We start from the raw sequence: 426,261 nt of genomic DNA, 5'->3' as shown, positions 1-426,261 counted from the left end.
CCCTTCCCCTTTTTCCTTGTACCCCGGGCTCTTCGTTTATACCGCATTGAATCCATCACTTACTTCAAACCAACTTTACGTTAAAATACCCCAATTATATTTATTAGGATATTTTATGGCAAAAAAGATGGCATCAGCTAGGATCTCTACAGCTAGTTCCCAGCTTCTTACTGAACTTAATAACTCTCTACCTTTTGACAAAGCACTTTATGCAGAGGATATCGAAGGTTCACGTGCACATGCATTTATGCTAGGAGAGCAGGGTATCATCTCAAAAGAGGATGTCGCTGCTATCGATGCAGGGTTGGCACAGATCAAAGAGGATATCGATGCAGGAAAGATCACGCTTGACGGTGATGATGAAGATATCCACATGGCGATCGAGCGTCACCTCACTGAGCGTATCGGTGATGCAGGGAAACGTCTGCATACAGCTAGAAGCCGTAACGACCAGGTAGCACTTGACTTTAGAATGTATGTACAGAGAAATACACTTTTGATCGGTGAGCTTCTTTTGGAGAATATCAAGACCTTTATCGATGTTGCAGAGAAGAATGCAGAGACACTGCTTCCTGGTATGACTCACCTGCAGCATGCTCAGCCTATCAACTTCGGTTACCATATGATGGCCTATGCTAGTATGTTTAAACGTGATTATGAGCGTTTTATGAGCTCTTATGAGCGTAATAATTTCTCTCCTATCGGATGTGCAGCACTTGCAGGTACACCACACCCGATCAACCGTAAGATCACAGCTGAAAAACTTGGGTTTGATGCACCGACACTTAACTGTTTGGATACGGTAAGTGACAGGGACTTCGCGCTTGAGATACTCTTTAATATCTCGACGATGATGATGCACATGAGCCGTCTTAGTGAAGAGCTTATCATCTGGAGTACAAGCGAGTTCGGCTTCGTGACACTAAGTGACAGACATGCAACAGGAAGCTCTATCATGCCACAGAAGAAGAACCCTGATATCCCAGAACTTTTAAGAGGTAAGACAGGACGTGTAAACGGTAACCTGATCTCACTGCTTACAGTGATGAAAGGACTCAGCCTTGCATACAATAAAGATATGCAGGAAGATAAAGAAGGTGTCTTTGACTCTGTAAGAACTGCAGTTCTTAGCTTGCAGGTAATGAATGAGATGATCGCTGAGATGAGAGTCAATGTAGAGAAGATGGATAAAGCATGTATGATCGGTCACCTTTCAGCGACAGACCTAGCTGACTATCTTGTACGTAAAGCAGGACTTCCGTTCCGTGATGCATACCATATCGTAGGTAATGTCGTGAACTTCGCTGAAGAGAAGGGGCTTGATATCTCTGAGCTTACCCTGGAAGATCTACAGAGTGTAGATACTCGCATCGCTGAAGATGTAGTAGCACTGCTTGATAACCGTGCTTCGATGAATGCACGTAAGTCTGAAGGTGGTACGGCTACCGAGAGAACTCTGGAGCAGATAGAGAGTATGAAGGGTTGGCTAGAAGCTCAAAAGTAAGGATGATGACTCTACTCCTTAAATTACTTCAGTAAAAGAGAGATAATGTGCATGGAAGAAAAATAAAAACTTCATTTCAGATATATAAAGATGCTTTAAAGTTTGAAATGATATTAGTAATTTTATTTATACTTTTTCTTGTATCCATTGAGTTTAGAACAAGTAGTCATTTAGAAAAATATGATGGTATACCTTGTCAAAATAAGATATTTTTTTTACAAAAACCTATGAGAAAAGTTATAGGTGGAAATAGTACTATGAATGAAGGGTACTATTATATTACAAAGAATATATTGCAAGATGTCGACGAAGACTATGTTACAGCGCAAAAAACTGATATAGTTTTTTCAAAAGGATCTGAGTTTAGAGTTGAGGGATACTATGTCGCATACAACAGTGGTCCATTGTCAGGTTTGGGTGGTGGACCAGTTCCTGAGTATCTTGTAAAAAATATCAAGAGTAATGAAAAATTTTGGATATCCTACTTTAGTTTTGATTGTAATAGTTGCAACGTTACTACAAATTTTGATGGTGAACATTTTGATGTATTTGAACATTTACCTAACAATAAGATAACTAAAATGGAGATAAACATATAACTTTAACTGGTTACATATCGCCTGATATGTAACCCATACTCTACTGTTTTTCATTTCTAACATTTTATCTCGTTCCCACTCTATTGAGTGGGAATGCATACTTTACGTTAATATCCCAATACTATAAAATTCATCGTTAGATGGCAGAAAGATATCAAATACGCACCCCAAGGGCACTTCCTCCTTTCAGTCAGGGCGCATTCCCGTGCGAACATGGGAACGAGAGTAAAAGAATAGAATGTATATTGCATATGAAAATTCCAATAAGTGGTGAAACATTCATCACTGTCTTATATTTTTTTAATATTTTTCTCAGTATAATGAATCCAGATATTAATGTTAAAAGCTAAACTTGTTGTGAAGCAAGGACAGAAAGTCATGGGTCTTTATGTGTTAAAGATCGCCAGACCGCACACTAAAAGAGGTATCTTTTCGATATCCATTTAAGGATAGTTCTGTTTTTTTTCTCCCTAGTTTTTGATATTTATATGATACATACCCAATCAAAGGATCGTTGTGAAAAAATATTTCTTCTTGGTAATTATGGCCCCGCTTTTTCTTTTTGCAAATACGGCATCACTATCCAAATCTCAAGAAATCAAAGCAGATCTGGTCACAGTGGTAAAATCAGAAAGAAAGATGTATCTTTCACATAGAGGAAAAGTATTAAAAACATATAAGATAGCTTTAGGCGGCAATCCTGTAGGTCACAAAAAAGTGCAAGGTGACCAAAGAACGCCGGAGGGCTACTATAAGCTTGATTATCTAAAAGAAAATAGTTCCTTTTATAAAGCCTTGCATGTTTCATATCCAAATGCAAGAGATTGTTGTAATGCCAGAAAAATGGGTAAAAGCCCAGGCGGATCGATCATGATCCATGGACAACCAAATAATGAAAGTGGATGGTTTAAATCATTTTTAAAACAACGTACTGATTGGACTGCAGGATGCATAGCAATGTATAATAGTGATATGGATGAAGTTTTAAAGCTTGTGCAGGTTGGAACTACCATTCATATCAAGCCTTAATGAGTTTGCTTTTTCTCTCCTTCCCAACGTCTTTGTTGGGAAAGTGCCCATAGGGTGCATACTTCATATGAGATTTTTGAGGATATTGAACGGCTAAAGAGCTTCTATCTTCTCAATAATCTTTCCAACTTTTTTAGCTTTTACCTTCACTCCATCCACTTTAGCCACAGGCTGAGACTTACATTTTTTACACATATTGATGCATGATTTGACTTTGATGGAAGCATCAGGGAAAGCATTGGAAAGCTTTTTTTCAAACTTATTGATCTTGGGAAATTTTTTGCAAATATTTATCTTCATAGTATGACTATAGCACTGTATGTGTGTAGTGTGTGGGGAAAATATATCAAATAAACATGTCAACTGAACGACCTTGTAAGCAGTCTTATTTGCAGTAGTGCAAAATAAGACGTAGCATTTCGAGAGGTTGACGATTTTTTGTTTCGTTTTTTCTAAAAAAATGAAAGAATAGAACATTTATTATCATTGAATGGTTGATGTAAAAGAGCTTATCTTTGTACATGCATTTCCATACTTTTCTTTTTAGTAAAGAAAAGTACCAAAAGAAAAGCGTTGTTTCACAATTGTGCGGACGATGCTCTCGGCGTGTTGCTTCGCAATATTGCACGCCTTCGCATCTGCACAAATAGTGCAAAACCACAAACACAATAATACAAATTAGAAAGGTCGTTCACATGACAGGTTTGAATTAAAATATTTGCTTTAACAAAGCCTAGGAAGTAGTGAGTTAATAAATACTCGGCAGGTTTATATTTTATATCTTTTATGCTATCGTATCCCCATACTATGAAGGACTATAATGGGAAGCGAGAGTACGGATATAAAATCTTTGGACCTTTATCTTGAGAAGCTTGAAAAAGGTACCTATGATGTCCATATGAGTGATGCGGATCATGCAGATTTTCTGGAGATACTGAAGCAGCATGATGAGGAGAAGTTCTTTACCTACATCAACCTTCTTTCCGTAGAGCTCAGGGCAGAGATACTTATGGAGCTTCCCCTTCCTTTTCAGGTCGATTATATTGAGGAAAGTGATGAAGTAAGACTTTCAGAGATCATTGAAGCACTTGACAGTGATGATGCGACCAATTTTTATCTGACCATTGCAAAGAAAGAGAAGGAAAAGAGCCAAAAGGTCTTTGAACTATTAAGTCAAAAGAGACAGGATACGATCTCTGATCTTATCACCTATCCTGAGGATCAAGCCGGTGCACTGATGCAAACAGAGCTCTTTATGGTACCAAGCTATAAGAGTATCGATGAGGGTAAAGCGTTATTGGCAAGACTCAAAAAAGAAGGGATAGGTACGGTTCAGTCAGCATTTATCACTGATGAGAGAGGAAAGTTCATCAAAACTATCCCGATAGATGATCTGTTGTTGGAAAGTTCGGATCAGACCTTTGATCAGATCATCGATAGATATCCCGAATCCTATAGTGTCTTAGCGCATGAGAGTATCGATAAGGTGATAGAGAGTGTGAGTAAGTATGACCTTACCACGCTGGCCGTACTTGATAATAAAGGTAACCTTTTGGGGCGTATCACCCATGATGATGCACTTGATGTAATGCAACGCCGTGCTACGGGGCAGATATATAACCTTAGTAGAGTACATAAAGATGAAGAGGTACAGGAAAGTTTTGTCAAGTCGACACAAACACGCTCTATCTGGCTGGCAATTAACCTCATTAATGCTATTATCGCATCACTGGTCATAGGTGTCTTTGAACATACGCTTTCTGCTATTATTGAACTTGCGATCTTGTTGCCTATTGTCGCCAATATGGCTGGCACGGCTTCTGTGCAGACAATGACAGTCATTATACGCCAGATGGCATTGGGAAACATCAACTTTACACTGCTTCGGCCGATATTTCTCAAAGAACTTCGTATTGCTGTCGCGAACGGAGTGATCTTTGGTGTAATGAGTTCTATCGCTGCGCATGTCTGGTTTGGAAATATGCATGTTTCTGTAGCGATCGGGCTTTCGATGTTTGTGAGTTTTGTCTTGGCAGGTTTGTTGGGAACGACTGTACCTATTGCCTTGAAAAAGATGAACTTTGACCCCGCCGTTGCCAGTTCGGTTATTGTGATCACTGCAGTGGATATCATCGGTTTTTTTAGTTTTCTTTGGTTTGCAAAGATGATTGCGTTATAACAAATAAAAAGGAATAAAATGAATGTATCAGTAGAGTATCTGGGAGATAAGAAATTTAAAGCGAATACTACGAAGTCTTCGTATATCATGGATTGTAAAGAGATCACTCCTGTGGAGTATTTTGCTACGGGGATTATCGGTTGTACAGGGATCGATCTAGTGATGATGGCTGAAAAGGATGGTTATGAAGTGAGTGACTATACGGTAAAAGCAGATATCGAACGTATCAGTGTGGCACCGATGAAATTTGCTTCTATCCATATCACTTATGACTACCATTGCGGATGTGAGGCCCAAAAAGCTAAGAGATATATCCTATCTTCATTGGAGAGTTACTGTACGACAGTGAACTCTATCAGGGACTCGGTAAAGGTAAGCTACACTATCATCCATAACGGTGAGAAGATCGCAGATAAAGAGAGTATCGCTTCTGGTGGCGGCACACTTCTTGATGATGGTTTTGGTGGAGCATGTTGCTCATAGTTTTTAACTCAAAGAGTTATAAGTGGTTTAAAGATTTTAATAGAGAATAAGTTTCTTTAGCCACTTTTTTAAAAAAAGTAGCCAAAAATCGTCAAGTTCATGAAACGCGACGGAAATTTTTGCACTTCTGCAAAACTTCCTGCTTTCAATGTCTTTCACTTGACACAATCATTTAGATCATGCTTGGTGCCAGAAAGGCGTGCCTATCGTTGGAGTAGATGGAGATGCCATGTCTCGCTCCTGCATCGTACCAGCTTTATAGCCAAGTCTACCTGCAGTTACAGCGTGTTTAAAGGCATTTGCCATTTGGACCGGATCGTGAGCCAAGGCAACAGCTGAATTCAGTAATATCCCATCATATCCCAGTTCCATCGCCTGGATCGCATGGGATGGTTTGCCTATCCCTGCATCTACGATCAGCTGAAGGTCTGGGAACTGTTTACGGATCGCTTTTAGGTTATATGGGTTCATCAGACCTCTTCCTGATCCAATCGGTGAACCCCACGGCATCAGTGTCGTACATCCTGCATCGACCAGCTTTTGAGCAAGAACCAGATCATCGGTGGTGTAAGGCAGTACTCTAAATCCTTCTTTGATAAGGACTTTGGTTGCTTCAACCAGTTCGAACGGATCTGGCTGGAGATTGTACTGGTTTCCTATCACTTCTACCTTGACCCAGTTGGTACCAAAGACTTCTCTTGCCATCATCGCAGTAGTGATCGCCTCTTGTGCTGTGTGGCATCCTGCAGTATTTGGCAGGACCTGGACACCCAGTGACTTGATGATATCCCAAAATGGGTTCCCTTTGTCTCCGCCGGACTGACGGCGTAGAGAAACAGTAACGATCTGTGAACCTGACGCTTCGATCGCCTCTTTCATCACTTTAGGAGAAGGGTAGAGTGCAGAACCGATCATCATACGTGAATTGAACTCTTTGCCTTCAAGTATCCATTTGTCGCTATTTGTATCTATCATATCTGTATGGCTCATTTTAGCCTCCTTGTACAGGTGCGAGGATGTCAAGTGCATCCCCATCTTTGATCATTGTTGTTTCATACGTCGTGTTGAGTACAAAAGTGGTATTGAGTGCCACGGCAAAGCCCACTTTATACTCCAGGGCGTCAAGCAGCTCTCTCACACTCATTTGTGCTTTTTCAAAAACTTTTTTTTCACCGTTTACAGAGATCGTCATGCGCTTTTCCTTATACCTGTATTCAGTGCCTCTTCTACGATCGCAGGAGCTAGCAGATAGCCATGGCGGTAAAGACCGTTGATACGGGTCAGTCCCTTATGCTGCTCGATACGGGGGAGGTTATCCTCCAGTGACGGGCGGCAGTCGGTTTTGGTCTTGACAATGCGTGCTTCAGCAAAGCTTGGATGCATACTGTAGACTGCCGAGAGCAGCTCTAGGGAAGATCGTACCGACATTGGTGACTTATCTTCACTTTCAATCTCCGTTGCACCGATCACGAAACGGTGATTGGCACGCGGAACAATATAGATCTTGTAGCGAGGGTGCATCAGTCTGGTCGGTCTGCTGATATCTACTTCAGGAGCATCAAGCCAGAAGACCTCACCGCGTACCCCGCGTAAGTCCGGCATCTCTGCTTTGGCACCCAGCCCGCGTGTATCAAAGATCCAGTCAAAATCAGTACCGTGTGTCGCATTGAAAGTATCTATATCACTGAGCCCTTCATCTATCGGGTGGTTTTCATACCAAGTAACCCTAGGATGATCCAGCAGATACTGTGTTGATGTTTCTACGAACATTGCAGAGTTGACCTGTCCTTCTGCATAAAGATGGTATGCCTGCGTATGGTGTCTAAGTGAAGGCTCAAGTTCTACAAGTGCACGGTTGTCCAGTGTCTTGATACCTTCTGCTGCAGGTACTTTGGTATGCAGGGTAGAGATAAATCGATCCAGTTCAGCTTGGTCCTGCGGGTGTGCAGTGATGATACTTCCTGTCTGCTGATAGGCTTCAGGGATACCTATCTTCTCTAGAAGAGTAGGCCAGAGTTTGATCGATCTCATCCCATGTTCCAAGATCACTGATTCTGCAGTTTCCATCTCGGCAAACGGTGCGAGCATGCCTGCTGCCGTAGATGCAGCTGCCCCTTCACCGTCATATCCTGCTTTTTCATAGATCGTCAGTTCTAATTCTTCATTTTCCAACAGGTTGAGTGCAGTGACCCTACCAAGCAGTCCTGCACCGATAATCGCTACTTTTTTCATGGACAACTCCTTAGTTGTTTACTATTAGTTATGAAATGGTTTAAGCAAAGCTCAAACCACTACGCTAACGCTGTGTTTGCTTCAGCAGCAGGCTCATGCGACTTGTCGCATTTGATAATCTTATTATCATGAATGAGCATGCTTTTATGATTTGCTCTTCTCTTGGTCTATATAGACCTCACTCCCCATTGCCTGGAAGGTCATGGACATTTCATCCATACCTTTTTGTTTTGCTTCTTCGATACTCATATTTTGTGCATCGGCAAAATCTCTTACCTCTTGAGAGATCTTCATCGAACAGAACTTAGGTCCACACATAGAACAGAAGTGTGCAGTCTTTGCAGCCTCCATCGGCATCGTATCATCGTGGTACTCTCTTGCACGTTCAGGGTCAAGACCGATATTGAACTGGTCTACCCATCTAAACTCGAATCTTGCATGACTCATTGCATCATCCCTAGCTCTGGCACCTGGGTGACCTTTTGCGATGTCTGCTGCATGTGCTGCAAGTTTGTACGTGATAAGACCCTCTTTTACATCTTCACGGTTTGGAAGGCCAAGGTGCTCTTTTGGTGTTACATAACAAAGCATCGCACATCCGAACCATCCGATCATCGCTGCACCGATACCTGAAGTGATGTGGTCATATCCCGGAGCGATATCTGTAGTCAGTGGCCCAAGTGTATAGAATGGCGCTTCATGACACCACTCAAGCTGCTTATCCATGTTCTCTTTGATCATGTGCATTGGTACGTGTCCCGGTCCTTCGATCAATGTCTGAACATCATATTCCCATGCGATCTTGGTAAGCTCACCAAGAACTTTCAACTCCGCAAATTGTGCTTCATCGTTGGCATCGGCAACCGATCCAGGTCTTAGACCATCACCCAATGAGAAGGTGATATCGTAAGCTTTCATGATCTCACAGATCTCTCTAAAGTGTGTATAGAGGAAGTTCTCCTGGTGGTGTGCGATCATCCATTTTGCCATGATCGAACCACCACGGCTTACGATACCTGTGACACGTTTAGCAGTCATTGGTACATGGTGAAGCAGTAAGCCCGCATGGATCGTAAAGTAGTCTACCCCTTGCTCTGCCTGCTCGATAAGTGTATCTCTGAAGACTTCCCATGTGAGATCTTCGGCGATACCGTTTACCTTCTCAAGTGCTTGATAGATAGGTACTGTTCCGATAGGTGTCGGTGAGTTACGTAAGATCCAGTCACGAGTTGTATGGATATTTTTCCCTGTAGAGAGGTCCATAACAGTGTCTGCCCCCCATCTTGTCGACCAAACCATCTTCTCTACCTCTTCGGCAATACTGGAAGTGGTCGCAGAGTTACCGATGTTAGCATTTACTTTTACAAGGAAGTTACGTCCGATGATCATTGGTTCAACTTCCGGGTGGTTGATATTACAAGGGATCACTGCACGTCCTGCTGCAACCTCTTGTCTAACGAACTCAGGAGTGATCTCATCAGGAAGATTTGCACCAAAGTTATCCCCTTTGAGTCTTGCTTCTCTCTCTTCGTCATTGAGGTATTTACGTGTCATCTCAAGGTTTTGGTTTTCACGCATAGCAACGAATTCCATCTCAGGTGTGATGATACCAGCTCTTGCATAGTGAAGTTGTGTAACGTTCTGACCTTCTTTTGCTTTGAGCGGCGTACGAACCAGACCTTTTGAACCTGCTGTAACAAATTCCAATTGTTCTTCTGTGTTGTAGCCATTGTCCTCAGGCTCCATGATGCGTCCTTCGTACGCTTCTACATCACCCCTAGCTTCGATCCATGATTTACGGATAGCCGGAATACCTTTTTCTACATCGATCTCAACAGTTGGATCTGTATATGGACCTGATGTGTCATAAACATGTAGTACATCCTCGTTGCTTAGTGTGATCTTTCGCATAGGAACGCGGATTTCCGGGTGTATCTTTCCTGCGAAATATACCTTCTGCGAACCTGGTAGCGGTTCTCTTGTCAGAACATCATTGGATGTCTTTAGTGTGTCTTGAAATCGTTTTGTCATTTTTTTACCTCATATATTGGTATATATTATGTGTAAAAAAGACGGAGTTGCAGATTTAGAGGTATGCACCATTCATGCATGGAGTATTCTAAAATGGCAGTTCAAAACAAGATGTTTTGTGCCGTTGCTTTCCTTCTTCCTTACGCCGGTATGATCCGGTTCAAGTTCAACGGGTCTGGCACTGCCATCTCAGCCTACTGGGGCATCCATTTGCTAAAAGTTTGTGCTCTTAGCAAATAGATGCCATTTAGACTCCCCGAAAGGACTTAACCGCACTATAGCAAAGTAAACTTTAATCTAATATAAAACGAATTGGGGATTAGTTTGATATGGTTGGTTTTGTTACATAGAGAGTGATGTTGGAAAGAAAATCTAGATATTGTTTGTCACTGAGCATTTGGTGTACAGATACGAAAGCGTGCATATTTTGCGAAGCAAACACGCTGTAGTATCGTCAGTACGCTTGTGAAGTGGCGATTTTTTGCCTATTTTTTATAAAAAAAGTAGTGACTCATACTTAATATTACAACAAGTGTTGAATGTTACTTTTTAGAAAAGCGCCCAACGGAAGTGCCCTTGGGGTAAACCAAAAGCGTCTTCCCTCTCGAATCGCTTCGCTTTCAAGGTCGTTCGGGATGACATTATTCTATTTTTTATTGTTATTGTTTAAATTATTGAACCAGAGAGAACAAAGAATAGTATAGAGCTCTTTATAAAGGTGAAGCTTTTTGAGACTGATCTTGGCACTGTTTTTGAAATAGCTTCGTAAAAAATAACGCTCCTCTTTGGGAGTGAGGTTGAATTCTGCAGCGATGGTTGCCAGGTCAAAGTATCGGTCATTGATCCCTGTATATTCCCAGTCGATGAACTTCACACTTTGATGATGAAAGAGGATATTTCTGGGGTTTAGATCATGATGAGTGAGAACGAAATCTTTAGGTTCATTATCAAGTTTCCTCAGGGCTTTAAGGGCTTTAGTGTGTTTGGGTTTGAAGTCTTTTTTCAGGCGGTAACGTTTGGTCCTCAGCTTGATCTTGTGAAGTTTTCGCAAGGTTGAGGCCAAGGTTCTCAGGTCTCTTGGTGTGAGCTTGTTCTTATGCTCTCCGTCTAAAAAATCTGAGATGATGAGGTAATTTTCCGCATCATAGTGAAACGGCTTTGCTCCCAGTTTCCTGTGATGTGCCTGTTGTTGCACCTTGTATTCAAAAGCACGGTTGATCGCATTGGGCTGAAGCTTTCTCAGCAGATAGCGTGTATTTTCAGTGATGGCCAGATAGTTGATATTGCAATACCCCTGTTTGGGAAGCAATGAGAGGGTTTTGATAGGGTCTTTTAGGAAAAACGGGTAGCCTTCTAGCTTAAGATCCATCTATACTCCAGACTTTGATTTGCGCCAGCTGATATATCCATAGACAGAAAGCATGACATAGACCATGAAAAGAATGATAGTGACATAATAACCTGTCGACCAGTAAAGTGTGATCGCTGCGGTATCTATGAAGATCCAGTAAAGCCAGTTTGCCAGTATCTTTTGTGCAAGCATCCAGGTCGCAAATATAGAGAAGACCATGACTGTCGCATCAAGATAAGGAAGGCGTGCCGAGGTATAGGTAGTGAGAAGATATCCTACAACAAGGCCAAAGAGCATTGCAATCACAATGCCAATGATGTGTTTGGAAAGCGGCCATGAAGTGATAGGAAGTTCTTCATCTCCCTTGCCTGTACCTCGTTTCCAGAGTATAAAACCGTAGATGGACATCCCCATGTAGTAGAAGTTGAGCAGTGCTGATGAGAGCAGCTGCCCTTCCCAAAAAAGGATGGTATAGATCAATGTACTGAAAAACCCTGATACCCAGCACCATGCCGACTCTTTCGCTGCCAATATGACATAGAGTATTCCCAGTATTACGGCGACTATTTCCCACTTCGACATTGCAAGAAACGCATCAAAGAGGAGAGCTAGGTCAAAGTTCATATTAGTAGATACCTTTGCGGTTATTTCCAACAAGTTTGATGACAAATACCGAATCAGGAAGTTCCTCGAAGACTGTATATATCTCTTGTTGCAGCAGTTGCATAATAATAGCATAATCCCCATGTATCTGGGTGCTTAGTTCATTGCGAACGATATCTACATTTTCTTCTTTTTCCAGTGCAGCGATGAAGTCAAGAATGGGTTGCTCATACCCCATCTCTTTGAGAGGGTAGAGACTGATATCTACTGAGATCTGCATAGCTGATCCTTAGAAGTCGTAAGATACCGTCAAACCAAAGGTTCTTGGGTCACCTTGCTGCGTATAAAGTGCTTCTCCTGTACCGAAGTTATCAAAGTAATATCCTCTAGTTTGATAATCAGCATCTGCAAGGTTTCTTCCCCAGAGTATTGCACTCCAGCTTCCGGTTGTATATTCTATACTTGCATTCACCAATGCATAAGCGTCAGATTTTTCATCATGTGAGTTAGAGAAGTAATAGCTTCCTCTTCCTTCTACATTAGTATTGAACTTCCAGTTTTCAGTCATAAAGTAGTTCAGCCCGATATTGTACTGATATCTAGGTGATTGTGCAGGAGTTCTTCCATCTTTTGAAACATCATCAACCAGGTTGTAGAAAGTATCAAATTTTGCTTTTAGCAGTCCTAAACTTGCATCAAAAGAGATAACATCATTAGGACGATAGGTAAGTTCTGTTTCAAGTCCGTAATATGTACCTTTTTCTGCATTAGTGATATAGTCCGTATATTTATAACTTTCTGTTACATACGAAGTTCCTACTTGTTGATCCTTACGTTTCCCGTAGAATAGGTTCACTCTATTACTAAGTTGCCCATCAAGATAGCTGCCATTCACACCTAGGTCAATGTTCCATAGTGCTTCTGTTTGATACTGTTTTGGAAGGCCACTTGCATCAGTTACAGGGTTGAAACCTCCCGGTTTATATCCACGTGATAGTGTTACATAGTAAAGCTGAGATGCATTCATCTGGTACTCTAGACCAATTTTTCCGCCTACGAGATTTTCTGTATCATTAAATGTCGTACCATCAGAATCTTGATAGTCTGTTTCCCATTGCTCAAGACGTAATCCGGTTACAAGTTTAAGCGTTGGACTCAAATCTGTATCCAATTGTCCGTAAATAGCTCTACTGTCAGCACTGTAATTGCTTAAAAACGGTGCTATAAAATAGGTGTTGTTTCTTACTAGATCACTTTCATATTTTTTATAATATGCACCAAAAGTCCATGCAGTGGTTGAATTAAAGATCTTTCCGGCTTCATCAGAGACCAATCTTACATCAACATCTGTTTGTTTTTTATCACGAAGGTATTGATCAAACGAAGTATAGTATTCATCTGTGTATGTCCAGTCTTCATCATAGCTATATTCAATATCCGATTTACTATGACTTACCGTACTCTCTACATGGAACTGATCGTTTACTTGATACACGGATTTCAAAGCAAAAGCATTTGTTTTTTGTGTGTCACGACCCGGTTCATCAGATTCAGTTGTTCTTGTATTGTTTCTATTGAAAGCATCGTAACCGTTGTCATTATTGATATGCATAAAGGTCATATCGATGGTATGTTTATCAGAAACGAACCATCGTAGTTTAGCTTTAGCTGTCAGTTCGTCTATGCCATTGGTATCATCACGATTTAGGTAACTGTTGTGAATAAAGCCGTCACTGTCATTTTTATAGATTGAGAGTCTTCCTAAGAGTGTATTCTCAATAAGCGTGCCTCCAACAGCTGCACCGAATGCTTGTGTATTGTAGTTTCCTACCGTCGCTTCAAGGTGTCCTTGTGTCTCTTCAGTTGGTTCATTACTTTCTACTGTAACCATTCCTGCCAAAGAATTTGCTCCAAAAAGCGTACCTTGCGGTCCTCTTAATATCTCTATTTGCTTCACATCAAAAAGAGATGCACCCAAAGTGGCATTGGAAAAGTCAACACCATCAATCATTAGACCAACTGTAGGATTGATAGGTGTTTCAAACTGACCTCTTTCACCCATACCTCTGATTTGGATGTATTTTGACTTTGAACCACCTGCAGAGAAGTTCACATTGGCAGCACTTCCTACAACTTCCATGAAGGCTTGAGAAGATTTATCATAGATCTTATCTTCAGTAATTACAGTAACGGCATTACTTGTCTGAGAAAGCTTTTTTGCTCTGAAGTCTGAACTTACAACTATTGGATCAAGTTCAGTAGTGCTTTCTGCATATACACTTTGAAGTGCCAACGCAGCAATAAGTGACAGGGGTAATAGTTTTGTATTCATCATACTATCCTAAATATAGATTTATCGGTATATCTTAGGGGAAGAGTAGAAATCTTGAAGTGATGAAAGTGTTCTTTCCTACGCCGGTATGACCCGGATCAGGTTCAAAGGGTATTTCTCAGGTAAAACTACCACCCCTAGATACAATGATATTAATGAGAGTATACATTAGAGGTGCTTAAATAAGATAAATTTTATCCGATTTAAAAAAGATCAAAAACATTTCTATGAGATGAAAAGTAACAATAGTTTCTCGGTCTATGAGGTAAGGGTCATCCTTCCCCGACATCTGTCAGGAGATGGATAAAGAGGTTTAGATACTGCGGTGTACATCTTCGTGAGAGTGATCCCACTTGAGTTTTCCTCCGCCAAGAAGGTGGAAGTGAAGATGGAATACTTCCTGTCCGCCATCATTCCCGTTATTGGTAATAAGTCTATATCCTGTTTCATCGATACCTACTTTTCGTGCTACCTCTTGTGTAAATTGAGTCAATCCGGCCATCGTCTCAGCGCTTACATCCTGAAAACAATCTACATGGATTTTAGGGATGATAAGGATATGGATGGGTGCCTTTGGATAGAGGTCATTAAATGCTAAAAAATGTTCGCTTTCATGCACTGTATTGTTAGGGATCTCTCCATTTACGATTTTACAAAATATACACATACTAATAAGTCCTTTCAACGCTTTTCATGGGCAATTATAACACAGATAAAGCATAATAAATCCCACTGTTAGTAACTTTTCGATAAAATCACGACAATATACACAGAAGTCAGCTACAGAGGATTGTATGAAAGAATTAGAAGAAAAGATAGTTCAGGCTGAGTCGCTTGAAGCACTTGAAAAAGTACGTGTGGAACTTTTCGGTAAAAAAGGTGTACTTGCTGCAGAGTTTGCAAGAATGAAGGATATCCCCGGACCTGAAAAAAAAGCATTTGCTGAAGGTTTAAACACAACAAAAGCAGCACTGCAGGAAAGTTTTGATACTCGTTATGAAGCATTGAAGGCTGAGGAGATAGAGAATCTTCTTAAAGCTGAAGCGATCGATGTTTCTATGTATGGAAATAGAGTACAGAAGGGTGCGCTGCACCCGGTAATGGAGACGATGGATAAGATCATCGATTACTTTGTGGCACTTAACTTTGCAGTGGAAAGCGGTCCGATGGTTGAAGATGACTTCCATAACTTTGAAGCACTTAACCTGCCAAAATACCACCCTGCACGTGACATGCAGGATACCTTCTATTTTGGTGACGGTTCACTGCTTCGTACGCATACTTCACCGGTACAGATCCGTACGATGATGGAGACAAAACCGCCGATCCGTATGATCGCACCGGGATCTGTATTTAGACGTGATTATGACCTGACACACACACCAATGTTCCATCAGGTAGAAGGACTCGTTGTCGATGAGAAAGGGAAGATCAGTTTTGCAAACCTCAAAGCGATCCTGACAGATTTCCTTCGTTATATGTTCGGTGATGTTGAGGTACGTTTCAGACCAAGTTTCTTCCCGTTTACCGAGCCATCAGCCGAGGTTGATATCTCATGTATCTTCTGTGAAGGAGAAGGATGCCGTGTTTGTTCACAAACAGGCTGGCTTGAAGTACTTGGATGTGGAATTGTGGATCCAAATGTATTTAAAGCGGTTGGATATGAAAATGTAAGCGGTTACGCATTTGGTTTGGGAGTAGAGCGTTTTGCGATGTTAATGCATAAAATCCCTGATCTTAGAAGCCTGTTTGAAGGAGATATTCGTTTGTTGGAGCAATTTAGATGATAGTAACAAGAAGTTGGTTAAGTGAATTTATAGATCTGAGTGATGTATCGAATGATACACTCTACAAAACCTTTAATGCTATAGGTCTGGAAGTAGACAGTATCAAAGAGATCACAATACCAAGTAAAGTCGTTATCGGTAAGATACTTTCTTGTGAAAAACATCCTGATGCAGATAAACTGAATGTATGTAAGATCGAAGTAGGATCGGGAACAAGACAGATCGTATGTGGTGCTGCCAATGTTGTGGATGCGGAGTATGTAGCAGTAGCAACGATTGGTGCGGTATTGCCTGGTAACTTTGAGATAAAACATGCAAAATTGCGTGGTGTAGAGAGTGAAGGAATGGTATGTTCTTCTACTGAGCTTGGCCTTCCAAAAATGGGTGATGGGATCATGATCCTTGATGAGAGTATCGGAGAACTTGAAGTCGGTAAAGAGTTTGGTTCCTATCCTACTGTGGCTGATACGATCATTGAGCTTGAGCTTACTGCAAACAGAGGTGACTGTTTAAGTATCTATGGTGTAGCAAGAGACCTAAGTGTCGCTCTGGATAAAGAGTTGAAGGTTTTTGATTACAAGCAAGAAGAGAAGATAAAACTTGGTATTGCAAGAGAAGCTGAGATCCATCAAGAGGGTGAGATGGATGCTGATCTTTATTATAAACTGGCAAACATTGAAAAATTCCATACCGGGTTTATTGTGGAGCTTAGACTTGCAATGGCAGAGGAGAGTACAGAAGGGAAACTTGATGCCATGTTAAAGTATGCAATGCATACAACGGGTATCTCACTTAGAGCTTATGAAAGCAGTTGTTTCCGTACCGAAGAAGATAAAGTAACAGTGATTGCACGTTCAACACAAAAAGGGATCGTCGAAGTTGTAGGTAACGGTAAGGTACTTTCAACAGTCGGTGTGAACCAAGATGAAGCATCAAAAGCTACAGATAAGAGTGAACAGATACTTATTGAAGCAAGCTATATTAATCCTGATGTAATGGTAGAAGCAATCTGGGGTGCAGAAAAATCTTATGAAACAGATGATATCTACTACAACGCCTCAAGAGGTAGTAGTCCTGATCTCATTTTTGGACTCAGCTATCTTTCTATGCTGCTTGATATCTATTTTGAGTTCTCCTGTTATGAAGGTGCACTGCGTGTAGATGTAAACAGGGAAAAAGATGCGATCGCTATAGATGCTAAAGAGATCTCATCGATTATCGGTATGGAGATAGAAAAGAGTAAGATCGTGACAATTCTTCAGCGTTTGGAATTTGGTATCAACTCGGTAGATGAGACAGTAATCTCTGCAACTATCCCACTCTTCAGACATGACATTAAAAATGTTCAGGATGTTGCTGAAGAGATCGTTAGAATCATCGGAATCAATAATATCGAAGCAAAACCTTTGGCATTTACAGAAGCAAACCGTCTTAATGCTACCTCTGATAGATACAAAGTGAAAAAAACATTTAAAAACCGTGCTGTGGGGTGTGGATTCTATGAAAATGTGAGCTATGTGTTTACACAAAAATCAGTACTTGAAAAATACGGCTTTGCAACAGTAGATGAGAAGTTGGAACTTTCAAATCCGATTGCAGAAGAGCTTAATACTCTTAGAACGACGATATTAACAAACCTGTTACAGGCTGTGAAGAGAAATGTAAGTTACTCTAAAAAGTCTATTCCTCTGTTTGAGATCGGTGCGGTATTTGATCAACAGCGTCAACAAAAAGAAGTACTCTCTTTTGTTTTTTCAGGACACTCTGAGAGTGAAAGTGTACAGAATGCCGGTAAACCGAAAACAATAGACTTTGCTACATTTGTTGATAAGATCAGTGCGATTATTGGTGAGTTTGAACTGGTACCGTGCAGTAGTAAAAACGGATTGATCCATCCATATCAATCAGCAGATATCGTAATTGACGGCAAAGTATGCGGGTATCTTTCAAAGCTTCATCCTACAGTACAGGAAAGCTATGATATTCCTGTAACATTCATTGCTGAACTGGATTTTGATCCATTACTGCCAAAGCATATTAATGCAGAAGGTATTTCTAGATTCCAGGGGGTCTATAAAGACCTTTCAGTTGTGATAGACAAAGCAATCTCATACTATGAGGTGGCAAAGGTGATCAAGGCTCTTGATCTGCCTATGTTGAAAGACGCTTATCCTGTAGATATTTATGAGGATGAAAAGCTTGGAGAGAAGAAAAGTTTGACTATTCGTTTCTTTATCCAGTCTATGGAAGATACACTTAAAGACAGCGATATTGAGTCGGTAATGAATAGTATTATGGGCGCTCTTGAAGAAGCGTGTAATGCACAGATCAGGTAGGTTAAGATGAAAATTGAGTTGGCTTCCTCTTACGGTTTTTGTTTTGGCGTAAAGCGTGCGATACGAATTGCAGAAGAGCATAAAGGAAGCAAAACCTATGGTCCTCTGATACACAATAAAGATGAGATCAATCGACTCAAAGAAGGATTCAACATCGGTTTGGCCGAATCGCTAAATGATATTGATGCTGATGATTCAGTGGTTATCCGTACACACGGAATACCTAAGCATGAGCTTGCAGTCTTAAATAAACAGAACAACAAAGTGATCGACGCGACCTGTCCCTATGTTACTACGCCTCAGCAGATTGTTGAGAAGATGAGTGAAGAGGGGTACTCTATTGTGATCTTTGGTGACAAAAATCACCCTGAGATCAAAGGAGTAGTAAGTTATGCAGTCAATCCGAAAGATGCATTTATCGTCCTTGAATCAGATGAACTGGAAGATTTGCCGCTTAGCAGTAAAGTAGCCTTAGTTTCACAAACAACCAGAAAACCCGAAGACTTTTTAAAGATTGTCAATGCATTGATTTTAACACGTAAAGAAGTACGTGTATTTAACACGATCTGTAATGCGACATTTGAAAATCAGGATGCTGCTGCAGAGCTTGCGAAACGTGCAGATGTGATGATCGTAATCGGGGGTAAACACTCTTCAAATACCAAGCAGCTGCACAGTATATGTAAACGTGACTGTGAGGATAGCTATTTGATCGAAAATGAGGAAGAGCTTGACCCTTCATGGTTTGAGGGTAAAAAACTTTGCGGCATCTCAGCGGGTGCTTCAACTCCTGATTGGGTCGTGCAGAACGTGATCAATAAAATTGAAAGTATGAAAAAATAGGGATATTGATGAACTCAATTACGTTAAAACCTATCTCAAAAATTGAAGGTGAAGTGAATCTTCCCGGATCAAAGAGCCTTTCAAACAGGGCACTTTTGCTTGCAGCATTGGCAAAAGGAACTTCAAAAATCACTAACCTTTTAGAGAGTGATGATACAAGGCATATGCTCAATGCCTTAAAAATTTTAGGGATTAATTATCAGCTATCTTCAGATAAGACCGAATGTATTGTAGAAGGTAATGGGGGAGCTTTTGAACATAATGAAACCAAAGAACTCTTTCTTGGGAATGCCGGGACGGCAATGAGGCCACTTTGTGCCGCACTCTGTCTTGGAAAAGGAAGATATCATCTCACAGGTGAACCTCGTATGGAAGAACGCCCTATCGGTCACCTTGTAGATGCATTGATCCAGGCAGGAGCGAAAATCACTTATGAGAAAAATGAGGGTTATCCACCGCTCTTTATCGATGCTGACGGTCTTGTTGGCGGAGAGGTTGAAATAGACGGAGCGATCTCCAGTCAATTCTTAACTGCATTGTTGATGGCTGCACCATTGATAGAAAAAGATACAACAATCAAGATAAAAGGTGAACTGGTCTCCAAACCTTATATCGATATTACACTGGATATTATGAAAGATTTTGGTGTAACAGTAGAAAATAATGACTATAAAACCTTTTATGTTAAAGGTAGACAAAGCTACAAGGCTATAGAGAGTTTTATGGTAGAAGGTGATGCTTCTTCGGCTTCTTACTTTCTTGCTGCTGCAGCAATCAAAGGTGGCAGAGTCAAAGTGACCGGTATCGGCAAAAAGAGTATCCAGGGAGATATATATTTTGCAGATGTATTGGAGAAGATGGGTGCAAAAGTAGAATGGGGTGATACGTATATTGCTGTAAGCAGGGGAGAGCTTCATGGCATTGATATGGATTTTAACCATATTCCTGATGCAGCGATGACAATCGCTACAACGGCACTCTTTGCAAAAGGTACGACTACTCTGCGCAATATCTATAACTGGCGGGTTAAAGAGACCGACAGACTAACAGCGATGGCAACCGAGCTTCGTAAAGTAGGGGCTGAAGTAGAAGAGGGAGAAGACTACCTGAAGGTCACTCCTCCTGTACAGCTTAAACATGCTGCGATCGATACTTATGATGATCACAGAATGGCAATGTGTTTTTCTCTTTTGGCACTTGATCCGGTATCTGTGACGATCAATGAACCTGAGTGTACGGCCAAAACTTTTCCTACTTATTTTGATGTACTTGAGAGTATCTCCTCCTAAGTACCAGGCTAATTGATAAAAACTAGCATACTTTCCTTAAAATATACTTCCTGACAAGAGTTTAAACGCAGATATTTCCGATGTTTTCGAGTGTGAAAAGCCATTAGTTAGTAAGCGTTATTTTTAAAAAAATAGGTATAATAACGCAAAATTTGTGTACACATAAGGATAGTAGGTATGAAGTTCGAAGATATCGAAGTAGAAGACGTAGATTTTGAAGCGATGCTAGAGGAATCTTTCAAAAAAGCAGAATCAAAAAGTGATTTAGTAAAAGGTACGATCGTTAAGGTTGACGAGAAAGACAATTTGGCAGTTGTAGATATCGGTGGCGGTAGAGATGCAAGTCTTAGCCTAGATGAGATCAAAGATAAAGATGGAAACATTACTTTCAACGTAAATGATGAGATCGAAGTAGTTACACTTGGAAGAGGTAAAGTATCTTATAAAGCAGCTCAAAGCAGAGCAGCGATCAATGAGTTCATTGCTGAGTATGATCCTGAGCAAGAGTATATCATCGAAGGTACAGTAACTAAGAAAAATAAAGGTGGGTATGTAATTGAAGTAGACGGTCTTGAGTTCTTCATGCCTCGTACTCTTTCTTACCTTTCATCAAAAGCAGATCCACTTGGCAAAAAGATCAAAGCAATGATCGTAAAAGTTGACAAAGATAAAGGTTCTGTAGTTGTATCAAGAAAAGAGCTTATCGAAAGAGATAAAGCGAAAACTGATGAGATCGTTAATACACTTCTAGAGAGCAAAGAGCCAGTAGTTGGTACAGTTAAAAAGATCACTTCATACGGTATGTTTGTAGATGTTGGTGGAATGGACGGTCTTGTTCACTATTCACAGATCTCTCACAAAGGTCCTGTAAATCCTGCTAAATACTTCAAAGAAGGTGACGAAGTTAACGTAGTTGCACTTGATTATGATAAGAAGAAGAGACATCTTTCACTTTCTATTAAAGATGCAAATCCAGATCCATGGGCTGACATTGACTCTATCATCGGTGTAGGTGATACAGTAACTGCTACAGTATCAAATATTGAGCCATATGGTGTATTTGTTGACCTTGGAGAAGATCTTGAAGCATTCCTTCACGTATCTGAAATCTCTTGGGATAAGAATGTAAAACATCCAAAAGACTACCTAGAGAATGGACAAGAGATCAATGTAGAGGTGATCGAAGTTGATAAAGAGGGTAGAAGACTTAGAGTAAGCCTTAAAAACCTTCTTCCAAAACCAATGGATGCATTTGCTTCTGACTTCAAAGTAGGTGACAGCGTTAAAGGTACAGTAACTTCTATTACTGATTTTGGTGCATTTGTAAAAGTAGGACCGGTAGAAGGTCTTCTTCATAACCAAGAAGTATCTTGGGACAAGAGCAAAACTGCAAAGTCAGAGCTTAAAGTTGGTGATGAGATCGAAGTGAAGATCATTAAGGTCGATAGAGATACAGAGAAAGTATCTCTTTCTAAAAAGGCTTTGGAAGATTCACCTGTAAGAGCATTTGCTGCTAACCATAAAAACGGTTCTATCGTAACTGGTACAGTAAAAGACAAAAAAGATTTCGGTGTATTTATCTCTTTGGAAGATAATGTTGATGCATTGATCAGAACTGAAGATCTTCATCCGCTTAAATTTGAAGAAATTGAAAAAGGTCAAGAGATCAAGGGTGTTATCAGCTTCATTGATGCAAACAATGATCGTATCAGAGTCTCTGTTAGAAGACTTGAGCGTCAAGAAGAGAGAGAAGCTATGGAAAAACTTAATCTTGAGCAAGATGACAGCATGACTTTAGGTGATGCATTTGGTGATGCATTTAAAAAATAATCACTTTTTTTTAGATAAATTAAAGCTTCAAACCCTATACTTCGATTAAAAAAAATGAGGTAACTTTTACCTCATTTTTCTAATCATACTAAATTATGTGTTCTTAATAAATTGAAACAAAGGTTATTACATGTCAAAGAAGACTATTGTTGTTTGTGACCACATTCATCAAAGTGGTTTAGATATTCTTGCAAATGATAATGATATTGAGCTGATCAACGCTGCTGATGAACCAAAAGATAAACTGATTACAGAGATCATTCCTCTAGCCGATGTTGCAATCACTCGTTCATCTACTGATGTTGATGATGCCTTTTTGGCAAATGCAAAGAAAGTGACTGCTGTAGTACGTGCAGGTGTAGGTGTCGATAATGTCGATATTCCTGGATGTAGCAAACAAGGTATTGTTGTTATGAACGTACCAACTGCCAATACGATTGCAGCAGTTGAGCTTACGATGACACATATGCTTTCATGTGTTAGAACTTTCCCTTATGCCCACAATAACCTTAAGCTGGACCGTATCTGGAGAAGACAAGACTGGTATGGTACAGAGCTAAAAGACAAAAAGCTTGGTATCATCGGTTTTGGTAACATCGGTTCTCGTGTAGGTAAAAGAGCAAAAGCTTTTGAAATGGAAGTTATTACATATGACCCATACATTGATTCTTCAAAAGCAACAGATGTAGATGTTAAATATACGAAAAATTTTGATGATATTTTGGCATGTGATATCATTACTATCCATACTCCAAAAACTGAAGAGACGATCGGTATGATTGGTGCTGAAGAGATTGCCAAAATGAAAGACGGCGTGATCCTTATTAACTGTGCTAGAGGTGGTCTCTATGATGAAGATGCTCTTGTTGAGGGATTGAAGTCAGGTAAGATCGCAATGGCAGGAATCGATGTGTTCAATAAAGAACCTGCAACAGACCACCCGCTTCTTGATCTAGACAATGTAACGGTAACACCTCACCTTGGTGCCAATACAAAAGAGTCACAGAGAAATATCGCAGTTCAGGCAGCTGAAAATGCTATTGCCGCTGTTAAAGGTATTGCTTATCCAAATGCACTGAATTTGCCAATTAAAGAGAATGAACTTCCTGAGTATGTACGACCGTATCTTGAACTTATCCAAAAAATCGGACATATCTCTGCACAAGTGACAAAATCTGCGATCAAATCGATTAAAGTAACTGCTAAAGGTGAAATCGCAGAATATGTGGAATCACTTGGCACATTTGCTACTGTAGGTGTATTGACAGAATCTCTTTCTGATCAAGTAAACTATGTAAATGCAGAATTCGTTGCAAAAGAGCGTGGTATCGAAATTATTAAAGATACGAAACCAAATACAAGTGGATTTACTAACAAGATTGAAGTAAAATTGACTACACAAAACAGTACGATCACAATCGGCGGTACGGTCTTTGACGGTACAGCACAGCGTATTGTTGAGATCGATGAGTATATTCTTGATGTAGAACCAAAAGGTACTATGGTATTCTTTAGAAATACAGATACTCCTGGTGTGATCGGTGATGTGGGAAGAATCATGGCTAGCCATAACCTTAACATATCAGACTTTAGACTTGGACGTGATAAGAAGCAACAAGCACTTGCGGTTGTTAAAGTTGATGGTCAAGTTACTAAAGCTATCCTTGATGAACTTTCATCGCTTAAAGCTTGTATCAGCGTTAGTCACGCATCACTTTAATACATATACAGCCTTTTGGCTGTATAGTTTTACAAAACCCCCTCATTAGCATTACTATAAGTAATGTATGATATAATCTCACCTTATTATAAATCCATTCTTGGCATTCTATCTATTTGTTAGGTTATAATAGTATTTTAATTGGGGGTATATATAGCATGAAAAAGTATCTGATCCTTCTTTTCACTCTACCGCTTTTTGCTGGCTTGGAAAATCTACAACTACAGCAGGCACTTGAACTACTCAAAAATAAGAACCTTGAGCTGAAAGTTTCACGTTTTGAAGCACAAATGAAAGAGTATGAAGCAAAAGCTGCAACAGGACATCATTTTGGTCAATTAGATGTAACGGTGCAAGGGATGCGTTCTAATGATGCGGGTAATGTATTTGGATTTAAATTATCGAGCCGTGAAGCTACATTTGGCGACTTTGGTGCAGGTGAGTTTAATCCAGCAGATCCAAATGTTTTGAGTATTCAGCCATATAACCTAAATTATCCTGAAGCTAGAAATCATTATCAAACAAAATTTTCCTATATGCTGCCTCTCTATACAGGCGGTAAACTGACTGAATATGGCCATATAACAGAATCGATGCATCAAATGAGTCAATTTGATACCAAACAGTTGCTCAATGAAAAAATCTTTCAAACAAAAAAAGCATTTTATGATATATCACTGGTTGAAAACTACATTGGAAATCTCTCAACGATCCTCAAAAACATCACTCGTCTGGAAAATGTCGTTTCAACAATGAAAACAGAGGGTTATGCACAAAACATCGATCTTCTTGAGGTACAGGCACGTAAAGCAGAGGCTCTCAGTTTGTACAATCAAGCAAAGCTCAACAGAGAACTTGCTTATCAGTTCCTCTCTTTTTTATTGAACACTGAGGTTTCATCGATTGAACGTATCAGCGATATGGCTCCGATTCCAACCGTAGACCCAAAAGAACTTGACGCAAAAAATATTGATATCCAAAAGGCACTTCTTGGTGAAAAGATTGCAGATATGGCAGTAGGATTAGAAGAGGCAAACTTTCTACCGACAGTCGGTGCATTTGCAGAGTATGGAAGTGCAGATAATCAACTCTTTAATGAGTTTGAACAAAAAGACTCTTATACGGTAGGTGTTCAGTTAAAATGGAACCTTTTTTCAGGAGGAACTGACTATGCAAATCTTGAAAAAGCAAAGGTAAACCGTATGAAAGTACAAAGCCAGGTTGCTTTGGCAAAGAGCGGTATCAAGCTGAAAGCAAAGAAGCTTGAAACTGAGATCAGAGGCAAAGATGCCGATGTAAAAAGCTATAAAAAACAATTACTGTTTGCAAGAAAAGTCTATGAAAACTATCAGGGACGCTATCAAGAAGGTATGGTCTCTATCTCTGATGTTTTGATCAAGCAGTCAAAAGAACTGGAGATGTTATTGAAACTTTTAACTGTAAAGAATGATAGAAATACAAAAATCTTTGAACTCAATAGTTTGTTGAATAGTCATTAAGAAGCAAGGAGAAGATATGAAAAAACTAGTCACATTGATTACCCTGTTATGTTTAACAGTCGGTGCAAATGCCATTGATATCGAGTTAAGTGGTTCTGTGATCTCAGATAACCAAAAAATGATCACAAGCCGTTACATGGGATATGTAAAAAACATGGCAGTAAGTGAAGGAGAGATCGTAAAAAAAGGTCAGCTTCTTTATGAAATCGACTCCAAAGAGATCGAATCGTCAGAAAGACAAGTCGATCTGGCGATATCACAGGCAAGACTGGCACTTCAGATGAATAAGAGCCAATACAACAATATCCTTACTAACCTTGCAAGACATCAAAGACTATACGAGAAGAAAATGGTCTCTAAATATGAATTAGAGACATTAGAACTTGCAGCAGCGAACCTTAAAGATATGGTTGAGATTTCAGAACAGCAAGTAAAGCAGGCAGAAGCCAAAAAAGAGGAAGTACTTAACCAGTATAAATACCTTAAAGTGACTGCACCTAATGACGGTGTGATTGTTGATAAGAAACTCAATGAAGGTGAAATGGCCATTCCTGGAATGCCGGCAGTCGTTCTCACCGATCTCAGTCATTTAAAGATCATCGCAGAAATATCAGAATCTCAATTGATACATATCAAAGTAGGTAATGAAGTAGATTTGGCTATCCCATCGATAGAATTTACGACAAAGGGAAAAATTTCTTCTATTATCCCTAGTTCCAATCCTATGACGCATAAATTCAAGATCAAGATGGAGTTTGATAAACAAGATGCACTGGTTTATCCTGGAATGTATACAAAAATTATCATAAAGTGTGATTGTGATGCAAACCACCAATAAGAATGAATATGAAGTTACCGATGTTGCAGGTAAGTTAGCCAAAGGTTTTTTGAAAAACCCTTTGACAGCTGTACTGGGTGTTTTTTTGATCTTTATGGGATATTTGGCACTGAATGTCATGCCGCGTGAAGAGGACCCTCAAATCGCAATCTCCGGTGGTGCCGTGATCGTGCCGATGCCCGGTGCTTCTCCCAAAGAGATTGAAAATGTTATTATCAATCCGTTAGAGCGTAAGCTTAGAGAGGTTAGCGGTATAGAACATATCCACGGCATGGCGATGGATAATGTCGGTGTAGTCAATGTCATGTACTATATAGGAGAAAATAGGGAAGATTCAAACCTCAAACTTTACGATAAAGTAATGCAGAACATGGATCAACTGCCAAAAGGTACTATGCAGCCGATTGTCAAACCGTTTGATATCGATATAGATATTCCTATTGTGAATATTGCTTTTTATGCAAAACCTAAGAGTGATGTATCGGAAGTAGAACTTTTCACAATGGTCAGAGAAGTACAGCAAAAGCTTAATGCAGTCAATAATGTTGCAAAAACTACGGTAAAGGGTGCGCGTAAAGCACAGTATAACATCGAAGTTGATATGGGTAAACTCTCTGCATATCACCTCTCTCTTGGACAGATTATGAAAGCTGTCCAGTCAGTAGCAGTAAACGTTCCGGAAGTAAAAGGAAGAACACAACAAAATACGCTTGTTATTTTCGGTGTAAAAAATGCCATTGAAAATGTGTCAGATGTGGGGAATGTCATTGTTGCACAATATATGGGATCACCGATCTATCTTAAAGATGTAGCAAAAGTGACAGAAGGTATCGATATCCAAAACTTCCAAACAGCAGAGATCCTTCAAAAGAACTCCAAAGGAGAGAAGCTAAGTGAGGCAACAGAACAGGTGACACTGACGGTAGCTAAACTTGCGGGTACCAATGCCGTATTTGTAGCCAATGATGTAATGGATGTGCTTAAGTCGTATGAAACAAGATTTGAAAAAGAAGGTATCAGTTATCTTGTGACAAGAAACTATGGTACCAGAGCCAATGAAGCCGTTAATGAACTCATGCACCACTTGGTTATCACAATTATTATCATTGCAGTGATGCTGGTCTTTGCACTGGGGTGGAAGGAATCCATTATCGTGACTTTTACGGTACCTGCAATTTTGGCGATAACACTTTTTGTAGCATATCTGTCAGGGCAAACGATTAACAGGATCACACTTTTTGCTTTCTTGCTGTCATTGGGGCTTTTAGTGGATGCGGCAATTATCGTGATTGAAAATATTCATAGACATTTACATGCACATGATGTGGATAGTAAAGAGATGGATGAACTGCTCATTGAAGCAACTGATGAGATCGGAGCACCGACCAACGTAGCAACATTGGCGATCATTATGACGATGGTACCGATGGCCTTTGTAGGGGGTATGATGGGATCATTTATGCAGCCGATCCCTTACAATGTACCTGTAGCATTGATCGCTTCACTTTTTGTAGCGTATATCTTTACACCTTACTTAAGCTTGAAGCTGCTAAAAAAACCAAAGCATAAACATCATCACCAAGCAAAGGGGCACTAATGAAAAAATTAGAAGAATTTATCTTTGGTATCCTCGAGGAAAAGAAAAAGAAGAAACTGGTTATTGTTTTGACCGCAGTAGCATTCTTCGTTTCTTTGATGATGTTCCCTACCAAACTGGTTTTGGCTAAGATGCTTCCAGGAAAGAGTGATAATACTTTTTCTATTTATGTAGATACTCCTTCCGGCTCTTCAATAGAGGAGACCAAAAAAGTGAGTTCGTGTGTGATCGATTTCTTGAAAAAAGAAGAAGAGATCATGCATATTGAGCTTTTCTTGGGACAGGGTATTCCCCTGGATTATGCAGGATTGGTCAAGGGTGCAAGTATGAAGCAGACAGAGAACGTTGCTGAAATCTCTGTAAATCTCACAGATAAACATCACCGTGAGGAACCTTCATTTTTGATGGTACAACGTTTACGTCCAATGATCAAAGATACCTGTTTACCACTGGTTAAAGATACCAATATCAAGTTTATTGAACAACCTGCAGGTCCTCCTACACTGGCTTCACTTGTTGTAGAGGTTTATGGTACAAATCTTAAAAAGATAAGAGAACTTGCATTTGAAACCTCTGCAATCCTAAGTCAAACAGAGGGGCTTGTCGATATAGATATAATGACAGATGAGATCTTTGATAAATATGAGCTGATCCCGGATAAAGAGAAGATTTCACGTTCGGGATTAAGTGTGGAACAGGTCAATAACATTCTTTATCTTGCATTTGAGGGTATGGTGGTTGCACATAAAAACTCTAAGAATGTATCCGATCAGATACCGATCTTCCTAATCTTAGAAAAGGAGAGTAAGGAACTTTTTTCAAAAGATGAAAATGCATTGAGAAGTAAACTCTCTTCACTTAACCTTATGAATATGGAGGGGATGATGGTACCCCTAAGTGAAGTGGTAAACATTAGAAAAGTAAAATCTAATCCTATGATCATGCATAAAGATTTAACCCGTATGATCAATGTGATTGCAGAAACAGATATGGTATCTCAGGTGTATCCTCTGCTTGATGCAAGAGCACAGATGATCGAGCATTTTGAGAAAGACTATATCGTTGATAAAGAACCGGGCATCAATACCTATATGTTTGATCTTCATTTGACAGATAAAAAAACAGGAGAGAAGTTCTTGCTTCGCTGGGATGGAGAGATGAAAGTAACACTGGATACCTTTAGAGATCTTGGCGGGGCATTCATCGCTGCATTGATATTGATATTCCTGCTGTTAGTGGTTTACTATAAGAGTTTTGTACTAAGCGGTATCATCTTACTTGGTTCATTCCTCTCACTTATAGGAGTAATTGTAGGGCATTGGGTTGCAAACTGGTTCACCAGTGAGACTTTCTTCCTCACTGCTACCTCTCTGATCGGGTTTATTGCCCTTATGGGGATCAGTTCACGTAACTCACTCCTGCTTATTGATTTTACAAAGTCATTAATGGAGTGTCAGGGTATTCCAAAACGTAAAGCAATTGCGATCGCTACCGCAACCAGGGCAAAGCCTATTGCACTGACTGCTGTTGCGATCATTCTTGGATCTGCATTGCTCGCGAGTGATCCTGTATTCGGTGGTCTTGGGGTTGCCCTGATATCAGGTACTGTTGCTGCAGTATTTGTATCACTCCTTTTTGTACCGATTTTAATGGATAATGCCAAAGCGATGGATTTTGATAAAGCAGTATGTGATATGGAGCATAAAAACATCTCCATTACAAAATAAATTTCTTAAAACTTACCTTGTTCCCACAGATGTGTGGGAACGCTTCTATACTTCTCTTTTATTAACCAACCATTGGGTATAATTTGCCCAATTATTTTATTTTGAGGAGCTAGTATGGCTACAATTGGTATGGGTGATATCAAAAAAGGTACAAGACTTGAGCTCGATGGTAACCCTTATAAAGTTATTGAGTTTCAACATGTAAAGCCAGGTAAAGGTGCAGCATTTGTAAGAGTAAAGATCAAAAACCTTCAAACAGGTAAGGTAATTGAAAAGACAATTCACGCTGGTGATAAATTCGAAGTTCCTGAACTTCAGCAAAAGACAATGCAGTATCTTTATGACGACGGTGAGTTCCTTCAGTTCATGGACACTGAAACTTTCGAGCAGATCGGTCTGACACATGATCAAGTGGGGAAAGATACATTTGATTATATGATCGACGGTATGGAAGCAGAAATACTTTTCCACAACGGAAAAGCGATCTCTGTAGAGATCCCGCAAACTGTAGTGCTTAAAATCGTTGAGACTCCACCAAACTTCAAAGGAGACTCTCAAGGTGGGAAAAAACCTGCAAAACTAGAGAGTGGTGCAGTGGTACAGGTACCATTCCATATTCTTGAAGGTGAAATGATCAAGGTAGATACAGTTGAAGGTAAATACCTAGAGAAAGCAAAGTAATCTTTTATGATCGGGTTTTCCCGATCATAACCACATTTACCCCTTTTTTTTTTAACTTCATATCTCATTCACATTTTTCTTTTTCATTGTTTTTATTTAGCATTTATTGATCTTATATCGTTATAATCATTAGAGTTATACGGATACAGGAGCATAGGATGGCAAGAGTATTATTACCACTGGCAAAAGGTTTTGAAGAGCTTGAAGCGGTTGCTCTGATCGATGTGATGCGCCGCGGGGGCATTGAAGTAAGTGTGGCATATGTAGGTGAAGAAAGTGCGGTGCTTGGTGCACATGGTATTAGAGTCGTAGCAGATTTGCCTATCTCTGAAGCAAATTCCGATGATTTTGACATGATCGTACTTCCAGGAGGATGGGGTGGTACCCATGCATTGGCTGAAGATGCAAAAGTCATCTCCCTGGTTCAGGAACTTAAAACAACTAAAGCAGTAGGTGCGATGTGTGCAGCGCCATATGTCCTTAAAAAAGCAGGGGTGTTAGGTAAGAGTTATACCTGTTATCCTGGTGTCGAAGATGAGATCGATCATCCGGGATACCGTGAAGATACCAAAGTAGTCATTGATGATAATGTTCTCACTTCTAAAGGACCAGGTACTGCTGTATGTTTTGGACTTGCAATCATTGAGAGACTAGAAGGTGCTCAGACAATGCAGACGGTAAAAAAAGGAATGTTGCTGGATTATTGTTAAAATGTGAGCAGGATTTAAAGTAGAATTACCTAAAATACGCACTAAGAAATAGAAAGGTAGATGATGTCAGAAGAACCGAAAAACATCCCCCAGTATACCCATTTACACCTCCATACCGAGTATTCGTTACTTGATGGGGCCAATAAGATCAAAGCGTTGGCCAAAAAGGTCAAGGCGCTTGGTATGAATTCGGTTGCTATGACCGATCATGGGAATATGTTCGGTACGATCGACTTCTATAATACCATGAGAAATGAGGGTATCAAACCGATCATTGGAATGGAAGCGTATGTACATAATCAGCCTGATATTGATGATAAGAGTATACGTCAGCGTTTTCACCTCTGTTTATATGCTAAAAATGAGGTGGGATATAAAAATCTTATGTATCTTAGTTCTCAGGCTTACCTGAACGGTTTTTATTATTATCCTCGTATCAATTGGGATCTATTGAAAGATAATGCGGAAGGTTTGGTATGTACTTCTGCTTGTCTTCAAGGTGAGGTTAACTGGCATTTGAATCTCTCTGATCGTAATGTGAAGTTTGGTGCCAAGGGATATGAAGAGGCTAAGCGTGTAGCGCTCAAATATAAAGAGCTCTTTGGCGATGACTTTTATCTGGAGATCATGAGGCACGGTATAGGTGACCAGCATCGTATCGATTCTCAGATCATACAGCTCTCACAAGAGACTGGTATCAAGATCGTAGCCACAAATGATACGCACTACACCAATCCTGCAGATGCAGATGCTCATGAAGCTTTTATGTGTATCGCAATGAACAAACTCTATGATGATCCTAACCGTATGCGTCACTCGGTACATGAGTTTTATGTCAAATCTCCTGAAGAGATGGCAAAGCTTTTTGCTGATATCCCTGAAGCACTGGAGAATACACAGGAGATCGCTGAGAAGTGTAATCTAGAGATCAAACTGGGTAACCCGACACCGCCAAACTTCAAGTTTGCCAGAGAAAAGGCATCTTTAATCGGTTTGGAGCTTCCTGAGCCGGATGAAGAATACTCTTTGGCTAATGACACGGCATTGTTCATAGAAGAGTCTAGACGAGGTTTGGAAGAGCGTCTGAAGATCGTCGATCCTACGAAACATCAAGAGTATCGTGAGAGGTTAGAAACTGAAATCAATATCATTTCCAATATGAAGTTCCCTGGTTATATGTTGATCGTATGGGAGTTTGTTGATGCAGCGAAAAAGATGGGTATCCCGGTAGGACCGGGACGTGGTTCTGCAGCGGGCTCATTGGTAGCATATGCTTTGCGTATTACCGATATCGATCCAATGCCTTATGGTCTGCTTTTTGAGAGATTTCTTAACCCGGAACGTGTATCGATGCCGGATATCGATATGGACTTCTGTCAGGCACGCCGTCAGGAAATACTTGATTATGTGATCGATAAATACGGGCGTGTTAACGTTGCACAGATCATTACTTTTGGTAAATTGCTTGCCAAAGGGGTGATCCGAGATGTCGCCAGAGTACTTGATATGCCTTATGCCAAAGCAGATGCTATGGCAAAACTGATCCCGGACGAACTTGGAATTGACTTAAGAAGTTCGTATGAAAAAGAGCCTAAGATCAAAGAGCTTTTAGAAAGTGATCCGTTGGCAGCACGTACTTGGGAGTATGCACTTGCGCTTGAAGGACTCAATCGTAATGCCGGAACACACGCGGCAGGAGTTGTAATCTCAAATGAGCCGCTCTGGAAAAAAACACCGCTCTTTAAACCTTCAGGGCTCAATACTCTTGCAACGCAGTATAGCGGTAAGTATGTAGAAGATGTGGACCTAATCAAATTCGACTTCCTTGGACTGAAGACGCTAACGGTAGTAGAAGAGGCCAATAAGCTGGTTGAACAGAGGCATGGAAAACGTATCGACTTTGTCCGTGAAAATATTAACGACAAAGGGGTGTATGACTATATCTCTACAGGTGAGACACTGGGCCTCTTCCAGATCGAATCAGCGGGGATGCAGGATCTTGCTAAGAAACTCAAACCATCGGGTTTTGAAGATGTTATTGCGATGCTCGCTCTTTATCGTCCCGGTCCGATGGAATCAGGAATGCTTGATGATTTCGTAGAACGTAAACACGGACGTGCAGAGATCACGTATATGTTCCCTGAGCTTGAACCGATCCTAAAACCTACTTACGGGGTTATTGTCTACCAAGAACAGGTTATGCAGATCGTACAAACGATCGGTGGATTCAGTCTTGGTGGTGCAGACCTTGTCCGTCGTGCAATGGGTAAAAAGATCAAAGAAGAGATGGATAAACTCAAAGGTGAGTTTGCCGATGGTGCAGCCCAAAAAGGATTTGACCGTTCAAAAGCAGAAGAACTTTTCGATCTGATCGTAAAGTTTGCCGGATATGGATTTAATAAATCTCACTCTGCAGCCTATGCCTTGATCACATTCTATACTTCCTTCCTGAAGCATTACTATCCTACGGAGTTTATGGCAGCGATCCTGACATTGGAGAAGAACAACACTGATAAGGTTGTTAAGTATGTGGATGAACTCAAACGTATGGGGATCGATCTGTTACCCCCTGATGTAAACCGTTCAGGATTGGTTTTTGAAGCCCATAATGTTGATGGCAAAGAAGCTGTTATGTTCGGTATGGGAGCGATCAAAGGAGCAGGGGACATTGCGATCAAGTCGATCCTTGAAGCACGTAAAGAGGGTGAGTTTAATGATTTTAGTGATTTCGTTTCCCGTATTGACTCAAGTAAGGTCAATAAAAAAGTGATCGAGTCACTTATCAAGGCAGGTGCATTAGACTGCTTTAATTATTCCCGTAATGCGATGCTTTCTCAGATAGAAGAGATCATAGAAGCAGCAAAGAAAGCAGCTGATGCAAAAAAATTGGCAGAAAACTCTCTCTTTGGCGGCGGTGCTGAGATGACTGCCGTGTCATTGACACTTACGAACATGCCTGAATTCGAACCGCTCGAAATTCTTGAAATGGAGAAAGAATCACTTGGGTTTTACGTATCCGGGCATCCCCTTGATAAGTTCCGTGATACACTCGACAATATCAACTATACACTTAGTTCAGAGATAGATGATCTTGCAGACGGTTCAGAAGCACTTTTGATCGGGAAGATCGAAGGAATTACTGAAAAGATCAGTAAAAAAGGCCATAAGTTCGGGATAGCCAATGTGATGGACCTGCATGGGAATATCGAATTGATGCTTTTTGAAAAACGCCTCAAAGAGCTTGAAGAGGATTTTGATCTCACAAAACCGATCGCATTCAAGGTAAAGATTACTAAAGACGGTGACTTTACGCGTATGAACATACTCAAAATAGAGTCACTGAAAGATGCTAAAAAAGAGAAGATCAAAGTTAAAAAAGAAGAAAAACATGTCGAGGAACCGGAACAACCGCCACTTATCTTGGCTATTAACCTAATGCCAGATCCTAAGATCGCGGAAGAGTTGATGTGTTTGGCTGAAAAGTATCCGGGGAAAAGACCACTGGAACTTCACATCAAGTCTAAACTTGCAGATGTCGTTATCGAAAGTAAGATGAAAGTGAGTGAACTTATCTTAGAGGAAGCAAAAGAGCTAGGTGTGTATTTGGAAGAATCCTTAGTTGTTGAAGGATAAAATAAGATCAAGGAGTGACAATATGGGGTGGAAATCTATACTTTTTATCTCTTTACTTACTTTTAGTTATGCTCAAGAGACTCCAAAAATGCTTCACGCGCATAGTATTGAGGTCAAGTACACAGCTATGGACGGCAGTGTAAAAGAGGTAACGGTCGCCAGGGATTCAGATCTAAGGTGTAGAGACATACCTTTTGACGGAAAAACATTTTGGAGTGAAGAGTATCCTCTAAAAACAGTGCCGGAATTCTGTAAAAAGAGTTTTATTACTACAGCGGGTCAGCTTTCTCCGATGAAAATAGATGAAAAGATCGATACTTATGGTGAACTTGAAGTGCTGGAGTTTCTTGATGAGATGCAGGAAGATCAAAATATGCTCTTTGTTGACAGTCGTAAAAAAGAGTGGTATGAAGCTCGAACGATCCCCGGTTCGCACAATATCCCGTTTATCTATTTTACCGAAAAAGGAAAATGGGAAAAAAAGAAACAGGAAGCACTTACTCTTTTGGGAATAAAGATAACAAAAGAGGGGTATGATTTCTCAGAAGCTAAAACAGTACTTTTTTTCTGTAACGGTGTATGGTGCAGACAGTCTCCGCAAATGATAGAAGCACTACTGGAGATGGGATATCCGCCTGAAAAGATGAAGTGGTACCGAGGTGGGTTACAGAGTTGGCTTAATGTCGGCATGACCTCTATTATTCCTTAAAAGTAGAAAAAGGAGCATGGGATGAATATACTCGCGCTTATCATACTTGCTACAGCGCTCTCTCTTGCTATTAATCTACTTTTAAAGCGTTTTGATGTCTCTACCATCGTAGGATATATCCTTACCGGTTTTATCATCGCAACATTTTTTGATTATGCAAAGATCGACCAGCAAGTCTTAGGTGAACTTGCAGAGTTTGGTGTTGTCTTTTTGATGTTTACAATCGGTTTGGAGTTTTCTCTGACCCATATGAAACGTATGAAGCAGGAAGTATTTGTTTTTGGGATACTTCAAGTAGTACTCACTGCACTCTTATTCACCTACTTGAGTATCAGTCTATTTGATTTGGAGTTGAAAAGTGCATTGATAGTGGGGATGGCACTTTCACTCTCCTCTACAGCTATTGTCCTGACCACACTTAACGCCAATGGTGACATTCATCGTCCTTATGGTAGATACGCCTTGGGAATTCTTCTATTTCAAGATGTTGCGGTAATCCCTATATTGCTTATGGTCTCTTTTTTGGCTAAACCTTCTGATTCTGTATCTGACACTGTTTTAGATACACTCTTTTCTGGCTTTATTGTAATCTTTACACTTTTTGTGATGGGTAAATATGCTACAACCAAATTTTTGAGCTATGTGGTGGATAGTAAAAAAGAGGAACTTTTTATTCTTGCAATCTTGCTGATCGTTCTTTCTGCATCACTTCTTGCACATGCATTTGGATTTTCTTATTCACTTGGTGCCTTCATTGCCGGTATGTTGATTGCTGAAAGTAAATATAAGCATCAGATAGAAGCAGACCTTGTTCCTTTTAGAGATATTCTACTTGGACTTTTCTTTATCACAGTAGGGCTTCAGATCAATCTTGCAGTGATCAGGGAGTATTTTTTTATTATTGTCGGGCTGACTGTAGCAATACTCCTTCTAAAAGCGATTATTATCTTTGCGATTACCGTGATTTTCTCATTTCCAAAACGCGCATTTAAAACCGCATTGGCACTTGCACAGGTAGGGGAGTTTTCCTTTGCTGTCTTTGCATTGGCTAAGTCCTATGAATTAGTCGACAATGAAGTGTTACAGGTACTCATCTCGGTAGTCGTTGTTTCACTGATCTTTACTTCATTGGCAGTGAAGCATGTCAGGGCGTTTACAAATCTGTTTTATCAGCAGGCTACTGAAGCAATGCGAGAACCGATATGTTCGTCATGTATTGAAAATCATATTGTAGTGTGTGGTTACTCATTGCTTGGTCAGGGCATCGTAGCAGAGCTTAAAGCCCAAGGGATCACCTATGTTGCGATAGAACATGATAGGAGTCTCGTAGAGTTGGGACACAAAAAAGGTGATAGTGTTTTTTTTGGAAATGCAGCCTCTAAAAGACTGTTAAATGCATTGGATATTAAAAATGCGATCGCTGTGATTATCGCAATTGATAATGATGAGAAGATTCGGTTGATCTGTGAAGCCATTCACAGTATTGATGAGAGAATTGATATGATTCTTAAAGTTACAGATATTAGACAGATTGAGGAGCTTTCAGATCTGCCGATCAAAAGTTTTATCAATCAGAATGAAACTGTTGCAAAACTTCTGGTTAGTCAAGCACTAAAGTGTGATATGGGTTAATCCGCTATAATGCCATTATAAATAAGAGATAAACAGGGTTTTTTGTGTTAAAAGTAAAACACTTATATATATTAGCGATGGTTGCATCTATCACCGTACTATTTTATCTATATGCTGATAGAGAGGTTGCCAAGTACTTTTATGAAATGGATGAACACAATCCGATAAAATTTTTTTTTAGAACTATTACACAAGCTGGTCAAAGTGAATGGTTTTTAATTCCTTCTTTGATACTGTATTTATGGTTTATACAAAGAAAAGTGTTTCTTAATGCTAAAAAAGCCCTCTATATCTTTATGACAAATGTGGTAGCAGGTATTGGAGTATGGTTATTTAAAATACCTTTTGGACGCATGAGACCCAAGCTTTATTTAGAAGACAACCTATATGGATTTCAGTGGTTTGAAATTTCATCCAAATATGTTTCTTTTCCCTCAGGTCATACAATTACGGCTATCTCAAGTGCAGTAGCATTGAGTTTATTGTTCCCTAAATGGAAATATCCTATTTTAATAGCAGGAGCATTGGTAGCCTTTAGTAGGGTTGTTATTACGGCACATTATTTGAGTGATGTGTTCTTTGCTTCTTTTTTGGGTACTATGGTCGCTTATTTACTTTATCAATATTATTTTTCAGAGGGGAAAGATATTTGATACTTTGGCTTAAATGAAAAATAATGTATTTTTATTTTTAATATTATTTAAGCTAACATAAGTGTTGTAAATAAAGGGAAAATATTTCATGAAAATGAAAAAAGTATTGTTGGTAGCGATGTTAGTACATACATTACTTCATGCTAAAAATAATAATATTGAAAGAGTTGGAGACTGGGTACAAATTTTAATTCCTCTGAGTGGTTATGGTACAACGCTATATCTGAAGGATGAAGAAGGGGAAATAGAGTTTTACAAGTCTTTTTTTTCTACTTTGGGTACAACACATGTACTCAAAAATACTGTTAGAAAAGAGAGACCGGACCACAGTGATAACAAATCATTTCCATCAGGTCATACTTCCGCTTCGTTTCAAGGGGCAACCTTCTTACATAAACGATATGGAATACAGTATGCCATACCGGCATATTTAGGTGCAGCATATGTTGGTTATAGTCGTATTTATGCAAATAAGCATGACTTAACGGATGTGATAGCCGGTGCCATTATCGGTAGTGGATTTTCCTATTACTTTACAACACCCTATAAGTTCAAAGGTGTTCAGATACAACCTGCAGTATACAGTTCAGATACTTCCGGACAGAATTTGTTTGGTTTCAAAATGAGTTGGTAATTCAATAAAAAGGAGAAAATGATGAAAATGAATTTGATGTTGGCAGCATTAGCTGCAAGTAGTACTCTTCATGCGTATGACTATAGTGTAGAGTTCTTTAGCGGTGTTGTTGCCAATATGAATGAAGATGTGACATACAAAGCCAGTGATGGAACTGACATTGAGATGAAAGATGTAGGGTTATCAACGAAGCCGTTTACAGTACCATACTATTATGGGCTGAGAGTATCTATATGGGATGAAGACAATAGTGCTTGGGAGATTGAACATACACATCAGAAACTCTATATCGATGATAACGATTTGCCTGTTGATTCATTGCTTACTCACTGGGAAATGACAGATGGTTTTAACTTTTTCTTCGTGAACAAAGCTTGGAAAATAGATGAGTATATGGAAGGTTTAAGAGTGAGAGTAGGTGCCGGTCTGGTCATTACGCACCCTGATATCACTTATGATGGTGTAAGATATCATGGAAACGGTCATGGTGCGATCACATATGGTGGCGGATATGATCTTTCCGGATATGTGTGGCAAGCAGGACTTCAGAAGGTATTTGATATCACAGAAAACTGGTATATCTCTACAGAAGCCAGACTTACTTATGCCGGGGCATGGGCTGAAGACGAGAGCGGTGGTATCTCTGACTTACAAAACAGAGCATTTCATTTCAACTTTGGTGTAGGATACAACTTTTAATACCACTCTTATCATTTTTGATCAAAAGGTAACTATCAACCTTTTGATCATTGAGCTATATGATTTTATAGTTTTTGTCGAAATGTTTTCGAAATGTTACATATCGACATAAAATAGTAGAATAAATTCACTGCATCAATCTAAATTCAGGATTGTATTTTTAAACCTTTTCTTTCTTATTCTTCAATCATAACGATTTTTTGTGTAGTATAGAAACAACTTTAATGGATAACTTTTTGATAACAAAGAGTTTCATTCTCCTTATACGAAAATAGTGCTACACTTATTCCACTAAAACAACTAAAAGTAAGGAACAATTATGGCAAAAATTATTTGGTCAAAAATTGATGAAGCTCCGGCTTTGGCAACTTATTCATTTTTCCCAATTGCATCAAAATTTTGTGCAGCTGGTGGTGTAGAACTTGAGCAAAGTGACATTTCACTTGCAGGTCGTGTACTTGCAGCAATGGGACTAGCTGAAGATGAACTTTCAAAACTTGGTGAACTTTGTGTTAAACCTGAAGGTAATATCATCAAGCTTCCAAACATCTCTGCTTCTGTAGGTCAGCTTAAAGATTGTATCGCTGAACTTCAAGATCAAGGTTATGATATCCCTAACTACCCTGAAAATCCTGCTAACGATGCAGAAAAAGAGATTCAGGCTAAATACTCAACTTGTCTTGGTTCTGCAGTAAACCCGGTACTTAGAGAGGGTAACTCAGACAGACGTGCTGCAAAAGCAGTTAAAAACTTTGCACAAAAGAACCCGCACAAACTTAGAGCATACTCTGAGAACTCAAAAGCTGCTGTTGCACACATGGGTGGCAAAGGTGACTTCTATGGTAACGAGAAATCAGTTACTATGGATAAAGCACAAAAAGTAACGATCGCACTTAACGGTAAAGAACTTAAGTCTATCGATGCACTTGAGGGTGAAATACTTGATGGTACATTCATGTCTGTAAGCGCTTTGAGAGATTTCTATAAACAAACGATCGAAGAAGCAAAAGCAAAAGGCGTTATCTGGTCGGTACACCTTAAAGCAACAATGATGAAAATCTCTGATCCGATCATGTTCGGTCATGCATTTGAAATCTTCTTTGAAGGTGTATTTACTAAATATGCTGATCTTTTCAAAGAGTTAGGTGTTAATCCAAACCTTGGTATGTCAGATCTTGAGAAGAAAATCAAAGGTCATGCACAAGAAGCAGAGATCAAAGCAGCATTCCAAGCAGTTGTAGATGCTGATGCACCAAAAATTGCAATGGTTGACTCTGATAAAGGTGAAACAAACTTCAACGCACCAAATGATATCATCATCGATGCTTCTATGCCGGTTGTAGTAAGAGAAGGTGGTAAGCAGTGGGATAGAACTGGTGCTGCAGGTGAAACACTTGCTGTTATTCCTGACTCTACGTACGGTATGTTCCACGCTGAGATGGTAGCTGACTGTGTGAAAAACGGTCAATACGATGTAACAACTATGGGTACTATGCAAAACATCGGTCTTATGGCACAAAAAGCTGAAGAGTACGGTTCTCACCCAACTACATTCGAACTTGCTGAAGCAGGTACGGTAACTGTAACGGCTGAAGATGGTACTGAACTTATGAGCTTTGAGTGTGAAGCGGGTGATATCTGGAGAATGTCTAGAGCAAAAGATATCCCGATCAAGGACTGGATCAGACTTGCGTTTGAAAGAGGTCAGATCGAGCAGATCCCAGTAGTGTTCTGGTTGGATGAGAACAGAGCTCACGATGCTCAAATGATCGCAAAAGTAAAAAAATATATGCCAGAGTTTAACACTGAAGGTCTTGAGATCCACTTCATGGATATCGCTGCTGCGACAAGATTCACAAATGAAAGAATCAGAGCAGGTAAAGACACGATTGCAGTAACAGGTAACGTTCTTAGAGACCACCTTACTGATATGTATCCAATCCTTGAGCTTGGTACTTCAGCAAAAATGCTTTCTATCGTTCCATTGCTTGCTGGTGGTGGTTTATTTGAAACTGGTGCAGGTGGTTCAGCGCCTAAGCACGTAGATCAGTTCCTTGAAGAAGGTCACCTAAGATGGGATTCTCTTGGAGAGTTCTTGGCACTTGCTGAGTCATTAAGAATGATCGATCAAAAGAACCCTGATGCAAAGCTTGCAGCTGTTACTGCAGCACTTGATGTTGCAAACCAAGAATATCTTGATAACAACAAAGCACCAGGTAGAAAAGCTGGTGAGCCGGATAACAAAGCGTCTCACTTCTACGTGGCAATGTACTGGGCGACAGCGCTTGCAGATTCTATGGACAAAGATCTACAGGCTAAGTTTACTCCGGTAGCAAAAGCATTGAAAGAGAACGAAGCGAAGATCATGGAAGAACTTCTTGCAGCAGAAGGCAAGCCACAAGATATCGGTGGTTACTTCCACCCGGATGATGCTAAAGCTGAAGCAGCGATGAGACCGTCTGCGACACTTAACAGCATTATCGATGCTATCTAAGTTGAAACTTTCATGCCACAGCGGGACTAAATCCCGAATGGCCTAATTCGTTTCTATATTAGACACGTAGAGACACTGCATGAAAATGATGCAGTGTCTCTTACCAAAATATCTCAACATTTTGGTATACTAACTCTCTCAGAGTTTTCTGAAACAACATAGGGTTGTTGACTTCTAAAGCATTGCAAAACATTATTGATTATCTTACGGGCAAGAAAGCCCTAAAATGATGACTTATGTTTTGCTGACAAAGTCACCCTATGGATCTCACTATAAAGGATTCTAATGGCTAAAGGTAGAAAAGTAACGATAATTGGAACAGGAAACTTCGGTTCAACGGTTGCATTTATTTTGGCAATGAACGGAGCATGTCACAATGTTGTACTAAGAGGGCGTGATGTAAATAAAGCTAGAGGTAAAGCACTTGATATGTCTCAGGCAGCCAATGCAGCACGTCAACATACAGTCGTAAAGGCTGCAAGGGGACCTGAAGATATCGCAGGTTCAGATATCGTAGTAATCACAGCAGGTGCACCAAGAACCCCTGGGATGAGTAGGGATGACTTACTTACCAAGAATGCGGCGATTGTTAAAAAATATGCTCAAGAGATCAAAGAGTATGCACCGGAATCTATCGTTATCGTAGTTTCAAACCCGCTAGATGTTATGACCTATGTTGCACAAAAAGTAACAGGATTCCCTAGAGAGAGGGTACTGGGTATGGCAGGTATCCTTGATGCAGCACGTATGGCTCACTTTATCTATGAAAAACTTGAATATGGTGCAGGTCAGATCCGTGCAACAGTAATGGGTGGACACGGTGATACAATGGTTCCTCTACCTAAGTTTACAACTGTTGCCGGTGTACCGATCGAAGACTTGCTTGATGCAGAGCAGATCGGGGAGATCGTTCAGAAGACGAGAAACGGCGGTGCAGAGATCGTAAACCTTCTAGGTGACGGTTCAGCTTATTATGCACCGGCAAAATCTACGGCGATAATGGTTGAATCTATGCTTAGAGATACCAAGCAGATCCACTCATGTGCAATTATGCTTGAAAATGACTACGGATATTCAGGAATTGTTTCCGGTGTTCCCGTGATGATCGGTGCAGGCGGTGGAGAAGAGGTAATTCATATGACCCTGAAACCACTTCAGCAAGAACGTTTTGCTAAATCAGTAGCTGCTGTACAGGAGATGGTTGATAAGCTCTATGAACTTAAATTCTTTGATGAAGAGGCATAGTGTGGCAGGTCGTAAAGTAGGGATTGTCGGTACTGGTGCAGTAGGTGCAACGGCAGCATACTCACTCGTTATGATGGGTAGCTGTGAAGAGATCGTTTTATTTGATATCGTTGAGGGTGTAGCACAAGGTAAGGCGATCGATATGGGTCAAGCGGCACACTATTCGCCAAAAGGTACCAAGGTAACTGCAGTTAAGAGTGCTGCAGAGATGAAAGATTGCGATATCGTAGTGATCACTGCGGGTGTGCCGAGAAAAGGTGAGATGACCAGAGCAGATCTTTTGATGATCAATGCGAAGATCATGAAAAATGTGGTTGATGATGTCGCAAAGAACTCTCCTGATGCAATTATCATCTGTGTTTCAAATCCGCTGGACGTAATGACCTATGTCATTCATAAGATGACAGGATGGGAGCGCAACCGTATCATAGGTATGGCCGGTGCATTGGATGGTGCCAGAATGGCATATCAGATTTACCAGACACTAGGGTATGGATTGACACAAACAGGTGATCTTGTAATCGGTGATCACGGTCAAAACATGATCCCACTTCCAAGTAAAGTACAAGTAGGTTCAGTAAACGCTTCAGAGCTTTTGACTCAAGAACAGATGGAACAGATCATTGAACGTACGAAAAACGGTGGTGCAGAGATCGTAAAACATTTGGGGACTTCAGGTTATTACGGTCCTGGCCGTGCTGTAGCACATATGGTAGAGGCGATACTTGATAATTCCCGTATTGTTGTTTCTTCCTCGGTTTTGCTTCAAGGTGAATACGGATACAGTGATGTATGTGTTGGGGTACCGGTTGTACTTGGCCGTAATGGCGTTGAAGAGATCATTCAGATTGACCTTGATGAAGAAACACAAGCAAAGTTTAAAATATCGGTAGAGTCTATTCAGGACAATATCAATATCTTGATTGAGAATAAATTTTTTGAGTAGGATGACAAATGAGAGAAATCGAATATAGTGAGGTGGTGAAAGCCGTTAAAGACATGATTATGTATAGCGGTACTGATCTTCCACAGGATACTTATGATGCACTTAAACAGGCAATGGAAGATGAAAAGTCACCTGTAAGTAAAGAGGTGATTCGCCAGATCCTTGAAAATGCTGATATTGCAAAAGATGAAAAAAGACCATTATGCCAGGATACAGGTCTGGCAGTTTTCTTTGTAAAAGTCGGTGATCAGGTAAAGATCAAAGGAGGACTTCTTAAAGATGCGATCAATGAAGGAACTGAACAGGGATATACTGAAGGATACCTTCGTGCTTCTACATGTGAACCGTTCAGTAGAGCAAATCTTAAGGACACGGTAGGATACAATCTTCCTGCAATTATCCATTTTGATCTTGTAGCAGGGGACAAGATAGATATAGAGTATGCTGCAAAAGGCGGCGGATCGGAAAACGTAAGTAGAGCGAGAGTATTCCCGCCAGCAGCAGGAAAAGAAGGTATCATCGCATATGTGAAAGAAGTGATCAGTGATGCTGGAGGGAATCCATGTCCTCCGATCACGATCGGTGTTGGTATAGGCGGTACTTTTGAAAAAGCTACAATAAGCTCTAAACATGCACTTTTTAGAGATATCGGTAGTGTGAATCCTGATCCTGAGATGGCAGAGCTTGAAGAGACCATTCTTAATGAGGTGAATAAACTCGGAATCGGTGCAATGGGTATGGGTGGTACAAAAACCGCACTTGCTGTACATATCGAATCAAATCCATGTCATATCGCTTCATTACCTGTTTCTGTGAATGTGCAGTGTCACTCATCTAGACATACACATATCACACTATAAGGAGAAAGAGGATGGCAACATATAATTTGACAACGCCACTGAGCAGTGAAGATACAAAAATGCTCAAAGCAGGTGATACAGTATTTCTAAGCGGTACGATTTTTACTGCCAGAGATGCAGCACACAAAAGGTTGGTAGAGCTAATTGAAAAAGGTGAGGAACTTCCATTTGACCTAGAAGGATCGGTGATCTATTTTGTTGGTCCAACACCTCCAAAACCGGGTGATCCTATCGGTAGTGCAGGACCGACAACATCTTACCGTATGGACAGTTATTCACCTACAATGCTTAAGCATGGTTCAAAAGGTATGATCGGTAAAGGGAAAAGAAACCAGGAAGTTAAAGATGCTTGTGTAGCATATGACGGCATCTACTTTGGTGCAACAGGGGGTGCAGGCGCACTTCTAGGGAAACAGATCAAAAGCGCAGAAGTGATCGCATATCCTGAACTTGGTCCTGAGGCCGTACGTAAACTTGAAGTTGAAAAGTTTCCTGTAACAGTGATCAACGATACGTATGGGAACGATCTTTACCAAATGGGTAGAGAACAGTACGAAGTCAAAGACTAATTCTTCTCTATACTCTCTTTTTCTACATACCCTGGTACAGGGTATGTATCTCTTTTTACATAATCCTTCTTCATTTTAAGTCTTCTTAAAAATTATGATATATTATTAAATATAATTATCTATAAAGGAGTGGCCATGGAATTTCGGATAGAAAAGGATACAATGGGTGAGATGCAGGTTCCTGCGGATAAATACTGGGCAGCACAAACTCAACGTTCAGTACTTAATTTCGAGATCGGAACCGAGAAGATGCCTTTAGAGATAATATACGGTTTTGCTAACCTTAAAAAAGCGTGTGCGCTTGTAAACAACGAGTTAGGACGACTGAGTGATAATAAGACCCAAGCGATTGAAAAAGCATGTGATGCAGTACTGCGTGGTGAACTTGATGATAATTTTCCACTGGTTGTATGGCAAACGGGGTCGGGTACACAGTCAAATATGAATATCAATGAAGTAATAGCAAACAAAGCAACTGAGATACTTGGCGGAAACTTTAACATGGTTAAGATGGTTCACCCCAATGATGATGTCAATAAAGGACAGAGCTCTAATGATACCTATCCAACGGCCATGCGCATTGCCGAAGTAGTCGCAGTGACCGATAATCTTATACCTGCATTGATTCAACTCAAAAATACCTTTTACGGGAAATCCATAGCCTTTAACAATATAGTAAAGATCGGTAGAACACACCTTCAGGATGCAACACCTTTAACACTTGGACAAGAGCTTTCAGGCTATGTTGCAATGTTGGATAGTAACCTTAATCAGATCAATGATGCACTTGAATATTGTAAAGAACTTGCAATAGGAGGGACTGCTGTAGGTACCGGACTGAACTCTCATCCTGAATTCTCACAAAAAGTGGCAGCTATGCTTAATAGTTTTATGTCAAAAAAATATCGATTTGTTTCTCAGCCAAATAAATTTCATGCATTAACGGGTCATGATGCAGAAGTGGTACTTTCAGGGGCACTCAAAGCACTGGCTGCAAACCTTATGAAAATTGCAAATGATATTAGATGGTTGGCATCGGGTCCTAGGTGTGGTCTTGCAGAGATAGAGATCCCTGCCAATGAACCCGGATCTTCAATCATGCCCGGAAAAGTGAACCCCACACAGGCCGAAGCGCTGACTATGGTCGCAGTACAAGTGATGGGTAATGATGCAACCATAGGTATCGCAGCAAGTCAGGGTAACTTTGAACTCAATGTATTTAAGCCGGTTATTGCCTATAATATTCTACAATCTACAAGACTTTTGGCAGATGCAATGATCAGTTTTGATCAGAACTGTGTCGTAGGTATTGTACCGATCAAAGAGAATATAGACAGGTTCTTAAATGATTCGTTGATGTTGGTAACAGCACTTAACCCGTATATCGGGTATGATAATGCAGCAAAAATCGCCAAAACAGCGCATGCCAACGGTTCAACACTCAAAGATGAGGCTGTGAATCTTGGACTGATGACTGCTGAAGAATTTGATGCCGCAGTGAAACCGGAAGAGATGATTTCGCCTAAACCGTAACAGTTTACTCCGGATGAGAAGCCTCATCCAGAGTAATTTTGACTATTTTCCCTCAAAAACTGTGTAGATATAGTACACTTTTTCAAAATCAAATGAACTAATAAAAGAATTAATCCTATATTATTTGAGAAAATCCTATAATATCTGAATTAATTTGTAATTTTAAAGGAGATAACGTGAATATTCATGAGTATCAGGCAAAACAAATTTTTGCTAAATATGGTGTTCCTACGCCAAGAGGTATTGTTGCCAACACTCCGGACCAAGCAGCTAAAAACGCGTCTGAGCTAGGTGGTGATATCTGGGTAGTAAAAGCACAAATCCATGCAGGTGGTAGAGGACTGGGCGGTGGTGTTAAGCTTGCAAAGTCTATCGACGAAGTTAGAGATCTTGCTGGCCAAATCCTTGGAATGACACTTGTGACACACCAGACTGGACCTGAAGGTAAACTAGTACAAAAAGTTTACATTGAAGAGGGTGCAGATATCAAAGATGAACTTTATCTTGGTGTAGTACTTGACAGAGCAAAAGAGATGCCTGTGATCATGGCTTCAACAGAAGGTGGTATGGAGATTGAAAAAGTAGCTGAAGAGACTCCTGAAAAGATTATCAAAGTAGCTGTAGATCCTGCGATCGGGTTCCAAGGTTTCCACGGTAGAGAGTTGGTATTCGGTCTTGGGATTACAGATACAAATGAACAGAAAAAATTCATTGATTTTGCTTCAAAACTTTACAAACTATATATGGAAAATGATGCTGAACTTATTGAGATCAATCCATTAATTAAGACAGGATCAGGTGACTTCCTTGCACTAGACGGAAAAATGGGATTTGATGATTCTGCACTTGGCAGACACCCTGAGATCGAAGATATGAGAGATATCTCAGAAGAAGATCCGGATGAAAGAGAAGCTAGCCAGTATGGACTTAGTTATGTTGCACTTGATGGAGAGATCGGTTGTATGGTAAACGGTGCAGGACTTGCAATGGGTACTATGGATACAATTAACTACATGGGCGGTACACCTGCAAACTTCCTTGATGTTGGTGGTAAAGCAAATGCTGAGACAGTTGCAAAAGGTTTTGAGATTATCCTTAAAAACCCGAATGTAAAAGCGATCTTCGTAAATATCTTTGGTGGTATCGTAAGATGTGACCGTATTGCTAACGGTATCCTTGAAGCTACAAAGATGGTAGATGTACATGTACCGGTTATCGTAAGACTTGATGGTACAAATGCACTTGAAGCAGCAGAAATTCTTAAAAATGCAAATATCGCAAATGTTATCCCGGCAACTGATTTGGCTGATGGTGCGGCAAAAGCAGTAGCAGCGGCAAAAGGAGAGTAAGAGATGAGTATTCTAGTAAATAAAGACACAAAAGTAATCGTACAAGGTTTTACAGGTAGCGAAGGTACATTCCACGCTGAGCAATGTATCGCATACGGAACAAACATTGTTGGTGGTGTTACACCGAACAAAGGTGGTCAAGAGCATCTTGGTAAGCCGGTATTCGATACAGTAAAAGAGGCAGTTGAGGCAACAGGTGCGACGGTATCTATGGTATTCGTTCCGCCTGCGTTTGTAGCTGATGCAGTAATGGAAGCAGCTGATGCTGGTATCGAGCTTGCTGTAATCATCACAGAAGGTGCACCGGTACGTGACATGCAGGCTGCAAAAGCATTTGCAACAAAACACGGTATGAAAACAATCGGGCCAAACTGTCCGGGAATTATCACAGCTGAAGAGTGTAAGATCGGTATCATGCCGGGTATGATCTTCAAAAAAGGTAATGTTGGACTTATCTCTAAATCAGGTACTTTGACGTATGAGGGAGCAAACCAGGTAGTAAAAGAAGGATTTGGTATCTCTACAGCCGTAGGTATCGGTGGTGACCCTATCATCGGTCTTTCTTATAAGCAATTGTTACCAATGTTTGAAGCAGATCCTGAAACAGAAGCGATCGTTATGATCGGTGAGATCGGTGGTGATCTTGAGATCCAGGCAGCAGCATTTATCAAAGAGAATATTACTAAGCCTGTGGTTGCATTTATTGCTGGTCAGACTGCACCAAAAGGTAAGAGAATGGGGCATGCCGGTGCGATCGTATCAGGTTCGGCTGGTACAGCTGCAGAGAAGATGGCAGCACTTGAGGCAGCTGGTGTAAAAGTAGTTGTTTCTCCGGCAGATATCGGTAAAGCGGTAAAAGAAGTACTCTCTAAATAAGTACCGTTATTCATCCATAAGCTTATCATAGAATGATGAGCTATTATGGATTTTCTTTTTCCTCAGGGATTTCCCTGAGAACCTCTCTAATTTTTTGTTAAACTCTTTTGATCTACATATTTCTTACATCATTTTTTACTATAATTATCTAATATTCATAAAAGGTAAAAAATATGAGACAGACATTTGAAGTGCTTAATGTTAAATGTGGTGGATGCGCATCTACAATCAAAACAAAACTTTTTGATGAGTTTGGAGAAATAGAGGTTGATCTTAATAAAGAACCTCGTGAAATTACAGTAGAAATTACAGTAGAAAAAGTAGTAGCACTGAAAGCAGCACTTAAAAAGCTTGGTTATCCTATGAAATCTGAGCAAATGGGTTTTGTAGAAACCAATACAGCAAAAGCAAAAAGTATCATATCCTGTGCAATAGGGAAAATGAACCAATAAAAGAGTGAAAAAGTCTGCTTTTTCTTGCTTCGAAATGTAACAAAATCACTTATAGTTACAATAATGCTATGTTATTCATAGCCCCCTTAGATAAACTAGTGTATCCTCAACCATAGTGAATTGTTTATCTCACTTAAATATAATATATTAAAGGGGCACAAATGGCAGTAATGACAGCACCAGAGAATACTCCGGTATGGGTAAATACGGCTAGATGTAAAGCTTGTGATATCTGTGTGGATGCATGTCCGGCAGGTGTACTTTCTATGAAAGCAGATGCGAGTTCAACACTTGGTGCAATGATTGATATTATCGCACCTGATTCATGTATCGGATGTAATGAGTGTGAACTTTCATGTCCAGACTTTGCAATCTATGTTGCAGAAAAAAGTGAATTTAAGTTTGCTAAACTTTCTGACTCTGCAAAAGCAAGACAAGAAGCAATTATGAATAACGGGTATAGACTACCTGCAGACTATGAGGAGGCTAACTAATGGCGGAATTAAGAGAAATTATATCAACTGGTAACGACCTTGCAGCGATTGCAGCGGTAGATGCTGGATGTAGATTTTTTGGTGGATATCCTATTACTCCATCAAGTGAGGTAATGCATACAATCTCTGACCTGCTACCGGCTGTAGGTGGTACGGCAATTCAGATGGAAGATGAGATCGCTGGTGTTGCTGCGGCAATCGGTGCAGGGATGAGTGGAGTACGTACACTTACAGCTACTTCAGGACCTGGTATTTCATTGAAAGCTGAAAACCTTGGTCTTGCGCAGATGGCTGAAGTACCATTGGTTGTTGTAAACGTTATGAGAGGTGGTCCGTCTACAGGTCTTCCTACACGTGTTTCACAAGGTGACGTTGCTCAGGCTAAGAACCCAAGCCACGGTGACTATAAATCAATTACTGTATGTGCTGGTAACCTTGCTGAGTGTTATACTGAGACAGTTAGAGCGTTCAACCTTGCAGATAGATTCATGCAACCGGTTTTCGTACTTCTTGATGAAACACTTGGACACATGCACGGTAAGGCAATGATCCCTACTGTAGAAGAAGTACAAGCAGGTATCAAGCCAAGAAAAACATTTGACGGGGCACCTGAAGATTATAGACCATACGATGTTGCTCAAGATGAGCCTGCGGTACTTAACCCAATGTTCCAAGGTTATAGATACCACTATACTGGTCTACACCATGATGCTATGGGATTCCCGACTGAAGAGATCGAAACATGTAGAAAACTGATCGACAGACTCTTTAGAAAAGTTGAAGAGCATACTGATGAGATCGAATCAAACGAAGAGTATATGCTTGATGATGCAGAGATCCTTTTGATCGGATACGGTTCAGCATCACTTGCGATTAAAGAAGCGGTATCTGTACTTAGGGCAGAAGGTGTGAAAGTAGGTATGTTCAGACCGATCACACTTTGGCCAAGCCCAGAGCAGACAATGTACGAGCTTGGACAGAAGTTCGATAAAGTACTTTCAGTAGAGCTTAACCAAGGTCAATACCTTGAAGAGATCCAAAGAGCAATGGGAAGAAAAGATATTCAGAAGTTGACTAAAACAAACGGTCGTCCATTCTCCCCTGCAGATATTATCGAGAAGGTTAAGGAGGTATTCTAAAATGGCTTTTAATTACGATAGTTACTTAAGACTTGAAAAAATGCCAACACTATGGTGTTGGGGATGTGGGGACGGTATCGTTCTTAAATCATTTATCCGTGCTGTTGAGAAGCTTGGTCTTTCAAAAGATGAAGTTTGTGTTGTTTCTGGAATCGGATGTTCAGGGAGATTCTCTTCTTACGTTGATTTTAACACGGTACACACTACACACGGTAGAACAGTAGCATTTGCTACAGGGATCAAGCTTGCTAACCCTGATAAAACTGTTGTATGTGTTGCTGGTGACGGTGATGCACTTGCGATCGGTGGTAACCACACGATCCACGGTTGTAGAAGAAATATTGACATGACATTGATCGTGATCCAAAACTTTATCTACGGTTTGACTAACTCTCAAACTTCACCGACAACACCGCAAGGTATGTGGACAGTTTCACAAAAAGCTGGTAACATCGACCCTACATTTGACGGATGTGAACTTGCGATTGCTGCAGGTGCATCATTTGTTGGTAGAGAGAATGTAACTGCTCCTAAGAAACTTGAAAAATTATTTGTAGAAGCGATGAAACATAAAGGATTCTCTTATATTGAAGCAATGTCAAACTGCCACATCAACCTTGGTAGAAAGAACAAAATGCAATCAGCAATGGAAAACCTTGACTGGATCGACAGCATTACAATGCCTAAGAAGAAGTATGATGCACTTAGCCCTGAGGAACAACTAAACCTTCTTCCAACTGGTATCTTGAAGCAAGATACTGAGGTAAGAGAGTACTGTGATATGTATCAAGATATTATTGATGTACACCAAGGTAAACGTGGACCGATCACACAAGACGACTTTAAGAAAAAAATCTAAGGAGAGAAGAACATGAGTAGAATTGTAATGAGATTTACCGGTGTTGGTGGTCAAGGTGTTCTTCTAGCAGGTGAGATCTTCGCAGCAGCGAAGATCAAAACAGGTGGATATGGTATCAAAACTGCTACGTATACATCTCAAGTACGTGGTGGTCCGACTGTGGTTGATATCCAATTGGATGACAAAGAGATCTTTTATCCGTATGCAATCGATGGTCAAATCGACTTCATGCTATCTGTTGCGGATGTAAGTTTCCAACTTTTCAAAAAAGGTGTACGTGAAGGTGGTACGATCGTAATCGAACCAAACCTTGTTTTCCCAAGTGATGAGGATAGAAAAAAATGGAACATTGTTGAGATTCCAATCATTACTATCGCTAAAGAAGAAGTAGGGAACGTAATTACTCAATCAGTTGTTGCTCTAGCTATTGCTAACACTTATATGGAAGCACTTAATGAAGATGTACTGATCGAGACAATGCTTTCAAAAGTACCTAAAAAAGTACATGAGCTTAACCTAAAAGCTTTTGAACTTGGAAAAAAATACGCGCTTGAATCAAAAGTAGAGGCGTAATTTTATTGTCACTCATCTTTCGGGATGGGTGCAATATTCTTAATTATTATTCATATCTACATATACTTATAGACTTTTAAAAAACCCTTCATTTAACTATAATCATAAATTATTTTAATTGATCAAAAATTGTTCAATTTTGAAATCATTCTGTGACTTTTGTACGTTATACTCCAATTATGATAAAAATGATAATTATAACTATTTTATTAATGTTTGGTGTGTTATTTGCAGATGAACAAAAAGCACATACACACCTTTCATATGATACATCTGTAACATTGTTACAAGATATTCAGAGTGATGCTATCATTCTGGGTGAAGGAAAGAAGCTGGTATATGTTTTTGTTGATCCACTCTGTCCGCATTCACGTAAATTTATTACAATGGTCTCCCAAAGTCCTGAGATGCTCTCAAAATACCGTTATTGTATTTTTTTGTATAGTATTCCCCGTTTGAAATCGACTGATGTTGTCTCAGCGGTCTATATGTCACCTAAACCTATCGATACACTGCTTCAAATTATGGTAGAGCAAAAAGTCAGTTCTACTAAAGGTGATGAGGTTACTATTGCAAAGGTTGCGAGGATCGCTAAAATTGCTAATAAGATGGATGTCTATAAGCGTCCTTATCTAATCATAAAAAAGTGATGAGGACAGTAGGAGTTTTTTAACTATGTATTACCACACGCCTAATATCAATCGCTATGTTGATACTATCGTAAAGTTTCGTATACCAGTGATCATGTTTTATGTTTTATTTGTTGTGCTCATGGCTACACTTTTCCCGCCAAAATTCCTTTCGTCTGATGCACTTTTTTGGCTAAAAGATTCGCAAGAACTACAAAAAACACAGTCAAAACAGTTTGCGACCCATCATCTTTCAAAACTGGTGGTAAAGGTTGATAAATTCGATGAAGGTACGCATGAAGCACTAAAAAAACTTCATGAACAGCTTGTAGAACTTGATGGAGTTGAGAAAGTCTCTTCTTTATTTAGCAGTGATTTTGTTGAAACGAAGAAAAGCGGAAAAGAATCGGAGATGTTGACAGTTATCAATACCGGGGATTTAGATACGCTAAGACTTCGTAAACTGGTTAAAGAGCTGCATAATGACTACTGTAATGTTGTCGAAAATGATTTCAAAACCTTTTACTATTATATCAGCGGGAAGAAGTCCATTGATATCAGCGGATTGGACATTCCGGGTACTTATGTATATAAGTCAAATAACGGAGAGATAGACTGGTCACTTGTAAGTGCCTATGCATTGATATTTTTCTTCGTCATGGTAGTGATATTCAGATTGTTATTTAGAAATTATGTAGCGTTTTTCAGTGCTCTGCTTGTAATCGGATTTAGTACAGTTTTAACATTTACGCTCATTGTGATGCTCACAGGCATTGAGACAATGCACATTACCATGCCTTTTATCACTATCAGTATCGCACTAGTTGACTTTCTGTATTTTTACTACCGTTGGCATGTCTCCCAGTACAAAGTCAATAGGCATAATGCACTGCTAAAGATGTTAAACCGAAGTATGTTACCCGCACTATGGACATCGGTGATTACTGCATTGGGACTGGGAAGTTTAGTATTGATAGACTCTGATATTATTAGATTATTAAGTCTAAGTGTGATCATCTCTTCTGTAACGGGTTATATACTGAACCTGACTTTTCTACCTGCAATGCTAAGCTATTTTGAACTTGAACATACGCATGTACCTTATGCCAAAATAGGTTATCTTTTTACCTTGCGGGAGCTTCACTATAATAAAAAGTTCCTCTTTGGATTTTTGGGATTGACCTATATGTTATTGGTAATAGGTGGATATCTGATCTATGGCGAGAGTAACCGTTTTTTCAAGTTTAATGTACAAAATGAACAAATAGAGCTTAAAATACCCTATAAACAAATCGATCTTCCGCTTATTCATTCTATTGAGCACTTTACTGAAGCTTTACAAGAAAGGTTTGAAGATGAACTAGGGGAGATCGTCTCTTTATCTTCTATTATCAATAGCCTCAATGATGCAAATACACAAACAGATGAACTGGACGAAGAAGCATTGTTGCAAGCACTGTTTTTCATGGACCTTTATGGTTTAAGTGACAAATATTATGATGAAAACTCTGTGAATATGATTATCAATCTTTATGATATTGATAAAGTGGAACTCATCGATTGGTTGTTACAGTACAAGGGTATCGAGCTTTATTTTGTCGATAATGAAACACTGCTTGGAAGTGCAAAATACAACCAAACGCTTTTGCTTGCCAGTTCATTGCTTTCTGCATTATTAATCATAGGGTTTATTACAGGATGGATCTTCCGATCCAAGGCAATGGCATTTGTGGGCTTTACGGTAAATGCTATTCCTATTATATGGTTTGGAATGATAGTAACACTTTTAGCCATACCGCTAAGTCTTGAGATGCTAATCGCTACGACAATATCCTTGGGGCTTGCTTCAGATGCGACTATCCATTTTGCATTCAAATATTTCCGTTTGAGATACTTTGGACGTAGTCGCAAACATGCACTTGAAAAGATGTATTTTTACTCAGGCATTCCCGTGATCATCGGTTCTATGATCCTTATCACAGTTTTTGCGATGTTATACTTTTCTCAGGTACACTCTTTAGAACTTATCGGATTATACAGTGCAACTTTGATTTTACTCTCTCTGTTTACAGATATTTTTGTGTTACCGGTGATGCTGTTGTTTATAGACAGGTTTCAAGGGACCCGTTAATTGCTTCCTTTTGGAGCTTCCCTTAGGTATGAATTCTCTGCACGGTATTTAATTTTATGCTATAATTCGCTTAAGGTACGACAGATAGTTGCTGGTGACATCATGTCACGAGAGGAAAGTCCGGGCTACATGCAAGACAGGGCTCCATCTAACTGATGGCCGGAGTAATCCGAGGGCAAGTGCAACAGAAAGTAGACTTCCACGTAAGTGGTAAAGGTGAAACGGTGGGGTAAGAGCCCACCAGTGCCTGTGGTAACATGGGCAGCTAGGTAAACCCTTCCCGTAGCAAGAAGTACATGGTAATAAGTCTTGCTAACGCCGCTCGATCGGCAAAAGTACTTCGCTTGAGCGTACTGGCAACAGTACGCCTAGATAAATAACTATCCAAGACAGAACCCGGCTTATGGCGTACCTTTCTATTTTACATAACTTATCACAACTTCACATAATCCCCATAAAATAGCCGTTTAAAGGCACTTTAAAGCATTATAGTATTTTTTAAAATGTTACGTTATATTAATTAAATTGTATGTATTATTACACAAAGGTGTACCAAAAGTGTACCAATTTTAATGGTACTGGTACACCACCTATACAGGAAGGATCAAATATGGCATCAGATTGGGAATTGATACCTACAAAATATGAGGGATTATACTATCGAAAGAATCAACGTAATAAGAAAGTATTTATAGCGCGCTTTAAGATAGATGGTAAAGCATATAAGCGTAAAGTAGGTTCAGAACCATCTATGAATACTATGATGGCAAATGAAGCTAGACTTAAATTGATCTCTGAAATGAAAAGTGATATTGAAGATGTTATCTTAGAAAAAACTTTTGATGAGTATTTTGAAGAGTACCTTGAGAGTTGGAGAGCTACTCATAGCGAGAGCTGGTGGTATAACACAAATCTAAATTACAATAGGTATCTAAAAGATGCAGTAGGAGATATGCTGCCAAGTCAGATTAGATCATTTTATATACAAAAGATCATGAATAATATGTTGCTTGGAGAAAATGATAAGCATAAGAAGTATAAGCCTTCCACTGTGAAGCATGTGAAGAATGCAGTGACCGGCACCTTTGATCATATCATAAAACAAGGTATAAATATCAGAAATATAGGACGGGATCTCACTATACCAAGCTATGATAATAAGGTGTATTTCTCTATATCAGATGATCAGGCTAAGAAGCTGTTCGATGTGATACTGAGTTATGATGATCCAAAGTGGAGAGCTTACTTTGTATGGTTGCTTCATGGTAGGAGGAAGATGGAGGTAGCTGAGGCACGCTGGGAATGGTTACACATGCATAATATGGAGTATGTGATACCAGGGAAATATACTAAGTCAGGGAAAGACATCATAGCACCTATAACGAATTTACTCAAAGATGCACTCGAAAGGTATGGTATAAGGGAAGAGGGGTTTGTGTTTGTCGGTAATGGTCAGACCGGGCATATATCATCGACCGGCATTGACTTCCAGTGGAGGAATATCAGGGCTTTGGCAGGTGTACCAAAGATGAGACTGCATGATATACGTCACCTGATAGGATATATAGGGGTAAATAGCGGATATAGTCTTGAGCAGATCGGAGCAGTGTTATCACATGGATCTACAGAGACTACAAAAAGATACTCAAATATGAAGAGGGATACGGCTAGAGATGTACTGGGGAATATGTTTGATATGTATGTTAAATAGCCGTACTTTCAAGGTAAGCCTGTACTGACTTCTTTGAGTATCTATAAGGTCTAGTGGTAGTGTAGAACTTCACTTTCCTTTCTGTTCTTAGGTTTGCCAGTTTGCTTGTACCGCATCCGATCATAGCAAGTGCTTCTTCTTGGCTGATGCTGTCTTCTTCATCAGGAGATCTCTGCAGCTCTTCTTTAGCTAGCTTGGCACCTTCGAGCATAGCTTGCTTGATGATACCTTTGAACTCTTGATCAGACAGTTGTATGTATATTACGCTCATGTGTTATCCTTTCTAACAAAACCGCATCTTTTACATTGTTTGAAACCAAAATATTGCTTCATTTTGTGTCCATGTCCTACACACCTTAACCAGCTCATATACTTCTCCTTTCATATTTCTTTCTTTTCGGTTCTATATATGGTTTTTGACAATCTTTATCTTTATGTGACCCGTATTGCCATTTACCAATACTGCAAATATGTTCTGGGTCTCTATCTCCGCATGTATCTATGCTATCCCTATGAGTACAAAAACCTCTATGACAATAAAACTTACAATCTGAGCAGTGCATCTAATCTCCTTACGCTACAGTCTCTTTTTCAAAGATAAGTTCAGACTCTTCCATTTCCCATAAGATAGCTTTTGCTACATGAGGGGGAACGGAATTTCCTACCATTCTTACTGCCTCTGTCTTAGTGACTTTCTTTGTCTTTGTCACACCTTTTTCTACCACTTCATATTCCGGATCATAGATGAAATCATCCGGGAATCCCTGCGCTCTGAAAAGCTCACGCTCTGTGAACATACGCATACCGATGTCAACAATGATGTCTCCCGATCTTGTCTGAACAAAACGCTTACGTGGCAATGGTATCGCACCGATCATTGGTACTGGTTCATCTGCATACTCTTCCATCATACGTGCTATCCACCATGCTGTGTATCGATCATCATCGCTGATAGGTGGTGTCATTAGTTTTTCTTGCAAAACACCAAAGCAGTCCTTAGTCCTTATCGTATGAAGCGGCTCATCGCATGATTGACCATGTATGTCATTACCATAGAACTTATACAAGTGTGAAGCAATAAGGCCATGAGACAGGCCACCGGCCGTGATAGTATGTACCGGTTCATCGCAACCATATCCCAGGTTGTCACCCTTCATTTTGATACAGTGGGAGGCGATAACTGACATCTTTGGTATAGCCGTGATCGCATTAAGTGGCATATCTATCTTTTGACCAACGCTTTGACCGAATTGGTGTTGTATATGTGCCATGATAACACCATGGGTATCACTTGCCGTGATCGTGGTAAGAGGTTCTTCAAGACTGTTTCCAATAGGCATACGTTTTGGATCAGTGCCTTTTGCATTGATCACATATGCAGCAGTGATGGCATGTCGTTTTTCGGTAACTATAGTAGTCAATGGACGGTCTGCGCTCCATACTGATTTATCTCCACTTGATTTATTATCAATCCCGGTGATATATGGAACTACAAGCCCAAACCGTTGGCCTCCGGACGTGATCGTATGCAATGGACGGTCAAGTGTACCGCCTCGCACGTCTGCACCTTTTGTTTCTCCGTAATATGATTGAAAATATGGCACTGCAAGTCCATATCCGTTTTTAGACGTGATTGTATGCAATGGTTCATCGATACTTTGGCCACGGTATTGATCTCCTTTGTGGTTGATCTTTACTATATACGGTTTATCCGTCTCAATGACAAACTTCTTGATTCCATTTGCGATACGCTTCATGGTATTGTCTGCAAGTGGCCGAACCACTTTTAGATTAAGCTCTTCTTTGATCTGTTGCTTTGACTTGAAGATAGATGGGGTAGGTACTTCCCAGTCTATACATTCTCCAGCGGTTCTCCATGTCTTAAGACCGCTTTCTTTGAACCCTTTTGCAGATGGATCTCCATGAGTAGGCTCAGGCCACTCTATAGGCATACCATCACAACGTGCCATCATATAAAGTCTTTTTCTGCTTGTAGGTGATCCATAGTCAGATGCTACAAGCTCCTTGAACTCGACTTCATATCCAAGACCTTTGATAAGCTGCTTCCTACTATAGTCTTTTCCTATGAAAGGCTTTAGGAAACGTTCTATCTCGATGAATGATGGGTGATTTTCAGGTATTCCAGTAGTGAGTACACCTACGAATGCATTGAATGTTTCTCCCTTACGTGATGGGTCCGGAACGATGTCACCGTCTTTGTCTACCATCGTTGCTCCCCAGTCTTTAAACTCTGAAACATTTTCAAGCGTAATCCTGCGTGGTCTTACAGTGGCAGCCCAACCGATACCAACCCATGCAAGGCCACGGATGCGGTCTGCCGTTTCCTGTGATAGTTTGGTATGATCTACACTGCAGTGATCTCCGCATATCGTATGGCGGTTAAGTACTTTCTTTTTACCCTTTGCCCTGGAATGATAGGTACAGTCCGGGGATAGGTGAAGATGCTTGACTCCTGCACCCCTTGTTACAAGTAATGGATGATACTCGAATACATCATTGATCATCTGAATAGATTTAGGAAAGTTAGCGCGGTGTATGGCCAGTGCTGATGGTGAGTGATTGATAGCTATGTCAAACTTAAAGCCTATCATCTTACCGCCGGCACTTACACCGCCACCACCTGCAAATAACTCAACGCTTAATTCTTCATCATTGACACCTAATCTAGGGTGCAGGACTCTTTTACTCATAGTTGCTCCTATTTGCATTGATATATAAAAAGTTGATAAAATTTCCACATACTTCAAAATAAAAGGGAAATAAATGTCAGAGATAGATAACTATATACTAGGTATACCTAGTAAAGACGAGATCGTTAGACGTATAAAAAAGGTTTGTGACAGTTTAAGCACACGTCAAAGAGATGAATTCTATGATGCACTTAATAAAGAGTTCGACATTACTATCGATCGTGCTGCATATAAGTACAAAGATGCGAGAACTGATCATGCAAGGGTAGAGTGTACCAATGATGCTGAGTTTATGGGTGTTATATATGAAAGAGTGCTACGGGAGCTTAAAAAGGAGCGGTAGGCTCTAATCCAATGATAGGGAAAGCGAAGTATACAAGCGACCATCCTATCGCGATACCTAGTACCTGATTTGTCAGTGCCTCTAGGTGGCTGTGTTTTTTACTCTGCATCACTGATACCTATCATCTCATAGAACTCATTGAAATAATCCTGATGCACTTTCCCATGATCTGTGATCATATGCGGTCCGTTTACGTCTTTTAGTATCTCGATACGTTTTGCTCTATGGTTGTAGTACCTTTGGTGTAGTATGATCCTTGGTCGTTTGTATATCATATCTTCCTCCTGGTGTCGTATCTAATGTTTGCTATCTCTGATCCGCTCTCTCTTTTTGAGAAGATCTTATGCAGCCATAGTCTCAGCTTCTTCATATATCCCCCTTATATCTTCTACGTTCATCATCTCTGCATCAGATAGGTACCTGATGACTGCCTCTAGCTTTTTATTGGTCAGGTCAGACTTGCTATGTCGCTTGCCGTCTATGACTCTGAACACTTGATAATGCTCACAGACATACACGATCTGGTAGGAGCATATCTTGAGCTTTATCTGCTTGTATTCTTCATGGTAGGTACTCATCTATGCTCCTTTCATTTATTTTTGTGCATAAGGACACTGCTTGTCTTTGCTTAGTGCTATCGTTCCACCGTCATTTAGGAAGATCGTATATCCCTTATTGATCTCTTGCTTACTGATGCTGAACTTCAGACATCCGACTCTATGCCTGGTACGGAACTGGCACTTATGACATCCCATATGTTCAAATAGGTCAAATGCTGCCATGTGTTATTCCTTTGAGTTCCGGGTATATCTTTTCGATCACTTCAAGCTTGCCTTTTAGGTTGGCGTTTTCTTTGATCAGTTCGATGTGTTCTTGTGAGTATGTTTTCTCTTGTGTCCGATAGTAGTCCAATATTTTTTTAATATTTTCATTTTCTTCCATGATCTCAACTATTTCACTTCTTTGAGCTGCTTTCGGTTCTTCATTAGAATTCTCATAACAGATCTGTTCTTTTGCTTCATGTATCGCTTGAACTTTCGCTGTTCTGAGTCCACCTTTACCATTGGCAGCATTGTTGTCACGGTTGGCTTTGTATTTAAGTACGCTTTTTCTATCATACTGATCATCAACCTTTTTGATCTTGCCTTGGTTAGCATATGCATAGATACTTGCTTCACTGACACCGATGATATTTGCAGCTTCTTCTTTGCTGATAAGCTCCGGTTCTTCGCTGTATTCTTCTCCAAGGAACTCAGCTACACTTCTCTTGCTTACAAAAGCCTCACCTTCTTCCATCACTTCTTCAAGCTGAGAACGTTTCATCATGAACTTTACTTCATCTACAGTAGTGTCTAGAAGATCAGCCGCTTCATTAAGTGACCATATCGCTACATGTGACATATCAAGCTCCTATTACGTTTTTGTATACTTTGATATAGAGTGCTAACTCCGCTACTGTTTTGCAACCGGCATTGACCGCTTCATTGATCATGTTTCTATCTGTTTTGTAGTTCATCTTCTCTCCTTTTCATGTCTAAGATGCGTTTCTTTGCTTTGTTGGTGAATTTTCCTTGCAGTGCCAGCTCGTCACATTTCTCCTGGTCGTACAGGTTCCCGTCACTTCCACCTTTTCCAAATGTGATCACATCATCCGGTAGACGGCCATCTTTCCTGAAGTTATGAATGGATCCGTGTGATACTCCATAACGATTAATAAAATCTTGTGTGGTTAATTGCATTGCTATCCTTCCATATCATTGTCTATGTCACTGCATACTGCCATAGGACTGATCCTTGTCAGTTCTTTACGCCTCACATCACATGCTTTAAGTAGTGGGCCTTTGACATGTGCTTCAAGGCTAGCCCCGTCAAGCGATGAAAAGTATCTATTCAGGTCTTCAACATTATTTTTACTCTGTATGATATGAAGCTGCATATCTATGTATTCTATTTGTGCTTTTGTCATCATATTCCTTTCTATGTAAGTACTTACCGGACCCAATCGATCTAAAAATGGGAAGAGNCTGCATATCTATGTATTCTATTTGTGCTTTTGTCATCGTATTCCTTTATGTTCAAGTACTTACCGGACCCAACCGATCTAAAAATGGGAAGAGGGTGAACGATGTGGTCAGGTAAGTACTTTGTGAGCCGTCACCTTGCAAGGATGCTCTAAAAGTATCTTGACGGCCAAGTTCGGTAAAAAAATATAGTTATCGTGTTTGAATTTTCCGTACGTGGATTAGACGTGAGGTAAGCCCTCAATGAAGCCACCGAGTGGTGAGTGTGTGAAGGCTCATGTGATTTTTGTCTCACTATATACATATCTCCTACACCATAATATGTATATAGCGAGACATCCCANAAGCTGCATATCTATGTATTCTATTTGTGCTTTTGTCATCGTATTCCTTTATGTTCAAGTACTTACCGGACCCAACCGATCTAAAAATGGGAAGAGGGTGAACGATGTGGTCAGGTAAGTACTTTGTGAGCCGTCACCTTGCAAGGATGCTCTAAAAGTATCTTGACGGCCAAGTTCGGTAAAAAAATATAGTTATCGTGTTTGAATTTTCCGTACGTGGATTAAACGTGAGGTAAGCCCTCAATGAAGCCTATAAATGGATCGCACTCATATAGGTGCAGCATATTTATAAGGTGATTCTCTTTACAGGAGTGTTTATGAAAAATATTCTTGAAAGGGGGAATGGGCGTTCTTTATTCAGGTTGCCTCGAAAATGAACATCCATAGGCTTCATTGAAAGCTTTACAGGCCGTCACGTTGCATGGATACTCTAAAAGTACCTTGACGGCTGTTATTACTGCTGATACCTACTGTTAAGTAAGAAAGTTAATGTTTTTGAATTTCCCGTATCGTGGAATGGCCGTGAGGTAAGCCCTCACACCTGACATACACCATCTAAAAAGGGGAAGAGGAGTGATGATGTATGCCATGTGTTAGAGCTTCTATTCCACTCTCAGTGTCCTCTGGTATAATTTTTGTGCAACCAAAAATAAACACAAAGGACACAGTAAAATGGAGATAAGAGTTTTTGCGTCAAAAAAATTTGCAAATGAAGATACCATCCTATATAAACCATCAAGTGTTATAGACATACCATTCGATCATAGGCCCGAAGATACATACCCTGTCATTGAACTTGATGAAAGCGAAAGTGCCAGTCTCAAAAACCTATATGATGATGGATGGAGGATAGCAAAAGTAACCAACCATAAGTATCTTCATATATTCTTCATGGAAAGAGGATAGCTATATAGTAGCTATACTATATGTCGCATCTTTGAGTGCGGCAAGTTCATGTATGATCTCTTGAAGTTTTTGTATGATCTCTCTATCTTCTTTGTCATCATTTTTTATATCATTTGCAGCTTTCTTTTCTATCGGTATCGGATATGTCTTAATATACTTCATATTATTTATTCCTTTCAAGCTCTATAAAGACACACAAAACCTACCGTATAAATACTATATTTACAGTGGGGGAGCAAGTCTGTAAAATGCCTGTCCTTGTTTGTTCCAAATGTGTGCCTTATAAAAAGCTCTGAGTTATAAAGCAATCCTTTACAACTCAAACAAACTCAAATTTATTTTTTTGAGTTATAGGCTATCTGGTGGCCACCCCATAGTTTATACCTTCATTTGGCTGGTTCCAAATGGGTCATTTCGCACTTAAGCTAGGCAGATGAAGCTATCATCTGCATTACCGGATCATGTCCGGGCGATCTCCCGCATTTTGGTTATAAAAAAATGTCTATAACCTTTATCCATTTAAAGCCAATTTGATATAATTGGATTGTATTTGTAATAAATGGATAATGGATAATACTATCATTTGATGGTATATGTCAAGTAAAATGAGGGGATTTATGGAAAATAATGAGAAAGTAGCAGATATCGACGATATTTTTGAGCGTATTAAGATAGTATTAAAAGTTGGAACATATAAAGATATGCTCGAAAAACTTGATATAAAGAGGGGAACTTTTGACAACTGGAAGCAAAGAGGACATATTCCAATGTCTAAGCTGATAGTAATTGCAAATAAACTTAATATAGAACTTGAATGGCTGATGTATGGGGAAGGACCAAGAAACATTATAAGCCAAACTGGTAAAAATAATATCGGTACCGTTGGAACTGCTCGTAATATACATGTCGGTGATAAGACTAAAACTTCTATGACAATTCGTGAGCCATCACCATCTTACCATGAAGAAGATACGATCAGCATACCATACTATCCTGAAGTATATGCAAGTGCCGGCGGTGGGGCTATGGTATATGACTCACTGAGCGGTACTAAGCCTATGAAACTTTCACGTGCTTTTGTAGAGGACTTCCTCGGAGTATCATTCAACAAGAACATTCATATCCTAAATGTAAAGGGTGATAGTATGGCTCCAACCATCGTAGACGGTGAGCTGATATTTGTCTCTCCGCTCAATGGTAACGGCATAGTAGATGGGCAGATCTACGTAATCATGTATGAAGATGACATCTATGTAAAGAGAATAAGGAAAGTTCCTTTTAGTAAACGATTCAATCTAAGCNAGACGGTGAGCTGATATTTGTCTCTCCGCTCAATGGTAACGGCATAGTAGATGGACAGATCTACGTGATCATGTATGAAGATGATATCTATGTGAAGAGGATAAGGAAAGTTCCTTTTAGTAAACGATTCAATCTAAGCAGTGATAACCCCGATGTAGCAGATATACAACTAACTGATGAGCAGACAGCTGAGTGTATGGTAATCGGTGAGGTAGTAGGGCAGATGAGACGGAAGGGGCAGAAGTAGGATGAAGTGGTATGAACATTTATCTGACATTTGCTTCTGTAAAAAGAATGCAAAGTGGTGTGGAACGATAGAAAGACATGCTGCATGGACTTTATTAGGTTTTTTTACTGGTGCAGCAGTCTTTGGATGGTTATCAGGTTTTTCTGAGACTACGATTGATGTACTAAAAGTCATTACAGGTGGACTGATAGCTGTATCAGCAGGTATCGCAGCACAGCAATTTAGGTTTAACCGTAAACAAGCAGAAAAAGCAAATAGGTGGAATACTAAACAGCTAGCAGCTACACAAATGCATGCAAGTAGAAAAGTTATCAAGGAAGCGATAAGCGATCTTCATGGTAAGTTTGAGATACTAGAGCAAAAAGGTCCATATTCTCTTTATGAAATTCATGATGCTATTGGGGTTATGTTATCAAGTGGTAAATTTGTATTTCATGGAGAAGAAACAGAAGATGATATAAAGTTAATCCCAGACGAACAACATGAAAAATCTAAATATAGAGCTATTTCTTTTAGAAAAGATGTTAATGGAAGAGAAATTAAAGATAATATACTTAAATATCTTGGTGAGTATGAATACATATGTGTAAGTTTAAATAATAAAATTTTTGATGAAGAAACAGTACGTATGTTCTTGGAATATGGAATTATAAGAGCATTTATGATTTTTGAGAATTATATAGATCATCTCCAAAAAGTTCATGGAGATAAAACAACATACCTAGAGCTACAAACTGTAGCTACTAGATATATTAATGATAATGGTCAGACATCTTAAACGTCTGGCCAACCTTGTATAACGTGTCTCATTGTATCCCCTTTTATTCATAGATACTATGATATCTATCTGATATCACTTATTATAGTATAGTAAAATAACCGTTAATTTATAGTACATTTCTATCCATTTTTAACCATTTTGATAAAAAATTGATATTTTTTTGTGTACTTACGGTACATTTTTACACTATTATAGTTAACAATCAGTTAACAAAATGATAAGTGCAAATCACATTCTATAACTTGTTAATAATATTTCACATTTTTGTTACAAACTATTAGATTATACTTTTTTACTCGCTACAATTACCATGTAATCACAAAAAATATAAATTAAAAGGGGGATCAAATGGGTAAAAACCAAATAGATCATATAGACCAAGCTAGAGATATCCATAATGGAGATAATATACACAACACAATACATGAGCATAAGGACTCCGTATCACCTATCGGAGGGATGAAAATGACAGTGAAGTGGAGATTGCCAGCACTCATAGCGATAGGTTCAGCGATAGGGATATTTTTGTATATGCTATTCTACGCTCCTGGACAGTTCCATGATGAGATCATACTTATAAGCTCATGGTTTGGGACAAAAGATACAGAGACTATTGTAATGTTCTATTTGTTATTTGCATTTTTAGTATATAGCATTGCTATGCCTATATCTTTTATGATGCTTGATAAAGTACTTTCTCATCCATACTTTGATCTGCACTATGATGGAAAGTCTATAAAGGAAGGCAAGTACACCTACGACTTTGTGAGGATCATATGGAAGATAGAGGTAACAGGATGGAGGCAGAACGTGGTAGAATGTTACTGTTTACCTGAAAGAGAATATGGTAACCCATACTTAGTAAAGTTCGTAATGAAGAACAAGGCAGTGGCGCACTACCTAAGAGACTCTTTTTATACTTATAAGGCTGAAATGATACAGAGAGCAAATTATGAGCAGAGTTGAGCAGCTGGCAGCTATGCTGCTAATCATCATGATCGCATTAGGACTATGGATTGGTGTTGATTCAGAGCAGGAAGCTTATAAGCAGGCTGAAAATTCTATTACCATAAAATCTTAAATGCTACATGCCTTACATTTTTTTAAACCCATATTTACCACTTAAAATTAATAAATTGCATGATCATATCCCGTCATGCTTTTTTATCATAGCATTGGTTTTATCTATATAAAGCTGCATATCATCTTTCCAGAACTGTACAGTTTTGTTTTGGTCCGTATGGTCTTTGAGCCAATAATCATCCGGGCATACTTTTAGCATATTTTCGGCAGTTTCAACGGCAAGTTTTTGCAGTTTTGTCGCTTTTGTGATGTCTTTTTCTTCCATAAATGCTTTGGCAGCCATATCACCGTATGTCAGCCACATCATTTCCATCTCTTTACAATGTGATACGGTTTCACTGAAGTGTTGTGTGGTGATAAAAACAAGCATAAAGACAATTTTCTTCATTTATTTTCCCCTTAAAATAAAATATATTCAAAATACTTGACAAATACACTCAAATGATAGTATAGTTTTAATCAAGTAATTCGTAACGTTTTATAACAATACGAGTTTTAGTGAGTGACTTGAGCAAGTTTGGANNNTTTTCTTCATTTATTTTCCCCTTAAAATAAAATATATTCAAAATACTTGACAAATACACTCAAATGATAGTATAGTTTTAATCAAGTAATTCGTAACGTTTTATAACAATACGAGTTTTAGTGAGTGACTTGAGCAAGTTTGGAGACCGATCAAGTCACTCTTTGCACGCTGTGCATAAGCATTTTATCATATTTTGCTTGTGCCTGTCTTTTATCGTCTGCTTTGGTAGGCGGTGACGGGTTTTTAAGTTGATCCTTACCGTCACCTCCTTCCAAAGTAGACAGAAAGAAAGGATCACCCATGAACAAACCTATATTACTTTATGCGGCTCTAACAAAGGCTGTAGATGACTTCAATACCAGACATAACATTACAAGAGGACACCTTGCAGATGCAATAGGATTCTCCGGTGATAACGCAGCTATCCAGTTTTCAAATTGTCTCAATCCTAACAACTACGATAAATCACTTAATGCACAAAAGATAGATCTTCTTATCCATACCATCGATCATGAAGCAAGGATGGTATTTTTTAGAGAGTATATGAGACAGTTTGGGATCAAACCTGTATCTTATGAGCTATTCAATGTAACTGTTAATGATCTTAGACATGCAGCAGATAAAGCAGCAATAGAAGGATCTGAATCTATCATAGCAAATATGAAAGCTTTAAGTGATGGAGAGGTGACAGTAGAAGAGGCTGAAATCATGCTAAAAGAAGCTACTGATGTTGAAAAAGCGCAAGGTACATACATACATATGCTTAATGAGTACATCTCTAAAAACGAGGAGTAATATATGAACGAATGGGAATATGGTGATAACACTGAAACATGCTTCAAGTTCGACTTCAGAGCTGATTTTGACCAGCAAATAAAAAAACTCAAAAGTAATAACGGTGGGGCCTTACAGCGTGGATCTCATAACTATCACATTCTTAAATCTCTGTTTGATGGTAACACGATCGATGACTACTATCAAAGACCTTCCGGTGAGAATGGCCTTCCTATCCATAATGTACGTACAAGAGTAGCACAGCTTAGGAACGAATGGAATGTATGCATAGGATCAAGACGCGTGGATGGTGCACCTTATAAAGAATATCGGATATATGGGAGAGATGCATAATGGAAAATATGTATAACCTAAATATAGAACGTGGAGTACTTGCTTCTATACTATTCGACCCATATGATCAAAACATTGAGACGCTTTATACAAGACTCTCATCAAATGACTTCTATCTACCATTCCACCAATATCTTTTCAATGCATGTTACCGTCTTCACTCAGAAGGTAAACCTATCGATGAAGAGTTCACACGTTATATGTTAAATAAAGAAGGTAAGTTTGATGAAGTAGCTATGCTTGATCTATTGTCATCAAACCCTCTATCTAATATCGATGAGTACGTCAATGAGCTTAAATCTATGAGCCAGAAGCGTTTGCTTGCAACTTTGTCTACAGATATTAAGAAGAAAATTATAGAGGATGGTGCACTACCTCTTGAAGTAATCGACAGTACTATAAAAAGGTTGGAATCAATCGCTGAGGGGGGAACGCTTACAATTGGTAGAAAAAGCATATTCGACACCGAGGCAAAAGATCCTGAATTTATTTGTAAGAACTGGATACCTATACCTCTTGGAACGATTACTATATTTGCTGCACCAGGAGGAACTGGTAAGACATGGCTTGTGCTTCAGGTTGCTTACCGTGCTGCACTGGAAGGTAAGAAAGTTTTTCTATGGTTATCAGAGGACCCTGAAGGTATCGTTAGAAGTAGATTTGATGCGATGCTTGACAAGATCGTAGATACCTATGGAGATGTTTATAGAGATCTTATCCATATAAGCACTGATGATCCAATACTTCTACTGGAAGGACGTGGTAGAACAGTTAACATGTCATCTAAGTTCTATGCAATGAAGAGAGAGCTTAGTGAATATGATGTGATCGTACTTGATCCACTTCTTGCATTCTATGGTGGTGATGAGAATGATAACTCTCAGGCGCGTGTATTTATGCAGCCATTCTTGAACTGGGTCAGAGGTACAGAGCGATCACTTATATTCCTTCACCACTCAAAGAAGGGTGATAGTAACGGAATGACAAAGGCACGTGGTGCAGGTGCTATAGTAGATGCAGTTCGTTGTGTATATGACATGGAGAAGATCACTATCCGTAAGGATGGTAAAGATGTCCCTGATCCTATGAAAGCAGATATGAGACGGTTCATGATCACAAAGGACAACTATGGTGCTGCACGTTATACGGGCGGGTATGTATTTGAACGTCAGATAACTCCTAGAAACAGTGCACCAAGCTTTGAAGTAACGTATGATGATAATGACAATTTAGATATGCCAAGGATAGACTAGTGAATATACATTATAAGAACTATCCAACTGATTACATAGATGATCTTCAATCTCAAGGTAAGAGGCATAAGGCACGTTGCTTCTGGGAGTACTATAACGATGTTCAGAATAAAGCAGTGAATAGTATAGGATTCTATTGTAAATCTTGGGGTCGTGATAAACCAGAGAGTAAAGGTACCGTTCATAAGTGGATCATTGAATTTAGAGATGAGATACAAAGATTTTATGATGCTCATATACTTTTAAATCACCAACACTATAGCTATATTAAAAATCAGAGTGAACGGCAAGTGAACGACTTGGAAACTTTTGAAAGCCTACAAAGTACCAATATACCGAGTGTTGACAAAATAGAGTGTACGGCAAGTGAACGGCAAGTGAACAAAGCTCTAAATATAAGTAATATCAAAAATAATGCGCGTGCGCTTTATGATGGATTTTATTTTATCTATCGTCAGTTCAATAGATATGCAGGTAATAAACTTGAAGGTATGGAATCGTTTGTTCGTGTAGATGATGTATCTCATAAGAGTTTGAGTGTAGCAGCTATCTTCTACTTGAAGGATCATAACGTAGATAGAAAAGTAGGAGTAAAGAAGTTCCTTGACAATAAGGTATATCTTAACTACTTAGATCTAAAGATCAGCGTATTTTTCCAAGGTAAATGGATGGATGGTATCTATGATCCTGACAAAGAGATATTCATGACCGGTGATGATAGCTACAGTTTACCAGCTACTACACTGGCTGATAAGTTTGGTAAAGATGAAATAAAGTTTTTAAAGGAAGTTGCATAATGGTAAAGATAAATGTAGGTGGCAACTTCAATAGTATTAAAGACGTGGTAAAAGATTTAGATGGAATCAGGGACAGAGACATACCGTATATAGCTATCACAGCTGCAAACAATCTAGCGTTTGACACAAAGGAATCAATCGATCAAGAGATAACATATAGGTTGAATATCAGTAAGAAGAAACTATTGTCACCGGTTCGCATCACGAAAGCAACAAAATCAAATCTATTTGTAAAGATATTCATTGATGAGTGGAGCTGGCAGCACAAAGTACTTAAACATCATTTCTTTGGTGGCGATCGTGATCGTAAAGGACTTGAGAAAGCGATGATGGAATTCGGTCATATGAGCAGGAATGAGATACTTACTCCTTCACCCGGTGTAACTATAAAGCCGTCAACATATGTGAAGATCATATCTCAACTAAAGCTTGTATATAAGTCCGGGTATTCTGCAAATGAGACAAAAAGATCACGGTTTAGAAATAGGAGCAGACAGAATGAAAGATATTTTGTAATACCTACTTACAAAAGATCACACCTTCATCCTGGTATCTATGCACGAATGCCTGATCATGACAAACCTATATGTATATTACGAATATCCAAGCAACCGAAATATAAAAAAAGATTAACATCTTTTGAGGATACGGTGAACAAGGTACAGTCTAGAAGATCGGATATACATCTAGGCGAAGCTATAGATAGAGTGATGAAACAAAATAAAAGAATGGGGTGGATTGAATGAAAAAAAATAGGNAACCGAAATATAAAAAAAGATTAACATCTTTTGAGGATACAGTGAACAAGGTCCAGTCTAGAAGATCGGATATACATATTGGTGAAGCGATAGATAGGGTGATGAGACAAAATAAAAGAATGGGGTGGGTTGAATGAAAAAAAATAGGTTCTTCCATAGGATTGAAACTCATACGGGTAGTGTGAACCCCATCGAAAGCTCACATTTAAATTTTTTTTTAAAAAATGGTTGTAGCACATATCCAGTGGTAGTAGTAGGAATATAGCATGATTATGAGTCAGTCTTCCTTTGCAAAGTTGATAGATGTAAGCCAACAGCAGATATCAAAGTATGTTAAGAGTGGAGTGCTTAAGACTGTAAATAATAGAGGGCAGATAGATAGCGAAGATGCATTAGTGACGCTAAATGATCTTGGAAAGATAGATGATAATGGGAAGTACATAAAACGTGATTCTATACAGGATAATAATTCCGCTTCTTTGCCATTTTATAGTGTGCCAGGATATGAGACAATGGCTGACCTTAGCGATGAAGATAGAAAGGCGCTAGAAGATAAAGCAAAAAATGAAGCAGAACTTAAATTAGCAGATCTTGATGCAGTTGCATCGAAGGCCGGTATAGAATTAACAAAAGACCAAAAAGAATTTATAAAAAGTGCAACACTTGCAGAGGCGAAACGCAAAAGAGAGGCTGCTGATGCGATAAGATCTGAGATAGACATCAAGCTTAAGATGATGGAAAAAGATAGAAAAGAGCTTGAGGACAAGATAAAAGCTGATCTATATGTGCTTAAAGAAGATGTTGATGCTGAGGCAAGACGTGCAGGTTCTGATGTGATAGCAGCTATTGAGTCAGCCATAGATAGACTTGGACCAAGGCTTCTTATGAAAGAATCATCTCATGAAACTAAGCAGATAATGCGCCTAGAGTTTCATAAATCACTCAAGGGTCTTATCCAATGAGTGCTATTTACTATGATGTATTTATACGGTCAGTACAGCCAAAAGAGCTGCCTACAATGCCAGAATGGGCAGATGAGCATAGGATTATTGCAAAAGGTGCAGAAAAAGGACCTTGGAAAACAGATAGAACTCCTTATGCAAAGGAGATAATGTATGAACTTTCTCCTCATTCACCTACAAGAGAGATCATTGTTATAAAACCGACACAGATGGGTTTTACCGAGATAGGTGTAAATACGATGCTTTATTACGCCCATCTTTCACCTATTGCATCGCTAATGATACTACATACACAGACAATTGCAGAGACTACTGCAAAAAACAGGATAAACCCTGCTATCCTGAAGATACCAGACCTAAGAGACAAGATAAGTCCATCAAAGAGAAAAGGTGATGGCGGACCAGATCTTGCAAAGGAATACCCTGATGGGTATATGGAGCTTAAATGGGGTCAGACTCCGTCATCATTTGCATCTATCCCTGCAGGAGTAGTCATATGCGATGATATAGACAGATGGCCAACAGATGTGGGAGAAGAAGGTAACCCTCTTGACCTTGCAAGGGGACGTACAGAAACTTATGCAAACTACAAGTTCTATGCGAACTCAACACCAACAACAAAGGCAAAATCAAATATCTATAAAGAGTTCAATGAAACAGATAAGCGCCACTACTACATGCCATGTCCTGAATGTACTCCGAGAGAGCATGATAAACAAAACAGATCAAACATGGTTATATTTGAGTGGAAGCATTTTAAATTTGAACATGATGAGAATAACCAGCTTGTAGGAAATGTTGATTTTTGTTGTCCTCATTGCGGATCACTGATAAGAGAAGAACACAAAGAGTGGATGATGAGCGAAGAGGCAGGGGCCAAGTGGATACCTCATAGACCTGGTGTAAAAAAGAAAGGATACAGGATAACAGGTATGTACCAGCCTCTTGGCATGGGTAGGGATTGGAATACGATCGGGCAAAGATTTATCGATGCTTCCAAGCTGTCTGAAAAAGGCGACAATACAAAGCTAAAGACAGTTATCAATACCATATTTGCCGAAGTATGGGATAAGGAGCTCACCAAGGTAGAGACAAGCGCAGAGAAGCTACACAGTAGACGCTATACGTACAGTTCTGATGTTCCTGAAGGTGTCTTTATACTCCATGCCGGGGTAGATACACAAGATGACCGTTTTGAGTATGAAGTTGTAGGATACGGTAAAGGCGGTCAGAGCTGGGGTATCGAGCGAGGTGTAGTCACAGGTGATCCTGCATTGCCTGAAACAAAGATGGCACTCGATGAAGTGCTATTGAACAAGACATATATTCATGAGTCAGGATCGCTTATGAAGATCCACACAAAAACAGTCGATTACGGTGGACACAGAAGTAAGGCAGTCAGTGAATATACGTCAAAAAGATTTATGAGACGTATATTTGCCATCAAGGGATCAAAGACGATAGATGCTCCAGTCGTAAATAAAGTGCCAACAAAATCAAAATATAAAACAAAACTATTCATGGTTGGGGTCAATGCTGCAAAAGATGACTTCTTCTCACGTTTAGTCATTTCAGAAAAAGGAGATAACTACTGCCATTTCCCTGATAGCTATGATATGAATTATTTTGAGCAGCTGCTTGTAGAGAGGAGAGAAGATAGTGGAAGATGGATAAATCCTGGTAAAAAGCGTAATGAGTCCACCGACTGCCGTATCTATGCAGACTGCGCAAAGGAACTTAGCGGCATTGATGTTGAGGCACTGAGCAAACCATTATTTTACGTGCAAAATGCAACACCAAATAAAAAAAGAAGAAGAATATTGAGCAAGGGGAGATAATGTGCAAAAAAAACAGTATTTGGGATAGAAAAACAAGAATTAGAAAATATTTTTCACTAAAAAACAGAAATATTGCCATGATTGAACATGTACAGGAAAAATATAACATTACCTTTGAAGAAGCCATCGATAAACTGCTTGAAACACCGTCAGAGCGTGAAAATGCGATGAAAGAACTAAAAGATTATTACTTCGATTTTTAACACTCATACTAAAAATAAAACATAAAGTCAAGACAACTTTATTGTCTTTATTTAAATCACGTTAATTGTAATAATGCTTCAAAATCATTTTTTGGAGTGCATATGGCTATCGATCTTGATACTGCAAATACCATGTTAACTGAGTGGTTAAATGCAGAAAAGGCCATTTTGAAAAATCAATCATACAAGATTGGTGACAAAGAATTTACAAAAGTAAATATGTCATATGTACGTGAAAATGTAGCCTACTGGGAGAAAAAAGTACTTTCTCTTACCCCTGCCTCAGAGGGTGGAAGAAAAGGCGTAAGAATGAAGAAGGCGGTATATAGAGGATGAGCAAAAAACCGTCTGTGAATATGAATATCATCGATCGTGCCATCGGAGTATTCAGTCCCGCATCAGCGCTGGAAAGAGTACAGTCAAGACTCAAGATACAGGCAATGGCAGATAGTGGGTATATCGCTACAAAATCATCCAAGCGTTCTATGCGTTCTGCAAATTTCAAAGCGCAGGATTCTGATGCAGATGATCTTACTAATCTAACAAAATTCCATGGTGTAACAAGAGACCTTTTCCGCAATCATCCAATCGTATCTGGTGCTATAGGAACGATGAAGTATAACATCATGGGTGCAGGTCTTACTGCACAGCCACAGATAGATAATGATTTTTTAGGACTATCAGAAGATGAGGCACGAGTATGGGAGATCAAGGCTGGAAGATATTTTAACTTCTGGGCTCAAAGCCAAAATGCAGATGCTGAGCATACTTCAAATTTTTACGAACTTCAGGGGATAGCACTAACAGGTACGTTTGTATCAGGTGATATTTTCGCTGCACTACCGTACATTGAAAGAAAAGACTCCCCTTTCTCCCTTGCAGTACGTCTCATAGAGGCGGACATGTGCTCAAACCCTAACGGACTCAAAGACACAAAATCGATAGCAGGCGGTATAGAGAACGATGAGTATGGCGCGCCGATACGATATCACTTCTCAAAAAATCATCCATCAAGACGTACTGGAAACAAGTGGATTCCTATCGATGTATTTGCAGATAACGGTAGAAGAAATGTTCTTCATATCTTTGAAAAGCATAGACCGTATCAAAGACGCGGTATCTCAGTATTGGCACCGGTGGTAGAACCGCTTAAACAGCTTGGTGACTATACTCAGGCAGAACTTACAGCTGCAGTGGTAAGCGGACTGTTTACCGTATTTATCAAAACAGAGTCTGGTGAGCTTCCTGAAGGATACGATGAAGATACCACCTACCAAGACAGCGATGATCTTTCAGAGATAAACCTTGAAGCAGGTTCAGTCATAGGTCTGGCAGAGGGTGAGAGTATAGAGACTGCAAATCCAAATAGACCAAATACTGCGTTCGATCCGTTCGTATCAGCGATACTAAGACATGTTGGTGCAGCACTTCATCTTCCCTATGAAGTACTCATCAAACACTTCAGTTCATCATACTCTGCTTCACGTGGTGCATTGCTTGAAGCATGGAAGATGTTTAGAGCTCGTCGCGTATGGTTCTCGGACAGATTCTGCCAGCCTATCTATGAAGAAGTCATAAAAGAAGCAGTGATGCTTGGATACTTGCCGGCACCTGGATTCCTTGATGACCCAATGGTTATGAAAGCGTATTGTGGATGCACATGGAATGGTCCTGGGCAAGCTCAGCTTAACCCTCTTCAGGAGACAAAGGCTGCGAAGATGAAGGTTGAGGAAGCATTCAGTACTAGAACCAAAGAGGCAGCAGAGATGAACGGAACCGACTTTAATGCCAATGCAAAAACTGCAAAACAGGAAACAAAAACCTATAAAGAGACAGGTCTTATTGAAGTACGTGACGGTGCTTCAGACCAAAATACAATGACAACAGAGGTGAACAATGAGTAGGGTACTAAAGGCACTACAGCAAGAGTCGTGGCTGATACTTCCAGAAAGACTTGAGCTTATGCGCCAGATCGCTTCACGCGAATATGATGTAGAGATGCTTGCTACAAAAGTAGGACAACCGCTAGACAATACCAGAACGGTAGAGCTTAGAGGCACTACGGCCGTCATCCCTGTGATAGGTTCTATCTATCGTTATGCGAACCTGTTTACAGAAATATGTGGGGATGTATCTACAGAGGCACTTATACAGGACATTGTAAAAGCAGGTGATAACCCAAGAGTAAAAGAGATCGTTATGAACTTTGATACAGGCGGAGGTCAGGCCGCAGGCATTTGGGAAGCAAGTAAGATCATCGCTGATGTAAAACGTGTAAAACCGGTTATTGCCTATGTGGATGATGTCGCTGCATCAGGAGGGTACTGGCTCGCAAGCGCATGTGATCATATCGCTGCGTCAAAGACAGCGATGGTTGGAAGTATAGGCGCAGTTTATGGATTTACTTTTAAAAACAACCCCGGCATGGAGAGTATAGAGATCGTCTCTTCTATAAGCCCGAAAAAACGTCCGGATGTTCGTACAGACTCAGGCAAAGAGCAGGTACAGACATGGGCGGATAGACTGGGTGAGACTTTCGTACAGGAAGTCGCTAGCAACAGAGGTGTCACCTACGAATATGTGTTAGACAATTTCGGACAGGGTGATATGCTCATCGCTGAAGATGCACTAAGTGCAGGAATGATCGATGAGATAACGACTTTTGAGGCTCTCCTCAAAAGTATTCAATCTTAAAAAGGAGAAATAGGTATGGCAATGTACAAAGATACAGATATCACTGCACCGTTCATAGCGGAAAACTTTCCGTCAGTGCATGCAGAGATCATGGCTTCAGCTGCGAATAACGCTCCTGCTATTACCGCAGAGAGCCTCAAAACATCACACCCTGATGTAGTAGCGACGATTATGGAAGAAGGTAAGGCAAGCGTAGATGTTGGCAGTGAAGTTACAAAAGAGCGTGAACGTATCACGTCTATCCAGGCTCTATCAAGACCAGGTGCGGAAGAGATCATAAATAATGCTCTTGCTGATTCAAGCAAAACAGCAAACGATGTGAAGATCGAACTGTTTGATCATGACCAAGGAAAGCTCGATACGACGCTTAAGCATCACAAAGACAACGGTAAAAAACTTGCTGAAGATCTCAAGGAACTGAACAACCCAGAAGATGGTGATCAGAAACCTGCAAATGCAAAAGAAAAAAGACATGACAGCATGATGTCAAAAATTAAAGGAGGTAAAAAATAATGGCACAACCGGCATATGAAAATACTTATGATCCAAACGGTGTGGTGCTCTCTGAGTGGAGAGTAGATGGAGAACGTGTACTTGTAGAGGGTACATATACTAAAGGTTCAGTTCTTGGAGCTGCTGTAGGCGGAAACTATGAGTTGACGGCAACGGCAGCAGAGGCAGAGTCTATCCTTTTGGCTGATATCACTGTACCAACAGGTGAAACAAGAAAAGCACCTGTAGTAGAAGGCGGTGAAGTAGCAGAGGATGCATTGGTACTTGGTGGAACACTTACTATCGCTGATGTGAAAGATGTTCTCAGAGACAAAAACATTTATATCAAGAAGAGAGGTTAATCATGCCATTAGGATTAGGTAGTTCAGAACTTACACAACAAACAACTCAGGTGTTCGTACCGGGCGGACTTATCACACGTCTTTTCTTCCCTATGACAAAGACTACGAAAGAAAAATACGTTGACGTAACGACAAAAAAAGGTGGTAGAAAACTTGCTCCGTTCGTTTCTCCTAAACTTGGCGGCGTAGTAATGAAGCAAAACGGTAAAAAGCTTGCAACCTATGAACCGCCGCTTCTAAAACCAAAATTGGTTACTGAAGCAGACAGCATTCTTGAAGAGCAAAGTGTCTTCTTTGGCGATGGAAAAACACCTGAAGATAGAGCTGAGGACAAGCTTATCGAGGATGAGACTGAGCTGAAGCGTATGGTTTACAGAAGAAAAGAACATATGGCTATCTCTTTGGTAACTACAGGGAAGTTCAATGCTTTAGGTGAAGGGGTAGAAGAGGAGTTTGACTACTCTATGAATGCCAACAACATCGTAACGCTCACAGGAACGAACCTATGGACTGATGCAGCATCAAACCCTTTGAAAAATCTTTCAACATGGGCAGATGATATCTTCAAGCTTACAGGTAAGAAGCCTGACTCAACAGTATTCGGTAAAGATGTCTATAGCGCGTTCAAGCTTAATGATGCGGTCATCAAGGCATACGATACGAGACGTATCAATGTGGGAGAGCTAAGACCTAGACCTATGTTGGATGCAGAAGGTAAACCTATCCCAGGCGTAACATATGTTGGTAGATGGGAAGAAGAAAACCTAGATATCTATGCATACAATGACTACTATGAGGATGAAGACGGAGTAGTGCAGGCTATGTTCCCGGCAGACAAGCTTGTCATGGGTAACGCGATGGATGCAGGACACTTCGACCATGCAGGTATCACGGATAAAAAAGAGCTGCCTGGACAGGTATTTGAAGGTGAGATCTTTGTGAAGTCATATACGACTGATGATCCATCTGATGAGTATCTGCTTGCACAGTCTAAGCCGCTTCCTATCCCTTCTGATATCGATTCGTTCCTGTGCGCTAAGGCGGTGTAATATGTACCACATCAAGTACCGCATCTCCACGCCTAAAGGAGATCTTGCAGGCGGTTCTGTCGTAGGTCAAAAAGACCTCGACAAACACCTTAGCAAAAAAGAGCAGAAAGAGATGAAAGATGCAGGGCTCATCGTCAGTGTTATTCCTGAAGATGTAGCACCTGTCGATGACAAAGAAGAGAAGACACTCGAAGAGCTTGTAGATACGGAAGACAAAAACGATCTTAAGGTATCTGAGCTTGATACTATACTTGATCACTACAAGCTTGAAAAAACAGGGAACAAGGCTAAAAAGGTAGCACGTATCAATGCATTTGAAGAGGCACTTGACGGCGATCTGTCAGAGCTTGACGATGATATGATCCAAAGTGTGGCCATCTACTGCGATGTAGATACTTCTATTGAGAGAGATGATATGATCAAAGCGATCGAAGCAGCGCTTGAAGAGTAAACATGCAGCAGCTATCAGAAGACCTCGTATTCTTGTATGACGAGATAGGACTTGATGCACAGAAGCAGGACGGTTCTATGNGATCAAAGCGATCGAAGCAGCGCTTGAAGAGTAAACATGCAGCAGCTATCAGAAGACCTAGCATTCTTGTATGACGAGATAGGGCTTGATGCACAGAAGCAGGACGGTTCTATGGTCAAGATCATATTTGACAGCGGGTTGTCAGAGGTAGAAGAGTCTGGAATGAGGATGGCAAGGGCGTTGGCATCTGCGAGCATAGAGCGCAATGCAGTGGTAACGGTACTTGGGAAAAACTATAAATCCATGCGCAGTCCAGAACCGTATGGAGATATGGACGAGGAAGTTATCATCGCACTATTGGAGCAGTCATGAGAACAACACACAAGCAGGCTTTGTCTTTTATCACGACCAAGATCTCTGAAGTTGAACCGAATGCAACTGCAAGAGAGGTAAAGATCATAGAGCATGAGATTGAAGGTATGGCAGAAACGGTAAAGATCATTGCACGTGTCGATGATGATGATACCGTTGTGAGTGACGCTCTGATAGAAGGTCTCAAGGGTCTTACTTTTGATGCGACAAACGGTGTCTCTTTCTTGGGGACAAAGATGGACTGGGGAAGAGACAAGATGGACTTTGTCCTGCTTATCTTTTCTGTAGACATGATGAAAAACTGTGGAGTAAACAATGGCTAAAAAAGAAGAGAACGTGATGATCTATCACGAGAAGACAGGCGAAGAGAGAAGTGTACCAAAAGCTCACGTAAGCAACTACGTGGGTAAAGGGTATACAACCACTAAGCCTGCTAATACAACTACGAAGGAGTCGTAATGGGAACAAAGTTCACACAAGACATAATGGGGATCAAGATCATCAAGGAGGCAACTCCAGGAACGTTCTTGGCTCCTACAACAGCGCTTTATCTTGAGAGAGGGGCAAATACCCCAAAGATATCATTCCCCAAGGTGACTGTAGACCCAATGTCTGCAACGAGCGGATGGAAGCATGATATCTCCGTACCAAGCAAAGGGACCATAGAGTACTCCATCACTCAGAAAATGAGCGATGCGAAAGCTTCATACANCAAATACCCCAAAGATATCATTCCCCAAGGTGACTGTAGACCCAATGTCTGCAACGAGCGGAGGGAAGCATGATATCTCCGTACCAAGCAAAGGAACCATTGAGTACTCCATTACTCAGAAAATGAGCGATGCGAAAGCTTCATACATTACATTGCTTGAAGCATGCAACTTTGCAGGCACAGCGGTAACTACACCCGCAGGTGTCAGCTATGAGATGAAAACATCCGCAACCGATACGCTATCTATAGAGTGGATCGATCCAAGGACTACGATACAAGGACGTGGAGGTAAAGGTGCATTTTCACTCAAGGCACAGATCAACCAGCCTGTAGAGATCACGTTTGACTATAAGTTTGTCTATGAGGGGGAAGTTCAGCTTGCCGCTGTTGACCCTGACAATACTGTGCCGACTGCGGCAGTACCGGGATTCCTCTATGTACTTGAAGACTGTGCATCCTATACGATTAACGGAGCAAGCGGACACTTTGAGAGCTTTGAGATCAACTGGGGTGCTTCTGTGGTTTCACCTGATACGACATGTCCTGCACCTAACTACGTGCAGGAGTATGCACCAACACTGACGATAGTACAGTCTCTCACTGAGGACAACGAAGCATCGTTCGAGGAGCTTAAAACGCAGTCAAGCAAGAACATCATCATTGGACTGTTTGACTCTACGGCGACAAAGCGTGGAGAGATCCGCATACCAAATGCAGTTCCAAATGACCTTGACAAGGGTGGTGAAGAGGGTAGGCTGAAAGCGACAAAGAGCTTCGCATGTCTTCCGACCAGCGGTGATGACAACATCCAGATCGTCATTTTTGACTAACCATTGGGGGTTTTGGTGATATCCACACCGTTCGCCCCTTTCGGTTTCATAGAGCTGATCGGTTCTGTGAAGCTGAAGAAAAACACCAACAAACGGGCAGACAATGCAGCAATGCGGTGTCGAAAAAACTCAAAAAAGGATAAGAGATGAGAAACTTTAGCTTGGCGATACCGTTGGATATCACGATAGACCTTCCAAAGGGAGAGAGTGAGACGTTTTCGATAGAGGTGCAGACGCTTACTGAAGAGATGCAGCACCGATACGATGCAGAGGTAAAAAAGCGCTTCAATGTAGACAGTGTGTCAAAAGAGAGAGCAAAAAAACTCAAAAAAGAGAGACAAAAACTTTCAAGGTACGAATCTCAGCTTGAAGATATCGTATCAGAGATAGAACTTGTATCACCTGAGAGCAAAGACAAAAAGCTTGATCTTCTCTCACAAAAGAGATCTTTACAAGACAAGGTATGGAAGATCGAGGATGCTATCGAGAAGATGCATGAAAATGATCCGGTAGATAGCGATCGTATCAAAAAAGATACCGAAGCGGTGATGAAAGAGCTCTATGATCTTGCTGTCATAGATGATGGCGGATTGTCAGAGTTCATGAAGGATAGGTCCATCAAGTATGCGGATATGGTTCCCTATATTCTTCAGAAGAGGGAGGAAGCGCAGGGAAACGCATAAAGCGCGTTATCGCGTACGCAAAGCAGCTGCTTACTGAAGGTTCACCAAAACTGGACCACAGCAAGCCTATCGAAGAGCAAAAGGCATTTTTCATCAAGAGAGGATTTGTATTCCTGGAAGATGAGTGGGAAGAGCTTCATATCCGTATATGGATAAATAGCCTGCTTCCTTCAATGACCGGGGCATATATAGACCCAGGTACGGTGTTCGTATACTGTGAAGAGTACGGACTGAACAAGATATCTACGCTTGAGTTTGTCAAGCGCATAAACACGGAGGCTAGAGATGGCAAAAACACTTAAACTTCATCTTAAAGTTGATGCACAGACAGGGAAGATCACTCAGGTATCTGATGAGTTTGTGACATTTCACAACCGTGTGAAACAGACCGGGGAGGGAGTCAGCGACCTGAAGACAAAACTCCTCAAGATAGGCGCCGCACTTGGAGGCGTCTACCTGATAAAAAAAGCGTTTGATGTCGCGGCGGATGCGATGGGGTCTTTTTCTGAAACATCTTCACAGTTTGAGCAATACGAGAACCGTATGAGTGCGTTTACCAATTCGGTCGAAGAACAAAAGAGCGAATTGATAAGGGCAAGAAATTTTGCGCTTGAGTATAGACAGGCGATAGACAAGACCACAGAGACACTGCTTCTGATGAAGAACTACGGGCTTAAAGATACTAATGAACAGCTGAAGATCTATGCAAACACGGCACTGGGTGCAGGTAAAAGCGTAGAGCAGTTCGCAGAAGCGATGGCAGATGCATTGACAGGTGAGAATGAACGTCTCAAAGAGTTCGGTATCAAGGCTTCACAGCAGGGACAGAAGGTAGCCTATACATGGACAGACAGTAGCGGTCAGGCGCGCAATATCATCATCCAGAACAACAAAGATGTGATAGACAGCACACTTACGGCGATCTTCAATGAAAAGTATGTCGGGCAGTTAGAGAAATACAAGAACTCATGGGCAGGTATCGGGCAGGGGATGAAGAACACCTGGACGCAGTTTAAGCTGCAGGTAGCAGATGAGGGACTTCTAGCATACTTCAAGAACCTTGGAGAGAACTTTTCTCAGTATGTCGGAGCTGGGTTCAAGGACGGAACTGTATCAGCCAAACAGTTTGCTGATGATACGATCTCATTTATAAATGCGATCATCAAAGGTATAGGATTTCTAGTCAAGGCTCTAAGCGGATTTGCAAACCTTATGAGAACCGTATATGCCGGATATCTTAAACTTGACGGATTCATAGGAGGCGGTCTTAATGAAATGGCTGTCAATAATTCAAAAGACAAGATAAAAGAGCTTGAACGTATACTAAAAGAGAAAGATTTCGGAGCATTTTCAAACCAAAATCAGCATATCACTGAGATAAATCTTGTAAAAGAGAAAAAGGCTCTAGCGGAGTATACAAAAGAGCAAAATAAATACAATGATATTAGAAAAGAAGGCGATGCTCTACTTGAAAAAACGGAAAAGAGTCAAGAGAACATTAACCAACTTATAGAGGATGCTATAAGCTTATCCACAAAAGCAGCATCGAGCACCGGATCTACTCAGTCAGAGATAGACAAGGTAAACGAAAAGATCAAAAAAGAGCAGGAGGAGCTTAGGAAACAGCTCCTTGGTATGGGTGCAGGGTTTGGAAGCAGTGCGCAAGATGATGAGAAAGCGGCAAAAGCAGCGGCGAAAGCAGCAGAGAAATATGCTAAAGAGTTTGCCAAGGCAAGAGACAGACTGGCTGAAGCAAGACTAAGTGATGAAGAGAAACAGCTCAAAAAACTAGGGGATGATCTCAATGATCTTGGTCAGTATCTGACTCAGGCAGAACTTTCAGAAATCTATGAGTCTGAGATAAATAAGATGAAGAAGGAAACAAAGAGTCTTGGTGAAGTTCTTGAACAGACGTTCCAGGATGCATTTGATGCAATTCTCCACGGTGACTTTAAAGCAGGATTCACTAGTCTTATCAAGGGGTCTATCGACACAATGACAATTGGTGTTAGTGACAGCATAAGTGGTGGTCTAAGTGCATTTATCGATGGTAAAGGAATCTCAGGGTTTACAAGTGCATTTAGTGGGTTGAGCATTGGGAATTGGATTGCAGCAGCTGCCTCTCTATTGGGCGGACTTTTCTCTTCCACCGTATCACAAGCACAGATCGATGCTGCAACCGGTAGAAGCGATTGGAGTGATGAGTCTATCAGGAACCTGACAGATGCTTTTGAGAACGCTCAATACCCTATGCTTGAAGTCACGTACAAGATGTCAAAATACCTTAGAAGTATGGAAAGTAACTTCGGACGTGTGGCATTGGCGATCACTGGCAAGACTTCTACTGCAGGTGTTGACCTGACTGGAGTGAATTTCTCAGATACTTACAAAGAAGGTTTTTTAGGGTTCTCTTCAAAGTCTGTGTCATTGCTTGGTACGGGGCTTGCTTTTGAGCTTCAAACACTGGCAGAGATGATGAATGAAGCAGAGCTGTCTGTGAGAGGGTACACTTCAACACTTGTACAGGAGTCATCATGGTGGGGGCTGAGCAGTGATACCTATACTAAGACGACATTCAAAAATCTTCCTAAAGGGGTCGTGCAGGATATAGCAAGCTCATTTGCCTATGGTTTTGAGGCTATCATGACCGCAGGAGTAAGCCTTGGACTTGAGGAATCAAACCTGAGAGAAGCACTTGAAAATGCAAAAATAAACATCGGTAAAGTGGACTTCACGGGGTTGAGTCCTGATGAAGTTAGCCAGAGACTAAGCGAAGTGATGAGTGAAGCGCTAAGCGGTGTGGTCATGGGGGTAGAGGACTTCTCAATACTGGTAAATAGATATGCCAAATCAAGCGAATATGCGCTTGAGACACTTGGCAGATTAGCGCTTGAATTTGATCAGGCATCATTTCAATTTGGCCTTATCGGGAAAGATTTCACTAATGGTGGACTAATTGATGTAACCAAAACAGTTGAAGTTGAACTAACAAGAACACTTGACAGATGGGGAAATGTTGTAGAAAACGGGGTTGAGTATAGTACCGGGCAGTGGGGAGAATTATTTAATCAGGCAAATATTGAAACAAATACTCTATTGCGACAATTTTTTAGTACAACCACAGAAACCTATACTGAAATGATGGATGTAATTGTCAAAGAGACATATACTGCACAAATGCAGATACTAGACATCGTGGAGAGTGCCGGAGGGCTTCAGAGCTTCAATGATGCTATGACAGCATTCATGACAAACTTCTATACAGATGCAGAGCAGGTTGATTTTATCACCAAGTCAGTGCAGGCATCATTCAATACTCTAGGTATTAGCATGCCAAAAACGAATGCAGAGTTTAGGACACTACTTGAAACAATGGATACTTCTACAGAAGAAGGAGCTTATCTATACGGACAAGTATTACTTCTATCAGAAAGCTTTGCACAGATGAGCCATGCTACGGAACAACTAAGTAGTAGTGTATCTGCAAGTATTAAAGAGATCGCAGATGCATGGCTTGGTAATCTAAGCTATTTAACACTACAGCAAAAAGCAGAGTATGCAAGTGGGTATTTAAAAATAGCATCATCATCACAAGGTGCTATCGATACAGCTGAAGCAGCAAGGGCAGCAGCAGAGATTGCACTTAAAACATCTGCGACAAAAGATGAATATATTCCTTATTTTGAGAGATATATAGCAGAGCTTTCAAAGCAAGAAGAAGATGCTACAAATAGGGATCTTCTTAATGAGATTAAGGAACTAAAACAAGAAGTTATTAATCTTCAAGAAGTGACTATTGAAGCAGCAATAAATAGTGGAACAGGTACAAATGGATGAGATTCTTATTTATATCATTTTTAGCAATTTTAATTTTAGGATGTGGAGAAGAAAATATGGCAACAATCGGTGAAGAAGTAGAAAGAGAGTTAATAAGTACCAATGTAACTGATACAACTACATTTTTTGATAATACTTCACAAGTAATTTATCCAGATGGTTCACGGCTACAAAATGACGGAAAGATATATCAAAATGCAACAGGTGAATCAATTATTATCCCATCATATGTTGAAGGCGAAAATTATATTATTGGGGATACAGTCTATAAAGACGGACATATAGAAAAGGTAACTAATGTAGATGTTATTATGGTTCAAAAGATGCCACATGAATACACTGCAGTGGATACTTCTTATGACCAATCAAACTGGACTCATAGATACTTAAAGATAAAAAGATTTTTAAATAAAGGTAAATACCCAACGGCTACCCATGAAATAAAAGATGTACTGATACGATCAGGCATATTCTCAACAAATGGGTTAAAGTGGTTTGAACTTGATGATACTAATAATAGAATTGTTGAATATACGTTAACAAGCAAATATGATTTATCAACAAAAACTGCTACCGGTGCTATATTAGCTACCAATGCTACTATGCCAATACGAATTAGAACAAACATAAGCGGTACTAAATTTATTGTATATGATTATGCAAATAAGAGGCTAGAGTCATATACTCTAAATTATGGGTTCGACCTATCTACAGGATCATTTGATAATAAAACATATAACCTTCAAGATAATACACCTACAGACTTTGACATCAATGGTGATGGAACTATTATAATGGAGGTTGGGCTAGATGGCGGTAAGGTATATAAGCATTTTTTAAATACCGGGTTTGATCTAACGACTGCAAGCTATACAAATATTTCTTGGAACCTTGAAAATACTGCAGATCTGCAGATAAATTTTCACCCAATAAATAATAAAATGTATCTCAAAGGAGAGGCATCAGGACCTTATACAAAGTTTAAAGAATATACGCTTACGGCAAATTTTGATATAAGCTCACCATCATTAAGCAAAGTACAGTACCTATCAGAAAATGGAAGTGTATTTAATTTTATTACCCAAGATGGGAGAATGTTCTTTACTGGTGACTATACTGCATCAGGAGCGATGAAAACATTTGTATACCCATATGTATTCGATGATCAGTGGGATTCAGACACTATATTTAGAGATATAACTCCTCATCATAAGTACGATAATAGATCCGGCTCAATATATACATTTACTGCAATACTTAATGCACCTACAGATGCATATTGGTATTTTCAAAGCCTTGTAAATGGTGTTGGGACTATAAGTACACAGATACCTAGAATATCATATTTGGATGATACTGTTTTGGAAGAAGAGGCTTCGTTATTATCAAATGGATCATGGTTCCCATCAGCTATTATTGAAACAGATGAAGGGTTATATATTAGAACAAATGTAGATACTAGTATTGAATACAAAGAGATCAATGTATATGAATTTTCAATTGTAACAAGCCCTAGCGAAATAGGGTTCTCATATGTTAGTTTAAATAATCAGAATAGACCTTTTGATGATGAGAATACATCTAGTGCAGTATCTACTAGCCCTATGTCCTATACTCTTAAAGGTCTTGGTGAATTTAATTCATTTACACTTTCAAGAGTGCTTGCTTCAAATCTTACTTATAAATTTATACTTGATGCTTTAGATGAAAACTATGGATTATGGTTAGATGGTATTCAAGTGGCATCAGGAGGCAATGGAGTAGTAAGTCTTGATACAGTGACTATAGACTGCAAAAGGGATAAAAACGGAATATTGACACTATATCCTACAACGGTCATGTTTTATGCTAAATATGAGATAAGTGCAGGAGTATATGCTTACTATCAGATGCCGACAGGTTCAACCGTAGAGATTACATTAACACATAGTAGTGATGTTTACCTAGCAGGGTTCACAATCAATAACTCTATACAACTTGGTATTACAAAACTTAGTTTCGGACATGGACAACAGGATTGGAACAGTTATGAACCTGATGCCTTTGGAAACATAGCACAAGGTGTGAAGCCTGTACGTACCAAGTTTAGTATTACAAGCATATTGTATACAGATGATTATGACTATGCTATCGCTTTCCTTGAATCGATAAAAACAAAATTTTTGTCAATAGATGGCTCTGACAGCGGTATGGCCACTCCTGATGGAAAAGTATTCAAGAGCTTAACTAGGCGTGTATTGGTAACAAATACTACACCATCAACAATAGAAAAAGATGGTGATATTTCAAAGATGTCTGATGTGAAGATCTCAGTGATGGAGGTAGTGTAATGGCAGCTTTCCCTTCAACGATAGCATGCACTGTTAATAGTGGGTTTAAAGACATATTGCCTGAGACCATAAAAGGACTAGGCGGTCAAAAATTGTTAGGTAATGCAAATGGGAAAGTGACCGCTTTCATTAAAACACATGCAGAGATGGAGCAGTTCACCAGGTGGTACATAACTGATATAAATTGGAGAGTAGATGCATTCACGATCTCACTGCCACTCTTTGGAGTCACAAGAGATTGGAATGTAAGGCTAACAAAAACACCGGACATCAAACCAAGCGATAAAGCATCATATATCCGTTATGTGGATATGGAGCTTGAGGTACTGGATGATATAGATACCTATATCTCAATTTAATATAAGGAGAAAAAATGAGAAAGCAGATTACAAATACCGGATATACACAAGTGAATACGAATCCATTGTCATATTTGATTCAAAACATCACAACTTCTAAAGTGCTAATAGTTGTATTGCCAATAGGAGTACAAGGACCAGCTGCAGATGCAGATTACGACTTCATACTTAACCCAGATGATGGTATCTCTGACTCTGATGTAGAAGGTATCATATGGGCTAAGTCTACAATAACAAGTCCAGTAGATGTAAGTGTAGTTGAGGGGTAGATATGTTTTCTCCTTTTAAAAAATTCAAAAATGGAGGAGTACGAGGTTTTGCATTGTATAAAAGCAAGTACCTTATCGAATACTTCAAGAATGGGAATGCAAGGTTCTTTGCTGATCAGAACAGCGCAATGGTCGTGAAGAATACTGGCACTTTTAAGAACAGTGAAGCCAACGCATCAAACCATGTATATCTTAATGGAGTTGACCAAAAGTTTCCTGCTGATATTAACTATACATTGGGGAGTGAGATTTTTTTATCCAATGGAGTTAGCGCTTATGGACATATTACATTAACAGACAATGGCGATGGAACCTACAATCTAGTTGAGGATACCTCTACCTTAGACGATAGGGTTTATTTCTTTATAAATGAAGCAACTAAAAATAACGTTAAAGTAGTATTTAATGCCAATATAAACTCAGGTACTCCAATCTTTGACTCATACTATGACGGGGAGACTTCAACATGGGTGCCTCTTAATTATGCTTTAAAAAATGGAGTTAATGAACTTGAAGTAAAAACTCAATATCCAAACACGTTTGTCAGCTTTAAAATATATGCTAATGGAGCTAACTATGACTTATCTGCACAATCGGTTAAGAAAATCACTTCAACAGGCTACCTAACATACTATGATGTAGCAACTAAGCAGTTTGATAAGATTGGTAACAGACTTACTGGAGGCGGTACTGAACTTCCTAGAAATACTTTAGGTAATCCTATGGTTACGACGTTAGACCCTTTAACTTGTACTATTACTGACAATGGTGATAATACCTTCCACTGCATTACAAATACTAGATATGGTTTAAGTAAGATTAACTTATTTAATCAAAATTATTCAGGTAATACTGGATATTTGAAAGACTATCTTAACATGAATGATACTTTTTTAATAGAAGTAGAAATAGAAGTGTTACAGAATAATTTGGACGTATATCTATCAGGTTTTACAACTAATGAAAAAGTTGAGAACTTACCTGTAGGTACATATACATATAGAGTTACAGGTAAAGTAAGCTCTATATACTCAGCTTCAGTTTATATGGTATGTGATGATGTAGATGGAGTATCTGAATGGATAGTTAAAAGTCTTTCTATTCAAAAAGTATTACCTAATAGTACTGAATATAACATGCTTAAATCATTTTCACATCCGTTTTCTTCCATAAACGCACCTACTACTAGAGAAATAGCACAACTTAATGCTAATCCTGACTTGATATGGCAAGTATGGTTTGACGGACTTGTATTGGTTGATGGTTTTAGTAAGGCTGATATTACACATTTCTATGACCAACCGACTCCAAATTACTACTTACAAGACTTGGCAGTTGACTTGGGGGTTGAACTCGGACATGACTTTGAGGATGGGCTACTTGGGAGTTTCTACGATCATTTTTCTGCTAGTACAAGTATCATAGGCGGTGTTGCTAATGTTACAGCTGGTGTTCAATATTCAAATTTAAGGTTGAACATATCGGATGCAGAACAGCATATAGCTCAGTGTTTCATAAATAACAGCTCAATAAGCGAATGGTATTTCTCATACTTGTTAGGAGCAATAACATACACGCAACTATTGGTAAAAGGTAAAAATGACATACTTGTTCCTGAAGGAGCAACTTATATTTCAATACAGAATAGAAGTACAACCCTACTTGAAGTTGCAGAAGTAGAGTATTTTACAGTTAAGTCAGTTTCAGCAAAATCCATAGTAAACCCAACAACAACTTGTCTAACTAACTATAAGAATACAAACTATGGTGCTAGTAACTTACCGATTGAAAGATTGTATGGTAGAGCAATAGTTTACGATCCTACTAAGTTTCACTTTGATAATGACGGAAGGTATGTTAATACTAAGTACTTATTCCCAGAGATAGAGTCCTGGGCTATTGAAGCAGTAATAACTTTTGTTGGTGATGGGTCATTTCATTTAAATGGTAGAAGCAACTTATACTTTGGTGAATCTAATACAACTGCTGGAAACCCTTTTATACGACTAGGTCTGGACAATTCGTTAACAACAGCAGTTGGGCTTGGAGACAAGCATTTTATTTTGTCTTATTCAAAAATAACAAAGCTAATGACTGTATACATCAATGGTATATTTTTCGATACGGTTGGAGACGGAAACTATGTGGCATCTTTAAGTGACGTATGGCTTGGTGATAGAAGCGATGCAGCATCATATCCAATTAATAGCAATATACCTTTATACGTAGTACATAAAAAAGAGATTAATGACATAGAAGCACAATCACTTTATAACAAATGGATAGGAGCATAAAATGAATCAAACAATAGTAAATAAACTTTTAAACCCGACACACTACATAGTAGTACCACAGTCATTAAAGACTGTTCAGCTTCCTTTTGACGATATGGTTATTGCTAATACTAACCCAATTGAGTATTTAACTCCTATAAAACTTGAACAAGACTATAAGGAGCTACTATCTTTGGTCGATGTACTAGATGCTACACACTTTATGATGCGCTATGGGATTGATGCGGATACATTGGCCCTAGTTGAAGCATTTTTGGAGAGCTTAGGATATGTGAATATTAGAAAAAATGTAGATGGTAGCTATAAGATACTTGATCAAATAGACTTCACTGCTTTTACAGGTAATGAGTTTTTGATCATACCTATGTATATGGGGAAGGATGTACCTAAAACACTAGGAGGGGTAGTATGAAAATGATACAGGAACTTTTATTTTGGCTGGTAGTGATCACTATGCCTATGCGTAAGTGGAAGTATGGAGAGGATGGTAAGTACATTCATTTGTTGCTTGGGCTTGTCGCATTGATCCTATTTATCGTACTTGCTTTACTGTTCAATCAAAGAGAGTTTAACTTTGTAGGCTTGGCACTTTACATGGTGTTTGCAGCAGGCTTTGTAGAGTTTATACAAAGAGCTTTCCTTGGTGGTACAAATACTGATATGGCTGCAACGCTAGACGCTTTTTGGATGTGGCTTGGGGGAACTATCCCGGCTTATTTGATCTACCTATTGGGTTTGATAGAGTTTAGCTTTTATAGCTGATCTAGGGGAGTAATATGATAGAGCAAGTACAGACAAGATCACATGGAAGCAGAGTGGTCGTCACAGATGACTATACATATAAGGATGTGAGTGTACCTAAAGGCTTCGTGTCTGATGGTGCATCGATCACTTTCCTATACTGGATGATCGTAGGTATCGGGCTAATAAGTATTGATCTTGGGTACTGGCTTTTTGCAGTGGTACTGTTCGCAGTGAGGACTCCGTTTCACCCTAAGCACCTGACAGCCTCTATCGTACATGACCATCTATGTCGCATGGGAGAGTATGAAAAAGGTGATCAGTACTTCAGAGAGATCCTTTTGCATACGGATGATAGGTATCGGGCAGAGATCAAGTATAGGGCCGTAAGGTTTTACACAAGATCAGGGCTTAGGAAAGTGGAAGATTATTTAAAAGAGAAATGGGGGAAGAGATGACATCTGCAAATATTTTGAATGCAAAAGTAGCCAACGGGGCAATGGCTGCCAGTGGTAGCGGTATGGTGGTGTCACCACTATTTGGGGCAGGTACTGGTGAAATAGTCCTGTATGCTCTTGGTTTCCTATTCAGTGTTATTGCATTTGCATATAATGAGTATCACGTGAATAAATCCGAGAATAAGAAACAAGCTCTATCAAAAGCAGCTAGATATATAGGGGTAGGTATGTTTACCTACCCTAGTGCTTATGTATATGCAGGTAATAACATTTGGAATTATAGTGCATTCCAAGGTCTGTCTGGTGTTGTGGCTACTCTAACTATTGTAGCCCTTATGGATGCTTGGCTGATAGGGAGAGCTAAGCGACTAGAAGAAAAGGGTGAGCTATGAGTGATTGGCAATTTGTACAGATGTTGATTGGTTCACTCTTCGGGCTATCTTTATTCGTAAAGATGTGGAGGCATAGCATGAGTGTTTTCATCATGCTTTCATGCGGAACAATAACGCTTTTTATCTATGATTTTATGCCTAATATATCGGTGCTGTGTTTCAGTATTTCAGCGATCTACGTGACCATACGTGGTGCAATGAAACCAAAAGGCGAAAGGGTATGGATATGATCGATATTATCCCTTTATGGGTTAGGATTTTATTTATAGGTGTAGTTATTTCAGTATTGATATTTTTTGCAGATCGTCAGTTTGTAAAACCTTGGCGTGATCTTGCCAAAGAGCGTGCATGGATCATAGAAAAAAAAGATACAGAGATAAAGAATAGAGATAAGAACATACAGGATATGGCTGATTTTTTTGTAAAGGAAACACATGAAGAAAATAATACAGTACCTAGCACTATCGGCAATCTTACCACTGGTTAATGGGTGTAGTCAGAAGCAACTTGATCCAATTGATAAGCAGTGTATATATCCAACATTATATGAGTCTAAATTGATTAGTAGTAAACCATTTAATGATCCAGAGCCAGTAGATGAAAATAGATCTATATTCTACAATGCAGATGTACTTGCACTTCATGATAGTAAAGAATACTATAAGCAGGAAGTTATCAAGGATAATAAAACAAAACGCTATCTAAATGAACTTTGGAGACATCATGGCATATCAGATTGAAGATCAAAATGGAGTCCAGCCTAAAGATGCAGGACTATGGGCCGAAGTCATAGCAGCGCATGAGAACAATATAGAGTCTATCGAGTGGGATAGTGATACTATCACGATAATGGACAATAAAGTGATGGACAGCTATACGCTCATTGAAATACACATCGAGGGATTATGATGCAGCAGCTCTCTATAGAACAGATCAGAAAAGTATTTGGCCGTGATGATCTTGATATAGTATTTTGTGAAGAGTTGTCCAGGCTTCTTGATATGTATATGGTGACTTTTAAGATCGATACACCGATGAGACGTGTACGCTTCTTGGCTCAGGCTGTAGCAGAAACAGGAGTAATGAGTACCGGTGAAGTGAGAGTAAGGGAAAATCTAAATTACTCAGCCGATGCACTAAAGAGACTCAGCGTATACTTCAGAATGCATCCGGAACAGGCCAAACGATACGGACGTACCAAAGAGCATAAAGCAAACCAACGTATGATCGCGAATATCTGGTATGCAGACATAAACCGACCTGCTCATCTAAGGCTGGGGAATACAAAGGATGGTGACGGATGGTTGTACCGTGGTGCATTTTTATTCCAGAGTACAGGGAAAGAGAATATCTTAAAAGATATTAGACATATAGAGAAGATGACAGGTATTAGGCTTATCGATGAACATGGTAATGTCTATGAAGGTGTACTCAGTAACTATATGTTAAGTATACTTGGAGGAATGGCACACTGGCACCGCACCGGCATGTATAAACTAGAGTCAACCAATGCGATCACAAACAAGATAAATGCAGGTCTTCCAGACTATAAAAAGCGTGAGAGATTAGCTACTGCACAGAGGGTAAAGGAAGTACTTGTAGCATAGTATTTAGTCACCTATTTTATCTTCTAGTCTTTCAATAGCATCGCTGATTCTTTTTAGCTCTTCAATAATAAATGCTTGTTTTTTCTCTATCCAGTACATTGACATAAATACTATAATAGCTATAAATACTAATAATGGTTCAATCATATATGTCCTTTTAATATATTATATCAGTAATGGTAAGCCCAATTAGGACTTACCGACTAAATAGTATCATTTAAACCTGACTCACGTGCATCTATTGAAATTAGATTTTGAATGTATGCGCTTCTATTACCATCAAATAATAATTTAGCTCTTATATCAGCCATATCTACAATATTTGAACTTATCATTACGTTTATACGGCGTAATTTTTCAACTTTAGGGTTGATAATTTGTGGTATATCACCAGCTTCTATCTCCGCTGCTTTCTCAAGCTCTTCAAGTGATCTTGCAGCAGGAAGTTTTTCGAGATCTTCGCAGTATAACTCTGCAGCTTCAGTAATTTTGTGTACAGCATCTTTGAAGGTTTCACCAAAGCTTGAAGTATAGTTAAGATCAGGAACTGATGCAACATAACTTCCATCTTCTTTATGAATAAGTGCTATATATTCCATTTTATCTCCTTATATCTTTTTAGCATATTATCTTTATATCAAAGCATTAGCGGAGCTTTACTCCGCATTGCTTTTCGATACCCTTTAAGGTACCTATAGGGATGTCTTTGGCTCCGTGTATCGCCACGATAACCGTTTTATCACCTTTTATTAGTTTCTTATGTGAACCCTTTTGGGAAACCTCTTTAAAACCTTCTTTTAAAAGAACTTTTAGGACTTCTTTTGCGTCCATTTGCTGTACCTCCTTTTATATTACACATTATACACACTATTTACTTAATTATTTATTACACATAGTGTGTAATAAATTGTATTTCTAGCGGAAAAGCATGCCTTTTATTTGAGCTATAATGCTAAAAAATAGAAAGGTTAAATATGAATGCAATAGTACTTAAAGCAATGGAAGTGGCTAATCAATGTTATTACGAACACCATCAATCTTTAGAGGAATTAAACAACATTTATGGACCTACTGAAAAAGAGATAGAAGTTTGGTTGGAAGTTCGTGAAAGATTTTATGAGGCACAAGAAAAGTTTGAAGGGTTAATACAGTAGTTTTACTGTGCGGAAAGTGTGCGAAAAAACTTGTCAAAATCTTTACTATTTCGTAAAACTACACATAAAGTAATTGATAAATTTTCTCGGAGGATGTAGCTTGAAGCCCGAATTTTAGGGCAGTATATGTATTTTGCAGTATATTATTAGATTGTTATACTATAATCCATGTATAAAAGTATATAAACTAATAATACGGGGATATACATAGCATTATAAAGGTGTACCAAAAGTGTACCATTTTATAAATATATACTGTATTTACGTGATGTGAACATAACTTATGGCGTACCTTTTCTTCCAATACTAACCATCAATCATATCATAGTAAACTATTTTAACTGTAGCTATAAAATACTTTTTTAATACTGACAAGTGATAAATACGGTAACTATTTCTTTTTTTGATGTTTCTATGTTAAAGTAGCGGAAATAACTATATCTTTAGTCGTAGTTTACTTTGAACTATTGCTTCGCAAAGGAAAAGATAGTGGCTTACTATATTACAAAACTCATAATTACCTCACTTTTAATCGTTGTGATCTCTGAAGTTGCCAAGAGAAGCAGTCTGGTAGGTGCTTTGCTCGCAGCTATACCGTTGGTTTCAATATTGGCTATGACATGGATGTATATAGATACAGACAGCAGTAAAAGTGCAGTTGAATTTTCCCAGAGGATCGTTTGGCTGATTGCACCATCGATGACACTTTTTTTAGTTTTCCCATTTATGATCCAAAAAGGTTTCGGATTTTTTATCAGTATGACTACCTCTATAGTATTGACGGTTTTTGCGTACTATAGTGTTATTTTTATCCTTGGCAAATTTGGGATTAAACTGTAGATTTGCTTTAACCCAACTTTTTATATCAAAGACAGAATGTCCGTCTTTGCATTGGGAGATCTCATTTCTAATCTTTTTTCAGAGTCTTTGATCTTTCCTCGTATTCCTCTTTATCTATTTCTCCTTTGGCATACCGATGATCAAGTATATCCTGCGCTGAAGAAGTGTCTCTTTTTTGTTTCTCTTTGAGAAAATAAAAAAGAATAATCAATAATATGATAGGTACTAACCATCCTCCCATTCCCCAACAATGACCAAATGGATACATATTATGTCCTTTTTGAGTTATTTTTATCTAGTGTAATGTATTTATGTGTATTTGTCGTGCAGTCATATTCATATAAATTGTAATGTTATCAATTTGTTACCAATTAAAGAAAAGATTTTATTTATAGTTTGTTATAATGAAATCCAATAAGTTGAAAAGGTTTTTAAATATTATTGTTGTGCCAAACTTGTTGTGAAGCAAGGACGGAAAGCCACGGGTCTCTTGCAGATAGCCGGGTTGCTTATAGTGAATACTTCATTCCTTCATTCCTTTCATGTTTCAGCAGGTTGTCTATAATCATATTTAATTCAAAGATATTTTTTATATCAAATTTTTAGTGAAGCTACTATAGAATGAAATGGACCTTTTAAAGTTTCCAGATCGCTAAAGTTGTTTTCATTAGTTGAATAATATACATAATTTATTTAAAGGATAAGTTTTGAAAAAATTTCATATTGTAGCAGGTGGGTTATTCTCAACTCTGTTAGGTTTTTCGTTAATCGGTTGTGGAGGAAGCTCCTCAGCAGTTCAAACAGCAACAATTAGTGGTAAAGTCCCAGGGACACTTATAGAAGTATTTTGTGAAGATGGTAGCTACTATTCTACAAATTCTGTTCAAGATGGTACAACTGAGCATCCATTTGCAATCGAAGTACCAGTTAACACTGACTGTCGTTTAGTAATGACAACCAATGAAAATGATCCTGATAATAAAGTAGTAACACAAATTGGAATTGTTACAGCTGATGGAAACACTACACTTTTCAGAGCAGAAGGTGATGTTGATCTTGGATTTGTAGATTTGGCTATGGAAAGAAATGCTAGTATTGATGTTGACGGTGATGGTGTTGTGGATCAGGTCTTGGAGCTAGAAGTAGAAAATGGTTTACTTTCAGTTGAGCTTGAGAATGATCCAATGGATAAAGATGGTGATGATATAATAGATATCTATGATAATGATGATGATAATGATGGGATTGTCGATGCAGAAGATCCAGATGATGATAATGATGGGATTATCGATGAAGAAGATGAAGATGAGATCAACGATTTAGATGGTGATGGTATTACAAATAATGCTGATGTGGATGATGACAACGATAGTTTAGATGATGATGAAGATGATGACGATGATAATGACGGAATAGATGATGATGAAGATGATGACGACGATAATGACGGTATCGTAGATGAAGAGGATGATGACGATACTATTTAATAGGGTTAAAATAATCAATTATTAAACTATATAGTCATATCAATACAATAATTATAAAAGTAGAGGTTAAAACGATTTTTTCGTTTTATTCTACTTTTATAAAAAAACTTAACTTTCTTTACTCCTGATAACACAACCCGGTAAAATTTACCTTTTATTTTCTTAGTCATCTATCAATTAACGCTATTTCGATATAATCAACCCAAAAAGAGATATAAAGATGAGAGTACTGTTATTATTGATTTTTCCGTTATTTGTATTTGCAAAAGTACATTATGCAAAACTAGAGCCTTATGAATCCGTCACATTGAAGTCTGCAGTTAGTGCGTTGGTAATGGATGTTGACCTTGATGCTGAAGGGAGTGTAGTGGATCAAAAACGTGTTATTTATTTGGATGACCGTTTGGATAAAATTAACTTGAAAACATCAAATGAAAATCTTCTTATTCTTCAAGAAACTTTAAAACGAAAAGAGTCATATTTTCATCGCATAAATAAGTTGTCAACAGCATCTGCGGCCCAAAAAGATGATGCTTTTTACAGTTTTGCTTCTGCAAAAACACAGTATTTGGATATGCAGTATAAGATTGCCCAGCTGGAAGATAGTATCGAAAAAAAATCCATTATTCTGAACCATAAGTATCTGTATGAAATTATGGTTCGTAAAGGTGATTATGTTACTCCGGGTTCACCTTTGGCAAAGGTAGTAGATGCGAGCAGGGCAAAGCTCGTACTCTATTTAGATCCCGAAGAGTTGGAAGGTATTGAACAAAAAGCGGTTTATCTTGACGGCGAAAAAAGCGAATATAAAGTCGATAAGGTATGGAAAGTTGCTGATGAGAAGTTTATCTCCTCATATCGTGCAGAGATCTATTTGGATGCACCTGAGGGCTCATTCTCCAAGCTCGTCAAAGTGGAGCTTAAATAATGTCAGAGAAGACCGCATGTGGGCTTGACTGTTATGATGCGTGTAATATCATCTACGAAGATGGTAAGATGCATGGTGATGCGAATCATCCTGCCGGTAATGGAGCACTTTGTGCAGTACTCAACAAATATATGGATGAGACTGAGCGTATCAGTAAGCCTAGAGTAGATGGCAAAGAGGTGAGTCTGGAGGAGGCATTGGCCGCAGTAGCCGAGGCTTTTAACAAAGAAAAAAGTCTGCTTTGGAGAGGTTCAGGTAATGTGGGTGTTATGCAGGAAGTTACCGACCTTTTTATGGAACAGATCGGAGGCTACCTGACTAAAGGAAGCCTGTGTGACGGTGCAGGAGCCGCAGGAATAGAAGAGGGAAGAGGAATCAATAAGACACTACCTCTTGAGCAGATTCAGAAGTCTGAAGTAGTGGTTGTCTGGGGTCGAAACCTCACTGTGACCAATTCTCATCTCATGCCTTACCTTGAGGGTAAAAAGCTTATCGTGATCGATCCTGTACGTACAGAGATCGCAAAGAAAGCAGATGTCTTTTTACAGGTTGCTCCACGTACAGATTACTATATTGCGATCATGTTATCCCGTTTTATCTTTATGGAAGACAGTGAAAATAAAGAATGGATGGAAGAGTTTGCACCTGGCTTCGAAGACTATTATGACTATACAAGAGAGCATCGTATCAAGGCGATCTTAAAGTATATTGATCTTGATCTTGGAGATTTTGGACGAGTACTGAACTATCTGCGTGATAGAAAAGTGGTATTCCTTGTCGGTGCCGGGGTACAGAAGTACTCGACTGGTTCTTATACGCTGCATGCAATAGATTCACTTGCCGCAGTTTTAGGGTTATTTGGCCGTGAAGGGTGCGGTGTAAGTTACCTAGGGGATAGTAAGCTGGGATTTAAGAATCCCTTTGAGACAACCTGCAAGCGTGTAAGTAAAGTAGATACTGAGTTTAGTGATTTTGACACAGTATTGGTACAGGGAGGAAACCCGGCTGCTTCAATGCCTGATACAAACAGGGTGGTAGAAGAGCTGGAGGGTGTAGAGAATCTTATCTACTTTGGTCTACATGAGAATGAGACATCAAAAATGGCTCGTATTGTTATCCCTGCTAAAACATTCTATGAAAAAGAGGATGTTAGGCTTAGTTACGGTCATCAGTATGTTACTGCCATGAAGAAGATCACGGAGTCTGATATCGGTATCAGCGAGTATGACTTTACCAAGTACCTCTTTGATACATTTGATTTGAGTGGACTTGAGAGTGAAGAGTACTATATTAATGCATGGCTCTCACAATGTGAAGAACTTAACGGTGAACTGGTAAGTCCGGCTTATGAAGCGTTACCTTATAGTGATGGCTTTGGCGATGATGGTGAAGATGAGTTTGAGTTCATTGAAGACTTTAACGATGATTTTGTCAATACAAAACGTTTTACCAAGTACAGAAAAGAGAGTCAGAACAAACCAAAAGATGAGACACTTTGGCTGCTCTCGCCAAAGTCGAAAAAGTCCATCAATACACAGTTCCTTAGAGACAATAAAATACAGCTTAATCCGGTACTTGGATTTAAAGACGGTGAGAAGGTGAAAGTAAGTTCTGAGCATGGAGAATATATCTTTGAAGTGCAATGTTCTGAATATATGAGAGCAGACTGCGCACTGATCACCAACAATACGATCGGTATTAACTACCTGACACCATCGATCATCAGTGATGAGGGAGAGAGTGCTTGTTATCAGGAAGTAAAGGTGAAAATAGAGAGAGCTTGATCATAGAAATACAGTTCATTAAAGACTGATTAGATTATAGTTTTATTCCATCCTACGATTTGACATGGTATGCCATATTCCCTATTTTCGGTCTTTGGGAGGGTTTTCGTACTCCCAAATGTACATCCAGCTGTGGCAGTGGCATATTAATACCGTTAGCCTGTAACGTCTCATAGATTAGGATGAGCAGGTTGGAACGGGTTGAGGGTCTGATCCCTTCGATCCATACCAGTAGTTCCAGTTCAATAAAGCTTTCGCCGACTGTTTGCATCCATACATTGGGTTTTTTGCGAGGGATATCGCGGATCAGTTTGATCTTACTCTCCATGACGGCTGTGGTGATGAGTGAACTAATCTTTTTGATATCGCTTCCATAAGGTACTTTGAAAGGGACGTAGATTCTTCGTATCCTGTCCTCCATCGTCAGGTTAATCACTTGGCTGTCAATGAGCTCGCTGTTTGGAATAACGATATCAATATTGTCGATTGTACGAAGGTGAGTCGCTCTGTAGCCTATATCCATCACTTTACCTGTAAGGTCTCCTTTGATAGTGATATAATCTCCTGTTTTGATGTATTTTTCACTCAATAATACCATTCCTGAAATCATGCTGGAGACGATGCTTCTGAGTGCAAAGCCCAAACCGATAGAGAGTGCACCTGCAATGACAGCGAGATGTGTGATACTTAGACCTATGCTTCCCAATGCAATAACAAAAGCGGCAAAAAGGATCAATGTTACTCCGAGATTTGCAATGATCTTGATGGAGACAGCTTTGGTCTCTTTACGCTTTTTATGGAGCATGATAAAGAGACGGAAGTAGATTCTGGCAATGATAAATCCTATCAGTAGAATCCCAAGCAGTTTGAGAATACTCAGAAAACTGATCGGTGTTTCATCTAGCACAACAAAAGGTTTTTGGAAAGATTCGTAGAATTTCTCATAGCTTGAGAGTAGATTCTCCCTGAGTGACAGGACGTTATAGTTAATCGCCTCTTTGCTCTCTTTGCTCAGTCTCTCAAACTCTTCCAGCTTTGCATCCAGTAGTGTATCTTGATACGAGAGCTGTGAGAGAATACTGTGTATCTTTTTTTGTGATTGTAGGACTGATTTGAATACTTTTGTTTGAAAATAGTAGAACCCGGTAAGAAATTCTTTGTCCGCAAGCTTCAGTAGGACGTGATCCTTCTCTTTGGTCAGTTTTTCAATCTTTTCTGAAAGTTTTTTAGAGATGTGTTCCTGGGATAGAAGTTCACGTTCCTTGGTAAGGTTTGCAGCGATCAGCTTTTTGTTGATGTTTTCAAGCTCCTTTGCAACTTTGTCAACATTACTCTGTATCTTTTTGATGTCAAACTTGACTTTTGTTATCAGTAACGAGAGGGTATTCTCTCCCTCTTCTATAAATGGAGTCAGGCTTTTTACAGTCAGTTCGTCATGGCGGTGTTTGAGCTTATAGTATGCAAACTGAAGCTGGTAAAGCTGGAGGTTTTTATACTGGGGGTCTGTGACAGACTCAATGGATTTTTTAAGATATCCGAGCCTCTCCTGGGTAAATACCTGTATCTCTTCTAGCTTCTTCTTCTGTTCCACTGCTGATGAAAGCATTTCAAATAGTTTCAGAAATTCAGTTTCACTTACGGTTTCTTTTTCAAGCAGTGAAGCATCAAAAGTCTGAACCTGCGGCTCATTTATGATCAATAACTTGAGCTTTCCAAGCAGCACTTTTTCATTTTGGAGTCGTTCGGTCTCTTCATCATCCATCGGTGTAATATTGAAGAGTTTCTGTGAGAGCTGATCATAGTATATTAGAGTATTTTCACCCTCATAAAGCTTTGTATCGACAGGAATACACCAGAGCGTAATAGTCAAGATCAAAAAAGACCACAGAAGTTTCACGTATCAGCCTTTTGCTATAAATTTCTCTAGCATCATATCATACATTCGGGGAGATTTTTATTGATAAATATCGATAAATGTCAATAAATGATTAATCTTTTTGAGATATTAAAGCGTTGCCCTGAAGCATAAAGAGAGAAGCAAACTTTGCTATAATATGAGAAATTAAAATATCAAACGGAAAAACTGGAAATGACATTAGAAGAATTAGACAAAAAGTATGTGCTTCAAACTTATTCACGTGACTATACAAACTTTGTCAAAGGACAGGGTGCAACACTCTATGATGAGAATGGAAAAGATTATATAGACTTTGCTTCAGGTATCGCAGTAAACTCTGTAGGTCATAACCATCCGAAATTAGTTGAAGCTATCTGTAATCAGGCAAAGAATATCATCCATATCTCAAACCTTCAAGTGATAGAACCTCAGGCAAAACTGGCACAGAAGATGGTAGAGCTTAGTGGATACGATATGGGAGTATTCTTTGCCAATTCGGGGGCAGAAGCGAACGAAGGAGCGATCAAACTCGCTCGTAAATATGGTGGAACAAAGTTTGAAAATAAACGTTACAAAGTGATCACGCTTGAACACTCATTTCACGGCCGTACGATCACTACAGTGAAGGCAACAGGTCAGGAGAGTTTTCATACACCAAACTTCTCACCGTATCCGGAAGGTTTCAGTTATGAGAAGAGTATCGATGATGTCTATAAAGCGATCGATGACGAGACTGTAGCTGTACTTATCGAACTGGTCCAGGGAGAAGGCGGTGTTCAGCCATTTGAAAAAGAGGAGATCCAAAAACTTGCTGCACACCTCAAAGAGAAAGGAATCTTACTTATTGTAGATGAAGTACAGACAGGGGTTTACCGTACCGGTGAGTTTCTTGCATCCAACCTTTACGGGATTGAACCTGATATCATCACGCTTGCAAAAGGGCTTGGCGGAGGCGTACCGATTGGTGCAGTGATGACTAAGCACAAAGATGTTTTGGTCGCAGGTGATCACGGAAGTACTTTTGGAGGAAACTATCTAAGTACGGCTGCAGGACTTGCTGTACTAGAGATCCTTTCAGAGTATTACGAGAGTGGTGCTGTAGGTGAGGCTTTGCTTTACTTTGAAGAGAAGCTTCAAGATATTGCCAAGCGTCATCCTAACCTTTTTGAAAAAGAGGTAGGTATCGGTCTGATGAGAGGACTACGTGCGAAATCTGCTGATATTCAGGTAGCAGTCATTAAAGGTGCAATGAAAGAGGGATTGGTGATCTTGAAAGCAGGGCGTAATACAGTTCGTTTCCTTCCTAGTATTACGATTACAAAAGAAGAGATGGATGAAGGATTCAAACGTTTGGAATCTGCACTTGGGAAGGTAGAAGCGTAATGAAAACAAGCATAATGAGAACACTGTTACTGGCTGTGGGAGTATCGATGCTCTCTTATGCAGATGAGTTGGGAGATATCCTCTCTACCAAGAAATCGATGATCTTTGATTATCAGATGAAGACCAATGAATTAGAGAGTGATCAACTTTCCAAAAGCTGGATCAATCCAATCAATGTGCGTTACAGTAAAAGCTACTCAACACAGTTTGGTGATACTAGAGACAGTTCGAATTTTACAGTAAGTATTGATCAGCCTATTTTCCGCTCAGGCGGTATCTACTACGCGATCAAATACTCTCAGGCATTGCGTGAAGCAAACACCGCAGAGATAGAGCTTCAAAGAAGGACGATGATCGCAGATGCTGTGACGACACTTTTTAATATCCACAAAAATAAGCTTCAACAAAAAAAGATGAAATATCAGATCAAAAATGATCAGATCGATATTCGTCAAAAGCGTGACAGCTATAATGCAGGGTTGCTTGACAGCAGCTTTTTGGATCAGGCGATAATTCAAAGAAGTCAGGATGAGACCACGTTGTTGGAGTTGGAACTTGGACTGCTCTCTTATCAACAGCAGTTTGCTCTTCTAAGTGACAAAGACCCTCAGAGCCTAAAGTTACCTACTTTAAAGCTTGTTAACAAAGAAACCTATAAAAATACAAACCTGGAACTCTATAGAGATAGACAAAGAGCACTTGAGAAGAGTCATAACCAAAAAGTGACATGGGCAAAATACCTTCCAACCGTTTCTTTGCAGGGGACCTATATCGATGCAACATATGCTAACCCTGTCTTTAGCAGTTTTGAAGAGCAGTATTATAACTACGGCTTTTCTGTGAGTATGCCATTGGATATCAATGCATTTGATGATATTGAAGCGAGTAAAGTAGCAAAACTTCAAGCTGAGGTTGAGGCGCTGGATCGTGAAGATACAGTCAATCAGGAGTATGATTGGATCGTCAACAATCTTGATATCTTGGATAGAAAGATCGCATTGGCACGCAAAGATGAGAAACTCTATCAGAACCTTTATAAGATAACCAGTAACTTGGCAAAGGCCGGCGAGAAGACGACTCTAGATGCTGATGTGATGCAAAATACACTTCAAATTCGTAAACTTGACCAACAGATCTATACCATTGATAAACAGATTGAGTTGCTGAAACTCTATGCTCGGATGGCTAAATAATGTACTTCAGTACCTATATGAATGAGTGGCTCTATGGGGATGAGGGCTATTATAAAAAATTCAAAGCAATAGGGAAAAGCGGAGACTTTTATACGGCTGTGAGTACCAGCAGATTCTTTGGTGCCAGTATAGCCAATCACTTTTACACACTTTTGAGTGAAGATCAGGCAGACCGTAACGGATGGCTAATCGAGGTTGGTGCGCATCAGGGGTATCTACTTTGCGATATGATCCAATGGCTCTATACCTGTGATCCAACTTTGGTAGAAACACTGAAATTTGGTATCGTAGAGCGGCAGCCTGAAGTACAAAAGGCACAGTTAGAGTATATTCAAGAGCGTTTTGGCAATGATATCAAGGTCACCCACTTTAATGATATCAATGAGGTGAACGTCGAGTATGCCTTTGTTGTGGCAAATGAGATCTTTGATGCGTTTCCTTGTGAACTTTTAAAAGATGAAAATCTAGCTGTAGTTGATCATCATACAATCAGTTGGGAAGAAGCACCTAAAGAGGTACTGCAATGGGCCCAAAAACATCATCAAAAACAAGGTGAGATCGCTGTAGGATATGAAGCATTTGCCGAAGCGATGGCAGAAGGTATACAAAAGTGTGATTTTGTCAGTTTTGATTATGGGGAGAAGTATGTACGTAATGATTTTTCTATCAGAGTTTACAGAAAGCATGAAACCTTCCCGCTTTTTGATGAAGAATTAGAGCTTACCGAGTCTTACCAAAAAGATGATATTACCTATGATGTGAACTTCGGACATGTAATAGAAGCTTTTGAGGCTGCAGGCTTTACAGAAGTGTCATATGAGACCCAGGCCAGGGCTTTGATCCGGTTTGGACTCATAGATATTTTAGAGATGTTCTCCAAGCAGGCAGACAAGGCAGTTTATACCAGAGAAGCTGATAAGATCAAAACATTGATTGCCCCAACCATGATGGGTGACCGTTTTAAGATGGTACATTTTAAAAAGTAGGATTTAAACGATGCGAGATCACTTAGTGATTTCGCATTGCTTTAAGTATTGTACATCGCTTTATAGCCGCTTCTTCGCCTGAGAACATCTCAGTATAGTGCTCAAACTTTTCCTGACCGATCATACCGATACACTCTTCTTTAGTCATGTCTCCCATTTCAGTACTTTGTTCAACCTGTTTTTCTTCATTGATCATAGCAGGTTGTACTTTGTTTGCAGGATACATATACTCAGAGGTGTAGTTTTCTGCTTGTACTAATTTGGGTGTGAAAGTTTTTTTGGGTGGGGCAGCAGCAGTGTATTTGGGGATTGTTTGGGTCTGAGGAGTTTTTGTCTCTTCGGGAGATACTGTTTCAGATTGGTTAGAGCTGCATCCTGTGATAAGAAGTGTCAAGAGTATGACAATTATTGCTTTCATCTTATTCTCCTATGTATTTGTTCGATTATACCTCTATAACTACAATTGAGATAGCAAAGCCGCCATCATGACTGATTGAGAGTGATGAATTTTTTATCTGGTGTCTTGCCTGGGCTTGTGGTGAGAGTTTAAAATGAGGTGCACCTTTTTGATCTTTATAAATGATAATATCATGAAATGCAAGCTCTGCACCTATTCCACACCCTAACGCTTTGGCAATTGCCTCTTTGGCTGCCCAGAGTCCTGCAATAGACTCAACTTTTCTGGATTCATCGATCTCTGAGTCAGTTAAAAAGCGCTCTTGAAATTTGATACCATACTTCTCAACCATCTTTCTTACGCGCTCTATTTGTATAATGTCTGTGCCTATCTTCATAAAGATATTATATCAGTATCTGGTAATACTTAGGTTTCTTTTTACATAAGATATTTTACATCCACTCAACAACTTTAGAAACCTCACTTGCAACAAAGCACTTTACTTTAGAAGGTTCTAGCGGTTTATTAGGGATCACTGCTTTGGTAAACCCTTGTGTCTCTATCTCTTTGAGACGATTAGAAAGGCCCGGGATCTCCCGTATCTCTCCAGTAAGGCTGACTTCTCCTAAAAAGAGTGTTTCCGCACTTAGCTCCCTCTCTCTATAGCTGCTTAGAATCGCAGCAATGATAGCAAGGTCTGCAGAGGGCTCTTGTACTTTAATTCCCCCGGAAACATTGATGAAGACATCATAGGTACCCAGCGGAAGATCAAGTTTCTTTTCCAGTAGGGCCAGAAGCATTCCCAAACGGTTATTGTCAAATCCGGTGGAGCTTCTTTTGGGATGTCCATAAGCTTCGGATACTAGAGCCTGTATTTCAACAATGATCGGCCGACTTCCTTCCATGATTACCGTAAGAGCCGAACCTGATTGAAGTTTATCTTTATTGAAAAACTTACCTGCCATACTTTTGGCATCATTCAGCCCTTCACGGTTCATTTCAAAGATACCTACCTCGTTGGTAGAACCAAAACGGTTTTTAAAGCCGCGTAAAAGTCTCAGCTCGGAATTGCTATCACCTTCAAAGTATAACACCGTATCAACCATATGCTCAAGTACTCTTGGTCCGGCAATCGATCCATCCTTGGTAATGTGCCCAATGATAAAGATAGGGATGTGCAGGCTTTTAGCAATACGCATCAGCTCAAAAGTGATCGTACGTACCTGTGTCACTGAGCCCGGTGCTGAAGAGGTCTCATCTGAGTAAAGTGTCTGAATCGAGTCTATGACAATAAATCCATAGTTTTCATTATTTATCTCTGCAAGTACTGCGTTTAAATTGATCTCGGCGAGTAGATAGAGATTATCATGGTTTGCTCCCAGTCTGTTGGCACGCAGTTTGATCTGTCCTGCAGACTCTTCTCCCGAGACATAAAGTACTTTTGTCCCTTGGCTTGCCAGGTTCCCTGCAATTTTTAGTAACAGTGTAGATTTCCCTATACCCGGACTTCCACCAATAAGTGTCAAAGAGCCGGGAACAATACCCCCGCCCAAAACAAGATCAAGTTCTTTGCTGCCTGAAGTAGATCTAGCGATATTATCTTCCTGGATATCGGTGATTGGTTGTGCTCTGTTTTTTGAAGTGAATGCCACAGAAGAGGTCTCTTTTAAAAACTTGATCTGTTCAGTAGAGAGTTCGATCATACTTTCCCACTCACCGCATGAGGTACATTTCCCCATCCATCTTGGAGATTGAAATCCGCATGCTTGGCACTCAAATAGTGTTTTTTTCTTTGCCATATCTTATCCTTGGGTTAACTAGATGAATTATAGAATAAATAACAAGAGTTGAGATAAAAATATGTCATATTGTCATATTTAAATCAGCTGCTATAAGGTCTTTTGCTATAATTGCATTTACAAAATAAAAGAGGTAGCGCAGTTTATGATAAGAGCACTTTTACACATACTTTATGGAATGTATTTGACCAATAGCTATGGTTTGAGGTTAAAACTTACAAAGGATCCAAAAAAGAAAAAAAGACTCAGAATTGCTTATTCGCAGGCACAGCTGGATGCATTGGGGATCAAAGTAAAAGTAAAACATCCTGAAAACCTACCCAATGACGGACAATATCTGCTTGTTTCTAATCATAGAAGTGTAATTGATCCTTTAATTATTGAACTGGCCCTCAAAGAGACTAATCTTTTTGGACTTTGGGTTTCTAAGAAAGAGCTTTATAATTCACTCTTTTTCGGTCTGTTCGTTCGAAATGCAGGTGCGATACTTATTGATCGTGAAAAAACACAAATGAGCGGATTTTTTAGCGAAGTCAAAAAAGGTGTGCAGGAGGGGCATTCCATTTATATCTTTCCTGAAGGAACACGTAATAAAACCAATGAACCTGTATCAACGTTCAAAGAGGGTTCTCGTATCATTGCTATGAAGAACAGATTACCGATATTACCGGTCTATATCGAACAAAATGCTGATGAGATTTTAAGAAAATCGATGAGAGAAGGTATCAAAGAGCAAGAGATTAACATAGTGATCGGTAAAGAGATCTCTTACCGAACCAAAGGTGATCTTGAACTACTCTATAAAGAAGAGTTTAGGCTTATATAGAGTAGGGACTAGATAAAGATCTCATCAAGTATGGTATTGACATACTCATTGGCTTTAAAGCGGATCATATCGGAGGGTTGCTCACCTGTACCGATGTACCAGATAGGCATTTTAAGTTCATCTGCGATACTCAGCACCGAACCGCCTTTTGCAGTTCCGTCTAATTTTGTGATGATGATCCCGTCAATTCCTATCATTTCATTAAATGCTTTTGCCTGATTGATCGAGGAATTCCCCTGTGTACCGTCAAGTACAAGCATTTTTCTATGAGGTGCACCGTCCATTGCTTTCCCTGCAACACGTATCATCTTCTTGAGCTCTTCGCTAAGGTTTGTCTGTGTATGCAAACGTCCTGCCGTGTCTATGATCACATGATCAATGCCCTTTGCCTTTGCTGATTCGATCGTGTCATATACGACAGCGGAAGGATCATGCCCCTGCTGAGTTGCTACTATCGGCACACCAAGTTTAGCTGCCCATCTGCTAAGCTGTTCTATTGCAGCAGCACGAAATGTATCTCCAGCACCAAGAATGACACTTTTGCCATGGTCTTGATAACGATATGCCAGTTTAGAGATGGTCGTGGTTTTCCCTGCACCGTTTACTCCGATGATCATTTCTACAAACGGTTTGGCATCACTCTCTTTCCAGTCTGCTTTATATTGAAAGACAGAGATAAGCGAGTTAAAAGCCTGTACTCGATTGATATTTTCAGGTAGATCTTCAAGCAAACGTTCCACCAGTTCATAGTTGACATCTGCTTCTAAAAGTATATCTTCAAACTCATCTTTGCTGATCTCTTTTTTCTTGTTAGGTGCGACTTCTTTGATCGCTTCATTGGTTTTGCCCAATACTTTTTTGAAAAGGTTAAACATGAATGAACTATCCTTTAATCTTTGTTTATCATTAGTATATCATGTGTAATCATCTCTATGGGAACAGCACCTTCATAGATAGAATCGGTTTCTCCTTTATGATACAACAGTGTTGTCGGAGTAGTTAAGTTATCACTATCCAATAGTTCTGAAAAGATGTTAATCAATGTATCATGTGAGCTATCATAAGAGATGAAATAATCGATTTGATTCATACTGATAAATGCTTTGAGGTTTTCCTCATCTATTGATTGGTTGGTTGGTATACCCAAGACCGTGAGACGGTCATGATATTTATCCTGCAGTTTTGTAAGATAAGGAATCTGCGCCATAGAATCATGATCATTCATATCGAAAAAGTTGATCAGCAGTATAGGTTTACTTTGAGTATCAGGTAAGAGTTTCCCCCCTTGTATAGTCAGTGTATACTTTTTCCCGCTGCGATCTTGAAATAGTAAACTACCTGAAGTTGTAGATTTATGTGCTGGTTTCCCTTTTACTGATGTTGATGTGAACATCTTTTTTTGTGTGATATTTGTATCCGGAGCACCTATGATTTCAGTACTGTTTTCTACAGGAAGTTCCGTATCTGTTTTAGTCTTTTTTTCTTCACATCCGTTGAATGAGAATGATATACATAAGAGTATACCTATAAATATTGCATTCTTAGTTCTTTTCACAGTATACCTTTACAGGGTTATTATTCAATTCAGGGTTTTTAGATATACCCATTAGATATAATAAATTAAAAAAAAGATTATAACCAAAGAGCATTAAAAAGAGGTATACTGAAAAATGAGGCAAACCATTGAGAAAAGGGCGTTTAGAGCATCTTGTCTGGAGAAATTGCGAAAAGCATCTCAAAGAGGTGCATATTCAAAGGATAAAAGCATTGTGCAAAGACTTTACAGTGAGATTGTCGCTTTTGATGCTCAAAATATCATGCTTTATCTTCCACTGGGAACAGAGGTGAACCTCTATCCGCTTATAAAACAGTTACGTAAAGAGGGTCGGAAGCTTTATGTACCGTTTATGGAGGGTAAAAGTTTCAGGTTGGTAAAATACAGATTACCACTAGAGAAAAAGAAATTTGGAATCAAAGAGCCCAAAGATTCAAAACAGTATAGACAAAAAGCAATTGATATGGCGATCGTACCGATAGTGGGATTGGATGTGACACAAAGACGTGTTGGATTCGGTAAAGGTATGTATGATAGATTTTTTGAGAAAGAAAATAAAAATATTAAAAGAACCGTATTTTTAGCACGTGAATTATGTTATAGCAAAGAGATTATTACAGACGATTTTGATGTGACCGCTGACATGATTATCACGGGATAGAATAAAATATAGAGGTAGACTGATAGTATTTACCTCTTACGGTGTGAGGAGAATAGATGATAGAGACAATTGGACTCTCCTCCATAGCAGGAGTTGTTTTAGGCGTAGTAAGTTGCTACTTTTGGTTAAAAAGCAGTACACAAAGTAAATTTTCTTATATGGAGTTGGAGAGCAGAGCAAAAGCAAAGGCGATCGAACATGAGGCTGTACAGATACTTGAAAACAGTAAAGTAAGAATCAAGGCAAATGAGATCGAGCAAGAACGGGAGTATCAAAAGCGTTTATCAAAATTGGATGAACGTCAACGCTCAGTGATTCTTGAACAAAAAGTGATGGAGTCTGAAAAAAAACGTTTTGAGGAAAAGAAAAAAAGTCTGCAAAGACAGGAGAGAAACCTTGAAAAGCTAGAGCAGAACAAGCAAGCTGTGATCACTGAAGCAATCGATAAAATGGAACATATTGCTTCTCTTACCAAAGAGGAAGCAAAAGCCTTTATCCTTGAGAAGGTCGAAGAGCAAAGCCGCGCAGAGGTAGCAGACATAGTACGCAAGTACGAACATGAAGCCAAGGAAGAAGGTGAAAAGAAGGCCAATTATATCCTTGCTCAGGCTACAACGCGCTATGCAGGTGAGTTTGCCGGTGAACGCTTGATCAATACTATTACGCTTCCCAGTGATGAACATAAAGGTCGTATCATCGGGAAAGAGGGACGAAATATTAAATCTCTGGAGATGCTTTTAGGTGTTGATATCATTATTGATGAGACTCCGGGAGTGATCGTAGTGAGTTCGTTCAACTTATATAGAAGAGCGATAGCAACACGTGTGATAGAGATATTGGTAGAAGATGGACGTATCCATCCCGGACGTATTGAAGAAGTGCATGAAAAAGTACAAAAAGAGTTTGAACAGAAAACTTATGAAGAGGGTGAAAATATCGTCATAGATCTCGGGCTTTTTCCTATGGCTGAAGAGCTTATAAGGTTGCTTGGTCGTATGAAATATAGAGCAAGTTATGGACAAAATGCACTGGCACATACATTGGAAGTAGCAAATTTGGCCAAAGTGATGGCTGCCAATATGGGTGGAGATGAAAAACTTGCTATGCGTGCAGGTTTGCTGCATGACATCGGTAAAGCATTGACACAGGAGCATGGAGGTTCACATGTTGAACTGGGGGTAGAGCTTTGCCGCAAATATCATGAACATCCAACGGTGATCAATGCGATCTATGCACATCATGGTTATGAAGAACCTGATTCGGTAGAGTCTGCTGCGGTTTGTGCTGCAGATAAACTTTCTGCAGCCAGACCGGGTGCCAGACGAGAGGTACTTGAAAGCTTTACCAAGAGGGTACAGGAGATCGAAGATATTGCGACTGCCAAAGAGTATGTCACAAGTGCGTATGCGATCAATGCAGGGCGTGAGATACGTGTATTTGTCAATGCTGATAAGATCTCGGATAATGAATCTGTGCTTTTAAGCAAGGAGATCGCCAAAGAGATCGAAGAAAAGGTACAGTACCCCGGTGAGATCAAGGTCAATGTTATCCGTGAGACGAGAGCGACAGCATACGCTAAATAAAAGCAAGAGGCTTCTTATGAATTAATGAAGGTTACAGAAATTAGAGTGTAAACGCAAAGAGATTTATTTATTCTACGTTATAATCAACGATATAAATGATTAGGAGTTAATTCTAAGATGGATAGATGTAGCCAAATTAAGGCAAGTGTGAGAATGGAAGAGAAATATGCAGGGATGTGTCTTACATTTGACAGAAATGATCAGAGTCTTCTTGATGAAGTCAATGAAGCGATTGTAAAAGTCAATAAAGAGATGAAGATGACACCGCTTATCTGGGACAATCTTAATAATAAGACCCTCTATGTAGAGTTTAAAGAAGATGTACAAAGAGACAGTGGTGTTTATTTTGAGAAGCTACTTAGAGAGCTCAAAATAGATAAATGTGAAAATGATATATTTCAACTATAAGGCGGAAGAAAAGTAATGTTAAAAAAAGTATTGATGATTGCACTATTATTTTGTGGATTACAGTTACAGGCAGAAGAGAAAGCTCCTGTTGTAGTCCTTGAAACCAATCTTGGAAAGATTGAACTGAAACTTTATCCTAAGATAGCGCCTAAAGCTGTAGAAAATTTTACGACGCATGTAAGGAACGGCTACTACAATGGATTGATCTTTCATAGAATTATTAAAGACTTCATGATACAAGGCGGGGATCCGACAGGTACGGGTAGAGGCGGTGAGTCTATCTGGAAAAAAGATTTTGAGGATGAATTTGCCCCTAATGTGGTATTTGACAGACCGTTTTTACTTGCAATGGCAAATCGTGGACCTAAAACAAACGGAAGCCAGTTTTTTATTACTACAGTACCGACACCATGGTTGAACGGAAGACATACTATTTTTGGTGAGGTGATTGCCGGTCAAGATGTGGTAAGTAAGCTTGAAAATGTCGATGTAGACCCTAGGATGAGTCGACCGTTCTTTGATCAAAAGATCATTAAAGCGTATATCAAATAAATTTTACAATCGAAAATCTTTCTATCAGGAGGAGATTCTTCTCCTGATTGCAAATAACCGGTCTTAGGTTGGTTATTATCTTTAAAATCATTTTTTATCTTTATTATTAAGGCACTCATGGACTTAAATCAACTTAGAGAAGAACGTCAAACATGGTTGACGTGGAAAAATATCGTACCGTTTCAGGATGCAATCAAGGCGCTGCCGGAGTTTGAAGATATCACAGTCTCTCTTGGGGATGTTGTAAGTATAGATATCCCGAATCTCACACAAGAGCAGGCTGATCAGATCAAGCAGACCGCACTACTGATGAAGCCGTGGAGGAAAGGACCTTTCCGGATCAATGAGCTTTTTATCGATACGGAATGGCAGAGTCAGATCAAATATAACCTTCTTGAGCCGTACTTTGATTTGGAAGGGAAAGTCGTCGGCGACATCGGATGCAATAATGGTTACTACCTTTTTCGTATGCAAAGTCAAAATCCCAAAAAACTGATAGGATTTGATCCTTCGGCTATCTACTACTCACAGTTTCAGTTTATTAACCATTTTGTTAAATCGGATATCGTTTATGAGATGTTGGGGGTAGAGCATGTAGAGTTTTATGAACATAAATTTGATGTACTCTTTTGTCTGGGAGTGCTTTATCACCGTTCAGATCCCGTAGCAATGCTCAAGTCACTTTATAAGGGGCTGGAGAAGGGTGGAGAGTTGATCCTTGATACCTTTATGATAGACGGAGAAGAAGAGGTGGCACTGACCCCGGCAGGAAAATACTCAAAAATACCAAATATCTATTTTGTCCCAACGATACCGGCATTGAAAAACTGGTGTCATCGTGCTGGCTTTGAGTGTGTAGAGGTACTTGAAACAAAGGTAACTGATCTCAATGAACAACGAAAAACCGACTGGATAGATACGCAGAGTTTAGAGGATTTCCTTGATCCAAATGATCCAAACAAAACAGTAGAGGGGTATCCAGCACCCAAAAGAGTTTATATTAAAGCAAAAAAGTCACTCTAAATATTTATACTAGAATAAAAGCTTATTTTGTATGATTAGATTGAAAAAACATTAGGATAACCTTAAAGATAACCTTAGTTTTATTTTTAAATAAGCTTGTTTTTGCTATAAATTTACCACTAAACAGAGAAATCGAACAAACTTTAAGGTTCGGTTTACTCTTTGTAGACCAATAAAAGCAGTAAATAATATGAGAATTTTAAGCGTAGGGTTTGACGATGAATTCGTCAATGAACTTGAAAAAGAGTTAGATAAATACTTTATTTGTATTGTAGATAATGCCAAAGATATGTACGATGCGACAAACTTCACAGACTTTAGACATTATGAACTGGTGATCATCGTAGATGAAGGGGTACAGTTTTCACTAGAACGTTATGTAAATGAAGTAAAGAAGAAAAAGAGTGAGACAAAGATCATCATACTAACGGATAAGCCGAAGAGCCAAGCAGAATTTTTCAAGCTTGGAGTTGATGATGTAGTCTATCAGCATTGTGATCAGCCTGACTTGATCGCTGCAAGAGTACTTGCAAATATGAGACATCTTTTTGGTACACAGGTTGAAGTCGATAAACTTGTGATTGATATTGCTAACAAAAGAATACAGTATGATGATAAAAATGTATCGCTTAACGGAAAGACATTTGATATCCTTGCATACCTTGCACTGAGAGAAAAAAGAGTTTTTTCTAAAGATGAGATCATCAATGCACTCTGGGAAGAGCCTGAGTATGTGAGTGACAATACCGTTGAGGTAGCGATCAACCAGATCAGAAAAAGACTCAAGCAGATCCTTGGTTTCCAGGTGATTCATACGGTAAGACGCCGCGGTTATAAATTCGCTTATTAATTTTTGTGCTTTTAGCACATCATCTTTTCGCGATCTTTTCAATCACTTACTATCTAGTAAGCTCCTTCAAGAGATCGCAAAAATCTAATGTACTCTAAACACAAATCTTTAATAAACTCACTAGCCTGAACTCCTTTCAAAAAATATCGCTATAATCTTCCAAAACGAAGAGGAAGTACTTTATGCAGTTAAATACCCACTTAAATATCGATACATCACTATGCGGCAAGGTTGTCAAACTCGAAGATAACTACTCTGAGGTATTACTGCATACTACTGTACATATGTGTGCAGATGCACAAAGGTTGGTGCATGGAGGGTTTGTTTTTGGTGCAGCAGACTATGCAGCAATGAGTGCAGTAAATGATCCTTATGTGGTGCTGGGTGCATCAAGCTGTAAGTTTACAGCTCCTGTCAAGGTAGGGGATGCTGTGTTGTGTAAAGCATCTGTGGTCAGTGAAAAAGGGAAAAAGAAAGAGGTGGATGTACAAGCTTTTGTAAATGCAAAGCTTGTGTTTGAGGGGAGTTTTACGACGTTTGTATTAGATAAGCATGTGTTAGACTAAACGTGAAACTGTTCACGTTTGTAAAGTCCTCTAGCCTACTCGGGTCGCTATGCTCCACCGCTTCGGTTCCGTCGGACTAAACGTGAAACTCTTCACGTTTATAAAGTCCTCCTCACCTGTTTGATCCAAAATGGCATGACTTTTTGTTCGGCTTTGAGTGTGGTACTCATACCGTGACCTGGATAGATCGTGTAGTCTCCTTTGATCTGCATCGCTTTTTCCAGACTTTTGATCATGTCTTTACCGCTTGAGTTTGGAAAGTCCCATCGTCCGATGGATTGTTCAAAAATAAAGTCTCCGCTGAACCATACATCACCTATCTCGATCACCGAACAGCCCGGTGTATGGCCGGGAAAATGACGGAATCTGATCTTGATTCCTTCTAGTTCAAACTCTTCATCCCCATTAATGAGAACATCAGGGTGGCTTGGCGGCGTACCTTGGGAAAAGGGATCATTTGCAAGCATGAAGGCATCACCCTTTGGACAGTATATAGGAAGGTTAAGCACTTTTTTGACCTCTGCGTTGCTCCAAACATGGTCGAAATGCCCGTGTGTATTGAGGATCGCTACGGGATGAGTAATGTTATTGAGTACCCAATTGGTTGCACCGACACCCGGATCGATGATAAAGTCTTTTCCTTCTACTGTAACAATATAACAGTTGGTTTGGTAGGGCCCCATAGGTTGCATTTTGATTTGCATGTTATAATTCTCCTAATGAATACGCATGATAATAACTTTTATAACTTATTAGAAACTGCAATACGCAGTGATGATATAGTGCTCAAAGAGCATCTGGTCGCGCAATGTTTGGAGTATTGTAACCAAAATTCGGTTAGCATACCGCAGGATTTTGAACCGGTGATGTTTGAAACACCTTCGTATGCCTCCACGTGTACGATCGTAAATCCTCGGGATCTTCCTACCCGAAAGGAGTTTGATACTCCTGAAGGTTTGGCAACATTGGTCCATGCCATTACGCATATTGAGTACTCAGCGATCGATCTGGCACTGGATGCAGTCTATCATTTTCCACAAATGCCACTGGAATATAAAGTAGACTGGTTGATCGTAGCAGAAGATGAAATACGTCATTACAAGATGTTGATCGAACTGCTGGATATCTTGGGGTATCGTTACGGTGATTTTCCGGTACATTGCGGGCTTTTTGATGCTGCAGTACACACGGCACATGATTTGCTTGACCGCATGGCGGTTGTCCCTCGATACTATGAGGCAAGCGGACTTGATGTGAATCCACAGATCATCAAAAAGCTTGAGAACAAACGTAAAAATCCGCTTGTTGCAAAACTTATCGATGCATTGAATATCATCTATGATGAAGAGATCGATCATGTACATAAAGGAGATAAGTGGTTTAAGTATCTTTGTGCACAGCAGGGGTTAGATGAATCTGTCTATTTTGAGATCCTAGAGCGTTATAAACTCTTGAGCAAACACCGTCCTCATATCAATGTGAATGCTAGAAAAGAAGCAGGATTTACCTGTAATGAGATCAAAAAACTGGGTGCAAAAACATGCGATTAGACCAAGCATATGAGTATCTGCTCTTTTCTCCCAAATGGTACCATCTGCCTTTCATCGTCTTGATGCTTCCATTCTCAATCATATACGGTGCTTTTATGTGGCTCAGGAGAGCTGTCTCTTCTCCAAAAGATTTTGGCATATCTATTGTGAGTGTTGGAAATTTGATCGTTGGAGGAAGCGGTAAAACGCCCTTTACCATATCATTGGCTTCAAGGTTGGATGATGTTACGATCATTTCACGTGGGTATGGTAGGAAAAGCAAAGGGTTGGTTGAAGTCAGCTGCAAAGGAAAGATACTGGCAAGTGTAGAGCAGAGCGGTGATGAACCTATGCTTATGGCGCTATCGCTTCCCAAAGCTTCAGTGATAGTGAGTGAAGACCGGCATCAGGCAATTCGAATGGCTAAAGAGAACGGCGCAAAGCTCATCATACTTGATGATGGTTTTAATCGTGTGGAGATCAAAAAGTTCGAGATCATTCTGGAACCGGAGAAGATAAAAAACGTTCTGCCGTTCCCTGCAGGGCCTTTTAGAGAGTTTTGGTTTACTAAATACTATGCGGATATGGTCGTAAAAGAAGGCAGGGATTTTACCAGAGTTGTAGAGATAGATGAACCGCAGTCAAAAATGCTGCTGGTGACTGCGATTGCAAATCCACAAAGACTTGACAAGTATCTACCTAAAGAGGTAGTGCAAAAAGTCTATCTGAAAGATCACGATTATTTTGATGAAGGCGAGATCAGAAAAGTAATGGATGATTGTGGCGCTGATTCGATCTTATGTACTTCTAAAGACAGGGTTAAAATGGAAGGATTTGATCTGCCTATCTCCGAGCTAAAACTCAAACTAAACATAGAAGATGATATAATTAAAAAAATTCAATCATATATTCAATCAAGTCTATAAAAGTCAGTGTCTGCAGTAATGATCGATAGAGCTCCATCAAGAGTGATACAGATGCGAGAGCCTACTGCTGAAGCATGTTCTTGAAGACTTGTTCAAAAGGATTCTAGTCAATGAGAGACAATCTACAAGTAGTAAAAACACTCCATGAAGCACTGCCTTATATTAAACGTTTTGCTAATGAAAAGATCGTAATAAAATATGGTGGAGCAGCACAGACAAGCCCTGAGCTCAAAGAGCAATTTGCACGTGATATCGTACTGTTGCATTTAGTAGGTATGAAGCCTATCATCGTGCACGGTGGTGGACCGAGTATTAATAGACTTTTGGCTGATTTGAATATTGGTACGACATTTGTGGATGGACAGCGTGTTACGACAAGAGAAGTCATGCGTATCGTGGAGATGGTGCTTAGCGGTGAAGTCAACAAAGAGATCGTTTCACTGCTTGACAACCACGGAACCAAAGCGATCGGTATCTCGGGGAAAGATGGTGGGTTCCTTAAAGGTATTCCAAAAGATTTTGAGAATTTCGGTTATACGGGAAGAATTGAACATATCAATCCTGAGATTGTGAATAATATCATTGAAGACGGTGCCGTTCCTGTTATTGCCCCTATCGCAGGAAGTGATACTATCGGGCACCCAGGGTTTAATATCAATGCTGATTTGGCAGCAAGTAAGATCGCTGTAGCCCTCAAAGCAAGAAAAGTACTTTTCCTTACGGATACTCCGGGGGTATTGGATAAGAATATGGAGCTTATCACAAACCTTGATATTGACAAGACAGAAGCCCTCAAGCAAGACGGTACGATACAAGGAGGTATGGTACCGAAAGTAGATGCTTGTATCGAAGCACTTCGCGGGGGTGTCAAAAAAGCACATATTATTGATGGACGTGTAGAACACTCTTTACTTTTAGAGATACTTACAAGTTCCGGAATCGGTACCTGTATTGAATTGTGATATACTAAAATCTCACAATAGAAATCATAAATTTTTAAAATAGAAGTAATATCTCTGATGATATTACTTCTCTGAACCTATAGCAATAAGCAGGGGAAATACTATCAGTTCTACCTTCCTTAGCAAAGATTAGCTATAATACTGGAACTCATAAATATAGGAAATATTTGATGCAATTTATCGAAACACGTGGTAATGATGGACAAAAGCCTGTTTCAGTCTCTTTTTCTGAAGCAATATTAAGTCCAAGTGCAAGTTTTGGAGGACTTTATGTACCAAAGTCACTTCCAAGTCTTGATCAGGCATATCTAGAATCTCATCTAGAGAGCCACTACAAAACATTAGCGATCGATTTTTTAGAAAAATTCGGTATTGATATAGATAGAGAGGTGCTCAAAGAAGCACTAAAAAGATATGATGCATTTGATGACCCTTCAAATCCTGTACCGCTTACACAGGTTGAAGAGGACTGTTTTGTCTCTGAACTTTATCATGGCCCTACACGTGCTTTTAAAGATATGGCACTTCAGCCTTTTGGATATGTACTTTCTAGGCTGGCACAGGAAAAAAATGAAAACTATCTGATCATGGCTGCTACAAGCGGTGATACGGGACCGGCAACTTTGGAAACTTTTAAAAACCAAAAAAATGTAAAAGTTGCTTGTCTTTATCCTGATGGCGGTACTTCAGATGTACAGAGACTGCAAATGGTCACTGAAGATGGTGAAAATCTCAAAGTGATCGGAGTTAAAGGAAACTTTGATGATACTCAGAACACACTCAAAGAGTTACTTGCTTCTGAAGACTTTAAAGCAGAGCTAAAAGCACATAATATCAAACTTTCTGCAGCAAACTCAGTGAACTTTGGGCGTATTATCTTCCAGATCATTTACCATATTCACTCGTATCTTGAGTTGGTACGTAAAAAAGCGATTACAATGGGTGAGAAGATCTATCTTGTGGTTCCAAGCGGTAACTTCGGGAATGCCCTTGGTGCTTACTATGCGAAGAAGGCAGGTCTCCCTATTGAAAAGATCTTGATCTCTTCCAATATAAATAATATTCTGACTGATTGGATCAATAAAGGTGAGTATGATCTCACTATAAGAACATTGGTTCAGACAGAGTCTCCTGCAATGGATATTTTGAAAAGCTCCAACGTAGAACGTATCATGTATGACAAATTCGGTCCTGAACGTACTAAAGAGTTGATGGATGAATTAGCAAGCAATGGTAAATATAAGTTGACAGACGATGAGGTTGCAGCAATACAGGAAGATTTTTCTGCTTCATTCTCTGATGATGCAGAGTGTGAAAATGTGATTGGTGTTTATGCAAACAAAGGTTACATTATGGACCCTCATACGGCTACATGTATGAAAGCCTACCAGACACTTAGAGAGAAGCCGTTAAAAACAGTAGTATACTCAACTGCAGAGTGGACAAAATTCTCTCCGGCTGTATCTAAGGCACTTGGAAAAGAGGTGAAGGGTGATATCGCAGCACTCAAAGAAGTAAGTGAGTCTGCCAATGTGAATGTTCCTGATATGATCAATGCACTCTTTGATAAACCTATTAAACATACTGTAGTAGTAGATAAGGAAAACATCAAGGGAGAGATGCTGAGCTTCTTATAGTTCAGTAGATAATGATGACAAAGTTACTACACTCACTAATTATCATGAGCACCATAGCTTCGGCAGAAGGAGTGATAGAGTGTAGGGTAGTGACTGAGGGATTTCAAGAGTGTAATCCCTACAGTACTAAGTATCTTTATGCAAAAGAGATCGAATATGAGAAAGATCGTAAAAAGCTCATCAATGTAAAATCCCTTCCTGTCAATGAAGAAAAAGCTGTTCTCAGAGTAATTTCTGTAGAGGAAACCGCAGCACCCTATAAACTTTCCAAAGAGTCTTTACGTTTTAAAGGAAGTGCAAGTAGCACATTTGAACAACCACTCGATATAGTCGGTGAAGTAAGTGTAGAGAAAGATAAAGAACCCACTGAAAAAAGAGCTCTTATGTCTAAAGAAGATCTCGAAAAATATATTGGTGAGCTGCAAAAATATGAAAAAGAACTTCAAGAGAATAAAGAAAAAGAGATAGGAATCTACCGGGTTACATCAGGTGATGCCTTAAGCCGTATCGCGAAAAAATTCAAGATGAAAACTGCAGAGCTTAGAAAGTTTAACAAGCTCGAAAAAGGTGCACTCTTACGTATAGGACAGAAGTTGATCCTGCCATATTCGCAAGATATGGTTGATGCTATTACCAGCGCTAGATATAAAGTAAAACAAGGTGACAGCTTAATATCTATCGCGAAAAAGTTTGACCTTCAGCCTGAAGACTTAATTAGCTTCAATAAATTAAAAAAGAATACATTGCTTAGGATTGGAAAGGTATTAGACCTTCCTTTACCGCACAAACTGGCAGAATTGGCAAAACAGAAAAACTACAGTAGATATGGTAACCGTAGTCTGAGAGTTACTGCAACTGCTTATACCTCACATGCAAAACAGACAGATACCACACCATTTCTGGCTGCTTGGAACAACCGTCTGATTCCCGGAATGAAAATCATTGCAGTCTCAAGAGACCTGCTTTCTCTCTATGGAATGCGTAATGGGACAAAAGTACGGATCGCAGGTCTTCCGGGTATCTACCGTGTACGTGACAAGATGAATAAACGCTATAAAAGACGTATCGATATCTATATGGGAGTAGATCGTAAAAGAGCGTTACGCTGGGGTAGGAGAAGCGTACAGATCTACTGGGATTAAAGCAAGGGTAGGGAGTTATGCCTCCTAATAATCTACGAATTTTCCTGAAGCTCTTCATAGATCTCAAGAATTTCAAGGTATCTGTCACTCTTTTCTTCGTATTCTTTTTCCACTTCGGCAAGTTCTTCAGAGATAACAGTCAGTCCTTTTTCCTGGTAGCATGCCGGGTTTTGTAAACAGTTGTTCAACTCATCTATCTTTGCTTCCAATGCTTCAATCTGGGCTGGAAGTTTGTCAAAATCCTGCTGCTGTTTGTAACTAAGCTTTGTCTGCTTTTTTACCTTTGGATTTTCTTCTTCTTTTTTAGCTGCAAAATTTGCAGTCTCTTGTTCTAAGTCACCCAGCTCTTTGATCTCTTTTTCAATACTAAGATACTCTGTATAACTTTGATAAGATTCCTCTACCAGCCCGTTACCTTTAAAGATAAAGAGCTTAGAAGCGATCTTGTCTATGAAGTACCTGTCATGCGAAACAAAAAGGATTGCTCCAGGGAAGTTGATCAGTTTCTCTTCAAGGATATTGATTGTTTGGATATCCAGGTCATTGGTAGGTTCATCTAGAATGAGACAATCTACTTTCTTGGTAAGAAGAAGAGCAAGTGCTACACGGTTTTTCTCTCCCCCGCTTAGAACGCCGACCTTTTTATCTAAGAACTCTTTAGGAAAGAGGAAACTTTTGAGATAACCATAGACATGCATATTCTTTCCCTGAACTTCAACTCTATCACCACCATCAGGACAGAATGTCTCTATCAGTGTCTTCTCATCATTGAGCATCTCTCTGTGCTGATCAAAATACCCGACAGAGAAATCCCCTTGTTTGATAATACCGCTGTCAGGTTTAATACGACCTAACATTAGTTTAAGCAGAGTGGATTTACCTGCACCGTTGATTCCGACAATAGCGATCTTGTCTTTTTGCAAGATACGTGTAGTGAAATCCTCAATCAGTTTCTTTCCCGGTACACTGTAGTGAAGATGTTCGATTTCAAAGAGCATCTTTTTACGTGACACACCTTCTTCACGGTTGAAGTGTTTTTTCTCCCGTTCCAGTTCGATCATCATCTTTCGTATCAACGTCGGGTTTGTTTTTGCTTCTTCACGTAGTTCAAAGACACGTTTTTTACGTCCTTGGTTACGTTTCTCTCTAGCTCTTACACCTTTCGCCAGCCATGCTTCTTCTTGTTTAAGCAGACGCAGGAGATTTTCATGGCTTTTCTGCATAGATTTCATACGTGCTTCTTTTTGTTCCAGATAACGCATGTACCCACCGTTATAAGAGACAAGCATTTGGTTGTCCACTTCTACAACACGCGTAGCCACCGTATCAATAAAATGTCTGTCGTGTGAGATAAAGAGCAGAGTGAACTTCTCTTTGAGCAGCATATCTTCCAGAAATTCCACCATATAGACATCAAGGTGGTTCGTCGGTTCATCCAGCAACAGCACGTCAGGCTTTTTGAGAATCAGTCCAGCAAGAGCAACACGACGCTGTTCCCCACCTGAAAGCGTGATAGCCGGTCTGTCTTCATACTCTTTGAGTTGGAATTCCTGTAGAACTCGTTCGACCTTGTCATCAAGATTCCAGGCATTATGATGGTCGATATAGTTGCTGAGTTTTTCATGTTCTTTAAGCAGTTCGGTATTATCAAAGTCTGTAGCCAGTTTGGAACTGATCTCATCGTAGTTTTTTTTGGCTTCTTTGAGTTCGGTAAGTTCATTCTCTATAGCTTGACGGACACTAAGCCCAGGTTCAAATTTCGGGTGTTGCTGCAGCATCTCTATCTGTACAGACTTGTCGATCACCCTTTTACCTTCGGTTGGTTCTTCACTTCCGATAATGATCTTCATTAAAGTTGACTTTCCACAACCATTCTGTCCAATGATCGTAACTCTCTCCCCTTCATTCAAATGGAAGTCAACATCATCAAGCAGAAGTTTGACATCATATTGTTTTTTGATATGAAAAAGGTCGATCAGTGCCATGGTAAATCCTAAAAATATGAGTTGTGGAATTATATCAATAAAAGGGTACATCTATCCATAGATGGTACACACAATGGACAATAAAAATGTAAGATTTTGGAAAATACTTTCAAATCCTAGCCTTGCTAAGATGAAGTAAGGATTTTATATAAGATTGCTTTTTATTGTCCACCCTACGGGCATTAACATCTGTTCCTTATGCGTTGTTACTCACTTTAGAATTAGCTTGGGCTACTCCTTCAAGTGAGTGCCTAGCCTAAGAAAAAACTGATAAAGTTGTGAGTATCATCTATGGATAGAGGTACCCTTAAGCCTTGATTAGGTATATTCCAGACAATTATTAAAAAGGATAGGTATGTTAGAGACAGTTATAGGACTCTATTCACTGTACACTTTTTTGAGAGTCTATATCTCAGTAATGCAGATTGGGTACATCAACCAAGAGAAGTGTAAAGCACCCGTATTGATGAGTGCAGAGAAATATTTTACTGCGGGCAGTTATGCTGTGGCTAAAGAGAGACTCTCATTAATAGAAACTTTTGTAGACTATTTGATGTTTCTGTGGTGGGTTTTGGCAGGCTTTACATGGTTATCCGGCATGGTACAGGTTGAAAGTGTATTGTTGAATGCTGTTCTCTTTTTGTTTGGTTTTATTGCAATCAACTATATCGTAGGGTTGCCGTTTGAACTCTATCAGACATTTAAAATCGATGAAGCGTACGGGTTCAATAAGATGACACCGGGACTATTTATAAACGATATGATCAAGTCAGTTTTGATGTTCATTATCTTTGGAGGAGCACTGTTTACATTGTTGGCATGGATTATTTCAAACTTTACTATGTGGTGGTTATGGGGATTTGTTCTGATCTTTGCAGTAGCTGTCCTTGTCAATGTGCTTTATCCTACAGTTATCGCTCCGATATTTAACAAGTTTGAACCGATCGAAGAGGGTGAGCTTAAAGAGGAGATCACCAAGCTGATGGAGCAGGTCGGATTGAAGAGTGACGGGATCTTTACAATGGATGCCAGTAAACGTGATAGCCGGTTGAATGCTTATTTTGGAGGATTGGGAAAGAGCAAGCGTGTTGTACTCTTTGATACACTTTTGGCAAAGCTCAACACGAAAGAACTCCTTGCTGTACTGGGACATGAGCTTGGACACTTCTCGCATGGGGATATATGGAAAAACATAGGCTTAATGGGCTTGTTGCTCTTTATTGCGTTTTATCTTTTTGGACATTTGCCCGAAGCCCTCTTTTTAGAGATGGGAGTGATGCAGCATGCAGGTGTACAGATAGCGATGTTATTATTGTTACTGCCTTTGGTAAGCTTTATCTTTACACCGTTTATGAGTTATGTAAGCCGTCATAATGAATATGCTGCAGATGAATTTGGCTCTCAGATGGGAGGTAAAGAAAACCTGGTCTCTGCATTGCTTAAACTTATAACAGAAAACAAGGCTTTTCCTAAGTCACACCCTTTGGTGATTTTCTTTTATTATACGCATCCACCGGTTCTTGAAAGACTCAAAGAGCTTGGATATGATGCTACCGGTGTGGTAGTAGGTGAAGAGAGTGAAGTACCTAAAGACGGGATATTTACTTTTATCGGTGATGAAAACTGTAAATAAACAATTTAACAGAGTGCTTGCAATATAAAGTAAAGGCACAATCTAAGAAGAGAAAGGAAGTTACTTGACTATATCTCAAGCACTGAAGTGGGCTAAAAATGAGCTAATGGAAGCATGTGAAAGACCTCTTTTTGAAGCAGAACTTCTGTTAGCCTATCATTTAGAGAAAGAGCGTCTGTATCTCCATATGTATATTGATGAAGAGATAGCGGATATAGAAAGGTATAAAGCATTGGTAGAACGGCGGGCCAAGCATGAACCCTATGAGTATATCGTCGGTAAAGCAAGTTTTTATGATATTGAACTTGAGGTGGAACCTGGCGTACTGATCCCACGTCCTGAAACAGAGATACTTATTGAGAAAGTGGCACAGATCATCGAACAAGATGGGATCACCCTCATGGCAGAGATAGGGATAGGCAGCGGTGCGATCGCAGTGGTACTGGCTAGAAAGTTCCCGCAGCTTCATATTATCGCGACAGATATCTGTGACACACCGCTTAAAGTAGCGGGTAAGAATATTCAGAAGTTTGGTTTGCAAGACCAGGTTGAACTGAGAAAATCCAATCTGATTGATGAAGTACCAGAAGCATTGGAACTTGTGGTCTCCAATCCTCCTTATATTGCTGAAGATTTTATCCTGGAGTCCAATGTCGTAGACTATGAACCTAAGGAAGCACTCTTTGGCGGCAGAGTAGGTGATGAGCTTCTCAAACAGATCATTACGGATATTTCCCGCCGTGGTATCAGATACCTTGCCTGTGAAATGGGGTATGATCAAAAAGCACCTATAGAAGCCTTTGTTAAAGATTTTGAGATAGAATTTATTGAGTTCTATCAAGACCTTGCAGGTTTTGATAGGGGATTTGTGATCAAGTTTAAAGGATAAAAATGAGCAAATATTTTAGAATGGCAACAATGGCATATTTGGTATTGCTTGGTGTAATGCTGGGTGCAGGTCTTTTTGCAGGTGTTGTAGTAGCTCCAGTGACGTTCAATACCGTTTCATGGTTAGGGAGTGAAGTGCTCACCCACTATCAGGAAGGTCAGATCATGACAGAGAACTTTGTACGCCTTTCCTATCTTGTTAACTTTGTGGTAGTTGCCGTAATTCTATATGAGGGGTATAAATATAAAAAGTTTGAGAGAGACTGGATCACACAGGCAGCTACTTTCTTTGTGGTAGCTACGGGAATGCTGTTTGCCCACTATTATCTGCCTGATATTATTACGATGCAGCAGGCAGGAGAGACTGCAACACAGAGTCAAACTTTTATCAATACACACAAGGGTAGTGAACTTAACTTCAAATTATTTTCTTTGGCACTGTTGGTTTTGATGATTCGTAATATGCAAAAGGCATGTAAGTGAGTCAAGAGTCTATTGAACATCCTTTTAAGCCTATTGTTTTTAAAGACACAGAGATTTTGATACTTGGATCATTTCCAAGTATCCAATCATTTGAGAATAACTTTTATTATGGTCATCCCCGTAATCAGTTTTGGAAGATTATGGAAGCGTTAACCGGTTATCCTATCAATAACCGGGACCAGAAAATATGGTTGCTTAAAGTGGCAAAAGTCGGACTTTGGGATATGATCGCTTCTTGTCAGAGGAATAATTCATTGGATAGTTCTCTGGAGGATGAAGAGGTCAACGATATAGAAGGACTCTTAGAAAAATATCCAAAGATAAAAAAGATCTGTTTTACAGGCAAGAAAGCAGAGGCACTTTATAAAAAACATTTTTCTCACTTATCTATAGAGACTTGCTACCTACCATCACCATCACCGGCTTATGCAGCTATGGATTTTGAGCAAAAAGTAGTACAATATCGTCAGAACTTAGGATGTCAACAAGGATTATAAGTGGCGGTATGGGCGATAGGCGACCTGCAGGGTTGTTATGATGCTTTTCAAAGATTACTAGATAAGATAAAATTTGATCCTGCAAATGACAAACTTTGGTTGGTAGGTGATCTGGTCAACAGAGGTGAAGACTCTTTAGCGACTTTAGAGTATGTGTACAGTATCCGTGACCGTGTCGAATTGGTACTCGGCAACCATGATATATCACTTATCGCAGCCTATTACGGCGTGAGAAAGCGTAACAAATATATCGATCCTATCCTGGATTCACCACATGTAGAAAAGTACATCCATTGGTTACGACATCAGAAATTCTTACATATTGACTATCAGTTAGGTTACTGTATGGCACATGCCGGGATCTCTCCGGAGTTTGATCTGGGTATGGCGATACGTTATGCCAAACAGATCGAAGACCGGCTTCAATCAGGTGACTCTGAAGTAAAAGTATGGCTGAAGAAGATGTTTCATCATACCTATGATCGTTTTGATCGTAAAGCAAGCATTGATGATATAGAACGTTATATTTTGAGTACGTTTACACAGATGCGTTTTTGCTATAAAGATCACAGGCTTGATTTTGATCAAAAGGGCCCACCTACAGATAAAAAGCTTGAAGAGAAAGGGATGAAGCCATGGTTCCATGTGCTTGATAGAAAATCTGTAGATCTAAAGATTGTTTTTGGCCATTGGTCAGCATTGGGGTTTTATAATGATGCAAATGTTCTGGCATTGGATACAGGATGTGTTTGGAATGGACAGCTGACAGCGGCAAGATTGGATAGTGAGAGTCCTGAAGTTGTTTCAGTTGAATGTCATTCTACTCAACCATCAAATATGTTACTGCTTCAAAGTCCCGATCATATCTAAATGGCTTTATACTATTTTTTTAAAAGTTTTTGACAATACATGTTACTGATAAGATAAGAGGGATTATAAAGTTTAAAATTAGTTTCATTTTTCTAGCTTTTCTTAATTTTATTTATTATTATTTATAAAGGTATTGTTTTTAGAGGAAGTAGGGGGATAATTTATAGTATGAAAAAAAGGGTTTTTATTCAAAGATTAGTCTTTCTATGCCTTTTCTGTGTATCTTTTCTTTATTCCGAAGTGATTAATATTGATCAAAGCGGAATATCTCTACTGAAATATAGTGATGTTTATATTGATCAAGATGATAAAACTCTCTCTCAAATAATAGATCAAGACCTCTTTCAGCCATATCATGAGGATTATATTACTACTGGTGTAAGTAAGAAAAAGGTTTGGATCAAATTTGATTTTGCTAATCAAACAGAGTTTGTTCAAGAAAAAATCCTACTCTTTGGTACCCCTTTTATCGAACATATCCATTTATACCGTGAAAGTCTTTTCTCTAAGCCGGATGTACAGGGACAGGCACATCCCCGTGATGACCATAGGACAGAATTACACTATTATAAGATACGACTTGAGCCGCATACTACAAAAACGTATTATGCTACAGTGTTCTCTGACTATACCTATCTCAATTTCAAGGTTACCCTGGAAGATGAAGTCACTTATCATGAACAGGATCAGGAAAAACAGTTTACAGACATATTTTTGGTTGGGTTTATTTTTGCCTTGATGATCTATAGTTTTTTGATCTCTTTTTACATTAAAGACAAGAGTTATTTTTTCTATGGACTCTATCTCATTCCATTACTCTCTTATCAACTGAAATATGTAGGACTTACACAGATTTATTTACCTAAAGAACTGATTATTCTTGACCTCAAAGCAACCATTATAAGAGGTTATTTGCTTATGATAACGAATGCTCTGTTTGCAATGCATTTTTTGGATATTAAGCGTTATAAGAAGCTTTATGGGACATTTATCATTTATATTGTCACTGCTACGATATCAATGATGATATTTCATGAGCCGGATGCTATTGGTTATCGACTTTCGTCTTTATTTGCACTTTTTTTACTTATTTTTAATTTAAGTGTTGCAGTCTATGTCTATACAAAAGGGTCTAAACAGGCAAGACTTTACATTACCGGTTTTTTTATCGTGTTCCTTTCTTATATCGGAGTGATATCTGATTCATTGGGACTAAGTACACTTTTTGTTGAACATAACAATCTATTTCTTATTGCAGCTTCGTTTGAGGCTATTGTACTTTCTCTTGCTTTTGCTGATCGTTATATGATTTTACAGCAAGAGAAAGAAAAAGTGAATAGACTTTTGCTTGCAGAGTCACAAATGCGAGAAGATCGAGTTAAAGCTGAGGTTGAAGAGAAAACGAAACAACTGAGTGAAGCACTTAAGACCAAAGAATTACTGCTTCAGGAGGTTCACCATAGAGTGAAAAATAATCTTCAGATCCTTTTTTCCCTCATTAAATTACAAAAAGAAAGTATTCAGAATAATGATCATCAATCTATTCTCAATGATATTGGAAATAGAGTGAATGCGATTGCTAAAAGTTATGAAATGCTGACGTTAGATGAACATTTAGATCAGATTGATATGAAACTCTATATGGAGTCATTGGCCCATAATCTGTATCAAAGTTTTATAAGTAAAGGTAAGAATATAGCTATAGATATTGATGTTGATGTGACTCTTTCTATCAAAGAAGCAGTGTATATCGGTCTTGTTGCAAATGAGATTATCACCAATTCACACAAGTATGCATTTGATGAAGGAGGAGGTAAAATCTTTATTACATTTCATCAGAATAATGGCAGGTATAGACTCGTCATTGAAGATAATGGTAAAGGTTTTGATCTGAAAAGTGAAATGAGCTCTCTCGGGTTAAAGCTGATCAATATTTTAGTCCTTGATCAGCTGCAAGGAGAGTTATCGATTGATACTCAAGGCAGAACAAGATACGAGATCACATTTACTCTGCCACAATATGACCAACAAATTTAGCCATATTATCCAATATCTTACCACCTTTTCTAAATCCTAGTCCACATGCTTCATAAGCATAGAAGACTCCGGCTTGATAACTGAATCCTTGTGAATCCGTTGGGAGTTCTGTATAGGCTTGATAGAGCATTTTATGATTTTCATAATCGCTAGGTATATTCTCAAGTTCCTTACCCTGTTCATCAATGATAGTGACACCGCCGCCTTCTCTGCCAAAGACCGGTTTGCTTACCTGTTTTTGTCCTTCTAACGGCTCAAAAGAGCTTTCAAGCAATAAAGGATGATTAGGATAGAGATCCCATAACACTTTTAAAATACCTTTAGATTGAAAGAGCAGGGTATAAGCCGGGTTAAAGATGATCGCTTTTTGATTTTTGATAATATCTGTAAGGATCATTGCTAGATCTGATTCTTCAAGAGCAATATCTTCCCATGGGATAAGCTTGAACCACAGTTCATAGTTCTCTCCCTCAAAAAAGATCCCTTCTTCTTCTGAGAACTCTACTTCATCAATATAGGCAAACTCAGTCACATATCCTGCTTCATTGGCGATGTGTTGAAGAAGTTTGACGGTATTTTCTTCCTCCGCGTTGCCTTTGACCGAGGTAAAGAGAAACTTCCATCCATCATATTTTTCATAAAAAGACTCTACACTCTCTTCAAGTGTGACAAGTCTTTGAAAGTTTTCTACAAGTGCTTCATACAGGCCGTTGAATTGACTGGTCTCTTCAAGGCCATTTTTTTTGAGGATAGCCCATTGGATAATAGCAGTTTCAAAAAGTGCGGTCGGAGTGTCTGCATTGAACTCAAGAAGTTTGATCGGTTTTCCATCAATCCCACCAGCAAGATCAAAACGTCCGTAAAGATGCCAATGTACATCATTTTCCCAAGACTCTTTTATTATTTCAACCAGGTTGAAAGGAATACCGATTTCATGAAAAAGATTGTTGTCAATGACGTATTGAGCTGCTTCGATGAACATTTCATAAAGCATATTGCCTGCTTCATAGTATGCTTCAGCCTCAATTGGATTGATGACAACCAGTTCATCTGAGATATAACTGCTCTTGTCACTGTCTGTATGCCAGACAAAGCCAAGTGATTCAAGGTTAACAGTATCAAGAGGGACTGTTTTATGTAGTTTCATGCTTTACCCTCCAAAGAAGCTGCTGCTTCCTGAGCCGGTTTTACTACTTCCGAAAAATCCGCTTTTCTTCGAACTTGTAGTACTTGTTTTTGCTTTGTTAAAACTGTTTTGGCTTCTTGTAAAGGTTGAAGGCGTTTTGTAACCAGCCTTACGGTTATTTTGATAATTTTGATTTCCAAAAAGCTTACTTCCGATCCATGACCCGATGATAGCGCCTGCAGCACTTGCCAGGATCGTTTCACCAAGTCCCATACCACCTTGAGAAGACATCTGCGGCTGTGTAAGATTGGATGTACCATTATCAATCTTTGCCTCTTCATCTATGAGAAGAGCATTCATCTCCTCTTGCGTCATTACTCTTTCTGTACCATCAAGCTGTTTAAGTACGATGCGAGTCTCGTCAGCAGGGAATTCATCTTTGATCTTGTATTTTCCCGGCTCAGTCTCTTCTATGATTACAAAGGCACCTTTTGGCTGCTGTTGTTCCTGTGTCTGTTGATCTCCTCCACCGACACATCCTGTGAGTCCTGTAGAGAGCAATAGACCTAGTCCAGTGGCAGAGGCGACAGTTGAAAATTGCTTAAGGTATTTCATTGTTTAAATCCTCTAAATTTATAGTGGAGGAATCATAACAAAAAAGTGTAAATAGTAGGGTAAATAAGATGATAATATATATAAAGAGAGGGAAGAAACTCTCTTTATGATAAAGGAGAAAATGGAGAATTAATCCATTTGTTTTCTGAGGAATGTAGGCACATCAAGTATATCTTCATTGTCATTGTACCCACCTACAACCATTTTTGATCTCAGGTTATTGATATTGTTTGTTGTTGTACTGCTCAATAGGGTTTCTTGTTTTTTTACTGTTGGTTCAGCAACAACGCTTTGATCTTCAAAACCTGTAGCAACAATAGTGATCCTAACTTCATCAGGTGCCATATTGGTATTAGTAGTTGTACCGAAAATTACAGAAGCATCTTCATCGGCACTCTCTTCTATAATACTCATTGCTTCTCCAATTTCCATAATCGGATAATTTGGATGGATATCAAAGTGAACAAGAACACCCATTGCCCCGTCAATTGAGATATTGTCAAGAAGCGGAGACTCGATTGCCGCTTTTGCCGCATCATAAGCCGCATTCTTACCTGATGCATATCCAGCACCCATAAGAGCAAGACCTCTGTGACTCATTACTGTTTTAACATCGGCAAAGTCCAGGTTGATATCATTTTCCCCATGAGAAAGGATCACTTTAGAGATACCGCCTACTGCTTGAGCAAGAATATCGTCAACCATTCTAAAACTCTCTTTAATACCAAGGTTCTTTTCTACTATAGAAAGGAGTTTTTCATTTGGTACAACAATGATAGAGTCACTTTCTCTTTTTAGTTCTTCCAAACCATCTTTTGCAAGTTTCGCTCTTTTGCGTCCTTCGAACTTGAATGGGCTAGTTACAACAGAAACTGTCAATGCACCAACTTCTTTTGCCGCTTGAGCAATGATAGGTGCTGCACCTGTTCCAGTACCGCCACCTAGACCGGCAGAGATAAATACGATATCTGAACCTGAAAGCATCGATTTTATATCCTCGAAACTCTCTAATGCAGCTTCTCTACCTTTATCAGGCACCATTCCTGCACCAAGTCCTCTCGTCGCATTGATACCTAATTGCATTTTGTAAGGTGCAATCGAACTATCCAAAGCTTGTTGGTCAGTATTGGCTACTATGAGATCGATACTGTTTATCCCTTCATTGATCATGTGGTTGATCATATTTCCACCACCGCCACCGACGCCGATAGCTTTTATTTTAGCACCAGTCGTACTTGATTTAGCTTCTGTTATCTCTATATCAAAATCTTCCATTTTTTCCTCCTTTATTTGATGTTAATGCTCTACTAAAAAAGCTGCTTCGCCCAATTTACAAATTTTTTTAGTGGATGATTATTTCCTTTACTGATATCCGGTAAATCATCAAAGATGATATTCTCCTCTTGATTTACATCTCTCTTTGTTTCCGGTTTTGGATGAAGTGCATTACGCTCTTCTCTATGTTCATTTTTTTGTGTGATTCTTATATCACCGAGATCTTCTTTATGGATTGTTTTTGAGTGTAGCAACTCTTGGTTAAAGTTGATCTCATATTCTGTGTGACCACCTGCACTGTAAAGTATCAAACCTACGGCAGTGGAGAACTCAGGACTTTTTAACTCATCAAAAAGACCATCAATCTTCTCTTCGTTAGGATATCCTACACGTACAGGCATCGTCGGGAAGATAGATTGGGCCAACTCTCTTATACCTTTGAGTTTTGTCATACCGCCGGTCAGTATGATACCGGCACCTATCTGCTCTCTAAGTGCGCTTTTGTCAAGGGATTTTGCTAAAAGCATTAAGGTTTCTTCTACTCTCGCAAAGATAACTGAATGTACAATCTCTAGAGAGACGCCGTTTCGACTCTCTTCATCACCGATAATTGGAAGTTCAATGATTTCATTACTTGTTTCACTAAGATTCCCGTGACGTAACTTGACATTTTCAGCAATTTGCAAAGGGGTATGTAGCGCCATGGAAAGATCGTTGGTAATATGATTTGATCCAACGCCTAAGAAATCATTGTATCTAATAGAGTTACCCGTATGGATGACAAGATTACTTGTCTGACCTCCCAGGTCAATGACTGCTACGCCAAGCTCTTTGTCATCTTCGTCCATTGTGGCAATTGCAGATGCATAACCGCTGAGTACAATTCCTTCGATCTCTACACCGGCTGAGCGTACAGCTTTGGTAAGATTGGCAAGATTAGACTTTTGTGTCATAATGATATTGACATCTACTTCAAGTCTGCTTGCATTCATCCCATATGGATCTTCGATAAAGTCTTGATCATCTACTTTAAAGTTATAAGGAAGCACATGCACGATATCAAATTCATTTGGGATATTTGCATTATACAGTGCAGTTTTCATTACACGTTCAAGTTCTTTAATAGAGATATCTTTATGAGGGATATTGACAACACCAGTGGAGTTCAGGCTTTTTGCATAAGCATTTGAGATAGAAACGATAGCAGATGAGATATTACTGCCTGCGATGCGTTTAGCATCGTTAAGCGCCTTTTTGATTGACTTTGAAGCAAGTTCTATGTTGGTTATGGCACCTTTTTTAACACCTTGTGATCTTGTGATGCCATGACCTTGTATTTGAACTCTTCCATTATCCTTGATTTCAGCTATGATCGCACATATATTAATAGAACCGATATCTATAGCTAAAATTGTCTTATTCAATTTGTGAGTCCTTGTACATAAACTTCAACTGGATATTTTTTGTCAAGTGTTTGAAGGAAATTATTTTCAAAGATACCTTTTTTTAACTGGCCAACCCTTTGCTTGATTGATGCACTTTGATTTTCATCTGTTGGCATCACTTTTTGCTCCAGTATATTATATATGACAACTTTATCCACTACACTAATCATACCTTTTTCTTCTGGCGATGTAAAGAGTTTTTGGATAAATTGTAAACTTTCTTCCGAATTTAACGGAGCCAGGTTGACATTTTTATTTAGCGTCAAAAAATTTGATGTTGTCGCATTTATATCATCAAAATTTTGCAATGTATTTTCAGCAAGTTCAGAGAGACCTTTTTGTTGCATTGCTACTTTATACATTGCAGTTGTTTCTTCTTTTGCTTCTTCATAGCTCTTTACTCTAGGTTCGATCACTTCTTCAATCTTGATGGTTGCATAACGGTCATTAGCAACTTTCGGTTTCATGATCTCTCCGACACTTTTTTGTGCAATTTCGTCCCAGATCTCTGCTGAGAGTTTCATATCATTAACAGGAAGTGTCAATGTCTCATTACTTGACAACTCTCCTTTTTTAAATGCGATATATGCTTTTTGTGCTGCTTTTTTGCTCTTTTGAAGTTTTAGATCATTTGTAACGTTCTCTTTCGCCTCTTCAAATGAGAGTTGCTTCCCTTCTTGATCCGTATAGTTGAAACTGTTCTCAGCGAAGTGTTTTTGGAGTTCATCGTCTGTAACAGCAGTATCTGTAGTATCTGTCCAAACTATAGAGAGTTTATACTGTTTTGGAGTCATAAAGTTGTCTTTTTGCAGTTCCCAGTATGTTTGAATATCGCTATCATTGATGTCCACTTTGATATCATTAAGCGTAAGCACTTTATATGCAATTTTGTCTGCAATATTGATAGCTGATGAAACTACTTTTTCTTCAAACGGCATCGCATTGGTTGTGAGAAGGTTGAGTGTTTTTGAGATTGTCAGTTCTTCTCTCAGAGCCTCTTCAAAAGTTTTAGCTGTCATTCTGCGATTTTTTAAATAATGATCATAATTTTCTTTGCTGAACTGTCCATTCTTTTGAAACAGTTTGATACTTTGTAGTACTTTAGCTATCTCTTCATCTGAAACGATGATACCGTTTTCTTTAGCAAAATTCAGTACTTTTGTTTGTGTTTCGATCGCAGCAAAAGCTTGTTGTACCAGTCCCAGTTCTTTTGCTTTTGCTTCATCAAGCTGACCTTGCATTTTTTGATTGTATTCATTATACATATCACTGTAGACCATATTGAGTTTACTTTGTGGAATTTCGATCTCTCCAACTTTAGCTACATTTCCTGCTTTTGATCCGAAATTATAACTACCCCATCCAACAAAACCTGCACCGATGAACGCGACGGTGGCTACCCAGATCGTCCATACAAGATATTTATTGTGCCTTTGCATCCAACTTATCATACTTTAACTGCCTTCAATTGAAAAATTTGTACAATATTCTATCTAATATAAATTAAAAGGGCAGCGTGTAATTTGAAGATGCTATCTAAAAATAATGAAATGATGAACAGGGATCTTGAAGTCATCTGGCATCCCTGTACACAGATGAAAGATCATGAGACTTTACCTATCATACCTATCAAGTCAGGAAAAGGGGTTTATCTTTATGATTTTGAAGGTAATAGCTATATCGATGCTGTGAGTTCATGGTGGGTCAATTTGTTTGGACATTCTAACACTTTTATCAATGAAAAGATCAAAGCACAGCTTGAAAAGCTTGAACATGTACTTTTGGCTGGCTTTACTCATGAACCTGCTATAGAGTTGGCACATAAGCTTGTAAATATCACCCCTGAGGGACTAGCTAAGGTTTTTTATGTGGATAACGGTTCAAGTGCTGTTGAAGCAGCACTCAAGATGAGCTATCATTTTCATCTTAATAACGGAAAGAAAAAACCGGTTTTTTTATCATTGACAAACTCTTATCATGGAGAGACAATAGGTGCATTAAGTGTGGGAGATGTAGCACTGTATAAGGAAACATATGAACCGTTGCTTATTGCCAATAAACAGGTACCTGTGCCGGTAGATCAAACTCAAGAAGCTGCTGAAGCGGCCCTCAGTATCTTAGAAAAAGTATTGCATGATCAAGCTGATGAAATTGCTGCTTTGATCTTGGAACCGCTTGTACAGGGAGCGGGGAATATGCATATGTATCATCCGGCATATCTAATCGGAGCCAGGGAATTGACCAGGAAGTACGGTGTACATTTGATCACTGATGAGATTATGACAGGTTTTGGTAGAACAGGGAAAATGTTCGCCTGTGACCATGCAGGTATTTCACCTGATTTTATGACACTTTCCAAAGGGTTGACCGGAGGTTATCTGCCGCTATCTGTTGTGATGACAACTGATGAAGTTTACAGTGCTTTTTATTGTGACTATAATGAGTATAAAGCTTTCTTGCATTCTCACTCTTATACAGGAAATCCTCTTGCCTGTACAGCAGCGCTTGCAACATTGGAGCTCTTTGAAAAGGATGATGTCCTTGGCAATAATGAAAAGAAAAGCCGTTATATACTTGAAAGAGCTGAAAAAATAGCCGAACTTTCAAATGTGAAAGAGATAAGACAACAGGGGATGATCACGGCAATTGAGCTACAAGGGTATAGTGCTGAAGATCGGATCGGTATCAGTGTATATAAGTATGCCTTGACACGAGGTGTGTTGCTCAGGCCTTTGGGGCATGTTGTTTATTTTATGCCACCATATACGATCTCGTATGAGGAGATTGATAAAATGGTTGATGTAGCCTGGGAAGGCATAGCAAAAGTAAACAAAGAGTCCTAAAAAGAGAACAGACCGCTCTCTTTACTTAAGCGTTGAAAATGTCTTTGTGCACGTTTGATCCCAAAGTGCATTGCTTTTTCATAAAGCTCTTTTGCAGTTTTTTTATTTTTCTTTGTTCCCACACCATGTTCGTAAAACTGTGCAAGATCACAGATCGCTTCAGGATATTCCCTGCTTGCCAACTGCTCTATCCGTTTAAAGGCTTCAGATATGTTTTTTTCAAAAAGTCTTCCTTTGAAAAACTCTCTCGCCAAGATCAATTGTCCGAACTCATCTTCGGTAAGACCTGATAAAAGTAGAAGTTCTGCTGCCTCAGACCTTTGGAAAGCAGTCTCTTCTTCGGCTAATTTTAACGCATTAATTACCGTTTTTTCTACATCGCTTTTGGCATAGCCATGCTCATGACTAATTTGATCTATCCATTCTGTTACAGAGTCGTAAGGTTGTGTACTGTTGACAAGCAGAGGGTATTTCTGGGATGCATCAAGAAACTGCTGTTTGATAGAGAAAATAGGCCGATATTTTGTATTTTTATTTCGTGCAGTGATCGTTTCATCTGATATCTCTTGAGCGTTGGACGGCTTTAATGCCTTTTCATAAGCTGCTGTCATCTCTGTTGCTTGCTCTGCTAACATAGTAGTATTGTCAGTAGTCTCTACTGCAAGAGCTTCATCGTAAATTGGTGTTGCGATCTGCTCTTCATGTAATAAACTACTATCTTCAAAAGTCGTATCAGCTGTTGAGACTGGTTCAGGTAGATATGTGTCAGATTCGGAACTAAGAGCTTCTTCCTCAAATGCAGAAAAATACACTTCTTCTTCCTCTTCTGGCCTGCTTTCTTCTATGTCAAGCAGTTTGTCAAAATCAACTTCTGTTTTTTCTTTGGATGATGCAGCAGAAGTTTGTAAATATTGGTTGATATCTACTATTTCACTTTGATCTTCATAACTCTCATCTGTAAGAAAAAGATCAAATTGCTCGATAAGCTCTAGTTCTCTTTGTGAATAGGAGCGTTTGTGATGTCCGTTTGAAACTCGTTGATGGATTTCCTGTATTGGTGTATCGATATACTCTTGTATAAGGTTTTGAGCCAGTGCATAACTTTCTGATTCAAGGGCATCGATGATTTTCTGGATTTTAGTATCTGTTCTAATAAGTCTTAATTTTGCAATTTGTAATTGAATCGTTTCAATATCTGTAATAGATATAGCCAGGTTGATGATACTTAGTCTTTTTTTGGTTTGATTCATTTTATTATCCGGTTTACAGTTTGTCAAATTGATTTAGAGTATAGCAGAAGTAAGTTTACATTTATGCGTATTTATGTGTAATACTTAAAAGAGAGAATAATCAGTAGTAATATTACTTCAGTGTCAATTCATTCAACCTTCATTTACACGATCAGCTATCTCTTAGAGGTTTGCACTTAGTGCTAAAAGCCGGCAGGAGTTTTCCAGCACAGAGACTTTTTTTGCCATTTCCGTGATATCCCTATCATAGGAAATTACTCCAAAACCTTTGATAAGCATCAGATGGGTTTCATGGTTTTGGAAAAATTTTGGGATCTCATACTGTGCTCTTTCCATCCAATCATCCACATTTCTAGGATCATAAATAATGATATCCCCTAACACTTTCTTCCCATGATAGTCCTGAGGAGAGACTTTACCGTGTTTTAGAGAGTAGGCAGTTGCATATGGCGGCATTGTAAAAGATATATATTTGGCATTTGGAAGCGTTTCGTAAATATGCTCATGGATATAGACATCCTGACTTGCTTCAGACCATCTATAGTCTCTTTGGTTATAGTCAAGTCTAACCATACAGTGTTCTGTCACTTCATCTAGGATCGTATCTCTACGGTTGATAATGAACTGGTTGGTTGAGATACGTGCTGAGATCGAGCCATGGTAAACACTGAAGAAGTTTTTATTGAATAATGAGAGTGAAACGTGTTGTATCTCTTCGATAAGGTGTTTATCCATCGCTAGCAACCTTTGTTAGGAATATTTTGTTATTATAGCATTGATATTTTAAGGGCATGTATCATGCTTTATATAATAAAGGTTTATTTTGCAGACTCCCCATATTCCCGTTTTGCTTGAAGAGGTCTTAGAAAGTTTTAAAGAGATCAAAGAAGGGTATTTTGTTGATTGTACCTTGGGGTATGCCGGGCATAGTTCCGAGATGCTCAAAAGATATGGGCATATCAAACACATCGGTATCGATAGAGATGATGAAGCATTAGCTTTTTCCAAAAAAAGATTGGAACCGTTTAGTGATAGAAGTACACTCTATAAAGGAACATTTGCAACTGTCTTCCCTACACTAAGTGAGAGTCCTGTTACAGGTGTTCTGGCAGACTTTGGCGTCTCTTCATTGCAGCTTGACAAGATGGAGAGGGGATTTAGTTTTAACTCTGAAACACTTGATATGCGCATGGATGCATCAGCACCGCTGAGTGCATATGAAGTTGTCAATGAATATCCAAAAGAGAAGCTGGAATATATCTTTGACATGTATGGTGAGGTTAAACCCTACAAGAAATTAGCAGCAGCTGTCGTAGAAGCGCGAAGCCGTGCTCCGATCAATTCAGCGAAAGAACTGGCACAGATCGCCGTAGATGTTTTGGGAAGTCATGGTAAGATACACCCTGCAACCTTGATGTTCCAGGCAATACGTATAGAAGTCAATAATGAACTTGGTGAGATCGAGGGATTATTGGATGCATTGGAAGAAAAACATTATGAGGATGAGATCGTTTCACTTATTACTTTCCATTCACTAGAAGATAGATTGGTGAAGAACCGCTTTAAAAAATGGAGCACTTCTTGTATCTGTGATCCTCAGGCAATGCGATGTACTTGTGGTAATGATCATGCACTTGGCAAGCCAATCAAACGTAAACCTATCACTGCTGGGAAAGAAGAACTAAAAACCAATCCTCGCAGCCGGTCAGCAAAACTAAGAAGTTTTAGATTTACAAAGAGTAGTTAATGGCTGTGAAGAGAAAAAGTAAAGCACCCAACGGCATCACTTTCAAAATGTTTATGATCATTATGATCTCTATGGCGATTGTGTTAATACTTAGTATGATAAAGATCTATTTGAGTAACCAGATCTATTATGAGAGCAGGGAGGTCAATCGTCTGCAGCAGCATGTCTCTGTACTGAAAGTAGAGAGGCAACTGCTTGAACAGAAGGTTGAAGCATTGAAATTCAAAAATAGGGTAACAGATACGATCTTTGTGATCAAAGAGGGGGAATAACATGATACGTTCTTTTATCACTTTTGCGATAGACAGGCCCATTATCAATCATATACTACTGGCCTTTTTGCTGCTTTTGTCTATCTTTTCTTATCAAAATATTCCTAAAGAGATATTCCCCCCTTCAAACCTTGACCAGATAAGTATCACAGGGGGATATCCGGGTGCCAGTGCAGACGTACTCGATAAGATGGCGGTTAAGAATATAGAAGATGAACTAAAAAGTATCTCAGAAATAAGTAACATTGATACGATTATTCAAAACGGACTTTTTTCCATTAAAGCGGATATCAAACCTGGAAGTGATAACCAATTGGTACTTAGTGATGTTAAAGATGTTATTGCCAATATCAGACGAGATTTGCCTACGGATATGGATGAACCTATCGCAAAGATCACTGTGCATAATTTTCCACTGCTATTGGTTGCGATCTCGGGTGATAGACCACAAAAAGAGTTACTCGATATTGCCGATGAAATTAAAAGCCGTCTGAGCAGCTTCAAAGAGTTAAGCGATATCCTCATACGTGGAGAAGCGGATGATGAGGTACTTATCAGTATTGATGAACAAAAGCTTATTGCATATGATCTACCAAAAGAATCGGTCTACCGATCCATCGGCGCATTGAGTTCGATTTTCCCGATCGGTACTCTGGAGCAGAAAGGAAACCACCTTTATATCTCTACGATCAATGGAGAAAAGAGTGCGAAAGCACTGGAAGACACACTTATCACTGTGAATGGTAAAAGGGTACGGGTAGGAGATATCGCGAAAGTCAGTTTTGGATTGAGTGATACCGTTCAGATCTCTCATTTTAACGGAAAACGTAATGTTTCCCTGGATATCAGTAAAACCAAAGACGGAAATGCCATTGCCTTGAGCAAAGAGATCAAAGCGATGCTCTCTCAGATGCAAAAAGAGTATAAAGATGTTACTCTTGAAGCTTATACGGATACCTCTATCTGGATCAAAAACCGTCTCAACCTTGTCTCTTCCAATATCTTTTTTGGTCTGATCCTGGTGTTTATGGCACTTTTTATGAGTGTGAACTATAAGATTGCATTGGTAGTGGCTGTTGGGATCCCTGCAAGTTTTATGATAACCCTGATTGGTGCTGATCAGATGGGCTACAGTCTTAATATGCTGACCTTGCTTGGTGCACTCATCGCTCTGGGGATGCTGGTGGATGAAGCGATCGTAGTAGCAGAGAATATCTTTAGGCATATGGAGATGGGTAAGTCTGCAAGGCAGGCGGCTATCGATGGTGCAGTAGAGATGTTCCCTGCTGTACTGACGGCAACGATGACAACGGTCTTTGCTTTTTTGCCGTTACTTATCATGAGTGGTCAGATGGGAATGTTCATGAAGGTCTTGCCTGTCATGATCTCTATTTTGCTGCTCAGTTCTCTCTTTGAAGCTTTCTATTTCCTACCGCTGCACTCCAAAGAGTTCTTTACGATGAGGGATGCTGACAAAGAACATAGCAGAAATGATTTTTGGATCAAAATGGATAAGGCGTATGCGAGTATACTTGGGGCACTGCTCTATACCAAAAAGAATTCAGTTTTGACTACAGCATTTGAAAGGCTCAAAACAAAACAATCAGTGCTTAAGGCTTCCCTGCCAAGGCTGGTCGAAGAAAATACTTACCGCATCCTCTACAAAATACTCAAACCTTTTACACAAAGAAAGGTTTTTTCCTTGTTCTCTTTGGTGGGAGCTATCTTATTGATGACGGTATTGATGATGAACATTACTAAATTCCAGCTTTTCCCGGAATTTGATACGACACAACTCTATCTAAACGGTAAAGTGGATGTGAACAATAAACTTGAAGATACAGAAGAGATAGTGGCTAAGATCGAGAAAGAGTTATTACAGTACTATGATGCTGAAGAGACCTCTTCGATCACGTCGGTTGTCGGCTTTTATATGAATTCCGACCAGACCTTTGAGACGGGAAGCAACCTTTTTCATATCTTTATCAATTTACATGAAAAAGCCCCTGAAAATTTCATTGATACTTTTATAAACCCGATTTTTTCACTGGAGTATGACGGTTCGGACATGATCAGAAAAAGAAAAGCGCAGCAGATCGCACTGGCAACACAAAAAGATGTGGTTGATGCACTCAGAGAGCTCAAAGCTACCAATGGTCAAAAGCTTTTTAGCCAGATCAACCTTTATGTACCGCAGACTGGAATTGTCGGTCATGATATAGAGATAGGACTGAGCAGTAAAGATGAAGATAAAAAACTTGAGGCTTTAGCTGAACTGAAAAAAGAGCTAGGCAAAATTGACGGCGTTTTTGACATAGCTGATGATGCAAAAGAGGGGGTGCGTGAGCTCAAACTCCGCATCAACGAATACGGGCAAATGCTGGGCTTTACCGAAACCTATGTAACCTCCGAGCTTAAAGGTCTGTTTTTAAAAGCTGAATATGGAAAAATGTTCAACGATACTGGACTGGTGCGTTTACGTATTGAAGACCCTAGGAAGGATCAGTACCTCCAGATCGGTTCGGTGACACTGACGACTCCCGACGGACAAAACGTCGTAAAGCTTTCCGAAATATGTGATTTTAATTATCAGAAGAGTTTTGTAAAGATATACAAAGAAGATGGTCAGAGGGTGAGTACCGTTACGGCAAGAGTGGACAGTAAGAAAGTTTTGGCTACCGAAGTGATGAAAAAGATCAACCCAATGCTTGAAATGTTTGAAAAAGAGGGCTTGAAGGTCATTATCAAGGGAGAAGAAAAGGAAAACAAGCAGATGAAAAGAGAGATGAGCCAAGCAGCTCTCATCGCTATATTCCTTATCTTTATCTCTTTGGTATGGATGTTCAACTCTTTAATTCTTCCTCTGATCATTATCTCAACGATCCCGCTTTCTATCTTAGGGGCATTGGTTGGTGCATATGTCATGGGTATCAATCTTACGATGCCGGGTGTGATGGGACTGATAGGGCTTGCAGGGGTTGTGGTCAATGATGGAATTATCATGCTGGATTTCATTAAAGGCAGCAAAAACTATGCTGAGATGATGGAAAAGGCTGGGCATAGGCTTAGACCGATCCTGTTAACATCTATTACCACGCTACTGGGACTTTCATCATTGATCTTCTTTGCCAGCGGTCAGGCTTTGATCATTCAACCCATGGCAATCTCTCTTGGCTTTGGTGTCGCATGGGCAACGGTGTTGAATCTCTACTATGTGCCACTCATGTATGCGGTGATCTATAAGGTGCAAAGTGACAGTTAAAAGATTTTGGTTATAATATCTTTTTTTAAGAGAACCGGAAGAATATAGTATAGAAATTTGAAGGAATTAAATATGAATATTTTTGATGATGATGACGCATTTGTAGGAACACCAAGATCCAACTATTTTTCTATTGCAAGAACAGCAAATCAGAACATCGTTGAAATGGAAGTTGAGAAGATGTTCAGACGTTTGGCAGTAGCTGAGAAGCTTCTTGAGGAAAAAGGGATGGAAAACGAGTATGAGTTGATGATCAAACAAACTGTAATTGACCCTGAGATTGATAATGGTGTGAACAGTATCTTCATCGAACTTGTAGGTAATATCGTTACTCAGTGTGAATAAGGATAAAAATTAGTGTTAAGTGCAGTTGAGAGAAAGATAGAACAGTTCATTGCTGAACTGGAAGACAGGGAAGTAAGTTCATTTTATTGGATGCTTCCTGCAGGGAAAAGGCTTAGGGCAAAGCTCATTTTAAAGATTGCAGGAAATAATCTTCTTGCTGTAAAGACTGCTGCGGTAGTGGAGATGATCCATGCGGCTAGTTTATTACATGATGATGTGATCGATGATGCTTATACCCGCCGTAACAAACCCTCTCTCAATGCACTCTACGGCAATAAAACAGCGATCATGCTGGGAGATATCCTTTACTCCAAAGGCTTTTTAGAGTTAAATAATATCAGCATGGAAATTGCCAAAATCGTTTCAAATGCCGTTGTGCAGTTGAGCCTGGGTGAGCTGAGAGATGTTTCACTCTCCAAAACTTTTAATGTGGATAAAGAGATATACCTTAAAATGATCTATCAGAAAACGGCTTCACTGATAGAAGCAAGTGCAGGTGCCGCAGCAGTACTTGCAGGTAAGCCAAAGGAAGCATATCTTACTTACGGACGCAATCTTGGGCTTGCGTTTCAGATGATCGATGATATTCTTGATATTACACAAGATAGTGCAACACTTGGTAAACCGGCACTCCATGATTTTGTGGAAGGGAAAACTACCCTGCCGTATATCTATCTCTATGAAGCACTAAAGAGTGATGAGAAAAGAAAACTTCAAAGCTTACATGCAAAAGTTTTGAAGCCGGAAGAACAGCTATGGATACAGACGAAAATGAAAGAGCATCAAATTATCGAAAAGTCTTATCTTGAAGCAAAAGCTTTGATCGAAGAGGCGATTGCTTTGATGAGTGCTCATGGTGAAGATTCTTTGGCAGGTATTGCTAAAGAGATGATCGAAAGAGAGTTTTAATGTACTATCAAGTGATGAGTTTTTCTCACAAAAGCTGTGATCAGGCTTTCCGAGAGAAATTGGCATTTGCCAATGACGAAGAAAAAAAGCGGATGCTTAGTCAACTGGTATCGTTTGATTATATCAATGAAGCATTTATTGTCTCTACATGTAACCGTGTAGAGATAGTTTTGGCTACAAGTGACAACTTTTCAAGTTATCATACCTTACTTGGTCTGATGAGTCAAAAGAGCGGCCAGAACTTTTATGAGATCAAAAGTGTGGCTAAAACCTATGACGATGATGAAGCAATAAGACATATCTTCAGTGTGGTCTCTTCTCTTGATTCTTTGGTGATCGGTGAGTCACAGATTACAGGACAGGTGAAAGAGGCATTTAAACTCTCTTTAGAGCATGGTACAGCAGGAGAGAAGCTTAACCGTGTGATCTCTTATGCGCTTAAATGTGCTGCTGAAGTGCGTAATTCTACCAATATCTCTCAAAATCCTATTTCTATTGCTTCAGTAGCGGTAGCACAGGCACATAAACTTCTGGGTGAACATATCCAGGGAATGACAGGTGTAGTAGTGGGTGCCGGTGAGATGGGTGTACTTGCGGCAAAACATTTGCTGAGAGTAGGGTGTGATGTTGTTTTCATCGGACGTGATCTTGAAAAGGTACAAAAGGTAGCTGATTCTCTAGGTGAAAATGTAAAAGCCGATACTATGGAGAATCTACCTAAATATGTCAACCGTTATAAGCTTCTTTTCTCTGCTACCTCTTCACCTGAACCTGTCATTACCAATGACTTGATCGAAAATAAAACGATCCCGAGATTTTGGTTTGACATGGCAATTCCACGTGATATCGAAGATATGGATCTGGATAAGCTTAAACTTTTCCGCATCGATGACCTGCGTGAGATTTCTCAAAGCAACCACTCTTTGAGAGAGGAAAAAGCTTTAGAAGCTGCGGCGATCGTAGATCGCTATAAAGAGGAGTTCTACGGATGGCTTAGAGCGCTTTCGATTGAACCTGTGATCAAAGAGATGAGATCACAGGTTGCTACAGCGATAGATAAAGAGCTAGAGCGAGCGATTAAAAAAGGATTTGTCCCGGAAGAGTATGAATCTAATATACGTAAAATGGCAGAACAGATGTTTAACCGTTTTTTACATGATCCTACTCAGAACTTAAGACACTCTTCGGCTGATAAGAAAAATGCCAACGCAATCGAAGCCGTCAAAAAGATGTTTGACATAGAAATCGATAGATGCGATCTTGCACTTTACAAAGATGATCATCATACAAAAGGATACGAATCGTGAGATTTACACAATTACTGATACCAACAACCAAAGAGACGCCAAATGATGCAACACTGGCGAGTCATATCTATCTTATCAGGGGTGGATTTATTCAATCTGTTGGAGGGAGCGGTCTTTACAATTTTCTACCGCTTGGTAAAAAGGTACTTGACAAGGTAGAAAAAGTAGTTAAAGAAGAGCTTGACCGTGCAGGATGTCAAGAGGTCAGCCTGTCTTTTGTAACTCCTTCGTCACTATGGGAAGAGAGTGGACGTTTTGAAAAGTACGGTAAAGAGCTTCTACGCTTTAAAGACCGTAAAGACAATGACTTTGTACTGGGACCGACCCATGAAGAGATGATGGTAAATCTTGTCCGTCAAACGGTGAAAAGTTATAAACAACTACCGTTGAATCTTTATCAGATCAACCTAAAGTTCCGTGATGAGATCAGACCGAGATTCGGTTTAATGCGCGGGCGTGAGTTCTTGATGAAGGATGGTTACAGTTTCCACATTTCTGAAGAGGATATGAAGCGTGAGTTTGATCTTATGGAGGAAACCTACAAGAAGATCTTTACACGTCTGGGCCTTGAATTTAGAGTGGTTGAAGCTGATAGCGGTGCAATCGGCGGAAGCGGGTCAAAAGAATTTATGGTACTTGCTGACAGTGGTGAGGATACGATCGTTGTATGTGACAGTTGTGAGTATGGAGCAAATATCGAAGCAGCAGTACGCCAGCCGAAGATTTGTGACGTGGCAGCACCTGAAGCAAAGTTTGCAAAATTCAATACACCTAATGTGAAAACGATTGAGGCATTGAGTGAATTTTTCAAAGTAGATCCTTACTATTTGGTAAAAACAGTAGCAAAAAGAGCGCTTTATGATGAAGGCGAGAGTAAGATCGTCCTCTTTGCACTACGCGGATCGGATGAACTGCAAGAAGTGAAAGCGTGTAATGCAGTAGATGCGAATGATTTGGTTGATGTATCCGAAGAAGAGTTGGCTGAAGTCGGTTTGATAGCCGGATTTATGGGACCGACTACTGTACCGGAAGGAATTACCGTAGTATATGATAATGAGCTCAAAGATGCAGCTTCTATGATCTGTGGGGCAAATGAGAAGGATTACCATCTAGTAGGGAACAACTTTGTAGGGATCGAAGCAAACTTTGATGACCTTGTTGCTGTACAAGAAGGTGATGTATGTACATGTTGCGGTGGTTCATTACGTTATACCAAGGGGATTGAAGCAGGTCATATCTTCCAGCTTGGTACCCGTTACTCTGAACCGCTTGGATGTGTGTTCTTGGATGAGAACGGTAAGTCTGTTCCTATGGTGATGGGAACATACGGTATCGGTGTGAGTCGTCTGCTTGCAGCGATCATTGAGCAGAATCATGATGATAATGGGTGTATCTGGACAAAAGAGTCTGCACCGTTTGATCTATATATCCTTGTTTCAAATATCAAGGATGAAGAACAGCTGGCATTGGGTGAAAAACTTTATGAAGCTATGAAAGCTAAGGGAGTAGATGTAATCATAGATGATCGTAAAGACCGCTTTGGTGCAAAGATGAAAGACTGTGAACTTCTTGGTATCCCTCATGCTGTTGTGATCGGGAAAAACCTTGCAGATGGAAAGGTAGAGTTTCTCACACGTAAAGAAATGCTCAAAGAAGAGGTACCTGCTGAAGATATCCTTTCTGTACTTGAGGAAAGATTGTAAAAATGCCGATTTTAATTGCGATCCCTTTTTTACTGTTAGAACTTTACCTCTCTTTAAGTGTAGGTGAGAGGATCGGTTTTTTATGGTCGGCAATTTGGATCGTAGTGACATTTATAATCGGGGTACAACTTTTAAGACTTTCACCGTTTACAGTCATGGGCAACCTTGATGCAGTTACACGGGGAAAGCTAAGCCTACAAGGTTTCCAAAGTGTCAGTACTTCTTACTTTATTGGGGCAATCCTACTTATTATTCCGGGAGTATTGACGGATATTCTTGGAATTTTTGCGTTGCTTTACACACTTTATTTGCAATTTGTCGCTAAAATAACCCCTGAACAAACCAACTTTAAATCAGAGAAACAAGGAGAAGATAATGTCATTGATGTCGAAATTATTGACGAGTACACTGATCACAACCCTCACGCTTAGTGCAGGAAATACGGTAGATGAAAAAGAACTTTTGAATTATGTGAAGAAGCATGTAGTCCTCAACCCTCAGGTAGAAGTAAAAGGTGTTACGATCATTGAAGAGACTTCTCATCCGGATATTCCTGGTTGGAATGTGTATCTTACGACAATGGACTTGAATTATCAAGGTAAAGAAATAAAGGCACCTGAGACTATCTTTGTAAAAGACGGACTGGCAACTAGAAACTTGGTGAGTCTAAAAAACGGGAGAGATTACCGTGATGAGATCAAACCTACTGTATCAGACAAATTTTATGATGATGCACACTTGATCTTTGGAAATAAAAATGCTGCCCATAAAGTACTTGTATTCTCTGATCCTCAGTGTCCATTCTGCCAAGAAGTGGTTCCGGATATTATGAAAGCGGCGAAAGAACATCCTGATCAGATCGCTCTTTACTATTATCATTTGCCGTTATTACGTATTCACCCTGTTTCAGATGTTTTGACACGTGTGATGCACCTTGCACAGCATGAAGGGAAAATGGATGTCTTGCCAAAAATCTATGCAATGAAGATCGATCCAAGAGAGACTGATATGAAAAAGATTCTTGCTGAAGTAGAAAAACAGACAGGGTACAGTGTCACTGCAGAAAAGGTTGATGATCAAAAAGTGAAAGACGCTATGAAAGCGGATTCTGATGCCGCAAGCGAAATGATGGTTAGCGGTACACCTACGATCTATGCTGACGGTAAATGGGATAAGATGAGAAATAAATATAAAGAGTTTATCAAGTAATGGCAGAAAAATTAATCATAGCAACACGTGCAAGCCAATTGGCACTTTGGCAGGCATACCATATCAAAGAGAGAATAGAAACTAGTTTTCCAGATGTGGAAGTGGAACTCAATGAGATCACTTCAAAAGGTGATAAGATACTTGATAGGCCTTTAGCATTAGTTGGAGGTAAAGGGCACTTTACCAAAGAGCTTGAAGATGAAATGCTTGCGGGTAATGCACACCTGGCAGTGCATTCGCTTAAGGATGTACCTACTTATATCCCTGAAGGGCTTGAGTTAGCAGCTATTACAGAGCGTCAGGATCAAAGTGATGTTTTCCTTTCTCACAAATATGAAAACTTGGAAGCACTTCCAAAAGGTGCAGTAGTAGGTACCACAAGTTTAAGAAGACGTATGCAACTGCTTCAACAACGTCCTGATCTTCAAGTAAAAGATCTAAGAGGAAATGTCAATACTCGTCTTAGAAAGCTTGCAGAAGGACAGTATGATGCTATCATTCTTGCTTATATCGGACTATATAGACTGGATCTGCTTAAAGATATTCCGCATGTTGAGAAACTAAGTTTCATGATCCCTCCAATGGGACAGGCTGCATTGGGGATCGAGATCATTAGCAGTGATGAGAGAGTAAGAGAGATCGCTTTGAGTTTGAATGATGAGAAGAGCTTTCTTTGTACAAAACTGGAACGTGACTTTATCGCTAAAATCGGTGCAGGATGCTCTGCTCCCGTTGCAGTCAATGCAATCATAGAGGGTGAAGACATTATAATCAAAGCGATGCTTGGTTATCCTGACGGAACGAATATTATGGAAGCCTCTCTCAGTACACAGATCGAATGTTGTGAACATCTGGGAGAAGCACTTGCTCAAGTTATGATAGATGATGGAGCCTTAGAGATCCTTAGTAAGGCTGAAGAGATTGCTTTTAAAGATGAAATGCCGCAAAGACTTTAATTTTTCTTCTTTTACATTGGGGGAGGATATATTACATCTTTCTCCCGATACATACTACATTTTATTCCTCTAAAATTCAACAGAATTCATACTAAATAAAATTTTAAATTTTCTACAAACTCTTTATATTGTCTTATCTATGAAATATTATAAAAGTGTTTCAAATCTACAAAAATAATATAAAATTATGAAAAACTATATGTTAAATATATATGAGCAAAGTTTTACTATTGTATTTTAATAATTCAATTAAAAAGACAAGGGAAAAACTATGAATGTTTTAAGGGACGGGACGATTGGTTTTTTGAGCCTGCTTATTTTAAGCGGTTGTAACGGGAAAACATGTGCTGATGGAAATGCGGAAGTAATAGCACCTGAGATGATATGTGTAGAAGTTGCACTTGCTCAGGGGCAGGAGGTATCAGATACAGATTTAGATAAAGTTTATGACTGTGCAGATACGGATGATGATAACGATGGAATATCCGATGCAGATGAAATTGCGACGGGAACAGATCCATTAGTAGCTGATCCATGGGATACAGATACTGATCATGATGGACTGACCAATGCTGAAGAATCAGATGAAAACTCCACAACTATCACTGATAGGAATGGAAATGGTATCTCGGATGTTGGAGAACCATTAGATACAGATGGAGATGGTATTTCAGACGGTAATGAAGTGAATAACGGAACTAATCCGCTTAATCCTGATACGGATGGTGATGGGAAAAGTGACGGTGAAGAAGGTGTAAGTGATACTGATGGAGATGGTATTATCGATGCACTCGAACCGGCAACAGTGGATAGTGATGGTGACGGTGTCTCGGATGAACTGGATGCAGCGAATGATGATCCAAACAACGATAGTGACGGTGATGGCCTGAGTAATGCTGACGAGATAGAGATACGTCTTACCGATCCATTGAAAGCAGATACCGATGGAGACGGTATGTTGGATGGAGAAGAGGTAACTAACGGTACGGATCCATTAAATCCCGATACGGACGGTGACGGCAAAAGTGATGGTCTAGAAGGAGTAAGTGATACAGACGGTGACGGCAAGATCGATGCAATCGAATCAGCTATCACTGATAGCGACAGTGACGGTGTGGCCGATGAACTTGATGCGGTGGATGATGATCCTACCAATGACAGTGACGGTGATAGCCTGAGTAATGCTGACGAGAAAGAGATACTTCTTACCGATCCATTGAAAGCAGATACGGACGGCGATGGTGTTTCAGACTGGGATGAAGTAAATAACGGAACTAACCCTCTTAATCCTGATACGGATGGTGATGGGAAAAGTGACGGTGACGAAGGTGTAAGTGATACTGATGGAGATGGTATTATCGATGCACTAGAACCGTCAACAGTGGATAGTGATGGTGACGGTGTTTCTGATGAACTGGATGCAGCGAATGATGATCCAAACAATGACAGTGACGGTGATGGCCTGAGTAATGCTGACGAGGCAGATATACATCTTACCGATCCATTGAAAGCAGATACGGACGGCGATGGTGTTTCAGACGGGGATGAAGTAAATAACGGAACTAACCCGCTTAATCCTGATACGGATGGTGACGGCAAGAGTGATGGCGTAGAAGGTACAACAGATAAAGACGGTGACGGCAAGATCGATGCGATCGAATCTGCTATCACTGACAGCGACAGTGACGGTGTGGCCGATGAACTTGATGCAGTGGATAATGATCCTACCAATGACAGTGACGGTGATGGCCTGAGTAATACAGATGAAACTAATATTCATCATACAAGTCCAGTAAAAGATGATACGGATGGTGATGGTATGTTGGACGGTGAAGAGGTAACCAACGGTACGGATCCATTGAACCCTGATACTGACGGTGACGGCAAAAGTGATGGTGTAGAAGGAGTAAGTGATACAGACGGTGACGGTAAGATCGATGCGATCGAATCAGCTATTACTGACAGCGACAGTGACGGTGTGGCCGATGAACTAGATGCGGTGGATGATGATCCTACCAATGACAGTGACGGCGATGGATTTAGTAATATTGATGAGACCACAGTTGGAAGCGATCCGTTAGATAATACGAGTGTCCCGGGAGATCTGGATGGAGACGGTATTCCTGATGCGATAGATCCTGATATGGACGGTGATGGTTTGAGCAATGTGGATGAAACAAATAACTATATGACGGATCCTTCAAATCCTGATACGGATGGAGATGGTGTTTTAGATGGTGTGGAGATCACTAATGGTACCGATCCATTGAAGGCAGATACAGATGGTGACGGCAAGAGTGACGGCGCAGAAGGAGTAAGCGATACAGACGGTGACGGTAAGATCGATGCGATCGAATCAGCTATTACTGATAGTGACAGTGACGGTGTGGCCGATGAACTTGATGCGGTAGATGATGATCCTACTAATGACAGTGACGGTGATGGTCTGAGTAATGCTGACGAAACTAATACATTTGGAACCGATCCATTGAAGGCAGACACGGACGGCGATGGTGTTTCAGACGGGGATGAAGTGAATAACGGAACTAACCCGCTTAATCCTGATACAGACGGTGACGGTAAAAGTGACGGTGTAGAAGGAATAAGTGATACAGACGGTGACGGTAAGATCGATGCGATCGAATCAGCTATTACTGACAGTGACAGTGACGGTGTGGCCGATGAACTTGATGCGGTGGATGATGATCCTACCAATGACAGTGACGGTGATGGATTTAGTAATATTGATGAGACCACAGTTGGAAGCGATCCGTTAGATAATACAAGTGTCCCTTCGGATATCGATGGAGACGGTATCCCTGATACGATGGATCCTGATAAAGATGGTGATGGACTAAGTAATGTTGATGAAATTACTCTCCATAATACAGATCCTTCTAATCCTGATACGGATGGAGATGGTCTTAATGATGGTAATGAAGTAAGTATTGGAACTGACCCTAATAATCCGGATAGTGATGGAGATGGTCTGAATGACGGTGATGAAATAAGCATTGGAACAAATCCAAACGATCCGGATAGTGATGATGATGGGCTTGGAGATCATTATGAAGTTACAATTGATATTGGAGCCGGTAATGTGTATATCACTGACCCGCTAGATACAGATACAGATAATGATGGGTATGGTGATCGTGCTGAAATCGAAGACGGTACGGATCCTACAGATCCAAACAGTAAACCTTCTACTAATTGTAGTGGATTCCTTGCGTTGATAAATCCAATTTGTTGGTTCACCGGATTCCTGGATATACTCCTTTAGTAATGTCACAAGAATAGCGAAGGTTTAGCTATTCTTGTGCTTTAAAACTAATCCGCTTTTGCTATAATTTTTTCTATCATAAATAGTTGATACACTATAGCAAGAAGGATAGATATGAAAGATGTGGTTGCTTGGCTAAAAGAGCATGGAAATTTAAAGATCATCGATGAGCCTCTTGATGTTGAACTTGAGATACCGCATGTAGCTTATATCGAAGTGAAAAAAGATGATTCCCGTCCTTTACTTTTTACAAATCCTATCAATAAAGCAAAAGGCATTACTTATGATATGCCAGTACTCATGAATATCTTTGCCAATAAACAGATCACTCAAGATATCTTTGGCAAACACCCTGATGATGTAGCTAAAGGTATCGATGCACTGTTGAAACTTAAGCCACCAAAAGGAGTGGTTGCAAAACTGAAAATGCTTCCAATGCTCTTTAATCTCAAAAACATATTCCCTAAACGGCTCAAGGGTCAAGGTGCATGTCAGGAAATCATCTATAATAAAGAGAAAGTTGATCTGGATCGATTGCCTATCTTGAAAACATGGGAAGAGGATGGCGGACCGTTTATCACTATGGGACAGGTTTATACTCAAAGCCTTGACGGACAGATGCAGAACCTTGGTATGTATAGGCTTCAGCAGTACGATAAGAATAGGCTGGGGATGCATTGGCAGATCCATAAAGATGCTTCTCATTTTTTTGACCAGTATCAACGTGCAGGTAAGAAAATGCCTGTAAGTGTTGCGATAGGCGGAGACCCCCTTTATATTTGGTGTGGTCAGGCACCTATGCCCCACGGAATGTTTGAGCTTCTTTTATATGGGTTTGTCAGAAACGAAAATGCCAGATTGGTGAAGTCCATTACCAATGATATTTATATTCCTGAAGATGTTGACATCGTGATTGAAGGTTTTGTGGACCCTGAAAAAATGGAGATAGAGGGACCGTTTGGAGATCATACAGGATATTATACACTCAAAGAACCATTCCCGGTGATGGATGTGGAGACAATCACTATGAAGTCAAATCCTGTTTATGCTGCGACAGTGGTTGGAAAGCCTCCGCTTGAGGATAAGTATATGGGATGGGCTACAGAAAGAGTCTTTTTACCGATGCTCAAACCTATGGCGCCTGATCTTATAGATTATAACATGCCAGAAAACGGTGTTTTCCATAACCTGATCTTGGCTAAGATGAAAACGCTTTACAAAGGTCATGCGCAACAGTTCATGCATGCGTTCTGGGGAGTAGGGCAGATGAGTTTTGTCAAACATGCGATCTTTGTAGGGGAAAATGCACCTGAGCTGGAAGAATTTGAAGCATTGACAGAACATATTCTAAACAGACTTGATAAAAATAAAGTACTCATTACTCAAGGAATTGTTGATCATCTGGATCACTCTTCACCTGAACAATTTGTAGGGGGAAAACTCGGAGTTGATGCAACCGGTAGTGAAGTAGCTGAAGGTGTGGCTATCCCGCTTGTTGACAGTGAGCTTTTAGCCAAGATGAAAGAGATAGACAGCAATATACTTGAACTCAAGCAATATATGACACATACAAAAAATCCTATCTGCGTGATTACCGTAGAAAAGACAGCGTCTATTTCAGAAGATTGGGATAAGGTAGATAGCCTTAAAGATCATATTAAAGTATTGGTTATTGTCGACAAGGCAAATAATGATATCCAAGATCCATATATGCTGATTTGGCGTGTTGTGAATAATATTGATGCTCAAAGAGACGTAAAACTTTCTCCATTTATTGTCATAGATGGGACAAATAAAGGTATAATAGACGGATATGATAGAGAGTGGCCTGGTGATACGCATTGTACCAAAGAAGTGTTGGACAGATTACAGAGTCTAGATGTGATCGATATCGATGAAACGTTTATTAGAAAGTTTGGGTTATTACCCTTTGAATAAATTAAGAGAAAATTAATTTTACTGTGATAAAATTAGTTTGTTAATAAAAATTATCAATAAGGAAGTAAAATGCTAGTAACTAAAAAGGCTCCTGATTTTACAGCAACAGCTGTACTTGCAGATGGTTCAATTGTAGAAGATTTCAACCTATATGAAAATCTTGGTGAAAAAGGTGCGGTACTATTTTTCTACCCACTTGACTTTACATTCGTTTGTCCGTCTGAAATCATCGCATTTTCTCACAGAGCTAAAGAGTTCAGGGAAAGAGGTATCAATATAATCGGTTGTTCAGTAGACTCTCAGTTCAGCCACTTTGCATGGAGAGAGACTCCTGTAAATCAAGGTGGAATCGGTAGAGTTGATATGCCGCTTGTTGCAGACCTTAATAAACAAATTGCGAGAGATTATGATGTACTTCTTAATGAATCAGTAGCACTTAGAGGTTCTTTCCTTATTGATGCAGACGGTACAGTAAGACATGCAGTGATCAACGATCTTCCACTTGGAAGAAACATCGATGAGATGATCAGAATGGTTGATACAATGCTATTTACTAACGAGTATGGTGAAGTATGTCCAGCTGGTTGGCAAAAAGGTGATGAAGGTATGAAAGCTGACACTGCAGGTGTAGCAGAATATCTTGCAAAACACGAAAACGAACTATAATTTAAGTTATAGCTCAGCTATGCTGAGCTATAATACGCGCATAGCTAACGTTACATTTACGTTACATAATGTGGAAGTAATGTTTTAGCTTCTTCTTCGGCACCCCTCTTCCCCTTTTTAGTCGGAGTAAGAAGCTAAACCATTGCTTCCAATGATGCGCCTTGAAGGAACAAGATGACAGATCATGTAACGCTGCTCAAAGAGAGTGGACTCAAAGCAACTTTCCAAAGAATGAATATTCTAGAAACAATCGAAAAACACGGTCATATTACTATTGATGCTATCTATGAAGAAGTTTCAAGGATTCATGCCTCATTATCACTTGCTACCGTTTATAAAAATATCCTTTTGATGCTTGAAAAGAAGGTATTGGTAGAGGTACCGGTTGCAGGTCAAAAATCAAAATATGAGTTAAAAAAAGACGATCATATACATTTGGTATGTACAGTCTGCGGTATGGTTGAAGATAAACCGCTGATCAGTAGTGTAGATACGCTGATAGAAAATATGACGAAAGAAGAGAATTTCTCTCTAAGCAGTGAACAGATCAACCTTTACGGTATCTGTCATAATTGCCAGGAACAAAAGGCAAGTTAAGAGAGTCTAACTCTTAAAGAGTGCGGAGCCTACTCTTACAAGATTTGATCCGCATTTGATCGCTAGTTCAAAATCACCACTCATCCCCATAGAACAGATAGTTGCTCCCTCTTTTTGTACTTTATCAAAGACCGCATAGGTGTCTTCAAAACTTTTTTGTATCACTTTTGTATCTTCTGAGTGGGCACCGATCGTCATAACCCCTTTGAGGTTGATGTTTGGACAACTCTCTTTGATCTGTTGGTAGATATCATAAGCCTGTTCGGTTGGTACACCTGATTTTGTTGCTTCATCCGCTGCATTGATCTGAAGGAGAGCATTCATCTTTTGTGCTTTGGCTTCCAATTTCTTATTGAGCTCTTCAGCTAGTTCGATACTGTCAAGTGACTGAAGAAGGAATGGACGAAGATCAATAAGCTTGTTGATCTTGTTTTTTTGTAAAGAACCGATCATATGCCATTGTAAAGGAAGTTCATCAAGTGCATCCATACGTTGTGCCAGTTGCTGTACCTGGTTTTCACCAAAAGCTCTTTGCCCAAGTTCATACAGTGTAGCAATATTCTCTATTTCAGTATATTTCCCCACACCTACAAGTTGGACTATATGATGTTCGCTGACGGAGATACGTGCTTCTTCGATCCTCCATATTACTTCATCAAGATTTCTTCTTAAGTGTTCTTTATCAAGTATCATTGTGCTTTCCTTCGTTATCCAAATAGTCTATTGATATCATTATACAATCCAAGTAGCATCAGAGAGATTAAAATTCCCCATCCAGTTACTGTCATATAGTACATTGCTGCTTCATTTGGCGCTTTCCCGCGTATCCATTCATAAAGATTGAAGATAATGTGTCCTCCATCAAGTGCAGGTATAGGCAGTAGATTGAGTACACCAAGGTTTACCGAAATTAGTGCAGTAAATAAAAAGAGGGCTACTATCCCTATATTACTTGCTTGGGCTGTCACATCGACAATGGTGAGTATGCCTCCCAATTTATCTGCACCGATAGCACCAGTGATAAGCTTTTCAACACTTTGAAAGATCAGCATAGAAGCATAGAGTGTCTCATTCCATGCAAACTGAATCCCTTCTAGTAGAGAAAAATGTAATTTCTCTTGATTGACCAGTGGTCCTACACCGATAAGTTTACGTTGTATATCTTCACCAAATTTATTTTTTTGAGTTTGTATGACGGGTGAAAAATCAAAGTTCATTAATGCCCCATCTCTTATAACCGTTAGTGAGAGTGTATGGTCTGCTGTCTGTATCGCCTCACCGATATTCTCCCAGTCTTTGATCTTTATATGGTTGATCTGTACAATTGTGTCATTGATATCCAATCCTGCCTCTTTGGCTGGAGAGTCAGGGGCAAAACTGCCTATGGTTGCCGGCATATACTTAGCATAGTTGAAAACAGGGCTTAGATGTGTACCGATCTGTGAAACGGCAAAATAGAGTACAAAAGCAGTAAAAAAGTTTGCAAAAGGTCCGGCAAGTAAGATAACGATACGCTGCCATGGTTTTTTTGTCGTATAGCTATCGCTGTCATAACTCACTTTTGTAGGGTCACTGTCATCTTGACCTTTCATTTTGACATACCCGCCCAAAGGAATCGTAGAAATACTCCAGAGTGTATCACCGATCTTTTTTGTAAACAGTTTTTTTCCAAAGCCTATACTGAAAACTTCAACCTTTACACCAAAAAATCTTGCAGCCAAAAAATGACCAAGTTCATGAAAAAATATGAGTACAGAAAGGACCAGCAGTGCAATAATAACGCTCATAATACTCCCAATGATGGTTAAATGGCGCATTATATCAAAAAGATAGTGATATATTCAAAAAGTAATTAGATAGCACATATGTAATGATGACTTCTCAACCTTTCAGACGTCAGGTGTTCTCTCTATTCAACCGAATGTCAATTGATGGATTGATATTTTGAAATGTGTGGAAAGTTAAGTAGGAGAAGAACTCTCCTACACAAGTATATTAGAAGGTATAATTTACAAATACTCTGAGATTTGAAAGTTTATTCCCATTGATTTCATCATTGATATCACTATAGAAAATATCCATATTAAGTGTGTCATTGAACGTATAGTTTGCAATCAGGTCCAGTTCAGTACTTTCTATATTGTTTTGGTCTTTCAGAGTGAGATGAGCAGCAGTAAATGTCAGGTTATTAAGTCCAATTATCCCGGCATCCCACTCAGCCACAAACATCAGTGCATCACCATCTACACCTGCCTCAGCAAGTGTCAGATGTTCGGAACTAGTAAAATACGGTCCACCTCCAAAACCGTTAGTTGCAGCATTATTGACACTTTTGTTATAGGCTGTTCCTAATGAAAGTCCAATAGGATTAAATCCCAAAGTACCTGTAATACCATAGACAGAAGCATCCGCATCTGAATAATAGGCAAGGGCAGCGTATTGCGCGGCTAATGCATAGCTAAAAGTATTGAACGTACCTTCATAGCTTGCTTCAAGATATGTTATATCCTCTATATCAAAATCATTGAGATGGTAGTACCAGCTGGTCAATGAAAGATCTTCAATTCCTTGGAAGGTTACACCTATGAGTTGTGCACCTGCATTATCATTTATGTTGGTGAATTCTGAAGGGGCCTCTGCATCTACCCCTGCCATTTTTTGTACCTGTGCAAGTATGATCGTAGTGTCCTTGAAATCTTTATTGATCCAAGTTATTGCCTCAAAAGTATTGGGTACCATGCCGATATCATCTGTATCAGCAAATGGTGTATCGATTTCCTGCCGTCCGACCTTAAATGCATTTTCCCCCCAGACTGCCTGTAAATATACTTCTCCAAGAATTGTATAAGAGTTTCCGCTGCCGTCAAAGAATGGTATTCCTGCACCGCTTAAGTACCCTTCATGTTTGCTTATTGAATTGGTAGTATAAATGCTGGTACCGGCACTTATTCCATTCCATGCGACTGTTTGGATATGCAGTTTCCCGCCAAGTGCGATATCTGTATAATCAGAGTCTTCAGAGATATCTGTTTTTTGGTATCCTGTACTTATATATCCATCTACCTGTTGAATAAAAGAGAAGTTCTCCCCATTTGCCTGATCCACAGGCGTCATATCTTCTCCTGCATATATATTAATACTCATTATTATTAAAATTGATATTTTTAGTGCGATATTTTTCATTGTTTCCCTAATATCGTCATTTTTATTTGAAAAGGATCTAATATGCCGATCCCTATTGATCATTTTTCTACTTCGATTTTTTTTGCTTCTTCAGCCCTAAGTGCAACTAGTGTTCCCTCTATTTCGATCTCCATAGTCTGTTTAGCTAAAGAACATCCTCTTACTGTCAGTACTTCACCTTTACATACACCCATAGACTTAAGGCGGTCCTTAAGTGCTTGCTGGGCATCTATCTTAACGATCGTGGCACTTTGTCCTTTTTTGAGTTCAGTGAGAATCATCTTATGCTCCTATGATAAGTTTTGTGATATTGTAAGCTATAAAGCTCAGTATCCAGGCTGTCAATGTCGTCATCAAGAACAGATATACCAAGTACTTCCATCCTCCAGCTTCCTTGGTAAAGACCATTGAAGCTGCCAGACATGGCAGATAGATCATTACAAACACGATAAATGCGATCGCTGAAGCAAATGGAATGTTATCTCGGATCTTTTTGATCAAACCTTCATTTCCTTCATCTACTTCATCACCCAATGCATAGAGTACACCTAGTGTTGACACTACGACCTCTTTGGCAGCAAGACCTGTTTCAAGTGCGACTGCCATTCGCCAGTCAAAGCCTAACGGTTCAAAGACCGGTTCAGTTGCATGACCTATAATACCCAGATAACTTTTTTCAAGCAGTGTCATTTTGAGTTCATTTTCAAGCTGATGTTGCTGATCTTCATCGACTGTCTGTTCTACCTTGGTTTGATAGCTGAGTTCAATCTCCGGATATTTTGGATAGCTACTTGCAAACCAGATCAGTATCGATGCAGCCAGGATATAGGTACCCGCTTTTTTTAGATAACTTCTAGCCTGTCCATAAACGGTATGCCAAATAAGTTTAAATGATGGTGATCGGTATTTCGGCATCTCCATTACAAATGGTTCATCTTCACCTTTGAATACAAACAGTTTCAGGATCTTAGCCATCACTAGTCCAAGGATGGCTCCTGAGATGTAGATGATAAAGAGGATATTACCGGCCTGTTCTTCAGCAAAGAATGCTCCCGCAAAAAGTACATAGATCGGCAGTCTTGCACCGCAGCTCATAAAACCGATGATAAATAGTGTGATAAGCCTGTCCTTTTCATTTTTGAGCGTACGGGCAGCCATATATGCAGGCACCGAACATCCAAAACCTGTAACCAGCGGGATAAAACTTTTTCCATGAAGTCCAAACTTATGGAAAAACCCATCAAGCAAGAACGCTACACGGCTCATATATCCTGTAGTTTCTAGCAGTGCGATACCGATAAAAAGGATAACGATATTAGGAAGGAACATAATTACTGCACCCACACCGGCTACTATACCATCACCTATCAATGAACCTAGTTGTCCTTCACCAAGGGTTGATTTAGCTTGATCCCCCATCCAAGAAAAGGCAGCATCGATATAGTCCATTGGAATCGAACCAAGTTCAAAAGTAAGCTGGAAAAGCACCCACATAAAAAACAAGAAGAGGGGAATACCCAAAAACTTGTTGATAAGAAGATTGTCGATCTTTTGTGTAAGGTTCTTTGCCTTCATACTTTTTGTAGACATTACCTCCATCTTTGCACCTTTTGCAAAGGCAAAATGTTCGTCATCAAAGATCTCTTTAAGGTCCTTTGTATTGTGGTGTAGGTAAAGATGACCCAATGCATCGCGTACAAGCGGTAACATTTCAATCCAGATCGGTTCATCATGCATTTTTTTATACATCTCTTCATCTTCTTGAATAAGTTTTACCGCAAGGTGTCTATAGGGAAGTTCTGATCTGTAGTTTTTCTCTTTAAGAAAACTCACAATATGTCTGATCTCTTCTTCAATCGGATCAGAATAGATTATTTTAGCAGTCGTTTCTTTTTGATTATAGACTTCTACAATAACTTCTTTGAGCTTATCAATCCCCTCACCGGTAGACGCGGCTGTTTTGATGCATGGTACTCCAAGGATTTTAGAGAGCTGGTTTTCATCGATCTCAATACCTTCGTCTCTGGCTTCATCACTCATATTCAGTGCGACGATTACCTTTTTGCCTGTTTCAAGTAGTTGTGTAGTAAAGATAAGATTTCTCTGGAGATTGGTAGAGTCGACTACATTGACGATAATATCATACTCATCACTTTGTAAAAAACTCTTGGTAACTTTTTCTTCGATCGTATATTCTGTTAATGAATATGCCCCGGGAAGGTCGATGATATGTGTCTCATAATTCTCACAAGAGACATCATCACAAATAGTAAATACTACTTCAGTCTTATCGACCGTAACACCTGAGAAGTTTCCTACTTTTAGTTTGGCATTGGAAATGGCATTGATAAGAGATGACTTCCCTACATTTGGCTGTCCTGCCAATGCTACCGTGATTTGTTTCACAATTTTTCCTTATACTATTTCATATTTTAAATAGAAATGATAATAGTTATCACTTTTATGGAGTGGAGTATATTCGAATTTTTCTTAAAGTGTATTAAAATGATAGTAATTATCAATTATATTTTTTCCACAGAATAAAAAAGATATGATATTATAGCTTATAACACAAAAAAGTATTGATAAGGGAGTACTCCCCGGACACTCTCAAGGAGAGTGGTGTATTCAAAGAAGGGGAGATTAGAATGAAAAAAATTTGTATCATGAATCATACTCATGATATCCAATTATAATATAGCTAAAAGAGAAAAACATATATTAATTGATTATTTTTTAATCAATTAATATATGTTTTTTATATCAAATAAATTAAAAGTTATTTACAAAGTTGTCTCGTAGTGAGAAGTGAATAAAAAAAATTGAATAGTGTAGGAGTTGAGAGATTGAAAAAACTCCACTCTCATAAAGAGAGTGGAATTCTTATAGATAAGAGAAATGTAATAGACTAGAATTTGTAAGTTGCGATAAGTTCAAGAGCATTTGATTCTTCAAATCCACTGATGTATGCATCTGTGTTTGAATAGATAGCATCAACAGAGATACAATCAGTAATTCCATAACCTAAGACAAGGTCAAACTCATGTCCTTCATAATCATACTCAGAGTTGTCAAAATATACATAAGCTGCAGAAATAGCAAGTCCATTATATTCTGTTGCAGCTTCTACTTTGAAAGCATCACCTACTTCAAGAGAACCCAAGCTATTCCACATACTAGTATAGAGTGCATCATTATCTACGAATCCTGCAGGACTATCTTCAACTTTTACATAAGCAGCCATTAGATCAAATCCTGATAGTGAACCTGATGCTTTGATACCATATACCATAGAATCATCCATACCATCCCAATCAGTACTTACAATCTGCGCAGCAAGTTTGATACCTGAAAACTCAGCACCTGCATCAGCATAGATTTCAGTGTAACCAGCAGCATCTACATTATAGTACCAGATACTTGCATCAAATGCATCACTGTAAGATGCACCTACTGCCCAGTTATCTCCATCAAGGTCTGCAAAGTCATTACCAGTATTGTTTCCTCTATATTGTCTAATATATGAACCAACTAAAGAGAGATTAGAGATTGATTTATTGACCACAGTATAAGCTTCGAAACTACCTGGCGCTAACAACCAGTCAAAACCACTTATCATTGGTGTGTCAAGAAGTTGACGACCTAGTACAAAAGTAGTATCTCCATAAGTTGCAGTAATGTTTGCTACGTTGAAGTAAGCACCAGTTTGTTTAGGATCAGCACCCCAACTCTCAAATAGATCAGCATTACCATCGAAAACGTTAGTGTATCCAACTGCTGTAAAGTTTGCACTTACATTGTCAGTAATTTTGTGTGAAACATCCAAAGTAACAGCAGCACCTAACTGGCTTTGTTCTTTGTCAAATAGATCATATCCATAACCATCAAATGTCCAATAATATGCTGTTGCTTTACCATTGATTGTTGTGTTAGCATTACATGCCTCTGCTGCCGGTGCTTCTACAGCCGGTTCAACTGGAGCAATATCTCCTCCTGCAAATGCTGAGCTGACAGCTAGCGCTGCAATTAAACTTAATTTTGTCAATTTCATATCATTTTCCTTGTTTTTAAGATAATCAAAGTATGACATCAAATTAAGAAAATTAATGCATTTTAGTGATTATTTTTTAATCAATAATTTTATACGATAGAAAAAAGAGAGGTATTATGTACTATAAAAAAAGTTTTGATAAAGAAATAGTATCTAGAGACTCTTAAGAAAAATATAAACCCCTTCAAAAGGGAGGAAATAATGATAAATCTTACTCATGATCTTTAATATAATATAGTTAAAGAAGAAAATAATTTTTTGATGATAATATTTTAACCAACTATATCAATTTTAATTACAATGCATTTATATTTCAATAGTATAAAGTGTTTTAATCTGTTGTGGTATACAGAGAAGAATTTCAGATAAAAGAGGATATTACTCCAGTAAAAAGGAGTAATATCCTATAGATATGAGTGATTAGAACTTATAAGTTGCGATCAACTCAAGTTGGTTAATATTTTCACCATCACCGTAATCAGTGTTAGAGTAGATTGCATCTAGAGAGATACAGTTTGTTAGACCATATCCTAAAATAAGGTCGAACTCATGTCCGTCTTCGAATTCATTTTCATATTCGTAGTATGCATAGCTTGCAGTAGCAGAAAGTCCTGAGAACTCAGTAGCTGCTTCTACTTTGAATGAATTACCAATTGAGTTGGCTACAGTTGTGTTCCAAGAGTTTGTATAAAGACCATTCCATCCAACATATCCAACAACTTCATCAGATACATTGTTGTAAGCACCCATCAAAGAAACACCTGAAATTTCAGTTGATGCTTTGATACCAAATACATTTGAACTGTCTGCAAAGTCCCAATCAGTATTTGCATATTGCGCTGCAACTTCGATATCAGCAAGTTTTGTAGAAGCATCAACATAAACTTGTGTATAACCTAATGCATCTACATTATAGTACCATACACTTGCACTGAATGCTTCGCCTGCATATGCTGCACTCGCTGTCCAGTTGTCACCGTAAAGTTCCATAAAATCAACACCAGAGTTATTTGGTCTCCACTCATCTACATATGCAGCTACTAATGTAACATCAGGGATTGAAGTGTTTACCAATGTATATGCCTCAAATGATCCAGGTGCCAGCAACCAATCATATCCTTGAAGCATTGGTGTACCAAGAAGCTGACGTCCAGCTACCAATGTAGTATCCCCATAACTTGCAGTGATGTTAGCAACATTGAAGTAAGCACCAGTTTCTACACCCTCTAAGTAGTTATCATCCATAAGGTTAGTGAAACCAACTGCAGTAATGTTTGCACTGATATTATCTGTGATTTTGTGTGCAACGTTCACTGTTGCAGCTGCACCCAGCGCACTACTTTCTGAATCAAATAGATCATACCCATAACCATCAGCAGTGATGTAGTAAAGGGTCGCTTTACCATCAATTGTTGTGTTGGCATTACATGCCTCTGCTGGAGCTTCTACTGCCGGTTCAACTGGAGCGATATCTCCTCCTGCAAATGCTGAGCTGATAGCTAGCGCCGCGATTAAGCTTAGTTTTGTAAATTTCATATTATCTTCCTTGTTCTAAGATAGTTGAAGTATGACATTAAATATATTAAATATTTATAACTTAAGTGATTAATTTTTAATCATTTTAATATTTACATAAATAAATTATTTATATATGATGAAATAATAAATTATAATATTCAATACTTTATAGATGTTACATTTATTTAGATAGAGAAAGAATATTAAGAACTAAATCCCTAATTATGTTGTGTAGCTTTGAAGAAATCTCTGACATACTCATAGCCAGAATAGAGCGTAAGAAGTACAGCAAACCAAAGGATGATTTCTCCGCCTGGCCAGCCCATTAACAAAAAGCCGATAGCGATCATTTGTACAACGGTTTTTACCTTTCCCATCCAAGATGCAGAGATATCAATCCCCTCTGCAACTGCAGAGACACGCAATCCTGTGATAAACAGTTCTCTTGTCAGGATAAGGAAAATCGCCCAAGATGAAGCACTCCCCAGTATCATAAGACCCAGGAACCCAGCCAAAGTGAGCATTTTATCTGCGAGGGGGTCAAGTATCTTCCCCAGTGTCGTGATCTGATCAAATGTTCGCGCAATATATCCATCAAAAAAATCAGTAGCTGAAGCAACTACAAAGATAAATGCTGCAATATAATTGAGCCATGAGGAATGTATATCTTCAAAAAAGGAGGCATCCTGATTTACAAGAAAGAAAAACATAAGAGGTGCCAGAAGTAAGCGGATAAATGCCAGAATATTTGGAATATTAAGGAGTCTGGATGCCTGCATTAAACTTCTTACCTCTCTTACAGACTATCTAAAAGTTGTTCCACCGTCAACCACTAAGGTTTGACCTGTGATCCAAGATGCTTCATCAGTACAAAGAAAATATACAGAACCTGCAACATCTTCAGGACTTCCCATTCTATTTAGTGAAGAACGTTTGATCGTTTCCGCCTTAACTTCTTCGTAATTTGTGAAAGCTTTAAGTGCATCAGTATCGATAGGCCCGCCAGATACAGCATTTACACGAATTCCCATTTCACCTAGTTCAACGGCAGCGTAACGTGCCATTGCTTCCACAGCTGCTTTGTTGGTCCCGTGTCCTGCATAGTTTTCAATATAGATAAGATTCCCTGTTGAGCTTAGTGTTACAATTGCACCACCACCCACTTTTTCCATACGCTTAGCAGCCTCTTGTGAACCTGCTACAAAGGCACCAACGGTTGCAGTATAGATGTTAGTTAGGCCCTTTTTGGGTCTAAGCTTCATAAATTTACCATAACCACCAACAACTGAGCGTCCATAGATCATTGCATTGCTTACGAAGAAATCTACACGGTCAAAGTCCTCATCGATCGCTTCAAAAAGCGGTTTGAACTGATCTGTATCTAGAATGTCAAGTGGATAGGCTTTTGCTTTAATACCGTAATTACTACTGAGCTCTTCAGCGATCTTATCCGCAGCTTCTTTATTTGAGTTGTAGGTGAAAGCAATATTTACACCATTTTGTGCGAATTTTTCAGCTGTTGCTAACCCGATACCTTTTGTGGCACCTGTAATTACAACGGTTTTACCTTTCATTTCTGACATCAATATACTCCTTTGAATGATGTTGTGTTATTGCTCTTAAGCACCAACGATCTTGTATTTTTTCATAACCGCTTCAATTTTTTTCATATTCTCTACACTAGGCGGTACCAGTGGTAGTCTATACTCCAAGGTATCGATTAGACCGGCAATATACATTGCTGCCTTGATAGGAATAGGGTTACTTTCACAGAAAAGTACTTTATTGATATCGATCAGTTCTTCATTGATTGCTTTAGCTGTTTTGTAATCACCTGACAAAGCAGCTTGTACCAACTTACTTTTTATATCAGGAAGAAGGTTTGATGTAACCGAAGTGACACCTTTACCGCCACTTGCAAGAATAGGGAAGTCGATCGCATCATCTCCACTGAAGACATAAAGTTCAGGGATCTTTGCCATCAATTCAACAGTTCTTTCCAATGATCCTGTTGCTTCTTTGATCCCCATAATATTTGGCACATCATCAAAGAGTCTTTTGACAGTCTCAGGCAGGATATCAACTCCTGTACGTCCCGGTACATTATAAAGCATGAACGGTACTTCTACAGCACTGGCAATTGCTTTGTAATGTTGGTAAAGCCCCTCTTGGCTCGGTTTATTATAGTAAGGGCTTACAGAGAAGATCGCATCTGCACCAACAGCTTGTGCATTTTTTGCCATCTGTATTGCTTCATGGGTTGCATTGCTTCCTGCTCCTGCAAGTACTTTTGTATCAGTTCCTTTACAGACTTCAACAGCGATCTCTATACAGCGCATATCTTCATCATAACTAAGTGTTGCACTTTCTCCTGTTGTTCCTACGGGACAAACTGCATCAATACCGTTATCCACTTGTCTTTGGATCAATTTTGCAAAAGCCGCCTCATCCAATTTACCGTTTTTGAATGGTGTGATAAGTGCGGTGCTTACACCGGTTATATAGTTGCTCATACCTATTTCCTAATTTACTTTTTAGTTTCGTCTTTTTTGAGTATTACTGTGGTAGATCTTGAATGATCAAAATACTTATTTGCGACATCCTGAATATCTTTGAGTGTAATTTTATCCAATTTCTCTTCATATTCAAGTAAAGGATCCAGGTTTCCTTTTACCAAGTATTCACCATAGAGCCCTGATACGGAATGCGAGCTTTCCAATGAGTAGATGAATTCAGCTTTAGTATTGATCTTGACCTTATCAAGTTCTGCCTGTGTGACATCGCCTTGTTTGATCTTCTCTAATTCAACCAGAACTTCTTTTTCAACCTGCTCAGGTTCCACTCCTGCCGCACACATAGCCATGATCAAAAATACTCCCGGGTCTTTGAGCTCCATGTTGTAACCATAGATCGTGTTGACCAGTTTTTTCTCATTCACCAATGACTTTTCAAAGCGGCTGCTTTTCCCATGACTGAGGATAGAAGAGATCGCTGAGAGTACCACCTGATCTTCATGTTCGAAGTTCGGTATAGCATAGGTGATCGCAAGTGTATCAACCTGGTTTCCTTCTTTGTGAAGGATGGCCCGTTTTGCACCGTCTACTTTAGGTTCTACTGCTGTCACTTTGGGTACTTCAGTATGATTTTTAATATTTCCAAAATATTTTTCTGCCTCTTTATAGACGCTCTCAGGTTTAATATCTCCGGCAACAACAAGTATCGCATTGTTTGGCTGATAGTGCTGCTTATAAAAAGTGCGGATATCTTCGATCTTCCAACTTTGTATATCTTCCATAAAGCCTATAGGAAGCCAGTGATATGGATGGTAGATATAGTGTGTATTAAATATCCTAAAATAGAGGAATCCCATAGGGTTATTGTCTGTTCTTAGCCTACGCTCTTCTGCTACTACATCACGTTCTGTCTGAAACTCTTCATTTGTTAGTTTCAGGTTGCTCATCAGTTCGGCAAAGAGTTCTAATGTCATTGGCAGGTTTTGTGAAGCAGTTTTGATAAAGTAGTGTGTTTTATCAAAACCGGTTGCTGCATTGTTTACCCCGCCACGACTTTTGACAATCATATCAAAGTCACCCTCTTTGAGTTTATCAGTCGATTTAAAACTGAGGTGTTCAAGCATATGTGCCATACCGCTTTTACCCATAGTCTCGTTGCGGCTTCCTACCTTGTAGTAAATATCGCTTGTGATGACACCCGAGTCGTTATCCATAGGAATGACAACGATTTGAAGACCGTTGTCAAGTGTTTTTGTATAGTGTTTTGGAAGTGAATTCGCCATAAGTGTTCCTGCAAACAGCATCCCGCTAAAAAAAGATGCTTTTATAAAATATTGAATTATTGAAATAAATTTATTTTTCATTTGTCCAATCAGCTCCGATTGCTTCGCTGATGTGAGTATACCCGTCTTGCTTTAATAGTTTAATTAACCCCTCATTGATCTCTTTGATAAGTTCAGGCCCCCTGTATACGAGCATAGAGTAGACTTGGACTAAAGAAGCACCGGCTTTGATACGTCTGTAAGCCTCTTCTGCAGAGTCAATACCTCCAACCGAAATCAGCATGGTTTTCCCATAAAGCTCTTTACCGATAGCCTTGAAAAGCTGGTAGGACTTTTCGGTAAGTAAAGCACCGGAAATCCCTCCAAAGTTTTGTTTGAGCGGTGAATCTGTCACAGAGTAGTCAATGGTAGTATTGGTTGCAATGATCCCTGCGGCACCTGCCTCTACAGCTACCTTACAGAGTGTAATTGCATCTTCAGCTTCCATGTCAGGAGCAATTTTAAGAAAGACCGGTTGAGAGGTGATCTCTTTTGCCATATCAAAGATCGCTTTGATGAAATTCTCATTTTGCAGATCACGCAGACCCGGCGTATTGGGTGAAGAGATGTTGATGACAATGTAGTCACCATAATCTTTGAAGGCTTTGAAAAGAGTCTCATAATCATTCAATGCTTCATTTTCAGGTGTAACTTTGTTTTTCCCGATATTGATACCTACAGGATAGTCAAGGAAGTAGAGCTTTTTAAGACGCTGAATCATATAGTGGCTTCCTTTATTGTTAAAGCCCATTGCATTTTGAAGGGAGTCATCATCTGTGAGTCTAAAGAGTCTCGGCTTAGGGTTGCCATCTTGCGGTTTTGGTGTCACTGTACCGACCTCGGTAAATCCAAAACCAAGGGTTGGCATAGCAGTAATGTACTGACCGTTCTTGTCAAAACCGGCACCCAACCCTACCGGGTTTTTAAAGGTGCGTCCAAAAAATGTTTGATGAAGCATTGTATCATCAACAAAGTAGCGCTCTTTGATCAAACGCATTATAGTAGGGCAGTGAGCAACTGTTCTAAGTCCTAGGCCGGCAATAGTATGTGCTGTTTCAGGATCGAAATTAAAGAGAATTTTTTTGAGGGTTTGGTAAGAAAAAAATGACACTGTTTACTCCGTGATTAAAAAAAGTAGTGGATAGCCAATGTTAGGCCGTGAAGATCATCCAGAAAATCTAGATTTTGCACTTTAAAGTAGTGATATCCTAGATCAACATCGATATTATCGGTTGCATAGATGATAAATCCAAAATTCCCTCCATAGTAAAAGCCGTTGCTTTCTTCCGGAATTTCGTTAAGAGCATCCTTATCATACTTCAGGTAGCCGGCTGTCCCGCCAAGATAAGGTCTGAGCTTTGGTGTCCCAAACATCTCATCAAGCAGAATTTTATCAATCTCTACAGAAAAACTGCTATAGCTTTTCTTGTGATAATCCAGGGCAAAAGTCGTTCTCCATTCTTGTGACTGCTGCCCGTATCTGATGCCTACACCGGATTTGTGTGTCGGGTCATCATTGTTAATGTTGACAGTTTCTGTTGAAATGAAGAGACCGACAAAGGGAAAGTTCTTTTGGAATTGTGCATCTGCAAGACTGAAGAAAAGCATGAGGGTAAAGAACATTCTAATCATCACGGACCTTTGTATGGATTAGGTCAGATTATACCATCTGTAGCGTTATAACTTACTTGCGAGGCGCTGGTACACCTGACAGTTGTTTAGCAGATTGTCATGTGTATCACTGCAAATAATCTTTCCATTTTCAAAGACTAGAATTTTGTCTGCATCTTCGACAGTGCTTAGTCTGTGTGCAACGGTAAACGTGATCATTTCAGGCTTTAGCTTCGTAAGTGCCTGCTGTATCAGTGCTTCACTTTTATTATCCAGTGCAGATGTTGCTTCATCAAGTATCAGAATATCCGGGTTTTTGTAAAGTGCCCGGGCGAGGGCAATACGCTGTCTTTGACCACCTGAAAGATTGCCTCCGCCTTCAGAAAGCTGTGTATGGATACCACTCTCCAGTTTATCAACAAACTCCATTGCAAATGCTTTATCCAAGGCCTCAACAACACGTTGTTCATCGATCTCTTCGCCATAAGCAACATTGGCTGCGACAGAATCATTGAATATATAGATACGTTGTGTCACATAGGCGATCTTATGATGCAGTGACTCAAGTGTGAAATCTCTATAGTCTCTGGTGTTAATAAGGATATTACCGCTGCTAGGATCATAGAAACGTACCAGTAAGTTGACAAGAGAACTTTTCCCTGCACCGCTATCCCCTACCAGAGCGATCGACTCTCCTCTTTGCACATCAAAAGAGATATGTTTCAATGCAGGTGTATTATCATAGTTCAGTGAGACATCTTTTAACGAGATATTTTGCACTGTATCCGTGAGTATAGTTTGACCTGATGTAATTGTCGGCTGTGTATCAAGCAGTTCATTCATACGGATATTGGCAGTGATGGCATCTTGCGCCCTGTTATAAAGTTTTGAAAGGCGTTTGATTGGATCATAGAGCATAAAGAGTGCTGCGGCAAATGCAAAAAAAGACCCGACACTCATCCTTCCCTCTATCACTTCCGTACCTCCTATAAAGATCACGATCCCGATCGCAACGGAACCGAGTATCTCCATTACCGGTGAGGTAAGGGCATTGGTTTTGATCTGTTTCATAATGTATTTAAAGACATTTTGGTTTTGGGCCTCAAAACGTTTCTGTTCATACTTTTGTGTTGAATTGGACTTGATCACTTCGATATTGGAAAGTATCTCTCCAAGTCTTGAGGTCATATCGGCAGTACTCTCTTGAGAGGATTTAGAGTATCTTCGCATTTTTTTTGCGAGTTTACTTAAAGGAAAGATCGCCAAAGGCATAATAATAAGAAAGTAAAGTGCCAATTTGGGACTCTCATAGATCACATATCCTGTGAGTGCGATAATGGTCAGTATTTCTCTGATAAGGTCAGGAATGATATTGGCTACGACAGCCTGAATACGGCTGATGTCATTGGTAGTACGTGAGAGTATTTCCCCGCTGTGTATCTGTTTAAAAAAGGACATATCAAGATGAGTAAGGTGCGAAACGAGGTTATCTCTGAGCTTTCTTACCACATCTTGACCGATGTAGGAGGTATAGTAAGTCTGTATGTAGCTTCCAACCCCCTTGAGCGTAAAGACACCAAAAAGCAAGAAAGGCATGAGTGCCAGCATGTAAGTATCTTTATTGATGAAGACATCATCGAGTACAGGTTTGATAAGCTGTGCGGTTCCTGCTGTACCGACGGCTACAGCGATCATACCAAGTATTGCAAAAAAGAACTCTCTTTTATACCCTGAAAGATAAGGAAGATACTGTTTGAGTAGCTCTTTCATTTAGGCCTTTTCCCATACTGTGCCATCAGGTGTATCCATGATAGCAATACCCAATGCGGTAAGTTCATCACGAATAGTATCTGAGCGTTCGAAGTCTTTTGCTTTTTTCGCTTCACTTCGCTGCTCTATCAACGCTTCTATCTTTGTTTTAAGTGCTTTATCAATACCGATCTGGAAGTAGGCATAGGGCTCTTTCCCCCCAAATCCAAGAAGGGCTTCGATAAATTCGATATTGGCAATAGTCTCTTTTTTCAGAGCTTTGTCTTTTGGATTGTTGTCGAGTTGTTCATTGGCTTTTGCAACCATCTCATCGATTACGGCAAGTGCTATAGAGATATTGAGGTCATCGCTCATTGCATCAAGCAATGCTTTTTTGAACTCTTTATTTACTGCTGAGCCTTTTCCAGGAACAACACGTTTTTTGAGTCTGTAGAGCTTATCCAGTCTCTTTTTTGCGATGAGAAGGTCCTCTTCATTAAAATTGAAGTTGTTGCGGTAGTGCACGGAGTTAAGGTAATAACGCAGTATCTCTCCGTCATAGGCACTGAGTGCATCTTTTAAAAAGAAGCTGTTCCCCAGACTTTTGCTCATTTTCTCCCCGTCTATCTGCACAAAACCGTTGTGCATCCAGTACTTTGCAAGTTCATGCCCGGTAGCACAGCGGCTCTGAGCAGCTTCATTCTCATGGTGAGGAAAAAGCAGGTCCGCTCCACCACCATGGATGTCGATAGAGTATTCATCTGTGCCATGATCGTGTGCAAAATGTTTTTCGATCATTGCAGAACATTCGATATGCCATCCCGGACGACCTTTGGAAAATGTGGTATCAAAACAGATATCCTCTTCGCCCTTACACGCTTTCCACAAGGCAAAGTCTTTAGGATTTCTTTTTTCAGAGGTATGTTCTATACGGCTTTGGTTCTCTTCGTCATCACCTACTTGATGTGATATATTGCCGTAGTTGGCATCTTTGCTTGTATCAAAATAGACATCACCGTTGCTGATGACATAAGCAATATCCTTGTCTATCAGTTTTTGTATCATCTGCTCGATGGCTTCAAGTGACTCTGTTGCTTTAGGCTCTATATCTGCCCGCGCAACACCAAGTGTATCCATCTCTTCAAGATAGCGGTCGATATAAAGGGTAGTGATCTCTTCAAGACTTTTACCGGTCTCTTCTACTTTTTTGATGATCTTATCATCGATATCTGTGAAGTTCTTACCCATAGTGACTTTATACCTCAAGGTCTTAAGCGTACGTGTCAAGAGGTCAAATGCCAAAGCGCTGCGTGCATGTCCCAAGTGTGCATCATCGTACACTGTAGGCCCGCATACATAGATACTGGCTTCACCTTTTTTGATAGGTTCAAAAGGGACTTTGGTTTTTTGTACGCTGTCGTAGATCTGCATAGAGTAGGATACCTTCAATCAAATTTATAATACTGCGATTATATCCAATTTATCTAATGAGCCCGGTAAGCCATATGTTGATGTATATGAGCAATAGAGTCAAGAGAACGGATATTACTAGAAGATAGATCAGTTTTTTTGACCATAAAATTGCAAAAAAGCGATCAAATCCTACTTCTTTGACAGTAAGGATAAATAGTACCCAACCTCCGATACTTCCAGCCAGTGCCAGACCAGAAGCCCCCATAAATTGCATCAGTATCAAAGAACCGGTGATGGAAGTTATCAGAGAGTAGAGTGAGATCTTTGCCGCTTTAAGATGTTTGTATGAAGCATATAAGAACAAAGAAAAAAGTTTAGCAAGACCAAACGGTAAAAGTCCTATCATATACATTTGCAGTACACTGACAGTTTCGAGTGTCTGAACCTGGGTGAACTTTCCTCTCTCAAAAAGCAGCCAAACGATCGGTTCAGCAAGCAGTATGCCTCCCAACGTAGATAAACTGAGAAGAAATGCCAGCAGCCAAAAAGCTTTATCAAGATTGGCATAGGCTTTATCTTCCTGATGGTTTTTGATCGCCTTGGAGATCGCCGGGAATAGTGCAGTCGCAGTCGCGATAGCGATAACTGCCAAAGGAAGCTGGAAGACACGATTGGCATAAAAAAGATAAGAAACTGACCCGGAGATAAGGAAGGTAGCAAGTATCGTATCCACAAAGGCAGAGATCTGTGGAGTAGAATTTCCCCAAATTGCCGGGAGAAAAAGTTTATTAAAACTGTTTTTTTCTTCTTCTATATTTTTAATCTTACGGTATTTCCATCCACCCAGTAAAATGCGCTGAAGATTAAATTGTTTGATAGTAATAAGATGGGATACAACCTGCAATATCCCGCCTGCAACCACTGCAAAGCTCAGAGCGTAAGCTACGCTTTTGGGATCTTCTTTCATATAGATCAAAAGTGCGATGATCATCGCAATATTAAGCAGGGCAGTGGACATCGCTGTAGTCGCAAAGTGTTCTTTGTACTGTAAAAGTGTAGCAAGGAACGTGACAATAAAGATCAGGTCAAGGTACCAGAAGTTGATCGCTGTCAACGGAGCAGTAAGGCCTATCTGCTCCCAATCCCAACCCCATGCAAGTGCTTTGGTGATCGGTTCAGGGAATAGGGTGATCAATAAAGAGATAGAGGTTAAAAAAAGTAAAAAGCGCAAGAAGATCGCGGTAGCAAATACTCCTTTTTGTCTGCTAGCGACAAAAGAGGGCATAAAAGCCTGTGTGAAGGCTCCTTCTGCAAAGATACGGCGAAAAAGGTTTGGCAGTTTGAAAGCCACAAAAAACATGTCGCTCCAGACGGATGCTCCAAGTGCGGATGCCATCAGGACATCACGTCCCAGACCGGTGATACGTGAAAATAGAATACCAAAGCTGTTGGTAAAAATGGATTTTAAACGCATAGTGTTCTTTGTTATTGAGATAGGATATTTTAGCGAAATGTTGGTTTGAGTCAGATAGTTATGTTTTCACTATCTTCATCTAAACTTGTAGTTGTTTATCATTTTGTTCCAGCTTTTTATCAAGCAAAATGGCAAAGGGTATCTGTATAAGGTAGGCAAACATGATCGGCAAAAGCATGGAAACACCGAAAGCTTTCATCGAAAAGGTGGAGAGGACCAATGCTAACGTAATGTAACGTGTAGCGCTATGCCAGAATGCCGCTTTTTCTTGAGGTGAATCAAGGTTGAACATAAAACGTGCAGCCAACAGATCAAGCAAATAAAAAACAATCACGGCAACAAGAGATATGGCAGCAAGTTCAGGCTCCAGATCAAAGATATCGACAAGGCTTTGCGTGCTTTGCAATCCAAAGAGATAAAACAAAATAACAAAGATGCTTGCGTTGCTGATATAAGTTCGGTATGTTTCGATAAAAGCCGCTAGAGGCTTGATCAAAATAATGACCCTGCTTGTAACGAAAGGGATAACGATGAGCAGCATTACGACCAGCCTTGCATAACTGCTCATATTGTTTGCATCCTCTGTGTACAAGGTCGAAAAGTAGCTTTCTGTATAGATACCGAAAAGGTGCAGCATCAGGAAAGAAAGCGATACCAAAAGCAGGTTAATAAAAAGGATGATAAATCCCAATGAAGTGTCTCCACCTGATTTTTTGATCCAGTACATCACCATGCCGCCGCCGCTCAGTACCGAGAGGAGAAAAATTCCTGCTGCAATACCGTAATCTCTTGTGATCAATCCGATGATCACAGCAAAAACAGGGAGTAGAACGAAATTGAGAAAAAGGCTTTTTATGATAGTGATACGATATTCCCATACCAATTTCACATCTGAGAGTCTTACTTTAAATAAAGAAGGCATGATCATGGTTAATCCTGCAAATAGGCAGATATTGGAGCTAAAGATAAAACCATCAGTATTATAGCTGTATATAAATCCAAGTGTCGCGCCCAATAGAACTATGAAGAGTTGCATATAGACCCTTTTTTAGAGGAAAATTTATAAATTATAATGAAATTACAATAATAAATAATTTTTTATTTGATAAGTATAGTGAAATAATTCCCACTCATTATCACTTACAAAACAATATTTCTTAGAGCATAGGAACCGTGCTGAAAGATACTATAGGTTTAATTGATCTTTCAGATATCGGAATTTAACTACTACTTTATTTTCAAGATCAAATACTTAGTGGTGAGCACCGCAAAAATTGGCATCACACCCATGTACCGCACCTGAATATTGTGAATTATCTAAGAAAAATTTTAAAATGTCTTTTCTAAAGTATTTAAACCGTTTACTTTGAACATTTTTTAGGGCCTGAGGATCTTTTTTATGTACATCAATCAATGTCTGATCGTCTTCAAAGTATTCCATCCAGCTATCTTCGTCTTTCTGTACTGCAAAGTAAAATGGAGTACCATGACACTTCCCGCATAGTTTAGTAATCACCCGAAATGTTTTGTCATCGTACTTTTCTGCTCCATGAATCGTTTGTATCAATAAAGCCATTAAGATTATTTTTACCAGAAAGTTATTCATTAGAGTTGCCTTTTTGCTGTAATGGTAAAGTTAAAGTGTGTAAACCGTGTGTAAGAGGAGATCTAGGTGTTTTAAAATATGACAATATGACATATTTATTATTTCACTAAAGAAGTATTGTTATACTGTGATAAAGAAAAGAAAAAGGTAGAAGATGATCGTAGGAATTGAAGGAACTATAGAGCGTAAAGATCCGACCTTTGTACATATCAATGTTAACGGATTGATCTATGAAGTGATGATCTCACTAAATACTTCTAATGCTATTCAAGATAAAAGAGTAAAGCTCTTTACTACACAGATCATACGTGAAGACGCACATCTTTTATTCGGTTTTATGGATATGAATGAGAAGAAGATGTTTGATACTGTACTGAAGATCAATGGTGTAGGGCCGAAAGTAGGGCTTGCTATCTGTTCGACTTTTACTCCTGAAACCTTTGCGAGGGTAGTGAGTTCCAAAGATGTAGGACTTCTTAAGAGAGTACCGGGTATCGGACCAAAGGCAGCGAGCCGTATTTTGGTCGAATTGGCAGACTTTATCGTGGATGGAGAGGGAGAAAGTAGTGGAAACAGTGCCATGGTAGAGGCGATCATGGCTCTTGAGAGCCTTGGTTTCAAAAAAGATGCGATTCAAAAAGCCCTTTCAGGCTGTAGCGGTGACACAAGTACCCTTGTCAAAGAGGGACTTAAAAAGTTACAACGTCTTTAGGTATAGATTTACCAGATACTGTATCCAAGTTTGATATTAAAGGCATTGTGTAAATCATCATCATCAATTTCGTGTCTATAGGATAATGTGGTATACCATTTTTGATCAATCTTATAAAAGAGGATGCCCATTAAAGCTTTTGTTGGGTGTTGCGTAGTGAATTTACTGTCTGCATAGCTATAGGAGATGCTGGCATATAAGTTTTTCGTAAAAAAATGTCCGGTACCTATATAATATGCATTGATGTCCTGTAGCGGCACAGTCTCTTCTATATCATTGATAAAGGTATAGTTAACACCTGCAAGAATGGAATAATCAGAGATAGGATAATAAGAAAGAGAACCATAGAATGTGTAATCGGTTTTATTTCCGACATAGTCATAAGTAGGCAGTTTTATGCCGACTCCCATTCCCAGCTTGAATGTATCATTAAGCTTGAATTTTCGTTTGATCTTGAGGATTGTATCAAGTGTACCGTGTTCTTGATTTGCCATAAAGTACCCTGATCGTATAGAGTAACTCCAGTCATTTTGATAATAACTGATTTGTAGATTTGTAGTATGTTGGGTTTCTCTCCCCAAAATATCTTCATTATTATTAAGCCCGTATCCTAAAATGACATCTAACCCATCATTATCCTCTTCGTCTGGAAGAAACAGTTTATTGGTGGAACAGCCTTCTGCATTTACTTCATCCAAAAAAGGTGTATTACTGCATTGATCTACAGCATCAGGTACTCCATCCATATCCTGATCACTGTTTGGTTGAGCAATAGCAAAAGCAGATAGGATCAATCCTGTCAAAATAGTTCTAATCATCATCATGTTCATTTTCATCCTCAATATGGTCTTCGGTTTCATCTTCTATATGGTCTTCCGTTTCATTTTCAATGTGATCTTCTGTTTCATTTTCAATGTGATCCTCCGCTTCATTTTCTACATGGTCTTCTGTTTCATTTTCAATGTGCTCTTCCGAATCAGCCTCAATATTTGCTTTTATTTCATTTTGTATAGTGTGATCAGTTTTCTCTTCACGCTTCATACGCTTTTTGATATAAGAAAAAGTTCTTTCCTTTTTTGCAGGTTTAGCACCGGAAGCCTGTTTGATCTCTTTGATCACTTGATGGGAGTGTTGGCTGTTTGTAATAGATTTTAATTTGCTTATAGCTGTCATACGTTCTTGATCACGCATGTGCAGGATCTCTTTTTTAAAAGCATTCATCAGTTTAAAACGTTCATGTAGCGGTGCTTTTTGGATCGCTTCAATTTTGTCGTCTATATTTGCATTAAGAGTGGTTGTCGAGAACAGAAATGCACCCAATAGGGATAAAATCAAATGTCTCATTTCTCACCCTTATGTAGATGTTTAAAATCCAATATTACTTTTGTCCCTTTACCTACGTAACTTTCAATATGAAGTATAATATTAAGTTCTCTTGTCAGTTTTTGAACGATAGGAAGACCAAGTCCTATACCGCGGTCCTGTTCTTTATAATAGCGTTGGAGAACTCGTTCAACGTCTTGGATACCTTTACCTGTATCTTCAATGACAACGGAAGTTTTGTTTACTGTCAAGGTCACTTTGCCATGAGGTTTATTATATTTTGCCGCATTGCTTATAAGGTTGTCAAAGATACGTGTAAGCAGCTCTTGATTCGTAGTTTTAACCAGATCATTATGTTCAATATATTCATAGGTAAGTTTAGGATAAATGTTTTGTATGAACTTTAAACGGGTTTGAGCTAATTTCCCTACATCAACACTGCTCTTTTGTGAAGGAGAATTATGTAAAAAACTTTTGAGGTTGTTCTGTAACAATAATAGGGTGTCAATGCTGTGGGAGAGACGTTCTACAAATGGATTTTCGCCTATTTCATCTTTGAACATTTTGATATTCAATAACATAGAAGTGATAGGGGTGTTAAAATCATGTAGGATATCTTTGATAAATTCATCATTGAGTCGTAATGCTTTACGGATCGGTTTGAGACTGTAAAAAGTAAAAAATAAAGCTACTCCCATCAGTAAAATGGTAGCAAGTATAAATTTGATCCACAGCCCTTTTTGTATCTCTTTAATATCCATATAGAGTTTATCCAGAGGATAGGAGATTTTTACATAGAATTTCTTTGATTTTGGGATATGAAAAAAAGCATAGAGCGCTTCTTTTTCGTAGAGTTTATTCAGTACATTATCTTCTTTTGGGACAAAGTCAAAGTGAAACTGTTCACACTCAAAAGAGTAGCTGCATACTTGCATGGTCTTTAGAATGTCTTGATGGTACTCGGTTTTTTCTGTACGGTACAGTTCACTAAATAAAAGGATCAATAGTATCTCTAAAAGAGAAAAAAAGACTAAAAAGTTCTTAAAGAGAGATTCTTTTTCATAACTTTTCAAGGATATAGCCTTTACTTCGAATATTTTTGATATCAATATTGAGTTTCTGTTTTATTTTTGTAATCGCAACCCTTAACGCAGTGTCTGAAGTATGTTCAAGACATTCATAGAGTTCCTCTTTTGTAATGACACTCCCGCAATTGCGTATAAGTTTTTCAAAAATCTTGAGTTGTACATTACCAAGGTCAATAATTTCTCCATCTAGCCTTATGATACGTGAATTTGAATCATATTCCAAATTTTTGTACGCAATAAAATCCTGTGTGAATTTTGCCGCTATCCTGATAAGAAGTTCTTGCGGGTCAAAAGGTTTTTTTATATAATCGATTGCTCCCAATTTAAACCCTTGTGCGATAGAATCCATATCATGCAATGCTGTGATAAAAATAGTAGGCGTAGTATCTTCTGCTTTTCTTAATGACTCAAGAAGGCTCAAACCGTTACCTTGAGGGAAGTTAATATCAAAGAGGTAAAGATCATAGCTATTTGCAAATGTTAGCTCTTCAGCCTCTTCGATACTAAGTGCCGTATCTACAGTATAGTTCTCTTTAGAAAGAAAATATTGTAATGTTTCACTCAATATATGATCATCTTCAAGCAGTAGCAGTCGCATATGACTTTATTCCTTTAAAAAATTTTACTATTTTATCAAAAGCAAATTTAATAGACATTATCTCAAGAGTATTATAGGGGAGAAGAGGAGAATCCGGTCTTGGGTGGAGATTAATCCCCACCCGGTCCATTATGACAATCATAACAACTTACCTGATGACCTTTTGAGAAAGATTTTTCTCCCCATTCTGTAGAGAAAACTCTGCTTGTAAAGGTCTTTGACAGTACAGAACCACGATAATCATCACCGTGACATGCTTTACACTGTCCTGGATTATTTTCTGCAGCATCTTCATGTCCCCCGACCCAGCTTTGTCCAACAGGATGCAGACCATGCGGCCCACCTGTAACCGTCTTTGGTACAGTGGTATGACATGCTGTACATTCAGCAATTGTACCGGTATGGCCTTGTGCTGTGATACTTACGAAGTTGTCTGCTTCATGTGCGGGATAGATGGCATGGGTAGAACCATGACAAGCTTCACACTGCAGATTACCGTGTCCTTTGCTAAAGCGGTAAAGACTTTTACCCGGCATTGGTGTATCCGGATTGGTAGCAAATCTTGTATCTACTGCACTTCTAAGTGTATTGGTCATAGGATCAATTGCACTTGTATGTTGTTGGCCTGCCTGGTGACATGCTTGGCAGTTAGGCTGATCAAGCCAGCCTTCACGGCTTTCATTTCCCACTGCATGCATGGTACCGTGACAGCTTTGGCACTGCATCTTTGCATCACCGTTGCTATCTTTTGCATCACCCATCGCCCCTCTAAGACATTCTGTCTGTGCACCCGGGTGACAAGCGTAACAAGCACTTCTGTTCTCGCTATCACCCAGTTTCATATTGCTGACAGGGTCAGTGACATCCGCATGTTTCCCATGGATGGATTGGGTTAACGCTTTAAGTTCGATACCCACACCCGGTAATGCATTGGATTTGTGACACGCAACACATAGTACAGGTGTGCCTCCTTGCGCAGTAGCTTCCAGACCGTTTGCATCATAGTTATATCCTTTGGCTTGCAATGCATCACTGTTATCACTCACAGCAGTCGGTTGCATCTCATCATGTAAACGCAATATATTGTATTTGTAGTCTTTTTCCTCATCACTATGATTCACCCAGCCTGCATTTGGTTTTGCTGCATCTGTTACACTAGTGCTTGAGTGGCAGCGTTTACAGTCCATTTCATCACTGACAGGAAGAACGGTGTCTACCTGAGCGAGTACATTTCCTGCACTGTCCTTTGCAACTACTTTTACTAGAGGATAATAGTTTTTACTTCCGTCATCATTATAAGGTGTGATAGGAATACCCTCTGCCTGCCACCACTGGTGTGTTTCATTAAACGTCAGTTCTACAGGTGTTTTGCTTGCAGTCGGAAGTCCTGTAAGACCTGTATCCGGTTCAAGTGAAACGCCAAAGAGATCAGCAACATAATCCCAGAAATTTGTTTTTTCTGTTCCATCGGTAGTTTGGAGACTGGTCGTGTTCCATTTGTTATCCGTACCTATTGCTGATTCATATGTGATAATGATCCCTGAGGTGACAAGATCACCATTACGGTCTTTTATCTGTGCATGAAGAGTGTTATACGGAGGAAGGACTGAGAAAACCGAGTAATCATTCCCATCCATACAGTGCATTCCCAGGTCATTCCATGCAGTGAGCATATATTTTGCATCGGTAGTAAATACATCGCCCGGTGCGTTATTGTAGTCATCATCCTCACTATTTGGTGTACCGTCATGATCGTCGTCATCCACACTGTTTGGAAGACCATCTTGATCATCATCATCAACCATATCAGGAATACCATCATGATCGTTATCCTCTTCTATATTAGGAGTACCGTCACGATCATTATCTTCATATGCATTTACAACAGTATCGTTATCATCATCTTCATAGATATCGATTGTTTCATTATGATTACTGTCATAAGGATTATCATCATTACTTACTTGAGCACTCTGTGGGTCTACGTTCACTTCCTGAGGTGTATCATTGACATGGTCTCCATTTTCATCAATGGCCTGACTATACTCCATAGGAAGATCAATATACCCTAGATCGATATCCCCGCTGACTTGAATCGAGTTATTGGAAACATTTTGCGTATCGATAAATACGATATCCGTGATAATCCTATTATCCGGATCATTTTCATTGGTGGTCATTACCAAACGACACTCTGTATCTTCCGGGACACTAAGTGTAAACGGATGCTCAGAAGTACTATTCTGGACGGAATTGGTTGAAGCGTATGTTCCATCTGCACAGAAAGCTTCTATTTTTGTTCCAGGTACTGTTCCGCTTATCGTAGCGGTTTGGGTTCCTGTGTTCTGAACGACACTACTACTACCTCCACACCCTATTAAAAAGGGAATAGCTGCCAGGCTTAAAAGCTGATATTTACTGTACATATTTTTCTCTCCTTATAACAACAGATTCCAAATTCTAACAAGAAGAGCATTACCCGTTTGTTATGTAAGTGTTAGCAGAGTGTTAGCTATAAAAGGACGGTTGAAAGATAAAGCGAGGGAAAATTATGTTTTTGAAAAGGGATATTATAATGAAGCGGTGTATAGTTCATCTGTATTATCTATCACACGCATGGCTTTAACAAATGTTCTGGCATAACTACCGTGTGTGATCGGTGAGATGATAATCCCTTTTTTTCTCGAAGCAGCATGGATAAACTCACCCCCGCCGATATAGATACCTACATGTGTGATCGGGATATTGCGTGTGCGGTCTGTAAGGAAGAAGAGCAGATCACCTTTTCTCAGTTCATCCAAGCTCACTTCTCTTCCCATTTTTGATTGTTCATAGGCAGTACGAGGTAGCTCGATATGATGTTTTTTATAGAGGTATTGTACATACCCCGAGCAGTCAAACCCTTCAGGTGTGGTACCGCCCCATACATATCTGCCCCCTTTATAATATTTGGCATCCTCAAGGATTTGTATGCTTTGATCATCAGTCAGGCTAAAGCTTACTCCCATTTTACGTGCCTGTTCTTTAGCTATGGCAAGATGTTTGGTACGTTCTTTTGCCAGCCAGGCCCTTCGTGCATATGTTTCTACAGAATTAAGCTCATCATAAAGTGCCTGAATAGAGTATTCACTGGTTTTTTGTGTGATTGCAGCATTGTGAGTTGGTTCAAGACGTTTAACTTCTACTGTATTTTTATTTGGATCAGTGATAACAAAAAGACTACCATATCCAACAGAACAGTATAAAGTAATGGAGAGTAAGTACCTCTTCATTTTCTTTTTCCTTGACCTTTTTTTTTAGTATATCAAAATTAGAACTATACTTCCATAGCATTTCCTATCATTTTGTACGATTTAGGCTATAATCTGCTTCATGAATCATATAGTTATCATCGGTGGAGGGGCAAGTGCATTGATGCTGGCTTCTTTACTTCCCCAAAACAGTGCAACCATTATAGAAGCCAATACGAAGCTTGGCGCGAAGATACAGGTCTCAGGAGGAGGCAAGTGTAATATCACCAATCAAGTGATGGATACGGCCTACTATTTAGGTGAAGAGTATTTTATACAACCGGCTTTAGATATGTTTGATGAGAAGATGCTGCTGGAATGGCTGGATAAAAGAGGGCTTAAACCCGTCATCCGTAAAGACACCCAGTATTTCTGTCCTCACTCATCCAAAGAGATCTTGAGTATCTTTCACAATGAAAGCAAAAAACAGAACATTTTACTGGATGAACAGGTCATCAGTGTCGAAAAAAAAGCACAATACTTTGAAGTGAAAACAGATAAAAGAACCTTAAAAGCAGAAAGGGTAGTAGTTGCTTCGGGAGGCTTAAGTTATCCACAGCTAAAAGCCAGCGATATAGGCTATAAGATAGCAGAAGCGTTCGGACATCATATAGTAAAAACCGCACCTGCATTAGTAGGATTAACACTTCAGCCCGAACAGTTTTTTTTCAAAGAACTAGCCGGAGCTTCAACTGAGGTCATGATCACAGTAGGCGAAAAGGTGATTCAAGGTTCACTTCTTTTTGCACATAAAGGTATCAGTGGCCCTGCTGTATTGAATGCTTCTTTATACTGGGAGAAAGGGAAGATCGAGATAGATTTCCTGAGTGGTGTTGATTGGAATGCATTTATGAGAAGCGAAAAAAATATCTCTTCATTGTTACCTATGCCAAAGCGTGTCACAAAGGCATTTTTGCTACAATTAGACCTACAAGACAAACAAGGGAAAAAAGTTACTTCACAAGAATTGGAACGTTTGAAATCGCTTTGTCACTATAGTTTCGCACCTTCGGGTACTTTCGGTTATTCAAAAGCTGAGGTAACCAAAGGCGGAGTCTCTGTAGATCAAGTGAATGCTTATACAATGATGAGTGAAAAGCAGGAAGGACTTTACTTTATCGGTGAAGTTCTGGATGTAACAGGGAGACTTGGCGGATATAATTTTCAGTGGGCATTTTCAAGTGCATATATCTGCTGCCAACATCTCATTAATGAATAAAAATCAGAGGGAATTAATGAAAATCAGATTATTAGTAGGGTTGTTAGTTGCCGTCATTATGAATGGCTGTGTCGATACACCGGATGAAGAGGGATGGAAATCTGCACAAAAAAAGGAATTTCTGCAGATACTCGAAGAAGATAGATATGCATCGGTCTGTGATCAGCAGGCACTTTATGAAAAAGTTAAAAAGACAGGAAACTCCAAGCTGATGAGTAAGCTGCTCTTAAAATATACAGATAATCTTGCCAATAGTTGTATCGATCTAAAAAACTTCAATGAGGTTCAAGAAGCTAAAAAAGAGAAGAAGATTGAATCACACTATGATATCTATCTTCAAAAAGTAGATAAAAAACAGGTGTTGACACAGCTCAAGGCCGGACAGTCGATAAAAAGTATTCTGAAGCCTTATGTACCGGAAACTGAACAGTTTGCAAAACTGGTCAAAACATACAATACATTAAAAAATAAAGAGGGAGTAACACCAAAACAGCTCCGTACGATCCGTCTCAATATTGAAAGAACCAAGATCATGCGTCAAGACTTGGGAGAAGATTATGCATTGGTAAACATTCCTGAGTTTAAAGTACGTATCAAAAAAGGCGATCAAACAACAATGAAATTCGGTGTCATTGTAGGGAAAAAAAATCTGCAAACTCCAATTTTTGCAGAGCCGATGCAGTATATCACGCTTAACCCGCAGTGGGGAGTACCTGATAGTATCGCAAGAAATGAGATCATACCTAAACTACTCAAGGACCCCGCTTATCTAGCGCGTAACAACATGGTAATCCGTCGTGACTACAATTTGGAATCTAAAGATGTTTCAGTCAATGATATTGACCTTACTGCCTATAAGGGTGGTAAAGGGGAAGTACCGTTCAAGTTTATTGAAAAACCATCTGAACGTAATGTATTGGGACGTATCAAATTTATATTCCCGAATAGACATTCAGTTTATATGCATGATACGCAGGCTAAGTCTCTCTTTAAACGTCAAGTACGTACTTTTAGTCACGGTTGCGTCAGGTTGGAAAAACCAAACGATATGTTGATTCATATTGCAAAAAACTTTACGAGTGAGACTAAAGAAAGTATAATGGACAAATACAGCTCACTTAAAACGCATCATATTGTTTTAAAGAAAAAATTGATGGTACATACGGCATATCTTACAAGTTACGTAGATACAAATGGGAAACTGTCAATGTTTAATGATATCTATGGATTTGATAGAGATCAAAAGCTGAACTTTTAATATTTAAGGTAGAAAATGAAAGAGTATAAGGCAGTTATTTATCAAGAAGGAATGCTTGGGTCATTACTTCTTGGAGAATCGAAGATCAATCCTGTACGTTTCTCAGCGTTTCTTAATGCCAATGCAAAAGATGGCTGGGAAGTAGTAACGATGGAAAAAGATATTCGTAGAATGCTGCTTTTCTTTAAAAGAGAAGGTTATGTTGTCATTATGCAGAGGGAGAGAGGATAAATGAAAGTCATGAAAATTGCAAGCATCATTAGCGGTGTGGTATTTGTACTCTATGCAATACTTCTTTTGGCTCAACTTTGGGCTAATGTAGTAAGCTGGGCTGTTTTTGTAAAACTTACTATTACTGCAGGAGTGGTCATTATAGTAACTTTCGGTATTGCGATGCTTTACAGAGAGTATGTTGAAGAGAAAAGTATGAAGGATGATAAGTATATAGACTAGTTTTTAGTATAATTTCTTGTTAAAGTTGATCAGAAATATTATTTGTCCAAAGGGGAATGGATGTTAAAAATTAAAATCTTGCTTCTAGTTATTTCCGGTTTTTTATTTGGTGCATCTAATGATGCATATACGCATGTACAAATTTGTAAAGCAGCCCTCTCTTCTATCATGGGAGTTGATATTGCAGCTATTGAAACGCAAAAAGGGAAGGACGGGATCGTTTATCTTCATTATCGTATAGAAGGTGAAAATGACCGGTTTGATTATAAGTGCAGACTGGAAGGCAGCAAGGTGATTTGGGGTTCTGCAAATGGACGTTGGAGGACCAAAAAAAGTGATGCCATGATCACTTTCCAGGTCCGTGACGGTAGTGTAACGATCAAAGAACGTTATAATGATGAACTGAGATCTCAAGGGACTAAAACAACCTTCCCCCTTTCTAAACTTTAAGTTTTTAGATAAAAAGATTGCTATGGCTTGAAGTGTATAGCATAAGTGCCGTTATGATAAAATACTCCAATTTTATTGAACGGTAAACTATGGCATCAAAAGAGATCATCTACAACAATCAACCATTTCAACTCTCCTATGAACTACTTAACCCTTCAGCAAACGATGCGATTTTGATTTTGCATGGCTGGGGCAGCAACAAAGAGATCATGAAGCAGGCCTTCGGGAAAACACTATCAGAGTATAAACATATCTATCTGGATATGCCGGGATTTGGTAAGAGCAGTAATGAGATAATCCTTACTACAGAAGATTACGGCAAGATAGTAAACCTGTTTTTGAAAGCACTGGGGATTACACCAAAGATCGCTATGGGGCACTCTTTTGGCGGCAAGGTAGCAACACTGTTGAATACACCGTGTCTTGTCCTGCTTTCAAGTGCAGGTGTAGTAACAGAGAAACCATGGTCTGTGAAAGTAAAGATCGCTACATTTAAAATGCTGAAACCGCTTGGGTTCAAGAAACTCAGGGATATCTTCCGCTCAGCCGATGTAACCGGTATGAGTCATGAAATGTATGAGACCTTTAAAAACGTGGTTGATGAGGATTTTGAGCATGAGTTTGCAAGAAGCCGATCAAAAGCACTCTGTTTTTGGGGTAAAGAAGATACGGCTACACCGCTTTATACAGGCGAGAAGATTGCAGGATTGATCTCTAATAGCAAGTTTTATCCGCTTGATGGGGACCACTACTTTTTTTTACAGCATAAAGACTTTATCGAACAAACCATCATAAAAGAATGTAAGGAACAAAACGAATGTTAATACTCAATACTATTGCCTATCTACTTTTTATTGCTGCCATTGGATATTATTTTATCACAAACCTGCAGTGGTACAGTTATAAGCTTGAACGTGTGATCTTTCACCATACCAAGACATGGTGGCATTTTGTTTACTTTTTGATACCCTTTGCGCTCTATGCATTGATAGAGAGTGTGAGTGAATTTGGATTTGTGGTCACACTTGCTTATTTGCCGCTGCTTTATGTATGGTATAAAGGACTTGATAAACCACTGGTGTTTACAGGCAGGGTAAAACGGTTTTATGCAGCTTTGTTCTTGTTTGCGATCTTTATTGCAGTGGCATTTAAACACTTTGGTGTAATAGTTCCGCTTTTCTTAGCGTATTTCGTTTCTATGTTTATTGAGAAGATGCTTTTTGAAGGCTTTAAGCGTAAAGCAGAACAGAAGCTTGAAAGCATGGAAGATATGATCGTTGTAGGGATTACAGCAAGTTACGGTAAGACCAGCATAAAGAACTTTGTTGCCCATATCCTTACAACAAAGTATAAAACTTATGCGACACCGCGTTCAGTGAATACACTTGGCGGTGTAATGAAAGATGTCAATGACGATCTTCCTGCTGATACTGAAGTTTATGTCGTGGAAATGGGAGCAAGAGGAGAAGGGGATATCAAAGAGATCACCACTTTTGTCAACCCGCATTATGTTGTTGTCGGAAAGATAGGACCTGCACATATTGAGTATTTTAAGACACTGGAGAATATCCGTAATACAAAAATGGAGATCTTGTTTAGCAAGCGTTTGAAGAGTGCATGGGTACATGAGAGTGCGATGGTGAAACCTGAGGAAAATGTGCATACCTTTGGAAGCAAGGAAAACCTGAATATCAGGACTGTACTTCCAGCTCCACAGGCTGTCATCGAAGATGTAAAAGCGACACTGAACGGTACAAGTTTTACACTTGATGGGGTACGCTATGAAGCAAACATTCTTGGTGCATTCAACGCGATCAATCTTGCTGCATCCGTACAGATCGCCAAAGAGCTTGGGCTGAGCACAGAGCAGATACAAGAGGGACTATCTACCTTAAAGCCTGTAGCACACAGACTTCAACGTATCGATGCCGGCGGCAAGGTGATACTTGATGACAGCTTCAACGGGAACATTGATGGGATGATGGCTTCATTTGATCTGGCAAAGAGTTATGAGGGAAGGAAAGTACTCATCACACCTGGACTTGTGGAAGTGGACGATGCCCTTAATGTGCAGGTTGCACAAAGAGCCAATGAAATCTTTGACAAAGTGATCGTTACAGGTGATCTTAACTACCCGATCTTCAAAGAACATGTTGATGCGGGTAAACTGGGAAAACTGGAGAGTAAAGCGCAGATGGAGCAGATGTTGATAGAAGAGACCAGGGCAGGTGACCTGATACTCTTTGCCAACGATGCGCCAAGCTTCGTTTAGTCCTCTCCCATCTTTTTCAAAAAGAGCTCATGATTCGGGCTCTTGATCGTAACCCCTTCTATGCCGTATTTTTCTTCTTCTTTGATACTGAATCCCTCTTTGAGCAGCTGATGCAGACGTACGCTTACCCATGTATGTAGTGTTTCTCGGCACCCCATTCGTGTAGTCATCAATGCAGGTACAGAGATATTTTCTTCATTGTGTTTGATTAATATGCCGTTCATTTGATTACATGCATCAAATCCTGAGAGTTTCATATCATCAAGGTCAAGATCGAGTATGGCTCTGGCTTGACGTATATCCTTACCATCCATCACACGAATATGCCAGTTTCCGTTAAATTCATTTTGTAAGATACTGCGGTTGATATCTTTGAACGTTTGGACTATCTTTAAAGGGAATGAAGAGATGTTTTTATGATAGGTATCATTTGATTCACTGTAAACTAAAATAGTAAGAGCAACTGTAACCAGTAGCGATCTTTTGAGCATCGAAAGTACCCTCTATAATCTGATTTTCGATAGTATATATGCAAGAATGATCAATGGAGTATCTATGCGCGTAATTTTACTGATATTTTTCTCAACACTGTTACTTTTCTCTTCAGAGTTGAAACTTACGCAAAAACAGGCAGACTTTATCGCAAAGAAAGTTTGGCTAAATGAAGGTGCAGGGCTGGATAAGTATCTAATACATTGGAATGAGGGAGAGGATTTTGCTTCACTGGGGATCGGCCACTTTATCTGGTTTAGCAAAGGACATACCGAGCGTTTTAGAGAAGTTTTCCCTATGGTACTAGCCTTTATGGAGGAACGAAATGTGGTTATGCCCGAGTGGCTTAACTCCAAAACTCCACTTCCATGGAACTCCAAGGCCGAGTTCTACCGTGCAAAAAGTGCCAACAGCAAAAAATACCGTGAACTTTTTGCCTTTCTGAAACGTACGATGCCTTATCAGGCTGAATTTATGGCATCAAGGCTTAGTCATGCACTGCCGGATATGATCAGTACCATCGAAAATGAGAAAAAGCAGCAGCGTATCAAAAGACGTTTTGAAAAGATTCTTTATCATAAAGATGGAAGCATCGATGAGAGAGGGCTGTATATCTTGCTGGACTACACCAACTTCAAAGGCGAGGGGACACTTGAGAGTGAACGTTACAAGGGGCAGGGATGGGGACTGCTGCAGGTACTTGAACATATAGATGAAAAAGCGCCGAACAAATATAAAGCTTTTTCAGATGCTGCCAAAGCAATGCTCAGCAGACGTATCAAAAACTCTCCGCCACAAAGAGGTGAAGAACGCTGGCGTAAAGGCTGGAATGTAAGGCTGGATACCTACTGGAGATGAAGTTTTCCATGTAAACAGAAAACAAAGTTTATGGTATAGTTTTTTATAAATAGCACTGTAGGTTGTATATCATGATGTTAGAGAAGTTTTATACTGATGATGCATATATTCTAGATGAACACGGTAATAAAAGTGGACCATATAAAACAAGGTTTGGCAGTGGTAAGACACTGACCTTTTTAGATGAAATGTTAGAAATCGTTGTAGATACCGGTTATCAGATTATAAGACCGCTTGATGACGGTAGTGAAATGGTTTTTAATGTCATTGCGTATGATTTTCAAGAAAAGATCAATAGAATTCCTCCTCAACATATATTAAAAATCGAAAACGCATATGAACCCCATGTAGAAACAGAACCTGTTCGAAAAAATGTTGATGATTTCAATGTGTTTCAAGCAGAAGACAATAAAGTGATAAACATTCCGGACTCTTTAATCGAACTTATAGAGAGAATAAACGCTAGTGACTGCACCCTTGAAGAAAAAGAGGAAGCTAAAAGTGTGATAAAAAAGCTTCTGGAGAACCCAACTGTATCAGCGATACTGAAGGATGCAGCATCAGGACTATTGCTTTTACTCGATTAAATGATATATGTATAGTACCATTGTATACACAGTGGTGACTTTTTCAAATCGTATGTATAAAATATATACATACAAAAATGTCAATGTATTTTTATAATGGTTAATTTTTAATCACTTTTTTAAATAATCGATACATTTCTTATGATAATATTTTGACGGATTTATACAGGTAGGAAGAAACAAGATTATTTCTATAATTATTTTCTTTTCTATAGTGAGATCAGGTTAACAGTAATGATGCTGCTTGAATAAAGTTCATATTTAAATAAATATTATTAAGTAATAAAAAATATTTAAATTATATTTAATATTACTTTCATTTATTTAAAAGTAATAATTTATTACTATATCCGTTCTTTTATAACAGGTAGGGAGGAACAGTATTATTGCTGTAACCGTATGGTTAATATAGAGATAATCTTTACTGCAATGATGCTGCTACTTGAATAAAAATTTATCATAAAAAAATAAATGTCTTAAATTACTTGTCAATGTAACATTAATTTATTACAAAATAGTAACTTATGACATTAAATGTTCCATTTTAAAAAGAGGAAAATAAAAAGGAGACAACAATGTTACGTCCACATCCGACTAACAAAGAGATCAAACTGAGTTCAAAGGACATGCTGGTCAGTAAAACAGACCAGAGAGGTGTAATAACATACGGAAACAATAAGTTCGTAGAGGTTTCTGGATATAAAGAGAATGAGCTTATCGGTTCTCCACACAGTATTCTTAGACACCCTGATATGCCAAAAGCTGTTTTTTATCTTATGTGGGAAAGTATAAAAAGTGGTAAAAATATTATGGCTGTTGTCAAAAACATGGCAAAAAACGGTGATCACTACTGGGTAACGACCGACTTTGATATCCAAAGAGACAGAGAAGGAAAGATCCGTAACTATATTGCCTATAGACAAGCAGCACCAAAAAATGTAATCAAAGAGATAGAGCCGCTCTATCAAAAAATGCTGGAGATAGAAAATACACATGGTATGGATGCTTCGATTGAGTATTTGGAAGCTTATCTTGAAGAGAAAGGTAAGAGTTACAATCAATATATTGAAGAGTTAGCAAAGCCAAAGGGTATCACCGGTACATTGTTTGAAACAATGAAGAAGATGTTTGCATAAGCAGGTTCTTTGACTTAATTTTCAGTATTCTTTTTATTCCACATTTACACATGTGGAATAAAACTGGAATTATCCTTTATTCAATCCACATTTTTCCACAAAATAACAAAATTTCATTAGCCTTTTCATGAAACGTTACATTCCATATTTATACTATAGTGTCCCATTTATTACAGCTTGTGAGCAACAATATCATAGCTGTCACTGCATAGTGTCAACTTGAAGATCAATTTTACCGTAGTGATATTACGTGAATATAATTTATGACTTGTAAGAAGAACAATAATAATAATAATAAGTAATAAATAATAATTATTAAATAATAAAAATTATTCTAAGTTATTTTTAATATAACATTAATTTATTACAAAGTTATAACTTCTTATAATAATTTTCCATTTTAAAAAAGGAAAAATAAAAGGAGACAACAATGTTACGTCCACATCCAACTAACAAGGAAATCAAACTTGGTGCAAAGGATATGTTGGTCAGTAAAACAGACCAGAGAGGTATAATAACATACGGAAACAATAAGTTCGTAGAAGTTACGGGCTATAAGGAGAATGAGTTAATCGGTTCTCCGCATAATATTTTAAGAAACCCTGATATGCCAAAAGCTGTTTTTTATCTTATGTGGGAAAGTATAAAAAACGGTAAAAACATTATGGCTGTTGTCAAAAACATGGCAAAAAACGGTGATCACTACTGGGTAACAACCGACTTCGATATTCAAAGAGACAGAGAAGGAAAGATCCGTAACTACATTGCGTATAGACATGCCGCACCTAAAAATGTAGTGAAAGAGATTGAGCCGCTCTATCAAAAAATGTTGGAGATTGAAAATGCACATGGCATGGATGCTTCGATTGAATACCTCGAAGGGTATCTTGAAGAGAAGAATATGAGTTACAATCAATATATTGAAGACTTGGCGAAGCCAAAAGGTATCACCGGATCACTGTTTGAAACAATGAAGAAGATGTTTGCATAAGCAGGTTCTTTGACTTAACTGTCAGGATTCTTTCCCCTTCCATATTGGTAGTCATGGAAGGGAATTAGAATCTTTTTTCTAAATAAATCTACATATTTCTGTTCTCAACAAAATAACAAAATATCATCACTTTATTTGTTTTTTTACTATTTAACATGTACTCATCTATTACAGCAATGATTTTAAATATATAGATGGATATGAAGTAGATATAGGGTAAAATCATCTCAATGAACATAATGGACAATAAACAACGATGACAGAAAGTCTAAAAATCTCATATTATCTTGATCGACTCTCAAAACATAGCGGTATTTTGGCAGCTATACTGGTTGTGGCTCTTTCTCTTCTTGTAGTTTATGATGCAGCGATGCGTTATATATTCAGCTCAGGCTCTATCGCACTGCAGGAAGTGGAATGGCATCTTTTTGATATCATTTTTCTTTTGGGACTGACTTATGCGCTTAAACACGATAAACATGTGAGAGTGGATATCTTCTTTGATCGATACAGTCCTGAGACCAAAGCTGTCGTACAGATATTGTCTCAGCTGCTGCTGGTGATCCCGTTTTCACTGCTTTTTATGTATGATGCGTATGATATGACCTATCAAAGCTATATTCAGCAGGAGGTTTCATCTGATCCGGGTGGTCTGACGCATCGGTGGTTGATCAAAGGGATGCTGGTAGTAGCATTTGTACTCCTTGTTATGCAGGCACTTAGTGAGATCTTTAAAGCGTACGGCAGGTTGCAGGAGAAGCGTTTGCTATGGCGATCATTGGCAGTTATCGCAGTCTTGGGTATGCTTGTATATACGGCATGGTATTATCGTATGGCATATTGGATCGATCCTGTGATCTTGTTGTTTGCTTTGACGTTATTTTTACTAATGAGTGGATTTCCGGTGGCTTTTGTCTTTGCCGGTGTGGCACTCTTTTTTGCACTGATCACCGATGAGCTTGGACTGCATGTACTGGAGATGCTTCCTTATAGAACATATGGGATCATGGGCAATGTCACGCTGATGGCAGTACCGCTTTTTATCTTTATGGGACTCATTCTGGAAAAATCCAAGATGGCAGAAGGCCTGCTTATCTCAATGGGAAAGCTCTTTGGTAGAATAAGAGGCGGTCTTGCGGTCTCGGTGGTACTTGTGGGAGCGATATTGGCTGCAAGTACAGGAATTGTCGGTGCATCAGTTGTGATGATGAGCTTGATCGCACTGCCGTTGATGCTGAAGCAGAACTATTCACCGGCACTTGCTTCCGGAAGTATCGCAGCAAGCGGTACACTGGGGCAGTTGATCCCGCCTTCGATCGTCCTTATCATACTAGGTGATCAGATGCATCTTTCAGTAGGGGATCTTTTCAAAGCTGCAGTGGTCCCGGGTCTGATCTTGATCGGACTATATATCCTTTATATACTGATCGTTTCATTTTTGAACAAAGAAGTAGCACCTGCGATCATTTCTGATGAATCTTACAGTGTGGTACTGCAAGAAGCGATTAAAGAGATCATACCGCCGCTACTACTTATAGGGGTAGTACTTGGGTCTATCTTTGCTGGAATTGCATCACCTACTGAATCTGCAGCCATTGGGGTGATGGGTGCGGTACTCCTAGCAGTAGGAAAGAAGAGTTTTTCGGTAGAGATGTTACGTTATGCAGCCATAGAAACAGTGAAATTGACTGCAATGATCTTTATGATCCTGATTGGTGCTACGGCATTCTCTCTGGTTTTTAATGAACTTGGCGGCGGAGATATGGCAATGGAGTTCTTTGCGGGCGATATGGCAGATAAGTGGATGTTCATATTGATCGCAATGTTAGTGATCTTTATTCTGGGATTCTTTATTGACTTTATTGAAATCGCTTTTGTTGTAGTACCGATACTTGTGCCTATTGTAGCTTCATTCGGGATCGATCCTGTGTGGTTCGCTATTCTTATCGCAATGAATTTGCAGGCATCTTTCCTGACTCCGCCTTTTGGATTTGCACTCTTTTATCTGAAAGGTGCAGCAGGAGATAAAGTAACTACAGCTGCGATATATAAAGGAGTAATACCATTTATTATATTGCAGCTTGCAGCACTGTTGATTATCGTACTTTTTCCTGATCTGATTTATTTGCTGGGAAAATGATTTCCTTATTTTTTGTGAAGTTTTTGCTACAATAGATAAAGTGAAGGAGAGAACATGACACCACGCGAAGCGATAGCATCATTACGAAAACAGATGAACGAGAGGATTATCGGTCAAGAGAAGGTCATAGATCGTTTCATCCTGGGATTATTGGCTAGTGGTAATGTATTGGTAGAAGGATTACCCGGGCTTGCCAAGACACAGACGGTCCGTGCGATGTCTGACGTGATCGATGCCAAGTTCTCTCGTATACAGTTCACGCCTGACCTCCAGCCTTCAGATGTCTTAGGATATGAAAAGGTCTTTGAAGTTGAGGGAAAACCTGTATTGCACCTGGAGAAGGGCGCAATTTTTGGGAATATTATCCTGGCTGATGAGATCAACCGTGCGCCTGCCAAAGTGCAATCGACTATGCTTGAAGCAATGGAAGAAAAGCAGGTAACAATCGCTGGAAAGACCTATCCGCTTCCAGAGCTTTTTATCGTTCTGGCAACACAGAACCCTATCGAACAAGAGGGTACTTTCCCTCTCCCTGAAGCTCAGAAAGACAGATTTTTGATGCATGTAAATATCGATTATGTAGATTCGGCTTCAGAGTATCAGATACTTGAGTTGGCACACAATAAGCGGTTGAAAACAGAGTTAAAAGAAGAGCCAAAAGTTCCCCAGGAGTTGATCTTGGCTGCACGTAATGAGCTGGAACGTATAGAGCGTAGTGAAGAGATAGGAAAGTATATTGTCGAGTTGGTTTTTGCAACACGTTATCCTCTTCGTTATCAGAGTAAACAGCTTGAAATGCTGATTGAAGTTGGGGTCAGTCCAAGAGGTACGATGGCTTTGGACCTATGTGCAAGAGTCCATGCTTGGATGCAGGGAAGAGATCAAGTGGCTGTTACTGATGTCAAACAGGTGATTCATGATGTTTTTCGTCACCGTATTATCCCGACTGAGCATGCTAAATTCAATGACTTTACGAATGATAAGATCGTTGATATCGTACTGGAGCATGTACCTGCACCTGAAATGTAAATTTTGTTAAAATAAGATATGCAAAACGAAATAATAGAATTTAAACAATCCACGATGGACAATCTAAAACTTTACAGTGAGCTGCTTGGTAAAGATATCAATACAATGCTTGAAGAAGCTTTAGAGCTCTACTTTGAGGCACAACAGAAAAGACTGCAAGAAAAGAATCATGATGATGAGAATATGATGACCAACCTTGACTTTGATGAGTTCTGGGACGGTGTGGATCTCTAAGTGACACTGCACAGACTCTCTGAAGTACTAAATAGTGAGTTATCTGATCTTAGCTACCTTGGTAATGGACAGATTGGAGATATCTATCTAGCACAGCTTGAAGATCGTCCTGTTGTGATAAAGACCACAGCAGATGATAGAGATGATCTGCTGATAGAAGCACAGATGCTGCAGGATTTGTCAAAAAACGGGTTGCGTGTTCCGGAGGTGATCGCCTCAACAAAAGCAGCACTGGTGCTTGAGTATATCAAGCCGTACGGCAATACCGGTTATGATAAGGAGAGTGAAGCTGCCAAGGCGATAGCTTCATTACACCAAGTCAGTAACGAAAGCCGAATGTATGGTTACTACTACAATACATCGATCGCCTCTTTCCCGCAAAATAACGAACAGACGCAATACAACTGGGGACTTTTCCTATCACAGATGCGTATCCTCCCAATGGCAAAACTATGTTATGACAGGGGTGTCTTGGAAAAGTCTCTGTTGGATCGGCTTGAGACATTGTGTAACGGACTCTATAGACGTATCGATATGAGCTTGATCACACCTTCTTTACTGCATGGGGATATATGGAGCGGGAATATCATTTATGAAAAAAGCGGAGTGTGTTTCATTGATCCGGCAATCTACTTTGGGGATAAAGAGATGGAGCTTGCCTTTATCATGCTTTTTCATACCTTCGGGGAACGTTTTTTTGATGAGTATACCAAGCTACACCCTTTAAGCGAGGATTTCTATGAGACCAAAGTAGCACTCTACCAGATATACCCGCTTTTGGTGCATGTGGCACTTTATGGAGGAGGATATGTCAGTGAGCTTAAACAGAGGCTTGAGATACTAAAAGTATAGTTATTATAGATGCAGAAATAAAATAGCATCAATTTATTGGGTTAAGAATTATTTAAATAAATTGTATATTTTTTATACAATAGAATGATGTATTGATAGTATTAAATGTATTATAATGACTTTAACGAAACTATATAAGAGGTATAAAAAACCTCACATTGTCACGACTACAAGGTAGCTAGGGTTCCGATCTTTTAAAGATGACTGGTCCGAGAGCTGCCGACTCTTAAGTAGAGTTACACGGAGGGATAAAAGCCCGGGAGGTTTAATACCCCTTATGTGTTTCAAATCTATTTAGGAGATACCAGATGAAATCATCTACAGTAACAAAACTATTCAAAAAAATGGCACTTTCTGTTCTTGTTTTAGGACTTTCAATCAATTCATCATATGCTGAAGTCAAAGACAAATTCCAGGTCTCATGGACCATCTACGTCGGCTGGATGCCTTGGGATTATGCTCAGCAAAAAGGGATCGTCGACAAGTGGGCTAAGAAGTACGGTATCGAGATCGAGATGGTACAGGTCAACGACTACATCGAATCGATTAACCAGTATACAGCAGGTAAATTCGACGGTTGTCTAATGACAAACATGGATGCACTTACAATCCCTGCAGCAGGCGGTGTTGATTCTACAGCTGTTATCATGGGTGATTACTCCAACGGTAACGACGGTATCATCCTTAAAGACAAGAAAAACCTTGCAGATATCAAGGGTCAGACAGTTAACCTCGTAGAACTTTCTGTTTCTCACTACCTGCTTGCACGTGGTCTTGAGAGCGTCGGTCTAAGCGAAAAAGACGTTAAGGTACTTAATACTTCTGATGCTGACATGGTTGCAGCATACGGTACGAAAGACGTTACGGCGATGACAACATGGAATCCTCAGCTCAGCGAGATCCTCTCCAACAACCCAAGTGCAAACCTTGTTTTCGATTCAAGTAAGACACCAGGCGAGATCATCGATATGCTTGTGATCAATACAGAGACGTTAAAAGACAACCCGAAACTTGCTAAAGCACTTACAGGTGCTTGGTTTGAAGTGATGGAACTCATGAAAAAGGGCGACGAGGAAGCACTTACATTTATGGCAAAAGCTTCCGGTACGGACCTTGCGGGCTACAAGAGCCAGCTTGATTCTACAATGATGTTCTACGAGCCGTCTGATGCGGTTAAGTTTGCTGACAGTGAAGAACTGCCTAAGACAATGAAAAAAGTGAGCGAGTTCTCATTTGATCACGGTATTCTTGGTGAAGGTGCACCGGATGCAGAGTTCATCGGTATGGAATTCCCGGGAGGAAAAACTTTCGGTGACAAAGGCAACATCAAACTTCGTTTCATCGACACTTACGTTAAGATGGCTGCTGAAGGGAAACTGTAAGGCCTACTATGAAACGTTTAATGAACCTCCGACCGTCTAAAGCGACGGCGCTGATTATAGGACTGCTGCCTTTCATATTGGTCGTGCTGATCTACATCGTAGCATCCGACGTAAGACTAGCGGAAAATCCGAACGATAAACTGCTGCCATCAATGAACAGCATTGTCGAAGCGGTTGACCGCATGGCGTTTACAGAGAGCAAGCGTACCGGCGAGATCCTTTTCGTCGAAGACACTGTTTCCTCGCTCGAGCGCCTTGGTCTGGGGGTTCTGATCAGTGCCGTTCTGGCACTGTTGATGGCGATCCCTCTTGGGTTCGTTCCATTCGTTCGTGCAGGACTTTCTCCCTTTGTTGCGGCCTTTTCCATGGTACCGCCAATGGCTATTTTGCCCATCTTATTCATTGTCTTTGGCATGGGTGAGATGGCTAAAGTAGCACTTATCGTTATCGGGGTAACACCTCTGATCATACGTGACTTGCAGCAGCGGATCATGGAGATTCCGACTGAACAGCTTATCAAGGCCCAGACCCTGGGCGGATCGAGCTGGACGATCACTCTTCGTGTTGTACTGCCGCAGATCTTTCCGCGTCTGCTTGATGCGGTTAGATTGACACTCGGTACGGCGTGGATCTTTTTGATCTCCGCCGAGGCGATCTCGGCGACAGAAGGTCTTGGGTACCGCATATTCCTGGTGCGCCGTTACCTTTCTATGGATGTGATCCTGCCTTACGTAGTGTGGATCACCTTACTCGCATTTTTGTTCGACTATTTGTTGAAACATTTTAACTACCGCGTCTTTAAGTGGTATGACGCAGGAAAGGAGCGTTAATGAGTCTCGTAACTATCAAGAACCTCTGGAAAAGTTACGGCAATAATGTCGTACTCGAGAAGCTGACGCTCAACATCGAAGCAGGCGAGTTCTGTACGCTGGTCGGTCCTTCCGGATGCGGTAAGACGACATTTCTAAAGATGCTTCTGGGACAGGAGTACCCGACAAAGGGTACTTTCTTACTCGATGGTAAGCCTTTCCCTGAAGAGCCCGGTGTTGAACGAGGGATTGTCTTTCAGCGTTATTCTGTCTTTGAACACCTTAGTGTATTGAAAAACGTCATGCTTGGTATCGAACTGGAACAGTCTAAATTTTTTGGACGACTGTTCGGTAAAGCAAAAAAGCAGGCAGAGAAAGAAGCGATGACAATGCTTGAAGCCGTCGGCCTTGCCGATTCGGCTAACAAGTACCCCAGTGAGCTTTCCGGAGGGATGCAGCAGCGTCTTTCCATTGCGCAATCACTGGTAAAAAAGCCTAAGATCTTGTTGCTCGATGAGCCTTTTGGGGCTCTTGATCCCGGGATCCGTGCCGATATGCATGCGCTTATTTTGGACCTATGGAAGAAAAACAACCTCACTGTAGTCATGGTTACACACGACCTGCATGAGGGGTTCTACTTGGGGACACGCCTGCTGGTTTTTGACAAAGTACGTCACGATCCTCTGCAACCCAATGCCTATGGTGCACGTATCACATATGATATTCCTGTAGGTGAAACGCGCGAATCCGTGCTTGAAGAGATCGATCAAACCGTAAAGATTTGAAACAGATAGGGAAGAACACATCTTCCAGTGCCGTTGGACGACTTACGGCATCCTGACAACCGGGACGGCCCGAAATAACTATGAAGGACAAAAAGTGATAACTGAACACAAAAATTTGAAACTTGATTCAATTATTCTTGACGAAGTGCTCCCGGGCGGGGCACGCTGGTCGAAGATCATCAAACGCGGTGACAAACTGCGTATTACGACAGAAGATGGCTTGGGCTCTCTTTCGGCAATGTTTTACAATGCAGACAACACAGCTGAACGTTTTAATTCGGCCGACACGGTAAAGATCCAATACAACGCCTATTTTGGTAAAGGAAGAGTGCTTTATTCGGAACTGGGCCGCGTGCTTTTTTCGATCACGGAAGATACGACAGATGGGCTGTTCGATGCCATTGCCGGGATAAGCAACCCCCGCATCATCAAAGAGCGTTTCGGTGAAGGAGACTTCGAGCATATTCGTAACCGTTACTACAAAAGTGACAGAGAGAACTTTCTGGTTGAACTTGGAAAATACGGTATGGGTAAACGTGATATGATCCCTGCCATTAACTTCTTTAGAAAAGTGGATGTCAAAGAGGGAAGCAGACTAGAACTCTCATCACAACGTCCTAAACCGGGAAGCTACATCGAACTGCGTGCAGAGATGAACGTACTGCTTGTTCTGTCAAACACACCGCATGTCATGGAAGAGGGCGAGTACAACCCGAGCAATGTCCAGCTGACACTTCACAAGGCAGATCCTGTTACAGAAGATGACCTCTGCGTGAACTTCAGCCCACAATCAAAGCGCGCTTTCATCAACAACGCACGCTATTTTGCATAAGGAGACAATGATGAGTAGAGATATTTCAACAGCAATCTATAATGAAAAGATCGCGGCAGGTGTGCCTTGGAGCCATGTAGTTAAAAAAGGTCAGACGTTGCGTATCATCGATCTTAAAGGGTGCCAGGCAGTTGATACGCTTTTTTACAATGCCAATGACCATGAAGAGCGTTACTCTGCCAATGATACCGTAAGAGAACAGGGAAGCATCTTTGTCACAACAGGAACGAAGCTTATCTCCACTGATGACAATGTCATGATGGAAATCACTGCAGATACCTGTGGTAATCACGATACCTTGGGAGGTCACTGTAGCGCGGAAAGTAACACAGTGCGATATTCTCATGATACGAAATATATGCACAGCTGCCGTGATAACTATCTGTTTGAGATCGGTGAGTTGGAGATGGATCCAAGAGACCTTACTAACAACATCAACTTTTTTATGAACGTGCCCGTTGAGGAAGATGGTCACCTGGCTATTGTAGACGGTATTTCTAAGCCTGGCGACTACGTCGATATGAGAGCAGAGATGGACACATTGGTGCTGGTATCCAACTGTCCGCAGTTGAACAACCCGTGTAATGCTTACGATCCATCACCTATTCAGATGGTTATTTGGGAAGACTAAGACAATGAAAACGGCCGCTAAACTCTTTAGATTTGATGATGCATTGCTTCCCAACCTTCTGGCATGGGGCTATATGTTTTCAGCGTATATCTTCGGGTTTGCCGCACTTCTGGCCGATGCCTTATGGCTCAATGTCCTCGGTGTTCTTTTTTTAGCACACTCTATGGTGATCGCAGCTTATTTTGTGCATGAATGCGCTCATGAGTCGCTTTTTAAAAAGAGCCGTCATAACCAGCTTTTCGGTGAATTGCTGCTTTGGTTGTGTGGTGCTTCCTATAGTGATTACAAGGCTGTTCAGCACAAACATGTGCGTCACCATATGGACCGTGCGGACATTGTCTCGTTTGACTTTCGTACCCGCCTGAAGAAGTATCCAAAGACACTGAAGCTCATCAATTTTCTGGAGTGGTTTTACATTCCGGCATTGGAGATCATGATGCATGGACTGGTACTTGTGCTTCCGTTTGTCAAAGAGAGCCGTAAAGCGCTACGATCACGCATTATCATTGTCTTGATACTGCGCATTGCATTTTTTGCGGTACTGGCTAGTATCTCGCTTAAGGTGTTGGTACTTTATCCTGTTGCCTATATGCTTTTTTTGACAGTGATGCGTTTCATGGACGTACATCAGCACACCTATGATCTGTACGAGACACTGGATCAGCCCAGCGGCGATGAAGTCAAACAGTATGACAGTGCATTTGAAAAACGCAATACCTTTTCCAATGTACTGTCACTTAAATATCCGTGGCTAAACCTTTTGGTACTGAATTTTTCGTATCACAACGTTCACCACGACAAACAGATGCAGCCCTGGTACCGCCTGCCTGCCCTCCATAAAAAGCTCTATGGCAACGATGAGACACAGGTACTTTCCTTTGTCAACCTGCTGAAAAGCTACCACCGTTATCGAATGCAACGGGTGATAAATTCGGATGCAACAGATATCGATGTTCATCAAGGCAGAGACTTTATCGGTGTTGCAGGTGTTTCGTTCCTGACGGCACATTAAGGAGAAAAGATGACACAGGTTAAGAAATTTTGGCCCATCCTTACTGGAACCCACCGCTATGAGAAGACACTGTCTACCCGAGGTCACGGCAAAGGTATCATCATTAACGCACCGATCCTGGCTTATCTTATCGAAACGGCCAACGGACGTATCCTTTATGATGTGGGGTGCGACTACTCTAAGATCGCCGATGAGGTAAAGCGTAAGAAGTTCTATGAAAACGAGGATTTCCCTTTCGGCCCGCCGCAGATGACAGAGGAGCAGCGCCTCCCCAATCGTCTGGTAGAGCTGGGACTGCAAAAAGAGGACATCGATGTTGTCTTCTGCGGACACTTGCACTTTGATCATGCTGGCGGGGTCTGTGAGTTCTGTGGAGCCGAGGTGCATGTGCATGAAAAGGAGTTTGAAGCTTCCCGTGAACCTGCCGATGCAGCTTATTTTAAAGAGGACTTTGACTGTCCCGTCAACTGGCGTATCTACAAGGGTGAATATGACCTCGTCCCTGGTGTACGTGCTGTCGAAACTCCCGGACATACCGCCGGGCATATGTCTATGCTGATCGAAATGCCCAAAGGCTCACCTATCCTTCTCTGTGGCGATGCGGCAGATCTGAGCGAAAATCTGGAAAAGGAGATCGCACCGGGTCTGTGCTGGCATGATGATGAAGCGATGGCCATAGCAAGTATCAAGAAGCTTAAAAACCTCTCCTTTGAGACAGGTGCGGAGCTTTGGCCAAATCACGATATGCGTTTTTTCGAAAGCAAGAACTGCTTTCCTAAATGGTTTGAATAAGAAGGAAGAATATATCTTCCAGTGCCGTAGGACGACCTTCGGCACCCTGGCGACCGGGACGGCCCGGAACAACTCTGAAGAATGAAGGAAATAGAATGTTTAGCAAAGTATTGATTGCCAACCGCGGGGAGATTGCCTGCCGCGTTATCCGTACTCTTAAAAAAATGGGCATAGGCTCTGTTGCAGTTTACACCGGTGCTGATACCGATTCATTACATGTCAGTCTTGCTGATGAGGCCTACTATATCGGCCACGGTGTAGCAAGCGAGAGCTACCTCGATGCTGCAAAGATCCTCGACATTGCCAAACAAAGCGGGGCCGAAGCGATCCATCCTGGTTATGGCTTTTTAAGTGAAAATGCGGCGTTTGCCCGCGCCTGTGAAGAAGCGGGGATTGCCTTTATTGGCCCGCGTCCGGAACACATGGAACAGTTCGGTCTCAAACACACAGCACGCTCACTTGCAGAACACAATGGCGTGCCGCTTCTCCCGGGTTCATCACTGCTTAGCGACCTTGATGATGCCAAAAGCGAAGCAAAACGCATCGGTTATCCGGTGATGCTCAAAAGTACTGCAGGCGGTGGTGGTATCGGGATGCAGCTTTGTTTTAACGAGGCACAGCTCTTAAGTGCTTATGACTCTGTCAAGCGTCTTAGTGAGAACAACTTCTCTGACAGTGGAATGTTCCTGGAAAAATATGTCGCAAAAGCGCGTCACATCGAAGTACAGGTATTCGGTGACGGTGAAGGTTTCGTTGCAACACTAGGCGATCGCGATTGTTCCGTCCAGCGTCGTAACCAAAAGGTGATCGAGGAGACTCCGGCCCCTCTGATCTCTAGTGAGATCAGAGAAGCACTCTACAAGGCAGCAAAAGATCTTACTGCATCGGTCTCTTACCGTTCGGCAGGAACGGTCGAGTTCGTTTACGACACAGATAGCGGTGAATTCTATTTCCTCGAGGTGAACACTCGTCTGCAGGTTGAACACGGGATCACTGAAGAGGTGACCGGTGTAGACCTTGTCGAGTGGATGATCCGTACGGCTTATGGTGAAAATACCGCTCTTTACGACTACGTCCATGCACCTAAAGGCCACTCTATCCAGGTACGTGTCTACGCAGAAGATCCGATGAAAAACTTCCAGCCGAGCTCAGGTGTATTGACCAACGTAGATTTCGCTGACGATATACGTTGTGATACCTTTATCGAGACGGGCCTTAGCGTCTCCTCATTCTATGACCCGATGATCGCAAAACTTATCGTAAAAGGTAGTGACCGTAATGACGCACTTGACAAGATAGCTAGGGCTATCACTGAGACACGTATCGACGGTATCGAGACGAACCTGCGTTACCTTGGTGCTATCGTAGCTTCTAACGTCTTTAAAGAGGGGAAGCAGACGACAAAATACCTTGATGGGTTCAGCTTTACACCAAACAGTATCGACGTCCTTCGTCCGGGGACTCAGACGACTATCCAGGACTTCCCTGGACGCAGCGGTTATTGGGATATCGGTGTTCCACCTTCAGGACCGTTTGACAGTTTCAGCTTCCGATATGCCAACCGCCTTGTCGGTAATGACGAAAAAGCGGCGGGACTTGAGATCGCTATTGCCGGACCGACACTGCGCTTCAATACCGACAGCGTTGTCGCACTTTGCGGTGCGCAGATCGATGCCTTCATCGATAATGAACCTGTAGGTATGAACGAAGCTCTACTTATCAAGGCGGGAAGTGTGCTTAAGCTCAAGAAGGTGCACAATGAAGGGTTCAGAACCTATCTTGCCGTACGAGGCGGATTTGATGTACCTGAGTACCTTGGCAGCCGCTCAACCTTTACTCTTGGACAGTTCGGAGGTCATGCAGGACGTACCCTCGTACCTGGTGACGTACTGCATATCGACAAAATGATCGACGGCAATATCGCAGAGGTACCGGCTACACCGCGCCACAGCTTTGAAAACTGCTGGGAGATCGGTGTACTTTACGGACCGCATGGTGCACCGGATTTCTTCACCGATGATGATATCAAGACCTTCTTTGCAACAGAGTGGGAGATCCACTACAACTCTAACCGTACCGGTATCCGTCTTATCGGGCCAAAACCTCAATGGGCACGTACGGATGGTGGTGAAGCAGGGCTTCACCCTTCCAACATCCATGACAATGCCTATGCGATCGGTGCAGTGGATTTTACAGGTGACATGCCGGTTATCCTTGGCCCGGATGGACCAAGCTTAGGTGGTTTTGTCTGTCCGGTAACTATCGTAAGTGCAGAACTATGGAAGATGGGGCAGCTGCGTGCGGGTGATAAAGTGAAGTTCGTTCCGGTAGAACATGATACGGCAATGGCAATGCTTAAAGTACAGGAAGAGGCGATCGCTAAACTGGCTACTTACGATGAGCGTCCTTTCCTTGACCCAAAACCCATCGGTTCACCGATCCTCTTTGCCGATGAGGCAAAAGGTGAGCTTCCAGCCATGGTAATCCGGCAGTCGGGGGATGCGAACCTTCTAGTAGAATACGGTGAGATGCAGCTAGACATTGAGCTGCGCTTCCGTGTTCATGTGCTTATGGAGGCAATGAAAAAAGCTGCGGTAAAGGGTGTCACCGACATCACACCGGGTATTCGCTCACTGCAGGTTCACTTTGATCCGAAAGTGTGTGAGCGTGCGGCACTGATCGAGCGTCTCAAAGAGATCGAACTTACCCTGCCGGCCATTGATGATATTGAGGTACCGGCGCGTATCGTACACCTGCCGCTTTCATGGGATGATGAATCAACGCGTGTCGCTATCGACAAGTATATGAAGACAGTACGCCCAGATGCACCTTGGTGTCCAAGCAATATCGAGTTCATCCGCCGTATTAACGGTTTGGACTCCATTGACGAGGTTAAAAAGATCGTCTTTGGCGCAAACTACCTTGTTATGGGGTTGGGTGATGTTTACCTTGGTGCTCCGGTTGCAACACCGCTTGATCCTCGCCACCGTCTGGTCACGACCAAGTATAATCCGGCACGTACATGGACTCCTGAAAACGCCGTTGGTATCGGTGGTGCGTATATGTGTGTGTATGGAATGGAAGGCCCAGGTGGATACCAGTTCGTCGGCCGTACGGTACAGATGTGGAACCGTCACCGCCAGACACAGGATTTCAAAGAGGACAAGCCGTGGCTATTGCGCTTCTTCGACCAGATCAAATTCTACGAGGTCAGTGCCGAAGAACTGCACCAGATGCGTGAGGATTTCCCGCGCGGCCGTATGAAGCTAAAAGTTGAGGAGACAACGTTCAGCCTCAAGGAATATAAAGATTTCCTTGAAAAAAATGAAGAAAGCATTAAAGCTTTCAAAACAACCCAGCAGAATGCTTTTGATGAAGAGCGTGCGATGTGGGAACGTACTGGTCTGGCGAACTTTACTTCTGAGAGCGGCGAAGTCAAAGCCGAAACGATGGAAGTGATCGAGATTGGTGAAAATGAAGAAGCTGTTGAGTCTCCTGTACAGGGAAGCCTCTGGAAGGTGATGGTCAAACTTGGCGATATTGTTGAAGAAGGCGAGGTGCTTGCTATCTCCGAATCTATGAAGATGGAAGTAGACATCGAAGCTCCAGAGGCAGGCAAGATTGTCAAGATGCTCTGCCACGAGGGTGAAAATGTACATGCCGGTAAGTTGCTCTTCGTGATCGAACCACTGGAGTAGATACTGCGATGAGACTACAATGTTTTAAGACGATGTGGGGATATGAAGGAGACTTCGAGATCGCCTGTCAGGAAGCCAAAGCAGCCGGATTTGACGGTATCGAAGGGTCTGCACCGATATCATCTGATGAACGTACATACTGGAAAGCATGTCTTGAAAAGCATGGCCTGCTTTATATCGCTGAAGCAGTGACAGGAGGCGATTATGTCCCTCGACGGGATTTGGATGTACAAGGTCATTTAAATGATCTTGAAGCGATCCTCAGCCGCAGTGCGGGACTCGAACCACTTTTTGTTACCTGCATTGGCGGACTGGATGCCTGGAATGAGGAAGAGAGCCTGCATTTTTTCAAAGAAGGAATGAAATTGGCAGAACGTTACAATCTTGAGATCAGTTTTGAGACACACCGCAGCCGTTCATTGTTCAATCCGTGGGTAACCCGCCGTATCGTGCAGATGCTGCCGCAGATCTCTCTGACGGCAGATATAAGCCATTGGTGCGTTGTCTGTGAACGGCAGATGGACACGGAGATTGAAACGATTGAAGCGATCGCCCCAAATGTCCGTCATATCCATGCACGGGTGGGCTATGATCAGGGACCGCAGGTACCGCATCCTGCTGCACCCGAGTATGCGTATGCCCTGAAAGCCCATCAACAATGCTGGGAGCGTTTCTGGGAGGCTCAGTACGGGCGCGGTTTTGAAGTCAGTACGATGACTCCGGAATTCGGTCCGGACGGCTACCTGCACACACTGCCCTTTACACAAGCACCTGTAGCCGATCTATGGGAGATCAACTGCTGGATGTGTACAACAGAAGTTGAACATTTTGAAAACTATATGACCAAGGATGCCTTATGAGTTCACGCCTTCCTGTTATCGTATTGCTGGGTGCTTCCATACTATGGGGTCTTTCATGGCTGCCACTTAAAACTATCAATGGTATGGGTATCGACGGCATCGCCTTGACCCTGGGTGCTTATGGCATTTTAGCATTGACACTTACACCGTTGCTACTGAAACAAGCATCCATCTGGCGTGAACATAAGAAAGCGATGGGGCTTATTTTTGTACTTGGAGGCGGTGCCAATCTTGCTTTCACCTATGCTCTGATCAACGGTGAGGTGATCCGTGTCATGGTACTGTTTTATTTGCTTCCGGTCTGGGGCGTATTAGGCGGAAAGTTTTTTTTAAAAGAGGAGATCGACCGATGGCGCTGGCTTGGCGTGGGTCTGGCTATCAGCGGGGCTTTCCTTATTTTAGGTGGCTTTGATGCTCTTGGCGGTGCACCGTCATGGATTGATCTGATCGCTTTGTTCTCAGGACTTTTTTTTGCCATGAACAATCTCGTTTTCCGGGCAGCACAGGCTGTTCCGGTAGCATCAAAGATCACTGCGATGTTTTACGGCTGTTTCACTCTCGCTGCCATACTGATCGCAGGCAATGTTGAACCAATACCAGGGCACGTCTCAACAGATACCTGGTTTGCACTTGCACTTTATGCGCTTATCTGGCTGCTTGCAGCAAATATCGGTTCTCAGTGGGGCGTTACACATATGGAAGCTGGACGTTCTTCGATCATTATCATCATGGAGCTGATCACTGCTGTTATCTCTGCGACTATCATTGCGGGGGAGACGATGAGTCCCGTTGAAATACTCGGCGGCTTACTGATCCTGACAGCAGCATTCATAGAAGCACTGCGTACCAAAGACGACGACGTACCTGCAGTAGAAACGACTATATAAAAAGGATAGATTATGACTATTTCACAACTACTAAATGACTATAAAAATAAAGTAATTACACCACGCGATGTGATCGCTCAGATCAAAGTGCGTATTACCGAGCATGCCGACAATCCGATCTATCTCTACGTCCTTAGCGATGAAGAGCTCGAGCCATATTTTGTGCGTCTAGAAGGTGTTGATATTGATTCATTGCCGCTTTATGGCATCCCATTTTCTATTAAGGACAACATTGACCTTGCAGGCATACCGACAACAGCAGCCTGTCCCGAGTTTGCTTATACGCCGGAGTGTTCAGCGTTCGTCGTTGAACAGCTCATCGAAGCCGGGGCAATCCCTGTGGGTAAGACAAATCTTGATCAGTTCGCTACGGGCCTTGTCGGTACCCGCTCTCCTTACGGTGCCTGTAAAAACAGCATAAATCCAGAGTATATCTCGGGCGGTTCGAGCTCTGGAAGTGCTATCAGTATCGCGCTGGATATGGCAGTTTTCTCGCTTGGAACAGATACGGCTGGATCGGGAAGGGTTCCTGCCGCATTTAACAACCTGATCGGTCTAAAAGCAAGTAAAGGTGTTGTAAGTACCAGTGGTGTGGTTCCGGCTTGTAGAAGTCTAGACTGTGTTACTGTTTTTACTAAAGAACTTTCTGATATCAAAACAGTATTTGAGATAATGAATGAATATGACCAAAAGGATATCTACAGCAGAGTATATACTCCTACAGAAGAAAAATCAAAAGAGAGTTTCACATTTGCTATCCCTAAAAAGGAGCACTTGAAATTCTTTGGTGATGATCAAGCGCAAAAACTCTTTGAAGAGGCTGTAAAAAAATTTGAATCGTTAGGCGGGAAAGCTGTAGAGATAGATTATACCCCTTTTGATGAGAGTGCAAATCTTCTTTATAGCGGTCCATGGGTAGCTGAGAGATATATCGCCATAAAAGATACTATCACAAAGACTCCCGAAGTAGTAAATGAAACAGTAAGAACCATCATATCCGGTGGAGACAAGATAGATGCGATCAACTATTTTGAGTCTGAATACACATTGAAGAAAAATAGAAAAATCATGGACACTATATTCAATGAATATGATTTTGTCCTGACTCCAACAACTGGAACGATCTATAAGATAGAAGAGGTGAATGCTGATCCGATACAGCTAAATACCAACCTTGGATACTATACCAATTTTATGAACCTTCTTGATCTTTGTGCTATAGCAGTTCCTGCAGGTTTCAGGGAGAATGGTCTGCCTTTTGGTGTAACAATTGTTGCTGATAAATTTGAAGAAGGGAAAATCCTGGATTACTCTTCAAAATATTTAGGTGTCTAAAATGAAAGAGAATGAAATATTAGTCGGTGTTTGCGGTGCACATATGGAAGGGTTGCCTTTAAACTGGCAATTAACCGATCTTGATGCCAAACTCGTCCAAAAAACAAGGACAAAAAAAGGGTATAGGCTGTTCGTGCTGGAAAACAAAGATCCGATCCGTCCCGGAATGATCTATGACAGCACAAGTGATACCCAAATTGAGCTTGAAGTGTGGTCAATGCCTGTGGGGAGCTTTGGAAAGTTTATGAAGCAGATCGCTTCACCTCTTGGAATCGGAACCGTATATTTGGAAGATGGAAGTGGTGTTTACGGGTTTTTATGTGAAGCTGACTTTGTAAAAGACGCAAAAGAGATAAGCGATCTTAAAAGCTGGAGACACTTTATATGTCAGTAACTGCACTGGCATGGGTCTATCTTGTTGTTGCAGGATTGCTTGAAGCTTTATGGGCAATGGGGCTGAAATTCAGCGAAGGTTTTACGAAACCTTTACCTACAGTTCTTACTATTGTCCTGGTTCTTTGCAGTTTTCTGCTTCTCTCTAAATCGATGAAAGTATTGCCTGTAAGTGTAGCATATGCAGTATGGTGTGCCATAGGGATCACAGCTTTAGTGTTTATAGAGTACTTTTATATGGGAGTGGAACTTCACTTTAAAAAGATACTATCCATTGTTTTAATACTGATCGGGATTGTAAGTTTACAATTACAGTCTTGATTCAGTATGAATATTATTGATTCTCCATATTAAAAATCAAGCTACTTATCATAAAATAGGGAAACAGGTTTTTACCGATTTTAAACTACATAAAGAGATGTAAAATAGATATGGAAAAGTTGAAATGATGAAGCCGAACATGAAAAAATTACTCAAAGAGATAGTGATATTTGCAGTGTCACTCTTTGTGATCAGTAACGTCATTAGTTATCTACGCAGTCCTGAACTGAAAAACAGCACATTGCCACAGATAGAAGCAACATTGATAGACGGTAGTGTGTTTAAGAGTAAAGCGATAGAGGGTAAACCTCTGGTCGTACATTTCTGGGCGACTTGGTGTCCTACATGTAAAGCTGAGGCTTCCAATATCCAGAAGATTTCAGAGGAGTATGAGGTACTGAGTGTCGCCGTGAATTCTGGTTCAAATGATCTGTTATCTGAATATATGACACAAAACGGTTATCACTTTCGTGTACTTAATGATGTACAGGGTAAGTGGGCCGGTATTTTTAATGTAGAAGTTTTTCCCACGACATTTTTCTTTGATTCCAAAGGGGAGTTGAAGTTTACTGATGTTGGATATACGACAACATTGGGATTGAAAGGACGCCTTAGAGTTTTGAAGTAGCATTCTGATAGAATATAATTAAAAGTAATTCAAGGGGGTACATGATGAAGGCTATCGAAAATATACTCAAAGATCGCAGTGGTGAAAAGTGTGAGTTGTGTGGGGCAACGGATGAACTGGCTGTCTATCAGGTTGAGCCTTCAGATGGGAGTGCAGAACAGTCTATTTTACTTTGTGATACATGTCGATCATTAGTAGCCAATCCAATGGAAAATGTTAATCACTGGCACTGTCTGAATGATACAATGTGGAGTCCGGAACCTGCAGTTCAAGCTATGGCATACCGTATCCTCAAACAGATTTCAAGTGAGGGATGGCCACAGGATATGCTTGATATGCTTTATCTTGACCCGTCAGTACAAGAGTGGGCAGATGCCGGGTTGGAAGAGGGAAACCAACCGGAGGTAAGAGATTCAAACGGTACATTGCTTGAGGAAGGGGACAGTGTCAGTATCATTAAAGACCTTCCTGTAAAAGGTGCCGGCTTTACGGCCAAACAGGGAACTACAGTAAAAAATATCCGTATGGTATTTGATGATCCGACGCATATTCAGGGACGTGTTAACGGAACAATGATCTATCTTAAAACAGAGTTTTTGAAGAAACTCTAAAAGTTTTTTAGAGCCCTTTCATGACTATCTCATAGAGGTAGTCAACTTCATTATCTTCCAAAAAAACTGTCTTCCGGCTTTCAAAAAACTCAAATACTTTTTCTTTTGGCAGTGAAGCACTATAGAGACATTCGGGATGTGCGGGAATGAATGATTGCATCAATGAGATGTGTTTATCTATAGGCGTTTCACAGATGTAGCATTGTTCATCATGATGAATGCGTCCTTCATAGTCCAGCAATTTGATATAGCTTTCACAGACTATACGTTTGGGATTCTGTTTATGCCATCTTTTGGCAGCATCCAGCAATAGATCGAAATAAAAACTCTCTATCTCTTCAGCATCTTTGAGGTGCGGTTCAAAAAGTCGGATGAAATTATGCCAAAGCAGCAGTCTGTTTTTATCAAAGAGCCAAGGAAAACCGATATGAGAGAGAGAACGTATACGGGGAAGAAATCTGCCATCCTCACCGTCGACTTCAAAATCCACCAGATTTCCAAGCTGTAAGATAGAATGTCTTGCACCGAAAAAACGGTAATATGACCGGATATGCTCTTCACTTAAGACAACTGCGATCGAGTCTTCGTTCTTGGCTTTTTTTACACCCAGTATAAAACCTTTAATGGCAGTTCCTTCTTTAGATTTTTTAGATATTTCGGTAAATTATAATGCAAACAGTATTAAACAACAGCCCAGCGGAAGGTAATGCAGGAGTTATTAAACAATATTTAACGGCTATTTTTGTATAATCGGGCCTATTTTATGAACACAGTGACGTGTTCTTTATACCAATTTTTAAGGCTGAACAATGCAAGACTTATATACTTCATTTAAGGACAATTGTGGATTTGGACTTTTGGCATCCATCGACAATATTCCTTCTCATAAAAACCTCGAAGATGCTGTAACTGCGCTTGAGCGTATGATGCATAGAGGGGCAATTGCAGCAGACGGTAAGACAGGAGACGGTTCTGGTCTTTTGCTTTCTATACCGCGATCATTTTTTGCACAAGAGGCAGATAAAGACGGTGTAGCGCTTCCTGAAACGTATGCAGTAGCAATGGTGTTTTCAAGAAATGAAAGCAATTTTGATGTGATCAAATCAGTATGTGCGAACAATGATCTTGAAGTGATCTATACACGTACGGTACCGGTTGATACAAATGCACTTGGAAAGCAGGCACTAGAAACACTTCCAGATATGAAACAGGTATTTGTAACACCTAAGTCGGCAGTAGCAAAAGAGCGTTTTGATGCTTTGATCTACCTTTCACGTAAAGAGATCGAAGCAGCATTGAAAGAGGATAAAGATTTCTACATTCCTTCATTCTCTACAGCAGTGGTATCGTATAAAGGCCTTGTGATGCCAACGCATATCAAAGAGTTTTACCAAGATCTTGCCAACGAAAATTTTGAGATATCATTTTGTCTTTTCCACCAAAGATTCTCGACTAACACATTGCCACAGTGGAAACTTGCACAGCCATTTAGAATGATCGCACACAACGGTGAGATCAACTCTGTTACAGCCAATAGATTTAACGTTGCTGCCAAGATGAATGCAGTAAAAAGTGACGTGTTCAGTGATGATGAGATGAGCAGATTGATGGATATTATTCAAGATGGGATGAGTGACTCTGCAAGTCTTGATAACTTCATGGAGTTCTTGCGTGTTAACGGTGTAGATTTCTTTAAAGCTGCACGTTCGATTATCCCTGCACCATGGCAAAATGCACCGCATATGGATAGTGACCTTAGAGCATTTTATGAGTATGCAAGTACATGTTTTGAGCCATGGGACGGTCCTGCAGCTGTGAGTATGACTGACGGCCGTTATATCGGTTGTGTACTTGACAGAAACGGTTTGAGACCATCCAAGTATATCAAAACAACTGATAACAGACTTCTTATCTCATCAGAGTATGGGGTTCTAGAGCTTCCTGAAGAGGAGATTGTTGAGCGTGGAAGACTTCAATCGGGCGAAATGATGGGTATCGACCTTAAGTTCGGTAAAGTACTTTACAATGAAGATATCAATGAGTATATCAAGGCTGGGCACCCATATAACAAGTGGCTTGGAGAGAACATGAGTTATCTTCAAGAACATGTACCTAATACTCAATTAGAGAAGTCTTACAGTGAGCCAAAAGAGATGGAGGCGAAGCAGCGTTACTTCAACTACACGCTTGAACTGATCAGAGAAGTGATCAAGCCGATGATCGAAGAGGGAAAAGAACCGACTGCTTCAATGGGTGACGATGCACCGATCGCAGCATTCTCAAAAGAGCAAAGAAACTTTACAGACTTCTTCAAGCAAAAGTTCGCACAGGTCACTAACCCGCCGATCGATCCGATCAGGGAAAAAACAGTAATGAGTCTTAATACAGGTTTCGGTGAAGTAAGAAACGTTCTTTCAGATGATGCTGAACATGCAAAAAGACTTAAGACTGTACTTCCTGTCATGTCAGCGGAAAGTTTCCATATCCTTCAGGAGTTTGGAGATGAGAACAATGCAAAGTATGATGCAGCTTACAAAACAGGACACTATGAGACTACGTTTACGCATGATCTTAAAGCAAGTCTTGATGCACTGATCGAACAAATCATTATAGATGTAAGAGATAACGGTGTAAGAACGATCATCCTTGATGACAGAGGATTGGCTGCTAACAATAAAGTAATGCCGATATTGATGGTAGTAGGTCGTTTGAACCAGACATTGCTTGAGCGTAAACTAAGACATCTCACAAGCGTAGTTGCGGCAACCGGAGAAGTATTTGATCCTCATTCAGCAGCATGTCTGATCGCTTATGGTGCAGCAGCGATCTTCCCGTACTTACTTTACTATACAGTAGAGACACTTGTTGAAGAAGAGGGTGAAGAGCTTGCAGCTACATTCAAAGTCGTACGTAAAGCGATCGGCGGCGGTCTACTCAAAATTATGTCAAAAATGGGTATCTCAACGGTCTCTAGTTATAGAAACTCTAAATTGTTCGATGCTATCGGTCTAAGTGAAGAGATCATAGAAGAGTGTTTCAAAGGTACAAGAGGATTGCTTAAAGGGCTTGGATACAGTGATATCGAAGAAAGACTTAACAGCAATCACCAAAGAGCTTTTACTGATGCATTTGAAGGTGAAAGACATGTACTTTACAAAGGTGGATTCTACAAGTATAGAAAAGGTGAAGAGTTCCACGACTTCTCAAAAACAACGATCAGTGCGATCCAAAAAGCTGCTGAGACAGGTAGCAAAGAGGATTATGCAGAGGTTAAAAAACTTGTTAATGAAAGACATGAAAAGTTTATCCGTGACTTCTTTGAGTTTACAAGTGATCGAACACCGATCAGTATCGATGAGGTAGAACCGCTTAGCGAAATTTTCAAACGTTTCTCAACTGCAGCGATGTCTATGGGATCTATCTCTCAAGAGGCACATGAGACATTGGCTGTAGCGATGAATACTATCGGCGGTAAATCCAACTCTGGAGAGGGTGGTGAAGATGAAGCACGTTACGGTACGGATAAAGTCTCTAAGATCAAGCAGGTTGCTTCTGGTAGATTTGGTGTAACGCCTGAGTATCTACAGAACGCTGAAGAGCTTCAGATCAAAGTAGCACAAGGTGCAAAACCGGGTGAAGGTGGTCAGCTCCCTGGATCAAAAGTAACACCATTGATCGCTAGACTCAGATATACGAAGCCGGGTGTAACACTGATCTCTCCACCGCCGCACCACGATATTTACTCTATCGAGGATTTGGCACAGTTGATCTTTGACCTTAAGCAGGCTAACCCTAGAGCTAAAGTTGCAGTAAAATTGGTATCAACTGCAGGTGTTGGTACGATCGCTGCGGGTGTTGCTAAAGCATACGCAGATAAGATCATTATTTCAGGTGCTGACGGTGGTACAGGTGCAGCACCAATAGGGTCTATCAGGTTTGCAGGTAACCCTTGGGAACTTGGTCTGGTTGAAGCACACAATGCACTTAAGGCAAACAACCTTAGAGGTCAGGTAACTGTAGAGACTGACGGTGGACTTAAAACAGGTATGGATGTTGTTAAAGCAGCGATCCTTGGTGCAGAAGAGTATGCATTCGGTACAGCTGCACTGGTAATTGTAGGATGTATGATGTTACGTATCTGTCACCTCAATACTTGTTCAGTAGGGGTAGCAACGCAAGATCCTAAACTAAGAGAGAGATTCTCAGGTAACGTTGAAAAAGTGATCAACTACTTCAACCTTATAGGTGAAGAGGTAAGAGAGATTCTTGCAAGCCTTGGATATAGATCGCTTGAAGAGATCATCGGTAAGACAGAGCTTCTCAAGGTGATCGATGATGAATTTGCTCAAAAATTTGAGTTTGAAAAACTACTTGAAAAAGTTGAAGGTGTAGACACATGTCAAGTACCGTTCAATGAACCGTATGACCAAAATGAGTATGAAAAAGCGATCCTTGAAGAGCTACTTGCAACGATCGAGAACCCTGAAACACCGATCACACTTACTAAGAAGATCAATAACCTTAATAGAAGTTTCGGTACTAGAATCTCCGGTGAGATTGCGAAACGTTACGGAAATGAAGGTCTTCCAGAAGGCACGATCAATCTTGATCTTACAGGTACAGCAGGTCAGTCACTGGGTGCTTTCCTTTCTAAAGGGATCAATATCAACGTCAAAGGTGCAGGAAACGATTATATCGGTAAAGGTATGAATGGTGGTCGTATCGTGATCACAGCTGACAAGATTGCAGGTGCACCTTTTGCACTTGGCGGGAATACATGTCTTTACGGTGCAACAGGCGGTACTGTGTATATCAATGGTATGGTCGGTGAGCGTTTTGGTGTACGTAACTCTGGTGTAACAGCTGTAGTTGAGGGAACCGGTGACCACCCATGTGAGTATATGACTGGCGGTGTTGTTGCGATCCTTGGTAAGACGGGTGTTAACTTCGGTGCAGGTATGACAGGTGGTAAAGCATTTGTTTATGACATTGACGGTGGATTTTATGAGAAGCTAAACCTTGAGCTAGTTGAGGCATTCCGTATCGATACAGATGAGTATGATACTGAGATGTTTGAACTTAAAGATCTTCTTAAAGACTACATCGAAAAAACCGGAAGCCGCAGAGCAACGGAGATTTTAGAGGAATTCAGAACAGAGATCAGAAAGTTCTGGATGGTTGTTCCTAGAGGTACAAAGCCGACACTTGAGGCACAAAAGAAAGGTGAGTAATTCAGCACTAAATATGTGTACTGAATTGTAGTGGGGTGCGTTTATGCGCATACCTGCTAGACTCTTATTCTTATCTTCTTGAGATTCTACAGATTAATTCTAAAGGTATCACTTTATGACTCCATTCATTCAAGCTGTAATTAAGGCCAATGAAGAGATTTTTACTGCACTGCAAAACTTTGATATAGCATGGCGTGAAAAGACTGAAGTCGGAGCCGGCGGTGATATAAGCTCCAACCTTGATCTTTTTGCTGAAGAGATCTTTGTGAAATATCTTGGTTCATTTGGTGTCATTGAATCTGAGGAGAGCGGATTGATCGGGGAGGGTGATGAACAGATCATTATCGACCCGATTGACGGTACATCTAACGCGCTTTCCCATTTTCCATATTTTGGCAGTTCCGTTGCCAAGATAAATGCAGAGGGCGTACTTGACAGTGCAGTGGTCTGTAACCTTGCCAATGGTGATATCTTCATTAAAGAAGCAGGGAAAGATGCAGTGCAAGGAAAACTTTTTAGTGAGAGTTTTCAACCACTTATAGTGACACCAAAAAGTGAGATAGGACTCTTTGAAAAAGCCTATACCAATGGTGCTTTGGTAGAGAAGTTGCATCAAGAAAAGATCAAGTTCAGAGCACCCGGTGCAGTAGCACTTTCTCTTGCTTATGCACATAATGTGAAGTTTGTACTTTTTATAGGTGCGTTTCGAATCTACGATTTTGCTGCAGGATTGGCACTTTGTGAAGGTCTTGAAGTGGTTGTTGATGAGGATTATGTTATAGTATCGAAAGATAAAAATATTGTAGAGATGATCGTTGGATTAATCCAATCGGTTTAATTGGAGGAATAAACAATGTTTGGAAACCTGTTCAAAAAAGATGAGAACGCAAAAGAGACACCCAATCAGTGGATAAAGTGTCCTAAATGTACCTCTTTGATGTTCTATAAAGAGGTCGAGTCAAAGCTGAATGTTTGTCCGAAGTGTAATCATCACTTCCGTATCAGTGCCGACAAACGTATTGAAGCGATCGTTGATGAAGGATCATTTGTGGAGATGGATGCTAATTTGGCGCCAGTCGATCCTTTGAAGTTCTCAGATAAGAAGTCTTATAAGAAACGTATCGAAGAAGCAAAGGCAAAGACAGGTAAAACATCTTCAGTTGTAAGCGGAAGTGCTACGATCAATGGCCAGCCAGTAGAACTAGCTGTATTTGACTTTTCATATATGGGTGGAAGCCTTGGTTCTGTAGAGGGTGAGAAGATCGTACGTTGTATCAACAGAGCGATTGAAAAAGAGTGCGGGTTTATCATTGTTTCTGCTTCAGGTGGAGCACGTATGCAAGAGAGTACCTATTCACTTCTTCAAATGAGTAAAACATCTGCTGCACTTAACAGGCTGCACCAAAAAGGTCTACCATTCATCTCTATTCTGACAGATCCGACGATGGGTGGTGTATCAGCATCATTTGCAATGCTGGGTGATATCATCATGGCTGAACCTGATGCACTGATTGGATTTGCAGGGCAGAGGGTAATCAAACAGACAGTGGGTGTAGATCTTCCTGAGGGATTCCAACGTGCAGAGTTTTTGCTTGAGCATGGATTGATCGATATGGTAGTAAATCGTGAAGATATCAAACAGACACTTTCAGACCTCTTTAAACTATTTAACAAAAAGGCGGGTTGATCACTAGATATGGCTCAAAGCTGTTGTACGAAGATCTACGCGCTCGTAGACAAGGAGACACTACTGCAAAAGGGTGTCTCTTTACTCTCCCATTTAGAACATCTCAAAAATTTCGATATTCCGATTCTTCAATACCGCAATAAAAACGGAACGTTAGAAGAGAAAGAATCTGACCTAATTCTTATTCGTGAATACTATGCTGGAGTACTTATTGTCAATGATGCAATAGAATTGATCGATCTTGCTGACGGGCTGCATATCGGTCAAGAAGATATAAGAGAATATGATGAAGATCTGTTCAAAGCAGTAGCCAAAATACGCCAGAAGATCGGTACAAAACAGTTAGGGCTCTCTACACATAATCAAGCAGAGATCGAAGAAGCGAATACCCTTGATCTGGATTATATAGGATTGGGTGCTTACCGTGCTACCAAAACGAAGTCGGAAGCTAATGTTGGCGGCAAAGAGCTTCTTGCGGCTGCGAAACTCTCTAGACACCCTGTCGGTATTATTGGAGGGGTCAAAATAGAAGATGAATTTGAAGAACCCATCATCTATAAAGTGATAGGTTCTGATCTCTATCTTTAATCTTCTTCCTCTTCTTCTCTGCCGAATGTAGCTTCTAAACCTTTAATAAGGCGTTCTTTCTCTTCTTTAGTTAAACGTGCTTCGGGGTGAGTAAATGTATAGCCAAATACAGGCATTTCTCCTTTTTCTAACTCTTCGGCTGCTTCTTTTCCTTCATTATGTTTTTGAACTCCCCATGCTGATATATTAAAATGTTCACGGCCTTCTTTGACATGGTCTGCAATAATCCAGGAGATCGGGGCTACATTGCTATACCATGGCCAATTGGTGGTATGAGAATGGCAATCAGCACATGTGCGGTCAAAAAGTTGTTTTGTTTCAGGAGAATCCCACTGCGGTTCAGATTGGATAGCAGGATTTGTATGATCTTGTCCTATAGGCAAAAATTGAATCAAAATCAATAGTATGATAAGTCCAAAAGCAAATTTTTTCATAGTTCACTCCTTTTTGATATGATGATTATTAATATGATATCCTTTTATTGTTATCTGAGTGTGTAGTAAATAAAATTGTCATATGTGAATTATCGAAATGTTGCCGTTAAAGAAAAAGCAATTTTTGATAAAGTGACTTTTCCTTTTTAAAGGTATCAAATACTTTGTCAAAGGAAGCAAGTTTCTTCTGTTCTTTGTTTTTCATTTTTTTTCTCAGTGCTTTGAGTGACTTTTGTTTTTGATTTTTACAGTTTCTGCAAAATGATTTCAGCTCTTTTTTCTGTACTTGCAGGTCATTGATCTCACCTAGAATAGTTTGGAGCTTTTTCAGGTGGCTTAGTGCATCATCCAGTTTATCTTGGGGGATGATCGGAGAAAGCAGTTCAAAAAGATATCTAAGTTTTTTGAACTGTATACGGAGTTTATGGTAAGCCAGTTTGTTGGACTTCTCTTTGAGATTTTTACCCTCTGTGATGATATCTTGAATTCTTTGATTGATGATGCTGATGGCGACAAGAATCAAAGGTTGATTTGCAGACTCTTGATAGAAATTGTGGATGATAGAGTTTTGGCTTAGTTTCAGTAACTCATTTGAAAGGGGTTCACCACTCATAAATGTGCTGAGTTTTGTTTCAAGTTTCTCTTCTTTTTTTTGTAGGGATTTTTTCAATTTTTCCAAAGATTTTTTATTTTTGGGACTGAGTTTATTTTCAAAAGTATCGATATCGGCCAATGCCACATCATTGTCACGTTTTGCATTGGTCTGTTCCATGAACTTTGCAAGTACTTTTTTATGTACTTTCATCCATTGGGGATCAAAGAAGGGTTTAAATTCTTGCAGCAGTGCACGAAGTTTTCTTACGTGGATACGAAACTGATGGAGTGCTTCTATGTCTTTGGCATCATTTTGAAGTGCTGTTTGGTACTGTTTGATCTCGTATGTAAGCTGATAGATCATTGTATCGATCGCATGATGTGTCGGCAGGAACGGTGTGATTTGGTAAAGCCCTTTTTGTTTATCTATATAGGGATGCTTAATCTTAGGGGTAGGAAACGTATCTGAGTTACTTAAAGCCGAATTGTTAAAGGCGTTATCGAAAGTAACTTCCCTAACCAAAAGTTGCCCAAAAATTTCGGGTAATTGATAATCATCTGCACTCTGCTTATCTGAAAACTCTATTTCAAGATAACATAAGCCTTTTAAAGAACCTTTGAAGATATCCAACTCATAGGTATTGTCTTGATACAAAAAAGTATAGCGGTCTTTAGTGATGATACGGCCAAGGGCATGTGATCTATGTTCTTCGTACTCTTTTTGGGAGACCTCGAACTCTTTTTCTTCACGCACCATTCCTTCACCGGTTTTGATCGTTTGATAGTAGGTATCACCCTTTTTACGGTAACGTGTATATGGAGAAGCAGGAGTCGAAACATAGTACTGTTCAAGGCGCACTTTTTCATAAGGAATCTTATAAAAGTTCAGTAACTTTTTTGCTCTGCAGGGCAAAAGCAGAAACTTACGTTCTATCTCAAGCTCAGCCATTCGACACTCCTTTTTATATCCTCTATTCTACCATAGTTTGGAAACAACTATGGTATGATATAGATAATATGTTTGTAGTGTTGTCAAGGAGCTGCAGGTGAGTATAGATACCATTTTGAGCGTATCTCAGGTGCTGGGTGGAATCGGTATTTTTATGATCGGTATGATCATTATGACGGAAGGGTTACGCGCATTAGCTGGTGATCGTATACGTAAAGCGTTGATGCAGTTTACAAAGACACCTACAAGTGGTGCAATAACTGGTACGATAACCACAGCGATCTTACAATCTTCAAGTGCTACAACGGTGGCAGCAGTTGGCTTTGTGGGAGCAGGGTTGCTTGCTTTTCCTGAAGCTTTAGGGATCATTTTTGGAGCCAATATAGGTACGACCATCACCGGGTGGATGGTGGCACTCCTTGGACTCGATCTGAAACTGGGGACCGTGATCCTTCCTTTTATTCTGCTGGGTGCGATACTGAAACTCTTTTTTCGGGATAAACTGGCCGCTGTAGGATATGCAATTGCCGGGTTTGGATTGATCTTTGTGGGCATAGAGTGGATGCAGGAGGCCATGTCGGGGATGCAGAGTGTCTTACTTCAAAGATACCTTCCCGAGGGCAGTTTTATCGGATATATACAGTTATTAGTAATGGGGATCATCGTGACTGTGATCACCCAGTCATCAAGTGCAGGAGTTGCTGCGACGCTTACACTACTTTATAGTGGGTTGATAGAGTTTGATCAGGCAGCGGCATTGATTATCGGTATGGATGTCGGTACGACCTTCACTGCAGTGATGGCATCGGTAGGCGGTTCTGTGGAAGTGAAACGGACGGGTCTTTCGCATGTAATCTATAACTTTTTTACCGGCGCAGGAGCCTTGCTGCTTATCACCCCTTACATGGCAGCTGTCTCAACACTCTTTCCCAATGTCCTAAATACACATGCCGAACTGGCACTAGTAGGATTCCATACTTTTTTCAATACGTTAGGTGTTTTCATAGTAGTTCCTTTAACCAGAGGTTTTGCCTCAATGATGGAGCGTATTATCCCAAGTAAGGGGACGATAGAGCATTACAGGTTTGATGATGCACTTTTGGAAGACATTCCAGTAGCACTCAGCTTGATACAAAAATACCTTCAAGATGAGTGGAGAACAGTTTTACTCTATATGCACTACAGGCTGGGAAGAAGAAAAGAGGCTGAAAAGATAGACCTAGAAAAGATGGAGGTGAGGATTGAAGAGATAGAACGCTTTATCGATAGGATCAATCTCTCACAAAATAAGGATATCAATTGGAAAAGGTTGATCGATGTGATTCATATTAGCGATCATCTGCAGCGATTGGTAGACAGATGTCAGGAAGATGTGGAGAGTATAGAGTATCTCATCAGTGCACAATACTCCAAAGAAGGATTTGAGATGCTGTGTGACTTAACCGGAGAAGTGTTGAAGTTTTTGGATGACGGTGACTATGAAAAAGCTGAACAGTATGCGAAAAAAAATGCCAGAAAGATCAAAAAATATGCTTCTCACTCTAGAGATACTCTCACTGAACTGATCGCGGATGGTACGGTAGACATCATCGAAGGTGGAAAAGCACTGGATGCGATGAAATGGCTAGATCGTGTAAGTACACATATCGCAAGGATAAGCAGGCATCTGGAGGGTGCGGCGGCTAGTGCAGGAGAGGGTGGGAAAACCTTATAAAGTTATATCTTTTATAAGGTTTTCATTTTCTAGTGAGGAACGAATGAATCAGTGAGATCGTTACTCGATTTCCACGCCTCTCTTCGCATAAAACTCTTTTCTGAACTCCTCAAATTTTCCCTCTGAGATCGCCTCTCTCATCTGTTTCATCAGATCAAGGTAGTAGTAGAGGTTATGTATCGTCGAGAGTCTCAAATAAGTGATCTCATGGGCTCTGAAAAGGTGTCTCATGTAGGAGCGTGAGTAGTTCTGACAGACCATACAACCACACTCAGGATCGATCGGATTCTCATCGGTAGTATAGGCAGCATTTTTGATATGCATCTTACCAAATGAGGTAAAGAGCGTACCGTTACGTGCATTACGCGTAGGCATCACACAGTCGAACATGTCAACACCTCTGTAGACGTTTTCTACAAGGTCTTCAGGTGTTCCCACACCCATCAGGTAGCGTGGTTTGTCTTCAGGCATGAATTGTGTGGTCCATTCTACTGTATCATACATGTCCTGGTTAGCTTCACCGACACTGAGCCCACCGATCGCAAAACCGTCAAAGTCTAAAGCACAGAGTTCTTTGGCCGATTTTTCACGGAAGGCTTTGTCTGTACCTCCCTGGATGATCGCAAAGATGTTCTGGTCTACTCCGATACCTTTTTTCTGGTTTTCTCTATGGTAGTTGATAGACTCTTCGGCCCATCTTGTGGTACGTTCGATACTCGCTTTGATACGCTCTTGTGTCGCAGGAAGGGCAACAAGGTCATCTAGGATCATCATGATGTCTGAACCAAGATTGTTTTGAATGTCGATTACCTTTTTAGGTGTAAAGTAGTGTTTACTCCCATCGATGTGGCTTTTAAAGTGGATACCCTCTTCATCGATCTTGACATTGTCTGAAAGTGAAAATGCTTGGAATCCGCCGCTATCTGTGAGAAAACTTTTAGGAAATTTGGTAAAACCGTGTAGATTACCCATTTTTGCAACAACATCATCTCCCGGACGAAGGTATAGATGGTAGGTATTACCCAGAATGATCTCCGGTTTAATGAATGTCTGCAGGTCAACCGCATCAAGTGCTTTGACCGCTCCTACGGTACCTACAGGCATAAATACCGGTGTCTGAATCGTAGAGTGAGCAGTCGTGATCGTGCACGCTCTGGCCTTGCCGTCAGTTTTATCTATCTGAAATTGCATTGTGTTATAATTATCCCTTCAAAATGACTTCTCAATGGTTTTAATCCATGAAGTCCAGGCTTTGCCTGAAAACAGTTGTGTAATTGTACCCAATTTTAGAAAGTGATTAATGAAGAATGTACTGATATTGGCTGATGGTAGTGTTGCAAAGAACTTTGTAGACTGGATCAGTAAAAAGCGTGTAGCTGAAAATAACTATTATGTGACCTGTTACCAAAGTGATGTCACTCCTGATAAAATGGGACAGAATATTACTGTATTAAAGATCGATCCAACCAGTTATGCGCGTCTTAATACAGTGATGCACGAAGTACGTTTCAGTATCGTTTTTATTGTGTTGCAAAATATGCAGGATGCGCAATATGCACTTGAAAATATTCATATGATAGATAACAAGATGAGAGTGATCTTATTGCATCAATGGGGAGATCAAAAGATCAATTTCAAACTGGAACATGTTACGGTCATCGATAGTGACAACCTTTTGGCAGCTCACCTTTATGATCATCTTCCAAACGTTCCCGTTGTAGCGCAAAACGTGGGTGTCGGTCAGGGTGAGATCATGGAGATTCATGTACCGTTCGGTAGTTCTTTTGCTTATCGCCATGTCGGTTCTATCGTACAGCGTAAATGGAAGATCGTGGCTATTTATCGTAACGAAAAACAGATCATCCCTACCCATGCCACTATGATACGGCCGGATGATACACTGTTGGTTCTTGGTAAGCCGATTGTACTCAACGGTGTCTATAAAACGATCAATAAACGTAGAGGATTGTTCCCTGAACCTTTTGGGAAAAACCTCTACTTGATACTGGATTTTGCATTGGATAGAGAGAATGCGATGATCTATCTCAAAGAGAGTATCTATCTCCTCCAACAGCTTGAGCGTAAACAGTTATTTGTACGTATACTTAATCACGGTGATTTTGAACTGCTTAATCAGATCAGGGAATATGAGTCTGAAAATGTCACGATTCTGGTATGTTATGATGTGACGCAGTATCAACATACCATTGAGTATGATATTCATAAAAATGATATTGGTTTGGTATTGAACTCTATAGATCGTTTTGAGAATGACAAACTCAAAGGATTACTGTATGATCTTAGAAAAATCGTCTATCTATTCGGGGATGAACCGCTTTATAACGTCAAAGAATCAGTAGTATTAATGGGAGAAAAGGAACAGATGGAGTCCATTTCATCAAGTGCATTTGAAATCTCAGAACTCTTGAAGTTGAAGCTCTGTTTATGTGATTTTGACCCTGAGGGTGATTTTACAAGTAAAAAGATGATCATTGAGCATTATGAGAACCTTACTCAGATTCTGAATACCGAGATCAATATCGTACAAAAGATAGCTAACCCGGTACGAGAGCTTGAAAAAAGGCAAGATCTTCTTCAGATCGCACCGTTTGAAGAGAATCTCAATGCCAATAATTTTGTAAAGTATATTTCTACAAAAATACAGGACTTTCTATTGATCACCCAAACACATCCGAAACTTCTTGTACCATATGCTATAAACGATCAATAATCATGGGCTAAAAAGCGATTTTAACCACAAATAAGATAAAATAAAGCAAATTATAACGTTATCAACAAGGCCTTATTTATGATCGTTCCTATCAAACTGGAGAATACGCAAGATATCTCCTATGATATTCTTATCGATAAACTTCCTAAACTCACATTTGATACAAAGGTGGGGATCGTTACAAATCCTACAGTCTCGGCATTACACCTTGAGACCCTTTTGTCGAAAATAGATGCACCGAAAGTACATGTCATTACTGTTCCTGACGGTGAGGAGTATAAAACACTTGAGACCGTAGAGAATATTCTTAATGAGCTCTTTGAACACAAATTTGATAGAAAGTCATTGTTGATTGCGTTTGGCGGAGGAGTGATCGGAGATATGACCGGTTTTACGGCAAGTCTCTATCAGAGGGGGATAGATTTCATTCAGGTACCTACGACATTGTTAAGCCAGGTTGATGCTAGTGTCGGCGGTAAAACAGGAGTGAACAACAAGTATGGAAAAAATCTTATCGGTGCCTTTTACCAGCCAAAAGCGGTATATATTAATCCGGAATTCTTAGAGACACTGCCACCACGGGAATTTGCTGCTGGTGTAGCTGAGATCGTTAAAATGGCGGTGATGTTTGATGCTGAGTTCTTTAATTTCCTGGGGAATGCCGACTTTCATGATGAAGCGGTACTCAAAGAGATGATCAGACGCAGCGTAGAGCTTAAAGCATGGGTTGTTAACCAAGATGAGAAGGAAGCAGGTATCAGAGCGGTTCTTAACTATGGACATACTTTTGGGCATGTGATCGAAAATGAGACGAACTATAATACATATCTACACGGTGAAGCCGTTGCGATCGGTATGGTGATGGCCAATGCATTGGCAGTAGAGCTCGGACTTTTTGAGCAGGAAGAGGCAGACCGCGTTAAAAGATTGCTTGAATCAGCTTCTTTGCCTGTAAGCTATGAGATCAAAAATGTTGACGCATTTTATGATCATTTCTTTTTGGATAAAAAGAGTGCAAAAGGAAGTATCAAATTTATCTTGCCTGAGGGTATGGGCAATCACAAAATTGTGAATGATATTGATGAAATGATCGTCAAAAAAGTATTGAAACATTTTGGAGCAGATCAATGATACGAAGGCTGTTTGTCTCTTTACTTGTTGCAGTAAACCTTGCATTTGCTGCACCTGTAACCGATGGAAATACGACTGATACCAACGCATCAAATCCACAAGAGTCACAAAATTTGCAACAGCACATCGTTTCACGAGTGGAACAGTTGCAGTCACAGGCTGATGCTATTGATAAAGAGATTTTAGAAAAAAGCGTTCTGGCAAAGATATACAGTAACTATGCTACCCTAAAAGTACTGCAAAAACAGTATGACATGATCCAAAAAAGTATTGATGCTCTTAGAGTCAAAAAGAGGTTGACACAAGCACAGCAGGAGCGTTTGAATGCATTAATGCTTGAGAGTGAAACACTCAAAGGTAAACTGGAACTATTAAGCGAATATGAAAAAGATCCATTCAAAAAGTATCTTGAGCCTCCAAAGATCGATGAGGTACCGACTGTAGGTAACCCATTTGCGATCATCGGTGCGATTTCCTATAGAGAGAAGCTTATTTCTGATCAGGATGAGTACCTTTTACGTTATCAAACACTGGAAGATGTTATCGCAAAGCTTCGTGAAAAAGAGAAGATCATTCAAGAGCTGTATGAGCTTTCAGGCAAGGATAAGCAGCAGCAGAAAGTTCTGCTTGAGATCAAAGAGGAGATCATGACCTTTGCTTCAGTGTTGGATATCTTTAAGACAACGCAGAATGTATATAGCAAAAAGGTTGATGAGATCACACTGAACCTCAAACAACAGATTGCTGAAGAGAGTAAGAAAACCGCGTATATCGGGGGATTGGTCCTCTTTTTCCTTGTGTTGTTGATTTTGGCAAAATATATTGTCAAACGTTATATGTCTGACATGGATAGATACTATACGATCAACAAAGCACTGAACCTTACTTTTATTATATTTGTGATCTTTACGCTGCTTTTTGCCTATATCCAAAACGTGAGTTACCTTGTTACGATCCTCGGTTTTGCATCGGCAGGTATTGCGATTGCGATGAAAGACTGGTTCATGTCTGTAATGGGATGGTTTGTGATCGTGATCGGTGGTGCAATCCATGTTGGTGACCGTGTGAAGTTCGTGCGCGGCAACACGGAGTATGTCGGGGATATCGTTGATATCTCCATGCTGCGTATGACAATGCATGAAGATGTTACATTGACAACAGAGATGACAAACAGAAGAGCAGGTCGTATCGTGTTTATCCCTAACAACTTTATTTTTACGGATATGATCTCCAACTATGCACATGCAGGACTTAAAACGGTATGGGATGGGATCGATTTTGTGGTAACTTTTGATTCCAATTTCAAAAAAGCTGCTTCTATCTCTAAAGAGATTGCCAAAAAATACTCTAAAGGGTATACCGATATTACAAGAAAACAGCTCAACAAACTGAGAAGTCAGTACCACATGAAGAATACCAATGTTGAACCGCGTATCTTTACGCTGATCGACACTTACGGGATGAAAATCAGTGTATGGTATCTCACTAACTCTTATGCGACATTGACCTTGAGAAGTACGATCTCTGCAGAGATCATTGCAAGGCTGCATGAAGAAGAGGATATCAACCTGGCATTCCCTACACAGTCTATCTATGTGGACAAAGATGTACGAAAACCTCAGATAGAAGCACCTTCAAAGGATATAGTGTAAATGCAAAAAGTTTTTTTTAAAACGTTCGGATGCCGTACCAACCAGTTTGATACACAGATTATGATCTCAAAATTAAAAGATTATGAGATTAGTATGGATGAGAAAAATGCCGATATCGTTATAGTTAATTCCTGTACCGTAACCAACGGTGCAGACTCTTCTGTACGAAACTACATCTCTACCATGAAACGTAAAAATCCGTCTGTAAAAGTAATCCTTGCCGGATGTGGTGCACACTCTAAAGGTGAAGCACTTTTTGCGGATAAAAAAGTACATGGGGTAATGGGACACTCCGAGAAAGAGAAGATCAATGAGATACTTAAACAAGAACAGCCTTTCTATCAGATCGGTGATCTTTCCCATATTGATTCTACAATTGTAGAGGAGTTTGTCGGTAAGAGCAGGGCATTTATCAAGATCCAGGAAGGATGTGATTTTAGATGTTCGTACTGTATCATCCCGGCCGTCAGAGGAGATGCAAGAAGTCACAAGGAATCAGATATTATCGAGCAGGTAACCAGATTGGCAGGTAACGGTTTTGGTGAGTTTATCTTGACTGGAACCAATGTGGGAAGTTACGGTCAGGATCAGGGCTCATCGATGGCCCAGTTGCTTAAAAAACTCTCGAATGTTCGTGGTGTAAGACGTATCCGTATCGGTAGTTTGGAGCCTATCCAGATCGATGATGAGTTTAAAGAGCTGCTTACGGAACCCTGGATGGCAAAACACCTGCATATTGCCCTACAGCACACCAGTGATAAGATGTTGGAGCTTATGAACAGACGTAACCGTTTTGAGAGTGATATCAAACTTTTTCAAGAGATCGCAGAGAAAGGGTATGCATTGGGTACAGACTATATCGTGGGTCACCCCGGTGAAGATGAGGCTGCATGGACTGAAGCGATCAGCAGGGTCAAAGAGCTTCCTTTAACGCATGTCCATGCCTTTACCTATTCCAAACGTGATAATACACCTTCTGCGACAATGAAACCTGAAGTGAAAGGTGATATCGCAAAAGCAAGACACAAAGAGCTGACAGAGATCATCAAGGCTAAAAATTATCTTTTCAGACGTGAGCATACAAGTAACCTTGAGGTACTTTTAGAGAGCGGAAAAGATGGAGTTTATCAGGGATTTGATCAATATTTCAATCGTATTTCTGTCACAAGTGATGAGGATTTGAGCTCCAACTGGGTATTGTTAAATGATATAGAGGTGAGCAGTGAAGGCAATAAAGCATCACTTTAAAGCAACCAAGCATCTTAAGATCATAGTATCGCTTCTTATAGTACTAAGTCTTTTATTGGCTTTTACCATACTGCGTGACAGTGCCACTGTGATCACACATAAACAGGCAAATGCACTTTTCACTCAAGATAAGATTAAAAAGCTGATTGTTGATGGTGAATATATCCGTATCAAGACTGAAGATAGTGAGTATAAGGTTTATCAAGGGGCGATCAACAAAAACAGTTTCTTTACCAAATATCCTGTAGAGGTGAAAGAGGGCAATGAATACCTCTATGATATTTTTACACTTTTCATTATATTTGGAGCATTTATTCTTCTGTTTAAGATGATCCGAGAGAGCAGAGCACAACAGCTCAAGCAGTTGAAAGTGAATTTGCAAACAGAGGATGAAACACTTAAAACCGAGCCTATTCAGGCGATCACTTCGAATGTAAGATTTTCTGATGTAGCGGGGATCAGTGCGGTGAAAGAAGAACTTGAGGAGATCATAGATTTTCTTAAGGCACCGCAGAAGTATAAGGCACTTGATATCAGTCTACCCAAAGGTGTACTGTTGGTCGGCCCTCCTGGAGTGGGTAAGACACTGATCTCTAAAGCTGTTGCAGGTGAAGCAGGAGTACCGTTTTTTTATCAAAGCGGAGCATCTTTTGTACATATCTATGTAGGTATGGGAGCCAAAAGGGTCAGTGAACTCTTCAAAAAGGCCAAGCAGATGGCACCGAGTATTGTCTTCATTGATGAGATTGATGCAGTCGGTAAAAGCCGTGGAGAATTACGTAATGATGAAAGAGAGGCTACGCTCAACCAGCTGCTTACTGAGATGGATGGTTTTGAGGAAAGTTCCGGTGTGATCGTTATAGGAGCGACAAACAAGATCGATGTACTGGATGAAGCATTGCTGAGAGCAGGGCGATTTGACAGACGTATCCATATCTCATTGCCTGATCTTGAGGAGAGAGCAAAAACACTTGAACTCTACCTTGCCAAAAAGCCTCACAATGTTGATATTTCCCATGTTGCCAGAATGACTGTAGGGTTCAACTCTGCAGCCCTTGCAACTCTCACCAATGAAGCAGCGATCTATGCAATGCGAAACGAGCGTTCAACGATTGAAACAACAGATTTCGAAGCAGTCAAAGAGAAGGTATTGTTAGGTAAACGAAAGATCATGAGCCTGACCGATAGAGAACGTGAAATTCAGGCAGTCTATCAGGCAGCAAAAGCGCTGGTAGCTACATGGTTCGATATAGAGTTTGACAAAATAGGCCTGGTCAATACAATGCTCTTAAGAGAAGATCATGAAATACTCTCAAAAGGACAACTGCTCAATCGTATCAAGGTGTATCTAGCAGGAAGTATTGCCAATTCGATCTATTTCAAAGAACAGTTTACCAATGCCAGCAGTGATATCAAACAGGCAAAAGCCATGGTACATAAACTAGTCTATGAGTATATGATGAATGAGAATTTTATTATCACGCCTACACAAGAAGAAGAACTTATGAAAAGCTCTGTTGCAGAAGTAACTAAACTTCTTAACTCACTCAATGAAGCACTCAAAAAGACTGCCGAATATCTTCTGGAGCATGAGAACATTGACCAAGATCAGTGTAGAGAGATACTTCGTGAGATATTTTAACGGGTTCTCTCTTCATGGTGAAGAGCAGTTTTTCAGTGATTATCTGATCCAGAGCGATCTGTGTGTAGCAGGCTTCAGTTATGGGGCACAGCAGGCCTTTGAGTATGTGTACAATACAACCCAAAGAGTAGACAGGATCATCCTTCTTTCTCCTGCTTTTTTCCAAAACCAAAAACCAAGCTTTACCCGTACACAGTTACGCTATTTCCAAAGCGGTCAGGAAGCCTATATCAAACAGTTCCTTGCCAATGCCACTTATCCATCAAAGGTCGATCTCTCTGCATATCTCAATACAGGTACTTCTGAAGAACTTGAAGCATTGCTCTCTTACCGCTGGGATAGCGAGAAGATTAAAGAGGTTCTAAAGAGAGGTACGACGATCGAGGTCTTCTTTGGAAGTGAGGATAAGATCATTGATGCGAATGCTGCATTTGAGTTCTTTTCCGATAAGACAGTCACTTACTTAATCAAGGGTGCAGGGCATTTGTTGAGGAAGTAACTACTAAACTGTTATTTATGTATTATGAAGAAAATTAATAATTTAGATGAGATTAACACTATTTTATATGTTATACTTCTGAAATAATGAGAGTAAAGGGATAAATCATGTCATTCACACCAAAAACCCCATATCTGTCAATAGACGGTATTATTGAAGTATATGAGGATGGTATCTTTCAGGGAATTGTACTGATTGAGCGTAAGCATGAGCCTTATGGACTGGCATTGCCGGGCGGATTTGTGGATATCGGCGAAACGGTTGAGCAGGCACTGGTACGTGAGATGAAAGAAGAGACAGGATTGGATGTAGAGATCGATAGGATACTTGGTATCTACTCCGAAGCAGAGAGAGATCCCCGCTTTCATACTGCAACCGTTGTTTATGTAGCTAAAGCTTCAGGTGAGCCCAAAGGCGGTGATGATGCTAAAGTTGCAAGTCTATATGCATTGATAGATCTTCCTTTAGATAAACTGGTATTTGACCATGGAAAGATCGTAGCAGACTATTTGAAAACAGTTCACTAGTTGGGAGAATGTTTGCAAGATAGCTCTGATTTACTTGTTGCACTTAAAAAATTAGGCTATCTTCAAACTACCAGGGACCCGTTATGGTGGCCTAGTAGCGGAACATTTGAGGTAGCAGTAGGTGCACTGCTGACACAACAAAGCAAATGGGAAAAAGTAGAAGAATCCCTTACTCAGCTTAAAATAGCCAATTTACTTACCCTTGAAGCGCTCTCAACATCAAACATTCAACATATAGCATCACTTATCAAACCAAGCGGCTTTTACAATACCAAAGCCCAAAGACTTATCTTACTTAGTCAAAATATACTCAATGATTTCGGTTCTTTTGATACTTTTGTCAACGAGGTTGACAGGACATGGCTGCTTTCACAAAAAGGCATAGGGATGGAGAGTGCGGACTCTATCTTATGCTATGCATGTCATAGAGCGGTTTTTGTAGTGGATAGTTATACACAAAGGCTTTTGGGTGCACTCGGGTATGAGTTTGACACTTATATGGACCTGCAAGAGTGGATGCAGCAGGGGATAGAGGAAAACTTCCATAAGATCGAGGCCCTTTATGGTAAAGAGATGGATCTTGCAACGGTTTATGCCAGATTTCATGGGAAAATAGTAGAATATGCCAAAAGACATATTCGCGGTAAAAAAGTTGATGTTGTACCGCTTATTAAAGCTTTGGAGGAGAGTAAATGACCAATATCGTTATCACAGGTTGTAGTACGGGCATAGGTCTTGAGACGGCACTTTATCTTAAAGAGAGATACATTTCTGTCTATCCAACTGCAAGAGATGAGAAAGCTGTAGAACATCTCAAAACCCTAGGATTTGAGCATGCGATGGTACTTGATGTGACAAAGCCTGAGCAGATCTCTGCTGTGATAAGCAAGGTTGTGGAACTTGAAGGGAAGATCGATGTATGGTTCAACAACGCTGGTTTTGGTCAGCCGGGTGCGGTAGAAGACCTTCGTACAGAACTGCTCAGAGAACAGTTTGAGACCAACGTATTTGGTCTGCATGAATGTACCATTCAGGTACTAAAAGTCATGAGAGAGCAGGGATATGGGAAGATCATCCAGCACTCATCAGTACTTGGGCTAATCTCACTTTTTGGAAGAGGTGCATACAATGCAAGCAAATATGCGATTGAAGGACTCACTGATACTCTTAGGCTGGAACTGATGGATACGGATATCCATGTCTCACTACTCAACACAGGTCCTATTAGCAGTAACTTCCGCCAAAATGCAATGCAAAAACTAGGGGAGAATATAGATATAGATCATTCACGTTTTAAAGAAAAGTATGAAGCCAATATCAATGAGCAAGGGAAAAAAGTACCATTCAAACTAGAAGCGGATGCCGTGGCTTCAATTGTATATGAGATCATCGCAGCCAAGAAGCCAAAACCACGCTACTATATCACCAAAGCAACCTATCTGCTTGGGAATCTAAAGAGAGTGCTTAGTACTTCGTTACTTGATAAGATCCTACATAGAGTAGGATAAAGTATTATATGAGATAAGATAGGTTTAGTTTGATATTTCTAGTTTTTTTTCTTTATTAGGTGAATTAAAGAGAACTTGAACATTGCCGTATCGCTTTATGTAACCAGACGCAATTAGCATTATATGCTTTTGAAGTGCCTCGTGTTGTTTAGTAAAATACAATGAATCATCATAGTATGACTGTTCAGACTCACTATATCCAACAACAACGTTAACTAATTCTTCTTTAATGGTGTCTGCAGGTTTATCTTTAACGAAAATATTTCCATTGTTATCTTTATTTTTGCAAGAAAGTTTTGTGTCATATCCTTTTAGTTCCTCACAATTCCAAGAAAGCTTTTGTTCAACATAATTTTTTATTTCTTTTTGAATTCTTTGATACTCTTTTTGATCAATATTTTTTATTTCTATGACTGTTGACGACCATCTTAATCCTATACCTGAAACAAGAGCTAGTCCTATAAATAGCATAGTAAAATAAGCACCCATTACTGTTAATAATAATTTTAAAATTTTTTTTATACTCATATTTTTTCTTTCAACTCTCATTCCTTTTTTTCAAACTGACGCATCAGTGCCAACACCTCTTCATCGCTCACATCATACCAGTTCTCATAGACTTGAGCAACTGCACGAAAGTTTATTGGCGATTCCAGTACGATCAGTTCATCGACTATCTTGGAGAATTCACTGATGCTTCTCGCTCCTGCTACAGGTACGGCGATGACGATCTTGGCTGTGCCGATATTGCGGCACATCTGTACGGCTGCACGCATCGTCGATCCCATAGCGATACCGTCATCGATCAGGATCACGGTACGGTCTTTGAGGGAGGGCAAAGGTTTTCCTCCTCTTAAAACCGCTATGCGTCTTTTTATCTCTTGTTGCTGGGCTTGTTTGATATGTTCGATCTCTTCATCACTCAGATTTCCGGTAGCAGCCTCATAGATAAAGACCGAACCATCCTCGGCAATTGCTCCAAAACCGCTCTCAGGGTTATGGGGATAGGGGAGTTTTCGGCAGATAAGCATAGAGAGTTCACAGTGCAGGGATTTAGCCACTTCATACCCAAGTTCTACACCACCTCTTGGGATTGCCAAGATCAAGGCATCGGTATCTTTATAATGTTGTAGTTTATCTACTAGTGTTTTACCGGCATCTTTTCGATCTTTGAACATACAGTCCCTTTTTCTTTATTGTACTAAATCTGGAAAATAAAAATCAATAAAGAGTTCTACGCTATAATGCCTCAAATTAATTATTTAGGTGATATAAATGGATAAGATCAAAATAGGTGTAGTTACTACAAGTGATAGAGCAAGTCAGGGGATCTATGAAGATATCTCCGGTGTTGCGATCATGGATACGATGAAAGAGTACCTACTTAATGAGTGTGAATATGAGTATAGATGTATCCCTGATGACCAAAACCTGATCGAAAATACGCTGATCGAGCTGGCACGAGATCAAAACTGTGATCTCATCGTGACCACAGGTGGTACAGGACCTGCTCCAAGGGATGTGACAACTGAAGCGACAGAAAATGTTTGTCAGAAGCTTCTACCGGGATTTGGAGAGCAGATGAGAGCAGTGAGTCTGCAGTATGTACCTACAGCGATACTTTCACGACAGACTGCAGGTATCTGTGACGGATCACTTATCATCAACCTTCCTGGTAAACCAAAGTCGATCAGAGAGTGTCTGGATGCGGTATTCCCGGCAGTTCCTTACTGTATCGATCTTATCGGCGGTGCGTATATGGAAGCGAATGAAGAGGTGATCAAAGTCTTTAGGCCAAAAGCAAAATAAAGTTATTTTTTACATTGATTTCTTTGATATCAAGTCTGAAGTCACAACTAGTGTTGTATGTTACTTTTTAGAAAAGTAACCAAAAGCGTCACGGCTCTCAAATCGCTTCGCTTTCAAGGTCGTTCACCGTGACAATTTATTTATTGAAAAGTGCATAGTGCACTAAAAAGGAATTTAAGTGGACGTTTTTTTTATCGAATCCAAGATCAATGAGATCATTGCCGAGCTAGAAAAAGAGGTAATGGAGGTGATCTCCGATCAATCTTTGGACAAAAAACAGACCAATCTGCGTATGAAGCCGCTCAAGTCTACAAAACAAATATTGGTCAATGCCATTGACAGTATCAAGATGGTAGAAGAGGTCTCAAAAAAGGAAATGGAAGATGCAAATCAGTAATGGATTACTTCTATTAATCTTTTTTGTGTCTATCACTCTTTTCTTTTGGGGAAGTCTCAAAGCATTGAAAACACAAAAGAAGATTTATCTTCTGGCAATGATTCCTATGGGAATGCTGATTGCTGTTATGTTTTTAATCTAATTTTTTAATTTTTAAAATCAGTTGAATTTATCGCTTTTAATTAACTTATAAAAATTTTTGAAAAATAATCCAAATATTAGAACTTCTACAAATATTTTTAACTTTTTCCCCATAATAATATTTTAAAATTGAAACTTAATTTTTTTAAGGGAAAAGTATGAAAATAAAAAATATCGCAATGAGCATTGTTGCAATACTTTCATTGAGTGCTACTGCAATGGCAGATGGTACACATTGGGGATATACAGGTCATGAAGGTCCTGCGGATTGGGGACACTTATCAGAAAAGTATAAAGAGTGTAGTCAAGGAAAGAATCAATCACCGATTAATGTGATAAGTTCAATGGAAGCACATCTTGAACCATTGAGTATCAATTATAGAGCTGAGTCAACGGATGTAGTGAACAATGGACATACAATACAACTTAACTTTGCTACAGGGAGTACATTGACAATCGATGGGATAGAGTTTGAACTCAAGCAGTTCCACTTCCATACTCCAAGTGAGAATCACGTACATGGAAAAGAATATCCTCTTGAAGCACACTTTGTTCACTTGGATAAAGAGGGTAACATCGCTGTACTTGCTTTAATGTTCGAAGAAGGTGAAGAGAATAAGGAACTTGCAAAAGTATGGGTAAAAATGCCTGAGAAGAGTGGAGATAAGAGTGAATTGAAGCTTGCAGATATTGCTAAAACACTACTTCCGACTGATCTACACTACTATAGATTTAATGGTTCATTGACAACACCACCTTGTACAGAAGGTGTAAGATGGATGGTACTTAAAATGCCAATAACCGTATCTAAAGCACAAGTTGAATATTTTAAACATACAATGCACCATGCGAATAACAGACCTATCCAACCACTTAATGCAAGAATGATTGTAGAATAATCTATTTTCCAGGAAGAGATAAATCTTCCTGTATTACCCCTCTTCTTTTACCGTCTAATCATGCCTTAAAGTTATTTTGTTATCATCGACCTACTCCAAGACTCAAAAGGTCATTATGAAATCAATGAAACGAATTGTATTAAAAGTAGGAAGCTCTGTGCTCACAGAACAAGGTGAGATTGCAAAAGAACGTATGCTAAACCTTGTATCATTAATTGTACAACTGCGTAAAAAGTATGAAGTGGTACTTGTCAGTTCCGGTGCAGTTTCATCCGGCTATACTGCATTGAAGCTTGATAAAAGAAAACAAATAAGTAAAAAAGTCCTTGCTGCAGTCGGACAACCGATATTGATGAGCTCTTATAAGAAAAAGTTTGATATCTATGATGTGGATACTGCGCAGATATTGCTTACTGAGGATGATTTCGATTCAAGAAAACGTACGGAGATATTTAGACAGATTATCAATACGTCTCTTGTGAACGGTATTCTTCCGATAGTCAATGAAAATGATATCTCCAGTACACCAGATCAGCTTTTTGGGGATAATGATCAGCTTGCAGCTCGTGTAACTCATCATACCAATTCAGATTTGCTGGTGATACTCAGTGATATTGATGGTTACTATGACAGTAATCCTAGTGACAATCCTGATGCAAAAATCTTAAAAGAGGTGAATAGACTTACCCAGAAGGAACTTCAAGCGAGTCACTCTCCGAATGATGAGTTTGCTACGGGCGGGATCGTTACGAAACTGGTAGCTGCTGACTTTTTGATCTCTAAAGGGCGTAAAATGTTCCTATGCAGCGGTTTTGATCTTACAACAGCACAAGAATATCTATTAGAAGGTATCCACAATAAAGGTACACTTTTCAAGCCAAAATCATAAACTGTTTTTGGTTTTTGTGGTTGTCATGTTGAATCCTAGCCAATCCTCCAATCCTCCTCTATACCATTTCATCTTTTCGGGTGGATATCCCATCTTTAACAAGGCTCTGATCATCTTTGGAGACTGACTGCACCAGGCACCGTTGCAAAAGAGCAGTAGGTCTTTTGCCTCTGAAAAATCCAGTCTGTGATTTACACTTTTTATACCCAAGATAGCAAGTGCTTCTTTATATTCTGCAGGAAAGTTTTCAGCTTCCATGATATACAGATAGTGGATATTGATAGCACCTGGGATGGTACGATAGTTATACCACTCTTCACCACGGGTATCTATCAAAAGCATGGTAGGATCTTTTTGCATAAACTGGATGAAGTCAAGCACTTCTGGTTCTGCAACTGTTTCTATTTTAGGATGGAGCATCATTGGAAAGAGCGTTTTTCCTGCACTGGTTATAAAAGTGGATTTACAAGCATTAGGAACATTATCATTCGCATATCCGTTTTCCCAAAATGTTTCGTTCGTGATTGGAAGTTTTTGGCATGAGGTATCTAACTGACGTTTTACAATGATCGTAGCCTCTTTACCATTTTCATCAGTATACTTTGTCTTTACACCGTCTAAAATTAAATCATCAGCATCACAATTGCAGAGCGCAACTGAGATGATGATCAAACATAACAGTTTTTTCATCATTGGCTCCTTTGTGAGTCTTTTATCTCCTTTTTGTCGAGGTGAGTCCCGCACCAAGCCAGGACTGCATTCCACCACGGTACCATTTTATTTTTTTTGGAGGATATCCCACCTTAAGAAGGGCATGGATCATTTTGGGTGACTGACTGCACCAAGGTCCATTACAAAACACAAGGATCATTTTGGCTTCTGTAAAATCATAATGCCCTTCGTCATCCAGGATTTTCACTCCCATGTCTTTCAATCCATGCTCAAAATCAAACTCATGGGTATCCCGGTACTTGAAATAGTGAAACGGCATATTGATTGCCCCGGGTATTGTCATATAGTCATACCACTTTTCTTTACGGCTATCAATCAGGAGCATATCATTGCGTGTCTGCATCTGTTTGATAAACTCCAAGGTTTCAAGCTCACCATAGGTTTCCAGATCTTTGTGAAGTTTTATCGGCTGTAAGTGACCTGTCGTATGCACAAAAGTAGACTTGCATATTTGAGGTACTTTTTCATTTGCATAATTTCCTGTCCACACCATCTCATTGGTTAAAAATTCTTGTTTGTCACACTGTACAGGTATGTTTCTTTTGATCAATATCCGCTGCGTATCTTTCTGGGTGAAATGATGCTTTGTTATGCCACCGCTATACTCCAGCCCTTCATTTCCAGCCCAACACCATACGTTCTTCAATAAGATGCAAGTGATGAAAAGCTGCCGATTCATACCTATACCTTTCTTATATGATCTTACTTTCTGATAATAACATAACAAATGTGTAGCAGTGTGTAACTGGAAAAGCGGATAGATTATGCTACAATCTGCCATGCAAAAAATGATACATTTATTAGTAATCTTATCTTCTATCAGCATGTTTTTGTATGGTGGTCAGATGACACAGACAGCATTTGACCTGACATTGAAAAAATGTGAAGAGCAGAAAAATGGTGCGGAGTGTGCAAAGCTTTATTACTATTTTATCTCCAGTAAACGCTCTTATCTCGCTGGTCTAAAAGAAGATAAACACAAAGCACTTTATTATGCAAAAATGGCATGTGAACTCAATGACAGCAATGGATGTTTTACTGCAGGAATGACCCTTTATTACGGAGATGAACATGCTGGAATTGCTGTTGATAAAGATGAGGGAAGAAGACTGCTCAAGAAATCCTGTGACCTAGGTCAGGATGATGTTTGTACGTATTTTCTCAATCCAAAGTTCTAACCGGATTCTTCTAAATCATGTTACAATAGTACAAAACATCCTTATAAGGAGTAGATATGGATAAGCCGATAATTGCAGATAATAATCCTGTCATAGCTTCTCTGGAAGAGGGGAAAAGCTATTTTTTCTGTACCTGTGGACTGGCAAAAATACAGCCGTTTTGTGATGGAAGCCATAAAGGTACTTCTCTAAAACCCTTGAAGTTTACTGCAAAAGCCACGACACAAAAATGGATGTGTATGTGTAAACATACCGGCAATCCGCCATACTGTGACGGAACTCATCAGAGATTTAGTAAGGAAGATATAGGAAAAACCATTGACTAGATTTATGGTTAAAGCAGATCACTGTTTAGGAATTTTTGAGAGTCATTTTTGATACTGAATTCCAAGGTTATTTTGGTTCCGTTTTCAAAATCCAGTATCATAAAACTATCATCGAGAAAATCACTGATAGTTTCCATCAGGGATAAACCTAAGGAGTTACGCGTATTTGTACTGGTAAAACCTTGTCCTCTATCTTCTATTGTCAGCCTACAGGTATGATTCTCCATTACATATGATACTATGATCTCCTCTGCCATATCAGGTAAATAAGCATGTTCTATCGCATTTGATACCGCTTCATTGACAAATAACCCTAGATAGGTTGCAGTAGAAGTGTCCAGAGTAAGCTGCTTTTCTATATTTAAAATGATTTTATGTTTTGTAAGCATTTGCAGACTTGTGATGATACTTTTGAGGTATTTTTCTATATCTACTTTGGTAGACTCACTGCTATAAGAGAGTTGTTCATGTACCAATCCGATAACTTTCAAACGGTTTACCTGCGAAGATAAAACTTTTTTACATTGATCATTTTTGATTCTGTTAGACTGCATAAGCAGTAATCCCATAATCATTTGGAGGTTGTTTTTGACTCTATGGTTCAGCTCTTTGAGGAGTATTTTTTGTGATTTACTGAAAGTGAGCAGTTCGGTCTGAAAGTTTTGTCTATACACCTCAAACCGATAATGCAGAAATGAGATACCTGTATATCCTATCAATATTTCTACATAGAGTGAAGAAGGAAAGATAATAGGTTCTAAGATATTTAGTTCGCTATTTAAGACAGCTAAAAACAACATAAATATCATAAAGAACGTAAATCTCTTCCCGTTTTTTATACCTAAAAAAAAGAAGATAAAAGTCGGCAGTATGGCGAGTGCAAAAAGTGAAAACTCAGGATTTTCGCCGATGATGAAAAGTGCCAACACAATCAAAAGTGATACTGAGATGATAAGGATGGATGCAAATGTTCTGAGAGTGATAAGGCGCAAATAATAGAACATAAAACCGACAATCTGAGCATATAGAGCACTAGTTTCTATCCATACCATGGTATGAAAATGGTGTTTATAGCTCTCAAAGGTATCCACTGTAATAATAATCAGTGAGATAATAAAAAACAGTTTGCTGAGTCTTAGAAACAGTTGTTGTGTATTTCTATGGTACAGTTCATTCTTCATAGGGTTGTTTTATACTTATTGCTATAGGATTTAATAATGACATTTGAGGTATATTGGAAAGCATGATACTTATAGAATATCTGTAAAAATGAAATACTTTAAAATCACCCTTTTGCATTATCTGTTTATTTTATCATAACATCATTGCTTTCGTAATAAAGAGATGATGTTCATAGGTAGGAGGTCATAGAATTGTGCTAGAATCTATAATGAAACACTACAAAAAGTATGTATAAGTTTCGGCAAGAGGGGAAAATTGTAATGATTGATTTAAAGACTAGCACTTCATTATTGTTTTATGCAAGATTAGCCGGGGTATTATATCTGTTTATCATTGCTTGCGGTATTTATAGTGAGGTATTCGTTCGCTCTGAATTGATCGTAGATGGAGATGCTGCTGCTACAGTTGCCAATATATTGGCTTCAAAAGCACGTTTTCTTACGGCCTTTGTCGCTGACTCTGTCATGCTGCTCAGTGATGTTGCGATCGCTGTAGTGCTTTATGTGTTGCTTAAGCCGGTGCATAGGATATTGGCATTGAGTGCAGCAGTATTTAGACTTGTGCAGGCTTCTATATTAGGACTTAATTTACTACATTATTATGCTGTATCATTGCTACTGGATAGTAGAGTCCATACCAATGCTTTTGATAGTGAAGAGGTTAATGATTTGGTCATGTTGCTTCTTGAAATGCATAGTTACGGTTATGATCTTGGTTTATTATTCTTTGCACTTTCCTGTTTCATTCTTGGGTATTTGGTGATTAAAGCAGATTATTTTCCATCGGTTTTGGGATATGGATTATTGGCAGCTGCATTTGTTTACTTCATAGGCAGTTACACAAGATTTCTTTTTCCTGAGTTACTTCCATGGATCGAACCCCTTTACATCATCGCTTTTATTACAGAACTTTCGTTTTGTTTATGGCTTTTGATTCGAGGGATCAAGCACTAAAAGATCGATAATTTTTTAAACTGATTATCGATCTTTTAGCAGTTGTGCATTGAAAGCTACGATGATAGTACTGAGAGACATCAATACGGCACCGAGTGCAGGTTGGATCATGATTCCCCATGCAGTGAGTACTCCCGCTGCCAAAGGGATCGCAATGATATTGTAACCGCTTGCCCACCAAAGGTTTTGTACCATTTTACGGTAAGTTGCCTGTGAAAGTTTTATCGCATCGGTGACACTAAGAAGCTCACTTTTTGTCAGTATGATATCAGCGCTTTCTATAGCAATATCTGTACCTGCACCGATCGCGATACCTATATCCGCCTGCAGTAGAGCCGGTGCATCATTGATACCGTCTCCTACCATCGCAACAACATTCCCTTCTTGTTTAAGTTGATCTATTGTTTTTAGTTTTTCATCAGGCAGTAGATTTGCTTTATAGTATGTAATTCCTGTCTGTTCTGCAACATCTGCCGCTACTAGAGCATTGTCACCGGTAAGCATATAGCTTTTGATATCCATACTATTGAGCATTTTTATCGCTTGTTGTGCCTGTGTACGGATAGAGTCCTCAAGTAAAAATACGCCTATGATCTTGTTATCAACGGCTAACCATACCTTGCTTGCTTCTTTTTTCTCATAGATTTGCATCGGTTCAGGGATATCTAGTGATTCTTTTTCCAAGAGTTGCATACCGCCGATCATGATCGTTTTTCCCTCCGCTTTGGCTTTGGCACCTATCCCGGCATACGCCTCAAACTCCTGTACTGCCAGCGGCTTGATCTGTCGATCCTGTACATATGATACGATCGCTTTGGCAAGGGAGTGTTCAGAGTACTGTTCCAAAGAAACGGCATATTGAAGCATTTTTTCTTCATCTTCGGTGGCATAGATCTCAGTCACGCTGAGTTTTCCCTTTGTAAGGGTACCTGTCTTATCAAAACATACGATATTAACATCTCGCAGTTTTTCAAATGCTTCACGGTTGCGTATCAGTATCCCTTTTTTGGCTCCCATTGAAGTTGAAATGGCAGTTACCAGGGGTACAGCCAGCCCTAAGGCATGGGGACATGAAATGATAAGCACCGTAATGGCCTTTAGTATGGAGTCGCTGGTTGTAGTAAGCATTGACCAGACTGCAAAGGTTACAGCTGCAACACTGACTGAAAGATAAAAAAGCCATCCTGCCGCCCTGTTAGCAAGATCCTGCGTATGAGACTTGCTTTTGGCTGCTTCTTGTACTAAAGAGAGCATTTGAGAGAGATAACTCTCTTTTCCATCCTTATTGATCTGTACCTTGAGGGCACCATCTAGATTGGTACTTCCCATATAGACACCATTACCCGCCTTTTTATACACAGGCTTTGATTCACCTGTTAAAAAAGCTTCATCAGTCAGACTTGTCCCTTCTATGACGATACCGTCTGCAGGTACTTTCTCTCCCGGGCGAATCAGTATAAGGTCATTGATTTGCAATGCTTCGGTAGCTACTTCCTGATGTGTTCCATCAGGCATGATCCTTACTGCTTGCTGCGGCATAAGTTTTACCAGATCATTCAAGGCACTGCTGGCAGAAAGCAAGCTTTTAGCTTCGATATAGTGACCGATCAACATGATATCGATCAGAGTGGCCAATTCCCAGAAAAAAGCTTTGCCATGAATGAAAAAGAGTGTGGAAGCTGAATAGAAATAAGCCACAGTGATTGCCATAGAGATCAATGTCATCATTCCGGGTTTGTATGATTTGATCTCATCGACCATCATGGTTAAGAACGGTTTGCCACCGTAAAGATAGATAAAAGATGACAATAGAAATACGATGAGATTGTGATAATGTAGAACGATAACAAATCCAAACCACTCTTGAATCGTAGGGGAGAGGAACAAAATAGGTATCGTCACGATCAAAGATATGATAAATCTTCTTTTCAAATCATGCATATGATGCATATGCCCTGATGCATGATCATGTTCTGTATGGGCATGTGAATGATGAGTATGATCGTGAGAAGCTGTATGTTGGTGCATCTGCATAGCTGACTCCTCCTTATCCGTTTTACGAAATGTTAATCTTCGTAAAAGAAAGGACTTTATGTATTGGTGTGCTCTGTTTTCTCAAGTTCATCGATATATTGACTTAATTCGCTGTTATCATTGCATGTAGTGATATGATCGGTTCTTTTTTCATCAAACTTTATCAGGTTTTGTGAGACGAAGTGCCAATTGATCAATCCCCACCATTTTTCAAGATAGTCTGCTCTTGCATTTCTATAGTCTATATAGTAGGCATGTTCCCAGACATCACAGGTCATCAATGGAGTGTGTCCGTTCAGAAGCGGATTTCCTGCATTGGAGTGTGATTCTATCTCTAGTACTTCACCATCGTTTAAACAGAGCCATACCCAACCTGAACCAAAGAGCTTTGCTGCAGTTTCCAAAAAAGTTTTTTTGAGTGTTTCAAGGGATCCGAAATCTCTATTGATCAACTCTAACAGATGATGAGAAGGTTCTGTTGCTTTAGAGCTCATGCCATTAAAGTAATAGTCATGATTGAAAACCTGTGCTGCATTATTGAAGATTCCTCCATCCGCCTCTTTGATAATATCTTCAAGATGCATCTCTTCAAATTTTGTTCCTTTAATAAGGTTATTGAGATTATTGACATAGGCTTGATGGTGTTTACCGTGATGATACTCAAGGGTTTCAGCCGAGATCACAGGTTCTAAGGCAGCTTTATCAAACGGTAGACTCATTAATGTATGTTCCATAATTTCTCCTTTTTGTCTTATTAGATTTATAGTAGTTAATCAACGTGTATTGTATGTGTAGTTCATTGAGCTAATACACACTATTTACACACAGCTTATCTATTATAAAAAAGTAAAACTGATAGTTTAAACATTAGATGATGTATAAAAATTCGCTATAAAAAGAAGAGGGGATAAAAGATGAGATACAAAGTATTAAAAACAGGTATATTTTCTTCATGTATGCAGTGGGGAATTGCGGGTTTATTCTTTGTTTCCATTTTGTTTGCCGATACAACATTGGGAATGGTAGAACAGCCGGGAGGACAAGTACCTCTGGATATCTCCTTTTTAGATGATACAGGTAAGCAGGTAACCTTCAAAGAGTTGATGGACGGCAAACCTGTCATTCTTACTTTAAACTATTACGGATGTCCAGGGCTTTGTACCCCTCAGTTAAACGATTTAGCACAGAACCTCTCTAAAGTTAAACTTACTGAAAACAAAGACTATAAGGTAATCACACTTAGCTTTGATCCTGAAGAAGGTCCTATTGATGCCGCTAAGAAAAAAGCGAATCTGATTGCATCCATGAAGCGATCTTATGATGCACAGGCATGGAAGTTTCTTACCGGAACAAAGGACAATATACATAAGGTCACTGAAAGTGTGGGGTTTCATTTTGAAAAGCAACGTGGACCTGACGGGATAGAAGAGTATGTTCATCCTGCTGTACTGGTAGTCCTTTCTCCCGATGGTAAGATCACACGCTACCTGAATGGTATAGAACAACTTCCTTTTGATATCCAGATGGCTCTTATGGAAGCATCCAAAGGAACGGTACGTCCTACTATAGCCAAGACACTGCTCTTTTGTTTTGCATTTGACCCGAAGAATAAAACATATGTTTTTGCAGCAGAAAAAGTCGGGGCCGTCACTTTGTCTTTGATCTTATTCGGCTTTTTAGGATACCTGGTTGTAACAGGAAGAAAAAAAGAGTCTGGCGAGAATGAAGATGTCTAGTTTTTATCACGAGACACAAACGGTTTTCGGTACACATAAAAACCCCATATTGCAATGGATCTTCAGTATTGACCATAAGCGTATAGCATTGCTATACATGGGCGTGATGTTCACGCTTTTTTTCTTTGCCGTAGGTGCAGCTCTGACAATGCGTGCAGAGCTCTTCTCCCCCGGTTCTCAATTCCTGGAGCCGCAGACCTATAATCAGCTATTTACATTTCATGGGGTAACCATGATCTTTTTATTCATCGTACCCGGAATTGCAGCAGCCCTGGGAAACTTTATCTTACCTTTGATGCTCGGTGCACGTGATCTCTCTTTTCCTCGACTTAATCTGCTCTCATGGTGGTTATATATCCTAGGTGTAGTAACAGGACTTTCATCCTTGGTAACCGGTTACGGTTTTGCCGATACAGGCTGGACCTTTTATGCCCCTTACAGTATCCGTACCGATGCACATGTACTCTCTACACTTAGTGCCGCTTTTATATTGGGGCTCTCCTCGATCCTGACAGGGATCAATTTTGTAGTCACTATCCACCGTCTTCGTGCGCCGGGCATGAGTTTTTTTAAAATGCCTCTATTTGTTTGGGGGTTGTATGCTACAGCATGGATACAAGTACTCGCAACACCTGTAATAGGGATCACACTACTGCTGGTGATTTTGGAGCGTACACTTGGTGTTGGTATCTTTGACCCTACAAAAGGGGGTGATCCTATCCTTTATGAACATCTTTTCTGGATCTATTCACACCCTGCAGTGTATCTTATGATCCTTCCCGGATTTGGCATCGTTTCAGAGGTTCTTCCTGTATTTACCAGACGTACCATCTTTGGTTATCACTCGATTGCGATCTCCTCAGCATCTATTGCCGGAATAGGTTATCTTGTGTGGGGACACCATATGTTTACTTCCGGGATGAGTGACACAGCACGGATCATCTTTTCTTTTTTGACATTTTTGGTAGCTGTACCTACAGGTGTCAAGATCTTTGATTGGGTGGCAACCCTTTATAAAGGTTCTATCATTTTGGCAACCCCTATGCTCTGGATACTTGGAAGTATCATCAATTTCACTATCGGAGGTCTGACCGGAGTGACATTAGGAGCACTTGGGGCAGATATACATCTTCATGATACCTATTTTGTAGTAGCTCATTTTCACTATACCATCCTTGGTGGTGTGATCTTTATGTTTATAGGAGGGCTGCATTACTGGTACCCGAAGATCACAGGAAAAATGTATGATGAGGTAAGGGGACGCATTGCTTTTATACTGATGTTTATCGGTTTTAATACCTTGTGGTTCCCTATGTTCCTTGCTGGTTATCTTGGAAATCCCCGTCGTTATTTTGATTATCTGCCTGCTTTTACTCCTTTTCACCAGATAGCAGGGATAGGGGCTATTTTTGTGGCACTTGGACTCATGCTGATTGTCTATAACTTTTACCGTGGACTAAAAAACGGCAAAGAAGCCGGGCCTAACCCTTGGCGTGGGACCACACTGGAATGGCATATACCATCGCCTCCGCCTTTGGAAAATTTCTCCAAGATCCCTTATGTGGATTTTGAGCCTTATGAATATAAAGAGGGTGAACCGCTGGTGCAATTTGATGAAAACTTTCGGAGGGTGCATTGATGAACGAAGAAATGGCTTACGATATGCAGGGAAAGCCCCACCGTGTTCCTGACTTTCATGAGGACTATGATGGCGGAAAGCTGGGATTTTGGATCTTTTTGCTCACTGAAGCAATGATGTTTGGGGCGCTGTTCTTACTGTTTGCGATCTATTTTTACCGCTACACAGAGGCATTTGCAACCTCTTCAGGGATGCTTGATGTTTGGCTAGGTGGAACCAATACCGTGATACTGCTTGTAAGTACGTATACTATGGGACTTGGAACTTTAATGATGCGTCAGGGAAAGATACGTGTTTCAGTGATTCTTATCGGACTTACAGCTTTGATGGCTGTCACTTTTTTAGCAATCAAGGCAGTAGAATGGAGCATGGATATACAGCATGGACTCTATCCTAATTCTGGAGTACTGGATGCAATGGATAAGGGTGAGATACTCTTTTGGGGGCTCTATTTTGTCATGACTGGTCTTCATGGGCTTCATATCATTGCCGGAATCGCCCTGATGGTTTGGGTGTCATTGATGATACGATCTGGGAGTGTTAGGCCTGATCATATTATTGTGATGAAAAACGTCACACTCTATTGGGATTTTGTCCATCTGATATGGATCGTACTTTTCCCGATCTTTTATATGATAGGAGTCTAAGATGCAAACTTCCGAACCCACCATTGCCCTTTATACTAAAGTGTTGGCCGGGTTACTGTTGTTGACACTGCTGACTTTTATACAGCCGTCTACATGGCATCTTACACCGGGCAAAACTATAGTGATACAGCTTATTATTGCCATGATGAAGGTAGGATTGGTAGCGGCTTACTATATGCATCTTCGCAGTGAAAGAGCATATCTCAAAGGGTATGTGGTCATGGCTTTGGTGATCTTGTTGATCTTTTTTGTGATCGTCGGTATCGACGTTGTTCATTCTTAAAGGAGTAGGCATGCTGGAAGGATTTGCTAAGGAAGCCTCTACCTTTGCTGCAGATGTGGATCGGGCATTTTGGATCACTATCGGCATTAATACCGCGATGCTGCTATTGGTGGTAGGACTTATACTCTTTTTTATCCTGCGTTACCACCACAGCCGTGTACAACCTAAAGAGATACGTAATATCAAAGACCATATACCGCTGGAGATCGCCTGGACGGTGATACCTACAATTATTCTTTTCGTGATCTTTTATTACGGTTACAGTGCCTTTAGGCAGTTGCGTACTATGCCGCAGGATGCGTTTATAGTAGATGTCTTGGGCAAACGGTGGTCATGGACCTTCACCTATCCCAATGGCAAGAGGACAGCAGAGCTCTATATACCGGTTGGTGAGAATATCAAGCTGAGATTGCATGCACCGGAGAACGATGTCTTGCACAGTTTCTATGTTCCTGCCTTTCGTGTCAAGGAGGATGTGGTACCCGGACGCGTGAATCACCTATGGTTTAAAATCACTGAAGCAGGTAGGTATGATGTACAGTGTGCAGAGTACTGTGGTACCAGACACTCTTATATGCTTTCTAAAGTTGAGGCGATGGATAAGGATGCATTTGACACATGGTATGCCAGTGATAAGCTTAGTCCTCATGATGAAAGTGCTCCAAAAGGAGGAGAAGGAGAGATACTTTATAAGACACTTGGATGTGCTTCTTGTCATAGTCTGGATGGATCGATCATCGTAGGACCGTCATTTAAGGGGCTCTTTGGCTCGATGGTTAAAGTGATGACAGACGGGAAACCTCGTGAATTGACTGCCAATGAGGCTTATATCCGTGATTCGGTACGTACACCTGCCAAAGATGTAGTAGAGGGATTTCCTGTAGGGATCATGCCAAATCTTTCCGATCAGATCAATGAAGAACAGATGAATGCGATCATTGCCTTTATCAAAACACAAAGCAGTGAGGAAAACAATGTCGTAGAACAACCGGCTGTAGAATCTGTACCGGCATCTGTCAATAAGGCGGGAACAGAAAGTAAAGCCGAACCGGAAGTGAAAATGCCGATACCAACTGAAGTCAAAGAGAAAACACCTGACGGAGCTACACTCTTTAGTACTAAAGGGTGTATCGGGTGTCATAGCTTGGATGGTTCCCAAAGGATCGGTCCTAGTCTTAAAGGCATCTATCAAAGTACCCAGAAGGTTGTGACTGACGGAAAATTACGTGAAGTGGTAGCAGATGAAGCATATCTTCATCATTCTATTGAAAATCCCAATGCTGATATAGTAGAAGGATTTCCTCCAGGTTTAATGCCTCAGTTTGGAAAGATGCTCTCTTCTGATGAGATAGATGCATTGGTAGAGTATCTGAAAGGTGTGAAATGATAAGTCTATTGATGGATCTGACCAAATTTCGCCTGTCGGCTGCAGTAACACTTTCAACAGTATTTGGATTTATACTGGCAGAGGGGAATGACATCATTTGCCTTGGATATTCCACTTTGGCCGTTTTCTTATTGGCATTGGGTGTATCGGCATTGAATCAATACCAGGAGTATGAACATGACCGTCAAATGGCACGTACAAAGTATCGTCCGATCCCATCTGGACGCATATCACCTAGAAGTGCTTTGCTGCTTTCTATAATATTGATCGTTGCCTCTCTGGTTTTAATATATTTTCAGCTAGGTTATAGCGGACTGCTTTTATTTCTTTTTGTACCCTTATGGTATAACGGTGTTTATACGTTTCTCAAACGTTATTCAGCATTTGCTGTTGTGCCGGGAGGATTGCTGGGGGTTATCCCTCCAGCTATCGGTTGGTTAGCCGCAGGAAGGAGCCTTGCCGAGCCGAAATTCCTTGCACTAGGGTTACTGTTCTTTGTCTGGCAGGTACCGCATTTTTGGCTATTGGCAGCCAAATATGCAGATGATTACCGTACTGCAGGATTTCCTTCTGCTGTAGAGACTTTTGGTATCGAAGGTTTTCGACGTGTACTGTTTGTGTGGTGGACTTTGACTGTTTTTTGTGCACTTTTTCTTACTATAATATTTGGAGTGAAGAATCTTGTTTTGATCGTATTGTTTATCACCTTGGCCTTAGCGGCTATTGTCGTAGGTACAAGGATATTGCTGGATACACTCACGCCAGCTCGTGCCGGCGGACTGTTTAAGGTGATCAATCTATTTTTACTTTTAACACTGATACTGTTAAGTGTAGCTTCACTCTGAAATAGATGATTAAAAGTATAAAATAGAGATCTTTAGAGAGCACATTTAGATACAAAAGGAGTCAATATGAATAAGGTGATTGATGGTATATCAGTTTACATGTACGGTAAAAGCAGTGATCAACCTATTGTATTTATACATGGATTTCCATTTGATCATACTTTATGGGAAGAAGTCATCAGTGCACTTGAAACTAAGTACTACTGTATATCCTATGATATTAGGGGTTTTGGTGCTTCAGAGTCAGGTACAGGCCAATATACCATGGAGAGTTATGTAAATGATCTTGATCTTGTGATCTCTGCACTTGGATTAGTCAATCCGATCATTTGTGGATTCTCTATGGGAGGATACATCGCATTGAGGGCAAATGAAAAGTTTGAGAATAGATTCAAAGCATTGATACTTGCAAATACTAAAACAGACAGTGATAATGATGAAGCAAAACTAAAACGTGCAGCTGCTATCTCTGGCATCGATCAAGATGGCGTAGGGCCTTTTTTAGATAGTTTTTTCTTTGTGGCATTCAGTGAAGAATATAGAATGAAAGAAGTGAAAAAGCTTGATGAGCTTAAAAAGAAGATTCTACATTTTAGTCTTATCGGGATAAAAGGTGGTATTCTGGCTATGCTTGGCAGAACAGATACAACACAAAGTCTTCAAACTATAAATATCCCTACATTATTAATCGCAGGAGAGGATGATAAGGTTATCTCACCGGATACAATGAGAAAAATGGCAGATAAGATAAGAAGTAGTACATTTGTACAATTAGATCACTGTGGACATATAAGTATGATTGAAAATCCTTATGATTTCATTAGAGCTGTTCAAAATTTTTTGGAACAAAAGAGTTAAGAGAGATATTTGATTGTTATTTACTCTAAGACATAGGATAAAGCAGAAAGATAATTTTTATAAGTCTGAAAGTTCTTCGAAGGTTTTTAATTTGATCTTGAGTTGCTCCAAAAATTTACTCGGTGCATAAGGAAGTAGTCTTATGATCTCTTCTATATCCTGTTTATGATCAAATTGAGAGATATTGATGTGTATATCCCCATTGACGATATTACTTTGGTTATTGTCTCCTACAATTCTGATCTGGTTATGACTTTTTGATCCCTTATCTAATTTCTCTTTGATGATGAATTTCCATTTATCAGGTACTTTATTACGTTGTACCCATTTATCAAGAGAAGACTTTGAAGCCCCTATATACGTTGAGAGCTCTTCATCGGTATATAAATTCAGCTCTTGCTTGATAGCGTTTAAAAAATCCCTAGCGTTCATCGAGTGCCTTTGAATTAAAAAGTCATTTAAGAATATTTGTCTTATAATAGGACAAGTGTCCTAATAAGTAAAAGAGTTACTTTAATTATATCTTAAAAAGGGGGATAAAATGACCAAGAGAATGAAAGATCGGAACTTTTCGTGGAAGACACATTGGGATATTGATTATCTAAGAGAAAATGACATCTATACATGGTTTCAGGAGATCGAGAGAGAACTTGAAGATGGATGGGTTATAGTGAATGGGAAAAAGATGCTTATGCTTGGCGGTTACTCCTATCTTGGGTTAAACCGTAATCCTCAGATCAATCAAGCTGCAATAGATGCTATTGAGAAATTCGGTACCGGTATGAGCGGCTCACGTTTTCTTGCAGGAACTACAGAACTGCATACTCAGCTGGAGAAAAAGATCGCATCACTGCATGGAAAAGAAGATGCCATGGTGCTCACAAGCGGATATCTTACCAATGTCTCGACGATAGCTGCACTTGTAGGCAAAAATGACTATATCCTTTCAGACAAGTTGAACCATGCAAGTATCATAGATGGAGCTATCTATTCTCAAGCAAAACTCATAAGATATAAACACAATGATCCGGGTAGTTTGGAAGCGGCATTAAAAAGTGTTCCCGAGAGTTCTAAAAAACTGGTTATTACCGACAGTGTCTTCAGCATGAGCGGTGAAGTGGTCAACCTTCCTGATATTATAAAGCTTTGTAAAAAATACGGTGCACTCCTGATGGTTGATGAGTGTCATTCTATGTTTGTTCTTGGGGAAAAGGGCGGGGGTATTGTTGAGTACTTTGGAATCGATCCTGATGATATAGACATCATTATGTCGACACTGAGTAAAGCGATACCTGCCGGCGGTGGTTATGTGACTGCCAGTAAGGAGATCATTGATTATCTTAAACATGAGTCAAGGGGTTTTATCTACTCCATAGCACTCTCGTCGATCATGATCTCTGTAGCGCTGAAAGCACTTGATATCTTCGAAAGAGATAGAGAGAAGCTGGTTGCAAAGCTGCATACCAATACAAAAATTTTCAGTGATGCACTTTTGGCTCAAGGTGTTCCACTGGGTAAAAAGAGTGTTACTTCAATTGTCCCGATCATTGTAGGGGATGCAAATACGGCAGCTATAATGGCAAAAAAATGCCAAGAAAGGGAACTCTATATTCATGCGGTATTCCCACCTGTTGTTCCACCTGGTCAGGCGATACTCAGAGCATCTATCACAGCAGAACATACCAAAGAAGACCTGCTGAGCGCAGCAGAAAAGATCTATCAGATCTTTAAAGAGGCTGAACTTCTACAATAGATCTCTTTAACGCTATCAAAAGAAGTTTACTTCGTAGAAAGTCTAACTTGATTAAAAGATATTTTAGACAAATGGCAGTAATTCCACTATAATAAATAAAATGTCTCTTAAACAAGGGGATGAAGAGATGAGTGAACAGCTATTTGGTCAGTTTTTACTGTTGATTGCTTTACTGTTTGGTATTACTTATTTGTTAGCCGGGTTTTTTGAACGGCTGAATATTCCCAGTGTATTAGCTGCACTTTTTGTGGCCATGGGAATTCATTATACTCCCATAGGTGTACTGCTTTCCAAGGGCGAGATGTATACTATGTTTACCACTCTGGCCGATCTTGGTGTACTCTTTTTGCTCTTTTTTATCGGTCTGCAGATCGACATGAAAGAGATGACCCGGCAAAGTAACAATATTATCCTTGCAACTGTACTCAATACACTTGTACCTTTTGTTCTTGGGGTTGGAGTGATGCGTTATCTGGGATATGACTGGATGATCTCTTTGGTTGTCGGGCTTACCCGTATGCCCACTGCCGAAGCAGTGATCGTACCGATACTCGATGAGTTCAAGATGATCAAAACCAAAGTAGGCAGTTATATTATCGGGGCAGGTGTTCTGGATGATGTTATTGAAGTATTTTTGATCGCTATTGTCTCACTGTGGATAGGTGAAAAAAGCGGGATGAGTACTCTTGGTACCGAGAGAAGCATCCTTATGATGGTATTAAATATTGTAATGTTTGTAATAGCAGCATGGGTTGTACGCAAATGGATATTGGTTCCGCTTTCTTCCTGGCTCAAGATACGCATTACAAATCTGATCCTTTTAACGATGATCGTGTTGTTTGTTTTTGGCGGTTTTGCCGAATATACAGACCTGGGACTTGTCGTAGGTGCTATTGTCGCAGGGATGCTGATGCGGCCTGTTTTTCAGGAAGCGGGAGAAATCGGAGTTCAGGCACATGATGCTGTTAGGGCGGTAAGCTACGGTTTCTTTGGCGTAGTATTTTTTCTCTGGATCGGCTTGAGTGTCGACCTTGGCAAAATCGTCATGGCACCCGAACTGACGATATTGCTCTTTCTTGCTGCATTTACAGGTAAGCTGTTTGGTATTTTCCTGATGGTTCCAATGAAAAAACTGACAGTGAAGGAGGCATGGAGTATCGGTATAGGGTTGAATGCACGGTTGACAACAGAGATCATCGTTGCCAAACTTCTATTTGATGCCAAATTAATAGATGATAAGCTTTTTACAGCTTTAGTAGCGGCATCGTCTCTCTCTACTATTATCGTACCTTTGCTTTTTACTTTGATCGCTTCAAAGTGGAAAGATCATTTTTTAGCCCCATCAGTCACAACGGCAGCTGCAACTCATGTACTTCCATCCCATGAAGAAAGAATCCTGTTTTATAAGCAGGAAGCCGAAGATACTGTCGAAAAAATGGATAGTGACATTAACAAAGGACTGAGTGAAGAAGAAGCAGAAAAGAGACTATCGTACTATGGGTTCAATCGTATAGAATCGGCGAAGAAAATAAAGTGGCAATGGATATTTATCAGACAATTTACTGATATGCTGATCATCATTTTGTTCATTGCGGCTGCGATTTCGTTTGCAATAGGTGAAAGCAAGGATGCCATTGCCATTCTTTTGATTGTATTTTTGAACGGAATATTCGGTTTTGTACAGGAGTTTAAGGCTGAAAAAGCGATAGAAGCGCTCCAAAAAATGCTTTCACTTCATTGTAATGTACTGCGGGATGGTGTAAAAAAAGAGATCGATTCGATCATGCTTGTCCCCGGGGATATCGTTTTTCTTGAAATCGGGGATAAGGTACCTGCAGACATACGCCTGATAGAGGCAGTAAATCTAAAAGTAGATGAGTCTGCATTAACAGGAGAGTCTGTTGCCGTTCACAAAGATAGCAGTGCGATTGAGGAGACGGTTCATTTAGAAGAACAAGCATGTATGGCATGGATGGGGACCAATGTCGTCAACGGATATGCAAAAGGGATCGTTGTCTCTACCAACATGAAAACCGAGTTTGGCAAGATCGCCAAAATGACTACGCAGGTGGAGACAGGTAGAACACATCTGCAGGAAAAATTATCTGTTCTTGGGAAAAAGCTCGGTATTTTCTCAGTGATTATTGCCGCTTTCGTAGCGATCATCGGTTACCTCATGGATAAGGACCTTAACGAAATGTTCCTTACCGGTATCTCCTTGGCTGTTGCAGTAGTACCCGAAGGTCTGCCTGCTGTAGTCACCATCACTTTGGCACTCGGTATTAAAGCAATGTTGAAGCAAAAAGCTTTACTGCGCCGGTTAGGCTCGGCAGAAGCATTGGGGAATGCGCATATCATCTGTACGGATAAAACCGGAACACTGACACAAAATGAGATGACAGTGAAAAAGATCTGGCTTTTTGACAGGGATTTTGAGGTGACAGGTAGCGGTTATGATCCAGCGGGGCATTTTGAACGCAATGGCAAGAAAGTAAACTATAAAGAGTATCCCGATCTCTTAGAACTTTTAAAAACAGGACTAATCTGTACACACGCAGGATTGCATAAAGATGAGGATAAATGGAATATTATAGGAGAGCCTACAGAAGCTTCTTTGATCGTAGCAGCCTATAAAGCCTGGCTATCACCCAGAGCAGAGGAAATCCTTACAGAGTTCTCCTTCAATTCAACACGAAAAAGAATGACTGTCATTCTAAAGGAAAACAGTCAAAAGGTTGCCTATGTCAAAGGTGCACCTGAGGTTATTTTAGAACGCTCAACACATTACTTGACTGAAAACAATGAGGTAAAAGAACTTCAAAAAGAACAACAAGAGGCATTTGTGCAGGCCTATAACGCATATGCTGGCAAAGGTTTGCGTACATTGGCACTGGCAAAACGCTATTTGCCCGATGCGATCAAACTCGATGATGATCTGATTGAAAATGAGCTGATACTTTTGGGAGTAGTAGGGATCATAGACCCGCCAAGACCTGAGGTACCCGAAGCCATCAGGGTTGCGCAAAATGCAGGGATAGAGATCGTGATGATCACAGGAGATGCACCATTGACTGCGAATGCCATAGCCAAAGAGGTTGGGTTAGATGTTTCGCATGTGATTACCGGTTTAGAGCTCACACAAATGGATGACATTTCATTGAAAAAAGCTATCAAAGAGAAGGCTCTTTTTGCCAGAACCTCTCCTGAGGATAAACTGCGTATTGTAAATATCCTGCAAGATGACGGGTATATAACAGCAATGACGGGAGATGGGGTCAATGATGCACCTGCCCTTAAAAAAGCAGACATCGGGATCTCAATGGGCAGACGCGGTACTGAAGTTGCCAAAGGTGCATCGGATATGATACTCCTTGATGACAATTTTGCTTCTATTATCAATGCTGTCAGGGAAGGACGACGTCAATATGATAATATAAAAAAATTCGTTACCTATCTGCTTTCATCAAATATCGGTGAGGTATTTGCGATCTTTATCAATATCCTGCTTGGCGGGCCATTGATCTTATTGCCGGTGCAAATATTATGGATGAACCTGGTCACAGACGGTATGACAGCCTTGGCATTGGGAACGGAGAAGGTTGAATCAGGCGCTATGGAGAGACCCCCCTATGAAAATGAGAAACCATTTTTAGATCGTGCAGGAATTCTGATGATCATTTTGATAGGCAGCTACATTGCAGGTATGACACTCTGGATCTTTCATCATTATCTCTCACAGGGCATACCTGAGGCCCAATCAGTAGCTTTGGCACAGACCGTCGCCTTTACAGCAATTATTGTTCTGGAAAAAGTGAATGTTTTTAACTATCGTTCACTCAAAGCACCACTTTACACGATCGGATTTTTTAGTAACAAATGGCTGTTAGCTGCATGGGTGCTAACGATATTGATGCAGGTTGCAGCGGTATATACCCCATTTTTACAAGAACTGCTGCATACGGTTCCTTTAAAATGGGAAGATTGGCTGCTTATCATTGTGATCACACTTCCTCTTCTTTTTGTCGTTGAAGGGTTTAAAATAATAAAATGGTTCTGGTTCAACAGGAACCGTGCACAATCCGAAAGGAGTTAACAATGGAATATCACTTGATCAAATCTTTAGTTATAGCAGTGATTTTGGGATTTGCTATCGGTATGCAGCGTACGATGGCACATCTGTATAAACAGGAAGGGAAACCGCAAACATATTTTGCCGGATCACGTACCTTTGCCCTGATATCTCTTTTGGGGTTTCTCTCCGGTCAGTTAGCGACCTTGGCTCCTTATGTCGTAATTATCATTACCGTTGCCCTTGTTATACTTATCGGGCTTTCTTATATTGCTAAGTCATTCATCTTTCAAAAAATGGGTATGACCACACAGATCACTGCACTTATTACCTATCTTTTGGGTTTAATGATCTATTTTAATTTAGAGGAATATGCTATTTTTATCGGAGTGATGATGATCGTTCTTTTGGAGAGTAAACCAAAGCTTCAAAAGATTGAAGCACATATCAGTCAAGATGACCTCAATGCAACGATACTTCTTTTAGCAATGACCTTTTTGATCCTCCCTGTCCTTCCAAACGAAATGATAGGACCTTATAGCCTTTTCAACCCCTATAAAACATGGCTGATGGCTGTCATTATCGCTGCAGTTTCATTTGTGGGATATGTTGCGATCAAAGTACTTGGCAACAAACGGGGCGTATTGTTGACAGGGATGTTTGGCGGGTTGATCTCTTCTACTGCTATTTCCATCTCACTTTCCAAGATCTATCTCACCCAAAGAGCGTTTCTGCAAAACTTTGTGGCAGGGATCGCTATTGCTTCTACTTTTATGTTCTTAAGGGTACTTTTTGAAGCATTTGTTATCAATCAAAATGTTGCATTGCAGCTACTTGTTCCTTATCTTGCGGCATCTATAAGCGGTCTTATTTATGTCTATCTGATCTATCGCAATACAGAGCCATTAAAAATGGAGATGGAAAACAAGGAGATCAAAACAAACCCGCTTCAACTCAGTGAAGCGATCAAGTTTGGTTTGTTATTTGGTATTATCTACGGATTGATCACTGTGATACATCAGTACGGAGATATCGGTGTGCATATCGTAGCATTTGTATCAGGTTTGAGTGATGTTGATGCCATTACACTTTCACTTTCACAACTTGAAACAGATCAAAAAATTTCATTGATGACCTCAGTACATGGTATCATGATCGCTTCTGTGACCAATTCACTGGTCAAACTTGGGATCGTCTACTGGATAGGGGGCAAAACGATCGGGATGAAAGTCTCTCTGTTCTATTTACTTACACTTGGAATGATGGGTATCGGACTGTGGCTCAATACTTTGATATTTCCATAAGATAACTATCACGATATACAAAACTGCAACGGTATGCTATAAACGCTCTTATTGATAAAGCGTTTATAGTAACATGAGAGAGTGGATGAAAAATGAAGTTTTATTTTTTAAAAGGCTCTATTGAAACAATCCACGGTTCATATCTTTTCCCATACGCTATCGTTACTTTGTAGCGCGGTGCATGAGAGGTCGTTATATCATGTGTTCTAAAGCTTGTCCCGCTTTTTTGCTTGTAATGCAGGATAGGGTCAATCACTTGACGAAATTTGGTTGGTACATGTACTTGCACTACACTCAGTCTGGAGATAAATCCATTCACTTCTTTAGTATCATGGATATATGATGCGCGTATCTGTGCTTTGGTGATAATGTATTTTGACCCATCAGAATAGTTTTCTCTGAGAACCTGGGGATCTGTTCCCGCATCGATTGCATAAAGACGTGTATCATAATTTTGTACCGATTGAAGTCTCGCTTTTTCACTTTTGTAGAGATCCTGCGTGGCTTTATTGTCAGGATCGGACTTTAATGCATCTTCTTGTACCTTCAGTTCTTCAAGAACTTCTTCAAGTAGTGTGTTGTACGCCTCTGCGTTATATTCCAGCACAATAAAACACTCTTTGGTTGAGGAGTAAGCATGATAGTATTCGTCATTATATTCTTTGTCTATAAATGAATCGATATCAAAGCCCAATGATCTTAGTTTTTCAGCATCAAGCCATTGAGGGGTATACCAGCTTCTAAAGCGTTGATGTTCATTCTTCTTTCCTAACGAACGCCAAATAATATTTAGAGCGAGTCCACTGTTTTCTTCACTGATTTGATAGGGTGCCTGCAGTTCACGTTCAGTGAGAATGAGTGTTGATTGAGGTTCTCCGCTTCTATTGGTATATACGCCAAAAAGTACGAAGAGATTAGTTGCTGCAAGCACCAAAAAAGCGATCAAAAACAGTTTTTTAGCGTAATGATTCTTCATGATGATACCTTTTGAGATGATGCTATTGCTGCAGTACGTAGTCGCTTAAAGACCAGAAGTATCAGTATGGAACTGAGTGCAATGATGAGGAAAAAAAGATACTTTGGCATCCACTCCCACCACCAGTCATAGAATTTGGTATAGAGGAAGATCACAAAAAATACATTTCCCGTATTGACCACTTCACCCCAGTGTTGTTTGATACCCAGCCAGATCGCACCGGCACTGAAAGTAAATCCAATGATCTGGTAGAATGCTTCGACAGTATCATAATGCGCGTCGATATAGCTTATATCGCCCCAGTTTGAGAGTATCAAAACAGGGATAAAAAAGAGCAGCATTGCAAAAACGCGGTAGATCACCTGAAAGCCTGAAAATCTATGATGATTCAGCAGGGAGATAAAAAATAAAAGAAAGGCAGCAGGCATAAAGTTTTCCGGTCTTTCTCCAAAATATATCCAGTAGATCCCGCTCCACGTTCCTACTTTTGCAGATAAAAAGCCTGCAAAAAATATGATCCCAAAGGCTAAAAGCAGGCGTGTATCCGAAGCATAAGCAAGCAAGAAGGCAAAGAGAGCCCAGACCAGAGAGGCATTTACTGATGGTGTGATATTGAAGATCTGACCGAACATAGAGATATTGAGTACAAAGCTGGCAAGCGTTACCAGTCCTATCAGTTTGGCAAAGTAGCCGGTCTTCTCCTTATAGTAGGCATACACCGTTGCACCTAAACCGATCATCGGGGCCATGATGAGTATAATGACCTGCGATAGCGTCGAAAATACTCCCCAAAACTGGTAAAAGAGAAAAAAGATACTTGCCGCCAATGCCAATGCACCAAGAAAGGAAGCAATCTTCATACCAAGACTCAGCTGCTTCTCCTGTACACTGGCATCGATATCGTAGGCAATGGCTAGCGAGTTGATGAGCGTTTGGTGAAAGTTGTTGACACTTATTTTTTGCATTTCACTGAGCGTAAGCACATCATTTTGTTCGAGTTGATCCAGTTCAGCTTTGAAGTATGCGATCTGATCCACTCTCTTTTGGGCATCTTCTTTGGAGATATGTTGCATATAAGGCCCCCTTTTTCTGCAATAGTGACACTATTATAGCATGTATGATATTTTTAGCTACAGGAAGAAAAAATGAAAAAATACTTTGACACCTTTACAGGGTTTCAAAATCCTTGGTTTCTTTGATGATGGCATTGATCTGCCGTTGCAGGTATTCGGGGAGAGAAGGTATCTTGGGAGCCAAAAAGCCTTCTATGATCAAAGATCTTGCCTTCTCCTCTTCGATACCCGATGCCATGAGATAGGCGAGTTCGTCTTTTGAGATCATCCCGACACTGGCTTCATGAGAGAGTTCAAGGTGCGGGTCCTCGCCGAGTAGTTCAGGGATGGCATGGATGTAGCCTTTGTTGCTAAGCAGTAGTCCGTTACAGGACATAGCACCTCTGCTGTTGGAGTGTTTACCGATGATCTTCCCTCTGGTTATCACTTCTCCGCCGTTTGAAACCACGCGGCTGATGATCTCTGCAGAGGCTTTGTCACCCTCGAGGCTGACAGTGGAACCGATATCAAATCTGGAGTCTTCCGGGGCATAGATCACTGAGTAGAACTCCCCAAGCCCGCCTTCTTCGATGATGGCAAGCGGATTCATCTGAAGCGCTTTTACACTGCCCAGTGCTACATAGTTGGAGACAAATTTTGCATGCTTGCCTACTTGTGCCGTACTTCTTGGATAGACCTCTACCTCTTTCCCCCAGCTGTGTATCATAGTGCTGGTAACGGTGGCGTTGTCTTTGATGAAGTATTCGGTCACACCAAGATGCTGGCCTGCCACGACATGGGCATTGGCCGCACAACCGCTGATAAGATGGAGTTCTGAGTTCTCTTCAGCGATCACGATGTTATGGGTGCACTGTGTGAACTGGTCACTGTTGATCATGTAGCAGGTATTGACAGGCAGTGCCACTTTTTCTCCGGCTTTGACGCGTATAAAGTAGCCCAAAAGCACATCGCTTGAGGCAACGGTTTTGACATATTCGTCTTTGTCTTTCGGTACAAGCGTAAACATAAGTTCTTCCAGCCACTCATACTTTTCCAGTGCTGTCTTTATGGGTAGTATCTCAAGGGATTGCGTAGCAGAATGCGTATCGAGTACCTCCCAGTCAGTAACCAAAAAATTGGCTGAACGTTCTTGGATCTCATCATAGGCAACTTTTTTCAGGGTCTCTTTGGTCACGTCATCAAGTTCTCTCATAGCTGATCCTTTTGTTCTTTGACACATGCAACACATCCGCTAAAGCCGAGTTTTTTGATATCATCCATGATCATTTGGGGATTGCCTGTACAGACGATCCTGCCATCCATGAAAACATGACCGATATCGGCTTGGACATAGTTGAGGATATGGCCGGTATGGGTGATGATGATCGCAGAGCGTTCACGCATTTTCATCGGTCTGTCTTCTTGGAGGATCTTGTTGATCGATTTGGAAATGATAGCGATATTCTCAATGTCAACACCCGATTCGGGCTCATCGATCAAAAGCAGATCGGGGCTTTGCGCATAGAGCTTCAGGATCTCTGCTCTTTTGAGTTCACCGCCTGAAAAACCGACATTGAGCTCTCTCTCCATGAATGCATCCATACTCAGTGCCCTGATCTCTGCTTCAAGGTCTTCAGAGCGGTTGATCGTACCCAAGAAGTTCCGCAGGGTGACCCCTTTGATCTTGGGCGGATGCTGGAAGGACATACCGATGCCAAGGTTGGCGATCTGGTCAGTGCTCATCTCTTGTATGTTCTGAGACTTGACCCTGATCTCTCCATCATCGATACTGTAGCCGGGCAGATGCATTATGGCATTGAGCAGTGTGGACTTACCTGAGCCGTTCGGCCCGAAGATCACATGCACTTCCCCTTTATTTACTTGAAGATCCATCCCTTTGATGATTTCTTTGTTTGCTACCGATACATGCAGATCAATGATTTCCAATAGAGGTTTATCCATTTTTTACTCTTTTAGTTAAGTCTATTTACATCATAAAAGAATGTAACTTTAATAGTGATAAAGAACAGGGGGGAGTTTGATCTGAAGGAGCGTATATCTTATAACGGTTTCTTTCTATTGTTTTATCTTTTTTTAGTATCATAAATTAAGAAAAAGGGGACTTCACAAGATGTCAAATAATCATAGATTTTTAGATGTGGGGTATGCATTTCCACGTGCAACGTGGGAACGAGGGGAATTTCTGGATATGATAATACATGGTTTTAAATGAAAATTGATAAATTTTTCATTATTTATTTCGGACTAATATTGGCAGGATTAGATAATCTTTTTCATATAAGCCCATATCCCAAAGGATCTAAACTTTATTGTACAGAGCCAGGATGTACTTATTTTGGTATGATATCTTTTATAATCGGTATATCTATAATTGGATATAAAATTTATAAATGGCAAAAAGAGAAAAAGGAATAAAAGAATGAAGAATATTTTTATAGGTTTAAGTGTTATAGTTTTTGTCATATTTGGTATTTTACTTTCACTTATCGCACTATATGCCTCACCTGATGAAAAGGTACATTTTACAGAAGCAAGCTATATTTGGATAGGGAATGCCATAGCTATTTTAGGTTTATTAATTTATTTTAGAAAGAATTAACTTATCACGTTCCATATCTCCTGATATGGAATGTATACCCAATGTCAATAACTCAATAAACTAAAACAAAAAAATCATATCAACTGAATAGGCAAAAAATACTTCACTTTAAATCTACCGTCCTTTGCTAAAAAATGATTAGTATAGAACTCTGTATAGGAGGGGTGTGTCATTGTCTCAAATCCACTTTGCGGCAGCCACTCATGGTATGCCCATTGGATTAGTTTTAGTATATCCCCGTATTTCCCCTCCGCTTCAAATGTCGCATAGAGCCCTGAAGGGATGATGAAGGAGGGAAGTACGCTCTCTTTGAGTTCTGTCTTTTTTTTGGGAACGACTGCTGCGATATAGTAACAATCCTTTAACGGTGTGACAATGGGGTTGTCATGATAGATACCGATCTGCTTATACTCTGTGATGTTGTTGCTATAGACCCATGCCATGAGTTTCTGCCAGCTTTTTTTGATCTCATAGTTATATCCTTTGTGCCGGATATAGTAAGCCTCCTGCGGTTGGGTCTTTATGATCTCAGGCTCCAAGTGGGAGAAGTCCGCCTGTGAGATGGAAGCGGTTGAGGAGGTAGAGAGTATCTGGTCTGAGTAACTTTTGTATCCACCTTTTCTCCATATTTTTGGAGAGACTGTAAAACGCTCTTTGAAAGCACGGATAAAAGAGGTCTGTGAGGAGTAGCCACACTGGTTGGCTATCTCTGTAATGGTTGAGTGTGGATTGGTGATGAGAAGGTTTGCCGCTTTTTGAAGCCGTATGGATTTGACGGTTTCGTAGATGTTCATACCCATCTGTTCTTTGAAGATACGATGAAGGTGAAACTTGCTGATACCGTGCATGATAGCCAGTTCATCTATATTGATATCTGTTTCGATATGTTGATAGATATAGGACATTATCTTATTGGCAATGTGTGAATGTGACTGAATGGTACTCTTTTTCATAACTCTATTATAGCAATTTTAGATAACTTTGATAACAAAAATAGATATTTTTATTGACACTTTTTGTGAAGAATTTATTTGTATGAAGGGATACAATGTCCAAAATTTTATTCAAGGCACAGCAATGAAACGCTCATTTATACGAGAAATACTTGAACATACAACCAATCAAACCATCTCTTTTGCAGGCGGTTTACCCAATGAGTCACTCTTCCCCTATGAAGCACTGCGTGATTCAGGCTACAGAGCACTAAGTGAGCCTTCTTCCCTGCAGTACACAACATCACAGGGATATCGGCCGCTTAGAGAAAAGATTGCTGAACACTATACCAAGCAGGGGTTTCCTACCAAAAGTGATGAGATCCTGATCACCTCAGGTTCCCAACAGGCTCTGGATATCATCACACGCTACTATCACAGCCGTGAGATCACCATAGAGGCACCTTCTTATCTTGGTGCGATGAACGTTTTTAATCTAAACAGACTCGAACAATCAGCAGTTACTTTAGAGACCGACGGTATCGATATCGACGGCTTTGCACTGAGTTTTCAACAGAGCAAGCTGGCTTATTTAATACCTGATTTTCAAAATCCAACGGGACTCACTTATAGTGAAGAGAAACGAAGAGCAGTTGCCGAGCATATAGAAAATACAGGTGGTATCCTGATCGAGGACAGTCCCTATAGCGAACTCTTTTTTGAACGCAGCTATCCCTCTATCAGTTCTATGATCCCTGAACAGAGTTATCATCTTGGTTCATTTTCCAAAGTATTGGCACCGGCATTGCGTATAGGGTGGATACGTGCGAGTGAACCGTTGCTGCAACCGTTGATCCCTTACAAAGAAGCGATGGACCTGCATACCAACAGCGTTGCTCAGCGTATCATAGCTGATTATCTCAGTGATACGGAAGCCTTTCAGAGACATCTGGAGACCTTACGTAGCTCTTATGGTCAAAAAATGGAGCTTTTTGCCAAGGCATTAGATGAGTTTTTACCGATGTTTCAGTACAACAAACCTAAAGGAGGGATGTTCATCTACGGATCTTTGGATGGTATCAGTACATCAAGTTTGGTTCAGAAGTGTTTGCAAAAAGATGTCGTGTTCGTTCCGGGTAGAGAGTTTTATCTTGACGGGAGTATTGATAATGAGATACGGTTTAATTTCACCAATAGCAGTGAGGATAAGATCATAGAAGGACTTCAAATAATCCATTCAGTGCTTTAATAAGGGGGGTGTTAGATCGAAGAGCGTTCCATATTGGGAGATATGGAACGAGTTAAGATTATAGGAGGGTTACTTGTTTACAGCGACTTTATAAGTAGGATCATCCTCTTCATAGGTACAGAAAGGTCCAGCGGTTTTGAGAACTTTTTTACAATCCTCTGAGAGGCGGCGCAGTGTCAGTTTCTTGCCTGCATTTTGATACTTCTCTGTAAGTGCATCGATCGCTTCGGTACCCGAACTGTCCATCACTCTGGCATTTTTGAAGTCGATCACTACCTCTTCTGGATCATTTTCTACATCGAATTGTTCATTGAACGATGTCACTGAAGCGAAGAAGAGTGGACCTTCCAATTCATAGATCTTTCTTCCTTCTTCATCGGTCCTGGTCTTAGAGACGATCTTTGCATGTTCCCAGGCAAAGACAAGTGCTGAGATGATGATACCCGCGATCACGGCTGTAGCAAGGTCTTCAAATACAGTGATAACCGTCACGGCAACGAGGACGAAGGCATCTGCACGAGGCATATACTTGATACGGCTGAGCGATGAGAACTCAAATGTTCCGATACTTACCATGAACATGATCCCTACAAGTACTGCTACAGGGATCACGGCAATGACATGAGAGAAGTTGACCACAAGGATGATGAGCAGTACTGCCGCAGTAAATGATGAGAGACGTCCAAGACCGCCTGAAGTGAAGTTGATCACCGACTGTCCGATCATCGCACACCCTGCCATACCTCCAAAGAGTCCTGATGTAGAGTTACCCAGACCCAAAGCGATACACTCCTGGTTACCAGAACCGCGTTTCCCACCCATCTCATCAAGCACTGAGAGTGTAAGCAGTGACTCGATCAGACCAACCAGTGCAACGATCACAGCTATAGGTAGGATGATCTTCATAGATTCCCAAGTGAAAAGCGACATGTCCGGCATCACAAAACTCGGCATAGAAACGTTTGAAAGGTCAGCGAGGTCACCTACGACTCTTGTGTCGATATGCATGAAGTAAGTGATGAGCGTGATCACGACGATCGCTACAAGACCCGCAGGTACTGCTTTGCTTACTTTTGGAAGGAAGTACATCGTAAGCATCGTTGCGATGATAATAACGTACATCTCTGCATGTTCAGAGATACTTGCCGAGATGATAGCCAACCAGTCATTACCAAAAGTTGATATGTTTTCCGGGGCTAGGAATGGAAGCTGTGCCATAGCGATCACAATAGCCAGACCGTTTACAAAACCAAAGAGGGCAGGCTGAGGGACCAGACGGATAAACTTACCCATTTTGAATAGACCGATAGCGATCTGTATCAGTCCGGCGATAATGGAAGTAAGAAGGATATAGTGCAGTATCATCATGGAGAGCGCTTCTTTATCCAGATCCGGATAAAGGTTGGAGACTGCGATCCCCAAGCTTACAAAGACAACGGCAACCGATCCCGTAGCACCTGAGATCATCCCCGGTTTACCGCCAAGAAGTGCGGTGATAAGACCGATGATAAATGCCCCGTAAAGTCCTACGACCGGAGAAACCCCTGCGATAAATGAGAAAGCGATCGCTTCAGGTACAAGTGCAACTGCAACCAGTGCACCCGAGAGTAGATCATTTTTGATATTTTGAGTAGAGTAGTTTTGAAGATTGATCAAAATAGTATCCCTTGTTCGAACCTGATCCCCCAGATCAGATTAATAAATTGACGAATTTTACCATAATAGATTGAGAGCAATATAAGGCGGTGTTTAGGTTATAATACTTCTATGAAGTTGCCAGTTATCCTCCAAACCATCTCCCATACTCTGACGAAGTTTGATGCCAAAGCGGTCATCGTAGGCGGTTCGGTACGTGATCATTTTTTGGGTTTGCCGATCAAGGATTATGATATCGAGGTTTACGGTCTTACATCGATGGAATCACTTGAAAAGATACTCTCTGCATTTGGCTCTGTGAACCATGTGGGAAAAAGCTTTGGGGTTTTGAAGTTCTCCTATGAGGGGGAGGAGTATGATTTTGCTTTACCGCGTAGAGAACAGAAGGTGGGAGAGGGGCATCGTGGTTTTGATGTGACCGTAGATGGCTCCATGAGCTTTGAAGAGGCTTCGCGCCGCAGGGACTTTACGATCAATGCCATAGGATATGATATTGAGTCAGACCATTTTCTGGATCCTTTCGGAGGAAGGGAGGATATGCATAAAGGGTTGATCAGGCATATTGATGACAAGACTTTTGTAGAAGACCCTTTGCGTGTCTATAGGGCAGTACAGTTTGGCGGAAGGTTTGGATATAGCCTGGCTGAGAGCACCAAAGTCCTGTGTCAACTGATGGTCGACTCGGGAATGCTTGAGTCTCTGCCTAAAGAGCGTATCTATGTCGAGTGGGTAAAGCTGTTGCTGAAATCACACAGACCTTCAATCGGTTTTGAAATGATGAAAGAACTTGGAGTACTACGTTATTTTCCTGAACTTGAAGCACTGATCGGTGTTGCTCAGGATCCTAAATACCACCCTGAAGGTGATGTCTGGGTCCATACGATGATGTGCCTGGATGTAATGGCAGAGTTGAGTGCAGAGATGGATAAAGAGCAGAAACTCAAATTTCTTTTTGCCATACTTTGCCATGATCTCGGCAAAGCGACCACCACAACTTTTGATGATGACGGCCGTATACGGTCGATAGGGCATGAAGAAGCTGGAGTAGAATTGACCAGATCACTGATGTACCGGTTGAGCAATGCACATGATTTTATAGAGAGTCTCATGCCGCTTGTTGTCCATCATCTCAAACCTACCCAACTCTATAAAGCAAATGCCAGCAACAAAGCGATACGCAGGCTCGCTACTAGAGTCAATATCGAGGAGCTTGTAGTTATAGCCAAAGCAGACTTCCTGGGGCGGACCACTACAGAAGCGATGAGTGGAGAGTATAAGGCAGGTGAGTGGCTGCTTGAAAGAGCAAGGGAGCTGAAGGTAGAGTGCAAACCTTTGGATAATTTGATTAAAGGTAGAGATCTGATCACTTTAGGTTTGAAACCTTCACCGCAATTTAAAGAGATACTTGATGAAGTTTATGAACTGCAGCTTGCTGATCAACTTACTACTAAAGAGCAAGTAATGCAGTATGTGTATGAAAAGTATAAATAATTTTCAGTAAAGTATGTGATACACTGTCAACCCAAATTAGGTAGAGTATATCAAAGGTCCAGATACTATTGAGAAATAAAACAATCATAGGTATGTGGGACAGTAAAAAGAGTTAAACGAAAGGACTAATGATGCAAAATAAATTTATGAAAGCAATGGACTTTAGACACGCGTGTAAAGCATTTGATGAGACAAAGAAGATCCCTGATGAAACAATGAGATATATCCTGGAGGCTGGACATAAATCTCCAAGCTCATTTGGTCAGGAGGGATGGAAGTTTCTTGTGATCACTAATGAAGCGCTTAAAGCAAAGCTTAGACCTGTGTGTTGGAATCAGGTTCAGATCACTTCTTGTTCACACCTCGTAGTGATCCTGACGGCCATAGAGGACCTTAGACCAAGCAGCGGCACTCCAGCCAAGCGTTTTGGTAGACGTCCTTTGTCTCCTGAGCAGATACAAGGATATATCGATCTTTACGGAGGCTTTTTAGCGGATACCTTAAGCAGTGATGAAAAAACCTGTGCATGGGGTGCTAGACAGTGCTATATTGCATTGGCAAATATGATGACCGCAGCAGCGTATGAAGAGATCGATTCTTGCCCGATAGAGGGTTTTGAAAAAGCGAAAGTGGAAGAGATACTAGGTCTTGATACCAGTAAATACCAAGTTGCGGTTCTTGTACCTTTCGGTTATCGTATCAATCCTCAGTCTGAGCAAATACGTCTGCCTTTTGAAGAGGTCGTGGAGTTTATTGATTAATATGTTTGAAGTTGCAGAGTATATTGGGATCATAGCCTTTACCATGAGTGGTTTTTTTGTGGCTGTACGCAGCAGGCTTGATCTTTTGGGAGTATTGATATCCGTATTCCTTACTGCATTCGGCGGAGGGATCATACGTGATATCATCGTAGATAAAACACCCTATACATTTACCCATGCTGTCCCTGGGTTTATGGTACTTGGAATGATGATCTTGATGATCATATTGAAGTTTCATAAACGTGAAAGTATAGAGAACAAACCGCTTTTTATCATCAGTGACTCTATCGGGCTTGTTTCTTTCAGTATTACCGGTGCACTGGTAGCAATGCAGCATGAACTCAATCTTACAGGAGTACTGGCACTCTCTTTTGTCACGGCAGTAGGCGGAGGGATCACAAGGGATGTCATTATCAATGAAGTACCCTTTGTGTTCAAAACAGGGTTTTACGGTACTATCGCACTTTTAGTGGCCATTGTACTGTATGGGCTGGATCAGTTCGGGATACTTAATATTTATACTACAACCCTCTTGTTCGCTGCAGGTGTAGTGCTCAGGATTGTGGCATATCAAAACAAGTGGTCTATACCGTTACGTTAACCTTGGGTGAAGTCACCGATTTCTAACGAATATCGGTGAGCTTTAGAAGGATATCGTTGATCTCCTTGCCTGCTTTTTTCGCAAGCTTTTCAAACTCCACTTTGGATTCGTTATAGAGTGATGTCATTTGTGATTCTTTTTCCTTCCAAAGGTCTGCTGCATCCATTTGTGCCAGATGGGCATGAAGCTTGGCAATATCCAGATCCTGGGTAGTATTGGTTGTGACTTTTTTGATAAATTCCTCTGAGGTGCCTTTGATCCTTTCCAACTGATCTCTGGCTTCCATGAGCCCTAATGTTCCTTGAAGCTGAAGCTTCTGACTAGTATCTGAGAGTTGCTGGCCTGCATCTGAAAGCTTCTGACCTGCATCCGAGAGTTTTGTATTGATCTGACCAAATTCATTTTTCAGATTACCCCAGAATCCGCTGATATCCTGATTCATCGATTCACGATAGGATTCAACGTTCTTTTCAACTTTTTCCAATGACTCTTTTGATTTTTTAATAAATTCGTTTAACTCTTTTTCGAACATATTTCTACCCCTTTTATAGTGTCTCATTGTGAATAAGGATTAAAAGCATTATTGCTTTCACTAGCTTTTGGAGTTTTGCTTCTCCATTTTTTATTGTAACGAATTTTTGTCTCATTTTGTTTGTATTGTATTGTAAACACAGAAAGCACCGTTTAAGTCAAAACGAATTACACTGTCAAACTAAATACTAAAAGGAGCAGACCAATGAAACACACAACTACTATTCAAACCACCAGAACGCTCCTCTTCTCTTGGCGTTAGCCTATTTCTTACCTTTTTATCGATAACTATATCACTATTTAACTACTTGAGTTTACTTCTCTAGAAGTATGGGTCGAGGTAGATGCCTATATAGATACAGGTATCTACCTGTTTGTGTATAAGCAAGGATAGATAATGGCACAAATAAAAATTTACGGGATAGAAAAACGATTGAATCTCATTAAAAAACAACTCTCTAACACTATTCATAGTTGTGTTGTAGAGGCTTTGGAGTTTCCGGAGAATAAACGTTCACACAGATTCATTCCCCTGGCAGAAGAAGATGTATATTACCCTACAGGTCGCACTTATGATTATATTGTCATAGAGATCATTATGATGGAAGGAAGAAAAACCGAAACCAAGAAAAGGCTGATACAACTGCTTTATGAAAGGATAAGAAAAGAGGTAAAACTATCAGCCTCGGATATAGAGATATGTATCATAGAACAACCTGCATATCATTTTGGTTTTCGTGGTATGACGGGGGATGAAATGCTTTTGGACTATAAGGTCGAGGTATAAGATGAAGCTTGAAAATATCGTTCCATGGGGTCGAAATCTCTCAGAGTATCAGTCTATGTTCCTCTTAAGTGACCTGGAACTAAAATCTAAAATACTCGGTTGCGGGGATGGCCCTGCAAGTTTCAATGCCGAAGTCACGGCAATGGGAGGTGATGTGGTATCCATTGATCCCATCTATCATTTCAGCAAAATACAGATCGCTAAACGCATAGATGAAGTGGCTCATGAAGTCTTGAAGCAGGTGAAGCTCAATGAGAAGCACTTCGTATGGCATACTATATCCAGTCCGGATGCACTATATACGCTTCGTATGGAGACAATGCAGAAGTTTTTGGAAGATTATGAAAAAGGTAGAAGTGAAGGAAGGTACAGAGAGGGTGCTTTACCAAATTTTTCTTTTGAAGACGGGCAGTTTGATCTGGCGCTCAGTTCTCATTTCCTTTTCTTGTACAGCGATCATATGGATGAAGTATTTCATTTACATGCGATAGAAGAGATGCTCAGGGTAGCCAAAGAGGTAAGGATCTTTCCTCTTGTGACACTTGAAGGGAACGTATCACCGCATTTAGAGGGTATAATGAACATACTAGAAAGGGCAGGATATGCTACAGAGGTGGTTGAAACTTCGTATGAGTTTCAAAAAGGTGGAGACAAGATGTTGAAGATCAGAAAGGAAGAAGGGTGAAACAGATCACCTTTATCAGACATGCCAAAGTAGATATGGATTCCAGCAAACCGATCTATGCAAAGGAACTTGTAGCATGGGAGGAGGCATATAACAATGCGCCGATTATCTCTGATGATTTTCCGCATGGTGAGCTTATAGGACGCATAAGAAGTGCAGATTATGTGGTGAGCAGTACCCTTAGACGGGCTATTGATTCACTGGAACTCTTGGAAGTAGAGATCAATGAAACAAATGAACTCTTTAATGAAGCAGCAATTCCTTCACTCCACGGTAGACTCTTTAAGCTAAAGCCTGTACATTGGCTGGTGCTATTTCGTTTACTTTCATTGCTGGGTGTAGGAAGATGGGCAAGGACGTTAAGAGATACCAAACTCAATGCACAAAAAGCAGCACAAAGGCTCTCACAACTCTCCAGCCAGCATGACCATATCATTTTAATGGGGCATGGCGTGATGAACTGGTTGATCCGTAAAGAATTGTCCCAAAGCGGATGGAGAAGAGAAAGCAAAGAGATTCACGGAAACTGGGGAAGTAACGTGGTCTTTTTTGAAAATAAATAGCTTCTAGGTATCACGTCTAAGCAAAGTTCAATATTTTACTATATAATTAAATAAAGGGGTAAGGCAAAAAGATAGGGAGAAATACAATGTCAATATACGAAAGTATACAAAATCATAATACCTATTACACAGATAAAAAGAGTCTTCAGGATTTTATCTTAGATCATAATATTGACAACTCTCCTTCCCTGTTGATACAGATATTTTCTGGCGATACTGATCAGCTTTTCATCGCTACACTGCTTTCAGAACTGACGGATCTTCTACCTACTGCTATGATCATCGGTACTACAACAGATGGTGAGATCATGAATGGTAAGGTAAGCTCAGAAAAAGTGGTATTGAGTTTTACCCAATTTGAACATACTACCCTGAGATATGCAGTTATGACACATCAGGAAAACGACAGTTTTGAGACCGGCCGCCATTTGGCACAGAGACTGATGGGTGAGGATACTAAGCTGATACTCTCATTTGCAGATGGATTACATACCAACGGCGAAGAGTTTCTCAAAGGTATTGCTTCCGTGAATGATAAGGTAATCGTGGCCGGTGGATTGGCGGGAGATAACTTTAAGTTTGAAAAAACTTTGGTATTTACTAAAGATGAGATCGTAGAAAATGGTGCAGTCGCTGTTGCACTGGATAGTCAATATCTTCACATTCATACTGATTACAGTTTTAATTGGCAGCCGATCGGTAATGAAATGACAGTGACAAAAGTAGAGCAAAACAGGCTTTACACCTTAAATGATATAAAGGTAGTGGATATCTATAGTCATTATCTAGGGATAGAACCTGAACAGTTTAAGACGGGTACAGGTATAGACTTCCCTCTCATTGTGAATCATAATGATCTGAATATTGCCAGAGCCATAATCTCAAAAGAAGATGACGGTTCTGTGATCATGGCAGGAAACCTTTCAGTAGGAGATAAAGTTCGGATAGGTTTCGGTGATGCAAAAGGAATAATTAATCAATCCCAAAAGATCATAGAAACGGTGTCAGAAAAGCCTTCTGAAGTGATTTTTGTTTATTCCTGTACGGCACGCAGATATTTTATGGGAGAAGAGATTGAAACCGAGATCTTTCCGCTTCAAGCTATCGCTCCTGTATCCGGGTTTTTTACTTATGGGGAGTTCTTTACTTCAAAGAAGAATGAATTACTGAATGAAACGATGACGATTGTATCCTTGAGTGAAAGTATCAGAGTAAAGAAAATAGAACAAACTCCAACGATTAAATCAGAAAAGATAAGGAGTGACTATTTCAGTGCACTGGTACACCTGATCAATGCTACCAGTCAGGAGGTACAAGAGTACACAGATGCACTTCAGCAAAGCAATGCTTTCAATGAGATGCTCAAAGAACGTATGGAGCTCGCCCTTTATGGAAGTAATGACGGTGTGTGGGATTGGAATGTCCCTGAAAACAGTGTCTACTTTTCTCCACGCTGGAAAGAGATCATAGGATATAAAGATCATGAGTTTACAAACCTTGTGACTACCCTTCAAGAACATATTCATCCAGATGATCTTGAACAAGTATGGAAAAATATCAATAAAAACCTTTACAAGAAGACAGAGTATTTTGAAACTATCCATAGGTTAAGACATAAAGACGGTCATTGGGTATGGGTACTTGTCAGAGGCAAGACGCTCTTTGATAAAAATGATCAGCCCCTGCGGATGATCGGAACAATGACAGATATCACAGAACAAAAAATGCTGCAACTGAGAGCTCAGGCCCAGCAATTTGTCATTGAACAGATCAATGACGGGGTGATCCGTACGGACATGGAAGGCAATATCATCAGTTGGAACTATGGTGCTGAAAAAATCTATGGATATTCTGAAAAAGAGGTAGTAGGTAAACATATTTCTATCATTTTTCATCCCGAGAATGATACTTCTTTTCAAAAATTTGTCAATACATTACAGGCAGAAGGTACCTTTTCAATGGAAGAACGTTTTATCACGAAGTCAAGAGAAGAGATATATGTTTCTCTCTCTCTTACTTTATTGAGAGATGAAAAAGGAACTCCTATAGGCCTGATAAGTATCAATAAAGATATAACTGAAACAAAAGAAGCCGAAACGTTACTGAAAAAACAAAAAGCGGAATTACACCATCAAGCACACTATGACACTTTGACCGGGTTGCCAAACAGGGCATTGTTCATGGATAGGATGGAACAGGCACTTATCAAAGCAAGACGAAGCGGTAGTAAAGTAGCACTCTTTTTTATCGATTTGGATAAGTTTAAGCATATCAATGACTCTTTTGGCCACTTGGTTGGAGATAAAGTACTTCAGATCATAGCAGAACGTCTTGGAAATTTGATACGTAAAGGCGATACATTGGCAAGACTGAGCGGTGATGAATTTACGATGATCATCGAAGATGTCAGTGACGGCGAACATCTTGCTACATTGGCACAAAAACTGTTGGAACATATGAAAGAACCGATATATATAGATGAATTTCAACTCTATCTTAGTTTGAGTATAGGTATCAGTATCTATCCGGATGATGCCAGAACGGCATTAGAGCTTTTAAAGTATGCTGATACGGCAATGTATAAAGCCAAAGAGAGCGGAAGAAATACCTTTGAGTTCTATGCTGCAGAGATGACCAGTCATGCTTTGGCAAGAATGATATTGAAGACAAGTTTAAAGCAAGCGATTGAAAAAGATGAATTTGTTGTCTATTATCAACCTCAGATTGATATCGTAAAGAACAAAATTATTGGGCTTGAGGCTTTGGTAAGATGGAAAAATCCAGAGAAGGGGTTTATCCTGCCGGGTGCTTTCTTATCTTTGGCTGTAGAGACGGGAATGGTAGTTGAAATCGACAAGCTTGTGATAGAAAAAGCGCTATCACAAGTCAGTCAATGGTCAAAAAAAGGGATACTTACAGGAACGGTAGCTCTTAATCTAACGACTAAACAATTAGAGTATCAAGACTTTGTAGAAGAGTTAAGTACTACAATCAAACGATATGATATAGACCCTGCCAATCTGGTACTGGAACTTTCTGAAGCACATATGATGAAAGGCCTGGAGTATACAACCGAAAAGGTAAAAGAGCTCAATGCGTTAGGCGTACATGTATCCATCGATGATTTCGGTACCGGCTGCTCTTCACTTTCGTTCTTAACACGACTCTCTATCCATCAGCTGAAGATAGATCAGGCTTTTGTCAGCGATATCCCTGAAAAGAAAGAGAGTATAGAGATTATCAAAGCGATCATTGCATTGGCTAAGAGTCTACATATAGATATGATTGCAGAAGGTGTCGAGACACTGGAACAAAAAGAGTTTTTGCTTGCTTTAGGGTGTGAAAAAATGCAAGGTAACTACTTTGGTGAACCACTGCCCGCACAAGAAGTAGAGATACTTTTAAACAAGTATCTATAAATTTATTTTAAAAGATACATAAACTCTTCTCTTTGACTATATCCTGTGACTTTATGCAGGATTTTTTCATTGGTTGCGTCAATAAAATAGATCACCGGAGTAAATGTGCTGGTGAACTGTTCTGGAAACTGTTTCTCATCACGGTTGAGTATCAATGGCACATATTTTTTGTGAATCTCTGTGTTAACCTCTTCTTTTTGAAGCACGTTTGTTTCAAACTTGCGGCACCAAGGACAGTAACTGGTTGTCAGAACCAGCATAAGGTTTTTATGCTCTTTTTTAGCTTTTTGTAAAGCAGCCTGGTAGTTGGTTTCATAACCCATAGCTTGGGCAAAACTCTGATCACCGGTATGAGTTGTTTTGGGTTTGAGTTTGTTATCATCTCTGTATTGATCGGCAAATTTCGAAAGTAAAGTGTCAACAGTGTCTTCAACACCTTCTTTGATACTATCACTATCGTTGATATCCTCTACAACAAAGCTTTCTTCATCTCGATAAGTGAGTCCGAAGGCTTTCTGTCCGTCATCGAGTCTTCTAACCTCTTCAGCCATCACTAGCCTGGTATGGATCACAAGAGTCTCTTTTACATATGCATGAGAGACGACCAATGCGAAGGCACGAGGGTCATACCCTGAGGTATCGATATTAAGTTCTTGGAGTGTTTCATCAATCGCATTACGGATATTGGTTTTGTAACTCTTATCGATCTTATCTGTTTGAATCTCAACTACCGGGTACACCTTTTTGATATTGTTGAGAATAAAGAAAGACTCTGCTTGAAGCAGGGTGATAATACATAGTAAAAGAACAGTAAGAAACTTCATAAAAAAGCCTTTTTATTTGATATGCGGAATTTTATCAAAAGATTTTAAAGCAATGATGAGGTTTTTAGAATATTATCAATAAGGTTTAACCTGTGTATGTTACTATAAGGGAATACTAGATGGTACATAGGAAAGAAAGTGCTGGTAAACAAACTTTTTGAAACAGCGATTATCGGAAGCGGTGTTGCAGGAACTTCACTACTCTTTACCCTGGCAAGATATACCGACATCAAAGATATCATCATCTTTGAAAAATATGAAGAGGTCAGTTTGCTCAATTCTAACCCAAAGGCAAATTCCCAGACACTGCATGTAGGTGATATCGAAACCAATTACACTTTTGAGAAAGCGAAAAAAGTTAAAAAAGCATCATCCATGATCAGCAATTTTATCCATCATTTTGGAGGGGTTGGAGAGATCGGCTTTATTCGTAACAAAATGGTACTTGCTGTAGGTACAGATGAGATAAAAAAACTCAAGAGACGTTTTGAGGAATTTAAAGAGCTTTATCCCTATCTTGAACTATGGGATGAAGAGAAACTTATGCAGATCGAGCCAATGCTTCTGGATGGACGTACTGAGCCGATCATGGCAATGGGCGCATCAGGACAGATCACGACAATAGACTTCAAGAAGCTCAGTGAGCGTTTCGTACAAGAAGCGATCAATACAGATAAAAATATCCAGATGCGTTACAATGAAGAGGTGACCAAGATCGTACGCCTGGATGACGGCACTTATGAGATAACGACAGATACGACACGTTTCAATGCCAAGAGCGTTGTGGTCAATGCAGGTTCCTACTCCTTGCTCTTTGCACAGTCGATGGGATATGGGCTGCATTATGCCATACTGCCGATCGGCGGGAGCTTTTTCTTTACAAAAAAGAGACTGCTTAACTCTAAGGTATACACCATGCAAAATCCAAAACTTCCTTTTGCTGCGGTGCATGCAGATCCTGACTGTACACAGGGATGGAAAACGCGTTTTGGACCGACAGCTTTTGCATTGCCTAAACTGGAACGCTATCACAGTTTGCATATCAAGGACTTTTTTGCTGCACTGAATATCGATAAGGATGTGACTTCGGTCTATATGAATCTGCTCAAAGATAAGACCATCAGACGTTATATCCTTAGAAATGTTATCGAAGAGTTGCCATGGCTGGGTAAGGATGTTTTTCTCAAAGACGCTCAGAAGATCATTCCCTCACTTGAAGCAGATGAGATCAGGTTTGCAGAAGGGTATGGCGGTATGAGGCCGCAGATCATTGATAAAGAGAAACACGAACTGTTATTAGGAGAAGCCAAGATCGTGGATACCGGAGTCATCTTCAACATGACTCCAAGCCCTGGTGCATCAAGCTCTCTCTTTATTGCGCATCAGGATGCGCTGGCAGTGTGTGCTTATCTGAATGCCTCTTTTGATGAAGAAAAGCATGCAGCGGAGATACAGATACTTTAACGAAGAGAGACTTCTACTTTGCCTCTTCAGCCATTTTGAGCTCTATACTTTTCTTGACATTGAGCTGCTGCTGTGCAAACCATTGTGTAGTTTCCAACTTTGGAAACACTGTACTCATAATGTCAAGCGGTGAGCTATCCCATTTGCTTGCATTGTCAGTAATGGTCCATCCAAGCTGGTTCAGTACATAAGAGAATATTTGGTTCATGATCTGATAACCAGACTTGATAGCTGCCTGGTCTTTGTTTTTTTCGTGTTCTAAAAGACTTTTTACCAGTTGCTTACGCAGGTCTCTGTTGTATTGTGCTTTGATACTCTCAATGATCTCATCATGTGTCATGCGTTTACCTTTGATCGGGGGTTGAATTTAGTGACGATATTGTACTATGATAGTGTTTAAAGGAGTGTAGATGAACTTTCAAGAACTTGACCGATATATACTCTCCAAGTCCAATGTAACCTATGACTATCCATTTGATGAGAAGGTCCGTGTTTACAGGATAGCAGATAAGATGTTCGCTTTGACGATGAATGAAGAACCATTAGAGATCAATCTCAAATGCAACCCTATCTATGCATTGGAGCTACGTAGTCTTTATCAAGGGATCAGGGCAGGGTACCATATGAACAAAAAACATTGGAATACCGTTACATTGAGCGATTCGGATGTCGATGATGAAACAATAAAAGAATTAATCGATCACTCTTTTGAGCTGGTATTTACTAAACTGCCCAAAAAGGTACAACGAAGTTTACAGTGAAGCTACTCTTCTCTTAGCTCTTTTTGCTATACTCCACGAAATGAACAGTGAATTATTAGAAAAGATACGCAAACATCATCAAATGAGTGAAGGAAGAGAAAAACTCTTTTATGATCTAGCCGGTATTGAATCCAAAATCTGGGAAGATATCGAGTCTCAAATGATCATCAACTGGTCAACACTCTTCAGCCAGATAGCTGCAAAAGCACGGCAACAGATTGTAATCACAGAGGTGGATACCCAAGCATCGTACAGTTACAGCGAGCTTGAAGATGCATCAGAAAAGATCAAAGCATTCATACTGGCAACTACAGATGATCATCATATCGGATTACATTATCATAACAGTTTTGCTTTTATGGCTGCACTGATCGGTATCAATAAGGCAGGGCGTATCGCTATTCTTTTTAATAACCGTGAACCACAGGACAGATTGATAACACTGGCAGAAACCACTTCGGTCAAGACGGTACTTGGCGACCCGGTGGGAGATCTGGAACGTTATGAGATAGAGAAGATCATGCTAAGTGAGCAGAGGTATCACTCTAGGTACGGGATACATACTACGACACTGGACGATCCTGCTTTTGTGATATTTACCAGCGGTACCAGCGGACCGAGCAAACCTGCACTTTTTTCTCACCGCCGTATGATAGGTGCAGGTGTGGCATGGGGACTGCGTACAGGAATGGACAGCAGTGACAGCTGTTATATCGCATTGCCGCTCTATCACGGTAATGGACTGGCCGTTGCCTTCTCTGCAGTAGTCTTTAGCGGAGCTAGGTCGGTACTGCGTCCGAAGTTCTCGGTGACACATTTCTGGGATGATATCAATCGCTACGGATGTACCCATATGGTCTATATAGGAGAGCTTTGGCGTTATCTACGTACTACAGACGATGGTGATATGAACCCAAACACCTCACTTAAAGTGATCTTCGGAAACGGTTTGAATAAAACACTTTGGGAAGAGGTCATCAGACGTTACGGGATCGAACATGTGGTTGAACATTTTGGTGCGACGGAGATGCCCGCAGGGGCACTTACTAACTGGTTTGATATTCCGGGTTACTGTGGTTATCTACCGCCTGATGATCCTAAGGCGCAGGAGATGGTTCTGGTCGATGAAGATCTGAAAACAAACGCACACAGGGGTGAAGCACTTTTTGTCGTTCCCAGCGGGAAATATCGCGGTTATATGGATGAGAGTCTGGATGAGAGAAAATTGGTGCGTAATCTCTTTACGAAGGGAGATCTGTGGTGGCGATCAGGTGATCTGTTAGAGCGTAATGAAGAGGGGTTTTTTACTTTTATTGAACGGATGGGTGACACCTACCGCTTTAAAGGTGAGAATGTTGCCTGTGTGGACGTAGAGGAAGCCATACGCAGTGTAGGCAAGTTTGATGAAGTAGTAGTTTACGGTATCACCCTGCCTCATGTCGATGGAAAGATCGGGATGGCTTCACTGGTAAGCAGTAAATTCTTTGGTATAGAAGATGCAAATGCGCTCTATGAGAATCTGAAAGATAAGGTTGCCTCTTATGCACTGCCTTATATCCTTAGAGTTCAGAAAGAAAAGCACCATACCACCTCGACACTGAAGATACAGAAGGCACATTTGGCAAAAGAAGGGATAGAAAGATTTAAAGAATTGCAGCACTATATTCTGCTTGATGGGGGTTATCAGCCTTTGGATGAGCAGACCTATAAGGGTATAATAGAAGGAAAGATAGTGTTGGGTATAAAGGGTAAACGATGAGAATGGTCGCAACAAGACTGCATACTACCAATGACGATGTAAAGATCAATGTCGATCATGTAAGAGAGTGGTGCGAGCATGTACTGAACTACTGTGATTTACTAATAGTTGTTGTGGACAAACACTATTTTGAAGCGACCAAGGATATACTTTACGGGTTTGGTGAGAAGATCAAACTCTTTCATATAGATCCTTGGATCAGCTACACACAGCCGCTTAATCTTATGGTGGAAAAGGCACTTTCACTAGGAGCAAAAGAACTTCTTTTTCAGAGTATTGAAGTGACGATATCCCTAGAGGATATGGAACGCTTGGAAAAACATCTCGATGGCAACACTTTGGTGGTGGGAGCAAAACTCTGTGAAGGGCATGGTGATGAAGGGGAGACCTGTAAACTCGATGGCTGGACTACACCATGGAATACTTTGGCATTATGGAATCTAAGCAAGCTGGCATTGACAGGTTTCCTGAGTGTCTCTAGCGGTAACTATGAGAACGTACCCGGTGGTGTAGAAGAGGTTGTGACCATTTCGCTGTTGCAGCGTCTCAAACCTTACAGTATGAACGCCAAGGTAATACACTTGGACTCTGTTGAGTGGGATACAGAATGGAGTTCAGAGGAGCGTCAAGCATACCATGAAATGAAAATGGCCTCCAAAGATGAACGTGCAAAGATACAACTGGCAGCACTTGGGGTTGATGCAGGAGATGTGATATTTGTAAAGGATAGTAATGATTGATGTATTGATTGTCGGTATCGGTGAATATGTTACAGGATTATCAGGTGAAGGGGTTGCGAAGTCAGATAAAAGTTTTGGCGTGATCGCACTCAGTCTTTTTGATATGAGAGAACGGGGCTTGGTAGGAGAGATACATCTAGCCGGAAGAGATGCCAAACGGTTTGATCTGATATGGGAGCATTTTGATAAGAACCTAAAATCTGCCTATCCGTTCCTTGATACATCATTTCATGCATACCCTGAAGAGGGTTACAGTGATGAAGCCTATAAAGAGGCACTGAACCAGATGCAAGAAGGTTCATGTGTGATGATCTTCACCCCGGATGATACCCATTTCCAGATCGCTAAAGATGCATTGGAAGCAGGGATGCATGTACTCGTTGCCAAGCCGTTGGTCAAAACCACGACTGAGCATCTTGAGCTGCAGAGACTTGCAAAAGAAAAAGGGCTTTTACTGATGCTGGAGGTACATAAGCGTTTCGATCCTATCTATGCAGATGCAGTAGATCAGATACGTACATTCGGGGATTTTTCTTTGATGCACAGCTATATGAGCCAGCCGAAGACTCAGCTGGATACCTTTGCAAGCTGGGCCGGGATCAGTTCGGATATCAGCTACTATCTCAATGCCCATCACATCGATCTGCTTTGCTGGGCAGTACAGGATTTTGCCAAGCCTGTCTCTGTGGTGGCTACGGCTTCAACAGGTGTGGCGGATAAAAAACTAGAGCGTGAAGTGGAAGATACGATCACTCTGACGGTGCAATGGGAGAATTTGCAAAGTGGGGCACTAGGTACCAGTGTACACACCGCCTCATGGATCGCTCCGCCTTCTGATGTACATTCCCAGCAGAGGTTTTTTTATATGGGACATACAGGTGAGGTCAATATCGACCAGGCTCACAGAGGATACGGCATCTCTACCGATAGAGTTGGATACAAAAGTGCCAATCCGCTTTTTATGAAGTATACTCCAAGAAACGGAAAATTCGCAGGTCAGCAGGGCTACGGGTACCAAAGCATAGAGACTTTTGTACGTTCATCAGATGAACTTTCGAAAGAGCCAACGAAGCTGGCAGCCTACAATAAAACTTTGCCTACTATTGAGAATACATTGAATGTCACAAAGATACTGGAAGCAGGTCGTAAGAGTTTGGATGAAGGGAAAGTAATATTTTTGTAAGTAGAAGTACGCTCTTTGTTTAGAGTGTCCTTCTACTATTCTCCTACTATCTCTTTATAGTTTATCTTGGTAAGATTTTCATAGCGTTTATACATCTCTTTGGCATGAAATGCTGCCGTGTCTAAAAAGCTCTCAGCAGCCTCAGCGTTCATATGTTCAACCATTTTAAAACGAGCTTCATTATACATATATTCTTTGACTGGGATCTTAGGGCCCTTGTAGTCCAGTTTCATAGGATTTTCTCCCAAGGCTTCTAGTGCCGGGTTGTATCTGAATGTCGGCCATAAGCCACACTCCACTGCAAGCTTTTGTTGATCCATTCCATGTTTGAGATCATAGCCGTGGGCGATACAGTGAGAATAGGCGATGATGATTGATGGACCGTCATACTGCTCTGCTTCGATGAATGCTTTAAGCGTCTGAGGTTCACTTGCCCCCATAGCAACACGTGCGACATAGACATTCCCGTAGGAGACCGCCATCATGGCAAGGTCTTTAGGCAGTTGTGGTTTCCCTCCTGCAGCAAATTTCGCTACTGCACCTGTCGGAGTGGCTTTGGATTGTTGGCCACCTGTATTGGAGTAGACTTGTGTATCAAGTACCAGGATATTGACATTTTTGCCGCTTGCAAGTACATGATCCAAACCACCATACCCTATATCATAAGCCCAGCCGTCTCCACCGATGATCCAGACAGATTTTTTGACCAGATAATCCGCAAGGCTCAGAAGATCTTTTGCTGCATCATCTTTCAGGTTTTCCAGTTGTGATTTAAGTGTTTCTACACGTTCACGCTGGGCAGTGATCTCTTCTTCTATTGTCTGCTCAGCTTGTAGTATAGCTGTAACAATTGCGCTGTCCAGTCTGTCTGAAAGTTTTTCAAGCAGCTCTTTGGCCTGTATCTCATGTTTGTCGATCGTCAGCCTGAATCCCAGTCCAAACTCAGCATTATCTTCAAAGAGTGAATTGGACCATGCAGGCCCGTGTCCTTCTTTGTTTTTACTCCAAGGAGTAGTTGGAAGGTTTCCTCCATAGATCGAAGAACATCCCGTTGCATTGGCTACGATCATACGGTCACCGAAAAGTTGTGTTGCCAGCTTGATGTAGGGTGTCTCACCACATCCTGGACATGCTCCCGAAAACTCAAACAGCGGCTCCAAAAACTGGCTCTCTTTGACTTTGCTATGGTCAAGTTTTGAACGGTCATAATTTGGTAAAGAGAGAAAATAATCCCAGTTTTCTATCCCTTCTTCTTTGATAGGGTGCTGTGGGCGCATATTGATCGCTTTGAGGTTTGGATCGGTTTTGTTTTTTCCCGGGCATACCTCTACACAAAGTGAGCATCCCGTACAGTCTTCCACTGCTACCTGTATCGTAAAGGACTCATCTTCACTAAAGTTTTTTCCTTTGGCTTTGATACTCTTGAAAAGTCCGGGTGCTTGTGTAAGAGAAGTGTTTTCTACGACTTTGGAGCGGATAACTGCATGTGGACAGACAAATACACAGGTGTTACACTGGATACAGGACTCCGGGTCCCAGACCGGTACTTCCTGGGCGATATTTCTTTTTTCGTACTGTGTGGTACCGCTTGGCCACGTACCATCTGCCGGGATCTGGCTCACAGCAAGTTCATCCCCTTTGCCTTCGATCAGATGTGCTGTGACATTGGCCACAAACTCACTGACTTTTCCTTTCACGGCACGCTCTAAAGGCAAGGTACTTTCTGCACTCTTGGGAATAGAGACCTCATAGAGATGCTCCAGTGTGCTGTCGATCGCATCTAAGTTGCTTTGAACGATTGCATCGCCTTTTTTCCCATAACTTTTCTGGATGGAAGCTTTGATTTCTTGGATAGCCTCATCCAGCGGAAGTATCTTGGAAATGTTAAAAAAGCAGGTCTGCATGATCGTATTGATGCGCCGGCCAAGCCCATACTCTTTGGCTACTCTGTAGGCATCTATGACATAGAACTTGATCTCTTTTTGGATGATCTCTTCCTGGATCACACGAGGCATACGACGCCACACTTCTTTAGGGTCAAACGGTGAGTTCAGTAGGAATACCGCTCCTTTTTTGGCATGCTGCAGAATGTCGAACTTCTCCATAAAGACACTTTGGTGGCAGGCTACAAAGTCAGCTTTCTCTATAAGATAGGTTGAGTGTATTGCAGAAGGGCCGAAACGGAGATGAGAGGTGGTCATCGAACCTGATTTTTTGGAGTCATAGACAAAGTAGCCTTGTGCAAAAAGATCGGTATGGGTTCCAATGATCTTGATGCTGTTTTTGTTCGCCCCTACAGTCCCGTCAGAGCCCAGTCCAAAGAAGATCGCTTCATAGGTCTTCTCATCAGGTATTGTGAAGGTATGGTCCCACTCTAGTGAGGTATGGGTGAGATCATCATGTATCCCTATGGTAAAGTGGTTCTTTGGATGAGGTTTTTTGAGCTCGTCAAATACGGCTTTGACCATGGCAGGAGTGAACTCTTTGGAGGAGAGCCCGTACCTCCCGCCTATGATATGGGGTCTTTCAAAGCCAAGCATCTCCTCTTCAAGTGCTTCATTGACAGCCCCGACGATATCCAGATAGAGCGGTTCTCCAAGAGCTCCGGGTTCTTTAGTGCGGTCAAGTACTGCAACACGCTTGGTGGTTTTTGGCAGGCTGTTGATGAAGTGTTTGATCGAAAACGGACGGTAAAGCCTGACCTTGAGCACACCTGTTTTTTCACCCTGGGTATTGAGGTATCTCACACACTCTTCTACGGCTTCAGCACCTGAGCCCATGATCACGATGACCGACTCTGCATCATCACAACCGGCATAGTCAAAGAGGTGATAGCTTCGTCCTGTCAACTTGGAAAACTGATCCATAGCCTCCTGTACGATATCTGGAGTCTGCTGATAATAGGTGTTGACACTTTCCCGACCCTGGAAATAGACATCAGGGTTTTGCGAGGTACCGCGTATGAAAGGATTGTCAGGAGTAAGTGCACGCTTTCTGTGTGCTTTGACCATCATATCATCAATCATGGAACTCATGGTTGACTCATCGATCAGGGTGACTTTGTTGATCTCGTGTGAGGTACGAAAACCGTCAAAAAAATGGAGGAATGGGATACGGGATTTGAGAGTGGCAGCTTGAGCGATGAGTGCAAAGTCATGGGCTTCCTGTACAGAGTTTGAATCCAGCATGGCAAATCCAGTCTGGCGTACGGACATCACATCGGTATGATCACCGAAGATGGAGAGCCCCTGGGCTGCAAGTGAGCGGGCTGCGATATGAAATACCGTAGCTGTGAGTTCACCTGCGATCTTATTCATATTGGGGATCATCAAAAGCAACCCCTGTGAAGCAGTAAAGGTGGTTGTCAGAGCACCGCTCTGAAGCGCACCATGCACCGCACCGCTGGCACCACCTTCACTTTGCATCTCTATGACCTCAGGTACAGTGCCAAAGATGTTTTTTTCTCCCTGCATGGCATAGAGATCACTTAGTTCACCCATGGGGGAGGCCGGGGTGATAGGGTAGATCGCTATGATCTCATTGAGCTTATAGGCTACCCGTGCAACCGCTTCATTTCCATCTATCATTGCTACTGAAGACTTCATCTACACCCCTTATTTGTCATTTTCCTATTATAGCATGTAGATTGACAATACTACTCGTGTAGGTGAAACTATGAATGTTTTATTGATATGAGTAGATGTATTGTATGATTTTATAGTGTGAGATATGACATTAAAGTTTTTATGTATATTAATGGCATAAAAACTTTAATGCAGTACACGAGAATTATCCTCTGATCTGTCCGTTTCCGTAGATCTTGAACTTATAGGTAGTAAGCCCTTCTATCCCCATAGGACCTCTGGCATGCAGTTTGTTGGTACTGATACCTACTTCTGCACCAAATCCGAATGCACCACCGTCAGTGAATCTTGTAGAGGCATTGACGTAAACTGCAGCAGCATCTACAGCATTTAAAAACTCCTCAGCAGTTGTGATATTTTCCGTGATGATCGCTTCAGAGTGTCCTGAACCAAACCTAACGATATGGTCTATTGCACCTTCAACACCGTCTACGACTTTGATGTTCAGGATATTTGCTAGATACTCTGTATCATAGTCCTCATCCGTTGCATGTTCCACATCGATGATCGCTTGTGTTCTACTGTCACCTTTGAGCTCTGTATGGGCTGCATCAAATGCTTCTTTGAGTCTTGGAAGCATCTCTTCAGCGATACTGCTGTCTACTAGAAGCGTCTCCATCGCATTACAGACACCCGGTCTTTGCACCTTGGCATTGATAGCGATCTTGATCGCATTTTCTCTGTTGGCATCTTTATCGATATAGGTATGGCATTGACCTTTGTCATGTTTGACCACACTAACAGTTGCATTTTCACTGACATGTTTGATAAGTCCCGCTCCGCCTCTTGGGATGATCAGGTCTACATACTTGTCCATTTTGATCAGTTTGTCCACACCTTCTCTTGATGCATCAGGGATAAGAGAGATCAGTGCACGAGGAAGGTCATTGGCTTCCAAAACATCTTGAAGGATCTTAGCGATACTCTCATTGGAGTTTTGAGCTTCTTTCCCACCTTTGAGTACACAGACGTTTGAACTCTTAAAACAGAGTGCTGCAGTATCCGAGGTTACGTTAGGACGGCTTTCATAGATGATACCGATTACACCGATAGGTATAGTGACCTTTTGCATATGCAGACCATCTTCAGTCACCCATCCATCCAAGATACGACCTACAGGGTCTTTGAGTGCAGCGATCTCCTCGATCGCCACTGCCATTGCTTCGATCCTTTTTTCATCCAGAAGGAGTCTGTCCATCAAAGATGATGAGAGGTTACTTTCCTCTCCGGCTTTCATATCCAAAGCATTGGCATTGATCAGTGCTTGTGTGTTGTCTCTAAGCCCCTGTGCCATTTCTAAGAGTATTCTCTTCTTCTCAGCACCGCTGATCGTCATCAATATACGGCTGGCGTTTTTTGCTTCTTTTAAAAATGCCTCCATAATGCTCCTTTATGCTTCAACGTAAGTACAACAGTAATCAGTCACTGTCTTGATCTTAAGATCGAATGACGAGTTCGCTGGAACGTTGAATGTTTCAGGTGTATGAAGTGTCTTCCACTCTTCACCCGGAAGTCTGATCTCCAGTTCTCCGCTCATCATCTCCATGATCTCTGCATCTTGTGTATTGAATGTATAGTCTCCAGGCAGCATCACACCCAATGTTTGTCTTGTACCGTCTGCCAAAGTGATCGCTCTGCTTGTTACTTTCCCATCAAAATAAATGTTTGCTTCTTTGATCATTGAGATATTTTCTAGTTTTGTCATTGTTTTACCTTTTTATAGTTTATTTAGTTTTTTTCTTTAAGTTCTTTGGCTTTTGCATAGGCATCAGCGATCGCTTCCATCATTCCATTACGTACATTACCTCTCTCAAGTGCTGCATAACCTGCTGCAGTGGTACCACCTGGGCTCATTACCCCATCCTTGATCAATGCAGGGTTTTCATTGGCAATCAGTGCTGCAAAACCTTCAAAAAGTCCTGCTACGAGCTCTTGGGCATCTGCACGTTTGAGTCCTTGTTGGACTGCTCCGTCAGCCAAAGCTTCAGCAACAAGTGCCAAAAATGCAGGACCGCTTCCGGCAACCCCTGTAGCGATATCCAACTCATTCTCTGTAGCTACCCACAGCGTTCTACCGATATTGTTGAAGATCTCCAGTGCAGTTGCTTTAAGTGAGATATCCCCTGTTATTGTTGTCATAGACTTAAGGTAGCTTGCACCAAGGTTTGGCATCGTTCTGATAAACTTTTTTGCATGAAGCTGTGACTTTAGGCTCTCGATCGAAGTCCCTGCCAATACTGAAAAGAGAGTTTCAGCTTCCCCTTTGAGTTTAGGAGCGAGATCCGGAAGAGAGTAAGGTTTGACTGCCAGTATAATGTGTTTACCTGTGATATCTTCTGTCTCATCCATCACTTTAGTCGTAATTTGAGGGAGCTTTTCTTGAAGTGCGGCCAAGGAAGCCGCATTTCTGCCCAGTACCTCTATTTCGTACTTTCCTACCATACCCTCTATCAGTGCTTTTGCCATATTGCCATTGCCAATGAATGTAAGTTTCATGAACTGCCTTTATGCTTGTTATTATTTGGAACCACCCTTGTGTTTACTTCAAAATACTTTTCATTTTCAATAAAAGTACACTGATATGAAAACTGTTTCGCTTTTGCGGTCCCATTTCCCTCATATTTGTTTTGTATTATATCAAGATACATTTTTAATCTACGTTTTATACGCCTTCAATATGAAGATAAAAGTTTAATATCTTGGAGATTTACTTCGTTAACATGAGTTTTTCTGCAATCATTCCTTGTATCACGGCTGCTGCTAGAATGTAAAAGCTCAGAATCACTGTAAAAGTTATACCAAAATAGCCGGCCATCATAGGCAGCCAGGGGACTTTGATCGAACGGGCATAGAAAAATGCGATGATCAAGCTGTCTTTGACCCCGTGTGCACGCAGATCGCTAAGCATCGGATACCAGACATAACCTGGTCCATGACTGAAGACCCCACTGATAATGGCAATAAGCCAACCTTTCAATCCGCTCTTTTGTCCAAGATATTGAGAGATTTTTTTAGGTTGAATGTATGAATTGATAAAAGTCATTAAAAAAAGTACTACCAACAATATAGGCAGAACGGTTTTGAGAACACTTAGACTGCTGATCAATGCACTATAGGCAGAGGTTGGATTGAGGAATGCTGCTAAAAGATATAAAGATATGACTATGAGCAGCATTATATGGCCAATGCTTTTTTGTTTTCCTTTGATCGTCATATGACAACCTCCAGAGTATAGACAGTTACCAAAGAAACAAGTATCGAAAAGAGAAAACTCAACAGGTTTCTAACCAGTGTGAATCTCATCCCGAACAAAGAGTACTCCAACGGCAGTTGTACCAAACCAAGCGTCACAAATGAGAGGATGAATGCAGTGATCGCATAAAGAGAGATCCCCTGATCATTCAACTCTCCGCCGATGATATAGCTGATAAAGGGCTGACCAACTGAGATAGCCCCGGTAATTGTTCCTATCAGCGTGTCATAAAGTGTAGAACCGGTAAAAAAAGAGTGGATCATCTGTGGTGTGATGTAGGTTTGGAAAAGTCCTACCAGGCCGATCACTGCCAGCAGCATCGGGGCGATAGTATAAAGCGTGCGCAATGCATTTTTAAATGATTGGGTAATGATGCTTTTCTCTGTTTTCATAAGACAATTATATTCTATTTTATTATAGATGTTAGCAGCGTAAGCTGGAGTAGGAAAAGTTTTACTCTTCCATACCTCTTAATCTTTTGATAAATCCGTTTTGCAGTATTTTGTTTGGATCTTCTTGATCCACATAGCTCCAGAATGCATCCCATTGAGGATAGGCACGCTTGAAGTCTTCAGTTGTGATACGGAACTGTTTACCCCAGTGTGGTCGTCCCTGGTATTTGAGCAGGATGTTGTCAATCTCTGTAAAGTAACGCTGATACTCAGGATGCCTATAATAAGGGAAGTGTATCTTAGTACCGATCCAGCAAGTGTTCATACCGTAAGAAGGGCTCATCCAGTAGTTGTCATTTTTGACAAAACGTACTTCAACGGGTGTATCCACATAGATACCTTTTTCTTCGATCATCGCGATCACCTCTCTAAAGACATTGAAGGTATCTTTGATATCAAAAGCATACTCGACAACATCCTGTTTAAGCAGATGGGGAAGAAAAAATGCCCAGTGCGCATCGTAAACACTCTCGTTATATTCAGGAAGCAAAATACGGCTCATAAAACGGTTGATCTTAGGGACAAGTGAACGTTTGAATGAGGCAAAGAAGAGCAAGAACTCATGAAAGAGGTTGTTGATCAACAGTCCGGTGGTAAAGTAGGTCATAAACTTTTTGTAGACACCTGACCGTGGTTTATCGGTTCGGTTTCCCAGCCAGACCATAAAGTCTTTGGTATGCGGGATCCAGATGAACTTAAAGTGATCATTCCCAGCTAACAGCTGATCAAACTGTGCCTCGATTTCATCAAAAGGCATCTTTTTTTCTATGACTTCCAGTTTAAAGTAGGGTTCACACTGTAGTGTGATCTTGGTGATGATACCCAGTACCCCGAGTCCCACCGCATAGATTGCAAATGCTTCATCTGTATTCTTGATACGTTTTTTCTCTCCTGTAGGTGTAATGATCTCGAAAGCTGTGACAAAAGAGCTGAAGATTGAGTAGTTGATCCCGCTTCCGTGGTATCCTGTCGAGCAGGCACCTGCAAGATTATCAAAGATGTTGGTACCTAGGTTAGAGAGTGAAAGACCCATATTTTTCAGATATTTGATGAGATCCGGCATCATGATACCTGCTTCAAAAGTAACCTGATTGTGTGCTTTATCCACTTCCAACACTTTATCCATTGACTTTAGTGAGAGTAGGATACCGTCTTCATCAGGACAGAAGATATCATTATATGAATCTCCGCCACCTACGACTTTGAGTTTCTTTCCTTGTTCGTTGGCTTCTTTGACCAAAGAGATGATCTCTTCTTCACTTTTTGGGTAGCGTACTTGACTGACCTTGCAGCTACACGTTCTGGCCCAGTTGGTTTTAATGCTTCGTAATATTCTCATAGGTGCAAATATACAAAGAAGCTACTTAGTACAGGGTTAACGTTAAGCTTGAAAAAGTTATAACATCTATAAAGAAATGAGGAGTTTGAATGAGCAGATCTCTTAATGTACTGGGTGAGCCGTTGGAACCATGCAGTCTAAAACCATTGACAGGATTTTATCGTGACGGTACCTGTTTTTCTGATGAGAACAATCCCGGGTATCATGCAGTCTGTATCTATGCTACTGAAGAATTTTTGGCATACTCAAAAAAAGTAGGTAATGATCTCTCTACACCGATACCTGAGTACAATTTTGCAGGGGTCAAACCCGGGCAGAGCTGGTGCCTTTCAGGACCGCGTTTTATACAGGCCCTGCAAGATGGAATGGCACCGAATATTTTTATTCATGCGACACATGAGCGTATGCTTGAACTGGTTGACCTTGAGATCCTTAAAAAGTATGCAATAGACCTGTGATCAAGAAGGGGAAAGAGTGACAAAAGAACGTGAGGGAGAATGGTTTATGGTCGGATCAGCATTCTTTGAGAGCTGGTTCCCCATCTTTTCTATCTCTGCCATGGCTTATGTAGGTGCATTGCATACCTATGCCTACTCTTTGGTGGTTGCATTGTTTTTCTTTTTGGTGATCATGTACCGCCGGGCAAGGTTTAGTGAGCTTCGTATTAAGCAGGCTTATCCCGATCTGTTATGGACGACATTTTGGATAACAACACTTTTTGTTCTGATATTTATAGGCATGCAGTATACCACTGCAGGCAATATGGCGGTGATCATCTTTTTACAGCTTCTGTTTTCCTATCTTTACTTCAATCTTTTGGGTCATGAACAGATGCATAAATTTCACCTATTTGGCGCTTTGATAATGGGGATAGGGGCTTTAGTGATCTTGATCCCAGAGGATATGGCATTCAATAGGGGGGACTTACTTATCTTGGTAGCTGCAGCGATTGCCCCGGTTGCCAATCTTTATCAAAAACGTGCCCGTGAATACTGTTCTTCTGAGACGATTTTGGCATTTCGTACTGTTATCGGATTGCCTGTAGTGGCAATGATGGCGTTTTTGTTCGAACCTACTGTTTCCATGGAGATGCTTAAACAGGCGATGCCTTATATTTTTCTCATTGGAACGATCGTTTATGTAGGTTCAAAGATACTATGGATAGAAGCGCTGCATCGTACATCGATCACCAAGGTAAGCGCGATGATGGGGCTGATGCCGGTGATGACGATCATATTTGCTTATCTTTATCTGGGAGAAGTACCGCAGCTGCGCCAGGTATTTGGTATTATCCCTGTAGTCGCAGGCGGTTATCTATTGACCAGGCCGCTTACACAGCAGTAATAAAATGATAGGGTTCAAAAGATGAAAGATATACGGATATGTTATGTTGGGGATTCATTTGTAAACGGTACAGGAGATCCGGAAAAGTTAGGTTGGTGTGGACGGCTTTCAGCAATGAGTCAGAGTGAAGATAGAGAGATCACACATTATAATCTGGGAGTGAGAAGAGAAACTAGTACCGATATCCTTAAACGTTGGAAACATGAAGTGTCATGCAGGTTTATTGATAGTGAAGATACTTATGTGGTCTTCTCTTTTGGTGTAAATGATACTGTATGGGAAGAAGGTGGAGTACGTGTAGGACTGAATGAAAGCCTTGCTAGTCTGGAAAATATACTGCTGGAAGCAAAAGAAAGCTATCCTGTGATCATGATAGGACCTACACCAGTGAATGATGCAGAACAGAATGAACGTATTAAAAAGTATGATGAAGTTTACAAGGAGTTTTGCGAAGAACATTTTGTGGCTTACCTATCTATCTTCGATACCTTGGCAGCTAATGCCATCTGGGGCAAAGAGGTTTCAAGTAATGATGGAGCCCATCCTTATGCAAAAGGGTATAAACTTTTAGCCGAGATTATCTATGAATGGGATACATGGTGGTTTAAGGGATAACCGGCACCTTTAAGTCATGAGTCAGTGTTGTATATCCTCCTCTGCTCTCCTTTAGAGTGTTTGTTGTTTTATCTGTTTTAAGATATCTTCTACACAGCAGGCTACCATTTCATAAACCTTTTCAAATCCCTCAAAACCTTTGAAAAAATAAGGATCAGGTACATCTGCACCCTTGTAGCCTCCAAACTCTCCAAGTCTGAATACCTTCTCAAAACCAAAAGCTTTCAGGTCTGCTTGGTTTTGGGTATCCATTGCGATCACATAGTCAAATGAAGTGATATCCAGTTTTGTGATAGGACGTGAACGCTGTCGGGAGATATCGATGCCATTATTTTGTGCTACTTTGATAGAGTTGTGACAGGGAGCTTCCCCTTCATGCCAGTTACTTGTCCCTGCTGATTCTACATAAAGTGGAAGGCTGTATTCATCGATATGTTTTTGAGCAACCCCTTCAGCAAGAGGAGACCTGCAAATATTGCCTAAACAGACAAAAAGGACTTTTTTATGACTAGACATTGAATGCCTTACTGAAATGGATTTTCATGGTTGTCATTGATCTCTCCTGAAAGTGTTACTGTGGTTTATTATCATAGACTTCGTAACGATAATGTTGCTGTATGCGAGTACTTCGTCTCTTTCCGCGCTAGTATATCACAGCTGACATGGGATCAAGTTAACATTGAATCATTCAAATATTATGTTCAATTTCGAAATAGTTTTGATCCTACGGTCATTTTTATTCCCATTTTTTGACATATTTACTAAAAAGTGTATACTGTCAAAAAAATTTAGGATGTTTGGTGAAGATCAATGTGATTATTGTAGATAAAAAGGGTAAAGAGCCACTCTATGCTCCTCTTATCGAACATTATAAGAAGATTGCCAAACCTTTTGCCAAAGTAGAGGTGATAGAGGTTTTTGATAAAGAGATCGCCAAGGCACATGATATTTCACCCGATGCTGCTCAAAAATCATACACCAAAGCATTAGAAAAGTATTTGAGCAGTGGCTATAATGTCGCACTTGATCCATCAAGCAAGGAAGTGGATAGTCATGATTTTGCCGAATTGCTTAAGGATAAGACAGAAGTCAACCTCTACATTGGCGGTGCCTACGGCTTTGAAGAAGCTTTTTTAACTAAATGTAATAAAGCAATATCATTTGGTAAAATTACGCTTTCACACAAATTAGTGAAAATTGTATTGCTTGAACAGATCTTTAGGGGGCTGTCCATCAATAACAACCATCCATATCATAAATAGGACAAGGAAGATGTTAAAAAAAGAAGAAATGCAGGTTTTCAGCGAAAAGCTAAGTGCGAGAAAAAAGCAGATAGAGAAGAACCTGGCAGGTACTGAGCTCGAATTGGATGCAATGCGTGATCTTGAGCTAAATGACGAGGGAGATTTTGCTGCTGCATCTGCTGAAACTATTGTAGATAGCGCGATTTTAACACAGCAACGTAAAGAATTAGCCGAAATTGAACTAGCTTTGGATAAAATAAAAAAAGGTACATATGGTATCTGTGAGATGTGTGAGGAACCTATAGGAAAAAAACGCTTGGAAGTGAAAAACTTTGCTCGTTTTTGTATCACATGTCGGGAGATAACCGAAAAAGAACAAATGTAAAAGGAGGGGTATAAGATGAAGCTTGGTTTATATACATTCGCCACAATCGTACTAATGATAATAGTGGGTGGATTGGCATATACTGTCAATGCAGACCATTATGTAGTTGAATTCATGGGAGTTAACTTGAACTTTCCTGTTGCAGCGTGGCTAGTTTTACCGATGTTTGTACTGTATGTATTTACATTTTTTCATATGCTTGTATATGGACTGAAGAATCATTTTACCCTCAACCGGTGGAAAAAAGATGCACAGACGTTGAATGATGCACTTTACTGGGCATTGCTGAATGAGTCAAAAGAGCAGAAATATTTAATAGAGGATATAGATAAATCTGCAGCATTGCTCTCTTACAGTAATCTTCAAATGAAAGATGGTATGCCTGAGTTAAATCCTAGACTCACAAAGATCACCGGTATTCTCAAAAAGATCCAAAGCGGTGAATATGTTGATCTTAAAGAGCATAAGCTTGCAAAAGTTTTCAATGAAGGAAACCCTTATTTGATCCAAAACAGGCTCAACCGTCTTGATATAGATCCGAAATTTGTGGAAGAGGTGATGAAATCCTCTTCAGAGTTTTCTACACCTGTACAGAAAAAAGCGCTTGAGATATTTGCCTCAAAAGAGAACTTCTTCAAGGCAAGACAGTTTGCAAAAGTTTTTGATATAGAGAATTTCCTAGTAATGCTCAGACGTGTAAATCAGGACGAAGACATGGGTATTTCTCAAGAGATCATCAAAGACTTTATTGATAATATCAATCCAACATGCAGTGATTTTTTACGTATCGCAGAGATCACAAAAAAATTATTTACACCGGATGAGAACCTTGCACTATTCTTTAGTTATCAGTTAAAGAATTCAAAGGCACAGTATGCCTATCTGTATCTTCTTTTCGATTATGAACTGATGGATGAGGTTGGAAAATACCTGGATGAACAAGAAGACTCTGAATTTATGAGATTTAGAGCGCTTTATACACTTAAAAGATCCAATGCCAGATATAAACTGGAAGACATTATTAATATTGATACAATTTGTAGAGAAGCAAAGTATTAAAAGGAATTTATGGCTACTATTGATTTTAGTAAAACACTGTATGCATTAGCACCCCTTGCAGGCTTTACCGACCTGCCTTTCCGTTCGGTTGTAAAGAAGTTTGGTGTTGATCTGACCGTCTCAGAAATGATCAGCTCCAATGCACTGGTTCATCAAAGCAAAAAGACCTACCGAATGGTTGAAAAATCCCCTCTTGAAGATCTTTACAGTATTCAACTTGCCGGTTCTGATCAGGAAGTAATGCGAAAGGCTGTAGAGTATGTTAATACATTGGATGATGTTTCTGTGATCGATCTTAATTGCGGATGTCCTGCACCTAAAATAGTCAATAACCTACAAGGATCATCACTCCTTACAGATCTTGATAAAATGGGAGAGACAATACGTACGATCAAAAAGCATTCTCTCAAGCCATATACTTCAGTAAAAATTCGTATAGGTTTTAATGAAAAAAACCCTATCGAGATTGCAAAGATTTGTGAGGATAACGGTGCCGACTTTATCGCAGTACATGGACGTACACGAGCCGGACGCTACAAAGCTCCTGTAGACTATGATGCGATACGTGATATCAAAAAAGCAGTTTCTATCCCTGTGATCGCAAATGGAGATATTGATTCTCCGGAAAAGGCAAAATGGGTATTGGAACATACCGGGGCTGACGGTATCATGATTGGACGTGCTGCCGTAGGCAGGCCGTGGATATTCCATCAGATCAAGGAGGGGATGGAAGAAGTATCTCCGGCTTTGATCAAAGCAGTAGTATTGGAACATTTTGATCAGATGATTGAACACTATGAAAATTATGGCGCAATTATGTTCCGAAAAAATTTGCATAGTTACTCAAAAGCAGGATTTCAGGGAGCATCGGCATTCAGGAATCTTGTAAATCGTATGGAAGATCCAAAAGAGATGAGAGAGGTCATAGAAGAGTTTTTCTCTCAAGACTATATAAGCCGTCCTCACTGATACAAACCATTGTATATGGCACCTAAATAAAACATGTTATAATCCGAACAAAATTTACGGAGCAAGATAGAGATGATGATGGAACTCATACCTGTAGGGGTACTGATCGGTGCAATGTCTGGTTTTTTCGGTATAGGCGGTGGAACTATACTTGTACCTGTTTTGCTGGCTATGGGGTTCTCGACAAAAGATGCGATCGGTATTTCGATTATGCAGATGGTATTTAGTTCGATCTACGGCTCTTATCTTAACCATAAAAAAGGTTCTCTTATCCTAGGAGAAGGCATACTGGTAGGGTTAGGCGGTTTTATCGGTGGTTTCATCGGTGGATATGTCACCCAGTTCATTGCAGATAGAGTACTTGAATTTTTATTTCTTGCTTTACTTTTATTTGCACTCTTTAGGCTTTTCTTTTCCAAACAGCATGAAGATGACGCACAGACAAGATCGATCAATAGAGCATTGCTATTCCTCATAGGTGTGGTGATAGGTATTTTTGCGATTACTTTGGGAGTAGGTGGGTCGATCGTGTTGACACCGATACTGGTAGGACTTTTACATTATCCAATCAAAAAGGCAGTGAGTGCGGGACTCTTTTTTGTAGTCTTCTCATCTGTGGCAGGTATGTCCAGTCGTCTTGTAACAGGTACAATAGATTTTGAAAATGGTCTGATTATTGCAATTGCTTCACTGGTAGGTGTATGGGGTGGTATATGGCTTAAAGACCATGTACATTCTACACATCATAAGATTGCACTGCTAGTAATGTATGTGATAGCAATTGCTATCCTAGTCGATAAAATGTGGTTTTAATAAGGTAATTAATGTCTAGTATAAAAAATGATACGATACAGGTTTTTGGGGCAAAAGAGAACAATCTTAAAAATATCGATCTTGAAATACCTAAAAACAAGCTAGTGGTTTTTACCGGGATTTCCGGTTCAGGAAAATCTACGTTAGCATTCTCTACACTTTATGCAGAAGGGCAGCGCCGTTATATAGAGTCGCTCTCTTCTTATGCCAGACAGTTCCTCGGTCGTGTAGGAAAACCGGATGTTGATAAGATTGAAGGACTGACACCTGCAATCGCGATCGATCAGAAAACCACCTCAAAAAACCCTCGTTCTACTGTAGGAACGATCACTGAAATCTATGATTATCTTAGATTGCTTTTTGCAAGGGTTGGAAAACAGTACTGTCATGAGTGTGGAAAACCGATCTCTTCAATGTCGGCAAGTGATATCATTGAGGAAGTGCTTAGACTTCCTGATGGCGCTAAATTGGTCATTATGGCACCATTGGTCAAAGAGAAAAAGGGAACCTTTGCCGATATGATCGAATCACTACGGCATAAGGGTTATGTACGTGCAATGATCGATGGTGTGATGGTAAGGCTTGACGATGAGATTGAACTTTCAAAGACCAAAAAACATACGATCAAAGTAGTGATCGATAGAGTTGTGGTCAAAGAAGAAAGTAGAGATCGTATCGGCCAGGATGTTGAAAAAGCACTCAAAGAGAGCTTTGGTGAAGTAGAAATAGAGATATTGAACCATGAAGAGATAGAGTTTGACCGGCAGGATATGCACTATTCTGAACACTTGGCCTGTTTTGATTGTAAACTCAGTTTTGAACCGTTGGAGCCTGTGAGTTTTTCATTTAACTCACCAAAAGGTGCATGTCCTACATGTGATGGGCTTGGTATTCGTTATGCCATTGACCTTAAAAAAGTGATCGATCCGGACCTTAGTATCGATAAGGGTGCCGTTAAGATCATGTACGGTTTTAACAAAAGTTACTATACAAAATTCCTTAATGCTTTTTGTGAACAAAATGATATTGATATCAATGTCCCCTATAGCGAACTTGCAGAATATCAGCAAAAGGCGATCTTATACGGGATAGGCGGTGTGGTAGACTTTACATGGAAGCGCCATAAGCTTAAACGTGAATGGCCCGGTGTCGTTAAGTTTGCTCATGAGATGTTCAAAGACGAAAAGGATCTAAGTGAGTATATGACGGAGAAGGTGTGTGATAAATGTCAGGGACACAGACTCCGCCCTCGCTCACTTGCAGTGAAGATCGAAGGTAAGAATATCGCTGATGTCATTGATATGCCTATTGAAAAGTCCTATACATACTTTGCGGATGAAAAGAGCTTTTCTCATCTTAACGAGCAACAGCGTCTTATTGCCGAGCCGATTTTGAAGGAACTTCATGAAAGGCTTTTTTTCCTTTTTGATGTAGGTCTAGGCTATCTTACACTCAGTCGTGATGCACGTACGATCTCAGGAGGAGAAGCACAGCGTATCCGTATCGCTTCGCAGATCGGATCGGGACTGACTGGGGTCATGTATGTACTTGATGAGCCAAGTATCGGGCTACATGAACGTGATACAATGAAACTGATCAGGACACTGGTGTCTTTGCGTGATAAAGGCAACAGTGTTATCGTGGTTGAACATGACAAAGAGACAATTGCAGCAGCTGACCATATTGTCGATATCGGTCCGGGAGCAGGTGAGTTTGGCGGTCAAGTGGTTTTTTCAGGCAGTACAAATGCACTAAAAAAAGCAAAGACGTTAACTGCGGATTATATGTTTGGACGCAAAGATGTATCTTATCCACACGATAAGCCTCAAGAGAAGTGGATTGAGATCAAAAACGTTACACTGAACAATATTCATCATCTAAATGCAAAAATACCGCTTCATAATTTTGTTTGTATCACAGGTGTGAGTGGAAGTGGAAAAAGTTCATTGATCTTACAGACACTTCTTCCTGTTGCAAGAGAGCTTCTCAATCATGCCAAAAAAGTCAATAAGGTAGATGGAGTAGAGATCAACGGGTTGGACACTCTTGATAAAGTAATTTATCTGGATCAGAGTCCTATCGGACGTACACCACGTTCAAATCCTGCAACCTACACAGGTGTAATGGATGAAATAAGAAAACTCTTTGCTCAGACAAAAGAAGCAGAACTTCGTGGCTATAAAGTAGGGCGTTTTTCATTTAATGTCAAGGGCGGACGATGTGAAAAGTGTCAAGGAGATGGTCAAATAAAGATCGAGATGCACTTCTTACCGGATGTGATGGTCAAGTGTGATGCCTGTAACGGCGCACGCTACAATGCACAAACACTAGAGGTACTTTATAAAGGTAAATCAATTGCTGATGTTCTTGCAATGAGTGTAGCTGAAGCGATGGAGTTCTTCAAAGCGATACCTGCAATCGCTGTCAAACTCAAGACACTTCAGGATGTTGGATTAGACTATATTACTCTGGGGCAGAATGCGACCACACTTTCAGGTGGTGAAGCACAGCGTATCAAACTGAGTAAAGAGCTGAGTCGTAAAGATACAGGTAATACACTTTATGTACTGGATGAGCCGACTACCGGACTACACTTTGCGGATGTAGACAGGCTGACGGGTGTATTGCATCACTTGGTTGATCTTGGAAACTCGGTTGTAGTTATCGAACACAATCTTGATATGATCAAAAATGCTGACTATATCATTGATATGGGACCTGAAGGCGGAAATAAAGGCGGATTGATCATTGCAGAAGGAAGTCCTGAAAAGCTGGCAAAAGAGTATGAAAAGACAGGAAGTTATACTGCTGAATACTTGAAAAAAGAGTTGGGGATTTAATGCTACTTTGTATAAAACGAGATCGTTTTATACAGGTCTTTTAAAATTTTTCTTAGCACCGGGTTTATTTTCGATACTGAATTTAATTGCCATTTTGACAATATATAGTAGGATCAACACCGCAAGAATCTCATAACCGATTGCCCATGTCATGATAAATGAAGACTCCTGAACTAACAGTAAAAACGACTCATAATCACTTTCTGAAATATAGATAAACAAAAATAAGAGACCCGTAATGTAGGGTAAAGAGACAAAATAGATCAAAAGAAATATCTTTTCAAAGCCCGGGGGAAAGAAAAGAGGTGCATCTTCATAGCTTACCTCTTGCTTGCCGAAACTATTTTCTGATTTAAACTTCTTTTTTTCATGAGGCTCTATTTTGATACTCTCATTATTATCATTAAGCAAACCAGCCATTGTTTATCCTCATTGCGAATTATAATATTATATGCTTCTATTCCTTAAAGTCGTTAAACAGTATGTTTAAGCCCCCCCAGTCTTTTTCATACTTCATAGAGACATTGTTCAGATTGTTGTGATAGATTTCACATTATTCCCTAAGTTATCGGCATGTGCTTTTTCTTTCACTGTAATTGTCGATATAATACAAAAAAAGTTGAAGGTTAATTTTGAAAACTATTACCATCATAGATACATTCGGATTTTTTTTCCGCTCATATTTTGCTCTTCCTCCGCTTCGTAATGCTGAGGGATTTCCTACAGGACTTTTGACGGGTTTTATCAATTTTGTAGACTCGCTGCATAAAGATCACAATACTGATTATTTGGTATTTGCACTGGATAGTAAAGGAAAAACATTTCGTAATGATGTTTATGAGGAGTATAAGGCACACCGTGAAGCACCACCGGAAGATCTGGTCAAACAACTTCCCGTTGCTATTGAATGGGTTGAGAAAATGGGCTTTGCCAACTTATCTAAAGAGGGTTACGAAGCCGATGATGTTATTGCTACTGTGACTAGGATTGCCAAAGAGAAGGGGATGAAGGTACGTATCGTATCTCATGATAAAGATCTCTATCAACTTATAGATGACGGCATTGTGGTGATGTACGACTCTGTAAAGAAGAAGGAAGTTGATGAAGCAGCATGTATAGAGAAGTTCGGTGTCAAACCAAAAGACTTTATCAACTTTCAGGCGATAGTAGGTGATAGTTCTGATAATGTACCAGGTGTTAAAGGAATAGGACAAAAGGGTGCCAGTAAATTGATCAACGAATACGGTACGCTTGAAGCAATTTATGAAGACCTGGAAAACTGTGGTACAGCCCGTATTCAGACACTTCTTACTGAAAGTAAGGAAAGTGCTTTTCTCTCTCGTGATCTTGTGACAATGCGTGATGATGTCTATGAAACGCTGGATCTTGAGAATTTTATTTTTGAGGACAAAAACTACTTGAGCTGTTTGCTGGATGAATTTCATAAATATGAAATGAATCAGGCAATTAGAAAAGCAAGTGTAGGTGAACCTGCTGATTGTGTGATCAAAGAGGTATCACATGATGCTAGACACGTACTTGGCTTTGAAGCAGTGACACTGGATACCAAAGAGAAGCTTTTTAGAGTCATTGAGAGCATCAGTGAAGATACCATCGTTGCTTTTGATACAGAGACAACCGGGCTTGATACCACAAAAGACAAAATGGTGGGCTTTAGTTTTGCATTTGAGGATACTCAAGCTTACTATGTTCCTCTAGCACATAATTATCTAGGCGTAGAAGCACAAGTAGATGAAGCTGATGCCGTAGAAGCATTGAAAAAACTGATGCAGTACAATATCGTCGGACAAAACCTGAAGTTTGATTTCTCTTTGCTTTATCATCAGTTCGGTTTTGAAGAGATGGTCCCATATGCAGATACAATGATCATGGCCTGGCTTAGTGATCCGGGTACACGAGTAGGGCTTGATGCATTGGCAGAAAAGTTCTTCAAGTATGATATGAAACCGTTTAAAGACATGGTTAAAAAAGGTGAGGATTTCTCTGCAGTGTCGATCGAAGAAGCAGCTTTTTATGCAGCTGAGGATGCTTGGATGACAAGACTCCTTTATTTCGCGCTCAAAAAGAAAATGGAGCTTGCTTCACTTACTCCGCTTTTAAAAGAAGCCAAGGATGTAGAGTATCCGTTTATCAATGTATTGATTAAAATGGAGAGTCTCGGGATTAAAGTAGATCAAAATCATCTGAAAACACTTCAAAAAGATCTTAGTAGCAGACTTGCAAAACTGACCGAAGAGATCTATACCTTGACAGAGAGTGAGTTTAACATCAAGTCAACAAAACAGCTTGGGGAGATCCTTTTTGTCAAGTTGGGACTTAAAGGCGGTAAAAAAACCAAGACAGGTTACTCTACCAATGAAGCAGTACTTCAATCACTCAGCGATGAACATGAAGTGATCGGTAAGATTTTGGAGTATCGTGAGAACCAAAAAATGCTCTCTACCTATGTTGATCCACTGTTAAAATTGGCTAAAGAAGATGAACATAGTCGTATCTATACTTCATTTATCCAGACGGGAACGGCTACTGGGAGGTTAAGCTCAAAAGAACCAAACCTCCAAAATATCCCTGTTCGTTCAGAATTAGGCCGTTCAGTGAGAGAAGCGTTTATCGCTAAAGAGGGATACAAGCTGGTGAGTATAGACTACTCCCAGATAGAGTTGCGTCTTTTAGCACACTTTTCAGGAGATAAAGCCTTAATGGAAGCCTTTAATCAGGGTGAAGATATTCACTTGGCAACGGCGGTTAAGCTCTTTGGAGCAGAGAATGCTAAAGCGAAGAGACACTTTGCCAAGGCTGTAAACTTTGGTCTGCTTTATGGGATGGGGCCTAAAAAACTCTCAGAGGATACCGGTGTAACAATGAATGAAGCCAAAGAGGTGATCAAAAGTTATTTTGCTACCTTCCCTACGGTCAAAAGTTTCATAGAGGGTATCCAGGAGAGTGTCAAAATTGACGGGTATGTTGAGACGCTTTTAAAGCGTAGACGTATTTTTGATTATGAAAATGCTAACGGGATGCAGAAAGCCGGTATACTGCGGGAATCAGTCAATACTGTATTCCAGGGTAGTGCAGCTGACCTTATCAAGCTTTCGATGCTGGAGATCGATACAATGATCAAAGAAGAGGAATTGGATGCCTTTATGCTGCTTCAGATCCATGATGAACTGATCTTTGAAGTTAAAGAAGAGAAGGTCCATGAGATCGCCAAGCGTTTTGTTCATACGATGGAAAATGTACTGGAACTTAATGTGCCGCTTGTATGTTCGGCAAGTATTGGTGATAGTTGGGGTGAATTGAAATAAAATAACCATTTTTTGATACATTATGGTCTTTTTGTAGTATGATTTATGATCTTAATTTAGTGAGTTCTCATGCCGATTACAAACTACAAAAATATGTTTAATGAGATTTGTCAAAGCAAGTTTTTAAAGATACAAGTGATCGTACTCTATATTATCACCTATATAGATTGGGTCATACTCCCTTTTGTAACCAAGCTTGAAGGAACGTATCTTCCTGTTTATATGATCAGTATCTACATGCTGATCGGTGCATTGGACGGGTTTATTCAGCCGCTTTTCAAACATACCAAGATCTACAATATCTATCTATTTGCAATTATGCTGGATATCGTTCAGATCATGAGTTATATGTTTTACCAATGGTCAGCAGTTGTCTTTACCTATGTAATACTTTCTATATTTACGATCCAGGGGATCACTTTTGAGATTGTGAGGATACATACGGTAGATTTTATGCAAGGTGAGAGTGTTGAGCTGAAAGATTATTTGATGATACGTTCTTTTATAATCTCTTTGTCCATTCTCTGCGGAGGCTTGAGTGCAATACTCTTCGATTATTTCGGAATGGATCTTAAGTGGCTTTTTTACTATCTTTCATTTTTGGGTGTAATCGGGATTGTGTTGCAGTTCATACTCTATAAAAAATTTAAAAAGAGGATACAAATCTCTGAGGTTGAGATCCAAAAAGACCGCAGAGAGATCTTTGAAAAGATAAGAGGGTGAGATAGTTTATTATCTCACACGTTCCTCTTCAGGGGCATTTTCAGGCATTAGGCCATACTTGGAAAGATCTATCATGATCTCTTTTCGTTTATCTTTGAGGAGTTTTAGCATGACAGGGTTTCTGTCCATTTTATACTCTTCTGTTTGGATCACGTTGCCTTTATGGTCAAAATATTTTTTTATCCCGACTTTATAGTTATTTTTATAAAAGACTTCAGAAGATTTATAACCTTCTTCATCCCAATCTGTCATAATGCCTTCGCGTTTTCCCATTACGTAGTTTACTTCAGAACCTAGTTGGCCATTGTCATAGAACATCTGCTGCAGACCGTTTTTCTGACCATCGACGAAATCAACGATAAGTTTTTTCTTGCCGTTGTCATAGTAGGAAATATAGGTACCGTTCTCTTTCCCATCTTTGAAGTTGACTGCAGATTTGATCTTTCCTTTATCATTGTACCAATATGTCATACCATTACGTTGACAGTTTTTATAGGTTGATTTCTGTGTTAGGTCCTCTACGATATATTTTCCGGGATCACTACAGGGGACTAGGTCACTTTGAGCGATGCTGTTTTGTATACATAGAGGAAAAATCAAAAGTGTGTAATAAAAATATTTCATTTTCTTCTCCTTTTCTTGAATGTTATTAATTATACTACTATCCAATATTGAATGGCCATTAGAAGTTTTGAAGCCTAATCATCGCAATGAAAATGGAAAGAATCAGATAAGGATAGGAGATAGGGATATCCCCAAGAAAACTTGGGGATAGTAGATTATTTCCAGCTATCTTTTACGATTTGGCTAGATTTGTCATATGGGTATTTTTCTACAAGCTCTTTTACAGAAAGTTTTTGATCACCTTCTCTCATAAAGTGAGCGAGTGTTACAGATGCCCAGTAGTCATTTTCATATGCTGTACCTTTGAGTTGTGACGGTACACCATTTTTATTAACTGTGTGACATGCTGCACATGTTACAGGACCTGTATACTTACCATCCGGTGAGTATTGAAGTGCTTGTTCATGTGTTGTAATATCCACTGATCTCTCACCGTCATATCTTGTAGAGTAGAGTCCATGTGTTGACTCATGACAAGATTGACATGCGATATTTCCATGTGCTTTAGAGTATCTATAGAGTGAATACTTGTTCGGTTGATCAATCGGGAAGTACTTACCTCCTGTATTTTCCTCTACAAACGGTGCTGCGTGACAGTCTGCACAGTGTGGTTCACTTGCTGATAGCCACCAGTCATTACCGCCTGATGCTGCAATGTACGGTACTTCTCCACCTTCTGGATGATTCCAAGGTTTTAGATCAAGGTTACCGTCTTTACCAACATTTTTAACAAGTGTTGCTGATTTGTGCTCACTATAGTACTTGAGTACTTCATTATCACCAGTTGATTTAGGGTCCGCGATCGCAGCAAATTTTTTCATATCACCGCCTGCCACTTCTTTAACGATCTCTTTAAGAGATTTGTTTCTAAGTGATTTACCTGTTTGCATACTGTCGTTTGTAATATCATCGTAAGCGTACATTGCTTGAGCTACTTTTGTGTGACAGTTAGTACAGTAAAGACCTCTCATCTCACTTGATGGTTTACCATGCTCATCTTTCATAGAAACATTTTCAAGCTGCCATTTACCATATGAGTTGAGGAAGAATGGAGGCTTCGCATCCGGGTTAGAGTGAGCATCACGTCTAACATAACATCCTCCACCTGAATTTCTGATATCACCTTTAGCAAATCTACCTTCACCATATCTGTCTGTAACACGGAACGGGTTTGTATCATCGTTCATGTTAGGATTTTGGAAGTGAGTAGGGTGACAAGATTGACACGATTGTGATCTTCCTGCTGCGTCTGGCATTGGTACCATAGCAAGGTGGAATCCATGTATCGCTTCAGTCATTGGTTTTGCTTTTACTGTCTTATACCCTGTCGCACCTGGTCTAGGTTCTTCTAGGTTTCCTGATACGTTGTCACCGTGACAGTCAGCACAGTTTACTTCACCTGTTTTACCCAAACGGTTACCCGGTGCATCAGATTTATAGTCACTTAGGAATGTAGTTCCGTGGTGTTTATCATGAAGTGAAAGAATGTTGATTGAAGCTTCAGAAAGTCTTGCCATATATTCACTTTCATCCGGGTATGTCTTCCAATACTCATATTCAGCATCTGATTGCATCAAACCTTCATCTCTTGCCATTTGTGCTGCTTTACCGTTTCTGGAGTGACATGCATAACAGTTAGGGATATCTACCGGGTTAGTTCCAAAGTACTGATAAGGCTTCCCTTCTTTATCTGTAATTGGTTTACCTGTACTGTCGTGCAGTGCAACTTGAGAGTACTGGAACGGTTGGAAATCTTTTTCTGTAACTGAACGGATTGTACCTCTTCTCGTACTGTCATTAAAAGCAGTCAATGGAAGTCCTAATGCATCCCAAAGGTGAGAAGCTGTTAAAACAAGTTTGACATCTTTAACTGGAGGTACAAGTGTATCGGTCATAACGATGTTACCACCATCTTTCCCTACATAGTCCATATATCCGCCTGAGACCGGTTTGCCTGATGGACCTGCATCGATCTTCACTTTAACTTCTTTCCCTATATGAAGTCTGTCTTTTTCTGTTGCACCCGCAGGAATTGTTCCTTCAAGGTCTTTGTAGATAAAGAGGTGTTTCCATACATAGTTTGCTACGTTGTCACCCGGGCTGTCAAAGTGTCCGTCACCGTCGACATCTTTAGGAACAGACCAGTACTTCATTTTATTACCTTCACTATAAGAGTTGTCTTTAGTGTTGTAATAAAGTTTTACTTTATCCTCAGGTGTAAGTAGTTTTGGTAGTTTCCCGTTTTTCCCGATTTGAATGGCTTGAGATTGAATCGAGTTGTATGGTGGAATCACACAACAGTAACTCATTTCAAATCCAACACAGTGCATACCAAGTTCGTAGTTAACGAACATGTTATAGTCACTTTTAGGTTGGAACTCCTCTTGCCCATTTAGTTTCACTTTTTCTAGCTTGTCCAAGCTAAATGGTGGAGTTTTAGGATAATCTGAATTAGCAGCATATGCAGCACCAAAGACCAGTGCAGATGCTAAACCAGACCGTACTAATTTTCCAATCATGTTGTCTCCCTTTGATTTATGATTTCATCAAGGGCATATTTAAAATAATTATCATTAAATATGCCCTATGCATAAATTTTACCACAGGAAATGTTACATAGTAATTAAAAAAATATATGTATAACAATAAAAAAAATTTATCAAACTATAATAAATTAAATAATAAAGATAAATTTATAATATAAATAAAATTAGTTTATAAAACCGGAGTAGGATTATTCCGGTCTTCTGTTTTGAGGGTTAAAATCAAGTACTTTAAACTCTTCTATAGTTTCTGTATGATCAGGAGTCTGTATCTTTTTCATGACGTTGACAGGTCTATCCATTTTATAAAGCTCTGTTTTTGTAACTTTGCCGTTTTTATCAAACCACTTTTTGGTACCTTCCTTATAATTGTTCTTGTAAGTGACAATGCTTTGAAGTGATCCATCTTCATAGTACTCTTTCTCTTCACCTTCTTTTTTGTCGTTTATATATTGACTTTCTTGCGCCAAAGCACCGGTACTGAAGTAAAATTTTTCTATTCCTTCTTTCTTGTCATTGATATAATTTACTTCACTTTTAAGTGTACCGTTGCTGTAAAAAAGTTTGTTGGTACCGTGGCGCTTTCCCATTTTATAAGGCATTACTTCAATATTATTTCCCTCTTTGTCATACCAGTTTAGATTCCCATCTCTTTTACCATCAATATTATTGACAGTATAGGCGATCTTCCCGTTATCATGATAGATCTTTTCCATCCCCTCTTTAATGCCTTCTTCAGTTGGAGTACGTGTACCGTCTTTATATACAATTTCTGACTTGATAATACCATTCTCAAAGTATTCGGTAAAGAGTTCTGCATGAGATAGACTTATCAGGAGAAGACTATAAAAAAGGGTTTTAGATAACATGTAAGCTCCAAATGTTGATTGATAAAAGTATCTTACTTATAAAATAATAATATATAACTTATTTATCGTTATATGGATAAGTAATTAGTATTGATGATGTATAATAATTACAAATTAAACAAGGTAAGAGAACATATGAAACGAATTCTATTGGTATTGGCAATGGTTGCAAGCTTAAGTATTGCAGAGGATATGCTGGATAAAAAAGCAGGGATTTCTTATGCAAAAGTATTAGAAGTGATCGATGTAATGGGGTATGACTATGTGAAGGTGGATGAAAACGGCAGTGAGCGTTGGATTGCTATCGCTAAAGCACCGGTAAAAGTAGGGGATATGATCGGTTATGATACTAGAACTGTCATGAAGGATTTTCAAAGCAAACAGCTAAATAGAGTATTTGATGAGATTGTATTTGCTAATGAGGTCTATCTCGCACAAAAACCTGAAAAATTCGTCAGCCTTAAAGCAGCTGTGATGCAAAAGCCGGTGGAAGAAAAGGTAGAACTTATAGATGTTGATTTTGTTGAAAAACCGTTTTATACAGTCGAAGATCTTCATAAATTCAGAAAACATCTTGAGGGGAAGACAGTATCTCTAAAAGCCACGGTCTATAAAGTATCACATGATATTATGAAAAGAGATTGGGTACACCTGGGTGATGGTACTGGTAGTGAAGAAGCGTTAACTGATGATATCGTTTTTACTGCATCTCATACTGAATTAAAGGCCGGTGATCATGTGGTAGCCCATGGCAAGATCGTGACGGATAAAGATTTTGGTTTTGGTTATTTTTATCCTGTCCTAGGTGAAGAAGCAAGTTTTGAGTTAAATAATAAATAAGTTTAATTTATTACTTATATAAAAATATTTTAAGTTTATTATATTATAATGAAAAAATATTTTTATTATAAGGAAAGTAAATGAGAATTTTTATCGCAGCTTTACTTATTGCATCTTCTTTGTTTGCCGGATTTTTTGAGTCTGATACAAAACAAGCAGAAGAGATGCAACAGCAAGAAGATCAAAGACTTTGTAAACTTTTCACTGATAAAGTTAAAATATACCAAGAAAATATGAGAAGCGATGAGTTGGCAGCTGCAACACTTGACTCTTATAAAAAGAGAGCAGAGATCTACTGCGCAAAAGTAAAGCACTCCTAAGATCATCCAAGTTTTATTTTGAACCAAACACTTTGGTTCAAAATGTACACTAAAAATTTAGAATGTGCAATTACGTTATTTTCTTAAATGATAAGATTTTATTATCGTCTCATTATCCATTCATTAACCTTCCGTTAGATAATAATCAGATATAATCGCTCTTTATTACTTGTCCAATGGAGAGAAATTATATGTTGAAGCATTTATTATCTATGAAAATGGCCGTTTTGGTACTTTTTATTTTTGGGGTTACAGCAGGAGTAGCCACTTTTATTGAGAACGATTATGGTACACAAACTGCGAAGGCACTGATCTACAAGGCAAAATGGTTTGAAGTTTTTCTGATCTATTTTGTGATGATACTGGTATACAATATCCTCAAGTTCAAATCCTATAAAAACAAATTTCCTGTCTTTCTCTTCCATTTTTCTTTTTTGATTATCGCACTTGGTGCATTGATCACACGTTATATTGGATATGAAGGGACTATGCATATACGTGAAGGACACCAAAGCAATGTGATGGTCTCAGATATGAAGCTCTTGCAGGTGGCGGCTAGAGAAGGAGATAAAGGTACTACACTGGAAAAAGAGCTTTACCTTTCCAGTATGACAAAGAATGACCTTCATGAATCACTTAAAGCGGGAGACAAAAAAGTAGATATCGAACTTTTACGTTATCTACCTACTTACAATGAAAAGATCGTTGAGGATCCAAACGGTAAAAAAATATTGGAACTCAAGATCTCAGCAGGAAGTAAAGGGGAGATTTACTATCTTGCAAAAGGCGAGCTCAAAGAGTTCGATGAGTTTGACATCGCTTATGAGACTGCAGCGACAGAAGGCAAACCGACACTCGTGATCAGAGAAGGTGAGAATGGTCTGACTGTAGAGTTCCCTTATATCATCAATACATTAAGTATGAATGACAGAAGTACAGGTGAATTGGCACCAGGTATCAATGACTTCAAACAACGTATGTTGTACAGATTTGGAAACAATGCCGTCGTACTCAAAGACATCCACCCAAAAGCAAGGCTTGTTGTTGATTCAACCGACCTTAAAAACAAGCCCGGTAAGCCAGAGTTTTTAGAGTTTAAGGTCAGCGTAGGAGATCAAAGTAAGATCATTACAGCGACACCTCATAAGGATGAGACGGGTAAAATACATCAGATTGAATTGAACGGTGTGAAAATCGACCTGAGAGTTGGAGCAAAAATCATCAATGTACCGTTTACTATCAAACTGGATGACTTTAAGCTTGAGCGTTATCCGGGCTCTATGACACCGTCTTCTTACTCAAGTGATGTAACATTGATCGATAAAGAAAAAGGAATAAACCAACCTTACCAGATCTATATGAACCATGTACTTGATCATAGAGGTTACCGCTTATTCCAATCTTCCTATGATCCGGATGAGAAAGGTACGATACTTTCTATCAACCATGATCCAGGTACTTTACCTACTTATATCGGCTACATTTTGTTAACGATAGGTATGTTCTGGAGTCTCTTTATCAAAAACGGAAGATTTATGCAGCTACTTAAAAAGACCAAAAAACTACAGCAGAGTGCCGCAGTACTTTTAGTAGCTGGAATGATGGCTTCTTCTCCGACACTAAAAGCAGCGACTCCGGTGATTGATGAGGCAACTCATGCTAAAGTAGCAGCGATAGATAAAGCACATGCGAAGGCATTTGGCCGGTTGATTGTACAGGATATGCAAGGACGTATGAAACCAATGGACACAATGGCCCATGAAGTTGTTGCAAAGGTTTCAGGTAAATCTTCGATTTTCGGTCTGGACCCTACACAGGTGCTGCTTGGTATGGCGATAGATCCTGGACTGTATCAGGAACTTCCGATCATTAAAATAGGTCATCCAAAGATAGCAGTCAAACTGGGACTTCCTGAAGATGCTAAGTTTGCGAAGTTCTCTGATTTCTTTGATCAAACGAATGATAAATACAAACTGTATGAAGATATCAATCTGGCATCACAAAAAAAACCGTTAGAGAAGAGTCAGTACGATAAAAAACTGATAGAGATTGATGAACGTGTAAATGTCTCTTATATGGTTTTTACAGGTTCTTTGCTGCAGATATTCCCTAAGCCAAAGGATGAGAATAACAAATGGTTTGCTCCATTGGAGGCATTGAAACAGTTTGCTCCTAAAGATGCACAGATGGTTCAATTGTTGGTCGGAAACTATTTTCAGCAGGTAGATGCTGGGATGAAGTCAGGTGACTGGAGTAATGCAGATAAAGGCTTAGATCTTATTGCCAAGTTCCAGGAGAATTTCGGTAAAGAGGTCATGCCAAGCCAAAAACACATTGATATGGAGATCAAATATAATGAATTGGGACTTTTTGGCAAACTGGTTCCTGTTTATATTCTTCTTGGTGTGATCTTGTTGATCCTTGCGTTCGTCAATACACTTAAACCAAGTTTCTCTATTAAATGGCCAATGCGTATCGCGCTAAGTATATTGAGTGTTGCCTTTATTGTGCATATCATAGGCCTTGCTATACGTTGGTATATCGCAGGACATGCACCATGGTCTAATGCTTATGAATCTATCGTGGTTATTGCACTTACAACGGTATTTGCAGGTCTTGTCCTTGCTAGACAATCTCCATTTGCCTTAGCAGGTACTGCAATACTTGCAGGTATTACAATGGGTGTGGCGCATATGAACTTTATCAACCCTGAGATCACAAACCTTGTACCTGTACTGAAATCCTACTGGTTGATGATCCACGTTGCTACGATCATTTCCGGTGATGGATTCCTTGGCCTTGGGTCGATCCTGGCATTTTTGGTACTGATCCTGTTTATCATTAGAGGTAAAGGAAATACTGATATTGATCGTTCCATTAAAGAGTTGACCAGTCTTTCTGAGATGTCACTGATAATCGGTCTGATCTTGATGACGGTAGGTAACTTCCTTGGTGGTGTATGGGCGAATGAGAGCTGGGGACGTTACTGGGGATGGGACCCAAAAGAGACATGGGCAGCAGTTACCATTCTTATCTATGCGTCTGTTCTGCACATGCGTTTCGTACCGGCACTCAAATCGGTATTTATCTATAATGTTGCAGCATTGTGGTCTTACTCAACAGTAATTATGACCTACTTTGGGGTGAACTACTACCTTTCAGGACTTCACTCATATGCTGCAGGTGACCCGGTACCGATCCCTATGTGGGTTTACTATGCTGTTGCCGGCTTGTTTGTACTTACGGTACTTGCTGCACGTAATAGAAAAATAGAATGTTAATTGAAACAGTCAGTGTTGAGATGAGCTCTCATCTCAATGCTTACTGTGCACTACACTCATATTAACTTCCATTCTAAAAAACTATGCGGTTTATTCAGCTGTATATGGTCATTACGACTTTACGGCTTCCCCCATATTCTCGATGTTCACCCAGATATATTCCTTGCCAGGTTCCCAGGTTCATTTTGCCGTTTGTAAGTGGTATCGTAAGTGAATTTCCCAGAAGTGAAGATTTGATATGTGCAGGCATATCATCCGTACCTTCATAGGTATGGATATAGTAGTGTTTTTCATTGGCAATGTCATTAAAAAAATTCTCCATATCATCACGTACCGTAGGGTCGGCATTTTCATTGATGGTGAGAGAAGCACTTGTATGTTTAATAAACAGGTGAAGTAGTCCATTCTCTATTGTTGAGAATGTATTGAGTGCTTGTTCGATCTCTTGAGTAATGAGATGGAAACCACGAGATCTTGGTGCTAATGTGATCATTTTTTGTTTTATGGCCATATTAAAGTATACTATATTACGTTATCAAACTGGTTAATTTTATATCTTGATAGTTCATTATATTTTTACAATATGCTAGTATAAGATATATAAATACCATATTTTCAATAGTGTATAATAGATTGATGGTATAAAGAAGTATAAGGAGTAGATATGATGGATTTTATGGGAGAACTTCGTGTCTTATTCAGCTATCCGAAAAATATCATTTTACTGGCGATACGTTTGGTACTTGCCTATGGTTTTACGCAACCTGCAATTCTAAAAATGAATAATATCCAAGAGACTGTGAAATGGTTCACTGATCTTTCTATACCATTCCCTATGATGATTGCTTATCTGGTAACAGGACTTGAGTCGGTAGGCATTATCTTACTTATTATAGGACTGTTTACACGTTTTATCTCTATCTTTTTATCAATGGTAATGTTGGGAGCGATCTTTTTTGTTCATCTTCCAAACGGTTTTTCTGTTGCGAATAATGGCGTAGAGATACCACTTTACTACTTTATTTTCTTTTTATTATTGATCACTTATGGGGCAGGAAAATTTAGTCTTGATTGCCTCTTTTTTGAAAAGGGGGATGATGATGAATAATCAGGGAAACTTCTTTTCCAAATTTACCGTACTGGCTGCTGACTGGAGTATCTTTTTTAAACTGTTGCTTCTGGCAATCGTCCTAGTAATGTTCTCAGTATTCATCTATGACCGTTTTATACAGCGTAAAAATCAGTTGTTGATCAACTATCCTTTGGTTGGTCGTCTTCGTTATTTTTTTTATCTACTGCGTAACCCGATGCGTCAATATTTTGGCGATGAGACCTATTATGACTCTTTTGAGAAACTTGAGTGGGTAAGTAAAGTATCGCATCATCAAAGTCCTTATCTTTCATTCTCTACTACATTCCCTCAGTCAGACCAGCATACACTTTTTAAGCATGCAAATTTTGTGAAAGAGGTAAGTGAAGTACAACGTGAGTTTACGGTGACATTCGGTGAACAGCATAAGTATCCTTTTAAGACACACAGTATCATTGGTCGATCAGCGATGAGTGACGGTTCCATCTCACCTGAAGGTACCCGTGCATTTACCAGAGGCGCATACAGGGAGCATTTTCCTATTAATACCGGTGAGGGAGGGTTAACCTCTAACTTCTTGACACTTATGCACTATAATGATATCAACAGCCAGTTCCTGGAAAAAAAAGAGGGAACGATTTTTGCCAAATCTGTGTACAAAATCATGTATTTTCTCACTAACTCCGAGATCGCACATCGAATCTATCGTAAAATGGTAGTGCGACAAAAAGATAGAGGCTCATTTATCTTTGATAGGTTAAATCTAGTTTTTTTCCGTATTCATTGGGAAAAGCCCATCAAGTACTTTCCTAATGATATACCTCCAGGGGTACCTGATATTGTCTTTCAAATGGGTTCAGGACTTTATGGGGTACGTGATGAAGTAGGAGACTTTGATCCTGACCGTTATGCAAAAGTTATGAGATTTTGTCGTATGACAGAGATCAAAATTGCTCAGGGTGCCAAGCAGACGGGAGGTAGACTACTGGCTGCTAAAGTGAGTGAAGATATCGCCTATTATCGTGGTGTTAAAGCACACCAGGATCTTTTCAGTCCCAATCGTTTTCCCTATGCACAGAATATGGAGATGCTCTTTGACTTTGTCGAAGAGTTACAGGATATTTCCTTAAAGCCTGTCGGGATAAAGATCGTGATCTCTTCACGTGAGTCATTTGAAGCGTACGCTAGAGCACTTAGACAAAGATTAGATGAGGGTAAAAAGATCGTAGACTTTATCTCGTTGGATGGAGGTGATGGAGGTTCTGCCACTGCACCGCTTGAAATGATGATTAGAATAGGTATGTCTATACAAGCATCACTGCTTGTGGTGAATGCAGTTCTAAAAGAGTATGGTTTGAGAGATCATATTAAGATCATTGCCAGTGAGAAGGTGCTGACTCCTGATGATGTAGTGGAACGGCTTTGTTATGGGGCTGATTTTATAAATATCGCTAGAGGGTTTATGATCTCGGCAGGATGTATCCGCGCACGCGAGTGTTCGGGTGCCAATGGACGTCATTGTCCAGTAGGACTGGCTACGATGAATGAAGCTAAACGAAGTAAATATTTGGTCATTGAAAAATCTCACCACATTGCCAACTATCATCGGGCACTACTACATGGGATAAGTTCACTACTTGCAGTAATGGGTAAAACCCATGTAAACGAGTTGGGGTTAGAAGATTTGAACCTGAGAAAAAAAGAGGGATATTAATGCTCATGGCTTGAAGGCATCTCTATAAAGAGAAAGTGTGCATTACTCAATGCCTTTATTATCAGCTGAGGTTCATCAACGATTTCTAGACCATCACCTTCTTGTACTATCAGACCGTTGATTTCGGCGCTTCCTTCTATGAGTACAAAGTAAATCTGTCTATTTTGATTTAAGATCAATTCAAAATCTCTATCCTTATCCAAACGGGATATGAAAATTTTGACATCTTGAAAAATTTTTATTGGAGCATCACCTGTTTGAGAAGAGACAATATTGAGCAGTGTGTTATGTGCATCTTTCTTTGCAAATCGATAGGAGCCGTAAAGCGGTTCAATATTTTTTTCAGGAGGAAAGATCCATATTTGAAGCAGTTTTAGTGTTTTATCCGGATGGAGATTATACTCACTGTGAGTGATACCTGTACCGGCACTCATATATTGTACTTCTCCCTCTCCAAGTCTCTCTTCATTACCCATGGAGTCCTTGTGTGTGAGTTCACCGGATATGATATAAGTAATGATCTCCATATCTCTATGAGGGTGGGTAGGAAAACCTGATTGTGGTTGAATCGTATCATCATTGAGTACCCTTAATACACCGAAATGTATATTATGAGGATTATAATACTCTGCAAAAGAGAAGTGAAAATTGCTTTGCAGCCAACCATGGTCAGCTTTACCCATCTTTTTTTTCGGTCTTTGTACCAGCATGCCTTTATACTCCATTGCTTTTGATGGCATTATAACCTCTAAATGTGTAACCTGGATGTAGTTAGTTTATATTTTTAGAGAAAATATACCTTGAATTAAAGATACTTCAGTTCAACGGATAGAGGTCATACATATCTAGTCCAGAGTGATTGTTATACTTCTCTTTTCATGGTCTCTTAAGTATGTAAGTTTGACATGATCTCCGCTGTAATATTTTTCTAATGTATCAAGCAGTGAACGTGTATTATTTACTCTTTGGTCATCGATACTTAGGATGATATCACCGACGTCCATTCCCTCATTTTTAAGCTTTTTCATACTATGCAGTCCTGCACGTTGTGCGGGGGAACCTTCCTTTATATCAATGATCGCTACTCCTTTGATCCCCAATTTATCAGTGATTGCTTTGTTTAACTCCTCATCTATCAAAATGCCAAGTTGTGGTCTTTTATAATGACCCTTTGCTATCAGTTTTGGTACGACACGGTTGACCGTGTCGACAGGTACCGCAAAACCGATACCGGCATAGACCCCGGAAGGGCTGTAGATAGCCGTGTTGATCCCTACAAGCCGTCCGGCACTGTCCAGAAGTGGACCTCCTGAGTTACCCGGATTGATCGCTGCATCAGTTTGTATCAGTCCATTGATCTTTGATCCGTTATCATTGTATAAGCTTCGATTTAGTGCAGATACGACACCTGTGGTCAGTGTCTGATCAAGTCCAAAAGGGTTTCCGATAGCATACATCATCTGGCCGACCTGCAGATCACTGCTGGTTCCTATAGGAAGCGGTGCAGGCATATTAGATACCAAAGGAATACGTAATACTGCAATATCGTGATCTGGGCTTGCACCGACCAGAACGGCACGAAATGTGCGCTGATCACTAAGATGTATACGGATCTCCGAAGCTCTTTCAAGTACATGGTAGTTGGTGATGATATGTCCGTATCGATCCCAAATAAACCCTGATCCTGTACCACGCGGAATACGCGTAATATCACGTGTCCATAGATTGACAGTATCTGTCAGCGTCGTAATATAAACAACTGACGGACTGGCCTGACGGAAGATTTCGATATTTGTTCTTTCCGTATCCGAGAGAGTACCTCTGGCTGTAACGGCACGCGGTTCCGTATTTATAGGGAGCCAGAATGCTTTAAATTGCGGAAATAATAAGAGCAGAACGGCAAATCCTATAAGTATGAATAATAAGGTGCGTATTGTTCTCAAAAGTTTATTTTGTGTCGGTGTACTATTCATAAAATATAACCTCAGTTATCTTTTGCTGTTATATATCATAGTACGAAAAGATTAACAGAAAAATACCTTAAATATTACAAGACTAGCGTAAGGAAAATGGGAAGAGGTAAAGCCATTTAACGTGAAAATATAGTATACTTCGGAATGCAGATGAGTAACAGTTACAGAATGACAATTATTGTCCCTATTTATAATGAAATAGATAACCTTGATCGTGTCGAGAAGACTTTTTTAGAGTACTTGGCTCAAAGTCCTACAAAAAGTCAGGTACTGTTCGTAGATGATGGTTCTAGAGACGGTAGTTTTGAAAAAATCAGTAAGATTTGTGAGCATCCTGATTTCCATTTTATAAAGTTTAGACAAAACAGGGGATTGAGCACCGCGATCAAAGCGGGTATCGATCATGCAAATACAGAGTTGATCGGTTATATCGATGCCGACCTTCAAACGACTCCTTTTGATTTTGACAAACTTTTAGGTGAGATAAATACATGTGACGCGGTCATTGGTTACAGGGCAAAAAGAAAAGATACTCTCAGCAAGAAGATACAATCGCGTATTGCCAATGCAATTCGTCGAAAACTGATCGATGACGGTGTGATTGACACCGGATGTCCCTTAAAAGTTTTACGTACCGATAAGGTCAAAAAAATTCCTTTTTTTGATGGTATGCACCGGTTTATACCGGCATTGTTAAAGCTTGAAGGCGGAGAGATCAAACAGATGGAAGTACAGCACTTTGAACGTATTGCAGGTCAGTCAAAATTCAATATCTTTAATAGATCTATTAAACCGCTTCAAGATGCGTTTGCATATCGATGGATGCGCAGCAGATATATCCGTTATGAAATAGAACAAACGGATATCTAATATGCATCAATGGTTTTCTGATCATGCGATCATTTATCTGGTCGGTTTTATTGCCCAGTTACTTTTTTCTGCCAGACTTCTGGTGCAATGGATACTTTCTGAAAAAGTAAAGAAAGTACTTACACCGGAACTTTTTTGGCAGTTAAGCCTTTTGGCTTCTTTCCTGTTTTTTATCTACGGTTGGCTTCGTGATGACTTTGCGATCATGTTTGGACAGACAATAACCTATTTTATATATATTCGTAATATGCAGATACAGAAGACCTGGCAGAAACTTTCTATTTTCTTACGCGTATTTTTGTGGTTATTCCCGGCCTTGATCTTATTCTACTCATACTCTAATGGTCAATCTGATATTCAACGTCTCTTTTTTAACCAGTCCATTCCAATGTGGCTGATAGTTTGGGGTAGTATTGCTCAGATCGTTTTTACTTTTCGTTTTATTTATCAATGGATCTACTCGGAAAAGATCAAACGTTCTCATCTTCCTATAGGTTTTTGGTTGTTAAGTCTGGCAGGATCATTGATGATCCTGACTTATGCGATCATTAGAAAAGATCCTATACTTTTCCTCGGTCAGCTGTTTGGCTCAGTTATTTACATAAGAAATATAATCATCAGTAGAAAGGAATCTAGATGAATAACTATCAATCCGTAAGACAAAATGCCCTGATTGCTTTTGTGGTTATTCTGCTAGTAACTTTGATCGGTATATATTTTAGACCGATCATGATCATTGATGAGACGCGTTATGTGAGCGTTGCTTGGGAAATGTGGGATAAAGGCTCATTTTTAGTTCCTTTACTCAATGGTGAGCCTTATCATCATAAACCTCCTTTAATCTTTTGGCTCTTTAATTTAGACTGGTTGATATTTGGGGTCAATGACATTAGTATTCGTTTGATCCCTATGCTTTTTGGTCTTGGAACATTGGCGATCGTCTATAAAATCTATTTGGCTTTATGGAATGATGATCAAGAGGGTGCAGCACAATCTATTGTAGTTACAGCAGGTACTGTAGTCTTCGCATTTTATAATTCACTGATCATGTTTGATGTGATATTGACATTTTTTGTGTTGTTGGGTATTTATCATATCATCAAGGCAACACAGAACCCATCACGTTATCACTTTATAATGATCGCAGTGGCATTTGGACTTGGTGTACTCACAAAAGGGCCTGTGATTCTAGTACACCTTCTGACATTTATGGTTTTTAGTTTTTATTTTATGAAAAATAGACTATCTAAAGACTTTTATATCAAACTAGTATTGTCTTTTTTCGGCGGTGTTTTGATCGCATTGGCTTGGGCTATACCGGCAGGGATTGCTGGAGGGGAAGAGTACCGTTATGCTATCTTCTTTGGACAGACTGCTAATAGAATGGTAAACTCCTTTGCCCATCAACGCCCATTATGGTGGTACCTAGTGCTTGTACCTCTCTTAACCTTTCCCTGGTCACTGTATAAACCATTCTATACTTCGATCAAAAAAACCGTTTTTGATCAGCAGCTAAAGGTATTAGTTGGGTGGTTACTTGCTACTATTGTAATATTTTCTTTGATAAGCGGTAAACAAGTCCATTATCTTATGCCTGAGATTGCTGCATTCTCACTTGTATTTACGAGGTTACTGACAAGTTCAGCCTCTTCACAACAAATCTCCTCAAAGATGGTAGGTTATAGTTATATCCTTTATGGTGTTGTTCTTGTTGCTTTGCCTTTTATTTTACCTAAGACAAAAGCAGATATGACATTTGAACCGGATATCGTTGCATTTCTTATTGCTGCAGCACTTATTTGTATGGCCGGTATCTATTTGATACGAAAAAAATTCAGTTCACAACAAAAAATGATAACATTGGTTTCTCTAAGTACGGTACTTGTAGTGTTTGTAACACATTTACCGATACATAATTTCTTATCACAACTTGATATGTCCCGTTTCTCCAAATCCATTGCAATACTGCAAGAAAAGGGTATACCTGTTTTACATTACAAAAAGTATCATGACCAATACCAATTTGCAGGCAGGTTGCATCAACCTCTTATCGTTGTGTATGATAACAAAGAGATCGACAACTATATACAAAAAAATCCTAATGCAATGTTCATTACGTATGAAAAGCAAAAAAATATGCAAAAGGTCAATCAAGACCTCATTATTGAAAAGACAGACTTTAAAGGAAAGTATGCACTCTTGATTAAAGCAAAAGACTATAAAAACCTGTATAAGGTTTCTTCAACAAAGTAGAAAAGAAGTGATTTGGTAACAAGCTGTTTTTTATAGTTTGAAGGCTTTTCTCTTTCGCCTTAAAAGAGTGATAACCGATCTTTCAGAATAACAATTACTTCTTTATTTTCAACGGGGTTTTACCTGCTTTTTGACGGATTTTGTTGATTGCATGGAAAACAATGGGTTGTTGTATGATCCACTTTTCAACCTTATATTTGCAAGGGAAATTGACAAACATCAATCCTGCAATGATTGTGAGTATACCTTGACCGGGTAAAAACAGCATGGCTATTCCTGTTACGATCAAAAGAACTCCAAGAAGATTTTTGATGATGATAACTGCCCATTGTAACACCGGCGGAAACTTTTGCCATAGAAATCTTTGCCGTTTTGGATGGGTAAAGTAATCAGAGGGGATAAGTATCATAATCAAGGGAATTAAAATGATGGAGAGAGTGTAGACTATGATCGCGATGATCGTTGAAGTCAACATCTCTTCTCTCCTTTAAATATTTTCTAGTGCGGTATTTACGAAAATTGTGGTTTTAAAGAAAATTTTCCTATCTCTTCTAGAAATGTCGTGGCATATGACCCTTTAGGCAGAAAAAACTTCACTGTAAGTGTTTTTTGCTCACTCTCATAGTGTGTCTCGACCTCTTTAGGCCAGATCCAAGCATATCTTCTATCTCCCTTCAGAGAACTAAGTTCCTTGTCATCGAAAGGCTCTTCGAGGTAATATGCATCACTTTGCGCACGTTCTATGTTAGCTCCACAGAGTAAACCGGTTGGAGAGAGTTTTGCTTCTGAGAACATGGTTGCACTTTTTGTCATATCTTTAAGCAGCGTTGTTTTACCGTACGGATAAGCTTGAAGGATATCTCCTAAGAAGAGTTTGAAAAACTGCGGTTGTTTGGCAAGGACCGTAACCAGTTCAAGAGGGTAGCCAAGTTTTTTCGCTGCGTTTTGGGCAGGATATTTTGTGATGGTGGATGAGAGCTGCACACGCATACTCAGCCATTCGTTAAAGAGATGACTCTGATAGGCAGATACTAGGAGCTTTTCCTTGCTTCCTTTGAGCTTTTTACCGCTGTGAGCGATCTCTTTACCTTGTTCAAAAGATTGGCTGTCTTCACCAAACCTCTGATAACCATAGTAGTTAGGTATCCCTTCTTTTTGCATTTTCAGTGCAGTGGAACGGAAGAACTTTGCATCTTTGGTAGAGACATCATGCAGGATAATAGAAAATCTGTTGCCTTTAAGGTGTCCTATTTTTATAGGTGCTTTATTGTAGGTTTTCTCCAATATCTCTATACGTTCTGTAGTGAGATTTTTCTCAAGCTCTTTTTCGTACTTTTTGGGTAGTGAAATGTATTGTATCGTTGTGGCATTTTTATCTTTGAGTCCTGCGTAACCGATATCACGTTCATCGAGTCCTGTAGCTTTGGAGATCACATGGATAAGCTTCCATGTACTCATGTCGGTTTTTTTGATCTTGAGGATCAGGAAGTTTCCTGTCCCGCTGAAACTATAGAGAGGTATCTCTTCTACAAAGAAACGTTCAACTGTCTGTTTAAAGTCGAAGTTGATAGGGTGGTGGGTATAAGCGTAAGTTTTATGCATAAAGGAATTATATCCAATCAATCTCTGAGTAACACTTGTTAATGATCAAAATTATTTGGAAACATTACAGCATATGAGTGATAGTAATTAGTGTGCAAAGAGTGAGGGGAAACTCTAACCGCATTTTCCCGGTGCACACTTCATCTCTCCGCATTTGCCTTCCAGTTTACTTTTGATAGTACCTGATTGCATCTCATCAAGCATCTTTTGTGTTTCTACCGGATGGACAATAAAGTTATATGCTTTGTACAGGGTATAAATACCGTAAACGATCACTAACAGTGCGGCAAATTTCATCATGACATCACGCAGTGACCCTTTTTGTAGAAATTTAGTGATAGTGCCCAGAAAAAAGAGTGCTGGGATAGTAGCCAGCCCAAAGGTTGCCATGACTATCGCACCCCAGAATGGTGAAGCAGTACTTGCAGCAAAGATTGCGAAGGAGTAGACAAGACCACAAGGGATGATGCCGTTGAGCATTCCCAACATGAAAAAGCTGGAGTAGGTTTTCGAGCTGATCAGTTTACGGAAATTGTTTTGATACCAGCCGTTCTTTGAGATAGAAAATTCTGCAGAGTTTAAGAATTTAAAATTCCCCAACAGAGATAGACCTGCCAGTATCATCAATACACCTGTTAGTAAAAAGAGTACTCCCTTGGTCGTAGGAGTAAATGCGATTACCCGTCCAAGCAGTCCAAACATTCCACCAAGGATGGCATAGGTAGTGACACGCCCGAAGTTATATGCAAGGTGCTGACTGGTTTGTTGCCACCATGCATTTTTTTGATCGATTTTAGTAGAACTGTAGGCAACAACGATACCGCCGCACATTCCGATACAATGTCCAACACTGCCTAAAAATGCAGTGGTCAAGATGATGATAAGGTCTATATTTTCCATAACGAAACTATAGTATTATTTTGTTAAAATAGTGTTAAGAATCTCGTAAATATCGTGAGATATATGGCTTTCACGAAACTCGATTTTCCAACTGTGCCAGAAAAACTTGCCAAAAACTTGTCGGTTGTTTATAGAAGATATTATTCCTCATTTGAAGGAGATTCATGGTTGATTTAAAATTATTTGTATTCATTTTTATTTCTTTTTTATTGATTCAAGGCTGTTCTTCTAAAACGGAACCTAATATGGATCATATTGTTAATAAAATAGTTGAAGTTGAAACACCTAATGGAAACTATACTGCAGTGAATAAAAAAACTGGAGCATATGGTAGATATCAAATCACGCCAAATACTGCAAAATACTATTCAAAAAAACTTGATATCGATTATAATAGATGGAAAGAGCCAAGTAACCAAGATAAAATTTTTAAAGCCTTATTATCTGACAATATTAGATGTCTTCGAACAAAAGGTCATAAAATTAATACTTTTACAGTTTATGGAGCTCATCAACAAGGGGCTACCGGTTTTGATAATATAATGAATAACAGAAATTTGGATGATAATATGTATGTAAAATTAAGAAGAAATATTCCTGCAGAATATAGAAATTGTAAAGATGAAGAACTTTGTGAAGTTTGGGTAAGGTATTGGAAAAAGAAACTTAGTTGATTTAAGTTCCATCGATAGAATTGCTATCATAGAAAAAAGAGTAATAAAATCCAAATTGATCATGGCCATATAAGTGACTGTGCCAAATTTGTGCCAAAATCTTTCTTGGAAGAAGTGGCCCCAAAGTCCGTATATTAGGGTAGTTATTAAACTTACAGTTAATCTAATACTATTATTTGTTAAAATAGTGCTAATTGAGTTGAAGGAAAATTTTGTGTTCAAAAAGTTAAAACGAAATTTTGTAAAGATGTTCCGCGAACTTTTGGTCTATCATCACAGTTCACTGGAATATAGAGCAAAGATCTTGACGCTGATGGTTTCATCAAATGAGAGGATCGATGAGTGTGAAGAGCAGGCACTTAAAGAAATAGCACATAAGATTTATCATGAAGATCCTGAAAGGGCAGAGTTATTGATCGATACAGTAAAAGAGTATCATGTAAAGATCAGAACGAATAACGGTTTGGATTTCGAACATTTGGTGCAAGAGGTAGATAGAGAGAGCAGGGCAGTAAACCGTTATGTTGAAAAGATCGATTTTGAGCTTCTAGAAAGACTGCATGAGTGTATGAAAGAAGAAGAAGATATAATATTCCAACAGAGAGTAATAGAGTTTTTACAGATGCTTAAAGAAGAATATGGCAGAAAGACAGAGAACCAATAAATAGTTTTTTCACTGGATATAGAGAACAAGGGGAAGGATGGAGTGGTATCGTTTTATCATAAGTGGTAAAGTCCAAGGAGTCTTTTACCGCAAATCAGTCTCCCAGTTAATGATGAGAAGGCAGTTCAAAGGGTTTATACGAAACTTGGAGGACGGGACAGTAGAAGTTGTTGCAGAGATCTATGATGAAGACTTCAATGCTTTTATGAAGATACTCCAAGAGGGATCGCCTCTGAGCCATGTTGAAGAGATACGTCATGAGATCATTGATGATGCAGAGTTTCGTACAGATGGTTTTGAAATACGCTATTAGGAGCTAAAATGAGCAGTGGCTGGACATGTCAATATATGGGAACAAACGGAGAAGAGAAAGAGTGGTGTATCAAGCTTTCTCATAAGTGCGATCCCGGTTGTAAAGGATGTGTGATCTACAACCAAGTGACATTTTCTGAACCTAATATCTCTGAAGAACAACAGCGTAAGGCTAAAAAGCGTAGTGATAATCCTTTAAAAAGATAGAAGTAATAGTCCGTTAATGAATAAAGAGTACTATATGTTCTAATGAAGGAAACAGGGATAATTCTAAGTAATATACTTTGATGTGATCTGTTTTTATGAATAGGTTTCAGTAAAAGGGGAAAATAATGATAACAATGGATGAGTTTTTAACAGAGTGCAAAAAATCGTTTAATGCACTAGAAAAAGATTTTGGTCAAGAAGCAGAGACCGAGGCTAGATGCTGGTACTGTGATGATATAGCAAAAGATGTTGAGCTTATGAAAAATGTTGCCGAAAAATTAGCACAGTTGTATGATTAATATCGTTTAAAATGATAACGGTACGCGCCACAAGGCGGTACGTACTGCTATGTTATCAGGTTGTATTACTTGAGTGTCATGCATGATGTCACCCTTTAGAATATGGTCAGTCTAATATTGACTAATTATTCAGTTCTTTCCATATCGTGATCATACTGTCCGTCACGGGCATATCCGTTTAACATACAGCGTTTGAGTAACATTTTTTGAGCAGCAGCCACATTGCTCTCCTGACCTTTCCAGGCTTCAAGTACCGGTGCCTGTAGCGCGCGTCCATAAGAAAAACTGACTTCCCATGGATGTGGACCTATCATGTTCATAGCATTCAGATTGGCTGTGGCATCTTCTGCACTCTGACCACCGGAGAGAAATACGAGTCCGGGCACTGCAGCCGGCACATAGCGTCTCATACAGCGTATCGTAGCCTCGGCAATCTTCTCCGGGCTCTCCTGTTGTACACATTTCAACCCGGGGATAACCATATTGGGCTTTAGCAGCATCCCCTCGAACACTACACGGTGGGTATCCAGCTCTGTAAAGACTGTCTCAAGTACTCTGGATGTAACTTCTTCACAGCGTTCGATAGTGTGACTACCGTCCATCAGTACTTCAGGTTCTACGATCGGCACTATATCCAACTCTTGGCAGAGTGCAGCATAACGCGCCAATGCATGGGCATTTGCACGAATGCCATAATCCGTAGGGATATTGTGCTCGTCGATCTCGATCACCGCACGCCACTTTGCAAACTTCGCCCCTAGTTCTTTATACTCAATAAGCTGGTCACGCAGACCGTCCAGCCCTTCAGTGATCTTTTCACCGGGAAATAGTGCCAGATCTTTTGCACGTTTGTCCACCTTGATCCCCGGCATAATACCTCGGCTAAGTAGCAGCTCAGGAAAGGGGATACCGTCCTGGGTACTTTGACGCAGTGTCTCATCATAGAGAATGACACCGCCGATATATCGTTCGATCCCTTCACTTGTAAAAAGGATCTCCCGGTACCTGCGACGAATTTCTTCAGTAGATTCGACATTGACCTTATCGAAGCGTTTTTTGATCGTGGGAGTACTTTCGTCTGCTGCCAGTACGCCTTTTTGTTTTGCAACAATGGCATTGGCTACGGATTTGAGAGTTTCTATGTTCATGTGCAACCCCTTTTTTATTAACTGTCTATACACATAACTTTATAGTGGTGGAATACTTTGTCTATATGTAGAGTATACAAAAAATGTCTGGCTATTTCAAGAAGTATGTATCTCAATGGCATATCCTCTTTACTCCAAAAATGCGTTTGAAAGTGTATATATTCCCATTATTGTATCCAATATATCTGGTAGGGGTTCCTAAATACAATTTGAGAACCAGTAAGAAATCCAGTCGAATATGGAGCAGGTCATAGAGTGGGTTGAGATATTGGCATATGCTTCCGCAAGCAAAAAAGCTTGCGGGATGAGTTTAAAGACCTCTGGAGACAATAATGGCGATGGCCATCTGCTGTGCCGCGAGAACAGAGTTTTGCGTTGCGAAAAGGTTGGCATTTTGAAACTGCTGTGTTGTGATAAAAGTATCGGATACCATCCCGATATTGTCTGCCATGACCAGTATGGTGTCGCCCATCTCCCCTATCCGGTCGGCCATGACACCAATATCGGCTGAGAGCTTGAGCATACTGTTGAGTGAGTCCTTGAGTGTTGGTGTCGATGTTGTAGGCTCAAGACCCTCGATCGCAATGACATAGCCGTCAACAGCCGTTGCAATGAACGTTAGCATAACTGATAGGTCATAAAGTTGCATTATTGTTGTGTCGTCGATATAAAGTGTGCCGTTTTCTGAATCGTTTTTTATGCTGTTGCTAAGTGCAGTCACCTGTTCACGAAAGCTCTCGACGTCATCAGCGATATTCTGAAGCTGGTATTTCATTGTCCATGGGCTGAGCATCACCGAATGCATACGTGAGGAGAGCTCCATGCCATCAGCAATCAGTTCATTGTAGTCGAGTGCACGCGTGCTCGTTTCAATAACGGAGACCAGTGCCAGTGCATTGGTCTGTGTCTGCAGTAATGTATCGGTACTTGTGATCATGTTTGCACTTTGAATCTCCTGGGTCGTGACAATACGGTCCGCCATGATGTCGATATTGTCAGCCATGACCAGAATCTTATCCGCCATCTCCCCGATCCTGTCTGCCATCGTGCCGATATCATCAGAGAGTTGAAGCATAGCGGTAATACCGTCTTTGATGGTCAGTACAGAGGCTGCATTGTCAAGCTGCTGTAGATCAAGTGAGAGTCGCAGCGCTTCATTTGCCAGGTTCAGGTTTGTTACTGAAAGCAGTTCAAGGGCATCGAGGATATCAGCATCGAGCTGTAAAGGTGCCGAGAGGCTTTCATCGACAGCACTGATGGCATTGACCATATCACGAGCCTTCTGGTTGGCTTCTACCAGCGGGGCACAGACTGAAGAGGCATTGAGCTCTAGCGTGCTCAACTCACTCTTAAACGATTCAGACTGAAAAACAAGGTCTTGTAGGTCTTCTTTTAAGGCTGCGGATGCCGGTATACCCATAAAAAATATAAAAACAGCAGCCGTACTAATAAAGTTGTTCCATAGTTGTTTCATTCAGTTCTCCTTTTTTACAGTCCGTAGGACTCGATGATGCCGACAGTGATCATTTGAGAAGTAGTCAAAGAATCAACCGTGTAGGACATGTTCGATGTCTGTGTCTCTTCAACCCCAACGATTCGCTCGCTCATCACGCCGATATTGTCGGCCATGACGATGATCTTGTCATTCATCTCCATAATGCGGTCGCTCATCAGTCTGATATCCTGTACCAGCTTCAGCATTGAACTCGTGGCATCTGAAAGGACAGGTTTACTAGTCAGCGGAGCAAGCAGTTGCACGGTTCTGGCAAAATTTTCTGTACTCTGAGCCAGAGCCCTGTTGATCTCCGAGAGGTCGCTAAGATAGGTCAGCGTGTCACCGTTGATATAGTGTGAAGCCATTGCACTGTTGATACTGAGGAAGGTATAGAGGCTGACGACCTTTCCCATCAGCTGTTCAGACTCTGATTGTATTTCATCCAGTTTATCTGCCATATTAAAGTTGGTCAGTATTGTCATCTGCATATCAGAGCTCAGCGCATCGCCATCTGATTGGATTTGCTCAAGGGTAAGATTGTAGACAATCGACGAGAGAGAGCTGTTGAGTGCGGCGATATTCTGCTGCGTTGTAAGCAGTGAAGCCTGAATGAACTGCATGTTTGTGTTCTGCAGCGTCATAGTGACGACGATCTTGTCCGCCATCGAACCGATATTATCTGCCATGAGCAGGATGCGGTTTGCCATCTCGAGGATACGGTTTGCCATTGTACCGATATCGTCAGAAAGGCGCAACATAGCGCTGAGTCCGGCCCTGTATTCGAAAAGATCGGCAACCGATTCGATACTGTTGAGCTCCAATGCGATTCGGACACTCTCTTGCGCCATTGATCTGCTGATAGTGCTTAGAGCATCAAGCGATGTCAGATCCTCCTGTGTCAGGCTCATCGGTGCAGAGAGCTGTGTATAGACCACTTCAATACTCTCGATATAAATTTCAATAGAGGTGTTCAGAGTGCCCAGTTTCGAACAGTCGTCCCCCTGATCAAAACTGAACTCGGAGAGATTTGCATCGAGCGAATTTCCCTGACTGACAAGGCCATGCAGATCTGTCGTCAATGATGCATGGGCATTAACCATAAACAGAATAAGTAGTAACAATGATGATGCAAAATGTTTTTTGAACATGATAGTTTCCTTTGGTTAAATATGTTTATTTACAATAAGTTATTTTTATTATAAAAAGTCCGGAATTATACGTGTTATAGATTAGGGAAACATAAAATATAGTGATTTCTTCCTCTTGGAAGCATAATCAAGAAGTAATGGTCAATGACTTATAAATATCCGCCTCATAAGACGAAGAAAGAAGAGCTCCTCTTGCTCCCAGCGAGACGATGGGAGTGTAGACATAACTTTTAATTACTACAAAATCTTTAATGACAATTTAGTTTCTATTCTGCATTCCCATCAAGATGATACAAACGATTCAAGGCTTGAGTATCCTTAAATATAGTGTTAGAGGTATTGCTGTCAACTCTAAGCCAGCCCAGTACAGGTCTCCCTTCCACATACCATAAGTTATCAATTTTCTTTAGCCTGTAAAAGGCCCGGGTGGAAGAAAATGGGCCTGCATTCTGTTGAACAATTTGGATTGATTCATTAAAGACATTTGAAATGATAGCTACATGCCCGTACGGATTCAGAAGAGTAGGAGAAAATATAATTAAATCTTCTGTCACAGGCTTGCTTTTTGAGCCATTTGTAAACTGAAGTAGATTTCTTTGTTTGTTAAGTTGACCGTCTTTAAGAGATGGATCGAAGAAGTGTTTGGCATGACCCATTGAATCAGGCATTTTATGATTGAATCGTTGGTAATAATATCTTTTTACAAATTCGACGCATTGATATTTGATACCAAGATTATAACCATCAGGTGAGAGATTTCGGCCGCTGGAATGATTAACACCGCCATTAAAATAGACATTAACCCCGTTGAACTTGTCGATAACCGTGCCAACTTCCATAGATGTATTGAGATTGGTATTTGTCATAAAGTAATAGATCTCAAATAGAAGAATAAATAATAAGAACGGAACGGTGAAATACTGTCTCCTCATGGCATCTCCTTGTTGAACTGCTTGTTAGATATATGTTTCACCTAATAAATTAGCTAGTACATAAAATACGCAGCTAACTATTAGCATTGTTACTGTGTAACCCGCTAAAATGTAATGAGTGATCATATATACCTTCTTTGTGTGTCGGTAAGGCCATATAAGGTATGTGGATATACTTGAGAGTAAGACAGAGAACAATATGGATATGTGGCTTCCTTTATTAATAACGAAGTGTCCATATTGATAAACCTGCGGTGGATTACCATGATCTATTACACCACCACTAGCAATAAGAGCAATATTAAGTAACACCAAGTAAATGGATGCCCCAAGCAATGAATAGCCGCTAATTATTCTTATAGGTTTAATCATTTGTTGCATAACTATATTAACAAAGGAACCTGACGTCCTCTATCCCCTTTATTTAAGTAGAAGTAGTATACAAAAAATGCCAGGCTATTTCAAGCAGTATGTCCCCAAGGATATATCTCGGTTGGAGAGAGTTGTAGGCTGCTGGGATAATCTATTGGATGTTTGCAACATTTTAATTTCCACTTAGCCGTTTACCAAATGAAATCGCATATGCTGATGAGCGGAAGAGAAGGACAGGATCACTTGTCGGCTCAATGCCATCAGTCATCACGAGTGGATCGAAATTGATTTTTTCGCATTCTGCACCTTTTTGAGGCATAGCGGAGGTAATTGTAAGTGTACCGACTTTGATCTCTTTGCGGTCAGATGGCCATGACAATGTAGGGTTATCCTCCGGATCACCGGGGATGCCGATCGTCAGTATCATATCCCATTGCACAGGACCAGAAATGGTTCGTTCTATTAACTTTTGTTCAAGGAACTTTGGCGGTGAAGACTTTAGTTCATCATCGGTCATCTGTTTTTCTCCATCCTTGGGAACGAATCGCCAGCGAACTAGAGTGGTCTTGTTATCACGATTTACAAATTTGAACGTGTGAATCCCAAAGTAACTGCTGTTTGTCCAGCTAACCGGAGGGTTGTTTTTGGCTAGAAATTCAGATTGCGGCAAGCTATCAGGATGGCTTGCCTTGAATGCTTTGATCTTTTCCGGATCAGGCTTACCGGTTGCAGGGTCGGGTTTCTTAGCGATGATATTATCCAAAAAGGTCTGTGGGGATGCCGCGCCAAAAACCGGCGTGTTGAGCATCGTCATATGCTGTAGGCTGCCATCAGGCAGCCTGAACTCCAGGGCCATACCGCGCGGAACTTTTGCAGTATCCGGAATTTCTGGATTGCCGCCGGGCAAGGAGAAGCGTGCGATAACCGACACGGGCTTGCCTGAAAACAGTATAGAGCGCGTATAGGTATTCGCTTCCGGTGATCCTACAAACTCGCCGGTTGCACATGTCCCTTTGATGTGATTACGGCGTTCTCCCGAATGTACTCCAAAAGTACTCTCCAGTGCGGAGACAACCTGATCGGCAGTAACCTCTTTTTCCGCTGCCATGCAAAGTGGTGCAGCAAGTGTCAGCATTCCGCTTAGCAGCCATGTTGGTAGATTGTTTTTTTTTATGGACATGTAAGCTCCTTTTGTGAAATAGGATAAGTCGCCCAGCTATTCATTAGAGGAAAAGAATGTCCTCTATGCTCGTTATTGAAGTATAAGCAGTATACAAAAAATTTCAGGCTATTTCAAGAAATATTACTTCACGTCTTTCCCAAACTTCGCTTTGAGTTTCGCGATCTTTGGGGGTATCACTGCCATACAGTAGCCCTGCATCGGGTTTTGCTGGTAGTAGTCTTGATGATAGGCTTCTGCTTTGTAGTAATTCTCTAACGGTTCGATCTTGGTGACGATCGGGGCATTCCAGTCTTCCTGCGCTGCTTCTAACGCTGCCTCAGCTGCCTCCTTGGTCTCTTCATCGGTGTAAAGGACCGTAGAACGGTACTGGGTACCGTGATCGGCTCCTTGCTGATTCAATGTAGTAGGATTATGAGTAGCAAAGAAGACATCTAAAAGTGTATCTACGGTGATCACGCTGTCATCATAAGTGATCTTTATCACCTCTGCATAGCCTGTATCTCCAGTACATACATCTCTGTAGGTAGGGTTAGGTACATGACCGTTAGCGTAGCCACTCTCTACATCATGCACTCCTCTTAAAAGCTCAAATACAGCCTCTGTACACCAAAAACATCCGCCGCCTACAACTAGTTCTCTGATAGCCATTTGATTATCCTTAGTTAAATTGATTTAATCTATATTTACTATATCTGCTATAATACATACTAAATCTAAAACCAATCTTGTGAAAGGATCTTTTTCAATGAATGTAAATGTCGTTTGTCCGCATTGTCTCAAAGTGAATCGAATTCCCAAAAAAGATAACTATAGCAAAGCGAACTGTGGAGCATGTAAAAACTCTCTTTTAGATAGTAAACCTGTAGAAGTAGATGCCGCTAAGTTCAGTACTTTCGTTGTTAATTCGGATATCCCTGTTGTGGTAGACTTCTGGGCACCTTGGTGCGGTCCATGCCGTCAAATGGCGCCGGCCTTTGAAGAAGCAGCGCTCTCAATGCCGCTTAAAGTACAGTTTTTGAAAGTCAATACAGAGAATAACCAACAGCTTGCAGCACAGTACGGTATTCAGAGTATCCCGACACTTATTGTCTTTAAAGGAGGCAAAGAAGTCGATCGTCTCAGCGGTGCACTGAGTGCAGGAAGATTGCAAAACTGGGTAGGTCAGTATTTATAAGAAAAGAGAGTGAGGATTTAGTCACTCTTACAAACAACCCTATCTTTGAAGATCGGGGTTAAGATATAGAAGTTTAGGAGAACGATGAGCAAGATATTGCTACTGGAAGATGATACAAATCTCAATGACACGGTGACTGAGTTTCTTGAGGACGAGGGCTATGAGGTAGTCTCTGTATATGACGGTGAAGAAGCACAGGAGAAGCTCTACGAAAACAGGTATGACCTTCTGCTGCTTGATATCAATGTACCTGGTATAGATGGTTTTGAATTGCTTAAAGAGAGTAGGGAACATGGGATAGTCGCACCTGCGATCTACATCACTTCGATGGATAGTGTAGAGGATCTGGAAGAGGGATTCAAAAGCGGTTGTGATGATTATATACGTAAGCCTTTTGCACTAAAAGAGTTGAAAATACGTATTGATACACTACTAAAACGCAGTTTTTATCATCAGGAAAAAGAGCGTATCATCATTTCCAAAGATATCGCGTATGATATCAATAACAATGAGCTTATTATTGAAGATAAGCCTGTGTCATTAGGCAATAAAGAAGCAATACTGCTGAAGTTATTTGTAAAAAATGAAGGTAAGGTAATGGCTCATGAACTTATCTTTGATCACTTATGGGGATACGATGAGGAACCTAGTGACTCTGCATTGCGTACCTACATCAAAAATTTACGTAAACTAATAGGGAAAGATAGAATTGTCAGTATTAAAAAGCAAGGCTACAAGTTCATTACTGAGAAGTGAGAAGAAATCTTTACGAAGGTTTTTGACCCTTTATATACTATTGGTAATGATGGTTATTTCCACACTTGGGATACTATATTACCAAACACATAAAGAGTTGGTACTTTCAGAAAAGCGCGCTGATCTTGCAAAGTATGCCTATATTCAAACAAGACGTCTTAAAGTACTGCATCACTTCTTTGATGAGCGCACTGACTATCCTAGAGATCCACGCTTTCGATCAGCGATCTATGACATCGAGTATAAACAGATATTTTCATTGTTAAAAAATCAATCTGTAGACTTCCAGCAAGAGATTTATTTTAAAGATGGGGTAATCCAGTTTGTAAAAAGTATGGATATTTTCTATTTGGGTGCAAAATATTTGATCATTGAGATAGATGATGGTGGTGAATGGCATGATCATTTGATTAAAAAGATATTAGGTTATGGATCTTTAGCACTATTCCTCTTTATATTCTTTGGATACTATCTTGCTAAACTCTTTGTCAAACCTATGCGGGATTCGATTATGTTGTTGGATCGCTTTATTAAAGATACGACCCATGAACTCAATACTCCCCTTTCAGCGATTCTGGCAAACATTGAGATGATGGATACCAGTGTTATGGTGGAGAAAAACAAACAAAAGCTCAATCGCATCAACATTGCAGCCAAAACAGTATCGGTACTTTATAAAGATCTCACCTACTTAACGTTGGAGCAGGAAAAAGAGTATGAAAATGAAAGGATTGAGATTGAGGAACTGCTTTATGACAGATTAGAATACTTTAGAGTACTGGCACAATCAAAAGGGCTTTCTTATGAGATGGATATTCATCATGCAGAGATTATCATGGATCGTAGAAAACTCACACGGGTCATAGATAATCTTCTCTCTAATGCTATCAAATATAATAAACGAAAAGGAATAGTAGGTATTCGGCTACGTGAAGGAAGCTTAGAGATTTGGGATACCGGTGTTGGTATCTCAGAAGAGGAAAAGATACTTATGTTTGATAGATATAGAAGGTTTAATGAGACTGAAGGAGGGTTTGGTATCGGATTGAGTATTGTTAAAAAGATACTGGATGAATATAGTATTAAGATCGAAGTCTTCTCTAAAAAAGATGAGGGTACAAGGATGGTGTTGAAATGGTAAAAAAAATGATTTTGTTTATCCTGTTGAGTGTTGGTATATTTGCAGAAAATGCGTATGAGCGTAACTGTATTCCTTGCCATACAAATCTTTCAACAAGTTTACAGGGAATGTTCAAAAACTATCTACTGGTCTACAGTGGCGAGGAGACGGTAAAAGCAGCACTTCGCCACTATATGCGTTATCCTTCCAACCATATCTCAGTGATGTCAGATCTGTTTTTAGACACTTACGGTATTAAAGAGAAGTTATATATCAGTGATGAAGAACTAAAAGAAGCGATTGATATCTATTGGGAGACTTACAAAGTATTCGGAAAACTAAATTAAGAATATCTGTAGAAGTAATAACTTTTAAGTATTTCATGTTACTATACCTGGTCATTATATTATTATGAGGAAGGACAAGAATGAAAAAAGTAATGGTGATCATGTTTGCAATTATGTTTGCAATGGTAAGTACAACTTCTGTTGCAGCAGCAAATTCTAAAACAGGTCAAAAGATCTTCAAAAAGAAATTTCGTAAACAATGTAGATTTTCAGGAGTAAAATTTGCCAGACATCACACGCAGGGTGAGTGGGAAGAGATCTGGGATGAGGGCAAATTTAAAGAAGAAGCAAAAACTATATGTCCAAGATTGAAGATCGAAGATATTAAAGAGTCATGGTGGGAGCATGTTTATGACTTCTCATATGAATACGCTAGCGATGGACACATTCCTAAGTGCTAAACTAGTGTAACGTGAAGAAACAATTTTGCTATTAAATCATTTTTTTAGCATTTTTTCTTCACAATCTTTTCACAATTAACTGATAATATCAACTCATCTCAATAAAAGGAAACAAAATGAAAACTGTAATGAAACTTGCAACTGCAGCACTTCTTGGTGTAGCAGTACTATCAACAACTGCTTCTGCTGACGTAAAAAAAGGTCAAAAACTTTATATGAAAAAAATGAAAGCAGCATGTGGATTCTCTGGTGCTAAATTTGCTCAAAAACACACTCAAGATGAGTGGGAAGAAATCATGGGTGCAGGTAAATTCGCTGATGAAGCTGCGAAAATTTGTCCAGGTCTAAAACTAAAAGATAACTATGTACAAGATATCTATGACTTCTCATATGAGTATGCGTCTGATTCAGGAAATGTTCCATCTTGCTAATCTCCAAGCGTAAAATTTAATAGGCACTCCGAAGAGTGTCTATTTTAAAATTTGCGTGATATAATTCAATTTCTAAAATAAAAATCATAAAAGGAACTAATATGAAAAAACTTGCAATCGCAATGTTACTAGCTGGTGCTACATCACTTATGGCTGATGGTGCTGCAATCTTCGCTAAGTGTGTAGGATGTCATGGTGCAAATGCTGAGAAATCTGCACTTAACAAATCTGCAATCATCAAAGGTCAAGATACTGCTAAAACAGTTGAGCAACTAAATGCTTACAAAGCTGGTACACTTAACCAATACGGTATGGGTGGTCTTATGAAAGGTCAAGTTGCTGCATTGAGCGACGAAGATATCCAAGCTGTTTCTGAATATATCGCTGGATTGAAATAATCCTTTTTTCAAAAGCCTTCTGGCTTTTGAAATACTCTTCATTTTTTACTTTAATACCCTTATCCGATTACATTTAAAATAGTTTAATACCTACTACATCTGTCAACTTGGCATTTTACTGCAATGGTTTTAGTTTATATACTTTTAATAAATAACGTAATAGTTGTGATCATACCCCTTTAATTATCTCATAAAATATCATTTTAATCATCTAAAACCTTTAAAAATTATTTTTTTAAAATATATTGTACTTAACGTACAGTACCGTGTAGACGGTGATTTACGGTTTTTAAAATAGATTTAAAATAAAAAATAAATAAAATCAATAGATTTACTTGACATTAAATAAAAACTTGGTTAGAATGCTAATATGAAATGAGAATAGGCATTTCTAAATACCTTAGATAAACATAGTGGACAAGGTATAGAAGTTTTTCGTAGTAATGTTGTCTCCCACACTCAGTAGTATTCTGAAAATACTAGGAAAAACTGATATATATGTGTTTATCTAGGGTATTTAGAGATGCCTTATATAAGGAGTTGAAATGTCGCCAAGTTGTCCTATCTCTACTAGAAGAGTAGATGCGAACATGGTACGTATCATCTCTTTTCAAGTTGCCTTAATTACATTGGCTCTCATTATTACAGGTAAATCTTTTCTAGCTTTTTTACTTTTGTTTGACTTTGCAGTGAGGATATCAAGAAGACCGGAACTGAGTCTTTTCAATCTGATAGCTAAGTATACAGTCAACAGATGTAATATCACACCGAAATTATGTGATGAATCTCCTAAGCGTTTTGCACTCGGTCTAGGTTTTTTTACTTCACTTTTACTTGTGGTCCTTTATCTTGCAGGTCTTTATACAATTGCTTCAGTTGTAGGAATAGTGCTCCTTTTTGCTGCTTTACTTGAGACGATATTTGATTTTTGTATTGGATGTAAGCTATACTACGCCATTCAATTAATAAAAAGCATTTTTAACAAATAAATTTACCTTCCAACTTAGTAGAGCGGAAGGTGAAGTGTCTTGAAGGCGGGAGGTAGTCATGATAGGGATTTCCACAAAAACAGTGTATGCAGTTGCTGCATTGCATGAGTTAGGATCGATAGAAACAGGAAAGGTACTTAAGATTAAAGAGATTGCAGCAAAAGCTTCAATCCCTCAAAACTTTTTGGAACAGATCCTGCTTGAACTGCGCAAAGGCGGTATCTTGAATAGTATTAAAGGTGCTCATGGCGGTTATATGCTGGCTAAAGCGCTAAAAGATATTACACTGAAAGATATCATGGAGACATTGGAGTCTGATGCATTTTCGGATGTATGTAAAACTGACAATCCTACATTAAAACTCTTTTGGTCAGATATCATTGAGCGTGTAGGTGAGGTCTTTGATATACCGCTTTCTGAGTTGAGAAACTATCAGCTGAAAGCAAATCAAGCACTTAACTTCTCAATTTAACGAGGAAAACTTTATGGATAATACAGTAGATTTTGAATATTACAATACCCTCATGGTACACAGTGTAGGCAATAGAGTGGGTCCTATCGCACCGGTAATGGCACCATCAGCAGCCTTTGGGTATGAGAATGCAGAAGAAGCGGAAGGTATCTTTGCCGGAACTGTTGCAAAACCGCTTTATGCACGTGTGGGAAATCCTACGAATGGAAAGTTAGAGTCAATTGTAGCAAAAATGGAAGGCGGGATCGGTGCTATTGCTACTGCTTCAGGAATGGGAGCTATGTCAATGGTGAGCATGGCGATCCTGAACAGTGGAGATGAACTGCTTTGTATTGGTGGATTTTTCGGGGGAACTTACTCAATGGTCAATGAGACCTTGGTACGTTTTGGTATCTCTAACAGTTTTTGTGAAGTTGATGATTTTGACCATATAGAGTCTAAACTCAAGAGCGGCATCAAGATGGTATTGATGGAGAGTGTAGGTAACCCGAGTCTTAGACTTCCTGATGTGCAAAGGATTATTGATCTTTGTAATGAGTATGACACGATACTTGTGATCGACAATACTGCAACACCGATTTTATTAAGACCGATTGAAATGGGTGCAGATATCGTAGTGCACTCTTCAACGAAAAATATTTCAGGTCACTCTGCAGCACTTGGCGGGATCGCTGTCTTTAGATCCGTTGATCCGGAACATGATAAATTACTTCATCCAAAGTATGCAGATCTACATAAGTTTATCAAGAAAATGGGTGATAAAGCATTTATGCCTATCTTCAAAAAACGTGCGATCAGAGATATGGGTATGACAGCCAATGCTTTTGGATCATTTATGACAATGATAGGGCTTGAGACACTGCCGCTTAGAATCGAGCGTATCAACCAAAATGTTGAGAAAGTTGCATCGATCCTGGCAGATAGCCTTCCTGAAGACGTAAGTGTAAATCATCCTTCATTGCCTAGCAGTCCTGACTATGCGAGATACAAATCTGACTTTGCACAGGGATGTGGACCGCTTTTGACACTTGATTGTGGGACAAAAGAGAGAGCTTTTAAGTTGCTTGATGCACTTAATGTAGTCATCCAAACAGCAAATATCGGTGACAATAGAAGCCTTGCTTTGCACATGACGAGTACAATTTTTAGTGATTTTGATGAAGAGGCACGTAAGTTCCTTGGTGTACATGATGGACTGATAAGGGTTTCCATTGGTTTAGAAGATCCGAAAGTAATCGCTGAAGATTTTATCCAAGCGGCAAATGCGATCTAATGCATTTATACTGATCTTATCTCTTTTTTCTGTTTTATTAAACGCCAAAGAAGAGATCAGAGCATTAGATTATCTCAATACAGTGCGTCAAAATAGCGGACTGATACCTCTTAAAGAAAACAAGCTGCTGAATCGAGCAGCTTTATCTCATGCCAACTACCTTGTTTTGCAGCAAAAACTAGGCCATATAGAACAATATAATCACAAAGGCTATACGGGTAAAACGCCTGCGGAACGTGTCGTTTATTTTGGCTATCCCTCCAAAGATGTCATGGAAAATATCGCTGTCAATACAAAAAACGGTATCACAGCAATAGATGACCTTCTTGCTGCGATCTACCACCGGTTTGTCTTTTTGAGTATAGATAAAGATGAGATAGGGATAGGGAGAGCCTCTACAGGCAAATTCAAACCTATTAAGGATGCATATGTATTCAATTTGGGTTCTTCAAAACTGAATGCATTATGTCAAAAAGTATATGTACCATTGAACCAGGTTATCTATCTACAGAATGTCTGTAAAGACGGTAAAGCATTGATCCCTCAAGCACTTTATGAGGAAAATCAAAATGAGATCAAATCACAAAATACAAAAGTAGTACTTCATCCTTATCCGGGTCAAAAAGAGGTAATGACCGTATTTTACAATGAAGAGCCAGACCCATTACCTGACTATGATGTAAGCGGTTATCCAATATCCGTACAGTTTAATGATCGGTACGTCAGTTCTGTTCAACTCACCTCTTTTAGGCTTTTTGACGATAAGCATAGAGAGATAGTACAGAACAGAGTGTTTACTTATGAGAATGATCCTCAAAAGTACTTAAAGAAAACACAGTTTGCATTGATGCCATTGAAACGTTTGGAGTATGCAACGACCTACAGGGTAGAATTTGAAGCAGAGGTGGATGGCGAACGCTATCAGAAGTCCTGGAAGTTTACTACCAAACGTTTCAATGATACACTGTACCGCATTACGAACAAAACTACACAAATAGATGCAGAGCCGGGTAGTACGCTCATTCTTTATTTCGTTCCCAACTCTCACCATGATGTGTTAAAGGGATTTAGTGCAACGCACGGACTAAAGGTCTCTTTCATCGATAACAATACTTTGAAGGTGAACATTACTGATGCTGTTGTTGGTGCAGCAAGTATAAAGGCAGGGGGAAGAACTATTTTATTTAAATAGTTTGATGTTTATTCTCAACAAAAATTTGATTTACTTGTCAGTTCCAATAAATATCATTAATATCCAATGAAATACGCTATAAGTTTTAGACTCCAGAAAACCTTATAAAGTTATATATTTTATAAGGTTTTTAGTACGAGGTAATTTTGATATACTCTTTATATAGAAATATGCAATTTAATAAGTAGTTAGCAAAAAAGGGGAAATAATGACACAAGCTATGCCAAAATCGTATATCAAACTATATTGGCGAATCTGGCTAATGATTATTGCTTGCCTCTTAATCCTACGCGTTTACTTCATAGAAGAAGACTTTGCTTACACTTTATTCAATTTCTACATGATTCCAACATGGATTGCAATCATGGTTTTAAACATAATTGAAGGATACAAGCTAAGAACGTATCTTGAAGAAAATCACCACCAAACGTGGGAGAAAATCACAAATGTTCCTGGTTTTGGGTCAGGGGGATACAACGGTTTCCGTGCTTTGCCATTTATCTATTCCGATGACAATTTATCCGATCCAATTCTCAAAGAACTAAAGCTGAATTATAAACGATTCATAAAACTAATTTTGACTGTATTTTTCACAATGCCTTTATTGTTTACAGTTATAGTAATGCTCCCATAAAACATCATTTTTATTTAGTTCTCACAAAACCTTATAATCTAACATATTTTATAAGGTTATTCGCTATAGCGACGTTTGCGAGCCATAAATATACAACCACCCATTGAAAACCTTATAATTTGTTCCATATAGGAATATTGTATAACGTTTTCTGTCATATTTTTATCACTAAAATTTGTAGAGTATTTTTTTGGATATTAGAGTTTTTTATTGGAAATAACATTTAACAGTTAAAGAAGATTGTGTTAAACAATCTTCTTTCCTGCGATATAGACCTCTGAAGCCTTTTGTGTATGGATAATGGTCTGTACTGCGATATCATCGATGGATGAAGGGGTATTTGGAAGAGTGATGACTGTAAAGTCAGACTCTTTGCCTGCCTCTATACTTCCTACATTCAACCCTAGTATGTTTGCCGCATCTGAAGTAACGGACCTGATGAGCAGTGTTGAGAGTTGTTCCAATGGTCCGGCATGATGCATCATCAGTGCGGCACGAAGTTCATCAAAGATATTGAGTGACCAGTTGGAGCTTAGCCCATCGGTTGCAACGCTAAACGGTATGCCGAGTTCTCTTACTTTTTCGATCGCAAGTCTTCCGCACCCAAGCAGTCTGTTAGAACGCGGACAGTGCGCAATAGAGTGACCTTTTGAAGAGAGGTAGGCAAGCTCCTCTTCATTTGCCTGTACGCAATGGGTAAAGTGAGTAGGATAGGTGTCAAATGCATGCATGAACTCACGGATAGTTGTTATAGGTGTGGAAGTATTGAAGTATTTTTCAAAGAAAGGTTTGAACTCACCATTGCCATCTTCCAGCCAATTTCGTTCTGCTTGAGACTCTAAAAAGTGTGCTGAGAGAGGCAAGTTATTTTGTTTGGCTACCTGTACCGCTCTTTGAAGGATCACAGGGTGAACAGAGTAGGGAGAGTGGATCGCAACAGCAGGAGTGATCCGGTCATTTTCCGTACAGTGTTGTGAAGCTTTGACACGTTCTAAAAAGTCATTGTAGAGTGCATCGGCATAAGCGGCACTGGAGCCGATGAGCTCATTGAAAAAAACGACTCTTTGGGATGCCTGCATACACGCCTCAAGCTCTGCTCCAAAACTTGAAATAGCACCGAATGTCGTAACACCGGAATGTAACATCTCTTCAATTTTACTGAGCATCAGTTCATTATCACACTCTTGCAGTAGGTCGTTACGGTGTTCGATCACAGAGTCCAGCCATGACATGAATGTACCGTATTTGAGTGTCGTGGTATTCGCTGAAAACTCCAAATGTACATGGGTGTTGATAAAACCCGGATAGAGTACAGAGTTTTTACCTGCATAGTGGATATCCGCATCGGGGTACTTTTCAGACAAAACTTGCAGTGTATCGACTGCCTCTATCTTGTCACTATAGGCAATGGTACAGTTTTCTACAAATCCTTTTGGCGTATAGACATAGTCTGCTGTGATTAGGTTCATAAAGCTCTCTTGTTTTTTGTAATTTCTTTGTATTGGGTTTAATACTATTTGGATAAAATGATATCTAAAATTTTAAATAAGGTAAAACAGATGAAAATAGTAGTCATTCAAGGTCCAAATCTAAATATGTTGGGAATTAGAGAACAAAATATCTACGGCCCAATGAAACTCGAAGATATTCATGCACAAATGAAAGCTTTTGCAGAGCAGAATAATCATGAGATCGAGTTTTTTCAGAGTAACCTTGAAGGTGAGATCGTAGATCGTATCCAAGAATGTCTAGGGGATGCAGACGGTATCATCATCAACCCTGCAGCATATACACATACTTCTATCGCTATTCGTGATGCGATTGCAGCGGTAAAGATCCCTACACTTGAGGTACACCTTTCCAATATTTACCAAAGAGAAGAGTTCAGACATAAGTCACTCACTGCACCTGTATGTGCAGGACAGATTACTGGTATGGGGCCATACGGGTACCATCTTGCAATGGTAGGTATGAATCAAATGCTTACTGAGATCAAAATGATGAAAGAACATCAAGCTAAGATGCAAGCGGCTCAAGCACAGGCACAGGCTTAATATTTTGGCTTCCAAGTACCCGCTTGGAAGCATATTTGACTCATTGAATTGAGACTACTCCCAAACTATCCTTGAAGAGGTAATCTATGAATTATATGTTAAACAATGAAAATGCTATCTACTATGAATGCGGATACAGTTGTGATAATGTACTCTACCTCTCACTTGGAAGTGAAGCATACTTCATCACTGACAGTCGTTATACGATAGAAGCGCAAGAGCAGGTTCAAAATGCCCAGGTTGTGATTGATCGTGATCTGTATGGCATGGCAGTGGAAATACTTAAAAAGAGTAAGATCAAGAAGATGATCTTCGATCCAAAAGAGTGGTCAGTTGCCGCCTTTCAACACTTTACAGAGAATACCAGGATCAATTTTCATCCAGAACCTGATTTTTCACATAAAAGACGTATCATTAAGAGTGATGAAGAACTAAAAATTATTGCAAAAGCAGTAAAGCTTGGTGCCAAAGCATTTTCTCAACTTGCAAAAGAGTTTCAACAAAACGGTATTGGTGAAAATGAGTTTACGCTTACATATAAAGCCAAGTCTATCCTTGGAGGATACGGCAAATATGATCTGAGCTTTGATCCTATCGTTGCTTTGAATGCAAATGCTGCAAAGCCGCATGCATTACCTACCAATCATCGTATGAAAACAGGTGACCTTCTGTTAGTGGATGCAGGACTTAAGTATAAACGTTACTGTTCTGACCGTACACGTACAGTCCAAGTGGGTGAAGAGTTTACTTTTGGCACTAAATCAAAGTTCTCAAAAAAGAAGATACAAAAAGCCTATGATGTTGTTCTTAAGGCCCACGATAATGCGATAGCTAAAGCAAGATCAGGTATGAAAGCCAAGGAAGTGGATGCATTGACCCGTGACTTGATCACCAAAGCAGGGTTTGGTGAGTATTATGTTCACTCTACCGGACACGGTGTAGGACTTGATATTCATGAAATGCCATATATCTCTTCGCGGTCTGATACGATCATTGAAGACGGAATGGTATATACGATTGAACCCGGTATCTACATCCCGGGTGAATTTGGGATCCGTATCGAAGATATGGTCGCAATGGTTGATGGGAAAGCAGTGGTACTATAAATGCTTAGAAAAAGTATTGATCAAGACAATGAAGTGCTGTTCGCAGGACACTACCCTTATCTCTCACATCAAAATTTGGGAAAGAGGGAAGCGATGCTGGGGATCGGTGGAAATATCGGTGATGTGGTACGACGGTTTGAACATCTTTTTACTTTTTTAAATCGAAGCGCTTTAGTCCATATTAAAGAGACTTCTCCGATATTGAAAAACCCTCCTTTTGGATATATGGATCAAGAAGACTTTTACAATGCTTTAATACGTATTGAAACAGACTTGACACCAAAGGCATTATTGCGATATATTCTCAAAGTTGAGAAGCGTTTTGGAAGAAAACGTCTTTTTAAAGACGGGCCGAGAACACTGGATATAGATATTATTTTTTATGAAAATATGTCCATAAATGACGAGAAATTAACCATCCCTCATCCTCATTGGTTTGAACGGGACTCAGTGCTCATCCCTCTAGCTTATTTGAAAGGTTACCCGGTATGATCCATGAAACATTTGTAGCATCAGATCCAAAAAGTGCTTACATTCAGGCTGTAGAGAAGTATGGCAACAAGATAGAACTTGTTTCTGCTAAACAGCTAAAGTATGATGATGGACAACTAAGATGTGAAATACAAGTGGCTATTCCGGAAGCTGTCTATATTCAAAAGACTATGGGGGATGATACACCTTACGAAAAAAGTGAAGAAGCACTTCTTATAGAAGAGATAGAAGCACTTAAGTCTCAACTTTCACAAATGAAAGAGACACTGCAACATGATATCATCGATAATGATACTGTGATTTCAGAGGTCAAAGCACTTTTAAAGCGTAAAGGGATCGCTGAGGCATGGTTGGATGGAATGATAAACGGCTTGGCCGGTTCACCGATTGCCGAAGATAATAGACTTTTGGTCTCTTATCTGCTAGAAGAGATGGATGAAGCACTGAAAGAAAAACCAGAAGATCTTTCCAGACAAAAAGTAATGATGTTTGTAGGACCTACCGGAACGGGTAAAACTACCACGATTGCTAAATTGGCAGCACGTTATGCCTATCTGATGGATAGACCGTATAGTGTGGCGCTCATCAACCTTGACAGCTATAAAGTAGGTGCGATAGAACAACTTGAACACTATGCGGATATTATGCAGATTGATCATGTTGCTGTTGAAAATGTCCATGGATTTAAAGATGCACTGGATCATTTAGACTCTTATGATATCATACTTGTGGATACGGCAGGAATGTCGCCGTATGATACGCAAAAGCTTATCCGTACGGTGGAGTATGTCAACTCTGATGCACTCAAAGACCTTGAGGTCAACCTTGTACTTCCTGCAACAGTGAAGTATGAGGATATGGAAGATATTTTTACGAACTTCTCTTTTTTGAACCTTGATTCTGTGATCATCACAAAGTTTGATGAAACAAAACATTTGGGTACACTGCTTAATTTTATGTTGGCCTATGATCTTCCTATGAGCTACTTCTCAATAGGTCAAGAGGTACCTGATGACCTGCGTGTAGCAAGCAAAGAGTATTTGCTAGAGCGCTTTATCGGAGATATAGATGCGGGGTGATACCCAGGCTAACCGCTTGGAGATGATGATGAAAAAGCATCAGGTATTCCCTCACTATATACTCTCTTTGCCCCCTTTTGAGATGAAAAAGAGTGCACTCAAAGAATTGAAAAAGGGCGATATCCTGCTTTTGGGACTTGATCATCTCTCTTTGGTACTGTCGGATACAAAAGGTATCTGTGCTGAGGTGATGATCGAACATCATAACTATGCTGATAGGCTAAAGATTATATCACTACATAATCATACAAAAGAGAAGCCATCAAAAAAACATCAGGTTGTCACTGTCTCATTTGGTGAGATTCAAAGCAGAAAATTAGAAGTAGGGCATGTTATAGGAACAATGGATTTGAATTTTGAAGATCTTAATATAGTAACCGAGCAAAAAGAGATCGCTCAATGTTCATTGATAAATGTAGATGGTGAGATCGCTGTACAGGTAAATAGCGTGAACCAAAGGTTATAAAGATTAAAGAAAATATACAAAGGTACGGAATGACAGAACGTAAAAAAGTATTGATTGGAATGAGTGGCGGTGTTGACTCTACAGTGAGTGCGATACTCTTACAAAAAGAGGGATATGAAGTTGAAGGGGTCTATATGAAACTCCATCAAAAAGAGGGCTATCATGAAGAAAACTTTGCCAAAGCACAGCGTGTAGGAGCGTATCTTGGGATCAAGGTACATTTTTTGGATCTAAGTAATGAATTTAAGGAAGAGGTTTATGATTACTTTGTAGACTCTTACAAAGCAGGACTTACTCCAAATCCCTGTGTAATGTGTAACCGTACCATCAAGTTTGGAAAAATGGTGGAGTTCGCAGACAGTATCGGTGCAGAGTATATTGCTACGGGGCACTATATCAATTCTGATGGTGAATTTATCTACATGGGTAAAGACCCGAACAAAGATCAAAGCTACTTTTTATGTGAAGTAAAAAAAGAGGTAATACCTAGACTTATTTTCCCACTAGGAAACTGGGTAAAAGATGATGTCAAAGCTTATGCTGCCGATATTGAGCCATTAAAGGACTTTGCAACTCAAAAAGAGAGTTCTGAGATCTGTTTTGTAGAAAATACTTATGATGAAGTACTTGCTCGTCATATGGATATCGACATGCCGGGTGAAACTGTAGATGCGGAGGGTAATGTTGTAGGAACACATAAGGGCTATATGCATTATACCATCGGAAAGCGTAGAGGATTTTTTGTGGATGGTGCACATGATCCGCACTTTGTTTTGGAAATTAAACCTGAGAAAAACCAGATCGTAGTAGGTACAAAAGAACAACTTGAAGTGCATGAATTTGAGATAAAAAAAATCAATCTTTTTGTAGAGAGAGATGAGTTTGACTGTCTCGTAAAAGTACGCTACCGCACGCAAGCAGTACCATGCCATGTGAAAATAGAAGGTGACAAGGGTACCGTCACACTTAAAGAACCTGTATTTGGCCTGGCACACGGACAGGTTGCAGCATTTTATGAAGGAAATAAACTGATCGGCGGAGGAGTCATCTGCTAATTGAGATGACTATTTCCTCTCATCATCCTCATGCCCTGCATCCAATTCAGACTCTTTCTCGATAGGGTGATTGATAGGTGTCTTCCTTTTGAGAAGCTTTTTGATCTTTTGCTTGTGTCTTTCTTTCCGCACACGTTTTTCTTCATGAACAGACTTGATCCAGAGCCAGTTTACAAGAAAGTAGATGATTGTTGAGACAATGACAGAGTAAAACGAGGTTCCAACATAAAGCGGGACCAGTATCTCATCAAAATGTTCACTGAACCATTCCATAGTGAGTTCAATATTTTCCAGTCCCTCACGTCCTAACAGAAGGTTGCCGGTCAGGTATTCCATATAGTACATCGGCGGCATGGTGATAGGGTTGCTCAACCAGACCATGGCAATTGCGATCGGTACGTTGAATCTAAAAGCAAAGGTGCTCAAAACCACTGCCACCATCTGCATCGGCATTGGGATAAATCCCCAAAAAAGCCCTATCCAAACCCCTTTTGTAATACTACGTCTACTCACACCGAAGAACTCTCTTGAAAGGTTATATTTATCTAAAAATTTATCGAGTTTTTCGCTGCGGGATGAGGTTTTCTTTAAAACTTTTCTTATCATATGTATCCAACTAAATTATAGTCGTATTAGTTTAATCACTGAAGCCTTTAAATCACCTTTTTATCAACTTTTGTGTAAAATACGCGTGTTAATTATTACTGAAATGTAATGAAATTTTTCACACTAAAGGTCTTACAATGAGCGGATATATGATATTTTCCGGTACTTCAAACCCAGAACTTTCTCAAGAGGTAGCTGATTATCTTGAGATGCCACTTTCTAAAGCGACGATCAATCGTTTTTCTGATGGTGAGATCAATGTACAAATTGCAGAGTCAGTACGTGGTAAAGATGTATTTATCGTACAGCCTACTTCTGCACCGGCAAACGGAAACTTGATGGAACTTCTCATTATGACAGATGCACTAAAGCGTTCATCTGCAAAGTCTATCACTGCAGTAGTACCTTACTATGGATATGCAAGACAAGACAGAAAAGCTGCTCCAAGAGTACCTATCTCTGCAAAACTTGTAGCAAACCTGATGGAGACGGCAGGGATCACACGTGTGGTTACGATTGATCTACATGCTTCTCAGATTCAGGGCTTTTTTGATATTCCTGTGGACAATCTCTATGGGGCGATCTTATTTATCGACTATATCAAAAGTAAGAACCTGCCAAATCCAGTCATTGCTTCCCCGGATATCGGCGGAGTTGCTAGAGCAAGATATTTTGCAGCAAAACTTGGGCTTGAAATGGTAATCGTGGATAAAAGACGTGAAAAGGCTAATGAGTCTGAAGTGATGAATGTCATCGGAAATGTAGATGGTAAAGATGTGATCCTTATCGATGATATGGTGGATACTGCAGGTACAATGGTAAAAGCTGCAGCAGCACTTAAAAAACTCGGGGCAACATCGGTAATGGCATGTTGTACACACCCGGTTCTTTCCGGCCCTGCATTTGATCGTATAGAAGAGGGTGAACTAGATGAACTAGTTGTATCAAATACAATCCCGATGCATAAAGAGTCACCAAAGATCAAAGTTCTTTCTACTGCTAGAATGCTGGGAGAAGTGATCAGACGTGTTCATAACAATGAGAGTGTTAACTCTCTGTTTGAGACAAATTAATATATTTTTTAATTGTTTGGAAGTTTGTCTCTTGTAAAAAACTTGCCATTTAGGCAACTTTATTTACAAGAGATTGTTAACACTGGGTTTGCTTCAGTAGCGGGACCATACGGTTAACTGCTTTAAAATAAACTAAATTTAGTTTACATTAAATTCAAGTAAGGCAAAGCATTTGCCTACTTAAGGAAAAAAATTGGCAAAAGAGATACCTCAATCACATATTCGTAATTTCTCTATCATCGCTCATATTGACCATGGTAAGTCTACCTTGGCTGACCGTATTATCCAGCACTGTGGTGCAGTTTCTGACAGACAGATGTCTGCACAGGTCATGGATACGATGGACATTGAAAAAGAGCGTGGAATTACGATCAAGGCGCAGTCTGTAAGACTTAACTATACTAAGAATGGAGAAGAGTATATCCTCAACCTTATCGACACTCCGGGTCACGTGGATTTCTCTTACGAAGTAAGCCGTTCTTTGGCATCATCTGATGGTGCATTGCTGATCGTTGATGCAGCGCAAGGTGTGGAAGCTCAAACTATTGCCAATGTCTATATCGCGATTGAGAACGATCTTGAGCTTTTACCTGTTGTGAACAAGATCGATCTTCCTGCAGCTGATCCTGACAGAGTTCTAGGTGAACTTGAAGAAGCTATCGGTATCGATGCAACTGAACATAACCTTGTTTCGGCTAAGACGGGACTTGGGGTCCCTGAACTTATCGATGCGATTGTTGAGCGTGTACCTGCCCCACAGGGTGATGAGAATGCCCCGTGTAAAGCGCTGATCTATGACAGCTGGTTTGACAACTACCTTGGAGCATTGGCTCTAGTCCGTGTATTTGACGGCAGTATCAAAAAGGGCGAGATGATGCGTGTTATGGGTACTAAGCAGGACCACCAGGTACTTGATCTAATGTATCCAAACCCTATCGCACCGATCAAAACCAAAGAGATTAGAACAGGTGAGATCGGTATTGTGGTCTTGGGATTAAAAACAGTAGACGCTATTCAGGTAGGGGATACGATCACCACTGCAAAGAACCCTACAGCTCAACCTGTTGCCGGATTTGAACCGGCAAAACCGTTTGTATTTGCTGGGATTTACCCGATCGAGACAGACAAGTTTGAAGATCTTCGTGACGCACTCAACAAACTCAAACTCAATGACTCTTCACTGAGCTTTGAGCCTGAAAGTTCCATGGCACTTGGTTCTGGATTTAGAACCGGTTTCCTCGGAATGCTTCACATGGAAGTAGTCAAGGAACGTTTGGAGCGTGAATTTGACCTTGATCTGATCGCAACAGCACCGACAGTTGTTTACCGTGTTAAAAAGACTGATGGTACTGAGGTAGAGATCCAAAACCCTAGTGAATTACCTGAGCCTCAAAAGATAGACACGATCTATGAACCATATGTTAAAGCAACGATCCTTACTCCTCAGGAATTCGTAGGAAACCTCATTACGCTGTTGACCAGCCGTCGGGGTATACAGATAAAGATGGACTACCTCAATGAGACACGTGTATTGATGGAGTATGATATCCCAATGAACGAGATCGTGATGGACTTCTATGATAAATTGAAGTCAACAACAAAGGGCTATGCAAGTTTTGACTATGAGCCGATAGGATTTAGACCCGGTAAACTTGTAAAACTTGATATCCGTGTTGCCGGAGAGATAGTAGATTCACTTTCTATCATTGTTCCTGAAGAGAAAGCACGAAGCAGAGGGCTAGCATTTGTAAACCAGCTTAAAGAGCTAATCCCAAGACAGCTTTTTGAAGTAGCGATACAAGCGAGTATCGGTAACAATGTCATTGCACGTTCAAACGTTAAATCAATGGGTAAAAACGTGACTGCAAAATGTTACGGAGGGGATATCACTCGTAAGCGTAAACTTCTTGAGAAGCAAAAAGCAGGTAAAAAGCGTATGAAAGCTATCGGTAAGGTAGAAGTACCGCAAGAAGCTTTCATGGCGGTATTGAAGTTAGATAGCTAATGTCAGCCTGGTTCCTTCACCTTCACCTGATCGCTGCAATCTCATGGATCGGAGGAGCGATCTTTATGTTCATTCTTGGAGTGAGCCTAAGAGATAAAGAAGGTCAAAACGAGGTCTATCCTCGTATCGGTCCAATCTATGGATATTTCGAAGTGGTGGCACTTATTATCCTTCTTATTACCGGTTATTTGATGATCGATCAGAATGGTTTACTGACTATTCTCTTTTCTGATATCAGTAATGAAGTGATGGATGCACTACGTATGAAACTTTATATCGTTGCTGTCATTATCCTTATGACAGCTATCCATATGACAATTTCATTGATGACCATTTATAAAGAAAAAACATTGATACAAAAGCTTCTTTCCCGTGGTTCATCAATGGGAATACTTCTACTCAATCTATGGGTACTGCACTATGCAATGGTGCTGAGAGACATTCTGTAATCACCTTCAATTACTGAAGATACTTCTATATTTGATCAGTTTACATTTCTTTTTATTTAGATACATGAGATTCAAGCTTTTTGAAAGCATAACTGTCTTATTTTGAGTTAAAAAGGAAAATGTATGCAAGATATTATTGATGCTTTAATGAATGCATTATCTACTGAAGGATCAATGTTCCATGTCCTCAATCAAAACTCCTCGTATGTCTGGCATGAAAACTATCCTGTAGCCGTGGTACATGAAAAAAGGCGTATTAACGACGAGAAGGTGATATCATGGATGGAGAGTGAGGGAATGTTGGACAAAGACGGTTTTACACCTCAAGAGTATAGTGAACATACCATTAGCCTGATGAGAAATCATGCTCCAGATTATCTCAAAGAGGTAAGTATCATGTGTTTAGACGGCATCAACAAATCATCCTATCTTTTTAAAGAAAAACGACCTCATGACTATTGGAAGAAGATAGAAAATCCGGGAAACTTGAAAGCAGTAGTTGAAATATCTCAATACCAAGAGGAAGATATCTGTAAAATTGAGTCAGAACTAAGAGATCTGATGCGAAGCAGTAAAGAAGTCCCGGTATTAAAGAAGTTAGGATTTGTCTGGATGGTCAGTGTACCTGTCTCTTTAGATATTGAAAAACTGTTAAGTCACTATTTCCTTGATAAGTATAAGAAAGTAACCAAGAATGAACATACTGTTTATATCGGTTGGAGTGATAGTCTAAATGAAGTTAATATGCGTTATTTTGTTTGTCCTGTCGCATAGTAGTTTTGTTATTGCCATACATTTTAGATAAGACCATCAAGATAACTCTTGATTGTCTTTTTTGATCTATTGATCCTCTTCAAGTTTTTCTAGTTCCCGGAAATACTTGAGGTTAAATGCCGTAAACTTATATCCTAAAAAAATAATCAGCGGCCATGTAAGCAGCCATAATAGTGAAGTGGTATATTCCATAAATGATTCCTTCTTAATAGTGGTGTTCATCTGAAGAGGTGATTTCCTCTTGAGTAATTTTGACTCTGTCCATTGCATACCAAACATAGGCGATATATGCCAGAACAAAGGGTACCATCAATGAAGCATAAGACATCGCTGTCAGTGTATAATGGCTTCCTGATGAATTGACAATGCTGAGTGAACTTTGCAGATCAGTGGAAGACGGATAAAAAATCGTATGGTTCAGTCCCACATTTAACAATAGAGCCATTACTGTGAGTACAGTTCCGATCCCTGCAGTAAAGATACAACAGTTTTTTGCTCTAAATACGGAGTTAAATACTGCTACTAGAACCATCACGACACCAACCAAAAACATCCCGGCTAAATACGGTAGTTCAATAAAAGTAGTTAGATGGTGCATGGAAACCATAGAGACTTTGAGAGTCTCTGGATCATATGTATACCCCTCTTTAAGTAGTACCCACCCTACAAATCCAAGGAAAAAAGGTAGAAAGTAGATGATGTTTCTTTTGATCATGAGACGTGTTCTGGTACGGATCGGCTCGTGGTCTATATTATTTAAAAAGTACATCCCTCCGATAATGCGAACAAGGAATAACATTGCAAATGCAAGCAAATAGTTTAGCGGTTCCATTAGTGCTTCTAAACCGCGTGTAGCGATACTCCAGTGTACGAAGTTATTGTCATCGATCGTAAATGAAGCACCGCTGAAAAATGTACTGATGGCAATCCCTAATAGAATAGTTCCCACACTTCCGTTAATATAAAGAAATGTTTCATAGGTTTTAGAACCGAGGAGGTTTCCTTCTTTCTTTCTATACTCATAAGAGACTGCCTGGATAATAAAAGAGAAGAGTATCCCCAACCATAGCCAGTATGCGCCACCGAAACTTGTCGCATAAAACTTTGGAAATGCTGCAAAGAGTGCGCCACCAAAAAGTACCAGTGTAGTAAATCCAAGTTCCCATTTACGCCCAAGTGAGTTCACCAGCATTGTTTTTTCGTCATCTGTTGTTGAAAGTTGATTGAGCAGTGTCTGACCACCTTGGATGAACATGATAAAAACAAACAGACCGCCGAGCAGTGAAATAATGATCCACCAATAAACCTGAAGTGAATGAAGTGAAAGTGTTTCAAACATTAGTGACCTCCTTTAATACCATATGCAATCTGCCGCAGCATGATTTTAATCTCTGCGATAAGCAGTACTGTAAAGAGCAGGGCAAAGAGCCAGAAGGATACCTGAACATTACCTGCATCGATATGTGTTGCAGCGATACCCACCGGCATAAGATCCTGGATAGCCCAAGGCTGTCTACCGACTTCTGCCACAATCCATCCGGCTTCTGCTGCGATGTAACCTAGAGGTATGCTCCATAATGTCAGCCAGAGTATTTTTCTAAAGCGTGTGATATCGTTGGCCATAGTAAGGTAAAGAACGATCAAAAACAGAATAATGAACCATGTACCCAGAGCAACCATAATGTGAAAACTATAGAAAGTAAGGGCAATCGGCGGAACAATATCAGTCGGTTTTTCAAGGTATCCGTAACCAAAGTAAGGCATATACTCTTTTAAGAGTTTTCTGCTTTCTGACATTGCTGTCTGATCATCGGATTGTTTAGCTTCTTTATACGCTTGAAGCGCTTTTACAGCTATTTTACCTTTTTCTATTTTTGAGGCTGCACTTTCTATGCCGTATTCTTCATTTCCCAGTACCAGATCATCCAGCCCAGGTACAAATGCATCAATATCATGGTAACCTAGAAAAGAGAGGGCATAAGGGATCTCGATATCCCCATAGAATGGATGTATATCATCTCCGATCTTTTTATCAGGGTTCAGAATACCTACAGCAATGATCCCTGCACGCTTTAACCCTTTATAGTGCCCTTCCATTGCTGCAAGTTTTACCGGTTGTTGTTGAGCAACCTGGTGTGCAGACTCATCACCGCTTAGGATAAGAAATATTGAAACAAGCAGACCAAAACTTGCACCTACTACCATAGAACGTTTGGCTTCCAATACATCACGTTTTTTGAGTATCATCCAAGCAGATATACCGATGACAAACAGGGCACCGATCACATAACCGCTTCCGATCGTATGTAAAAATTTGGCAATAGCTACTGGAGAGAGAGCGACATCCCAGAAATTTGCCATTTCATTACGCACTGTATCCGGATTGAACTCCATTCCAACAGGATATTGCATCCAACCGTTGGCTACAAGGATCCAGAATGCTGAAAGGTTTGATCCCACTGCTACAAGCCAGGTTGAGAGCAGGTGAAAGCTTTTTGAAACTTTATTCCATCCAAAGAACATTACTGCAAAAAAGGCCGACTCCATAAAGAATGCCAAGATTCCCTCTACTGCAAGCGGAGCACCAAAAATGTCCCCAACGAACCATGAGTAGTTCGCCCAGTTCGTACCAAACTCAAATTCCATAATAAGACCTGTTGCCACACCAATGGCAAAATTGATCGCAAAGAGGGTCATCCAAAACTTGGTAATGGTTTTCCATTTCGCATCCCCGGTCTTTACATAGATTGTCTCCATAATGGCTACAATAAATGAGAGCCCAAGTGTTAAAGGTACAAATAAAAAGTGGTAAAGTGCAGTCAGTGCGAACTGTGCCCTTGACCAATCAATAAGTTCTGTCTGCATCATTTCCATGTTCTATCCTTAGCTGTTTTGATCATCATCTCTCCTTTGTAAGATATTCTATGAGATACGCACTGCGTGACTCATCGTTATCATAGGTCGTTTGTAAATAATTCGGGAAGAAAAAAAACTTTATGATGCCAAAGAGGACCAGAAGTTTGATCCCAATCAACAGCCAAAGTTTTTTTCCTACTTTCATCTGTTTAAACCCATCAATATAAAAAAAGATGATATCGGTGATAATATGTGTAAGTTTCATGATGTGTATCTTTGATCTATGTAATTGATCATATCTTCCCCTAATGAGATAAAAGATTCTATAACAACAGTACATTTGCATCTGAGCAAATTTTTTTAAAAAACAATATTGATTAGATCATTTTTTACCTGAATCGGTTTCAATGGTATCCTTTCTACATAAATAAGTATAAGGAATAAGTATAAGAGACACCTGAGAAGGAGGAAATAAACAATAGGTATTATCTATTAATATATTTTCATATAATTTATCTAGCTGATATCTATCACTTATTTTTGTATGTTTAATAATGTTAAAACTCTATGTGTATGGTGCTATTTTAGACTCATGAATTTACACTTTAAATGCACAAAAAATTTTTTTATAAAGTGTTGATTTTCTATTGACTTTTTTGATTTTCAGCCTTATAATCTCGCCGCAATTTGCACGATTTAACCTAATAAGGAAAACAATGAAAAACATTACAATGTCATTGATCGCAATCATCTCTTTAAGTACATTCTCAGTGGCAGGAGGAGATATCTCTCCGGTAGAACCATATGTAAATGTTCCTGAAGTTTCAGATGCTATGCCTGGTAAATTCCATGTCGGTCTTGGTTATTCATATATGAATATGAACATTGACGATACTAACGAGGATTTTACTGCTCACTCAGTACTCTTCAAAGGCGGTTATAACTTCAATGAGTATATCGGAGTAGAGGGAAGATATACAATGAACGTAGGTGATATTACCTATGATAACGGTAAAGAATCTGATATCAACGCTGATATGAGCAATATCGGTCTTTACGCAAAAGCGATGTATCCTGTAACAGAAGAGTTTAATATCTATGGATTACTTGGATACGGACAAGTGAAATTTGATGATGGTTCAGAGTACACTGAGAGCGGTCTACAATGGGGTATCGGTGCAGAATATGCAGTGACAGATCATATTGGTGTGTTCGTAGATTATACAAACATGTATAATGATAAAGGTTTGGATGGTGCAGTTGTAAATAGTGATGTAGTAGTAGATGCGATCAGTATCGGTGCAACATACACATTTTAATTTTATTTGATCCAAAACTTTTCCCCTCCAAAGAAGGGGGGGATCTCTCTCTTGTCTAATTCATTCTACACTTCTTTAATTGGGTAGAATTGTTTACCTTCTATATCTATAGTGATTTTTTTGAAATAAAATATGGTATTTGTCAGTAAGAATGACTACACATACAACAAAAGAAGAAGTATGTGTATCTATTAGAAAAGACTATACTCTTCTTTAATCGTATTTAAAATGCTTCTATCCGCTTTATAGATAAATGCGTAGTTGAAATGGATATTTTTGAGTATATCTTTTAGTTCATCTTCGGTTTCAAACCAGTGTGGACGATCGATCCCTTCTATTTTTGTTTTAGGAGGGGTAAGGACTATACTCTTCACCCAGTTGTTCGAACGTTTGATATACTCTCTCGCACGGCTGATATCGTCAAGGTTATCTGTGAAGATCGCTACGCGGTCACTTTTCCCTTGACCTGTACTCTGAAGGTTTGTATCGATAAATACAGGGATAAAGTGTCTAGTATACTTGATACGTTCGATATCATATGGCAGACTATAGGTATCACAAAAATTGACTACGCGAAGCAGATAATCAAGATGGAACGGTGCCAGGTCTTTCTCTTGATAAACATATCCACCGACCTTGAACGTTGATTTAAAGAGAGTATCACCGATCAAATATCCTTCTACATCGTCTTTGAGCTTTTTTATGTCAGGTTTGATCAGTCCCAGTAACTCTTTATCCGTACCTACAAAAAGGTAATCATCAGAGTTAAGGATCTGTTCAAAAACTTTACGCCAATCATCAGCCATAAAAGCTATATTGCTTTTGTGGGTAAGGATCATCTTCAAAAAGCTCATTTCATGAGGTTCCAACAGGAAAAACTCTGCTTCTTTTTTGAGTGTTACATATCGAATGAGCTTAAATGCAGCCAGTTTGATATCCGATACTTCGATCCACGCGATCTCATCGTCTTTTTTGATGATCTCTTTGTTGTCATAGACGATGGCATATGCCCCTTGTTCTATCGCTTTGTCGATATCTTCTTGTACAGAGGAAAAGAAGAGGTCACCATGTTCAACCTTAGAAGGGAAAACAGTGGCAGCAGCTATAGCTTGGACTTGTGGCTCATTAGTCAATACGCCATCTGTAAGGTTTACAATATCTTCAATTTTCATTAGCTTACTACAGTCCCGGCATTTTTTGGAGTCTCAGGTCTAAGAAGACTGAGTCCGTTTTCATCTTTGGCTGCAAGCAGCATACCTTCACTTTTCATTCCCATAAGTTTTGCCGGTTTAAGGTTGGAAACAACACACGCCTGTGTACCTACAAGGTCTTCCGGGCTGTACCATTCTTTGATACCAGCAACAACCTGTCTTGGATTCTCTTCTCCGACATCTACCTGAAGCAAAAGAAGTTTGTTACTCTTTGGTACCTCTTCGGCTTTAACGATCGTACCGATCTTTAGAACAGTTTCGAAGAATTGGTCGATACCGATAAGAGCAACACCTTCAGCTTTCTCTGCTTTTTTCTCAGGCTTCTTTTCCTCTTTTTTAGGTGCTTCTTTTGTATCAGCAGGTTCAACCTGTGCTAAAAGCGGTTCTTCAATACGAGGGAAAAGTGGATCGATCTTTTCTAGTCTAAATGTCTCAAGAAGTGTTTTCTCTTTGACAAGGGCATTCCAGCTGGCATTATCGATCTCAAAATGCAGTGCTCTTGAAATTTTGGTACATACTTCCGGCATAACAGGATAAAGCATCACCGCTACCTTTGCAAGGATCGCTGCGATAAGTCCGTTAAGTGCCATCGCTTCTTCTGTTTTCCCTTCTTTCATCAATGTCCATGGCTGATACTTATCAATGGACTTGTTTGCAACAGATAGTGGTCTCCAAAGTTCTTCAAGATATTTATGGATCTGCATTTCAAACAGCAGCGGTTCTAACTGGTCAAGTGATGCATGTACTTCATCCAGCTCCTGCTGATAGAATTTTGCTACATGTCCGGAGAAAACTTCACCTTCAAAATATTTACCGCTCATACCGATCAGGCGGTTAAGCAGGTTTCCAAGATCATTTCCAAGATCGGAATTGATACGGTCAATGAGTGCTTTCTGAGAGAAGTCACCGTCACCACCGAATGGTACTTCACGAAGCATAAAGTAACGGAAGTTATCCAGACCATATGCATCTGCTACCTCTCTTGGATTTACTACGTTACCTTTAGATTTACTCATCTTCTCACCGTCTCTTGTCCACCATCCGTGTGCAGCAATGTGTTTTGGCAACGGTAATCCAAGGCTCATCAGGAATGCAGGCCAGTAGATCGCATGGAAACGGAGGATATCTTTACCGATGATCTGTACACGGGCAGGCCAAAAGTCCATGTTAGCTTCATCTGTACCGTATCCCAGAGCAGTTACATAGTTCATAAGTGCATCCAGCCAAACGTACATTACGTGTTTTGGATCATTCATCTCTTCAGGAAGCTTTACACCCCAGTCAAAGCTCGTACGTGTGATCGAAAGATCTGTCAAGCCACCCTCAACAAAACGGATCACTTCATTTCTCTTGCTTCTAGGAAGGATACACTCTGGATTGTCGTTATACCACTGAAGAAGTTTATCTTGGTATTTGGAAAGTTTGAAGAAGTAGCTTTCCTCTTCTACTACTGTGGTACTTTTCCCACACTCCGGACAATATTCACCGTCAACAAGTTGAATTTCCGGGAAGAATGTCTCACATGAGATACAGTAGTGACCTTTATAGGTATCTTTATAGATATCACCGTTAGCGTGCATTACGGAAAATGCTTTTTGTACGCCTTTCATGTGATCAGCATCTGTTGTACGAATGAACTTGTCATAACTGATGCCAAAGTCATCCCAAAGATTTCTAAATGTCGCAGAGATCTCATCTGCATATTCTTGAGAGCTTTTACCTCTAGCTTTTGCGGATTCTTCAATCTTCTGTCCATGCTCATCTGTACCGGTAAGGAAAAAAGTTTCCAAACCGCTCATACGTGAATAGCGCGCAAGTGTATCTGCAATGATAGTTGTATAAGCATGACCGATATGAGCAATATCGTTAACATAGTAGATCGGGGTAGTAATATATGCAGTTTTATGACAAGACATATGTAGTTCCTTAAACAAATGAGTTTTGGATTTACGCAGTGTAAATTTTAGAAAGACATTTTAGCCAAAGTGTGCTGTATGGTGGATGATAATTGCACGGTTTTATTCTCATATACATAAATATTAATTTTTGTGTTATAATAAGTTCAATAATAATTTGGAAGAGTGAGGTTATTATGTCTAATGAAATAGAATCCAAAGATATCTACACTGCCGAAGAGAAAAAAATGATCTTGGAGAGATTGGATGCTGAAAGAAAGGCACGCCAGGAAGAAAAAACAAAAACCCAGGAAGCTTATACTGAGGAAGATAAAAAATCGATCTTAGAGAGAATTAATGCTGATAGAAAGGCACGTGAAGAGGCTGAGAGACAGGAAAGACTGGGAAAGAAAAAGCTTACCTTGTCGGAAAAAGAGAAGATATTAGAAAAAATCAACGAAGAGAGACGTATTGCACAAAAGTATAAAGAGCTTCAAAGAAGAAGGTTAAGAAATAAAAAAATCTATCATCTTGAAAATAGGGTTCTTTATAAATTTCTCAATATGGACCGTGCTTATTATATACAGGTTGAAGATTGTAAAAGACTCTCTTCAAGACCACTTATTTTGCCGCTTTTTTATCAGGGATTTGACGGCTTGAAGCAAAAGGATGTTTTGATAAGAATCAGAGACTATTCTGATAAGATCTTTATCTCTGATGATGTCATACGTGTCTATTACAAAGAGTATTCTTTAGAAGACAACCCTGTAGTAAAATGAGCTATTTCGTTTATATACTACAATGTGCAGATGATACCTTGTATACAGGGATTGCCACAGATATCAGTCGACGTTTAAAAGAGCACAATAGTTCTGAAAAAGGAGCTAAATATACTAAAAGCAGGCGACCGGTTGCACTGGTTTACAGTGAAGCTTTTCCTGATCGAAGCAGCGCAAGCAGACGTGAATACGAGATCAAGAAAAAGATGAGTCGGGCTGAGAAGTTAAGCTTGATCGGAAGTTGATTTTTTTGTACTTGTTCATACATCTCATTTGTGATATACCTCTATAAGTTTGCTTTTACCCATAAACACTGTTGCATACTCTAGGATGTCATAGAAATCCTTATCATTAAACCCTGCATCATAAAGCGTTTCCAAGTCTTTTTTCTCAAATTTATCTGCGTGATATAGCGCTTTAATAACCTTCTTTAGGAGGATCTTTTGTGTGGGTTCTACATGGATGTTATCCAAATGGTTTTCAAGGTCGCTTATGATAGCTTCATTCACACCCATATTTTGCAGTAACTGTGTGTTGAATTGTATACAGTAATTTCTGCACTCCTTTTGTGCAATATAAAGTCTGAGAAACGGCATCAGGTTTCTATCGATCTTCGTATGCGTCATCATATAGGTATTATAATCAAGAAAATCCTTCATCGCTTTGATATCAATAGTTGCCATTAGTTCAAAATGAGGAGGGATGAATCCTAAGTTCTTTTCTATCATTTGGTAAAGTAGTTTCAGTTTTCCCGTAGCATCTTCTTTTTTTATAGTGTCGATGATAAACATAATTACTCCTTTATAGACCAATTGGTCTAATTAGAATATGGTAAAATAGTTTCCCTTAAAATAGACTGATTGGTCTAATGGCAAATTGAATTATTTTCTGAGTGATCCAAGATAACTGTTGAGATGTTTGACAGAGTGAAGATAACGACCAGTCGATGACTGTGTTGGACTTAATGAGAGCGCACCCCATACAGTTTCAATTACAAAATCAGAAAGTGAGTCAACATCAGTGTCAGGCTTGAGCTCACTTTGCCTAAGAAGTACTATGATCTTTGCTTTGATGTGATCATAAAGCAAGGTGATCTCCCGATCAAAGTCTTCATCAAGCGGCGACATCTCCTGGTTCAGACGGTTAAGTGGACAGCCGTACTTGATCAGCATAGGGTTGTTAGCAATAGTTAAGACGGCATCAATAATAGAATCAATGCCGTCTTTGCCTGCTATTAGTTCAAAGGTAAAAAATATATCCATTTTGGGACCCAGCCGCTCTTTGATGACTGTAAGTACCATCTCTTTTTTTGATTTGAAAAAGTGATAGAGAGAACCTTTAGGAATGCCACATGCTTTGAGTATCATTGACATACTGGTACCGTTATATCCATGCATGTACACCAGTTCAAATACGACATCAAGGATCTTTTCTCTTGTAGGCTGTTCTTTATTCATGGCACGTATTATAACACTAATTGAGTTTACTCAAATCCGGTGGCGTAAAGTGCTTGTCATTATACTCATTAAGCTGATCCCGTCTATTCATATCCACGGCCCACTCTTTGAGTTCATCTCTCTCGCCCTTGTATTCCATATAGGGTACGGACATTCCACAACTAGACTCAACTGCATAGATATGAAATAAAAAGAGGTTTCGTATGATACCTTTGCGTAAATTGAAGTACTCAAGATAAGAGTGATAACGTTTATCACTCTCCTCGATGATCTCAGTTTTGCAGAAGAGTCTGAGGATAAGCGGAGCACCTTCAAATGCATTAAATAGAAGTGTAAACTCTCCATCATTGACTGCATCACGGTAGGTACGGTTACCAGAACCGGGAAGACTGGCAAAGAGCAGGGTACTCTCATCCAAAACTCTTATAGTGTCATACCCTTTTGGAGAGAGGTTCACCTCTTGGCCTGATGTACTTGCAATATAAAACATCTTTTGGATCTTGATAAATTCGATATCACGTTGTTCTAATTTTCGATACTGTTTCCCCATCTGGTTTCCTTACTGGTTAGTAATGATACATTTTTGGTGTACGGCATCATTGGTAAGTGAGTCTACCTGTATAAGTATATGGTTAAAGCCTAGTTTTTCTAACTTCTCTTTCATTGGACCTGTGATTGCTTCACATGATCTAAGACTTGTATCTTCATTTTCTAAGAGTACGTGAAATGAGATAAATTTGAGTTTGGAGTTTGGCTGATAGATATGCAGATCATGATAGTTGGATACATGACCGGATGCAAAAATGATCGCTTCTAGTTCTTCCAAAGCGATATTGAGTGTATTGGCATCCATGAGTGAGAGAAAACTTCGTTTAAAAAGAGGGAATGAATGCCGAATGATATAGAGTGAGAATATGATGGTAAGTACGGCATCTATCGCATATATTTCAAAATAATAGATCATGAATCCGGCAACAACGACCCCGACTGATATAAGTGTGTCTGCTAGCATATGTAGATATGCTGAAGTGATGTTCGCATCACCGTGATCATGATCATCATGATCATCATGTTCATGGTGTTCATGGTGTTCATGGTGATGATGATCTTCTATTCCCATTCCATGGAGAAGATAGGCACTGATGCCATTAGCAACAACAGCTATCATTCCTACTACGATCATATACTCAGGTGCGATAATCTCAGGGTGAAAAAGCCTTCCTATAGACTCATAGATCATATAGAACATCGTTAGGAGTAAAAAAAGTGTATTGGTAAAAGCAGCCATCATTTCAGCTCTAATAAATCCGAATGTATACTGAAAGGTTGGGCTGATAGTTCCAAAACGAAGTGCGATATAGGTGATGATAATCGCAAGAACATCCCCTGCATTATGCAGTGCATCAGCAATCAGTGCGAATGAGTTAGAGATCAGTCCAAAGATGATCTCTGCTAAGATGATCGCAAGATTGAAAAAAATAATTAGAAGTATCTTTTTTGCTTTCATAGACTCTCTTTTTTGTAGATAGCCTAAGTATATAAGCCGCAGTGTTAGGGTTTACTTAATACTAAAAATTATCTACCATCCACTTTGCGATGAGAGAAGTTACCTCTGTGTAAGCAATGAGGAGAAGGTTAGAACTCGAAGCCTCCGCCTTGACCTTTGCTCATGCTCTCATAAACGGCTTTGACATAGGAGTCTCTAAGCTCACAGCTAAGGAGCTGATCACACTTTAAACAACTCTGAAAGTGTTTATCCTTCTGACAAGCTTCAAGTTCCTTTTTCTTCTGCTCTAGAGCAATCTGCCACTCATCAAGCACAGTTTCACTCATTATTTGACTCCATAAGCTTTTTTGAGTGCTTCGATCTCGTAGTTTGAACCGAAGAAACAAGGGCTGGTATCATGATGATGTGACGGTACGAGATTCATCAGTCTTTCACCTTTGTCATTGATCGCCTGTCCGCCTGCTTGTTCATACATAAATGCAAACGGGATTACTTCAAAGAGCTGTCTAAGTTTACCGTGCGGCTTATCAGTTGTGCCTGGGTAGCTGAAGAGACCTCCGCCTTTGAGTAAGATCTGATGCAGATCCGGTACCATACCTCCGGAGTAACGCAGTCTATATCCTTCGGCAAAAAGTGAATCTATAAATGCTTTGTGATGTGACGGCCAGTTCTGCTGTGTTCCGCCCGGTGCATTGAGCTTGCCTTTTTCGTTGAGAGTAATTTCCCCGATCGCCCTGAAGTGATCACCTGTTGCGCGATAAAGCATCGGTTTAGTACCTTTCATAGCGATAACCAGTTCGATTCTCGGTCCATAGACGATATAGGCTGATGCCACAAGGTTCTGCGCATCTAAAATCCCTTGGTAGATACCAAAGATAGAACCTACTGAAAGGTTTACATCTACAAGACTTGATCCGTCCAAAGGATCATAACACACTATATAGCTTCCTGCAGTGTGCAGTTCGAGCTCACCTTCTTTCTCTTCACTGACAAGACTGATCACTTCAGGTACTGAAGCAAAGTTTTTCTCAATGATCTGGTCTGAGAGTACATCAAGTTTGAGCTGTTCTTCACCTGAAGCATTTTCTTCGTTCGCATACCCAAGGTCGGCAGTTTTGATCGCATTATCGATCTCAAAGGCGATCTTTTTGATCGCTTCAAATATAGTTTGCATTATCTCTCTCCTTTAGACACTTTTTGCATGTGTTTTGATCCATTCTATGATCTGGTCTGTATTATTGAGGTCCAGGATATCTATCTGTGCGGGTATATCATACTTCTCTATACTGACACTTTCATCTATCGCAATGGCTTCTGAACAGTCAAGATAACTTTCATTAATCTCATTACGGAAGATAGCGATACGGGGCAGCGGCAATGTTTTAAGTCCTTCTACCAGCAGTATATCAAAGTCATTGATCATTGCAATGATATCATCCAGGTTTTTTTCTCGTTGTGAAAAGTAGGTGGTACGGGTAGGCGAGGTCACAACGACTTCTGCTCCGGTCTGTGAGAATTTATAACTATCTTTACCTTCTACATCAAATATTGCTTTGTCTTTGGGATCATTTTTGATGATAGCCACTTTCTCTTCAGTGATCAGTTTCTTTGCCACTTTTTCGATCAGTGTGGTTTTGCCGCTATTTGAGGGGCCGGTAAATGCTACTGCAACTCTTTTCTTCACGTCTATCCTTTACTTTATCCTTTAAATTATACTTAAATGTTTATTGAATCTATGTTAAAATGACAGCAATTATCTAGGAGGGTTGTGTGCGAATATTAATTGGGTTGACGACACTTCTACTCCTTTTAACTGCTTGCTCCTCTAAAACAGACGATCCTCTCAAGCAGCGTTTTGAGAAGAATAAAACTACATATAAACATCTGCAAAAAACTGAAAAAGTTCAACTTTACGACCATAACATCACCAAAGTATTTTTAACTGCGACCTATCTGTATGCTCGAAGTAACAAGCTGAAAAAAGAAAAAAAAGATGAACAGTTCGTAGTGGGGGTCTATATTGAAGAGGATCAATTCAATCAGTTAGGTAAAGAATACAATTTGACCCTTGAAGGGGAAAAACCAAAAAGCATTCAGCCGCTTTCAAAACAAAGCCCTTATTTGGAAGGTATACCTTTTGTGACCGAGTGGAACAGTTATTATTTGGTGACTTTCCCTCATACTGTAAGTAAAAAATTTACCTTGTTGTTCGAGAGTAGGAAGTATGGGCAAAAAGAAATGCCCTTTTCAAAAGCTGCAAAATATGTAGAGAATACAAAAGCTTTCTAATTATCTGAACCTATCTGTCTCATTAGGGTCAGTGACCTTTTTGATCAAAGGGAGCAGGCGTGTAGGGACACCTAGTTGGTTGAGGTAGATAACGTAGTTGGTAAGGACGCGTTTGCCATACTCCCTTGCTTCTTCATTGGTCATATTTTCCATGCTAAGATAAGGTTCATAGCGTCCCGGTCTGAAATTTGCTCTGTCAGTGATAAGCTTTTTGGTAAAGCCGATTCCTCCATTGTAGGCATATGCCACAAAAAGCGGATGATAGAGCCATTTATTTAGATAGTCCAAATGAAAATCTGCATACTCGATCGCTTTGTACGGATTGAAAAGATCATCAAGGTCGATATTGTCGTTTTTCTTTTTTGCAATATCTTCTATCAAAAACGGCATGATCTGCATCATACCGAGGGCAAAAGAGCGTGATACAGAGGCTGGGACAAAGCGGCTTTCCTGTCTTGCAATCGCATAGATAAGTGCTTGACGCTCTTTGCTCATTCCCCTCATTGCATCATGGTAAGGCATCGGAAAGTAGATCTCTTTAAAGTTGGATGCTTTGGCTTTGATATAGGTATAGTGTCCTACTGTCTCTTCCGACTTATATGTATCAGCAAGGTCATTAAGATTGTAATCTCCAGAGAACATTTTTTGTTTGAGTTTTGCCCAGTCTATTGGATCCAGTACATCATAGTGAAATACTTTTGATCGTGATATCTTAGGTGTAATGATCTTTGGATATCGCAGCTTTAGCAGATCTCTGGCGATGAGTGTATAGATATTAACATCATAGCTGTTTACCAGATTGGTCAGGTAGCCTCTCTCTTTGGTTACGAGATACATCCAGAAATTTGCCTGATCTTTGTCCCTGCGTTTTTCTGCCTTTTTACGTGCTTGGCCGAAGTAGATCATTGCGATATCTTGTTTACCTTGTTTGAGTGCAAACAATCCTAGTTGGAAATGTGTTTTTGCTGAGATCTCATTAGAGTGTGCAGGTGCCTGAAGGAGAGATCTTTGTAACTGTGGTAGATTTTCTCCCAGTATGATACGGATACTTTGATTAAACGTTTTATCCATGCTCAATACACGGAACTGTTTGGAGTTGAGAAGCTTGTCATACTTCTTTTTTCTGATCTTTGAACCGCAATTGTTGAAAAGGTAGCATTCGATTTCAGGGTTTTCTTTTGCCCAGGCAGGATAATCAGCCTTAGAGTTTTTAAGTTCTTGAAGCTTTTGGTAGTTGGTTTTCCAACGCTCTTTTTCTGCTGCAGTAGCAGTACGGCGTATCTGTCTGATCTCGGGAGCTGTACCTGTTTTTGTACGGTAAGCGGTACTGATCTTTTTATTGAGGTAATCGACTTCCTGTATGATCTTTTTGGCCTCAGATACGGTCGTACTTTTTTGTGAGAGAAAGCGCCAGATATAGTAGTCTTTCTCTACACTTTGAGGCATCTCATGTATCTCATTAAAGCTAAAGGTTTTAGCTGCATAAAGCGATGTAGAGTATGCTACTAGGATGGATAATACAACGCTTTTGAGTCTCATGAAAGAAGGGTCCTGGTTTAGCCTATAAGGCTTCTCATCATAAAGATATCTATAAATTGCAGTCCCAGGATGATCACAAGTGGTGAGAGGTCTACTCCTGAGAATACCACAAAGGGCAGTTTACGGCGAATGAATGAAAACGCTGGTTCCGTCAAACGGCGTAGAATCTGTACGATAGGGTTACGCGGGTCAGGCTGAACAAAACTGATCAGTGCAGCGATGATCACGACCCAGATATAAATTGTGAATATTGTATGCAGTGTTTGAACGATCGCATAAATTAATGCATTCATGAAGCTACCTCCAGGATATAAGATTTGATGTACGGGTATATGTTTGAAAGCTCAGGACCATCACCTGCACCCGTAAGCAGGTGGCGAAGCGGTTTTGAGAAGTTCGCGCCTTGAAGTCCTGTCTTTTCCATGATGTATGACTCAAATGCATCATAGGTGTTTATCATAGGGGCATCAAAGATCACATCAGACATCTGTTTCATCTGCTCACCCCATTCACCGCTGAAATCTTTTGGTTTAAAGATCGCTCTGATCTTTTCTTCAAGCTCATTGATCGTACTTGCTTCTTCCAGGTAAACCTTTGCCAGTTTACCGATATTTTCATCGGCAAAACCAAAGAGGACTGAGAGACGTTTGTCATCCATCATTTCAAGATGCTTACGGTTGATGAAGCGAAGTTTTTCGATATCAAATTTGACAGGTGACGTGGAGATCTTAAATAGATCAAACCATTCCAGTGCTTCAGGCATAGTGAAGATCTCTGTTGGTGTTTCATTGCCAAGAGCGATCAGGTAGTTTGCGATCGCATCAGGGATAAAGCCTTGTTCAAAGAGCCACTTCACTGAACCTGCATCATCATCTATACTCATCTTGTTGTCTTCATTATTGAGGATGTTAGGCAAGTGCGCATATTCAGTCTCTTGATCGTATCCTAAAAGTGTTTTGATATGCATTTGTTTTGGTGTATTTAAGAGATGATCTTCCCCGCGGATGATCAGAGTTACTCCCGAGATCATATCGTCACAGGCACACGCGAAGTCGTGGCTTGGGGTACTATCTTCACGAAGTATTACAAAAGAGTCGACTTCATCAGGTGTAGCGCTCATCTCTCCTTTTAAAAGGTCTTGATAGATGATGTTACATTCGGGTTTTTTGATGCGGATGACAAATGGTGTCTTTTCCTCTTTGAGCTTAGATAGATTATTTGTTCCTATGTCCATACATTGCCCACTACAGTTAGGGCTTTTGCATGTACATACAAATGCTTTCTTCTCTTCAAGGAGTCTGATCGCTAGAGTCTGGTGCATATGGAGGTTTTCACTTTGATGAGACACAGAGTCATGAGTAAGTGCGAACTTTTCCAGTATTTCCATGATCTCGGTATCTTTACCTGTGATGTTACGCTCTTTGTCCGTATCTTCGATACGCACAATAAAGTTCACATCTCTTTGTTTGGCTACCATGTAGTTAAATATCGCTACACGCAGCTCTCCTATATGCATTTCACCAGTCGGTGAAGGGGCAAATCTAAGCATTTAATCTTACTCCAAAAGTCAGGGCTTATCACTGCACCGCGTATTTACCCGGAGCGTTGATATTAAAAGTGATATTATAGTGTGTTAAATTTAATAGAAATTTATTCACTGGCTTACACCTGAAAGAGCTGTATCGAACTACAATCATAGCCTACAGTGATGCGTTCCAAATCATGAGGTAGTGAAGAAAACGGGATGAAGAGCAATCAAAATGTTTTTGCTTTGAACGTGACGTTCAGGTTTATGTTCTCATCCTTGAATAGAGGACAAGCATTAGATATTATTCTTCTTCTTCGATCACTTTTGGAACACTACCGTCTTCATAGACATATGTTTTATAACAATGATCTGATTCCGCCTCACATTTTTCAAAACATTCGTCTGAAGCATCATCTCCACATTTTTCTGCACACTTATCAAATTTTTCATCACATTCAGCTATAGGTTCTGCATAGTGTTCTGCGATTAAGGATCCAGTCAACATCGAAAATAGTAATGCTGTTAAAAAAGTTTTTTTCAACATAAGGTTCACACCTCCATTTAAGTATGTAACACAGTACAATTATTAGGTACGCATACCCGTGACCTAAAACTTATACCGATTTTATTTATGATTGCAATTATATTCTAAATAATTTGAGTTATAAATAAATATTTTTAATCATAGGTCTCAAAAATTCATTTTAATTTTGTTCTCTTATCCTTTCTTTCAAATAAGAACTCTAAGATGCGATAAGCACTTATTCGATAAAATACAACTCTTATAAAACAAAAGGTTTAATGAAAATGAGTGAGCACAAAGATTTTTTACGTACCATAGTTGAAGAGGACTTGGCATCAGGCAAATATAAAGAGATTCATACAAGATTCCCCCCGGAGCCAAATGGTTTTCCGCACATTGGACACGCTAAATCTATCTGTATCAATTTCGGTATTGCACGTGACTATCATGGTCTTTGTAACCTTAGAATGGATGATACCAATCCGACTACTGAAGACACGAAATACGTTGAGGCGCTCAAAGATGCAGTAGAGTGGCTTGGATTTAAATGGGATGATAGCGTACGTTATACATCTGATTACTTCCCAGAACTATACGGTTATGCTGTTGAACTCATTAAAATGGGGAAGGCATACGTTGACAGCCTAAGTGAAGAAGAGATCCGTGAATACCGCGGAACGGTTACAGAACCCGGGAAACGAAGTAAATATGCTGAACGCAGTGTTGAAGAGAACCTTGACCTTTTTGAGAGAATGAAAAACGGTGAATTTAAAGACGGTGAACACGTACTTCGAGCCAAAATCGATATGAGTGCTGCGAATATGAAAATGAGAGATCCGCTTCTCTATCGTATCAGACATGCACACCACTATAGAGCAGGGGATAAGTGGCATGTTTACCCGATGTATGACTTTGGTCACTGTTTGTCTGACTATATTGAGGGTATTACTCACTCTATCTGTACCCTGGAGTTTGAAAACAACCGTGATATCTATGATTGGGTACTTGATACGCTTGGGCTTAAGTCCCCAAGACCTTATCAGCATGAGTTTGCAAGGCTCAGTATCAACTATACGGTGATGAGTAAAAGATTGCTTTTACAACTGGTAAATGAAGGAAGGGTGAGCGGCTGGGACGACCCTCGCCTTCCAACGATCGCCGGATACAGAAGAAGGGGTTATACGCCGGAGTCTATCATCAACTTCTGTGACAGTATAGGTATAGCCAAAGCCAACTCTACGGTGGATGTTGCACAGCTTGAATTTGCTATCAGAGATGATCTCAATCCTAAAGTGCCGCGTGTGATGTGTGTGCTTGATCCGCTCAAAGTAACGATTTCAAACTATGAAGGTACAGAGGAGTTTGATGCTCCGTACTACCCTGAAGACGTGCCTAAAGAAGGTTCAAGAAAAGTGCCGTTCTCAAAAGAGATCTATATTGAGCGTGAAGACTTCTCTGAGAATCCTCCAAAAGGTTACTACCGTTTAACACCTGATCAGGCTGTACGTCTTAGACACGGTTACATCATTACATGTAAGGAAGTGATCAAAGATGCTGATGGCAACATCACGGAGATCATTGCAGAGTACAACCCTGAGTCTAAAAGTGGAAGCGATACCAGTGGTATCAAAGTAAAAAGTGCTATCCAGTGGGTAGATGCAAACACGGCTAAAAGCGTTGAAGTAAGACTCTATGACAGACTCTTTAAAGATGAAGCTCCTCAAACGTTGGAAGATATCAATCCGGACTCTTTAAAAGTGATCAAAAATGCGCTTATCGAACCGGCAGTGATCACAGACAAACCTGATGAGAGATTCCAGTTTGAAAGACAGGGGTATTTCTATGCTGATCCTGTTGACTACACCGATGAAGCACCTGTGTTCAACAAGATCGTCGGTCTTAAAGACTCTTGGCATAAAAAAGAAACAGCACCAAGAAGTGAGCGCAAGCCACAAGCTAAACCTGTGCAGGTAGATGGTGAAGTAGAACCTATGAGTGAAGCTGAACAGGCACTTTTTGATAAGTATACAGGTGAGCTTGGACTAAACAGTATGGTTGCTGATATCTTGGCTAGGGATGAGAAACTATCATCTTTTTATACAGAGGCTCTGTCTGTATACAACTCTCCTGTAACTATCGCTAATATAGTAGCGAATGACGTTGCAAGAGAGTTAAAAGAAAAAGAGATTAGTGATCTGAAATTTGACGCAAAGCAGATAGCTGAACTTGTTAAGATGGTTGATAATGACACTATTTCAAACAAAATAGCTAAAGAAGTTTTTGAAGAGATGGCTAAGAGTGGAGAGAATCCTGAACAGATAGTTGAAGCTAAAGGGCTTGTACAGATAAGTGACCCTGCACAAATTTCACCTATCATTGATGAGATCATTGAGAAAAATCCAGATAACGTAGAGAAGTTCAAAGCAGGAAATACCAAGCTTCTAGGCTTTTTTGTAGGACAAGTACTCAAAGCCACAGGGGGCAAAGCTAACCCGCAAGTGGTGAATGAACTGGTAGCTGAGAAGTTAAAGTAATAAATTAACCAAAACAACTATTTTAATATCGTTCCCGATCTTCTGATCGGGAATGCATACTGAGCATATAGCTGGCAGATATTATCTTTTTGATAAGTATTTTATCTCTACTTTTTTTAGAAAAAAGTAGACAAAAAATCGTCACTTCGCAAGTGTACGGGCGATGCTTTCAGCGTGTTGCTCCGCAATATTGCACGCTTTCGCATCTGTACACTCAGTGCTCAGTGACAAACAAGCATTTATAGAGTTTTATTTTCTCTAATTACCCCTCCTCCAATACAAGTCTATAATTTCTATCGAGACAATGTGAACGTGCGAAAAAGCTAATTTTTTATATCACTGTATTACAATAAGTGAGACTAAAAACTATAAAGGGGTAAAAAATGAAGAAGATTATCAGTATGATGAGTATGGCTGTGTTGTTAAGCGCAGGGAATTTTACGCTGACCAGTAGTGATCTTCAAGGACAGTTGACCATCGATCAGGAGTTCAATGGTTTTGGATGCAGCGGGAAAAATATCTCTCCGGAACTGATCTGGAAAAATGCACCGCAAGGGACGAAAAGTTTCGCACTGACCGTCTATGACCCTGATGCTCCGACTGGAAGTGGATGGTGGCACTGGATCATTGTAAACATTCCGGCAAATGTCGATCATATCGCGCAAAATGCTTCAAGTGCCAATGCCTTGCCAAAAGGTGCATTAGAGACAATGACAGACTATGGAAAACCTGGCTTTGGCGGTGCATGTCCACCTCAAGGTGATAAGCCCCATGAGTATAGATTTACTATCCATGCACTGGATGTAGAAAAGCTCGATGTAGATTCAAAGAGCGACAGTGCGTTAGTCGGGTTTATGATCAATCATCATACGATAGAAAAAGCAACGATCGTTTCTTACTATAAGCGTTAAAGATTCTTGTGCCATTCACTCCGATCATCCCTCGATTGGAGTGTACTCCTCTGGATAATGAACAGTAAAATGGCATGCTTGCCGATTATCTAACTTCTGGAGAGATTCCTTTTCTAAATTTCAAGCTTGGGTATGTTTTTTGCATACATGATTTTGATAATATAAAAAAGGAATATCATGGTCTGCAAATTACACGAAGTCATTAACTTCATCCGCGAATACAATCTACTTAACGACTTAACCGATGAAGATATCGAACAGAATTTCAATATCTTTCACCACGCCTGCAGTTTTGACAAAAATGTCGCTGCTTATGAAGTGCGTTGTGACGACCCAAACGTATTTGAAACTGTTCTTGATAAAACGATGGAAATTCTTGATGAATCATTCGATCATGAATACACTAAAGATATGATGAGAAATATGGCCACTGCTTTTTGTGAGGTATTTGACATGGCAGGCGCACCAAAACGTCCTGTACCGTTTATCATAGTACTACTCTCCAGAGTGTAATGATTCTCTCTCCCAAACTAAGTTTGGGTGTGTACCCTGAACTGTTTTACAATATGTTCTGTGTGGATTCTAGATGTAGATGCCAAGAGTGACAGTGCGTTAATCGAGGTTATGATCAATCACCATACGATAGAAAAAGCAACGATCTGTTCTGTTTTGTTGTCAGGCGATTCAATATTTTTTTTGAAAATGCTTGGCAATGACTCTATAACCCTCTTTTTCCCAAAACCTATGTGCCCGTTCATTGTGTACAAAGCAGTTTACTTCACTTGCAACGCATCCATTTGTTTTTGCGTAGTCATCTATCCACTCCATAAGCATATGTCCGATGTTCTTGTTCTGGTATTCGGGTGAAATGATGACGTTGTCAGGTTCTATAAGCCTGCCTATATAGTATTTGGTCACTATCCAAATACCACTGATACCTATGAGTTCATCATCATCAAAGATACCGATGCACTGATATCCTTGCGAGATCATCTCATCAAGCCGTTCTTTTAAAACATCATCAGAAATCGAATCGTTGAGGATTTTAAGAAAAGGGATAATAGAATGAATATTCTTCTCTTCAAGAATTTTAAAATTGATCATTTATGACCTCCTACTATCTATACAATTATAGAAATAACCAAGCTAACTATTTGATATTGGTATAGTACATTAGTATATCAAAAATGCTTTTCTCATCATGATTCATTCCTTTGGTAAGGGAACTGATATACATTCTTCACGTACATAAGTTTCTGGTTCATAGTCTTTTTCTTTGAGTATAAGCTTTTTTGGGGTTGCTTTCTCAATAATATAGATGTGTATTAGTCCTGAACTTTTGTAAATGGTGAATGTTTTTCCCTTTAAAACCCATTTGCCTGAGACAGCTGGACGGTGATGTAGCCATGAAGAAAAGATATGTTCACCATCTTCTATGGTAAGCGAAAACTCTTCATGAAATGCATTCTCTGAACCAGCACACCAGTCTCCAAGAATCACAGTTTCTAAAACAGTAGTATTCTTGGCCAAAGTCTCATTATAAATTTTTGCATATTTATATGCAATTCTATTTAATCTTGCATATTCATCAGAACATAAAGCATCGCCTGTTCCCTCTATTACGGTGAAATTACCTGTTTTGCGTGCATTTGCGATTTTACTTTCTTCTACACCCGGCATTAGTAGGGTATAACCATAAACTGCTATCAATTTTATATTTCCACTTGTTAAGGCAATGAGTGCATCTTTTCTTGGCTCTGCATTTTCTACCCAATGAAGTTTGTGAACTTTATCTTCACATGTTTGAGCGAACAATGATGGTGATAGTAATAGTAATGGTATACATAAAAACAAACGCGTCACTTATGCCTCTTCAATATATTACTAGTGCAGGTAGCTGTCCAGTGTGAACTGCATATCTTCATCCAGTTCAAGGTTCTTACGCATCCACTGCAGGTATCCCATATCTTCTTCGGCAACCTCGGCGATCTCTCTGCCTTTGTATTTACCGAACTTGAAGGTACGCATGAGTACCGGGGTTTGTGTGAGTTCTGCTAGCATTTGCATCGGGTTTTTGCCTTCGAACTGCTCCATGGTAGCATGTACCAGTTTGGAGAGCAGGAGTTTCATCACCAGTACATCACCGATCGCATCGTGGGCTTTGATAGTGATATCAAGCTTGTTTGCTTCCTCTTCTTCTGTCTTGTAGAGATCAAGGGCATAACGGAGGTACTGCAGGCGGTGGTAAGGCATCTCGGGGTAGAGGTGTTTGGCACATCTGAAAGTATCGATGAGGGTATAGGCATTCTCAAAGCCTTCTTTTTTCAACATATCAAGATCGAAGTTGATGTTGTGTGCGATAAGGAAGTTTTCCGGGATGTTGAGTTCATTGACTCTGGTAGCAAACTTGGTCTGGCTGAAAGGAGCTTTCCCTTCGATAATATCCGGTGTGATGTTATGCACTTCCATTGCTTCAAGTGCGATAGGCACTTCAGTGCTGCAGAGTTCGTCATAGACCTCTATATCCTCTTTGTTGTGTACGATCATTGCACCGATCTGGATGATGCGGTCTTGTTCCTGGTTTCCCGTGGTTTCTGTATCAAAGAGTACATAGACAGCCATAAATTAAGCTCCGTTTATAGTTGGTTTAGTGAAGAATTATACAATATAAAATACAAAAGGATATAATACAACCTGATTTAGAAGTATGGGAGAACATATGGATGCCAATGCACAGCTGATCGAGCATATGATGAACCCCCAAAACTATGGGTCGATCGAAAATGCCGATGCACAGGGAATAGGTAAGAATCCTCAAAACGGTGAGAAGGTACTTATCCATCTCAAGGTGAAAGAAGAAGCGGGTAAGCCGGTGATCGAGGATATAAAGTTTCAGGCGATCGGTTGTACAACAACGATCGTAGCCGGTTCTATCATCACTACTGAAGCCAAAGGTGCGGATTTTGACAGGGCAGAGGATATCATCGCTTTTACACTGGGTATGCTTGATAAGGTACCGCCTGAGGAGGCAGCCTGTTCGGAGATGGTTGCCGTAGCACTCAAAGCAGCAATGGATGTCTATATCGCAAGAAAAAGTGATCCGGATTATCCTGTCATCAGCTATAAAATTCAAAACAGTTGTGAAACTGGCGAAGAAGCGGAAGAGAACGTATGAAAACAGTCATGATCAAAATGCATGAAATATGGCTAGAGACAATGATGGCAGGTTTCATGAGCAGCGGAGAGAAAAAAGAGCAGCTATTTGACTTTGCCAATATCTTTTTCAGGCACTTTACGTGGCTGGAAAATGAACTGATCGTAACCCGAGAAGCGTACAATTATGACCGTGATATGATCAGTGTACAGGTAGAAAAGCTGAGTGATCTTTTGCATCAGATCATTAAGAATCTGAATGCGCTTGATCTGCAGCTTGCAGGATTTGCAGACCGTGATCTGGCACAACGGATCTCATCTGATATGCATTACATTAAAAATGTGATGATGCAGATGGAAGATGAGAGAGTGGAAGCGTTCAATAGAGAGTTGAAATATCCCGGTGTATCACTGAGTGATGAGGCTACCAAAGCCTTTACCCGTTTTCTGTTTGAAGAGAGTTACAAAGAGTATGAGCTTATACTTATCTATAACTATCTTAAAGCACACAGTGATGATGCCTACTTGAACAGGATCTTTCAGATCCTTATCGATGAAAGTCAGTTCCATTTCAAGTCTTTTGGAAATATGATGGCAAAGATGGGGATACTCACCGTACCGCGAATCGTGATGAAAGAACTCTACCAGGTTGAAGATGTGGTAGCGTTCCTCAAAGATGGTATCGAAGAAGAGTTGGCCGCGAAAGAAGAGTGCAGGGCACTCTCTGATGCAGTGGCTAAAGACAGTACAGAACTTGCTGCGTTTTTTGATTTTATCAATTTGCAGGAGAATTATCATATCACATTGATGAAAGATGCACTGGCATATTATACGAAAAAGGAGACTGATGTCTAAACACTATACTTCTGTGATTTCTGCACTTTTTGGCAGATTTGCTTCTAAAGAATTTCCATCGCTTATCCAGCATATGATCAATGCAGGTTATGTGAAACTGATGGGACTTGATATGGGTGAGTTCAGAGAGCCTGCAAGCTACAAATCACTTAACAAGCTTTTTACCCGTGCTATAGAACTTCCTCGTAAGCTCCCTGAGGATAAATCAAAACTGATCTCAGGGGTAGACTCATTGATCACGGATTACGGTACGATCACTGAAGGACGTGCCTACCAGATCAAAGGTATGAGCTATGATATCGCAACACTTTTTGGGTCATATCACAAAGAAGCTGCTCAGAAAGTAGATGGCGGAGAGTTTGTCAACTTCTATCTTTCACCAAAAGACTATCACCGTTACCATATGCCGCTTGATCTTAAGATCCATTCACTTACGCATATCCCGGGGAAATTGTATCCTGTGAATTTTCCGCTGCTGCGTAATATGCCTGATCTCTTTATCGAAAATGAGAGAGTGGTGATAGAAGGAGAAGACGGCAAGGGAAGAACACATGTCTTGGTCTTGGTAGGTGCACTGAATGTTGGTAAAATGGTAGTAACGTTTGAGCCAAATGTTCAGACAAACTCCGAGATCAGAGAACCAAGACACTACACCTACAAAGATCTCTTTGTAGAGAGAGGTGAACTTTTCGGTTGGTTTGAAATGGGATCGACTGTCTTGACATTCTCTCCTAAAGGAAGTATAGTCACTGAAGTGGCGATCAACCAGAAGGTATCGTTCGGAGAAGTGATCGGAGAGATCAAATAGTTATAAAGGCATGAGCAGCCTGCCGACTAGCGACTAAATCGCAGTGTATGCAAGGCACTAAATGTCGAGTCGTAGGACAAAGCGTGCTTAGGAGCTTTGCTTCTAAGCAAATCAGCATAATGAAGAGGAGTATAGAATGGTTATAAAAGAGATACAAGAGTATGCACAGATACGTACCAAAGCAAGAGCTTACTTATGTTATATCCTTAGCCGTAATATATCCAAACATATCGAAGGGGGCATTGAACAGGTTATCCGCAATATCGATAGCCTTCAAAAAGCATTGCCTCAAGCCGAAGCCATCTATGTACTTGACGGTAAAGGTGAACAGGTTATCGATAATGTCTCCAATAATGAGACGCTCAAAGGGTTTGGTAAAGGTGAAGATAGAAGTAACAGGGCGTACTATTATCGCACGATGAGTGAACACCGTTGTATCCTGACCGATCCGTATCCATCTCTTGTGAGCAACCATCTGGTAGTGACTTCAACTTTCCCGATCTATGATCAAGAAGGTAAACTCCTCTATATCATCTGTGTGGATATCAATCTTAGAGATATTCTGCGTATGGTGCATCCGAGTTCGGTAGACTCAAGCTTTGGAACACTGAGCAAAGTGGTCTATGCGGCTTTCTCCGCTGCACTTTTTGCTGTTGCGATACTTTTGTTCTTCAAAGGAATTTCTAGTTTTATGGGCTTTGGTTTTGATATCTCAAAGATCGATATCAATGAGATGTTTAAAGCAACCATTCTGTTGACCCTCTCCTTAGCGATCGTGGACTTGGTCAAGGCGATATTTGAAGAGGAAGTCCTTGGACATGAGAAGAAAGAGAACAGGGGGGATAGCCATCAGACGATGGTGCGATTCCTTGGTTCTATCATCATCGCACTCTCTATCGAAGCATTGATGCTTGTGTTCAAGTTTGCGATCACTGATCCGAGTCATCTCATGCCGGCAGTATATCTGATCGGAGCGGTTACGACATTGATCATCGGTCTGTCGATCTATCTGAAGTTCAGCAGAGATTGCGTAGATAAAGAGGGGTCATGCAAGAAAAACTGATCATCTTTGATATGGACGGTACGCTGGTCAACTCATCATTGACCATTGCCAATGCGATCAACTATGTACGAAGCAGACTAGGCTTTCACCCGCTGGAGCAGGAGTATATCCTCAAACGAGTCAATGACCACACGATCAACCCTGCTAAGGTCTTTTACCATGCCAGGGCATTTGATGCAAAACATGAAATGTGGTTCTCTGAGTACTACACCAACAACCACGAGAAAGAATTGGTACTCTATGATGGGATAAAAGAGCTCTTGGATCTACTGAAAGAGAAAGGTGCTTCACTTGCAGTGGCTACCAATGCCTATAGAAATTCTACTTTAGAGTCTTTGACCCACTTGGGAGTGGATGCACACTTTGATGCGATCGCGTGTTATGATGATGTACCACAAGGTAAACCTCACCCTGATATGCTTCACAAGGTACTTAACGAGCTGAATATGAGAGCTGATCAGTCACTCTTTATCGGGGATGGACCGCGTGATAAGATGGCTAGTGAGCGTGCAGGGATAGATTATGTTATGGTTGACTGGGGCTTTACAGAACATAAGCAGGCAGTACGCACTGTGGACGAACTTAAAGAGATCATTTTAAGCAGGGCATAGTATGTCAAAGTCTTTTCTTACCGATATTATCTCCCTGTCATTTATCTTGATAGCTTATGCAGTTCCTGAAGCGTATCACACGATCCTGCTTTTTACCGGTCTCTTTGCATTATCAGGTGCGATCACCAATCAGCTTGCGATCCATATGCTTTTTGAGAGGGTACCCTTCCTTTACGGTTCCGGGGTGATCGAAAAGAACTTTGAAAGCTTCAAAGCTTCCATCAAAACAATGATCATGAAGCAGTTCTTCAGTAGAGAACAACTAGGTGAATTCTTTGCAAATGAAGAAAAAAAGATCGACCTGAGCCCGCTTGTTGAGAGTGCAGATTTTTCTCCGGCATTTGACGCGCTGAGCAAGACGGTAATGGAGTCCAAATTTGGTGGTGCTATAGCGATGTTCGGGGGTGAGGCGGCATTGGAAGGATTACGAGATCCTTTTGGCAAAAAATTGAAATCTGCAGTGAGCAAGATAGTCTCCTCTGATACATTTAAAAAACAGCTGGATCATCACCTTCAGCACTCTTCACTGAGTGAAGATATGATCAAAGCAGTGGATGAACTGATCACAAACCGTCTTAAAGAACTGACACCAAAGATGGTCAAAGATCTGGTACAGGAGCTGATCAAAGAACATCTTGGATGGCTAGTAGTGTGGGGTGGTGTATTTGGCGGTCTTGTAGGACTTATATCGTCGTTTGTCGTCAATTAACTTTTGAACTTATTTTAAAGGAGAAACAATGGAGTATCGTTATATCGGGAAAAGTGGCCTAAGGGTAAGTCCTATCTGTATGGGAACCATGACATTTGGAACACAGTGCAGTAATGAAAAAGAGGCATTCGCCATTATGGATAAAGCCTATGAGGCCGGTGTAAACTTTTTCGATACGGCTGAACTCTATCCTATCCCTCCTACAGCAGATAAAGCAGGTATCACTGAAGAGATCGTTGGAAGATGGCTTAAAACAAAACCAAGAGACAGCGTGATCCTGGCAAGTAAAGTTGCCGGTGCGGCGAACGGATGGTTTGTCCCTCCTATCAGACACGGGATGACGGCGATAGACAGTTTTCATATTGAAAGGGCTGTTGAGGGAAGTCTAAAAAGGCTGGGTACGGATTATATCGATCTTTATCAAATGCATTGGCCTGATACCGTTGTACCTATTGAAGAGAGCCTTAAAGCATTTGATAGGCTAGTACAAAGCGGTAAAGTACGTTATATCGGTACTTCCAATGATACTGCTTACGGAACGACCAAGGCATTGATGACCTCTGCATATAAAGGTTATGCAAGATTTGAATCGATACAGAATAACTTCTCATTGCTCAATCGTCGTTTCCTGGATGAACTTGCAACCATGGCAGAAAAAGAACAGGTATCACTGTTACCTTATTCTCCTTTGGCCGGAGGGGTATTGAGCGGGAAATACAATCTTGATAAGAATGCCAAAGGGCGCTTTAACGACTATATCACTTCTCCAAATGTAAGACAAAGAGTGATGGCTGCAAGGTTTTTGAATGACAGAACACTTGCATCCACACAACAATACATTCAAATTGCCCAAAAAGCAGGGATGCACCCTGTCACTCTGGCTACGGCATGGTCTAAGCAGTTCAGCTTTGTTGCCTCAACGATCATCGGTGCAACAACGACGGAACAGCTTGATGCATCACTTGCTGCAATGAATATCACACTCAGCGAAGAGGTCTTAAACGCATGTGATAAGGTGCACAATGAAATCCTATACCCTATGGGGTAGAGGAGAGTTCAAATAGATCTTGCATAAAGCAAAATAGTCGCTTTCATCCTTCATTATATTACATTTTGATATTTTATAAAACATTAATATTAAAAAAGATAGAATCATTTATTATGTTAATCTACTTTTGAACAAGGTACAAAATGATTAGAACGATATTAGTGATCTTCCTAGTCCTCTCTACGCTTAATGCCGGATATTTCGGCACAACGAATGATATGTGTGACGGTAACAAGTATTTCCAGTGTGAAAATAACTATAACGCGGTCCGCAACCTTCAGATCGCACTTAACAGTGATAAAAAGCTTGGAGTAAAGCTTAAGGTAGATGGGACATGGGGTGAGGAGACCAAGTCTGCACTAATGGCCTTTCAAGAGAACTATGGACTTGAAAAAGCTGATGGATGGGTAGGAAAAAGAACCAAGGAAAAGCTTGATACCATTTACAGTAAAGTAAAGTTTCCAAAGGATATCAAGGTCGTAGAAAACTATAAAACAAAGAAATGTTATAGTTGTTACAGTGACTTTAGACAAAATGTAAATCTGAGAAAAAGTTTTGAGATCTATGAGGATAAAAAACTTCTCAAAAGAGCGAACGGACGCAATACGAAGCTGACAGTAGATGTGTCTGAACAGCGTGTGAGACTCTACGTGGACGGGAAAGTAGCACTCTGTTCTCCATGTACGACCGGCGCTAAGCGCAAGTTTGAGCCAAATACAAAGATATATAGAGATAAACGTACGCCAATGGGAACATTTAAGATCACAGAGAAGATCGCAGATAAACGTTCATCAATTTTCGGTGAGTACTACCGTGGTAAAAAGTTGGTCTATAAAGGTGACAAGCGTAAGTTCAGCGGAAATAAAAAGGGGCTTACCTATCAGGGGGCTTCACTGAAAAACTGGATGCGTCTGACAAGTTCAGGTATCGGACTGCATGCGAGCAAATATATCAAAAGATATCCGGGAACGAATGGATGTATCCGCCTACCTTATAAAGTCTCTCAAACGATCTTTAAAAATGTGCGTCAGGGTACACCTGTATCTATTGTAAATTAAATTTTATCCTTGCATGTTAATATGCAAGAGAGTACTAAAGTAGCTTTCGGGCTAGCTTTTCAGCTCTTTTTTTATCACCTTCTGAGAGTTTATGATGCTCTTCCCCCGCGATCAGACCAATATACATTGTACCGACTGTTTTTGCCCCGATTGTCTTTGCTGCATATTTAAGCCGTTTTATTGTGTCTGAAAAGAGGTATGCCAGTATACTTGGAGCTGCACAGCTAGAGACTAAAACGGCTTTTTTTTGTATAGCTTGGTTTTTTCTGTATTGAGGTGTCGGTATACCCCAAGGCCAGTAGGCATAGGCTACCAGCCTTTCCATAAAACGCTTGAAAAGTGCCGTCACTGTACCAAAATTTGTTGGTGAGGCCAGGATTAAAGCATCAGCTTCCTCCATCTTTTCAATGAGTTCCTGCATCTTGTCTTCTTGTACGCATTTTCCCGGAGCAGTACCCGGTTCCTGGGTACAAGCACGGCAATTCAGACAGAATTCTATGGGATATTCACGAAGCATAATTGTCTCTACTTCTACACCCGATAACCGCAGTGTATCTTCCATGATTTTAATGACCTGTTCTGTGATACCGTCTGAACGATATGAACCGCTTATCGCAAGGACTTTCATAATAATTACCATCCTGACTTTAATCTACTGTATGAAAATCATTATAACACAAGTCAGAATAAGAGAAAAACTTATGACCAGAAGTCCTCTATGGTCATTCCGCCGGCTTTTTTCTTGGCTACTAACTGTCCTATCATCGTTCTGGCACCTTTGTAGTCGTTATCCCAGTATTCACGTATATGCATGATGTCATATCTCTCATCAAAAGTTGCTTCCAATTCTCCTTCTTCCAGAAGAAAGGTACGGTTGGACGTAGAGCGGTCGTTGTCAGGATGGTACATAAAGGTTTCATAGATAAAAATGCCACCCGGTTTGAGTGCCTTTTCGATCTGCGGAAAGAGTCTTCGGTCAAGAAAGTAAGTACATACGATAAGATCATATTTGTTCTCCTCGAGTGTATGGGTGTCAAAATCCACCTCTTTAGCAGAGATATTATCAATTCCCTGTAGTGAGTCGATCGCAGTGGAGCTAATATCCAGGGCATCGACATGAAAGCCCTGTGATACCAAATATCGGGTATGTCTTCCCATGCCGCATGCGATATCAAGGGCCTGTTTGCCCGGTGCCAGTTTTGCAAAATTGGTTACCAGATCGATAGGTTCTGTGGGAATAGGAGCCTCAATGTGTTTTTTGTCCCATTTTTCTTTGTCTTCTAGTGACATTTTGTGCCTTTAGTCTAATTTGCTATGATTCTATCCAAATATCAATGATTTACAATATAACGAGGGTGACCTATGAACAAACTTACTTTTATCTCCTGGAATGTCAACGGTATACGTGCTGTGGACAAAAAAGAAGCACTCAAATGGATCGATGAGCATGAAATAGACTTTTTGGGACTGCAGGAGATCAAGGCTGAAGCTGACCAGATCCCTGAGACGATCTTTGATCGTGAGTTTAAATTCCAAAGCATTAACTCTTCTTCTAAGAAAGGGCAGTCAGGGGTAGCGCTTTATACAGATATTAAAGGAAACCCTGATAGCTGTGATCATGTGGATATCCTTAGTGAGGGACGTATCAATGAGTACCACTTTGGAGATATCGCTTTTTTCAATGTCTATTTTCCAAACGGGCAGAGCAGTGATGAACGTTTGGTGTATAAGATGGAATTTTATGATCGCTTCCTGGAGCATATCAATGACCTTAGAAAACAAGGCAAGTCGATCGTTGTTTGCGGCGATGTCAATACTGCACACCGCGAGATAGACCTTGCCCGTCCTAAAGCAAACGAAGGTACTTCAGGCTTTTTGCCTATGGAGCGTGCATGGATGGACAAGCTCATTTCTCACGGATATATCGATACCTTCCGACACATCCACGGTGATATGCCAGAGCGTTATAGCTGGTGGAGCTATAGGGCAGGTGCAAGGGGAAGAAATGTCGGCTGGAGGATTGACTACTTCTTTGTTTCTGATGATCTAAAAGACCGTATATTAGAGGCTGAGATCATGGATGAGATCATGGGAAGTGATCACTGTCCTGTAAAGCTGGTACTTAGCGTCTAGTCTTTTACCCTTTTGTCAGATGCCATCCTTTTTCAATGGGGCACGGGTAGATACGCAGGTTCTTGAGATTGAGATATACCAGTTCTTCTTCAGCCTCTTTGAGTGTAGGGTAGAGCATTTTAGGCTGACCTTGCGCATCTTTGCAGGTACAGAAGTTCTGATGAACTTCAGTGTGCTCTGAGAATTCACTAAGAACTATATTATCTGCCGAAGTATCTATCTTTTTTTTGATCTTCTTCAGGGATTTGCGAAACTCGTTTCTTTTCATTGTAAAGGTTTAGTCTAAAAAGATCAAGAACTCATGCTGCCCGAACATTTGTGCCATCTGTTTAGCCGTTACGCCTCTTTTATTAGCGATATTCTGATTACAACCTTTGTCTACAAGTATCTTTCCATAAGCAGGTTTAGCGTCAATGATCGCTTCCATCAGCGGTGTCCAGCCTACTGCATCTACAAAATCAATGTCTGCTCCTTGATCAAGTAAATAATGAAATATCTCCATCTGGTCGTAGCGAATGGCATTATGCAGCAGTGAAGAACCAAAGTCACCACTTTCAGCACTGTTGATATCATATCCTGATTCAATCAATTCTCTAATGATCTCCAGGTCACCTTTTTTGATAAAGTATGCAACGACTTTAAAGGGATCGATTTCTCTGTCAAATCCGCTATTAAGCAGTAGTTCCTCTTTCTTTTGAAGAACCGGGTATTGTGAAGCAAAAGCGTAAAGTGTCATAGGGATTCCTTTTATTAGCTTCTTTGTTAGCATTATTATAACAGTTTTTGGATGTTGTAGTATTTACGCTATATCCTAATGTTTGACCGGTAATAGACTGATACATTTTATTCATTTCTAAGTTATAATAAATAAAAAGAGTCTTGATATGCCATCAAATGACCAAGCTAAATTAAAACGTAGTGTCAACCTGCCTATGCTTGTCTTTTATGGACTTGGCAATATCTTTGGTGCAGGGATCTATGTCCTTATCGGTAAGATGGCAGGCATTGCCGGGATGTATGTGCCTTTTTCATTCTTGTTGGCATGTGTGGTAGTCTTCTTCACTGCGCTGAGTTATGCTGAACTGTCTGCACGTTTTCCTCTCAGTGCAGGGGAAGCGGTTTATGTATATGAAGGGTTCGGCTCTCCTGCATTCTCTCGGGGGATAGGACTGTTGATCTCATTTGCCGGATTACTCTCATCTGCGACGATACTTCAGGGCTTCCACGGCTATCTCAGTACCTTTATTGCATTGCCGGAGATCGTAACTATCTTGATACTGGTAGTCATTCTTAGCATGATCGCAATATGGGGGATAATGCAGTCGATGATCTTGGCATTTGGATTGACACTTGCCGAGATCATAGGATTAGTTTTAGTGATCTATGCAGGTATAGGGTATATAGAACCGGAGAGTATATCTTTGGAGGTGTTGATACCGCCTTTAGAGATTTCTGTTCTCATTTCGATCATCCTTGGAGGATTTTTAGCCTTTTATGCATTTGTAGGCTTTGAAGATATGGTCAATATCGCCGAAGAGGTGAAAAACCCTACTAAAACGATGCCTCGTGCAATTATCATTACACTTGTGATTGCTACACTCTTTTATATTGTTGTTGCACTGGTCTCCGTCCTAGTCATTACTCCAGAAATACTGTCAAATACTGCTGCTCCATTGGCAAAGGTTTATGAGACTGCAACCGGAAAGAGTGCAGGTGTATTAAGTATCATAGCTATGGTTGCCGTGCTTAATGGGGCATTGATACAGATCATTATGGCTTCTAGGATTTTTTACGGTATGAGTAAACAAAATTGGCTGCCTACGTTTCTAAGCAGTATAAATCCCAAAACACACACACCTGTGGCATCGACGATACTGAGTGGAGCACTTGTCTTTCTTTTTGCAACTTTTTTTGATCTTTTGACACTGGCACAGTTTAGCAGTTTTGTTATTTTTATCGTCTTTACATTGGTCAATCTCTCATTGATACTTATCAAATACAAAACACCTTATCCTGATGAGGGTGTGCGTACCTATCCACTTTTTGTACCTGTAATGGCGATACTGCTTAATCTTGTTATGCTCGGATTTCAGATCATGTCGGTTATTTAGCTATACTATTATAAAGGAGATTTATGATTACAGAACTCAAACATCCAGTTTTAAAAACCTTGATCAATCATCTAAGAGAGAGCCAAACCGATGCATTGCGTTTTAGACATATCGTGCATGATATTGCACGACTTATGGCATATGAGGCTCTTAGTACTGAACCGTCAATAGAACGAGAGATTGATACATGGAACGGTAAAAGAACCTTTGAGTTTATAGATGAAGAAAATCTGCTCTTTGTTTCAATACTGCGTGCAGGACTTCCAATGATAGAGTCGGTTACCGCACTGTTCCCTAACGCATCCTCAGGCTTTTTGGCAATGCGGAGAGATGAGAAGACACATCAAAGTGTGATCTATTATGACCGAATACCTGAGTGTAAAGGCAAGACCGTTATCTTACTTGATCCGATGGTCGCAACAGGCGGATCATTGTGTGATGCGATCAGTGTAGTAAAACATAAAGAACCTGCAAAGATCATCTCCCTCAATCTTATCGGATCCCCTGAAGGACTGGATGTGGTGGATCAGAAACATCCGGATATCCATCTTTTTATAGCACATATCGATGAAAAACTTGATAGTAACATGTATATCTACCCTGGATTAGGGGATGCAGGAGACAGGTCTTATAATACTAAAGATTGAAACATGATCTAAATTGATGAAGTTTTCTCTCCATAGTATGGAGAGAAAGTTTAGAACTGATAGTTAAGTTGGAAAGAGAGCGAGTCTTCCATATGTTTGACACTTGATTCACCGATATAGAGCGCATCATCATCTGGATTTACCGGTGTTCCATTATCACTATATCCAACGATAGTGTTCATTGTTGTTGTAGTTTGCGGTGCATGTACATATGCAAGGTCAAGTGAGAAAGTATCCGTAAATTCATAGGTACCACCCACAGTTATATGTGTCTTTGCCGTTGCCGGGAATCCAAGAAGATTGAATAGATTGATCGCATTACCTGCTGCATAAGGATAGTTTGCCGGTGTCACTACAGAAGTAGGTGCACTCGGCATTTCATCTATTGGATGAGCAGCATGGTTATATCCAATTCTTACTGCCCAGTTGTCTCTATTGTATTGGTAACCATATGACATAACATTTTGGTCAGCCCAACCAAAATCTTTATATCCTTTTGCATCAGACCATTGGATCTTTTTATAGTCCACAGCAAAAGTATGGTTTTCAATTTTATACCCGACACCAAAACCGATTTCGGCAGGTTGTTCCAAATGATTCTCCATTGCTCCCGGGAAGATACCAAGATCTACAAACGGCTGTGTAGCATTAGAAAGTTGGTTGCTATAATCCATATCAATTTTAGATTTATACACAGCTCCAAGCGTCAAACCGTTCGAGAAGTCATAAGCGGCACCGAAGTTAATTCCGAAGTTAAGATCCTGTGCAACACCATCCCCTATACTGCTGCCATCAAATCCGTTATAGTTAATATCAAGTGAACCGTATTGAAGAATAGGAGTAACCGCAAGACTTAGCCCATTGGTTTTATAGGCAGCAGAGATACCAAATTGCATCAATTGCAAGTTGCTAACCATATGCATATTGCCTGAATCCATTCCAGGTATCTGTGGTGCATCTCTATAGTCAACACCCATACCTGCAGTTCCCCACATACCGATACCAAGATACCAATTATCATTGAATTTATGTGAGATAGATACTGAAGGAATGACATTCATGTCGGCATCACTTTCATGTTCTGCAGCCATACCCATATTTGCACTGATATCAGGCATGAATACAGTACCTCCAAAGGAAATAAAAGTACCCTCGGTACAGGTGATAAGTGCCGGGTTTTGCAAAGTAGATTCTGCACAGTGGCTAACAGCGATACCTGCTCCCCCCATACCTCTTGCTTTTGCCCCTACTGAAATCAATGTATCCCCATTGGTTGCATGCAGTGTAGTTACAGTGATCATTGAGAGTGCTATACCTGCACGTACCAACAGTTTCCCTTTTCTTTTCATCCTTGTCCTTTTATATAAGATTTTTAAATATACAAAAATTAACTTTTAATATCTATTAAATCCATAGATAAAGCAATGATATTTTTATTTAATTAAATAATACTATATTATATTGATACATTTTTTGACACTTTTCTCTACTGAAATGTACCTTCTTAGAGTACAAAATGTATAATTATTCCAAAAAGGAACACCATGTCCAAGATTCTTTACTGTATAGCTCAGTTTACTCCCAAAGAGGGAAAGTTTGACGCCTTGTTTGAAACACTTAAAGCGCTTGAACCGGATACACTAAGAGAAGAGGGGTGCCTCTCTTACCGCGTGACCAAAAAGATTGATAATTCATTTGCACCGGGTGAGAGTATGCCTATAGTATTTAACGAAAGCTGGGCCAGTGTAGAGGCATTTGAAACACATTGTCAAAGAAAGGAGATCGTTGAGTTTTTTGAAAGGGAGTGTCTGGCAGAAGATGGACTGGTAGCAGCCTATAATGTGACGGCGTATAGTGATGAATAGGGTTACCACATACAATGTGGGAACCAAAAAAAATATAACTTTATAAGGTGATCATTTTGCTAAAATCTTCCAGATTTGTACGTCACTTGTTTGCCATTTATAATCTTTAAATTGCATTGAATGATTCTGCTAATTCTTGAATTTCACCAGTTTCATGTAGCCACAGATACACTGTATTTAGATATTGACCATCTTCTTTTAGAAAAACCATTTGATCACCAAATCCATTACTGGCGATAGCTAATGCATTTTCAGGGAAATTACCAAAACCTCGGCACGACTTAGTTTCATTGATGATATGATTACAAGTACGTGAAAGACGTTTTCTATCTGAAGTATCTTTGATTGGATAAAACTCCCAATCGTCTTCATCCGTTGATGCTTCTCCACCATTATTCAATTTCATTGCTTCACGGTATTCATAAGGTAGCTTTGCGTCAAGTTCTTTTTCTGCTTGGGCTATCTGCTCTTCCGCTAAATTAAATGGCACCTGTCTCTCCTTGGATATAATCATTTATCGAGGAATACTATACAGCTTTTTACATAAAATAAATAGAACTGATCAGAGAACATTATAAAATATATAACTTTACAAGGTTCTCTATATTGTCTTATAGCTCTAAAATTTGTAGTGTATTTCATTGGGGTGTAATGAAACAAAGCCATAAAAGCAAGAGTATTCACTATGCATAGCTATTTCATGAACGCTTAACTTTTTCCTCTCCAGAACCAAGCATTATAGCGATCCATTGTGTATTGGGTTGTGTACTTAGTGCGATCTTGATCATAATGGTAAGCGGTACAGAAAGCAGCATTCCTATAGGGCCAAGCAGCCAACCCCAGAAGATCAATGATAAAAAGACTATCAGTGTAGAGAGACCAAGACCTTTACCCATGATACGCGGATCCAAAATGGAACCTATCACCACATTCACTACGATATAGAGTACGGCTACTCCAACGGCATTAGAGATATCGTACTGAACCATGGCCATAAGTACGGCAGGCACTCCGGCAATGATCGAACCAATTGTTGGAATAAAGTTCAGCAACAATGCGATCAATCCCCAAAGCACTGCATAATGAATATCAAAAAGTTTGAGTCCTACCGTGATCACGACACCCGTTGCAGCAGAGATAAAAAATTTGAGTAGAAGATAGCGTTTGATACTGTTACTAATATCAATGAATTTCTCTAATGAATTGTAGTTTGTTTGTGCAAGCTTCTTACTGAACTGTGAGATCTCCATAAGCATAAAAACTACGGTCAGTATGATCATAAAGGATTGGGTAACAAGTGAACCAAGGCTTTTTAGGGTCGTGGCAATATACTGCATGACACTTTGCATATTGAAAAGATTGAGAATATCTTCTTTTGGTACCTCTATACCCCATGTTTGAAGTTTTTCAAGGAGTGTAAGCAGCTCTGCATGCAATTTTGCTTCGTATGCAGGTACGTTGTTGGTAAAATCCTGAACTGAATTTCCTACCAGAACAAAAAGTATCGTAACGATAGCTATAAGCAAGGAGACAACAATCATGAGTGCAAAAACATCATTGATCTTCTTTGATTTGAGCCAGAGATAAAAAGGAGAGAGAATGACGGCAAGAAAGAATGCAAGCAAAAATGGCACGATGATTACTGCTGCAGCTTTGATACCTGCAAGTACGATCACAACTGCAGCCATGATCAATACAATATATCCAATGTTGAATGATCTTTCTTTCATTCTCTTTCCCTTACTTGTATGTTGATAGATAGATTATAGCTAGTTAGAAGTTAAAAATGAAATTAAATAGAAAAGGGGAAGAAAGGGCCGGTAAGTCGACCCTTTAGAAGAAAATTATTTATTGTCTAAAATAAATGCTTCCATATCTGCAACGATAGGATCAAGTGTTCTTTCTCCATCGATTACTTTAAGAAGGTTTTTCTCAGTGTAGAATGCCTGGATCTCTGCCAATGGATCAGTATAGATCTTCATACGGTCGTTAAATACCTCTTCACTGTCATCACTTCTTTGTTCACCCGGTGCTGCCTCAGCTGCACGTCCAAGGATACGCTCTCTTGCAACCGCTTCGCTTACTCTTACTTCGATCACTGAAGTAAGCTCGATATTATCTTCTTTTGAAACGATCTCATCAAATGCAGTCATCTGCTCAGTACTTCTTGGGTAACCGTCGATAAGGATTGTATCAACCGGAGCATTGTTGATCGCTGATACGATAGTGTTTACGATGATGTCAAGTGGTACAAGTGCACCCTTTGAAATATAGCTTTCGATCGTCTGTCCAAGCTCACTTCCGCTAGCAACTTCTTCACGAAGCATATCACCTGTAGAGTAGTGTACGATATCTTCATGTTTTCCTGCAATGATACTTGCATCTGTTGTTTTACCTGAACCTGGTGCTCCGATGATCAAAAATAGTTTTTTCATAAAATATACCTTCCTTTTTTACTTAAATTATGTTGCCGGTTGTTGTCTTACTCTGAGGTGTAGCTCTTTAAGCTGCTCAGGATCTACTTCACTTGGTGCCTGTGTCAGAAGACATTGTGCTTTCTGTGTTTTAGGGAATGCGATAACATCACGAATAGAGCTTGCTCCTGTCATCAACATGATAAGTCTGTCTAGACCGATCGCAAATCCACCGTGCGGCGGTGCACCGTATTTGAGTGCATCCAGTAGGAAGCCGAATTTATCTTGTGCTTCTTCTTCTCCGATTCCAAGAAGTTTGAAGATCTCTGATTGGATATCTTCTTTATGGATACGGATAGAACCTCCACCAAGCTCTGTACCGTTCAGTACGATGTCATAAGCGATTGATTCGATCTCTTCTATATCTTCATAGTCAAGTGATTTTGGCTGTGTGAACGGGTGGTGAAGTGCTTTAACTTGACCATCCTCAACTTCAAACATAGGGAAGTCAACAACCCACAGGAATTCAAACTTGTCTTTAGGGATGATCTCCATTGTTTCAGCAAGGAAGATACGGAATCTACCCATGTAATCCCATACAAGTTTTTTCTCACCGGCACCGAAGAATACAGCATCACCTACTTCAAGTTCACATCTGTCGATGATCAATTGGATATCTTCATCCGTGAAGAACTTTGTAAGCGGTCCTTTAAGTCCGTCTTCTTTCATTTGGAAGTATCCAAGACCTTGTGCACCGAACTTGCGAACGTAGTCCTCAAAACCTTTCATCTGACGTTTAGAGAAGATCTCATCACCTTTTGGAACGCGTAGCGCTTTGATACGGTTCTTTTTCGGTGATTTTGCGATATTTGAGAAGATCTCATTGTCACATCTTTCAAAGATATCGATCACATCCACCATCGCAAGGTCATAACGCATATCAGGTTTATCCGATCCATACTTCTCCATTGCTTCAAAGTGTGGCATACGTTTAAATGTAGCAGGGATATCAAACCCACATGCTGTAAAGACATCATGAAGCAGTTTTTCAGCGATCGCGATTACATCTTCTTGATCACAGAAGCTCATCTCAACGTCTATTTGTGTAAATTCCGGCTGTCTGTCTGCTCTAAGGTCTTCATCTCTGAAACATTTAGCGATCTGGAAGTATCTGTCAAAACCACCCACCATCAAAAGCTGTTTAAAGAGTTGCGGAGACTGTGGCAATGCATAGAACTCACCATGGTGTACACGGCTTGGTACAAGGTAGTCTCTTGCACCTTCCGGTGTAGATTTTGTAATGATAGGTGTCTCAACTTCAAGGAATCCAAGTTCATCAAGAGCGTTTCTAGCAGCGATCGTAGCTTTTGATCTAAGCTTGAAGATATCGTAAGACTTTTGTGTACGGAGTTCAAGGTATCTGTGTTTGAGTTTGATCTCTTCATTTACTCTCTCATCACCAAGGTCAAACGGCATCGGCTTGGAACGGTTCTCGATCACGAGCTTTTCTACAACGATCTCGATCTTACCTGTTTTCAGTCTCGGGTTCTCCAGACCTTCACCTCTTGCTCTTACTTTACCTGTAGCAATCAGTACGAATTGGTCTCTAACATCTTCAGCCAACTTATGAGCTTCAGCACTGTCAGCAGGGTCACATACAAGCTGTACTACTTCATCTTTGTCTCTAAGGTCGATAAAGATCAGTCCACCATGGTCTCTACGGCTGGAAACCCAACCTGCTACCGTTACTTCTTCACCGATGTGTGTTTCATTTACTTGGGCACAATAATGTGTTCTCACGTCGCATCCTCTTGTGTACCTGTGATGGGTATCATATTTAGTGACGCGATTATATCTAATTGTTGTTTAAGAGTTTGAAGATGGTAGAATAACACTAATTCAATCATAGGATAAAGGAACGAAATGGCATCAGGGTTTTTTGCACTTTTTGATGATATCGCATCACTGATGGATGATGTATCGACAATGACACAAACGGCGTCACAAAAAACAGCAGGTATATTGGGAGATGACTTGGCTGTCAATGCTGAAAAAGCGTCAGGATTTGCCTCCTCGCGAGAACTGCCTGTCCTTTGGGCGATCACAAAGGGTTCATTTATCAATAAAGCGATCATTTTACCTTTTGCTTTTTTGCTTACGGCTTTTGCACCATGGGCTATTGTACCTATCTTAATGGTCGGAGGTGTCTATCTGGCATTTGAGGGGACAGAGAAAATTTATGAGTTTTTCGTACCTCACAATGAGCATAAGAAGGTAGAGAGTCTTGAAAAACGCTCCAAAGAAGAGATACTTGAAGAGGAAAAAGCCAAGATCAAATCAGCGATCGTTACTGATTTTATCCTCTCCATAGAGATCATTATCATCGCACTTAGTGCAGTGACCGGTGAAGCTTTGCTTGTACAGATCGTTGCTGTTACAGTCGTTGCAATTTTGGCAACTATAGGGGTCTACGGGATCGTAGCGATGCTTGTCAGGATGGATGACTTTGGTTATAAACTCATCGCACTCAATGGCGGAGAGAGTCGTGTCGGGATGTTCTTCGTACGTGCCTTGCCTAAAGTGATCAAAGCACTTACAGTGATCGGTACACTCGCGATGCTGCTTGTAGCCGGGGGTATCTTCGTACATAATGCCCATATGATCCATGAAATGGTAGATTTTATACCTTTTATCTTTGGTGAATTACTAGTTGGATTAATCGTAGGTGCTGTGGCTTTGATGGTGATGAAATTGATAGAGTTATTTAAAAAATAATTAGATTATCTCCCACGCTTCGACATCTCCTTCTATCACTTCAAAGAGGGGATGTACTTTTATATGGCCGGTCGCTGAAAAGCTTTCATATCTTTTTTCCTCCCGAACTTTGAGTTTGTTCAGAAGATGGGATCGTTCATACTCTACCTGTCCGCTTGTAACATTGATCTTCTCATTAAAAACTTGATCATTTATTTTATTTTTATCAAAATTGTAGCCTCTACTATCCGCTTCGTCTGCAATACAGCGTAGGTAAACAGCGATGGCACCAAGGGGATTTGAAGTTGATTTAAACCGGGCAAGCTGGGGATGGTTTTTGTACCCTTTGGTATTACCGGCGAGTACATTCTGTGCCAGAAGTGTTTCTCTCCATAGTGCTACCAATCCTTTAGCATCGAGATATTCAGGATGTAAGGACCAAAGTCTCATTTATTACCTTTTTACGTTTTTCTTTTTCATGATTATAGTACAGTATAAAATCTGTTAAGTTTTTGCCCTGCGATATCAAACTCAATATGCATCACACCTTTTTCAATCACTAAGCTAAACTTGAATCCACTGTGTTTAATGATTTCCAGCATATTTTTGTTTTCCAGGAGTACATCAGCAATGAGTTTGGAAATCCCCTTTTCTTGTGCGATGGTGACAAGGTGTTCAAAGAGCAGGGTACAGATCCCTAAGTCTTGAAAAGCATCATCCACTGCAAATGCCAGTTCAGCAACTTTTTGGGGGCTTTCTTCTTCATATTGAACATATCGGCCAACCCCTACTATCTCTTCTTGATGGTTTTTTTCTTTGGTGACCACTAGTGCAACATGGTGATCAAAATCTACTTCTGTAAAATACTTCAGTTCTTTTTCTGTGAGATCATGCTTATCGTATAGAAAACGAAAATAGATGGATTTCCCGGTTAATCGATGAAATCCATCAAGAAGCCTTTGTTTGTCATCAGGCCTAATGGCACGAATCTGTACAGTCGCACCGTTTCTAAGCATTACATTTTGTGAAAACTCTTTTATGTTCTGCATCTGTTTCTCTTTGCTATACAATACTATTTTCTCTTCTGTAGACACTATACTTAGTTACGATTATTATAGCGTATAGTCGGACAGGTACCTACAGGTTTATGCACTGGTCAGTATTGCCCAGAAATAGTTATTGCTAAATTCATTCCCTTAAATATCGTGACTATACAGTGAAATAAAAACAGTTTCTCGCTTATATAAATATTGCGACCGGTTTTCTATGACCAAACTAGATTAACTAATTCTTTTATAATAAAATAAATTGGGACTATAAAGAGTGCTTCAAACAAACGTTGCTTGATTTTATTTTTCAAACTATTATCATACGGATCTAATTTTTTCCAAGCCACATGAAAATTTTCGATCTTATCAACTTCTTTATTATACTGTTCAAGTGAGTCTGCCATTATATTTTTGGCTTTAGTTTGATAAGTATATTTCTGTATAAGTGTATTGGTTTCTTTATCCATTTTCTCTTTTTTCTGATAAGAGAAAAACTCATTATTCTCTATCTTGTTGGAAAGGAATGTTTCATATGGAGTCGGAAAAGCTATTTCTCTTTCTTCAACAATATATGAAGGATATTTGAGTATAAAAGGTTCTTTTTCATTTCTATTATCAGGAATACGATAGGCACCATTGAGTATGTCATTGTAAAATATAATGGCATAACCTTTGCTATCCTTATCATATGTCCAGGCTTCACCCAGTGAATATTTCTCGATGAGCGTGATTTTATTCTGTACGGGGTCATCATTGACTTCAAAGGGTTCTAAAAGGTTGACATCTTGATATCGTAAGGCATAATAATCTGTATATTCTTTTTGGAGATCTTCCAGTTTTGAAGCTTTTATCTTCTGGCGTATTGTAAATGCTTCATGTCCATAATAATCCGTTTTTACAGTAAGTTTCGACTCTTTTTCCCTCAAGTCATAATACTGTTTTGCATGTATATAGATTGTTTGTTTTTCCGGTGGTAATGCCTGTTGTACTCTGTAACCTGATTTATCATATGGGTCATTATGCCAAAGTCTATAGTTGGTAAAGATATTGTCAAGAGCTTTGTTATACTCAGGGACCTGATTCGCCTCAATCAGTGTTTGCTTCGTTTTATAAGTATATGTTTGATGTAAGCTGTTTTCGGCTTCATCATACTGTTCCTCTTTTATATATGAGAAGAAAGGATTGTCTTCTGTTTTTGTCGTAATTTCATCCTCATATGTATAAGGTAGCAGTATCTTTCGTATCTCTGTAATATTTTCCTTTTTAATGAAAAGAGGTGCATTACGTTGCCCTTTACCTGGGAAATATATTCCTTTACGTAACTCATCACATTGAAAATAAGCTTGAAGGTCTTCTTCTCCCTTTTCTTTTTCCCATATAGAACCAAGGTTATACTCTTCTTTAAGGGTTATTTGATTTTTTTGTTTATCATCTTTTACTATCTCAAGTGGCTTGGCAAGCTGTAGATTAGGGTAGGTCTTTTGCATATATTCAACATAATGTGTTTCCAGTTGGCGTATTTTTCGGCCTCTAGAACGGTTTCTTATGTTATCAGCTTCGCTCCCTGTATATGTCACAAGAGTTATGAGATAATTTTCTTCATCCCTAAGATCAAAGGTCTGTTTGACGGTGATCGAACCATGTTCTTCAATAGAGTTCATAGACTGCAGTTCTTTTTCACCCTCTTTCAGTACCAGGGCATAATGGTAGTTTATCTGCGTAAAGTGGTTAATATCTCCTGCCTGATCAGTATATGTAGCGTCGAACCAGTATGTTTTACCATCAAGGATAATCTGAATGATCATATGGTTGAATGCAGCAACATTGGGTCCATGCTCAGGTAACAGCATACCATCACTGCTATGTACCAAAACAGGATAACTTTCTATATTCAATTCATTGAGAATGGTTTTTAAAATAACGACTTTGTTTTTACAGTCGGCAAAGCGCATATTCAGTGATTTGTTTGGGTCAATCGGAACAATACCACCAAGATTGCTGCCATCGGCAAAATAACGTATCTGTTCCTGAACATAAGATAGAGCATAGAGTGCCTGTTCTGCTTTATTTTCACTATGTTGTCTACACTCTTCTATCAATAGATTCATTTGTTCGTCTGCATGATATATCCCATTGTGATATATACTTCGTGCCCAAGCATTGACTTCTTCCCAGCTTTGTGTATTGGAAAAGACAATGCGGCTCCATGGATCATACCACTTTGGTACATCATTAGGGATAGTTAGAGCAGCTAAATTTCTAGATATAAGCTCATAAGAAATTTGGTCTTCGAACTCATTTTTGACCATAGGAGTATCTTGATTGAAGTAACGTATCTCAAGATTTTGATGGCTTTGTTGATCAAACAGTGCAAAGATATGCGAATAGTAAATATCTGTAGTGTTATTAATGTAACGAATTTGTCCCAGGTAAGGTTTGAATATCGGGTTAACTCCTTTACGCGAATAGTCAAAATAAAGCAGGTCATCTGTACGAATATCATAAAGTATCAAAGAAAGGGTTTGCCGGCCATCATAAATTAGCTTCTTAAGATCTTCTTCTCTTTGGAGAATGTCAACCTTTGCATCTGATAATTTGTCAATCCATACACCATCCCGAAGTACTTTTATCGTGTGAAGAGATAGTTCTTCATAAGTTGGATCAAAAGTGAAAGTCAGGTTAGAATAATATTCCACATCTTCAATATCAGCCAGGGTCCTTCCTATAGCAGTGTATTGTGTAATGTCCTCTTCAATGTATCTAAACTGCGAGCTATTAAGTATATGATGAGTGCCAGAACCACTTTGAATATAGTCTTTAAATAGAGTATCTACATTGATGCTCTTGATCCATTTAGGCAAAATTTTATCGATAAATTGTTCTTGTATCAATTCTTCTTCCCCTCTTTTTTTGATAGATATTGATTGTTTTTATGAAATGCTCTTATTATAACTGATATAGCTGAATCACTAATATAGTATTAAAATGGATATGATGTAGTATGTTATGATAGATAGTGGGGATCCTCGGCCTCATAGAGTAATCCTCGGTACAGCGTCTTAAGCAAATCCTAAAAGTAGAGTAGATGTTTGTGTGGACTTGAAAAGATTCCTGCATTTAGATGCAGGAATCCTAAAAGTTATATGGACAATGTTAACCAGCCAGCTCATTTCGAACTATTTTTACAGCTTCGACCATATTGATAAGACTAGGCTTTACTTCTTCCCATTTTCTTGTTTTTAAACCACAGTCAGGATTGATCCAGAGCTGTTCTTTTGGAAGTACTTCAAGCAGCAGTTTGATCTGTTTTACGATCTCATCGACACTCGGTACTCTTGGTGAATGGATATCGTATACACCGGGCCCGACCTCTTGTTTGTAGCCGACTTCTTTAAATATCTTCAGCAGTTCATTTCCGCTTCTTGCTGTCTCTATCGAAATGACATCAGCATCCATCGCTTCAATGGTTTTGATAATATCATTGAATTCACTGTAACACATGTGTGTATGGATCTGGGTTTCTTTATGTGCAGAACTTACTGCGATCTTGAAGTCCCTGACTGCCCATGCCTCATAGATCTTGATATTTTCCTCTCTTAACGGATAACCCTCTTTAAATGCTGCTTCATCTACCTGGATGATCTTAATACCGGCATTTTGAAGGTCATCGATCTCATCGCTTAGTGCAACGGCGATCTGTTTTGATACCTCGTCTCTTGGTTTATCATCTCTTACAAACGACCAGTTGAGTATGGTGACAGGACCTGTAAGCATACCTTTCATAGGTTTTTGTGTCTTCTTTTGTGCATAAGTGATCCACTCTACTGTCATAGGTTGAGGTCTACTGATATCTCCATAGATAAATGGCGGTTTTACACATCTGCTGCCGTAACTTTGCACCCAGCCGTTCTGGCTGAATCCATACCCTTTTAGCTGTTCTCCAAAGTACTCAACCATATCGTTTCTCTCCGGTTCACCATGTACCAGTATTTCAAGGCCGCACTCCTCTTGAAATGCTACGCAATCATCAATATAGGCTTTCATCTGCTGCTCATAATTTTCTTTGGAGATCACTCCGTTTTTAAACTCCTGTCTGGCTTTTCTCACTTCAGGTGTCTGCGGGAATGAACCTATGGTGGTTGTAGCCAGATCTTCATAGCCTAAAATCTCTTTTTGGAGTTTGATGCGCTCTTCGTATATCCCGTCTCTGGAGAGTTTTGTAAAATGATCTACTCTGTCTTGTACATTCTTATCATGAATGAGGGTAGAAGTTTTTCTGCTTGCATTTGCTTTTTGATTATCAGCTAAAACAACTTTTTCTTTCTCGCAGAGACTCTCTACCCCCTCAAAAAAGATCTTTGTGATAAGAGATACTTCATCTAGTTTTTCAACCGCATAGCTTAACCAATTTTTGATATCTGCATTCATTTTCTCTTCATACTTCAGTGTAAATGGTGTATGTAGGAGAGAACAGGAGGTAGAGATCAATATATTGTCCTTAGAGACGGTTTTTGAGATATTTTTTAAGATTTCCAGTGTCGTTTGGATGTTGTTTTTCCAGATATTTCTACCATCAACTACACCAGCGATCAGTTTTTTGCCGCTATTTGCAATAAGCTCCAATGACTCAATGTTCTTGGTACCATATAAAAAGTCCAGTCCAAGTCCCCAGATCGGTGTATTGACCAACACTTTAGTCGCTTCGTTGGAATGTTCAAAGTAGGTGCTCACGATGATGTTTATATTGTCCGATACCGCATCTAGACGGTCATAGGTTGGCTTAATGAGACTGAGTACTTTTGCGTCATTGTCTTTAACAAAAATAGGCTCATCGATCTGTATAGTGATCCCATCATCAAGTGTCGATATCTCTTTTAACAGCTCCTCGTAAATCGGCAAAATTTTAGAGTGGAGTTCATAGGTGTCTCCTCTATCTACTCTCTTTGAAAGTCCCAGGAAGGTAATAGGGCCTATGAGATTGATTTTTGTATTGATGCCTTGGGCTTTTGCTTCTTTGTACTCATCGATTACTTTCGAACTGTTCAGTTTGTATTGATCTTCCAGGCTTAGTTCCGGGACGATGTAATGGTAGTTGGTGTTGAACCACTTTGTCATCTCCATTGCGACATTCTCTTTATTCCCTCTTGCCATTGAGAAGTAAAGTGTTTCATCCTTCAGGCCTTGGAACCTTTTGGGAATAGCACCCAGCATAATCGCTGTATCTAACATTGTGTCGTAGAAACTGAAGTCATTAGAGCTGATAAAGTCTATACTGGCCTCTTTTTGATAGTTCCAGTGTCTGCTTTTTAGCTTGCTTGCCACCTCTTTTACTGCATCAAATGAGCATCTGTTTGCCCAAAAATCCTCTAATGATCTTTTTAATTCTCTTTGTTCTCCAATTCTTGGAAATCCCACGATATAGCTTTTTTTTGACATTACTTTATCCTTTAATGTTTTGTTGTTTTGATATTTAGGTTTGTTATGGATTAAAAAGTAATGATTGGAGGATGGACACCCGTTCTTCTAAATGCAAACCATGTAGTATAGTAAGGGCATCTAGGAATAAAAAGGTTTATTTTTAGAATGATTCTGGTTCTTAACTTGTAATAGCAGTTACAATGACAAGGCTTGGCATTTAAGGTGCGTAAGCATGTTAAGATATCTGAAGGGGGATCATTTTCATCGACTTCTTCATTTTCAGATGAAAGTTTCTGTGTGAACAGTGAAGTGATCTTTACAGTCTGGTTTTGCAGTTTTTTTTCTACACTGTACGCCAAAATAGAAGCAAGTGTAAAATATCTTTTTCCAAAACCTTTCGGTGCTCGCACTGTTTCCCCTTTCTTGATACTGTTTGGAATAATACCTAAAATCATGTATAGAAGTCTTTAGATAGAGAGTATGATTTTAGAAGATGGAAATATGATGTAACGATTTATGGGTGAAGCCCAACAATATGACAATATGACACATTTTATCTCTCTTTATCAAAAAGAGAATAGAATACAAAAACACTTAAGAAGTAGAGTAATCCGACAAAGCAAAACTATGCTACTCTAATAGATATTAAAACGATGGGGAGTCAACTTTGGAAAGATTGGCGCAGATAAAAACCGCAGGCTTTATACTTAAGCCTGACTCACCTGAGATCAAACCGTTATATGAGAAGATCAAGGGACAGTTTGAGGCGAAGGGTATCCGTGTACTTTTGTCAAAACACTCGGCTGAGATGATCGGTTGTGAGGGGATTTCGTTTGATGAGTTGTGCAAGGCTTCAGACTTTTTAGTTTCATTGGGTGGTGATGGTACGCTATTGTCCTTGGTAAGAAGAAGCTATGACTATCGTAAACCGGTATTGGGGATCAATGCAGGCAATCTTGGATTTTTGGCAGATATAACGATTGAAGAGGTGGACAACTTTTTGGAACAACTGCTTGTAGGTGAGTACCGTGTAGATGAAAGAATGATGATCGAGGGGTATATCCGTAAAGCTTCGGGTGAAAAAATGTCATTTTTTGCATTCAATGATGTCGTTATCAGCCGTCCTGTGATCTCCAAAATGGCCCAGATCAATGCTGCGATTGACGGAGAGATGTTCAACAGTTATAAAGGTGACGGATTGATCGTAGCTACTCCTACAGGATCGACTGCCTATAATCTGGCTTCCGGTGGCCCTGTGATGTACCCGTTGACTGAAGCTTTTATTTTGACTCCTATTATGGCGCATTCCCTGACCCAGCGTCCGCTTGTTGTACCGGCTGATTTTACGCTTGAGCTAAGTTCACCGGATGAAAAAGTGATCGCTATGATCGATGGTCAGGATGCTTATGAAATATTCCAAGGTGATGTACTGGTCATTAAGGGTGCAAAAAGAGGTGCAAGACTGCTACATAGCAAAGATCGAAATTACTTCTCTGTACTGCGTGAAAAACTCTCTTGGGGAGACCGACATTGATAGAGCGTCTATATCTTCGTGATCTTGTCACATTTTCTGAAGCTGAAGTCGAGTTCGAGAAGGGGCTTGTCGTTTTTACCGGGCCAAGCGGCGCAGGGAAGTCTGTACTTATGTCTGCTATTCTCTCAAGTTTTGGGCACACTACGCCGGGTGCAGCAGCTTTATGTGAAGTGAACCTTGCAAAACCGGAAAGTATGGAGTCAGAAGCGTATACTCTTGAAGCGGATATGACCATCAAAACACTCAAAAAAGAGAATGTACGTCATTATATCGATGGACAAAATATTTCTAAAAAAATACTTCGTCAACTGTTTACTCCTTATGTTCAGTACCTTAGTGTACGAGACAAGGGCGGGTTTGAGTCTGAGATACTTCTGGCGATGATAGAGAGTTCATTATGCGCCAAAGACAAAACATACACAAAGCTCTCTAAAGAGTATACGAAACGTTATGCAATTTACAAAAACCAGCTTTTTAAGCTCAATAAAATTAAAGAAGATGAAGCAAAGCTTGCAGAACTGATAGAGTTTGCCCGTTATGAAATTGACAAGATAGAGAAAATTGATCCAAGAGCAGGGGAAGATGAAGAGCTGATTCAAGTAAAGCAGCAGCTTTCACGTATTGACAAGATCAAAGAGATGTTGCAGTATGCAGCTGCGATCTTTGATGCAGAGTCAAGTGTGCAAGAGGTTTACAGACTCTTGGATAAAGATGCTTCTGTTTTCACTGATGCAATGAATCAGGTACGCATGGACTTTGAAGAGACAGAGTCCTTGGCAGAAGAGCTTGAAGAGATGGATGTAGAGCAGATACTTGACAGGCTTTCAGACCTGACAGCACTTAAAAACCGTTACGGTTCTATCGAAGAGGCACTGATATACAAGGAAGAGAAGCAACAAGAGCTTGCAGGCTATGAAAATATCGAGCAAGATAAGAGTATGCTCGAGAACTTTATCGTGATGGAAGCAGGTGAATTACATGTACTGGCTCAGCAGCTTTCATCTTACCGTAAAAAAGAGGCCAAAGAGATTGAAGAAAAGTTGACAGACTACCTCGCTGCATTGAAACTTCCTAAACTTAGTTTTACTGTTGAGTCAAAACCGTTTGATGAATCTGGAAGTGACGTGTTTGATGTACTACTTGGCGGATCTAGCGCAGATACACTGAGCGGCGGTGAGTTTAACCGTGTACGTCTGGCATTGATGGCTTCTACAATAGGTCAAGAGAACAGGGGTGGTGTACTTATTCTTGATGAGATCGATGCAAATGTAAGCGGGGATGAATCGATCGCAATTGCCGAGATGATCTCTCAGCTTTCTAAAGTCTACCAGATCTTTGCTATCTCTCACCAGCCGCATCTTTCCGCAAAAGCTGATCAGCATTTCGTGGTAAATAAAGAAGCACAAAAGAGTGAAGTAAGAAGCCTTGATAATGAGGGCAGGATACAGGAAATCGCCAGAATCATAGCTGGCGAGAATCCTACCCCTCAAGCGTTAGAATTTGCAAAAAAGCTTAGAAGCTGACTTTTGAAACTGATTACGGGTAATAATATCGCCAATAGAGAAGCAGTTACAGCGTAAAATAGAAGAGTTAGTATATAATATTTAGTATGATGAGATTTGATCAACTAAAGCGCTGGGGCTTTTCACAAACACAACTATCTGAAGATATAAATAAAAAGCTGCTTGATCAGCTTTATCTTTATGCTAAAAAAGGTATGTTGGCACTTCTGGTACTAACAAGCATCATTACGTTTTTTATGTTTGATATTGTACCCGAATATCTGCTATATCCTTGGTTCTTCGCTTCAATGGGGATAACATTAAGCAGGATGTATGACACCTATTATTATCTGAAACATGATTGTAGTAGTAAACAGTTTAGAACGTGGTATAACAAATTTGCCTATAAAGCGCTTTTTACAGCAATTTTATGGGGAAGTATGCCGATACTTTTCTTACCTTATGCGGATAGTTCTTCTTTACATTTGCTTATTGCGATGTTGATACTCGGTCTAAGCGGCGGGGCTATGAACTCTCTTTCTGCAGACAGAAATCTTGCGACCATTTATCTAAGCATTTTATTGCTGCCGTTAGGATTTTACTTTATTTTTCAAGGGACCTTGATAGGAACAATTACCTTTTTCCTTATTTTACTGTATCTTATAACACTTTTCAGTGTCAATAGAAATGCCAGTATAAGCTTGGTTGAGACCTATCAAAAAGAAGAAGATCTGACCAAAGCAAAAAAAGAACTTTTTACGAAGCAGGATGAACTTAATAATCTATTTCAACAAACCCCGATCGGAGTCTTTTATTTTGATCTTGATCTACATATTATTGATTGTAATAGTGCATTTTTGAAGATGTTTAACTCTACTTCTAAAGAGTTAATAGGTTTTGATCTTAATAGAATAATAGATAAAAGACCGCTTGAAATCATTAAGAAATCCTTGATAGATGGTCCTCAAGTATACCAAGGCCCCTATGTCTCTTTAAAAGGGATTGAATTATGGGTTGAAGCAAAGTGTTCTCCATTACTGAACAATGATGGAGAACTTATAGGCGGGATCGTGCTGCTTGAAAATAAAACCAAAGAAAAGTCAGTCAATGATGAGCTTACATACATGGCTAGACATGATGAACTTACATCTCTCCATAATAGAAGAAGCTTCAAGGAGTATATGCTTTCTTTAGCGAATGAAGAATTGCATAAGACACACTTTTCGATACTTTTCTATCTTGATCTTAACCAGTTCAAACAGATCAATGACTCTTTAGGTCATATGATGGGCGACCAATTACTTGTACTGGTATCACAACGTTTGAAAGTGCTTGCCGGTACTGAGTATTTTCTAAGTAGACTTGGCGGCGATGAGTTTACCTTGATTATTCCTTTTTGTGCGACTGATTATCAGGAGGCACATCGCATATCAGAGATATTTGGAGAGAAGATACAAAAGCTTTTTATAGATGCATTTATAATCAATGAATTGCATTTGTATATAAAAAGCAGCATAGGGATTGTGATCATAGAGCCTAACACAAACAATATCGAAGAGTTGATACGTTATGCTGATATCTCGATGTATCAGGCAAAACGAGAAGGTAGTAACCGTTTTTCTTATTATAACTCTAAACTTGATCAGAAAAGAAAGGCACTTTTTCAGTTACAACATGAACTGAATCAGGCGATATCTAGAGAAGAGCTACAACTCTACTATCAGCCTATCGTCAATATCGAAGATAATTCACTAAGAGCCTGTGAAGCACTATTACGATGGAATCATCCAACCCAGGGACGTTTAGCACCTTCTACATTTATTGATCTAGCCATTGAGTCTGGACTGATCGATGATATTGGCTGGTGGGCGATAGAGCATGTATGTAAGCAAATTTCAGATTGGAAGCAGCAAGGTAAATATCATCTTAAATATGTATCGATCAATATCAACGCAAAACAGCTTCAAAGATATGGATTTATTGATAGATTCTTTGAAGTGCTAGATTTGTACGGTGTCAAATCTTCAGAGATTAAACTGGAAATCACCGAGAGGTCATTGATCGATAATTTTAAACAGACTAACACTGTGATCAGACAACTTCAAAGCCATGGTGTTAGATGTGCCATCGATGATTTTGGTATTGGATATTCTTCTCTTTCTTATCTGCAAAAACTTTCATTTTCTGTACTTAAGATCGATCGTGAGTTTATTAAAGATATTTTGATCAATCCGGAGGAGCGTTTCCTTGTAGAGAGTATCATTAAAATTGCCAAAAGATTTCATTATCGTATCGTTGTAGAAGGGATAGAGACAGAAGAACAGAAACGTATTATTCAGGAGATGGACCCAAAGATAAGCTATCAAGGATATCTTTGCTCACCACCTGTTTCTGCCGAAATATTGGAGCAAAAGTTTTTGAATGTTCTTTAAGTGATCATAGCCTGGTATCATGATCATTTTATGATACCGTTTCAACTGCTATGACGTTTCTATATTTTGATGCATATATACATGTAGAAAAGAAGAGGTATATAGTGATATTGGAATATATTTTATAGAAGGCTGCTCAACCATTGAACTACATTGGTTCAATGGAGTTTATATACTAACAGTACTGATCTTTAAGTTGCTGTGCATAATTCTCAAGAGATGAACAATAATGTTGTACTATTTTCATATCAGTTCCTGTTTTAAGATAAGTGTTGAAATCAACCAGAAGATCTGACACTCCGCCTGTACCGAGGTTAGTAGCTGACCCCTTGATCGAATGTGTAAGTTTTTCTAGTTGATGGAAATTCTCTGTCTCTAACTCTTTTTTGATAAGTGGGATATGTGTGTCGATTTGAGTGACAAGTTCACAGACAAACTCTTTTGCTTCTTCTTCAGAGAGTCCCAGACTCTCAACAGTACGTGTATGATCAAACGGCGGATAGTCACAAGGCGGTAGCTCTTCTGCTACTGTGACCTCTATCTCTACTTTTTCTTCAGCTTTTGGCTCTTCAACGATAACTTCAGGTTCAGGCTTGATCTCAACTTTTTCGGGAGCAACGGCTACTTCCTCTTCTATATGTTGAGTTATAGGTTTTTCTTTCTCTTTTAGGGGTTCTTCTACATTTGTTTCAAATGGAGGTGTTTTTCTAAGCTTACGTTTTTCTTCTCTTTGTTTTTTGTATTTTTGTTCTTTTCTATATTCAATAAAGATAACCCATATAATCGCTAATACGATTATAGTCAATGCAATAGTTCCTAGCATCGTCCACTCCCATATAGTATCTTCTTATACTATACTTGTTTTAAGATTAGGCTAAGATTAAATAGAAGATTCTATTTGATAAACCTAACAGGCTGTAGCTATTTTGTTATTGATTGGGTATCAATGAGCCCTGACACTACCTGAGTGCTCCCAAAATGAACTAAATGCCTAACACCACAGGTAGTAATATGTATTATTTATACTATTTGCACCAACAGTGTAATCTGTAGTAGCTAAAACTGCTTTTGCACTAAACGTATCAGCAGTAAAGAAAATTAAAGTCACTACTATTTTTGACTACTATTATTTTTTTTATACTCTTGAATGAATTCCAGTGCGTTATCGCCTCTTAAAAAATCTGCAAGGCCAATGAGCCCATCTACAAGATATCTGGTGTTATACCCCTTTAGTTTCAAATAGGTACGTGCCATGATCGCTCTGTCTTTATGAGGGCATGCAGTAACGATGAGCTTTGATTTATCAAGCTCATTTAAACGTTTTGGAAGTTCGTTAATAGGAATATTTATAGAAGCCGGCATATGCCATGCCTCATACTCTTCTTTAAATCTTATATCTATAAGCTGAGCTTTACCTTCTTCAAGCATTACCGTTAGTTCGACACTATTGATTTTCATAGCTTTACGCTCTTCATAGGTGAATGCGCTTAAATAGTTGTCATAATTAAGTACCTGCGTTTCAGCAAATATTGTGATGTAGCCAACTACAAATAATATAACTATTTTTTTCATTTATGACCCCTTATGTAATGTCATCTACCTATTGTTATATTAACATGAATTAACACAGATCCTCTATATCTTTAGTCATTTATATTAATCCGAGTAATGCTACAAGTAATACAGGCGGGGTTATGACAAGTCCGACTTTCATATACTGTCCCCAGGTGATTTTAACACCTTTTTGTGCGAGTACATGTAGCCAAAGTAATGTAGCAAGTGAACCGATAGGTGTCATTTTTGGACCTAAGTTTGAACCTAAAATATTGGCATAGACCAGTGCTTCATTGCCAATATACCCAACATGGTCAATTGCTATATCCATGATCATGATTGTTGGCATATTATTCATCACTGAGCTAATAATTGCAGATAAAAAACCGGTTCCCAACACAGCTGTTACAGTTCCCTGTCCACTAAGATCTGTGATCCATGAAGCTATGATCTCCGTAAGTCCTGCATTCTTAAGCCCATAGACTACAACATAGAGTCCGATACTAAACCAAACGACTTGCCATGGTGCTGCCTTGATCGTCATGATCGGTTTAACTGCTTTAAAATGATTTGCTATTGCCAAAAAGATCAGTGCTCCGCCAAGTGCAAAAACAGAAACAGGCAGATGCATACGATCTCCAATAAAATAACCGATCATAAGCAGTGCCAAGAAAAACCAAGAGAGCTTGAACATCGTTTGGTTTTTAATCACTGAATAAGCCTCCGGTAGTGTAGATACATCAACATTCAATGGAATGTCTTTGCGGAAATAGATCCACAAGACTACAATTGAAGCGATGATCGATAGAAGATTAGGCAAAAACATATTTTTTACATACTCAACGAATCCGATGTCAAAGTATCCGGCAGTAACGATATTGGTCAGGTTTGAAATCACCAGAGGGTTGGATGCACTGTCACCGATAAATCCTCCAGCCATCAAAAATGCGAAGATTGCCAAAGGATTCATTTTCAAGTACTTCATTTTCGCAAGCAATATAGGTGTGAGGATCAATGCGGCTCCGTCATTGGCAAAGAATGCAGCGACGATAGCTCCCAATAACAGTATGTATACGAACATTCTGTTCCCGCTGCCACGGCTAAGTTTTGCCATTTTTATCGCTGCCCACTCAAAAAAGCCTATCTGATCAAGTACCATTGAAAGAATGATAATTCCGATAAATGCCAATGTCGCATCCCACACAATATTTATAACCGTAAAGATATCCGCATAACTTACTACACCGACAATCAGTGCAATAATTGCGCCTATAACAGCTGTTGTCCCTATCTGAAGACCTTTAGGCTGCCAGATCACAAATATCAAGGTGATCAAAAAAACCGACATCGCTAATAACATACTTTATACTCCAATGAATTATTATGAAAACTATATCAAAAAAATAATTATATCAAGATATATTGATTTATTGATTTTCTTTTGCTACAATTCAACAATTCTAAAAGGAGTACTATGGACATTTTCTTAAAAAGTATTGCTGCACTTAATGATGAAACGAGAGTATTGATACTTAGATTTCTTGATGAATATGGTGAAACTTGTGTATGTGATATGCAGTCATCGTTTAATATGATTCAATCCCGTCTGTCACGTCATCTGAAAATTCTAAAAGATGCCGGCTTTCTACGGGTTGAACGTAAAGGGACATGGGCCTATTACTCCATTAGAAAACCATTGGACCGCTTTCGTAGTGAAGCATTGCAAGAAATAGGTCATCTGGATATCAAGCTTCCGGATTTAAACAAAATATCACAGACTCAAGGATGTAAAATATGAAAAAAAATGTGTTGATCTTATGTACGGGGAACAGTTGTCGTTCAATTATGGCAGAGGCCCTGATCAATGCCAAGCTTGGTGATTGTGTTGAAGCTCAAAGTTCAGGTGTCAAAGCAAGCGGGAAAGTCAATCCAAATGCTCAAGCATTACTGGAATCAAAAGGGTATTGGAAAGATGAATACCACTCAAAAGTCATTGAAACGGTATTGGATACGCCTTTTGATCTGGTTGTAACGGTATGTGATCATGCCCATGAAACCTGTCCTATGTTTCCTAAAGCAGTGAAAACAATACATGTAGGTTTTGAAGATCCAAGTGGTAAAGCGGTAGAAGAGTATGAAAAAACATTGAATCTGATTGAAAAAGAACTCCTACCAATTGTTAAAGAGGAGCTTTGTTAAATGTGGTACGAACTCTCAAAAGAGTTTATCTATAGCTTTGTAGGTATAGAAGGAAAGTTGGCTGATGCTGCACACTTTTTTATCTATGACACTATAAAGATATGGTTTTTGCTACTCACTATTATCTTTGCAGTTTCTTTTTTAAGAACATGGGTCAATACAGAGTATGTTAGAGCCCATCTTCAAGGTAAATCTGCATTGTATGGTCATGTGGGAGCTTCATTGTTTGGAATTGTCACACCGTTTTGCTCTTGCTCTGCGATCCCTCTTTTTCTAGGTTTTATTCAGGCAAGGATCCCGATAGGAGTAACCTTTAGTTATCTTATCTCTGCCCCAATGAATAATGAGATTGCCATCGCGATGCTTTTTGGACTTTTTGGCTGGAAAATTACAGCAATTTATATCGGTTTCGGACTCATGGTAGCTGTCATCGGCGGTTATTTTATTGGAAAAATGGGCGTGGAAAAAGAGATATTGCTGGATGTTAAACCAACAAGTTCTGAACTGAAAGCTGAACTAGTAAAACTGACATTAAAAGACAGAGCAAAAGAAGCATGGAACAACACATTTGATATTTTCAAAAAGATTTATCTGTATGTATTGCTTGGTGTAGGTGTAGGAGCATGGATACATGGATATATCCCGACTGATTTTATCGCACGCTATACCGGTGAGGGAAATCCTCTTGCCGTGATCATAGCTGTGATCATGGGAATCCCTATGTACTCTAACGCTGCAGGTGTGATGCCTCTGGTAGAAGTACTTACAAGTAAGGGGATGCTTTTAGGAACAGCACTCAGTTTTATGATGGCGGTAACGGCACTGAGTTTACCAGAAGCACTGATACTCAAAAAGATCATTTCGTTAAAACTTATCGGCATATTTTTTGCCATTGTAGGAAGTGGTATTATTGCGATCGGGTATATATTTAATACAATTTTATAAAGGAGAACACTTATGTTTAAAGTAAACAATACACAAAATGGCGTAAAAGCATTTTTAGGTGGCTTGAAGGCTGAAGAAATTAATGCAAAAGTACAAGAATGTCAGGAAGGGCAATGCAGTTGTGCATGTGATCCTCAAATGATGCAAAAAATTGAGAAAATAGAAGTAGCAGCTGAAGAGAATGGCACCAGTATCACGATTACAGGTAAAGTGAGTGCAGAAGAGTTAGAACCGATGATGAAGGAGTGTTTGCTATGAAAATCGAAGTACTGGGTACCGGGTGTGCCAAGTGTGTTGCGTTGGAAAAAGTTGTCAAAGAAGCTGTTGCTAAAAGCGGTAAATTCGCACAGATAGAAAAAGTGGATGACATTATGAAGATCATGGAGTACCAAGTAGTAAGTACACCTGGGCTTGTCATAGACGGTAAAGTTGTAAGCACAGGGAAACTATTAAGTGTAGATGAAGTTTTAGCACTGATTAACGGGTAAAAATGCAAGAGAGTATACTTGCCTTGCTTGAATCAAATTCACTTTTGGCATTTGCAGGTGCATTTGGAGCAGGCAGCATCACAGCAGTTGCACCTTGTTCGTTAGTTTCTGTCCCCTTACTGGTAGGAAGTGCTGTGGCACTGAACAAAGATCTAGAAGGTAGAAAAAAAGTATTTTATACCTATGCATTTGCATCTCTTTTTGCTATCGGTGTGATGATCAGCTTTTCTATACTAGGCCTCATTGTCGCAAAGTTTGGCGGATTTTTTTCTGTGGCTCCGATGTGGGCATACCTGCTTGCTTCAATTTTGAGCATACTTATCGGTCTGTATGCCTGGGGTGTACTTGGTGAAGTAAATAAGTCATTAATCATGATGCATCTTATCAAATATCGCCTCTTTGGCGGGTTTTTGATAGGAATTATATTTGGCTTGGTCAGCACGCCATGTGCTTCTGCACCTCTTGTTGGGATGATCACCGTTGCTGCTAACAGTGGATATGTTTATGCATATGGACTTATATTGACATTTGCAATAGGGCATTCAATGCTTCTTTTGATCGCAGGTATATCGGTCGGTTTTGCACAAAGTGTCACTTCAAACAAAGTCGTCGCAAAAGTGTCAAACTCTATCAATAAAGGTTTTGCTCTTATGCTTATAGGCCTGGGGTTCTATTTTGCATGGGAAGCCTATTTACAGTTTTAGGAGAATAGATGAGATTTATCATAACAGTTTTTTTAATGTTCTTTGCATCGGTTGCATTTGGCGAAGATAATATGCTGCAAGAGAGTGTATACACGCAGGTCCAACATAATATCGGCAAAGGAAAACCGACTTTTTTGGAAGTAGGTTCGGACAGCTGTCATAGCTGTAAAGTGATGAGTCGTATGCTTTATGAAACTACACAAAAACACCCTGAGTACAATATCTATTTTATCAATGTCAAAAAAGAGCGTGATGCGGCTTCGGAGCTAAAGATCATGATGATCCCGACCCAAATTATTTATGATAAAAATGGCAAAGAAGTTTATCGGCATATTGGATTGTTAAGTGATGATGAACTGGAAAAGTTATTTATTAATTATCAGTTTAAATAAAAAGGAATACACAAATGATTTTTACAGCTCAAAAAACAGATACCGGTACATGTTGTTCATCAAATCAATCAAAGAGCAATAACATGAAACGACTTCATATTCATATATCAGTTGATGATCTTGAACAAAATAGGGTATTCTACACTGCCTTATTCGGGATGGAGCCGACAAAAGTCAAAGAAGATTATATACAATGGTTGGTAGATGACCCTGCTGTCAATTTTGCTATTTCAAAGGGTAAAAGCAAAAGCGGGCTCAACCATCTTGGGCTTCAAGTAGACAGCGAAGAAGCCGTCAATGCGATTGAAAAGAGGCTGGTTAACGCTGGTATCACTGGAGAAAAACAAGACGAAGCTGCCTGCTGCTATGCAAAGTCAAAAAAATATTGGGTGCAGGACCCGCAGGATGTGATCTGGGAAAACTATCATACGATGGATCAGATCGAAGTCTTTGGTGGTGACTCATTTACTGGTGGGGTTGGCTGCTGTGAACCGACCTTTCCTAAAGATGATACATGCTCGACAGGATGCTGTTAAGGACACGTTGTAGCTAATTATTCCAATATTTCGATTTGTACATAGTTTTACTTAACTTGACTATTGGTACGCTTTTCGTTACATTCTGGATATAGTATTGTAATTAAAGGAGATGCTATGACCAAAGTAGAGATAGAAAAACTGGGTGATGATTATGAAGTGTGTTACTGTATGGGTACGACACTTGGAGAGATCATAGAAGCGATCAAGAGTGGTGCTACAACGATGGAAGCTTTGAAAGATCGTACAGAAGCAGGGACTCTATGCGGGTTATGTGAGTCATGTGATATAGATGAAGACGAAGACCGTGAAGTACACCTTGATGAGATCATCGCTGCTTATGCACAAGGGAGTTGATTTACTCTATCTCTTTTAAGAAGGAGAGCATATTGTAGTAGTGGTCTCCGTGCCAGTATATACGGCCGCAACCGGGGCAGCGCTCAAAAAATTCAAAATGTTTTTTGACGCCTTCAGGAAGCTGGTCGATAACCTCTTCCTTATCGACTGTCTCCAGTGGTGTGTTGCAAACAAGGCAGCGTGATATGCCTTTGATCTCTTTTGAGAGCCCAAAGTGTTCCAGTATGGTTTTGAGCTGTATCTGTGTATCCGTCGCTCTCAGCAAAAATGCATTTGCATGTTTACGCCCTGAGAGCTCACGGTCCCTGGTAAGAATGATACGTCCCTCATCATTGGCCATCTCTATAAGGTCATTATCTTCGATATGGGTAAAGTATAAGGTATCATACCCCAATATCCGTAGATATTTTGCTACTCTCCCCAAATGACAATCAGCGATAAATTTCGGAGGGGTATGATGTTCACTCATATACTCTCCAGTGCTTGATATAACGATCATCCATATGCACTTTCAGATAGATGCACAGCTCAGGGAAAAAGTCTAGAAAATCCTGCTCGAGTCTGCTTTGCATACGTACAATATCATCAATGTAACTGCTGGCGCTCTCTCTGGCTAGAAGTCTTGGGGATAATCTTGTATCGATCCGCATTAAAGCTTTATGCAGCTCTTCAAGAGAGTTGTACTTGTTGAGTCTGTCCTGTTTGATAAGATTGTTGACCAGAAGTTGGGGCTGTTCGGGAAAACTTGGAGCGCGTTTCTCGGCATTTTCATAAAATTCACTCAGAAATCGCTCTTTGGGGATCGTTGTAAACTTCTCCCAGTGCTTTGAGAGCAGGTAGTCATAGGTCAGGTCGATGACCACTCCTCTTAGCAGTCCTTGCGCTCTCAGTCTTGATTTACTGAGAGAGACGATCTTGTGGGTGTCTGTATAGCTGTCTATCAGTTTATGGACCGTGATACCTCTTTGCAGGTCATCACTGGCACTCTCCCAGGCTCTTCCTTTGAGAGGATCGGCAAGATAGTTGCCCAGCTGGAAGTCAACTTTGTCTTCAGAGAGTAATACGTGTGCAAGCCAGTTCATTATTCTTTGTATGTAATTTTGAGAGGGGTTTTTAACATCATCTGGGTTTTGGCTTTTACCTCTGTCCCATCAGGCATGTGATGGATAGTGATCTCTTCATCACTGTTCCACTCTATTGCAGGTGCTGTGATATTAGGTTCGCCTTTGATCACGAAGATATTCCCGGCTTTGTTTTCCAAACTTTGATTTGTCTCTATGACCGAAATCTGTGTTGTTGCACCATTACTTGGTCCACACTCTCTTTGAAATATAACAGCTTTGAGTGAATTGTTCGGTGAGAGGTACTCTTTATAGATCTTGTTACCACACAACCCTTCTGCCACTCCATCAACGAGAAAGAAAAAGATAGCAGCTGCAATGATAGAAAATACGATAATGACTGATATAGATGTTTTAATCATTTGTACATGCCTTGCAATATTTAGAATGGTCTATCTCCATATAACTGATCTCTTTCAGTATCTTGAAGTGAGGAGAGATGTATGACTGTATCATCTCAAATACCTGTTCAAGTTCATAGATACAGACAGATCTATGCTGTTCTATAAAGCGTAAGAGTTTGATCCTGGTTTCATCGTGCAATGCACCGATGGTTTGTAAAAAAATTTCCATAAAAGAAGTATATCGAAAATATCACATTTTGAAAGATTTTGAGGCTTTGTGTACAGAGTTGGGTAGACTTACGAAATGATGTTACACCTGGATCTGGACTGCTTTTTTGCAGCCGCACACCGTATCGATGCACCTCAGTTACATGGCATACCTATTGCTGTAGGCGGAAGAAGCAATCTGAGTATCTTTGAGCGCAAAAAAGAGCGTAGGTATCTCAGTGCCATAGACGGTGCTTTTACCAGTTCCATACTCAGCAGTAATGCGGGGAAAAGCTTTGAGGAGTACTTTGTAGATCCTGACGGGAAAGTCCGTGGTATCATCACCACTGCTTCTTATGAAGCACGTGCTTACGGGGTCAAAACCGCGATGAGTGTGGCTGAGGCGCTCAGGCACTGTCCGCACCTGAAAGTAATCCCGCCTGACTATCCGCTCTACCATACGCTCTCACACCAGCTAAGAGTGATGCTGGAGCGTGAGATCCCGTCCATAGAACAGTTCAGTATCGATGAGTTTTTCGGTGATGTGAGCGGATGGGTGAGTGATGAAGAGATCGAAGGATTTGCACGGATGCTGAAAGATAAGATCTACAGGGAATTGAAACTGCCGATCTCCATCGGTGCTTCAAGAAGCAAGTGGATCGCAAAGCTGGCCACAGGGTTTGCAAAACCGCATGGTATCAAGGTGATCTATCCTAATGAAGTGGATGAGTTTATCAAAGATATCCCCATCGCAAAATTCCCGGGTATCGGCAGAGGATATCAGGATCGTCTATCTGAACGCGGGATACGTACGCTTGGGGAGATCAAAGGAAGACAGGCACTTTTCTACTCATGGGGAAAGTCGGGGAAACAGCTTTATGACCGTGTATGCGGCATAGACGAAGAGGGGATCGCCATCTCTCATGCCAAAAAGTCTATCGGCATAGGCAGGACATTTGATCCCCAGTACCACCGTGATGAGATCCGAAGGCGTGTTACGATCCTATGTAGACACCTTGCCTTTCTTGTCCATAAAGGAGGTCACGTACCTACCACCTATGCACTGAAGATCAGGTATGAATATGGTAGCAAATCCAAGGGATTCACCAACTCCAACAGGCTATTTAGTGAACAGTACTGTAAGGAGGTGATGCTGGAACTCTTTGACAAGATCGACATCCATCCCTCACATGCCATCATACAACTCAACCTCACACTCTCACACTTTGCAGAGGGCAGAGGAGTGACAATGGATATGCTCCACTACAGTGAAGATCAGAAGGCTTCTAAGCTTACGGAGTCGATGCAAAAGCTGCGGGAGAAGTTCGGTATAGATATTATCAAAAGCGGGGGAGAGTTGTAAGGGGAGGGTATGTATTCTTACGTTCAACGTGGGAACGAAGAAAAAAACAAGAGTAATAGTTAAATTCGAAAGTAGGTCATTAAACTCTCTTTACCTTATTCAGAAGTAAAAATGCACCAAGACCCAGTGCTGATACGATGATGATGGATGCACCTGAAGTGAGGTTATAGGCATAGGATACCGCTAGTCCTATAGAGGTGAAAAGCGTAGCGATAAGTCCAGAGTAGAGCATCATCTTTGCCAGTGAGTTTGAGAGCTTTTCAGCGATATAGACAGGGATGGTCAGCATGGCAATGACCAGTATAAGTCCTACGACCTTGATAGCGATCACCACGGTGAGTGCTGAGAGGATAAGGATCAGTGTATAGAAAAGACGTACATTGACCCCGCGTAGAGCTGCGTATTCGCTGTCATAAGAGACAGCCAGTATATCACGATACCAAAAGCTCATTACGACAATGATCACCCCAAGTAATGCACCCATAAAGTAAAGATCATCACTGCTTACAGCCAAGATAGAGCCGAATAGATAGCTCATCATATCCACATTGTATCCCGGAGTGAGATCGATGAAGATGACCCCTATGGCCATCCCAACTGCCCAGATCAGTCCGATAAAGGTATCGATGCGCTCACGCTTCTTGAGTGTTAAAACAGAGACAAGAAGTGCTGCAGCAATAGCAAAGAGTGATGCACCTAAAAAGATAGGAAGTCCTAAAAATACTGCAAGCCCGATACCGCCATAAGAAGCATGTGCGATACCGCCTGCCAGAAATACCATACGGTTCACAACGATAAGCGAACCGATAATACCGGAAGCCAGGCTCACAAGCAGTCCTGCGATCAGTGCATGCTGGATAAATCCGTAAGAGAGTGCTTCGATCATGGCTCTGTCCTCCACTTTTCTACAGGTTCACACACATTACAATTGCTTTTTGAACCCAGCATTTGCAGAAGTTCCACCTCACAAAAATGTCCGCTTTTTCCATGGGTATGGAAGGTTTCTTCTTTGTTGGAGATATCGTGGAACGAGAGTCTTTTGTTGATATGGGCTACCTTGTTGGCATACTCCAGGATCACTGAGATATCATGACTGACGACGATGATCGTCACACTCTTAGAGAGTACTCTAAGCAGTTCATAGATATCTCTTTGTCCTGCTACATCGATACTGGCAGTTGGCTCATCAAGGATAAGGATAGAAGGGTGTGCACAGAGTGCTCTGGCGATCATAACACGCTGTCTCTGCCCTCCGGAGAGTGAACCGATCTTTTTGTCTGCATATGCTTGCATACCTACTTGTGCCAAAGCTCCCATCGCGCAGGCGATCTCATCTTGACCATACCCGAACAATGGGCGTTTCCCTCCGATATGACCCATCATGACCACTTCCAGGACTTTGATAGGAAAATCGGTATTGACATTGGTATTTTGCGGGACATAACCGATATGAGAGAGGTTTTTGCATGGCTCTTTACCCAGAACTTTGACCGATCCTTTTTTAGGTTTATAGATACCAAGGATGACTTTAAGCAGGGTAGATTTACCTCCGCCATTTGGTCCTATGATCGCTAGAAAATCCTCTTTGTCTATACTAAGATTGATATCCTCAAGTACTATTTCTCTGTCGTAGGAAAAGCTTACATTTGAGACATCGATCACACCCATGGTTTACTTTCCTGCAATAGCGTTAGCTAAGTTGATCAGATTTTGTGACCAGTCTGGTGCAAGTGGAGAAACCTTGATCACTTTGATACCCAGTTCTTCTGAGATCAGTTTGGCTGTCGCATCAGAGAACTCTGGTTGAGTAAAGATCGCTTTGACTTTATTTTGTTTTGCTTCCTCTATAAGATGCATAAGCTCTTGAGGTTTTGGTGCCTTACCTTCAACCTCTACTGGAAGTTCTTCTAAACCATAGGCTTTAGCAAAATACCCCCATGCAGGGTGAAAGACCATGAATGCAGCATGTTCAGGAGTATTGATAAGTATCTTTTTGATCGACTCATCTGTTTGTTTTACATGTGTAGTGAACACCTCAAGGTTTTTCTTGTAGTAAGATGCATTTTCAGGGTCTTCTTTACTGAGTGCGTTATAAATGTTATTTGCGATAATCAATACATTTTTTGGATCCGTCCAGATATGCGGATCAAGGCTATCATGGTCTTCATGCTCATCATCTTCATGCATGTCATGCTCATCATGGTGATCATGAGCTAGCATTGGAAGCTTCTCAATACTTTCTGAAAGATCTACGATCTTCATACCGGCATTTAGATTGCTGAATTTCTCCAGCCATACATGTTCAAATTCTACACCGATCTTAAAGTAAATATCGGCTTTGGTGATCTCTTTCATTTGAGAAGGTTTGGGTTCATAGGTATGAGGGGAGTTACCAGGCATTACCATAAGAGCAATGTCCACCTTTTCTCCACCAATAGCTTCAACAAAAGTTTTTTCAGGCAGGATACTTACAACAGTTTTGATATTTGCAGACAGGTAAGTGCTTACCAGTATAAATAGAAGTAGTTTTTTCATAGGTGGTATTATAGCGAAATGTCTTGCAGTGGTAGATAATAGTGATAATGATTTTTGATAAATTTTTTCCTTAACTGCAAGCTAGAGCTTGGGGACGAGAGAGGGTATCACTTAGCTTGTTATATAGAGAAAATTTATAGTGGCTTTTCCCCATTTGTCTATGATATCTTGCTTTGATTTGGGGTATGTATCCTCATCGGGAACGATGGGGATAAGGGAATAGTCGATAGTTGAATATTTTTGTTCGGATAACACTACTGTGGTATAATGAGGAACTGACAACAGCATTTGAAAAAGGAATTACAATGCCTGCCAAGCGAACCGTCTCAACTCGCCCGCTTTATCTCTGCGCACCAGTCAATGCCTTAGTGGAGGGACTGTACGAAGAGAACATTCCTTTTACCGAGGTCAAACGCCACGGCGACTTTGGCCTGGGAACCTTTGACGACCTCGATGGTGAGATGGTGATGCTCGGTGGCAAGATCTACCAGATCACTGTTGACGGTGAGGCACATGAGGTGAGTGAGGAGATGCACACTCCTTTCGCGGTCGTCACCTTTTTTGAACCGACCTTTTCGACGACTTTCGACGAAGCGATGGATTACGAGACTTTCCAGAAACGCCTCGAAAGCCTGTTCTATTCACCCAATCTCTTCTATGCCATCCGCGTTACGGGCAGTTTCAGCCACGTCCGGGCACGCTCCGTCCCCAAACAGCACAACTACCGTCCGCTCGACGAAGCGGCGCACGAACAGCATACCTTCGACTTTAAGAATATAGAGGGGTGCCTAGTCGGATTTTTTACCCCTGCGTTCATGGCCTCGCTCAACGTGCCGGGCGTGCACCTGCACTTTCTCACAAATGACCGTCGCCGCGGCGGCCACTTGCTCTCATGCTGCCCTGTAGCGGTAACCGTAGAGGTCCAGGTTATCCATGCTCTCGAACTTTCACTGCCGATGACCCGAGACTACCTAACCCGAGACTTTTCTCAGGACAAAACGGCCGCACTGGAAAAAGCGGAAAAATAAGCTGTATGATCGGAGCGATTACCTTGCGCACTTAACGTTTAAAATGAGCGATCAAAAAGTTGCTCGTGGGTTTTCCTCGTCCCAAAGCGCCAGCTTGCAAGACAAGAGAGTAAAACTTTGAGAAGAGCAGTGTCTCAGTACTCTTCTCCCCCTTCGAAGTAAAACTCATCCAAGCCTTCTAAAAAAGTATCTAGAAGTTCATCAGAGCAGGGTTTGAAATTTTTATGGTCTTCCTTACGGAAAAGAGCTGAGAGCTGCTGTTTGCTCAATTCCACATCAACCAGGGCAAAGAGCATCTGAAGTTCGTGCTCTTTGAGGTTTAAAGCTACACGGAGTTTTTTGAGGATGAGATTGTTGGTGAGTTCCACAGCTTCATCTTCATCTTTCTTTTTAGGAGCAGGGCCACGCTTGAGTGTGACAAGCCCATCCAAAAAGACACCTAACTCTTCATAGCTGCATTGTTCAAACCCTTTGTCCTGACGGCGTTTGAGTAAGCTTTCTAGATGTTCAGGAGTCATTTCATACTCCTCCAAAGCATAAGCTTTGATCATTTCTTCATTACTTAAATGGAGTGCTTTTTTAATCCTATAGAGGATGTCATTAGTTGTTAATATCATGAGACTACTTTTTGGCTACTTCTTGCGCTAGGTCACGCATACCGCTTGCTAGTTCATTAATGAGCTTCAAGCAGTTTTTATCTCTGATGTTATGTTTCAAAGACCAGTATTCCGGATTGGTGTATGAGATGGTCGTCTGTCCTTCATAGCTTGTGGTAAAAAGCAGTTTCAAAGGAAGGTCCATACCCATAGAAGGATTACACTGCATCAGTACAGTACCTGTAAGAGGATTTCCAAACATTACTACTGTGTTTTGTTTGAGTGCCATGTTAACACTCTTGGCATTTTCGGAGTGATCAATAGTTGCAAAGTGAGTGAGTCCTCTGTCTTTGAGAATCTTCTTTAGTTTGGCGATAGCAGTAGGTGCATCATTTTGGCTAGGTACCTCCTCGATAAAAGCACCCTTGTTACTGCCGCATCCTACCAGACCGAATAGTACTAAAGCTGTCAAAACCAATTTTTTCATCTCATTCCTTTGCTAATTTACTCAGTTTGCATCAAACATTGAATCTGAAGTGCATTACATCGCCGTCTTGAACGATGTACTCTTTCCCTTCCAGTCTGTTTTTACCGGCTTCTTTTGCTTTTTGTTCTCCGCCACACGCGATATAGTCTTCATAACTGATAACTTCTGCACGGATAAAACCTTTTTCGAAGTCGTTGTGGATGACTGCTGCTGCTTTTGGAGCAGTCGTACCTTTGCGTATCGTCCACGCACGTACTTCTTTAACACCTGCTGTGAAGTAGCTCATGAGCCCAAGTTTATCAAATCCTTTACGGATGATCTGATCAAGTCCTGATTCCTCAACACCCAAAGATCCAAGCATTTCAGCTTTTTCTTCCTCATCGAAATCTACCATTTCTTCTTCTACTTTTGCACAGAGTTTGATGACCTCTCTATTGCGTTCTGCAGCATACTCTTTGACAGCTTTAACATACTCGTTGTCTTCTGCAAGTCCGTCTTCGTCCACATTCGCACCATACATGATCTCTTTGCTTGTAAGGAGTCTGAGATCTTTGTTCATTGCTTTAAAACTATCCTCATCTATTTTTTCAAAGCTTGATACAGGGTTACCATCTGCAATAAACTCCATGAGCTCTTCTGCGATCTCAAGTTGGGCTTTAGCATCCCTGTCATTACCTTTTGCTTTTTTCTTAAGGCTATCGATACGCTTTTGTAATGAATCCATATCTGCAAGTAGAAGCTCCTGCTCAATGATCTCGATATCTCTGATAGGATCGATACTCCCTTCTGTATGTGTGATATTTTCATCCTCAAAACATCTTACGATCTCGAGGATCACTTCAGTTTCACGGATATTTGAGAGGAATTTGTTTCCAAGCCCTTCACCTTTGCTTGCCCCTTTTACAAGTCCTGCAATGTCTACAAAGTCGAGTGTAGAGTGTTGGAGACGCTCCGGGTTAACGATCTTTGCAAGTTCATCAAGTCTTTTGTCTGGTACTGGAACAACCGCCTTATTTGGTTCGATTGTACAGAAAGGGTAGTTCGCACTCTCAGCATTTTGTGCTTTTGTCAGTGCGTTAAAAGTGGTGGATTTCCCGACATTCGGTAATCCTACAAGTCCTATGCCTAGTCCCATGATATTCCTTATGATACTATGATTTAATGGATGTGATTTTAGCTAAAAATTGGTGAAGAGGGGGTTAAGTTGTCAATAACAATGCAACACAAGAGCATATATCTATGATTCAGGATTACTCTTTAAAGAATCTCACCTTGAAGATAGAGTCTCATCGCAATGATAAGTCTGTTAAGTTTTTCCGGAAATACATCCTTGAACTCTTCAATACGATGTTCGGTACCGTAAATAAAAAACTTTTTCATTCTTGCGACGGCTTCTTCCAGTTCATATGCCCCTAGAGAATGGAGCTTCGAACCGATCTTGACAATATTGAGTTTGACTTTATCATAATCTTTTTCTTCAATCCATTTTGGCATCTGTTTGATAAGACTTCCATATAAAACGATAAACTCTCTGAGCATCTGTTTATAAAGTTCTTCATCCCCTTCATACATTGCGATACCTGCCTCAATATCCAATCCTTTCATTTTAAGTGCTGAAAGTGTAGAAACCGGTCTTTGTATATGGCCCAAATAGGTTGTAAATACGGTATAAAGCTGTCCAATGTGTAAAGGTTTTGTTATATAGCCATTTGCACCGAGTGCATACATACGTTCTATCTCTTTGCCCATTGCAAATGCTGTTAAAGTGATGATCGGCAGTTTATCAAAGTGGTGATTTGCCCGGATCTTTTCAGTACAGGTATAGCCATCCATTTCAGGCATACTTATATCCATTAACACAAGATCAAATTCTCTATCCGGAGTATAGAGGTAGTTTAGTGCTTCCTGTCCATTGTTGGCTATTGTAATCAGGATCCCGGATTTTTGCAGTACACTCTGAAAGATCTTTTGATTGATCTTATTATCTTCAACAAGTAGGAGTCTCGCACCTTTAAAATTATAGAAGTCATCCACGGTGATATTCGGTGTTTCCTCAAATGGCTTATTGGTAGTGTAAGGAAGAGTTTTTTCAGTTGTTGGTAGAGTAGATAGAGGATATTTAACGGATATCTCATTATATGCAGAAGGGGTAATGTTTGTTTTATCTACATAGGTTTTCATCTGTGCTGATGTGGATAATGGTGTTTCTGTTTGAGTATAGTTCCTCTTGTTCTTTGAGGAGACATAGAGATATATTGCTAAAAAAAGCAATAAAATAGAAACAACAATAACGAGATCAAGTAAAGATGATGTATTTGATGGATGCATCAAATCCCCTTCCCGAATTTTTATAAATCATAGTCATTATAGTATTTGGTCATACTTTATTTGTGCTTATTATATATTACACGGACTTATGCCTGTCTTGAGAAACCTGGCTGTAACCGTATCCATAGTCTGTATATGATTCAAAAGCCAGCTAGGTAGAACTTCGATCATGTAGATCTTAAGAGGCTTTGGTTCTCTGCTTTCTTTCCATTTTTCCAACAGATCACGTATTTCTCCAAGTACTCTGTCATGTTCTCCTTTATGCATTGCATAAGGAGGAAAACCGCTTTCTCTCATCTTTACTTCTTCCCCTTCAAAGTGCGAGACTGTATGCTTATACCATTTTTCAAACAATGCATCTATTACTAGTGCATTATCTAGTGAAGGTGCATTCTCATAGGCTAAAAGTGCCGTAAAAAGATGGTTGATGATATGCACTTCTTCCTTGTGTACTTCGTTCATAAACGACATATCTACAGAAGGAAGTGCATCTGTGTCTAGAAGCATATGCTACGCTTTTGCCAGTTTCTCAAGCAATTTTATCATCATACGAACACCCGCACCGCTTGCACCATGAGGGTTTTCTCCCCATGCTTGTTCAACAAAGGCAGGACCAGCGATATCGATGTGTGCCCACTTTTCCTTGTGGTTTTCATCGATGAATTCTGAAAGGAACTGACCTGCAGTGATAGCACCGCCGTATCTTGTATTAGAGATGTTACAGATATCGGCAATCTCTGATTTGAGTGTCTTTTTCAGGTAGCGGTTGAAGTCAAGTTTGGTAGCCAATTCACCGGAGTTTTTAGCAGCCTCAATGATCATATCTTTTGGAAGGTCTGCATTTCCCATAACTCCTGAAGTATAGTT

Annotated in this window: 442 protein-coding genes, 1 other RNA gene and 5 riboswitches (1 of these 448 cut by a window edge); of the genes, 280 read left to right on the top strand and 163 right to left on the bottom strand. The window is 40.0% G+C overall.

The window, feature by feature from the left end; all coding sequences use genetic code 11:
- Positions 1-115: 115 nt before the first annotated feature.
- From argH to PGH07_RS08205, 3 genes are all read left to right on the top strand, one after another.
- Positions 116-1,504 carry an argininosuccinate lyase gene (gene argH, locus PGH07_RS08215; protein ID WP_289413919.1) on the top strand — a complete coding sequence of 463 codons (1,389 nt, stop codon included), beginning with the start codon at positions 116-118 and terminating at the stop codon, positions 1,502-1,504.
- A gap of 47 nt (positions 1,505-1,551) precedes the next feature.
- Positions 1,552-2,103, top strand: a complete 552-nt coding sequence (locus PGH07_RS08210; RefSeq protein ID WP_289413917.1) for a hypothetical protein — start codon at positions 1,552-1,554, stop codon at positions 2,101-2,103.
- 335 nt (positions 2,104-2,438) lie between these two features.
- Positions 2,439-2,519, top strand: a riboswitch (cyclic di-GMP riboswitch).
- Positions 2,520-2,619: 100 nt separating this feature from the next.
- On the top strand, positions 2,620-3,132 hold the full coding sequence (locus PGH07_RS08205; RefSeq protein WP_289413916.1) for a L,D-transpeptidase family protein: 513 nt from the start codon (positions 2,620-2,622) through the stop codon (positions 3,130-3,132).
- Positions 3,133-3,225: 93 nt separating this feature from the next.
- Here the strand turns inward: PGH07_RS08205 and PGH07_RS08200 are convergent, their stop codons facing one another.
- Positions 3,226-3,432, bottom strand: a complete 207-nt coding sequence (locus tag PGH07_RS08200) for a DUF1450 domain-containing protein (protein WP_289413915.1) — start codon at positions 3,430-3,432, stop codon at positions 3,226-3,228.
- A gap of 520 nt (positions 3,433-3,952) precedes the next feature.
- Here PGH07_RS08200 and PGH07_RS08195 point away from each other — a divergent pair.
- Entirely contained in the window at positions 3,953-5,311 is a 1,359-nt protein-coding gene (locus tag PGH07_RS08195) for a magnesium transporter (protein ID WP_289413914.1), read from the top strand.
- Positions 5,312-5,329: 18 nt separating this feature from the next.
- Positions 5,330-5,794 carry an OsmC family protein gene (locus PGH07_RS08190; protein ID WP_289413912.1) on the top strand — a complete coding sequence of 155 codons (465 nt, stop codon included), beginning with the start codon at positions 5,330-5,332 and terminating at the stop codon, positions 5,792-5,794.
- 177 nt (positions 5,795-5,971) lie between these two features.
- Here PGH07_RS08190 and PGH07_RS08185 read toward each other — a convergent pair whose 3' ends face one another.
- The 9 genes from PGH07_RS08185 to PGH07_RS08145 all read right to left on the bottom strand — a co-directional run bounded on the left by PGH07_RS08185 (position 5,972) and on the right by PGH07_RS08145 (position 15,010).
- Complete coding sequence (locus tag PGH07_RS08185) at positions 5,972-6,784, bottom strand: thiazole synthase (protein ID WP_289413911.1); 813 nt, start codon at positions 6,782-6,784, stop codon at positions 5,972-5,974.
- Position 6,785: 1 nt separating this feature from the next.
- Complete coding sequence (thiS, locus tag PGH07_RS08180; RefSeq protein ID WP_289413910.1) at positions 6,786-6,986, bottom strand: sulfur carrier protein ThiS; 201 nt, start codon at positions 6,984-6,986, stop codon at positions 6,786-6,788.
- Positions 6,983-8,026 (bottom strand): FAD-dependent oxidoreductase, encoded by a 1,044-nt coding sequence (locus PGH07_RS08175; RefSeq protein WP_289413909.1) that lies wholly within the window; start codon positions 8,024-8,026, stop codon positions 6,983-6,985. The genes thiS and PGH07_RS08175 overlap by 4 nt, the downstream gene beginning before the upstream one ends.
- A 144-nt stretch (positions 8,027-8,170) precedes the next feature.
- Positions 8,171-10,057 carry a phosphomethylpyrimidine synthase ThiC gene (gene thiC, locus PGH07_RS08170; RefSeq protein WP_289413908.1) on the bottom strand — a complete coding sequence of 629 codons (1,887 nt, stop codon included), beginning with the start codon at positions 10,055-10,057 and terminating at the stop codon, positions 8,171-8,173.
- 119 nt (positions 10,058-10,176) lie between these two features.
- A riboswitch (TPP riboswitch) is annotated at positions 10,177-10,326 on the bottom strand.
- Between the two features lie 377 nt (positions 10,327-10,703).
- Complete coding sequence (locus PGH07_RS08165; protein WP_289413907.1) at positions 10,704-11,426, bottom strand: choline/ethanolamine kinase family protein; 723 nt, start codon at positions 11,424-11,426, stop codon at positions 10,704-10,706.
- Positions 11,427-12,032: a nicotinamide riboside transporter PnuC gene (gene pnuC, locus PGH07_RS08160; RefSeq protein WP_289413906.1), complete on the bottom strand. Its 606-nt coding sequence runs from the start codon at positions 12,030-12,032 to the stop codon at positions 11,427-11,429.
- A gap of 1 nt (position 12,033) precedes the next feature.
- Positions 12,034-12,291, bottom strand: a complete 258-nt coding sequence (locus PGH07_RS08155; RefSeq protein ID WP_289413905.1) for a hypothetical protein — start codon at positions 12,289-12,291, stop codon at positions 12,034-12,036.
- A 9-nt stretch (positions 12,292-12,300) separates the two neighbouring features.
- Positions 12,301-14,343, bottom strand: coding sequence for a TonB-dependent receptor (locus PGH07_RS08150; RefSeq protein ID WP_289413904.1), 2,043 nt, complete (start codon positions 14,341-14,343; stop codon positions 12,301-12,303).
- Positions 14,344-14,401: 58 nt separating this feature from the next.
- A riboswitch (TPP riboswitch) is annotated at positions 14,402-14,492 on the bottom strand.
- Between the two features lie 164 nt (positions 14,493-14,656).
- On the bottom strand, positions 14,657-15,010 hold the full coding sequence (locus PGH07_RS08145) for a histidine triad nucleotide-binding protein (protein WP_289413903.1): 354 nt from the start codon (positions 15,008-15,010) through the stop codon (positions 14,657-14,659).
- Positions 15,011-15,137: 127 nt separating this feature from the next.
- Here PGH07_RS08145 and pheS point away from each other — a divergent pair, with 127 nt between their 5' ends.
- The 35 genes from pheS (at position 15,138) to PGH07_RS07970 (ending at position 57,020) form a co-directional block, all read left to right on the top strand.
- Positions 15,138-16,130, top strand: coding sequence for a phenylalanine--tRNA ligase subunit alpha (pheS, locus tag PGH07_RS08140; protein WP_289413902.1), 993 nt, complete (start codon positions 15,138-15,140; stop codon positions 16,128-16,130).
- Positions 16,127-18,466 carry a phenylalanine--tRNA ligase subunit beta gene (gene pheT / locus PGH07_RS08135; protein ID WP_289413901.1) on the top strand — a complete coding sequence of 780 codons (2,340 nt, stop codon included), beginning with the start codon at positions 16,127-16,129 and terminating at the stop codon, positions 18,464-18,466. Before pheS ends, pheT begins: the two co-directional genes overlap by 4 nt.
- A 6-nt stretch (positions 18,467-18,472) precedes the next feature.
- Entirely contained in the window at positions 18,473-19,309 is an 837-nt protein-coding gene (locus PGH07_RS08130) for a 4-hydroxy-3-methylbut-2-enyl diphosphate reductase (RefSeq protein ID WP_289413900.1), read from the top strand.
- A gap of 8 nt (positions 19,310-19,317) precedes the next feature.
- On the top strand, positions 19,318-20,598 hold the full coding sequence (gene aroA, locus PGH07_RS08125) for a 3-phosphoshikimate 1-carboxyvinyltransferase (protein ID WP_289413899.1): 1,281 nt from the start codon (positions 19,318-19,320) through the stop codon (positions 20,596-20,598).
- A 177-nt stretch (positions 20,599-20,775) separates the two neighbouring features.
- Positions 20,776-22,428, top strand: coding sequence for a 30S ribosomal protein S1 (locus PGH07_RS08120; RefSeq protein WP_289413898.1), 1,653 nt, complete (start codon positions 20,776-20,778; stop codon positions 22,426-22,428).
- Between the two features lie 130 nt (positions 22,429-22,558).
- Positions 22,559-24,148, top strand: coding sequence for a phosphoglycerate dehydrogenase (serA, locus tag PGH07_RS08115; protein WP_289413897.1), 1,590 nt, complete (start codon positions 22,559-22,561; stop codon positions 24,146-24,148).
- 158 nt (positions 24,149-24,306) lie between these two features.
- Entirely contained in the window at positions 24,307-25,647 is a 1,341-nt protein-coding gene (locus tag PGH07_RS08110; protein WP_289413896.1) for a TolC family protein, read from the top strand.
- 16 nt (positions 25,648-25,663) lie between these two features.
- Positions 25,664-26,485, top strand: a complete 822-nt coding sequence (locus PGH07_RS08105; RefSeq protein ID WP_289413895.1) for an efflux RND transporter periplasmic adaptor subunit — start codon at positions 25,664-25,666, stop codon at positions 26,483-26,485.
- Positions 26,469-28,082, top strand: a complete 1,614-nt coding sequence (locus PGH07_RS08100; protein WP_289413934.1) for an efflux RND transporter permease subunit — start codon at positions 26,469-26,471, stop codon at positions 28,080-28,082. The genes PGH07_RS08105 and PGH07_RS08100 overlap by 17 nt, the downstream gene beginning before the upstream one ends.
- On the top strand, positions 28,082-29,809 hold the full coding sequence (locus PGH07_RS08095; RefSeq protein ID WP_289413893.1) for an efflux RND transporter permease subunit: 1,728 nt from the start codon (positions 28,082-28,084) through the stop codon (positions 29,807-29,809). Before PGH07_RS08100 ends, PGH07_RS08095 begins: the two co-directional genes overlap by 1 nt.
- Positions 29,810-29,923: 114 nt before the next feature.
- A complete protein-coding gene (efp, locus tag PGH07_RS08090; RefSeq protein ID WP_289413892.1) occupies positions 29,924-30,490 on the top strand; it encodes an elongation factor P in 567 nt (188 codons plus the stop codon).
- Between the two features lie 158 nt (positions 30,491-30,648).
- On the top strand, positions 30,649-31,200 hold the full coding sequence (locus PGH07_RS08085) for a DJ-1 family glyoxalase III (RefSeq protein WP_289413891.1): 552 nt from the start codon (positions 30,649-30,651) through the stop codon (positions 31,198-31,200).
- Between the two features lie 63 nt (positions 31,201-31,263).
- On the top strand, positions 31,264-34,833 hold the full coding sequence (gene dnaE, locus PGH07_RS08080) for a DNA polymerase III subunit alpha (protein WP_289413890.1): 3,570 nt from the start codon (positions 31,264-31,266) through the stop codon (positions 34,831-34,833).
- A 22-nt stretch (positions 34,834-34,855) separates the two neighbouring features.
- Positions 34,856-35,542, top strand: coding sequence for a rhodanese-like domain-containing protein (locus tag PGH07_RS08075; RefSeq protein WP_289413888.1), 687 nt, complete (start codon positions 34,856-34,858; stop codon positions 35,540-35,542).
- 21 nt (positions 35,543-35,563) lie between these two features.
- Entirely contained in the window at positions 35,564-37,174 is a 1,611-nt protein-coding gene (locus tag PGH07_RS08070; protein ID WP_289413887.1) for a cation:proton antiporter, read from the top strand.
- Between the two features lie 44 nt (positions 37,175-37,218).
- Positions 37,219-37,827 (top strand): phosphatase PAP2 family protein, encoded by a 609-nt coding sequence (locus PGH07_RS08065; protein WP_289413886.1) that lies wholly within the window; start codon positions 37,219-37,221, stop codon positions 37,825-37,827.
- A gap of 88 nt (positions 37,828-37,915) precedes the next feature.
- Positions 37,916-38,461: a phosphatase PAP2 family protein gene (locus PGH07_RS08060; protein ID WP_289413885.1), complete on the top strand. Its 546-nt coding sequence runs from the start codon at positions 37,916-37,918 to the stop codon at positions 38,459-38,461.
- A 21-nt stretch (positions 38,462-38,482) separates the two neighbouring features.
- Positions 38,483-39,160 (top strand): hypothetical protein, encoded by a 678-nt coding sequence (locus PGH07_RS08055; protein WP_289413884.1) that lies wholly within the window; start codon positions 38,483-38,485, stop codon positions 39,158-39,160.
- A gap of 319 nt (positions 39,161-39,479) precedes the next feature.
- Entirely contained in the window at positions 39,480-41,654 is a 2,175-nt protein-coding gene (locus PGH07_RS08050) for an NADP-dependent isocitrate dehydrogenase (RefSeq protein ID WP_289413883.1), read from the top strand.
- Positions 41,655-41,939: 285 nt separating this feature from the next.
- Entirely contained in the window at positions 41,940-42,899 is a 960-nt protein-coding gene (locus PGH07_RS08045; protein WP_289413882.1) for a malate dehydrogenase, read from the top strand.
- A 1-nt stretch (position 42,900) separates the two neighbouring features.
- Complete coding sequence (locus PGH07_RS08040) at positions 42,901-43,845, top strand: malate dehydrogenase (RefSeq protein WP_289413881.1); 945 nt, start codon at positions 42,901-42,903, stop codon at positions 43,843-43,845.
- A gap of 8 nt (positions 43,846-43,853) precedes the next feature.
- Complete coding sequence (locus tag PGH07_RS08035) at positions 43,854-44,705, top strand: fumarate hydratase (protein WP_289413880.1); 852 nt, start codon at positions 43,854-43,856, stop codon at positions 44,703-44,705.
- Positions 44,706-44,716: 11 nt separating this feature from the next.
- A complete protein-coding gene (locus PGH07_RS08030; RefSeq protein WP_289413879.1) occupies positions 44,717-45,274 on the top strand; it encodes a Fe-S-containing hydro-lyase in 558 nt (185 codons plus the stop codon).
- Positions 45,275-45,409: 135 nt separating this feature from the next.
- On the top strand, positions 45,410-46,807 hold the full coding sequence (gene fumC, locus PGH07_RS08025) for a class II fumarate hydratase (RefSeq protein ID WP_289413877.1): 1,398 nt from the start codon (positions 45,410-45,412) through the stop codon (positions 46,805-46,807).
- A 176-nt stretch (positions 46,808-46,983) separates the two neighbouring features.
- Entirely contained in the window at positions 46,984-48,156 is a 1,173-nt protein-coding gene (gene sucC / locus PGH07_RS08020; RefSeq protein WP_289413876.1) for an ADP-forming succinate--CoA ligase subunit beta, read from the top strand.
- Positions 48,157-48,159: 3 nt separating this feature from the next.
- Complete coding sequence (gene sucD, locus PGH07_RS08015; protein WP_289413875.1) at positions 48,160-49,032, top strand: succinate--CoA ligase subunit alpha; 873 nt, start codon at positions 48,160-48,162, stop codon at positions 49,030-49,032.
- 173 nt (positions 49,033-49,205) lie between these two features.
- On the top strand, positions 49,206-49,484 hold the full coding sequence (locus PGH07_RS08010) for a heavy-metal-associated domain-containing protein (RefSeq protein WP_289413874.1): 279 nt from the start codon (positions 49,206-49,208) through the stop codon (positions 49,482-49,484).
- A 161-nt stretch (positions 49,485-49,645) separates the two neighbouring features.
- The gene (locus PGH07_RS08005; protein WP_289413873.1) at positions 49,646-49,978 is read left to right on the top strand and encodes a 4Fe-4S dicluster domain-containing protein; all 333 of its coding nucleotides are present in this window, start codon (positions 49,646-49,648) and stop codon (positions 49,976-49,978) included.
- Positions 49,978-51,117, top strand: a complete 1,140-nt coding sequence (locus tag PGH07_RS08000) for a 2-oxoglutarate synthase subunit alpha (protein ID WP_289413871.1) — start codon at positions 49,978-49,980, stop codon at positions 51,115-51,117. The genes PGH07_RS08005 and PGH07_RS08000 overlap by 1 nt, the downstream gene beginning before the upstream one ends.
- Before the next feature lies 1 nt (position 51,118).
- The gene (locus PGH07_RS07995) at positions 51,119-51,976 is read left to right on the top strand and encodes a 2-oxoglutarate ferredoxin oxidoreductase subunit beta (RefSeq protein ID WP_289413870.1); all 858 of its coding nucleotides are present in this window, start codon (positions 51,119-51,121) and stop codon (positions 51,974-51,976) included.
- A 12-nt stretch (positions 51,977-51,988) separates the two neighbouring features.
- Entirely contained in the window at positions 51,989-52,549 is a 561-nt protein-coding gene (locus PGH07_RS07990; RefSeq protein ID WP_289413868.1) for a 2-oxoglutarate:acceptor oxidoreductase subunit OorC, read from the top strand.
- 188 nt (positions 52,550-52,737) lie between these two features.
- Positions 52,738-53,199: a thioredoxin domain-containing protein gene (locus PGH07_RS07985; protein WP_289413867.1), complete on the top strand. Its 462-nt coding sequence runs from the start codon at positions 52,738-52,740 to the stop codon at positions 53,197-53,199.
- 25 nt (positions 53,200-53,224) lie between these two features.
- Complete coding sequence (locus tag PGH07_RS07980) at positions 53,225-55,309, top strand: RND transporter family protein (RefSeq protein ID WP_289413866.1); 2,085 nt, start codon at positions 53,225-53,227, stop codon at positions 55,307-55,309.
- 72 nt (positions 55,310-55,381) lie between these two features.
- Positions 55,382-55,728, top strand: an RNA gene (gene rnpB, locus PGH07_RS07975) — RNase P RNA component class A.
- Between the two features lie 191 nt (positions 55,729-55,919).
- The gene (locus PGH07_RS07970; RefSeq protein ID WP_289413865.1) at positions 55,920-57,020 is read left to right on the top strand and encodes a tyrosine-type recombinase/integrase; all 1,101 of its coding nucleotides are present in this window, start codon (positions 55,920-55,922) and stop codon (positions 57,018-57,020) included.
- On the opposite strand, the gene PGH07_RS07965 is transcribed toward PGH07_RS07970, so the two are convergent.
- Both PGH07_RS07965 and PGH07_RS07960 read right to left on the bottom strand, forming a co-directional pair.
- Entirely contained in the window at positions 57,013-57,291 is a 279-nt protein-coding gene (locus PGH07_RS07965) for a hypothetical protein (protein ID WP_289413864.1), read from the bottom strand. The two genes, PGH07_RS07970 and PGH07_RS07965, sit on opposite strands and share 8 nt — an antisense overlap.
- Before the next feature lie 301 nt (positions 57,292-57,592).
- Positions 57,593-59,731 (bottom strand): DNA cytosine methyltransferase, encoded by a 2,139-nt coding sequence (locus PGH07_RS07960; RefSeq protein WP_289413863.1) that lies wholly within the window; start codon positions 59,729-59,731, stop codon positions 57,593-57,595.
- A 73-nt stretch (positions 59,732-59,804) separates the two neighbouring features.
- On the opposite strand from PGH07_RS07960, the gene PGH07_RS07955 reads away from it, so the two are divergent.
- The gene (locus PGH07_RS07955) at positions 59,805-60,074 is read left to right on the top strand and encodes a hypothetical protein (RefSeq protein WP_289413862.1); all 270 of its coding nucleotides are present in this window, start codon (positions 59,805-59,807) and stop codon (positions 60,072-60,074) included.
- Here PGH07_RS07955 and PGH07_RS11460 read toward each other — a convergent pair.
- The 7 genes from PGH07_RS11460 to PGH07_RS07925 all read right to left on the bottom strand — a co-directional run bounded on the left by PGH07_RS11460 (position 60,058) and on the right by PGH07_RS07925 (position 62,040).
- Positions 60,058-60,183: a DUF7220 family protein gene (locus tag PGH07_RS11460; RefSeq protein WP_434481303.1), complete on the bottom strand. Its 126-nt coding sequence runs from the start codon at positions 60,181-60,183 to the stop codon at positions 60,058-60,060. The genes PGH07_RS07955 and PGH07_RS11460 overlap by 17 nt on opposite strands.
- A complete protein-coding gene (locus PGH07_RS07950; RefSeq protein ID WP_289413861.1) occupies positions 60,173-60,349 on the bottom strand; it encodes a hypothetical protein in 177 nt (58 codons plus the stop codon). The genes PGH07_RS11460 and PGH07_RS07950 overlap by 11 nt, the downstream gene beginning before the upstream one ends.
- A 66-nt stretch (positions 60,350-60,415) precedes the next feature.
- Complete coding sequence (locus tag PGH07_RS07945) at positions 60,416-60,652, bottom strand: hypothetical protein (RefSeq protein ID WP_289413859.1); 237 nt, start codon at positions 60,650-60,652, stop codon at positions 60,416-60,418.
- 15 nt (positions 60,653-60,667) lie between these two features.
- Positions 60,668-60,856 (bottom strand): hypothetical protein, encoded by a 189-nt coding sequence (locus tag PGH07_RS07940; protein ID WP_289413857.1) that lies wholly within the window; start codon positions 60,854-60,856, stop codon positions 60,668-60,670.
- Positions 60,843-61,475 (bottom strand): MerR family transcriptional regulator, encoded by a 633-nt coding sequence (locus PGH07_RS07935; protein ID WP_289413856.1) that lies wholly within the window; start codon positions 61,473-61,475, stop codon positions 60,843-60,845. The genes PGH07_RS07940 and PGH07_RS07935 overlap by 14 nt, the downstream gene beginning before the upstream one ends.
- 95 nt (positions 61,476-61,570) lie before the next feature.
- The gene (locus PGH07_RS07930; RefSeq protein WP_289413855.1) at positions 61,571-61,813 is read right to left on the bottom strand and encodes a hypothetical protein; all 243 of its coding nucleotides are present in this window, start codon (positions 61,811-61,813) and stop codon (positions 61,571-61,573) included.
- A gap of 2 nt (positions 61,814-61,815) precedes the next feature.
- Complete coding sequence (locus PGH07_RS07925; protein WP_289413854.1) at positions 61,816-62,040, bottom strand: hypothetical protein; 225 nt, start codon at positions 62,038-62,040, stop codon at positions 61,816-61,818.
- A gap of 1,071 nt (positions 62,041-63,111) precedes the next feature.
- Here PGH07_RS07925 and PGH07_RS07920 point away from each other — a divergent pair.
- Positions 63,112-63,345: a hypothetical protein gene (locus PGH07_RS07920; RefSeq protein WP_289413853.1), complete on the top strand. Its 234-nt coding sequence runs from the start codon at positions 63,112-63,114 to the stop codon at positions 63,343-63,345.
- Here PGH07_RS07920 and PGH07_RS07915 read toward each other — a convergent pair whose 3' ends face one another.
- Positions 63,346-63,507 (bottom strand): hypothetical protein, encoded by a 162-nt coding sequence (locus PGH07_RS07915; protein WP_289413852.1) that lies wholly within the window; start codon positions 63,505-63,507, stop codon positions 63,346-63,348. It abuts the gene before it with no gap.
- A gap of 431 nt (positions 63,508-63,938) precedes the next feature.
- Between PGH07_RS07915 and PGH07_RS07910 the strand changes: the two genes are divergently transcribed.
- The 5 genes from PGH07_RS07910 (at position 63,939) to PGH07_RS07890 (ending at position 66,756) form a co-directional block, all read left to right on the top strand.
- The gene (locus PGH07_RS07910) at positions 63,939-64,661 is read left to right on the top strand and encodes a S24 family peptidase (protein ID WP_434481302.1); all 723 of its coding nucleotides are present in this window, start codon (positions 63,939-63,941) and stop codon (positions 64,659-64,661) included.
- A 56-nt stretch (positions 64,662-64,717) separates the two neighbouring features.
- Positions 64,718-64,894: a S24 family peptidase gene (locus tag PGH07_RS07905; RefSeq protein WP_353049834.1), complete on the top strand. Its 177-nt coding sequence runs from the start codon at positions 64,718-64,720 to the stop codon at positions 64,892-64,894.
- A 1-nt stretch (position 64,895) separates the two neighbouring features.
- Positions 64,896-65,672 (top strand): DUF4760 domain-containing protein, encoded by a 777-nt coding sequence (locus tag PGH07_RS07900; protein WP_289413850.1) that lies wholly within the window; start codon positions 64,896-64,898, stop codon positions 65,670-65,672.
- 351 nt (positions 65,673-66,023) lie between these two features.
- Positions 66,024-66,641 carry a hypothetical protein gene (locus PGH07_RS07895; protein WP_289413849.1) on the top strand — a complete coding sequence of 206 codons (618 nt, stop codon included), beginning with the start codon at positions 66,024-66,026 and terminating at the stop codon, positions 66,639-66,641.
- Positions 66,628-66,756, top strand: a complete 129-nt coding sequence (locus PGH07_RS07890) for a hypothetical protein (RefSeq protein WP_289413848.1) — start codon at positions 66,628-66,630, stop codon at positions 66,754-66,756. Before PGH07_RS07895 ends, PGH07_RS07890 begins: the two co-directional genes overlap by 14 nt.
- Before the next feature lie 63 nt (positions 66,757-66,819).
- Here PGH07_RS07890 and PGH07_RS07885 read toward each other — a convergent pair whose 3' ends face one another.
- Together PGH07_RS07885 and PGH07_RS07880 are read right to left on the bottom strand one after the other, a co-directional pair.
- On the bottom strand, positions 66,820-67,146 hold the full coding sequence (locus PGH07_RS07885; RefSeq protein ID WP_289413847.1) for a hypothetical protein: 327 nt from the start codon (positions 67,144-67,146) through the stop codon (positions 66,820-66,822).
- A 287-nt stretch (positions 67,147-67,433) separates the two neighbouring features.
- Positions 67,434-67,586: a hypothetical protein gene (locus PGH07_RS07880; protein WP_289413846.1), complete on the bottom strand. Its 153-nt coding sequence runs from the start codon at positions 67,584-67,586 to the stop codon at positions 67,434-67,436.
- Here PGH07_RS07880 and PGH07_RS07875 point away from each other — a divergent pair.
- The 34 genes from PGH07_RS07875 to PGH07_RS07710 all read left to right on the top strand — a co-directional run bounded on the left by PGH07_RS07875 (position 67,585) and on the right by PGH07_RS07710 (position 94,176).
- Positions 67,585-68,079 (top strand): hypothetical protein, encoded by a 495-nt coding sequence (locus PGH07_RS07875; protein ID WP_289413845.1) that lies wholly within the window; start codon positions 67,585-67,587, stop codon positions 68,077-68,079. The genes PGH07_RS07880 and PGH07_RS07875 overlap by 2 nt on opposite strands.
- Before the next feature lie 3 nt (positions 68,080-68,082).
- Positions 68,083-68,412, top strand: a complete 330-nt coding sequence (locus tag PGH07_RS07870) for a hypothetical protein (protein WP_289413844.1) — start codon at positions 68,083-68,085, stop codon at positions 68,410-68,412.
- Positions 68,412-69,665, top strand: coding sequence for an AAA family ATPase (locus PGH07_RS07865; protein WP_289413843.1), 1,254 nt, complete (start codon positions 68,412-68,414; stop codon positions 69,663-69,665). The genes PGH07_RS07870 and PGH07_RS07865 overlap by 1 nt, the downstream gene beginning before the upstream one ends.
- Positions 69,665-70,462 (top strand): hypothetical protein, encoded by a 798-nt coding sequence (locus tag PGH07_RS07860; protein WP_289413842.1) that lies wholly within the window; start codon positions 69,665-69,667, stop codon positions 70,460-70,462. Before PGH07_RS07865 ends, PGH07_RS07860 begins: the two co-directional genes overlap by 1 nt.
- On the top strand, positions 70,462-71,208 hold the full coding sequence (locus tag PGH07_RS07855; protein ID WP_289413840.1) for a hypothetical protein: 747 nt from the start codon (positions 70,462-70,464) through the stop codon (positions 71,206-71,208). The genes PGH07_RS07860 and PGH07_RS07855 overlap by 1 nt, the downstream gene beginning before the upstream one ends.
- Before the next feature lie 284 nt (positions 71,209-71,492).
- Positions 71,493-72,182 carry a hypothetical protein gene (locus PGH07_RS07850; RefSeq protein WP_289413839.1) on the top strand — a complete coding sequence of 230 codons (690 nt, stop codon included), beginning with the start codon at positions 71,493-71,495 and terminating at the stop codon, positions 72,180-72,182.
- Entirely contained in the window at positions 72,179-74,020 is a 1,842-nt protein-coding gene (locus tag PGH07_RS07845; protein WP_289413838.1) for a phage terminase large subunit family protein, read from the top strand. The genes PGH07_RS07850 and PGH07_RS07845 overlap by 4 nt, the downstream gene beginning before the upstream one ends.
- Positions 74,020-74,223 carry a hypothetical protein gene (locus PGH07_RS07840; RefSeq protein ID WP_289413837.1) on the top strand — a complete coding sequence of 68 codons (204 nt, stop codon included), beginning with the start codon at positions 74,020-74,022 and terminating at the stop codon, positions 74,221-74,223. The genes PGH07_RS07845 and PGH07_RS07840 overlap by 1 nt, the downstream gene beginning before the upstream one ends.
- Before the next feature lie 102 nt (positions 74,224-74,325).
- On the top strand, positions 74,326-74,559 hold the full coding sequence (locus tag PGH07_RS07835; protein WP_289413836.1) for a DUF6148 family protein: 234 nt from the start codon (positions 74,326-74,328) through the stop codon (positions 74,557-74,559).
- Positions 74,556-76,127 (top strand): phage portal protein, encoded by a 1,572-nt coding sequence (locus PGH07_RS07830; RefSeq protein WP_289413835.1) that lies wholly within the window; start codon positions 74,556-74,558, stop codon positions 76,125-76,127. The genes PGH07_RS07835 and PGH07_RS07830 overlap by 4 nt, the downstream gene beginning before the upstream one ends.
- A complete protein-coding gene (locus PGH07_RS07825) occupies positions 76,120-76,917 on the top strand; it encodes a S49 family peptidase (protein WP_289413833.1) in 798 nt (265 codons plus the stop codon). The genes PGH07_RS07830 and PGH07_RS07825 overlap by 8 nt, the downstream gene beginning before the upstream one ends.
- A gap of 15 nt (positions 76,918-76,932) precedes the next feature.
- On the top strand, positions 76,933-77,430 hold the full coding sequence (locus PGH07_RS07820; protein ID WP_289413832.1) for a hypothetical protein: 498 nt from the start codon (positions 76,933-76,935) through the stop codon (positions 77,428-77,430).
- Positions 77,430-77,771, top strand: coding sequence for a hypothetical protein (locus PGH07_RS07815; RefSeq protein ID WP_289413831.1), 342 nt, complete (start codon positions 77,430-77,432; stop codon positions 77,769-77,771). The genes PGH07_RS07820 and PGH07_RS07815 overlap by 1 nt, the downstream gene beginning before the upstream one ends.
- A 2-nt stretch (positions 77,772-77,773) precedes the next feature.
- A complete protein-coding gene (locus PGH07_RS07810; RefSeq protein ID WP_289413830.1) occupies positions 77,774-78,820 on the top strand; it encodes a major capsid protein in 1,047 nt (348 codons plus the stop codon).
- Between the two features lies 1 nt (position 78,821).
- The gene (locus PGH07_RS07805) at positions 78,822-79,271 is read left to right on the top strand and encodes a hypothetical protein (RefSeq protein WP_289413829.1); all 450 of its coding nucleotides are present in this window, start codon (positions 78,822-78,824) and stop codon (positions 79,269-79,271) included.
- 117 nt (positions 79,272-79,388) lie between these two features.
- The gene (locus PGH07_RS07800; RefSeq protein ID WP_289413828.1) at positions 79,389-79,664 is read left to right on the top strand and encodes a hypothetical protein; all 276 of its coding nucleotides are present in this window, start codon (positions 79,389-79,391) and stop codon (positions 79,662-79,664) included.
- Complete coding sequence (locus PGH07_RS07795) at positions 79,661-79,987, top strand: hypothetical protein (RefSeq protein ID WP_289413827.1); 327 nt, start codon at positions 79,661-79,663, stop codon at positions 79,985-79,987. Before PGH07_RS07800 ends, PGH07_RS07795 begins: the two co-directional genes overlap by 4 nt.
- On the top strand, positions 79,980-80,123 hold the full coding sequence (locus PGH07_RS07790) for a hypothetical protein (RefSeq protein WP_289413826.1): 144 nt from the start codon (positions 79,980-79,982) through the stop codon (positions 80,121-80,123). The genes PGH07_RS07795 and PGH07_RS07790 overlap by 8 nt, the downstream gene beginning before the upstream one ends.
- A gap of 297 nt (positions 80,124-80,420) precedes the next feature.
- The gene (locus PGH07_RS07785; RefSeq protein ID WP_289413825.1) at positions 80,421-81,206 is read left to right on the top strand and encodes a hypothetical protein; all 786 of its coding nucleotides are present in this window, start codon (positions 80,421-80,423) and stop codon (positions 81,204-81,206) included.
- 146 nt (positions 81,207-81,352) lie between these two features.
- Positions 81,353-81,889 (top strand): hypothetical protein, encoded by a 537-nt coding sequence (locus tag PGH07_RS07780; RefSeq protein WP_289413824.1) that lies wholly within the window; start codon positions 81,353-81,355, stop codon positions 81,887-81,889.
- A gap of 285 nt (positions 81,890-82,174) precedes the next feature.
- Positions 82,175-85,726 carry a tape measure protein gene (locus PGH07_RS07775; protein ID WP_289413823.1) on the top strand — a complete coding sequence of 1,184 codons (3,552 nt, stop codon included), beginning with the start codon at positions 82,175-82,177 and terminating at the stop codon, positions 85,724-85,726.
- Positions 85,723-88,056, top strand: coding sequence for a hypothetical protein (locus PGH07_RS07770; protein WP_289413822.1), 2,334 nt, complete (start codon positions 85,723-85,725; stop codon positions 88,054-88,056). Before PGH07_RS07775 ends, PGH07_RS07770 begins: the two co-directional genes overlap by 4 nt.
- A complete protein-coding gene (locus tag PGH07_RS07765; protein ID WP_289413821.1) occupies positions 88,056-88,415 on the top strand; it encodes a hypothetical protein in 360 nt (119 codons plus the stop codon). Before PGH07_RS07770 ends, PGH07_RS07765 begins: the two co-directional genes overlap by 1 nt.
- Positions 88,416-88,429: 14 nt before the next feature.
- The gene (locus PGH07_RS07760; RefSeq protein ID WP_289413820.1) at positions 88,430-88,684 is read left to right on the top strand and encodes a hypothetical protein; all 255 of its coding nucleotides are present in this window, start codon (positions 88,430-88,432) and stop codon (positions 88,682-88,684) included.
- Between the two features lie 2 nt (positions 88,685-88,686).
- A complete protein-coding gene (locus tag PGH07_RS07755) occupies positions 88,687-90,978 on the top strand; it encodes a hypothetical protein (protein WP_289413819.1) in 2,292 nt (763 codons plus the stop codon).
- A gap of 1 nt (position 90,979) precedes the next feature.
- The gene (locus PGH07_RS07750; protein ID WP_289413818.1) at positions 90,980-91,390 is read left to right on the top strand and encodes a hypothetical protein; all 411 of its coding nucleotides are present in this window, start codon (positions 90,980-90,982) and stop codon (positions 91,388-91,390) included.
- On the top strand, positions 91,387-91,740 hold the full coding sequence (locus PGH07_RS07745) for a hypothetical protein (protein WP_289413817.1): 354 nt from the start codon (positions 91,387-91,389) through the stop codon (positions 91,738-91,740). The genes PGH07_RS07750 and PGH07_RS07745 overlap by 4 nt, the downstream gene beginning before the upstream one ends.
- 14 nt (positions 91,741-91,754) lie before the next feature.
- Positions 91,755-92,177 (top strand): hypothetical protein, encoded by a 423-nt coding sequence (locus tag PGH07_RS07740; RefSeq protein WP_289413816.1) that lies wholly within the window; start codon positions 91,755-91,757, stop codon positions 92,175-92,177.
- The gene (locus PGH07_RS07735; protein WP_289413815.1) at positions 92,174-92,569 is read left to right on the top strand and encodes a hypothetical protein; all 396 of its coding nucleotides are present in this window, start codon (positions 92,174-92,176) and stop codon (positions 92,567-92,569) included. The genes PGH07_RS07740 and PGH07_RS07735 overlap by 4 nt, the downstream gene beginning before the upstream one ends.
- Complete coding sequence (locus tag PGH07_RS07730) at positions 92,566-92,799, top strand: hypothetical protein (RefSeq protein WP_289413814.1); 234 nt, start codon at positions 92,566-92,568, stop codon at positions 92,797-92,799. The genes PGH07_RS07735 and PGH07_RS07730 overlap by 4 nt, the downstream gene beginning before the upstream one ends.
- Positions 92,790-93,056, top strand: a complete 267-nt coding sequence (locus tag PGH07_RS07725) for a hypothetical protein (protein WP_289413813.1) — start codon at positions 92,790-92,792, stop codon at positions 93,054-93,056. Before PGH07_RS07730 ends, PGH07_RS07725 begins: the two co-directional genes overlap by 10 nt.
- Complete coding sequence (locus tag PGH07_RS07720; RefSeq protein WP_289413811.1) at positions 93,004-93,309, top strand: hypothetical protein; 306 nt, start codon at positions 93,004-93,006, stop codon at positions 93,307-93,309. The genes PGH07_RS07725 and PGH07_RS07720 overlap by 53 nt, the downstream gene beginning before the upstream one ends.
- Positions 93,293-93,478, top strand: a complete 186-nt coding sequence (locus PGH07_RS07715; RefSeq protein ID WP_289413809.1) for a hypothetical protein — start codon at positions 93,293-93,295, stop codon at positions 93,476-93,478. Before PGH07_RS07720 ends, PGH07_RS07715 begins: the two co-directional genes overlap by 17 nt.
- Positions 93,478-94,176, top strand: coding sequence for a hypothetical protein (locus PGH07_RS07710; protein WP_289413807.1), 699 nt, complete (start codon positions 93,478-93,480; stop codon positions 94,174-94,176). Before PGH07_RS07715 ends, PGH07_RS07710 begins: the two co-directional genes overlap by 1 nt.
- A gap of 3 nt (positions 94,177-94,179) precedes the next feature.
- Here PGH07_RS07710 and PGH07_RS07705 read toward each other — a convergent pair whose 3' ends face one another.
- The 3 genes from PGH07_RS07705 to PGH07_RS07695 are packed head-to-tail and all read right to left on the bottom strand — an operon-like array spanning position 94,180 to position 95,007.
- The gene (locus PGH07_RS07705) at positions 94,180-94,323 is read right to left on the bottom strand and encodes a hypothetical protein (RefSeq protein WP_289413805.1); all 144 of its coding nucleotides are present in this window, start codon (positions 94,321-94,323) and stop codon (positions 94,180-94,182) included.
- 56 nt (positions 94,324-94,379) lie between these two features.
- On the bottom strand, positions 94,380-94,775 hold the full coding sequence (locus PGH07_RS07700; protein ID WP_289413804.1) for a type II toxin-antitoxin system HicB family antitoxin: 396 nt from the start codon (positions 94,773-94,775) through the stop codon (positions 94,380-94,382).
- Between the two features lie 46 nt (positions 94,776-94,821).
- Positions 94,822-95,007: a type II toxin-antitoxin system HicA family toxin gene (locus PGH07_RS07695; RefSeq protein ID WP_289413803.1), complete on the bottom strand. Its 186-nt coding sequence runs from the start codon at positions 95,005-95,007 to the stop codon at positions 94,822-94,824.
- 143 nt (positions 95,008-95,150) lie between these two features.
- On the opposite strand from PGH07_RS07695, the gene PGH07_RS07690 reads away from it, so the two are divergent.
- Positions 95,151-95,330: a hypothetical protein gene (locus PGH07_RS07690; protein ID WP_289413802.1), complete on the top strand. Its 180-nt coding sequence runs from the start codon at positions 95,151-95,153 to the stop codon at positions 95,328-95,330.
- 489 nt (positions 95,331-95,819) lie between these two features.
- Positions 95,820-96,170 carry a DUF3147 family protein gene (locus PGH07_RS07685; protein ID WP_289413801.1) on the top strand — a complete coding sequence of 117 codons (351 nt, stop codon included), beginning with the start codon at positions 95,820-95,822 and terminating at the stop codon, positions 96,168-96,170.
- 67 nt (positions 96,171-96,237) lie between these two features.
- Here PGH07_RS07685 and PGH07_RS07680 read toward each other — a convergent pair whose 3' ends face one another.
- Complete coding sequence (locus PGH07_RS07680) at positions 96,238-96,438, bottom strand: SHOCT domain-containing protein (protein ID WP_289413800.1); 201 nt, start codon at positions 96,436-96,438, stop codon at positions 96,238-96,240.
- Between the two features lie 170 nt (positions 96,439-96,608).
- A riboswitch (cyclic di-GMP riboswitch) is annotated at positions 96,609-96,683 on the top strand.
- A 437-nt stretch (positions 96,684-97,120) separates the two neighbouring features.
- On the opposite strand from PGH07_RS07680, the gene PGH07_RS07675 reads away from it, so the two are divergent.
- From PGH07_RS07675 to PGH07_RS07665, 3 genes are all read left to right on the top strand, one after another.
- Positions 97,121-97,657: a hypothetical protein gene (locus PGH07_RS07675; RefSeq protein ID WP_289413799.1), complete on the top strand. Its 537-nt coding sequence runs from the start codon at positions 97,121-97,123 to the stop codon at positions 97,655-97,657.
- A 220-nt stretch (positions 97,658-97,877) separates the two neighbouring features.
- Complete coding sequence (locus PGH07_RS07670) at positions 97,878-98,585, top strand: efflux RND transporter periplasmic adaptor subunit (protein ID WP_289413798.1); 708 nt, start codon at positions 97,878-97,880, stop codon at positions 98,583-98,585.
- Positions 98,585-100,369, top strand: a complete 1,785-nt coding sequence (locus tag PGH07_RS07665; RefSeq protein WP_289413796.1) for a molybdopterin-dependent oxidoreductase — start codon at positions 98,585-98,587, stop codon at positions 100,367-100,369. Before PGH07_RS07670 ends, PGH07_RS07665 begins: the two co-directional genes overlap by 1 nt.
- Before the next feature lie 52 nt (positions 100,370-100,421).
- Here the strand turns inward: PGH07_RS07665 and PGH07_RS07660 are convergent, their stop codons facing one another.
- Complete coding sequence (locus tag PGH07_RS07660; protein ID WP_289413795.1) at positions 100,422-102,266, bottom strand: mechanosensitive ion channel family protein; 1,845 nt, start codon at positions 102,264-102,266, stop codon at positions 100,422-100,424.
- 192 nt (positions 102,267-102,458) lie between these two features.
- Here PGH07_RS07660 and PGH07_RS07655 point away from each other — a divergent pair, with 192 nt between their 5' ends.
- The 3 genes from PGH07_RS07655 to PGH07_RS07645 are packed head-to-tail and all read left to right on the top strand — an operon-like array spanning position 102,459 to position 105,828.
- Positions 102,459-103,649 carry an aspartate aminotransferase family protein gene (locus PGH07_RS07655; protein ID WP_289413794.1) on the top strand — a complete coding sequence of 397 codons (1,191 nt, stop codon included), beginning with the start codon at positions 102,459-102,461 and terminating at the stop codon, positions 103,647-103,649.
- A complete protein-coding gene (locus tag PGH07_RS07650) occupies positions 103,649-104,842 on the top strand; it encodes a TolC family protein (protein ID WP_289413793.1) in 1,194 nt (397 codons plus the stop codon). Before PGH07_RS07655 ends, PGH07_RS07650 begins: the two co-directional genes overlap by 1 nt.
- Positions 104,842-105,828, top strand: a complete 987-nt coding sequence (locus PGH07_RS07645; protein ID WP_289413792.1) for an SAM-dependent methyltransferase — start codon at positions 104,842-104,844, stop codon at positions 105,826-105,828. Before PGH07_RS07650 ends, PGH07_RS07645 begins: the two co-directional genes overlap by 1 nt.
- A 22-nt stretch (positions 105,829-105,850) precedes the next feature.
- Here the strand turns inward: PGH07_RS07645 and PGH07_RS07640 are convergent, their stop codons facing one another.
- From PGH07_RS07640 to radA, 3 genes are read right to left on the bottom strand one after another with little or no spacing between them, the layout of a single operon-like run.
- Positions 105,851-106,246 (bottom strand): hypothetical protein, encoded by a 396-nt coding sequence (locus tag PGH07_RS07640; protein ID WP_289413791.1) that lies wholly within the window; start codon positions 106,244-106,246, stop codon positions 105,851-105,853.
- 25 nt (positions 106,247-106,271) lie between these two features.
- Positions 106,272-106,622, bottom strand: a complete 351-nt coding sequence (acpS, locus tag PGH07_RS07635) for a holo-ACP synthase (RefSeq protein ID WP_289413790.1) — start codon at positions 106,620-106,622, stop codon at positions 106,272-106,274.
- Positions 106,623-106,677: 55 nt separating this feature from the next.
- On the bottom strand, positions 106,678-108,024 hold the full coding sequence (gene radA / locus PGH07_RS07630; RefSeq protein ID WP_289413789.1) for a DNA repair protein RadA: 1,347 nt from the start codon (positions 108,022-108,024) through the stop codon (positions 106,678-106,680).
- Between the two features lie 178 nt (positions 108,025-108,202).
- On the opposite strand from radA, the gene PGH07_RS07625 reads away from it, so the two are divergent.
- On the top strand, positions 108,203-108,850 hold the full coding sequence (locus PGH07_RS07625) for a lysophospholipid acyltransferase family protein (RefSeq protein ID WP_289413932.1): 648 nt from the start codon (positions 108,203-108,205) through the stop codon (positions 108,848-108,850).
- A gap of 8 nt (positions 108,851-108,858) precedes the next feature.
- Here the strand turns inward: PGH07_RS07625 and ftsY are convergent, their stop codons facing one another.
- Positions 108,859-109,725, bottom strand: a complete 867-nt coding sequence (gene ftsY / locus PGH07_RS07620; protein WP_289413788.1) for a signal recognition particle-docking protein FtsY — start codon at positions 109,723-109,725, stop codon at positions 108,859-108,861.
- A gap of 14 nt (positions 109,726-109,739) precedes the next feature.
- Positions 109,740-110,405: a TlpA family protein disulfide reductase gene (locus PGH07_RS07615; protein WP_289413787.1), complete on the bottom strand. Its 666-nt coding sequence runs from the start codon at positions 110,403-110,405 to the stop codon at positions 109,740-109,742.
- Positions 110,406-110,520: 115 nt separating this feature from the next.
- Between PGH07_RS07615 and PGH07_RS07610 the strand changes: the two genes are divergently transcribed.
- The 7 genes from PGH07_RS07610 to PGH07_RS07580 all read left to right on the top strand — a co-directional run bounded on the left by PGH07_RS07610 (position 110,521) and on the right by PGH07_RS07580 (position 116,048).
- Positions 110,521-111,066, top strand: coding sequence for a 5-formyltetrahydrofolate cyclo-ligase (locus tag PGH07_RS07610; RefSeq protein ID WP_289413786.1), 546 nt, complete (start codon positions 110,521-110,523; stop codon positions 111,064-111,066).
- Between the two features lie 56 nt (positions 111,067-111,122).
- A complete protein-coding gene (rny, locus tag PGH07_RS07605) occupies positions 111,123-112,649 on the top strand; it encodes a ribonuclease Y (RefSeq protein ID WP_289413785.1) in 1,527 nt (508 codons plus the stop codon).
- 117 nt (positions 112,650-112,766) lie between these two features.
- Positions 112,767-113,057, top strand: a complete 291-nt coding sequence (locus tag PGH07_RS07600) for a hypothetical protein (protein WP_289413784.1) — start codon at positions 112,767-112,769, stop codon at positions 113,055-113,057.
- A gap of 15 nt (positions 113,058-113,072) precedes the next feature.
- Positions 113,073-113,609, top strand: a complete 537-nt coding sequence (locus tag PGH07_RS07595; RefSeq protein ID WP_289413783.1) for a peptidylprolyl isomerase — start codon at positions 113,073-113,075, stop codon at positions 113,607-113,609.
- A gap of 117 nt (positions 113,610-113,726) precedes the next feature.
- On the top strand, positions 113,727-114,632 hold the full coding sequence (gene cmoB / locus PGH07_RS07590; RefSeq protein ID WP_289413782.1) for a tRNA 5-methoxyuridine(34)/uridine 5-oxyacetic acid(34) synthase CmoB: 906 nt from the start codon (positions 113,727-113,729) through the stop codon (positions 114,630-114,632).
- 190 nt (positions 114,633-114,822) lie between these two features.
- Positions 114,823-115,482: a response regulator transcription factor gene (locus tag PGH07_RS07585; protein WP_289413781.1), complete on the top strand. Its 660-nt coding sequence runs from the start codon at positions 114,823-114,825 to the stop codon at positions 115,480-115,482.
- Positions 115,483-115,664: 182 nt separating this feature from the next.
- On the top strand, positions 115,665-116,048 hold the full coding sequence (locus PGH07_RS07580; protein WP_289413780.1) for a hotdog domain-containing protein: 384 nt from the start codon (positions 115,665-115,667) through the stop codon (positions 116,046-116,048).
- Positions 116,049-116,146: 98 nt separating this feature from the next.
- Here the strand turns inward: PGH07_RS07580 and PGH07_RS07575 are convergent, their stop codons facing one another.
- A complete protein-coding gene (locus PGH07_RS07575) occupies positions 116,147-116,752 on the bottom strand; it encodes an MBL fold metallo-hydrolase (protein WP_289413779.1) in 606 nt (201 codons plus the stop codon).
- Positions 116,753-116,767: 15 nt separating this feature from the next.
- Between PGH07_RS07575 and PGH07_RS07570 the strand changes: the two genes are divergently transcribed.
- The 5 genes from PGH07_RS07570 (at position 116,768) to PGH07_RS07550 (ending at position 122,244) form a co-directional block, all read left to right on the top strand.
- Positions 116,768-117,598: a ferritin-like domain-containing protein gene (locus tag PGH07_RS07570; RefSeq protein ID WP_289413778.1), complete on the top strand. Its 831-nt coding sequence runs from the start codon at positions 116,768-116,770 to the stop codon at positions 117,596-117,598.
- Positions 117,589-118,503, top strand: a complete 915-nt coding sequence (locus PGH07_RS07565) for a tetraacyldisaccharide 4'-kinase (RefSeq protein ID WP_289413777.1) — start codon at positions 117,589-117,591, stop codon at positions 118,501-118,503. The genes PGH07_RS07570 and PGH07_RS07565 overlap by 10 nt, the downstream gene beginning before the upstream one ends.
- Positions 118,504-118,613: 110 nt before the next feature.
- Entirely contained in the window at positions 118,614-119,465 is an 852-nt protein-coding gene (argB, locus tag PGH07_RS07560) for an acetylglutamate kinase (RefSeq protein ID WP_289413776.1), read from the top strand.
- A gap of 170 nt (positions 119,466-119,635) precedes the next feature.
- The gene (gene thrC / locus PGH07_RS07555; RefSeq protein WP_289413775.1) at positions 119,636-121,102 is read left to right on the top strand and encodes a threonine synthase; all 1,467 of its coding nucleotides are present in this window, start codon (positions 119,636-119,638) and stop codon (positions 121,100-121,102) included.
- A gap of 14 nt (positions 121,103-121,116) precedes the next feature.
- Positions 121,117-122,244, top strand: coding sequence for a LysM peptidoglycan-binding domain-containing protein (locus tag PGH07_RS07550; protein WP_289413774.1), 1,128 nt, complete (start codon positions 121,117-121,119; stop codon positions 122,242-122,244).
- Between the two features lie 32 nt (positions 122,245-122,276).
- Here the strand turns inward: PGH07_RS07550 and abc-f are convergent, their stop codons facing one another.
- Positions 122,277-124,229, bottom strand: coding sequence for a ribosomal protection-like ABC-F family protein (gene abc-f / locus PGH07_RS07545; protein ID WP_289413773.1), 1,953 nt, complete (start codon positions 124,227-124,229; stop codon positions 122,277-122,279).
- Between the two features lie 355 nt (positions 124,230-124,584).
- Between abc-f and PGH07_RS07540 the strand changes: the two genes are divergently transcribed.
- The 6 genes from PGH07_RS07540 to PGH07_RS07515 all read left to right on the top strand — a co-directional run bounded on the left by PGH07_RS07540 (position 124,585) and on the right by PGH07_RS07515 (position 130,637).
- Complete coding sequence (locus tag PGH07_RS07540) at positions 124,585-125,862, top strand: M48 family metallopeptidase (protein WP_289413772.1); 1,278 nt, start codon at positions 124,585-124,587, stop codon at positions 125,860-125,862.
- 64 nt (positions 125,863-125,926) lie between these two features.
- Complete coding sequence (prmC, locus tag PGH07_RS07535; protein WP_289413770.1) at positions 125,927-126,751, top strand: peptide chain release factor N(5)-glutamine methyltransferase; 825 nt, start codon at positions 125,927-125,929, stop codon at positions 126,749-126,751.
- Between the two features lie 2 nt (positions 126,752-126,753).
- On the top strand, positions 126,754-127,233 hold the full coding sequence (locus PGH07_RS07530) for a DUF4149 domain-containing protein (RefSeq protein ID WP_289413768.1): 480 nt from the start codon (positions 126,754-126,756) through the stop codon (positions 127,231-127,233).
- Complete coding sequence (locus PGH07_RS07525; protein WP_289413766.1) at positions 127,230-127,730, top strand: DNA-deoxyinosine glycosylase; 501 nt, start codon at positions 127,230-127,232, stop codon at positions 127,728-127,730. The genes PGH07_RS07530 and PGH07_RS07525 overlap by 4 nt, the downstream gene beginning before the upstream one ends.
- Complete coding sequence (locus PGH07_RS07520; RefSeq protein WP_289413764.1) at positions 127,731-128,600, top strand: symmetrical bis(5'-nucleosyl)-tetraphosphatase; 870 nt, start codon at positions 127,731-127,733, stop codon at positions 128,598-128,600.
- Positions 128,601-128,768: 168 nt separating this feature from the next.
- Positions 128,769-130,637: a 7TM diverse intracellular signaling domain-containing protein gene (locus tag PGH07_RS07515; RefSeq protein ID WP_289413763.1), complete on the top strand. Its 1,869-nt coding sequence runs from the start codon at positions 128,769-128,771 to the stop codon at positions 130,635-130,637.
- Here PGH07_RS07515 and PGH07_RS07510 read toward each other — a convergent pair.
- From PGH07_RS07510 to PGH07_RS07490, 5 genes are all read right to left on the bottom strand, one after another.
- Entirely contained in the window at positions 130,606-131,784 is a 1,179-nt protein-coding gene (locus PGH07_RS07510) for a glutathionylspermidine synthase family protein (protein WP_289413761.1), read from the bottom strand. The genes PGH07_RS07515 and PGH07_RS07510 overlap by 32 nt on opposite strands.
- Before the next feature lie 3 nt (positions 131,785-131,787).
- On the bottom strand, positions 131,788-132,378 hold the full coding sequence (locus PGH07_RS07505) for a UPF0323 family lipoprotein (RefSeq protein ID WP_289413759.1): 591 nt from the start codon (positions 132,376-132,378) through the stop codon (positions 131,788-131,790).
- A 129-nt stretch (positions 132,379-132,507) separates the two neighbouring features.
- A complete protein-coding gene (ftsZ, locus tag PGH07_RS07500) occupies positions 132,508-133,653 on the bottom strand; it encodes a cell division protein FtsZ (RefSeq protein WP_289413757.1) in 1,146 nt (381 codons plus the stop codon).
- A 32-nt stretch (positions 133,654-133,685) separates the two neighbouring features.
- Positions 133,686-135,077 carry a cell division protein FtsA gene (gene ftsA / locus PGH07_RS07495; protein ID WP_289413756.1) on the bottom strand — a complete coding sequence of 464 codons (1,392 nt, stop codon included), beginning with the start codon at positions 135,075-135,077 and terminating at the stop codon, positions 133,686-133,688.
- Entirely contained in the window at positions 135,074-136,549 is a 1,476-nt protein-coding gene (locus tag PGH07_RS07490) for a peptidylprolyl isomerase (RefSeq protein ID WP_289413755.1), read from the bottom strand. Before PGH07_RS07490 ends, ftsA begins: the two co-directional genes overlap by 4 nt.
- A 78-nt stretch (positions 136,550-136,627) precedes the next feature.
- Between PGH07_RS07490 and PGH07_RS07485 the strand changes: the two genes are divergently transcribed.
- A complete protein-coding gene (locus tag PGH07_RS07485) occupies positions 136,628-137,941 on the top strand; it encodes an adenosylmethionine--8-amino-7-oxononanoate transaminase (RefSeq protein WP_289413931.1) in 1,314 nt (437 codons plus the stop codon).
- Here PGH07_RS07485 and PGH07_RS07480 read toward each other — a convergent pair.
- Together PGH07_RS07480 and PGH07_RS07475 are read right to left on the bottom strand one after the other, a co-directional pair.
- Positions 137,938-139,191, bottom strand: a complete 1,254-nt coding sequence (locus PGH07_RS07480; RefSeq protein WP_289413754.1) for a tetratricopeptide repeat protein — start codon at positions 139,189-139,191, stop codon at positions 137,938-137,940. The two genes, PGH07_RS07485 and PGH07_RS07480, sit on opposite strands and share 4 nt — an antisense overlap.
- Positions 139,192-139,353: 162 nt before the next feature.
- Positions 139,354-139,926 carry a class II aldolase and adducin N-terminal domain-containing protein gene (locus PGH07_RS07475; RefSeq protein ID WP_289413753.1) on the bottom strand — a complete coding sequence of 191 codons (573 nt, stop codon included), beginning with the start codon at positions 139,924-139,926 and terminating at the stop codon, positions 139,354-139,356.
- Between the two features lie 88 nt (positions 139,927-140,014).
- On the opposite strand from PGH07_RS07475, the gene rsmH reads away from it, so the two are divergent.
- The 14 genes from rsmH (at position 140,015) to PGH07_RS07405 (ending at position 157,385) form a co-directional block, all read left to right on the top strand.
- Entirely contained in the window at positions 140,015-140,938 is a 924-nt protein-coding gene (rsmH, locus tag PGH07_RS07470) for a 16S rRNA (cytosine(1402)-N(4))-methyltransferase RsmH (protein WP_289413752.1), read from the top strand.
- Positions 140,938-141,210 carry a hypothetical protein gene (locus PGH07_RS07465; RefSeq protein ID WP_289413751.1) on the top strand — a complete coding sequence of 91 codons (273 nt, stop codon included), beginning with the start codon at positions 140,938-140,940 and terminating at the stop codon, positions 141,208-141,210. Before rsmH ends, PGH07_RS07465 begins: the two co-directional genes overlap by 1 nt.
- 1 nt (position 141,211) lies before the next feature.
- A complete protein-coding gene (locus PGH07_RS07460; RefSeq protein WP_289413750.1) occupies positions 141,212-144,472 on the top strand; it encodes an efflux RND transporter permease subunit in 3,261 nt (1,086 codons plus the stop codon).
- A gap of 72 nt (positions 144,473-144,544) precedes the next feature.
- Positions 144,545-144,817, top strand: a complete 273-nt coding sequence (locus tag PGH07_RS07455) for a DUF2018 family protein (protein ID WP_289413749.1) — start codon at positions 144,545-144,547, stop codon at positions 144,815-144,817.
- 12 nt (positions 144,818-144,829) lie between these two features.
- A complete protein-coding gene (locus PGH07_RS07450; RefSeq protein ID WP_289413748.1) occupies positions 144,830-145,726 on the top strand; it encodes a polyprenyl synthetase family protein in 897 nt (298 codons plus the stop codon).
- Positions 145,726-147,033, top strand: a complete 1,308-nt coding sequence (gene hemA / locus PGH07_RS07445; protein ID WP_289413747.1) for a glutamyl-tRNA reductase — start codon at positions 145,726-145,728, stop codon at positions 147,031-147,033. Before PGH07_RS07450 ends, hemA begins: the two co-directional genes overlap by 1 nt.
- Positions 147,030-148,736 (top strand): proline--tRNA ligase, encoded by a 1,707-nt coding sequence (locus PGH07_RS07440; RefSeq protein WP_289413746.1) that lies wholly within the window; start codon positions 147,030-147,032, stop codon positions 148,734-148,736. Before hemA ends, PGH07_RS07440 begins: the two co-directional genes overlap by 4 nt.
- A gap of 2 nt (positions 148,737-148,738) precedes the next feature.
- Complete coding sequence (locus tag PGH07_RS07435) at positions 148,739-149,167, top strand: FxsA family protein (RefSeq protein ID WP_289413745.1); 429 nt, start codon at positions 148,739-148,741, stop codon at positions 149,165-149,167.
- On the top strand, positions 149,112-149,945 hold the full coding sequence (locus tag PGH07_RS07430) for a DsbA family protein (protein WP_289413744.1): 834 nt from the start codon (positions 149,112-149,114) through the stop codon (positions 149,943-149,945). The genes PGH07_RS07435 and PGH07_RS07430 overlap by 56 nt, the downstream gene beginning before the upstream one ends.
- Positions 149,945-150,901 (top strand): hydroxymethylbilane synthase, encoded by a 957-nt coding sequence (gene hemC, locus PGH07_RS07425; protein WP_289413743.1) that lies wholly within the window; start codon positions 149,945-149,947, stop codon positions 150,899-150,901. Before PGH07_RS07430 ends, hemC begins: the two co-directional genes overlap by 1 nt.
- Positions 150,902-151,172: 271 nt before the next feature.
- Positions 151,173-154,184: a hypothetical protein gene (locus PGH07_RS07420; RefSeq protein ID WP_289413742.1), complete on the top strand. Its 3,012-nt coding sequence runs from the start codon at positions 151,173-151,175 to the stop codon at positions 154,182-154,184.
- A gap of 114 nt (positions 154,185-154,298) precedes the next feature.
- Positions 154,299-156,122: a menaquinone biosynthesis decarboxylase gene (locus PGH07_RS07415; protein WP_289413741.1), complete on the top strand. Its 1,824-nt coding sequence runs from the start codon at positions 154,299-154,301 to the stop codon at positions 156,120-156,122.
- A gap of 69 nt (positions 156,123-156,191) precedes the next feature.
- On the top strand, positions 156,192-156,788 hold the full coding sequence (locus PGH07_RS07410) for a peroxiredoxin (RefSeq protein ID WP_289413740.1): 597 nt from the start codon (positions 156,192-156,194) through the stop codon (positions 156,786-156,788).
- A 174-nt stretch (positions 156,789-156,962) separates the two neighbouring features.
- Positions 156,963-157,385, top strand: coding sequence for a Fur family transcriptional regulator (locus tag PGH07_RS07405; protein ID WP_289413738.1), 423 nt, complete (start codon positions 156,963-156,965; stop codon positions 157,383-157,385).
- A 6-nt stretch (positions 157,386-157,391) separates the two neighbouring features.
- Here PGH07_RS07405 and PGH07_RS07400 read toward each other — a convergent pair whose 3' ends face one another.
- From PGH07_RS07400 to PGH07_RS07315, 18 genes are all read right to left on the bottom strand, one after another.
- Positions 157,392-158,078 (bottom strand): YggS family pyridoxal phosphate-dependent enzyme, encoded by a 687-nt coding sequence (locus PGH07_RS07400; protein ID WP_289413737.1) that lies wholly within the window; start codon positions 158,076-158,078, stop codon positions 157,392-157,394.
- A gap of 14 nt (positions 158,079-158,092) precedes the next feature.
- A complete protein-coding gene (gene rseP, locus PGH07_RS07395; protein ID WP_289413736.1) occupies positions 158,093-159,172 on the bottom strand; it encodes an RIP metalloprotease RseP in 1,080 nt (359 codons plus the stop codon).
- Between the two features lie 208 nt (positions 159,173-159,380).
- Positions 159,381-160,568 (bottom strand): OprD family outer membrane porin, encoded by a 1,188-nt coding sequence (locus tag PGH07_RS07390; RefSeq protein WP_289413735.1) that lies wholly within the window; start codon positions 160,566-160,568, stop codon positions 159,381-159,383.
- 59 nt (positions 160,569-160,627) lie between these two features.
- Positions 160,628-160,849, bottom strand: coding sequence for a FeoA family protein (locus PGH07_RS07385; RefSeq protein WP_289413734.1), 222 nt, complete (start codon positions 160,847-160,849; stop codon positions 160,628-160,630).
- A gap of 1 nt (position 160,850) precedes the next feature.
- Positions 160,851-162,974, bottom strand: coding sequence for a ferrous iron transport protein B (feoB, locus tag PGH07_RS07380; protein WP_289413733.1), 2,124 nt, complete (start codon positions 162,972-162,974; stop codon positions 160,851-160,853).
- Positions 162,975-163,476: 502 nt separating this feature from the next.
- Complete coding sequence (locus PGH07_RS07375; RefSeq protein ID WP_289413732.1) at positions 163,477-164,619, bottom strand: OprD family porin; 1,143 nt, start codon at positions 164,617-164,619, stop codon at positions 163,477-163,479.
- A 420-nt stretch (positions 164,620-165,039) separates the two neighbouring features.
- Complete coding sequence (locus PGH07_RS07370) at positions 165,040-166,155, bottom strand: OprD family porin (RefSeq protein ID WP_289413731.1); 1,116 nt, start codon at positions 166,153-166,155, stop codon at positions 165,040-165,042.
- Positions 166,156-166,355: 200 nt separating this feature from the next.
- Positions 166,356-166,916 (bottom strand): CDP-diacylglycerol--glycerol-3-phosphate 3-phosphatidyltransferase, encoded by a 561-nt coding sequence (pgsA, locus tag PGH07_RS07365; RefSeq protein ID WP_289413730.1) that lies wholly within the window; start codon positions 166,914-166,916, stop codon positions 166,356-166,358.
- A 24-nt stretch (positions 166,917-166,940) separates the two neighbouring features.
- Positions 166,941-167,720, bottom strand: a complete 780-nt coding sequence (locus PGH07_RS07360; protein ID WP_434481301.1) for an enoyl-ACP reductase — start codon at positions 167,718-167,720, stop codon at positions 166,941-166,943.
- 36 nt (positions 167,721-167,756) lie between these two features.
- Positions 167,757-168,650: a 4-hydroxy-tetrahydrodipicolinate synthase gene (dapA, locus tag PGH07_RS07355; RefSeq protein ID WP_289413728.1), complete on the bottom strand. Its 894-nt coding sequence runs from the start codon at positions 168,648-168,650 to the stop codon at positions 167,757-167,759.
- A gap of 14 nt (positions 168,651-168,664) precedes the next feature.
- Positions 168,665-170,014 carry a M16 family metallopeptidase gene (locus PGH07_RS07350; protein WP_434481300.1) on the bottom strand — a complete coding sequence of 450 codons (1,350 nt, stop codon included), beginning with the start codon at positions 170,012-170,014 and terminating at the stop codon, positions 168,665-168,667.
- Positions 170,004-171,083, bottom strand: a complete 1,080-nt coding sequence (locus tag PGH07_RS07345) for a quinone-dependent dihydroorotate dehydrogenase (protein WP_289413726.1) — start codon at positions 171,081-171,083, stop codon at positions 170,004-170,006. Before PGH07_RS07345 ends, PGH07_RS07350 begins: the two co-directional genes overlap by 11 nt.
- A gap of 14 nt (positions 171,084-171,097) precedes the next feature.
- The gene (locus PGH07_RS07340) at positions 171,098-171,604 is read right to left on the bottom strand and encodes a hypothetical protein (RefSeq protein WP_289413725.1); all 507 of its coding nucleotides are present in this window, start codon (positions 171,602-171,604) and stop codon (positions 171,098-171,100) included.
- Positions 171,605-171,649: 45 nt separating this feature from the next.
- A complete protein-coding gene (locus tag PGH07_RS07335; protein WP_289413724.1) occupies positions 171,650-173,353 on the bottom strand; it encodes an ABC transporter ATP-binding protein in 1,704 nt (567 codons plus the stop codon).
- Positions 173,354-174,763: a cysteine--tRNA ligase gene (gene cysS, locus PGH07_RS07330; protein ID WP_289413722.1), complete on the bottom strand. Its 1,410-nt coding sequence runs from the start codon at positions 174,761-174,763 to the stop codon at positions 173,354-173,356.
- A gap of 49 nt (positions 174,764-174,812) precedes the next feature.
- A complete protein-coding gene (gene murJ / locus PGH07_RS07325; RefSeq protein ID WP_289413720.1) occupies positions 174,813-176,219 on the bottom strand; it encodes a murein biosynthesis integral membrane protein MurJ in 1,407 nt (468 codons plus the stop codon).
- A gap of 79 nt (positions 176,220-176,298) precedes the next feature.
- A complete protein-coding gene (locus tag PGH07_RS07320; protein ID WP_289413719.1) occupies positions 176,299-177,255 on the bottom strand; it encodes a hypothetical protein in 957 nt (318 codons plus the stop codon).
- A 216-nt stretch (positions 177,256-177,471) separates the two neighbouring features.
- Positions 177,472-177,825, bottom strand: coding sequence for a hypothetical protein (locus tag PGH07_RS07315; protein ID WP_289413718.1), 354 nt, complete (start codon positions 177,823-177,825; stop codon positions 177,472-177,474).
- 154 nt (positions 177,826-177,979) lie between these two features.
- Between PGH07_RS07315 and ruvA the strand changes: the two genes are divergently transcribed.
- A complete protein-coding gene (gene ruvA / locus PGH07_RS07310) occupies positions 177,980-178,537 on the top strand; it encodes a Holliday junction branch migration protein RuvA (protein WP_289413717.1) in 558 nt (185 codons plus the stop codon).
- Between the two features lie 8 nt (positions 178,538-178,545).
- On the opposite strand, the gene PGH07_RS07305 is transcribed toward ruvA, so the two are convergent.
- From PGH07_RS07305 to PGH07_RS07280, 6 genes are all read right to left on the bottom strand, one after another.
- Complete coding sequence (locus tag PGH07_RS07305; RefSeq protein WP_289413716.1) at positions 178,546-179,367, bottom strand: hypothetical protein; 822 nt, start codon at positions 179,365-179,367, stop codon at positions 178,546-178,548.
- The gene (locus PGH07_RS07300) at positions 179,348-179,881 is read right to left on the bottom strand and encodes a hypothetical protein (RefSeq protein ID WP_289413715.1); all 534 of its coding nucleotides are present in this window, start codon (positions 179,879-179,881) and stop codon (positions 179,348-179,350) included. The genes PGH07_RS07305 and PGH07_RS07300 overlap by 20 nt, the downstream gene beginning before the upstream one ends.
- Entirely contained in the window at positions 179,878-180,933 is a 1,056-nt protein-coding gene (locus PGH07_RS07295) for a sensor histidine kinase (RefSeq protein ID WP_289413713.1), read from the bottom strand. Before PGH07_RS07295 ends, PGH07_RS07300 begins: the two co-directional genes overlap by 4 nt.
- Positions 180,920-181,546 carry a response regulator transcription factor gene (locus PGH07_RS07290; RefSeq protein ID WP_289413711.1) on the bottom strand — a complete coding sequence of 209 codons (627 nt, stop codon included), beginning with the start codon at positions 181,544-181,546 and terminating at the stop codon, positions 180,920-180,922. The genes PGH07_RS07295 and PGH07_RS07290 overlap by 14 nt, the downstream gene beginning before the upstream one ends.
- Before the next feature lie 110 nt (positions 181,547-181,656).
- On the bottom strand, positions 181,657-183,972 hold the full coding sequence (locus tag PGH07_RS07285) for a hypothetical protein (RefSeq protein ID WP_289413710.1): 2,316 nt from the start codon (positions 183,970-183,972) through the stop codon (positions 181,657-181,659).
- 144 nt (positions 183,973-184,116) lie between these two features.
- Entirely contained in the window at positions 184,117-184,818 is a 702-nt protein-coding gene (locus PGH07_RS07280) for a C40 family peptidase (protein ID WP_289413709.1), read from the bottom strand.
- Positions 184,819-184,918: 100 nt separating this feature from the next.
- Here PGH07_RS07280 and PGH07_RS07275 point away from each other — a divergent pair, with 100 nt between their 5' ends.
- From PGH07_RS07275 to PGH07_RS07245, 7 genes are all read left to right on the top strand, one after another.
- Entirely contained in the window at positions 184,919-186,055 is a 1,137-nt protein-coding gene (locus tag PGH07_RS07275) for a BaiN/RdsA family NAD(P)/FAD-dependent oxidoreductase (protein WP_289413708.1), read from the top strand.
- A gap of 16 nt (positions 186,056-186,071) precedes the next feature.
- Positions 186,072-187,313 carry a L,D-transpeptidase family protein gene (locus tag PGH07_RS07270; protein WP_289413707.1) on the top strand — a complete coding sequence of 414 codons (1,242 nt, stop codon included), beginning with the start codon at positions 186,072-186,074 and terminating at the stop codon, positions 187,311-187,313.
- Positions 187,314-187,328: 15 nt separating this feature from the next.
- On the top strand, positions 187,329-187,544 hold the full coding sequence (locus tag PGH07_RS07265) for a DUF4177 domain-containing protein (RefSeq protein WP_289413705.1): 216 nt from the start codon (positions 187,329-187,331) through the stop codon (positions 187,542-187,544).
- Positions 187,545-187,766 carry a hypothetical protein gene (locus PGH07_RS07260; protein WP_289413704.1) on the top strand — a complete coding sequence of 74 codons (222 nt, stop codon included), beginning with the start codon at positions 187,545-187,547 and terminating at the stop codon, positions 187,764-187,766.
- A 60-nt stretch (positions 187,767-187,826) separates the two neighbouring features.
- On the top strand, positions 187,827-188,216 hold the full coding sequence (locus PGH07_RS07255) for a hypothetical protein (protein ID WP_289413703.1): 390 nt from the start codon (positions 187,827-187,829) through the stop codon (positions 188,214-188,216).
- A gap of 89 nt (positions 188,217-188,305) precedes the next feature.
- On the top strand, positions 188,306-189,040 hold the full coding sequence (estV, locus tag PGH07_RS07250; RefSeq protein ID WP_289413702.1) for an EstV family lipase: 735 nt from the start codon (positions 188,306-188,308) through the stop codon (positions 189,038-189,040).
- Complete coding sequence (locus tag PGH07_RS07245) at positions 189,034-190,488, top strand: Mur ligase family protein (RefSeq protein WP_289413701.1); 1,455 nt, start codon at positions 189,034-189,036, stop codon at positions 190,486-190,488. Before estV ends, PGH07_RS07245 begins: the two co-directional genes overlap by 7 nt.
- Here PGH07_RS07245 and PGH07_RS07240 read toward each other — a convergent pair.
- Positions 190,485-190,979, bottom strand: coding sequence for an META domain-containing protein (locus tag PGH07_RS07240; protein ID WP_289413700.1), 495 nt, complete (start codon positions 190,977-190,979; stop codon positions 190,485-190,487). The genes PGH07_RS07245 and PGH07_RS07240 overlap by 4 nt on opposite strands.
- A 64-nt stretch (positions 190,980-191,043) precedes the next feature.
- On the opposite strand from PGH07_RS07240, the gene PGH07_RS07235 reads away from it, so the two are divergent.
- The 23 genes from PGH07_RS07235 to PGH07_RS07120 all read left to right on the top strand — a co-directional run bounded on the left by PGH07_RS07235 (position 191,044) and on the right by PGH07_RS07120 (position 213,783).
- A complete protein-coding gene (locus PGH07_RS07235) occupies positions 191,044-191,838 on the top strand; it encodes a hypothetical protein (RefSeq protein ID WP_289413699.1) in 795 nt (264 codons plus the stop codon).
- Between the two features lie 71 nt (positions 191,839-191,909).
- Positions 191,910-192,425, top strand: coding sequence for a hypothetical protein (locus PGH07_RS07230; protein WP_289413698.1), 516 nt, complete (start codon positions 191,910-191,912; stop codon positions 192,423-192,425).
- Between the two features lie 575 nt (positions 192,426-193,000).
- Complete coding sequence (locus tag PGH07_RS07225; protein WP_289413697.1) at positions 193,001-193,561, top strand: PAS domain-containing protein; 561 nt, start codon at positions 193,001-193,003, stop codon at positions 193,559-193,561.
- A 430-nt stretch (positions 193,562-193,991) separates the two neighbouring features.
- Complete coding sequence (locus PGH07_RS07220; RefSeq protein WP_289413696.1) at positions 193,992-194,552, top strand: PAS domain-containing protein; 561 nt, start codon at positions 193,992-193,994, stop codon at positions 194,550-194,552.
- Positions 194,553-194,808: 256 nt separating this feature from the next.
- Positions 194,809-196,692, top strand: coding sequence for a TRAP transporter large permease subunit (locus tag PGH07_RS07210; protein WP_353049832.1), 1,884 nt, complete (start codon positions 194,809-194,811; stop codon positions 196,690-196,692).
- 54 nt (positions 196,693-196,746) lie between these two features.
- A complete protein-coding gene (locus PGH07_RS07205) occupies positions 196,747-197,721 on the top strand; it encodes an AAA family ATPase (protein WP_289413694.1) in 975 nt (324 codons plus the stop codon).
- A gap of 18 nt (positions 197,722-197,739) precedes the next feature.
- Positions 197,740-197,955, top strand: a complete 216-nt coding sequence (locus PGH07_RS07200; RefSeq protein ID WP_289413693.1) for a hypothetical protein — start codon at positions 197,740-197,742, stop codon at positions 197,953-197,955.
- Positions 197,956-198,807 (top strand): fructosamine kinase family protein, encoded by an 852-nt coding sequence (locus PGH07_RS07195; protein ID WP_289413692.1) that lies wholly within the window; start codon positions 197,956-197,958, stop codon positions 198,805-198,807.
- A gap of 167 nt (positions 198,808-198,974) precedes the next feature.
- A riboswitch (guanidine-I (ykkC/yxkD leader) is annotated at positions 198,975-199,072 on the top strand.
- 43 nt (positions 199,073-199,115) lie between these two features.
- Positions 199,116-200,189 (top strand): putative urea ABC transporter substrate-binding protein, encoded by a 1,074-nt coding sequence (locus tag PGH07_RS07190; RefSeq protein ID WP_289413691.1) that lies wholly within the window; start codon positions 199,116-199,118, stop codon positions 200,187-200,189.
- An 8-nt stretch (positions 200,190-200,197) separates the two neighbouring features.
- Positions 200,198-201,019: an ABC transporter permease gene (locus PGH07_RS07185; RefSeq protein WP_353049831.1), complete on the top strand. Its 822-nt coding sequence runs from the start codon at positions 200,198-200,200 to the stop codon at positions 201,017-201,019.
- Positions 201,019-201,783: an ABC transporter ATP-binding protein gene (locus PGH07_RS07180; protein ID WP_289413690.1), complete on the top strand. Its 765-nt coding sequence runs from the start codon at positions 201,019-201,021 to the stop codon at positions 201,781-201,783. The genes PGH07_RS07185 and PGH07_RS07180 overlap by 1 nt, the downstream gene beginning before the upstream one ends.
- A gap of 94 nt (positions 201,784-201,877) precedes the next feature.
- Positions 201,878-202,615 (top strand): urea amidolyase associated protein UAAP1, encoded by a 738-nt coding sequence (locus tag PGH07_RS07175; protein ID WP_289413689.1) that lies wholly within the window; start codon positions 201,878-201,880, stop codon positions 202,613-202,615.
- Positions 202,616-202,625: 10 nt separating this feature from the next.
- Positions 202,626-203,246 carry an urea amidolyase associated protein UAAP2 gene (locus tag PGH07_RS07170; RefSeq protein ID WP_289413688.1) on the top strand — a complete coding sequence of 207 codons (621 nt, stop codon included), beginning with the start codon at positions 202,626-202,628 and terminating at the stop codon, positions 203,244-203,246.
- A gap of 4 nt (positions 203,247-203,250) precedes the next feature.
- Entirely contained in the window at positions 203,251-204,258 is a 1,008-nt protein-coding gene (locus PGH07_RS07165; RefSeq protein WP_289413687.1) for a fatty acid desaturase family protein, read from the top strand.
- Between the two features lie 9 nt (positions 204,259-204,267).
- Positions 204,268-205,050, top strand: coding sequence for an N-acyl homoserine lactonase family protein (locus PGH07_RS07160; RefSeq protein WP_289413686.1), 783 nt, complete (start codon positions 204,268-204,270; stop codon positions 205,048-205,050).
- Between the two features lie 95 nt (positions 205,051-205,145).
- Entirely contained in the window at positions 205,146-208,748 is a 3,603-nt protein-coding gene (gene uca / locus PGH07_RS07155; RefSeq protein WP_289413685.1) for an urea carboxylase, read from the top strand.
- An 8-nt stretch (positions 208,749-208,756) separates the two neighbouring features.
- Positions 208,757-209,608: a sugar phosphate isomerase/epimerase family protein gene (locus PGH07_RS07150; RefSeq protein WP_289413683.1), complete on the top strand. Its 852-nt coding sequence runs from the start codon at positions 208,757-208,759 to the stop codon at positions 209,606-209,608.
- A complete protein-coding gene (locus PGH07_RS07145) occupies positions 209,605-210,495 on the top strand; it encodes a DMT family transporter (RefSeq protein WP_289413682.1) in 891 nt (296 codons plus the stop codon). The genes PGH07_RS07150 and PGH07_RS07145 overlap by 4 nt, the downstream gene beginning before the upstream one ends.
- 12 nt (positions 210,496-210,507) lie before the next feature.
- Complete coding sequence (atzF, locus tag PGH07_RS07140; RefSeq protein ID WP_289413681.1) at positions 210,508-211,830, top strand: allophanate hydrolase; 1,323 nt, start codon at positions 210,508-210,510, stop codon at positions 211,828-211,830.
- A gap of 1 nt (position 211,831) precedes the next feature.
- A complete protein-coding gene (locus PGH07_RS07135) occupies positions 211,832-212,224 on the top strand; it encodes an allophanate hydrolase-related protein (protein ID WP_289413679.1) in 393 nt (130 codons plus the stop codon).
- Complete coding sequence (locus PGH07_RS07130) at positions 212,215-212,544, top strand: DMT family transporter (RefSeq protein WP_289413678.1); 330 nt, start codon at positions 212,215-212,217, stop codon at positions 212,542-212,544. Before PGH07_RS07135 ends, PGH07_RS07130 begins: the two co-directional genes overlap by 10 nt.
- A gap of 124 nt (positions 212,545-212,668) precedes the next feature.
- Entirely contained in the window at positions 212,669-213,172 is a 504-nt protein-coding gene (locus tag PGH07_RS07125) for a protein disulfide oxidoreductase (protein WP_289413677.1), read from the top strand.
- A gap of 44 nt (positions 213,173-213,216) precedes the next feature.
- Positions 213,217-213,783, top strand: coding sequence for a PhnA domain-containing protein (locus PGH07_RS07120; protein ID WP_289413676.1), 567 nt, complete (start codon positions 213,217-213,219; stop codon positions 213,781-213,783).
- 7 nt (positions 213,784-213,790) lie between these two features.
- On the opposite strand, the gene recO is transcribed toward PGH07_RS07120, so the two are convergent.
- Positions 213,791-214,393, bottom strand: coding sequence for a recombination protein RecO (gene recO / locus PGH07_RS07115; protein ID WP_289413928.1), 603 nt, complete (start codon positions 214,391-214,393; stop codon positions 213,791-213,793).
- Positions 214,394-214,592: 199 nt separating this feature from the next.
- Here recO and gltB point away from each other — a divergent pair, with 199 nt between their 5' ends.
- From gltB to PGH07_RS07095, 4 genes are all read left to right on the top strand, one after another.
- Positions 214,593-219,014, top strand: a complete 4,422-nt coding sequence (gltB, locus tag PGH07_RS07110) for a glutamate synthase large subunit (RefSeq protein ID WP_289413675.1) — start codon at positions 214,593-214,595, stop codon at positions 219,012-219,014.
- A 115-nt stretch (positions 219,015-219,129) separates the two neighbouring features.
- Positions 219,130-219,852: an inositol monophosphatase family protein gene (locus PGH07_RS07105; protein WP_289413674.1), complete on the top strand. Its 723-nt coding sequence runs from the start codon at positions 219,130-219,132 to the stop codon at positions 219,850-219,852.
- A gap of 15 nt (positions 219,853-219,867) precedes the next feature.
- Positions 219,868-220,701 (top strand): acetyl-CoA carboxylase, carboxyltransferase subunit beta, encoded by an 834-nt coding sequence (accD, locus tag PGH07_RS07100; protein ID WP_289413672.1) that lies wholly within the window; start codon positions 219,868-219,870, stop codon positions 220,699-220,701.
- Between the two features lie 9 nt (positions 220,702-220,710).
- Complete coding sequence (locus tag PGH07_RS07095) at positions 220,711-221,289, top strand: thiamine phosphate synthase (RefSeq protein ID WP_289413671.1); 579 nt, start codon at positions 220,711-220,713, stop codon at positions 221,287-221,289.
- Here PGH07_RS07095 and PGH07_RS07090 read toward each other — a convergent pair.
- Both PGH07_RS07090 and PGH07_RS07085 read right to left on the bottom strand, forming a co-directional pair.
- On the bottom strand, positions 221,286-221,723 hold the full coding sequence (locus PGH07_RS07090; RefSeq protein ID WP_289413670.1) for a heme-binding domain-containing protein: 438 nt from the start codon (positions 221,721-221,723) through the stop codon (positions 221,286-221,288). The two genes, PGH07_RS07095 and PGH07_RS07090, sit on opposite strands and share 4 nt — an antisense overlap.
- 106 nt (positions 221,724-221,829) lie before the next feature.
- Positions 221,830-223,266, bottom strand: a complete 1,437-nt coding sequence (locus tag PGH07_RS07085; RefSeq protein ID WP_289413669.1) for a CYTH and CHAD domain-containing protein — start codon at positions 223,264-223,266, stop codon at positions 221,830-221,832.
- A gap of 97 nt (positions 223,267-223,363) precedes the next feature.
- Between PGH07_RS07085 and PGH07_RS07080 the strand changes: the two genes are divergently transcribed.
- Positions 223,364-224,980, top strand: a complete 1,617-nt coding sequence (locus tag PGH07_RS07080) for a Na/Pi cotransporter family protein (RefSeq protein ID WP_289413668.1) — start codon at positions 223,364-223,366, stop codon at positions 224,978-224,980.
- A 60-nt stretch (positions 224,981-225,040) separates the two neighbouring features.
- On the opposite strand, the gene tgt is transcribed toward PGH07_RS07080, so the two are convergent.
- Positions 225,041-226,171 (bottom strand): tRNA guanosine(34) transglycosylase Tgt, encoded by a 1,131-nt coding sequence (gene tgt / locus PGH07_RS07075; RefSeq protein ID WP_289413667.1) that lies wholly within the window; start codon positions 226,169-226,171, stop codon positions 225,041-225,043.
- Between the two features lie 109 nt (positions 226,172-226,280).
- Between tgt and PGH07_RS07070 the strand changes: the two genes are divergently transcribed.
- The 9 genes from PGH07_RS07070 (at position 226,281) to PGH07_RS07030 (ending at position 235,918) form a co-directional block, all read left to right on the top strand.
- On the top strand, positions 226,281-227,711 hold the full coding sequence (locus tag PGH07_RS07070; protein WP_289413666.1) for a COG3400 family protein: 1,431 nt from the start codon (positions 226,281-226,283) through the stop codon (positions 227,709-227,711).
- Between the two features lie 78 nt (positions 227,712-227,789).
- A complete protein-coding gene (gene aroB, locus PGH07_RS07065) occupies positions 227,790-228,842 on the top strand; it encodes a 3-dehydroquinate synthase (RefSeq protein WP_289413665.1) in 1,053 nt (350 codons plus the stop codon).
- A complete protein-coding gene (locus tag PGH07_RS07060; protein WP_289413664.1) occupies positions 228,839-230,494 on the top strand; it encodes a mechanosensitive ion channel domain-containing protein in 1,656 nt (551 codons plus the stop codon). The genes aroB and PGH07_RS07060 overlap by 4 nt, the downstream gene beginning before the upstream one ends.
- Positions 230,495-231,742: a tRNA (N(6)-L-threonylcarbamoyladenosine(37)-C(2))-methylthiotransferase MtaB gene (mtaB, locus tag PGH07_RS07055; RefSeq protein ID WP_289413662.1), complete on the top strand. Its 1,248-nt coding sequence runs from the start codon at positions 230,495-230,497 to the stop codon at positions 231,740-231,742.
- Complete coding sequence (locus PGH07_RS07050) at positions 231,717-233,384, top strand: AAA family ATPase (RefSeq protein WP_289413660.1); 1,668 nt, start codon at positions 231,717-231,719, stop codon at positions 233,382-233,384. The genes mtaB and PGH07_RS07050 overlap by 26 nt, the downstream gene beginning before the upstream one ends.
- Positions 233,371-233,883 carry a pimelyl-ACP methyl ester esterase BioV gene (gene bioV / locus PGH07_RS07045; protein WP_289413659.1) on the top strand — a complete coding sequence of 171 codons (513 nt, stop codon included), beginning with the start codon at positions 233,371-233,373 and terminating at the stop codon, positions 233,881-233,883. Before PGH07_RS07050 ends, bioV begins: the two co-directional genes overlap by 14 nt.
- 107 nt (positions 233,884-233,990) lie before the next feature.
- A complete protein-coding gene (locus PGH07_RS07040) occupies positions 233,991-234,410 on the top strand; it encodes an NUDIX domain-containing protein (RefSeq protein ID WP_289413657.1) in 420 nt (139 codons plus the stop codon).
- 12 nt (positions 234,411-234,422) lie between these two features.
- Positions 234,423-235,106, top strand: a complete 684-nt coding sequence (locus PGH07_RS07035; RefSeq protein ID WP_289413656.1) for a 3-methyladenine DNA glycosylase — start codon at positions 234,423-234,425, stop codon at positions 235,104-235,106.
- Positions 235,103-235,918 (top strand): SDR family NAD(P)-dependent oxidoreductase, encoded by an 816-nt coding sequence (locus PGH07_RS07030; RefSeq protein WP_289413655.1) that lies wholly within the window; start codon positions 235,103-235,105, stop codon positions 235,916-235,918. The genes PGH07_RS07035 and PGH07_RS07030 overlap by 4 nt, the downstream gene beginning before the upstream one ends.
- 24 nt (positions 235,919-235,942) lie before the next feature.
- Here the strand turns inward: PGH07_RS07030 and PGH07_RS07025 are convergent, their stop codons facing one another.
- Both PGH07_RS07025 and PGH07_RS07020 read right to left on the bottom strand, forming a co-directional pair.
- On the bottom strand, positions 235,943-236,446 hold the full coding sequence (locus PGH07_RS07025; protein WP_289413654.1) for a hypothetical protein: 504 nt from the start codon (positions 236,444-236,446) through the stop codon (positions 235,943-235,945).
- A 17-nt stretch (positions 236,447-236,463) separates the two neighbouring features.
- Positions 236,464-237,096 carry a phosphoribosyltransferase gene (locus PGH07_RS07020; protein ID WP_289413653.1) on the bottom strand — a complete coding sequence of 211 codons (633 nt, stop codon included), beginning with the start codon at positions 237,094-237,096 and terminating at the stop codon, positions 236,464-236,466.
- A 97-nt stretch (positions 237,097-237,193) separates the two neighbouring features.
- Here PGH07_RS07020 and mog point away from each other — a divergent pair, with 97 nt between their 5' ends.
- The 5 genes from mog (at position 237,194) to proB (ending at position 240,053) form a co-directional block, all read left to right on the top strand.
- Complete coding sequence (gene mog, locus PGH07_RS07015; RefSeq protein WP_289413652.1) at positions 237,194-237,727, top strand: molybdopterin adenylyltransferase; 534 nt, start codon at positions 237,194-237,196, stop codon at positions 237,725-237,727.
- Between the two features lie 178 nt (positions 237,728-237,905).
- Complete coding sequence (locus PGH07_RS07010; RefSeq protein ID WP_289413651.1) at positions 237,906-238,124, top strand: hypothetical protein; 219 nt, start codon at positions 237,906-237,908, stop codon at positions 238,122-238,124.
- Positions 238,111-238,266: a hypothetical protein gene (locus PGH07_RS07005; RefSeq protein WP_289413649.1), complete on the top strand. Its 156-nt coding sequence runs from the start codon at positions 238,111-238,113 to the stop codon at positions 238,264-238,266. Before PGH07_RS07010 ends, PGH07_RS07005 begins: the two co-directional genes overlap by 14 nt.
- A gap of 157 nt (positions 238,267-238,423) precedes the next feature.
- Positions 238,424-239,164 (top strand): carbonic anhydrase, encoded by a 741-nt coding sequence (locus PGH07_RS07000; protein WP_289413648.1) that lies wholly within the window; start codon positions 238,424-238,426, stop codon positions 239,162-239,164.
- 124 nt (positions 239,165-239,288) lie between these two features.
- Entirely contained in the window at positions 239,289-240,053 is a 765-nt protein-coding gene (gene proB / locus PGH07_RS06995; RefSeq protein ID WP_289413646.1) for a glutamate 5-kinase, read from the top strand.
- Here proB and PGH07_RS06990 read toward each other — a convergent pair.
- Both PGH07_RS06990 and PGH07_RS06985 read right to left on the bottom strand, forming a co-directional pair.
- Entirely contained in the window at positions 240,048-240,743 is a 696-nt protein-coding gene (locus tag PGH07_RS06990; protein WP_289413644.1) for a rhodanese-like domain-containing protein, read from the bottom strand. The two genes, proB and PGH07_RS06990, sit on opposite strands and share 6 nt — an antisense overlap.
- Positions 240,744-240,765: 22 nt before the next feature.
- Positions 240,766-241,464 carry a rhodanese-like domain-containing protein gene (locus tag PGH07_RS06985; RefSeq protein ID WP_289413643.1) on the bottom strand — a complete coding sequence of 233 codons (699 nt, stop codon included), beginning with the start codon at positions 241,462-241,464 and terminating at the stop codon, positions 240,766-240,768.
- A gap of 166 nt (positions 241,465-241,630) precedes the next feature.
- Here PGH07_RS06985 and PGH07_RS06980 point away from each other — a divergent pair, with 166 nt between their 5' ends.
- Together PGH07_RS06980 and PGH07_RS06975 are read left to right on the top strand one after the other, a co-directional pair.
- Positions 241,631-241,963, top strand: coding sequence for an SEL1-like repeat protein (locus tag PGH07_RS06980; protein ID WP_289413642.1), 333 nt, complete (start codon positions 241,631-241,633; stop codon positions 241,961-241,963).
- A 56-nt stretch (positions 241,964-242,019) separates the two neighbouring features.
- Complete coding sequence (locus tag PGH07_RS06975) at positions 242,020-242,289, top strand: CDGSH iron-sulfur domain-containing protein (RefSeq protein WP_289413641.1); 270 nt, start codon at positions 242,020-242,022, stop codon at positions 242,287-242,289.
- 8 nt (positions 242,290-242,297) lie between these two features.
- On the opposite strand, the gene PGH07_RS06970 is transcribed toward PGH07_RS06975, so the two are convergent.
- A complete protein-coding gene (locus PGH07_RS06970) occupies positions 242,298-243,470 on the bottom strand; it encodes a sensor histidine kinase (protein ID WP_289413640.1) in 1,173 nt (390 codons plus the stop codon).
- A gap of 261 nt (positions 243,471-243,731) precedes the next feature.
- On the opposite strand from PGH07_RS06970, the gene PGH07_RS06965 reads away from it, so the two are divergent.
- Positions 243,732-244,424, top strand: coding sequence for a DUF4386 domain-containing protein (locus PGH07_RS06965; protein ID WP_289413639.1), 693 nt, complete (start codon positions 243,732-243,734; stop codon positions 244,422-244,424).
- A gap of 24 nt (positions 244,425-244,448) precedes the next feature.
- On the opposite strand, the gene PGH07_RS06960 is transcribed toward PGH07_RS06965, so the two are convergent.
- Positions 244,449-246,458, bottom strand: coding sequence for a copper-translocating P-type ATPase (locus PGH07_RS06960; RefSeq protein ID WP_289413638.1), 2,010 nt, complete (start codon positions 246,456-246,458; stop codon positions 244,449-244,451).
- 56 nt (positions 246,459-246,514) lie between these two features.
- Positions 246,515-247,192 carry a superoxide dismutase gene (locus PGH07_RS06955; RefSeq protein ID WP_289413637.1) on the bottom strand — a complete coding sequence of 226 codons (678 nt, stop codon included), beginning with the start codon at positions 247,190-247,192 and terminating at the stop codon, positions 246,515-246,517.
- 180 nt (positions 247,193-247,372) lie between these two features.
- Here PGH07_RS06955 and PGH07_RS06950 point away from each other — a divergent pair, with 180 nt between their 5' ends.
- From PGH07_RS06950 to PGH07_RS06920, 7 genes are all read left to right on the top strand, one after another.
- Positions 247,373-248,194, top strand: a complete 822-nt coding sequence (locus tag PGH07_RS06950; RefSeq protein WP_289413636.1) for an SCO family protein — start codon at positions 247,373-247,375, stop codon at positions 248,192-248,194.
- On the top strand, positions 248,181-249,833 hold the full coding sequence (locus PGH07_RS06945; protein ID WP_289413635.1) for a cytochrome c oxidase subunit I: 1,653 nt from the start codon (positions 248,181-248,183) through the stop codon (positions 249,831-249,833). The genes PGH07_RS06950 and PGH07_RS06945 overlap by 14 nt, the downstream gene beginning before the upstream one ends.
- A complete protein-coding gene (locus PGH07_RS06940; RefSeq protein WP_289413634.1) occupies positions 249,833-250,480 on the top strand; it encodes a cytochrome c oxidase subunit 3 in 648 nt (215 codons plus the stop codon). Before PGH07_RS06945 ends, PGH07_RS06940 begins: the two co-directional genes overlap by 1 nt.
- 1 nt (position 250,481) lies before the next feature.
- Positions 250,482-250,763 carry a cytochrome C oxidase subunit IV family protein gene (locus PGH07_RS06935; RefSeq protein WP_289413633.1) on the top strand — a complete coding sequence of 94 codons (282 nt, stop codon included), beginning with the start codon at positions 250,482-250,484 and terminating at the stop codon, positions 250,761-250,763.
- Positions 250,764-250,773: 10 nt separating this feature from the next.
- On the top strand, positions 250,774-252,150 hold the full coding sequence (gene coxB / locus PGH07_RS06930) for a cytochrome c oxidase subunit II (protein ID WP_289413632.1): 1,377 nt from the start codon (positions 250,774-250,776) through the stop codon (positions 252,148-252,150).
- Positions 252,147-252,995, top strand: a complete 849-nt coding sequence (locus tag PGH07_RS06925; protein ID WP_289413631.1) for a protoheme IX farnesyltransferase — start codon at positions 252,147-252,149, stop codon at positions 252,993-252,995. The genes coxB and PGH07_RS06925 overlap by 4 nt, the downstream gene beginning before the upstream one ends.
- Before the next feature lie 66 nt (positions 252,996-253,061).
- Positions 253,062-253,853, top strand: a complete 792-nt coding sequence (locus PGH07_RS06920; protein ID WP_289413630.1) for an alpha/beta fold hydrolase — start codon at positions 253,062-253,064, stop codon at positions 253,851-253,853.
- Between the two features lie 57 nt (positions 253,854-253,910).
- Here PGH07_RS06920 and PGH07_RS06915 read toward each other — a convergent pair whose 3' ends face one another.
- Positions 253,911-254,285, bottom strand: a complete 375-nt coding sequence (locus tag PGH07_RS06915; protein ID WP_289413629.1) for a helix-turn-helix domain-containing protein — start codon at positions 254,283-254,285, stop codon at positions 253,911-253,913.
- Positions 254,286-254,394: 109 nt separating this feature from the next.
- Here PGH07_RS06915 and PGH07_RS06910 point away from each other — a divergent pair, with 109 nt between their 5' ends.
- From PGH07_RS06910 to PGH07_RS06900, 3 genes are all read left to right on the top strand, one after another.
- The gene (locus tag PGH07_RS06910; RefSeq protein ID WP_289413628.1) at positions 254,395-255,606 is read left to right on the top strand and encodes an aminotransferase class I/II-fold pyridoxal phosphate-dependent enzyme; all 1,212 of its coding nucleotides are present in this window, start codon (positions 254,395-254,397) and stop codon (positions 255,604-255,606) included.
- 127 nt (positions 255,607-255,733) lie between these two features.
- Positions 255,734-259,699, top strand: coding sequence for an HAD-IC family P-type ATPase (locus PGH07_RS06905; protein ID WP_289413627.1), 3,966 nt, complete (start codon positions 255,734-255,736; stop codon positions 259,697-259,699).
- Positions 259,700-259,701: 2 nt separating this feature from the next.
- Complete coding sequence (locus PGH07_RS06900; protein ID WP_289413626.1) at positions 259,702-260,979, top strand: MgtC/SapB family protein; 1,278 nt, start codon at positions 259,702-259,704, stop codon at positions 260,977-260,979.
- A 100-nt stretch (positions 260,980-261,079) separates the two neighbouring features.
- On the opposite strand, the gene PGH07_RS06895 is transcribed toward PGH07_RS06900, so the two are convergent.
- From PGH07_RS06895 to PGH07_RS06880, 4 genes are all read right to left on the bottom strand, one after another.
- Complete coding sequence (locus PGH07_RS06895) at positions 261,080-261,955, bottom strand: DUF4824 family protein (protein ID WP_289413625.1); 876 nt, start codon at positions 261,953-261,955, stop codon at positions 261,080-261,082.
- Positions 261,952-263,028 carry a DUF2157 domain-containing protein gene (locus PGH07_RS06890; RefSeq protein WP_289413624.1) on the bottom strand — a complete coding sequence of 359 codons (1,077 nt, stop codon included), beginning with the start codon at positions 263,026-263,028 and terminating at the stop codon, positions 261,952-261,954. The genes PGH07_RS06895 and PGH07_RS06890 overlap by 4 nt, the downstream gene beginning before the upstream one ends.
- Before the next feature lie 94 nt (positions 263,029-263,122).
- Positions 263,123-264,220, bottom strand: a complete 1,098-nt coding sequence (locus PGH07_RS06885) for a SufD family Fe-S cluster assembly protein (protein WP_289413623.1) — start codon at positions 264,218-264,220, stop codon at positions 263,123-263,125.
- On the bottom strand, positions 264,217-264,969 hold the full coding sequence (locus tag PGH07_RS06880) for an ABC transporter ATP-binding protein (protein WP_289413622.1): 753 nt from the start codon (positions 264,967-264,969) through the stop codon (positions 264,217-264,219). Before PGH07_RS06880 ends, PGH07_RS06885 begins: the two co-directional genes overlap by 4 nt.
- 478 nt (positions 264,970-265,447) lie before the next feature.
- On the opposite strand from PGH07_RS06880, the gene PGH07_RS06875 reads away from it, so the two are divergent.
- A complete protein-coding gene (locus tag PGH07_RS06875; protein WP_289413621.1) occupies positions 265,448-265,627 on the top strand; it encodes a hypothetical protein in 180 nt (59 codons plus the stop codon).
- A 74-nt stretch (positions 265,628-265,701) separates the two neighbouring features.
- Here PGH07_RS06875 and PGH07_RS06870 read toward each other — a convergent pair whose 3' ends face one another.
- Entirely contained in the window at positions 265,702-266,580 is an 879-nt protein-coding gene (locus tag PGH07_RS06870) for an AraC family transcriptional regulator (protein ID WP_289413620.1), read from the bottom strand.
- Between the two features lie 124 nt (positions 266,581-266,704).
- Here PGH07_RS06870 and PGH07_RS06865 point away from each other — a divergent pair, with 124 nt between their 5' ends.
- Positions 266,705-267,808 carry an aminotransferase-like domain-containing protein gene (locus tag PGH07_RS06865; RefSeq protein ID WP_289413619.1) on the top strand — a complete coding sequence of 368 codons (1,104 nt, stop codon included), beginning with the start codon at positions 266,705-266,707 and terminating at the stop codon, positions 267,806-267,808.
- 69 nt (positions 267,809-267,877) lie between these two features.
- On the opposite strand, the gene PGH07_RS06860 is transcribed toward PGH07_RS06865, so the two are convergent.
- Positions 267,878-269,464 carry a SulP family inorganic anion transporter gene (locus tag PGH07_RS06860; protein ID WP_289413618.1) on the bottom strand — a complete coding sequence of 529 codons (1,587 nt, stop codon included), beginning with the start codon at positions 269,462-269,464 and terminating at the stop codon, positions 267,878-267,880.
- Between the two features lie 111 nt (positions 269,465-269,575).
- On the opposite strand from PGH07_RS06860, the gene PGH07_RS06855 reads away from it, so the two are divergent.
- The 3 genes from PGH07_RS06855 (at position 269,576) to PGH07_RS06845 (ending at position 272,317) form a co-directional block, all read left to right on the top strand.
- Complete coding sequence (locus PGH07_RS06855) at positions 269,576-270,955, top strand: CCA tRNA nucleotidyltransferase (protein WP_289413617.1); 1,380 nt, start codon at positions 269,576-269,578, stop codon at positions 270,953-270,955.
- Positions 270,956-271,086: 131 nt separating this feature from the next.
- Positions 271,087-271,716 carry an NAD(P)H-dependent oxidoreductase gene (locus tag PGH07_RS06850; RefSeq protein WP_289413616.1) on the top strand — a complete coding sequence of 210 codons (630 nt, stop codon included), beginning with the start codon at positions 271,087-271,089 and terminating at the stop codon, positions 271,714-271,716.
- Between the two features lies 1 nt (position 271,717).
- A complete protein-coding gene (locus tag PGH07_RS06845) occupies positions 271,718-272,317 on the top strand; it encodes a trimeric intracellular cation channel family protein (protein ID WP_289413926.1) in 600 nt (199 codons plus the stop codon).
- A gap of 22 nt (positions 272,318-272,339) precedes the next feature.
- On the opposite strand, the gene PGH07_RS06840 is transcribed toward PGH07_RS06845, so the two are convergent.
- Positions 272,340-272,849 carry a hypothetical protein gene (locus PGH07_RS06840; protein ID WP_289413615.1) on the bottom strand — a complete coding sequence of 170 codons (510 nt, stop codon included), beginning with the start codon at positions 272,847-272,849 and terminating at the stop codon, positions 272,340-272,342.
- Between the two features lie 396 nt (positions 272,850-273,245).
- On the opposite strand from PGH07_RS06840, the gene PGH07_RS06835 reads away from it, so the two are divergent.
- The 4 genes from PGH07_RS06835 to PGH07_RS06820 all read left to right on the top strand — a co-directional run bounded on the left by PGH07_RS06835 (position 273,246) and on the right by PGH07_RS06820 (position 278,302).
- Complete coding sequence (locus tag PGH07_RS06835) at positions 273,246-273,635, top strand: tautomerase family protein (RefSeq protein WP_289413614.1); 390 nt, start codon at positions 273,246-273,248, stop codon at positions 273,633-273,635.
- 1 nt (position 273,636) lies between these two features.
- Positions 273,637-274,320 carry a class I SAM-dependent methyltransferase gene (locus tag PGH07_RS06830; RefSeq protein WP_289413613.1) on the top strand — a complete coding sequence of 228 codons (684 nt, stop codon included), beginning with the start codon at positions 273,637-273,639 and terminating at the stop codon, positions 274,318-274,320.
- Positions 274,317-274,883, top strand: coding sequence for a hypothetical protein (locus tag PGH07_RS06825; protein ID WP_289413612.1), 567 nt, complete (start codon positions 274,317-274,319; stop codon positions 274,881-274,883). The genes PGH07_RS06830 and PGH07_RS06825 overlap by 4 nt, the downstream gene beginning before the upstream one ends.
- 86 nt (positions 274,884-274,969) lie before the next feature.
- On the top strand, positions 274,970-278,302 hold the full coding sequence (locus PGH07_RS06820; protein WP_289413611.1) for an EAL domain-containing protein: 3,333 nt from the start codon (positions 274,970-274,972) through the stop codon (positions 278,300-278,302).
- A gap of 2 nt (positions 278,303-278,304) precedes the next feature.
- Here the strand turns inward: PGH07_RS06820 and PGH07_RS06815 are convergent, their stop codons facing one another.
- Positions 278,305-279,126, bottom strand: a complete 822-nt coding sequence (locus PGH07_RS06815) for a thioredoxin family protein (protein ID WP_289413610.1) — start codon at positions 279,124-279,126, stop codon at positions 278,305-278,307.
- Positions 279,127-279,267: 141 nt separating this feature from the next.
- Here PGH07_RS06815 and PGH07_RS06810 point away from each other — a divergent pair, with 141 nt between their 5' ends.
- A complete protein-coding gene (locus PGH07_RS06810; RefSeq protein ID WP_434481305.1) occupies positions 279,268-280,590 on the top strand; it encodes an FAD-dependent oxidoreductase in 1,323 nt (440 codons plus the stop codon).
- Between the two features lie 13 nt (positions 280,591-280,603).
- Here PGH07_RS06810 and PGH07_RS06805 read toward each other — a convergent pair whose 3' ends face one another.
- The gene (locus PGH07_RS06805) at positions 280,604-280,930 is read right to left on the bottom strand and encodes a hypothetical protein (protein WP_289413608.1); all 327 of its coding nucleotides are present in this window, start codon (positions 280,928-280,930) and stop codon (positions 280,604-280,606) included.
- A 70-nt stretch (positions 280,931-281,000) separates the two neighbouring features.
- Here PGH07_RS06805 and PGH07_RS06800 point away from each other — a divergent pair, with 70 nt between their 5' ends.
- From PGH07_RS06800 to PGH07_RS06785, 4 genes are read left to right on the top strand one after another with little or no spacing between them, the layout of a single operon-like run.
- Positions 281,001-281,351: an MmcQ/YjbR family DNA-binding protein gene (locus tag PGH07_RS06800; protein ID WP_289413607.1), complete on the top strand. Its 351-nt coding sequence runs from the start codon at positions 281,001-281,003 to the stop codon at positions 281,349-281,351.
- Between the two features lie 40 nt (positions 281,352-281,391).
- Positions 281,392-283,110, top strand: a complete 1,719-nt coding sequence (locus tag PGH07_RS06795; protein WP_289413606.1) for an AMP-binding protein — start codon at positions 281,392-281,394, stop codon at positions 283,108-283,110.
- A complete protein-coding gene (locus PGH07_RS06790) occupies positions 283,107-283,850 on the top strand; it encodes a hypothetical protein (RefSeq protein WP_289413605.1) in 744 nt (247 codons plus the stop codon). Before PGH07_RS06795 ends, PGH07_RS06790 begins: the two co-directional genes overlap by 4 nt.
- Positions 283,843-285,033, top strand: coding sequence for a Gfo/Idh/MocA family protein (locus PGH07_RS06785; RefSeq protein WP_289413604.1), 1,191 nt, complete (start codon positions 283,843-283,845; stop codon positions 285,031-285,033). The genes PGH07_RS06790 and PGH07_RS06785 overlap by 8 nt, the downstream gene beginning before the upstream one ends.
- Positions 285,034-285,068: 35 nt before the next feature.
- Here the strand turns inward: PGH07_RS06785 and nifJ are convergent, their stop codons facing one another.
- The 7 genes from nifJ to PGH07_RS06750 all read right to left on the bottom strand — a co-directional run bounded on the left by nifJ (position 285,069) and on the right by PGH07_RS06750 (position 293,721).
- On the bottom strand, positions 285,069-288,638 hold the full coding sequence (gene nifJ, locus PGH07_RS06780) for a pyruvate:ferredoxin (flavodoxin) oxidoreductase (RefSeq protein WP_289413603.1): 3,570 nt from the start codon (positions 288,636-288,638) through the stop codon (positions 285,069-285,071).
- Positions 288,639-288,822: 184 nt separating this feature from the next.
- A complete protein-coding gene (locus PGH07_RS06775; RefSeq protein WP_289413602.1) occupies positions 288,823-290,058 on the bottom strand; it encodes a glutamate-5-semialdehyde dehydrogenase in 1,236 nt (411 codons plus the stop codon).
- A gap of 9 nt (positions 290,059-290,067) precedes the next feature.
- Positions 290,068-290,382, bottom strand: coding sequence for a pyrimidine/purine nucleoside phosphorylase (gene ppnP, locus PGH07_RS06770; RefSeq protein WP_289413601.1), 315 nt, complete (start codon positions 290,380-290,382; stop codon positions 290,068-290,070).
- Between the two features lie 23 nt (positions 290,383-290,405).
- On the bottom strand, positions 290,406-291,173 hold the full coding sequence (locus PGH07_RS06765; protein WP_289413600.1) for a pyrroline-5-carboxylate reductase: 768 nt from the start codon (positions 291,171-291,173) through the stop codon (positions 290,406-290,408).
- Between the two features lie 211 nt (positions 291,174-291,384).
- Complete coding sequence (locus tag PGH07_RS06760) at positions 291,385-291,891, bottom strand: permease (protein WP_289413599.1); 507 nt, start codon at positions 291,889-291,891, stop codon at positions 291,385-291,387.
- Positions 291,888-292,322, bottom strand: a complete 435-nt coding sequence (locus PGH07_RS06755; RefSeq protein ID WP_289413598.1) for a permease — start codon at positions 292,320-292,322, stop codon at positions 291,888-291,890. The genes PGH07_RS06760 and PGH07_RS06755 overlap by 4 nt, the downstream gene beginning before the upstream one ends.
- A gap of 61 nt (positions 292,323-292,383) precedes the next feature.
- A complete protein-coding gene (locus PGH07_RS06750; protein ID WP_289413597.1) occupies positions 292,384-293,721 on the bottom strand; it encodes a D-arabinono-1,4-lactone oxidase in 1,338 nt (445 codons plus the stop codon).
- Positions 293,722-293,810: 89 nt separating this feature from the next.
- On the opposite strand from PGH07_RS06750, the gene PGH07_RS06745 reads away from it, so the two are divergent.
- Genes PGH07_RS06745 through PGH07_RS06735 form a run of 3 tightly spaced genes read left to right on the top strand, consistent with a single transcriptional unit; the run spans position 293,811 to position 295,680 of the window.
- Positions 293,811-294,179, top strand: coding sequence for a DUF2237 family protein (locus tag PGH07_RS06745; protein WP_289413596.1), 369 nt, complete (start codon positions 293,811-293,813; stop codon positions 294,177-294,179).
- A gap of 16 nt (positions 294,180-294,195) precedes the next feature.
- Positions 294,196-295,065: a DMT family transporter gene (locus PGH07_RS06740; protein ID WP_289413595.1), complete on the top strand. Its 870-nt coding sequence runs from the start codon at positions 294,196-294,198 to the stop codon at positions 295,063-295,065.
- A gap of 21 nt (positions 295,066-295,086) precedes the next feature.
- Positions 295,087-295,680: a GDSL-type esterase/lipase family protein gene (locus tag PGH07_RS06735; protein ID WP_289413594.1), complete on the top strand. Its 594-nt coding sequence runs from the start codon at positions 295,087-295,089 to the stop codon at positions 295,678-295,680.
- 51 nt (positions 295,681-295,731) lie between these two features.
- Here the strand turns inward: PGH07_RS06735 and PGH07_RS06730 are convergent, their stop codons facing one another.
- Positions 295,732-296,196, bottom strand: coding sequence for a low molecular weight protein-tyrosine-phosphatase (locus PGH07_RS06730; protein ID WP_289413593.1), 465 nt, complete (start codon positions 296,194-296,196; stop codon positions 295,732-295,734).
- A gap of 284 nt (positions 296,197-296,480) precedes the next feature.
- On the opposite strand from PGH07_RS06730, the gene PGH07_RS06725 reads away from it, so the two are divergent.
- The 6 genes from PGH07_RS06725 (at position 296,481) to uvrA (ending at position 302,990) form a co-directional block, all read left to right on the top strand.
- A complete protein-coding gene (locus tag PGH07_RS06725) occupies positions 296,481-296,942 on the top strand; it encodes a 23S rRNA (pseudouridine(1915)-N(3))-methyltransferase RlmH (RefSeq protein ID WP_289413592.1) in 462 nt (153 codons plus the stop codon).
- A 10-nt stretch (positions 296,943-296,952) separates the two neighbouring features.
- Positions 296,953-297,309 carry an RNA polymerase-binding protein DksA gene (gene dksA, locus PGH07_RS06720; RefSeq protein WP_289413591.1) on the top strand — a complete coding sequence of 119 codons (357 nt, stop codon included), beginning with the start codon at positions 296,953-296,955 and terminating at the stop codon, positions 297,307-297,309.
- Positions 297,310-297,324: 15 nt separating this feature from the next.
- Positions 297,325-298,368 (top strand): hypothetical protein, encoded by a 1,044-nt coding sequence (locus tag PGH07_RS06715; RefSeq protein WP_289413590.1) that lies wholly within the window; start codon positions 297,325-297,327, stop codon positions 298,366-298,368.
- A gap of 9 nt (positions 298,369-298,377) precedes the next feature.
- Complete coding sequence (locus PGH07_RS06710) at positions 298,378-299,337, top strand: tRNA dihydrouridine synthase (RefSeq protein WP_289413589.1); 960 nt, start codon at positions 298,378-298,380, stop codon at positions 299,335-299,337.
- 72 nt (positions 299,338-299,409) lie between these two features.
- A complete protein-coding gene (locus tag PGH07_RS06705) occupies positions 299,410-300,150 on the top strand; it encodes a sulfite exporter TauE/SafE family protein (RefSeq protein WP_289413588.1) in 741 nt (246 codons plus the stop codon).
- 11 nt (positions 300,151-300,161) lie between these two features.
- Positions 300,162-302,990 carry an excinuclease ABC subunit UvrA gene (uvrA, locus tag PGH07_RS06700; protein WP_289413587.1) on the top strand — a complete coding sequence of 943 codons (2,829 nt, stop codon included), beginning with the start codon at positions 300,162-300,164 and terminating at the stop codon, positions 302,988-302,990.
- A gap of 27 nt (positions 302,991-303,017) precedes the next feature.
- On the opposite strand, the gene PGH07_RS06695 is transcribed toward uvrA, so the two are convergent.
- Entirely contained in the window at positions 303,018-303,410 is a 393-nt protein-coding gene (locus PGH07_RS06695; RefSeq protein ID WP_289413586.1) for a hypothetical protein, read from the bottom strand.
- 212 nt (positions 303,411-303,622) lie between these two features.
- Between PGH07_RS06695 and polA the strand changes: the two genes are divergently transcribed.
- Both polA and PGH07_RS06685 read left to right on the top strand, forming a co-directional pair.
- Positions 303,623-306,316, top strand: a complete 2,694-nt coding sequence (gene polA / locus PGH07_RS06690) for a DNA polymerase I (RefSeq protein WP_289413585.1) — start codon at positions 303,623-303,625, stop codon at positions 306,314-306,316.
- Between the two features lie 69 nt (positions 306,317-306,385).
- On the top strand, positions 306,386-307,039 hold the full coding sequence (locus tag PGH07_RS06685) for a hypothetical protein (protein ID WP_289413584.1): 654 nt from the start codon (positions 306,386-306,388) through the stop codon (positions 307,037-307,039).
- Between the two features lie 9 nt (positions 307,040-307,048).
- Here the strand turns inward: PGH07_RS06685 and PGH07_RS06680 are convergent, their stop codons facing one another.
- The 3 genes from PGH07_RS06680 to PGH07_RS06670 form a co-directional block, all read right to left on the bottom strand.
- Positions 307,049-307,663, bottom strand: a complete 615-nt coding sequence (locus PGH07_RS06680) for a toxin-antitoxin system YwqK family antitoxin (protein WP_289413583.1) — start codon at positions 307,661-307,663, stop codon at positions 307,049-307,051.
- A gap of 155 nt (positions 307,664-307,818) precedes the next feature.
- On the bottom strand, positions 307,819-310,182 hold the full coding sequence (locus tag PGH07_RS06675; RefSeq protein ID WP_289413582.1) for a hypothetical protein: 2,364 nt from the start codon (positions 310,180-310,182) through the stop codon (positions 307,819-307,821).
- Between the two features lie 215 nt (positions 310,183-310,397).
- On the bottom strand, positions 310,398-311,075 hold the full coding sequence (locus PGH07_RS06670; protein WP_289413581.1) for a toxin-antitoxin system YwqK family antitoxin: 678 nt from the start codon (positions 311,073-311,075) through the stop codon (positions 310,398-310,400).
- Positions 311,076-311,210: 135 nt separating this feature from the next.
- Between PGH07_RS06670 and PGH07_RS06665 the strand changes: the two genes are divergently transcribed.
- The 3 genes from PGH07_RS06665 to PGH07_RS06655 all read left to right on the top strand — a co-directional run bounded on the left by PGH07_RS06665 (position 311,211) and on the right by PGH07_RS06655 (position 315,516).
- Positions 311,211-311,915 carry a hypothetical protein gene (locus PGH07_RS06665; protein WP_289413580.1) on the top strand — a complete coding sequence of 235 codons (705 nt, stop codon included), beginning with the start codon at positions 311,211-311,213 and terminating at the stop codon, positions 311,913-311,915.
- A gap of 80 nt (positions 311,916-311,995) precedes the next feature.
- Positions 311,996-312,235: a hypothetical protein gene (locus tag PGH07_RS06660; RefSeq protein ID WP_289413579.1), complete on the top strand. Its 240-nt coding sequence runs from the start codon at positions 311,996-311,998 to the stop codon at positions 312,233-312,235.
- A gap of 191 nt (positions 312,236-312,426) precedes the next feature.
- Complete coding sequence (locus PGH07_RS06655; protein WP_289413578.1) at positions 312,427-315,516, top strand: cytochrome c biogenesis protein; 3,090 nt, start codon at positions 312,427-312,429, stop codon at positions 315,514-315,516.
- A gap of 94 nt (positions 315,517-315,610) precedes the next feature.
- On the opposite strand, the gene PGH07_RS06650 is transcribed toward PGH07_RS06655, so the two are convergent.
- Positions 315,611-316,027: a secondary thiamine-phosphate synthase enzyme YjbQ gene (locus PGH07_RS06650; RefSeq protein WP_289413577.1), complete on the bottom strand. Its 417-nt coding sequence runs from the start codon at positions 316,025-316,027 to the stop codon at positions 315,611-315,613.
- 153 nt (positions 316,028-316,180) lie between these two features.
- Between PGH07_RS06650 and PGH07_RS06645 the strand changes: the two genes are divergently transcribed.
- Positions 316,181-316,624 (top strand): HvfX family Cu-binding RiPP maturation protein, encoded by a 444-nt coding sequence (locus tag PGH07_RS06645; protein WP_289413576.1) that lies wholly within the window; start codon positions 316,181-316,183, stop codon positions 316,622-316,624.
- A complete protein-coding gene (locus tag PGH07_RS06640) occupies positions 316,614-318,320 on the top strand; it encodes an FMN-binding glutamate synthase family protein (RefSeq protein ID WP_289413575.1) in 1,707 nt (568 codons plus the stop codon). Before PGH07_RS06645 ends, PGH07_RS06640 begins: the two co-directional genes overlap by 11 nt.
- Here PGH07_RS06640 and PGH07_RS06635 read toward each other — a convergent pair.
- Positions 318,317-319,060: a pirin family protein gene (locus tag PGH07_RS06635; RefSeq protein WP_289413574.1), complete on the bottom strand. Its 744-nt coding sequence runs from the start codon at positions 319,058-319,060 to the stop codon at positions 318,317-318,319. The genes PGH07_RS06640 and PGH07_RS06635 overlap by 4 nt on opposite strands.
- Before the next feature lie 105 nt (positions 319,061-319,165).
- Positions 319,166-320,293, bottom strand: a complete 1,128-nt coding sequence (locus PGH07_RS06630) for a S1C family serine protease (protein WP_289413573.1) — start codon at positions 320,291-320,293, stop codon at positions 319,166-319,168.
- A 150-nt stretch (positions 320,294-320,443) separates the two neighbouring features.
- Between PGH07_RS06630 and PGH07_RS06625 the strand changes: the two genes are divergently transcribed.
- The 3 genes from PGH07_RS06625 to PGH07_RS06615 are packed head-to-tail and all read left to right on the top strand — an operon-like array spanning position 320,444 to position 323,416.
- Entirely contained in the window at positions 320,444-321,163 is a 720-nt protein-coding gene (locus PGH07_RS06625) for a glycosyltransferase family 2 protein (protein WP_289413572.1), read from the top strand.
- A 1-nt stretch (position 321,164) separates the two neighbouring features.
- Positions 321,165-321,803, top strand: coding sequence for a lipid-A-disaccharide synthase N-terminal domain-containing protein (locus PGH07_RS06620; protein ID WP_289413571.1), 639 nt, complete (start codon positions 321,165-321,167; stop codon positions 321,801-321,803).
- Positions 321,800-323,416 (top strand): ArnT family glycosyltransferase, encoded by a 1,617-nt coding sequence (locus PGH07_RS06615; protein WP_289413570.1) that lies wholly within the window; start codon positions 321,800-321,802, stop codon positions 323,414-323,416. The genes PGH07_RS06620 and PGH07_RS06615 overlap by 4 nt, the downstream gene beginning before the upstream one ends.
- A gap of 94 nt (positions 323,417-323,510) precedes the next feature.
- Here the strand turns inward: PGH07_RS06615 and PGH07_RS06610 are convergent, their stop codons facing one another.
- The 3 genes from PGH07_RS06610 to PGH07_RS06600 form a co-directional block, all read right to left on the bottom strand.
- Positions 323,511-323,891: a PGPGW domain-containing protein gene (locus tag PGH07_RS06610; RefSeq protein ID WP_289413569.1), complete on the bottom strand. Its 381-nt coding sequence runs from the start codon at positions 323,889-323,891 to the stop codon at positions 323,511-323,513.
- Between the two features lie 35 nt (positions 323,892-323,926).
- Positions 323,927-325,018, bottom strand: coding sequence for a tRNA pseudouridine(13) synthase TruD (gene truD / locus PGH07_RS06605; RefSeq protein WP_289413568.1), 1,092 nt, complete (start codon positions 325,016-325,018; stop codon positions 323,927-323,929).
- Between the two features lie 114 nt (positions 325,019-325,132).
- Positions 325,133-325,918 (bottom strand): sulfite exporter TauE/SafE family protein, encoded by a 786-nt coding sequence (locus tag PGH07_RS06600; RefSeq protein ID WP_289413567.1) that lies wholly within the window; start codon positions 325,916-325,918, stop codon positions 325,133-325,135.
- Between the two features lie 164 nt (positions 325,919-326,082).
- Between PGH07_RS06600 and PGH07_RS06595 the strand changes: the two genes are divergently transcribed.
- The 5 genes from PGH07_RS06595 to PGH07_RS06575 all read left to right on the top strand — a co-directional run bounded on the left by PGH07_RS06595 (position 326,083) and on the right by PGH07_RS06575 (position 328,074).
- Positions 326,083-326,592, top strand: a complete 510-nt coding sequence (locus PGH07_RS06595) for a transglycosylase SLT domain-containing protein (RefSeq protein WP_289413566.1) — start codon at positions 326,083-326,085, stop codon at positions 326,590-326,592.
- A gap of 214 nt (positions 326,593-326,806) precedes the next feature.
- Positions 326,807-327,256 (top strand): hypothetical protein, encoded by a 450-nt coding sequence (locus PGH07_RS06590; protein ID WP_289413565.1) that lies wholly within the window; start codon positions 326,807-326,809, stop codon positions 327,254-327,256.
- Between the two features lie 37 nt (positions 327,257-327,293).
- Entirely contained in the window at positions 327,294-327,569 is a 276-nt protein-coding gene (locus PGH07_RS06585; RefSeq protein WP_289413564.1) for an acylphosphatase, read from the top strand.
- Between the two features lie 8 nt (positions 327,570-327,577).
- Positions 327,578-327,775, top strand: coding sequence for a hypothetical protein (locus PGH07_RS06580; RefSeq protein WP_289413563.1), 198 nt, complete (start codon positions 327,578-327,580; stop codon positions 327,773-327,775).
- A gap of 125 nt (positions 327,776-327,900) precedes the next feature.
- On the top strand, positions 327,901-328,074 hold the full coding sequence (locus tag PGH07_RS06575; protein WP_289413562.1) for a hypothetical protein: 174 nt from the start codon (positions 327,901-327,903) through the stop codon (positions 328,072-328,074).
- A 125-nt stretch (positions 328,075-328,199) separates the two neighbouring features.
- Here PGH07_RS06575 and PGH07_RS06570 read toward each other — a convergent pair whose 3' ends face one another.
- From PGH07_RS06570 to msrA, 6 genes are all read right to left on the bottom strand, one after another.
- Positions 328,200-329,222: a class I fructose-bisphosphate aldolase gene (locus PGH07_RS06570; protein WP_289413561.1), complete on the bottom strand. Its 1,023-nt coding sequence runs from the start codon at positions 329,220-329,222 to the stop codon at positions 328,200-328,202.
- A gap of 310 nt (positions 329,223-329,532) precedes the next feature.
- The gene (locus PGH07_RS06565) at positions 329,533-330,696 is read right to left on the bottom strand and encodes a hypothetical protein (RefSeq protein ID WP_289413560.1); all 1,164 of its coding nucleotides are present in this window, start codon (positions 330,694-330,696) and stop codon (positions 329,533-329,535) included.
- 14 nt (positions 330,697-330,710) lie between these two features.
- Positions 330,711-331,838, bottom strand: a complete 1,128-nt coding sequence (locus tag PGH07_RS06560) for a hypothetical protein (protein WP_289413559.1) — start codon at positions 331,836-331,838, stop codon at positions 330,711-330,713.
- 293 nt (positions 331,839-332,131) lie between these two features.
- Positions 332,132-332,797: a CHAP domain-containing protein gene (locus tag PGH07_RS06555; RefSeq protein ID WP_289413558.1), complete on the bottom strand. Its 666-nt coding sequence runs from the start codon at positions 332,795-332,797 to the stop codon at positions 332,132-332,134.
- A 544-nt stretch (positions 332,798-333,341) separates the two neighbouring features.
- Positions 333,342-334,349 carry a catalase family peroxidase gene (locus PGH07_RS06550; RefSeq protein WP_289413557.1) on the bottom strand — a complete coding sequence of 336 codons (1,008 nt, stop codon included), beginning with the start codon at positions 334,347-334,349 and terminating at the stop codon, positions 333,342-333,344.
- Between the two features lie 123 nt (positions 334,350-334,472).
- Entirely contained in the window at positions 334,473-334,994 is a 522-nt protein-coding gene (gene msrA, locus PGH07_RS06545) for a peptide-methionine (S)-S-oxide reductase MsrA (RefSeq protein ID WP_289413924.1), read from the bottom strand.
- 103 nt (positions 334,995-335,097) lie between these two features.
- On the opposite strand from msrA, the gene trxC reads away from it, so the two are divergent.
- The 12 genes from trxC to PGH07_RS06485 all read left to right on the top strand — a co-directional run bounded on the left by trxC (position 335,098) and on the right by PGH07_RS06485 (position 343,539).
- The gene (gene trxC, locus PGH07_RS06540) at positions 335,098-335,526 is read left to right on the top strand and encodes a thioredoxin TrxC (RefSeq protein WP_289413556.1); all 429 of its coding nucleotides are present in this window, start codon (positions 335,098-335,100) and stop codon (positions 335,524-335,526) included.
- Between the two features lie 84 nt (positions 335,527-335,610).
- Complete coding sequence (locus PGH07_RS06535; protein ID WP_289413555.1) at positions 335,611-336,282, top strand: response regulator transcription factor; 672 nt, start codon at positions 335,611-335,613, stop codon at positions 336,280-336,282.
- Complete coding sequence (locus PGH07_RS06530; RefSeq protein ID WP_289413554.1) at positions 336,236-337,423, top strand: sensor histidine kinase; 1,188 nt, start codon at positions 336,236-336,238, stop codon at positions 337,421-337,423. Before PGH07_RS06535 ends, PGH07_RS06530 begins: the two co-directional genes overlap by 47 nt.
- Complete coding sequence (locus PGH07_RS06525; RefSeq protein ID WP_289413553.1) at positions 337,417-337,749, top strand: hypothetical protein; 333 nt, start codon at positions 337,417-337,419, stop codon at positions 337,747-337,749. Before PGH07_RS06530 ends, PGH07_RS06525 begins: the two co-directional genes overlap by 7 nt.
- Before the next feature lie 80 nt (positions 337,750-337,829).
- Positions 337,830-338,150: a hypothetical protein gene (locus PGH07_RS06520; protein ID WP_289413552.1), complete on the top strand. Its 321-nt coding sequence runs from the start codon at positions 337,830-337,832 to the stop codon at positions 338,148-338,150.
- A gap of 116 nt (positions 338,151-338,266) precedes the next feature.
- Positions 338,267-338,581: a cytochrome C gene (locus tag PGH07_RS06515; RefSeq protein WP_289413551.1), complete on the top strand. Its 315-nt coding sequence runs from the start codon at positions 338,267-338,269 to the stop codon at positions 338,579-338,581.
- 101 nt (positions 338,582-338,682) lie between these two features.
- Positions 338,683-338,979, top strand: coding sequence for a c-type cytochrome (locus tag PGH07_RS06510; RefSeq protein WP_289413550.1), 297 nt, complete (start codon positions 338,683-338,685; stop codon positions 338,977-338,979).
- Between the two features lie 545 nt (positions 338,980-339,524).
- Entirely contained in the window at positions 339,525-339,968 is a 444-nt protein-coding gene (locus tag PGH07_RS06505) for a DUF4395 domain-containing protein (RefSeq protein WP_289413549.1), read from the top strand.
- Positions 339,969-340,026: 58 nt separating this feature from the next.
- Positions 340,027-340,440 (top strand): RrF2 family transcriptional regulator, encoded by a 414-nt coding sequence (locus PGH07_RS06500; RefSeq protein WP_289413548.1) that lies wholly within the window; start codon positions 340,027-340,029, stop codon positions 340,438-340,440.
- Between the two features lie 13 nt (positions 340,441-340,453).
- Positions 340,454-341,713 (top strand): aminotransferase class I/II-fold pyridoxal phosphate-dependent enzyme, encoded by a 1,260-nt coding sequence (locus tag PGH07_RS06495; protein ID WP_289413547.1) that lies wholly within the window; start codon positions 340,454-340,456, stop codon positions 341,711-341,713.
- On the top strand, positions 341,703-342,905 hold the full coding sequence (locus PGH07_RS06490; RefSeq protein ID WP_289413546.1) for a CAP domain-containing protein: 1,203 nt from the start codon (positions 341,703-341,705) through the stop codon (positions 342,903-342,905). Before PGH07_RS06495 ends, PGH07_RS06490 begins: the two co-directional genes overlap by 11 nt.
- A 208-nt stretch (positions 342,906-343,113) precedes the next feature.
- A complete protein-coding gene (locus tag PGH07_RS06485) occupies positions 343,114-343,539 on the top strand; it encodes a hypothetical protein (RefSeq protein ID WP_289413545.1) in 426 nt (141 codons plus the stop codon).
- Positions 343,540-343,784: 245 nt separating this feature from the next.
- On the opposite strand, the gene mqnF is transcribed toward PGH07_RS06485, so the two are convergent.
- A complete protein-coding gene (gene mqnF / locus PGH07_RS06480) occupies positions 343,785-345,008 on the bottom strand; it encodes an aminofutalosine deaminase family hydrolase (protein WP_289413544.1) in 1,224 nt (407 codons plus the stop codon).
- Positions 345,009-345,098: 90 nt separating this feature from the next.
- Between mqnF and aroQ the strand changes: the two genes are divergently transcribed.
- From aroQ to mnmA, 6 genes are all read left to right on the top strand, one after another.
- A complete protein-coding gene (gene aroQ, locus PGH07_RS06475) occupies positions 345,099-345,593 on the top strand; it encodes a type II 3-dehydroquinate dehydratase (RefSeq protein ID WP_289413543.1) in 495 nt (164 codons plus the stop codon).
- Positions 345,594-345,679: 86 nt separating this feature from the next.
- Positions 345,680-346,699, top strand: a complete 1,020-nt coding sequence (locus tag PGH07_RS06470) for a M24 family metallopeptidase (RefSeq protein ID WP_289413542.1) — start codon at positions 345,680-345,682, stop codon at positions 346,697-346,699.
- Positions 346,700-347,191, top strand: a complete 492-nt coding sequence (folK, locus tag PGH07_RS06465; protein ID WP_289413541.1) for a 2-amino-4-hydroxy-6-hydroxymethyldihydropteridine diphosphokinase — start codon at positions 346,700-346,702, stop codon at positions 347,189-347,191.
- Positions 347,188-348,270, top strand: a complete 1,083-nt coding sequence (locus PGH07_RS06460) for a flagellar biosynthesis protein FlhF (protein WP_289413540.1) — start codon at positions 347,188-347,190, stop codon at positions 348,268-348,270. The genes folK and PGH07_RS06460 overlap by 4 nt, the downstream gene beginning before the upstream one ends.
- Complete coding sequence (locus PGH07_RS06455; RefSeq protein WP_289413539.1) at positions 348,260-348,736, top strand: hypothetical protein; 477 nt, start codon at positions 348,260-348,262, stop codon at positions 348,734-348,736. Before PGH07_RS06460 ends, PGH07_RS06455 begins: the two co-directional genes overlap by 11 nt.
- 14 nt (positions 348,737-348,750) lie before the next feature.
- Positions 348,751-349,791, top strand: coding sequence for a tRNA 2-thiouridine(34) synthase MnmA (gene mnmA, locus PGH07_RS06450; RefSeq protein WP_289413922.1), 1,041 nt, complete (start codon positions 348,751-348,753; stop codon positions 349,789-349,791).
- Positions 349,792-349,800: 9 nt separating this feature from the next.
- On the opposite strand, the gene PGH07_RS06445 is transcribed toward mnmA, so the two are convergent.
- Positions 349,801-350,397: a DUF2062 domain-containing protein gene (locus PGH07_RS06445; RefSeq protein WP_289413538.1), complete on the bottom strand. Its 597-nt coding sequence runs from the start codon at positions 350,395-350,397 to the stop codon at positions 349,801-349,803.
- A gap of 137 nt (positions 350,398-350,534) precedes the next feature.
- Here PGH07_RS06445 and PGH07_RS06440 point away from each other — a divergent pair, with 137 nt between their 5' ends.
- The 4 genes from PGH07_RS06440 to PGH07_RS06425 all read left to right on the top strand — a co-directional run bounded on the left by PGH07_RS06440 (position 350,535) and on the right by PGH07_RS06425 (position 354,698).
- A complete protein-coding gene (locus PGH07_RS06440) occupies positions 350,535-351,470 on the top strand; it encodes a ribose-phosphate pyrophosphokinase (protein ID WP_289413537.1) in 936 nt (311 codons plus the stop codon).
- 193 nt (positions 351,471-351,663) lie between these two features.
- Positions 351,664-353,475 carry a translation elongation factor 4 gene (gene lepA / locus PGH07_RS06435; protein WP_289413536.1) on the top strand — a complete coding sequence of 604 codons (1,812 nt, stop codon included), beginning with the start codon at positions 351,664-351,666 and terminating at the stop codon, positions 353,473-353,475.
- A complete protein-coding gene (locus PGH07_RS06430) occupies positions 353,475-353,924 on the top strand; it encodes a hypothetical protein (RefSeq protein ID WP_289413535.1) in 450 nt (149 codons plus the stop codon). Before lepA ends, PGH07_RS06430 begins: the two co-directional genes overlap by 1 nt.
- A gap of 123 nt (positions 353,925-354,047) precedes the next feature.
- Complete coding sequence (locus tag PGH07_RS06425; protein ID WP_289413534.1) at positions 354,048-354,698, top strand: hypothetical protein; 651 nt, start codon at positions 354,048-354,050, stop codon at positions 354,696-354,698.
- A 66-nt stretch (positions 354,699-354,764) separates the two neighbouring features.
- Here PGH07_RS06425 and PGH07_RS06420 read toward each other — a convergent pair whose 3' ends face one another.
- The 4 genes from PGH07_RS06420 to PGH07_RS06405 are packed head-to-tail and all read right to left on the bottom strand — an operon-like array spanning position 354,765 to position 357,819.
- Positions 354,765-354,890, bottom strand: a complete 126-nt coding sequence (locus tag PGH07_RS06420; RefSeq protein WP_289413533.1) for a hypothetical protein — start codon at positions 354,888-354,890, stop codon at positions 354,765-354,767.
- Positions 354,891-354,903: 13 nt separating this feature from the next.
- The gene (cydB, locus tag PGH07_RS06415) at positions 354,904-356,037 is read right to left on the bottom strand and encodes a cytochrome d ubiquinol oxidase subunit II (protein WP_289413532.1); all 1,134 of its coding nucleotides are present in this window, start codon (positions 356,035-356,037) and stop codon (positions 354,904-354,906) included.
- Complete coding sequence (locus tag PGH07_RS06410) at positions 356,037-357,563, bottom strand: cytochrome ubiquinol oxidase subunit I (protein ID WP_289413920.1); 1,527 nt, start codon at positions 357,561-357,563, stop codon at positions 356,037-356,039. The genes cydB and PGH07_RS06410 overlap by 1 nt, the downstream gene beginning before the upstream one ends.
- 34 nt (positions 357,564-357,597) lie before the next feature.
- On the bottom strand, positions 357,598-357,819 hold the full coding sequence (locus PGH07_RS06405; protein ID WP_289413531.1) for a DUF4492 domain-containing protein: 222 nt from the start codon (positions 357,817-357,819) through the stop codon (positions 357,598-357,600).
- A 451-nt stretch (positions 357,820-358,270) separates the two neighbouring features.
- On the opposite strand from PGH07_RS06405, the gene PGH07_RS06400 reads away from it, so the two are divergent.
- Entirely contained in the window at positions 358,271-358,873 is a 603-nt protein-coding gene (locus PGH07_RS06400; RefSeq protein ID WP_289413530.1) for a porin family protein, read from the top strand.
- A 191-nt stretch (positions 358,874-359,064) separates the two neighbouring features.
- Here the strand turns inward: PGH07_RS06400 and PGH07_RS06395 are convergent, their stop codons facing one another.
- Positions 359,065-360,045, bottom strand: coding sequence for a hypothetical protein (locus PGH07_RS06395; protein ID WP_289413529.1), 981 nt, complete (start codon positions 360,043-360,045; stop codon positions 359,065-359,067).
- Positions 360,045-362,000 (bottom strand): methionine--tRNA ligase, encoded by a 1,956-nt coding sequence (metG, locus tag PGH07_RS06390; protein ID WP_289413528.1) that lies wholly within the window; start codon positions 361,998-362,000, stop codon positions 360,045-360,047. Before metG ends, PGH07_RS06395 begins: the two co-directional genes overlap by 1 nt.
- Positions 362,001-362,176: 176 nt before the next feature.
- Between metG and PGH07_RS06385 the strand changes: the two genes are divergently transcribed.
- Both PGH07_RS06385 and PGH07_RS06380 read left to right on the top strand, forming a co-directional pair.
- Complete coding sequence (locus tag PGH07_RS06385; protein ID WP_289413527.1) at positions 362,177-362,758, top strand: hypothetical protein; 582 nt, start codon at positions 362,177-362,179, stop codon at positions 362,756-362,758.
- Entirely contained in the window at positions 362,755-363,003 is a 249-nt protein-coding gene (locus tag PGH07_RS06380) for a GIY-YIG nuclease family protein (RefSeq protein ID WP_289413526.1), read from the top strand. The genes PGH07_RS06385 and PGH07_RS06380 overlap by 4 nt, the downstream gene beginning before the upstream one ends.
- A 24-nt stretch (positions 363,004-363,027) precedes the next feature.
- Here PGH07_RS06380 and PGH07_RS06375 read toward each other — a convergent pair whose 3' ends face one another.
- The 7 genes from PGH07_RS06375 to mobB form a co-directional block, all read right to left on the bottom strand.
- The gene (locus PGH07_RS06375; protein WP_289413525.1) at positions 363,028-363,549 is read right to left on the bottom strand and encodes a hypothetical protein; all 522 of its coding nucleotides are present in this window, start codon (positions 363,547-363,549) and stop codon (positions 363,028-363,030) included.
- Positions 363,550-363,639: 90 nt separating this feature from the next.
- Positions 363,640-364,215, bottom strand: coding sequence for a TetR/AcrR family transcriptional regulator (locus PGH07_RS06370; protein WP_289413524.1), 576 nt, complete (start codon positions 364,213-364,215; stop codon positions 363,640-363,642).
- 16 nt (positions 364,216-364,231) lie between these two features.
- Positions 364,232-364,765, bottom strand: a complete 534-nt coding sequence (locus PGH07_RS06365) for a pyridoxamine 5'-phosphate oxidase family protein (protein WP_289413523.1) — start codon at positions 364,763-364,765, stop codon at positions 364,232-364,234.
- A 9-nt stretch (positions 364,766-364,774) separates the two neighbouring features.
- Entirely contained in the window at positions 364,775-365,722 is a 948-nt protein-coding gene (locus tag PGH07_RS06360) for a cation diffusion facilitator family transporter (protein WP_289413522.1), read from the bottom strand.
- A 128-nt stretch (positions 365,723-365,850) separates the two neighbouring features.
- The gene (locus PGH07_RS06355) at positions 365,851-366,048 is read right to left on the bottom strand and encodes a hypothetical protein (protein ID WP_289413521.1); all 198 of its coding nucleotides are present in this window, start codon (positions 366,046-366,048) and stop codon (positions 365,851-365,853) included.
- Positions 366,048-366,896: a class 1 fructose-bisphosphatase gene (locus PGH07_RS06350; RefSeq protein WP_289413520.1), complete on the bottom strand. Its 849-nt coding sequence runs from the start codon at positions 366,894-366,896 to the stop codon at positions 366,048-366,050. Before PGH07_RS06350 ends, PGH07_RS06355 begins: the two co-directional genes overlap by 1 nt.
- A gap of 12 nt (positions 366,897-366,908) precedes the next feature.
- Entirely contained in the window at positions 366,909-367,406 is a 498-nt protein-coding gene (gene mobB, locus PGH07_RS06345) for a molybdopterin-guanine dinucleotide biosynthesis protein B (RefSeq protein WP_289413519.1), read from the bottom strand.
- A gap of 86 nt (positions 367,407-367,492) precedes the next feature.
- Here mobB and PGH07_RS06340 point away from each other — a divergent pair, with 86 nt between their 5' ends.
- Positions 367,493-368,011 carry a hypothetical protein gene (locus PGH07_RS06340; protein WP_289413518.1) on the top strand — a complete coding sequence of 173 codons (519 nt, stop codon included), beginning with the start codon at positions 367,493-367,495 and terminating at the stop codon, positions 368,009-368,011.
- Here PGH07_RS06340 and PGH07_RS06335 read toward each other — a convergent pair whose 3' ends face one another.
- The 4 genes from PGH07_RS06335 to PGH07_RS06320 form a co-directional block, all read right to left on the bottom strand.
- On the bottom strand, positions 368,012-369,550 hold the full coding sequence (locus PGH07_RS06335) for a lytic transglycosylase domain-containing protein (RefSeq protein ID WP_289413517.1): 1,539 nt from the start codon (positions 369,548-369,550) through the stop codon (positions 368,012-368,014).
- 17 nt (positions 369,551-369,567) lie between these two features.
- Positions 369,568-369,843 (bottom strand): YggT family protein, encoded by a 276-nt coding sequence (locus PGH07_RS06330; RefSeq protein WP_289413516.1) that lies wholly within the window; start codon positions 369,841-369,843, stop codon positions 369,568-369,570.
- Entirely contained in the window at positions 369,840-371,099 is a 1,260-nt protein-coding gene (gene gltX, locus PGH07_RS06325; protein ID WP_289413515.1) for a glutamate--tRNA ligase, read from the bottom strand. The genes PGH07_RS06330 and gltX overlap by 4 nt, the downstream gene beginning before the upstream one ends.
- A 280-nt stretch (positions 371,100-371,379) precedes the next feature.
- On the bottom strand, positions 371,380-371,631 hold the full coding sequence (locus PGH07_RS06320) for a hypothetical protein (protein ID WP_289413514.1): 252 nt from the start codon (positions 371,629-371,631) through the stop codon (positions 371,380-371,382).
- Between the two features lie 254 nt (positions 371,632-371,885).
- On the opposite strand from PGH07_RS06320, the gene PGH07_RS06315 reads away from it, so the two are divergent.
- The 3 genes from PGH07_RS06315 to PGH07_RS06305 all read left to right on the top strand — a co-directional run bounded on the left by PGH07_RS06315 (position 371,886) and on the right by PGH07_RS06305 (position 375,559).
- Positions 371,886-374,135 (top strand): glutamine--tRNA ligase/YqeY domain fusion protein, encoded by a 2,250-nt coding sequence (locus PGH07_RS06315; RefSeq protein ID WP_289413513.1) that lies wholly within the window; start codon positions 371,886-371,888, stop codon positions 374,133-374,135.
- A gap of 383 nt (positions 374,136-374,518) precedes the next feature.
- Entirely contained in the window at positions 374,519-375,046 is a 528-nt protein-coding gene (locus tag PGH07_RS06310; RefSeq protein ID WP_289413512.1) for a YbhB/YbcL family Raf kinase inhibitor-like protein, read from the top strand.
- A 177-nt stretch (positions 375,047-375,223) separates the two neighbouring features.
- Positions 375,224-375,559 carry a hypothetical protein gene (locus tag PGH07_RS06305; protein WP_289413511.1) on the top strand — a complete coding sequence of 112 codons (336 nt, stop codon included), beginning with the start codon at positions 375,224-375,226 and terminating at the stop codon, positions 375,557-375,559.
- Between the two features lie 171 nt (positions 375,560-375,730).
- Here PGH07_RS06305 and PGH07_RS06300 read toward each other — a convergent pair whose 3' ends face one another.
- From PGH07_RS06300 to PGH07_RS06290, 3 genes are all read right to left on the bottom strand, one after another.
- On the bottom strand, positions 375,731-376,150 hold the full coding sequence (locus tag PGH07_RS06300; RefSeq protein ID WP_289413510.1) for a GNAT family N-acetyltransferase: 420 nt from the start codon (positions 376,148-376,150) through the stop codon (positions 375,731-375,733).
- Between the two features lie 102 nt (positions 376,151-376,252).
- The gene (locus PGH07_RS06295; protein WP_289413509.1) at positions 376,253-376,909 is read right to left on the bottom strand and encodes a hypothetical protein; all 657 of its coding nucleotides are present in this window, start codon (positions 376,907-376,909) and stop codon (positions 376,253-376,255) included.
- 21 nt (positions 376,910-376,930) lie between these two features.
- Positions 376,931-377,668, bottom strand: a complete 738-nt coding sequence (locus PGH07_RS06290) for an exonuclease domain-containing protein (protein ID WP_289413508.1) — start codon at positions 377,666-377,668, stop codon at positions 376,931-376,933.
- A 97-nt stretch (positions 377,669-377,765) separates the two neighbouring features.
- On the opposite strand from PGH07_RS06290, the gene PGH07_RS06285 reads away from it, so the two are divergent.
- The 8 genes from PGH07_RS06285 to PGH07_RS06250 all read left to right on the top strand — a co-directional run bounded on the left by PGH07_RS06285 (position 377,766) and on the right by PGH07_RS06250 (position 384,351).
- Positions 377,766-378,221 carry an iron-sulfur cluster assembly scaffold protein gene (locus PGH07_RS06285; protein WP_289413507.1) on the top strand — a complete coding sequence of 152 codons (456 nt, stop codon included), beginning with the start codon at positions 377,766-377,768 and terminating at the stop codon, positions 378,219-378,221.
- Complete coding sequence (locus tag PGH07_RS06280) at positions 378,218-379,054, top strand: hypothetical protein (protein ID WP_289413506.1); 837 nt, start codon at positions 378,218-378,220, stop codon at positions 379,052-379,054. Before PGH07_RS06285 ends, PGH07_RS06280 begins: the two co-directional genes overlap by 4 nt.
- Positions 379,047-379,862: a phosphatidylserine decarboxylase gene (locus tag PGH07_RS06275; RefSeq protein WP_289413505.1), complete on the top strand. Its 816-nt coding sequence runs from the start codon at positions 379,047-379,049 to the stop codon at positions 379,860-379,862. Before PGH07_RS06280 ends, PGH07_RS06275 begins: the two co-directional genes overlap by 8 nt.
- A gap of 136 nt (positions 379,863-379,998) precedes the next feature.
- Complete coding sequence (locus tag PGH07_RS06270) at positions 379,999-380,925, top strand: PDC sensor domain-containing protein (RefSeq protein ID WP_289413504.1); 927 nt, start codon at positions 379,999-380,001, stop codon at positions 380,923-380,925.
- A complete protein-coding gene (locus PGH07_RS06265; protein WP_289413503.1) occupies positions 380,910-381,536 on the top strand; it encodes an HAD family hydrolase in 627 nt (208 codons plus the stop codon). Before PGH07_RS06270 ends, PGH07_RS06265 begins: the two co-directional genes overlap by 16 nt.
- Position 381,537: 1 nt before the next feature.
- Positions 381,538-382,245, top strand: coding sequence for a DUF445 domain-containing protein (locus PGH07_RS06260; RefSeq protein ID WP_289413502.1), 708 nt, complete (start codon positions 381,538-381,540; stop codon positions 382,243-382,245).
- A gap of 28 nt (positions 382,246-382,273) precedes the next feature.
- Positions 382,274-383,293 (top strand): aldo/keto reductase, encoded by a 1,020-nt coding sequence (locus PGH07_RS06255; RefSeq protein WP_289413501.1) that lies wholly within the window; start codon positions 382,274-382,276, stop codon positions 383,291-383,293.
- 143 nt (positions 383,294-383,436) lie between these two features.
- On the top strand, positions 383,437-384,351 hold the full coding sequence (locus tag PGH07_RS06250; protein ID WP_289413500.1) for a L,D-transpeptidase family protein: 915 nt from the start codon (positions 383,437-383,439) through the stop codon (positions 384,349-384,351).
- 34 nt (positions 384,352-384,385) lie between these two features.
- On the opposite strand, the gene PGH07_RS06245 is transcribed toward PGH07_RS06250, so the two are convergent.
- Both PGH07_RS06245 and PGH07_RS06240 read right to left on the bottom strand, forming a co-directional pair.
- Positions 384,386-384,979, bottom strand: a complete 594-nt coding sequence (locus PGH07_RS06245) for a flavodoxin family protein (RefSeq protein WP_289413499.1) — start codon at positions 384,977-384,979, stop codon at positions 384,386-384,388.
- Positions 384,980-385,050: 71 nt separating this feature from the next.
- Complete coding sequence (locus PGH07_RS06240) at positions 385,051-385,641, bottom strand: class I SAM-dependent methyltransferase (protein ID WP_289413498.1); 591 nt, start codon at positions 385,639-385,641, stop codon at positions 385,051-385,053.
- Positions 385,642-385,713: 72 nt separating this feature from the next.
- Here PGH07_RS06240 and PGH07_RS06235 point away from each other — a divergent pair, with 72 nt between their 5' ends.
- Positions 385,714-386,484, top strand: a complete 771-nt coding sequence (locus tag PGH07_RS06235) for an exodeoxyribonuclease III (protein WP_289413497.1) — start codon at positions 385,714-385,716, stop codon at positions 386,482-386,484.
- Positions 386,485-386,488: 4 nt separating this feature from the next.
- Here the strand turns inward: PGH07_RS06235 and PGH07_RS06230 are convergent, their stop codons facing one another.
- Both PGH07_RS06230 and PGH07_RS06225 read right to left on the bottom strand, forming a co-directional pair.
- Complete coding sequence (locus PGH07_RS06230) at positions 386,489-386,752, bottom strand: hypothetical protein (RefSeq protein WP_289413496.1); 264 nt, start codon at positions 386,750-386,752, stop codon at positions 386,489-386,491.
- A 9-nt stretch (positions 386,753-386,761) separates the two neighbouring features.
- Positions 386,762-387,220 (bottom strand): ankyrin repeat domain-containing protein, encoded by a 459-nt coding sequence (locus PGH07_RS06225; RefSeq protein WP_289413495.1) that lies wholly within the window; start codon positions 387,218-387,220, stop codon positions 386,762-386,764.
- A gap of 148 nt (positions 387,221-387,368) precedes the next feature.
- On the opposite strand from PGH07_RS06225, the gene PGH07_RS06220 reads away from it, so the two are divergent.
- On the top strand, positions 387,369-388,595 hold the full coding sequence (locus PGH07_RS06220) for an APC family permease (RefSeq protein ID WP_289413494.1): 1,227 nt from the start codon (positions 387,369-387,371) through the stop codon (positions 388,593-388,595).
- A 23-nt stretch (positions 388,596-388,618) separates the two neighbouring features.
- The gene (gene upp, locus PGH07_RS06215; RefSeq protein WP_289413493.1) at positions 388,619-389,242 is read left to right on the top strand and encodes a uracil phosphoribosyltransferase; all 624 of its coding nucleotides are present in this window, start codon (positions 388,619-388,621) and stop codon (positions 389,240-389,242) included.
- 50 nt (positions 389,243-389,292) lie between these two features.
- On the opposite strand, the gene PGH07_RS06210 is transcribed toward upp, so the two are convergent.
- Positions 389,293-390,591: an OmpP1/FadL family transporter gene (locus PGH07_RS06210; RefSeq protein ID WP_289413492.1), complete on the bottom strand. Its 1,299-nt coding sequence runs from the start codon at positions 390,589-390,591 to the stop codon at positions 389,293-389,295.
- Between the two features lie 195 nt (positions 390,592-390,786).
- Here PGH07_RS06210 and PGH07_RS06205 point away from each other — a divergent pair, with 195 nt between their 5' ends.
- Positions 390,787-391,107: a putative quinol monooxygenase gene (locus PGH07_RS06205; protein WP_289413491.1), complete on the top strand. Its 321-nt coding sequence runs from the start codon at positions 390,787-390,789 to the stop codon at positions 391,105-391,107.
- Between the two features lie 106 nt (positions 391,108-391,213).
- On the opposite strand, the gene PGH07_RS06200 is transcribed toward PGH07_RS06205, so the two are convergent.
- The 4 genes from PGH07_RS06200 to aspS all read right to left on the bottom strand — a co-directional run bounded on the left by PGH07_RS06200 (position 391,214) and on the right by aspS (position 395,321).
- Complete coding sequence (locus tag PGH07_RS06200; RefSeq protein ID WP_289413490.1) at positions 391,214-391,597, bottom strand: SMI1/KNR4 family protein; 384 nt, start codon at positions 391,595-391,597, stop codon at positions 391,214-391,216.
- A gap of 208 nt (positions 391,598-391,805) precedes the next feature.
- On the bottom strand, positions 391,806-392,837 hold the full coding sequence (locus PGH07_RS06195) for an AI-2E family transporter (RefSeq protein ID WP_289413489.1): 1,032 nt from the start codon (positions 392,835-392,837) through the stop codon (positions 391,806-391,808).
- Between the two features lie 114 nt (positions 392,838-392,951).
- Positions 392,952-393,542 (bottom strand): adenylate kinase, encoded by a 591-nt coding sequence (locus PGH07_RS06190; protein ID WP_289413488.1) that lies wholly within the window; start codon positions 393,540-393,542, stop codon positions 392,952-392,954.
- Between the two features lie 27 nt (positions 393,543-393,569).
- Complete coding sequence (aspS, locus tag PGH07_RS06185) at positions 393,570-395,321, bottom strand: aspartate--tRNA ligase (protein WP_289413487.1); 1,752 nt, start codon at positions 395,319-395,321, stop codon at positions 393,570-393,572.
- A 123-nt stretch (positions 395,322-395,444) separates the two neighbouring features.
- Here aspS and PGH07_RS06180 point away from each other — a divergent pair, with 123 nt between their 5' ends.
- Entirely contained in the window at positions 395,445-396,296 is an 852-nt protein-coding gene (locus PGH07_RS06180) for a DUF808 family protein (protein WP_289413486.1), read from the top strand.
- Here PGH07_RS06180 and PGH07_RS06175 read toward each other — a convergent pair whose 3' ends face one another.
- From PGH07_RS06175 to PGH07_RS06155, 5 genes are all read right to left on the bottom strand, one after another.
- Complete coding sequence (locus PGH07_RS06175) at positions 396,297-396,725, bottom strand: pyrimidine dimer DNA glycosylase/endonuclease V (protein ID WP_289413485.1); 429 nt, start codon at positions 396,723-396,725, stop codon at positions 396,297-396,299.
- A gap of 32 nt (positions 396,726-396,757) precedes the next feature.
- Complete coding sequence (locus tag PGH07_RS06170; protein WP_289413484.1) at positions 396,758-397,324, bottom strand: GNAT family N-acetyltransferase; 567 nt, start codon at positions 397,322-397,324, stop codon at positions 396,758-396,760.
- Between the two features lie 215 nt (positions 397,325-397,539).
- Positions 397,540-400,215 (bottom strand): DUF3857 domain-containing protein, encoded by a 2,676-nt coding sequence (locus PGH07_RS06165; protein ID WP_289413483.1) that lies wholly within the window; start codon positions 400,213-400,215, stop codon positions 397,540-397,542.
- A 262-nt stretch (positions 400,216-400,477) separates the two neighbouring features.
- Positions 400,478-402,760 (bottom strand): 5-methyltetrahydropteroyltriglutamate--homocysteine S-methyltransferase, encoded by a 2,283-nt coding sequence (gene metE / locus PGH07_RS06160; RefSeq protein WP_289413482.1) that lies wholly within the window; start codon positions 402,758-402,760, stop codon positions 400,478-400,480.
- Between the two features lie 50 nt (positions 402,761-402,810).
- A complete protein-coding gene (locus PGH07_RS06155; RefSeq protein ID WP_289413481.1) occupies positions 402,811-403,152 on the bottom strand; it encodes a hypothetical protein in 342 nt (113 codons plus the stop codon).
- A 257-nt stretch (positions 403,153-403,409) separates the two neighbouring features.
- Between PGH07_RS06155 and PGH07_RS06150 the strand changes: the two genes are divergently transcribed.
- The 3 genes from PGH07_RS06150 to PGH07_RS06140 all read left to right on the top strand — a co-directional run bounded on the left by PGH07_RS06150 (position 403,410) and on the right by PGH07_RS06140 (position 408,210).
- On the top strand, positions 403,410-404,276 hold the full coding sequence (locus PGH07_RS06150) for an NAD(+)/NADH kinase (protein ID WP_289413480.1): 867 nt from the start codon (positions 403,410-403,412) through the stop codon (positions 404,274-404,276).
- On the top strand, positions 404,273-405,799 hold the full coding sequence (locus PGH07_RS06145; protein WP_289413479.1) for an AAA family ATPase: 1,527 nt from the start codon (positions 404,273-404,275) through the stop codon (positions 405,797-405,799). Before PGH07_RS06150 ends, PGH07_RS06145 begins: the two co-directional genes overlap by 4 nt.
- An 86-nt stretch (positions 405,800-405,885) precedes the next feature.
- Positions 405,886-408,210, top strand: a complete 2,325-nt coding sequence (locus PGH07_RS06140) for a putative bifunctional diguanylate cyclase/phosphodiesterase (protein WP_289413478.1) — start codon at positions 405,886-405,888, stop codon at positions 408,208-408,210.
- Positions 408,211-408,385: 175 nt separating this feature from the next.
- Here PGH07_RS06140 and PGH07_RS06135 read toward each other — a convergent pair whose 3' ends face one another.
- The 3 genes from PGH07_RS06135 to PGH07_RS06125 all read right to left on the bottom strand — a co-directional run bounded on the left by PGH07_RS06135 (position 408,386) and on the right by PGH07_RS06125 (position 411,124).
- Positions 408,386-409,033 carry an Hpt domain-containing protein gene (locus PGH07_RS06135; RefSeq protein ID WP_289413477.1) on the bottom strand — a complete coding sequence of 216 codons (648 nt, stop codon included), beginning with the start codon at positions 409,031-409,033 and terminating at the stop codon, positions 408,386-408,388.
- Between the two features lie 287 nt (positions 409,034-409,320).
- Complete coding sequence (locus PGH07_RS06130) at positions 409,321-409,782, bottom strand: rhodanese-like domain-containing protein (protein WP_289413476.1); 462 nt, start codon at positions 409,780-409,782, stop codon at positions 409,321-409,323.
- A 79-nt stretch (positions 409,783-409,861) separates the two neighbouring features.
- Positions 409,862-411,124: an arsenic transporter gene (locus PGH07_RS06125; RefSeq protein WP_289413475.1), complete on the bottom strand. Its 1,263-nt coding sequence runs from the start codon at positions 411,122-411,124 to the stop codon at positions 409,862-409,864.
- A gap of 114 nt (positions 411,125-411,238) precedes the next feature.
- Between PGH07_RS06125 and PGH07_RS06120 the strand changes: the two genes are divergently transcribed.
- From PGH07_RS06120 to PGH07_RS06080, 9 genes are all read left to right on the top strand, one after another.
- On the top strand, positions 411,239-411,562 hold the full coding sequence (locus tag PGH07_RS06120) for an ArsR/SmtB family transcription factor (RefSeq protein ID WP_289413474.1): 324 nt from the start codon (positions 411,239-411,241) through the stop codon (positions 411,560-411,562).
- Positions 411,559-411,963, top strand: a complete 405-nt coding sequence (locus PGH07_RS06115) for an arsenate reductase ArsC (protein ID WP_289413473.1) — start codon at positions 411,559-411,561, stop codon at positions 411,961-411,963. Before PGH07_RS06120 ends, PGH07_RS06115 begins: the two co-directional genes overlap by 4 nt.
- On the top strand, positions 411,964-412,908 hold the full coding sequence (locus tag PGH07_RS06110; protein ID WP_289413472.1) for a permease: 945 nt from the start codon (positions 411,964-411,966) through the stop codon (positions 412,906-412,908).
- Positions 412,909-412,920: 12 nt separating this feature from the next.
- On the top strand, positions 412,921-413,166 hold the full coding sequence (locus PGH07_RS06105; RefSeq protein WP_289413471.1) for a hypothetical protein: 246 nt from the start codon (positions 412,921-412,923) through the stop codon (positions 413,164-413,166).
- A complete protein-coding gene (locus tag PGH07_RS06100) occupies positions 413,163-413,396 on the top strand; it encodes a thioredoxin family protein (protein WP_229938153.1) in 234 nt (77 codons plus the stop codon). The genes PGH07_RS06105 and PGH07_RS06100 overlap by 4 nt, the downstream gene beginning before the upstream one ends.
- 2 nt (positions 413,397-413,398) lie before the next feature.
- Positions 413,399-414,100, top strand: coding sequence for a cytochrome c biogenesis CcdA family protein (locus tag PGH07_RS06095; protein ID WP_289413470.1), 702 nt, complete (start codon positions 413,399-413,401; stop codon positions 414,098-414,100).
- 8 nt (positions 414,101-414,108) lie between these two features.
- On the top strand, positions 414,109-414,492 hold the full coding sequence (locus PGH07_RS06090) for a thioredoxin family protein (RefSeq protein WP_289413469.1): 384 nt from the start codon (positions 414,109-414,111) through the stop codon (positions 414,490-414,492).
- 14 nt (positions 414,493-414,506) lie between these two features.
- Entirely contained in the window at positions 414,507-415,028 is a 522-nt protein-coding gene (locus PGH07_RS06085; protein ID WP_289413468.1) for an ArsI/CadI family heavy metal resistance metalloenzyme, read from the top strand.
- A 117-nt stretch (positions 415,029-415,145) separates the two neighbouring features.
- The gene (locus PGH07_RS06080) at positions 415,146-415,385 is read left to right on the top strand and encodes a (2Fe-2S)-binding protein (protein ID WP_289413467.1); all 240 of its coding nucleotides are present in this window, start codon (positions 415,146-415,148) and stop codon (positions 415,383-415,385) included.
- Between the two features lies 1 nt (position 415,386).
- Here PGH07_RS06080 and PGH07_RS06075 read toward each other — a convergent pair whose 3' ends face one another.
- Genes PGH07_RS06075 through PGH07_RS06060 form a run of 4 tightly spaced genes read right to left on the bottom strand, consistent with a single transcriptional unit; the run spans position 415,387 to position 417,079 of the window.
- A complete protein-coding gene (locus tag PGH07_RS06075; RefSeq protein WP_289413466.1) occupies positions 415,387-415,854 on the bottom strand; it encodes a Mut7-C RNAse domain-containing protein in 468 nt (155 codons plus the stop codon).
- Positions 415,847-416,467, bottom strand: coding sequence for an acyl carrier protein phosphodiesterase (locus tag PGH07_RS06070; RefSeq protein WP_289413464.1), 621 nt, complete (start codon positions 416,465-416,467; stop codon positions 415,847-415,849). The genes PGH07_RS06075 and PGH07_RS06070 overlap by 8 nt, the downstream gene beginning before the upstream one ends.
- Entirely contained in the window at positions 416,467-416,868 is a 402-nt protein-coding gene (locus PGH07_RS06065) for a hypothetical protein (RefSeq protein ID WP_289413462.1), read from the bottom strand. The genes PGH07_RS06070 and PGH07_RS06065 overlap by 1 nt, the downstream gene beginning before the upstream one ends.
- Positions 416,861-417,079 (bottom strand): ArsR family transcriptional regulator, encoded by a 219-nt coding sequence (locus PGH07_RS06060; RefSeq protein WP_289413461.1) that lies wholly within the window; start codon positions 417,077-417,079, stop codon positions 416,861-416,863. The genes PGH07_RS06065 and PGH07_RS06060 overlap by 8 nt, the downstream gene beginning before the upstream one ends.
- A 75-nt stretch (positions 417,080-417,154) precedes the next feature.
- Between PGH07_RS06060 and PGH07_RS06055 the strand changes: the two genes are divergently transcribed.
- Positions 417,155-418,420: a DNA polymerase Y family protein gene (locus PGH07_RS06055; protein ID WP_289413460.1), complete on the top strand. Its 1,266-nt coding sequence runs from the start codon at positions 417,155-417,157 to the stop codon at positions 418,418-418,420.
- A gap of 79 nt (positions 418,421-418,499) precedes the next feature.
- Here PGH07_RS06055 and PGH07_RS06050 read toward each other — a convergent pair whose 3' ends face one another.
- Genes PGH07_RS06050 through PGH07_RS06040 form a run of 3 tightly spaced genes read right to left on the bottom strand, consistent with a single transcriptional unit; the run spans position 418,500 to position 420,955 of the window.
- Entirely contained in the window at positions 418,500-419,306 is an 807-nt protein-coding gene (locus tag PGH07_RS06050; protein WP_289413458.1) for a metal ABC transporter permease, read from the bottom strand.
- A complete protein-coding gene (locus tag PGH07_RS06045) occupies positions 419,303-420,088 on the bottom strand; it encodes a metal ABC transporter ATP-binding protein (RefSeq protein ID WP_289413456.1) in 786 nt (261 codons plus the stop codon). Before PGH07_RS06045 ends, PGH07_RS06050 begins: the two co-directional genes overlap by 4 nt.
- 3 nt (positions 420,089-420,091) lie before the next feature.
- Positions 420,092-420,955, bottom strand: a complete 864-nt coding sequence (locus tag PGH07_RS06040; protein ID WP_289413454.1) for a metal ABC transporter solute-binding protein, Zn/Mn family — start codon at positions 420,953-420,955, stop codon at positions 420,092-420,094.
- A 305-nt stretch (positions 420,956-421,260) separates the two neighbouring features.
- On the opposite strand from PGH07_RS06040, the gene budA reads away from it, so the two are divergent.
- A complete protein-coding gene (budA, locus tag PGH07_RS06035; RefSeq protein ID WP_289413452.1) occupies positions 421,261-421,983 on the top strand; it encodes an acetolactate decarboxylase in 723 nt (240 codons plus the stop codon).
- 134 nt (positions 421,984-422,117) lie between these two features.
- Here budA and PGH07_RS06030 read toward each other — a convergent pair whose 3' ends face one another.
- The 6 genes from PGH07_RS06030 to PGH07_RS06005 form a co-directional block, all read right to left on the bottom strand.
- Complete coding sequence (locus tag PGH07_RS06030; protein ID WP_289413450.1) at positions 422,118-422,600, bottom strand: YehS family protein; 483 nt, start codon at positions 422,598-422,600, stop codon at positions 422,118-422,120.
- A 4-nt stretch (positions 422,601-422,604) separates the two neighbouring features.
- Positions 422,605-423,066 (bottom strand): DUF302 domain-containing protein, encoded by a 462-nt coding sequence (locus PGH07_RS06025; protein WP_289413447.1) that lies wholly within the window; start codon positions 423,064-423,066, stop codon positions 422,605-422,607.
- Between the two features lie 31 nt (positions 423,067-423,097).
- On the bottom strand, positions 423,098-424,201 hold the full coding sequence (gene ychF / locus PGH07_RS06020; RefSeq protein ID WP_289413445.1) for a redox-regulated ATPase YchF: 1,104 nt from the start codon (positions 424,199-424,201) through the stop codon (positions 423,098-423,100).
- A 122-nt stretch (positions 424,202-424,323) separates the two neighbouring features.
- Complete coding sequence (locus PGH07_RS06015; RefSeq protein WP_289413442.1) at positions 424,324-425,394, bottom strand: response regulator; 1,071 nt, start codon at positions 425,392-425,394, stop codon at positions 424,324-424,326.
- Between the two features lie 69 nt (positions 425,395-425,463).
- A complete protein-coding gene (locus PGH07_RS06010) occupies positions 425,464-425,901 on the bottom strand; it encodes a bacteriohemerythrin (RefSeq protein WP_289413440.1) in 438 nt (145 codons plus the stop codon).
- A 3-nt stretch (positions 425,902-425,904) separates the two neighbouring features.
- Positions 425,905-426,261 carry the end of a leucyl aminopeptidase gene (locus tag PGH07_RS06005; RefSeq protein WP_289413439.1) on the bottom strand. It continues 1,101 nt past the right edge of the window, so the window shows 357 of its 1,458 coding nt (coding positions 1,102-1,458); its start codon lies off the right edge, out of view; the stop codon is at positions 425,905-425,907.

Source organism: Sulfurovum zhangzhouensis (assembly GCF_030347965.1).
In the GTDB taxonomy this organism is placed as follows: domain Bacteria; phylum Campylobacterota; class Campylobacteria; order Campylobacterales; family Sulfurovaceae; genus Sulfurovum; species Sulfurovum zhangzhouensis.
The sequence above is the reverse complement of the archived record's forward strand: the minus strand, read 5'-3'. Positions and strand labels throughout refer to the sequence as shown.

Bases quoted from the DNA above. Each gene is read 5' to 3' on its own strand.
- argH (WP_289413919.1), top strand. From the start codon at position 116: ATGGCAAAAAAGATGGCATCAGCTAGGATCTCTACAGCTAGTTCCCAG.
- PGH07_RS08200 (WP_289413915.1), bottom strand. From the start codon at position 3,432: ATGAAGATAAATATTTGCAAAAAATTTCCCAAGATCAATAAGTTTGAA.
- PGH07_RS08195 (WP_289413914.1), top strand. From the start codon at position 3,953: ATGGGAAGCGAGAGTACGGATATAAAATCTTTGGACCTTTATCTTGAG.
- PGH07_RS08190 (WP_289413912.1), top strand. From the start codon at position 5,330: ATGAATGTATCAGTAGAGTATCTGGGAGATAAGAAATTTAAAGCGAAT.
- PGH07_RS08185 (WP_289413911.1), bottom strand. From the start codon at position 6,784: ATGAGCCATACAGATATGATAGATACAAATAGCGACAAATGGATACTT.
- thiS (WP_289413910.1), bottom strand. From the start codon at position 6,986: ATGACGATCTCTGTAAACGGTGAAAAAAAAGTTTTTGAAAAAGCACAA.
- PGH07_RS08175 (WP_289413909.1), bottom strand. From the start codon at position 8,026: ATGAAAAAAGTAGCGATTATCGGTGCAGGACTGCTTGGTAGGGTCACT.
- thiC (WP_289413908.1), bottom strand. From the start codon at position 10,057: ATGACAAAACGATTTCAAGACACACTAAAGACATCCAATGATGTTCTG.
- PGH07_RS08165 (WP_289413907.1), bottom strand. From the start codon at position 11,426: ATGGATCTTAAGCTAGAAGGCTACCCGTTTTTCCTAAAAGACCCTATC.
- pnuC (WP_289413906.1), bottom strand. From the start codon at position 12,032: ATGAACTTTGACCTAGCTCTCCTCTTTGATGCGTTTCTTGCAATGTCG.
- PGH07_RS08155 (WP_289413905.1), bottom strand. From the start codon at position 12,291: ATGCAGATCTCAGTAGATATCAGTCTCTACCCTCTCAAAGAGATGGGG.
- PGH07_RS08150 (WP_289413904.1), bottom strand. From the start codon at position 14,343: ATGAATACAAAACTATTACCCCTGTCACTTATTGCTGCGTTGGCACTT.
- PGH07_RS08145 (WP_289413903.1), bottom strand. From the start codon at position 15,010: ATGTGTATATTTTGTAAAATCGTAAATGGAGAGATCCCTAACAATACA.
- pheS (WP_289413902.1), top strand. From the start codon at position 15,138: ATGAAAGAATTAGAAGAAAAGATAGTTCAGGCTGAGTCGCTTGAAGCA.
- pheT (WP_289413901.1), top strand. From the start codon at position 16,127: ATGATAGTAACAAGAAGTTGGTTAAGTGAATTTATAGATCTGAGTGAT.
- PGH07_RS08130 (WP_289413900.1), top strand. From the start codon at position 18,473: ATGAAAATTGAGTTGGCTTCCTCTTACGGTTTTTGTTTTGGCGTAAAG.
- aroA (WP_289413899.1), top strand. From the start codon at position 19,318: ATGAACTCAATTACGTTAAAACCTATCTCAAAAATTGAAGGTGAAGTG.
- PGH07_RS08120 (WP_289413898.1), top strand. From the start codon at position 20,776: ATGAAGTTCGAAGATATCGAAGTAGAAGACGTAGATTTTGAAGCGATG.
- serA (WP_289413897.1), top strand. From the start codon at position 22,559: ATGTCAAAGAAGACTATTGTTGTTTGTGACCACATTCATCAAAGTGGT.
- PGH07_RS08110 (WP_289413896.1), top strand. From the start codon at position 24,307: ATGAAAAAGTATCTGATCCTTCTTTTCACTCTACCGCTTTTTGCTGGC.
- PGH07_RS08105 (WP_289413895.1), top strand. From the start codon at position 25,664: ATGAAAAAACTAGTCACATTGATTACCCTGTTATGTTTAACAGTCGGT.
- PGH07_RS08100 (WP_289413934.1), top strand. From the start codon at position 26,469: ATGCAAACCACCAATAAGAATGAATATGAAGTTACCGATGTTGCAGGT.
- PGH07_RS08095 (WP_289413893.1), top strand. From the start codon at position 28,082: ATGAAAAAATTAGAAGAATTTATCTTTGGTATCCTCGAGGAAAAGAAA.
- efp (WP_289413892.1), top strand. From the start codon at position 29,924: ATGGCTACAATTGGTATGGGTGATATCAAAAAAGGTACAAGACTTGAG.
- PGH07_RS08085 (WP_289413891.1), top strand. From the start codon at position 30,649: ATGGCAAGAGTATTATTACCACTGGCAAAAGGTTTTGAAGAGCTTGAA.
- dnaE (WP_289413890.1), top strand. From the start codon at position 31,264: ATGTCAGAAGAACCGAAAAACATCCCCCAGTATACCCATTTACACCTC.
- PGH07_RS08075 (WP_289413888.1), top strand. From the start codon at position 34,856: ATGGGGTGGAAATCTATACTTTTTATCTCTTTACTTACTTTTAGTTAT.
- PGH07_RS08070 (WP_289413887.1), top strand. From the start codon at position 35,564: ATGAATATACTCGCGCTTATCATACTTGCTACAGCGCTCTCTCTTGCT.
- PGH07_RS08060 (WP_289413885.1), top strand. From the start codon at position 37,916: ATGAAAATGAAAAAAGTATTGTTGGTAGCGATGTTAGTACATACATTA.
- PGH07_RS08055 (WP_289413884.1), top strand. From the start codon at position 38,483: ATGAAAATGAATTTGATGTTGGCAGCATTAGCTGCAAGTAGTACTCTT.
- PGH07_RS08050 (WP_289413883.1), top strand. From the start codon at position 39,480: ATGGCAAAAATTATTTGGTCAAAAATTGATGAAGCTCCGGCTTTGGCA.
- PGH07_RS08045 (WP_289413882.1), top strand. From the start codon at position 41,940: ATGGCTAAAGGTAGAAAAGTAACGATAATTGGAACAGGAAACTTCGGT.
- PGH07_RS08035 (WP_289413880.1), top strand. From the start codon at position 43,854: ATGAGAGAAATCGAATATAGTGAGGTGGTGAAAGCCGTTAAAGACATG.
- PGH07_RS08030 (WP_289413879.1), top strand. From the start codon at position 44,717: ATGGCAACATATAATTTGACAACGCCACTGAGCAGTGAAGATACAAAA.
- fumC (WP_289413877.1), top strand. From the start codon at position 45,410: ATGGAATTTCGGATAGAAAAGGATACAATGGGTGAGATGCAGGTTCCT.
- sucD (WP_289413875.1), top strand. From the start codon at position 48,160: ATGAGTATTCTAGTAAATAAAGACACAAAAGTAATCGTACAAGGTTTT.
- PGH07_RS08010 (WP_289413874.1), top strand. From the start codon at position 49,206: ATGAGACAGACATTTGAAGTGCTTAATGTTAAATGTGGTGGATGCGCA.
- PGH07_RS08005 (WP_289413873.1), top strand. From the start codon at position 49,646: ATGGCAGTAATGACAGCACCAGAGAATACTCCGGTATGGGTAAATACG.
- PGH07_RS08000 (WP_289413871.1), top strand. From the start codon at position 49,978: ATGGCGGAATTAAGAGAAATTATATCAACTGGTAACGACCTTGCAGCG.
- PGH07_RS07995 (WP_289413870.1), top strand. From the start codon at position 51,119: ATGGCTTTTAATTACGATAGTTACTTAAGACTTGAAAAAATGCCAACA.
- PGH07_RS07990 (WP_289413868.1), top strand. From the start codon at position 51,989: ATGAGTAGAATTGTAATGAGATTTACCGGTGTTGGTGGTCAAGGTGTT.
- PGH07_RS07985 (WP_289413867.1), top strand. From the start codon at position 52,738: ATGATAATTATAACTATTTTATTAATGTTTGGTGTGTTATTTGCAGAT.
- PGH07_RS07980 (WP_289413866.1), top strand. From the start codon at position 53,225: ATGTATTACCACACGCCTAATATCAATCGCTATGTTGATACTATCGTA.
- PGH07_RS07970 (WP_289413865.1), top strand. From the start codon at position 55,920: ATGGCATCAGATTGGGAATTGATACCTACAAAATATGAGGGATTATAC.
- PGH07_RS07965 (WP_289413864.1), bottom strand. From the start codon at position 57,291: ATGAGCGTAATATACATACAACTGTCTGATCAAGAGTTCAAAGGTATC.
- PGH07_RS07960 (WP_289413863.1), bottom strand. From the start codon at position 59,731: ATGAGTAAAAGAGTCCTGCACCCTAGATTAGGTGTCAATGATGAAGAA.
- PGH07_RS07955 (WP_289413862.1), top strand. From the start codon at position 59,805: ATGTCAGAGATAGATAACTATATACTAGGTATACCTAGTAAAGACGAG.
- PGH07_RS11460 (WP_434481303.1), bottom strand. From the start codon at position 60,183: ATGCAGAGTAAAAAACACAGCCACCTAGAGGCACTGACAAATCAGGTA.
- PGH07_RS07950 (WP_289413861.1), bottom strand. From the start codon at position 60,349: ATGATATACAAACGACCAAGGATCATACTACACCAAAGGTACTACAAC.
- PGH07_RS07945 (WP_289413859.1), bottom strand. From the start codon at position 60,652: ATGAGTACCTACCATGAAGAATACAAGCAGATAAAGCTCAAGATATGC.
- PGH07_RS07940 (WP_289413857.1), bottom strand. From the start codon at position 60,856: ATGGCAGCATTTGACCTATTTGAACATATGGGATGTCATAAGTGCCAG.
- PGH07_RS07935 (WP_289413856.1), bottom strand. From the start codon at position 61,475: ATGTCACATGTAGCGATATGGTCACTTAATGAAGCGGCTGATCTTCTA.
- PGH07_RS07930 (WP_289413855.1), bottom strand. From the start codon at position 61,813: ATGCAATTAACCACACAAGATTTTATTAATCGTTATGGAGTATCACAC.
- PGH07_RS07925 (WP_289413854.1), bottom strand. From the start codon at position 62,040: ATGACAAAAGCACAAATAGAATACATAGATATGCAGCTTCATATCATA.
- PGH07_RS07920 (WP_289413853.1), top strand. From the start codon at position 63,112: ATGGAGATAAGAGTTTTTGCGTCAAAAAAATTTGCAAATGAAGATACC.
- PGH07_RS07915 (WP_289413852.1), bottom strand. From the start codon at position 63,507: ATGAAGTATATTAAGACATATCCGATACCGATAGAAAAGAAAGCTGCA.
- PGH07_RS07905 (WP_353049834.1), top strand. From the start codon at position 64,718: ATGTATGAAGATGATATCTATGTGAAGAGGATAAGGAAAGTTCCTTTT.
- PGH07_RS07900 (WP_289413850.1), top strand. From the start codon at position 64,896: ATGAAGTGGTATGAACATTTATCTGACATTTGCTTCTGTAAAAAGAAT.
- PGH07_RS07895 (WP_289413849.1), top strand. From the start codon at position 66,024: ATGGGTAAAAACCAAATAGATCATATAGACCAAGCTAGAGATATCCAT.
- PGH07_RS07890 (WP_289413848.1), top strand. From the start codon at position 66,628: ATGAGCAGAGTTGAGCAGCTGGCAGCTATGCTGCTAATCATCATGATC.
- PGH07_RS07885 (WP_289413847.1), bottom strand. From the start codon at position 67,146: ATGAAGAAAATTGTCTTTATGCTTGTTTTTATCACCACACAACACTTC.
- PGH07_RS07875 (WP_289413845.1), top strand. From the start codon at position 67,585: ATGAACAAACCTATATTACTTTATGCGGCTCTAACAAAGGCTGTAGAT.
- PGH07_RS07880 (WP_289413846.1), bottom strand. From the start codon at position 67,586: ATGGGTGATCCTTTCTTTCTGTCTACTTTGGAAGGAGGTGACGGTAAG.
- PGH07_RS07870 (WP_289413844.1), top strand. From the start codon at position 68,083: ATGAACGAATGGGAATATGGTGATAACACTGAAACATGCTTCAAGTTC.
- PGH07_RS07865 (WP_289413843.1), top strand. From the start codon at position 68,412: ATGGAAAATATGTATAACCTAAATATAGAACGTGGAGTACTTGCTTCT.
- PGH07_RS07855 (WP_289413840.1), top strand. From the start codon at position 70,462: ATGGTAAAGATAAATGTAGGTGGCAACTTCAATAGTATTAAAGACGTG.
- PGH07_RS07850 (WP_289413839.1), top strand. From the start codon at position 71,493: ATGAGTCAGTCTTCCTTTGCAAAGTTGATAGATGTAAGCCAACAGCAG.
- PGH07_RS07845 (WP_289413838.1), top strand. From the start codon at position 72,179: ATGAGTGCTATTTACTATGATGTATTTATACGGTCAGTACAGCCAAAA.
- PGH07_RS07840 (WP_289413837.1), top strand. From the start codon at position 74,020: ATGTGCAAAAAAAACAGTATTTGGGATAGAAAAACAAGAATTAGAAAA.
- PGH07_RS07835 (WP_289413836.1), top strand. From the start codon at position 74,326: ATGGCTATCGATCTTGATACTGCAAATACCATGTTAACTGAGTGGTTA.
- PGH07_RS07830 (WP_289413835.1), top strand. From the start codon at position 74,556: ATGAGCAAAAAACCGTCTGTGAATATGAATATCATCGATCGTGCCATC.
- PGH07_RS07825 (WP_289413833.1), top strand. From the start codon at position 76,120: ATGAGTAGGGTACTAAAGGCACTACAGCAAGAGTCGTGGCTGATACTT.
- PGH07_RS07820 (WP_289413832.1), top strand. From the start codon at position 76,933: ATGGCAATGTACAAAGATACAGATATCACTGCACCGTTCATAGCGGAA.
- PGH07_RS07815 (WP_289413831.1), top strand. From the start codon at position 77,430: ATGGCACAACCGGCATATGAAAATACTTATGATCCAAACGGTGTGGTG.
- PGH07_RS07810 (WP_289413830.1), top strand. From the start codon at position 77,774: ATGCCATTAGGATTAGGTAGTTCAGAACTTACACAACAAACAACTCAG.
- PGH07_RS07805 (WP_289413829.1), top strand. From the start codon at position 78,822: ATGTACCACATCAAGTACCGCATCTCCACGCCTAAAGGAGATCTTGCA.
- PGH07_RS07800 (WP_289413828.1), top strand. From the start codon at position 79,389: ATGCAGCAGCTATCAGAAGACCTAGCATTCTTGTATGACGAGATAGGG.
- PGH07_RS07795 (WP_289413827.1), top strand. From the start codon at position 79,661: ATGAGAACAACACACAAGCAGGCTTTGTCTTTTATCACGACCAAGATC.
- PGH07_RS07790 (WP_289413826.1), top strand. From the start codon at position 79,980: ATGGCTAAAAAAGAAGAGAACGTGATGATCTATCACGAGAAGACAGGC.
- PGH07_RS07785 (WP_289413825.1), top strand. From the start codon at position 80,421: ATGTCTGCAACGAGCGGAGGGAAGCATGATATCTCCGTACCAAGCAAA.
- PGH07_RS07780 (WP_289413824.1), top strand. From the start codon at position 81,353: ATGAGAAACTTTAGCTTGGCGATACCGTTGGATATCACGATAGACCTT.
- PGH07_RS07775 (WP_289413823.1), top strand. From the start codon at position 82,175: ATGGCAAAAACACTTAAACTTCATCTTAAAGTTGATGCACAGACAGGG.
- PGH07_RS07770 (WP_289413822.1), top strand. From the start codon at position 85,723: ATGAGATTCTTATTTATATCATTTTTAGCAATTTTAATTTTAGGATGT.
- PGH07_RS07765 (WP_289413821.1), top strand. From the start codon at position 88,056: ATGGCAGCTTTCCCTTCAACGATAGCATGCACTGTTAATAGTGGGTTT.
- PGH07_RS07760 (WP_289413820.1), top strand. From the start codon at position 88,430: ATGAGAAAGCAGATTACAAATACCGGATATACACAAGTGAATACGAAT.
- PGH07_RS07755 (WP_289413819.1), top strand. From the start codon at position 88,687: ATGTTTTCTCCTTTTAAAAAATTCAAAAATGGAGGAGTACGAGGTTTT.
- PGH07_RS07750 (WP_289413818.1), top strand. From the start codon at position 90,980: ATGAATCAAACAATAGTAAATAAACTTTTAAACCCGACACACTACATA.
- PGH07_RS07745 (WP_289413817.1), top strand. From the start codon at position 91,387: ATGAAAATGATACAGGAACTTTTATTTTGGCTGGTAGTGATCACTATG.
- PGH07_RS07740 (WP_289413816.1), top strand. From the start codon at position 91,755: ATGATAGAGCAAGTACAGACAAGATCACATGGAAGCAGAGTGGTCGTC.
- PGH07_RS07735 (WP_289413815.1), top strand. From the start codon at position 92,174: ATGACATCTGCAAATATTTTGAATGCAAAAGTAGCCAACGGGGCAATG.
- PGH07_RS07730 (WP_289413814.1), top strand. From the start codon at position 92,566: ATGAGTGATTGGCAATTTGTACAGATGTTGATTGGTTCACTCTTCGGG.
- PGH07_RS07725 (WP_289413813.1), top strand. From the start codon at position 92,790: ATGGATATGATCGATATTATCCCTTTATGGGTTAGGATTTTATTTATA.
- PGH07_RS07720 (WP_289413811.1), top strand. From the start codon at position 93,004: ATGAAGAAAATAATACAGTACCTAGCACTATCGGCAATCTTACCACTG.
- PGH07_RS07715 (WP_289413809.1), top strand. From the start codon at position 93,293: ATGGCATATCAGATTGAAGATCAAAATGGAGTCCAGCCTAAAGATGCA.
- PGH07_RS07710 (WP_289413807.1), top strand. From the start codon at position 93,478: ATGCAGCAGCTCTCTATAGAACAGATCAGAAAAGTATTTGGCCGTGAT.
- PGH07_RS07705 (WP_289413805.1), bottom strand. From the start codon at position 94,323: ATGATTGAACCATTATTAGTATTTATAGCTATTATAGTATTTATGTCA.
- PGH07_RS07700 (WP_289413804.1), bottom strand. From the start codon at position 94,775: ATGGAATATATAGCACTTATTCATAAAGAAGATGGAAGTTATGTTGCA.
- PGH07_RS07695 (WP_289413803.1), bottom strand. From the start codon at position 95,007: ATGGACGCAAAAGAAGTCCTAAAAGTTCTTTTAAAAGAAGGTTTTAAA.
- PGH07_RS07690 (WP_289413802.1), top strand. From the start codon at position 95,151: ATGAATGCAATAGTACTTAAAGCAATGGAAGTGGCTAATCAATGTTAT.
- PGH07_RS07680 (WP_289413800.1), bottom strand. From the start codon at position 96,438: ATGTATCCATTTGGTCATTGTTGGGGAATGGGAGGATGGTTAGTACCT.
- PGH07_RS07675 (WP_289413799.1), top strand. From the start codon at position 97,121: ATGACAACCAATGAAAATGATCCTGATAATAAAGTAGTAACACAAATT.
- PGH07_RS07670 (WP_289413798.1), top strand. From the start codon at position 97,878: ATGAGAGTACTGTTATTATTGATTTTTCCGTTATTTGTATTTGCAAAA.
- PGH07_RS07665 (WP_289413796.1), top strand. From the start codon at position 98,585: ATGTCAGAGAAGACCGCATGTGGGCTTGACTGTTATGATGCGTGTAAT.
- PGH07_RS07655 (WP_289413794.1), top strand. From the start codon at position 102,459: ATGACATTAGAAGAATTAGACAAAAAGTATGTGCTTCAAACTTATTCA.
- PGH07_RS07650 (WP_289413793.1), top strand. From the start codon at position 103,649: ATGAAAACAAGCATAATGAGAACACTGTTACTGGCTGTGGGAGTATCG.
- PGH07_RS07645 (WP_289413792.1), top strand. From the start codon at position 104,842: ATGTACTTCAGTACCTATATGAATGAGTGGCTCTATGGGGATGAGGGC.
- PGH07_RS07640 (WP_289413791.1), bottom strand. From the start codon at position 106,246: ATGAAAGCAATAATTGTCATACTCTTGACACTTCTTATCACAGGATGC.
- acpS (WP_289413790.1), bottom strand. From the start codon at position 106,622: ATGAAGATAGGCACAGACATTATACAAATAGAGCGCGTAAGAAAGATG.
- radA (WP_289413789.1), bottom strand. From the start codon at position 108,024: ATGGCAAAGAAAAAAACACTATTTGAGTGCCAAGCATGCGGATTTCAA.
- PGH07_RS07625 (WP_289413932.1), top strand. From the start codon at position 108,203: ATGTATTTGACCAATAGCTATGGTTTGAGGTTAAAACTTACAAAGGAT.
- ftsY (WP_289413788.1), bottom strand. From the start codon at position 109,725: ATGTTTAACCTTTTCAAAAAAGTATTGGGCAAAACCAATGAAGCGATC.
- PGH07_RS07610 (WP_289413786.1), top strand. From the start codon at position 110,521: ATGAGGCAAACCATTGAGAAAAGGGCGTTTAGAGCATCTTGTCTGGAG.
- rny (WP_289413785.1), top strand. From the start codon at position 111,123: ATGATAGAGACAATTGGACTCTCCTCCATAGCAGGAGTTGTTTTAGGC.
- PGH07_RS07600 (WP_289413784.1), top strand. From the start codon at position 112,767: ATGGATAGATGTAGCCAAATTAAGGCAAGTGTGAGAATGGAAGAGAAA.
- PGH07_RS07595 (WP_289413783.1), top strand. From the start codon at position 113,073: ATGTTAAAAAAAGTATTGATGATTGCACTATTATTTTGTGGATTACAG.
- cmoB (WP_289413782.1), top strand. From the start codon at position 113,727: ATGGACTTAAATCAACTTAGAGAAGAACGTCAAACATGGTTGACGTGG.
- PGH07_RS07585 (WP_289413781.1), top strand. From the start codon at position 114,823: ATGAGAATTTTAAGCGTAGGGTTTGACGATGAATTCGTCAATGAACTT.
- PGH07_RS07580 (WP_289413780.1), top strand. From the start codon at position 115,665: ATGCAGTTAAATACCCACTTAAATATCGATACATCACTATGCGGCAAG.
- PGH07_RS07575 (WP_289413779.1), bottom strand. From the start codon at position 116,752: ATGCAAATCAAAATGCAACCTATGGGGCCCTACCAAACCAACTGTTAT.
- PGH07_RS07570 (WP_289413778.1), top strand. From the start codon at position 116,768: ATGAATACGCATGATAATAACTTTTATAACTTATTAGAAACTGCAATA.
- PGH07_RS07565 (WP_289413777.1), top strand. From the start codon at position 117,589: ATGCGATTAGACCAAGCATATGAGTATCTGCTCTTTTCTCCCAAATGG.
- argB (WP_289413776.1), top strand. From the start codon at position 118,614: ATGAGAGACAATCTACAAGTAGTAAAAACACTCCATGAAGCACTGCCT.
- thrC (WP_289413775.1), top strand. From the start codon at position 119,636: ATGCAATTTATCGAAACACGTGGTAATGATGGACAAAAGCCTGTTTCA.
- PGH07_RS07550 (WP_289413774.1), top strand. From the start codon at position 121,117: ATGACAAAGTTACTACACTCACTAATTATCATGAGCACCATAGCTTCG.
- abc-f (WP_289413773.1), bottom strand. From the start codon at position 124,229: ATGGCACTGATCGACCTTTTTCATATCAAAAAACAATATGATGTCAAA.
- PGH07_RS07540 (WP_289413772.1), top strand. From the start codon at position 124,585: ATGTTAGAGACAGTTATAGGACTCTATTCACTGTACACTTTTTTGAGA.
- PGH07_RS07530 (WP_289413768.1), top strand. From the start codon at position 126,754: ATGAGCAAATATTTTAGAATGGCAACAATGGCATATTTGGTATTGCTT.
- PGH07_RS07515 (WP_289413763.1), top strand. From the start codon at position 128,769: ATGAAAAAAAGGGTTTTTATTCAAAGATTAGTCTTTCTATGCCTTTTC.
- PGH07_RS07510 (WP_289413761.1), bottom strand. From the start codon at position 131,784: ATGAAACTACATAAAACAGTCCCTCTTGATACTGTTAACCTTGAATCA.
- PGH07_RS07505 (WP_289413759.1), bottom strand. From the start codon at position 132,378: ATGAAATACCTTAAGCAATTTTCAACTGTCGCCTCTGCCACTGGACTA.
- ftsZ (WP_289413757.1), bottom strand. From the start codon at position 133,653: ATGGAAGATTTTGATATAGAGATAACAGAAGCTAAATCAAGTACGACT.
- PGH07_RS07490 (WP_289413755.1), bottom strand. From the start codon at position 136,549: ATGATAAGTTGGATGCAAAGGCACAATAAATATCTTGTATGGACGATC.
- PGH07_RS07485 (WP_289413931.1), top strand. From the start codon at position 136,628: ATGCTATCTAAAAATAATGAAATGATGAACAGGGATCTTGAAGTCATC.
- PGH07_RS07480 (WP_289413754.1), bottom strand. From the start codon at position 139,191: ATGAATCAAACCAAAAAAAGACTAAGTATCATCAACCTGGCTATATCT.
- PGH07_RS07475 (WP_289413753.1), bottom strand. From the start codon at position 139,926: ATGGATAAACACCTTATCGAAGAGATACAACACGTTTCACTCTCATTA.
- PGH07_RS07465 (WP_289413751.1), top strand. From the start codon at position 140,938: ATGGCTGTGAAGAGAAAAAGTAAAGCACCCAACGGCATCACTTTCAAA.
- PGH07_RS07460 (WP_289413750.1), top strand. From the start codon at position 141,212: ATGATACGTTCTTTTATCACTTTTGCGATAGACAGGCCCATTATCAAT.
- PGH07_RS07455 (WP_289413749.1), top strand. From the start codon at position 144,545: ATGAATATTTTTGATGATGATGACGCATTTGTAGGAACACCAAGATCC.
- hemA (WP_289413747.1), top strand. From the start codon at position 145,726: ATGTACTATCAAGTGATGAGTTTTTCTCACAAAAGCTGTGATCAGGCT.
- PGH07_RS07435 (WP_289413745.1), top strand. From the start codon at position 148,739: ATGCCGATTTTAATTGCGATCCCTTTTTTACTGTTAGAACTTTACCTC.
- PGH07_RS07430 (WP_289413744.1), top strand. From the start codon at position 149,112: ATGTCATTGATGTCGAAATTATTGACGAGTACACTGATCACAACCCTC.
- hemC (WP_289413743.1), top strand. From the start codon at position 149,945: ATGGCAGAAAAATTAATCATAGCAACACGTGCAAGCCAATTGGCACTT.
- PGH07_RS07420 (WP_289413742.1), top strand. From the start codon at position 151,173: ATGAATGTTTTAAGGGACGGGACGATTGGTTTTTTGAGCCTGCTTATT.
- PGH07_RS07415 (WP_289413741.1), top strand. From the start codon at position 154,299: ATGAAAGATGTGGTTGCTTGGCTAAAAGAGCATGGAAATTTAAAGATC.
- PGH07_RS07410 (WP_289413740.1), top strand. From the start codon at position 156,192: ATGCTAGTAACTAAAAAGGCTCCTGATTTTACAGCAACAGCTGTACTT.
- PGH07_RS07405 (WP_289413738.1), top strand. From the start codon at position 156,963: ATGACAGATCATGTAACGCTGCTCAAAGAGAGTGGACTCAAAGCAACT.
- PGH07_RS07400 (WP_289413737.1), bottom strand. From the start codon at position 158,078: ATGATACTTGATAAAGAACACTTAAGAAGAAATCTTGATGAAGTAATA.
- rseP (WP_289413736.1), bottom strand. From the start codon at position 159,172: ATGAGCGTTATTATTGCACTGCTGGTCCTTTCTGTACTCATATTTTTT.
- PGH07_RS07390 (WP_289413735.1), bottom strand. From the start codon at position 160,568: ATGAAAAATATCGCACTAAAAATATCAATTTTAATAATAATGAGTATT.
- PGH07_RS07385 (WP_289413734.1), bottom strand. From the start codon at position 160,849: ATGATTCTCACTGAACTCAAAAAAGGACAAAGTGCCACGATCGTTAAG.
- PGH07_RS07375 (WP_289413732.1), bottom strand. From the start codon at position 164,619: ATGAAATTGACAAAATTAAGTTTAATTGCAGCGCTAGCTGTCAGCTCA.
- PGH07_RS07370 (WP_289413731.1), bottom strand. From the start codon at position 166,155: ATGAAATTTACAAAACTAAGCTTAATCGCGGCGCTAGCTATCAGCTCA.
- pgsA (WP_289413730.1), bottom strand. From the start codon at position 166,916: ATGCAGGCATCCAGACTCCTTAATATTCCAAATATTCTGGCATTTATC.
- PGH07_RS07360 (WP_434481301.1), bottom strand. From the start codon at position 167,720: ATGTCAGAAATGAAAGGTAAAACCGTTGTAATTACAGGTGCCACAAAA.
- dapA (WP_289413728.1), bottom strand. From the start codon at position 168,650: ATGAGCAACTATATAACCGGTGTAAGCACCGCACTTATCACACCATTC.
- PGH07_RS07350 (WP_434481300.1), bottom strand. From the start codon at position 170,014: ATGAAAAATAAATTTATTTCAATAATTCAATATTTTATAAAAGCATCT.
- PGH07_RS07340 (WP_289413725.1), bottom strand. From the start codon at position 171,604: ATGATTAGAATGTTCTTTACCCTCATGCTTTTCTTCAGTCTTGCAGAT.
- PGH07_RS07335 (WP_289413724.1), bottom strand. From the start codon at position 173,353: ATGAAAGAGCTACTCAAACAGTATCTTCCTTATCTTTCAGGGTATAAA.
- cysS (WP_289413722.1), bottom strand. From the start codon at position 174,763: ATGCAGATCTACGACAGCGTACAAAAAACCAAAGTCCCTTTTGAACCT.
- murJ (WP_289413720.1), bottom strand. From the start codon at position 176,219: ATGCGTTTAAAATCCATTTTTACCAACAGCTTTGGTATTCTATTTTCA.
- PGH07_RS07320 (WP_289413719.1), bottom strand. From the start codon at position 177,255: ATGCAACTCTTCATAGTTCTATTGGGCGCGACACTTGGATTTATATAC.
- PGH07_RS07315 (WP_289413718.1), bottom strand. From the start codon at position 177,825: ATGAATAACTTTCTGGTAAAAATAATCTTAATGGCTTTATTGATACAA.
- ruvA (WP_289413717.1), top strand. From the start codon at position 177,980: ATGATCGTAGGAATTGAAGGAACTATAGAGCGTAAAGATCCGACCTTT.
- PGH07_RS07305 (WP_289413716.1), bottom strand. From the start codon at position 179,367: ATGAACATGATGATGATTAGAACTATTTTGACAGGATTGATCCTATCT.
- PGH07_RS07300 (WP_289413715.1), bottom strand. From the start codon at position 179,881: ATGAGACATTTGATTTTATCCCTATTGGGTGCATTTCTGTTCTCGACA.
- PGH07_RS07290 (WP_289413711.1), bottom strand. From the start codon at position 181,546: ATGCGACTGCTACTGCTTGAAGATGATCATATATTGAGTGAAACATTA.
- PGH07_RS07285 (WP_289413710.1), bottom strand. From the start codon at position 183,972: ATGTACAGTAAATATCAGCTTTTAAGCCTGGCAGCTATTCCCTTTTTA.
- PGH07_RS07280 (WP_289413709.1), bottom strand. From the start codon at position 184,818: ATGAAGAGGTACTTACTCTCCATTACTTTATACTGTTCTGTTGGATAT.
- PGH07_RS07275 (WP_289413708.1), top strand. From the start codon at position 184,919: ATGAATCATATAGTTATCATCGGTGGAGGGGCAAGTGCATTGATGCTG.
- PGH07_RS07270 (WP_289413707.1), top strand. From the start codon at position 186,072: ATGAAAATCAGATTATTAGTAGGGTTGTTAGTTGCCGTCATTATGAAT.
- PGH07_RS07265 (WP_289413705.1), top strand. From the start codon at position 187,329: ATGAAAGAGTATAAGGCAGTTATTTATCAAGAAGGAATGCTTGGGTCA.
- PGH07_RS07260 (WP_289413704.1), top strand. From the start codon at position 187,545: ATGAAAGTCATGAAAATTGCAAGCATCATTAGCGGTGTGGTATTTGTA.
- PGH07_RS07255 (WP_289413703.1), top strand. From the start codon at position 187,827: ATGTTAAAAATTAAAATCTTGCTTCTAGTTATTTCCGGTTTTTTATTT.
- estV (WP_289413702.1), top strand. From the start codon at position 188,306: ATGGCATCAAAAGAGATCATCTACAACAATCAACCATTTCAACTCTCC.
- PGH07_RS07245 (WP_289413701.1), top strand. From the start codon at position 189,034: ATGTTAATACTCAATACTATTGCCTATCTACTTTTTATTGCTGCCATT.
- PGH07_RS07240 (WP_289413700.1), bottom strand. From the start codon at position 190,979: ATGCTCAAAAGATCGCTACTGGTTACAGTTGCTCTTACTATTTTAGTT.
- PGH07_RS07235 (WP_289413699.1), top strand. From the start codon at position 191,044: ATGCGCGTAATTTTACTGATATTTTTCTCAACACTGTTACTTTTCTCT.
- PGH07_RS07230 (WP_289413698.1), top strand. From the start codon at position 191,910: ATGATGTTAGAGAAGTTTTATACTGATGATGCATATATTCTAGATGAA.
- PGH07_RS07225 (WP_289413697.1), top strand. From the start codon at position 193,001: ATGTTACGTCCACATCCGACTAACAAAGAGATCAAACTGAGTTCAAAG.
- PGH07_RS07220 (WP_289413696.1), top strand. From the start codon at position 193,992: ATGTTACGTCCACATCCAACTAACAAGGAAATCAAACTTGGTGCAAAG.
- PGH07_RS07210 (WP_353049832.1), top strand. From the start codon at position 194,809: ATGACAGAAAGTCTAAAAATCTCATATTATCTTGATCGACTCTCAAAA.
- PGH07_RS07205 (WP_289413694.1), top strand. From the start codon at position 196,747: ATGACACCACGCGAAGCGATAGCATCATTACGAAAACAGATGAACGAG.
- PGH07_RS07200 (WP_289413693.1), top strand. From the start codon at position 197,740: ATGCAAAACGAAATAATAGAATTTAAACAATCCACGATGGACAATCTA.
- PGH07_RS07190 (WP_289413691.1), top strand. From the start codon at position 199,116: ATGAAATCATCTACAGTAACAAAACTATTCAAAAAAATGGCACTTTCT.
- PGH07_RS07185 (WP_353049831.1), top strand. From the start codon at position 200,198: ATGAAACGTTTAATGAACCTCCGACCGTCTAAAGCGACGGCGCTGATT.
- PGH07_RS07180 (WP_289413690.1), top strand. From the start codon at position 201,019: ATGAGTCTCGTAACTATCAAGAACCTCTGGAAAAGTTACGGCAATAAT.
- PGH07_RS07170 (WP_289413688.1), top strand. From the start codon at position 202,626: ATGAGTAGAGATATTTCAACAGCAATCTATAATGAAAAGATCGCGGCA.
- PGH07_RS07165 (WP_289413687.1), top strand. From the start codon at position 203,251: ATGAAAACGGCCGCTAAACTCTTTAGATTTGATGATGCATTGCTTCCC.
- PGH07_RS07160 (WP_289413686.1), top strand. From the start codon at position 204,268: ATGACACAGGTTAAGAAATTTTGGCCCATCCTTACTGGAACCCACCGC.
- uca (WP_289413685.1), top strand. From the start codon at position 205,146: ATGTTTAGCAAAGTATTGATTGCCAACCGCGGGGAGATTGCCTGCCGC.
- PGH07_RS07150 (WP_289413683.1), top strand. From the start codon at position 208,757: ATGAGACTACAATGTTTTAAGACGATGTGGGGATATGAAGGAGACTTC.
- PGH07_RS07145 (WP_289413682.1), top strand. From the start codon at position 209,605: ATGAGTTCACGCCTTCCTGTTATCGTATTGCTGGGTGCTTCCATACTA.
- atzF (WP_289413681.1), top strand. From the start codon at position 210,508: ATGACTATTTCACAACTACTAAATGACTATAAAAATAAAGTAATTACA.
- PGH07_RS07135 (WP_289413679.1), top strand. From the start codon at position 211,832: ATGAAAGAGAATGAAATATTAGTCGGTGTTTGCGGTGCACATATGGAA.
- PGH07_RS07130 (WP_289413678.1), top strand. From the start codon at position 212,215: ATGTCAGTAACTGCACTGGCATGGGTCTATCTTGTTGTTGCAGGATTG.
- PGH07_RS07125 (WP_289413677.1), top strand. From the start codon at position 212,669: ATGATGAAGCCGAACATGAAAAAATTACTCAAAGAGATAGTGATATTT.
- PGH07_RS07120 (WP_289413676.1), top strand. From the start codon at position 213,217: ATGAAGGCTATCGAAAATATACTCAAAGATCGCAGTGGTGAAAAGTGT.
- gltB (WP_289413675.1), top strand. From the start codon at position 214,593: ATGCAAGACTTATATACTTCATTTAAGGACAATTGTGGATTTGGACTT.
- PGH07_RS07105 (WP_289413674.1), top strand. From the start codon at position 219,130: ATGACTCCATTCATTCAAGCTGTAATTAAGGCCAATGAAGAGATTTTT.
- accD (WP_289413672.1), top strand. From the start codon at position 219,868: ATGTTTGGAAACCTGTTCAAAAAAGATGAGAACGCAAAAGAGACACCC.
- PGH07_RS07095 (WP_289413671.1), top strand. From the start codon at position 220,711: ATGGCTCAAAGCTGTTGTACGAAGATCTACGCGCTCGTAGACAAGGAG.
- PGH07_RS07090 (WP_289413670.1), bottom strand. From the start codon at position 221,723: ATGAAAAAATTTGCTTTTGGACTTATCATACTATTGATTTTGATTCAA.
- PGH07_RS07085 (WP_289413669.1), bottom strand. From the start codon at position 223,266: ATGGCTGAGCTTGAGATAGAACGTAAGTTTCTGCTTTTGCCCTGCAGA.
- tgt (WP_289413667.1), bottom strand. From the start codon at position 226,171: ATGCAATTTCAGATAGATAAAACTGACGGCAAGGCCAGAGCGTGCACG.
- PGH07_RS07070 (WP_289413666.1), top strand. From the start codon at position 226,281: ATGAAGAATGTACTGATATTGGCTGATGGTAGTGTTGCAAAGAACTTT.
- aroB (WP_289413665.1), top strand. From the start codon at position 227,790: ATGATCGTTCCTATCAAACTGGAGAATACGCAAGATATCTCCTATGAT.
- PGH07_RS07060 (WP_289413664.1), top strand. From the start codon at position 228,839: ATGATACGAAGGCTGTTTGTCTCTTTACTTGTTGCAGTAAACCTTGCA.
- mtaB (WP_289413662.1), top strand. From the start codon at position 230,495: ATGCAAAAAGTTTTTTTTAAAACGTTCGGATGCCGTACCAACCAGTTT.
- PGH07_RS07040 (WP_289413657.1), top strand. From the start codon at position 233,991: ATGTCATTCACACCAAAAACCCCATATCTGTCAATAGACGGTATTATT.
- PGH07_RS07030 (WP_289413655.1), top strand. From the start codon at position 235,103: ATGACCAATATCGTTATCACAGGTTGTAGTACGGGCATAGGTCTTGAG.
- PGH07_RS07025 (WP_289413654.1), bottom strand. From the start codon at position 236,446: ATGAGTATAAAAAAAATTTTAAAATTATTATTAACAGTAATGGGTGCT.
- PGH07_RS07020 (WP_289413653.1), bottom strand. From the start codon at position 237,096: ATGTTCAAAGATCGAAAAGATGCCGGTAAAACACTAGTAGATAAACTA.
- mog (WP_289413652.1), top strand. From the start codon at position 237,194: ATGGATAAGATCAAAATAGGTGTAGTTACTACAAGTGATAGAGCAAGT.
- PGH07_RS07005 (WP_289413649.1), top strand. From the start codon at position 238,111: ATGCAAATCAGTAATGGATTACTTCTATTAATCTTTTTTGTGTCTATC.
- PGH07_RS07000 (WP_289413648.1), top strand. From the start codon at position 238,424: ATGAAAATAAAAAATATCGCAATGAGCATTGTTGCAATACTTTCATTG.
- proB (WP_289413646.1), top strand. From the start codon at position 239,289: ATGAAACGAATTGTATTAAAAGTAGGAAGCTCTGTGCTCACAGAACAA.
- PGH07_RS06990 (WP_289413644.1), bottom strand. From the start codon at position 240,743: ATGAAAAAACTGTTATGTTTGATCATCATCTCAGTTGCGCTCTGCAAT.
- PGH07_RS06985 (WP_289413643.1), bottom strand. From the start codon at position 241,464: ATGAATCGGCAGCTTTTCATCACTTGCATCTTATTGAAGAACGTATGG.
- PGH07_RS06980 (WP_289413642.1), top strand. From the start codon at position 241,631: ATGACACAGACAGCATTTGACCTGACATTGAAAAAATGTGAAGAGCAG.
- PGH07_RS06975 (WP_289413641.1), top strand. From the start codon at position 242,020: ATGGATAAGCCGATAATTGCAGATAATAATCCTGTCATAGCTTCTCTG.
- PGH07_RS06970 (WP_289413640.1), bottom strand. From the start codon at position 243,470: ATGAAGAATGAACTGTACCATAGAAATACACAACAACTGTTTCTAAGA.
- PGH07_RS06965 (WP_289413639.1), top strand. From the start codon at position 243,732: ATGATTGATTTAAAGACTAGCACTTCATTATTGTTTTATGCAAGATTA.
- PGH07_RS06960 (WP_289413638.1), bottom strand. From the start codon at position 246,458: ATGCAGATGCACCAACATACAGCTTCTCACGATCATACTCATCATTCA.
- PGH07_RS06955 (WP_289413637.1), bottom strand. From the start codon at position 247,192: ATGGAACATACATTAATGAGTCTACCGTTTGATAAAGCTGCCTTAGAA.
- PGH07_RS06950 (WP_289413636.1), top strand. From the start codon at position 247,373: ATGAGATACAAAGTATTAAAAACAGGTATATTTTCTTCATGTATGCAG.
- PGH07_RS06945 (WP_289413635.1), top strand. From the start codon at position 248,181: ATGAAGATGTCTAGTTTTTATCACGAGACACAAACGGTTTTCGGTACA.
- PGH07_RS06940 (WP_289413634.1), top strand. From the start codon at position 249,833: ATGAACGAAGAAATGGCTTACGATATGCAGGGAAAGCCCCACCGTGTT.
- PGH07_RS06935 (WP_289413633.1), top strand. From the start codon at position 250,482: ATGCAAACTTCCGAACCCACCATTGCCCTTTATACTAAAGTGTTGGCC.
- coxB (WP_289413632.1), top strand. From the start codon at position 250,774: ATGCTGGAAGGATTTGCTAAGGAAGCCTCTACCTTTGCTGCAGATGTG.
- PGH07_RS06925 (WP_289413631.1), top strand. From the start codon at position 252,147: ATGATAAGTCTATTGATGGATCTGACCAAATTTCGCCTGTCGGCTGCA.
- PGH07_RS06920 (WP_289413630.1), top strand. From the start codon at position 253,062: ATGAATAAGGTGATTGATGGTATATCAGTTTACATGTACGGTAAAAGC.
- PGH07_RS06915 (WP_289413629.1), bottom strand. From the start codon at position 254,285: ATGAACGCTAGGGATTTTTTAAACGCTATCAAGCAAGAGCTGAATTTA.
- PGH07_RS06910 (WP_289413628.1), top strand. From the start codon at position 254,395: ATGACCAAGAGAATGAAAGATCGGAACTTTTCGTGGAAGACACATTGG.
- PGH07_RS06905 (WP_289413627.1), top strand. From the start codon at position 255,734: ATGAGTGAACAGCTATTTGGTCAGTTTTTACTGTTGATTGCTTTACTG.
- PGH07_RS06900 (WP_289413626.1), top strand. From the start codon at position 259,702: ATGGAATATCACTTGATCAAATCTTTAGTTATAGCAGTGATTTTGGGA.
- PGH07_RS06895 (WP_289413625.1), bottom strand. From the start codon at position 261,955: ATGAAGAATCATTACGCTAAAAAACTGTTTTTGATCGCTTTTTTGGTG.
- PGH07_RS06890 (WP_289413624.1), bottom strand. From the start codon at position 263,028: ATGCAACATATCTCCAAAGAAGATGCCCAAAAGAGAGTGGATCAGATC.
- PGH07_RS06885 (WP_289413623.1), bottom strand. From the start codon at position 264,220: ATGAGAGAACTTGATGACGTGACCAAAGAGACCCTGAAAAAAGTTGCC.
- PGH07_RS06880 (WP_289413622.1), bottom strand. From the start codon at position 264,969: ATGGATAAACCTCTATTGGAAATCATTGATCTGCATGTATCGGTAGCA.
- PGH07_RS06875 (WP_289413621.1), top strand. From the start codon at position 265,448: ATGAAGAATATTTTTATAGGTTTAAGTGTTATAGTTTTTGTCATATTT.
- PGH07_RS06870 (WP_289413620.1), bottom strand. From the start codon at position 266,580: ATGAAAAAGAGTACCATTCAGTCACATTCACACATTGCCAATAAGATA.
- PGH07_RS06865 (WP_289413619.1), top strand. From the start codon at position 266,705: ATGAAACGCTCATTTATACGAGAAATACTTGAACATACAACCAATCAA.
- PGH07_RS06855 (WP_289413617.1), top strand. From the start codon at position 269,576: ATGAAGTTGCCAGTTATCCTCCAAACCATCTCCCATACTCTGACGAAG.
- PGH07_RS06850 (WP_289413616.1), top strand. From the start codon at position 271,087: ATGCAAAATAAATTTATGAAAGCAATGGACTTTAGACACGCGTGTAAA.
- PGH07_RS06845 (WP_289413926.1), top strand. From the start codon at position 271,718: ATGTTTGAAGTTGCAGAGTATATTGGGATCATAGCCTTTACCATGAGT.
- PGH07_RS06840 (WP_289413615.1), bottom strand. From the start codon at position 272,849: ATGTTCGAAAAAGAGTTAAACGAATTTATTAAAAAATCAAAAGAGTCA.
- PGH07_RS06835 (WP_289413614.1), top strand. From the start codon at position 273,246: ATGGCACAAATAAAAATTTACGGGATAGAAAAACGATTGAATCTCATT.
- PGH07_RS06830 (WP_289413613.1), top strand. From the start codon at position 273,637: ATGAAGCTTGAAAATATCGTTCCATGGGGTCGAAATCTCTCAGAGTAT.
- PGH07_RS06820 (WP_289413611.1), top strand. From the start codon at position 274,970: ATGTCAATATACGAAAGTATACAAAATCATAATACCTATTACACAGAT.
- PGH07_RS06815 (WP_289413610.1), bottom strand. From the start codon at position 279,126: ATGAAGTTTCTTACTGTTCTTTTACTATGTATTATCACCCTGCTTCAA.
- PGH07_RS06805 (WP_289413608.1), bottom strand. From the start codon at position 280,930: ATGACACATGATGAGATCATTGAGAGTATCAAAGCACAATACAACAGA.
- PGH07_RS06800 (WP_289413607.1), top strand. From the start codon at position 281,001: ATGAACTTTCAAGAACTTGACCGATATATACTCTCCAAGTCCAATGTA.
- PGH07_RS06795 (WP_289413606.1), top strand. From the start codon at position 281,392: ATGAACAGTGAATTATTAGAAAAGATACGCAAACATCATCAAATGAGT.
- PGH07_RS06790 (WP_289413605.1), top strand. From the start codon at position 283,107: ATGAGAATGGTCGCAACAAGACTGCATACTACCAATGACGATGTAAAG.
- PGH07_RS06785 (WP_289413604.1), top strand. From the start codon at position 283,843: ATGATTGATGTATTGATTGTCGGTATCGGTGAATATGTTACAGGATTA.
- nifJ (WP_289413603.1), bottom strand. From the start codon at position 288,638: ATGAAGTCTTCAGTAGCAATGATAGATGGAAATGAAGCGGTTGCACGG.
- PGH07_RS06775 (WP_289413602.1), bottom strand. From the start codon at position 290,058: ATGGAGGCATTTTTAAAAGAAGCAAAAAACGCCAGCCGTATATTGATG.
- ppnP (WP_289413601.1), bottom strand. From the start codon at position 290,382: ATGACAAAACTAGAAAATATCTCAATGATCAAAGAAGCAAACATTTAT.
- PGH07_RS06765 (WP_289413600.1), bottom strand. From the start codon at position 291,173: ATGAAACTTACATTCATTGGCAATGGCAATATGGCAAAAGCACTGATA.
- PGH07_RS06760 (WP_289413599.1), bottom strand. From the start codon at position 291,891: ATGACGATCAAAGGAAAACAAAAAAGCATTGGCCATATAATGCTGCTC.
- PGH07_RS06755 (WP_289413598.1), bottom strand. From the start codon at position 292,322: ATGAAAACAGAGAAAAGCATCATTACCCAATCATTTAAAAATGCATTG.
- PGH07_RS06750 (WP_289413597.1), bottom strand. From the start codon at position 293,721: ATGAGAATATTACGAAGCATTAAAACCAACTGGGCCAGAACGTGTAGC.
- PGH07_RS06745 (WP_289413596.1), top strand. From the start codon at position 293,811: ATGAGCAGATCTCTTAATGTACTGGGTGAGCCGTTGGAACCATGCAGT.
- PGH07_RS06735 (WP_289413594.1), top strand. From the start codon at position 295,087: ATGAAAGATATACGGATATGTTATGTTGGGGATTCATTTGTAAACGGT.
- PGH07_RS06730 (WP_289413593.1), bottom strand. From the start codon at position 296,196: ATGTCTAGTCATAAAAAAGTCCTTTTTGTCTGTTTAGGCAATATTTGC.
- dksA (WP_289413591.1), top strand. From the start codon at position 296,953: ATGTTAAAAAAAGAAGAAATGCAGGTTTTCAGCGAAAAGCTAAGTGCG.
- PGH07_RS06715 (WP_289413590.1), top strand. From the start codon at position 297,325: ATGAAGCTTGGTTTATATACATTCGCCACAATCGTACTAATGATAATA.
- PGH07_RS06710 (WP_289413589.1), top strand. From the start codon at position 298,378: ATGGCTACTATTGATTTTAGTAAAACACTGTATGCATTAGCACCCCTT.
- PGH07_RS06705 (WP_289413588.1), top strand. From the start codon at position 299,410: ATGATGATGGAACTCATACCTGTAGGGGTACTGATCGGTGCAATGTCT.
- uvrA (WP_289413587.1), top strand. From the start codon at position 300,162: ATGTCTAGTATAAAAAATGATACGATACAGGTTTTTGGGGCAAAAGAG.
- PGH07_RS06695 (WP_289413586.1), bottom strand. From the start codon at position 303,410: ATGGCTGGTTTGCTTAATGATAATAATGAGAGTATCAAAATAGAGCCT.
- PGH07_RS06685 (WP_289413584.1), top strand. From the start codon at position 306,386: ATGCCGATTACAAACTACAAAAATATGTTTAATGAGATTTGTCAAAGC.
- PGH07_RS06680 (WP_289413583.1), bottom strand. From the start codon at position 307,663: ATGAAATATTTTTATTACACACTTTTGATTTTTCCTCTATGTATACAA.
- PGH07_RS06675 (WP_289413582.1), bottom strand. From the start codon at position 310,182: ATGATTGGAAAATTAGTACGGTCTGGTTTAGCATCTGCACTGGTCTTT.
- PGH07_RS06670 (WP_289413581.1), bottom strand. From the start codon at position 311,075: ATGTTATCTAAAACCCTTTTTTATAGTCTTCTCCTGATAAGTCTATCT.
- PGH07_RS06665 (WP_289413580.1), top strand. From the start codon at position 311,211: ATGAAACGAATTCTATTGGTATTGGCAATGGTTGCAAGCTTAAGTATT.
- PGH07_RS06660 (WP_289413579.1), top strand. From the start codon at position 311,996: ATGAGAATTTTTATCGCAGCTTTACTTATTGCATCTTCTTTGTTTGCC.
- PGH07_RS06655 (WP_289413578.1), top strand. From the start codon at position 312,427: ATGTTGAAGCATTTATTATCTATGAAAATGGCCGTTTTGGTACTTTTT.
- PGH07_RS06650 (WP_289413577.1), bottom strand. From the start codon at position 316,027: ATGGCCATAAAACAAAAAATGATCACATTAGCACCAAGATCTCGTGGT.
- PGH07_RS06645 (WP_289413576.1), top strand. From the start codon at position 316,181: ATGATGGATTTTATGGGAGAACTTCGTGTCTTATTCAGCTATCCGAAA.
- PGH07_RS06640 (WP_289413575.1), top strand. From the start codon at position 316,614: ATGATGAATAATCAGGGAAACTTCTTTTCCAAATTTACCGTACTGGCT.
- PGH07_RS06635 (WP_289413574.1), bottom strand. From the start codon at position 319,060: ATGCCATCAAAAGCAATGGAGTATAAAGGCATGCTGGTACAAAGACCG.
- PGH07_RS06630 (WP_289413573.1), bottom strand. From the start codon at position 320,293: ATGAATAGTACACCGACACAAAATAAACTTTTGAGAACAATACGCACC.
- PGH07_RS06625 (WP_289413572.1), top strand. From the start codon at position 320,444: ATGAGTAACAGTTACAGAATGACAATTATTGTCCCTATTTATAATGAA.
- PGH07_RS06620 (WP_289413571.1), top strand. From the start codon at position 321,165: ATGCATCAATGGTTTTCTGATCATGCGATCATTTATCTGGTCGGTTTT.
- PGH07_RS06615 (WP_289413570.1), top strand. From the start codon at position 321,800: ATGAATAACTATCAATCCGTAAGACAAAATGCCCTGATTGCTTTTGTG.
- PGH07_RS06610 (WP_289413569.1), bottom strand. From the start codon at position 323,891: ATGTTGACTTCAACGATCATCGCGATCATAGTCTACACTCTCTCCATC.
- truD (WP_289413568.1), bottom strand. From the start codon at position 325,018: ATGCATAAAACTTACGCTTATACCCACCACCCTATCAACTTCGACTTT.
- PGH07_RS06600 (WP_289413567.1), bottom strand. From the start codon at position 325,918: ATGGAAAATATAGACCTTATCATCATCTTGACCACTGCATTTTTAGGC.
- PGH07_RS06595 (WP_289413566.1), top strand. From the start codon at position 326,083: ATGGTTGATTTAAAATTATTTGTATTCATTTTTATTTCTTTTTTATTG.
- PGH07_RS06585 (WP_289413564.1), top strand. From the start codon at position 327,294: ATGGAGTGGTATCGTTTTATCATAAGTGGTAAAGTCCAAGGAGTCTTT.
- PGH07_RS06580 (WP_289413563.1), top strand. From the start codon at position 327,578: ATGAGCAGTGGCTGGACATGTCAATATATGGGAACAAACGGAGAAGAG.
- PGH07_RS06575 (WP_289413562.1), top strand. From the start codon at position 327,901: ATGATAACAATGGATGAGTTTTTAACAGAGTGCAAAAAATCGTTTAAT.
- PGH07_RS06570 (WP_289413561.1), bottom strand. From the start codon at position 329,222: ATGAACATAGAAACTCTCAAATCCGTAGCCAATGCCATTGTTGCAAAA.
- PGH07_RS06565 (WP_289413560.1), bottom strand. From the start codon at position 330,696: ATGAAACAACTATGGAACAACTTTATTAGTACGGCTGCTGTTTTTATA.
- PGH07_RS06555 (WP_289413558.1), bottom strand. From the start codon at position 332,797: ATGAGGAGACAGTATTTCACCGTTCCGTTCTTATTATTTATTCTTCTA.
- PGH07_RS06550 (WP_289413557.1), bottom strand. From the start codon at position 334,349: ATGTCCATAAAAAAAAACAATCTACCAACATGGCTGCTAAGCGGAATG.
- trxC (WP_289413556.1), top strand. From the start codon at position 335,098: ATGAATGTAAATGTCGTTTGTCCGCATTGTCTCAAAGTGAATCGAATT.
- PGH07_RS06535 (WP_289413555.1), top strand. From the start codon at position 335,611: ATGAGCAAGATATTGCTACTGGAAGATGATACAAATCTCAATGACACG.
- PGH07_RS06525 (WP_289413553.1), top strand. From the start codon at position 337,417: ATGGTAAAAAAAATGATTTTGTTTATCCTGTTGAGTGTTGGTATATTT.
- PGH07_RS06520 (WP_289413552.1), top strand. From the start codon at position 337,830: ATGAAAAAAGTAATGGTGATCATGTTTGCAATTATGTTTGCAATGGTA.
- PGH07_RS06515 (WP_289413551.1), top strand. From the start codon at position 338,267: ATGAAAACTGTAATGAAACTTGCAACTGCAGCACTTCTTGGTGTAGCA.
- PGH07_RS06510 (WP_289413550.1), top strand. From the start codon at position 338,683: ATGAAAAAACTTGCAATCGCAATGTTACTAGCTGGTGCTACATCACTT.
- PGH07_RS06505 (WP_289413549.1), top strand. From the start codon at position 339,525: ATGTCGCCAAGTTGTCCTATCTCTACTAGAAGAGTAGATGCGAACATG.
- PGH07_RS06500 (WP_289413548.1), top strand. From the start codon at position 340,027: ATGATAGGGATTTCCACAAAAACAGTGTATGCAGTTGCTGCATTGCAT.
- PGH07_RS06495 (WP_289413547.1), top strand. From the start codon at position 340,454: ATGGATAATACAGTAGATTTTGAATATTACAATACCCTCATGGTACAC.
- PGH07_RS06490 (WP_289413546.1), top strand. From the start codon at position 341,703: ATGCGATCTAATGCATTTATACTGATCTTATCTCTTTTTTCTGTTTTA.
- PGH07_RS06485 (WP_289413545.1), top strand. From the start codon at position 343,114: ATGACACAAGCTATGCCAAAATCGTATATCAAACTATATTGGCGAATC.
- mqnF (WP_289413544.1), bottom strand. From the start codon at position 345,008: ATGAACCTAATCACAGCAGACTATGTCTATACGCCAAAAGGATTTGTA.
- aroQ (WP_289413543.1), top strand. From the start codon at position 345,099: ATGAAAATAGTAGTCATTCAAGGTCCAAATCTAAATATGTTGGGAATT.
- PGH07_RS06470 (WP_289413542.1), top strand. From the start codon at position 345,680: ATGAATTATATGTTAAACAATGAAAATGCTATCTACTATGAATGCGGA.
- folK (WP_289413541.1), top strand. From the start codon at position 346,700: ATGCTTAGAAAAAGTATTGATCAAGACAATGAAGTGCTGTTCGCAGGA.
- PGH07_RS06460 (WP_289413540.1), top strand. From the start codon at position 347,188: ATGATCCATGAAACATTTGTAGCATCAGATCCAAAAAGTGCTTACATT.
- PGH07_RS06455 (WP_289413539.1), top strand. From the start codon at position 348,260: ATGCGGGGTGATACCCAGGCTAACCGCTTGGAGATGATGATGAAAAAG.
- PGH07_RS06445 (WP_289413538.1), bottom strand. From the start codon at position 350,397: ATGATAAGAAAAGTTTTAAAGAAAACCTCATCCCGCAGCGAAAAACTC.
- PGH07_RS06440 (WP_289413537.1), top strand. From the start codon at position 350,535: ATGAGCGGATATATGATATTTTCCGGTACTTCAAACCCAGAACTTTCT.
- PGH07_RS06430 (WP_289413535.1), top strand. From the start codon at position 353,475: ATGTCAGCCTGGTTCCTTCACCTTCACCTGATCGCTGCAATCTCATGG.
- PGH07_RS06425 (WP_289413534.1), top strand. From the start codon at position 354,048: ATGCAAGATATTATTGATGCTTTAATGAATGCATTATCTACTGAAGGA.
- PGH07_RS06420 (WP_289413533.1), bottom strand. From the start codon at position 354,890: ATGGAATATACCACTTCACTATTATGGCTGCTTACATGGCCGCTGATT.
- cydB (WP_289413532.1), bottom strand. From the start codon at position 356,037: ATGTTTGAAACACTTTCACTTCATTCACTTCAGGTTTATTGGTGGATC.
- PGH07_RS06410 (WP_289413920.1), bottom strand. From the start codon at position 357,563: ATGCAGACAGAACTTATTGATTGGTCAAGGGCACAGTTCGCACTGACT.
- PGH07_RS06405 (WP_289413531.1), bottom strand. From the start codon at position 357,819: ATGAAACTTACACATATTATCACCGATATCATCTTTTTTTATATTGAT.
- PGH07_RS06400 (WP_289413530.1), top strand. From the start codon at position 358,271: ATGAAAAACATTACAATGTCATTGATCGCAATCATCTCTTTAAGTACA.
- PGH07_RS06395 (WP_289413529.1), bottom strand. From the start codon at position 360,045: ATGAAAATTGAAGATATTGTAAACCTTACAGATGGCGTATTGACTAAT.
- metG (WP_289413528.1), bottom strand. From the start codon at position 362,000: ATGTCTTGTCATAAAACTGCATATATTACTACCCCGATCTACTATGTT.
- PGH07_RS06385 (WP_289413527.1), top strand. From the start codon at position 362,177: ATGTCTAATGAAATAGAATCCAAAGATATCTACACTGCCGAAGAGAAA.
- PGH07_RS06380 (WP_289413526.1), top strand. From the start codon at position 362,755: ATGAGCTATTTCGTTTATATACTACAATGTGCAGATGATACCTTGTAT.
- PGH07_RS06375 (WP_289413525.1), bottom strand. From the start codon at position 363,549: ATGTTTATCATCGACACTATAAAAAAAGAAGATGCTACGGGAAAACTG.
- PGH07_RS06370 (WP_289413524.1), bottom strand. From the start codon at position 364,215: ATGAATAAAGAACAGCCTACAAGAGAAAAGATCCTTGATGTCGTATTT.
- PGH07_RS06365 (WP_289413523.1), bottom strand. From the start codon at position 364,765: ATGGGGAAACAGTATCGAAAATTAGAACAACGTGATATCGAATTTATC.
- PGH07_RS06360 (WP_289413522.1), bottom strand. From the start codon at position 365,722: ATGAAAGCAAAAAAGATACTTCTAATTATTTTTTTCAATCTTGCGATC.
- PGH07_RS06355 (WP_289413521.1), bottom strand. From the start codon at position 366,048: ATGAGTGAAACTGTGCTTGATGAGTGGCAGATTGCTCTAGAGCAGAAG.
- PGH07_RS06350 (WP_289413520.1), bottom strand. From the start codon at position 366,896: ATGCAAACTATATTTGAAGCGATCAAAAAGATCGCCTTTGAGATCGAT.
- PGH07_RS06335 (WP_289413517.1), bottom strand. From the start codon at position 369,550: ATGAGACTCAAAAGCGTTGTATTATCCATCCTAGTAGCATACTCTACA.
- PGH07_RS06330 (WP_289413516.1), bottom strand. From the start codon at position 369,843: ATGAATGCATTAATTTATGCGATCGTTCAAACACTGCATACAATATTC.
- gltX (WP_289413515.1), bottom strand. From the start codon at position 371,099: ATGCTTAGATTTGCCCCTTCACCGACTGGTGAAATGCATATAGGAGAG.
- PGH07_RS06315 (WP_289413513.1), top strand. From the start codon at position 371,886: ATGAGTGAGCACAAAGATTTTTTACGTACCATAGTTGAAGAGGACTTG.
- PGH07_RS06310 (WP_289413512.1), top strand. From the start codon at position 374,519: ATGAAGAAGATTATCAGTATGATGAGTATGGCTGTGTTGTTAAGCGCA.
- PGH07_RS06305 (WP_289413511.1), top strand. From the start codon at position 375,224: ATGGTCTGCAAATTACACGAAGTCATTAACTTCATCCGCGAATACAAT.
- PGH07_RS06300 (WP_289413510.1), bottom strand. From the start codon at position 376,150: ATGATCAATTTTAAAATTCTTGAAGAGAAGAATATTCATTCTATTATC.
- PGH07_RS06290 (WP_289413508.1), bottom strand. From the start codon at position 377,668: ATGGCTGTCTATGTACTCTTTGATACAGAAACCACGGGAAACCAGGAA.
- PGH07_RS06285 (WP_289413507.1), top strand. From the start codon at position 377,766: ATGGATGCCAATGCACAGCTGATCGAGCATATGATGAACCCCCAAAAC.
- PGH07_RS06280 (WP_289413506.1), top strand. From the start codon at position 378,218: ATGAAAACAGTCATGATCAAAATGCATGAAATATGGCTAGAGACAATG.
- PGH07_RS06275 (WP_289413505.1), top strand. From the start codon at position 379,047: ATGTCTAAACACTATACTTCTGTGATTTCTGCACTTTTTGGCAGATTT.
- PGH07_RS06270 (WP_289413504.1), top strand. From the start codon at position 379,999: ATGGTTATAAAAGAGATACAAGAGTATGCACAGATACGTACCAAAGCA.
- PGH07_RS06265 (WP_289413503.1), top strand. From the start codon at position 380,910: ATGCAAGAAAAACTGATCATCTTTGATATGGACGGTACGCTGGTCAAC.
- PGH07_RS06260 (WP_289413502.1), top strand. From the start codon at position 381,538: ATGTCAAAGTCTTTTCTTACCGATATTATCTCCCTGTCATTTATCTTG.
- PGH07_RS06255 (WP_289413501.1), top strand. From the start codon at position 382,274: ATGGAGTATCGTTATATCGGGAAAAGTGGCCTAAGGGTAAGTCCTATC.
- PGH07_RS06250 (WP_289413500.1), top strand. From the start codon at position 383,437: ATGATTAGAACGATATTAGTGATCTTCCTAGTCCTCTCTACGCTTAAT.
- PGH07_RS06245 (WP_289413499.1), bottom strand. From the start codon at position 384,979: ATGAAAGTCCTTGCGATAAGCGGTTCATATCGTTCAGACGGTATCACA.
- PGH07_RS06240 (WP_289413498.1), bottom strand. From the start codon at position 385,641: ATGTCACTAGAAGACAAAGAAAAATGGGACAAAAAACACATTGAGGCT.
- PGH07_RS06235 (WP_289413497.1), top strand. From the start codon at position 385,714: ATGAACAAACTTACTTTTATCTCCTGGAATGTCAACGGTATACGTGCT.
- PGH07_RS06230 (WP_289413496.1), bottom strand. From the start codon at position 386,752: ATGAAAAGAAACGAGTTTCGCAAATCCCTGAAGAAGATCAAAAAAAAG.
- PGH07_RS06225 (WP_289413495.1), bottom strand. From the start codon at position 387,220: ATGACACTTTACGCTTTTGCTTCACAATACCCGGTTCTTCAAAAGAAA.
- PGH07_RS06220 (WP_289413494.1), top strand. From the start codon at position 387,369: ATGCCATCAAATGACCAAGCTAAATTAAAACGTAGTGTCAACCTGCCT.
- upp (WP_289413493.1), top strand. From the start codon at position 388,619: ATGATTACAGAACTCAAACATCCAGTTTTAAAAACCTTGATCAATCAT.
- PGH07_RS06210 (WP_289413492.1), bottom strand. From the start codon at position 390,591: ATGAAAAGAAAAGGGAAACTGTTGGTACGTGCAGGTATAGCACTCTCA.
- PGH07_RS06205 (WP_289413491.1), top strand. From the start codon at position 390,787: ATGTCCAAGATTCTTTACTGTATAGCTCAGTTTACTCCCAAAGAGGGA.
- PGH07_RS06195 (WP_289413489.1), bottom strand. From the start codon at position 392,837: ATGAAAGAAAGATCATTCAACATTGGATATATTGTATTGATCATGGCT.
- PGH07_RS06190 (WP_289413488.1), bottom strand. From the start codon at position 393,542: ATGAAAAAACTATTTTTGATCATCGGAGCACCAGGTTCAGGTAAAACA.
- PGH07_RS06180 (WP_289413486.1), top strand. From the start codon at position 395,445: ATGGCATCAGGGTTTTTTGCACTTTTTGATGATATCGCATCACTGATG.
- PGH07_RS06175 (WP_289413485.1), bottom strand. From the start codon at position 396,725: ATGAGACTTTGGTCCTTACATCCTGAATATCTCGATGCTAAAGGATTG.
- PGH07_RS06170 (WP_289413484.1), bottom strand. From the start codon at position 397,324: ATGCAGAACATAAAAGAGTTTTCACAAAATGTAATGCTTAGAAACGGT.
- metE (WP_289413482.1), bottom strand. From the start codon at position 402,760: ATGTCAAAAAAAAGCTATATCGTGGGATTTCCAAGAATTGGAGAACAA.
- PGH07_RS06140 (WP_289413478.1), top strand. From the start codon at position 405,886: ATGATGAGATTTGATCAACTAAAGCGCTGGGGCTTTTCACAAACACAA.
- PGH07_RS06135 (WP_289413477.1), bottom strand. From the start codon at position 409,033: ATGCTAGGAACTATTGCATTGACTATAATCGTATTAGCGATTATATGG.
- PGH07_RS06130 (WP_289413476.1), bottom strand. From the start codon at position 409,782: ATGAAAAAAATAGTTATATTATTTGTAGTTGGCTACATCACAATATTT.
- PGH07_RS06125 (WP_289413475.1), bottom strand. From the start codon at position 411,124: ATGTTATTAGCGATGTCGGTTTTTTTGATCACCTTGATATTTGTGATC.
- PGH07_RS06120 (WP_289413474.1), top strand. From the start codon at position 411,239: ATGGACATTTTCTTAAAAAGTATTGCTGCACTTAATGATGAAACGAGA.
- PGH07_RS06115 (WP_289413473.1), top strand. From the start codon at position 411,559: ATGAAAAAAAATGTGTTGATCTTATGTACGGGGAACAGTTGTCGTTCA.
- PGH07_RS06110 (WP_289413472.1), top strand. From the start codon at position 411,964: ATGTGGTACGAACTCTCAAAAGAGTTTATCTATAGCTTTGTAGGTATA.
- PGH07_RS06105 (WP_289413471.1), top strand. From the start codon at position 412,921: ATGTTTAAAGTAAACAATACACAAAATGGCGTAAAAGCATTTTTAGGT.
- PGH07_RS06100 (WP_229938153.1), top strand. From the start codon at position 413,163: ATGAAAATCGAAGTACTGGGTACCGGGTGTGCCAAGTGTGTTGCGTTG.
- PGH07_RS06095 (WP_289413470.1), top strand. From the start codon at position 413,399: ATGCAAGAGAGTATACTTGCCTTGCTTGAATCAAATTCACTTTTGGCA.
- PGH07_RS06090 (WP_289413469.1), top strand. From the start codon at position 414,109: ATGAGATTTATCATAACAGTTTTTTTAATGTTCTTTGCATCGGTTGCA.
- PGH07_RS06085 (WP_289413468.1), top strand. From the start codon at position 414,507: ATGATTTTTACAGCTCAAAAAACAGATACCGGTACATGTTGTTCATCA.
- PGH07_RS06080 (WP_289413467.1), top strand. From the start codon at position 415,146: ATGACCAAAGTAGAGATAGAAAAACTGGGTGATGATTATGAAGTGTGT.
- PGH07_RS06075 (WP_289413466.1), bottom strand. From the start codon at position 415,854: ATGAGTGAACATCATACCCCTCCGAAATTTATCGCTGATTGTCATTTG.
- PGH07_RS06070 (WP_289413464.1), bottom strand. From the start codon at position 416,467: ATGAACTGGCTTGCACACGTATTACTCTCTGAAGACAAAGTTGACTTC.
- PGH07_RS06065 (WP_289413462.1), bottom strand. From the start codon at position 416,868: ATGATTAAAACATCTATATCAGTCATTATCGTATTTTCTATCATTGCA.
- PGH07_RS06060 (WP_289413461.1), bottom strand. From the start codon at position 417,079: ATGGAAATTTTTTTACAAACCATCGGTGCATTGCACGATGAAACCAGG.
- PGH07_RS06055 (WP_289413460.1), top strand. From the start codon at position 417,155: ATGATGTTACACCTGGATCTGGACTGCTTTTTTGCAGCCGCACACCGT.
- PGH07_RS06050 (WP_289413458.1), bottom strand. From the start codon at position 419,306: ATGATCGAAGCACTCTCTTACGGATTTATCCAGCATGCACTGATCGCA.
- PGH07_RS06045 (WP_289413456.1), bottom strand. From the start codon at position 420,088: ATGGGTGTGATCGATGTCTCAAATGTAAGCTTTTCCTACGACAGAGAA.
- PGH07_RS06040 (WP_289413454.1), bottom strand. From the start codon at position 420,955: ATGAAAAAACTACTTCTATTTATACTGGTAAGCACTTACCTGTCTGCA.
- budA (WP_289413452.1), top strand. From the start codon at position 421,261: ATGCCTGCCAAGCGAACCGTCTCAACTCGCCCGCTTTATCTCTGCGCA.
- PGH07_RS06030 (WP_289413450.1), bottom strand. From the start codon at position 422,600: ATGATATTAACAACTAATGACATCCTCTATAGGATTAAAAAAGCACTC.
- PGH07_RS06025 (WP_289413447.1), bottom strand. From the start codon at position 423,066: ATGAAAAAATTGGTTTTGACAGCTTTAGTACTATTCGGTCTGGTAGGA.
- ychF (WP_289413445.1), bottom strand. From the start codon at position 424,201: ATGGGACTAGGCATAGGACTTGTAGGATTACCGAATGTCGGGAAATCC.
- PGH07_RS06015 (WP_289413442.1), bottom strand. From the start codon at position 425,394: ATGCATCCATCAAATACATCATCTTTACTTGATCTCGTTATTGTTGTT.
- PGH07_RS06010 (WP_289413440.1), bottom strand. From the start codon at position 425,901: ATGCTTCTAGACACAGATGCACTTCCTTCTGTAGATATGTCGTTTATG.